Annotated in this window: 421 protein-coding genes, 8 tRNA genes, 3 rRNA genes, 1 other RNA gene, 3 pseudogenes and 1 riboswitch (2 of these 437 running past the window's edge); of the genes and pseudogenes, 199 read left to right on the forward strand and 237 right to left on the reverse strand. The window is 66.6% G+C overall.

The genetic code is table 11. The features are described 5' to 3' along the window. Positions 1-245: the 5' portion of a hypothetical protein gene (locus tag ACN8ZM_RS11850; protein ID WP_420210035.1), read on the reverse strand. 172 nt of this gene lie to the left of the window's left edge; 245 of the gene's 417 nt are visible here — the first part of the coding sequence; the start codon lies at positions 243-245; its stop codon lies beyond the left edge, outside the window. A gap of 45 nt (positions 246-290) precedes the next feature. After that, on the reverse strand, positions 291-920 hold the full coding sequence (locus ACN8ZM_RS11855) for a LysE family translocator (protein WP_420210036.1): 630 nt from the start codon (positions 918-920) through the stop codon (positions 291-293). Between the two features lie 186 nt (positions 921-1106). Between ACN8ZM_RS11855 and ACN8ZM_RS11860 the strand changes: the two genes are divergently transcribed. Continuing rightward, a tRNA-Ser gene (locus tag ACN8ZM_RS11860) sits at positions 1107-1197 on the forward strand. Between the two features lie 311 nt (positions 1198-1508). Here ACN8ZM_RS11860 and ACN8ZM_RS11865 read toward each other — a convergent pair. The 5 genes from ACN8ZM_RS11865 to acs all read right to left on the reverse strand — a co-directional run bounded on the left by ACN8ZM_RS11865 (position 1509) and on the right by acs (position 8372). Beyond that, positions 1509-2645, reverse strand: a complete 1137-nt coding sequence (locus tag ACN8ZM_RS11865; RefSeq protein WP_420210037.1) for a hypothetical protein — start codon at positions 2643-2645, stop codon at positions 1509-1511. Positions 2646-2722: 77 nt separating this feature from the next. Next, on the reverse strand, positions 2723-3577 hold the full coding sequence (locus ACN8ZM_RS11870; protein WP_420210038.1) for a hypothetical protein: 855 nt from the start codon (positions 3575-3577) through the stop codon (positions 2723-2725). Between the two features lie 365 nt (positions 3578-3942). Continuing rightward, positions 3943-5958: a sodium:solute symporter family protein gene (locus ACN8ZM_RS11875; RefSeq protein ID WP_043188727.1), complete on the reverse strand. Its 2016-nt coding sequence runs from the start codon at positions 5956-5958 to the stop codon at positions 3943-3945. A 3-nt stretch (positions 5959-5961) separates the two neighbouring features. Further along, positions 5962-6306, reverse strand: coding sequence for a DUF4212 domain-containing protein (locus ACN8ZM_RS11880; RefSeq protein WP_420210039.1), 345 nt, complete (start codon positions 6304-6306; stop codon positions 5962-5964). Positions 6307-6389: 83 nt separating this feature from the next. Next, positions 6390-8372 carry an acetate--CoA ligase gene (acs, locus tag ACN8ZM_RS11885; RefSeq protein WP_043188731.1) on the reverse strand — a complete coding sequence of 661 codons (1983 nt, stop codon included), beginning with the start codon at positions 8370-8372 and terminating at the stop codon, positions 6390-6392. A 316-nt stretch (positions 8373-8688) separates the two neighbouring features. Here acs and ACN8ZM_RS11890 point away from each other — a divergent pair, with 316 nt between their 5' ends. The 10 genes from ACN8ZM_RS11890 to ACN8ZM_RS11935 all read left to right on the forward strand — a co-directional run bounded on the left by ACN8ZM_RS11890 (position 8689) and on the right by ACN8ZM_RS11935 (position 15982). Continuing rightward, positions 8689-9585 carry a DMT family transporter gene (locus ACN8ZM_RS11890; RefSeq protein WP_205824240.1) on the forward strand — a complete coding sequence of 299 codons (897 nt, stop codon included), beginning with the start codon at positions 8689-8691 and terminating at the stop codon, positions 9583-9585. A gap of 113 nt (positions 9586-9698) precedes the next feature. Beyond that, the gene (locus ACN8ZM_RS11895; RefSeq protein ID WP_043188735.1) at positions 9699-10307 is read left to right on the forward strand and encodes a TIGR00645 family protein; all 609 of its coding nucleotides are present in this window, start codon (positions 9699-9701) and stop codon (positions 10305-10307) included. 34 nt (positions 10308-10341) lie between these two features. Then, positions 10342-11865 carry a fumarate hydratase gene (locus ACN8ZM_RS11900; RefSeq protein WP_043188737.1) on the forward strand — a complete coding sequence of 508 codons (1524 nt, stop codon included), beginning with the start codon at positions 10342-10344 and terminating at the stop codon, positions 11863-11865. 193 nt (positions 11866-12058) lie between these two features. Next, positions 12059-12535 (forward strand): bacterioferritin, encoded by a 477-nt coding sequence (bfr, locus tag ACN8ZM_RS11905; protein WP_043188739.1) that lies wholly within the window; start codon positions 12059-12061, stop codon positions 12533-12535. Positions 12536-12574: 39 nt separating this feature from the next. Then, on the forward strand, positions 12575-13435 hold the full coding sequence (gene murI / locus ACN8ZM_RS11910) for a glutamate racemase (protein WP_043188740.1): 861 nt from the start codon (positions 12575-12577) through the stop codon (positions 13433-13435). 150 nt (positions 13436-13585) lie between these two features. Further along, the gene (locus ACN8ZM_RS11915; protein WP_043188741.1) at positions 13586-13822 is read left to right on the forward strand and encodes a (2Fe-2S)-binding protein; all 237 of its coding nucleotides are present in this window, start codon (positions 13586-13588) and stop codon (positions 13820-13822) included. After that, a complete protein-coding gene (locus tag ACN8ZM_RS11920; RefSeq protein ID WP_155292061.1) occupies positions 13819-13989 on the forward strand; it encodes a hypothetical protein in 171 nt (56 codons plus the stop codon). Before ACN8ZM_RS11915 ends, ACN8ZM_RS11920 begins: the two co-directional genes overlap by 4 nt. Before the next feature lie 51 nt (positions 13990-14040). Beyond that, positions 14041-14772 (forward strand): energy transducer TonB, encoded by a 732-nt coding sequence (locus ACN8ZM_RS11925; protein ID WP_420210040.1) that lies wholly within the window; start codon positions 14041-14043, stop codon positions 14770-14772. 36 nt (positions 14773-14808) lie between these two features. Next, positions 14809-15540 (forward strand): MotA/TolQ/ExbB proton channel family protein, encoded by a 732-nt coding sequence (locus ACN8ZM_RS11930; protein WP_043188744.1) that lies wholly within the window; start codon positions 14809-14811, stop codon positions 15538-15540. 13 nt (positions 15541-15553) lie between these two features. Continuing rightward, a complete protein-coding gene (locus ACN8ZM_RS11935; protein ID WP_089450934.1) occupies positions 15554-15982 on the forward strand; it encodes an ExbD/TolR family protein in 429 nt (142 codons plus the stop codon). A gap of 366 nt (positions 15983-16348) precedes the next feature. Here ACN8ZM_RS11935 and ACN8ZM_RS11940 read toward each other — a convergent pair whose 3' ends face one another. Further along, positions 16349-17323 carry a LysR family transcriptional regulator gene (locus ACN8ZM_RS11940; protein ID WP_043188748.1) on the reverse strand — a complete coding sequence of 325 codons (975 nt, stop codon included), beginning with the start codon at positions 17321-17323 and terminating at the stop codon, positions 16349-16351. Between the two features lie 122 nt (positions 17324-17445). On the opposite strand from ACN8ZM_RS11940, the gene ACN8ZM_RS11945 reads away from it, so the two are divergent. The 3 genes from ACN8ZM_RS11945 (at position 17446) to hemP (ending at position 19284) form a co-directional block, all read left to right on the forward strand. Further along, a complete protein-coding gene (locus ACN8ZM_RS11945; protein ID WP_420210041.1) occupies positions 17446-18318 on the forward strand; it encodes a pirin family protein in 873 nt (290 codons plus the stop codon). Positions 18319-18417: 99 nt separating this feature from the next. Beyond that, positions 18418-18900, forward strand: coding sequence for an SRPBCC family protein (locus tag ACN8ZM_RS11950; protein WP_089450936.1), 483 nt, complete (start codon positions 18418-18420; stop codon positions 18898-18900). 138 nt (positions 18901-19038) lie between these two features. Then, positions 19039-19284, forward strand: a complete 246-nt coding sequence (gene hemP / locus ACN8ZM_RS11955; protein ID WP_043188753.1) for a hemin uptake protein HemP — start codon at positions 19039-19041, stop codon at positions 19282-19284. 304 nt (positions 19285-19588) lie between these two features. Here the strand turns inward: hemP and ACN8ZM_RS11960 are convergent, their stop codons facing one another. The 5 genes from ACN8ZM_RS11960 to uvrB all read right to left on the reverse strand — a co-directional run bounded on the left by ACN8ZM_RS11960 (position 19589) and on the right by uvrB (position 25133). After that, entirely contained in the window at positions 19589-20986 is a 1398-nt protein-coding gene (locus tag ACN8ZM_RS11960; protein WP_420210042.1) for a 4Fe-4S binding protein, read from the reverse strand. Further along, a complete protein-coding gene (locus tag ACN8ZM_RS11965; RefSeq protein WP_043188756.1) occupies positions 20983-21825 on the reverse strand; it encodes an FTR1 family iron permease in 843 nt (280 codons plus the stop codon). The genes ACN8ZM_RS11960 and ACN8ZM_RS11965 overlap by 4 nt, the downstream gene beginning before the upstream one ends. Positions 21826-21883: 58 nt before the next feature. Further along, positions 21884-22216, reverse strand: a complete 333-nt coding sequence (locus ACN8ZM_RS11970; protein WP_420210043.1) for a cupredoxin domain-containing protein — start codon at positions 22214-22216, stop codon at positions 21884-21886. Positions 22217-22271: 55 nt separating this feature from the next. Next, the gene (locus ACN8ZM_RS11975) at positions 22272-22823 is read right to left on the reverse strand and encodes an iron transporter (RefSeq protein WP_043188762.1); all 552 of its coding nucleotides are present in this window, start codon (positions 22821-22823) and stop codon (positions 22272-22274) included. A 219-nt stretch (positions 22824-23042) separates the two neighbouring features. Next, complete coding sequence (uvrB, locus tag ACN8ZM_RS11980; protein WP_043188764.1) at positions 23043-25133, reverse strand: excinuclease ABC subunit UvrB; 2091 nt, start codon at positions 25131-25133, stop codon at positions 23043-23045. A 263-nt stretch (positions 25134-25396) separates the two neighbouring features. Between uvrB and ACN8ZM_RS11985 the strand changes: the two genes are divergently transcribed. Next, positions 25397-26596 (forward strand): amino acid aminotransferase, encoded by a 1200-nt coding sequence (locus ACN8ZM_RS11985; RefSeq protein ID WP_043188767.1) that lies wholly within the window; start codon positions 25397-25399, stop codon positions 26594-26596. Between the two features lie 158 nt (positions 26597-26754). Here ACN8ZM_RS11985 and ACN8ZM_RS11990 read toward each other — a convergent pair whose 3' ends face one another. After that, positions 26755-27543, reverse strand: coding sequence for a 3-hydroxybutyrate dehydrogenase (locus ACN8ZM_RS11990; protein ID WP_089450939.1), 789 nt, complete (start codon positions 27541-27543; stop codon positions 26755-26757). 164 nt (positions 27544-27707) lie between these two features. Here ACN8ZM_RS11990 and ACN8ZM_RS11995 point away from each other — a divergent pair, with 164 nt between their 5' ends. Both ACN8ZM_RS11995 and ACN8ZM_RS12000 read left to right on the forward strand, forming a co-directional pair. Then, positions 27708-28679 (forward strand): potassium channel beta subunit family protein, encoded by a 972-nt coding sequence (locus tag ACN8ZM_RS11995; protein ID WP_420210044.1) that lies wholly within the window; start codon positions 27708-27710, stop codon positions 28677-28679. A gap of 112 nt (positions 28680-28791) precedes the next feature. Next, positions 28792-29637, forward strand: coding sequence for a 23S rRNA (adenine(2030)-N(6))-methyltransferase RlmJ (locus ACN8ZM_RS12000; RefSeq protein ID WP_043188772.1), 846 nt, complete (start codon positions 28792-28794; stop codon positions 29635-29637). Between the two features lie 21 nt (positions 29638-29658). Here ACN8ZM_RS12000 and ACN8ZM_RS12005 read toward each other — a convergent pair whose 3' ends face one another. The 8 genes from ACN8ZM_RS12005 to ACN8ZM_RS12040 all read right to left on the reverse strand — a co-directional run bounded on the left by ACN8ZM_RS12005 (position 29659) and on the right by ACN8ZM_RS12040 (position 36372). Then, on the reverse strand, positions 29659-30027 hold the full coding sequence (locus ACN8ZM_RS12005; protein WP_420210045.1) for a hypothetical protein: 369 nt from the start codon (positions 30025-30027) through the stop codon (positions 29659-29661). A 114-nt stretch (positions 30028-30141) separates the two neighbouring features. Continuing rightward, positions 30142-30288, reverse strand: coding sequence for a DUF3563 family protein (locus ACN8ZM_RS12010; protein WP_006478295.1), 147 nt, complete (start codon positions 30286-30288; stop codon positions 30142-30144). A gap of 215 nt (positions 30289-30503) precedes the next feature. Continuing rightward, positions 30504-30908 carry a Cu(I)-responsive transcriptional regulator gene (cueR, locus tag ACN8ZM_RS12015; protein WP_089450941.1) on the reverse strand — a complete coding sequence of 135 codons (405 nt, stop codon included), beginning with the start codon at positions 30906-30908 and terminating at the stop codon, positions 30504-30506. Between the two features lie 251 nt (positions 30909-31159). Beyond that, positions 31160-31272: ribosomal RNA gene (gene rrf / locus ACN8ZM_RS12020) — 5S ribosomal RNA — on the reverse strand. 132 nt (positions 31273-31404) lie between these two features. Further along, positions 31405-34286 (reverse strand): 23S ribosomal RNA (locus tag ACN8ZM_RS12025). 295 nt (positions 34287-34581) lie between these two features. Continuing rightward, a tRNA-Ala gene (locus ACN8ZM_RS12030) sits at positions 34582-34657 on the reverse strand. 41 nt (positions 34658-34698) lie between these two features. Then, positions 34699-34775, reverse strand: a tRNA-Ile gene (locus tag ACN8ZM_RS12035). Positions 34776-34839: 64 nt separating this feature from the next. Next, positions 34840-36372 (reverse strand): 16S ribosomal RNA (locus ACN8ZM_RS12040). The 16S, 23S and 5S rRNA genes sit together here with 2 tRNA genes alongside, the layout of an rRNA operon. Positions 36373-36940: 568 nt before the next feature. Here ACN8ZM_RS12040 and ACN8ZM_RS12045 point away from each other — a divergent pair. From ACN8ZM_RS12045 to ACN8ZM_RS12060, 4 genes are all read left to right on the forward strand, one after another. Continuing rightward, entirely contained in the window at positions 36941-38158 is a 1218-nt protein-coding gene (locus ACN8ZM_RS12045) for a DUF2863 family protein (protein ID WP_420210046.1), read from the forward strand. A 213-nt stretch (positions 38159-38371) separates the two neighbouring features. Further along, on the forward strand, positions 38372-39208 hold the full coding sequence (locus ACN8ZM_RS12050; protein WP_043188780.1) for a response regulator transcription factor: 837 nt from the start codon (positions 38372-38374) through the stop codon (positions 39206-39208). A gap of 75 nt (positions 39209-39283) precedes the next feature. Continuing rightward, a complete protein-coding gene (locus ACN8ZM_RS12055; protein ID WP_043188781.1) occupies positions 39284-39958 on the forward strand; it encodes an energy-coupling factor ABC transporter permease in 675 nt (224 codons plus the stop codon). Positions 39959-40102: 144 nt separating this feature from the next. Further along, entirely contained in the window at positions 40103-40753 is a 651-nt protein-coding gene (locus tag ACN8ZM_RS12060; RefSeq protein ID WP_205823396.1) for a BspC domain-containing protein, read from the forward strand. A gap of 82 nt (positions 40754-40835) precedes the next feature. Here ACN8ZM_RS12060 and ACN8ZM_RS12065 read toward each other — a convergent pair whose 3' ends face one another. Further along, on the reverse strand, positions 40836-41990 hold the full coding sequence (locus tag ACN8ZM_RS12065; protein WP_043188787.1) for a M14 family metallopeptidase: 1155 nt from the start codon (positions 41988-41990) through the stop codon (positions 40836-40838). An 88-nt stretch (positions 41991-42078) separates the two neighbouring features. Then, a complete protein-coding gene (gene yaaA / locus ACN8ZM_RS12070) occupies positions 42079-42861 on the reverse strand; it encodes a peroxide stress protein YaaA (RefSeq protein ID WP_043188790.1) in 783 nt (260 codons plus the stop codon). Between the two features lie 57 nt (positions 42862-42918). On the opposite strand from yaaA, the gene ACN8ZM_RS12075 reads away from it, so the two are divergent. Together ACN8ZM_RS12075 and ACN8ZM_RS12080 are read left to right on the forward strand one after the other, a co-directional pair. After that, positions 42919-43398, forward strand: coding sequence for a putative toxin-antitoxin system toxin component, PIN family (locus ACN8ZM_RS12075; RefSeq protein ID WP_089450945.1), 480 nt, complete (start codon positions 42919-42921; stop codon positions 43396-43398). Positions 43399-43431: 33 nt separating this feature from the next. Then, on the forward strand, positions 43432-44604 hold the full coding sequence (locus ACN8ZM_RS12080; protein WP_089450946.1) for a pyridoxal phosphate-dependent aminotransferase: 1173 nt from the start codon (positions 43432-43434) through the stop codon (positions 44602-44604). A gap of 43 nt (positions 44605-44647) precedes the next feature. On the opposite strand, the gene ACN8ZM_RS12085 is transcribed toward ACN8ZM_RS12080, so the two are convergent. Continuing rightward, positions 44648-45304 carry a glutathione S-transferase gene (locus tag ACN8ZM_RS12085; RefSeq protein ID WP_043188796.1) on the reverse strand — a complete coding sequence of 219 codons (657 nt, stop codon included), beginning with the start codon at positions 45302-45304 and terminating at the stop codon, positions 44648-44650. 202 nt (positions 45305-45506) lie between these two features. Between ACN8ZM_RS12085 and ACN8ZM_RS12090 the strand changes: the two genes are divergently transcribed. After that, complete coding sequence (locus ACN8ZM_RS12090) at positions 45507-46298, forward strand: oxepin-CoA hydrolase, alternative type (RefSeq protein WP_043188799.1); 792 nt, start codon at positions 45507-45509, stop codon at positions 46296-46298. Positions 46299-46556: 258 nt separating this feature from the next. After that, positions 46557-47249, forward strand: a complete 693-nt coding sequence (locus ACN8ZM_RS12095) for a glutathione binding-like protein (protein ID WP_043188800.1) — start codon at positions 46557-46559, stop codon at positions 47247-47249. A gap of 47 nt (positions 47250-47296) precedes the next feature. On the opposite strand, the gene ACN8ZM_RS12100 is transcribed toward ACN8ZM_RS12095, so the two are convergent. From ACN8ZM_RS12100 to ACN8ZM_RS12235, 28 genes are all read right to left on the reverse strand, one after another. Next, on the reverse strand, positions 47297-47773 hold the full coding sequence (locus ACN8ZM_RS12100) for a MaoC family dehydratase (RefSeq protein WP_420210047.1): 477 nt from the start codon (positions 47771-47773) through the stop codon (positions 47297-47299). Continuing rightward, complete coding sequence (locus ACN8ZM_RS12105) at positions 47770-48231, reverse strand: MaoC family dehydratase (protein WP_043188805.1); 462 nt, start codon at positions 48229-48231, stop codon at positions 47770-47772. Before ACN8ZM_RS12105 ends, ACN8ZM_RS12100 begins: the two co-directional genes overlap by 4 nt. Before the next feature lie 37 nt (positions 48232-48268). Further along, positions 48269-49402, reverse strand: a complete 1134-nt coding sequence (locus ACN8ZM_RS12110) for an acyl-CoA dehydrogenase family protein (RefSeq protein WP_420210048.1) — start codon at positions 49400-49402, stop codon at positions 48269-48271. Between the two features lie 19 nt (positions 49403-49421). Further along, a complete protein-coding gene (locus ACN8ZM_RS12115) occupies positions 49422-50618 on the reverse strand; it encodes an acyl-CoA dehydrogenase family protein (RefSeq protein ID WP_043188810.1) in 1197 nt (398 codons plus the stop codon). Between the two features lie 54 nt (positions 50619-50672). Then, positions 50673-51095, reverse strand: coding sequence for a DUF1178 family protein (locus ACN8ZM_RS12120; RefSeq protein WP_043188814.1), 423 nt, complete (start codon positions 51093-51095; stop codon positions 50673-50675). A gap of 136 nt (positions 51096-51231) precedes the next feature. Beyond that, positions 51232-51822 carry an NUDIX domain-containing protein gene (locus ACN8ZM_RS12125; RefSeq protein ID WP_089450952.1) on the reverse strand — a complete coding sequence of 197 codons (591 nt, stop codon included), beginning with the start codon at positions 51820-51822 and terminating at the stop codon, positions 51232-51234. A gap of 36 nt (positions 51823-51858) precedes the next feature. Beyond that, positions 51859-52155: a DUF2818 family protein gene (locus ACN8ZM_RS12130; protein WP_043188818.1), complete on the reverse strand. Its 297-nt coding sequence runs from the start codon at positions 52153-52155 to the stop codon at positions 51859-51861. After that, complete coding sequence (nuoN, locus tag ACN8ZM_RS12135; RefSeq protein WP_179258716.1) at positions 52155-53609, reverse strand: NADH-quinone oxidoreductase subunit NuoN; 1455 nt, start codon at positions 53607-53609, stop codon at positions 52155-52157. Before nuoN ends, ACN8ZM_RS12130 begins: the two co-directional genes overlap by 1 nt. 36 nt (positions 53610-53645) lie before the next feature. Further along, positions 53646-55136, reverse strand: coding sequence for an NADH-quinone oxidoreductase subunit M (locus ACN8ZM_RS12140; protein WP_043188824.1), 1491 nt, complete (start codon positions 55134-55136; stop codon positions 53646-53648). 16 nt (positions 55137-55152) lie between these two features. After that, on the reverse strand, positions 55153-57207 hold the full coding sequence (gene nuoL, locus ACN8ZM_RS12145; RefSeq protein WP_043188827.1) for an NADH-quinone oxidoreductase subunit L: 2055 nt from the start codon (positions 57205-57207) through the stop codon (positions 55153-55155). 17 nt (positions 57208-57224) lie between these two features. Beyond that, entirely contained in the window at positions 57225-57530 is a 306-nt protein-coding gene (gene nuoK, locus ACN8ZM_RS12150) for an NADH-quinone oxidoreductase subunit NuoK (RefSeq protein ID WP_006478272.1), read from the reverse strand. 18 nt (positions 57531-57548) lie between these two features. Beyond that, positions 57549-58199 carry an NADH-quinone oxidoreductase subunit J gene (locus ACN8ZM_RS12155; RefSeq protein WP_043188829.1) on the reverse strand — a complete coding sequence of 217 codons (651 nt, stop codon included), beginning with the start codon at positions 58197-58199 and terminating at the stop codon, positions 57549-57551. 112 nt (positions 58200-58311) lie between these two features. Continuing rightward, the gene (nuoI, locus tag ACN8ZM_RS12160) at positions 58312-58800 is read right to left on the reverse strand and encodes an NADH-quinone oxidoreductase subunit NuoI (RefSeq protein WP_011352695.1); all 489 of its coding nucleotides are present in this window, start codon (positions 58798-58800) and stop codon (positions 58312-58314) included. Positions 58801-58812: 12 nt separating this feature from the next. Next, on the reverse strand, positions 58813-59880 hold the full coding sequence (gene nuoH, locus ACN8ZM_RS12165) for an NADH-quinone oxidoreductase subunit NuoH (protein ID WP_043188836.1): 1068 nt from the start codon (positions 59878-59880) through the stop codon (positions 58813-58815). Next, positions 59881-62211: an NADH-quinone oxidoreductase subunit NuoG gene (gene nuoG / locus ACN8ZM_RS12170; RefSeq protein WP_089450954.1), complete on the reverse strand. Its 2331-nt coding sequence runs from the start codon at positions 62209-62211 to the stop codon at positions 59881-59883. An 82-nt stretch (positions 62212-62293) separates the two neighbouring features. Beyond that, the gene (gene nuoF, locus ACN8ZM_RS12175; protein ID WP_043188842.1) at positions 62294-63604 is read right to left on the reverse strand and encodes an NADH-quinone oxidoreductase subunit NuoF; all 1311 of its coding nucleotides are present in this window, start codon (positions 63602-63604) and stop codon (positions 62294-62296) included. Beyond that, positions 63601-64086, reverse strand: coding sequence for an NADH-quinone oxidoreductase subunit NuoE (nuoE, locus tag ACN8ZM_RS12180; RefSeq protein WP_006756903.1), 486 nt, complete (start codon positions 64084-64086; stop codon positions 63601-63603). Before nuoE ends, nuoF begins: the two co-directional genes overlap by 4 nt. A 171-nt stretch (positions 64087-64257) precedes the next feature. Continuing rightward, the gene (locus tag ACN8ZM_RS12185) at positions 64258-65511 is read right to left on the reverse strand and encodes an NADH-quinone oxidoreductase subunit D (RefSeq protein WP_043188847.1); all 1254 of its coding nucleotides are present in this window, start codon (positions 65509-65511) and stop codon (positions 64258-64260) included. 9 nt (positions 65512-65520) lie between these two features. Then, the gene (locus ACN8ZM_RS12190; RefSeq protein WP_043188849.1) at positions 65521-66123 is read right to left on the reverse strand and encodes an NADH-quinone oxidoreductase subunit C; all 603 of its coding nucleotides are present in this window, start codon (positions 66121-66123) and stop codon (positions 65521-65523) included. A 21-nt stretch (positions 66124-66144) separates the two neighbouring features. Then, positions 66145-66624, reverse strand: coding sequence for a NuoB/complex I 20 kDa subunit family protein (locus ACN8ZM_RS12195; protein WP_006398799.1), 480 nt, complete (start codon positions 66622-66624; stop codon positions 66145-66147). A 62-nt stretch (positions 66625-66686) separates the two neighbouring features. Next, complete coding sequence (locus tag ACN8ZM_RS12200) at positions 66687-67046, reverse strand: NADH-quinone oxidoreductase subunit A (protein WP_006398798.1); 360 nt, start codon at positions 67044-67046, stop codon at positions 66687-66689. A 153-nt stretch (positions 67047-67199) separates the two neighbouring features. Beyond that, positions 67200-67284, reverse strand: a tRNA-Leu gene (locus ACN8ZM_RS12205). Between the two features lie 112 nt (positions 67285-67396). Further along, the gene (secG, locus tag ACN8ZM_RS12210) at positions 67397-67774 is read right to left on the reverse strand and encodes a preprotein translocase subunit SecG (RefSeq protein ID WP_174951394.1); all 378 of its coding nucleotides are present in this window, start codon (positions 67772-67774) and stop codon (positions 67397-67399) included. A gap of 72 nt (positions 67775-67846) precedes the next feature. Next, positions 67847-68602, reverse strand: a complete 756-nt coding sequence (gene tpiA / locus ACN8ZM_RS12215) for a triose-phosphate isomerase (protein WP_043188854.1) — start codon at positions 68600-68602, stop codon at positions 67847-67849. Between the two features lie 141 nt (positions 68603-68743). Further along, positions 68744-69763, reverse strand: coding sequence for an NAD(P)H-quinone oxidoreductase (locus ACN8ZM_RS12220; protein WP_043188856.1), 1020 nt, complete (start codon positions 69761-69763; stop codon positions 68744-68746). A gap of 152 nt (positions 69764-69915) precedes the next feature. Beyond that, positions 69916-72063 (reverse strand): polyribonucleotide nucleotidyltransferase, encoded by a 2148-nt coding sequence (gene pnp, locus ACN8ZM_RS12225; RefSeq protein ID WP_043188858.1) that lies wholly within the window; start codon positions 72061-72063, stop codon positions 69916-69918. A gap of 290 nt (positions 72064-72353) precedes the next feature. Next, positions 72354-72623: a 30S ribosomal protein S15 gene (gene rpsO / locus ACN8ZM_RS12230; protein WP_043188860.1), complete on the reverse strand. Its 270-nt coding sequence runs from the start codon at positions 72621-72623 to the stop codon at positions 72354-72356. Between the two features lie 107 nt (positions 72624-72730). Then, positions 72731-73990: a branched-chain amino acid ABC transporter substrate-binding protein gene (locus ACN8ZM_RS12235; protein ID WP_420210049.1), complete on the reverse strand. Its 1260-nt coding sequence runs from the start codon at positions 73988-73990 to the stop codon at positions 72731-72733. Between the two features lie 168 nt (positions 73991-74158). Between ACN8ZM_RS12235 and ACN8ZM_RS12240 the strand changes: the two genes are divergently transcribed. From ACN8ZM_RS12240 to ACN8ZM_RS12250, 3 genes are all read left to right on the forward strand, one after another. After that, a complete protein-coding gene (locus tag ACN8ZM_RS12240; protein WP_043188863.1) occupies positions 74159-74671 on the forward strand; it encodes a hypothetical protein in 513 nt (170 codons plus the stop codon). Positions 74672-75054: 383 nt separating this feature from the next. After that, complete coding sequence (locus ACN8ZM_RS12245) at positions 75055-75696, forward strand: carbonic anhydrase (RefSeq protein WP_043188864.1); 642 nt, start codon at positions 75055-75057, stop codon at positions 75694-75696. A 38-nt stretch (positions 75697-75734) separates the two neighbouring features. Beyond that, positions 75735-77285, forward strand: coding sequence for a SulP family inorganic anion transporter (locus ACN8ZM_RS12250; protein WP_420210050.1), 1551 nt, complete (start codon positions 75735-75737; stop codon positions 77283-77285). A 72-nt stretch (positions 77286-77357) separates the two neighbouring features. Here the strand turns inward: ACN8ZM_RS12250 and ACN8ZM_RS12255 are convergent, their stop codons facing one another. The 6 genes from ACN8ZM_RS12255 to ACN8ZM_RS12280 all read right to left on the reverse strand — a co-directional run bounded on the left by ACN8ZM_RS12255 (position 77358) and on the right by ACN8ZM_RS12280 (position 84350). After that, positions 77358-78902, reverse strand: coding sequence for a 2-isopropylmalate synthase (locus ACN8ZM_RS12255; protein ID WP_043188868.1), 1545 nt, complete (start codon positions 78900-78902; stop codon positions 77358-77360). A gap of 315 nt (positions 78903-79217) precedes the next feature. Beyond that, a complete protein-coding gene (gene pssA, locus ACN8ZM_RS12260) occupies positions 79218-80084 on the reverse strand; it encodes a CDP-diacylglycerol--serine O-phosphatidyltransferase (RefSeq protein ID WP_043188870.1) in 867 nt (288 codons plus the stop codon). Between the two features lie 15 nt (positions 80085-80099). Next, positions 80100-80744 (reverse strand): phosphatidylserine decarboxylase, encoded by a 645-nt coding sequence (locus tag ACN8ZM_RS12265; protein WP_420210051.1) that lies wholly within the window; start codon positions 80742-80744, stop codon positions 80100-80102. 127 nt (positions 80745-80871) lie between these two features. Further along, the gene (ilvC, locus tag ACN8ZM_RS12270) at positions 80872-81888 is read right to left on the reverse strand and encodes a ketol-acid reductoisomerase (RefSeq protein WP_043188872.1); all 1017 of its coding nucleotides are present in this window, start codon (positions 81886-81888) and stop codon (positions 80872-80874) included. Positions 81889-81983: 95 nt separating this feature from the next. After that, complete coding sequence (ilvN, locus tag ACN8ZM_RS12275) at positions 81984-82475, reverse strand: acetolactate synthase small subunit (RefSeq protein WP_011352712.1); 492 nt, start codon at positions 82473-82475, stop codon at positions 81984-81986. Between the two features lie 111 nt (positions 82476-82586). Beyond that, on the reverse strand, positions 82587-84350 hold the full coding sequence (locus ACN8ZM_RS12280; protein WP_043188873.1) for an acetolactate synthase 3 catalytic subunit: 1764 nt from the start codon (positions 84348-84350) through the stop codon (positions 82587-82589). Between the two features lie 354 nt (positions 84351-84704). Here ACN8ZM_RS12280 and ACN8ZM_RS12285 point away from each other — a divergent pair, with 354 nt between their 5' ends. The 11 genes from ACN8ZM_RS12285 to ACN8ZM_RS12335 all read left to right on the forward strand — a co-directional run bounded on the left by ACN8ZM_RS12285 (position 84705) and on the right by ACN8ZM_RS12335 (position 94180). Next, complete coding sequence (locus tag ACN8ZM_RS12285) at positions 84705-85268, forward strand: RNA polymerase sigma factor (protein WP_043188875.1); 564 nt, start codon at positions 84705-84707, stop codon at positions 85266-85268. Then, positions 85265-85690 (forward strand): DUF3619 family protein, encoded by a 426-nt coding sequence (locus ACN8ZM_RS12290; RefSeq protein ID WP_043188876.1) that lies wholly within the window; start codon positions 85265-85267, stop codon positions 85688-85690. The genes ACN8ZM_RS12285 and ACN8ZM_RS12290 overlap by 4 nt, the downstream gene beginning before the upstream one ends. 26 nt (positions 85691-85716) lie before the next feature. Next, positions 85717-86475, forward strand: a complete 759-nt coding sequence (locus tag ACN8ZM_RS12295) for a DUF3106 domain-containing protein (RefSeq protein ID WP_043188877.1) — start codon at positions 85717-85719, stop codon at positions 86473-86475. A 6-nt stretch (positions 86476-86481) separates the two neighbouring features. Then, complete coding sequence (locus ACN8ZM_RS12300; RefSeq protein ID WP_205824695.1) at positions 86482-86988, forward strand: RDD family protein; 507 nt, start codon at positions 86482-86484, stop codon at positions 86986-86988. 225 nt (positions 86989-87213) lie between these two features. Continuing rightward, positions 87214-88152 carry a UDP-2,3-diacylglucosamine diphosphatase gene (locus tag ACN8ZM_RS12305; protein ID WP_043188880.1) on the forward strand — a complete coding sequence of 313 codons (939 nt, stop codon included), beginning with the start codon at positions 87214-87216 and terminating at the stop codon, positions 88150-88152. A gap of 29 nt (positions 88153-88181) precedes the next feature. Next, a complete protein-coding gene (locus ACN8ZM_RS12310) occupies positions 88182-89216 on the forward strand; it encodes a glycosyltransferase family 4 protein (RefSeq protein ID WP_043188882.1) in 1035 nt (344 codons plus the stop codon). After that, positions 89213-89749, forward strand: a complete 537-nt coding sequence (locus ACN8ZM_RS12315) for a diacylglycerol kinase (RefSeq protein WP_043188884.1) — start codon at positions 89213-89215, stop codon at positions 89747-89749. Before ACN8ZM_RS12310 ends, ACN8ZM_RS12315 begins: the two co-directional genes overlap by 4 nt. 206 nt (positions 89750-89955) lie before the next feature. After that, positions 89956-90699 carry a TetR/AcrR family transcriptional regulator gene (locus ACN8ZM_RS12320; RefSeq protein WP_043188886.1) on the forward strand — a complete coding sequence of 248 codons (744 nt, stop codon included), beginning with the start codon at positions 89956-89958 and terminating at the stop codon, positions 90697-90699. Next, positions 90696-91277: a TIGR00730 family Rossman fold protein gene (locus tag ACN8ZM_RS12325; RefSeq protein WP_043188888.1), complete on the forward strand. Its 582-nt coding sequence runs from the start codon at positions 90696-90698 to the stop codon at positions 91275-91277. Before ACN8ZM_RS12320 ends, ACN8ZM_RS12325 begins: the two co-directional genes overlap by 4 nt. Positions 91278-91299: 22 nt before the next feature. Next, positions 91300-92061: an SDR family oxidoreductase gene (locus ACN8ZM_RS12330; protein ID WP_043188889.1), complete on the forward strand. Its 762-nt coding sequence runs from the start codon at positions 91300-91302 to the stop codon at positions 92059-92061. Between the two features lie 229 nt (positions 92062-92290). Next, positions 92291-94180, forward strand: coding sequence for an ArnT family glycosyltransferase (locus ACN8ZM_RS12335; protein WP_420210052.1), 1890 nt, complete (start codon positions 92291-92293; stop codon positions 94178-94180). A 163-nt stretch (positions 94181-94343) separates the two neighbouring features. Here ACN8ZM_RS12335 and ACN8ZM_RS12340 read toward each other — a convergent pair whose 3' ends face one another. The 17 genes from ACN8ZM_RS12340 to ACN8ZM_RS12420 all read right to left on the reverse strand — a co-directional run bounded on the left by ACN8ZM_RS12340 (position 94344) and on the right by ACN8ZM_RS12420 (position 111609). Next, complete coding sequence (locus ACN8ZM_RS12340) at positions 94344-94961, reverse strand: DUF924 family protein (RefSeq protein ID WP_043188894.1); 618 nt, start codon at positions 94959-94961, stop codon at positions 94344-94346. Continuing rightward, positions 94958-95689 carry an alanyl-tRNA editing protein gene (locus ACN8ZM_RS12345; RefSeq protein ID WP_420210053.1) on the reverse strand — a complete coding sequence of 244 codons (732 nt, stop codon included), beginning with the start codon at positions 95687-95689 and terminating at the stop codon, positions 94958-94960. The genes ACN8ZM_RS12340 and ACN8ZM_RS12345 overlap by 4 nt, the downstream gene beginning before the upstream one ends. 105 nt (positions 95690-95794) lie before the next feature. Next, on the reverse strand, positions 95795-96205 hold the full coding sequence (locus ACN8ZM_RS12350; protein WP_174961653.1) for a group II truncated hemoglobin: 411 nt from the start codon (positions 96203-96205) through the stop codon (positions 95795-95797). 42 nt (positions 96206-96247) lie between these two features. Then, complete coding sequence (locus ACN8ZM_RS12355) at positions 96248-98863, reverse strand: ABC transporter permease (protein ID WP_420210054.1); 2616 nt, start codon at positions 98861-98863, stop codon at positions 96248-96250. Then, positions 98860-99477: a DUF4126 domain-containing protein gene (locus ACN8ZM_RS12360; protein ID WP_043188903.1), complete on the reverse strand. Its 618-nt coding sequence runs from the start codon at positions 99475-99477 to the stop codon at positions 98860-98862. The genes ACN8ZM_RS12355 and ACN8ZM_RS12360 overlap by 4 nt, the downstream gene beginning before the upstream one ends. Before the next feature lie 212 nt (positions 99478-99689). Beyond that, positions 99690-100010, reverse strand: coding sequence for a quaternary ammonium compound efflux SMR transporter SugE (sugE, locus tag ACN8ZM_RS12365; protein WP_043188905.1), 321 nt, complete (start codon positions 100008-100010; stop codon positions 99690-99692). A 145-nt stretch (positions 100011-100155) separates the two neighbouring features. Beyond that, positions 100156-100440, reverse strand: a complete 285-nt coding sequence (locus ACN8ZM_RS12370) for a DUF333 domain-containing protein (RefSeq protein WP_043188908.1) — start codon at positions 100438-100440, stop codon at positions 100156-100158. Between the two features lie 158 nt (positions 100441-100598). Continuing rightward, complete coding sequence (kdpE, locus tag ACN8ZM_RS12375; RefSeq protein WP_043188911.1) at positions 100599-101297, reverse strand: two-component system response regulator KdpE; 699 nt, start codon at positions 101295-101297, stop codon at positions 100599-100601. Continuing rightward, entirely contained in the window at positions 101290-104133 is a 2844-nt protein-coding gene (locus tag ACN8ZM_RS12380; RefSeq protein ID WP_205824180.1) for a sensor histidine kinase, read from the reverse strand. Before ACN8ZM_RS12380 ends, kdpE begins: the two co-directional genes overlap by 8 nt. A gap of 151 nt (positions 104134-104284) precedes the next feature. Then, entirely contained in the window at positions 104285-104866 is a 582-nt protein-coding gene (gene kdpC / locus ACN8ZM_RS12385; protein WP_043188915.1) for a potassium-transporting ATPase subunit KdpC, read from the reverse strand. Between the two features lie 25 nt (positions 104867-104891). After that, entirely contained in the window at positions 104892-106976 is a 2085-nt protein-coding gene (gene kdpB, locus ACN8ZM_RS12390) for a potassium-transporting ATPase subunit KdpB (RefSeq protein WP_089450966.1), read from the reverse strand. A 54-nt stretch (positions 106977-107030) separates the two neighbouring features. Continuing rightward, positions 107031-108836: a potassium-transporting ATPase subunit KdpA gene (gene kdpA / locus ACN8ZM_RS12395; RefSeq protein ID WP_089450967.1), complete on the reverse strand. Its 1806-nt coding sequence runs from the start codon at positions 108834-108836 to the stop codon at positions 107031-107033. Then, a complete protein-coding gene (kdpF, locus tag ACN8ZM_RS12400) occupies positions 108833-108925 on the reverse strand; it encodes a K(+)-transporting ATPase subunit F (protein ID WP_006752209.1) in 93 nt (30 codons plus the stop codon). The genes kdpA and kdpF overlap by 4 nt, the downstream gene beginning before the upstream one ends. Further along, a complete protein-coding gene (locus tag ACN8ZM_RS12405) occupies positions 108922-109044 on the reverse strand; it encodes a hypothetical protein (RefSeq protein ID WP_277405124.1) in 123 nt (40 codons plus the stop codon). Before ACN8ZM_RS12405 ends, kdpF begins: the two co-directional genes overlap by 4 nt. A 192-nt stretch (positions 109045-109236) precedes the next feature. Beyond that, positions 109237-110211: a quinone oxidoreductase family protein gene (locus tag ACN8ZM_RS12410; protein ID WP_301767573.1), complete on the reverse strand. Its 975-nt coding sequence runs from the start codon at positions 110209-110211 to the stop codon at positions 109237-109239. A gap of 177 nt (positions 110212-110388) precedes the next feature. After that, positions 110389-110781 carry a methylglyoxal synthase gene (locus ACN8ZM_RS12415; RefSeq protein ID WP_043188929.1) on the reverse strand — a complete coding sequence of 131 codons (393 nt, stop codon included), beginning with the start codon at positions 110779-110781 and terminating at the stop codon, positions 110389-110391. A gap of 48 nt (positions 110782-110829) precedes the next feature. Then, on the reverse strand, positions 110830-111609 hold the full coding sequence (locus ACN8ZM_RS12420) for an SDR family oxidoreductase (protein WP_043188931.1): 780 nt from the start codon (positions 111607-111609) through the stop codon (positions 110830-110832). A gap of 230 nt (positions 111610-111839) precedes the next feature. Between ACN8ZM_RS12420 and upp the strand changes: the two genes are divergently transcribed. From upp to rng, 9 genes are all read left to right on the forward strand, one after another. Then, positions 111840-112490 (forward strand): uracil phosphoribosyltransferase, encoded by a 651-nt coding sequence (gene upp, locus ACN8ZM_RS12425; RefSeq protein ID WP_043188934.1) that lies wholly within the window; start codon positions 111840-111842, stop codon positions 112488-112490. A gap of 218 nt (positions 112491-112708) precedes the next feature. Next, on the forward strand, positions 112709-113437 hold the full coding sequence (locus ACN8ZM_RS12430; RefSeq protein WP_011352741.1) for a YebC/PmpR family DNA-binding transcriptional regulator: 729 nt from the start codon (positions 112709-112711) through the stop codon (positions 113435-113437). A gap of 104 nt (positions 113438-113541) precedes the next feature. Further along, complete coding sequence (gene purD, locus ACN8ZM_RS12435) at positions 113542-114819, forward strand: phosphoribosylamine--glycine ligase (protein WP_089450970.1); 1278 nt, start codon at positions 113542-113544, stop codon at positions 114817-114819. Positions 114820-114936: 117 nt separating this feature from the next. After that, complete coding sequence (gene hemF / locus ACN8ZM_RS12440; protein WP_043188940.1) at positions 114937-115860, forward strand: oxygen-dependent coproporphyrinogen oxidase; 924 nt, start codon at positions 114937-114939, stop codon at positions 115858-115860. A 28-nt stretch (positions 115861-115888) separates the two neighbouring features. Next, positions 115889-116590: a nicotinate-nucleotide adenylyltransferase gene (locus ACN8ZM_RS12445; RefSeq protein ID WP_080741790.1), complete on the forward strand. Its 702-nt coding sequence runs from the start codon at positions 115889-115891 to the stop codon at positions 116588-116590. A 4-nt stretch (positions 116591-116594) separates the two neighbouring features. Beyond that, positions 116595-117041, forward strand: coding sequence for a ribosome silencing factor (gene rsfS, locus ACN8ZM_RS12450; RefSeq protein WP_043188944.1), 447 nt, complete (start codon positions 116595-116597; stop codon positions 117039-117041). Positions 117042-117066: 25 nt separating this feature from the next. Then, positions 117067-117537 (forward strand): 23S rRNA (pseudouridine(1915)-N(3))-methyltransferase RlmH, encoded by a 471-nt coding sequence (gene rlmH / locus ACN8ZM_RS12455; protein ID WP_011352746.1) that lies wholly within the window; start codon positions 117067-117069, stop codon positions 117535-117537. 51 nt (positions 117538-117588) lie between these two features. After that, positions 117589-118221 (forward strand): Maf family protein, encoded by a 633-nt coding sequence (locus ACN8ZM_RS12460; protein WP_043188946.1) that lies wholly within the window; start codon positions 117589-117591, stop codon positions 118219-118221. A 7-nt stretch (positions 118222-118228) separates the two neighbouring features. Then, positions 118229-119698, forward strand: a complete 1470-nt coding sequence (gene rng, locus ACN8ZM_RS12465; protein ID WP_043188949.1) for a ribonuclease G — start codon at positions 118229-118231, stop codon at positions 119696-119698. A 78-nt stretch (positions 119699-119776) separates the two neighbouring features. Here the strand turns inward: rng and ACN8ZM_RS12470 are convergent, their stop codons facing one another. Both ACN8ZM_RS12470 and ACN8ZM_RS12475 read right to left on the reverse strand, forming a co-directional pair. Further along, positions 119777-120157, reverse strand: coding sequence for a DUF1493 family protein (locus tag ACN8ZM_RS12470; protein ID WP_089450974.1), 381 nt, complete (start codon positions 120155-120157; stop codon positions 119777-119779). A 1-nt stretch (position 120158) separates the two neighbouring features. Then, positions 120159-120590 (reverse strand): STM2901 family protein, encoded by a 432-nt coding sequence (locus ACN8ZM_RS12475; RefSeq protein ID WP_205824183.1) that lies wholly within the window; start codon positions 120588-120590, stop codon positions 120159-120161. Positions 120591-120885: 295 nt separating this feature from the next. Here ACN8ZM_RS12475 and ACN8ZM_RS12480 point away from each other — a divergent pair, with 295 nt between their 5' ends. The 5 genes from ACN8ZM_RS12480 (at position 120886) to ACN8ZM_RS12500 (ending at position 126065) form a co-directional block, all read left to right on the forward strand. Further along, a complete protein-coding gene (locus ACN8ZM_RS12480) occupies positions 120886-121221 on the forward strand; it encodes a YggL family protein (RefSeq protein WP_043188955.1) in 336 nt (111 codons plus the stop codon). Positions 121222-121708: 487 nt separating this feature from the next. Further along, on the forward strand, positions 121709-122938 hold the full coding sequence (locus ACN8ZM_RS12485) for a collagen-like triple helix repeat-containing protein (protein ID WP_420210055.1): 1230 nt from the start codon (positions 121709-121711) through the stop codon (positions 122936-122938). A gap of 285 nt (positions 122939-123223) precedes the next feature. Next, complete coding sequence (locus ACN8ZM_RS12490; RefSeq protein WP_089450976.1) at positions 123224-124192, forward strand: PRC-barrel domain-containing protein; 969 nt, start codon at positions 123224-123226, stop codon at positions 124190-124192. Next, positions 124189-125457 carry an MFS transporter gene (locus ACN8ZM_RS12495; RefSeq protein ID WP_301767571.1) on the forward strand — a complete coding sequence of 423 codons (1269 nt, stop codon included), beginning with the start codon at positions 124189-124191 and terminating at the stop codon, positions 125455-125457. Before ACN8ZM_RS12490 ends, ACN8ZM_RS12495 begins: the two co-directional genes overlap by 4 nt. 41 nt (positions 125458-125498) lie before the next feature. Next, positions 125499-126065, forward strand: a complete 567-nt coding sequence (locus ACN8ZM_RS12500) for an FUSC family protein (RefSeq protein WP_043188968.1) — start codon at positions 125499-125501, stop codon at positions 126063-126065. Positions 126066-126121: 56 nt separating this feature from the next. Here the strand turns inward: ACN8ZM_RS12500 and ACN8ZM_RS12505 are convergent, their stop codons facing one another. Further along, on the reverse strand, positions 126122-126499 hold the full coding sequence (locus ACN8ZM_RS12505; RefSeq protein WP_043189095.1) for an RcnB family protein: 378 nt from the start codon (positions 126497-126499) through the stop codon (positions 126122-126124). A 145-nt stretch (positions 126500-126644) separates the two neighbouring features. On the opposite strand from ACN8ZM_RS12505, the gene ACN8ZM_RS12510 reads away from it, so the two are divergent. Beyond that, a complete protein-coding gene (locus ACN8ZM_RS12510; protein ID WP_420210056.1) occupies positions 126645-127409 on the forward strand; it encodes a glycosyltransferase family 2 protein in 765 nt (254 codons plus the stop codon). A gap of 21 nt (positions 127410-127430) precedes the next feature. On the opposite strand, the gene ACN8ZM_RS12515 is transcribed toward ACN8ZM_RS12510, so the two are convergent. From ACN8ZM_RS12515 to dnaE, 7 genes are all read right to left on the reverse strand, one after another. Continuing rightward, entirely contained in the window at positions 127431-128642 is a 1212-nt protein-coding gene (locus ACN8ZM_RS12515) for a glycosyltransferase family 9 protein (protein ID WP_420210057.1), read from the reverse strand. Positions 128643-128684: 42 nt separating this feature from the next. Further along, positions 128685-129920 (reverse strand): glycosyltransferase, encoded by a 1236-nt coding sequence (locus ACN8ZM_RS12520; protein ID WP_420210059.1) that lies wholly within the window; start codon positions 129918-129920, stop codon positions 128685-128687. Continuing rightward, entirely contained in the window at positions 129917-131146 is a 1230-nt protein-coding gene (locus ACN8ZM_RS12525) for an O-antigen ligase family protein (RefSeq protein ID WP_420210995.1), read from the reverse strand. The genes ACN8ZM_RS12520 and ACN8ZM_RS12525 overlap by 4 nt, the downstream gene beginning before the upstream one ends. A 53-nt stretch (positions 131147-131199) precedes the next feature. Continuing rightward, on the reverse strand, positions 131200-132330 hold the full coding sequence (locus ACN8ZM_RS12530; RefSeq protein WP_420210996.1) for a glycosyltransferase family 9 protein: 1131 nt from the start codon (positions 132328-132330) through the stop codon (positions 131200-131202). Positions 132331-132619: 289 nt separating this feature from the next. Then, positions 132620-133690, reverse strand: a complete 1071-nt coding sequence (locus tag ACN8ZM_RS12535) for a glycosyltransferase family 4 protein (RefSeq protein WP_420210060.1) — start codon at positions 133688-133690, stop codon at positions 132620-132622. 34 nt (positions 133691-133724) lie between these two features. Next, a complete protein-coding gene (gene msbA, locus ACN8ZM_RS12540) occupies positions 133725-135512 on the reverse strand; it encodes a lipid A export permease/ATP-binding protein MsbA (protein WP_420210061.1) in 1788 nt (595 codons plus the stop codon). Between the two features lie 32 nt (positions 135513-135544). Next, positions 135545-139078 carry a DNA polymerase III subunit alpha gene (dnaE, locus tag ACN8ZM_RS12545; RefSeq protein WP_420210062.1) on the reverse strand — a complete coding sequence of 1178 codons (3534 nt, stop codon included), beginning with the start codon at positions 139076-139078 and terminating at the stop codon, positions 135545-135547. A 216-nt stretch (positions 139079-139294) separates the two neighbouring features. On the opposite strand from dnaE, the gene ACN8ZM_RS12550 reads away from it, so the two are divergent. Further along, positions 139295-140149 (forward strand): sulfurtransferase, encoded by an 855-nt coding sequence (locus ACN8ZM_RS12550; RefSeq protein ID WP_420210063.1) that lies wholly within the window; start codon positions 139295-139297, stop codon positions 140147-140149. Between the two features lie 22 nt (positions 140150-140171). Continuing rightward, the gene (gluQRS, locus tag ACN8ZM_RS12555) at positions 140172-141065 is read left to right on the forward strand and encodes a tRNA glutamyl-Q(34) synthetase GluQRS (protein ID WP_420210064.1); all 894 of its coding nucleotides are present in this window, start codon (positions 140172-140174) and stop codon (positions 141063-141065) included. Positions 141066-141250: 185 nt separating this feature from the next. On the opposite strand, the gene ACN8ZM_RS12560 is transcribed toward gluQRS, so the two are convergent. From ACN8ZM_RS12560 to purT, 4 genes are all read right to left on the reverse strand, one after another. Continuing rightward, the gene (locus ACN8ZM_RS12560) at positions 141251-142819 is read right to left on the reverse strand and encodes a DEAD/DEAH box helicase (RefSeq protein ID WP_301767565.1); all 1569 of its coding nucleotides are present in this window, start codon (positions 142817-142819) and stop codon (positions 141251-141253) included. A gap of 432 nt (positions 142820-143251) precedes the next feature. Beyond that, entirely contained in the window at positions 143252-143632 is a 381-nt protein-coding gene (locus ACN8ZM_RS12565; RefSeq protein WP_043189002.1) for an MliC family protein, read from the reverse strand. A 92-nt stretch (positions 143633-143724) separates the two neighbouring features. Then, on the reverse strand, positions 143725-143910 hold the full coding sequence (locus ACN8ZM_RS12570) for a DUF6726 family protein (RefSeq protein WP_043189004.1): 186 nt from the start codon (positions 143908-143910) through the stop codon (positions 143725-143727). Positions 143911-143928: 18 nt separating this feature from the next. After that, positions 143929-145143 (reverse strand): formate-dependent phosphoribosylglycinamide formyltransferase, encoded by a 1215-nt coding sequence (purT, locus tag ACN8ZM_RS12575; RefSeq protein WP_420210065.1) that lies wholly within the window; start codon positions 145141-145143, stop codon positions 143929-143931. A gap of 213 nt (positions 145144-145356) precedes the next feature. Between purT and ACN8ZM_RS12580 the strand changes: the two genes are divergently transcribed. Both ACN8ZM_RS12580 and ACN8ZM_RS12585 read left to right on the forward strand, forming a co-directional pair. Beyond that, positions 145357-145902 (forward strand): META domain-containing protein, encoded by a 546-nt coding sequence (locus ACN8ZM_RS12580; protein WP_043189010.1) that lies wholly within the window; start codon positions 145357-145359, stop codon positions 145900-145902. Between the two features lie 255 nt (positions 145903-146157). Next, the gene (locus ACN8ZM_RS12585) at positions 146158-150960 is read left to right on the forward strand and encodes a DNA translocase FtsK (RefSeq protein ID WP_420210997.1); all 4803 of its coding nucleotides are present in this window, start codon (positions 146158-146160) and stop codon (positions 150958-150960) included. Between the two features lie 97 nt (positions 150961-151057). On the opposite strand, the gene ACN8ZM_RS12590 is transcribed toward ACN8ZM_RS12585, so the two are convergent. Next, a complete protein-coding gene (locus ACN8ZM_RS12590) occupies positions 151058-152302 on the reverse strand; it encodes a lactonase family protein (protein WP_089450992.1) in 1245 nt (414 codons plus the stop codon). Positions 152303-152468: 166 nt separating this feature from the next. Between ACN8ZM_RS12590 and ACN8ZM_RS12595 the strand changes: the two genes are divergently transcribed. Continuing rightward, entirely contained in the window at positions 152469-154298 is a 1830-nt protein-coding gene (locus tag ACN8ZM_RS12595) for a glycoside hydrolase family 15 protein (RefSeq protein ID WP_420210066.1), read from the forward strand. A 212-nt stretch (positions 154299-154510) separates the two neighbouring features. Then, positions 154511-155992 (forward strand): polyhydroxyalkanoate depolymerase, encoded by a 1482-nt coding sequence (locus tag ACN8ZM_RS12600; protein ID WP_420210067.1) that lies wholly within the window; start codon positions 154511-154513, stop codon positions 155990-155992. Positions 155993-156080: 88 nt separating this feature from the next. Here ACN8ZM_RS12600 and ACN8ZM_RS12605 read toward each other — a convergent pair whose 3' ends face one another. Further along, positions 156081-156713 (reverse strand): TetR family transcriptional regulator, encoded by a 633-nt coding sequence (locus ACN8ZM_RS12605; protein ID WP_043189021.1) that lies wholly within the window; start codon positions 156711-156713, stop codon positions 156081-156083. Between the two features lie 251 nt (positions 156714-156964). On the opposite strand from ACN8ZM_RS12605, the gene rsxB reads away from it, so the two are divergent. Then, complete coding sequence (gene rsxB / locus ACN8ZM_RS12610; protein WP_420210068.1) at positions 156965-157885, forward strand: electron transport complex subunit RsxB; 921 nt, start codon at positions 156965-156967, stop codon at positions 157883-157885. Beyond that, positions 157882-158526 (forward strand): endonuclease III, encoded by a 645-nt coding sequence (nth, locus tag ACN8ZM_RS12615; RefSeq protein WP_011352789.1) that lies wholly within the window; start codon positions 157882-157884, stop codon positions 158524-158526. Before rsxB ends, nth begins: the two co-directional genes overlap by 4 nt. Positions 158527-158676: 150 nt before the next feature. Here the strand turns inward: nth and ACN8ZM_RS12620 are convergent, their stop codons facing one another. Beyond that, positions 158677-159606 (reverse strand): DMT family transporter, encoded by a 930-nt coding sequence (locus tag ACN8ZM_RS12620; protein ID WP_205824213.1) that lies wholly within the window; start codon positions 159604-159606, stop codon positions 158677-158679. Positions 159607-159881: 275 nt separating this feature from the next. Here ACN8ZM_RS12620 and ACN8ZM_RS12625 point away from each other — a divergent pair, with 275 nt between their 5' ends. Further along, positions 159882-160316 carry a DUF1841 family protein gene (locus ACN8ZM_RS12625; RefSeq protein WP_043189033.1) on the forward strand — a complete coding sequence of 145 codons (435 nt, stop codon included), beginning with the start codon at positions 159882-159884 and terminating at the stop codon, positions 160314-160316. 99 nt (positions 160317-160415) lie between these two features. On the opposite strand, the gene ACN8ZM_RS12630 is transcribed toward ACN8ZM_RS12625, so the two are convergent. Both ACN8ZM_RS12630 and ACN8ZM_RS12635 read right to left on the reverse strand, forming a co-directional pair. After that, entirely contained in the window at positions 160416-160775 is a 360-nt protein-coding gene (locus ACN8ZM_RS12630) for a c-type cytochrome (protein ID WP_011352792.1), read from the reverse strand. 39 nt (positions 160776-160814) lie between these two features. Next, positions 160815-161174, reverse strand: a complete 360-nt coding sequence (locus ACN8ZM_RS12635; RefSeq protein WP_043189035.1) for a c-type cytochrome — start codon at positions 161172-161174, stop codon at positions 160815-160817. A 245-nt stretch (positions 161175-161419) separates the two neighbouring features. On the opposite strand from ACN8ZM_RS12635, the gene ACN8ZM_RS12640 reads away from it, so the two are divergent. The 5 genes from ACN8ZM_RS12640 to ACN8ZM_RS12660 all read left to right on the forward strand — a co-directional run bounded on the left by ACN8ZM_RS12640 (position 161420) and on the right by ACN8ZM_RS12660 (position 166550). Then, positions 161420-162262, forward strand: coding sequence for an AAA family ATPase (locus ACN8ZM_RS12640; protein ID WP_043189037.1), 843 nt, complete (start codon positions 161420-161422; stop codon positions 162260-162262). Positions 162263-162290: 28 nt separating this feature from the next. Then, complete coding sequence (locus ACN8ZM_RS12645) at positions 162291-163466, forward strand: vWA domain-containing protein (RefSeq protein ID WP_175022425.1); 1176 nt, start codon at positions 162291-162293, stop codon at positions 163464-163466. A 54-nt stretch (positions 163467-163520) separates the two neighbouring features. After that, entirely contained in the window at positions 163521-164732 is a 1212-nt protein-coding gene (locus ACN8ZM_RS12650) for a benzoate/H(+) symporter BenE family transporter (RefSeq protein WP_122945960.1), read from the forward strand. Between the two features lie 168 nt (positions 164733-164900). Beyond that, positions 164901-165854 carry a transaldolase gene (gene tal / locus ACN8ZM_RS12655; protein WP_043189043.1) on the forward strand — a complete coding sequence of 318 codons (954 nt, stop codon included), beginning with the start codon at positions 164901-164903 and terminating at the stop codon, positions 165852-165854. A gap of 240 nt (positions 165855-166094) precedes the next feature. Continuing rightward, entirely contained in the window at positions 166095-166550 is a 456-nt protein-coding gene (locus ACN8ZM_RS12660) for a VOC family protein (protein ID WP_089450997.1), read from the forward strand. Between the two features lie 64 nt (positions 166551-166614). Here the strand turns inward: ACN8ZM_RS12660 and mctP are convergent, their stop codons facing one another. The 3 genes from mctP to ACN8ZM_RS12675 all read right to left on the reverse strand — a co-directional run bounded on the left by mctP (position 166615) and on the right by ACN8ZM_RS12675 (position 169520). Next, positions 166615-168165 carry a monocarboxylate uptake permease MctP gene (gene mctP / locus ACN8ZM_RS12665; RefSeq protein ID WP_043189048.1) on the reverse strand — a complete coding sequence of 517 codons (1551 nt, stop codon included), beginning with the start codon at positions 168163-168165 and terminating at the stop codon, positions 166615-166617. Further along, complete coding sequence (locus ACN8ZM_RS12670) at positions 168162-168404, reverse strand: DUF3311 domain-containing protein (protein WP_011657556.1); 243 nt, start codon at positions 168402-168404, stop codon at positions 168162-168164. Before ACN8ZM_RS12670 ends, mctP begins: the two co-directional genes overlap by 4 nt. 198 nt (positions 168405-168602) lie before the next feature. Further along, positions 168603-169520 (reverse strand): spermidine synthase, encoded by a 918-nt coding sequence (locus ACN8ZM_RS12675; protein WP_089450999.1) that lies wholly within the window; start codon positions 169518-169520, stop codon positions 168603-168605. A gap of 375 nt (positions 169521-169895) precedes the next feature. Between ACN8ZM_RS12675 and ACN8ZM_RS12680 the strand changes: the two genes are divergently transcribed. From ACN8ZM_RS12680 to ACN8ZM_RS12695, 4 genes are all read left to right on the forward strand, one after another. Next, on the forward strand, positions 169896-170939 hold the full coding sequence (locus ACN8ZM_RS12680) for a hypothetical protein (RefSeq protein WP_420210069.1): 1044 nt from the start codon (positions 169896-169898) through the stop codon (positions 170937-170939). Positions 170940-171102: 163 nt separating this feature from the next. Next, positions 171103-171357, forward strand: coding sequence for a hypothetical protein (locus ACN8ZM_RS12685; RefSeq protein ID WP_043189053.1), 255 nt, complete (start codon positions 171103-171105; stop codon positions 171355-171357). Between the two features lie 473 nt (positions 171358-171830). Continuing rightward, the gene (locus ACN8ZM_RS12690) at positions 171831-172130 is read left to right on the forward strand and encodes a type II toxin-antitoxin system RelE/ParE family toxin (protein ID WP_420210998.1); all 300 of its coding nucleotides are present in this window, start codon (positions 171831-171833) and stop codon (positions 172128-172130) included. Continuing rightward, positions 172130-172453: a helix-turn-helix domain-containing protein gene (locus ACN8ZM_RS12695; protein WP_089451002.1), complete on the forward strand. Its 324-nt coding sequence runs from the start codon at positions 172130-172132 to the stop codon at positions 172451-172453. The genes ACN8ZM_RS12690 and ACN8ZM_RS12695 overlap by 1 nt, the downstream gene beginning before the upstream one ends. A gap of 68 nt (positions 172454-172521) precedes the next feature. Here the strand turns inward: ACN8ZM_RS12695 and ACN8ZM_RS12700 are convergent, their stop codons facing one another. The 4 genes from ACN8ZM_RS12700 to ACN8ZM_RS12715 all read right to left on the reverse strand — a co-directional run bounded on the left by ACN8ZM_RS12700 (position 172522) and on the right by ACN8ZM_RS12715 (position 177107). After that, a complete protein-coding gene (locus ACN8ZM_RS12700; protein WP_420210070.1) occupies positions 172522-172998 on the reverse strand; it encodes a DNA-deoxyinosine glycosylase in 477 nt (158 codons plus the stop codon). Continuing rightward, positions 172998-173594: a chorismate--pyruvate lyase family protein gene (locus ACN8ZM_RS12705; protein ID WP_420210999.1), complete on the reverse strand. Its 597-nt coding sequence runs from the start codon at positions 173592-173594 to the stop codon at positions 172998-173000. The genes ACN8ZM_RS12700 and ACN8ZM_RS12705 overlap by 1 nt, the downstream gene beginning before the upstream one ends. A gap of 8 nt (positions 173595-173602) precedes the next feature. Continuing rightward, the gene (gene htpG, locus ACN8ZM_RS12710; RefSeq protein WP_420210071.1) at positions 173603-175501 is read right to left on the reverse strand and encodes a molecular chaperone HtpG; all 1899 of its coding nucleotides are present in this window, start codon (positions 175499-175501) and stop codon (positions 173603-173605) included. A gap of 145 nt (positions 175502-175646) precedes the next feature. Further along, positions 175647-177107, reverse strand: coding sequence for a PLP-dependent aminotransferase family protein (locus tag ACN8ZM_RS12715; RefSeq protein WP_043189062.1), 1461 nt, complete (start codon positions 177105-177107; stop codon positions 175647-175649). Positions 177108-177337: 230 nt separating this feature from the next. On the opposite strand from ACN8ZM_RS12715, the gene ACN8ZM_RS12720 reads away from it, so the two are divergent. From ACN8ZM_RS12720 to ACN8ZM_RS12750, 7 genes are all read left to right on the forward strand, one after another. Continuing rightward, positions 177338-178030, forward strand: a complete 693-nt coding sequence (locus tag ACN8ZM_RS12720) for a VOC family protein (RefSeq protein WP_420210072.1) — start codon at positions 177338-177340, stop codon at positions 178028-178030. 55 nt (positions 178031-178085) lie between these two features. Beyond that, complete coding sequence (locus ACN8ZM_RS12725; protein ID WP_039370357.1) at positions 178086-178994, forward strand: DMT family transporter; 909 nt, start codon at positions 178086-178088, stop codon at positions 178992-178994. A 152-nt stretch (positions 178995-179146) separates the two neighbouring features. Beyond that, a complete protein-coding gene (locus ACN8ZM_RS12730) occupies positions 179147-180328 on the forward strand; it encodes a PLP-dependent aminotransferase family protein (RefSeq protein ID WP_043189067.1) in 1182 nt (393 codons plus the stop codon). Positions 180329-180370: 42 nt separating this feature from the next. Next, positions 180371-180829 carry a RidA family protein gene (locus ACN8ZM_RS12735; protein WP_043189069.1) on the forward strand — a complete coding sequence of 153 codons (459 nt, stop codon included), beginning with the start codon at positions 180371-180373 and terminating at the stop codon, positions 180827-180829. Positions 180830-180842: 13 nt separating this feature from the next. Beyond that, positions 180843-181724 carry a PhzF family phenazine biosynthesis protein gene (locus tag ACN8ZM_RS12740; RefSeq protein ID WP_089451007.1) on the forward strand — a complete coding sequence of 294 codons (882 nt, stop codon included), beginning with the start codon at positions 180843-180845 and terminating at the stop codon, positions 181722-181724. A gap of 220 nt (positions 181725-181944) precedes the next feature. Beyond that, entirely contained in the window at positions 181945-184284 is a 2340-nt protein-coding gene (locus ACN8ZM_RS12745) for a bifunctional diguanylate cyclase/phosphodiesterase (RefSeq protein WP_043189074.1), read from the forward strand. 196 nt (positions 184285-184480) lie between these two features. Then, a complete protein-coding gene (locus ACN8ZM_RS12750; RefSeq protein WP_420210073.1) occupies positions 184481-185689 on the forward strand; it encodes a chromate transporter in 1209 nt (402 codons plus the stop codon). A 42-nt stretch (positions 185690-185731) separates the two neighbouring features. Here ACN8ZM_RS12750 and ACN8ZM_RS12755 read toward each other — a convergent pair whose 3' ends face one another. Continuing rightward, on the reverse strand, positions 185732-186178 hold the full coding sequence (locus ACN8ZM_RS12755; RefSeq protein WP_420210074.1) for a multidrug/biocide efflux PACE transporter: 447 nt from the start codon (positions 186176-186178) through the stop codon (positions 185732-185734). A gap of 113 nt (positions 186179-186291) precedes the next feature. Here ACN8ZM_RS12755 and ACN8ZM_RS12760 point away from each other — a divergent pair, with 113 nt between their 5' ends. Then, entirely contained in the window at positions 186292-187176 is an 885-nt protein-coding gene (locus tag ACN8ZM_RS12760; protein WP_043189081.1) for a LysR family transcriptional regulator, read from the forward strand. A 53-nt stretch (positions 187177-187229) separates the two neighbouring features. Here the strand turns inward: ACN8ZM_RS12760 and ACN8ZM_RS12765 are convergent, their stop codons facing one another. The 5 genes from ACN8ZM_RS12765 to ACN8ZM_RS12785 all read right to left on the reverse strand — a co-directional run bounded on the left by ACN8ZM_RS12765 (position 187230) and on the right by ACN8ZM_RS12785 (position 195215). Continuing rightward, on the reverse strand, positions 187230-187688 hold the full coding sequence (locus ACN8ZM_RS12765) for a CopD family protein (protein WP_043189083.1): 459 nt from the start codon (positions 187686-187688) through the stop codon (positions 187230-187232). Between the two features lie 250 nt (positions 187689-187938). Then, entirely contained in the window at positions 187939-190260 is a 2322-nt protein-coding gene (gene parC / locus ACN8ZM_RS12770; RefSeq protein WP_175022438.1) for a DNA topoisomerase IV subunit A, read from the reverse strand. Positions 190261-190329: 69 nt separating this feature from the next. Next, positions 190330-192312 (reverse strand): DNA topoisomerase IV subunit B, encoded by a 1983-nt coding sequence (locus ACN8ZM_RS12775; RefSeq protein ID WP_205822685.1) that lies wholly within the window; start codon positions 192310-192312, stop codon positions 190330-190332. 241 nt (positions 192313-192553) lie between these two features. Next, complete coding sequence (locus tag ACN8ZM_RS12780; protein ID WP_179258712.1) at positions 192554-194539, reverse strand: ATP-binding cassette domain-containing protein; 1986 nt, start codon at positions 194537-194539, stop codon at positions 192554-192556. A 271-nt stretch (positions 194540-194810) separates the two neighbouring features. After that, positions 194811-195215, reverse strand: a complete 405-nt coding sequence (locus ACN8ZM_RS12785) for a DUF4399 domain-containing protein (protein WP_043189656.1) — start codon at positions 195213-195215, stop codon at positions 194811-194813. Between the two features lie 199 nt (positions 195216-195414). Between ACN8ZM_RS12785 and ACN8ZM_RS12790 the strand changes: the two genes are divergently transcribed. Both ACN8ZM_RS12790 and ACN8ZM_RS12795 read left to right on the forward strand, forming a co-directional pair. After that, positions 195415-195597, forward strand: a complete 183-nt coding sequence (locus ACN8ZM_RS12790) for a rubredoxin (protein WP_011352822.1) — start codon at positions 195415-195417, stop codon at positions 195595-195597. A gap of 167 nt (positions 195598-195764) precedes the next feature. Further along, positions 195765-195839 (forward strand) — tRNA-Arg (locus ACN8ZM_RS12795). 233 nt (positions 195840-196072) lie between these two features. Here the strand turns inward: ACN8ZM_RS12795 and ACN8ZM_RS12800 are convergent. The 3 genes from ACN8ZM_RS12800 to ACN8ZM_RS12810 all read right to left on the reverse strand — a co-directional run bounded on the left by ACN8ZM_RS12800 (position 196073) and on the right by ACN8ZM_RS12810 (position 198289). Next, on the reverse strand, positions 196073-196294 hold the full coding sequence (locus tag ACN8ZM_RS12800) for a hypothetical protein (protein ID WP_420210075.1): 222 nt from the start codon (positions 196292-196294) through the stop codon (positions 196073-196075). 101 nt (positions 196295-196395) lie between these two features. After that, positions 196396-197439: an acyltransferase family protein gene (locus tag ACN8ZM_RS12805; RefSeq protein ID WP_420210076.1), complete on the reverse strand. Its 1044-nt coding sequence runs from the start codon at positions 197437-197439 to the stop codon at positions 196396-196398. A 628-nt stretch (positions 197440-198067) separates the two neighbouring features. After that, positions 198068-198289 (reverse strand): hypothetical protein, encoded by a 222-nt coding sequence (locus tag ACN8ZM_RS12810; protein WP_420210077.1) that lies wholly within the window; start codon positions 198287-198289, stop codon positions 198068-198070. 188 nt (positions 198290-198477) lie between these two features. Here ACN8ZM_RS12810 and ACN8ZM_RS12815 point away from each other — a divergent pair. After that, positions 198478-198554 (forward strand) — tRNA-Met (locus tag ACN8ZM_RS12815). A gap of 212 nt (positions 198555-198766) precedes the next feature. Beyond that, positions 198767-199096, forward strand: coding sequence for a hypothetical protein (locus ACN8ZM_RS12820; RefSeq protein WP_420210078.1), 330 nt, complete (start codon positions 198767-198769; stop codon positions 199094-199096). A 48-nt stretch (positions 199097-199144) separates the two neighbouring features. Here the strand turns inward: ACN8ZM_RS12820 and ACN8ZM_RS12825 are convergent, their stop codons facing one another. Continuing rightward, complete coding sequence (locus tag ACN8ZM_RS12825; RefSeq protein WP_420210079.1) at positions 199145-199885, reverse strand: SDR family NAD(P)-dependent oxidoreductase; 741 nt, start codon at positions 199883-199885, stop codon at positions 199145-199147. Positions 199886-200000: 115 nt separating this feature from the next. Here ACN8ZM_RS12825 and ACN8ZM_RS12830 point away from each other — a divergent pair, with 115 nt between their 5' ends. Beyond that, complete coding sequence (locus ACN8ZM_RS12830) at positions 200001-200624, forward strand: TetR/AcrR family transcriptional regulator (protein ID WP_420210080.1); 624 nt, start codon at positions 200001-200003, stop codon at positions 200622-200624. A 33-nt stretch (positions 200625-200657) separates the two neighbouring features. On the opposite strand, the gene eco is transcribed toward ACN8ZM_RS12830, so the two are convergent. Then, positions 200658-201158: a serine protease inhibitor ecotin gene (eco, locus tag ACN8ZM_RS12835; RefSeq protein WP_089451084.1), complete on the reverse strand. Its 501-nt coding sequence runs from the start codon at positions 201156-201158 to the stop codon at positions 200658-200660. Positions 201159-201300: 142 nt separating this feature from the next. On the opposite strand from eco, the gene ACN8ZM_RS12840 reads away from it, so the two are divergent. Further along, the gene (locus ACN8ZM_RS12840) at positions 201301-201636 is read left to right on the forward strand and encodes a hypothetical protein (RefSeq protein ID WP_122945987.1); all 336 of its coding nucleotides are present in this window, start codon (positions 201301-201303) and stop codon (positions 201634-201636) included. Positions 201637-201830: 194 nt separating this feature from the next. On the opposite strand, the gene ACN8ZM_RS12845 is transcribed toward ACN8ZM_RS12840, so the two are convergent. After that, positions 201831-202232 (reverse strand): hypothetical protein, encoded by a 402-nt coding sequence (locus ACN8ZM_RS12845; protein WP_011352835.1) that lies wholly within the window; start codon positions 202230-202232, stop codon positions 201831-201833. A 117-nt stretch (positions 202233-202349) separates the two neighbouring features. Here ACN8ZM_RS12845 and ACN8ZM_RS12850 point away from each other — a divergent pair, with 117 nt between their 5' ends. Together ACN8ZM_RS12850 and ACN8ZM_RS12855 are read left to right on the forward strand one after the other, a co-directional pair. After that, a complete protein-coding gene (locus ACN8ZM_RS12850) occupies positions 202350-202730 on the forward strand; it encodes a DUF5594 family protein (RefSeq protein ID WP_175022445.1) in 381 nt (126 codons plus the stop codon). 159 nt (positions 202731-202889) lie between these two features. Further along, entirely contained in the window at positions 202890-204257 is a 1368-nt protein-coding gene (locus ACN8ZM_RS12855; RefSeq protein WP_043189681.1) for an MFS transporter, read from the forward strand. Between the two features lie 31 nt (positions 204258-204288). Here ACN8ZM_RS12855 and ACN8ZM_RS12860 read toward each other — a convergent pair whose 3' ends face one another. The 3 genes from ACN8ZM_RS12860 to ACN8ZM_RS12870 all read right to left on the reverse strand — a co-directional run bounded on the left by ACN8ZM_RS12860 (position 204289) and on the right by ACN8ZM_RS12870 (position 206632). After that, positions 204289-204876 (reverse strand): AAA family ATPase, encoded by a 588-nt coding sequence (locus tag ACN8ZM_RS12860; protein WP_420210081.1) that lies wholly within the window; start codon positions 204874-204876, stop codon positions 204289-204291. After that, a complete protein-coding gene (gene otsA, locus ACN8ZM_RS12865; RefSeq protein ID WP_043189686.1) occupies positions 204869-206290 on the reverse strand; it encodes an alpha,alpha-trehalose-phosphate synthase (UDP-forming) in 1422 nt (473 codons plus the stop codon). Before otsA ends, ACN8ZM_RS12860 begins: the two co-directional genes overlap by 8 nt. Positions 206291-206431: 141 nt before the next feature. Beyond that, positions 206432-206632: a hypothetical protein gene (locus tag ACN8ZM_RS12870; protein WP_175022448.1), complete on the reverse strand. Its 201-nt coding sequence runs from the start codon at positions 206630-206632 to the stop codon at positions 206432-206434. Between the two features lie 288 nt (positions 206633-206920). Here ACN8ZM_RS12870 and ACN8ZM_RS12875 point away from each other — a divergent pair, with 288 nt between their 5' ends. Both ACN8ZM_RS12875 and ACN8ZM_RS12880 read left to right on the forward strand, forming a co-directional pair. After that, positions 206921-207472, forward strand: coding sequence for a hypothetical protein (locus ACN8ZM_RS12875; protein WP_043189694.1), 552 nt, complete (start codon positions 206921-206923; stop codon positions 207470-207472). Then, positions 207469-207963, forward strand: a complete 495-nt coding sequence (locus tag ACN8ZM_RS12880; RefSeq protein ID WP_175011607.1) for a hypothetical protein — start codon at positions 207469-207471, stop codon at positions 207961-207963. Before ACN8ZM_RS12875 ends, ACN8ZM_RS12880 begins: the two co-directional genes overlap by 4 nt. A gap of 97 nt (positions 207964-208060) precedes the next feature. Here ACN8ZM_RS12880 and ACN8ZM_RS12885 read toward each other — a convergent pair whose 3' ends face one another. The 3 genes from ACN8ZM_RS12885 to ACN8ZM_RS12895 form a co-directional block, all read right to left on the reverse strand. Next, a complete protein-coding gene (locus tag ACN8ZM_RS12885; RefSeq protein ID WP_420210082.1) occupies positions 208061-208531 on the reverse strand; it encodes a hypothetical protein in 471 nt (156 codons plus the stop codon). Positions 208532-208800: 269 nt separating this feature from the next. Further along, entirely contained in the window at positions 208801-210138 is a 1338-nt protein-coding gene (locus ACN8ZM_RS12890) for an AAA-associated domain-containing protein (RefSeq protein ID WP_039368511.1), read from the reverse strand. 22 nt (positions 210139-210160) lie between these two features. Then, complete coding sequence (locus tag ACN8ZM_RS12895) at positions 210161-211918, reverse strand: ABC transporter permease (RefSeq protein ID WP_089451088.1); 1758 nt, start codon at positions 211916-211918, stop codon at positions 210161-210163. A gap of 508 nt (positions 211919-212426) precedes the next feature. Here ACN8ZM_RS12895 and ACN8ZM_RS12900 point away from each other — a divergent pair. Further along, positions 212427-212690 (forward strand): hypothetical protein, encoded by a 264-nt coding sequence (locus ACN8ZM_RS12900; protein WP_011352846.1) that lies wholly within the window; start codon positions 212427-212429, stop codon positions 212688-212690. 42 nt (positions 212691-212732) lie between these two features. Here the strand turns inward: ACN8ZM_RS12900 and ACN8ZM_RS12905 are convergent, their stop codons facing one another. After that, positions 212733-214049: an ATP-binding protein gene (locus tag ACN8ZM_RS12905; protein ID WP_089451089.1), complete on the reverse strand. Its 1317-nt coding sequence runs from the start codon at positions 214047-214049 to the stop codon at positions 212733-212735. Beyond that, on the reverse strand, positions 214033-214758 hold the full coding sequence (locus tag ACN8ZM_RS12910; protein WP_006755678.1) for a response regulator: 726 nt from the start codon (positions 214756-214758) through the stop codon (positions 214033-214035). The genes ACN8ZM_RS12905 and ACN8ZM_RS12910 overlap by 17 nt, the downstream gene beginning before the upstream one ends. 224 nt (positions 214759-214982) lie before the next feature. Here ACN8ZM_RS12910 and ACN8ZM_RS12915 point away from each other — a divergent pair, with 224 nt between their 5' ends. Beyond that, positions 214983-215534, forward strand: coding sequence for a periplasmic heavy metal sensor (locus ACN8ZM_RS12915; protein WP_043189733.1), 552 nt, complete (start codon positions 214983-214985; stop codon positions 215532-215534). A gap of 71 nt (positions 215535-215605) precedes the next feature. On the opposite strand, the gene ACN8ZM_RS12920 is transcribed toward ACN8ZM_RS12915, so the two are convergent. Then, complete coding sequence (locus tag ACN8ZM_RS12920; RefSeq protein ID WP_043189734.1) at positions 215606-216301, reverse strand: pirin family protein; 696 nt, start codon at positions 216299-216301, stop codon at positions 215606-215608. 369 nt (positions 216302-216670) lie between these two features. On the opposite strand from ACN8ZM_RS12920, the gene ACN8ZM_RS12925 reads away from it, so the two are divergent. From ACN8ZM_RS12925 to ACN8ZM_RS12940, 4 genes are all read left to right on the forward strand, one after another. Beyond that, the gene (locus tag ACN8ZM_RS12925; protein WP_043189736.1) at positions 216671-217453 is read left to right on the forward strand and encodes an ABC transporter substrate-binding protein; all 783 of its coding nucleotides are present in this window, start codon (positions 216671-216673) and stop codon (positions 217451-217453) included. Positions 217454-217685: 232 nt separating this feature from the next. Further along, positions 217686-218375 (forward strand): ABC transporter permease, encoded by a 690-nt coding sequence (locus ACN8ZM_RS12930; protein ID WP_011352852.1) that lies wholly within the window; start codon positions 217686-217688, stop codon positions 218373-218375. Continuing rightward, a complete protein-coding gene (locus ACN8ZM_RS12935) occupies positions 218372-219085 on the forward strand; it encodes an ABC transporter permease (RefSeq protein WP_043189740.1) in 714 nt (237 codons plus the stop codon). Before ACN8ZM_RS12930 ends, ACN8ZM_RS12935 begins: the two co-directional genes overlap by 4 nt. A gap of 18 nt (positions 219086-219103) precedes the next feature. Then, positions 219104-219883: an ABC transporter ATP-binding protein gene (locus ACN8ZM_RS12940; RefSeq protein ID WP_043189742.1), complete on the forward strand. Its 780-nt coding sequence runs from the start codon at positions 219104-219106 to the stop codon at positions 219881-219883. An 87-nt stretch (positions 219884-219970) separates the two neighbouring features. Here the strand turns inward: ACN8ZM_RS12940 and ACN8ZM_RS12945 are convergent, their stop codons facing one another. Then, positions 219971-220468, reverse strand: a complete 498-nt coding sequence (locus ACN8ZM_RS12945; RefSeq protein ID WP_043189745.1) for a GNAT family N-acetyltransferase — start codon at positions 220466-220468, stop codon at positions 219971-219973. Positions 220469-220601: 133 nt separating this feature from the next. Between ACN8ZM_RS12945 and ACN8ZM_RS12950 the strand changes: the two genes are divergently transcribed. Together ACN8ZM_RS12950 and ACN8ZM_RS12955 are read left to right on the forward strand one after the other, a co-directional pair. Continuing rightward, positions 220602-221528, forward strand: coding sequence for a LysR family transcriptional regulator (locus tag ACN8ZM_RS12950; protein ID WP_175022499.1), 927 nt, complete (start codon positions 220602-220604; stop codon positions 221526-221528). A gap of 563 nt (positions 221529-222091) precedes the next feature. Continuing rightward, entirely contained in the window at positions 222092-223171 is a 1080-nt protein-coding gene (locus tag ACN8ZM_RS12955) for a porin (protein ID WP_043189747.1), read from the forward strand. 143 nt (positions 223172-223314) lie between these two features. On the opposite strand, the gene ACN8ZM_RS12960 is transcribed toward ACN8ZM_RS12955, so the two are convergent. Both ACN8ZM_RS12960 and ACN8ZM_RS12965 read right to left on the reverse strand, forming a co-directional pair. Continuing rightward, on the reverse strand, positions 223315-223653 hold the full coding sequence (locus ACN8ZM_RS12960; protein WP_006398637.1) for a P-II family nitrogen regulator: 339 nt from the start codon (positions 223651-223653) through the stop codon (positions 223315-223317). Positions 223654-223736: 83 nt separating this feature from the next. Continuing rightward, positions 223737-225443, reverse strand: coding sequence for an NAD+ synthase (locus ACN8ZM_RS12965; RefSeq protein WP_420210083.1), 1707 nt, complete (start codon positions 225441-225443; stop codon positions 223737-223739). Between the two features lie 110 nt (positions 225444-225553). Between ACN8ZM_RS12965 and ACN8ZM_RS12970 the strand changes: the two genes are divergently transcribed. Next, positions 225554-226732 carry a GNAT family N-acetyltransferase gene (locus tag ACN8ZM_RS12970; protein WP_420210084.1) on the forward strand — a complete coding sequence of 393 codons (1179 nt, stop codon included), beginning with the start codon at positions 225554-225556 and terminating at the stop codon, positions 226730-226732. Between the two features lie 71 nt (positions 226733-226803). On the opposite strand, the gene ACN8ZM_RS12975 is transcribed toward ACN8ZM_RS12970, so the two are convergent. Further along, entirely contained in the window at positions 226804-229053 is a 2250-nt protein-coding gene (locus tag ACN8ZM_RS12975) for a glycoside hydrolase family 3 C-terminal domain-containing protein (protein WP_420210085.1), read from the reverse strand. A gap of 151 nt (positions 229054-229204) precedes the next feature. Between ACN8ZM_RS12975 and ACN8ZM_RS12980 the strand changes: the two genes are divergently transcribed. After that, on the forward strand, positions 229205-230239 hold the full coding sequence (locus ACN8ZM_RS12980; RefSeq protein ID WP_420210086.1) for a helix-turn-helix transcriptional regulator: 1035 nt from the start codon (positions 229205-229207) through the stop codon (positions 230237-230239). Between the two features lie 49 nt (positions 230240-230288). Beyond that, on the forward strand, positions 230289-231131 hold the full coding sequence (locus ACN8ZM_RS12985) for a GIY-YIG nuclease family protein (RefSeq protein WP_420210087.1): 843 nt from the start codon (positions 230289-230291) through the stop codon (positions 231129-231131). Positions 231132-231185: 54 nt separating this feature from the next. On the opposite strand, the gene ppa is transcribed toward ACN8ZM_RS12985, so the two are convergent. Next, positions 231186-231713 (reverse strand): inorganic diphosphatase, encoded by a 528-nt coding sequence (ppa, locus tag ACN8ZM_RS12990; protein ID WP_011352863.1) that lies wholly within the window; start codon positions 231711-231713, stop codon positions 231186-231188. 468 nt (positions 231714-232181) lie between these two features. Here ppa and ACN8ZM_RS12995 point away from each other — a divergent pair, with 468 nt between their 5' ends. The 5 genes from ACN8ZM_RS12995 (at position 232182) to ACN8ZM_RS13015 (ending at position 237760) form a co-directional block, all read left to right on the forward strand. Beyond that, positions 232182-233621 (forward strand): aldehyde dehydrogenase family protein, encoded by a 1440-nt coding sequence (locus tag ACN8ZM_RS12995; protein WP_043189762.1) that lies wholly within the window; start codon positions 232182-232184, stop codon positions 233619-233621. A gap of 92 nt (positions 233622-233713) precedes the next feature. Then, on the forward strand, positions 233714-234472 hold the full coding sequence (locus ACN8ZM_RS13000; RefSeq protein ID WP_043189764.1) for an SDR family oxidoreductase: 759 nt from the start codon (positions 233714-233716) through the stop codon (positions 234470-234472). A gap of 128 nt (positions 234473-234600) precedes the next feature. Beyond that, positions 234601-235905 (forward strand): MFS transporter, encoded by a 1305-nt coding sequence (locus ACN8ZM_RS13005; RefSeq protein WP_420210088.1) that lies wholly within the window; start codon positions 234601-234603, stop codon positions 235903-235905. A 218-nt stretch (positions 235906-236123) separates the two neighbouring features. After that, complete coding sequence (locus tag ACN8ZM_RS13010) at positions 236124-236537, forward strand: helix-turn-helix domain-containing protein (RefSeq protein ID WP_420210089.1); 414 nt, start codon at positions 236124-236126, stop codon at positions 236535-236537. Next, the gene (locus tag ACN8ZM_RS13015; protein WP_420210090.1) at positions 236534-237760 is read left to right on the forward strand and encodes an alpha/beta fold hydrolase; all 1227 of its coding nucleotides are present in this window, start codon (positions 236534-236536) and stop codon (positions 237758-237760) included. The genes ACN8ZM_RS13010 and ACN8ZM_RS13015 overlap by 4 nt, the downstream gene beginning before the upstream one ends. A gap of 250 nt (positions 237761-238010) precedes the next feature. Here the strand turns inward: ACN8ZM_RS13015 and ACN8ZM_RS13020 are convergent, their stop codons facing one another. The 6 genes from ACN8ZM_RS13020 to ACN8ZM_RS13045 all read right to left on the reverse strand — a co-directional run bounded on the left by ACN8ZM_RS13020 (position 238011) and on the right by ACN8ZM_RS13045 (position 245498). Beyond that, positions 238011-238901, reverse strand: coding sequence for a lysozyme inhibitor LprI family protein (locus tag ACN8ZM_RS13020; RefSeq protein ID WP_420210091.1), 891 nt, complete (start codon positions 238899-238901; stop codon positions 238011-238013). 25 nt (positions 238902-238926) lie between these two features. Next, on the reverse strand, positions 238927-239520 hold the full coding sequence (locus ACN8ZM_RS13025) for a hypothetical protein (RefSeq protein WP_420210092.1): 594 nt from the start codon (positions 239518-239520) through the stop codon (positions 238927-238929). 166 nt (positions 239521-239686) lie between these two features. Further along, positions 239687-240007, reverse strand: coding sequence for a lysozyme inhibitor LprI family protein (locus ACN8ZM_RS13030; protein ID WP_420210093.1), 321 nt, complete (start codon positions 240005-240007; stop codon positions 239687-239689). 92 nt (positions 240008-240099) lie between these two features. Beyond that, the gene (locus ACN8ZM_RS13035; RefSeq protein WP_420210094.1) at positions 240100-242787 is read right to left on the reverse strand and encodes a hypothetical protein; all 2688 of its coding nucleotides are present in this window, start codon (positions 242785-242787) and stop codon (positions 240100-240102) included. Between the two features lie 14 nt (positions 242788-242801). Next, positions 242802-244886: a type VI secretion system Vgr family protein gene (locus ACN8ZM_RS13040; RefSeq protein WP_420210095.1), complete on the reverse strand. Its 2085-nt coding sequence runs from the start codon at positions 244884-244886 to the stop codon at positions 242802-242804. Between the two features lie 93 nt (positions 244887-244979). Then, the gene (locus ACN8ZM_RS13045) at positions 244980-245498 is read right to left on the reverse strand and encodes an Hcp family type VI secretion system effector (RefSeq protein WP_089451102.1); all 519 of its coding nucleotides are present in this window, start codon (positions 245496-245498) and stop codon (positions 244980-244982) included. On the opposite strand from ACN8ZM_RS13045, the gene ACN8ZM_RS13050 reads away from it, so the two are divergent. Continuing rightward, positions 245498-245914 (forward strand): hypothetical protein, encoded by a 417-nt coding sequence (locus tag ACN8ZM_RS13050; RefSeq protein ID WP_420210096.1) that lies wholly within the window; start codon positions 245498-245500, stop codon positions 245912-245914. The two genes, ACN8ZM_RS13045 and ACN8ZM_RS13050, sit on opposite strands and share 1 nt — an antisense overlap. Before the next feature lie 6 nt (positions 245915-245920). Here ACN8ZM_RS13050 and ACN8ZM_RS13055 read toward each other — a convergent pair whose 3' ends face one another. From ACN8ZM_RS13055 to hemC, 3 genes are read right to left on the reverse strand one after another with little or no spacing between them, the layout of a single operon-like run. Further along, positions 245921-247108, reverse strand: a complete 1188-nt coding sequence (locus tag ACN8ZM_RS13055; protein WP_043189773.1) for a heme biosynthesis protein HemY — start codon at positions 247106-247108, stop codon at positions 245921-245923. Between the two features lie 2 nt (positions 247109-247110). Beyond that, positions 247111-249081, reverse strand: coding sequence for a fused uroporphyrinogen-III synthase HemD/membrane protein HemX (gene hemDX / locus ACN8ZM_RS13060; RefSeq protein ID WP_420210097.1), 1971 nt, complete (start codon positions 249079-249081; stop codon positions 247111-247113). After that, complete coding sequence (hemC, locus tag ACN8ZM_RS13065; protein ID WP_043189779.1) at positions 249081-250085, reverse strand: hydroxymethylbilane synthase; 1005 nt, start codon at positions 250083-250085, stop codon at positions 249081-249083. The genes hemDX and hemC overlap by 1 nt, the downstream gene beginning before the upstream one ends. 207 nt (positions 250086-250292) lie before the next feature. On the opposite strand from hemC, the gene ppc reads away from it, so the two are divergent. After that, the gene (ppc, locus tag ACN8ZM_RS13070; protein ID WP_089451104.1) at positions 250293-253319 is read left to right on the forward strand and encodes a phosphoenolpyruvate carboxylase; all 3027 of its coding nucleotides are present in this window, start codon (positions 250293-250295) and stop codon (positions 253317-253319) included. Positions 253320-253446: 127 nt separating this feature from the next. On the opposite strand, the gene ACN8ZM_RS13075 is transcribed toward ppc, so the two are convergent. Further along, the gene (locus tag ACN8ZM_RS13075; RefSeq protein ID WP_089451105.1) at positions 253447-254199 is read right to left on the reverse strand and encodes a class I SAM-dependent methyltransferase; all 753 of its coding nucleotides are present in this window, start codon (positions 254197-254199) and stop codon (positions 253447-253449) included. Positions 254200-254414: 215 nt separating this feature from the next. Between ACN8ZM_RS13075 and ACN8ZM_RS13080 the strand changes: the two genes are divergently transcribed. The 3 genes from ACN8ZM_RS13080 to ACN8ZM_RS13090 all read left to right on the forward strand — a co-directional run bounded on the left by ACN8ZM_RS13080 (position 254415) and on the right by ACN8ZM_RS13090 (position 257514). Beyond that, positions 254415-255224 (forward strand): helix-turn-helix transcriptional regulator, encoded by an 810-nt coding sequence (locus ACN8ZM_RS13080; RefSeq protein ID WP_043189788.1) that lies wholly within the window; start codon positions 254415-254417, stop codon positions 255222-255224. A 102-nt stretch (positions 255225-255326) separates the two neighbouring features. After that, complete coding sequence (argH, locus tag ACN8ZM_RS13085; RefSeq protein ID WP_420210098.1) at positions 255327-256736, forward strand: argininosuccinate lyase; 1410 nt, start codon at positions 255327-255329, stop codon at positions 256734-256736. 94 nt (positions 256737-256830) lie between these two features. After that, the gene (locus ACN8ZM_RS13090; RefSeq protein WP_089451108.1) at positions 256831-257514 is read left to right on the forward strand and encodes an HAD family hydrolase; all 684 of its coding nucleotides are present in this window, start codon (positions 256831-256833) and stop codon (positions 257512-257514) included. Positions 257515-257596: 82 nt separating this feature from the next. Here the strand turns inward: ACN8ZM_RS13090 and ACN8ZM_RS13095 are convergent, their stop codons facing one another. The 5 genes from ACN8ZM_RS13095 to apbC form a co-directional block, all read right to left on the reverse strand. Continuing rightward, on the reverse strand, positions 257597-258424 hold the full coding sequence (locus tag ACN8ZM_RS13095; RefSeq protein WP_420210099.1) for a lysozyme inhibitor LprI family protein: 828 nt from the start codon (positions 258422-258424) through the stop codon (positions 257597-257599). After that, entirely contained in the window at positions 258424-260703 is a 2280-nt protein-coding gene (locus ACN8ZM_RS13100) for an arginine/lysine/ornithine decarboxylase (protein WP_043189799.1), read from the reverse strand. The genes ACN8ZM_RS13095 and ACN8ZM_RS13100 overlap by 1 nt, the downstream gene beginning before the upstream one ends. A gap of 81 nt (positions 260704-260784) precedes the next feature. Further along, positions 260785-261354, reverse strand: coding sequence for a dCTP deaminase (gene dcd / locus ACN8ZM_RS13105; RefSeq protein WP_006398615.1), 570 nt, complete (start codon positions 261352-261354; stop codon positions 260785-260787). A gap of 112 nt (positions 261355-261466) precedes the next feature. Next, positions 261467-262003: a superoxide dismutase [Cu-Zn] gene (gene sodC / locus ACN8ZM_RS13110; protein ID WP_043189802.1), complete on the reverse strand. Its 537-nt coding sequence runs from the start codon at positions 262001-262003 to the stop codon at positions 261467-261469. Between the two features lie 133 nt (positions 262004-262136). After that, positions 262137-263228, reverse strand: a complete 1092-nt coding sequence (apbC, locus tag ACN8ZM_RS13115; RefSeq protein WP_420210100.1) for an iron-sulfur cluster carrier protein ApbC — start codon at positions 263226-263228, stop codon at positions 262137-262139. Positions 263229-263579: 351 nt separating this feature from the next. Here apbC and ACN8ZM_RS13120 point away from each other — a divergent pair, with 351 nt between their 5' ends. Together ACN8ZM_RS13120 and metG are read left to right on the forward strand one after the other, a co-directional pair. Beyond that, the gene (locus tag ACN8ZM_RS13120; protein WP_043189806.1) at positions 263580-264224 is read left to right on the forward strand and encodes an OmpA family protein; all 645 of its coding nucleotides are present in this window, start codon (positions 263580-263582) and stop codon (positions 264222-264224) included. 375 nt (positions 264225-264599) lie between these two features. Next, entirely contained in the window at positions 264600-266756 is a 2157-nt protein-coding gene (gene metG / locus ACN8ZM_RS13125; protein WP_420210101.1) for a methionine--tRNA ligase, read from the forward strand. Between the two features lie 58 nt (positions 266757-266814). Here metG and ACN8ZM_RS13130 read toward each other — a convergent pair whose 3' ends face one another. Both ACN8ZM_RS13130 and ACN8ZM_RS13135 read right to left on the reverse strand, forming a co-directional pair. Then, on the reverse strand, positions 266815-270897 hold the full coding sequence (locus ACN8ZM_RS13130; RefSeq protein ID WP_420210102.1) for a translocation/assembly module TamB domain-containing protein: 4083 nt from the start codon (positions 270895-270897) through the stop codon (positions 266815-266817). Positions 270898-270922: 25 nt separating this feature from the next. Further along, positions 270923-272737, reverse strand: coding sequence for an autotransporter assembly complex protein TamA (locus tag ACN8ZM_RS13135; RefSeq protein ID WP_420210103.1), 1815 nt, complete (start codon positions 272735-272737; stop codon positions 270923-270925). Between the two features lie 266 nt (positions 272738-273003). Between ACN8ZM_RS13135 and ACN8ZM_RS13140 the strand changes: the two genes are divergently transcribed. The 4 genes from ACN8ZM_RS13140 (at position 273004) to panD (ending at position 275595) form a co-directional block, all read left to right on the forward strand. Beyond that, complete coding sequence (locus ACN8ZM_RS13140) at positions 273004-273192, forward strand: DUF3460 family protein (protein WP_006478107.1); 189 nt, start codon at positions 273004-273006, stop codon at positions 273190-273192. Between the two features lie 4 nt (positions 273193-273196). After that, on the forward strand, positions 273197-274069 hold the full coding sequence (locus ACN8ZM_RS13145; protein WP_011352890.1) for a segregation and condensation protein A: 873 nt from the start codon (positions 273197-273199) through the stop codon (positions 274067-274069). A 256-nt stretch (positions 274070-274325) separates the two neighbouring features. Beyond that, entirely contained in the window at positions 274326-275165 is an 840-nt protein-coding gene (gene panC / locus ACN8ZM_RS13150) for a pantoate--beta-alanine ligase (protein WP_043189817.1), read from the forward strand. A 43-nt stretch (positions 275166-275208) separates the two neighbouring features. After that, positions 275209-275595, forward strand: a complete 387-nt coding sequence (gene panD, locus ACN8ZM_RS13155) for an aspartate 1-decarboxylase (protein WP_039368025.1) — start codon at positions 275209-275211, stop codon at positions 275593-275595. 130 nt (positions 275596-275725) lie between these two features. Here the strand turns inward: panD and ACN8ZM_RS13160 are convergent, their stop codons facing one another. From ACN8ZM_RS13160 to ACN8ZM_RS13175, 4 genes are all read right to left on the reverse strand, one after another. Next, the gene (locus tag ACN8ZM_RS13160) at positions 275726-276394 is read right to left on the reverse strand and encodes a ParA family protein (RefSeq protein ID WP_043189822.1); all 669 of its coding nucleotides are present in this window, start codon (positions 276392-276394) and stop codon (positions 275726-275728) included. A gap of 137 nt (positions 276395-276531) precedes the next feature. Continuing rightward, on the reverse strand, positions 276532-276945 hold the full coding sequence (locus ACN8ZM_RS13165; RefSeq protein ID WP_089451113.1) for a DoxX family protein: 414 nt from the start codon (positions 276943-276945) through the stop codon (positions 276532-276534). Between the two features lie 149 nt (positions 276946-277094). Beyond that, entirely contained in the window at positions 277095-277241 is a 147-nt protein-coding gene (locus ACN8ZM_RS13170) for a hypothetical protein (RefSeq protein ID WP_175022476.1), read from the reverse strand. A gap of 80 nt (positions 277242-277321) precedes the next feature. Continuing rightward, positions 277322-278824 (reverse strand): cobyric acid synthase, encoded by a 1503-nt coding sequence (locus ACN8ZM_RS13175; RefSeq protein ID WP_301767501.1) that lies wholly within the window; start codon positions 278822-278824, stop codon positions 277322-277324. 74 nt (positions 278825-278898) lie between these two features. On the opposite strand from ACN8ZM_RS13175, the gene cobU reads away from it, so the two are divergent. The 4 genes from cobU to ACN8ZM_RS13195 are packed head-to-tail and all read left to right on the forward strand — an operon-like array spanning position 278899 to position 282317. Next, a complete protein-coding gene (gene cobU / locus ACN8ZM_RS13180; RefSeq protein WP_043189829.1) occupies positions 278899-279453 on the forward strand; it encodes a bifunctional adenosylcobinamide kinase/adenosylcobinamide-phosphate guanylyltransferase in 555 nt (184 codons plus the stop codon). Continuing rightward, positions 279447-280391, forward strand: a complete 945-nt coding sequence (gene cbiB / locus ACN8ZM_RS13185) for an adenosylcobinamide-phosphate synthase CbiB (protein ID WP_420210104.1) — start codon at positions 279447-279449, stop codon at positions 280389-280391. The genes cobU and cbiB overlap by 7 nt, the downstream gene beginning before the upstream one ends. Next, complete coding sequence (gene cobD / locus ACN8ZM_RS13190) at positions 280384-281403, forward strand: threonine-phosphate decarboxylase CobD (protein ID WP_420210105.1); 1020 nt, start codon at positions 280384-280386, stop codon at positions 281401-281403. The genes cbiB and cobD overlap by 8 nt, the downstream gene beginning before the upstream one ends. After that, on the forward strand, positions 281400-282317 hold the full coding sequence (locus ACN8ZM_RS13195; protein WP_420210106.1) for a cobalamin-binding protein: 918 nt from the start codon (positions 281400-281402) through the stop codon (positions 282315-282317). The genes cobD and ACN8ZM_RS13195 overlap by 4 nt, the downstream gene beginning before the upstream one ends. A gap of 107 nt (positions 282318-282424) precedes the next feature. Here the strand turns inward: ACN8ZM_RS13195 and cobC are convergent, their stop codons facing one another. Genes cobC through ACN8ZM_RS13220 form a run of 5 tightly spaced genes read right to left on the reverse strand, consistent with a single transcriptional unit; the run spans position 282425 to position 286795 of the window. Further along, a complete protein-coding gene (gene cobC, locus ACN8ZM_RS13200; protein ID WP_420210107.1) occupies positions 282425-283009 on the reverse strand; it encodes an alpha-ribazole phosphatase in 585 nt (194 codons plus the stop codon). After that, entirely contained in the window at positions 282994-283770 is a 777-nt protein-coding gene (locus tag ACN8ZM_RS13205) for an adenosylcobinamide-GDP ribazoletransferase (protein WP_043189839.1), read from the reverse strand. The genes cobC and ACN8ZM_RS13205 overlap by 16 nt, the downstream gene beginning before the upstream one ends. After that, positions 283760-284815: a nicotinate-nucleotide--dimethylbenzimidazole phosphoribosyltransferase gene (cobT, locus tag ACN8ZM_RS13210; protein ID WP_089451121.1), complete on the reverse strand. Its 1056-nt coding sequence runs from the start codon at positions 284813-284815 to the stop codon at positions 283760-283762. The genes ACN8ZM_RS13205 and cobT overlap by 11 nt, the downstream gene beginning before the upstream one ends. Before the next feature lie 52 nt (positions 284816-284867). Next, entirely contained in the window at positions 284868-285683 is an 816-nt protein-coding gene (locus ACN8ZM_RS13215) for an ABC transporter ATP-binding protein (protein ID WP_301767496.1), read from the reverse strand. Continuing rightward, a complete protein-coding gene (locus ACN8ZM_RS13220) occupies positions 285680-286795 on the reverse strand; it encodes a FecCD family ABC transporter permease (RefSeq protein WP_420210108.1) in 1116 nt (371 codons plus the stop codon). Before ACN8ZM_RS13220 ends, ACN8ZM_RS13215 begins: the two co-directional genes overlap by 4 nt. Positions 286796-286836: 41 nt before the next feature. Beyond that, positions 286837-287088, reverse strand: a riboswitch (cobalamin riboswitch). A 154-nt stretch (positions 287089-287242) separates the two neighbouring features. Between ACN8ZM_RS13220 and ACN8ZM_RS13225 the strand changes: the two genes are divergently transcribed. From ACN8ZM_RS13225 to ACN8ZM_RS13245, 5 genes are all read left to right on the forward strand, one after another. Further along, positions 287243-287593 carry an ATPase gene (locus tag ACN8ZM_RS13225; protein ID WP_043189846.1) on the forward strand — a complete coding sequence of 117 codons (351 nt, stop codon included), beginning with the start codon at positions 287243-287245 and terminating at the stop codon, positions 287591-287593. Beyond that, positions 287590-287904 carry a cell division protein ZapA gene (locus ACN8ZM_RS13230; protein WP_011352906.1) on the forward strand — a complete coding sequence of 105 codons (315 nt, stop codon included), beginning with the start codon at positions 287590-287592 and terminating at the stop codon, positions 287902-287904. The genes ACN8ZM_RS13225 and ACN8ZM_RS13230 overlap by 4 nt, the downstream gene beginning before the upstream one ends. A gap of 81 nt (positions 287905-287985) precedes the next feature. Continuing rightward, a non-coding RNA gene (gene ssrS / locus ACN8ZM_RS13235) (6S RNA) lies at positions 287986-288167 on the forward strand. Positions 288168-288238: 71 nt separating this feature from the next. After that, positions 288239-288700, forward strand: coding sequence for an EVE domain-containing protein (locus ACN8ZM_RS13240; protein ID WP_043189848.1), 462 nt, complete (start codon positions 288239-288241; stop codon positions 288698-288700). 181 nt (positions 288701-288881) lie between these two features. Further along, the gene (locus ACN8ZM_RS13245) at positions 288882-289622 is read left to right on the forward strand and encodes an SIMPL domain-containing protein (RefSeq protein ID WP_122946044.1); all 741 of its coding nucleotides are present in this window, start codon (positions 288882-288884) and stop codon (positions 289620-289622) included. 123 nt (positions 289623-289745) lie between these two features. Here the strand turns inward: ACN8ZM_RS13245 and lgt are convergent, their stop codons facing one another. Both lgt and ACN8ZM_RS13255 read right to left on the reverse strand, forming a co-directional pair. After that, on the reverse strand, positions 289746-290636 hold the full coding sequence (lgt, locus tag ACN8ZM_RS13250; RefSeq protein WP_043189852.1) for a prolipoprotein diacylglyceryl transferase: 891 nt from the start codon (positions 290634-290636) through the stop codon (positions 289746-289748). 94 nt (positions 290637-290730) lie between these two features. Continuing rightward, positions 290731-291645 carry a LysR substrate-binding domain-containing protein gene (locus ACN8ZM_RS13255; protein WP_420210109.1) on the reverse strand — a complete coding sequence of 305 codons (915 nt, stop codon included), beginning with the start codon at positions 291643-291645 and terminating at the stop codon, positions 290731-290733. 135 nt (positions 291646-291780) lie between these two features. On the opposite strand from ACN8ZM_RS13255, the gene ilvD reads away from it, so the two are divergent. Both ilvD and ACN8ZM_RS13265 read left to right on the forward strand, forming a co-directional pair. Continuing rightward, a complete protein-coding gene (ilvD, locus tag ACN8ZM_RS13260; protein ID WP_043189857.1) occupies positions 291781-293454 on the forward strand; it encodes a dihydroxy-acid dehydratase in 1674 nt (557 codons plus the stop codon). A gap of 128 nt (positions 293455-293582) precedes the next feature. Continuing rightward, positions 293583-293909 carry a c-type cytochrome gene (locus tag ACN8ZM_RS13265; RefSeq protein ID WP_089451126.1) on the forward strand — a complete coding sequence of 109 codons (327 nt, stop codon included), beginning with the start codon at positions 293583-293585 and terminating at the stop codon, positions 293907-293909. A gap of 141 nt (positions 293910-294050) precedes the next feature. Here the strand turns inward: ACN8ZM_RS13265 and ACN8ZM_RS13270 are convergent, their stop codons facing one another. Genes ACN8ZM_RS13270 through ACN8ZM_RS13280 form a run of 3 tightly spaced genes read right to left on the reverse strand, consistent with a single transcriptional unit; the run spans position 294051 to position 296809 of the window. After that, entirely contained in the window at positions 294051-294821 is a 771-nt protein-coding gene (locus ACN8ZM_RS13270) for a DUF2486 family protein (protein WP_420210110.1), read from the reverse strand. A gap of 25 nt (positions 294822-294846) precedes the next feature. Beyond that, positions 294847-295263, reverse strand: a complete 417-nt coding sequence (locus ACN8ZM_RS13275) for a DNA polymerase III subunit chi (RefSeq protein ID WP_043189863.1) — start codon at positions 295261-295263, stop codon at positions 294847-294849. Positions 295264-295297: 34 nt separating this feature from the next. Further along, positions 295298-296809 (reverse strand): leucyl aminopeptidase, encoded by a 1512-nt coding sequence (locus ACN8ZM_RS13280; RefSeq protein WP_043189865.1) that lies wholly within the window; start codon positions 296807-296809, stop codon positions 295298-295300. Between the two features lie 122 nt (positions 296810-296931). Here ACN8ZM_RS13280 and lptF point away from each other — a divergent pair, with 122 nt between their 5' ends. Genes lptF through ACN8ZM_RS13295 form a run of 3 tightly spaced genes read left to right on the forward strand, consistent with a single transcriptional unit; the run spans position 296932 to position 299586 of the window. Next, a complete protein-coding gene (gene lptF / locus ACN8ZM_RS13285; protein WP_043189868.1) occupies positions 296932-298023 on the forward strand; it encodes an LPS export ABC transporter permease LptF in 1092 nt (363 codons plus the stop codon). 3 nt (positions 298024-298026) lie between these two features. Then, positions 298027-299175: an LPS export ABC transporter permease LptG gene (gene lptG, locus ACN8ZM_RS13290; protein WP_043189871.1), complete on the forward strand. Its 1149-nt coding sequence runs from the start codon at positions 298027-298029 to the stop codon at positions 299173-299175. Positions 299176-299202: 27 nt separating this feature from the next. After that, complete coding sequence (locus tag ACN8ZM_RS13295; protein WP_420210111.1) at positions 299203-299586, forward strand: sirohydrochlorin chelatase; 384 nt, start codon at positions 299203-299205, stop codon at positions 299584-299586. Positions 299587-299703: 117 nt separating this feature from the next. Here ACN8ZM_RS13295 and cobA read toward each other — a convergent pair whose 3' ends face one another. The 6 genes from cobA to ACN8ZM_RS13325 form a co-directional block, all read right to left on the reverse strand. Continuing rightward, a complete protein-coding gene (gene cobA / locus ACN8ZM_RS13300) occupies positions 299704-300453 on the reverse strand; it encodes a uroporphyrinogen-III C-methyltransferase (RefSeq protein WP_043189876.1) in 750 nt (249 codons plus the stop codon). Positions 300454-300527: 74 nt separating this feature from the next. Continuing rightward, positions 300528-301844 (reverse strand): sulfate adenylyltransferase subunit 1, encoded by a 1317-nt coding sequence (locus ACN8ZM_RS13305; protein WP_043189879.1) that lies wholly within the window; start codon positions 301842-301844, stop codon positions 300528-300530. A 22-nt stretch (positions 301845-301866) separates the two neighbouring features. Beyond that, on the reverse strand, positions 301867-302829 hold the full coding sequence (gene cysD / locus ACN8ZM_RS13310; protein WP_089451130.1) for a sulfate adenylyltransferase subunit CysD: 963 nt from the start codon (positions 302827-302829) through the stop codon (positions 301867-301869). A 76-nt stretch (positions 302830-302905) separates the two neighbouring features. Further along, positions 302906-303652 (reverse strand): phosphoadenylyl-sulfate reductase, encoded by a 747-nt coding sequence (locus ACN8ZM_RS13315; protein ID WP_420210112.1) that lies wholly within the window; start codon positions 303650-303652, stop codon positions 302906-302908. Then, a complete protein-coding gene (locus ACN8ZM_RS13320) occupies positions 303649-304206 on the reverse strand; it encodes a DUF934 domain-containing protein (protein WP_089451132.1) in 558 nt (185 codons plus the stop codon). The genes ACN8ZM_RS13315 and ACN8ZM_RS13320 overlap by 4 nt, the downstream gene beginning before the upstream one ends. 25 nt (positions 304207-304231) lie before the next feature. After that, positions 304232-305911: a nitrite/sulfite reductase gene (locus ACN8ZM_RS13325; RefSeq protein ID WP_043189889.1), complete on the reverse strand. Its 1680-nt coding sequence runs from the start codon at positions 305909-305911 to the stop codon at positions 304232-304234. A gap of 214 nt (positions 305912-306125) precedes the next feature. On the opposite strand from ACN8ZM_RS13325, the gene ACN8ZM_RS13330 reads away from it, so the two are divergent. The 3 genes from ACN8ZM_RS13330 (at position 306126) to ACN8ZM_RS13340 (ending at position 308488) form a co-directional block, all read left to right on the forward strand. Further along, positions 306126-307067 carry a CysB family HTH-type transcriptional regulator gene (locus ACN8ZM_RS13330; RefSeq protein ID WP_014896306.1) on the forward strand — a complete coding sequence of 314 codons (942 nt, stop codon included), beginning with the start codon at positions 306126-306128 and terminating at the stop codon, positions 307065-307067. Between the two features lie 64 nt (positions 307068-307131). Then, positions 307132-308307 carry an ABC transporter substrate-binding protein gene (locus tag ACN8ZM_RS13335; protein WP_043189896.1) on the forward strand — a complete coding sequence of 392 codons (1176 nt, stop codon included), beginning with the start codon at positions 307132-307134 and terminating at the stop codon, positions 308305-308307. A 96-nt stretch (positions 308308-308403) separates the two neighbouring features. Then, positions 308404-308488: transfer RNA gene (locus ACN8ZM_RS13340), tRNA-Leu, on the forward strand. A 277-nt stretch (positions 308489-308765) separates the two neighbouring features. Here ACN8ZM_RS13340 and ACN8ZM_RS13345 read toward each other — a convergent pair. The 4 genes and pseudogenes from ACN8ZM_RS13345 to ACN8ZM_RS13360 form a co-directional block, all read right to left on the reverse strand. Further along, positions 308766-308993, reverse strand: a pseudogene (locus ACN8ZM_RS13345) (type VI immunity family protein); the annotation flags it as partial. Between the two features lie 224 nt (positions 308994-309217). Further along, positions 309218-309601 (reverse strand): DUF1493 family protein, encoded by a 384-nt coding sequence (locus tag ACN8ZM_RS13350; RefSeq protein ID WP_420210113.1) that lies wholly within the window; start codon positions 309599-309601, stop codon positions 309218-309220. A 1-nt stretch (position 309602) separates the two neighbouring features. Further along, positions 309603-310034, reverse strand: coding sequence for an STM2901 family protein (locus ACN8ZM_RS13355; RefSeq protein ID WP_420210114.1), 432 nt, complete (start codon positions 310032-310034; stop codon positions 309603-309605). Between the two features lie 110 nt (positions 310035-310144). After that, positions 310145-310415, reverse strand: a pseudogene (locus ACN8ZM_RS13360) (DDE-type integrase/transposase/recombinase); the annotation flags it as partial. A gap of 283 nt (positions 310416-310698) precedes the next feature. Between ACN8ZM_RS13360 and ACN8ZM_RS13365 the strand changes: the two are divergent. The 3 genes from ACN8ZM_RS13365 to ACN8ZM_RS13375 all read left to right on the forward strand — a co-directional run bounded on the left by ACN8ZM_RS13365 (position 310699) and on the right by ACN8ZM_RS13375 (position 311848). Further along, a complete protein-coding gene (locus ACN8ZM_RS13365) occupies positions 310699-311100 on the forward strand; it encodes a hypothetical protein (RefSeq protein WP_420210115.1) in 402 nt (133 codons plus the stop codon). 353 nt (positions 311101-311453) lie between these two features. After that, positions 311454-311535 (forward strand) — tRNA-Leu (locus tag ACN8ZM_RS13370). Positions 311536-311680: 145 nt separating this feature from the next. Next, positions 311681-311848, forward strand: coding sequence for a hypothetical protein (locus ACN8ZM_RS13375; protein ID WP_420210116.1), 168 nt, complete (start codon positions 311681-311683; stop codon positions 311846-311848). Positions 311849-311871: 23 nt separating this feature from the next. On the opposite strand, the gene ACN8ZM_RS13380 is transcribed toward ACN8ZM_RS13375, so the two are convergent. Further along, positions 311872-312774 carry a LysR family transcriptional regulator gene (locus ACN8ZM_RS13380; RefSeq protein WP_420210117.1) on the reverse strand — a complete coding sequence of 301 codons (903 nt, stop codon included), beginning with the start codon at positions 312772-312774 and terminating at the stop codon, positions 311872-311874. 117 nt (positions 312775-312891) lie between these two features. On the opposite strand from ACN8ZM_RS13380, the gene ACN8ZM_RS13385 reads away from it, so the two are divergent. Then, positions 312892-313629 carry an SDR family oxidoreductase gene (locus ACN8ZM_RS13385; RefSeq protein WP_420210118.1) on the forward strand — a complete coding sequence of 246 codons (738 nt, stop codon included), beginning with the start codon at positions 312892-312894 and terminating at the stop codon, positions 313627-313629. 40 nt (positions 313630-313669) lie between these two features. Then, the gene (locus tag ACN8ZM_RS13390; RefSeq protein WP_420210119.1) at positions 313670-314569 is read left to right on the forward strand and encodes an SDR family oxidoreductase; all 900 of its coding nucleotides are present in this window, start codon (positions 313670-313672) and stop codon (positions 314567-314569) included. A 30-nt stretch (positions 314570-314599) separates the two neighbouring features. Here the strand turns inward: ACN8ZM_RS13390 and ACN8ZM_RS13395 are convergent, their stop codons facing one another. Beyond that, entirely contained in the window at positions 314600-315490 is an 891-nt protein-coding gene (locus ACN8ZM_RS13395) for an alpha/beta fold hydrolase (protein ID WP_420210120.1), read from the reverse strand. A gap of 106 nt (positions 315491-315596) precedes the next feature. Between ACN8ZM_RS13395 and ACN8ZM_RS13400 the strand changes: the two genes are divergently transcribed. Further along, positions 315597-316493: a LysR family transcriptional regulator gene (locus ACN8ZM_RS13400; protein WP_420210121.1), complete on the forward strand. Its 897-nt coding sequence runs from the start codon at positions 315597-315599 to the stop codon at positions 316491-316493. A 40-nt stretch (positions 316494-316533) separates the two neighbouring features. On the opposite strand, the gene ACN8ZM_RS13405 is transcribed toward ACN8ZM_RS13400, so the two are convergent. The 4 genes from ACN8ZM_RS13405 to copC form a co-directional block, all read right to left on the reverse strand. Then, positions 316534-317454: a LysR family transcriptional regulator gene (locus ACN8ZM_RS13405; protein WP_420210122.1), complete on the reverse strand. Its 921-nt coding sequence runs from the start codon at positions 317452-317454 to the stop codon at positions 316534-316536. A 166-nt stretch (positions 317455-317620) separates the two neighbouring features. Then, the gene (locus tag ACN8ZM_RS13410) at positions 317621-318394 is read right to left on the reverse strand and encodes an SDR family oxidoreductase (RefSeq protein WP_039368119.1); all 774 of its coding nucleotides are present in this window, start codon (positions 318392-318394) and stop codon (positions 317621-317623) included. A 179-nt stretch (positions 318395-318573) separates the two neighbouring features. Beyond that, entirely contained in the window at positions 318574-319074 is a 501-nt protein-coding gene (locus tag ACN8ZM_RS13415) for a DinB family protein (protein WP_301767482.1), read from the reverse strand. A 63-nt stretch (positions 319075-319137) separates the two neighbouring features. Continuing rightward, positions 319138-319512, reverse strand: a complete 375-nt coding sequence (copC, locus tag ACN8ZM_RS13420) for a copper homeostasis periplasmic binding protein CopC (RefSeq protein WP_205821859.1) — start codon at positions 319510-319512, stop codon at positions 319138-319140. Positions 319513-319626: 114 nt separating this feature from the next. On the opposite strand from copC, the gene ACN8ZM_RS13425 reads away from it, so the two are divergent. Continuing rightward, positions 319627-320343 carry a pseudouridine synthase gene (locus tag ACN8ZM_RS13425; protein WP_420210123.1) on the forward strand — a complete coding sequence of 239 codons (717 nt, stop codon included), beginning with the start codon at positions 319627-319629 and terminating at the stop codon, positions 320341-320343. Positions 320344-320451: 108 nt separating this feature from the next. After that, positions 320452-320637: a hypothetical protein gene (locus ACN8ZM_RS13430; protein ID WP_043189927.1), complete on the forward strand. Its 186-nt coding sequence runs from the start codon at positions 320452-320454 to the stop codon at positions 320635-320637. On the opposite strand, the gene ACN8ZM_RS13435 is transcribed toward ACN8ZM_RS13430, so the two are convergent. Further along, positions 320620-321657, reverse strand: a complete 1038-nt coding sequence (locus ACN8ZM_RS13435) for an NAD-dependent epimerase/dehydratase family protein (protein ID WP_301767479.1) — start codon at positions 321655-321657, stop codon at positions 320620-320622. The genes ACN8ZM_RS13430 and ACN8ZM_RS13435 overlap by 18 nt on opposite strands. A gap of 107 nt (positions 321658-321764) precedes the next feature. Here ACN8ZM_RS13435 and ACN8ZM_RS13440 point away from each other — a divergent pair, with 107 nt between their 5' ends. From ACN8ZM_RS13440 to ACN8ZM_RS13450, 3 genes are all read left to right on the forward strand, one after another. After that, entirely contained in the window at positions 321765-322796 is a 1032-nt protein-coding gene (locus tag ACN8ZM_RS13440; protein ID WP_043189932.1) for a CDP-6-deoxy-delta-3,4-glucoseen reductase, read from the forward strand. A 293-nt stretch (positions 322797-323089) separates the two neighbouring features. Then, complete coding sequence (locus ACN8ZM_RS13445) at positions 323090-324274, forward strand: acetylornithine transaminase (protein WP_043189935.1); 1185 nt, start codon at positions 323090-323092, stop codon at positions 324272-324274. A gap of 13 nt (positions 324275-324287) precedes the next feature. Beyond that, complete coding sequence (locus ACN8ZM_RS13450; protein ID WP_043189939.1) at positions 324288-324743, forward strand: GNAT family acetyltransferase; 456 nt, start codon at positions 324288-324290, stop codon at positions 324741-324743. A 24-nt stretch (positions 324744-324767) separates the two neighbouring features. On the opposite strand, the gene ACN8ZM_RS13455 is transcribed toward ACN8ZM_RS13450, so the two are convergent. From ACN8ZM_RS13455 to ACN8ZM_RS13490, 8 genes are all read right to left on the reverse strand, one after another. Continuing rightward, a complete protein-coding gene (locus ACN8ZM_RS13455; protein WP_089451143.1) occupies positions 324768-325439 on the reverse strand; it encodes a DUF2278 family protein in 672 nt (223 codons plus the stop codon). Between the two features lie 273 nt (positions 325440-325712). Further along, entirely contained in the window at positions 325713-326429 is a 717-nt protein-coding gene (locus ACN8ZM_RS13460; RefSeq protein ID WP_043189946.1) for an ABC transporter ATP-binding protein, read from the reverse strand. Then, complete coding sequence (locus ACN8ZM_RS13465; RefSeq protein ID WP_043187587.1) at positions 326429-327205, reverse strand: ABC transporter ATP-binding protein; 777 nt, start codon at positions 327203-327205, stop codon at positions 326429-326431. Before ACN8ZM_RS13465 ends, ACN8ZM_RS13460 begins: the two co-directional genes overlap by 1 nt. 24 nt (positions 327206-327229) lie before the next feature. Continuing rightward, a complete protein-coding gene (locus ACN8ZM_RS13470) occupies positions 327230-328399 on the reverse strand; it encodes an ABC transporter permease subunit (RefSeq protein ID WP_043189949.1) in 1170 nt (389 codons plus the stop codon). A gap of 18 nt (positions 328400-328417) precedes the next feature. Next, positions 328418-329368 carry a branched-chain amino acid ABC transporter permease gene (locus ACN8ZM_RS13475; protein ID WP_006488946.1) on the reverse strand — a complete coding sequence of 317 codons (951 nt, stop codon included), beginning with the start codon at positions 329366-329368 and terminating at the stop codon, positions 328418-328420. A gap of 211 nt (positions 329369-329579) precedes the next feature. Then, on the reverse strand, positions 329580-330323 hold the full coding sequence (locus ACN8ZM_RS13480) for an amino acid-binding protein (protein ID WP_420210124.1): 744 nt from the start codon (positions 330321-330323) through the stop codon (positions 329580-329582). A gap of 203 nt (positions 330324-330526) precedes the next feature. Continuing rightward, the gene (gene ispH, locus ACN8ZM_RS13485; RefSeq protein ID WP_011352949.1) at positions 330527-331507 is read right to left on the reverse strand and encodes a 4-hydroxy-3-methylbut-2-enyl diphosphate reductase; all 981 of its coding nucleotides are present in this window, start codon (positions 331505-331507) and stop codon (positions 330527-330529) included. Positions 331508-331509: 2 nt separating this feature from the next. Further along, positions 331510-331965: an FKBP-type peptidyl-prolyl cis-trans isomerase gene (locus tag ACN8ZM_RS13490; protein WP_027786673.1), complete on the reverse strand. Its 456-nt coding sequence runs from the start codon at positions 331963-331965 to the stop codon at positions 331510-331512. A 135-nt stretch (positions 331966-332100) separates the two neighbouring features. Here ACN8ZM_RS13490 and radC point away from each other — a divergent pair, with 135 nt between their 5' ends. The 4 genes from radC (at position 332101) to nadB (ending at position 335289) form a co-directional block, all read left to right on the forward strand. Continuing rightward, positions 332101-332886, forward strand: a complete 786-nt coding sequence (gene radC / locus ACN8ZM_RS13495) for a RadC family protein (RefSeq protein WP_420210125.1) — start codon at positions 332101-332103, stop codon at positions 332884-332886. A 237-nt stretch (positions 332887-333123) separates the two neighbouring features. Then, the gene (gene rpmB / locus ACN8ZM_RS13500) at positions 333124-333357 is read left to right on the forward strand and encodes a 50S ribosomal protein L28 (protein ID WP_004186391.1); all 234 of its coding nucleotides are present in this window, start codon (positions 333124-333126) and stop codon (positions 333355-333357) included. A 17-nt stretch (positions 333358-333374) separates the two neighbouring features. After that, positions 333375-333542 (forward strand): 50S ribosomal protein L33, encoded by a 168-nt coding sequence (gene rpmG, locus ACN8ZM_RS13505; protein WP_006478046.1) that lies wholly within the window; start codon positions 333375-333377, stop codon positions 333540-333542. Between the two features lie 160 nt (positions 333543-333702). Then, positions 333703-335289 carry an L-aspartate oxidase gene (gene nadB, locus ACN8ZM_RS13510; protein ID WP_043189965.1) on the forward strand — a complete coding sequence of 529 codons (1587 nt, stop codon included), beginning with the start codon at positions 333703-333705 and terminating at the stop codon, positions 335287-335289. A gap of 94 nt (positions 335290-335383) precedes the next feature. Here nadB and nadC read toward each other — a convergent pair whose 3' ends face one another. The 6 genes from nadC to purN form a co-directional block, all read right to left on the reverse strand. Beyond that, positions 335384-336265, reverse strand: a complete 882-nt coding sequence (nadC, locus tag ACN8ZM_RS13515) for a carboxylating nicotinate-nucleotide diphosphorylase (protein ID WP_420210126.1) — start codon at positions 336263-336265, stop codon at positions 335384-335386. Further along, positions 336262-337398 (reverse strand): quinolinate synthase NadA, encoded by a 1137-nt coding sequence (nadA, locus tag ACN8ZM_RS13520; protein ID WP_043189988.1) that lies wholly within the window; start codon positions 337396-337398, stop codon positions 336262-336264. The genes nadC and nadA overlap by 4 nt, the downstream gene beginning before the upstream one ends. Positions 337399-337752: 354 nt before the next feature. Continuing rightward, positions 337753-338946 (reverse strand): DesA family fatty acid desaturase, encoded by a 1194-nt coding sequence (locus tag ACN8ZM_RS13525; RefSeq protein WP_039368179.1) that lies wholly within the window; start codon positions 338944-338946, stop codon positions 337753-337755. 221 nt (positions 338947-339167) lie between these two features. Then, positions 339168-340541: a mechanosensitive ion channel family protein gene (locus tag ACN8ZM_RS13530; RefSeq protein ID WP_420210127.1), complete on the reverse strand. Its 1374-nt coding sequence runs from the start codon at positions 340539-340541 to the stop codon at positions 339168-339170. 18 nt (positions 340542-340559) lie between these two features. After that, on the reverse strand, positions 340560-341825 hold the full coding sequence (locus ACN8ZM_RS13535) for an RsmB/NOP family class I SAM-dependent RNA methyltransferase (protein ID WP_175024835.1): 1266 nt from the start codon (positions 341823-341825) through the stop codon (positions 340560-340562). Next, positions 341822-342484, reverse strand: a complete 663-nt coding sequence (gene purN, locus ACN8ZM_RS13540; protein WP_043189977.1) for a phosphoribosylglycinamide formyltransferase — start codon at positions 342482-342484, stop codon at positions 341822-341824. The genes ACN8ZM_RS13535 and purN overlap by 4 nt, the downstream gene beginning before the upstream one ends. Positions 342485-342606: 122 nt before the next feature. On the opposite strand from purN, the gene ACN8ZM_RS13545 reads away from it, so the two are divergent. From ACN8ZM_RS13545 to dut, 5 genes are all read left to right on the forward strand, one after another. Then, complete coding sequence (locus tag ACN8ZM_RS13545) at positions 342607-343599, forward strand: bifunctional riboflavin kinase/FAD synthetase (RefSeq protein ID WP_420210128.1); 993 nt, start codon at positions 342607-342609, stop codon at positions 343597-343599. A 104-nt stretch (positions 343600-343703) separates the two neighbouring features. After that, the gene (gene ileS, locus ACN8ZM_RS13550) at positions 343704-346541 is read left to right on the forward strand and encodes an isoleucine--tRNA ligase (RefSeq protein WP_420210129.1); all 2838 of its coding nucleotides are present in this window, start codon (positions 343704-343706) and stop codon (positions 346539-346541) included. A 2-nt stretch (positions 346542-346543) separates the two neighbouring features. Further along, on the forward strand, positions 346544-347044 hold the full coding sequence (gene lspA / locus ACN8ZM_RS13555) for a signal peptidase II (RefSeq protein ID WP_089451152.1): 501 nt from the start codon (positions 346544-346546) through the stop codon (positions 347042-347044). 67 nt (positions 347045-347111) lie between these two features. Continuing rightward, positions 347112-348323: a bifunctional phosphopantothenoylcysteine decarboxylase/phosphopantothenate--cysteine ligase CoaBC gene (gene coaBC / locus ACN8ZM_RS13560; protein ID WP_122946091.1), complete on the forward strand. Its 1212-nt coding sequence runs from the start codon at positions 347112-347114 to the stop codon at positions 348321-348323. A gap of 55 nt (positions 348324-348378) precedes the next feature. Further along, the gene (dut, locus tag ACN8ZM_RS13565; RefSeq protein WP_089451154.1) at positions 348379-348825 is read left to right on the forward strand and encodes a dUTP diphosphatase; all 447 of its coding nucleotides are present in this window, start codon (positions 348379-348381) and stop codon (positions 348823-348825) included. A gap of 55 nt (positions 348826-348880) precedes the next feature. On the opposite strand, the gene ACN8ZM_RS13570 is transcribed toward dut, so the two are convergent. The 4 genes from ACN8ZM_RS13570 to clpS form a co-directional block, all read right to left on the reverse strand. Further along, entirely contained in the window at positions 348881-349651 is a 771-nt protein-coding gene (locus tag ACN8ZM_RS13570; RefSeq protein ID WP_420210130.1) for a hypothetical protein, read from the reverse strand. A gap of 136 nt (positions 349652-349787) precedes the next feature. Next, complete coding sequence (locus tag ACN8ZM_RS13575; RefSeq protein WP_043190011.1) at positions 349788-351167, reverse strand: amino acid permease; 1380 nt, start codon at positions 351165-351167, stop codon at positions 349788-349790. Between the two features lie 104 nt (positions 351168-351271). Beyond that, a complete protein-coding gene (gene clpA, locus ACN8ZM_RS13580; protein ID WP_043190014.1) occupies positions 351272-353572 on the reverse strand; it encodes an ATP-dependent Clp protease ATP-binding subunit ClpA in 2301 nt (766 codons plus the stop codon). Then, entirely contained in the window at positions 353569-353883 is a 315-nt protein-coding gene (gene clpS, locus ACN8ZM_RS13585) for an ATP-dependent Clp protease adapter ClpS (protein WP_006398529.1), read from the reverse strand. Before clpS ends, clpA begins: the two co-directional genes overlap by 4 nt. A 546-nt stretch (positions 353884-354429) precedes the next feature. Here clpS and ACN8ZM_RS13590 point away from each other — a divergent pair. Beyond that, positions 354430-354633, forward strand: coding sequence for a cold-shock protein (locus ACN8ZM_RS13590; protein ID WP_006478030.1), 204 nt, complete (start codon positions 354430-354432; stop codon positions 354631-354633). Positions 354634-354817: 184 nt separating this feature from the next. Here the strand turns inward: ACN8ZM_RS13590 and ACN8ZM_RS13595 are convergent, their stop codons facing one another. After that, the gene (locus ACN8ZM_RS13595) at positions 354818-356425 is read right to left on the reverse strand and encodes a multicopper oxidase family protein (protein WP_420210131.1); all 1608 of its coding nucleotides are present in this window, start codon (positions 356423-356425) and stop codon (positions 354818-354820) included. Positions 356426-357079: 654 nt separating this feature from the next. Here ACN8ZM_RS13595 and ACN8ZM_RS13600 point away from each other — a divergent pair. Then, a complete protein-coding gene (locus tag ACN8ZM_RS13600) occupies positions 357080-357304 on the forward strand; it encodes a hypothetical protein (protein WP_043190017.1) in 225 nt (74 codons plus the stop codon). Between the two features lie 123 nt (positions 357305-357427). Here the strand turns inward: ACN8ZM_RS13600 and ACN8ZM_RS13605 are convergent, their stop codons facing one another. Beyond that, a complete protein-coding gene (locus ACN8ZM_RS13605; protein WP_043190020.1) occupies positions 357428-359656 on the reverse strand; it encodes an NADP-dependent isocitrate dehydrogenase in 2229 nt (742 codons plus the stop codon). 280 nt (positions 359657-359936) lie between these two features. Further along, positions 359937-361193 (reverse strand): NADP-dependent isocitrate dehydrogenase, encoded by a 1257-nt coding sequence (gene icd / locus ACN8ZM_RS13610; RefSeq protein WP_420210132.1) that lies wholly within the window; start codon positions 361191-361193, stop codon positions 359937-359939. A gap of 277 nt (positions 361194-361470) precedes the next feature. Between icd and ACN8ZM_RS13615 the strand changes: the two genes are divergently transcribed. From ACN8ZM_RS13615 to ACN8ZM_RS13640, 6 genes and pseudogenes are all read left to right on the forward strand, one after another. Further along, a complete protein-coding gene (locus tag ACN8ZM_RS13615) occupies positions 361471-362049 on the forward strand; it encodes a pseudouridine synthase (RefSeq protein WP_043190023.1) in 579 nt (192 codons plus the stop codon). A 281-nt stretch (positions 362050-362330) separates the two neighbouring features. Continuing rightward, positions 362331-362546 carry a hypothetical protein gene (locus ACN8ZM_RS13620; RefSeq protein WP_011352970.1) on the forward strand — a complete coding sequence of 72 codons (216 nt, stop codon included), beginning with the start codon at positions 362331-362333 and terminating at the stop codon, positions 362544-362546. 160 nt (positions 362547-362706) lie between these two features. Then, positions 362707-363207, forward strand: coding sequence for a DUF192 domain-containing protein (locus ACN8ZM_RS13625; protein WP_089451158.1), 501 nt, complete (start codon positions 362707-362709; stop codon positions 363205-363207). 218 nt (positions 363208-363425) lie between these two features. After that, on the forward strand, positions 363426-365537 hold the full coding sequence (gene fusA, locus ACN8ZM_RS13630) for an elongation factor G (RefSeq protein ID WP_043190027.1): 2112 nt from the start codon (positions 363426-363428) through the stop codon (positions 365535-365537). Positions 365538-365699: 162 nt separating this feature from the next. Further along, positions 365700-366710, forward strand: a complete 1011-nt coding sequence (locus ACN8ZM_RS13635; RefSeq protein ID WP_420210133.1) for a HoxN/HupN/NixA family nickel/cobalt transporter — start codon at positions 365700-365702, stop codon at positions 366708-366710. Between the two features lie 291 nt (positions 366711-367001). Next, a pseudogene (locus ACN8ZM_RS13640) lies at positions 367002-368534 on the forward strand (hypothetical protein); the annotation flags it as partial. Between the two features lie 306 nt (positions 368535-368840). Here ACN8ZM_RS13640 and ACN8ZM_RS13645 read toward each other — a convergent pair. Then, positions 368841-369686, reverse strand: a complete 846-nt coding sequence (locus ACN8ZM_RS13645) for an aldo/keto reductase (protein WP_420210134.1) — start codon at positions 369684-369686, stop codon at positions 368841-368843. Between the two features lie 166 nt (positions 369687-369852). Here ACN8ZM_RS13645 and ACN8ZM_RS13650 point away from each other — a divergent pair, with 166 nt between their 5' ends. Next, positions 369853-370599, forward strand: coding sequence for a GntR family transcriptional regulator (locus ACN8ZM_RS13650; RefSeq protein WP_011352976.1), 747 nt, complete (start codon positions 369853-369855; stop codon positions 370597-370599). An 18-nt stretch (positions 370600-370617) separates the two neighbouring features. Here ACN8ZM_RS13650 and ACN8ZM_RS13655 read toward each other — a convergent pair whose 3' ends face one another. Continuing rightward, the gene (locus ACN8ZM_RS13655) at positions 370618-372009 is read right to left on the reverse strand and encodes a CoA transferase (RefSeq protein WP_420210135.1); all 1392 of its coding nucleotides are present in this window, start codon (positions 372007-372009) and stop codon (positions 370618-370620) included. A gap of 459 nt (positions 372010-372468) precedes the next feature. After that, complete coding sequence (locus ACN8ZM_RS13660; RefSeq protein WP_043190037.1) at positions 372469-372792, reverse strand: DUF2917 domain-containing protein; 324 nt, start codon at positions 372790-372792, stop codon at positions 372469-372471. Between the two features lie 218 nt (positions 372793-373010). Between ACN8ZM_RS13660 and mdtD the strand changes: the two genes are divergently transcribed. Both mdtD and ACN8ZM_RS13670 read left to right on the forward strand, forming a co-directional pair. Next, positions 373011-374447: a multidrug transporter subunit MdtD gene (gene mdtD, locus ACN8ZM_RS13665; protein ID WP_041492932.1), complete on the forward strand. Its 1437-nt coding sequence runs from the start codon at positions 373011-373013 to the stop codon at positions 374445-374447. 190 nt (positions 374448-374637) lie between these two features. Then, a complete protein-coding gene (locus ACN8ZM_RS13670) occupies positions 374638-375912 on the forward strand; it encodes an EAL domain-containing protein (RefSeq protein WP_089451163.1) in 1275 nt (424 codons plus the stop codon). Between the two features lie 22 nt (positions 375913-375934). Here the strand turns inward: ACN8ZM_RS13670 and ACN8ZM_RS13675 are convergent, their stop codons facing one another. The 3 genes from ACN8ZM_RS13675 to ACN8ZM_RS13685 all read right to left on the reverse strand — a co-directional run bounded on the left by ACN8ZM_RS13675 (position 375935) and on the right by ACN8ZM_RS13685 (position 378195). Continuing rightward, positions 375935-376537 carry a class I SAM-dependent methyltransferase gene (locus tag ACN8ZM_RS13675; RefSeq protein ID WP_420210136.1) on the reverse strand — a complete coding sequence of 201 codons (603 nt, stop codon included), beginning with the start codon at positions 376535-376537 and terminating at the stop codon, positions 375935-375937. 94 nt (positions 376538-376631) lie between these two features. Continuing rightward, on the reverse strand, positions 376632-377678 hold the full coding sequence (locus ACN8ZM_RS13680) for a 2-dehydropantoate 2-reductase (RefSeq protein ID WP_420210137.1): 1047 nt from the start codon (positions 377676-377678) through the stop codon (positions 376632-376634). After that, positions 377671-378195, reverse strand: a complete 525-nt coding sequence (locus tag ACN8ZM_RS13685) for a DUF962 domain-containing protein (protein ID WP_089451166.1) — start codon at positions 378193-378195, stop codon at positions 377671-377673. Before ACN8ZM_RS13685 ends, ACN8ZM_RS13680 begins: the two co-directional genes overlap by 8 nt. 81 nt (positions 378196-378276) lie before the next feature. Between ACN8ZM_RS13685 and ACN8ZM_RS13690 the strand changes: the two genes are divergently transcribed. Together ACN8ZM_RS13690 and chrA are read left to right on the forward strand one after the other, a co-directional pair. Beyond that, positions 378277-378984, forward strand: coding sequence for a Crp/Fnr family transcriptional regulator (locus ACN8ZM_RS13690; protein WP_043190045.1), 708 nt, complete (start codon positions 378277-378279; stop codon positions 378982-378984). Between the two features lie 86 nt (positions 378985-379070). Further along, positions 379071-380282, forward strand: a complete 1212-nt coding sequence (gene chrA / locus ACN8ZM_RS13695) for a chromate efflux transporter (protein ID WP_420210138.1) — start codon at positions 379071-379073, stop codon at positions 380280-380282. Positions 380283-380388: 106 nt separating this feature from the next. Here the strand turns inward: chrA and sodB are convergent, their stop codons facing one another. Both sodB and xseA read right to left on the reverse strand, forming a co-directional pair. Beyond that, positions 380389-380967 carry a superoxide dismutase [Fe] gene (sodB, locus tag ACN8ZM_RS13700; RefSeq protein ID WP_420210139.1) on the reverse strand — a complete coding sequence of 193 codons (579 nt, stop codon included), beginning with the start codon at positions 380965-380967 and terminating at the stop codon, positions 380389-380391. A 225-nt stretch (positions 380968-381192) separates the two neighbouring features. Beyond that, positions 381193-382575 (reverse strand): exodeoxyribonuclease VII large subunit, encoded by a 1383-nt coding sequence (xseA, locus tag ACN8ZM_RS13705; RefSeq protein WP_420210140.1) that lies wholly within the window; start codon positions 382573-382575, stop codon positions 381193-381195. A 450-nt stretch (positions 382576-383025) separates the two neighbouring features. Here xseA and lpxK point away from each other — a divergent pair, with 450 nt between their 5' ends. The 5 genes from lpxK to ACN8ZM_RS13730 all read left to right on the forward strand — a co-directional run bounded on the left by lpxK (position 383026) and on the right by ACN8ZM_RS13730 (position 387141). Further along, positions 383026-384054, forward strand: coding sequence for a tetraacyldisaccharide 4'-kinase (gene lpxK / locus ACN8ZM_RS13710; protein ID WP_420210141.1), 1029 nt, complete (start codon positions 383026-383028; stop codon positions 384052-384054). Further along, entirely contained in the window at positions 384035-384229 is a 195-nt protein-coding gene (locus ACN8ZM_RS13715) for a Trm112 family protein (RefSeq protein ID WP_010090898.1), read from the forward strand. Before lpxK ends, ACN8ZM_RS13715 begins: the two co-directional genes overlap by 20 nt. Positions 384230-384339: 110 nt before the next feature. Further along, positions 384340-385131 carry a 3-deoxy-manno-octulosonate cytidylyltransferase gene (gene kdsB, locus ACN8ZM_RS13720; protein WP_059665170.1) on the forward strand — a complete coding sequence of 264 codons (792 nt, stop codon included), beginning with the start codon at positions 384340-384342 and terminating at the stop codon, positions 385129-385131. A gap of 208 nt (positions 385132-385339) precedes the next feature. After that, a complete protein-coding gene (gene adk, locus ACN8ZM_RS13725) occupies positions 385340-386002 on the forward strand; it encodes an adenylate kinase (RefSeq protein WP_043190056.1) in 663 nt (220 codons plus the stop codon). 380 nt (positions 386003-386382) lie between these two features. After that, the gene (locus ACN8ZM_RS13730; protein WP_089451170.1) at positions 386383-387141 is read left to right on the forward strand and encodes a 3-hydroxyacyl-CoA dehydrogenase; all 759 of its coding nucleotides are present in this window, start codon (positions 386383-386385) and stop codon (positions 387139-387141) included. A 65-nt stretch (positions 387142-387206) separates the two neighbouring features. On the opposite strand, the gene ACN8ZM_RS13735 is transcribed toward ACN8ZM_RS13730, so the two are convergent. Then, positions 387207-388049 (reverse strand): SirB1 family protein, encoded by an 843-nt coding sequence (locus ACN8ZM_RS13735; RefSeq protein WP_043190258.1) that lies wholly within the window; start codon positions 388047-388049, stop codon positions 387207-387209. 8 nt (positions 388050-388057) lie between these two features. Continuing rightward, positions 388058-389608, reverse strand: coding sequence for a murein biosynthesis integral membrane protein MurJ (gene murJ / locus ACN8ZM_RS13740; protein ID WP_089451171.1), 1551 nt, complete (start codon positions 389606-389608; stop codon positions 388058-388060). 304 nt (positions 389609-389912) lie between these two features. Between murJ and rpsT the strand changes: the two genes are divergently transcribed. Further along, the gene (rpsT, locus tag ACN8ZM_RS13745) at positions 389913-390185 is read left to right on the forward strand and encodes a 30S ribosomal protein S20 (RefSeq protein WP_011352994.1); all 273 of its coding nucleotides are present in this window, start codon (positions 389913-389915) and stop codon (positions 390183-390185) included. A gap of 153 nt (positions 390186-390338) precedes the next feature. On the opposite strand, the gene ACN8ZM_RS13750 is transcribed toward rpsT, so the two are convergent. Then, on the reverse strand, positions 390339-390659 hold the full coding sequence (locus tag ACN8ZM_RS13750; RefSeq protein ID WP_043190063.1) for a DUF3579 domain-containing protein: 321 nt from the start codon (positions 390657-390659) through the stop codon (positions 390339-390341). 414 nt (positions 390660-391073) lie between these two features. On the opposite strand from ACN8ZM_RS13750, the gene argF reads away from it, so the two are divergent. After that, positions 391074-392003, forward strand: coding sequence for an ornithine carbamoyltransferase (gene argF, locus ACN8ZM_RS13755; RefSeq protein ID WP_043190066.1), 930 nt, complete (start codon positions 391074-391076; stop codon positions 392001-392003). A 90-nt stretch (positions 392004-392093) separates the two neighbouring features. Here argF and murB read toward each other — a convergent pair whose 3' ends face one another. Beyond that, positions 392094-393143: a UDP-N-acetylmuramate dehydrogenase gene (gene murB, locus ACN8ZM_RS13760; RefSeq protein ID WP_420210142.1), complete on the reverse strand. Its 1050-nt coding sequence runs from the start codon at positions 393141-393143 to the stop codon at positions 392094-392096. A gap of 137 nt (positions 393144-393280) precedes the next feature. Here murB and ACN8ZM_RS13765 point away from each other — a divergent pair, with 137 nt between their 5' ends. Continuing rightward, positions 393281-393766: a YajQ family cyclic di-GMP-binding protein gene (locus ACN8ZM_RS13765; RefSeq protein WP_043190069.1), complete on the forward strand. Its 486-nt coding sequence runs from the start codon at positions 393281-393283 to the stop codon at positions 393764-393766. Positions 393767-393845: 79 nt separating this feature from the next. Here ACN8ZM_RS13765 and plsY read toward each other — a convergent pair whose 3' ends face one another. Beyond that, positions 393846-394484 (reverse strand): glycerol-3-phosphate 1-O-acyltransferase PlsY, encoded by a 639-nt coding sequence (gene plsY / locus ACN8ZM_RS13770; protein ID WP_043190071.1) that lies wholly within the window; start codon positions 394482-394484, stop codon positions 393846-393848. A 108-nt stretch (positions 394485-394592) separates the two neighbouring features. Continuing rightward, positions 394593-395084, reverse strand: coding sequence for a Cys-tRNA(Pro) deacylase (gene ybaK / locus ACN8ZM_RS13775; protein ID WP_420210143.1), 492 nt, complete (start codon positions 395082-395084; stop codon positions 394593-394595). 245 nt (positions 395085-395329) lie between these two features. Between ybaK and ACN8ZM_RS13780 the strand changes: the two genes are divergently transcribed. Next, a complete protein-coding gene (locus ACN8ZM_RS13780; RefSeq protein ID WP_420210144.1) occupies positions 395330-396892 on the forward strand; it encodes a class I adenylate-forming enzyme family protein in 1563 nt (520 codons plus the stop codon). Positions 396893-396940: 48 nt separating this feature from the next. On the opposite strand, the gene xerD is transcribed toward ACN8ZM_RS13780, so the two are convergent. The 3 genes from xerD to queG all read right to left on the reverse strand — a co-directional run bounded on the left by xerD (position 396941) and on the right by queG (position 399658). Further along, positions 396941-397891: a site-specific tyrosine recombinase XerD gene (gene xerD, locus ACN8ZM_RS13785; RefSeq protein ID WP_043190077.1), complete on the reverse strand. Its 951-nt coding sequence runs from the start codon at positions 397889-397891 to the stop codon at positions 396941-396943. After that, positions 397891-398358: a methylated-DNA--[protein]-cysteine S-methyltransferase gene (locus tag ACN8ZM_RS13790; protein ID WP_111016246.1), complete on the reverse strand. Its 468-nt coding sequence runs from the start codon at positions 398356-398358 to the stop codon at positions 397891-397893. The genes xerD and ACN8ZM_RS13790 overlap by 1 nt, the downstream gene beginning before the upstream one ends. Before the next feature lie 64 nt (positions 398359-398422). Beyond that, positions 398423-399658, reverse strand: a complete 1236-nt coding sequence (queG, locus tag ACN8ZM_RS13795; RefSeq protein WP_420210145.1) for a tRNA epoxyqueuosine(34) reductase QueG — start codon at positions 399656-399658, stop codon at positions 398423-398425. Positions 399659-399675: 17 nt separating this feature from the next. Between queG and tsaE the strand changes: the two genes are divergently transcribed. Then, positions 399676-400230, forward strand: coding sequence for a tRNA (adenosine(37)-N6)-threonylcarbamoyltransferase complex ATPase subunit type 1 TsaE (gene tsaE, locus ACN8ZM_RS13800; RefSeq protein WP_043190084.1), 555 nt, complete (start codon positions 399676-399678; stop codon positions 400228-400230). Then, a complete protein-coding gene (locus tag ACN8ZM_RS13805; protein WP_420210146.1) occupies positions 400212-401738 on the forward strand; it encodes an N-acetylmuramoyl-L-alanine amidase in 1527 nt (508 codons plus the stop codon). The genes tsaE and ACN8ZM_RS13805 overlap by 19 nt, the downstream gene beginning before the upstream one ends. Positions 401739-401792: 54 nt before the next feature. Here the strand turns inward: ACN8ZM_RS13805 and ACN8ZM_RS13810 are convergent, their stop codons facing one another. Further along, a complete protein-coding gene (locus ACN8ZM_RS13810) occupies positions 401793-402671 on the reverse strand; it encodes an EamA family transporter (protein WP_179258737.1) in 879 nt (292 codons plus the stop codon). A gap of 260 nt (positions 402672-402931) precedes the next feature. Here ACN8ZM_RS13810 and ACN8ZM_RS13815 point away from each other — a divergent pair, with 260 nt between their 5' ends. Both ACN8ZM_RS13815 and trxA read left to right on the forward strand, forming a co-directional pair. Next, complete coding sequence (locus tag ACN8ZM_RS13815; protein ID WP_043190088.1) at positions 402932-403813, forward strand: pirin family protein; 882 nt, start codon at positions 402932-402934, stop codon at positions 403811-403813. Between the two features lie 52 nt (positions 403814-403865). Then, positions 403866-404714, forward strand: a complete 849-nt coding sequence (trxA, locus tag ACN8ZM_RS13820; RefSeq protein WP_043190090.1) for a thioredoxin — start codon at positions 403866-403868, stop codon at positions 404712-404714. A gap of 115 nt (positions 404715-404829) precedes the next feature. Here the strand turns inward: trxA and ACN8ZM_RS13825 are convergent, their stop codons facing one another. After that, complete coding sequence (locus ACN8ZM_RS13825) at positions 404830-405687, reverse strand: tRNA threonylcarbamoyladenosine dehydratase (RefSeq protein WP_043190093.1); 858 nt, start codon at positions 405685-405687, stop codon at positions 404830-404832. A gap of 128 nt (positions 405688-405815) precedes the next feature. On the opposite strand from ACN8ZM_RS13825, the gene pdxH reads away from it, so the two are divergent. The 3 genes from pdxH (at position 405816) to ACN8ZM_RS13840 (ending at position 409115) form a co-directional block, all read left to right on the forward strand. Further along, entirely contained in the window at positions 405816-406460 is a 645-nt protein-coding gene (pdxH, locus tag ACN8ZM_RS13830) for a pyridoxamine 5'-phosphate oxidase (RefSeq protein WP_089451179.1), read from the forward strand. 121 nt (positions 406461-406581) lie between these two features. Further along, positions 406582-407802: an SAM-dependent methyltransferase gene (locus ACN8ZM_RS13835; RefSeq protein ID WP_043190098.1), complete on the forward strand. Its 1221-nt coding sequence runs from the start codon at positions 406582-406584 to the stop codon at positions 407800-407802. Positions 407803-407825: 23 nt separating this feature from the next. Then, the gene (locus tag ACN8ZM_RS13840) at positions 407826-409115 is read left to right on the forward strand and encodes a DUF72 domain-containing protein (protein WP_420210147.1); all 1290 of its coding nucleotides are present in this window, start codon (positions 407826-407828) and stop codon (positions 409113-409115) included. Between the two features lie 33 nt (positions 409116-409148). On the opposite strand, the gene msrA is transcribed toward ACN8ZM_RS13840, so the two are convergent. After that, positions 409149-409709 carry a peptide-methionine (S)-S-oxide reductase MsrA gene (gene msrA / locus ACN8ZM_RS13845; RefSeq protein ID WP_420210148.1) on the reverse strand — a complete coding sequence of 187 codons (561 nt, stop codon included), beginning with the start codon at positions 409707-409709 and terminating at the stop codon, positions 409149-409151. Positions 409710-410291: 582 nt separating this feature from the next. Here msrA and ACN8ZM_RS13850 point away from each other — a divergent pair. The 3 genes from ACN8ZM_RS13850 (at position 410292) to ACN8ZM_RS13860 (ending at position 413169) form a co-directional block, all read left to right on the forward strand. Then, positions 410292-411698 (forward strand): selenium-binding protein SBP56-related protein, encoded by a 1407-nt coding sequence (locus ACN8ZM_RS13850; protein WP_043190107.1) that lies wholly within the window; start codon positions 410292-410294, stop codon positions 411696-411698. Then, a complete protein-coding gene (locus ACN8ZM_RS13855; RefSeq protein ID WP_089451182.1) occupies positions 411695-412360 on the forward strand; it encodes a hypothetical protein in 666 nt (221 codons plus the stop codon). Before ACN8ZM_RS13850 ends, ACN8ZM_RS13855 begins: the two co-directional genes overlap by 4 nt. Positions 412361-412662: 302 nt before the next feature. Then, positions 412663-413169 (forward strand): flavin reductase family protein, encoded by a 507-nt coding sequence (locus ACN8ZM_RS13860; protein WP_043190113.1) that lies wholly within the window; start codon positions 412663-412665, stop codon positions 413167-413169. Here the strand turns inward: ACN8ZM_RS13860 and ACN8ZM_RS13865 are convergent. Then, the gene (locus tag ACN8ZM_RS13865; RefSeq protein ID WP_006477992.1) at positions 413156-413656 is read right to left on the reverse strand and encodes an Lrp/AsnC family transcriptional regulator; all 501 of its coding nucleotides are present in this window, start codon (positions 413654-413656) and stop codon (positions 413156-413158) included. The genes ACN8ZM_RS13860 and ACN8ZM_RS13865 overlap by 14 nt on opposite strands. Before the next feature lie 130 nt (positions 413657-413786). Between ACN8ZM_RS13865 and kynB the strand changes: the two genes are divergently transcribed. The 3 genes from kynB to kynA all read left to right on the forward strand — a co-directional run bounded on the left by kynB (position 413787) and on the right by kynA (position 416717). Then, the gene (gene kynB, locus ACN8ZM_RS13870) at positions 413787-414428 is read left to right on the forward strand and encodes an arylformamidase (RefSeq protein WP_043190116.1); all 642 of its coding nucleotides are present in this window, start codon (positions 413787-413789) and stop codon (positions 414426-414428) included. 24 nt (positions 414429-414452) lie between these two features. Next, positions 414453-415706, forward strand: a complete 1254-nt coding sequence (gene kynU, locus ACN8ZM_RS13875; RefSeq protein ID WP_420210149.1) for a kynureninase — start codon at positions 414453-414455, stop codon at positions 415704-415706. A gap of 78 nt (positions 415707-415784) precedes the next feature. After that, the gene (kynA, locus tag ACN8ZM_RS13880; protein ID WP_420211000.1) at positions 415785-416717 is read left to right on the forward strand and encodes a tryptophan 2,3-dioxygenase; all 933 of its coding nucleotides are present in this window, start codon (positions 415785-415787) and stop codon (positions 416715-416717) included. Positions 416718-416747: 30 nt separating this feature from the next. On the opposite strand, the gene ACN8ZM_RS13885 is transcribed toward kynA, so the two are convergent. From ACN8ZM_RS13885 to mdlC, 4 genes are all read right to left on the reverse strand, one after another. After that, complete coding sequence (locus ACN8ZM_RS13885) at positions 416748-418145, reverse strand: MFS transporter (RefSeq protein WP_420210150.1); 1398 nt, start codon at positions 418143-418145, stop codon at positions 416748-416750. 268 nt (positions 418146-418413) lie between these two features. Next, on the reverse strand, positions 418414-419358 hold the full coding sequence (locus ACN8ZM_RS13890) for a ketopantoate reductase family protein (protein ID WP_420210151.1): 945 nt from the start codon (positions 419356-419358) through the stop codon (positions 418414-418416). Positions 419359-419372: 14 nt separating this feature from the next. Continuing rightward, on the reverse strand, positions 419373-420824 hold the full coding sequence (locus ACN8ZM_RS13895) for an aldehyde dehydrogenase (RefSeq protein ID WP_420210152.1): 1452 nt from the start codon (positions 420822-420824) through the stop codon (positions 419373-419375). Positions 420825-420853: 29 nt separating this feature from the next. Beyond that, positions 420854-422461, reverse strand: coding sequence for a benzoylformate decarboxylase (gene mdlC / locus ACN8ZM_RS13900; RefSeq protein ID WP_420210153.1), 1608 nt, complete (start codon positions 422459-422461; stop codon positions 420854-420856). A 97-nt stretch (positions 422462-422558) separates the two neighbouring features. Here mdlC and ACN8ZM_RS13905 point away from each other — a divergent pair, with 97 nt between their 5' ends. Then, on the forward strand, positions 422559-423470 hold the full coding sequence (locus ACN8ZM_RS13905; protein WP_043190134.1) for a LysR family transcriptional regulator: 912 nt from the start codon (positions 422559-422561) through the stop codon (positions 423468-423470). A 202-nt stretch (positions 423471-423672) separates the two neighbouring features. Here the strand turns inward: ACN8ZM_RS13905 and ACN8ZM_RS13910 are convergent, their stop codons facing one another. Then, positions 423673-424725, reverse strand: a complete 1053-nt coding sequence (locus ACN8ZM_RS13910) for an RNA-guided endonuclease InsQ/TnpB family protein (RefSeq protein ID WP_420210154.1) — start codon at positions 424723-424725, stop codon at positions 423673-423675. Between the two features lie 119 nt (positions 424726-424844). Between ACN8ZM_RS13910 and dalD the strand changes: the two genes are divergently transcribed. From dalD to ACN8ZM_RS13925, 3 genes are all read left to right on the forward strand, one after another. Further along, the gene (gene dalD, locus ACN8ZM_RS13915; protein WP_420210155.1) at positions 424845-426239 is read left to right on the forward strand and encodes a D-arabinitol 4-dehydrogenase; all 1395 of its coding nucleotides are present in this window, start codon (positions 424845-424847) and stop codon (positions 426237-426239) included. A gap of 83 nt (positions 426240-426322) precedes the next feature. Further along, positions 426323-427804 carry a xylulokinase gene (xylB, locus tag ACN8ZM_RS13920; RefSeq protein ID WP_420210156.1) on the forward strand — a complete coding sequence of 494 codons (1482 nt, stop codon included), beginning with the start codon at positions 426323-426325 and terminating at the stop codon, positions 427802-427804. Positions 427805-427848: 44 nt separating this feature from the next. Beyond that, positions 427849-428862, forward strand: coding sequence for a sugar-binding transcriptional regulator (locus ACN8ZM_RS13925; protein ID WP_089451190.1), 1014 nt, complete (start codon positions 427849-427851; stop codon positions 428860-428862). A gap of 35 nt (positions 428863-428897) precedes the next feature. On the opposite strand, the gene ACN8ZM_RS13930 is transcribed toward ACN8ZM_RS13925, so the two are convergent. Together ACN8ZM_RS13930 and ACN8ZM_RS13935 are read right to left on the reverse strand one after the other, a co-directional pair. Beyond that, the gene (locus ACN8ZM_RS13930; RefSeq protein ID WP_420210157.1) at positions 428898-430118 is read right to left on the reverse strand and encodes an MFS transporter; all 1221 of its coding nucleotides are present in this window, start codon (positions 430116-430118) and stop codon (positions 428898-428900) included. Further along, entirely contained in the window at positions 430115-431311 is a 1197-nt protein-coding gene (locus tag ACN8ZM_RS13935; protein ID WP_420210158.1) for a serine hydrolase domain-containing protein, read from the reverse strand. The genes ACN8ZM_RS13930 and ACN8ZM_RS13935 overlap by 4 nt, the downstream gene beginning before the upstream one ends. Positions 431312-431424: 113 nt before the next feature. On the opposite strand from ACN8ZM_RS13935, the gene ACN8ZM_RS13940 reads away from it, so the two are divergent. Next, a complete protein-coding gene (locus ACN8ZM_RS13940) occupies positions 431425-432309 on the forward strand; it encodes a LysR family transcriptional regulator (protein ID WP_420210159.1) in 885 nt (294 codons plus the stop codon). 13 nt (positions 432310-432322) lie between these two features. On the opposite strand, the gene ACN8ZM_RS13945 is transcribed toward ACN8ZM_RS13940, so the two are convergent. The 8 genes from ACN8ZM_RS13945 to ACN8ZM_RS13980 all read right to left on the reverse strand — a co-directional run bounded on the left by ACN8ZM_RS13945 (position 432323) and on the right by ACN8ZM_RS13980 (position 440628). After that, complete coding sequence (locus ACN8ZM_RS13945; RefSeq protein WP_420210160.1) at positions 432323-433432, reverse strand: ABC transporter ATP-binding protein; 1110 nt, start codon at positions 433430-433432, stop codon at positions 432323-432325. Between the two features lie 58 nt (positions 433433-433490). Continuing rightward, positions 433491-434177: an HAD family hydrolase gene (locus ACN8ZM_RS13950; protein WP_420210161.1), complete on the reverse strand. Its 687-nt coding sequence runs from the start codon at positions 434175-434177 to the stop codon at positions 433491-433493. Beyond that, entirely contained in the window at positions 434174-435025 is an 852-nt protein-coding gene (locus tag ACN8ZM_RS13955) for a carbohydrate ABC transporter permease (RefSeq protein ID WP_011353034.1), read from the reverse strand. The genes ACN8ZM_RS13950 and ACN8ZM_RS13955 overlap by 4 nt, the downstream gene beginning before the upstream one ends. After that, entirely contained in the window at positions 435022-435975 is a 954-nt protein-coding gene (locus ACN8ZM_RS13960; RefSeq protein WP_043190158.1) for a carbohydrate ABC transporter permease, read from the reverse strand. Before ACN8ZM_RS13960 ends, ACN8ZM_RS13955 begins: the two co-directional genes overlap by 4 nt. Positions 435976-436074: 99 nt before the next feature. After that, positions 436075-437400, reverse strand: coding sequence for an ABC transporter substrate-binding protein (locus tag ACN8ZM_RS13965; protein ID WP_420210162.1), 1326 nt, complete (start codon positions 437398-437400; stop codon positions 436075-436077). A 58-nt stretch (positions 437401-437458) separates the two neighbouring features. Next, positions 437459-438811: a D-tagatose-bisphosphate aldolase, class II, non-catalytic subunit gene (locus ACN8ZM_RS13970; RefSeq protein ID WP_420210163.1), complete on the reverse strand. Its 1353-nt coding sequence runs from the start codon at positions 438809-438811 to the stop codon at positions 437459-437461. Beyond that, a complete protein-coding gene (locus tag ACN8ZM_RS13975; RefSeq protein WP_420210164.1) occupies positions 438799-439755 on the reverse strand; it encodes a sugar kinase in 957 nt (318 codons plus the stop codon). The genes ACN8ZM_RS13970 and ACN8ZM_RS13975 overlap by 13 nt, the downstream gene beginning before the upstream one ends. A 96-nt stretch (positions 439756-439851) precedes the next feature. Then, positions 439852-440628 carry an L-iditol 2-dehydrogenase gene (locus ACN8ZM_RS13980; RefSeq protein ID WP_420210165.1) on the reverse strand — a complete coding sequence of 259 codons (777 nt, stop codon included), beginning with the start codon at positions 440626-440628 and terminating at the stop codon, positions 439852-439854. 329 nt (positions 440629-440957) lie between these two features. Here ACN8ZM_RS13980 and ACN8ZM_RS13985 point away from each other — a divergent pair, with 329 nt between their 5' ends. The 4 genes from ACN8ZM_RS13985 to ACN8ZM_RS14000 are packed head-to-tail and all read left to right on the forward strand — an operon-like array spanning position 440958 to position 444060. Continuing rightward, positions 440958-441419 (forward strand): Fur family transcriptional regulator, encoded by a 462-nt coding sequence (locus ACN8ZM_RS13985; protein WP_011353040.1) that lies wholly within the window; start codon positions 440958-440960, stop codon positions 441417-441419. A gap of 46 nt (positions 441420-441465) precedes the next feature. Further along, positions 441466-442380, forward strand: a complete 915-nt coding sequence (locus ACN8ZM_RS13990) for a metal ABC transporter solute-binding protein (RefSeq protein ID WP_301767429.1) — start codon at positions 441466-441468, stop codon at positions 442378-442380. A gap of 14 nt (positions 442381-442394) precedes the next feature. Beyond that, positions 442395-443285, forward strand: a complete 891-nt coding sequence (locus ACN8ZM_RS13995) for an ABC transporter ATP-binding protein (protein WP_301767428.1) — start codon at positions 442395-442397, stop codon at positions 443283-443285. Beyond that, positions 443278-444060 carry a metal ABC transporter permease gene (locus tag ACN8ZM_RS14000; protein ID WP_027789245.1) on the forward strand — a complete coding sequence of 261 codons (783 nt, stop codon included), beginning with the start codon at positions 443278-443280 and terminating at the stop codon, positions 444058-444060. Before ACN8ZM_RS13995 ends, ACN8ZM_RS14000 begins: the two co-directional genes overlap by 8 nt. A gap of 112 nt (positions 444061-444172) precedes the next feature. Here ACN8ZM_RS14000 and fghA read toward each other — a convergent pair whose 3' ends face one another. The 3 genes from fghA to ACN8ZM_RS14015 form a co-directional block, all read right to left on the reverse strand. Then, complete coding sequence (fghA, locus tag ACN8ZM_RS14005; RefSeq protein ID WP_420210166.1) at positions 444173-445021, reverse strand: S-formylglutathione hydrolase; 849 nt, start codon at positions 445019-445021, stop codon at positions 444173-444175. Between the two features lie 16 nt (positions 445022-445037). Next, positions 445038-446144 (reverse strand): S-(hydroxymethyl)glutathione dehydrogenase/class III alcohol dehydrogenase, encoded by a 1107-nt coding sequence (locus ACN8ZM_RS14010; protein WP_011353045.1) that lies wholly within the window; start codon positions 446142-446144, stop codon positions 445038-445040. Positions 446145-446420: 276 nt separating this feature from the next. Next, on the reverse strand, positions 446421-447872 hold the full coding sequence (locus tag ACN8ZM_RS14015; protein WP_420210167.1) for a xylulokinase: 1452 nt from the start codon (positions 447870-447872) through the stop codon (positions 446421-446423). A 439-nt stretch (positions 447873-448311) separates the two neighbouring features. Between ACN8ZM_RS14015 and ACN8ZM_RS14020 the strand changes: the two genes are divergently transcribed. Then, a complete protein-coding gene (locus ACN8ZM_RS14020) occupies positions 448312-449688 on the forward strand; it encodes a nucleobase:cation symporter-2 family protein (protein WP_043190182.1) in 1377 nt (458 codons plus the stop codon). Between the two features lie 361 nt (positions 449689-450049). Here ACN8ZM_RS14020 and ACN8ZM_RS14025 read toward each other — a convergent pair whose 3' ends face one another. Continuing rightward, positions 450050-450389: the 3' portion of an efflux transporter outer membrane subunit gene (locus ACN8ZM_RS14025; RefSeq protein ID WP_089451200.1), read on the reverse strand. It continues 1196 nt past the right edge of the window; 340 of the gene's 1536 nt are visible here — the last part of the coding sequence; its start codon lies beyond the right edge, outside the window — the gene reads right to left on this strand; its stop codon occupies positions 450050-450052.

The raw sequence follows: 450389 nt of genomic DNA on the forward strand, positions 1-450389 counted from the left end.
GTGCGCTGCGCGAGCGCCTTGAATGGATCCTTCGACACGAGCGTGAACGTGACGGCCTCCTCGAACAGGCAGTCGTAGTCGGTGACGAGCAGATACGCGTCCGGCGTCTCGAACTGGCGAAGCAGCACATAGCCGGAAACAGTGAGGCCGGAACGTACGCCGTTCACGCGCACATGGGTGCGCGACGGCCACGTTTCGTACGGACCATCGTGCGTTTCGAGCGTGAAGCGCTCGATCGGCTTCATCGCCGCGCCGCTCGGCGGGAGGCGTGTTCCCGATGCATCGCCGCGTCAGTTCGCGGCCTTGCGATACAGCGCGACGTACCCCGCGAGCATCAGCAGCAGCGACCCGCTGACGCGGTTCAGCCACTTCTCCCCGGCCTCCTTCCACACCCGCACCGAATGCACGCCGAGCAGCGCATAGCCGGTCATCCCGACGACGTCGATCGCGACGATAGTCGCCGCGAGGATCGCGTACTGCGGCGCGATCGCATGCGACCGGTCGACGAACTGCGGCAGCAGCGCGGACATGAACAGGTAGTACTTCGGGTTGCTCATCGCGACGAAAAAGCTCTTCAGGAACGCGGTCCGGCGATCGGGTGTCGCGTGATCGAGCGCCTGCGCGGCGGCAGAACCGCCGGATGACAGCAGCATCCGCACGCCGACATAGGCGAGCCAAGCAGCGCCGGCCAGCTTCAGCGTGACGAATGCCGTTTCCGACGCGTCGAGCAGCACGCCGAGGCCGAACCCGACCAGCGCGACCATCACGACGTCGGCCGTGACGGCGCCGAGCATGCCGACCATCGCGTGACGCAATCCGTACCGCGAGCCGTTGCTCATCGCGAGCAACACCGTCGGGCCGGGCGTCGCGACGCCGACGGACAGGATCAGGGCAAAGGCGAGCAAGGCGGACGGCGACATGGCGTGGCGTTCCCTTTGAACGAACGGCTGGAAAATGCAGGCGGACGGGGCATGATCGCACGATGGCGCGACTGCCCGCTCGACGGTCGTCGGGCGGGCCGCCGACCTCGCGACCCGACCGATTTGCATGGATCGTCGGACAGAGTGGCGGACTGCCGCCAGAGTTTGCTATACTCTCGGTCTTCCGGAGAGATGGATGAGTGGTTTAAGTCGCACGCCTGGAAAGCGTGTATAGGTTAATCGCCTATCGGGGGTTCGAATCCCCCTCTCTCCGCCAGGACACAAGCCCTGAAACCCGAGCCAGCCGAAGCCAGCGCTGCCAAGGATTTCAGGGCTTTCTCGTTTTACGGGCGTCTCGCATCAGCGCGCCAGCGCATGACATTCCGGGCGGACGACCGACGCACGACGTACAACCGTGCGCCCCCTCCCCTGAGACTCCACATCCGCCAGTTCCGCAACCTGATTCCAGTGGATGCACCGTCGGTCAGCAGAAGCGTTTCGTCCAGCCCGCCATGTGCGACGGGCCGGTGTGCTGCAAGAAGCGAGGGCACTGTCCCGTGCGCCTGGACGCCGCCCGACCGGACGAACTCAACGACGCACGGCGCTCTTAACCGACTCCGCCTTTTCGATCGCGCTTCGCGCTGAGTCGAGTTGCTCCAGTTCGGGCAGCTTGGCCGGCATCGCGCTCAGTTCGCTCCATTTGCTGGAGGGATCCGGCATGGTTGCCTGTTCGTAATTGAAAGCGATCGTCGCAACCCCCTCCGAAAAATTGTCATTTCCGCCAGGATTGAGCGTCACGCCATACTCGCCATTCGTCGGCTCGAGGTTTTTCAGACATTCCTTCTTTTCCGTATACGTCGTTTGCTTCCCCTTCGCGTGATATTCAATCGTGCAAGGCAAGCTGACCAGTTTCAGATCGCTCTGGTTATCGATGGTGTACCAGATGGCCGGGGGATACACGTCATTACCCTGATTCGAACACACGATATCCGTGCACGAGTCCCGGTTTTTCCTTCTCTCTTCGGTCTTGATCGAATATCCGACGTACGTGATCCGCGGGACAACCGTCTTCAACAATCGCAGCGCCTCTGCCCGCCTCTCCTTGTTGTCCTTGATCTCGGGCTCCATCGTGGAAAGTTTCTCCTTCAGCCGATCGATCTTGTCCTCGTTCAATCGAATGTAACGATTGGCTTCGCCCAGTACCACGTCCCGCGCCGTCGGTGATTTTCCGTAGCGACCGACAAAGGTCCGGACATCGAGATCGCTGACAGCCCAGTTGTAGGCCTCGACCTGCTCGGCAGTCATTTCCGACATCGCCTTGGTCAGCGACGCATGATAGTTGACCTCGTCGAAGCCGTTACTGGCGTCCAGCTTGCGGTCGACGCCTTCGCCGCCCAGCGTCTTGAACAGCACGAAATGAACGACGACGAGGCCGCCCACGGCAATCCAGAGATACCGAATCCGCTTCACTCGGCTGAGGTCGATACACTCCGGTGCGGCGGCCTGATACTCCTTCTTTGCAATCCTCATTGTCCGAAGCAGCAGGTAGAAAGCAAAGAGCGTAAGCAAAATGAACGCATATCCGCAGGCCTCACCCAGCCCTGGGTAATTCAACGACTTCAGAACACGTTCCGCGATCAGTGCGCCAACGCCGGCGCACAGAAACATGACGCCGCGCTCGGCGTCACGATGACTTCCTACATATTCCTTCAGGGTTATGCTCATGCTGATTGTGGTCCGAAATATCAGATTGGCATGCCGGATCGGGGTGAGGATCCGGCGAAAAGTGGGTCAATCGCCCGTCAGAACGTGAGCGAGTTGATGTAGTGCATCTCGGTGATGGGCTCGACCTCGTTCGGCCCGATGCCATCGATGGCGGGCAGCAGATTGTCATTGGCCGCGGTAGCCGGCTCGATGCGTGGACGAACGTCCTCGACGCCGAACAATCCATCGACCACGGCTACCGTGGACGTGATCGCGCCGGCAATACCCTTCGAAATGTTGTTCGTCGTCGAGAGCCAGGTCGGCTTGACACCGACACCGAGCGTGTAAGCCATCTCCGCAGCCATGCGTGCGCCGACGTCGCGGGCAAGGTCGTCCGCGGTTTCTCTGCCGCCGACGATGCTCTTCTTGCCGAGCGAAACCACTTTGCCCTCCAGCATGAACGACACGCCGAACGTATCCGCGCCGTACGGCAGCGAACGCGTGTACCACGAACGCACGTGGAACCAACGTACCTGGACGATCATCTCGCCGCGCGACTGGAAGTACTTGCCGTTACCTTCATAGCCCTTGATCAAGGCGGCCACGGCTTTCTCGTAGTCGTCGCCCTGACAGTCGGCCGGGCACGGCAGCACCTTGAGCTTCGGCATGTAGCCGATGAACTCGCCTGCCTGACCCTTGACGCGACCGCTTTCGGACATCCCGCGCAGCAGGTCCTCGTTCACGATGTCGGGCATGCTCGCGTTCGGCCTGAACAACGCCGGCTTCAGCGATGCCTTGGACAGATAAGCCTGCTTGAGGGGATTCCTCTCCGTCGTCACGCCGTCGGGCAAACCAACCGCCTCCGTCTCCGTGCCCGCCTCTTCCGGTATTTGCTGTGCGACCGTGCCCAGGCTGATCAAGCCCAGAACCAGGCCGCTTATATGGCGTTTCATTACTGCGGCTTCCCCGTTTTTATTTATGTAGATCTTGTCGAATCCGGACCGTTGCCCGCCCCGTGTCGCGCTGGTCGACATCGACGCGGCGCACGAGAAATGCAAGCTCCTCGATTGTTATCGGCAGGAATATCGAAAGTCTTTAGAAAGTCGCTTGTCGGCGAAGGCAAGCCGGGCCGCGATCGCCGTGGCAGCGGGCGCCACCTTCGCGTGGCAGTTCTCGCGCGTAGCCTCGCTCTGCCAGAAACACCCGACCCGCTGAATTTTCCGTGAAATCAGTAGGTCTTCACATGATCTGCACGGGTCGGCCGCAATCGGCCGCAGCGTGAGGCGGGCCGTGCATCGGCCCCTCCCGCCTCCCCGCGTCACGGATGCCGAATGTAATCCACCAGCGCCAGCGTATATTCATCCGGCTTTCGATCGCACAGACTCACCACGATCGCCACCGCAAACCCCGCCGGCACCCCGAACACCCCCGAACTGATCGGCTCGATCCCGAACCACGTGCGCCCTGCGAACCCCGTCAGCTGCGTGAAGTACGGATAGGTCGACACGATGTAGTACACGCACACCGCCAACCCCGTCACCATCCCCGCGATCGCACCGCGCGTCGTCGTGCGCTTCCAGAACACGCCGAGCACGAGCACCGGAAAGAAGCTCGAGGCCGCCAGCGAGAACGCGGCGCCGACCAGAAACAGGATCTTCCCGGTATTGAGCGACGCGACATACGACGCGAACAGCGCGACGCCGAGCAGCAGCACCTTCGAGATCGTCACGCGCCGCTGGCTCGATGCGTCGGGCGCGACCATGCAGTAGTAGACGTCGTGCGACAGCGCGTTCGCGATCGTCAGCAGCAGCCCGTCCGCGGTCGACAGCGCCGCGGCCAGCGCACCGGCCGCGATCAGCCCCGACACGACATACGGCAGCCCGGCGATCTCCGGCGCGGCCAGCACGACCATGTCCGGCTGCATCTGGATTTCCGACCAGTGCACGATGCCGTCGCGAATCACCTCGACGACGCTGATCAGGTCGGGTTCGAAGTGATGCCATTGCGTGACCCACGCCGGCAATTCGGCGAACGGCCGCCCGACGAGGTTCGCGAGGATCTCGTACTTGATCAGCACCGCGAGCACCGGCACGCTCAGGTAGAACAGCGCGATGAAGAACAGGGTCCACCCGACCGAGCGCCGTGCCGACGCCACCGACGTGGTCGTGTTGTAGCGCGTCAGGATGTGCGGCAGGCTCGCGGTGCCGAGCGACAGGCACAGCAGCAGCGCGAGGAAATTCCGCTCGCGCGGCTTGCGTTCGTCTTCGCTCGCGGCGGGAAACGGCTCGTGCATCGGCACGGGCGGCTCGGCCCGGGCCAGCAGGTCGTCGCGCGCCTGCGTCCACGCAACACGCGCCGCCGCCGGATCGCGCGGGAAGTCGGCCAGCTCGCGCTCGCGCTGGCTGATCTCGCGCAGCGGCCCGTTGTGGCGCCGCAAGTCGGCAAGCTGGTCGGCGAGGTGCCGGCGTGCGTCCGCATAGGATGCCGGCAGCCGGTCGAGCCGCGTCTGGATATCCGCGGCTTGCCGGCGGTACGCGTCGCGCACCTGCTGCTCGTCGAACGCATCGCGCACCTGCGCTTCGCGCGCCGCGACGCGCTCCATCAGCTTGCCGTAATTGAACTGCGGCACGGGGCCGAGGCCGTTCTTCATCGCGATCAGCGACACCGGAATCAGGATCGCGCTGATCAGGATGATGTACTGCGCGACCTGCGTCCACGTGACCGCGCGCATCCCGCCGAGAAACGAGCACACGAGGATGCCCGCGAGCCCGCAGAAAATCCCGATCGCGAAATCGACGCCGATGAAGCGTGTCGCGATCAGGCCGATCCCCTGGATCTGCGCGACCAGATACACGAACGAACACAGGATCGCCGCGCCGGCCGCCAGCGCGCGCACGGCCGTACTCGAAAAGCGCGTCCCGAGAAAATCGGGAATCGTGTAGCGCGCGAGCTTGCGCACATACGGCGCGAGCAGGAACGCGACGAGGCAGAACCCGCCCGTCCAGCCCATCACGTACGCGAGCGCGTCGTAGCCGGTGGCGTAGAGCGACCCGGCCAGCCCGATGAACGACGCGGCCGACAGCCAGTCGGCCGCCGTCGCCATCCCGTTGAACGCGGACGGCACGCGCCGCCCGGCCACGTAGTACTCGACGAGATCGGACGTACGCGACAGCAGCCCGATCACCGCATACACGGCGATCGGCACGAACAGGAACACGTAGCCGATCCAGACGCCGGAGCCGGTGGCGCGCTCGATCCGCCACATCAGCAGCACGAACCCGAGAAACCCCAGCGTGTAGAGCGCATACGCACGAATCAGTCGACGCGTCAGCATGGATCAGCGCCCGCCGCGTGCGTTGACGGCAAGCGCCGCATGGTCGTCGTAGGCGCGACGCAGCGTCCGGTCGGCGCGCTGCATCAGCCCGATGTAGACGACGATCAGCACGAGATACACGAGAATCGCGCCCTGCGCGCCGACATAGAACGGCAGGCTGAACCCGGCGAAGCGGATACCCGCGAGCGCGGGTGCGAAGAACGGCACGATGAACGACACCGAAAAGCCGATCACCATCAGCACCGCGATCAGCGCGACGTTGAAGCGCCAGTAGCGCGCATGGGCACGCGCGAGCGGCTCGGGAACGGGCGGTGGCGCGGCAGGCGCGGAACGGGTCGAAGCGGTCATGCCGTTATGTAACAAAAAGCCCCTGCGCGGGCAATCGGGATTGCCGCGCAGGGGCTCGTGCGCGTGATGCGCAACCGGTACGATCAGCGCACTTCGGCGAGCTGCTCGAGGATGGCCGGATTCTCGAGCGTGGACGTATCCTGCGTGATCGCCTCGCCCTTCGCGAGCGAGCGCAGCAGGCGCCGCATGATCTTGCCCGAGCGCGTCTTCGGCAGGTTGTCGCCGAAGCGGATGTCCTTCGGCTTCGCGATCGGCCCGATCTGCTTGCCGACCCAGTCGCGCAGCGTCTTCGCAAGCGCCGCCGCTTCCTCGCCTTCCGGACGCGAACGCTTCAGCACCACGAACGCAACCACCGCCTCGCCCGTCGTATCGTCCGGACGGCCGACCACGGCCGCCTCGGCCACGAGTTCGTGCGAGACCAGCGCCGATTCGATTTCCATCGTGCCGAGCCGGTGGCCCGACACGTTCAGCACGTCGTCGATCCGGCCCATGATCGTGAAGTAGCCGGTGTCCTTGTCGCGCACGGTGCCGTCGCCGGCCAGATACAGCCGCCCGCCGAGTTCCTCGGGGTAGTAGCTCTTCTTGAAGCGTTCCGGGTCGCCCCAGATCGTGCGGATCATCGCGGGCCACGGGCGCTTGACGACGAGAATGCCGCCTTGCCCGTTCGGCACGTCCTGGCCGGTTTCGTCGACCACCGCAGCCATGATGCCCGGCAGCGGCAGCGTGCACGAACCGGGCACGGTCGGCGTCGCGCCCGGCAGCGGCGTGATCATGTGGCCACCCGTCTCGGTCTGCCACCACGTGTCGACGATCGGGCAGCGCTCCTGGCCGACGTGCTTGTGATACCACATCCAGGCTTCCGGATTGATCGGCTCGCCGACCGTGCCGATGATGCGCAGGCTCGACAGGTCGTAGCTCTTCGGATGCACCTTGTCGTCGGCCTCGGCCGCCTTGATCAGCGAACGGATCGCGGTCGGCGCGGTGTAGAACACGGTGACCTTGTGGTCGCCGATCATCTTCCAGAAGCGGCCTGCGTCCGGGTAGGTCGGCACGCCTTCGAACACGACCTGCGTGCCGCCGCACGCGAGCGGGCCGTACGTGATGTACGTGTGGCCGGTGACCCAGCCGATGTCGGCCGTGCACCAGAACACGTCGGTGGGCTTCCAGTCGAAGGTCCACTTCATCGTCTGCGCGGCCCACAGCAGGTAGCCGCCCGTGCTGTGCTGCACGCCCTTCGGCTTGCCGGTCGAACCCGACGTATACAGGATGAACAGCGGATGCTCGGCGCCGACCCATTCCGGCTCGCACTGGTCGGATTCGGCGGCCGTCAGTTCGTGCATCCACAGATCGCGCTCGGCGTGCCAGTCGATCTTGCCGCCGGTGCGGCGATAGACGATCACGCTCTTCACGGCCTCGCAGCCGCCCATCGCGATCGCTTCGTCCGCGATGCTCTTCAGCGGCAGCGTCTTGCCGCCGCGCGCCTGCTCGTCGGCCGTGACGAGCGCGGTCGCGCCGACGTCGACGAGCCGCTCGTTCAGCGACTTCGCGGAGAAGCCGCCGAACACGACCGAGTGCGTCGCGCCGATGCGCGCGCAGGCCTGCATCGCGACGATGCCTTCGATCGACATCGGGATATAGATGACGACGCGGTCGCCCTTGCCGATCCCGCGCTTCTTCAGTGCATTCGCGAAACGCGACACGCGGGCGAGGAGATCCGCATAGGTGACGCGCGTGACGGACCCGTCGTCGGCTTCGAAGATCACCGCGACGCGCTCGCCGTTACCGGCTTCGACGTGGCGGTCGAGACAGTTGTACGACGCGTTCAGCTCGCCGTCCTCGAACCACTTGTAGAACGGTGCGTTCGACTCGTCGAGCACTTTCGTGAACGGCTTGTGCCACGCGAGGCCCTCGCGCGCGAGACGCGCCCAGAAGCCTTCGTAATCGTTTTCGGCTTCGGCGGCGAGCGCACGGTAGGCCGGCATGCCGGAAATGGTCGCCGCCTGCTCGAGCGCCGCGGGCGGCGCAAACTGGCGGGTTTCGTGAAGAACCGATTCAATCGCAGACATCGACTACCCCTTGGTGAACATGAATCCTCTGCATGGCGGCGCGATCGTGCGCGCCGCGCGTCTTGGCCGGCGCATGCGCGCCGCTGTCTCCTACCCACCACTCACGCACGGCCCGAAGGCTCCTGCGCGATGCTGCGCCGCACCATGCCGCACGATGGCGACCGGACGACCCGACCGTTTCCACAATAAGCGTTCCAACTTACCCGTCACTTACGCGGCACGGCCGTTTCGCCCACCGGGCGGCGCTGCTTGTAGCTTTACGCTGCAACGAGCGCGACCCTACAATCGTAACTGAACTCGCCTTCCGGATTCCAGCTTGAATCGCTACGCTTTCTTTCTCGTGCTGTCGATGCTGTTCGTCGGCAGCAATGTCGGTATCGGTAAATCGATCGTCGTCTTCGTTCCCGTCGCCATCCTCGCCACGCTGCGCTTCGTGATCGCGATCGCCGTGCTGTGGCCGCTGTTCAGCCCGGTGAAGATGCGCACGGTCAAGCGCGGCGAATGGCTGAACCTGTTCCTGCAGGCATTCTTCGGCACCTTCATGTTCACGCTGCTGATGCTGAACGGCGTGCAGCGCACGAGCGCGGTCGCGGCCGGCGTGATCACGAGCACGATCCCGGCGATCGTCGCGCTGTTTGCATGGCTGATCCTGCGCGAAAAACCGAACGGCCGTGCGCTCGTATCGATCGCGCTCGCGATCGCCGGCGTCGTGACGATCAACCTCGCGAACGGCAGCGCGGCCGGACATGGCGCATCGTCTTCGCTGACCGGCAACCTGCTGATCCTCGGCGCGGTGTGCTGCGAATCGATCTACGTGATCCTGTCGCGCCGCCTCACGCAGACACTCGCGCCGATCGACATCTGCGCGTACACGCACCTGTTCGGCCTGTGCCTGATGCTGCCGCTCGGCGCATCGGCCATGTGGCATTTCGATTACGCGAGCGTGCCGGCCGGTACCTGGGCACTCGTCGTCTGGTACGGCCTGTCGGCCAGCATCTTCTCGTTCTGGCTGTGGATGAAGGGTATCCGCCACGTGCCGGGCAGCCTCGCCGGCGTGTTCAGCGCGGTGCTGCCGGTCGCCGCGGCCGCGTATGGCATCGCGTTCCTCGGCGAGCGCCCGACGCTCGCACACGGCATCGCGCTCGCGTGTGTCGTCACCGGTATCGTGCTGGCCAGCCTGCGCGTGAAACGCGTGCCGGCGGCCGCCGCCTGATCCGTCCCTGGCAATGCCGGCGCGTCACTGCAGTCGCGCCGGCCGACGCGTTACAATAGCGCGCCTTTTCAAGATTACCCCCGATACCTGCGCACCGCGCCCGACTTTCCACCATGTCTGCCCCGCATTCGCCCGGCCGCCCCGCGCGTCGCCCGCTTCGCCCGCTTCCCGCGCTGATTTTCATGAGCCGCTGGCTCCAGGTTCCGCTTTACCTCGGTCTGATCGTTGCGCAGGCCGTCTATGTGTTCCTGTTCCTGAAGGAAGTCTGGCACCTGCTGTCGCATGCGGCCAGCCTCGACGAAATCAGCGTGATGCTCGCGGTGCTCGGCCTGATCGACGTGGTGATGATCTCGAACCTGCTGATCATGGTGATCGTCGGCGGTTACGAAACGTTCGTGTCGCGCCTCGGCATCGAGGGCCACCCCGACGAGCCCGAGTGGCTCGATCACGTGAACGCGGGCGTGCTGAAGGTCAAGCTGTCGATGGCGCTGATCAGCATTTCGTCGATCCACCTGCTGAAGACGTTCATCAACCCCGATCAGCACACGATGCACGCGATCATGTGGCAGGTGATCATCCACGTGTCGTTCCTGGTGTCGGCGCTCGTGATGGCGTGGGTCGACCGCCTGACGACGCACACGCACCCGGCCCATTTCCACGAGACGCACGCGCCCGTAGCCGCCGTCTCGCGCAAGCCGGCCGAAGCAGCCGCCAACGCATAAACGCATTCCCCACTGTCCCCACAGAGTCTCAGCCATGACCGTCATCAAACAGGAAGACCTGATCCAGAGCATCGCGGATTCGCTGCAGTACATCAGCTACTACCATCCGCTCGACTACATCCAGGCCCTCGGCCGCGCGTACGAGCTGGAGGAGAGCCCGGCCGCGAAGGACGCGATCGCGCAGATCCTCACGAACAGCCGCATGTGCGCGGAAGGCAAACGCCCGATCTGCCAGGACACCGGCATCGTCACGATCTTCGTGAAGGTCGGCATGGACGTGCGCTGGGACGGCGCGACGATGGGCCTCACCGACATGATCAACGAAGGCGTGCGCCGCGGTTACACGCACCCGGACAACGTGCTGCGCGCGTCGATCGTCAATCCGCCGGAAGGCGCCCGCAAGAACACGAAGGACAACACGCCGGCCGTGATCCACTACGAGATCGTGCCGGGCGACAAGGTCGACGTGCAGGTCGCGGCGAAGGGCGGCGGCTCGGAGAACAAGTCGAAGTTCGTGATGCTGAACCCGTCCGACTCGATCGTCGACTGGGTGCTGAAGACGGTGCCGACGATGGGCGCAGGCTGGTGCCCGCCCGGCATGCTCGGGATCGGCATCGGCGGCACGGCCGAAAAGGCGATGCTGATGGCGAAGGAATCGCTGATGGAGCCGATCGACATCCAGGAAATCATCGCGCGCGGCCCGAAGGACTGGGTCGAGGAACTGCGCGTCGAACTGCACGAGAAGGTCAACGCGCTCGGCATCGGCGCACAGGGCCTCGGCGGCCTGGCCACCGTGCTCGACGTGAAGATCATGGCCGCACCGACGCACGCGGCATCGAAGCCGGTCGCGCTGATCCCGAACTGCGCGGCGACGCGCCACGCGCACTTCGTGCTCGACGGTTCGGGCCCGGCCAAGCTTGAAGCGCCGTCGCTCGACGCATGGCCGAAGGTCCAGTGGGAACCGAACACGGAAACCAGCAAGCGCGTCGACCTGAACACGCTGACGCCGGAAGAAGTCGCGAGCTGGGCGCCGGGCCAGACGCTGCTGCTGTCGGGCAAGATGCTCACCGGCCGCGACGCCGCGCACAAGCGCATCGCCGACATGCTCGCGAAGGGCGAGAAGCTGCCGGTCGACTTCACGAACCGCGTGATCTACTACGTCGGCCCGGTCGATCCGGTGCGCGACGAAGTGGTCGGCCCGGCCGGCCCGACGACGGCCACCCGCATGGACAAGTTCACCGAGACGATGCTGGCGCAAACCGGCCTGATCTCGATGGTCGGCAAGGCCGAGCGCGGCCCGGTCGCGATCGACGCGATCAAGAAGCACAAGGCGGCCTACCTGATGGCGGTCGGCGGTGCGGCGTACCTCGTGTCGAAGGCGATCCGCGGCGCGAAGGTGCTCGCGTTCGAAGACCTCGGCATGGAAGCGATCTACGAGTTCGACGTGCAGGACATGCCGGTGACGGTGGCGGTCGATTCGTCGGGCACGTCGGTGCACCAGACCGGCCCGAAGGAATGGCAGGCCAAGATCGGCAAGATCCCGGTCGCAGCCGCTTAAGCGCGATCGAACGAAAGGCCGGACGGACGTCCGGCCTTTTTACTTCTCATTCTCATTATTGAGCGCGGCCGGTTATTCAAGGCTGATTCTCATTACATGCAAAAGGCAGGCCAGACAAGGCTTCGAGGCTTGGCTTTTCTCGTTCGAGCGATTATCGTTCGGTTTCTGAAGCCCCACTGAACAAGGAACAGCCATGCAAGGCGACAAGAAAGTCATCGAATATCTGAACGCCCAGTTGAAGAACGAACTCACGGCGATCAACCAGTACTTCCTGCATGCGCGCATGTACAAGCACTGGGGCCTCGAGAAGCTCGGCAAGCACGAGTACGACGAGTCGATCGGCGAAATGAAGCACGCCGACTGGCTGATCGAGCGCGTATTCATGCTCGACGGCCTGCCGAACCTGCAGGATCTGCACAAGCTGCTCGTCGGCGAGGAAACCGAAGAGATCCTGAAGTGCGACCTGAAGCTCGAGCAGATCTCGCAGTCCACCTGCAAGGAAGCGATCGCCTACTGCGAATCGGTGCGTGACTATGTGTCGCGCGAGATCTTCGAAAAGATCCTCGACGACACCGAAGAGCACATCGACTGGCTGGAAACGCAGATCGACCTGATCGGCAAGGTCGGCCTGCAGAACTACCAGCAAACGATGATGGGTTCGGCGGAGTAAACTCTCTCCACACGTCCCGTTATCGCCCCCAGCCCGTTCATGTCGACACCTTCCGTTATCGCAGCGACGGCCTCGACCGTCGCCCCCGTCGGCATCTTCGATTCCGGGCTGGGCGGCCTGTCGGTGTTGCGCGCCGTGCGCGCGCAACTGCCCGACGAATCGTTCATCTACGTCGCCGATTCGCACCATGCGCCGTATGGTCCGCGCGACGAGGCATTCATTACGGAACGCACGCTGGCAATCGGCGAGTGGCTCGCCCGCGAAGGGGCGAAAGCGCTCGTCATCGCCTGCAACACCGCGACCGCGCGCGCGATCGCCGCGATCCGCGAACGCCTGTCGATGCCGCTGGTCGGCGTCGAGCCGGGCATCAAGCCGGCCGCCGCCGTGTCCGCGAGCGGCATCGCGGGTGTCCTCGCCACCCAGTCGACGCTGAACAGCCCGCGCTTCCAGGCGCTGCTCGACCGCTACGGCGCCGGCCGCCGCTTCATCTGCCAGCCCGGCCACGGGCTCGTCGAAGCCATCGAGCGCGGCGACACGAATTCGCCCGCATTGCGTGCGTTGCTCGACAGCTACCTGCAGCCGATGCTCGACGACGGCGCCGATACGCTGGTACTCGGCTGCACGCATTACCCGTTCTTCACGGAAACGATTCGTGACCTTGTGGGCGACCGCCTGACGATCGTCGACACCAGCGACGCCATCGCGCGCCAGCTCATGCGGGTGCTCGACGAGCGCAACCTGCGCGCGCCCGCCGGCACGCGCGCGGCGCCGCCCCGCTTCTGCTCGACCAGCGACGGCCGCCAACTGCAGGTACTCGCGTCGACACTGCTCGGCCTTACGGCGCCCGTCGAATCCGTCACCATTTCCTCGCCGAACGCGCGCGCCTGCGCGACCGCCTGACACGGGCCGGCACGCCCTCTTTCGCGCGCCACCCTACCGCTTCGCCACGTCAAGGGTCTGATGACCTTAAAAAAAGCCCGCCCCAGGCTTGTCAACGTCCGCAAATTTAATGATAATAATTCGCATTACCGTTAGCTATCGCAACTCATCATGATCGTCTGCGTGTGCAAGTCTGTTTCCGATCGCAAGATTCGCGCGTCCCTCGCTGAGGGCGTGAACTCTTTCGATGAACTCCAGTTCGAACTCGGCGTGGCCACGTGCTGCGGCAAGTGCGAGGAGTCCGTACGCGACCTCATGGCCGAACACGGCGTTTGCGCGAGCCAATGCGGTGTCGAGCATCACGCTCACCCGATCCCGGTCACGTTCTACGAACGCAAGGCCGCGTGACCGGCACCGAGTGTGCGCATGCGGCCCAGGCCGCATTTTTTGTTTCAACCGTCAGCAAGCCACCGTCTGCGCGAGCCAGCGGCCTACCTGCCAAGGAGCCTGTCATGGAATTGCTGATCGGATTTGTGACCACCGTTTGCATCTCGCTGCTGATCTTCCGCAAGTGATGCCGATTCACCCGCCGCGCCCCGGGTGCGACATCGTTCTTTCAAGCTAACATGCAGGCTTCGCATCTCGCTCCTGCCGGCGCCATGCCGGCTGCACCACGTATGAATTCCCGTGTGATCGTCGTCGCGGTCGGTGTGCTTGCCGCACATGCGATCATGCTGACGGCCGCCTGGCTCCATCGCAACGCGCCGCCACCGAAATCGGTGGAGGTCCAGACGATCACCGCGCAGCTCATCACGCCTGCACCGATCGCGCAGCAGGTTGCTGCCGAATCGATCCCGCAGCCCGCGCCGCCGAAGCCCGTGCCGCGCGTGAAGCCGAAGGTCGAGCCGAAGCCGGTGCAGAAAGCGGCAAAGCCGACGCCCCAGCCGGTTGCACAATCGCCGGCCCCGTCGCCGACACCCGCGCCGACCGCCGATCCGACGCCCGCGCCTGCCGCGCCCGCCCCCGCAGCACCGGCCGCTACGGCCGCCCCGGCGCGCGAAACCATGCAGGTCAGCGCGCCGAAAAACGTGCCGACGCTCCAATGCAACTTCGTGAAGCCCGACTACCCGTCGATGTCGCGCCGCCGCGGCGAATCGGGCACGGCCTATGTTCACTTCGTCGTCGGTGTGACCGGCAAGATCGAGAGCATCGATCTGCAGAAGAGCAGCGGCTACCCGCGCCTCGACGATGCCGCACTCGACGCGATGCGCTCGACCACCTGCCGTCCGTATATCGAGAACGGCCAGGCGATCCGCGCCGCCCGCACACAGCCCTACAGCTTCGGGCTCACCGACTAACCTGCCTCATCCGGAAGATTCTAAGGAAACAAGAAAATGCAAAGCTACGGTATCGCGCACGTCTGGGCGCAAGGTGATTTCGTCACGCGCGCCATTGCGATCACGCTGCTCGTGATGTCGGTCCTGTCGTGGATCGTGATCGTCATCAAGGGCTGGAACGTGATCCGCCTGAACCGCCTGACGAAGAACGCCGAACAGGCGTTCTGGCATTCGGACAATTTCGACGACGGCATCAAGAAGCTCGGGCTCGCCGCATCGACGCCGAACGACAACCCGTTCCTCGCGCTCGCACTGTCGGGCAAGGAAGCCGCCGATCACCACCACCAGACGCAGCCGCACCTGCACGACCGCATGGACGTGTCGGACTGGGTCACGCGCTGCCTGAAGGACACGATGGACGAAGGTATCTCGCGCATGCAGAGCGGCCTCGCGATCCTCGCGTCGGTCGGCAGCACGGCGCCGTTCGTCGGCCTGTTCGGTACGGTCTGGGGGATCTACCACGCGCTGCTCGCGATCGGCGCAACCGGCCAGACGTCGATCGACCAGGTCGCGGGCCCGGTCGGCGAATCGCTGATCATGACCGCGTTCGGCCTGTTCGTCGCGATCCCGGCCGTGCTCGGCTACAACGCACTGACCCGCGCGAACAAGGGTGTCGTCAGCAAGCTGCGCCGCTTCGCGCACGGCCTGCACGCGTACTTCGTGACGGGCGCGAGCCTCGCGTCGTCGTCGACGCGCGACGGCCTGCGTCTCGCGACGCGTGCCAGCTGAGACGGGGTGAACCATGGCAATGAACACCGGTTTCAGCGACGATGACGACGATGCCGTGATGAGCGAGATCAACATGACGCCGCTCGTCGACGTCATGCTCGTACTCCTGATCATTTTCCTCGTGACGATCCCGGCGATGCAGCATGCGGTGAAGATCGACCTGCCGCACGCCAGCAGCCAGCCCGTCGACGAAAAGCCGCAGACGGTCGACGTCGCGATCCAGGGCGACGGTACGATCCTGTGGGACGACCACACGGTCACGCGCGAACAATTGCAGGCGCGCATCGCGGAAGCGGCAAAGCGCACGCCGCAACCGGAGTTGCACCTGCGTGCGGACCGCAAGGTCGCCTACGAACACGTCGCCGAAGTGATGTCGGATGCGCAGGCAGGCGGCCTGACGAAGCTCGGCTTCGTGACGGAACCGACTGCGAAAGCGAAGTAACGCACGCGCGATCCGACGCGCCGGCCGCACCTCGTCGGCCGCACAAAGTAAAAGGCCTTCATCGCCAGATGAAGGCCTTTTTTCATGCGCACGCGGGCGCCTTCGGGCGGCGGGCTCTTTGGCGGTATCGGTTGCGCCTCGAGCAACGCAAATGCGACTCTGCCGTGGTCTGCACGGACTGCGCGTTCTGCCCTATCTGGCTCGCAATATATGCGGCCACCTGATTTCGCTCCGAACTTCCTTCACGAAATGGGATTTCAATATAGGCCCGCACGCACGCGCATTCAAGGTTCCGGCGATTGAAACTTGCGATTGCAGGCGACGCTTCAATGACAAAACAAATTTGCCTCGTCGCGCACGTCGTGTTCAGGTCGCCGAAGCATCGGCCGCCGCTTCCTTCTTCGCACGCTCCGGACACCCCGGATCCTGGTAGGCGCCGTGATCGAGCTTCTCGACCAGATAGTCGACGAACGCACGCACCGCGGGCGGCATCCCCTGCCGCGACACGAACACCGCGTACAGTTGCGGCACCGGCAGCGTCCAGCCCGGCATCACGGGCGACAGTTGCCCCGCGCGCAGCGCGTTGCCGTACATCATCTCCGGCAGGGCCGCGATGCCGAGCCCATCGAGCACGGCTTCGCGGATCGTCATCAGGTCGGCCGTCACGAGCCGCGGGTCGTGCTCGTGCACGTGACGCGTACCGTCCGGCGCGATCAGGTTGAACACGTGCCGCCCGTCGACGCTCGGTGTATCGAGCGTCTCGAATCCGGTCAGGTCGTCCGGCACCAGCGGCGGCGCATTCTGGCTCAGCAGGCTCGGCGCGCCGACCAGCATCTGCTCGGTGCGCCACAGCGGCCGCACGACGATGTTCGCGTTCTGCGGCGGCTCCGAGCGCACGCGCAGCGCGACGTCGATCGAATCCTCGAACAGGTCGATCACGCGATTCGTCACGCGGACGTGCACCTTCACCTCGGGATAGCGGCGCAGGAATTCGGGCAGGATGCGCGACAGCATCGTCTGCGACAGCGTCACGGGCACGCTGACGCGTACCGAACCGCGCGGCGAGGAGCGCAACTGCTGGACCGCATTCATCGCCGCCTGCGCTTCGGCCAGCATCGCCTGGCAATGCTGGTAGAACAGCTCCCCTGCCTCGGTCAGCGCGAGCTTGCGCGTGGAACGCTGCAGCAGGCGCACGCCGAGCGCCGCCTCGAGTTCGGTCAGGCGCCGCGACAGGCGCGATTTCGAGATGCCCAGCACGCGCTCCGCAGCCGAGAAACCGCCATGTTCGACGACCTGCGAAAAGTACATGAGGTCGTTCAGGTTATGTGCATCGATATTCATCTCATCGTTCCAATTTCAGAACAATCCATTGCGAACCGTCGCGAATCGAACGGTAAAACGCCCAATATAATAGCGCCATGTTTCAAAAATAACGCTATTCCGATCATTTCGAGGGAATCCACATGACGACCGCCCGCTCGCTTGACCGCACGTACCCCGCGCTTCGCACGACCGAAGGCGGCGGCTTCGTGGTTCACCGCCCGTTCCCGACCCGGCTGCTGATGGATTTCGATCCGTTCCTGCTGCTCGATGAAATGGGACCGGTCGACTATGCGCCCGGCGAAGCCCGCGGCGCGCCGGCCCACCCGCATCGCGGCTTCGAGACCGTGACCTACGTGCTCGACGGGCACTATCGCCATCACGACTCGGCCGGCCACGCGGGCGCGCTCGGCCCCGGCGACGTGCAGTGGATGACAGCCGGCGCCGGCGTCGTGCACAGCGAGATGCCGGATCCCGCATTCGCGCAGGCGGGCGGCCATTCGCACGGCTTCCAGCTGTGGGTCAACCTGCCGCGCCGCGACAAGCTGATCGCGCCGCGCTACCAGGAAATTTCGGCCAGCCGCATCCCGACCGCGACGTCGCCGGACGGCCGCGCGCGCGTGCGCGTGATCGCCGGAGAGGCATTCGGTGTCCAGGCCGTGATCGAGACACGCACGCCGATCCTCTATCAGCATTTCACGCTGGAACCGGGCGCAACGGTCACGCAGCCCGTGCCGGCCGGCTATCGCGTGTTCGCCTATCCGATCGACGGAACGGGCCTCTACGGGCCCGACAGGCAGGCTGTCGACGCACAACATATGATCGTCTACGGCTGCGACGGCGACAGCGTCACGTTCGCGGCCGGCGATACGCCACTCGACCTGCTGCTGATCGGCGGCGTGCCGCTCAACGAGCCGATCGTGCGCTACGGCCCGTTCGTGATGAATACCGAGGAAGAGATCCGGCAGGCCGTCGTCGACTACCAGAGCGGCCGCATGGGCCGCATCGACGCGTGACGCGCGGGTGGGGACGCAGGTGCCGCGAAACCGCGCGTTTTGCGTCACAATGACTTCTTGAACCATGTGGCCACCCGCCACCAGAAGGAACCCGCCCCCTTGAACTTCGAACACCTGATCCAGATCAACTCCGACGATCCGGCCGTGCCGACCCTCACCCGCGACCAGCTCTGGGAAGGTCTCGTGTTGCGTGCCGAACAGCCGCAACTGTTCGTGCTCGGCCTCGACAGCTGCGTCGTCCACGAACGGACGGACACGACGCTCGAACGTGAGCTGCACTACGGTCACGCGACCGTGCGCGACCGCGTCACGTTCACGCCGAACCAGCAGGTTCGCTACGACATCCTCGCCGCCGACGGCGAGATCGGCGGCTCGCTGACGATGTCGATCGAGGAACGCGACGACCACGAACTGTTCCTCCGTTTCGAATACCGCACGACGCTGGTCGTCACGGACGACAGCGAAGATGCGCGTCAGACGCACGGGATCGTCAAGGAGGCGTACCGCACGTCGGATATCGACACGGTCCGCCTGATCCGCGAGTACGCGCAGGGCCGCAAGGATCCCGATCCGCTGCACTGAACCCGGCGGCGGCCTGCGGGCCGCCTCTTTGACTCAAGCTATCAGGTTTACCATTTCGATCGATAAAGAGTTTTTGCGAATGGGAATGGTTATCATTTAGAATTAATTCCATCGTATCGACAGTCACCGATCAACCGAATGACCGACACCATGCGCCCGACCACGCTGACCCTGCGCCGCACGACCGGCACCGCAGGCAGCAGCCGCCAGAAGACGGCAGCGGTCACCACGCCGGCGAAACCCGCCGGCAACCGCGATGCAGGCACGCGGGTCGTCAGCAGCGATGCGCTGCTGCAAGGCCAAAGCCACGTCAGCATCGCGCATAACGGAGAAACCTATCAGTTGCGGGCCACGCGGCTCGGCAAACTGATCCTGACGAAGTAACGACCGAGTATTGTGGGGACCACCTCCCTGAGAGGTGTTGGGCAGTAGCCAGCGTAACGGCTTGCACGCGAGATCTAGACCCCTTCGTGCAAACACACTCAAGCAGCCGTTGCAGCAAGCCAAGCCACTTTTTTTGGTTCTCACGCCTGGAAGAAAAAAAGCGGCACGTCGAAGGACGTGTCGCTTTTTTGTTTGGGTGGTGTCGATGTGTTCGACTGCCGTTCGCGGTTACTTCAATGCATCCCGATGGATCGCCTTCCGCCCTGCGCCGTGCAAGGATGGCCCCAGGCAGCGCAAACGCTGCTCAGAACCCCCAGAACATCAGCCACCACGCACTGTCGATGACAGCCAGCGCTGCCGCGAACCACGCAAAGGCGGCAAGCCGGCGCGGCCAGGCCGCATAACGCCCCGTCACCTTCCACGCGAGCCACGCGCTCCACGCGTTGGCGCCGACCAGGATCGCGATACGCACGTCCGTGGCCCAGCCGAGCGGCACATGCTCGGCACGCAGCAGCGACAGCGTCGTCGCCGACAGCCCGAGGAACACGCCCGCGCCCGCGATCGGAATCAGCGCCTGCGCGAGATGATGGAGCCGCACGCGATCGAAGCGGCCGAGCATCAGCGTGGCACCGGCCAGCAGCACGAGCAGCGCCGTGCCGTACACGAGCCCTGTGCCGACGATGTAGCTGACGACGAGCCCGCCGTCGAGCCAAGAAAACACGTCGTTGCGATCCGGGTAATGCGTGAGCAGGAACCACGGTGCGTTGGTTTCGAGCGGCCACGTGATGTCATGGTCGATCAGCCAGCCCGCGAGCCATTGCTTGATCTGCACGAACCACGGGCTGGCGGTCCAGTGGAACGCACCGATCGCGACACCGAGCAAGCCGTACAGGATCAGCGCGGTGTCCCACGGGTTCGCCTGCTGCGCGCCGAGGTTCACGACTTCGTCGGACGGCGAGCGCAACGACAGCGAGATCGCATCACGGTGCCCGCTGCAGCGGCCGCACATATGGCAGTCGGCCGCGCCCTTCATGTTGCGCAACGGTACGAGCGGCGCGCAGTTGATCGGAATCACGCGATGGCCATGCTCGCCGTTCTTGTACGAGCGGCGCCACGCATCCTCGTCGACCTTGTAGCGCATCGGCGCAAGCCTCGCGAGCAGCCCGAACACGCCGTTGACCGGGCACAGATACTTGCACCACACGCGCTTCTCGCGGCCGTACAGCACACCGATCACGATCGCACCGACGGTCGAGCCGCCGAGCACGAACAGCACCGCGAGCGGGTACTGGTACACGCTGACCATCTGCCCGTAGATCGTCGTGAGCCCGAACGCGACGAACGGCCAGCCGCCCCACCGCATCCAGCGCGGAATCGCGCCACCGCGGCCGAACTTGCTCGCGAATTCGGTGAGCGCACCTTCCGGACACAGCACGCCGCACCAGACGCGGCCGAGCATCACCATCGACAGCAGCACGAACGGCCACCAGATGCCCCAGAACACGAACTGCGCGATCAGCGTGAGGTTGTTCCACAGGTGCGCGGAGTCGTCCGGCAGCGGCAGCACCGCCGGCACGATGATCAGGAACGCATAGACGGCGACGACGATCCACTGGATGCCGCGGATCACCGCGCCGTGGCGCTGCATCCACTGGCCCGCCTGCGCGAGCCAGCCCGGCTTGGTTGCGGCGGCAACGTTCATGCCGCGCGGCCCGCAGCGACGGCCGGACGACGGCTCGCACGCTTCATCAACAGCCAGACGACGGCCCAGTACACCGCATAGGCAACCAGGTTGGTCAGCGCCGGATGTGCGCGATAGCCCGTCAGCGTCGCGACGAGCGAGCCGAACGTGCTGGAGTCATCGAGAATCGACGACGTATCCCACACCTGCGAAATGCCGAGCGGCAGGATTTCCTTGTCGATCAGCTTGTCGACGCCGGTCTGGAACAGGCCCGCGCCGAGGAACAGCAGCATCACTTCGGTGACGCGGAAGAAGTGCCGCCACGAGAAATACTTGCCGCCGAGTTGCAGCAGATAGAACGTCAGGAATGCGAGGCCGAGGCCGATCACGACCGCGAGCATCTGGCTGCCGTCGACGTGGCCCGACTGGCCGAAACCGAGGCCGTACAGGAAGATCACCGTCTCGCTGCCTTCGCGCGCGATCGCGAGCGCGACCAGCACCGCGACGCCCCACCAGTTCGAATCGCGCGTGCTCTGCTGCAGCGATTGCTCCATGTCGCGCTTCAGCGTGCGGCCATGCCTGCGCATCCACAGCACCATCTGCACGATCAGCACGCACGCGATCAGCACCATGGCGGTCTGGAAGTAGTCCTGCGCGTCGCCGGACAGCACTTCGGTGAAACCGACCAGCGCTGCGCCGAGGCCGACCGCCATCAGCAGACCGACACCGACGCCGGCCCAGAGAAAAGGCAGGCCGCGGCGCGCGTCGTCGTCGCCGTTTTTCAGCCATGCGTAGAGAATGCCGACGACGAGCAGCGCTTCGACGCTCTCCCGCCAGACGATGAACAAGATCTGACCCATCGATACCTCCTGACGCGCGGTACACCGGGCAGGTGGGCCTGCGCGCAGATAAAACGCGTTACTTCGCGACGATCACGCCCTGTGCCTGCTGGTGGAAATCGTCGAAAAACTTGTATTCGCCCGGCGACAACGGCGCGACGACCACGAACGAATCGGCGCCCGGCGCGAGTACCTTTTCCTTGCGCAGCTGCACGCTCTCGAATTCGGCGGCGCCCTTGCCGGTGTTCTTGATCTCGATCTTGAAACGCTGCCCGGCCGGCACTTCGATGCGGGCGGGATTGAGCTTGCCGTCCATCATCTCGAGCTTGAACGTCGGCAGGTCGGCAGCGTGCGCTGCGCCGGCAAGCCACAACGCAGCGGCTGCGGCAAAGACTTTCTGGGGAATTTTCATTCTGGGTTCTCTACGCCGACGGCGCGCCGAAGCGCGCCGTCCGTGATGCCACCGATCAGTAACCGCCCTTCTTGCCGATACCGGCGAACGGGAAGTCGTACTCGAGGGTGATGGGCTTGAACCATGCGCCCACGCCCGTTTCCTTGTCGATGTGACGGCCGAACGCCATGTGGCCCGACTGCATCGGCGGCTTGACGGTCATCGTCAGGTGGTACTTGCCCGGGCCAGACAGCTTCACGTTGTCGCCGTAGTGCGGGCCATCGCTCGCGACCATGCCCATCAGGTCGCCTTCCGCCTTCCACTTCGTGTCGCCCTGCTTCGTCAGCTTGTACGTGACCTGCAGGTACGGCATCCAGTCGCCTTCCGCGAAACCCGTCGGGTTGTTCTTGACCGCATGGATATCGGCCTCGAGGTGGATGTCGGAATCCGACGCCTTGCGCATCATCCCTTCCGGATCCATCGTGATCGGCTGCAGGTACACCGCGCCGATTTCCATGCCGCCCTGGATCTGCTGCTTGCCGATCGGATATTCGGCAGCCGAGGCCGACATCGCGGCAAGCGCCGCCGCTACCGCAACCGACGTGCGGATGAACGAAGAACCCAACATGGACACTCCTTGTTATTTGATCTGACACCGTGCGGGCCACCCGCCGGGCGCCCCGCTGGAAACACTAACGCGACGAATAACGTTAATGCGAACTATTCTCAATAATTGCGGAGTTTAGCACCGATCCCGTTCCGGAACAAACGAGGCACCGCGTAAACCCCTGATCCGACAAGGCTTACAGCTCGATTACCGGCACGTTTCGGTGACGCTTTGAAAGATTTACCGACCGCCGCTGACGTGATCGCCGACGTTCGCGCCAAACACGCGCTCGCGCAGCAGCGCGAGCTGGTCGCGGGTCGCAGCGGCCTTCTCGAACTCGAGGTTCTTCGCGTAGTCGGCCATCTGCTTTTCGAGGCGCTTGATTTCCTTCGCCAGCTGCTTCTCCGACATGTCCTCGAATTTCGCGCGCTGCTGCGCTTCCTTCAGCTCCGCGCGCGCTTCGTCGGCGTTGTAGACGCCGTCGATGATGTCCTTGATGCGCTTCACCACGCCGCGCGGCGTGATGCCCATCTTTTCGTTGTGCGCGATCTGCTTCGCACGGCGCCGCTCGGTCTCGCCGATCGCGCGCTTCATCGACTCGGTCATGTTGTCCGCGTAGAGGATCGCCTTGCCGTTCACGTTCCGCGCGGCCCGGCCGATCGTCTGGATCAGCGAGCGCTCGGCGCGCAGGAAGCCTTCCTTGTCCGCGTCGAGGATCGCGACGAGCGACACCTCGGGAATGTCGAGCCCTTCCCGCAGCAGGTTGATCCCGACCAGCACGTCGAACGTGCCGAGCCGCAGGTCGCGGATGATCTCCACGCGCTCGACCGTGTCGATGTCGCTGTGCAGGTAGCGTACCTTGACCCCGTGGTCCGCCAGAAACTCGGTGAGTTGCTCGGCCATGCGCTTCGTCAGCACGGTGATCAGCACGCGCTCCTCGGCCTTCACGCGCTCGTTGATCTCGCCCAGCACGTCGTCGACCTGCGAGCTCGCCGGCCGCACTTCGATTTCCGGATCGACGAGCCCGGTCGGTCGCACGACCTGCTCGGCGATCTGCCCGGTCACGCGCTGCTCGTAATCAGCCGGCGTGGCCGACACGAACACGACCTGGCGCATCTTGCGTTCGAACTCGGGGAACTTGAGCGGCCGGTTGTCGAGCGCGGACGGCAGCCGGAACCCGTAGTTGACGAGGTTTTCCTTGCGCGCGCGGTCGCCGTTGTACATGCCGTTCAGCTGGCCGATCAGCACGTGCGACTCGTCGAGCAGCATCAGCGCATCGGGCGGCAGGTAGTCGACGAGGGTCGGAGGCGGGTCGCCGGGCTCCGCGCCCGAGAAATGCCGCGAGTAGTTCTCGATGCCCTTGCAGAAGCCGAGCTCCTGGAGCATCTCGAGATCGAAGCGCGTGCGCTGCTCGAGGCGCTGCGCCTCGACGAGCTTGCCGTCGCCGTGAAAGAACTCGAGCCGCTCGCGCAGTTCGTCCTTGATCGTCTCGACCGCGCGCATCACGGTGTCGCGCGGCGTCACGTAGTGCGACGACGGATAGACGGTGAAGCGCGGGATCTTCTGCCGCACGCGGCCGGTCAGCGGGTCGAACAGCTGCAGCGTCTCGACCTCGTCGTCGAACAGTTCGACGCGCACGGCCAGCTCCGCGTGTTCGGCCGGGAAGATGTCGATCGTGTCGCCGCGCACGCGGAACGTGCCGCGCTGGAAATCCTGCTCGTTGCGCGTGTACTGCATCGCGATCAGCCGTGCGATCACGTCGCGCTGGCCGAGCTTGTCGCCGGTACGCAGCGTCAGGATCATCTGGTGGTATTCGGACGGGTTGCCGATACCGTAGATCGCCGACACCGTCGCGACGATCACGACGTCGCGACGCTCCATCAGGCTCTTCGTCGCCGACAGCCGCATCTGCTCGATGTGCTCGTTGATCGACGAGTCCTTTTCGATGAACAGATCGCGCTGCGGCACGTACGCTTCAGGCTGGTAATAGTCGTAGTACGAGACGAAGTACTCGACCGCGTTGCGCGGGAAGAACTCGCGAAATTCCGAGTAGAGCTGCGCGGCGAGCGTCTTGTTCGGCGCGAACACGATCGCCGGGCGGCCGAGCCGCGCGATCGTGTTCGCCATCGTGAAGGTCTTGCCCGAGCCCGTCACGCCGAGCAGCGTCTGGAACGAGAGACCGTCCTCGACCCCTTCGACGAGCGTCTCGATCGCGGTCGGCTGGTCGCCGGCGGGCGGATACGGTTGATACAGCTGGAACGGCGACCCTTCGAAGGTCACGAATTTCGATTCGTCGAGCGCGTCGCCGGTTTCGGCTTTATGTTCGGACATGGAATGCGGCCGGAGCGAGGGCAAAGAAAGCATTCTAGCGCTTCGCGGCCTCGCGAACTGCTGTCGGCTCCTGACGCGCGACGACCGTCCGAAATCGCCATTCCCGGCCGAATTTCGCCGCTGAAACGCCGCCCCCGCCTGCGTGAATTCGCTACAATGTCAGGCTGCTGCGCTTTCCGGCGTCGTGCCTGCCTGCGCGCGGTCCACCGCGCCCGCCCCGCCCGTTGAAAGCCTGACCCTCTTTTCACTACTGCCGAATCATCATGTCGCTCTTCTCCGCTGTCCAGCTTGCTCCCCGCGACCCGATCCTGGGCCTGAACGAAGCCTTCAACGCCGATGCGCGTCCGACCAAGGTCAACCTCGGCGTCGGTGTGTACACGAACGAAGAAGGCAAGATTCCGCTGCTGCGCGCGGTTCGCGAAGCAGAGAAGGTGCGTGTCGAGGCCGGCCTGCCGCGCGGCTACCTGCCGATCGACGGCATTGCCGCCTACGATGCGGCCGTGCAGAAGCTGCTGCTCGGCAACGACTCGCCGCTGATCGCAGCAGGTCGCGTGGTCACGGCCCAGGCACTGGGCGGCACGGGCGCGCTGAAGATCGGCGCCGATTTCCTGCGCACCGTGAACCCGAACGTGAAGGTCGCGATCAGCGATCCGAGCTGGGAAAACCACCGCGCGCTGTTCGAAGCAGCCGGCTTCGAAGTCGTTGCGTACCCGTACTACGACGCCGCCACCAACGGCGTGAACTTCGAAGGCATGCTGTCGGCACTGAACGGCTACGCGGCAGGCACGGTCGTCGTGCTGCACGCGTGCTGCCACAACCCGACCGGCGTGGACCTGACGGAAGCGCAATGGCAACAGGTCGTCGACGTCGTGAAGGCGCGCAACCTCGTGCCGTTCCTCGACATGGCTTACCAGGGCTTCGGCGAGAACATCGAGGCCGATGCCGCCGCCGTGCGCCTGTTTGCCGCGGCCGACCTGAACGCATTCGTGTCGTCGTCGTTCTCGAAGTCGTTCTCGCTGTACGGCGAGCGCGTCGGTGCACTGTCGATCATCACGTCGAGCAAGGAAGAAGCGACGCGCGTGCTGTCGCAACTGAAGCGCGTGATCCGCACGAACTACTCGAACCCGCCGACCCACGGCGGTGCCGTGGTCGCCGCGGTGCTCGCATCGCCGGAACTGCACGCTTCGTGGGTGCAGGAACTCGGTGAAATGCGCGATCGCATCCGTGCGATGCGCAACGGTCTCGTCGAGCGCCTGAAGGCAAGCGGCGTCGACCGCGACTTCAGCTTCATCAACGAACAGCGCGGGATGTTCTCGTATTCGGGCCTGACCTCGGCGCAAGTCGATCGCCTGCGTGACGAGTTCGGCATCTATGCGGTCGGCACGGGCCGGATCTGCGTCGCCGCGCTGAACACGCGCAACCTCGACGCGGTCGCCAATGCGGTCGCAGCCGTCCTGAAGTAACGCGGCGTGAGCGGGCAGCCGCCGTTATCGGCACTGCCCCACTCTGCCGAGACAAAAAACGCGCTCCCTGGAGCGCGTTTTTTTATGCGTTCTGCCCGGCTTGCCGGCGCAACGACATCGCACGAGCGGCGCGCATCGCGGCCGCTCGCGGCAGTGCGTTACTGCATGAACCAGCCGTGGCTGACGACGACCGACTGCCCGGTCAGCGCGGCGCTCGGGAAAGCCGACAGGAACAGCACCGTCTGCGCGACGTCCTGCACCGTCGTGAACACGCCATCGACCGTGTTGCCGAGCATCACCTTCTTGATCACTTCCTCTTCGCTGATCCCGAGTTCCTTCGCCTGCTCCGGAATCTGCTTGTCGACCAGCGGCGTGCGCACGAAGCCCGGACACACGACGTGCGAGCGCACGTTGTGCTTCGCGCCTTCCTTCGCCAGCACGCGGGCCAGGCCGAGCAGGCCATGCTTGGCTGTCACGTAGGCCGACTTCAGCGGCGACGCTTCGTGCGAGTGCACCGAACCCATGTAGATCACGACACCGCCGCGATCGTCCTTGTACATGTGCTTGAGCGCAGCCTTGGTCGTCAGGAACGCGCCGTCGACGTGGATCGCCTGCATCTTCTTCCAGTCGGAGAACGAGTAGTTCTCGATCGGGTTGACGATCTGGATGCCCGCGTTCGACACGAGGATGTCGACCGAGCCGAACGCTTCGGCCACCTTGTCGATCCCGCTGTTCACGGCTTCCTCGTTCGTCACGTCCATCGCGACGCCGATCGCCTTGCCGCCCGCCTTGACGATCTCGTCGGCGACCGCGTTCGCGCCGTCCTGGTTCAGGTCGGCGATCGCGACCGCTGCGCCCGCCTTCGCGAGCTCGAGTGCGATTTCCTTGCCGATGCCGCTCGCGGCGCCCGTGACGACTGCGGTCTTGCCGCTCAGATCTGCTGCCATGTCCATCTCCTCCCGTTGTCGGATCGATAAAACAAGCGCCCGCCGCGTCCGCTACCGTCGCGCGATCGTACCGGCGGGCCAGCCGTCATTGTGCACGATCGGCCCCGCCGTTCGCGCGCAAAACGTCTAAGCTTAAGGTCGGTTCTGTCACGCAGGAGATTCGCATGCACTATCGACGGCTAGGCCGCTCCGGCCTGCAAATCAGCGAGCTTTCGCTCGGTTCGTGGGTGACATACGGCAACCAGGTCGACCAGCGGGTCGCGCGCGAATGCCTGGCTGCGGCGCGCGACGCGGGGGTCAATTTCTTCGACAACGCCGAGGTCTACGCCGGCGGCAAGTCCGAGGAAATCATGGGCCACGCGCTCAAGTCGCTCGACTGGCCGCGCGTCAGCTACATCGTGTCCACGAAGTTCTTCTGGGGGCTCACCGAAGCGCCGAACCAGTATCACACGCTGAACCGGAAATACCTGCTGAACGCCATCGACGGCTCGCTGCGCCGGCTGCAACTCGACTATGTCGACCTCGTCTATTGCCATCGCCCCGATCCGAACACGCCGATCGAGGAAACCGTCTGGGCGATGAGCGACATGATCGTCCGCGGCAAGGCGCTGTACTGGGGCACGTCGGAATGGCGCGCCGACGAGATCCGGGCCGCGTGCGAAATCGCCGAACGGCATCACCTTCACAAGCCGGTCGTCGAGCAGCCGCAGTACAACCTGTTCCACCGCACGCGGGTCGAACAGGAATATGCGCGGCTGTACGAGGACTACGGTCTCGGCCTCACGACCTGGAGCCCGCTGGCATCGGGCCTGCTCACCGGCAAGTACCGTAACGGCGTGCCGCCCGGCAGCCGCGCGCAGCTGCAGGGTTACGACTGGATGCGAGATCGCCTGACCGATCAGGCCGCCAACGACATCGTCGAACGGCTCGGCGGAATCGCAGCCGAGCTCGGCTGCAGCACGGGTCAGCTTGCGATCGCATGGGTGCTCGCGAATCCGCGCGTGAGTTCGGTCATCACCGGCGCGTCGCGGATCGAGCAGATCGGCGACAACATGCGCGCGCTCGACGTTGCCGCGAAGCTGACGCCGGATGTGAAGCAACGCATCGAGGAGGTGGTCGGCGATGCGTACGAATAAGGCGATGCCCGGCCACTCGCGTACAATACGCGGCCCGCATCGGCGACCGGCCTGACGGCCGCGCACGATCGACCGCTTTCATCGATTCACCTTTCGTTTCAGGCAGCCCGCCATGCTCAGTTATCGTCACGGTTTTCACGCAGGCAACCACGCGGACGTGCTCAAGCACGCCGTCGTCGTCCAGCTGCTGCGCTACCTGAACAAGAAAGACAAATCCTACTGGTACATCGACACGCATGCAGGTGCCGGCGTGTACTCGCTGCGCGACGGCTACGCGGCGAAGACGTCGGAATTCGACACCGGGATCGGCCGGCTGTGGAACGAAAAGAACCTGCCAGAAGCGCTGGGCGACTATGTGGATGAAGTCCGCGCGCTGAACGACGACGGTGAACTGCGCTTCTACCCGGGTTCCCCGTACATCGCATGGCGATCGATGCGCGAACAGGACCGCATGCGCCTGTTCGAAATGCACACGACGGAAATCGACGTGCTGCGCCACAATTTCCGCGACGCGGGGCGACGCGCGATGATCTTTGCCGGCGACGGTTTCGAAGGCGTCAAGGCACTACTGCCGCCGCCGCCGCGACGCGCACTCGTGCTGATCGACCCGTCCTACGAGGACAAGAAGGACTACGCGCGCACGGTGACTTGCGTGACGGAGTGTCTGAAGCGCTTCGCGACGGGCTGCTATGCGATCTGGTACCCGCAGGTCACCCGGACGGAATCGCAGCGTTTTCCCGAGCAGTTGAAGCGTCTGCAACCGAACAACTGGCTGCACCTGACGCTGACGGTGTCGAATCCGCCGACTGACGGGCTGGGCCTCTACGGCAGCGGGATGTTCATTCTGAATCCGCCGTATACGCTCGCCCAGAGCATGAACGAGGCGCTGCCCTATCTGGTCGAGATGCTGGGACAGGACAGCGGCGCCCGCTGCCAGATCGAGCACCGCGGCAACTGAACGGGCGACCGAGACCGGGCGTTACGGCTGCGGTCTCGGCGCGAGCCTTGGCTGGTTGGCCGGCTGTCCACCCCACGCGGGGACATTGATATACGGCGCGACGAACAACGGAACCGACGTGTTCGGCGCCTGCCCGGCCGGCGCCCGCATGCCTGCCGGCTCGACGATCGGCTCGGAAGACAACGGTGCCGTCTGCAGTACCAACCCGCCCATGCCGTCCTGAATACCGCGTTGCGTATCGAGAATCAGCGGTTTGGACGATGTCGCGGCAGCAGCTGCGAGTCCATGGACAAGCACCGCCGCGCCCAGAACGAGACGCGCGCGGGCACTTCGACGCACATCGAGACGCAAGCGCATGATCGTGTCCTTCAGGATGAAAAGCAGGTGCATACCATAGCGCTGCCCTGACGATTGCGCCAGATCCGGCGCACAAAAAAACAAAGCCCCGTCAATACGGGGCTTGCTTATCGTTCGGTGCCACGTGGCACCTGACGGTGACTCCGATTACAGCGAGTAGCCGTTGGTTTCCAGCGAGCGGATACGGCTCTCGAGCTGGACGATGTCCGACGACGTGGCGAGGTAAGCCTCACGGCGTTCACGTTCTGCGGATTCAAACCAGTTGCTCAGCTTTTCGACGATGTAGGCGATCATGACATTCTCCAAGGAAGGGGGACCCCTGGTGAATCGGTGTTCAGGGATTTCCCGTATAGGGTTATCCCGAATTATAGCGATGCCGCACCAAGATGCTAGTGAAATACTTGCATGGAAGTCATTCCCAATCGGAATGGATGACCGTCCATCTTTCGTAACCTATTGATTTTTATAGAAACTGAATCGAGGCCTGTTTCGGCCCTCGAGTGCGCGCACTAATTTGGTTCACCGACGGGGTCGGACAGACGCGCCAAAATCGGGCATTCGGGCCGCCCGTCACCATGACAGTGCGCAGCGAGATCGGCCAATGTGTTGCGCATGTCGCTCAGTTCCGCGATGCGCTTGTCGAGTTCGGCCACGTGCTCGAGGGCAATCGACTTCACTTCGGCGCTCGCGCGGGAACGGTCTTGCCAAAGCATCAGCAGCTTGCGGATGTCCTCGACGAGAAAGCCAAGGCGTCGCGCCTGGCGGATGAAGCGCAGGATATGGATTTCGTCCGCACCGTAGACCCGGTAGCCGGCATCGGTCCGCTTGCTCGGCGCCAGCAGACCGACCTGTTCGTAGTACCGGATCATTTTTGCGCTGACTCCGGATTCACGCGACGCATCGCCGATATTCATTCCCGACCTCTCCATCAAGCCCTTGTTTCGAACATGAACGTAGACGAGTGCAATCGCCGACGGCACTTCGATCGTATCAAATCGTTCGGTTTCGTTCCGAGGTGAGGATTGGCGGCTGGAGGCAGTTGAATGACCTGGCGTGCGAGCCTGAGGGACGTGATGAATGAAGCGCGCTACCCCACCCCGCACGCATTTCCGTCGCCGAAATGCAAAAACCCCCGCCTTTCGGGCGGGGGTTTCTGGCTTAGGGAGCCTGACGATTACCTACTTTCACACGGGAATCCGCACTATCATCGGCGTAGAGTCGTTTCACGGTCCTGTTCGGGATGGGAAGGGGTGGGACCGACTCGCTATGGTCATCAGGCAAAAGGGGTTGTTGTGCTGGCTTCGCAGCACAACCAATCTTGGAAGAAGCAGTAATTTTGAGTTGTGTGTATCACACACGAGAATCCAACCAATCCGACGCGCTGTAATCAGCGCGAGACAGACTTGTTATAGGATCAAGCCTTACGGGCAATTAGTATCAGTTAGCTGAACGCATTACTGCGCTTACACACCTGACCTATCAACGTCCTGGTCTCGAACGACCCTTCAAGGGGATCTAGTCCCCAGGGATATCTCATCTTAAGGCGAGTTTCCCGCTTAGATGCTTTCAGCGGTTATCTCTTCCGAACATAGCTACCCGGCGATGCCACTGGCGTGACAACCGGTACACCAGAGGTTCGTCCACTCCGGTCCTCTCGTACTAGGAGCAGCCCCCTTCAAATATCCAACGCCCACGGCAGATAGGGACCAAACTGTCTCACGACGTTTTAAACCCAGCTCACGTACCTCTTTAAATGGCGAACAGCCATACCCTTGGGACCGGCTACAGCCCCAGGATGAGATGAGCCGACATCGAGGTGCCAAACACCGCCGTCGATATGAACTCTTGGGCGGTATCAGCCTGTTATCCCCAGAGTACCTTTTATCCGTTGAGCGATGGCCCTTCCATACAGAACCACCGGATCACTATGACCTGCTTTCGCACCTGCTCGACTTGTCGGTCTCGCAGTTAAGCACGCTTATGCCATTGCACTATCAGCACGATTTCCGACCGTACCTAGCGTACCTTCGTACTCCTCCGTTACGCTTTGGGAGGAGACCGCCCCAGTCAAACTGCCTACCATGCACTGTCCCCGACCCGGATCACGGGCCAAGGTTAGAACCTCAAACAAACCAGGGTGGTATTTCAAGGACGGCTCCACCGAAACTAGCGTTCCGGTTTCATAGCCTCCCACCTATCCTACACAGATCGGTTCAAAGTCCAATGCAAAGCTACAGTAAAGGTTCATGGGGTCTTTCCGTCTAGCCGCGGGTAGATTGCATCATCACAAACACTTCAACTTCGCTGAGTCTCGGGAGGAGACAGTGTGGCCATCGTTACGCCATTCGTGCAGGTCGGAACTTACCCGACAAGGAATTTCGCTACCTTAGGACCGTTATAGTTACGGCCGCCGTTTACCGGGACTTCAATCAAGAGCTTGCACCCCATCATTTAATCTTCCGGCACCGGGCAGGCGTCACACCCTATACGTCCACTTTCGTGTTTGCAGAGTGCTGTGTTTTTATTAAACAGTCGCAGCCACCAGTTTATTGCAACCCCTTCACCCTTTGCCCGCAGGGGCATCAAGCTACAAGGGCGTACCTTATCCCGAAGTTACGGTACCAATTTGCCGAGTTCCTTCTCCCGAGTTCTCTCAAGCGCCTTAGAATACTCATCTCGCCCACCTGTGTCGGTTTGCGGTACGGTCATCATTAGACTGAAGCTTAGAGGCTTTTCTTGGAACCACTTCCAATTGCTTCGCTCCCTAAGGAGCTCGCGCCACACCCTTGAATTCCGCGCCCGGATTTGCCTAAGCGCCTTCTCCAATGCAGCGACCGGGACTTCCAACACCCGGACAACCTTCCGCGATCCGTCCCCCCATCGCATCTAACAATGGTGCAGGAATATTGACCTGCTTCCCATCAGCTACGCATTTCTGCCTCGCCTTAGGGGCCGACTCACCCTACGCCGATGAACGTTGCGTAGGAAACCTTGGGCTTACGGCGAGGGGGCCTTTCACCCCCTTTATCGCTACTCATGTCAGCATTCGCACTTCTGATACCTCCAGCATCCCTTCCGAGACACCTTCGCAGGCTTACAGAACGCTCTCCTACCATGCGTGCAAAGCACGCATCCGCAGCTTCGGTATATAGCTTAGCCCCGTTACATCTTCCGCGCAGGACGACTCGATCAGTGAGCTATTACGCTTTCTTTAAAGGGTGGCTGCTTCTAAGCCAACCTCCTGACTGTTTTAGCCTTCCCACTTCGTTTCCCACTTAGCTATATTTGGGGACCTTAGCTGGCGGTCTGGGTTGTTTCCCTCTTGACACCGGACGTTAGCACCCGATGTCTGTCTCCCGTGATTGCACTCTTCGGTATTCGGAGTTTGCTATGGCGGGGTAATCTGCAATAGACCCCCCAACCATGACAGTGCTCTACCCCCGAAGGTGAGACACGAGGCACTACCTAAATAGTTTTCGGAGAGAACCAGCTATTTCCAAGTTTGTTTAGCCTTTCACCCCTATCCACAGCTCATCCCCTAACTTTTCAACGTTAGTGGGTTCGGACCTCCAGTACGTGTTACCGCACCTTCATCCTGGCCATGGATAGATCACTTGGTTTCGGGTCTACGCCCAGCAACTGAACGCCCTATTCGGACTCGCTTTCGCTACGCCTGCCCTATACGGTTAAGCTTGCTACTGAACGTAAGTCGCTGACCCATTATACAAAAGGTACGCCGTCACCCCTTACGAGGCTCCGACTGTTTGTATGCATGCGGTTTCAGGATCTATTTCACTCCCCTCCCGGGGTTCTTTTCGCCTTTCCCTCACGGTACTGGTTCACTATCGGTCGATCACGAGTATTTAGCCTTGGAGGATGGTCCCCCCATCTTCAGACAGGATTTCACGTGTCCCGCCCTACTTGTCGCACACCTAGTTCTTTCATACTGTTTTCGCCTACGGGGCTATCACCCGCTATGGCCACACTTTCCAGAGTGTTCGGCTAACAATACAAATAAAGAGTGCAAGGCTCATCCCATTTCGCTCGCCACTACTTTGGGAATCTCGGTTGATTTCTTTTCCTGCGGTTACTTAGATGTTTCAGTTCACCGCGTTCGCTTCACATGGCCTATGTATTCAGCCATGGATACTCCAAAAGGAGTGGGTTTCCCCATTCGGACATCTACGGATCAAAGCTTGTTTGCCAGCTCCCCGTAGCTTTTCGCAGGCTACCGCGTCCTTCATCGCCTGTGATCGCCAAGGCATCCACCACATGCACTTGTTCGCTTGACCCTATAACGAGTCTGTCTCATCGACAGTCGTTACAGGTTGAGTTCTCGCATTTGTGCCGTATTCCAATTGAGTCAAACATAGAGTTCGAATCATCTTGAGATACATCGATACAATCACAACCCGGATAGTTTTCACGTCCATCTCATAGACGCTTCCGCTATCCAAATTACTTACTTCTTCCAGATTGTTAAAGAACGACAGCCGATATGGTTTTACTCATATCAATCTGACTGGCTCAATCGCCAATGCAAAATTCTCGGTTCAGTGTCTGAACCAAGCGCTTAGCGTTGGTGATTGGTGGAGGCAGACGGGATCGAACCGACGACCCCCTGCTTGCAAAGCAGGTGCTCTCCCAGCTGAGCTATGCCCCCATGTACAGATATTCCTCAGGGTGTACCGCCAGTCAAGACGGTGGTGGGTCTGGTTGGATTCGAACCAACGACCCCCGCCTTATCAAGACGGTGCTCTAACCGACTGAGCTACAGACCCCTGAGTCTGTCTTTAAATTTACAGCCGATAAGCGTGAGCGCTCAATTTTGCGAGATAGCTCTGGAAAGGAGGTGATCCAGCCGCACCTTCCGATACGGCTACCTTGTTACGACTTCACCCCAGTCATGAATCCTACCGTGGTGACCGTCCTCCTTGCGGTTAGACTAGCCACTTCTGGTAAAACCCACTCCCATGGTGTGACGGGCGGTGTGTACAAGACCCGGGAACGTATTCACCGCGGCATGCTGATCCGCGATTACTAGCGATTCCAGCTTCATGCACTCGAGTTGCAGAGTGCAATCCGGACTACGATCGGTTTTCTGGGATTAGCTCCCCCTCGCGGGTTGGCAACCCTCTGTTCCGACCATTGTATGACGTGTGAAGCCCTACCCATAAGGGCCATGAGGACTTGACGTCATCCCCACCTTCCTCCGGTTTGTCACCGGCAGTCTCCTTAGAGTGCTCTTGCGTAGCAACTAAGGACAAGGGTTGCGCTCGTTGCGGGACTTAACCCAACATCTCACGACACGAGCTGACGACAGCCATGCAGCACCTGTGCGCCGGTTCTCTTTCGAGCACTCCCACCTCTCAGCGGGATTCCGACCATGTCAAGGGTAGGTAAGGTTTTTCGCGTTGCATCGAATTAATCCACATCATCCACCGCTTGTGCGGGTCCCCGTCAATTCCTTTGAGTTTTAATCTTGCGACCGTACTCCCCAGGCGGTCAACTTCACGCGTTAGCTACGTTACTAAGGAAATGAATCCCCAACAACTAGTTGACATCGTTTAGGGCGTGGACTACCAGGGTATCTAATCCTGTTTGCTCCCCACGCTTTCGTGCATGAGCGTCAGTATTGGCCCAGGGGGCTGCCTTCGCCATCGGTATTCCTCCACATCTCTACGCATTTCACTGCTACACGTGGAATTCTACCCCCCTCTGCCATACTCTAGCCTGCCAGTCACCAATGCAGTTCCCAGGTTGAGCCCGGGGATTTCACATCGGTCTTAGCAAACCGCCTGCGCACGCTTTACGCCCAGTAATTCCGATTAACGCTCGCACCCTACGTATTACCGCGGCTGCTGGCACGTAGTTAGCCGGTGCTTATTCTTCCGGTACCGTCATCCCCCGACTGTATTAGAGCCAAGGATTTCTTTCCGGACAAAAGTGCTTTACAACCCGAAGGCCTTCTTCACACACGCGGCATTGCTGGATCAGGCTTTCGCCCATTGTCCAAAATTCCCCACTGCTGCCTCCCGTAGGAGTCTGGGCCGTGTCTCAGTCCCAGTGTGGCTGGTCGTCCTCTCAGACCAGCTACTGATCGTCGCCTTGGTAGGCCTTTACCCCACCAACTAGCTAATCAGCCATCGGCCAACCCTATAGCGCGAGGCCCGAAGGTCCCCCGCTTTCATCCGTAGATCGTATGCGGTATTAATCCGGCTTTCGCCGGGCTATCCCCCACTACAGGACATGTTCCGATGTATTACTCACCCGTTCGCCACTCGCCACCAGGTGCAAGCACCCGTGCTGCCGTTCGACTTGCATGTGTAAGGCATGCCGCCAGCGTTCAATCTGAGCCAGGATCAAACTCTTCAGTTTAAACCTGTTACTGTTTTCGGTTCAGTTAAGAACCGGTCGCTCACTCAAAGCTGACAGGAATATGAATTGCTTCATAAACCTGACTTACTTTAGTGTGAGACTCTTGATACTTTCGCTATCTGATCCGAGGATCAGCTCGCTTCCATCAAGCGCCCACACTTATCGGCTGTTAATTTTTAAAGAGCGTTTCTGCGAGGAACTTCGTGTTTCTCAGCAGCGCTGCGTTTTCAGCAGCAGAGAAGCGAGATTATGAACCGTGTTTCGCATTTCGTCAACAACTTTTTTCACTACATCGTTGCGACTGCGGGGCTCAACTTCCAGGCCAGTGGCGCGCTCCAGACTGCAGCACACCGCCAACCTTGCTTCCCTCTCCCGCGCCGTGTTTCCGTTAGCGCGAAAGAGGCGTGATTGTAGGGAGCTCCCAGCATTCGCGCAAGGGGTTTGAAGCAACTTTTTTACAAAAGCTGCAATTCGGCCGGCCGGCCATGCGTCGGCACGAGACCGCTTACGGTGCAAAGAACGGACTAGAATGTGAGGTTCTTCGCCTCTTTCTATATACGTCTTTAATATGCGCCAGCGAATCGCCAAACGCCTCCCCCCCGATGCCGACAAACTGGTCGGTCTGTCGCTTGCGCTCTTCGCCTCGGGCAGCCGCATCGAGGATCGCTTCTGGGAAGCGAAGCTCGACGCGCTGCTCGCCAAGATTGTCCGCAACGGCAACCAGACCACGCTCGACGCAGCGCTCGACCATCTTCAGCAGAATCATCCCGACGCCTATGGCGCGCTCGCCGACATGGCCGAGACGCACAGCGAGTCGATGGTGATCGAGCACGACGGCCAGCCGTTCGACGCGCTGCTGGTCGCCGTCCCGATTCTCGCATGGACGCGCTACATGATTCCGTCGGGCCCGCTCAAGGGGGACGTTGCCGACGCGCTGCGAACGCACCTGCAGGCTCACGTCCTGGCGAACGGTACCCTCGTCGGGCTTGCTCCGTTCCTCTACAGCATCGACCAGTTGCCGCGGCACCACGTCGAAACGTACCGGCTGGCCCAGCAGCTCGCGCATGCGGCGATCAGCCAGCACACGCCCAAGCTCAGCTTCGGCGACCTGCCGGAAACCTCGCCGATCCTGGCCGACCCGCGCTTCCTGCTCGCCGTCGTCGCTGCGCCCGCCGGCGCACCGCTGTTCCGCTGGCAGGAAGAAGAAGGCGGCAGCCGGATCGAACGTGGCCAGTGCCTCGAGCAATGGACCGCCCAGGGCGGCCCGAACCTGTCGATCGCCCTGCCCGGCTGCGAGTTCGAGTGCCTGCTTCCGGACGCGTACTATTCGGCCTGCCGGGATGCGGACGAACGCGTGCGTCCGCACACGGTCAGAACCGCCATTCGTTATCTTTTCGACACACTTGGTGCGGCACCGCAAGAGCTGCGCGCGGTGGTCGCCGGCTTCGGCGAACGCCGTATCGACGAGTATCGCGTCGGCTTCACGCGACGTGCCAGCAACGACGTAATCTACGGCGTCGTATGGCCGCTCTACGGCCGTGAAAACGGCGACGTGTCGATCGACAGCGCGACGCTCGAAGGCGAAGCACCGATCGAAGGGCCGCTCGAGGAAATCGTGAGCCTGCTGAAGGAATGCGGCGTAACCGACGTCCGGCGGCACGCGGGCCGCTTCGAGCCCGAATACTGCGACGACTGCGGCGTGCCGCTCTACGCCGATCCGCTCGGCGAAATCGTCCACTCGGAAATGCCGGAAGACGCGTCACCCGCCCAGCCGCACTTCCACTGACCCGCAGCACTGCAGGCCCTGACGGCCTGCCCGCCTGAAGCCGCTCACGGTTCCCGCCGGAGCGGCTTTTTACTTGTCCGCCCTCCCGCCGCCCAAAATTTCATACTTTTCCTAAGCCTTTCAGCCAAGCAGACATCGTGTAAGGTCTTTGTCATCATCAGACCCAAGGCATGCCAGACGGCAGATCAATGGCTCACATTATGGAGGTTGAATATGCGGTTCCTGATGCTCAATTCAGACGCCGAACGGCGTGACGGACTGAAGGCCCTGTTGCGACAGATCGACCGTCACGCCAGCATCAACGATGCGCCCGACAGTTTTCAGGCGCGCAGGCTGCTGCGCAACCAGCGTTTCGACCTCCTCGTGATCGACTGGCTCGATGTCGGCCGGCTCAGCGAGCTTCAGGCGCTCTGCAGCGCGTGCTCGCCGACACCCGTCGCCGTCCTGGTCGACGAGACATCGCCGGAAGCCATCCAGCGCTTCTTCAACTATGGTGTTGCCGGCGTGATCCCGCACTCCACGCGACCGCACCTGATCGTGCGTGCACTCGAGATCGTGCTGCTGGGCGGGCACTACATCCCGCCGATCGCGCTCCGCCTGCTGCCTTCCACCGCCGCGGCGCGCTACGATGCCCATTTCCAGACGCTCGCCGGATCGCTTCCCCGCCGCCCGCCGAGCGGTCTCTTGTCGCCGCGGCAAGCGCAGATCATGCGCTTCGTCCACATGGGCAGCACGAACAAGATGATCGCCCGCACGCTCGGCATCAGCGAAGGTACCGTCAAGATTCACCTCGCCAGCATCTTCCAGCAGCTTGGTGCCGCCAATCGCGCCGCCGCGGTCGCGATCTACAACGGCTGGCTGTCGCCCCATCTCGAGGTGCTGCTGGCGAACCGCAGTCGCCCGCGCAAGCCGCCCACCGGCGAACACGGCCCGGTTCCGCTGCGCCCGCAACGGCATGACCGGCCATACCCGTTGCCAGCCTCGATCGACGGCGCACAAGACCTGCCGATCGCCGCCGAGCCGCCAGCGCGGTTCCGGCGCGAACGCTAGGCAAACAGTCTCGATATTGCGACGGTCGGTATGTGCGGATTCCCACCTTTGATGCTCAACGAGTAATATGGACGCATGGGTTTTCTTTTCACACCGCTTCCGCTCTGGGTTGGCATCGGTGGCTGGATCGCCGCCGTGGCCCTGCTCGCGCTCGCGATCTGGAATCGTCCCTTCGTGCGCCTGCAGGACGCCACGCTCCAGCACGTGTGGCTCGCGCTCGTGACCGCCATTGCAGTCCTCTGGGCCTCGAATGCCTGGCTCGAAGATGGCATCGTCATGCATCTGCTTGGCGCGACGCTGCTCGTCACACTGTTCGACTGGACACTCGCACTGATCGCGATGGGCGCCATCACGGCGGTTGCCGCGATCATCTTCGACGCGCCTTGGCAGGGTATTGGCCTGACCTATCTGATCTACGGCGCGCTGCCGGTCGCCGTGTCGGCGTTGCTGCAGCGCGCCGCGCTCGCATGGTTGCCACACAATCTCGCGTCGTTCATCACGGGCCAGGGATTCCTGTCGCCGGCCATTGCGATCATCGCGGTCGCCGCTGCCGCGGCCGGGGTCCAGCTCGCACTCGCGGATGGCGTGCCCGTCGTGATTCCGGCCGGCTATCTGCTGAACACTGCGCTGCTCGCACTCGGCGAAGCGTGGTTCACCGGCATGGCGACGGCACTCATCGCCGTCTATCGCCCCGCATGGGTCACGACCTTCGACGTCCGGCGCTATCGCCTCGGCGGCCCGCGCGCCTGAATGACCTGACCCACTGGCAGCGGCACCGTCATCACGTACCGGCGGTACCTCGTGCAGCGCGGCAGAATGCGACATCTACTGCCGCACAACTTTTTTACGCTAAGATTGAACTCCGGTTCTTCATCGGACATCTATACGTGCCCGATGTCTCATTCGCTCCTCACCAATAACCAGATGGACAGCTCTCCTGCGTCGCTCCGGATTTTCCGGGCGCTCGGCAAGCTGGCAGCCTGTATTGCGGGCCTGTCGCTTGCGCTTCCGACACCGGCCTTCGCCGACCTGCTCGACCAGCGCTCCGAACTGATCAACAAATTCGTCAACGAAATGCATGCCGATCCGCTCGCCGCCGATTGTGCGGCGCACGGCAGCTTCATCGCCAGTACGTCGTCGGCGTTCGACCGCGTCGACTTCGCGCCGAACGCATTCGACAGCGGCAACGCGACGATCACGCCATGGAACGACTCGTTCGATCAAGGCAAGCAGCGCGTGAAGGTCGACAATATCGTCACGGTCGACGGACTCGGCATCCACAGTGACGGCAGTGACCCGACGCCACTGAAATTCCGATGCGGCTACGTCGGTCAGCAAATGCTCGCGTTCAGCTGGAACGACCCGGTTCCGCCGCTGAAGCCGCGCGTCGAGCGCTCCTCATCCTCGGCGAAGAAATTCAAGGGCAAGTCGCACCGAGGCAAGGTCAAGGCGTCGAGCCGCACCGGCAGCAAGAAGGCCGTCGCAACGAAAAAGTCGAGCGGTCAGAAGAAGGTCGTGAAGAAGAAAGCCGCGAAGAAGTCCTGATACGGCGTCGCGACATCGACTGACGCAAAAAAGCCGGGGCATCTCATGATGCCCCGGCTTTTTTCATACGGCGACGCTACGCTTACGCGAACGTGTCGACGTGCACCAGGATCGCCGCCAGCATCGCTGCGCCAAGCGCCGCACTGCGCTCGCCGTTCCAGCCGACTCGTTCATCGGGCAGGTTCGCGTTGTCCTTGAACGGCATCTCGAGCGTCAGCGACAGGCAGCCGAACTGGTGGCCGATGTACTTCGACGCGAGCTTGAGCGCGTCCTCTTTGTATTTGCTCGCCGCATAGCCGTGCTCCGTCTGGAAGTCGGGGCTCGCGACCTTGAACGCGTCGATGAATGCGGTCTGCTCCTTGCCCTGCTGCTCGGTAAAGCTCGGCAACATCTCCGACCCGGCAACGAACACATACGGCAGATCCTCGTCGCCGTGAATGTCGAAGAACATGTCGCAGCCGATCGCATGGATCGCATCGCGCACCGCCAGCACCTCGGGGCTGCGCTCGGCATCGGGCGCCATCCACTCGCGGTTCAGGTTCGCGCCTGCCGCATTGGTGCGCAGGTTGCCATGCACGCTGCCGTCCGGGTTCATGTTCGGGACGATGTGGAACGTCACGCGATCGTACAGCTTGCGCGCAACCGGATCACCGGCCCAGTCGCCCCAACCGGCCAGCCGCTTGACGAGGCCTTCGACGAACCACTCGGCCATCGACTCGCCGGGATGCTGGCGCGCGATGATCCACACCTTCTTCTTCGGCGTGCCGTCGGTTTCCGGCGTACCGAGCGTCAGCAGCGACATCGGACGGCCTTCGACCGTGCGGCCGAGTTCGACGACGCTCGCCTGCGGCAACTGTTGAACCGCACCGAGAAATGCCGCGTGACGCTCTTCCGAGTACGGTTCGAAATACGCGTAGTAGATGCTGTCGAATTCCGGCGTATGGTCGATCGTCATCGTCTTGCCGTCGAACGTCGTCGGCACGCGGAACCAGTCGACCCGGTCATAGCTCGCCACCGCACTGTAATTGCGCCAGCCCGACGGATATGCGCATTCGGCAGCATTCTCGAACGTCATCACGCAGCGCTCGCCGCGTGCGCCCGTCAAGCGGTAGTAAAACCATTGCGCGAATTCCGACTGGTTGTCGCCACGCACGCGCAGCCGAATCGCATCGGGACTGTCGCACGACACGACGTCGATTGCGCCTGCGTCGAAATTGCTGGTGATCGAAAGGGCCATCTGTCTCTCCTTGGGCGACCGGAACAAGCGGTGTAACGCCTGCCCGGCCTCATGCATGCGCCGGCCGTCTCGTGAACGGCCGACAGGGTCACTCGCCGACTCGCCGGCGATATACGTAAGTCGAATCGTTCGACGCAGCCGCATCGAACGCATAGCCTTCCGTCGCGAAATCCTTCAGCGCCTTCGGGTCGGTAATACGGTTCTCGACGATAAAACGCGCCATCAGGCCGCGCGCCCGCTTCGCATGGAAGCTGATGATCTTGTAGCGGCCGCCCTTCCAGTCCTCGAACACCGGCGTGATGACGGGTGCGGCCAGCAGTTTCGGCTTGACCGACTTGAAGTATTCGGTCGACGCGCAGTTGACCAGCACGCGCGCCGCGCCGCTGCGCGTTTCGAGCTGTTCGTTCAGCGCCCGCGTGATGCGATCGCCCCAGAACGCATACAGATCCTTGCCGCGCGCGTTCGCGAAGCGCGTACCCATCTCGAGCCGGTACGGCTGCAGCAGATCGAGCGGACGCAACAGCCCGTACAGGCCCGACAGCACGCGCACGTGCTGCTGCGCATAGTCGAGATCGGCGGACGACAGCGATTTGGCGTCGAATCCTTCATATACATCGCCGTTGAACGCGAGCACGGCCTGCTTCGCGTTGGCCGGCGTAAAGGTCGGCGACCAGTCCGCGTAGCGCTGGAAATTCAGGCGTGCGAGCGGATCGGAGATATCCATCAGCGTCGCGATGTCCTGCGGCGAAAGCTTGCGCAGGCCGTCGATCAGTTCCGACGCGTCGTCGACGAATGCAGGCTTCGTGTAAGACTGGACGTGCGCGGGCGTATCGTAGTCGAGGGATTTGGCTGGAGAGAGAACGATTATCATATAGGCTCGCTGGCACGCCGTGCCTTGCGGTCAGACGAAAACCACCGATTGTAACGAATGACCCGCTCTCTCGCCCCCCATGCCGCACATCGCGTCGTGCTCGACTCGAACGTCTGGATCGACATCCTCGTATTCGACGACCCCGCTACGCGCCCGATCCGGGCCGCACTCGAACGCGGCACGCTGGCCGCCGTGATCGACGGCCGCTGCCTGACCGAACTCGAGTATGTGCTCGACTATCCGCAGTTCCAGTCGCGCGCTGTCGACAAGGCAGCCGCGCTCGCGACCGTCGCCCGCCTGGCGAGCCTCGTCGAGCCGCCGGCCATCGACGCCGACGCGCCGCCATTGCCGAAGTGCAAGGACCGCGACGACCAGAAGTTTCTTGAACTCGCCCGCGCCGCCCAGGCCGAGTGGCTCGTGTCGAAAGACCGCGCGCTGCTGAAGCTCGCGAAGCGTACCGCACGCGACTTCGGCTTCCGGATCGCGCAGCCCGCACCCTTTGCCGAGGCTTGCGCACTCGACGCCACGCCGGCCTGACGCACGCACCACCACCCGCTTTCGACCGTATCGATGAACGCTCCTTCAGACATGCCAACGACTCCCGTTTTCCCCTCGCGCCTGCCGAACGTCGGCACGACGATCTTCACGGTCATGAGCGCGCTTGCCGCCGAAAAAGGCGCGGTGAACCTCGGCCAGGGCTTTCCGGATTTCGACTGCGATCCGCGCATCGTCGATGCGGTTGCCGCCGCGATGCGCAACGGGCACAACCAGTATCCGCCGATGGCCGGGGTCGCGCCGCTGCGCGATGCGATCGCGGACAAGATCGCGCAGGTCTATGGCCGGCGCTACGATCCGGCGACCGAAATCACCGTGACGGCCGGCGCGACGCAGGCGTTGCTGACCGCGATCATGTGCACGGTGCATCCGGGTGATGAAGTGATCGTCGTAGAACCGACCTACGACAGCTACCTGCCGTCGATCGAACTCGCGGGCGGCAAGCCCGTGTTCGTCACGCTGGAAGCGCCCGACTACGCGATTCCGTTCGACCGTCTGGCGGCCGCCATCACGCCGAAAACGCGCATGATCCTGATCAACACGCCGCACAACCCGACGGGTACCGTGTGGCGCGAGGCGGACATGCGCAAGCTCGAGGAGATCGTGCGCGGCACCAACGTGCTGATCCTGTCCGACGAGGTCTACGAACACATGGTCTATGACGGCGCGCGCCACGAGAGCGTCGCGCGCTATCCGGAACTCGCCGCGCGCAGCTTCATCGTGTCGAGCTTCGGCAAGACCTATCACGTGACGGGCTGGAAGGTCGGCTATGTCGCAGCGCCTGCCGCGCTGACCGCGGAATTCCGCAAGGTCCACCAGTTCAACGTGTTCACGGTGAACACGCCGATGCAGATCGGGCTCGCCGATTACCTGCGCGACCCGGCGCCGTACCTGACGCTTGCCGACTTCTATCAGAAGAAGCGTGACTTCTTCCGGGCCGGCCTCGAGCGCACGCGCTTCAAGCTGCTGCCCTGCACCGGCACGTACTTCCAGTGCGTCGATTATTCGGCGATCAGCGACCTGCCGGAAGCGGAATTCTCGAAGTGGCTCACGTCGGAGATCGGCGTGGCGGCCATTCCGGTATCGGCGTTCTATCACGAGCCGCACGAATCGGGCGTCGTCCGATTCTGCTTCGCGAAGCAGGAAAGCACGCTCGCGTCCGCGCTCGAACGGCTCGCCCGCCTGTAAGTCCCGCATGGGCGGCGTCGCGCCGCCCCGCCGGCCCCGCGCTTTACGAACGTGCGCCGTTCGTCGCTTCGATATAGGCCTTCCGATCGGCCGCCACGCGCTGTGCAGCAGGCCGCTCGCCGACCTGCTTCGCGTGAGCCTTCCAGTCGATGCCCGCATCGAGCAGGAAGTCACGTCCGAACACGGCCTTCGTCGCCATTCCGATGACCGGCAGATGGATCGATGCGGCGATGTCCGCCAGGCTGAACGACCCGCCGAGCACATACGGCGAAAACTGCGTCATCTGCTTGAACGCATCGATCGCGCGTGGCAGGCGCTTCTCGACATGCGCCTTCATCCCGTCGCTGACCTTGCCGCCGAAAAACGCTTCCGTATAGACCTCACGCGCCATCCATTCGAGATACAGTTCGAGCGTTTCGACCAGTTCACGCACCTTCGCAGCCGCGAACGGGCTCGCCGGGAAAATGCCCTTCTCGGGATAGCGTGCCGCCAGGTACTCGACGATCACCTGCGACTCGAACAGCGCGCCTTCCTCCGTTTTCAGGAACGGAATCTTGCCGAGCGGCGAATCGGCGAGCTGGGCCGGATCGCTGATCGGCAAACCGCACACCGACTCCTCGAACGGAATGTCGTGTTCGAGCAGGACGAACTTCACCTTGTTGTAATAGTTGGACAACGGAATACCGCACAGCTGTAGCATCGGAGTCTCCTTCGTTGCTGGAACGCGGCCGCAACGGTGCCGGCCGCATCGGGATTCGTCGCGCTGAAAAGCACGTTCGTGCTAGTCTAAAGCAAGTTTTGCGTCCGTCACGACAACAATACATCTGCTACGGCATCGGCCGCATCCGCGCGTGCCATGCGCCCGCCGCCGTAGCCCCGCCATCCGATGGAGACACGCTCGCATGAGTGCTGAACTGCTGGCCTCGCGTCCGCCCGAGAGCGAATCGACGCTCGTCCTCACGCTATCCAATCCCGGCGCACGCAATGCGCTGCATCCCGACATGTACGCGGCCGGCATCGAAGCGCTCGCCACCGCCGAACGCGATCCCGGGATTCGCGCAGTCGTGCTCACCGGCGCCGATCGCTTCTTCTGCGCCGGCGGCAACCTGAACCGGCTGCTCGACAACCGTTCGAAGGATCCGTCCTACCAGGCCGACAGCATCGATCAGCTCGCTGCATGGGTAACGGCGATCCACGCTTCGACGAAGCCGGTGATCGCGGCGGTCGAAGGTGCCGCGGCCGGCGCGGGCTTCTCGCTCGCGCTCGCGTGCGACCTGATCGTCGCCGCGCACGATGCGAAGTTCGTGATGTCGTACGCGCGTGTCGGCCTGACGCCCGACGGAGGCGGTTCGTGGTTCATCGCGCGCGCACTGCCGCGTGCGATCGCGGCCGAGATCCTGTTCGAAGGCAAGCCTGTCGCAGCCGAACGTCTGCACACGCTCGGTGTCGTCAACCGCCTCGCCGTGCCCGGCGCGGCACTGACCGACGCGCTCGCATGGGCCGATGCGCTCGCCGGCATCTCGCCGAACGCACTCACGCGCATCAAGTCGCTGCTCGACGACGCAACGATGCAGCCGCTCGACGCGCATCTCGGCACCGAGCGCGATCATTTCGTCGCATCGCTGCATCATGCGGACGGGCTCGAAGGCATCACCGCATTTCTCGAGAAACGCCAGCCCCGCTACAAACGCTGAGCCGTCGCGCCCGCTTTCGAATGGACGCGTCGCCACCGCATCGACTCGATGCTGCACGGCGACGCCCCCGATCTCGACGACTCGGAACGACACGCAATCGCCCCCGACACCATGCAACTCGACGCGCGCGCACGACTGCGCATACGCATCGGCACGCACGGTTCCGTCGCCAGCAGCCCGCATCGATCCATGCTCTAATGACCGCCTGTCGCGGCGCTGCCGGCGCCGTTATTCGCGCATGGAACAAAGGAGTTCACGATGATCGACGTCTATAGCTGGGCGACCCCGAACGGCCACAAGGTGCACATCATGCTCGAGGAAACGGGCCTCGCCTATCGTGCCCATCCGGTCGATATCGGCGCGGGCGACCAGTTCAAGCCGGACTTCCTGAAGATCAGCCCGAACAACAAGATCCCCGCGATCGTCGATCCGGACGGCCCCGGCGGCCAGCCGATCTCACTGTTTGAATCGGGCGCGATCCTGATCTACCTCGCGGAGAAGACCGGCAAGTTCCTGCCGACCGATCCGGCCGCGCGCTATGCGACGCTCGAATGGCTGATGTTCCAGATGGGCGGTGTCGGCCCGATGCTCGGGCAGGCGCACCACTTCCGCCTGTATGCGCCGGAGAAGATCGAGTATGCGGTCAACCGCTACACGAACGAAGCGAAGCGGCTGTACAACGTGATGGACAAACGGCTCGGCGAATCCGAGTATCTCGCGGGCGACGAGTACACGATCGCGGACATTGCGACGTTCCCGTGGACGCGCTCGTGGCAGAACCAGGGTATCGTGCTCGACGAATTGCCGAACGTGAAGCGCTGGCACGAGGCGATCGCCGCGCGACCGGCCGTGCAGCGCGGCGTCGAAGTGCTCGCATCGATGCGCAAGGCGCTGCAGGACGACAAGGCACGCGAGGTGCTGTTCGGTGCGACGCAATACGCGAAGCACTGACACGCATGTGACGGACGGAGCGGCATCCGTGCATGCCGCTCCTCGCTTCAGAAGTAATGCAGCGTGATGAATTCCGCCGCGCAAACCGGCAGTGGCGCGTCGGGACGCTCGACCTGCATCGTCACCGACCACGTCACCTGCAGACCGCCTTTCGCGGCCTCGGCGGTTTCCTTTACCGCAAACAGCGCGCGCACACGTGCGCCGACCGGCACCGGCTTCAGGAACCGCACGCGGTTCAGTCCGTAGTTCACGCCCATCTTCTGCTCGAAACGCATCGCGTCGGCCATCAACGCCGGAATCAGCGACAGCGTCAGGAACCCGTGCGCGATCGGGCCGCCGAACGGCGACTCGCGCCGCGCGCGTTCGGGATCGACGTGAATCCATTGATGATCGCCGGTCGCATCGGCAAAGCCATCGACACGACGCTGGTCGATCGCGATCCAGCCGCTCGCGAGCGGCTCTGCGCCGACACGCGCCTGCAGCGCCTGTGCCGATGCGATCAGCGGCAAGGTCACGTCGGTCATGCTTGCTTGCCTCCCGGATGGCGCAGCCCGAAGATCACCTTGGTATGCACGGTGATCACCGTCTCACCGGCACCGTTCACGCCGACCCACTCCGTCGACACGATGCCGCGGTCGGGCTTGCTCTCCGACACGCGCTTGTCGTGGACCTTCTGATACATCGTGATCGTGTCGCCGGCGCGCACCGGCTTGAGCCAGCGGATCGAGTCGATGCCCGGCGAGCCCATGCTCGTCGAGTCCGACCCGAGCTTCTTGATGAGCAGGCTCATGAACACCGAACACGTATGCCAGCCGCTCGCGACGAGCCCGCCGAAATGCGATGCTTTCCCGGCTTCTTCGTCGAGGTGGAACGGCTGCGGGTCGTAGCGTTGCGCGAACGTCTTGATGTCGTCCGGTTCGAACGTGTAACGGCCCACTTCGGTGGTGCTGCCCACCACCAGGTCTTCGTAACTGATACCCACTGGGTGTCTCCTTGTCTGGCGCGCTCGCGCGTCGCCGTCACGCTGCGTCGGCCTGCGCGAAATCGGGCAGCGCCGCGATGCGGGCAAGATGATGATCGGTGTCGCCGAGCGTCGTCTCGATGATCGTCAGCCGCTTGAACAGGTGCGCTGCGGCGACCTCGTTGGTCACGCCCATGCCGCCGTGCAGTTGAACGGCCTGCTGGCCGACGAAGCGCGCGGCGGCGCCGACACGCGCTTTCGCGGCCGACACGGCCTTGCGCCGCGCATCGGCATCGCCGCTCGCGTAGCGCACGGCTGCCAGGTAAGTCAGCGAACGCGCCTGCTCGGCATGGATCAGCATGTCGACCATCCGGTGCTGCAGCGCCTGGAAACGCGCGATCGGCACGCCGAACTGCTCGCGCGTCTTCGTGTATTCGACCGTCGCGCGATTCAGTTCGTCGAGCGTACCGACCGCTTCCGCACACAGCAGGAACGTCGCGTAATCGGCAACCTGCTCGAGGGCAGCGGCGTCGCGCGCACCGCCCGTCAGCAGTCGCGCCGGCGTTTCGTTGAGCTCGATCGTCGCGGCACGCTGTCCGTCGATCGTCCGGTAGTCGACCACCTTCGCATTCGCGGCATCCCGTTCGACGACGAAGAGGCCAATGCCGCCGCCGTCGACGCGCGCGGGCACGATCCACGCATCCGCCTGTGCACCATGCTGAACGACCGACTTCGTGCCGGTCAGCCGGACCGTGCCGCCCTGCTCGTGCGCATGGGTATCGAGTTCGAACAGGTCGTAGCGCGCATGCGGTTCGTGGAACGCGACTGCCACGCGCTTCTGCCCCTGCGCGACTGCCTCCAGCAGCGCGGCGTCCTCACCGGCGCCGGAGCCGGCGATGCGCAAGGCCTCGACGCCCACCGCCGTTGCCCAGTACGGCTCGATCACGAGCGCGCGGCCGAGCTCCTGCATCACGACCAGCATGTCGACCGGGCCACCGCCGAAACCGCCCTGTGCGTCCGGCACGGGCAGCGCGGTCAGCCCCAGCTCGGCGAACGCGCTCCATTGCGTGTCCGACACGCCCGCGTCACCGCGCACGATCGCCTGGCGTGCTTCGAAACCGTACTGCTCGCCGAGATAACGGCGCAGCGCGTCGGCAAACTGCTGCTGCTCATCGGTAAAGCTGAAATCCATGGTTGTCTCCGTTCCCTGATCACAGCCCCAGAATCATCTGCGCGATGATGTTCTTCTGGATCTCGTTCGAACCGCCGTAGATCGACGTCTTCCGGTAATTGAAGTAGTACGCGGCAAGCGGTGCCGCATCGTCGTCGCCCGCAATGCTGTGCTCGCGCTGGCCGTCGAGGAACGGTACGTCGAACGGTGCGGCGAGCGGGCCGATCGCATCGACCATCAGCTCGGTGAGCGCCTGCTGCACTTCCGTGCCCTTGATCTTCAGCATCGACGCCTCGGGGCCCGGCCCCTTGCCGCTCGTCTCTCGGCTGACGACGCGCAGCACCGTCACTTCAAGCGCCATCAGCTCGACCTCGAGCGCCGCGACCTTCGCGGCGAACACGGGATCGGCGAGCAACGGCTTGCCGTTCTTGCGCTGGTTCGACGCCACGCGCTTCAGGAACGCGAGCTCGCGCTTCGACGCGCCGACGCGCGCGATGCCGGTGCGCTCATGGCCAAGCAGGTATTTCGCGTAGGTCCAGCCGCGATTCTCGTCGCCGACGAGATTCTCGACCGGCACCTTCACGTCCTCGAAGAACACCTCGTTGACCTCGTGGTCCTCGTCGAGCATGACGATCGGGCGCACCGTGATGCCGGGTGTCTTCATGTCGATCAACAGGAACGAGATCCCCTCCTGTTTCTTCGCGGCCGGATCGGTGCGCACGAGGCAGAACATCATGTCGGCGTACTGGCCGAGCGTCGTCCAGGTCTTCTGGCCATTGACGATGTAGTGGTCGCCATGACGCTCGGCGCGCGTGCGCAACGATGCGAGATCGGATCCCGAACCCGGCTCCGAGTAGCCCTGGCACCACCAGTCCGAGCCATCGAGAATGCGCGGCAGATAATGACGTTTCTGCGCTTCGCTGCCGTATTTCATCAACACCGGCGCGACCATCGATACGCCGAACGGCAGCACGGTCGGCGCGCCGATCCGTGCGCACTCCTCATCCCAGATGTGCCGCTGCGTCGCGTTCCAGCCCGGGCCGCCATATTCGACCGGCCAGGCGGGCGCGGACCAGCCGCGCTGGCCGAGAATCCGGTGCCAGCTCGCGAAATCCTCGCGGTCGAGTCGTTTGTGATCGAGTACTTTGGCGCGCAGTGCGTGAGGCAAGTTGGCCTCAAGCCAGGCGCGAACGTCGACGCGGAACGCGTCGTCCGAGGGGGAATAATCCAGATCCATGCGCAGTGTCTCCTGTCCGCAGCCATCCGGCCCGACGAAGACTCACTGCATACGTTATTGCAGCGGTTCTTTCAACGCGGCAGGAATCGGCAGCGGCATCACGTCGATGCCTTCTTCGGCCAAGGATTGCGCATCTTCGGGCGTCGTGACGCCACGAATGCTGCGTGCCGGCGCCTCGTTGTAATGGATGCGCCGCGCTTCCTCAGCGAAGCGCTCGCCCACATTCTCGGTTTTCTCCAGCACCTCGCGCAGCGCACGCATCACCTGCGCCTGCAGTGCACGCGGATCGGCCGGCTGCGCCTGCGTCGCGCCCGACAGGTTCAGGCGCGGCGCCGACGGCAGACGGTTGACCTCGGTCGTTCCGCACACCGGGCATTCGACCAGCTTGCGGGACAACTGCGCTTCGAATTCATCGGCGGAAGCGAACCAGCCTTCGAACCGATGACCGTGCGGGCACTGTAAATCGAGGACCTTCATGCTGAATCAGGGCGTGTGACGAGTGTAGCGCAAAAAGCGGTTTTGTGAACGGTCGTGCTAAAAATTGGACGCGCGACGCGGAGGCGTCGCGTCATCGGATTGTAACGCGGCGCCCCACCCGCCGCTGACGCCGCACTCAGGGCGTCAGGACCGGCCCGAGCGGCCACGTGCCGGACAGCACCTTGTCGAGCCACATCGTACCGATGATCGTCTTCACGTCGGAGATCTGGCCCGTGCGCACCCATTCCTGCAGATCGGCTTGCGTCGCGGTGAAGGTTTCGAGGAATTCGCCTTCATCGAGCTTGCGCTCGCCGGCCGTCAGCCCGCGCGCCAGGTACAGGTCGATGAATTCGGTCGAATAGGAAATGATCGGGTGAATCCGGGCCAGGAATACGTACTCGCGTGCGGTGTAACCCGTTTCCTCGCGCAGTTCGCGCACCGCGCACGCGAGCGCGCCTTCGTTCGGATCCAGCTTGCCGGCCGGGAACTCGGCCATCACCTTGCCGATCGGGTAGCGATACTGGCTTTCCATCAGCACGCGGCCGTCGTCGAACAGCGGGATCACCATCACCGCGCCCGGATGCTGGACGTATTCGCGCGTGGCCTGCTTGCCGTCCGGCAGACGGACGGTATCGCGCTTGAGCTTGAGGAACGCACCTTCGAAGATCGCCTCGCTTTCGAGGCAGGTTTCGGTCAGTGCGGCGTCGTGATTGGGTAGTTCGGCCATCGGCGGCTCCAAAATTGAGCGCGACGGCCGAAGCCGTCAGCGTCGTTTGACGAGATACTGGAACGTGAAGCCGGGAAACGCGAACACGACGAACAAACTGAACGTGATCGCGTAGAACTGCCAGCCCTGTTCGAAGCGGTTGCCGGCGCGCGACTCGAGCCAGAAGCCGAGCGCGCCAACGATGAAGTACAGCACGATCAGCTCGCCGATCCGTACCCACCCGCTCTTCTTCGTCGCACCGAACGGCACGACGGCGAAGAGGCGTTGGTTCAGGAACGGCAGGTTGGCGCAGACAAGCGCCAACAGCACGATAAACCAGCCGGCTGCCGACATTACAGCGGCAACGTGTGACGAATTGCCTGCAGGCAAGCCGTCAGCAGCGGGCTCGGGATCAGGCCGAGCACGACGACCGCGAGGCCGTTCAGCACGAGGATCGTGCGCTTGCAGAAATCGCCCGAGATCGGCGTCACATCCTGCGGTGCATCGAAGTACATCAGCTTCACGATGCGCAGGTAGTAGAACGCGCCGAACAGCGACGTGATCACGGCCAGCACGGCCAGCCACGTGAGGCCCGCGTTGACGGTCGCCTCGAGCACGGCGAGCTTCGCGTAGAAGCCGACGGTCGGCGGGATACCTGCCAGCGAGAACATCATGACCATCATCACGAACGCGAACACCGGGCTGCGCTTGTTGAGGCCCTTGAAGTCGTCGATCGTTTCGGCTTCGAAATCGCGGCGCGCGAGCAGCATCACCACGCCGAACGAGCCGAGCGTCGTGATCAGGTAGACGATCGCGTAGAACATCGCCGAGCTGTATGCATTCGCCGGTGCCGCCGCGTCGCCCTTCACGATACCCGCGAGCAGGCCGAGCAGCACGAAGCCCATGTTCGAGATCGCCGAGTACGCGAGCATCCGCTTGATGTTGCGCTGGACGATACCGGTGATGTTACCGACGATCAGCGACAGCGCAGCGAGGATCACGAGCGCGGTTTGCCAGTTCTGTGCGAGCGGCAGCAGGCCCATCACCAGGAAACGCAGACCCCACGCGAACGCGGCAACCTTCGGGCCGCCGCCGACGAACAGCGTCATCGCGGTCGGTGCGCCTTGATAGACGTCCGGCACCCACATGTGGAACGGCACGGCGCCGAGCTTGAACGCGATACCGGCGACGATGAAGACCACGCCGAACATCAGCACGGCTGCGTCGGTGTTGCCGCCGACCGCCTTGTACACCTCGCCCAGCTCGAGCGAGCCGGTCGCACCGTAGAGCATCGAGATGCCGTACAGCACGAAGCCCGACGCGAGCGCGCCCAGCACGTAGTACTTCATCGCGGCTTCGCTCGACTGTGCAGCGTCACGGCGCAGCGCGATGACGGCGTACAGCGACAGCGACATCAGTTCGAGACCGAGGTACAGCGTCAGGAAGTTGTTGCCCGACACCATGACCAGCTGACCGAGCAGCGAGAACATGCCGAGCAGGAACACGTCGCCGCGGAACATGTCGCGATCTTCGAGGTACTTGCGCGAATAGACGAGCGAGACCGCGAAACCGAACGACACGACCGCCTTCATCATGCTCGCGAACGAGTCGACGACGATCATCTTCGAGAAGAAGTAGTACTGCTGCGGGTCGAGCGCCTGCACCGCGAACCACACGCCGGCAACGACCGACGATACGACCGCGATCAGATAAGTCAGACGGCGGCCGGAAGCACCGGTAAAGGTGTCGTTCAGCCATGCGACGACGATGGCGGCCATCACCAGCGCGTCAGGCAACAGGACATTCATAGGAGCGTTCATGATCTTGAGTTCCTCCGCTCGCGATTACTGGGCCAGCGGCAGCTTCGACTGCGCGACATGGGAGAGGAGGTTTTCCACGGAAACGTGCATCACGTCGGTGAAAGGCTTCGGATACAGGCCCATCAGCATCGTGAACGCGGCGAGCACGGCCAGCATCACGAATTCGCGACGGCCGATGTCCTTCAGCTTGGCAACGTGATCGTTCGCAACCGCGCCGAAGTACACGCGCTTGTACATCCACAGCGTGTAAGCAGCACCGAGGATCAGCGTGAATGCCGCACCGAATGCGATCCAGAAGTTGTACTGGACGGCAGCGAGAATCACCATGAACTCGCCGACGAAACCCGACGTGCCCGGCAGGCCGCAGTTGGCCATCGAGAACAGCATCGCGAAGGCCGCGAACTTCGGCATCACGTTGACGACACCACCGTAATCGGCGATCTGGCGCGAGTGCACGCGGTCGTACAGCACGCCGATGCAGAGGAACATCGCACCCGACACGAAGCCGTGCGAGATCATCTGGATGATCGCGCCTTCGACGCCGAGCTGGTTGAAGATGAAGAAGCCGAGCGTGACGAAGCCCATGTGCGCGATCGACGAATACGCGACCAGCTTCTTCATGTCGGACTGCACCATCGCGACGAGGCCGATGTAGATCACCGCGATCAGCGACAGCGTGATCACGACGGGTGCCAGGAAATGGCTCGCGTCAGGCGTGATCGGCAGCGAGAAGCGCAGGAAACCGTATGCGCCGAGCTTCAGCATGATCGCAGCCAGCACGACCGAGCCGCCCGTCGGCGCTTCCACGTGCGCATCCGGCAGCCAGGTGTGGACCGGCCACATCGGCACCTTCACCGCAAACGCGAGGAAGAAGGCAATGAACAACAGTATCTGCGGCGTCATCGCGATCTTCGCGTTCTGCCACGTCGCGAGGTCGAACGAATGCGTTTCCGTGTACAGGTAGATCAGTGCGACCAGCATCAGCAGCGAGCCGGCCAGCGTGTACAGGAAGAACTTGAATGCTGCATACACGCGGTTCGGGCCGCCCCACACGCCGATGATGATGTACATCGGGATCAGGGTCGCTTCGAAGAACACGTAGAACAGCAGGCCGTCGGCCGCCGAGAAGACGCCGATCATGATCCCGGACAGGATCAGGAACGCCGCGAGGTACTGCGCGACGTTCTCGGTGATCACTTCCCATGCGGCGATCACGACGATCACCGTGATCAGCGCGGTCAGCACGACGAACCACATCGAGATGCCGTCGACGCCGAGGTGATACGCGATGTCGAAGCGTTCGATCCAGGTCGAGTTCTCGACGAACTGCAGCGCAGCCGTGCTCGAATCGAAGCCCGTGATCAACGGGATCGTGACCGCCAGGCCGAGCAGCGAACCGATCAGCGCAATCCAGCGGGCCGTCCCCGGATTTTTATCGTTACCCACCGCGAGCACGAGGAGGCCGAAAACGATCGGCAGCCAGATCGCGGTACTGAGAATCGGAAAAGCGTGCATTAAGTTGTCCCCCGCCTTATTTGCCGCCGAGCGTTACAAACAGGGTCAGGAGCCCCAGCATGCCGATGATCATGGCGAACGCGTAGTGATAGATGTAACCGGATTGGAGGAAGCGGATCACGCTGGCGAACCAGCCAATGAACCGGGCGCTGCCGTTGACGAGGCCGTCGATCACCACGACGTCACCCTCCTTCCACAGGCCGCGGCCGATCGCCACCGAACCGCGGGCGAACACCACTTCGTTGATCTTGTCCATGTAGTACTTGTTGTCCAGCAGCGTGTAGATCGGGCCGAACGCGCGGCGGATCGACGCCGGCAGTTCCGGACGCTTCAGGTACAGGAACCACGCGACAACGACACCGGCGAGTGCGAGCCAGACCGGCAGGCCCGACACCGAGTGCAGGCCCATGCCCACCCAGCCGTGGAACTCTTCGGCCATCTCGGCCAGTGCCGGATGGTTTTCGCCGATGAAGATCACCTTGTCGAATGCAACGCCGTGCTGGAAGAAGTCACCGAACAGCATCGGGCTGATCGCGAACGCACCGATGATGACCGACGGGATCGCCAGCAGGACCAGCGGCACCCACACGACCCACGGGGTCTCGTGCGGCTCGTGCGCGTGGTCGTCATGACCATGGCCATGGCCGTGATCGTCGTGGCCGTGTGCAGCCGCCATGCCCATCGGCGATTCCGGATGCTTCGGCTTGCGGAAGCGCTCTTCGCCGTGGAACACCAGGAAGTACATGCGGAACGAGTACAGCGCCGTGACGAACACGCTCGCGACCACCGCGAAGTAGGCGAAGCCCGAACCCGGCAGGTGCGACAGCTTCACTGCGTCGATGATCGAGTCCTTCGAGTAGAAGCCCGAGAAGAACGGCGTGCCGATCAGCGCGAGCGAACCGACGAGCGACGTGATCCACGTGATCGGCATGTACTTGCGCAGGCCGCCCATGTTGCGCATGTCCTGGTCGTGGTGCATGCCCATGATGACCGAGCCGGCGCCGAGGAACAGCAGCGCCTTGAAGAACGCGTGCGTCATCAGGTGGAACACGGCGACCGGGTAAGCGGACACGCCGAGCGCGACGGTCATGTAGCCGAGCTGCGACAGCGTCGAGTACGCGACCACACGCTTGATGTCGTTCTGGACGATGCCGAGGAAGCCCATGAAGAGCGCCGTGATCGCGCCGATCACCGTGATGAACGACAGCGCGGTATCCGACAGTTCGAACAGCGGCGACATGCGCGACACCATGAAGATGCCGGCGGTCACCATCGTCGCCGCGTGAATGAGCGCGGAGATCGGGGTCGGGCCTTCCATCGAGTCCGGCAGCCACACGTGCAGCGGGAACTGTGCCGACTTACCCATCGCGCCGATGAACAGGCAGATACAGGCCACGGTCAGCAGGCCCCAGTCGGTGCCCGGGAAGTGCAGGCTCGCGAGTTCCGCGCGTTTCGCAAACACTTCGCCGTAGTTCATCGAACCCGCGAATGCGAGCAGCAGGCCGATGCCGAGCAGGAAGCCGAAGTCGCCCACGCGGTTCACGAGGAACGCCTTCATGTTCGCGTAGATCGCGCTCTCACGCGTGAAGTAGAAGCCGATCAGCAGGTACGACACCAGACCCACCGCTTCCCAGCCGAAGAACAGCTGCAGGAAGTTGTTGCTCATCACGAGCATCAGCATCGAGAACGTGAACAGCGAGATGTACGAGAAGAAGCGCTGGTAGCCGTCTTCTTCCGCCATGTAGCCGATCGTGTACACGTGCACCATCAGCGAGACGAAGGTCACGACGACCATCATCATCGCGGTCAGCGAATCGACGAGGAAGCCGACTTCGAGCTTCAGCGAACCGACGTTCATCCATTCGTAGACGGTCGCGTTGAAGCTTGCGCCGCCCATCACGTCGAAGAAGACTTTCGCCGACAGGAGGAACGCGATCATTACGCCGAGGATCGTGATCCGGTGTGCGCCCTTGCGCCCGACTGCGTTCCCGAACAGCCCCGCAATCAGCGAGCCGGCCAGCGGAGCGAGCGGAATCGCCAGCAGCAGGTTTTCATTGAGTGTCGTTGACATAACAGCGTTGCCTGAAATTAACCTTTGAGCTGATCGAGATCCTCGACATTGATCGTGTCGAGCTTACGGAACAGGGTCACCAGAATCGCGAGGCCGATCGCGGCTTCCGCTGCGGCGACCGTCAGCACGAAGAACACGAAAATCTGGCCGTGCACATCGCCGAGGTAATGCGAAAACGCGACGAAGTTGGTGTTCACCGCCAGCAGCATCAGTTCGATCGACATCAGGATGATGATGACGTTGCGGCGGTTCAGGAAGATCCCGACGATCGCGATCGCAAAAAGGATCGCGCCGAGTACGAGGTAGTGAGCCAGAGTCAGCATGGTTTTCTTTTCCTCCGCTTAGCCGTTGGTGCTCGAACCGGCTTCGCTCTGCGCCGTTTCCGGCTGCGGCTTTTCCGCTTCCATCTTCACGAGGCGCACGCGGTCGTTGCGGCGCACCTTGACCTGATCCGACACGCGCTGGCGCTTGCTGTCCTTGCCCTTGCGCTCGGTCAGCCCGATTGCGGCAATGATCGCGACCAGCAGCACGAGGCCGGCGATTTCAAACGCGAAGATGTAGTCGGTGTAGATCACCTTGCCGATCAGTCGCGTGTTCGACCACTTGGCCATCTCGCCCGTCGCCATCGCGTGCACCGTCTGCGTGTCGCCGTAGCCGCGCCACAGGATCAGCGCGGTTTCGATCACGATGATCGCGCCGACCACGGTCGCCATCGGGACGAAGCGTTTGAAGTCGCGACGCAGGTAGTCGATGTTGATGTCCAGCATCATCACGACGAACAGGAACAGCACCATCACGGCGCCCACGTAGACCAGCACCAGCAGGATCGCGAGGAACTCCGCTTCCAGCAGCATCCAGATCGCGGCGGCGTTGAAGAACGCCAGCACAAGGAAAAGCGCAGACGCCACCGGGTTGCGCGAAGTGATCACCTTCAGCCCTGATACCACCAGGAGCAGCGCGAAGATGTAGAACAGTACGGTCGTGAATTCCATGATTACCGGTTCATCGTTAGGCCATAGTCAGGCGCGGCTTGCGGGACGCTCTTGCGAGCCGCACCCGTCGCGGCGGCTCGGCCCGTGCTTCGGGCCGGCACTGCAAACACAATCAACGATACGGCGCGTCGGCAGCCTTCGCCGCTGCGATGTCCTTCTCGTAGCGATCGCCCACTGCGAGCAGCATTTCCTTCGTGAAATACAGGTCGCCGCGCTTTTCGCCGTGGTACTCGAGAATCTGCGTCTCGACGATCGAATCGACCGGGCAGCTCTCTTCGCAGAAACCGCAGAAGATGCACTTCGTCAGGTCGATGTCGTAGCGCGTCGTGCGGCGCGTGTTGTCCGCGCGCGTTTCCGATTCGATCGTGATCGCCATCGCGGGGCACACGGCCTCGCACAGCTTGCACGCGATGCAGCGCTCTTCGCCGTTTTCGTAGCGGCGCAGTGCATGCAGCCCGCGGAAACGCGGCGAAATCGGCGTCTTTTCTTCCGGGAACTGCACGGTGACCTTGCGCTTGAACGTGTAACGGCCGGTCAGCGCGAGCCCCTGCAGCAGCTCGGTCAGGAAGAAGGTCTTAAAGAAGTGTTGGATTGCGCTCATGATTTCGTCCGATTACTTCACCCAGATGTTGAGCGGCGACATCATCCAGAAGCCGACCACGACCACCCAGACCACCGTGACGGGCAGGAACACCTTCCAGCCCAAGCGCATGATCTGGTCGTAACGGAAACGCGGGAACGTCGCGCGAACCCAGATGAACACCGACAGCAGCGCGAATATCTTCAGCACCAGCCAGAAGATGCCCGGAATGAACGACAGGAATTCGAACGGTGCATCCCAGCCGCCGAGGAACAGCGTCGCAGTCAGCGCCGAGATCACGATCATGTTGATGTACTCGGCGAGGAAGAACAGCGCGAACGCCATACCCGAGTAATCGATCATGTGACCCGCGACGATTTCCGACTCCCCTTCCACCACGTCGAACGGGTGGCGGTTCGTTTCGGCGATGCCCGAGATGAAGTACACGACGAACGCCGGCAGCAGCGGCAGCCAGTTCCACGACAGGAAGTTCACGCCGTGGCCAGCGAAGAAGCCGTGTTGCTGCGAGCCGACGATTTCCGACATGTTCAGGCTGCCGGCCGTCATCAGCACGAGCACCAGCGCGAAGCCCATCGAGATTTCGTACGAGACCATCTGCGCCGCGGCGCGCATCGCACCGAGAAATGCGTACTTCGAGTTCGACGCCCAGCCGGCGAGAATCACCGCGTACACGCCGATCGACGAGATCGCCATCGCGTACAGCAGGCCCGCGTTGATGTCCGCGAGCACGGCCTTGGCCTGGAACGGGATCACCGCCCACACGGCGAACGCCGGCACGACGGTCATCACCGGCGCGATCAGGTACAGCCAGCGGCTGGCGGCGCTCGGCTGAATGACTTCCTTCAGCAGCAGCTTCAGCACGTCGGCGATCGGCTGCAGCAGGCCGCCGGGGCCGACGCGGTTCGGGCCGAGACGCACGTGCATCCAGCCGATCAGCTTGCGTTCCCACAGAATCAGGTACGCGACGCACAGCAGGATGACGACGGAGACGACGAGGATGCGCACGACTGCCCACACCGTCGGCCACGCGAAGCCGAGAAGCTGGGACCCGCCCGCGTTGATCGTATCGAACAAGCTCATTTACGCCTTCTCCACCACCAGTTCACCGGACAGGCTACCGAGCGCTGCGCCGGCAGGCGTCGCCGCCGACACGCGAACGACGGTCTCCGCAAGATTCGCGTCGCGCACGGCCGGCAACTGCACCGCACGCTCGCCCTGGCGCACGCGCACCGCGTCGCCTTCCTTCAAGCCCAGCTTGTCGAACAGCGCGGCCGGCAGGGCTGCGGCATTCGCCGCCTTCGCAGCGGCCGTCAGGTGCAGTGCACCTGCGCGGCGCACGAGTGCGTCGGCGTGATAGATCGGCACATCGGCCAGGCGCTCGAACCCGCCGTTCGCGGCATTCGCCGCGACGCGCACCGGCGCGACCGACGTCTGGTTCGACAGGCGACCCGCGACGCCGGCGTCGCCGAGCGCTGCGAGACGCACTTCTTCCGAGGTCTCGTATTCGAAGTTCGGCAGACCGAGCAGGCTGCCGAGCACGCGCAGCACCTTCCAGCCCGGACGCGTGTCGCCGAGCGGGCGCACGACGCCGTTGAAGCTCTGCACGGTGCCTTCCGCATTCACGTACGTGCCGGCCGTTTCCGTGAACGGCGCAACCGGCAGCAGCACGTCGGCGTAGTCGAGGCCGTGCTTGAACGGCGACATCACGACGACCATCTCAGCCTGGTTCAGTGCGGCAAGCGCCTGTGCCGGATCGGCGGTGTCGAATTCCGGTTCGACGTTCAGCAGCACGTAGCCCTTGCGCGGCTGCGCGAACGCTTCGCGTGCGTTCAGGCCGCCTTCGCCCGGCAGTGCGCCGACGACGTGCGCACCGACCGTGTTCGCCGCTTCCGTCAGGAAGCCGAACGTGGCGCCGGTGTTGTCGGCGATCCACTTGGCGACCGCGTGCAGCTTGGCGAATTCCGGATGGCGGACCGCGACGTTGCCGAGCAGCACTGCGCGGCGTTCGCCGTTCGCGAGCGACTGGGCGACAGCCTGTGCAGCCGGCGATGCCGTGACGCCCGCGAGCGTGTCGGGCAGCGCGACGCCGCGCAGTTGCGCGACGGCCGCGGCGATACCGGCCAGCTCGTCGAGCCATGCGGACGGCGCAGCAACGATGCGTTGCGCGGTCGGGATCAGCGCGTCGTCACCGGTTGCGTGCAGGAAGTGCAGCTTCGCGCCGTTCTTCGCGGCCTGACGCAGGCGGGCGGCGAACAGCGGGTGGTCGCGGCGCAGGAACGAACCGACGACGAACGCGGCGTCCACGTTCGACAGGTCGGCGATCGGCATGCCGAGCCACGGCGCGCCCTGGACCGGCGCCGAGAAATCCTGCTGGCGCAGACGGAAGTCGACGTTCGGCGTCTTCAGTTCGTTGGCGAGCTGCTTCACGAGGAACAGCTCTTCAGCGGTGCTGTGCGCGCTCGCGAGCATCGCCAGCGCGTTCGCGCCGTGATCCGCAGCGATGCCCTTCAGGCCCTTCGCGACGTATTCGAGTGCGGTCTGCCAGTCGGTTTCGATCCACTGGCCACCCTGCTTCAGCATCGGCTTCGTCAGGCGCTCTTCGCTGTTGAGGCCTTCATACGAGAAGCGATCCTTGTCCGAGATCCAGCATTCGTTGACGGATTCGTTCTCGAACGGCAGCACGCGCATCACGCGGTTGTTCTTCACTTGCACGACGAGGTTCGCACCGACGGAATCGTGCGGGCTCACCGACTTGCGGCGCGACAGTTCCCACGTCCGGGCGCTGTAGCGGAACGGCTTGCTGGTCAGCGCGCCGACCGGGCACAGGTCGATCATGTTGCCCGACATTTCGGAATCGACCGTCTTGCCGACGAACGTCGTGATTTCCGAGTGCTCGCCGCGGCCCAGCATGCCGAACTCCATCACGCCGGCGATTTCCTGACCGAAGCGGACGCAGCGCGTGCAGTGGATGCAGCGCGACATTTCTTCCATCGAGATCAGCGGGCCCACGTTCTTGTGGAACACCACGCGCTTCTCTTCCGCGTAGCGCGACGACGACTTGCCGTAACCGACCGCCAGATCCTGCAGCTGGCATTCGCCGCCCTGATCGCAGATCGGGCAGTCGAGCGGGTGGTTGATGAGGAGGAATTCCATCACCGACTGCTGCGCCTTCACGGCCTTGTCGGATTGCGTATGGACGATCATGCCGGCCGACACGGGGGTCGCACAGGCAGGCACGGCCTTCGGCATCTTCTCGACTTCGACGAGACACATCCGGCAGTTGGCCGCAACCGACAGTTTCTTGTGATAGCAGAAGTGAGGAATGTACTTATCCGCCTTGTGCGCAGCCTGGATCACCATGCTGCCTTCGGGCACCTCGACCTTCTTGCCGTCTATTTCAAGTTCAACCATGATGGTGAATGGTCCTTAACCTATTTCCGCCCGTTCGCGCCTTCGCCCGACCGTGCGCTCAAATTCCGCAACCGGGTACGCTTCAGGCTGCCGCCGCGTGCGCGTGGCCGCCGACCATGCAGTGCTTGTGCTCGACGTGGTACGCGAATTCGTCCCAGTAGTGCTTGAGCATCCCGCGTACCGGCATCGCCGCCGCATCGCCGAGTGCACAGATCGTGCGGCCCATGATGTTCTCGGCAACCGAGTTCAGCAGGTCCAGATCTTCCTGGCGCCCTTCGCCGTGCTCGATACGATTCACGACGCGATACAGCCAGCCGGTGCCTTCACGGCACGGCGTGCACTGGCCGCACGATTCCTCGTAGTAGAAGTACGACAGGCGCAGCAGCGAGCGCACCATGCAGCGCGTCTCGTCCATCACGATCACCGCGCCGGAACCGAGCATCGAGCCCGCCTTCGCGATCGAATCGTAGTCGAGATCCGTCTGCATCATGATGTCGCCCGGGATCACCGGTGCCGACGAACCGCCCGGAATCACGGCCTTGATCTTCTTGCCGCCGCGCATCCCGCCGGCGAGCTCCATCAGCGTCGCGAACGGCGTGCCGAGCGGCACTTCGTAGTTGCCCGGACGCTCGACGTCGCCCGACACCGAGAAAATCTTCGTGCCACCGTTGTTCGGCTTGCCGATCTCGAGGTAATTCTGCGGCCCGATGGACAGCAGGAACGGCACCGCGGCGAACGTCTCGGTGTTGTTGATCGTGGTGGGCTTGCCGTACACGCCGAAGCTCGCCGGGAACGGCGGCTTGAAGCGCGGCTGGCCCTTCTTGCCTTCGAGCGACTCGAGCAGTGCCGTTTCTTCGCCGCAGATGTACGCGCCGTAACCGTGGTGCGCGTGCAGCTGGAAGGAGAATTCCGAGCCCATGATGTTGTCGCCGAGGAACCCGGCAGCGCGCGCTTCATCGAGCGCGGCTTCGAAGCGTCGATACACTTCGAAGATTTCGCCGTGGATGTAGTTGTAGCCGACGGTGATGCCCATCGCGTACGCGCCGATGGCCATGCCTTCGATCAGCGCATGCGGGTTCCAGCGCAGGATGTCGCGATCCTTGAACGTGCCCGGTTCGCCTTCGTCCGAGTTGCAGACGAGGTACTTCTGCCCCGGGAACTGGCGCGGCATGAAGCTCCACTTCAGGCCGGTCGGGAAGCCCGCACCGCCCCGGCCACGCAGGCCCGACGCCTTGACGTCGGCGATCACCTGCTCGGGCGAAATCTTTTCTTCGAGAATGCGGCGCAGCTGCTTGTAGCCGCCGCGCGCGACGTAATCTTCGAGATGCCAGTTCTCGCCGTTCAGACCAGCGAGGATCAGCGGTTTGATGTGACGGTCGTGGAGGGACGTCATTTCGAGAGCTCCTCAAGCAGCTGGTCGATCTTCTCGCGGCTCATGAAGCTGCACATTCTGTGGTTGTTCACCAGCAGCACCGGTGCATCGCCGCACGAGCCCATGCATTCGCCTTCCTTCAGCGTGAACTTGCCGTCGGGCGTGGTCTCGCCGAAGCCGATGCCCAGCTTCTGTTTCAGGTAGTCGGCAGTCGCTTCCGCGCCGCCGTGCGGGCCAAGCTGGCACGGCAGGTTCGTACAGAGCGTGATCTTGTGCTTGCCGACCGGGTTGAGCTCGTACATCGTGTAGAACGTCGCGACTTCCTGCACGGCAACGGCCGGCATGCCGAGATAGTCCGCAACGAACTGCATCAGTTCGGGCGACAGCCAGCCGTGCTCTTCCTGAGCAACGGCCAACGCCGACATCACGGCGGACTGTTTCTGATCGGCGGGATACTTCGTCAACGCTCGATCGATTTCCTTCAGGCCTTCAGCTGAGATCATTTTCAGACACGACTCTTTCAATTCCTACCGAACGAACAACCTGCCGCACATTGGGGTGCATGGACGGCAGACCTGGCGCTCACTGTTGACAGCTTGCGAAGCCGCGCCGGTTCAGCGCGCATCGCGTGTGACTTGCTGCTCGCCGCCCGCTCGCGCGGGCGGCGCTAACCATTAGCGATCGATTTCGCCGAACACGATGTCCTGCGTACCGATGATCGTGACGGCATCGGCGATCATGTGACCGCGTGCCATTTCGTCGAGCGACGCCAGGTGCGCGAAACCCGGTGCGCGAATCTTGAGGCGATACGGCTTGTTGGCACCATCCGACACGAGGTAGATGCCGAACTCACCCTTCGGATGCTCGACCGCCGCGTACGCTTCGCCTTCCGGCACATGGAAACCTTCGGTGAAGAGCTTGAAGTGGTGAATCAAGTCTTCCATGTTGGTCTTCATGCCGACGCGCGACGGCGGGGCAACCTTGTGATTGTCCGTCATCACCGGGCCCTGATTCTTGCGGAGCCACTCAATACACTGTTTCGCGATACGGATCGACTGGCGCATTTCTTCGACGCGCACCAGATAGCGGTCGTAGCAATCGCCGTTCACGCCGACCGGCACATCGAAATCCATGCGATCGTACACTTCGTACGGCTGCTTCTTGCGCAGATCCCAGGCAATGCCCGAGCCGCGCAGCATCGGGCCCGTCAGGCCCATCTGCAGCGCACGTTCCGGGCTGACCACGCCGATCCCGACCAGACGCTGCTTCCAGATCCGGTTGTCGGTGAGCAGCGTTTCGTATTCGTCGACGCACTTCGGGAAGCGCGTGAAGAAGTCGTCGATGAAGTCGAGCACCGAGCCGCTGCGCGCTTCGTTCATCTTCGCGAGCGCCTTCTCGTTACGGATCTTCGACGCCTTGTATTGCGGCATTGCGTCAGGCAGGTCGCGATAGACGCCGCCCGGACGGTAGTACGCCGCGTGCATCCGGGCACCGGACACCGCTTCGTACACGTCCATCAGGTCTTCGCGTTCGCGGAATGCGTACAGGAACACGGCCATCGCGCCGACGTCGAGTGCGTGTGCGCCGATCCACATCAGGTGGTTCAGCACGCGCGTGATCTCGTCGAACAGCACGCGGATGTACTGCGCGCGCTCAGGCACTTCGATGCCGAGCAGCTTTTCGATCGCGAGCACGTAGCCGTGCTCGTTGACCATCATCGACACGTAGTCGAGACGGTCCATGTACGGCACGGACTGGATGAACGTTTTGGATTCCGCGAGCTTTTCGGTCGCGCGGTGCAGCAGGCCGATGTGCGGATCGGCACGCTGGATGACTTCGCCGTCGAGCTCGAGCACGAGGCGCAGCACACCGTGCGCTGCCGGGTGCTGCGGGCCGAAGTTGAGCGTGTAGTTCTTGATTTCTGCCATGACGCCCCCTTAATGTTTCAGACCGCCATAGCGATCCTCGCGGATCACGCGCGGCGTGATTTCGCGCGGCTCGATCGTCACCGGCTGGTACACGACCCGCTTCTCTTCCGGGTCGTAACGCATTTCGACGTAGCCCGACACCGGGAAGTCCTTGCGGAACGGGTGGCCGATGAAGCCGTAGTCGGTGAGGATGCGGCGCAGGTCGGGGTGGCCTTCGAACACGATGCCGTACAGGTCGAACGCTTCGCGCTCGTACCAGTTCGCGGAGGTCCAGATGTCGACCAGCGATGCCACGATCGGCAGGTCGTCGTCCGGCGCGAATGCGCGCAGGCGCAGGCGCCAGTTGTTCGTGACCGACAGCAGGTGCGACACGGCCGCGAAACGCGGGCCGTCGTAAGCGCCGTCGCCGAAGGTCTGGTAGTCGACGCCGCACAGGTCGATCAGTTGCTCGAAACGGAGCTTCGGATCGTCGCGCAGCATCTTTGCGACTTCGAGGTAATCGCTCGCCTTCACGACGAGCGTCAGTTCACCGATCGCTTCGGTGAGGCTCACCACGCGCGCGCCGAGCGCGGCTTCGAGGTTTGCCTTGAGGGTCTCGATTTTGCTTGCCATATTGAGGGGACGCTCGGGGCTTTATTGACGGGCGATGGTATTGGTGCGGCGGATCTTCGCCTGAAGCTGGATCACGCCATAGACCAGCGCCTCGGCTGTGGGCGGACAGCCCGGCACGTAGACGTCGACCGGCACGATCCGGTCGCAGCCGCGGACCACCGAGTACGAGTAGTGGTAGTAGCCACCGCCGTTCGCGCACGACCCCATCGAGATCACCCAGCGCGGCTCGGCCATCTGGTCGTACACGCGACGGAGCGCGGGCGCCATCTTGTTGCAAAGCGTGCCGGCGACGATCATCACGTCCGACTGGCGCGGACTCGGGCGAAACACGACGCCGAACCGGTCCAGGTCGTAACGGGCCGCGCCCGCATGCATCATTTCGACGGCGCAACACGCGAGCCCGAACGTCATCGGCCACAGCGAGCCAGTACGCGTCCAGTTGATCAGCTTGTCAGCCGTCGTGGTGACAAACCCTTCCTTCAAGACCCCTTCGATACTCATTTGCTTTCCACTCCAGACGAGCGACCGAGCGTGGCCGCCCATGCAAACCGGCGATTAACCCATCACTCCCAGTCGAGGCCGCCTTTCTTCCAGATATAGGCAAAGCCCAGCAGGAATTCGAGCAGAAAAATCATCATTGCGATGAAACCCGGCCAGCCGATATCCCGGAGCGCGACGCCCCACGGAAACAGGAACGCGGTTTCGAGATCGAAGATGATGAACAGGATGGCGACGAGGTAGTACCGGACGTCGAATTTCATCCGGGCGTCTTCAAAGGCTTCGAAGCCGCACTCGTACGGTGCGTTCTTCTCGACGTCCGGCTTGTTGGGACCAAGGAGCTTGCCGATGCTGACCAGCGCTATACCTAAACCAGTGCCCACTAGGAGGAACAACAAGACGGGGTAATAGGCTGCGAGGTTCAAGGCAATCCTCTATCGGTTGGTTCTGAGCGTCCGGAGAATACCACTTCCGGCGGAAGGAATCATTTCGGAGTGCATGCAATCGCAAGACAACCGCAAGCACACCCCAGAAATGAAAAATGCCAGCCACTAGAAGCGGCTGGCATTGAGTAACTTTGGTGCCGACGGCGAGACTCGAACTCGCACAGCTTTCGCCACTACCCCCTCAAGATAGCGTGTCTACCAATTTCACCACGTCGGCACTGCATGCAACCGGGGTTGTAACTACTTGTTTCCCGCGAATCGCTTCAAGAATTAAATTCTAACCTGACTTCCAGAATTGTTCAACGCACAAACGCAAAAATTTTAACTTTTTATTTCGGGACGTCCTGGCCCGGCGCGCTTGCAGCCGAACCTGCGGCAGCGGATGCCGCGACAGCCGGTGCCGACGCTGCAGGCGCCGATGCCGGTGCGGTCGCAACCCCACCCAGCACGCCTGCCGACGGCGTCGACTTGTACGAACCGAGGTACGTCAGCGTGAGCGTCGCAACGAAGAAGATCGTTGCGAGAATGCCCGTCGTGCGCGACAGGAAGTTCGCCGAGCCCGTTGCACCGAACAGGCTGCCCGACGCGCCGCTGCCGAACGCAGCGCCCATGTCGGCACCCTTGCCGTGCTGCAGCAGCACGAGACCAATCACACCGAGTGCAGACAGCACCTGCACCACAATAATCAGCGTCTTGAATAACAGCATCACACCCACCCGAATGGATCAGGCGACCGGACCGACCGGCCGCCATCATGGTTCAATTCGATCGCAGACCGCTCAGCGCGCGGCCCGGCAGATCGCCAGGAAATCTTCCGCCTTCAGCGACGCGCCGCCGATCAGGCCACCGTCGATGTCCGGCTGCGCGAACAGCTCTTCCGCGTTGTCCGGCTTCACGCTGCCGCCGTACAGCACGGACACGTCCGCCGCGCCCTTTGCCGCGAGACGCGCACGCAGGAACGCGTGCACGTCCTGTGCCTGCGCCGACGTCGCGCTCTTGCCCGTGCCGATCGCCCAGACCGGCTCGTATGCGACGACGATGCGCTCAGCCTCGTCGGCCGTCAGCACGGCCAGCACTGCGTCGAGCTGCGCACCGACCACCTGCTCGGTCGCACCCGACTCGCGCTCGTCGAGCGTCTCGCCGACGCACACGACAGGCGTGAGCCCCGCCGCAAGTGCGCGCTGCGTCTTCGCCGCGACCGTCTCGTTGCGCTCGCCGTGATACGCGCGGCGCTCCGAGTGCCCGACGATCGCATAGCTCGCGCCGAACTCCGCGACCATCGCGGCCGCCACTTCACCGGTAAACGCGCCCTGCTCGTGCGCCGACACGTCCTGCGCACCCCAGGCGACACGGCCGCCGTCGAGCTGCGCCTGAACCTGCGCGAGATACGGGAACGGCACGCACACGCCGACCGACGTTTCGGCCGCCACCGCGCCCGCGCCCTGCACCACTTCGTTCAGCAACGCCTGGTTGCCGGCCAGCCGGCCGTGCATCTTCCAGTTGCCGATCACACGCTTAGTTCTCTGTTTCGACATCGTGTCTGTCTCGTCACCGCTTGGTCATTAACGCGCCGGAAACCGGCCGTCAGGTTTGATCTGGCGAAGCAAACCGGCGATTTTACTGCGCGCGGCTTGAACCGGTCAAACCGCGCATGTCAAGCCCGGCCGCATGGGCCGTCAGGCGTTCGTACCCCAATCGAGCACGATCTTGCCGGTGTGCTCGCTGCTTTCCATCAGCGCGTGCGCCTGCGCGGCGTCCGCGGCCGGCAATACGCGATAGATCACCGGCTTGATGCGGCCATCGGCAAGCAGCGGCCACACGCGCGACTTCAGTTGCGCAGCGATCTGCGCCTTGAACTCGACCGGACGCGGGCGCAGCGTCGAACCCGTGATCGTCAGCCGGCGACGCAGGATCTCGCCCAGGTTGACGTCGGCCTTCGCGCCGCCGAGCAGCGCGATCAGCACGAGACGGCCGCCATCCGCGAGCGCGGACAGCTCGCGCGGCACGTACGAGCCCGCCACCATGTCGAGGATCACGTCGACGCCGCGATCGTGCGTCAGCGACTTCACGACCTCGACGAAGTCTTCCGTCTTGTAGTTGATCGCGCGTTCGGCGCCGAGCGCCTCGCATGCGCGGCACTTGTCGGCGGTACCGGCCGTCGCGAACACGCGAAAGCCGAGCGCATGCGCGATCTGGATCGCCGTCACGCCGATGCCGCTCGAACCGCCCTGCACGAGCAGCGTTTCCTGCTCGCCGCCCTCGCCTGCGCCGAGCTGCGCACGGTCGAACACGTTGCTCCATACGGTGAAAAACGTTTCGGGCAGCGACGCGGCCTCGATATCGGTCAGTCCGTCGGGCACCGGCAGGCACTGCAGCAGCGGTGCGACCGCATACTCCGCATAGCCACCGCCCGCGAGCAGCGCGCACACGCGATCGCCCAGCTTCAGGCCGAACGGGTTCTGCGCGGCGTCGGACAGGTCGCCACCAACGATCTCGCCCGCGACCTCGAGGCCAGGCAGATCCGACGCACCCGGCGGCGGCGCATAGGCGCCCTTGCGCTGGAACACGTCAGGCCGGTTCACACCGGAAGCCGCCACCTTGATCAGCACTTCGCCGCGCTTCGGTTCGGGGCGCGGACGCTCCGCAAGCTTCAGCACGTCGGGGGCACCGAATTCGGTGATTTCGATGGCTTTCATGGTGATGGTCGCTCCAGGATCAGGATCGGAATCGGATGGCGCGCCCGCTTGCGGCACGGGCGCCTGACCGGCGCTGCTGCGCCGCACAACGATGCTACAGAAAAAACGGCCGGCACGCTTTCGCACTGCCGGCCGTTGGTCCGCCTGTCCGCTTACTGCTGCGGCGGCGTGTCCGACTGCGACGCCGCCGCTGCTTCATTCAGCAGCGCCTTCGCCGACAGACGCACACGACCCTTTTCGTCCGTCTGGATGACCTTGACCTTCACTTGCTGGCCTTCCTTCAGGTAGTCGTTGATGTCCTTCACACGCTCGTTGACGATTTCCGAGATGTGCAGCAGGCCATCCTTGCCCGGCAGCAGGTTCACGATCGCACCGAAATCGAGCAGCTTCAGAACCGTGCCTTCGTACACCTGGCCGACTTCGATTTCTGCCGTGATGTTCTCGATGCGCTTCTTCGCTTCGGCCATGCCGTCGCTGTTCGTGCTCGCGATCGTCACGACGCCGTCGTCGGAGATGTCGATGGTCGTGCCGGTTTCTTCCGTCAGCGCGCGGATCACCGAACCGCCCTTGCCGATCACATCGCGGATCTTTTCCGGGTTGATCTTGATCGTGATCATGCGCGGCGCGAATTCCGACAGTTGCGTGTTCGCACCCGAGACCGCCGACGTCATCTTGCCGAGGATGTGCATGCGGCCTTCCTTCGCTTGCGCGAGCGCGACCTGCATGATTTCCTTCGTGATGCCCTGGATCTTGATGTCCATCTGCAGTGCCGTCACGCCTTGCTCCGTGCCGGCCACCTTGAAGTCCATGTCGCCGAGGTGATCTTCGTCGCCGAGGATGTCGGTCAGCACCGCGAACTTGTTGCCTTCGAGGATCAGGCCCATCGCGATACCCGCGACGTGTGCCTTCATCGGCACGCCGGCGTCCATCAGCGCGAGGCAGCCGCCGCACACCGATGCCATCGACGACGAACCGTTCGATTCGGTGATTTCCGACACGACGCGGATCGAGTAGCCGAATTCATCGGCGCTCGGCAGGCACTTGACCAGCGCGCGCTTCGCGAGGCGGCCGTGGCCGATTTCGCGGCGCTTCGGCGAGCCGACGCGGCCCGTTTCGCCGGTCGCGAACGGGGGCATGTTGTAGTGGAGCATGAAGCGCTCGCGGTACTCGCCTTCGAGCGCGTCGATGATCTGCTCGTCACCCTTCGTGCCGAGCGTCGCGACGACCAGCGCCTGCGTCTCGCCACGCGTGAACAGCGCCGAGCCGTGGGTACGCGGCAGCACGCCGGTGCGGATCTCGATCGGGCGCACGGTGCGCGTGTCGCGGCCGTCGATACGCGGTTCGCCGTTCAGGATCTGCGAACGGACGATCTTGGCTTCGATGTCGAACAGCACGTTGCCGACCGTTGCCTTGTCGGCTGCGACCGTACCGGCTGCCAGCGCATCTTCCTCGAGCTTCGCCGAGGTTGCTGCGTAGACTTCCTTCAGCTTCGTCGAACGTGCCTGCTTGTCGCGGAGCTGGTAAGCAGCGAGCAGTTCGTTCTGTGCCAGCTCGGTCACGCGCGCGATCAGCGCTTCGTTCTTCGGTGCCGGCTGCCAGTCCCACTCGGGCTTGCCGCCTTCGCGCACCAGTTCGTGGATCGCGTCGATCGCGACCTGCATTTGCTCGTGACCGAACACCACGGCGCCCAGCATCACGTCTTCCGACAGTTGATCGGCTTCCGATTCAACCATCAGCACCGCACGTTCCGTACCGGCGACGACGAGGTCGAGGCTCGATGCCTTGATCTGGTCACGCGTCGGGTTCAGCACGTACGCGTTGTCGATGTAGGCCACGCGAGCGGCACCGACCGGGCCGTTGAACGGCAGGCCCGACACGGCGAGCGCAGCCGATGCGCCGATCAGCGCGGGGATGTCCGCCGGGATTTCCGGGTTCACGGACAGCACGTGGATCACGACCTGGACTTCGTTGTAGAAGCCTTCCGGGAACAGCGGGCGCAGCGGACGGTCGATCAGGCGCGACGTCAGCGTCTCATGCTCCGACGGACGGCCTTCGCGGCGGAAGAAGCCGCCCGGGATCTTGCCGGCCGAGTAGGTCTTCTCGAGGTAGTCGACGGTCAGCGGGAAGAAATCCTGACCCGGCTTCGCCGACTTCGCGCCGACGACGGTTGCCAGCACGACGGTGTCTTCGACGTCGACGATCACCGCACCGCTCGCCTGGCGAGCGACTTCACCGGTTTCGAGGCGCACCTTGTGCTGGCCCCACTGGAATTCCTTCACGACCTTGTTGAACATGGACATGGTTGCTCCTTTGAATTCATGCATTTCATTCGCCGCGCCGGCCATCCAGCACGGCGGCGTCCCGACCGAATCACCCGGAGCAAGGTGTGTTTTTTATGCCATTCCAGCGCGGCGCTCATGCAGCGACGCGCTGGAATGACACAAATCCTGCCCCGGAATCAGTCGTTGCGGCAGCCCCGCACGAACGTGCCGGACAGCCTGCGATGCGTGTGACGCTACGCACCGCGCAAAAACAAAATGCCTGTATCAGCGGACTGACACAGGCATCTTGCTGGCGGCAATCGCCTCGATTACTTACGCAGACCCAGCTTCTCGATCAGTGCGCGGTAACGGTCGGCATCCTTGCCCTTGAGGTAGTCGAGCAGCTTGCGGCGGCGGCTCACCATGCGCAGCAGGCCGCGGCGGCTGTGGTGATCCTTCGCGTGGGTCTTGAAGTGACCCGTCAGTTCGACGATACGTGCGGTCAGCAGAGCGACCTGGACTTCGGGCGACCCCGTGTCGTTGGTAGCGCGGGCGAACTGAGCAACAACTTCCGACTTCTTGATATCTGCAACAGACATGTGATTTCCTTTCTAACTGAACAGGCGGACACGGAAGAATGGCCGTGCCGTGACTTACAACCGGCGCGCATTGTAGCACAACTCCGCGCCGTTCTTACCGCCCCCTGTCACGGGCGCGTCATCGAGCACGTGGACGGTATCTCCGTGCGTTGCGCCGGCACCGCGAGCACCGTCCGGAAGCCGTAGCCCGAACCCTCGTTGTCGAAGCGCACGCCCGGCGTACCGACCTTGTCCATCTCCATTACATAAAGGGGCTGGATCAACTGGTGATCCTGCGCGCGCATCCGCGACGCGTGGAAGCCGTCGTCGAACGACAGGCCTTCGAGCGCGCGCGCAACCGCGACGGGGTCGGCCGACCCCGCGCGGTTCATCGCGGCGGCCAGCATCTCGACCATCAGGCTCATCCGGCGCACCGGATAGTCGTCCTGGGCGGCCGGAAAACGGTTCCGGAATGCGCGGTAGAACGCATCGGATTTCGCGCCGCCTGCGTTCGGGTGCCAGTCCGCCACGGCCACGACCCGCCCGACACCGGCGTCGCCGAGTGCCGCCGGCGCGCCGAGGCTGTTGCCGTAGAACGTATAGAACTTCGCATTGAGCCCCTGCTCGCGCGCCGCCTTCACGAGCAGCGTGAGATCGTTGCCCCAGTTGCCGGTCACGACGGCGTCGGCGCCGCTCGCGCGGATCTTCGCGATGTACGGCGAGAAATCCTTGATCCGGCCGATCGGATGGAATTCGTCGCCGGCGATCGTCACGTCGGGGCGCCGCGCGGCCAGCGCCTGCCGTGCGAGCGCGCTGACGTCGTGGCCGAAACTGTAGTCCTGGTTCAGCAGGTAGACCTTGCGCAGCGCACGGTCGCGCGCCATCACGTCCGCAAGCGCGGCCATCCGCATGCCCGCGTGTGCATCGAAGCGGAAATGCCAGAAACTGCAGCGCGCGCCGGTCAGCGCCGGATCGTCGGCTGAATAGTTGAGGAACAGCATCCGGTTGTCCGGATCGCGCCCGTTCAGCTTGTCGAGTGCCACGACGAGCGCGGCTGCGACGGCCGAGCTGTTGCCCTGCGTGACGAACCCGATATGGCGGTCCGCGGCCGCGCGCAACTGCACGAGCGCCTCCTCGGGGCTGCCCTTGCTGTCGAGCACGACCAGTTCGAGCGGATGCGCGCCGTCGCGCAGCTTCACGCCGCCGGCCGCGTTGACCTGCTCGACGCCGAAGCGCAGGTTGCGCTCGACTGCCGCACCCGCGTTCGCGAACGGGCCTGACATCCCTTCGATCAACGCGATCCGCACCGGCTCGCCGCCGGCAAACGCGGACGACACCAGCATCCAACCCGCGCTCAACGCGAGCGCGCACCGCTTCCACCCCTGCATCGGCCACCTGCCCTTCAATCTGCCCGAGAACCGCGGATCATAGGCCGGCGCCCGTGCCGCCCGCAAGCGCGACGGCGCCGGCGATCCGCACCGATTTTTTCCGCACGATGCGCGGCCGTGCGCCGTCCGTGATAAAACGGGAATTGTTTCCGTGTCCGGGAGAATCCCATGCGCATTCGCATTACCGCGCGCGTGCCGGTGCTGCTTGCCAGCGCTGCCGCGCTGCTGGCCGGTTGCGCGCAACCGTGGCAGCAATACCAGGCCGGCCAGGACGAGTCGGCGATCGTCGCGCGCATGGGCCCGCCGCGCGAGATCTACGACCTGCCCGGCGGCGGCAAGCGCCTGATGTGGCCGACCCAGCCGATGGGCGAAGTCACCGTCGCGGCCGACGTCGACGCGGCCCACAAGATCGTCAACGTACGCCAGGTCCTGCAGCCGAGCGAGTTCTATCGCGCGGAGATCGGCAAGTGGACGAAGACCGACGTCCTCGTCAACTTCGGACGCCCCGTCGAGACGTCCTACTTCCCGCTGATGAAGCGCGAGGTGTGGACCTATCGGTATCTCGAGGACAACGTCTGGTACATGATGTACAGCTTCTACTTCGATCCGCAGGGCATCCTGCGCATCACGCAGAAAACGCCCGACCCGCTGCACGACCCCGACCGCCGCAACCTGTTCTGACCGATTACGCATCGGCGCGCAATTTTCAACATGGCCATTCACGAATCATTGCGTGAATGGCCATTTCGTTTTTTCCGCTCTTCTATTTAATTCGGCAAATACGACGGAAATCTTTTCCGATCGATGACAAGCCGATGGCAATACGCTGACATCCCCGTCATGCGGGCCTTTGCGCGGAAACAGGCACACGCCGTGCATGTCATGCGGCGAAATGGTGCACGCAATGCACTACGCCAAATCAATTTGAAACAAATTGTTTCAGCACCCCCGAAGTGCTAGGGCATACCCCTAATATCAGTCGAAACCAAACCTTTCAATTTAGAAAGAATGCCATTGCGTCATTTCTGCCGATATTCGTTTGCCTTTATCACAAAGGAGTCCTCATGAATCGCCCCAAGAGCATGCTGGTTGCCAACATCGCCTGGGCCCGCGAAACGCGCGAATACACGCCCGGCTTCTTCGACGCGCTCGCGCGCGGCCAGAACCCGCGCGTGCTGTGGATCGGCTGCGCCGACAGCCGTGTGCCGGCCGAAACCATCACGCACTGCGCACCCGGCGAGCTGTTCGTCCATCGCAACATCGCGAACCTGTTCCATCCCGACGACGACAATTCCGCCAGCGTGCTCGAGTACGCGGTGCGCGTGCTGCAGGTCGACCACGTGATCGTGTGCGGGCACTACGGATGCGGCGGCGTACGCGCGTCGCTGCTGCCGCCGCCGTCCGACCTGCCGCACGTCGCACGCCGTATCGCACCGCTCTGCGCGCTCGCGCGGCGCCATCGCGACACGCTGGACGGGCTCGACGACACGGCCGCCGCCGACCGCCTCGCCGAACTCAACGTGCTTGAACAGGTGCGGCTGCTGCGCACGTCCCCGATCGTGCAGGGCCGCGAACGGCCGCCGCTCGTGCATGGCTGGATCTTTTCGCTCGCCGACGGCCGCCTGCTGGAGCTCGATTCCGGCTACACGACTCAGCCCGTCGACGTCGAACCGGCGCAGGCCGCGACGGCCGACGCGCTCGGCTGACCCACCCCGCCCCCAAAGCCCATGAAATCGCCCCAACCATGAAACTGAACGAGCGCCTGTCCACCCTGCCGCGCGACATCGTCGCCGGCGTCGTCGTTTTCCTCGTCGCGCTGCCGCTGTGCCTCGGCATCGCCAATGCATCCGGCGTCGAACCGTTCGCCGGGCTCGTGTCCGGCATCGTCGGCGGGATCGTCGTCGCACTGCTGAGCGGCTCGTCGCTGTCCGTCAGCGGGCCGGCCGCCGGCCTCGTCGTAATCGTCGTCGAAGGGATCGCCCAACTCGGCAGCTTCTCCGCGTTCCTGCTCGCGGTCCTGCTGTCCGGCGTACTGCAGTTCGGGTTCGGCATGCTGCGCGCCGGCCGCTTCGCCGCCTATGTGCCGTCGCCCGTCATCAAGGGCATGCTCGCCGCAATCGGCCTGCTGCTGATCGTGAAGCAGGTTCCGTTCGCGTTCGGTATCGGCGGCTCGACTGCGCAATCGTTTGCGAGCTGGCCAGGCCTGCCGGTCGCGTGGGCCGCCACGGCCATCGCGCTCGCCTCGCTCGCGCTGCTGGTCGCGTGGGACGCGCCCGCGCTACGCCGCTTCGCGCTGGTGCGCTCGGTGCCGGCCCCGCTCGCGGTGGTCGTGCTGGGTATCGGCGCCACGCTGGTGCTGAGCGTCGTCGCACCGTCGGTCGCGCCGGGCGCCGCCCATCGCGTGACGCTGCCCGAACTCGGATCGTTCGCGGCCTTCGCGGCGTCGCTCAAGCATGCGGAGCTCGGGCCGAACTTCGCGCAGCTCGTCAATCCGGACGTGTGGCGCGTCGCGATCACGCTTGCGGTCGTCGCGAGTCTCGAGACGCTGCTGAGCCTCGAAGCGGTCGAGCAGATCGACCCGAAGCGCCGGCCGACCCAGCCCGATCGCGAACTCAAGGCCCAGGGCGTCGGCAATCTCGTCGCGGGCGCGGTCGGCGGGCTGCCGATCACGTCGGTGATCGTGCGCAGCTCGGTGAACGTCAATGCGGGCGCACAGAGCCGGATGTCGGCGATCGTCCACGGGATGCTGCTGCTCGCGAGCGTGTTCGCGCTCACCGGCCTGATCAACCTGATCCCGCTCGCGAGCCTGGCCGCGATCCTGATCCACACCGGCTTCAAGCTCGCGAAACCGGCCCTGTTCCGCGCGGTGATGAAACAGGGCCCGGCCGCGTTCGTGCCGTTCGCCGCGACCATCGCCGGCGTACTCGCGGTCGACCTGCTGTTCGGCATCGCGCTCGGCCTCGCGTGCAGCGTGCTGGCAGTCGCCGTCGCGAACCTGAAGAGCCCCGTCACGCTCGCGCAGCACGACGACCACTTCCTGCTGTCGTTCCGCAAGGACGTGTCGTTTCTAGGCAAGGTCCAGGTCAAGCACCACCTGCGGCACATTCCCGACCGGGCCGCGGTGATCATCGACGCAACGCGCGCCGACTACATCGATCACGATGTGCTCGAACTGCTCGACGCGTTCGTCGCCGATGCGCCGCGACGCGGCATCGCGGTCGAGTTCCGGCGGCGCAGCCCGGCGCCGCGCACGGCCGCGCGCCGCTGGCTGTTCCGCGCGCCGGCCGCCGAATGAGCGGCGCATGAAAAAACGCCCCGGCGGCACAGGGCCGCACGGGGCGTTTCGGCGATGCGCAATGCGCGGCGCTTATGCGCGCTGCGGATTGAGCTTGTCGTCCTTCGAATGCAGCTTGTTCAGTGCGGAGATGTACGCCTTGGCAGACGCAGCGACGATGTCCGGATCGGTGCCGACGCCGTTGACGATCCGCCCGCTCTTCGACAGCCGGACAGTCACCTCGCCCTGCGCCTGCGTCCCGGTCGTGATCGCGTTCACCGAGTACAGCAGCAGCTCGGAACCGCTGCCGACTTCGCTCTCGATCGCATTGAACGTCGCATCGACCGGACCGTTGCCGCGGGCCTCGCCGGTCACTTCCTTGCCTTCGACCCCGAACACGACCTTCGCGTGCGGCTGCTCGCCCGTTTCCGAGTGCTGCGACAGCGACACGAACTTGAAGTGCTCCTGCTCGTGCGCGAGCGCCGACTCCTCGGACACGATCGCGATGATGTCCTCGTCGAAGATCTCGGCCTTGCGGTCGGCCAGATCCTTGAAGCGCATGAACGCGGCGTTCAGTTCGCTTTCGCTGTCGAGCGACACGCCGAGCTCCTGCAGGCGCTGCTTGAACGCGTTACGACCCGACAGCTTGCCGAGCACGATCTTGTTCGCGGTCCAGCCCACGTCTTCCGCACGCATGATCTCGTAGGTGTCGCGCGCCTTCAGCACGCCGTCCTGGTGGATGCCCGATGCGTGCGCGAACGCGTTCGCACCGACCACCGCCTTGTTCGGCTGCACGACGAACCCGGTGATCTGCGACACGAGCTTCGACGTCGGCACGATCTGCGACGTGTCGATGCCGACGTCGAGACCGAAGTAGTCCTTGCGCGTCTTCACGGCCATCACGATTTCTTCGAGCGACGTGTTGCCCGCGCGCTCGCCGAGACCGTTGATCGTGCACTCGACCTGACGCGCACCGCCGATCTTCACGCCGGCGAGCGAGTTCGCGACGGCCATCCCGAGGTCGTTATGGCAGTGCACCGAGAAGATCGCCTTGTCCGAATTCGGAATGCGTTCGCGCAGCGTCTTCACGAGGTTGCCGTAGAGCTCCGGCACGCCATAGCCGACCGTGTCGGCGATGTTGATCGTCGTCGCGCCTTCGGCGATCACGGCTTCCAGCACGCGGCACAGGAAGTCGAGATCCGAACGGCTGCCGTCTTCCGGCGAGAATTCGACGTTGTCGGTGAACTTGCGCGCGAAGCGCACCGCGAGACGCGCCTGCTCGAACACCTGGTCCGGCGTCATGCGCAGCTTCTTCTCCATGTGCAGCGGCGACGTCGCGATGAACGTGTGGATCCGCGCGCTGTTGGCCGGCTTCAGTGCGTCAGCCGCACGCTGGATGTCCTTGTCGTTGGCGCGCGCCAGCGAGCAGATCGTGCTGTCCTTCACGAGACCGGCGATCGTGTGGATCGCGTCGAAATCGCCGTTCGAGCTGGCCGCGAAGCCGGCCTCGATCACGTCGACCTTCATCCGCTCGAGATGCTTCGCGATGCGGATTTTCTCTTCCTTCGTCATCGACGCACCGGGCGATTGTTCACCGTCACGCAACGTCGTATCGAAAATGATCAGCTTGTCTGTCATGGGGGGCTCCAGGGCTCTTTATACGGAAATCAAACGTAATGAGATCGCGCCACCGCTGGCGACGCTCAACAACAGACGAGGCTTGACGGGGGGCGAGAACGGTCAGCGCGGCAGGCGCGCCAAAGCTAGCGCGCGTAGCGGCGCACCGGCTAGAAGGAGGGAGAGGCGGGGAAATGCGGTCATGCCGAAGACTATAGCGGCATTCCGCTGGGTGCGCAATCGGACGGCACCCGGGGCTTGCGGCGGCCCGGCTCGAAACAGGGGCAAAAGAAAACGGCGGCCTGGAGGCCGCCGTTTCCGGGCGAAAAACCCGCGTCAGTGATCGCGCTGCGACGAGCGCGCCGGATTCGCGCGCCCACGCACGGCCTGGTAGGCCCAGAACACGTAGCCGGACAGCCCGTACAGCACGAACAGGCAGAACAGCATCAGCGGCGGATCGGACGACACCAGCACGAACGCGACGACGACCAGCAGGATCGCCGCGAACGGCACGCGGTGCCGCACGTCGAGTGCCTTGCCGCTGTAGAACGGCGCGTTCGACACCATCGTCACGCCCGCGTAAATCGTCAGCGCGAACGCGACCCACGGCAGCCAGCCGAGCTTCATCGGCACGCGGTTGTCGGTGGCGAGCCACACGAAGCCGGCGATCAGCGCGGCGGCCGCCGGGCTCGGCAGCCCCTGGAAGAAACGCTTGTCGACGCTGCCGATGTTCGTGTTGAAACGCGCGAGCCGCAGCGCGGCGCCCGAGCAATAGACGAATGCGGCGAGCCAGCCCCAGCGGCCGAGATCCTTCAGCACCCACTCGTACATCACGAGCGCGGGCGCGACGCCGAACGACACCATGTCCGACAGGCTGTCGAACTGCTCGCCGAACGCGCTCTGCGTATGCGTCATGCGCGCAACGCGCCCGTCCATCCCGTCGAGCACCATCGCGACGAAGATCGCGATCGCGGCGATCTCGAAGCGCACGTTCATCGCCTGCACGACCGCGAAGAAGCCGCAGAACAGCGCGGCGGTCGTGAACGCGTTCGGCAGCAGATAGATGCCGCGCGTCTTCAGGAACCGCTGGCGTGCAGCACGGCGGCTCTCGATGGGCACCGGATCGGGCGCCATCACCTTGTTGCGGCGGAACGGGCGTGGCGTCTGGCCGTTGCGCGGCCGACGCGGTTTGAATGCGGCCATCGTGCGCCCCGCCGCTTACTGTTCGAGCTCGGCGAGGATCGTCGACGACGCGTAGACCTTCTCGCCGATCGACACCTTCGCGCGGCTGCCGACCGGCAGGTACACGTCGACGCGCGAACCGAAGCGGATGAAACCGTAACGCTGGCCGCGCGACAGCGGTTCGCCGGCGCGCACGTAGCAGAGGATCCGGCGTGCGACGAGGCCCGCGATCTGCACGGCGGTCACGGTCTTGCCGCTCGCCGTCTGGATCACGACCGCATTGCGCTCGTTCTCGGTCGACGCCTTGTCGATCGCCGCGTTCAGGAACGCGCCCGGGAAGTACTCGACCTTGGAGATCGCGCCATCGACCGGCGAACGCTGCGAATGGACGTTGAAGACATTCATGAACACGCTGATCTTCAGCGCTTCGCGGTTCGCGTACGGGTCCTGCGCGGTCTCGACCGCCACGATGCGGCCGTCCGCCGGGCACAGCACCGCATTCGGCTGCGCCGGGATCGGGCGCTGCGGATCGCGGAAGAACTGGACGACGAAGACGAGCAGCAGCCAGAACGGCCACGCGAAGCCGAAGCCCCCGACGGCATGGATCAACAACGCGATGACGGCTGCAATCGCGATGAACGGCCAGCCTTCGCGCGCGATGATCGGATGAGGATAGTTCATGGATTCGTTCTGTGTTCGGTGAATTGCAAAGCCCGTAGGATAGCAAAAGCCGCCCGGGGCACTGCTGCCTTCGGGCGGCTTTTTGGTACCGGCCCTCTATTCGAGGGGCCGGAACAGCTCGCGGAGCTTAGTTCTTCGTCTGGTCGACGAGCTTGTTCTTCGCGATCCACGGCATCATTGCGCGCAGCTTCGAGCCGACCTGCTCGATCTGGTGCTCGGCCGTCAGGCGGCGGCGCGACTGCAGCGTCGGTGCGCCTGCCTTGTTCTCGAGAATGAAGCTCTTCGCGTACTCGCCCGTCTGGATGTCGGTCAGGCACTGCTTCATCGCCTTCTTCGTCTCTTCCGTGACGATGCGCGGGCCCGTCACGTACTCGCCGTACTCGGCGTTGTTCGAGATCGAGTAGTTCATGTTCGCGATGCCGCCTTCGTAGATCAGGTCGACGATCAGCTTCAGTTCGTGCAGGCACTCGAAGTACGCCATTTCCGGCGCGTAGCCTGCTTCGACCAGCGTCTCGAAGCCAGCCTTGATCAGCTCGACGGTACCGCCGCACAGCACGGCCTGCTCGCCGAACAGGTCGGTTTCGGTTTCTTCACGGAAGTTGGTTTCGATGATGCCTGCACGGCCGCCGCCGTTCGCTGCCGCGTACGACAGCGCGATGTCGCGTGCCGCGCCCGACTTGTTCTGCGCAACCGCGATCAGGTGCGGCACGCCGCCACCTTGCGAGTACGTGCCGCGAACCGTGTGGCCCGGTGCCTTCGGCGCGATCATGATCACGTCGAGGTCGGCACGCGGGATCACCGCGCCGTAGTGGACGTTGAAGCCGTGCGCGAATGCCAGCGCCGCGCCCTGCTTGATGTTCGCGTGGACTTCCTTCGCGTACACGTCGGCGATCTGCTCGTCCGGCAGCAGCATCATCACGACGTCGGCGCCCTTCACCGCTTCCGCGACTTCCTTGACCGACAGGCCGGCGTTTTCGGCCTTGCTCCACGACGCGCCGCCCTTGCGCAGGCCGACCGTCACGTTCACGCCGCTGTCCTTCAGGTTCAGCGCGTGTGCATGGCCTTGCGAGCCGTAGCCGATGATCGTGACTTGCTTGCCCTTGATGAGGGAGAGGTCAGCGTCTTTGTCGTAGAAAACGTTCATGATGGTTCCTTCGCTAATTCAAAAATTCAACAATTCGTTCGGATGGAGTACTGCGGGCCGGGACATGACGGCGCACCCGGCGTGCCTGTCTGGCATCACACCTTCAGGATGCGCTCGCCGCGTCCGATGCCGGAGCTGCCGGTGCGCACGGTCTCTAGGATCGCGCCCGCGTCCAGCCCCTGGATGAATGCGTCGAGCTTGTCGCTCGCGCCCGTCAATTCGATCGTGTAGGTCTTTTCGGTCACGTCGATGATGCGGCCGCGGAAAATGTCCGCCATCCGCTTCATTTCTTCGCGCTCCTTGCCCACTGCACGTACCTTGATCAGCATCAGCTCGCGTTCGATGTGTGCACCGTCGGTCAGGTCCACCACTTTCACCACCTCGATCAGGCGGTTCAGATGCTTCGTGATCTGTTCGATCACGTCGTCGGAGCCAATGGAAACGATGGTGAGCCGCGACAGCGATTGGTCTTCGGTCGGCGCCACCGTCAAGGTTTCGATGTTGTAGCCGCGTGCGGAAAACAGACCGACGACGCGCGACAGCGCGCCCGGTTCGTTCTCCAGCAGGACGGAAATGATGTGTCTCATGTTCGCTTCTTCCAGAATGTGTCCGTGTCGATTCACCCGCGCCGCGCGCCGCCGCATGCCGCTCCGCCCTTCGTGAAGGCGGGCCGCAGGGGCCGGGCGCGCGTCGCGCCGTTACAGATCTTCCGATCCGAGCAGCATCTCGGTGATGCCCTTGCCGGCCTGTACCATCGGCCAGACGTTTTCGGTCGGATCGGTCTGGAAGTCGAGAAACACGGTGCGGTCCTTCAGGCGCAGCGCTTCCTTCAGCGCCGGCTCCACATCCGAGGTCTTTTCGATCCGCATGCCGACGTGGCCGTATGCCTCGGCGAGCTTCACGAAATCAGGCAGCGCATCCATGTACGAATGCGAATAGCGCTTGCTGTATTCGATCTGCTGCCACTGGCGGACCATGCCGAGATAGCGGTTGTTCAGCGAAATGATCTTCACGGGCGTGTCGTACTGCAGGCAGGTCGACAGCTCCTGGATGCACATCTGGATCGAGCCTTCGCCCGTGATGCACAGCACGTCGTCGTCCGGGTGCGCCATCTTGACGCCCATCGCTGCCGGCAGGCCGAAGCCCATCGTGCCGAGGCCGCCGGAGTTGATCCAGCGACGCGGCTTGTTGAAACGGTAGAACTGCGCCGCCCACATCTGGTGCTGGCCGACGTCCGAGCACACGAACGCATTGCCGTCCGTCAGCTCCCACGCCTTCTCCACCACGTACTGCGGCTTGATGATCTCGCTTTCGCGGTCGTATTTCAGGCAGTCCTTCGAGCGCCAGCCCTCGATGTCCTTCCACCATTGCGCGAGCGCCTCGGTGTCGGGGCCATGCTCGGCCGTCTGCAGCTGCTCGATCAGCTCCTTCAGCACTTCCTTCACGTCGCCGACGATCGGGATGTCGACCTTCACACGCTTCGAGATCGACGACGGGTCGATGTCGATGTGGATGATCTTGCGCGGACGCGACGCGAAGTGCGCCGGATCGCCGATCACGCGGTCGTCGAAGCGGGCACCGATCGCGATCAGCACGTCGCAGTGCTGCATCGCCATGTTCGCTTCGTAGGTGCCGTGCATGCCGAGCATGCCGAGGAATTTCTTGTCCGACGCGCGATAGCCGCCGAGGCCCATCAGCGTGTTCGTGACCGGGTAGCCGAGCAGGTCCGCGAACTGGTTCAGTTCACGCGACGCGTCGGCGAGGATGATGCCACCACCCGTGTAGATGTACGGACGCTTCGCCGTCAGCAGCAGCGACACGGCCTTGCGGATCTGGCCCGAATGGCCCTTCGTGACGGGGTTGTACGAACGCAGCGACACGCTCTTGACGGGCTCGTACTGGCACGGCGTCTTCGAGATGTCTTTCGGGATGTCGATCAGCACCGGGCCCGGACGGCCGGTACGGGCGATATAGAACGCCTTCTTGACGGTTTCCGCGAGGTCGCGCACGTCCTTCACGAGGAAGTTGTGCTTCACGCACGGACGCGTGATGCCGACGGTGTCGCACTCCTGGAAGGCATCCTGGCCGATCGCGGCCGTGGGCACCTGGCCGCTGATCACGACCATCGGGATCGAATCCATGTACGCCGTGGCGATGCCGGTCACCGCATTGGTGACACCGGGGCCCGACGTCACGAGACAGACGCCGACATTGCCGGTGGAGCGCGCATACGCATCGGCTGCGTGCACGGCCGCCTGTTCGTGGCGCACCAGCACGTGCTGAATCTTGTCCTGCTTGTAAAGCTCGTCGTAGATGTAGAGTACCGAGCCGCCGGGGTAGCCCCAGATGAATTCGACGTTTTCATCGGCCAGTGCCTTCATGAGCACGGTACCGCCGATGGAGTCGCTATCGGGAGGGGAAAGGGGTTCCGACGTGGAGAATTCCGCGCTGGGCATGTTCATTTTGACCTTTCGAATTTTCGGCAAAAAATTGATCGGGTGCTCTCTGCCGGGCTTGTGGCTCGGGTTCAAGCGGCGCGTCCAGTTTGAAGGGCAGGCTTCTTGGGCCAGCCTCAAATGAGACCATCACTTCATGTTGCGAATCATTGACGATAGCGGGTCGCGATTGGGTCGTCAAGCAAAATATCCCGCAGCGCATCATGGGTACCGCCCGGCACCCGTCGCCGCGGCTCGCGCGCAACGTGCGGCGCCCAACCCGGTGCCAAGCGGCGCGAAAATTTGATAGCATCCGCGGGTTTTACGAAATTTTTCGACCTTTTACACCACGCAGCGGTCCGCAGCGCATACCTTCACGGAATGGCATCAGACAAGGAACTCGCCGACTTTCTGGCGGGCGTCGAAAGGCGCGCGTTCAAGCAGGCTGCGTACGCCGTGCGTGACGACGATGCGTCGCTCGACATCGTGCAGGACGCGATGATCAAGCTTGCGGAGAAGTACGGCGACCGGCCGGCGGCCGAATTGCCGCTGCTTTTTCAGCGGATCCTGCAAAACGCGATCCACGACTGGTTCCGCCGGCAGAAAGTCCGCAACACGTGGGTCACGCTCTTCTCGTCGCTGAACAACACCGACGACGACGACTTCGACCCCCTCGAAACACTCGAATCCGCGAACGACAACGTGGGCGTCGAGAGCAGCGAGCACCGCCTCGAACGAGAGCAGGTTCTGGCCCTGATCGACGAAGAAATCCAGAAACTTCCGGCGCGTCAACGGGAAGCGTTCCTGATGCGTTATTGGGAAGATATGGATGTCGCCGAGACTGCCGCCGCAATGGGGTGCTCCGAGGGCAGCGTGAAAACGCACTGCTCACGAGCCACCCATACGCTGGCGCACGCGCTCAAGGCCAAAGGAATCACGCTATGAGCTCCGCTCCCGCAAATCGAGAACACGAATTCGCGCTGAAGGTGCGCCGCGCGCTGGACGAGCGCGCGGCCGACCTGCCTGCCGCGACCACCGACCGTCTGGCCGTCGCCCGCCGGGCTGCGCTCGCGCGCAAGAAGCCCGAACCCGCGACCGTGCCGGTGTTCGTGCCGGCCTTCGCCGGCGCGGCCGGTGCGTACGGCACGGCGCCCGCGAGCCGCCCGCAGGCGTCGTTCGCGCGCCGCCTGCTGCGCGCGTGGCCGCTGGCGCTGCTGCTCGCGGGGCTCGTCGGCATCGCCTACTGGGAAGACATGCAGCGCACCGCCGAACTCGCCGATATCGACGCGGCGATGCTCAGCGACGACCTGCCGCTCAACGCGTATCTCGATCACGGGTTCAACGCGTATCTGTCGCGCGCTCACTAACAGACAATAACGAGGGGATCGTACGGGTGAGTCAGAAGCGCGGCCTGGCCGTATTTTTCGGATGCGTAATCGCGATCGCCGTTTCCTACGTCGCCACGTACCCACGATTCCACCCGGCCCCCGCGACGCCCGCCGCCGCGGCCAGCAGCCCTGTCGCGCCCGCCTCGGCTGCGACCGGGCTGACCACCGAACTCCCCCCGCTGCCCCTGCCGTTGCCGGCCGCTACCGGCCCGCTGTCGTGGGCGCGCCTCACGCCGGCACAGCACGCGGCACTCGCGCCGTTCGCCGACCAGTGGGACGGCTTCAGCGACGCCCGCAAGCGCAAATGGCTCAAGATCGCATCGCGTTTCGCGAAGTTGACGCCCGATGATCAAAAACGCCTGCAGGACCGGATGACCGAATGGGCGCGGATGACGCCCGAGCAGCGCCGCGTCGCGCGCGAAAACTACCAGAGCGCGAAGGAGCTTTCCGCTCAAGCGCGCGAGCGTGCGTGGAAGGCGTACCAGCAACTCCCCGAAGAGCAGAAGCAACGTCTCGCGGCCGCCGAGCGCCGCCGCCGGCCGAGCGTCGTCAGCGCACCGCCGACCGTCGCCGACCGTGACGTCCGCCGCCTCGTCAATTCGCACGAACACGCTGCAAGCGGCGCAGCCACTGCGCCGGCGCCCGTCTCGGCCGCCGTCGCGCCGCCGGTGCCTGCGTCGTCGACGGCCGGCACCGCATCCGCACCGGCTGCCGTGGCGCCGGTGTCGCCCGCCGACGCACCCTCGCTGTTCAAGGGCTCCTGAGCGCCCGTGGCGAACGCCCGCGCCCCCGAAACCCCGGCCGCCGCGCCGACCGTGCGGCGACGCCTCGCCGCGCTGCTCTACGAAGGCGTGCTGCTGTTCGGCGTGGTGTTCTTCGCCGGGCTCGCGTTCAGCCTCGCGACGCAGCAACGCAACGGCCTCGTCCATCACAACCTGCTCGCCGCGTGGATCGCGCTCGTGGTCGGCGCGTACTTCGTCTGGTTCTGGACGCACGGCGGCCAGACGCTGCCGATGAAGACCTGGCGGCTGCGGCTCGAATCGTCGAGCGGCCGGCCGCTGCGCGCGGGCCACGCGCTCGTCCGCTATGCGCTCGGCTGGCTGTGGTTCCTGCCGCCGCTCGCGCTGCATCCGCTCCTCGGCCTGTCGGTGCCCGTCACGCTCGCGCTCACCGCGGCGTGGATCGTCGCGTGGGCCGGCGCCGCCCGGCTGCATGCCGGCCGCCAGTTTCCGCACGACCGGATCGCACGCACGCGCGTCGTCGCGATACCACGCTGACGCGCCGCATTCGCCAGACGAAAACACCTCGCCAGGGCAGCGCCCACCCGCCCCGACAGCCTTGCCGGACAACGGTCGGACGTTCCGTACGGCAGGTTACGCAACGTCCCGTCATTCACTGCTAAACACCCTACAGCGGTCGTAATAAGAACGTCTCGTGACTGTCACGGCACAGTCACGCCCGCATGGCGGAATGCCGGTAATGTCAACCGGCGCGAGTCATGCATGGGCCAGAAAACGTCCGCGACCTCCCTGTTCCGTCACCCCATCGGCGCCCGCGCCGCCACCGCTTTTCTGTCCGGTTCTGCCGCAACCGACGGGCTGGTGTCGCAAGACCCGCCTGCCGGGCACGCCACGCAGCATGAGGACCCCGATTCGTCCACTCATCGCTACCGCACCATCTGGCTGTCCGACATCCACCTCGGCTCGAGCGGCTGCCAGGCGCCGTACCTGCTCGACTTCCTGCGCCACAACGATTCGGAGTACCTGTACCTCGTCGGTGACATCATCGACGGCTGGCAGCTGAAGAAGGGCTGGTACTGGCCGCAGGCGCACAACGACGTCGTGCAGAAGATCCTGCGCAAGGCGCGCAAGGGGACGCAGGTCGTCTACATCCCCGGCAACCACGACGAAGGGGCACGGCAGTTCTGCGACCTCGCGTTCGGCGACATCCAGGTGCGCGGCGAGGCATTCCACACGACGCTCGCCGGCAAACGTTTGTGGATCGTGCACGGCGACCTGTTCGACGGCGTGATCCAGCACGCGAAATGGCTCGCGTATCTCGGCGACACGCTCTACACGCTGATCCTCGTGCTGAACCGCTGGTTCAACCGGATCCGCAGCCGGCTCGGCTTCCAGTACTGGTCGCTGTCGCAGTACCTGAAGCACCAGGTCAAGAACGCCGTCAACTTCATCTCGCAGTTCGAGACGGTGATGACCGACGAGGCGCGTCGCCGCGGCTGCGACGGCGTCGTGTGCGGCCACATCCACAAGGCGGAGATCCGCGACATCGACGGCGTGCTGTACTGCAACGACGGCGACTGGGTCGAAAGCCTGTCCGCGCTCGTCGAAACGATGGAAGGCGAACTGAAGATCGTCTACTGGACGGTGATGCGCGCCGCACCGTCGGAGACCACGTCGCGCAAGGCCAAGGCCACTGCCTGACACACCCCTACTTACAGGACAAAGCCGCGATGAAGATCATGATCGTCACCGACGCGTGGGAACCGCAGGTCAACGGCGTCGTGCGCACGCTGAAGAGCACGTCGCGCGAACTCACCGCGCTCGGCCACCGCGTCGAAATGCTGACGCCGCTGGAATTCCGCACGGTGCCCTGCCCGACCTACCCCGAGATCCGCCTGTCGATCCTGCCGTACCGCAAGCTGCGCGCGCGGATCGATGCATTCGCACCCGACGCGCTGCACATCGCGACCGAAGGCCCGCTCGGCCTCGCCGCGCGACGCTATGCGCGTGCGCGCAAGCTGCCGTACACGACCGCGTACCACACGCGCTTTCCGGAATACGTGCAGGCGCGCTTCGGCATCCCGCTCGCCGCGACCTACCGCTTCCTGCACTGGTTCCACGGCCCGTCGCTCGCGGTGATGGCGCCGACGCCGGTCGTCAAGCAGGACCTCGAGAAATTCGGCTTCACGAACGTCGTGCTGTGGACCCGCGGCGTCGATCTCGACGTGTTCCGGCCGATGGAGTCGAAGGTGCTCAATACCGCGCGGCCGATCTTCCTGTACGTGGGCCGCGTCGCGATCGAAAAGAACGTCGAGGCATTCCTGCGCCTCGATCTGCCCGGCTCGAAGTGGGTCGCGGGCGAAGGCCCCGCGCTCGCGGAGCTTAAGTCGCGCTATCCGGAAGCGAACTATCTCGGCGTGCTGTCACAGGCCGAGCTCGCGAAGGTGTATGCTGCGGCCGACGTGTTCGTGTTCCCGAGTCGCACCGACACGTTCGGCCTCGTGCTGCTCGAGGCGCTCGCCTGCGGCACGCCGGTGGCCGCCTATCCCGTGACGGGGCCGATCGACGTGCTCGGCGAAAGCGACGCCGGCGCGATGCACGAGGACCTGCAGGAAGCCTGTCTCGAGGCGCTGAAGATCGAACGCACGACTGCGCGCGCGTGGGCCGAACGCTTCTCCTGGCGCGCGGCATCCGAACAGTTCGCGTCGCATCTGAAGCCGCTGCCGAAGACCGCGTACTCGCCAGCCGAAGGTGCCGCCGTTTGAAACGAGACCTGAACGACAAGACCCCGCCCCCCGACGCCACGCCGCAACGGCACCGCCCGTTCGACGAGGACGAGCCGCACGCCGAAGCGGACGTGCACGCGCACGAACCGCTCGGCCCCGACGATCAACTGACGCCGCTGCCGCCGAACCCGTACAAGCGCCACCGCGGCATCACGCGCGCCTGGTACGCCCTCAAGCATTCGCTGAACGGCTTTCGCGTCGCGATCCGCGAGGAGAGCGCGTTTCGCCAGGAACTCACGCTCGCCGCACTGATGCTCCCGATCGGCGCATTCGCGCCGGTGCCGGCCGCCTCGCGCGCGCTGCTGATCGCGTCGGTGCTGCTGGTGCTGATCGTCGAGCTGCTGAACTCGAGCGTCGAGGCCGCGATCGACCGCATCTCGCTCGAGCGCCACGAACTCTCCAAGCGCGCGAAGGACCTCGGCAGCGCCGCCGTGACGGTCGCGCTGTTCGCGTGCGTGACGACGTGGGGCTTCGTGCTCGGCCCGGTCGTCGCACGCTGGCTCGGCTTCTAGACGGCTGCCCTGCGGGCACCCGGCGCACCGCCCGCGTGCGGCGCTGCACCATGCGCCACGCGGGGGCGATGAATACGAAATGCCCCGATGTGGCGAAACCCCGGTTTATAATCGTCCGCTAGACATAGAACAGCAACCCGCGCCGGACGAATCACGCAGCATCGATTGCAGCGCCCGCCAGTCCGGCACACACAGGGCCGGACGACATGGAAGCGAAACCTCCCCGCCGCACCCGCGAACGGATTCTCGAGTTGTCGTTGAAACTCTTCAACGAGATCGGCGAGCCGAACGTCACGACCACGACGATCGCCGAGGAAATGGAAATCAGTCCAGGCAACCTGTACTACCATTTCCGCAACAAGGACGACATCATCAACAGCATCTTCGCGCAGTTCGAGCAGCAGATCGAACGGCGGCTGCGCTTTCCCGAAGATCATCGTCCGACCATCGACGAAACCTGGTCGTACCTGCAGTACATGGCCGATTTCATGTGGACCTACCGGTTCCTGTATCGCGACCTCAACGACCTGCTCGCCCGCAACCGCACGCTCGAGACACATTTCAAGCAGATCATCAGCCACAAGGTGCGCTTCGCGCACGACATGTGCGAGCTGCTCGTGTCCGACGCCGAGATGGTCGCGACGCCCACCGAGATCGAGGTCATCGCCACCAACATGGCCGTCATTTCGACGTACTGGCTGTCGTATCAGTACGTGATGCATCCGCGCAAGTACAACGACCAGGATGCGATCCGCGAGGAACTGCACCAGGTCAGCATGCACGTGATCTCCGTGATGGCGCCGTACCTGCGCGGCCGGTCGCGCCAGCTGTTCGACGATCTGGTCTCCGGCAAGCTGCCGAAGCGCCAGTTCACCGACTACCTGCCGCCGCGCGACGGTTCGCCTCGCGCCGCCGGCGGACACACCCCCGCCAAGGATTCCAAGCAATGAAGGCAGTCTGCGTTTACTGCGGCTCGTCGTCCGGCGTGCGGCCCGTCTATGCCGACGCCGCGCGTGCCTTCGGCCGCGCGCTCGTCGACGCGGGCCTCACGCTCGTCTACGGCGGCGGCCGGGTCGGCCTGATGGGCGTGATCGCGGACGAAGTGATGGCGGCCGGCGGCCGTGCGGTCGGCGTGATCCCCGAACTGCTCGTCGACAAGGAAGTCGGCCATACGGGGCTGTCCGAACTGCACGTCGTGCCCGACATGCACCACCGCAAGAAAATGATGGCCGACCTCTCCGACGCGTTCGTCGCGATGCCCGGCGGCGCCGGCACGCTCGAGGAGCTCTTCGAGGTCTACACGTGGGCGCAGCTCGGCTATCACCGCAAGCCCGTCGCGCTCTACAACATCGATTCGTTCTACGATCCGCTGATCGCGCTGCTGCGCCATACGGTCGACGAGGGTTTCATGCGTCCGGCCTACTTCGACGCACTGTGCGTCGAATCGGAACCCGTCGAGCTGATCGAGCGACTGCGTCGCTACCAGCCGCCCGCCCGCGACAAGTGGGCACCCGACGCAGCCAAGTAACCGTCACCGGAACCCGCACACGATGACCGCACCGTCCGAGCGCAAGGCCGTCCTCATCACCGGCGCAAGCCGTGGCATCGGCCGCGCGACCGCCGTGCTCGCAGCCGAGCGCGGTTGGGACGTCGGCATCAACTACGCGCGCGACGCCGCGGCGGCCGAGCTCACCGCGCAGTCCGTCCGCGACGCGGGCGGCCGTGCATGCGTCGTCGCGGGCGACGTCGCGAACGAAGCCGACGTCGTCGCGATGTTCGACACCGTCACGTCCGCATTCGGACGCTTCGACGCGCTCGTCAACAACGCGGGCATCGTCGCGCCGTCGATGCCGCTCGCCGACATGCCGGCCGACCGGCTGCGGCGGATGTTCGACACCAACGTGCTCGGCGCGTACCTGTGCGCACGCGAAGCCGCGCGCCGGCTGTCCACCGACCGTGGCGGCCGCGGGGGCGCGATCGTCAACGTATCGTCGATCGCCTCCCGGCTCGGCTCGCCGAACGAATACGTCGACTATGCGGGGTCGAAAGGCGCGGTCGACTCGCTGACGATCGGTCTGGCGAAGGAACTCGGCCCGCACGGCGTGCGCGTCAACGCGGTACGTCCCGGCCTGATCGAGACCGAAATCCACGCGAGCGGCGGCCAGCCGGGCCGTGCGGCCCGCCTCGGCGCAAGCACGCCGCTCGGCCGCGCGGGCGAAGCGCAGGAGATCGCCGAAGCGATCGTCTGGCTGCTTGGCGACGCGGCGTCTTACACGACGGGCGCCCTGCTCGACGTCGGCGGCGGCCGGTAATTCCGCACGGCGGGGCATCAAAAGCCGCCGCCCGAAACGATCCGTCGTCACGACACCACAAATCTCCACAATTCCGTGACACGATCGGTAAACCACCGTAACAATTCCGTGGTCTACTAGCGGACATTCAGACAGGTGTCATCAACACCTGTCCGTTACCCCTTGATGTGGCCCTAATCGGTCCAGCCCATGTCGCCGGACCGGCTCGACTCGACCCGAGATTCCTTCCATGCCTGGAACCGCAGCGCCCAGCCGGCGACGCACGTCCGTGCCCGCTCCGGCCCCGCACACCCGCTCGCCCGCCGACGCCGATCACACTGCAACGCTCGACGCCGCCGGCACGCCGATCGCCGCCTCGACCGCTGCAACCAGCGCCACGCACGAGCGTTCGCTCCTGCTCGGCTGGCGCGCGTGGCTGCTCGTCGCCGCCCTGATCTGCGCGTATACGCTGCCGGGCGTGCTCGGTCACGATCCGTGGAAGCAGGACGAAACCTACACGTTCGGCATCATCCAGCACATGCTCGAGACCGGCGACTTCGTCGTGCCGACCAATGCCGGCCTGCCGTTCATGGAAAAGCCGCCGATTTACGCGTGGGTCGCGACCAGCCTCGCCTGGCTGCTGCAGCGCGTAATGCCGCTGCACGACGCGGCGCGACTCGCGAGCGCACTGTTCGCCGCCCTCGCATTCGGCTTCATCGCGCGCGCGGCGCGCGTCGCCAGCCGCGCGGACTCCTGGTTCGACCTGCGCGTGATCGGCCCCGCCGTGTTGAGCGCGGGCACGCTCGTCGTCATCAAGCACGTGCACGACATGATGACCGACACCGCGCTGTTCGCCGGTACCGCAATCGGCTTCTGCGGGCTGCTCGAACTCGTGATGCAGCATGTCGCGCGCGCGCAGCAGATGCGGCACGGGCTGCCGGTCCGGCCGTCGGGCCGCTGGGCCGCGCCGCTCTTCGGCGCGGGCGTCGGCATCGCCTTCATGGCGAAGGGTCTGTTCGTGCCGCTCGTATTCGGAGCCACGCTCACGGCCGCACTCGTGATCTACCCGGCCTGCCGCACCCGCTCGTTCGCCCGTGCGCTCGGCGTTGCCGCGCTCGTATTCGCGCCGTTCGCGCTGGTCTGGCCGACCGCGCTGTTCCTGCGCTCCGAGACGCTGTTCATGACGTGGTTCTGGGACAACAACGTCGGCCGGTTCTTCGGCTTCTCGGTGCCCGAGCTCGGCGCGGAAAACGACAAGCCGCTCTTCATCGTCCGCTCGTTCCTGAGCGTCGGCTTCCCGGTCGCGCCGCTCGCGATCGTCGCGCTCGCACGCGGGGCGTGGCGCGACTGGCGCACGCCGGCGATTGCGCTGCCGGTGCTGTTCGCCAGCGTCGGGCTCGCGGTGCTGCAAGTGTCCGCGACGTCGCGCCAGCTTTACATCCTGCCGTTCTTCGCGCCGCTCGCGCTGGTCGCCGCGCAGGCGATCGAACGCCTGCCGCGCCGGCTGCATCTCGCATGGGATTACCTGAGCCGCGCCCTGTTCGGCACGGTCGTCGTGCTCGCCTGGGCGATCTGGGCGGTGATGGCCGATCCGGCTGCATCGCACGCCTATCTCGCACCGCTCGGCCGCTGGCTGCCGCTCGACTGGACGATGCCGATCGAACCCCCGCTCGTGATCGGTGCGCTCGTGCTGACGGTCGGCTGGTTGACGCTGCTGCCGAAGCTGCGCACGACCGGCCTGTGGCGCGGCGCGCTGTCGTGGGGGGCCGGCGCGCTCGTCGCGTGGGGGCTCATCTATACGCTGCTGCTGCCGTGGCTTGACGTCGCGAAGAGCTACCGCTCGGTGTTCGACGACCTGAACGCGCATCTCGCGCTCGAATGGAACGACGGCGACTGCATGGCAAGCGTCGGTCTCGGCGAGTCGGAAGCGCCGATGCTGTACTACTTCTCCGGGATCCAGCACACGCCGATCGACGATGCGCAGGCTGCCCGCTGCACGTGGATGATCGTCCAGGGCAAGCAGACCATCGGTCCGGCGCCCGGCAGCGAGTGGAAACCGTTCTGGTCCGGCGCCCGCCCGGGCGACTCCGCGGAACTGCTGCGCGTCTACGTGCGCACGCCCGAACAGCACCTGCAGTGAAGCACGACGGCGCAACGCGCCGTCTCGTGCCGGCCCGGATACCTGGCGAAGCTTGAGCACAGCTGCCTGAACGCGGTGCACGCCTTCCTCCGGCCGGTTTCCACGGTACCCGCGAATCCGCGGGTTCGCGCCCTCCCCCGCGTCACGCCGCCGGCCCGGATCGTCAGAACGAGGAACCGGGCTCGCGAAGAAACGCCGTCTCCTCGTCGCTCGACGCACGACCCAGAATCACGTTCCGGTGCGGAAAACGGCCGAAGCGTTCGACGACGGCCGCATGCAGCAACGCAAAGCGGTGATAGCTCTCGCACCCTGCTTCGTCGCGAATGCCCGCGCACAGGCGCACGGCCTCGCGCTGGCTGTCGACCGACTCGTCGTGCTCGAACGGCAGATACGCAAACGCGCGGTGATGTCCGCTCGGCAATTGTGCGTCCCAGCCGGCCGCGACCATGCGGCGCGCGAGCGCGAGCGCCTTCGGATCGGCGGCAAACGCGCGAGGCGTGCCGCGATGGATGTTGCGCGAGAACTGGTCGAGCACGACGATCAACGCAAGCGCCCCCGACGGCGAGCTTGCCCAGCGATCGCATGCGCCGTCGCACGCGGCGTCGAGCAAGGCGCCGTAGCGCGTGCGCAGCACGTCGTCGAACGCCGCGCCGCCGTTGAACCAGACCTTGCGGGCCTGCCCGAATTCGGCCGAGCCCGGCTCGCCGAACCAGAAATCCAGAATCTCCCGCGCTTGCGGATCGAGCGCCGCCGCGCCCGCTTGGGTGGTGTCAATCGTCATGCAAACTCCAGTACGAGGCGCCGGGTGCGCGCGCTCTTCTTTTCCAGTTTCGCGACCCGCAGCGCGCCGATTTCAGACGTGTTGCGCACATGCGTGCCGCCGCACGGCTGCAGGTCGACCTGCTCGATGCGCAGCAGCCGCACGCGGCCGAGGCCCATCGGCGGCTTCACGCTCATCGTGCGCACGAGCTCCGGCCGCTCGGTCATCTCGTCGTCGGTGATCCATTCGGTCGTGACCGGGTGCGCACCGACCACCAAGCCGGCGAGGCGTCGCTCGACGTCGTCGCGGTCGATCGCGTCGGATGTCGCGAAATCGAGCCGCACGTAGTCGGCCGTCACGCTGCAGCCGTCCACCGCGTACGGCAGCACCGCGCACATCAGGTGCGCGGCCGTATGCAGGCGCATGTGGCGGTAGCGGCGCAGCCAGTCGATCTCCGCGACCACGCGGGTGCCGGGCACGAGCGCCGCGACGCGCGCCTCCTGCCCCGATGCGGGCACGTGCACGGCGTCGTCGGGCGTCGCGCCGTCGAACTTCGCCTTGCGCGTATCGGCAATCGCGATCGTGCCGCCGTCGGGCAGCGTCAGCGTGCCGGTGTCGCCGGCCTGACCACCGCCGAGCGGATAGAACACGGTGCGGTCGAGCCGGATGCCGTCGTCGCCGACGGCCAGAACGACCGCGTCGCATTGCGTGAGGTACGCGTCTTCGCGAAACAGCGCTTGTGTCGTCATCGGGCGAGCCTCGTATCGATTGGGGAAAGGGGCCAGTGTCGCGCCGCGCGGCGCGCGCGCCCAGACGCAGATCGTCCCGCGCGCGAACGGCGGCGTACCGGTCGATCAACCGGGCCGGTTGCGCATCCAGTCGGCCGTGTCGTAGAACGAGTGCATGAGCCGCTCGCGCAGCGGCTCGGGCAGTCCGATGTCGTCCATCGCCCACGCCATGCAGCGCAGCCACTGGTCGCGCTCGACCGACGCGATCGGGAACGGCAGGTGCCGCGCGCGCAGCCGCGGGTGGCCGAACCGGCTGATGTAGTGGTCGGGGCCACCCATCCAGCCGCACAGGAACCAGAACAGCTTGTCGCGCGAACCGTCGAGCGACGCCGGGTGCAGCGCGCGAATCTGCGCGAACTCGGGCTCGAGGTCCATCAGGTCGTAAAAGCGGTCCACCATTTCGCGCACGCGGGCTTCGCCGCCCACGAGCTCGAACGCCGTCGGCTGCGACGGCGCATCGTCATTCACATCGGTCATACGGATAGTCGGAAACGGGATATTCAAGGCCGCCGGCAATGCTCAGGCATCGCGCAGCGACTGCAGCGCGGGGCGCCGCAACACATTATGCAGGCTCAGCCAGCCGGCCGCACCGGCGCACGCGACGCCGGCCGCGATACCGGCCGGCACGAGCCACGGATCGACGGCAAGCTGGAAGTCGAACACGCGCGACGCGAGCACCCAGCCGACCGCGATCGCGCCCGCCGACGCCAGCGCGCCGGCCAGCGCGCCGACCACGACGAATTCCGCGCGCTGCACCGCGTTGACCTGCGCGCGCGACGCGCCGAGCGCACGCAGCAGCGCCGCCTCGCGCACGCGCTCGTCGCGCGTGCCGGCAAGCGCGGTGTACAGCACGAGCACGCCGGCCGCGAGCGTGAACACGAACAGGAACTGCACCGCACCGACCACCTGCAGCATCATCCGCTGCAACTGCGCGAGGATCGGCGCGACGTCGATCGCGGTCAGGTTCGGGTAGCGCGCGATCAGCGGATCGAGCAGCGCGGCGTCCGAAGCCGGCAAATGGAAGCTCGTCAGGTAAACGGCCGGGAAATCCTTCAGCGCCGGCGGCGGCATCAGCACGAAGAAATTGACGCGGAACGAGCCCCAGTCGAGCTTGCGCACGCTCGTGATCGGCGCGTCGACCGTGAGCCCCGTCACGTCGAAACGCAGCACGTCGCCCGGCTTCACGTTCAAGGTCTTCGCGAGGCCGGCCTCGATCGAGATCTGCGGCGTGGCTGCGGTGCCGAACCAGTCGCCTTCGACGATCCGGTTGTCGGACGGCAGCTCGGTCGTATAAGACAGGTTGAACTCGCGGTCGACGAGCCGGCGCGCCTCGTCGGACGGGTACGCGTCCGGATTCACCGGCTTGCCGTTGATCGCGACGAGGCGGCCGCGCACCATCGGCGCGGGCACCGCGTCACGCACCCCGTGCGCGGCCAGATAGGCCGCGACGTCGGCGCGCTGGTCGGGCTGGATGTCGATCAGGAACTGGTTCGGCGCATCGGGCGGCGTCGACTGCCGCCAGCCCGCGACGAGATCGTTGCGCGTGATCGCGATCAGCAGCAGGCACATCAGGCCGAGCGCAAGCGCGGTGATCTGCAGCGCGCTGGCCGTGCCGCGCCGGTGCAGCGACGCGAGCGCGTAGCGCCAGCCGACCCCCGCGGCCACGCGCGCGTTGCGCACCGCGCGCGCGGCGGCGAACAGCACGAGCCGCGCGATCAGCGCGAAACCGACCAGCGCGCCGGCGAAACCGCCCGCGACGATCAGCCCGAGCTTCAGGTTGCCGGCGGCCACGATCAGCAGCCCCGCGAACAGCACGACGCCGATCGCATACGCGGCCCACGCGGTGCGCGACGCGTCGCCCCACTCACGTCGCAGCACGCGCACCGGCGGCACGCGCGTGAGCGGCACGAGCGGCGGCAGTGCAAAGCCGAGCAGCAGCACGAGCGCGGCGCCCATGCCGATCAGCGCCGGCCACAGCGTGGGCGACGGCAACGCGACATCGATCAGGCTGCCGAGCGCGGCCAGCAACGCCCAGTGGCCGCCGTAGCCGAGCACCGCGCCGGCGGCGCCGGACACGATTCCGATACCGGCGAATTCGAGCGCGAACAGCGCACCGAGCGTGCGGCGGCTCACACCGAGGCAGCGCATCGTCGCGCAGCCGTCGAGGTGGCGCCGCATGTAGCGCTGCGCGGCCATCGCGATCGCGACCGCCGCGAGCAACGCGGTGAGCAGCGCGACGAGCGTCAGGAAGTGGCGTGCGCGATCCAGCGTCTGCCGCACCTGCGGCTGGCCTTCCTGCAACGACTCGAGACCGGCGCCGCGCAGCTTCCCGCCGTCGACGCGCGCATGCGCATACGCTTCGAAGCGTGCGACAGCCTGCGGGTCGCCGGCGACCAGCAGCCGGTACGTGACGCGGCTGCCGTAGCCCGTGAGCCCCGTCGCGGCGAGTTCGTCCGCGCGCATCATCAGCCGCGGCGAAAAATTGACGAACGAAAACCCGCGATCGAGTTCGCGGGAGATCGATGCGGCGACCTTGAACGTGCGCAGCCCGACGCGCACCGTATCGCCGGCCTTCAGGTGCAGCGCGTCGAGCAGCGCCGGATCGGCCCACACGGTGCCGGGCGCGGGAATCTCGGCGGCCTTCTGCGCGGCGGTGGCACCGGCAGGCAGGATCTCGACCGCGCCGCGCAGCGGATAGCCGGGCGACACCGCCTTCACGGCCGCGAGGCGCGACGGCGCCGCGTCGGTCGCCTGTCCGCCCTTGGCGGACGCGATCATGCTCGGGAAGATGGCAGTCGTCGCGGTACGCAGGCCGAGCGCGCGGGCCTGCCGGTCGAACGACGGATCGACGGGGCGATCGGCCCGCACGACGAAATCGGCGCCGAGCATCTGGCGCGCGTCGCGCTCGAGCCCCTGGCGCAGCCGATCGGCAAGGAAGCCGACGCTCGTCAGCGCCGCGACCGCGAGCACCAAGGCGAGGACGAGCAGCGTCAGCTCGCCCGCGCGCCAGTCGCGCGCGGTCATGCGTGCGGCCTGGCGAATCAGGTCGCGCAGGCCGAAGCGGCCGGCATGCGCGGACACGTCATGGCCGGGTTGCCCGGCGGGCGGCTGCGCCGCGTGTTGCCGCCCCTTCAATCGTGTTTTCCCCCGATCGAGTTGAGCCGCGACACCATGTGGTTCGCCATGCCGCGAAAGCCGCCTGAGACACCGCGCCACAGGCGCGGGAGCGCCCATGCCGACGCCGCGATGAAGGCGGCCAGCAGCACGAGGAACGCGAGCGGCACGAAGAACGCGAGCGCGAGGCCGCCGACCACGAGGCCGTCCTCGGTCGACGATGCGATCCAGTTAGAAATCGGTTCGGGAGACAGGTTGATCATCGCGCGCGTGCCGGCCTTCGCCACATGCGCGGCGCCAGCCAGCGAGCCGCCGGCGAGCCCCGCGACCGCGAGCACGGTCGGGTCGGCATGACCGAGCGCGCCGGCTGCGAGCACGGCACCGGCCGGGATGCGGATGAAGGTATGCACGGCATCCCACAGCGAGTCGAACGCGGGGATCTTGTCGGCAAGGAATTCGGTGACGGTGAGCACGGCCGCGGCGCCGATGACCCACGGCGACATCAGGACGGCCAGCGTGTCGGGCAAGTGAAGCCAGCCGAACCGCGCCAGCACGCCGGCGATCAGCACCGTCAGGTACAGGCGCAGGCCGCTCGCCCACGCGAGCCCCGCGCCGAGCGAAATGGCTTCGATCATGGCCCTCTCCTTGCACTTTCCGTGCGCTTTGCCGATTGATCGGATCGGGTCGGACAGACTGGCCGCGCGGCGCGTGGCGACCGGCTCCGCGTGCCGCGAGAAGCACGACGGAATTCAGGCCCGAATGCGTTCCATTATAGACAGGCTATCCGGGTGACCGGCGCAATTCCGCGGCGCGGCACGCGGGGCGTGTGCGCACCCGGATGCCGTCGTCAGGCGGCCGACGACAGCTTGAGGCCGATCAGCCCCGCGACGATCAGCGCCGCGCTCGCGACGCGCGCGACGGTCAGCGCCTCGCCCATCATCACGATGCCGAACACGAACGCACCGACCGCGCCGATGCCCGTCCACACCGCGTACGCGGTGCCGAGCGGCAACTGGCGCATCGCGACCGCGAGCAGCCCGAAGCTGGCCAGCGCCGTCACGATCGTAAACGCCGACGGACCGAGCTTCGTGAAGCCGTCCGACGATTTCATGCCGGCCGCCCAGGCCACTTCCAGCAATCCGGCAATGAACAACAATCCCCACGCCATCTCGACGCACTCCGTATCGGATGGGGCCGTCCCCGTTGAATCGAATGACCCGGGGTCGTCCCCGGGCGGCGCCGAGTATAACAAGATGCTTACGGACGCGGCGCGGCGCCGGCGGCCGATCGGGGGCCCGATCGGCCGGGCCCGGTCAGTTCGATACGCGCTTCGGCGTGACGCCGCCGACGCAGCGGTCGTCGCGGTACAGCGCCCACTCTTCGCACACGCGGCCATCCTTGAACACGCACATGCCGACCTGCCCGCTCGACAGGTTGCGGATCGTGTGGCGGCCGCCGAGCTTGGCGCAATTGACCGACGCGGGATTGGCCATCGCCTGCTGGGACGACGACGGTTGCTGCCCGGGCGGCAGCGGTTGGGCGAACGCGCCAGACGCAGCAAGCGCCAGCGCACAGATGACGACCAGACGGACGGACATTGCACGCTCCTCGTTTTCGTTCGCGGAACGGTCAGGATAACGGGGAATGAGCGCCGGGTGTGCAACGTGCGCGTCGGTCGCGAGACTGTCGCGCCGGCGCAACCCTGCCGGCGCGCGACGTCACGCGCACGGGCGCCGCTGCGGCCCGGCGAGACCCGTCATGCGGCCCCGACGAGCCGGTAGCCGACGCCCGTCTCGGTGACGATGTACTCGGGCTGCGCCGGGTCGCGCTCGAGCTTCTGGCGCAGGTGCGCCATGTAGATGCGCAGGTAGTGGTGGCTTTCGACGTGCGACGGCCCCCACACGTCGCGCAGCAGCTGCCGGTGCGTGAGCACGCGCCCCGCGTGCCGCACGAGCGTGGCGAGCAGCCGGTACTCGAGCGGCGTCAGGTGCACGATCTCGTTGTCGCGCCACACCTGGCGCAGCGCGAGATCGACGGTCACGGTGCCGAAGTTCACCTTCGGCGACTCGTTCGCGCCGCCCTGGTTGCGCCGGCGCAGTTGCGCGCGGATCCGCGCACGCAGTTCGGACACGCCGAACGGCTTGGTCAGGTAATCGTCGGCGCCCGCGTCGAGCGCCGCGACCTTCTCCTCTTCCTGCGTGCGCGCGGACAGCACGATCACCGGCACCTCGGACCAGCCGCGCAGTTCGCGGATCACGTCGAGGCCGTCGGTATCGGGCAGGCCGAGGTCGACGATCACGAGATCGGGCTTGCGCGTCGCCGCGTCGATCAGCCCCTGCTTGCCCGTCTCGGCCTCGAACACCGCGATGTCCTCCTCCTCGAGCGCGGCGCGCACGAAACGGCGGATCTGCTTTTCGTCCTCGATCAGGACGACGGTCAGGCTGGGTTCACTCATGGTCTGGCAATGATTCGGATGGGGACGACGCGCCCGGCACATCGGGTTCGTCGTCGGGTACGGCGGGCGCGGCCGGCGGTGTCTCGACCGGCAGCGTGAACCAGAAGCGCGCGCCCGTCACGTGGCCGTCGGGCGCCGTGCGGTTGAGTGCGCCGATTTTACCGCCGTGCGCCTCGACGATCGCGCGGCAGATCGCCAGGCCGAGCCCGATGCCGGGCGTCGCCGATTCCTTCTCGCCGCGCGTGAACTTGTCGAAGATCCGCGTTTCCATCCCGGCCGGCAGGCCGGGACCATAATCGTCGACGAGCACGCGCACGAATGGCAGCCCGTCGTCGGTCATGCGCTCCGCGCCAATCTCGATCGGCGTATCGGCCGGCGTGTACTTCGCCGCGTTCTCGAACAGGTTGGTGAACAGGCGCTCCATCAGCACCGCGTCCATCTGCAACAACGGCAAATCGGCCGGCAGCACGACGCGCGCGGGATGGCGCGCAAGCACGCGCCTGCATGCGGCGAGTGCGGCGCCGACGGTTTCCTCGAGCAGCGACCACTGGCGCTTCAACTGCAGGCTGCCGGCCTGCAGCCGCGCCATGTCGAGCAGGTTCGTGACGATGCCCGTCATCCGCAGCGCCTCGTCGTGGATCGCGTCGACGAGTTCGCCCTCGCGCTGCGCGAAACGCTCCGCCGCCGCCACGTCGCCGCCCTGCGCGGCCGCCCGCCCGTTCGCGAGCATCGACGAGAAGCCGACGATCGTCGTGAGCGGCGTGCGCAGGTCGTGCGAGATCGCCGACAGCAGCGAGTTGCGCAGCCGCTCGGATTCCATGCTCACCAGCGCGTCGCGCGCGATCTCGACGTAGTGCACGCGTTCGAGCGCGAGCGCGATCTGCGCGGCGAATGCGTCGAGCATCCGCTGCTGTTCCGGCACCTCGAGTTCGCGCGGCTCGCGCGACGCGACCGCGAGCACGCCGCGCGTGCGCATCGGCGCCTTCAGCGGCAGGTACAGTGCAACCGTCGCCGGTAACGTGTCGGTGCCGCGGCCAGCCGGCTTCTGCTGGTCATAGACCCACTGGCCGACGTCGCTGTCCAGATCGGCGCCCGTCAGCGTGACGGCTGCATCGGGCTCCTCGATCTTCTGCCACACCTTGTCCGCGCTGTCGGGCAGCAGGAACGCGACGCGCGCGCGGAACACCTCGCCCACATGGCGGCTGCCGATCTCGACGATCTGCTCGGTCGTCAGCGCCGCGCCCAGCTCGCGCGCCATCGCGTAGATGGCGCCGGTGCGCCGCTCGCGGCGCTGCGCGACGCTCGCCTGACGCGTCAGCGTCGACGTCAGGTGGCTGATCACGAGCGACGTCAGCAGCATCCCGAAGAAGGTCAGCAGGTATTGCGTGTCGCTGACCGAGAACGACATGCGCGGCGGCACGAAGAAGTAATCGAACGCGGCCACCGACAGGAACGACTGCAGCACGCCCGGGCCGCGCCCGAGCCGGACGGCCGAGAACACGACGCCAAGCAGGTACAGCATCACGAGGTTCGTGAGGTCGAGCCGCTCGGACACGAGGCTCGCGACGACCGTGATCGCCGCGCAGATCGCGGCCGCGTACGCGTAATGTCGCGGCGGCGAACGATGCGTGCCGAACTGCGCGAACGCATCGCGCCAGTCGCGCGCACGCGCATCGAGCGGCGCGGCGCGCGCCTCGTCGCTCGCGGACGCACGGATCAGCATCAGGTCGACGTCGCCCGCGCGTTCGGCGAGCTGTTCGCCGAACGGCCGCGCGAGGCGGCGCACGAGCCCGACCTTCGGCGAGCCGCCCGCGACGATCTTCGACACGTTGCGTACCTTCGCATAACCGATCAGCGCGGCGACCGCGTCGCCGCCGGCGAGCGTGGCCGTCTCTGCGCCGAGCTCGGCCGCGAGCTTCAGCGCGTCGAGCGTGCGCTGCCGCTGCGCGTCGGGCAGCCGCTGCAGGCGCGGCGTCTCCACATAGACGGCGATCCAGTCGGCCTTCAGGCTCGCGGCGAGCCGCGCGGCCGCGCGCACCAGCGTCGGCGCCTCGGGGCCGGGCCCGACGCACACGAGCAGCCGCTCGCGCGCCTGCCAGATGCGCTGGATCGAGCGGTCGGCACGGTATTCGCGCATCTGCGCGTCGACGCGATCGGCCGTGCGCCGCAGCGCCAGTTCGCGCAGCGCGATCAGGTTGCCCTTGCGGAAGAAGTTGCGCACCGCGCGCTCGGCCTGCTGCGCGAGATAAACCTTGCCGTCGCGCATCCGCTCGAGCAGTTCCTCGGCCGGCAGGTCGACGAGCGTGACTTCATCGGCCGCGTCGAACACGCGGTCAGGTACGGTCTCCCACACGCGAATGCCGGTGATCGCGCCGACCACGTCGTTCAGGCTTTCGAGATGCTGGACGTTGACGGTCGTATACACGTCGATGCCCGCGTCGAGCAGCTCGTACACGTCCTGCCAACGCTTCAGGTGCCGTGCGCCCTGCACGTTCGAATGCGCGAGTTCGTCGACGAGGATCAGTTGCGGCTGGCGCGCGAGCGCGCCGTCGAGATCGAATTCGGCCAGCGTGCGGCCGCGATAGTCGATGCGCGCGAGCGGCAGCACGTCGAGGCCGTCGAGCAGCGCGGCGGTTTCGCTGCGCCCGTGGGTCTCGACGATGCCGACGACGACGTCGACGCCTTCCTGCAGGCGCTGGCGCGCGGCCTGCAGCATCGCGTAGGTCTTGCCGACACCGGCCGATGCGCCGAAGAAAATCTTGAGCTGGCCGCGTCGCTGCTTTTCTTCGTCACGCTGCAGCTTGTCGAGGAGTTGGTCTGGGTCGGGACGATTCATGCGTCAGATAGGCGGAGCGCCCGGATGCGCGCGAGTACGAGCATTGTTGTTCCAAATCGCCGCAAAAGGCAAAGACGGCGCATGCGCCGTCGGGAAAAGTCGCGTCCGGCGCGGATCGGGCCGCGCCGGACGCCGGTTGCCTTACGTTCGCTCAGTGCGCGGCCTGCGCCGCGTCGAGCGCGAGGTTCAGCTTCAGCACGTTCACGCGCGGTTCGCCGAGCACGCCGAACTGGCGGCCCTTCGTGTTCGCGGCGACGAGCTGCGCGACCGCGTCGGGCGCCAGGTTGCGCGCCTTCGCGACCCGCTCGACCTGGTACGCGGCGGCGGCCGGCGTGATCTCCGGATCGAGGCCGCTGGCCGACGCCGTCACGAGGTCGACCGGCACGGGCTTCGACATGTCGGTGCCCGCGTCGCGCAGCGCGGCGATGCGCCCCTTCACCTGGTCGGCGAGCGACGGGTTCAGCGGGCCGAGGTTCGAGCCGCCGGAGCCGGTCGCGTTGTACGGCATCGGCGACGTGGCCGACAGGCGGCCCCAGAAGTACTTCGGCGCATCGAACTGCTGGCCGATCAGCGCGGAGCCGACCGCCTTGCCGTCCTTCTCGATCAGGCTGCCGTTCGCCTGCGACGGGAACACGGCCTGGCCGAACACGGTCATCACGGCCGGGTATGCGAGCCCCGTCACCGCGGTCAGCACGGCAAAGATCACGACGAGCGGACGAATCAACGTTTTCATGATGTTTCCTTCAAGTACGGCCGGCTCAGGCCCAGCCGAGTGCAGCGAGCGTCATGTCGATCAGCTTGATGAACGGGAACGGCAGCAGCACGCCGCCGAGGCCGTACACCAGCAGGTTGCGGCGCAGGAGCGACGCGGCGCCGAGCGGCCGGTACGTGACGCCCTTCAGCGCGAGCGGGATCAGCGCGACGATGATCAGCGCGTTGAAGATCACCGCCGACAGGATCGCGGATGCCGGCGACGTCAGGTGCATGATGTCGAGCACGCGCAGCTGCGGGTACGTCGTCACGAACGCGGCCGGGATGATCGCGAAATACTTCGCGATGTCGTTCGCGATCGAGAACGTCGTCAGCGAACCGCGCGTCATCAGCATCTGCTTGCCGATCTCGACGATCTCGATCAGCTTCGTCGGGTTCGAGTCGAGGTCGACCATGTTGCCGGCTTCCTTCGCCGCCTGCGTGCCGGTGTTCATCGCCACGGCGACGTCGGCCTGCGCGAGCGCCGGTGCGTCGTTGGTGCCGTCGCCCGTCATCGCGACGAGGCGCCCTGCGGCCTGGTGCTCGCGGATCGTCGCGAGCTTGGTTTCCGGCGTCGCTTCCGCGAGGAAATCGTCGACACCCGCTTCCGCCGCAATTGCCGCGGCCGTCAGCCGGTTGTCGCCCGTCACCATCACGGTCTTGATGCCCATCTTGCGCAGTTCCGCGAAGCGCTCCTTGATGCCGCCCTTCACGATGTCCTTCAGCTCGATCACGCCGAGCACGCGCGCCGCCCCTTCATGCAGGTCGGCCACGACGAGCGGCGTGCTGCCACGGCGCGCGACTTCATCGACCGCGCGGCGCACTTCTTCCGGGAAGCGGCTGCCGTGCGTCTCGACGTAGTTGCGGATCGCGTCGGCCGCGCCCTTGCGGATTTCACGGCCCGGCAGGTCGACGCCGCTCATCCGCGTCTGCGCGGAAAAGCCGATGAACGTCGCATGCAGTTGCCCCATGTCGCGCTGGCGAATGTTGAAGCGCTCCTTCGCGAGCACGACGATGCTGCGGCCTTCCGGCGTTTCGTCGGCGAGCGACGACAGTTGCGCGGCATCGGCCAGCGCTTCCTCGGTCACGCCCGGCGCCGGCACGAACGTCGATGCCTGGCGGTTGCCCAGCGTGATCGTGCCGGTCTTGTCGAGCAGCAGCACGTCGACGTCGCCAGCGGCTTCCACCGCACGGCCCGACGTCGCGATCACGTTCGCCTGCATCATCCGGCTCATCCCGGCCACGCCGATCGCGGACAGCAACCCGCCGATCGTCGTCGGAATCAGGCACACGAGCAGCGCGACGAGCGCGGTGATCGTCACCACGTGGCCGGCCTTCATCGCCTCGACCGAGAACATCGAGAACGGCAGCAGCGTTGCGGTGGCCAGCAGCATCACGATCGTCAGCGCGACGAGCAGGATCGTCAGCGCGATCTCGTTCGGCGTCTTCTTGCGCTTTGCGCCTTCGACCATCGCGATCATCCGGTCGAGGAACGCCTCGCCGGGGTTCGCGGTGACCTTGACGACGATCCAGTCGGACAGCACGCGCGTGCCGCCCGTCACCGACGAGAAGTCGCCGCCCGATTCGCGGATCACCGGCGCGGATTCGCCGGTGATCGCCGATTCGTCGACCGACGCGACGCCATCGACCACCTCGCCGTCGGCCGGGATCACGTCACCCGCTTCGACGAGCACGACGTCGCCCTTGCGCAGCTCGGTCGCGGTCGTGATGCGGATCGGCGACTTCGGATGCGGCTCGTTGAGCTTCTTCGCCATCACGTCTTTCTTCGCGCTGCGCAGCGACGCGGCCTGCGCCTTCGAGCGCCCTTCGGCGAGCGCTTCGGCGAAGTTCGCGAACAGCACGGTGAACCACAGCCACAGCGCGATCGCGAGGATGAAGCCCGCGGGCGCCTCGGCCTGGCCGGCGAGCGCCGCGATCCACAGGATCGTGGTCAGAATGCTGCCGACGTACACGCAGAACATCACCGGATTGCGGAACTGCGTGCGCGGCGTAAGTTTCTTGAACGAGTCCACGATCGCCGGGCGCAGCAGCGCCGGATCGAACATGGACCGTGTTGCGGAATGTTGAGTCATTGCGATCTCTTCAATCTCTTCAGTCTTTTCAATGTGTCGCCATACGGGCGCGCATTACGCGCCCAGCCACATCATCAGGTGCTCGACGCCCGGGCCGAGCGCAAGCGCCGGCACGTAGGTCAGCGCGCCCACCAGCAGCACGGTGCCGAGCAGCAGCACGACGAACAGCGGACCGTGCGTCGGCAGCGTGCCGCTCGTCACCGCGATGCGCTTCTTCGCGGCGAGCGAGCCGGCGATCGCCAGCACCGGCACGATCGTGCCGAAGCGGCCGAACCACATCGCGATCGCGGTCATCCAGTTGTAGAACGGCGTGCCGACCGTCAGGCCCGCGAACGCGCTGCCGTTGTTGTTGGCGGCCGAGCTGAACGCGTACAGGATTTCCGAGAAGCCATGCGGCCCCGGGTTCGCGATGCCGGCCTTGCCCGCATCGGCGAGCACGGCGATCGACGTGCCGACCAGCACCAGCAGCGGCGTGAGCAGCACGACGATCGACACCATCTTCATCTCGTACGACTCGATCTTCTTGCCGACGTATTCCGGCGTGCGGCCGATCATCAGGCCGGCGACGAACACCGCGAGCAGCGCGAACACGAGCATCCCGTAGAGACCGGAGCCGACCCCGCCGTAGATCACTTCGCCCAGTTGCATCAGCAGCATCGGCACGAGGCCGCCGAGCGGCGTCAGCGAATCGTGCATCGTGTCGACCGCGCCGCACGACGCGGCCGTCGTCGCGACCGTGAAGATGCCGGTCTGCGCGATGCCGAAGCGCGTTTCCTTGCCTTCCATGTTGCCGCCCGGCTGCAGCGCGCTCGTCGACTGGTCGACGTGCAGCGCGGCGAGCGTCGGGTTGCCGCCCTGCTCGGCGCTCACCTCGACACCGATCGCGATCACGAACGCGACCGTCATCGCCGCGAGCACCGCGATGCCCTGCCGGCGGTCGCCGATCACGCGGCCGAACACGAGACACAGCGCGGCCGGGATGATCAGGATCGAGAAGATCTGGATGAAGTTCGCGAACGGCGTCGGGTTCTCGTACGGGTGCGCGGAGTTCGCGTTGAAGAAGCCGCCACCGTTGGTGCCGAGCATCTTGATCGCTTCCTGCGACGCGACCGGGCCCATCGCAAGCGTCTGCTTCGTGAGCTGGGTCGGCACCGTCACCGGGTTGCCCTTGTCGTCCTTCACCGGATTGCCCTGCGCGTCGAGCTTCGGCGCCGCGTAGGTGCTCGTCTGCAGCACCGGCACGTCCTCATACGCCTTCATGTTCTGGATCACGCCCTGGCTCATCAGCAGCGCGGCGATGACCACCGACATCGGCACGAGCACGTACATCGTCACGCGCGTGAGGTCGACCCAGAAGTTGCCGATCGTCTGCGCGGTATGACGTGCGAAGCCGCGGATCAACGCAATCACGACGACGATGCCGGTCGCCGCCGACAGGAAGTTCTGCACGGTCAGGCCGAGCATCTGCGTCAGGTAGCTGACGGTCTGCTCGGGCGTGTAGTCCTGCCAGTTCGTGTTGGTGACGAAGCTGACGGCCGTGTTGAACGCGCCGTCGACCGTCATCGCGCCGAACTGCTGCGGGTTGCCGGGCAGGAAGCCCTGCAGGCGCAGCAGGCCGTAGAGGAACAGCGCGCCGAGCGCGTTGAACGCGATCGTCGCAACCGCGTACTGCTTCCAGTTCATCTCGCTGCCGGCGTCGACGCCGGCGATGCGGTACAGCGCGCGCTCGAGTGGCCCGAACACGCGCACGACACGCGAGCTGCCGTCCATCACCGCGGACAGGTAGCGCGCGACCGGAACGGCCGCCGCCAGCAGCACGACGATGAAGAGCACCGTTTGAAAGAGATTGTTCGCGTTCATTCGATGTCCTCCGCGCGCAGCAGCGCAAAGACGAGATACGCGAACAGCAGGGCCGTCGAGGCACCCGCCAGCCAAAGCATCCAGGTCATGCTCGCCCCCCGCGACCGTATTGCACGAGCTTGTTGCAACCGGCAATCAAACCGAGGATCAGCGCGGTGAAGAGCACCAGTGCGCCGATGAAAACCCCATCCATTTTTCTGTTCTCCATCGTCGAAATCAGACGACTAGAACCTTATGGGAACGCACGTAAAGGACGGGTCAAAGGTATCGGGGCGGGTATAAAAAACGCGTAAACGTGGAATTCAGCGGGGGACGGCAGAAACCGGAAGGCGGACCGGACGGCACGCTGGCGCCGCCCGGACAAGCGCGTGCCGGCATGGCGCCGGCACGGAGGGACGGGTCAGGGAACGAGGATCGTCGAGCCGGTGGTCTTGCGCGCTTCGAGATCTTCATGCGCGCGGGCGACTTCCGCGAGCGGATAGCGCTGGTTGATGCTCGTCTTCACCTTGCCCGACAGCAGCACGTCGAACAGCTCGGCGGCAGCGGATTCGAGATCGGCGCGCTTCGCGATGTACGAGAACAGCGTGGGTCGCGTAAAGAACAGCGAGCCGCGCGACGAGAATTCCTTCGAGTCGATCGGCGGCAGCGGGCCCGACGCATTGCCGAAGCTGACGAACAGCCCGAGCGGCGCGAGGCTGTCGAGCGAGCCGATGTAGGTGTCCTTGCCGATCGAGTCGTAGACGACCGGCACGCCCGCGCCGTTCGTGATCTCCTTCACGCGCTGCGTGAAGTTCTCGCGCGTGTAGACGATCGGATGGTCGCAGCCGTGCGCCTTCGCGAGCGCGGCTTTCTCGTCGGAACCGACCGTCCCGATCACGGTCGCGCCGAGCGCCTTCGCCCACTGGCATACGAGCAGGCCGACGCCGCCGGCTGCCGCGTGGATCAGGATCGTGTCGCCGGCCTTCACCGGATACGTGCGGCGCAGCAGATAGTGCGCGGTCAGGCCCTGCAGCATCACCGACGCCGCGTCGTCGTAGCTGATGCCGTCCGGCAGCTTTACGAGCCGCTCGGCCGGCATCACGCGCTCCTGCGCGTACGCGCCCGGCGGCTGCCCGACGTACGCGACGCGGTCGCCCGCCTTGAGCGTGGTCACGCCTTCGCCGACGGCCGTCACCTCGCCCGCCGCCTCCATCCCGAGACCGCCGGGCAGCGCTTGCGGGTAAAGGCCGGTGCGGAAATAGACGTCGATGTAGTTGAGGCCGACCGCATGCTGCCGGATGCGGACTTCACCCGCCTTCGGCTCGCCGACCTCGACATCGACCCACTTCATCACGTCCGGGCCGCCCGGCTGGTCGTATCGGATTGCTTTCGGCATCGTTTCGCTCCTCGTTTCTGATTCGGTCAGGGAAAAATCCGGGTCGCCGATACGCGAACCGGCCGATTCAGGCGGGAACCGGGCGGCAGGCGCGCGTCGCGACGCACGATTCTCGCCCGACGCCGCCAACCGTGCATGGCCCTGCCGCCATCAGGGGCAATCGGGCGCGAACTGCGCCTAGCAGACGTCCTGCATGTTGCGCGCCAGATCGTCGAGCAGCATCCGCGCGGTGGCGACGTTGGTCGCGACCGGCACGTCGTGCACGTCGCACGCCCGCACGAGCGCGGTGATGTCGGGGTCGTGCGGCTGCGCGGTCATCGGGTCGCGCAGGAACACGACGATGTCGATGCGGCCGTCGGCCAGTTCCGCACCGATCTGCAGATCGCCGCCGAGCGGCCCCGACAGCTTGCGCTCGACTTCGAGCCCGTGCGCGTCCGCGATGCGGCCGCCCGTCGTGCCGGTCGCCACCAGCCGGCATTGCGCGAGCGTCGTGCGGAATTCGCCCGCGAGCGCGACGATTTCGTCTTTCTTCGCGTCGTGCGCAATCAATGCGATGCGGGGTTTGCTCATCTCCAGATCCTTCGTTTGAGGTTGTCGTCGTGAAAGGCGGTGCGCGCGTCAGAACGTGCCTGGATACGCGCCGCCGTCGAGCAGCCAGTTCTGCCCGGTGATGTAGCCGGCATGCACGCTGCACAGGAACGCGCACGCCGCGCCGAATTCCGCACGCGTGCCGAGACGGCCGGCCGGAATGTCCTTCGTGCGCCGCGCGCGCAGCTCGTCGACCGTCACGCCCTGCGCCTTCGCCGACGCGGCGAGCGTGGTCGCGATCCGGTCGGTGTCGAACAGGCCCGGCAGCAGGTTGTTGATCGTCACGCCCTGCCCCGCGACCTTGCGCGACAGCCCCGCGACGAAGCCGGTCAGCCCCGAGCGCGCGCCGTTCGACAGCGCGAGCACGTCGATCGGCGCCTTCACGGCCGAGCTCGTGATGTTGACGATCCGGCCGAAGCCGCGCGCGATCATCCCGTCGAGGGTCGCGCGGATCAGCTCGATCGGCGTCAGCATGTTCGATTCGAGCGCGCGGATCCAGTCGTCGTGTGAGAAGTCGCGGAAGTCGCCGGGCGGCGGGCCGCCGGCATTCGTCACGAGAATGTCCGGCTGCGGGCAGGCGGCGAGCGCAGCCGCGCGCCCGTCCGGCGTCGTGATGTCGCAGGCGACCGAAGTCACCGACACGTTCGCGCCGGCGCGGATCTCCTCCGCGGTTTCCTCCAGCGTGTCGCGCGTGCGCGCGACGATCACGAGGTTCACGCCCTCGGCGGCCAGCGCTTCCGCGCAGCCGCGACCGAGCCCCTTGCTGGCCGCGCACACGAGCGCGGTCTTTCCTGCGATGCCGAGATCCATCGTCGATTCCTTGGTGGCGACACGCGCCGGCACGGCCCCGGCGTGCCGGCGCATGAACCGCGGGCGGGTCAGGCGGGCAATCGGGCGGGCGCGGGCGCGCGGATTGTCGTGAGACGTCGATATTATCCGGATCATGCGGCGCGCCTTGGTAAAATTGCGGACATAAGCGCGCGGCCGGCTTGCGCCCGCCGCCGCCCCCGATCCTCTTTTGCCGCCAAGGCGCCCCCGTCATGAAACAGGACAGCCGTTTCCCGAATCTCTTCATCACCGATCACCCGCTGATCCAGCACAAGCTCACGCACATGCGCGACAAGGACACGTCCACGCGCACGTTCCGCGAGCTGCTGCGCGAAATCACGCTGCTGATGGGTTACGAGATCACCCGCAACCTGCCGATCACGACCAAGCGGGTCGAAACCCCGCTCGTCGAGGTCGACGCACCGGTGATCGCGGGCAAGAAGCTGGCGATCGTGCCGGTGCTGCGCGCGGGCATCGGGATGTCGGACGGCCTGCTCGACCTGGTTCCGTCCGCGCGCGTCGGCCACATCGGCGTGTACCGCGCCGAGGATCACCGCCCGGTCGAGTACCTGGTGCGCCTGCCGGATCTGGAAGACCGCATCTTCATCCTGTGCGACCCGATGGTCGCGACCGGCTACTCGGCCGTGCACGCGGTCGACGTGCTGAAGCGCCGCAACGTGCCGGCCGCGAACATCATGTTCGTCGCGCTGGTCGCCGCGCCCGAAGGCGTGCAGGTGTTCCAGGACGCGCACCCGGACGTGAAGCTGTTCGTCGCGTCGCTCGATTCGCATCTGAACGAGCACGCGTACATCGTGCCGGGCCTCGGCGACGCGGGCGACCGCCTGTTCGGCACCAAGAACTGACGCACCGGCACGGCCGCGCGGCGCGCGGCACGGCACGCGACGGCCTGCCCGGCCGTTCGGCCATGCGCGGCGGCCCCGATCCGGCGGTCGCCGCGTGATAAAATCTCGATCCACTCGACACGCGCGGCCCCGCGGCTTCATGCCCGCCGAAACGGCCGCCGATTCAACGACACATTGAAACAATCGCCCGCGCTGCGCGCCCGGGCACGGAGAAAGGTATGGCTGGTCATTCGAAATGGGCCAACATCAAGCATAAGAAGGCAGCGGCCGACGCGAAGCGCGGCAAGATCTGGACCCGCCTGATCAAGGAAATCCAGGTCGCGGCGCGCCTCGGCGGCGGCGACGTCAACTCGAACCCGCGCCTGCGCCTCGCGGTCGACAAGGCGGCCGACGCGAACATGCCGAAGGACAACGTCAAGCGCGCGATCGATCGCGGCGTCGGCGGCGCGGATGGCGCGAACTACGAGGAAATCCGTTACGAAGGCTACGGCATCAGCGGCGCGGCGATCATCGTCGACACGCTGACCGACAACCGCACCCGCACGGTCGCGGAAGTCCGCCACGCGTTCTCGAAGTTCGGCGGCAACATGGGCACCGACGGCTCGGTCGCGTTCATGTTCGATCACGTCGGCCAGTTCCTGTTCGCACCGGGCACGTCGGAAGACGCGCTGATGGAAGCCGCGCTCGAAGCCGGCGCGAACGACGTGAACACGAACGACGACGGTTCGATCGAAGTGCTGTGCGACTGGCAGGCATTCTCGGCGGTGAAGGACGCGCTCGAAGCCGGCGGCTTCAAGGCCGAACTCGCCGAAGTGACGATGAAGCCGCAGAACGAAGTCGAATTCACCGGCGACGACGCGGCGAAGATGCAGAAGCTCCTGGACGCGCTCGAGAACCTCGACGACGTGCAGGACGTGTATACGAACGCCGTCATCGTCGAGGAATGATGTGCCGGCCGCCGTGCTCCTGTCGCGGCGGCGGCCCGACCGAATCCGCGGCCGGCGCGCCTGAGCGTGCCGGCCGCCCTGTTTTCTAGTCTGCGGGGAATCCCATGAAACTACTCGTCGTCGGTTCCGGCGGCCGCGAACATGCGCTGGCGTGGAAGCTCGCGCAGTCGCCGCGCGTCCAGATGGTCTACGTCGCGCCCGGCAATGGCGGCACGGCGCAGGACGAGCGTCTGAAGAACGTCGACATCACGGCGCTCGACGAACTCGCCGATTTCGCGGAACGCGAAGGCGTCGCGTTCACGCTCGTCGGGCCGGAAGCGCCGCTCGCGGCCGGCATCGTCAACCTGTTCCGCGCACGCGGCCTGAAGGTCTTCGGTCCGACCCGCGAAGCCGCGCAGCTCGAGAGCTCGAAGGATTTCGCGAAGGCGTTCATGAAGCGCCACGGCATCCCGACCGCCGAGTACGAGACGTTCTCCGACGTGGCCGCCGCGCACGCGTACATCGACGCGAAGGGTGCGCCGATCGTCGTGAAGGCCGACGGCCTCGCGGCCGGCAAGGGCGTCGTCGTCGCGATGACGCTGGAAGAAGCACACGAAGCCGTCGACATGATGCTGTCGGGCAACAAGCTCGGCGACGCCGGCGCGCGCGTCGTGATCGAGGAATTCCTCGATGGCGAGGAAGCGAGCTTCATCGTGATGGTCGACGGCAAGCACGCGCTGGCACTGGCATCCAGCCAGGATCACAAGCGCCTGCTGGATGAAGACCGCGGCCCGAACACCGGCGGCATGGGTGCGTACTCCCCTGCCCCGATCGTCACGCCGCAGATGCACGCACGCGTGATGCGCGAGATCATCATGCCGACGGTACGCGGGATGGAGAAGGACGGCATCCGCTTCACCGGCTTCCTGTATGCGGGCCTGATGATCGACAAGGAAGGCAATCCGCGCACGCTGGAATTCAACTGCCGGATGGGCGACCCGGAAACGCAGCCGATCATGGCGCGCCTGAAGAGCGATTTCTCGAAGGTCGTCGAACAGGCGATCGCGGGCACGCTCGACACGGTCGAACTCGACTGGGACCGCCGCACCGCGCTTGGCGTCGTGCTGGCCGCGCACGGTTATCCGGACGCGCCGCGCAAGGGCGACCGCATCAACGGAATCCCGGCCGAAACCGAGCAGGCGGTTACGTTCCATGCGGGCACGACGCTCGACGGCGACAAGCTGACGACGGCCGGCGGCCGCGTGCTGTGCGTGGTCGGCCTCGCCGATTCGGTACGTGAAGCGCAGCAGCATGCGTACGAGACGATCAACCAGATCAATTTCGAAGGCATGCAGTACCGCCGCGACATCGGCTTCCGCGCGCTCAACCGCAAGAGCACCTAAGTCGCAATCGCCGCCCCGCCCTCGCGCGGCCGCGGCCCCTCTGCCGGGGTTCGATAGAATGCCCGGCAGAAGCTTTTTTTACGGCCCCCGCTTCGGGTGGGGGCACCCAGTCCAGACATGACCGATTCGACCTACGACGTAGCGCGCGTGCGCACGTACCTCCAGGGCCTGCAGACACGCATCGCCGACGCGCTCGGCGCGCTCGACGGCACACCGCTCGCGACCGACGCATGGCAGCGCGGGCCGGACGAACGCCTGCGCGGCGGCGGCTGCACGCGGATTCTCGAAGGCGGCCGCGTGTTCGAACGCGCGGGGATCGGCTTTTCCGACGTCGCGGGCGATGCGCTGCCGCCGTCGGCGAGCGCGGCGCGCCCGCAGCTCGCGGGGCGCGGTTTCGAGGCGCTCGGCGTGTCGCTGGTGCTGCACCCGCGCAATCCGTACTGCCCGACCGTGCACATGAACGTGCGGATGCTGATCGCGACGAAGCCGGGCGAAGAGCCCGTGTTCTGGTTCGGCGGCGGCATGGATCTGACACCGGTTTACGGTTTCGAGGACGACGCCCGGCATTTCCACCAGACCTGCAAGGATGCGCTCGATCCGTTCGGCGTCGAGCTCTACCCGCGCTTCAAGCAATGGTGCGACGAGTATTTCTTCCTGAAGCACCGCAACGAGATGCGCGGCATCGGCGGGATCTTCTTCGACGATTTCTCGGAGCCCGGTTTCGAACGCTCGTTTGACATGATGCAAAGCGTCGGCGACGCGTTCCTGCAGGCCTACCTGCCGATCGTCGAGCGCCGCGCGGAGCTGCCGTACGGCGAGCGCGAGCGCGACTTCCAGGCGTACCGCCGCGGCCGCTACGTCGAATTCAACCTCGTGTTCGACCGCGGCACGCTGTTCGGCCTGCAAAGCGGCGGCCGGACCGAGTCGATCCTGATGTCGATGCCGCCGGTCGCGAACTGGCGCTACAACTGGCAACCCGAACCGGGTTCGCCGGAAGCGCGCCTGTACAGCGACTTCATCGTGCCGCGCGACTGGGTCTGACCCCTGCTTCAAGAGAAAGGACGCGTTTCTGGACACCACCGCCCGCCCCGCCCCGCTGCCGCGTCGTATCGGCCTGCTGGGCGGCACTTTCGACCCGATCCACGACGGCCATCTCGCGCTCGCCCGCCGGTTCGCCGAGCTGCTCGGCCTGACCGAACTCGTGCTGCTGCCCGCCGGGCAGCCGTACCAGAAGCGTGACGTGTCGGCCGCCGAGCATCGGCTCGCGATGACGCGCGCGGCCGCCGGCTCGCTGTCCGTGCCGGGCGTGACCGTGACCGTCGCCACCGACGAGATCGAGCACACCGGCCCGACCTACACGGTCGAGACGCTCGCGCGCTGGCGCGAGCGGATCGGCCCTGACGCGTCGCTGTCGATGCTGATCGGCGCCGATCAGCTCGTGCGCCTCGATACGTGGCGCGACTGGCGCAAACTGTTCGATTACGCGCACATCTGCGTGTCGACGCGCCCGGGCTTCGACCTCGGCGCGGCGCCGCCGGACGTCGCGCAGGAAATCGCCGCGCGGCAGGCCGGCGCCGACGTGCTGAAGGCCACGCCGGCAGGCCACCTGCTGATCGATACGACCCTTTCGTTCGACATTGCCGCGACCGACATCCGCGCCCACCTGCGCGAATGCATCGCGCGCCATGCGCAAATGCCCGACGCGTCGGCCGAGCATGTGCCGGCCGCCGTATGGGCCTATATTCTTCAACATCGCCTCTACCATTCCTGAATCCATGGATATTCGCAAACTGCAGCGCGTGATCGTCGACGCCCTCGAAGACGTCAAGGCGCAAGACATCAAGGTGTTCAACACCAGCCACCTGACCGAACTGTTCGACCGCGTGGTCGTCGCTTCGGGCACCTCCAACCGCCAGACCAAGGCCCTCGCGTCGAGCGTGCGTGACAAGGTCAAGGAAGCCGGCGGCGACATCGTCAGCTCCGAGGGCGAAGACACCGGCGAATGGGTGCTCGTCGACTGCGGCGACGCGGTCGTGCATATCCTGCAACCGGCCCTGCGCCAGTACTACAACCTCGAGGAAATCTGGGGCGACAAGCCCGTGCGGATGAAGCTCGGCGGCGGCAAGGGGAACGGCTTCGCCACGGCCAGCGAAAGCGACGAGGACGAAGAGGAAGCCGCGCCCGCACGCCCGGCGCGCAAGACGGCCGCTCGCCGCCGTTGAGCCCCGAGTCGTTACGCATCTCCCGATGAAGCTTTTCATCCTTGCGGTCGGCCACAAGATGCCGGGCTGGATCGCATCCGGCTTCGACGAATACACGAAGCGGATGCCGCCCGAGCTGCGCATCGAGTTGCGCGAGATCAAGCCCGAACTGCGTTCGGGCGGCCGCAGCGCCGAAAGCGTGATGGCGGCCGAGCGGCAGAAGATCGAGGCCGCGCTGCCGAAAGGCGCGCGCCTCGTTGCGCTCGACGAGCGCGGCCGCGACTGGACCACGATGCAGCTCGCGCAGGCACTGCCCGGCTGGCAGCAGGACGGCCGCGACGTCGCCTTCGTGATCGGCGGTGCCGACGGGCTCGATCCGGAACTGAAAGCCCGCGCCGACACGCTGCTGCGTATCTCGAGCATGACGCTGCCGCACGGGATGGTGCGGGTGCTGCTCGCCGAACAGCTTTACCGGGCGTGGAGCATCACGCAGAATCACCCCTACCACCGCGCATGACGTGTCGTCCTCGAGACGCGCGCCACGCGCGCTCACCGAGATAACGACACCATGCCGTCCAGCACGTCCCCCGCGCTTTTCCCGACGCTTTACCTCGCTTCGCAAAGCCCGCGCCGCCAGGAGCTGCTGCAGCAGATCGGCGTGCGCTTCGAGCTGCTGCTGCCGCGCCCCGACGAGGACGCCGAGGCGCTCGAGGCCGAGCTGCCCGGCGAAGCCGCCGATGCCTACGTGCGGCGCGTGACCATCGCGAAGGCCGAGGCTGCGCGTGCGCGCCTCGTCGCGAGCGGCAAGCCCGCCTCGCCGGTGCTGGTCGCCGATACGACCGTCACGATCGACGGTGCGATCCTCGGCAAGCCGGCCGACGCCGACGACGCGCTCGCGATGCTGACGCGCCTCGCGGGCCGCGAACACGCGGTGCTGACCGCCGTCGCGGTGATCGATGCCGACGGCGAACTGCTGCCGCCCGCGCTGTCGCGCTCGTCGGTGCGCTTCGCAACCGCGTCGCGCGACGCGTATGCACGCTACGTCGAATCGGGCGAGCCGTTCGGCAAGGCCGGCGCGTATGCGATCCAGGGACGCGCGGCCGAATTCATCGAGCGAATCGACGGTTCCCATTCAGGTATCATGGGTCTGCCCCTTTTTGAGACTGCCGCGCTGCTCCGCACCGCGCGCGTCGCCTTCTGAACCCACCATGAACGAAGAAATCCTGATCAACCTCACGCCGCAGGAAACGCGGGTCGCACTCGTCCAGCAAGGCGCGGTGCAGGAGCTTCACGTCGAACGCACGCTGTCGCGCGGGCGAGTCGGCAACATCTATCTCGGCAAGGTCGTGCGCGTGCTGCCCGGCATGCAGTCGGCGTTCATCGACATCGGCCTCGAGCGCGCGGCGTTCCTGCACGTCGCCGACATCTGGCATCCGCGCCTCGCGGGCGAGCCGCAGTCGGGCGCGCCGCACCAGCCGATCGAGAAGATCGTGTTCGAGGGCCAGACGCTGATGGTCCAGGTGATCAAGGATCCGATCGGCACGAAGGGTGCGCGGCTGTCGACGCAGGTCAGCATCGCCGGCCGCACGCTCGTCTATCTGCCGCAGGAGCCGCATATCGGCATCTCGCAGAAGATCGAGAGCGAGGCCGAGCGCGAGGCCGTGCGTGCGCGTCTGACGGCCGTGATCCCGGCGGACGAGAAAGGCGGCTACATCGTGCGCACGATCGCCGAGGATGCCACCTCCGACGAGCTCGCGGGCGACGTCACGTACCTGCGCAAGACGTGGGCGACGATCGTCGCGCAGGCGCAGCGGCTGCCGGCGACGAGCCTGCTGTACCAGGATCTCGATCTCGCACAGCGCGTGCTGCGCGATTTCGCGAACGACGACACGACGCGCATCCAGGTCGATTCGCGCGAGACCTACCAGCGCCTCTCGGAATTCGCAGGCGAGTTCACGCCGGCCGTGAGCCCGAAGCTGCACCACTACACCGGCGAGCGGCCGCTGTTCGACCTGTACAACATCGAGACGGAGATCCAGCGCGCGCTGTCGCGCCGCGTCGACCTGAAGTCGGGCGGCTACCTGATGATCGACCAGACCGAGGCGATGACGACGATCGACGTGAACACCGGCGGCTACGTCGGTGCGCGCAACTTCGACGACACGATCTTCAAGACCAACCTCGAGGCCGCGCACACGATCGCGCGGCAGCTGCGGCTGCGCAACCTCGGCGGGATCATCATCATCGACTTCATCGACATGGAGAACGCCGAGCATCGCGACGCGGTGCTCTCCGAGTTGAAGAAGGCGCTGTCGCGCGACCGCACGCGCGTGACGGTCAACGGCTTCTCGCAGCTCGGGCTCGTCGAGATGACGCGCAAGCGCACGCGCGAATCGCTCGCGCACGTGCTGTGCGAGCCGTGCCCGACCTGCCAGGGCAAGGGCCAGGTGAAGACGTCGCGCACCGTGTGCTACGACATCCTGCGCGAGATCCTGCGCGAGTCGCGGCAGTTCAACCCGCGCGAATTCCGCGTGATCGCCGCGCAACAGGTGATCGACCTGTTCCTCGACGAGGAATCGCAGCATCTCGCGATGCTGATCGACTTCATCGGCAAGCCGGTGTCGCTGCAGGTCGAGTCGAACCTGAGCCAGGAGCAGTACGATATCGTGCTGATGTAACGGCCGTTCGAGTGCGGTTGCGCGAATCCTGCCCGACGCGGCTCGGATTTCGCGCAGCCTGCATGCATTGGCGAACGGCTATTCCTCGCGGGTTGCATCCCGTGCGAAGCGCTCGATCGCGTCGGTATCCCATCGGCCGAGACGCATTGCTTCCTCCAGCATGCCAAGCGTAAGCGGCACGCGTTCCGGGTCACGATATTTCGACGAAAGCAGCCCAAGGAACGTTCGGACCATATCCAGCGTTTCCGGACCGATGTATCGCTGATACGGGAAATGCTCGATGTCGATCCCGAAGGTCTCGCCCCACTTGTCGATAAATTCGATCGCATCGATTCCCGTGATGCGGAGGTCTTCTTCCATCCGACTTGACTGTGACAGCTTCAACGGACCGCCAAAGAGCGGGCGCCCCAATTCCTCTCGCGCGAATGCTTCGAGTCGACCCCATGCCGTGTCCGTCATCTCAGAGCACCCTGTCTTCCGGTTTTGCAACGCTGTTGTAGACCTGCATCGTATTCCACATGACGACTCCAGCATCGGTGGCTAGCATGATAGTGCCGACAACCGGCACTGCACGCCCGACGAACGCACCGAGGTTACGAGTCATCGCGATTCGCACACCACCGGCTCCGGCTTTCGTGATGGTCGGCAACCGAATTCCAACGTTGAACGGCAGCGCTTTGCGAGCGACAACCGACACAACGGATGTGCCGGCCACCGCGCCGCTCAGCTTGCCGGGAATTGGCACATCGTTCTGTCCCAACAGGACGGCAGCCGCAGCGCCGAGGTCGTGAAAGCCAAACCGTTTGCAAACCTGATTCACGGCGACCCAGAAAAACAGATCCCCAGGCGTGAGATCGACATGTCGCCCGTATGAATAGCGATTGTCGGACATACGGCCCTCGTTGTTGTTCGAATAGCCGCAGACCTTAACAAAGCCGAACACGCGCGCCATCCCTGTATCATTCGGTCATGCGTGCAATGGGCCGCTTGACCAGGCCACACGGCGAAAGGCGCATCGGGCAATTGTTTAAGAACAGTTTCCAGACGAGTCCCGCGAGAGCGATACATCGCGATCGCTCGACGCTCCACCCTTTCGCCGTCAGCCTCGGCCGTGCGGCACGTCGACATGGTGCCCGCGCCAGCCGGCGCGCTACCCTTTCTCACCTCTCATTCATTCACCACACACCATGAGCCAAGGCCACAACCGCCGCCAGCGCAAGAAACTCCACATCGGCGAATTCCAGGAACTCGCGTTCAACGCCACCGCGCATTACCGCAACGAAATGACCGACCTCGAGCGCGGCGAATTGATCGACGCGTTCATCGACTTCGTCGAAGCGAACGGGCTGCTGACCGTCGCATCGGCGGACGAAGGCATCGGCGCGTACGTGATTTCCGGCGCGCCGCGCGGCACGACGACCGACGCCGATCGCGAGCTCGTGCGCGGCTGGCTGGCCGCACGGCCGGAACTCTCCGACGTCAAGGTCAGCGAATTCAGCGACGCGTGGTATCCGGAAGCCTGAGTTTCCGGTTTCATCGCCCCTCGCGCAGCGTCCGCGCCTGCCCGCCGCCACGGCGGGCCAGGCCGGCGCGGCGCCTCCCTCCGCCCCCCTTCGCCCCCCTTCGCCCCCCTTCGCCAACGCGCGACACCGCGCCAGCGGCACCCACTCACACGATTCGCGCCGCGTCGACGGTGATTACCCCGATTTCCGCAGTGAATCGGACGCTTACTTCAATTTAACGATCATTAAAAGACGGCTCGCATCGGCGGATCTACTCTGATCGCCAGGAATCCGGTGTTTTCCGGCGCGATCGGCAAGCAAGACGAAAGAATGCAAACCGCCCGTCCGACAGGTGTTCCGGATTCCGATACGGGCGAACACGCGACACGGCGACAGGTCAATCAGGGAGACAACCAACAATGCGCCAGCCGCTTCCCCATCGCAGCGACGACACATCGACGCACGCGAAGGCCGCCTGACCCCACTCTCCAATGAATACGAGGACGACATGGATACGCCGACCACCCATCAGGCAGGACTCCGAATGATCATGATCGCGGCTGGCGTCGCAGCGCTGATGTCGCTGTCCGCGTGCGGCGGCTCCGGCTCGCTGAGCCAGGGCACCGGCGGCGCAGGATCGGGTTCGGGCGACACGACGGCCACGACCGGCGGCACGAGCAACGGCTCGGGCAGCGGGTCCGGCAGCGGCTCGACCGTCGGCAGCACGGGCAGCGGCAGCGGTTCGGGCACCGGCTCGGCGGGCAGCGGCGCATCCGCCAACGCGCTCGGCCAGACGATCGACTCGTCGAGCAACATCGTGACGGCCGCGGGCGGCGCGGTTTCGGGCGTCGGCACGACGATCGCGGGCCAGTCGCTGCCCGGCACCAATGCGTCGACCACGCAAGGTCTCGGCACGGTCGTGCAGGATGCCGGCGCGGCCGTCACGACGCTCGGCACCGGCCTCGGCTCGGGGCTCGGCCAGCTCGGCGCATCGTCGAACCCGGTCGGCACGACGGTCGCGAGCACCGGCGGCGTGGTCACCAACCTCGGCAACGCGGTAGCCGCGACCGGCGGCGTCGTGTCGAGCCTCGGCGCCAGCGGGTCGGCGCTGGCACCGCTCGCGCCCGTCACGTCGCCGGTCGGCGGCGCGATCACGACGCTCGGCAACACGCTCGCCGGCGGCGGCGCGACGCTCGACACTCAGCTGTCCACCGGCCCGGTCGCGCAGATCACGGGCGCCGCCAGCTCGGCGATCACGCCGATCACGTCGACGGTCGGTTCGGTCACGCAGACCGTCGCGTCGAGCACGCCGCTCGGCGCGCCGCTCACGAACCTCGTGACGACGGTCGGCAACGGCGTCGCGAACGCCGGCACGACGATCGCGAAAACCGGCGGGAATCCGGTGACGACCGGCGTCGGCAACGTCGTGACCGCGACCGGCAACACGGTGGCCACCGCCGGCACGACGCTGCTGGGCGGTGGCGGCGCCGCGACGAGTCCGCTCGCGCCGGTCACGGGGCTTTTGTCGACGGGCGCACTCGGCGGCGCAACGGGCGGCAGCAACCCGGCCGGTGCGCTCACGTCGGCGGTCGGCACCGTGACGGGAGCGGTGTCGGGCGCGGCCGGCGGCTCGCCCGTCGCGGGGCTGACGGCCGGCAGCGGCAGCGGCGCGCTCTCGAAGACGGGCGGCGGCGTGCTCGCGCCCGTGACGACGACGCTCGGCGCGCTGGTCAAATAAGCGGCCGGCAGGCACGGCGCCCGCATCGTCGACAACGATCGGGCGCCTCTGCCTCTGCCTCTGCCTCTGCCTCTGCGGAAACCTCAACCTCGACCCGCATCTGCCCGCTTCCCCCACCCCGCGATCCCTACCTTTTCCCGACAGTTCACCTCCAGCAAGCCATCGAAATCGGTCCTGAAAGCAAGACACGTTAAAATCTCACCTCGCGTGGTGCGCCGCCCGCACCCGCCATCCATCGCCAGCCGCGTGCCCTCGGGCCGCCCCCGACCCATGGAGTGAGTGTCAATGAGCGGCGGACTTCCGTTTCCCGCATCCCGCAAGTCGTTTCCGTCCTCGACGGTCTTCCTGATTCTCGCCGCCGCCGTGCTGCTGTCCGGCTGCGGGCTGCTGCCGGTCCAGAATCCGCCGGCGCCAATCAGCGAGGCGCTCGTCGAGCCCGTCGAGGAAACCGCCGGCGAACCGCTGACGATGCCGCCCGTGCCGGCCCCGACGCGCCCGGAGGAACCGGAAGCGCCGAAGAAGCCGCACCACGAAGTCACGCGGCCGAAGCCCGTGCAGCGGCCCGAATCGCCGACACCGCCGCCGCCTCCGCCCGCGCCGATCGTCGCGACGCGCCCGCTCGACCGCACCCAGATCCATGCGCTGCTCGACAGCGAAGTGGCGCGACGCAACGGCAAGGTGATCGGCCGCGCGGTCGACATGGTGACCGACGCGAGCGGCAAGCCGCGCGAGATGATCGTCAACCTGCAGGGCTTCATGGGCGTCGGCGACCGCAAGGTCATCTTCCCGTGGAACGTGTTCCGCTTCACGCCGGGCGGCAAACAGGAGCCGATCGTGCTCGACGTGCCGTCGGGCGACCTGCCGCCGGCCGCACGGCCCAAGGCCGTGCCGCTGTCGGGTTCGGCCGCGGCTTCCCCCGCGACGAGACTCGCGCTGCTCGACAGCGACGTCGAGCGCCCGAACGGCACGAAGATCGGCCGCGTCGTCGACGTGCTGATCGACCGCGCCGCGCAGCCGCAGGCTGTCGTGCTCGACCTCGGCGGCCTCGTCAACACCGACCGCCGTTCGATCGCCGCGAGCTGGGGCGCGCTGCGCTTCGTCACGCGCGACAAGGCGTTGCGCCCGCAGCTCGACCTGAACGACGCACAGATCAAGGCGTCGCCGCCCTACGCGGCCGACAAACCGATCGTCGCGGTCTACCCGCCCGTTACCCCGGCACCGATGCCGGCTTCGTCTGCGAGTGCGACCCGATGACGATCAAGCATTCCGTCAGCGTACGCAGTCTCCGGTCCCTCGACTGGCTCAACTTCTTCGTTGCAAACGTTCAAACAGGGTTCGGTCCGTTCATCGCGTCCTACCTCGCGTCGCACAAGTGGACGCAGGGCGAGATCGGCATGGTGCTGTCGATCGGCACGATCAGCGCGATGGTCAGCCAGGTGCCGGGCGGCGCGGCCGTCGATGCGCTGAAGAACAAGAAAGGCGCAGCCGCGTGGGCCATCGCGGCGATCATCCTGTCCGCAGTGCTGCTCGCGTCGAGCCCGACGATCGTGCCGGTGATCGCCGCCGAGGTGTTCCACGGTTTCGCGAGCTGCATGCTCGTGCCGGCCATGGCCGCGATCTCGTTCTCGCTCGTCGGCCGCGCCGACCTGGGCGACCGGCTCGGCCGCAACGCACGCTGGGCGTCGATCGGCAGCGCAGTCGCGGCGGGCCTGATGGGGCTCACCGGCGAATACTTCTCCGCGCGCGCGGTGTTCTGGCTGACCGCCGTGCTGGCGCTGCCCGCGCTGTTCGCGCTCGCGATGATCCAGCCGACGCACGAGGTGATTCCGCAGTCGTCGAAGCCCGACGAGCACGACAACCACGACGAAGCCGGCGAACGCGAAACGCTGCTCGAACTGCTGCGCGACCGCCGGATGCTGATCTTCGCGGCGTGCGTGGTGCTGTTCCACCTGTCGAACGCGGCGATGCTGAACCTCGCGGCCGGCGAAGTCACGGCCGGGATGGGCGAGAACGTGCAGCTCGTGATCGCCGCGTGCATCATCGTGCCGCAGGCGATCGTCGCGATGCTGTCGCCGTGGGTCGGCCGCTCCGCGCAACGCTGGGGGCGCCGGCCAATCCTGCTGCTCGGCTTCTCGGCACTGCCGGTGCGCGCGCTGCTGTTCGCCGGCGTGAGCAGCCCGTATCTGCTGGTGCCCGTGCAGATGCTCGACGGCATCAGCGCGGCGGTGTTCGGCGTGATGCTGCCGTTGATCGCGGCCGACGTCGCGGGCGGCAAGGGCCGCTACAACCTGTGCATCGGGCTGTTCGGGCTCGCGGCCGGGATCGGCGCGACGCTCAGCACGGCCGCGGCCGGCTACGTCGCCGATCACTTCGGCAACGCGGTCAGCTTCTTCGGGCTTGCCGCCGCGGGCGCGCTCGCGGTGTTGCTGGTCTGGCTCGTGATGCCGGAAACACGCGTCGAGAACGGCGACGCGGCCGCCGACGAACCGGCCGCCGCCTCGCCCGAACAGGCGCACTGAGGCCCGCGCGCCACCGTTACCCGCTTCTTGGCCAACGCATGATGGATACGATCAGGACACTCAACGAAGCCCGCCAGCAGATCCAGCAATCGATCTTCGATCTGTTCAAGGGGCTGTCATTCAGCGAGCGGCTCGCGCAAGGCGGGCTGATGGCGCTGCAGGCCGTGTGCGGCGCGTGCCTCGCGTATGTGATCGGCCGCGCGCTGCACACCGAGCAGGCCGTGTGGGCGGCGATCACCGCGATCGCCGTGACGCAGCACAACTACTCGGACACGATGTCGCTGTCGCGCGACCAGTTCATCGGCGCGATGGTCGGCGGCGTGCTCGGCTTCGCCGGCGCGGCGCTCGGCGGCGACCGCCTGGTCGCGTATGCGATCACCGTCGCGGTCGTGATCGTCTGCTGCTGGTGCCTGAACGTGGGCAGCGCGGCACGGCTCGGCGGCGTGACCGCGACGATCGTGCTGCTGTTTCCGGGCAACGGCCCGCTGTGGGACATTCCGCTGATGCGGCTCGGCGAAGTGACGCTCGGCACCGTGTGCGCACTGGGCGTGTGCTGGATGATGGCGCAGATCGAGCGCCGCTGGTTTCGCCGCGCAGCGGCAAAGTAACGCGGCTGCCCGGCGCGCATCGCGGCATCGCGATACGTACCGGGCGATCGGCAGGATCAGTCGCCGATCCTCAGCACGATGCCGGAGCCGATCTGCACCAGCAGGTGATCGCCGCCGACGCCGACCCATTGATAGCCGCGCGGCGGCTGGCTCAGGTGATAGCCGCGCCAGTCGTCGATCACGTACTGGCGATCACGGAACTCGGGGGGCAGCCGGTCGCCCTTGTGCCACTCGCGGCGCGGCTGGTCGGCCCAGCGCGGCGGTACGTCTTCAACGCGGCCGGGCCCTTTGCGCATGTCGTGCTTGTCATGACCGTACGCATGGCCATTGCCATGATCGCGCCCCTGGTCGTCCTGTTGTGCACTGGCTAACGTCGGCGCCGCCAATGCGGCGGCCACGAACAAAACGGCAAGAATCGGGTGCTTTGTTACCATCATCCACCTCCCGTCGAACCGTCGGCGCCGGGATGACGCCGCGGCCGTACAAGGCTAGCACACCTCGCCAGACCTGCCAGTCGCGCGGCTTCACGCACGAGGCAGCGGGTATACTCTCGCTCACCTTCGATCCGTACGATTTTTCATGGCTGAACCTACGCTCGGCGTCGCCATCATCGCCCACAACGCGGCCCGCCGGCTCGCACAGTGCCTCGACGCACTCGCCTTCGCGGACGACATCGTCGTCGTCGACGGCGGCAGCACCGACGACACCGTCGAGATCGCCCGCGCGCACGGCGCTCGGGTGATCGTCGCCGCCGACTGGCCGGGCTTCGGCCCACAGAAGAATCGCGCACTCGCGGCACTGTCGACCGACTGGGTGCTGTCGATCGACACCGACGAAGTCGTGTCGGACGAACTGGCCGCATCGATCCGCGCGGCGCTGCGCGCGCCGCAGGCCGAGATCTATGCCATCGACCGGCTGTCAGCCTTCTGCGGGCGCTGGGTGCACCATAGCGGCTGGTACCCGGACTGGATTCCGCGCCTGTTCCGGCGCAGCGCGGCGCGCTTCTCCGACGACCTCGTGCACGAGCGCCTCGTGTACGACGGCCCTGCCGCACGACTCGACGGCAAGCTGCTCCACTATTCGTACGACGACATCGAATCGGTATTGCGAAAGCTCGACGCGTACTCGAGCGCCGGCGCACGCCAGCGGCGCGCGGCCGGCGAACGCGCCGGCATCGGCAAGGCCATCCGGCGGAGCTTGTGGGCATTCGTCCGCACCTACTTGCTGCGGCGCGGGTTCCTCGACGGCCGGGCGGGATTCATGATCGCGGTATTCAACGCGGAAACGGTCTACTACCGCTTCCTGAAACTGGCGCACGACAGTACGCCGCCGTCCGGCCGCTGAAGCCGGAGGCCTCGCGATCCTTCAGCGGTCGCGCGTCAGCGACGATGTGTCGATGACCGACGTGCGCGGCGCCTCGACGGCCGGCCGGCCATCGACGAGCGCCGCAGCAACCTCGATCGCACGCTGCGACGAGAGCTCCGTCAGGCAGCGGCTCCAGCTTTCCAGGTGGCGATCGCACCCTTCGAGCTTGCACGGCACGCAGTCGCCCTCGCCCTGCATCAGGTACACGTTGCCGCGCTGACCGGACCCGCGCAGCGGCCACGGTTCGTCGTGCGCCGGCCAGTTCGCGGGCCACGGGCCCCAGCGCACGGGATTGGAAGGTCCGAACAGCGCGAGGGTCGGCGTGCCGCATGCCGCGGCGACGTGGGTTGCGCCGGTATCGGGCCCGACGAACAGGCGTGCGCGACGAATCAGTTCCGCCGTTTCGCCGAACGTCAGGCGTCCGACGAAGTTGGCGACCGGCTCCTGCGCCGCGTCGACGATGCGGCGCGCATAGTCTGCCTCCGCAGGCGCCGGGCCGCCGGTCAGCGCGACGTCGAAGCCGCGCCCGCGTGCCCAGCGGATCAGGTCGACCCAGCCGTCCTCATGCCATTGCTTGTAGCGGAACATCGGCGACGGATGCAGCACGATGAACGGCCGCTCGCCGGACAAGCCGCCCGGGGCGTGCAGCATCGCGTCGAACCGGGCCACGCGCGCGGGATCGGCGCCGATACCCGGTGCGACAACCTCCGCGCAGGGCGTCACGCCGAGCGCCTCGGCGATCGCAAGACTGCTCGTCACGGTATGCACGTCGCCGTGGCGATCGAGTGCGATACCGTCGAGCATGAAGCGGATCAGCTTCGTCACGCGTGCGGGATCGACGAGCCCGACGCGCCGGCGGCCGCCGAACCACGCATAGAAGCGCGCCCGGTCGGAGCCGATCGCCGCACAGGCGAGATCGTAGCGACGCCAGACACGCAGCGCGTCGGCAAAGCGCTCGCGCGGCTTCGCGCGCTGCGCGACGACGATCACGCGACGGATGTCGGGGTTGTGCTCGAGCACGCCCTCGGTTCCCTTGAACACGATCATGTCGATCTGCGCATCGGGCCAGCGGCGTTTCAGCGAGCGGACGAGCGGCGTGGCCAGCAATACGTCGCCGATCCGGCGCGTACAGGAAACGAGAATGCTGCGTGGCGGCGTATCGAGCCTGAGGGGAACGGTCACGGCGGGTATCGACGAATCGGAACGGGTCATTTTAGCGAAATCGCCGACGGTAAACCATCGGGCACGCGGCCGTCAGGCCTTGAGCAGGCCATCGACCAGCGCGGCAATGCGCCGGTTCGCGGCCGCCGCGTCGAGCGTCGCGATCTTCGCCGCTGCGCCGGTCGCAAGCAACGCGCGCAACGATGCATCGGTGACGATCCGCGCGAGCGCGGCCGACATCGCGTCGATGTCGCCAACCGGCACGAGCAGGCCCGCGTTGCCCTTGTCCAGCATGTCGCGCGGCCCCGTCGGGCAGTCGGCCGCAAGAACCGGCGTACCGAGCGCCATCGCCTCGCCGAGCACCATCGGCGCACCCTCGTAGCGGCTGCTCAGCACGAGCGCCTCGGCCGCGCGAATGAACGGAAACGGATTCGCGCAATAGCCGGCGAAGGAGACTGCATCGCGAATCCCCAGTTCCGCCGCGAGCTGTTCGAGAGTCGAGCGATCCGGGCCGTCGCCGAGCAGCACGAGCGCCGGGACGTCCGCGCTGCGCGAGCGCCATTTCGCATACGCGTGCAGCAGGGTCCTGTGATCCTTCTGTCCTTCGTCGAGCCGGGCAACCGACACGACGAACCGGCCGGCCGGCCGCTCGAATTCGGCATCGGCGCGGCGACGGATCGCGTTTACATCGATCACGTTCGGCAGATCGGCGATCCGCACACCCGACCCCGCGAACATAATCTCCGCCTCGCGTCGCATCTCGGGCGTGAGCATCGCGATCGCCGCGTAGCGCGAATACTGCCGCGTGCGCCGCGCCATGTACGCTTCGCTCTTGTTGCCGAAGCGCGCGACGAAGCTGTAATGGCTCACGCCGAACCAGGGCGCGGCGCCGCGACCGGCGATCCGCCGCAGCGAGAAATCGAAATCGCAGACGACGTCGAAGTCGGCCGCCAACCGCAGGAAGCGACGCGCGACGAGCGAGCGGATCGCCGCGTGCGTCATCAGCTTGTGCACCAGCTTCTCGCCGAAGCGCAACCGGCGGCGGCGCTCGACCTGATGCAGGACATGCGACCAGCGCGCGTGCGCCAGCACGTGAACCGGCACGTCGGCGGGAATCGCTCCGCTGCGTCGCAGCGCATCGAGATCGTCGGTCGGAAAGGCAACCGACAACGCGGGCGCGAACTGGCGACGGTCCAGCGCGTTCAGCCATGAAACCAGCGCGGTTTCGGTACCGCCCCGCCCGAAGTCGTCGATATGGAACAGCAACCGCACCGGCTTGCCGTCCGCGCTTGGCGTCGACGCTTGCGCGCGGCTCTGCACGGCGCTCATGAGCCGCTCCCCGGCTGCGCCCGACGCACACCGGCGCGTCGCTCACCATACCCGAGCATCAGCCCGGCGAATGCCCAGAATGCGAGGATCGTCGTCTGCCACATGAAATCGTCCACCAGGTTCTTCGTGACCATGCCGGCGACGAGCGCGATGCCGCCCGCCGCGATCGACGGTTCAACGTGCCTCAAGCGCCAGAATGCGACGACGAGCGTCGCCAGCAACAGCACCTGCAGCGCCAGGCCGATGCGCCCTGCCTGCAGCCACGTGTTCAGGAAAAGATTGTGTGCGTGCGTGAGCGCCTGCGGTTCGAGTGCCAGCAACTCCGGCGGCATCTCGCTGCGGTAAGCCATGCCCGGCACCGGTTTGCCGAAACCGATACCGCGCCATTCATGGCGTCCGCCCTGCTCTTCGTAGAACTTCCACAGCTTCGGCCGCGTGTCCGACGACAACGTGTCGCCGACCCCGGTCATGCCGGGTGGCACATAGAGCTGCACGCCGGCGATCGAGATGTCGCGCGATGCGGCCAGCGGCGGCGGTGCGTCGTGATAACGCAGCCGTGCGCTGATTTCGAGCGTGCCGACGGCGCCGACACCGACGACGACCACGGCCAGCACCGCCAGCAGCAGATGATGCCGGTACAGCGGGAACAGACCGATCAGCAACGTGACAGCGGCGGCCGGCCAGAAAAAACGGTTGAGGGTGGCGAGCCCGACCATCACGCACAGCACGATGCCCGTCACGCCGGCCCAGCGCCAGCCACGTTTCGACACGAAGAACGCACAGAACAGCGCCATCGCAAACGCGGCGAGCGTACTCGTATGGCCGACTCGCGCATAAAAGCGCATCGGGATGGTCAGGGGGGTCGGCGGCTGCAGTTTGCCCCAGTAGATCATGCTGATCGCGGCGAGCAGCACGCACGCGAGCCACACGGCCAGCGTGACGCGTTCCGCGCGTTCGACCCGCGTGCCGAACAGCCAGAAGCCCCAGAACGACAGCAGCGGATACACGACTTCGTCGAACCACGCGTGCCTGCTGACGTCCGGAAACATCGACCAGCGCACGGCGGCAAAACTCCACGCCGCCCAGGCGACGATCGGGACGAACAACGGCCACCGGAACAATGCCGGCCGCTCGCGCGCGCAGGCGGCCGCGACCAGCGCGATACCCACCAGCACCATGCTGCTGTTCACGAACGCCGCCAGGTGTCCGAACATGACCGCGAACATCAGGACGGGGCAGCCAATCCACAAAAGACGCTCGATACGCGCCGTAATAACAGTCATCGAACTTGCACCAGAACTTGTTGCAGCGCATCGCGCACCGCGTCCACCGACAGCCCGCTCATGCAGGCCGCGCTGCCGTCATGCCACGCGACGCACGTCGTGGCGTCGCGGTCACATCGCCGGATCCACTGAACGTGGCGCCGGAAAATATAGGGTTGATTGCGGCAAGGCATGTCCGCAATCGTCACGGCGATAAACGGAACGTCGCGCCAATAGCGCCCGGCGCCGTGGACAACCGCGCTGCCGGGCCCGAACAGCGCGACGGTCGGCACGCCGATCAGCCGCGCGAGATGCGCGACGCCCGTATCGGGGCAAACGACCGCGCGTGCGGCCGCATACAGGTGCCAGAGATCCGCGAGGCCGAGTTTCCCGGCAAAGTTCGGCTGCCCGGCGTGCGGCCCGATCGCGTCGATCAGTTCGGCTTCGCTCTTGCCGCCACTCCACACCACCCGATGGCCGGCCGCCTCGATGTCGGCCGCCAGTGCGCGCCAGCGTTCGACCGGCCAGCGCTTGACCAGCGTGCTGGCGCCCGGATGCAGCACCACGTACGGCCGCTCCCGAAGCACCGCCGGCAGCTCGGTGCTCGCGGCCGGCGCCGGCCAGTCACCCGGCCTGTACGCGCGTGGCGACGGACCGTCGATCAGGTCGGCGGTCAGATCCCCCCACGCGGCGGGCTCGTCGGGATAGGGGCGGCACTCGTCGACCGGCCAGTTCTTCCAGGCCGGGGAATCGCCGCCATGCGCGACGATCCAGCGACACCCCGCGCCGAGCGCGAGCCAGCTGTGGCGGTTGTCCGCTGCAACGATGCCGAGATCGTAAGGCCCCGACGCCAGCAGCCGGCGCACCGACACGGGATCGCGCGGATCGAAGGCCAGTGCCTGCACGCCAAACGGTCCGCCGGCGTACAGCGGCGCAATCGCCTTCGGGCATGCGAGCACGATGCGCGCGGCCGGATGCTGCTCGCGCAACTTCGCCAGCAACGGTGTCAGCAACAGCGTATCGCCGAGCAGCAGGTGATGCGCGACGAAAATGCTCGCTGGCTGCAAGGGCCTGCGCCGCAGCGGCTTGAACAGCAATCTCGGCAGAGCCCGCGCGAAGATGTGGATACGTCCGGGAAAACGGCTCATCGGTTTACGGCGGGCGTCTCGATGGCAGGACTCGCAGTGAGCATCGGCCTGACGAACGGCCAATTCGTCACACGAATCGTCATGATCATTGTGGATTGAGTAAGTACTTGCGCGGGGCAAATCGCGCCGCCGGGCAACCCGTTCGGCGCACCGGAGCGGAAATCGCGAGCCGGGCCGCCAAACTCCGGCCACCAGCCGGTAAACAGGCCGCCAGAGTATACCATCGCCCCCTCGCACTTCCGAACTGAAAGCCAGCCGACAGGCCGGCCATTGCGTGGCCGGGATGCCGCTACGCCGACGTACTCCCGCGGGCCGTGCGAGCCAGCGCGAGCAACTGCTCGACATGATGGCGCACGCCCGGGTCGTAGCCCACCGCGTCGTGTGCGACGGCCGCACGGTCGACGGCTTGCGCCCCGCTCGCCGCCGTCGCCAGCACCGCGCGCAGCGCATCGACGTCGTCCGCCGCGAACGTGAGCTTCGCATGGTCCGCGATCACGTCGTGGCAACCCAGTGTCGGTGGCAGGATCACCGGCGTGCCGCACATGACCGACTCGATGCCGACCAGCCCGAACGGCTCGTATTTCGATGCAAGGATCGTGTAATCCGCTGCCCGGTAGCCGTCCTCGATGTCCTTCACGTAGCCGATGTAGCGCAGTTGCGCCGAGGTCCGCTCGGGTGGCCGGCCGGCCACCGCGACGACGATCGACGCGTCCGTGCCCTTCAGCGCGGCCTCGATCAGCGGCAGGCCCTTGCGCACGTGGCTGCTCGACGGAAACAGCAGGACGACGTCGCGCTCTTCGAACCCGAAGCGGCGCCGCAACGCCGCCCGGTCGCTGTCGCCGATCGGTGTGAAGCGCTGCGCGTCGACCGGCGGATACAGCATGCGGATCTTCGCATCGTCGACGCCGTACAGCGTGCGCAACTCGTCGCGCATCATCTGCGAATGGGCGACGACGTAGCGCGCGGCCGCATACTGCCGACTCTCGAGCGCGATCTGGCGCCGGTCGAAATAGCCCGGCGCCCGGCCAATCGCGCGCAGGAAGCCGCGATGCGTGCCGCCGCAAATCGCGATCTCGGCGCCAACGACCCGGTTGCAGCCGATCAGGACGTCGACGTTCGCGGCGCGCCGCGCACTGCGCAGCCGCCACGAAAACCATTCGTCACGCAGCTTGCCGGGCAGGAACGACACATCGATCCGATGCGGCTCGACGAGCCGCGCCTCGGGAATCGACGCATCGATCGACCGCGCGAAGAACGCCGGCGTCACCCCCGCCTCCACCATCCCGCGTGCGATATCGATCGCGTAGCGCTCGAGGCCGCCACCGTGTTTCAACGCATTGGCCGACAGGCCGATCTTCATCGCGGCACTCCCGCGATACGAACCGGCGCGACGCTCACCCGGCCTCCTGCTGGAACTGGATCCGGTGCAGGTGTGCATACAGGCCGCCGGATTCGAGCAGCTCCGCGTGGTTGCCGCTCTCGACGATGCGGCCGCCGTCCATCACGAGAATCCGGTCGGCGCGCTCGATCGTCGACAGCCGGTGTGCGATCACCAGCGTCGTACGGCCCTTCATCAGCGTCTCGAGCGCCGCCTGCACATGGCGCTCGGATTCGGAATCGAGCGCCGACGTCGCTTCGTCGAGAATCAGGATCGGCGCATCCTTGTAGATCGCGCGGGCGATCGCGAGGCGCTGGCGCTGGCCACCGGACAGGCGCATGCCGTTGTCGCCGACGAGCGTGTCGAGCCCGTCGGGCATCGCCTCGACCGTGCTGAGCAGGTTCGCCGCGCGCAGCGCCGCGATCACGCGCTCGCGGTCGGGCGTCTGCCCGTACGCGACGTTGCTCGCGATCGTGTCGTTGAACAGCACGACATCCTGGCTCACCATCGCGATCTGGCCGCGCAAGTCGCGCAGTTGGTACTCGGGCAACGCAACGCCGTCGACGAAGATCTCGCCGGAGGTCGGATCGAAGAAGCGCGGCAACAGGTTGACGAGCGTCGTCTTGCCGCTGCCCGACGGGCCCGCGAGCGCGATCATCTCGCCGGGCGCGACGTCGAACGACACGCGATCGAGCGTCGGCTTGCCGCTACCCGCGCCGTACGCGAACGACACGTCGCGGAACCGGATCCGGCCCGTCGCCTTCTCGAGCGGCTTGCCGCCGCCTTCGGGCTCGCGCGGCTCGTCGATCAGGCCGAAGATCAGCTCGGCCGCCGTCATCCCGCGCTGCAGCGGCTGGTTCACGTCCATCAGGTGCTTGAGCGGCGAAATGATCAGCAGCATCGCGGTGACGAACGCGACGAAACCGCCGACCGTCGTCTGGTCGTTCGACGACTGCACGACCGCGATCGTCAGCACGACCGCCAGTGCGATCGACGCAAGAAACTGCGTGAGCGGCTGCGCGAGCCCGCCCGACACGATCATCCGCATCGAATAGCCGCGCAGGCGCCGACTCAGCTCGTTGAAGCGGCCGATTTCGTACTGCTCGCCGTTGTGGATCTTGACGACCTTGTAGCCGCCCACGGTTTCCTCGACGATGTACGCGAGCTGGTTCGTCAGCATCTGGTGCTCGCGGTTCAGCCGGCGCAGGCGCCGGTTGATCTTGCCGACGAGCCAGCCGATGCACGGCAGCAGCACCGCGACGATCAGCGTGAGGCGCCAGTTCAGGTAGAACAGGTAGCCGAGCAGAAAGAGCACCGTCAACGAATCGCGCACGAGCGTGATCAGCACGCCCAGCAGGACGTTCAGGACCTGGTTGACCTCGAAGACGACCGCGTTGATCACTGTGCTCGCGGTCTCGCGCTGGAAAAACGACACGCCGGTGTGGATCATCCGGTCGAACATCTGGATCCGCAGGTCGAGCAGGATCCGGTTCGACACGTATTGCAGCAGGTAGTTGGACGCGTACTGCGCGGCGGCCCGCACGAGCGCGAGACCGACGACCGCGATCGGCACGTAGAGCTTCGCGCTCACGTCGCCCTTGGTGCCGAAGCCGCGATCGAGCAGCGGCTTGAGCAGCGCCGGGATCCCGGCTTCGGTTGCCGCGACGACGGCCATCGCGAGGACGCCGGCCACCATCACCCACAGGAGCGGCTTCAGGTAGGGCCACAAACGGCGTGCGACGACCACGGGCGACGACGCGTCTTCGCCGCCCAGGGGTTTGCTAAGAGTAGGCTTGACGCTCAAGATGCCCTCAAGGAATTCGAACCGGATAACATTCAGTAGACAATTTCGGCCGAGCTGCCGTCGAACGCCGCGCGCAGTTCCGCGAGCAGCACGTCGCTCGGCTTCACGCGCCACGCGTCGCCGAGACGCATTTCGCCCTGTGCCCGCGCGTTGCTGTAGTGGACCTGCACCGCGAGCCCGTTCGGCAGCGGCGCCTGCGGGCGGCGGCCGCCATCGCGCCCGCCGCCGCGCGGCGCAGGCGCTTCAACCGCGGGCGCGGCGGCCGGATCGTCCTTCGATACGTGCGGCTCGAGCACGCGGCGCAGCGCGACTGCGTCGGCGTTGCCGTTCATCGTCAGCCGCACGGCCTGCGCATAGCGGCTGCGTGCCCGCTCGAGATCCATCACCGTATCGGCCGTGAAGCGGATGCCGCCGGTAAACGCATCGTTGCGCGCCTGCCCCTGCACGATCAGCAGCTCGTCTTCCTTGAACAGCGCCTTGTTCGCCTCGAACTGCTCGTTGAAGATCGTGATCTCGCACTGGCCCGAACCGTCGTCGAGCAGCGCAATCAGCATCTTGCCGCGCTGGGTCATCTGCGTGCGCAGCGACGCGATGATGCCGGCCACGATCTTGTCGCGCCCTTCCTTCAGGTCGCCGACCTTCTGCCGGACGAAGCGGCGCACCTCGTCGCGATACGCGTCGAACAGGTGGCCGGACAGGTAGAAGCCGAGCGCGCCCTTCTCTTCCTGCAGACGGCGCTTGTCGTCCCACGCGGGCTCGTCGACGAGCGCATGCGCGTGCGGCGACTCGGCACCCATGTCGAACAGGCCGGCCTGCATCGCGTTCGCCTCGGCCTGGTCGGCCGCTTCCATCGCCAGCGGCACCGATGCGATCAGCTGCGCACGGTTCGTATTCAGCGAATCGAATGCGCCGGCGCGGATCAGCGCCTCGACCGTGCGGCGGTTGACGACGCGCCGGTCGATCCGCTCGCAGAAATCGAACAGGTCGGTGAACGCCTTTTCCTCGCGGGCGCGCAGGATTTCCTCGATCGCGTTCTGACCGCTGCCCTTCACCGCGCCGAGGCCGTAGCGGATCGTGCGCGAGCGCTTGCCGTCGGCTTCGGCGACCGGCTCGAAGCGGTAATGCGACTGGTTGATGTCGGGCGGCAGCACGGCGAGGTTGTTCACGACGCAATCGTCGAACAGGATCTTCACCTTGTCGGTGTCGTCCATCGCGAGCGTCATGTTGGCCGCCATGAATTCGGCCGGATGGTGCGCCTTCAGCCACGCGGTGAAGTACGCGAGCAGCGCATAGGCCGCCGCGTGCGACTTGTTGAAGCCGTAGCCCGCGAACTTCTCCATCAAGTCGAAGATTTCGTCGGACTTCTCGCGCGTGAGGCCGTTCTTCGCCGCACCCGCCGCGAAGATCTCGCGGTGCTCGGCCATCTCCTCGGCCTTCTTCTTGCCCATCGCGCGGCGCAGCAAGTCCGCGCCGCCGAGCGAGTAGCCGCCGATGATCTGCGCCATCTGCATCACCTGCTCCTGATAGACCATGATGCCGTAGGTCTCTTTCAGGACGGGTTCGACACGCGGATCGGGATACTCCACCTTCTCGCGGCCGTGCTTCCGTGCGCAGAAGCTCGGGATCAGGTCCATCGGGCCCGGACGGTACAACGACACGAGCGCGATGATGTCCTCGAAGCGGTCGGGCTGCGCATCCTTCAGCATGCCCTGCATCCCGCGGCTTTCCAGCTGGAACACCGCGACCGTGTTGGCCTTCTTCAGGATCTGGAACGAGGCGGGATCGTCGAGCGGCACCTGCGCGAGCGACCAGTCGGCCTTCGACGGATCGAGGCGGCGGATGTAGCGCTCGGCCCAGTCGAGGATCGTCAGCGTCGTGAGACCCAGAAAGTCGAACTTCACGAGGCCGACGGCTTCGACGTCGTCCTTGTCGTACTGGCTGACCACGCCGCCGTCGTCGCCCTGCGTGTACAGCGGGCAGAAATCGGTCAGCTTGCCGGGCGCGATCAGCACGCCGCCCGCGTGCATCCCGACGTTACGCGTGAGGCCCTCGACGCGCTGGGCGAGGTCGAGCAGCTGGTGCACTTCGTCCTCATGGTCGTAGCGCTCCTGCAGTTGCGGCTCTTCCTTCATCGCGTCGGCGATCGTCACGTGCTTGCCCGGCTTGAACGGGATCAGCTTCGCAATGCCGTCGGTGAACATGTAGCCGGCGTCGAGCACACGGCCGATGTCGCGCACGGCCGCCTTCGCGGCCATCGTGCCGAAGGTGGCGATCTGCGACACGGCGTCCGCGCCGTACTTCTCCTTCACGTACTGGATCACACGGTCGCGGCCGTGCTGGCAGAAGTCGATGTCGAAGTCGGGCATCGACACGCGTTCCGGATTCAGGAATCGCTCGAACAGCAGGTTGTAGCGCAGCGGGTCGAGGTCGGTAATGCCGAGCGCGTACGCGACCAGCGAACCGGCGCCCGAGCCACGGCCCGGGCCGACCGGCACGCCATTGTTCTTCGCCCAGTTGATGAAGTCCGCAACGATCAGGAAGTAGCCCGGGAAGCCCATCTTCGTGATGGTCCCGCACTCGAATTCGAGGCGCTTGTAGTACGTGTCGCGCTGCGCGTCGCGCTCGGCTTCGGCTGGATACAGCTGCGCGAGGCGGGTCTCGAGCCCTTCCTTCGACAGCTGGACCAGGTAGTCGTCGAGCGACATGCCGTCCGGCGTCGGGAACAGCGGCAGTTTCGGCTTGCCGAGCTCGAGCTTCAGGTTGCAGCGTTTCGCGACTTCGACCGTGTTCGCGATCGCCGACGGCAGGTCGGCGAACATCGCGGCCATCTCGTCCTGCGTGCGGAAATACTGGTCGGTCGTGAAACGCTTCTGGCGCCGCGGGTTCGCGAGGATGTCGCCTTCCGAAATACACACGCGCGCCTCGTGCGCGGTGAAATCGTCGTCGGTCATGAACTGCGTCGGGTGCGTCGCGACTACCGGCAGCTGCAGCGCCGCGGCGAGCGTCGCGGCCTGCTGGATGTACGCCTCGGCGCCCGGCTGGCCGTAACGCTGCAGTTCGATGTAGAAACCGCCCGGGAACACCTTCGCCCAGCGCTCGGCGTGACGGCGCGCGGCTTCTTCGTTGCCCGCGGCAAGCGCGAGCCCGATATCGCCCTGTTGCGCGCCCGACAGCGCGAGCAGCCCCTGCGCGAGCTCGCCGTCGAGCCAGCTCGCGTCGAGTTCCGCACGGCCGCGGTACTGGTTCGTGAGCCACGCCTTCGACAGCAGCTCGCAGAGATTCAGGTAGCCGACCTTGTCCTTGACGAGCAGCAGCAGCCGCGACGGCTTGTCGCGGTCGTCCGGATTGGTGATCCAGACGTCGCAGCCGACGATCGGCTTGATGCCCTTGCCGCGGGCTTCCTTGTAAAAACGGACGAGGCCGAATGCGTTGCCGAGATCGGTGAGCGCGAGCGCGCCCTGACCGTCTGCGGCCGCCGCCTTGACGATGTCGTCAATGCGCACGATGCCGTCGGCAATCGAGAATTCGGAGTGAACGCGAAGATGGACGAAGCGGGGATCTGACATGGGCGCTATTGTAGCCGCCCCGCCACGCGGGCTGCCCAAAAAATCCCCGCGCCGGCCGTTCGGCCGATGTGCGCGACCACACGCCGCGCGACTGGCCAAACGGCCGGATGCCGGCCTGAGCGCGGTTTGCGGGATAATACGGTTTTTCGAATCAGCGCCCCGGCTTCGCACCCTTTTTTGCGGGCCGCCGTGCGGCCGTTTTCCCGTCGGACCATCATGACCATCGTCAACCTCGCCGCCTACCACTTCGTGTCGCTCGACGCGACCGAGCAATGGCGCCCGCTCGTCACCGCCCGCTGCAACGAACTCGGCCTGCGCGGCACGATCCTGCTCGCGCCGGAAGGCATCAACCTGTTCATCGCCGGCACGCGCGAAGCCGCCGACGCGTTCATCGCGTATCTCCGCCACGATCCGCTGTTCGAAGGCAAGTTCGCGTCGCTGCAGTTCAAGGAAAGCCTGTCCGACTCGCAGCCGTTCCGCCGCATGCTCGTGCGCCTGAAGCGCGAGATCATCACGATGAAGAAGCCCGCGATCAAGCCGGAACTCGGCCGCGCGCCGTTCGTCGACGCACGCACGCTGAAGACGTGGCTCGACCGCGGCCACGACGACACGGGCCGCCCGGTCGTGATGCTCGACACGCGCAACGCGTTCGAAGTCGACGTCGGCACGTTCGACGACGCGCTCGACTACCGGATCGACAAGTTCAGCGAATTCCCGGAAGTCATCGACGCGAACCGCGCCGACCTCGAAGGCAAGACGGTCGTGTCGTTCTGCACGGGCGGCATCCGCTGCGAGAAAGCCGCGATCCACATGAAGGAAATCGGCATCGAGAACGTGTACCAGCTCGAAGGCGGGATCCTGAAGTACTTCGAGGAAGTCGGCGGCGCGCACTATCACGGCGACTGCTTCGTGTTCGACTACCGCACCGCGCTGAACCCGCAACTCCAGCCCACCGAGAACGTCACGTGCTTCGCGTGCCGCGCGGTCGTCACGCCGGAAGCGCAACAATCGCCGAGTTACGTGTCCGGCAAGTCGTGCCCGGCCTGCGCACCGGCAGCGAGCGCCGCGTAAGCGCGCGTTGCCCCGCGCCCCGATGACTGCCTATCGCGGCCGCTTCGCGCCGTCGCCCACCGGCCCGCTGCACTTCGGCTCGCTGGTCGGCGCGCTCGCGAGCTGGCTCGACGCGCGCGCGCACGGCGGCGCATGGCTCGTGCGCATCGAGGATCTCGACGGCCCGCGCACGGTACCCGGCGCGGCCGACGACATCCTCGCGACGCTCGCGCATTTCGGCATGACGCCCGACGAACCGCCCGTCTGGCAAAGCACACGCGATGCCGCCTATACGGCCGCGCTCGAACGCCTCGTCGCGGCCGGGCTCGTCTATCCGTGCGGCTGCACGCGCAAGGAAATCGCCGATTCGCTGCGCGCCGCACACGAGCGCCACACGACGCTCGCCTACCCGGGCACCTGCCGCACCGGCCTGCACGGCAAGCCCGCGCGTGCGTGGCGCCTGCGCGTGCCGGACGGCGACGATGCGATCGTCACGTTCGACGATCGCTGGCAGCACACGCAATCGCAGAACCTCGCGACCGAAGTCGGCGATTTCGTGCTGAAGCGCGCGGACAGGCAATGGGCCTATCAGCTCGCGGTCGTCGTCGACGATGCCGATGCGCACATCACGCACGTCGTGCGCGGCGCCGACCTGCTCGACTCGACCGCGCGCCAGATCCACCTGCAGCACTGCCTCGGCGTGCCGACACCGCGATACCTGCATGTGCCCGTCGTCGTCGATGCGAACGGCGAAAAGCTCAGCAAGCAGACAGGCGCGACCGCGCTCGAACGCGACGATCCGCTGCCGGCGCTGCAAGCCGCGGCCGCGCACCTGGGCCTCGCGCCCGGCGGCGCGCTCGCAGGCACGACGCTCGACGCGTTCTACGCGGCCGCAACGGCCGCGTGGGCGACGCGCTTCGGGCCGCAAGCCGGCTAAACGCGCGGCAGCGCGCCGGTTTCGCGGCGATCGGGCGTCGGCCGGGTGCCGACTGCATCGCTCCCCGCCAGCGCCCCACACGTCCCCCATCGAACCACGGCCCCAATGAAAAACGGGCACATGCTCATCGCATGCACCCGCTTCTCCCGCAGCGCTCGCGCGCCGCACCGTCACATCCGCCGGGCTTACGCCGACGGCTTGCGCGGCATCCCGAACCCGCCGAGCAGCGCGGCGACCTGACGCTTCGGCCCCTTCTTCTCGGGTTGTTGCGCAGGCTGCGCGTCTTCCTGCTGCTTCGCCGGCGCCGACGGCTCGTACGGCTTCAGGAAGAAATCGTCGACCGGCGCTTCGTGGCGACGGTGATGGCCGCGCTCGGAACCGCCCGGCCGGCGACCCGATGCACCACGATGCTCTTCGCGTTCGCGACGGCCGCCGCGTTCACCGCCCCGCTCACCACCGCGCTCGCTGTTGCGATCGCCGCCGCGGTCGTTGCCGCGCTCGTCATGACGATGGCGCGCCGGCTTGTCGAGCGCGAGCGTCTGCATTTCGAGCGGACGCTTGATCAGCTTCTCGATATCGGCGAGCTGCTTGCGCTCGTTCGGGCTGCACAGCGACAGCGCGTCGCCCGTCGCACCCGCACGGCCCGTACGGCCGATCCGGTGCACGTAGTCTTCCGCGCTGAACGGCAGGTCGAAGTTGATCACGGCCGGCAGCTCGGCGATGTCGAGGCCGCGCGCGGCCACGTCGGTCGCGACCAGCGCTTCGATCTCGCCGCGCTTGAACGCGTCGAGTGCCTGCATCCGCTCGATCTGCGTCTTGTCGCCGTGGATCGCCGACGCGACCACGCCGTCGCGCTCGAGATTGCGCGCAAGCCGGCTCGCGCCGATCTTGCTGTTGCAGAACACGATCACCTGCTTGAGTGCGCGATCGCGCAGCAGTTGCACGACGGCCGCCTGCTTGTCGCCTTCGGCGACGTCGTAGACGATCTGCGTGACGTTCGCGTTCGTCGAGTTGCTGCGCGCGACCTCGATCGTCTGCGGGTTGCGCAGGTAGGTCGACGCGAGTTTCTTGATTTCGCCCGAGAAGGTGGCCGAGAACAGCAGCGTCTGGCGCTCCTTCGGCAGCAGGTTCAGGATGCGCTGGAGGTCGGGCAGGAAGCCCATGTCGAGCATCCGGTCGGCTTCGTCGAGCACCAGGATCTGCACCTGGCCGAGGTTCGCCGTCTTCTGCTGCACGTGGTCGAGCAGGCGGCCCGGCGTCGCGATCAGGATCTCGACGCCGCGGCGCAGTTCGGCCATCTGCGGGTTCATGTCGACGCCGCCGAACACGACCGCGCTGCGCAGCGGCGTGTGCTTCGCATACGCGTGCACGTTCGCGGCGACCTGGTCGGCGAGTTCGCGGGTCGGCGTGAGGATCAGCGCACGCACCGGGTGGCGCGCCGGTGACGCGCTCGTATTGGCCTGCGGCAGCAGCCGCTGGATGATCGGCAGCGAGAAGCTCGCGGTCTTGCCGGTACCCGTTTGCGCGGCGCCCATGACGTCGCGGCCGGCGAGCACGACCGGAATGGCCTGCGCCTGGATCGGCGTCGGCGTCGTATAGCCCTGCTCCGCAATGGCTTTCAGGATATCGGCGGCAAGGCCGAATTGATCGAAGGTTGCGTCGACGGGCTTGGCGACAGAATCGGACATGGTGGCGTTTCGCTCAAAAGGCGCGGCGGGGACATCGTGCGTCAGGCCAGCCGGGCCTGCGCTCATCACAATTCGGAAATAGACGGAGCCGCGGCGCGCCGCGCGGCGCCGCTCTGGCGCATGGGACCGGTTCAATACGAACGCTGGACGCCAGGCCGTGCGGACTCCGTTCGGCGCGAATGCCGGCGGAAAGGGGCGTATTGTAGCACTGCGCGGCCATCTGTCCGTGACAACGCCGCGAACGGCCGCAATGGCGGTTCGCGCAATGAACGCCGCGAACGGCCGCAATGGCGGTTCGCGCAATGGGCCCGGGCAGGCCCTCATGGTCGACGGATGGCCCGATCGGACTATCCCGATCGGCCGGTGGACAATTTCAGGGGTCCGATCGCGGATCGTCTTGCCCGGCCGCCCGGTGCCAGCCCGCTTGCCGGGCCGTCACGCACGGGAGCCGGCCGCCGGCAGGCACCGGCAGCGCACGATCCGCGTTCGCCCAGGCGCTCAGCCCTTCTTCTTTTTCTTCTCGACCTGTACGCAATCGCCCAGCAGCGGCGGCGAATTCTGGTCGGCGATCTCGTCGCGCAGCGTCGCTTCCTTGCCCTTCGTCCACCACGTGTAGCGGCCGGCCTGGTAGCGCGCGCCCGACGCCGACACGGTGTCGACGAACAGCATCTGCTTCCCGTTGACCGGCACGAGCGCGAAGCTCTGGCCGTTGCCCGCGAGCCAGTACGACACGCGCACCGGCTGCTTCTGGTTCGCACATTGGTAGACGGCCTGCTGGCGCGAATCGGCGTCGATCTCTTCGACGGTCAGCTGTGCGGCATGCGCGACGGAAACAGCGGTGCCGGCAAGCGCGAGCGCGGCGAGGGTTTGGCGAATCATGCAGGTCCTCTCACGAGACGGGTGGAAACGCGCCCTCGCGGGGCGCGCGATTATTGTTGGCGATCGGTTGGCGATCGCGTCGGGTATCGCGATCAGGGATCGATGACGTCGGCACACGCGTCGGTCGGCGCGGCCGCGACGTGGCCGACGAGCGGCACGATCTTGAGCCCGGCCGAGGCCACCCGGCACGGTGCGGCCGCGAGGCCGCAACCCGCGAGACTCGCGGCAAGCGCCAGCGCGGCGGCCAGCTTTCCGATACGCAACCACTTCGGCGTCATCGTCCTCTCCTGGTTACGTCAGCGCGCCGACACGGGCCGGACGGCCGCCGCGGCACGCTTCGCGCGTTCGCGGGCTTCGTCGACGGTCGCGCCGGTCGCCAGCGCGACGCCCATGCGCCGCTTCGCAAAACTTTCCGGTTTGCCGAACAGGCGCAGGTCGGCGCCCGGCACCGCCAGCGCGTCGCGCACGCCTTCGAACGCGATCCCGCGCTCGTCGAGCCCGCCGTAGATCACGGCCGATGCGGCCGGCGTGCCGAGTGCCGGATCGACCGGCAGCCCGAGAATTGCACGCGCGTGCAACTCGAATTCCGACTGGCGCTGCGATGCGAGCGTGACGAGGCCCGTATCGTGCGGCCGCGGGCTCACCTCGGAGAACCACACATCGTCGCCGCGCACGAACAGCTCGACGCCGAACATCCCGCGCCCGCCGAGCGCCTCGGTGACCTTGTGCGCGATCTCGCGCGACTTCTCGAGCGCCGCCGCGCTCATCGGCTGCGGCTGCCACGACTCGACGTAGTCGCCCGCGACCTGCACGTGGCCGACCGGCTCGCAGAAGTAGGTGCGCGTGGCGTTCGTCGCCGGATCGATCGCGCGCACGGTGAGCTGCGTGATCTCGTAGTCGAAGTCGACAAAGCCTTCGACGATCACGCGGCCGTGATTCACGCGGCCGCCCGCCATCGCGTAGTCCCACGCCGGCTTCACGTCGGCTTCCGTCTTCACGACCGACTGCCCCTTGCCCGACGACGACATCACCGGCTTCACGACGCACGGCATGCCGATCTTCGCGATCGCCGCGCTGAACGCTTCGAACGAATCCGCGAACGCATACGGCGACGTCGGCAGGCCGAGCTCCTCGGCCGCAAGCCGGCGAATCCCTTCGCGGTTCATCGTGAGCTGCGTCGCGCGCGCGGTCGGGATCACTTCGGCGAGGCCGGCCGCCTCGATCGCCGCGAGTGCGTCGGTGGCGATCGCCTCGATCTCGGGCACGATCAGGTGCGGGCGTTCGGCCTCGACGATCGCCCGCAGCGCGGCGGCGTCCGTCATGTCGATCACGTGCGCGCGATGCGCGACCTGATGGCCCGGCGCGTCCGGATAGCGGTCGACCGCGACGACTTCGACGCCGAGCCGCTGCAACGCGATGATGACTTCCTTGCCGAGTTCGCCGGCGCCGAGCAGCATGACGCGCGTGGCCGAGGGTGAGAGCGGCGTACCGAGCCGCTGACCGATCTGCATGTGATTACCCGCTTCTGGTGGAGGACGAAAACGGCTCCGATGTTAACACGCGCCACGACACCGGTTTGGCGCGTTTCGCCGGGCCGGCAACCGGCCACGGGCCGCTCGCGAGCGGGCTGCGAACGTTTTCACGCGCGAAGTGTCGGCTCGCCTGCCGCGGGGCGGGTGCGTTACTCTTACGCCTTGATCAGAATCCGATGAGGAACGAGGCTCATGTCCCACCTGTCCGCGGCCGCACGCGCACGCACCGGCCTGCTTCGCCCGTTGCGCGCGCCGCTCTGCGCGTTGACGCTTGCCACGCTTCTCGCCGCCTGCGCGATGCCGACCCACCCCGATTCCGCCGCCCCCGCACCCGACCCGTACAACCCGGCCGCCGTCCAGTTGCTCGACGACACGAGCTGGGAGCTCACCAGCTGGCTGAATGCCGACGGCACGCAGCGCGCGATCCCGCACGGCGACAACGGCGAGCCGATCAAGCTCGCGCTGTCGAGCGACTCGGGCATCCGGCGCGCCAGCGGGTTCTCGGGCTGCAATCGCTACATGGGTACCTACGCGATCAAGAACGGCCTGTTGAGCTTCGGGCCGCTCGCCGGCACGCGGATGGCCTGCCCGAATACGCTCGGCGGCCAGCTCGAAGCCGCTTACCTCGACGCACTCGCCCACATCGACAAGGCCGGCGTGCAGATGCGCGAGCCGCAGCAATTGCAGATCGTGACCGCTTCCGGCGCAACGCTGACCTTCACGCACCGGAGCCCCTGATGCACGGCGCGCGCGAAGGCCGACCGACCGCCTTCGCGTAGCGCGCCACGCGCGGGTGCCGCGCACCCGCGTCGCGCGGCGTGAATCGGATGCACGCCGCGTTAGAGTCTTGTTCGCCGGCCGGTTAAACTCGGCGGGTCGCGCCCCGCGCGCCCCTCCCCACTCCTGTTTCAAAGCATGCACACGGTTGTCTTCGGCTGGTTCGGCATCTCCGCCGTCTGGTTCCTCCTTCTCTTCTGGCGTCTCGTGCAGGCGATGCTGCCTGGCGGCGTCGGGCTCGCCGGCCGCGGCTCGATCCGTCTGTGGCTCGGCTTCGCCGCGGTATTCGTGGCGAGCTGCACGCTGACGAGCCCGCTGTCGGGCCCCGACACGGACGCGCTCGGCCACGCATTCTCGGCAGGCTTCGCCCACGTGCTCGGCCCGATCGGCACGCCGGTCGCGATGGTCGTGCTGTTCTTCGCCGGACTGCCCTGGCTGACCGGCATCGGCTGGCGGCAGTTCGCCGCGTGGGTCGACACGTCGTTCGGCGTCAAGCTGTCGCGCGACGGCAGCGACGACGATGCGCGCAGCATCGCCGACCTGCCGCGCAGCGCGCTGCATCGCGACGACGACGTCGTCCAGCCGAGCACCGCACATACCGTCAACTCGATGGCGCCGCGGCAGAACGGCCGGTATTCGCGCCCGACGCTGTGGAAACCCGACCCGCAGGCGCGGCCGAAGCCGCGCAGCTCCCCGCCCCCGCGTCCTCATGTGGAACCCGTTGCGCCGTCAGGCTGGCTGAAGCCGACCGCGCCCCAGCGCACGCCGACGACGCCCGCGCCGATCCCCCCGGCCAGCGCGATGCCGCCGCCCACGACCGGCAGCACCGCCAGCCTCGCGCGCGCGGCGGCGAACTCGCAAGTCCCGCGCCCTGACCCGGCCCCGCTTCCGGTCGGATTCGAACCCGTCCGCCCGCGGCCGACTGCCGCGCGACCGGCCACTGCCGCGTTGAAGCAGACCCCGCCGCGTACCACGGTCACGCCGCGGCCGGCCCCCGCGCAGCCGCAGCGCCCGCCGGTGCGCCCCGCCGCAGGAGCCGGTTCGGCCGGCCTGCCGTCGGATGCGGCACGACGTCGCCCGGCGCCGCCAACGCCGGCGCGCGCGCCGCTCTATGCCTGGACGGAAAAACCCGCCGCGCCGATCACGCCGGCGCCGAGCGTGCACGACACGCTGCGCTCGATCGAGGCCAGCACCGCACAGTGGGCGACGCTGGGCAATGCGCCGTCGGCCGACGCAGGGCATGCGGCGGCGGCAGCCGCAACCGTGGCGGGTGTGGCTGCGGCAGCAGCCGGCATGGCAGCGCCGGCAGCGGCGGCCGTGCCGACCGGGATCGCGTCCGCGACCCACGGCCTCGCGGCGCATGATGCCCCTGTTCCGCTCGCACACGATGCGGCGCCGGCGTACGACGACAACGCACCGATCGTGCTCGACGCGTTCATGCCGGCAGCGCCCGCTGTCCATGCACCGGTTAGCGATGCAGGCGCCGTGACGTTCGACGCTGCGGCACCGCACGCGCTGCCGGATACCGGCATCGACGATGCCGCGTTCCCGGATCGCGCCGACGACGCGATCCGATTCGCCGACGATGCGCCCGCCGCGCCGGCATCGGGAATCACGCCCGCGCCGTCGTTCGACGCACCCATCGACCTCGCGCCGTGGGAAGATCTCGCCAGCCAGCCGGCTTCCGCGTTCGACGCATCGGGCTGGAATCCGGTCGCGGAATCATCGACGGACACGACGGGATCGGAAGCGGCTCATGCTCCCGCCGCACAACCCACGACCGAGGCGGTTCACGACATCGCCGCAAGCAACTCGTCGGCATCGTTCGCTACCGACGACGAGGACACGGCGCAACCGGCTCCCGCAATCGATCGCACGGCATTGGCCCGCGTGCCGCAGGGCATCGCCGACGTGAAGCCCGCCGGGAACATCGCACCGTTCGCGGCCCTCCCCTCTTCGCCGATCGCCGAAACGCCGTCGCGCGCAAGCACCGAAGCCAGGCCGTTTGCGGCAGCGCCGACACTGGCCGCACCGGAAGCCGCCAAGCCGGACACGGTGGAATCTGCGGCGCGGCCGTCGGGAGTCGCTCAGGGCGCCGCCCCGACAGCGGCATGGACGTGGACGCCGTCGACGGCACAACCTGCCACGGCGAATCCGCCCGTTGCCGCTGAATTGCCGAAATCTCCGGTCGCCGCTCAACCGTTTGCCGCCGTGCAAACGGCTTCGGCAACAGCTGCGTCGCCGCTCGTTGGCACCACCCACGGTTCGATCGCGCAAGCACCAGCGTCGCCCGTTGCGCCGGTCACCGCTACCGCTTCACCGAATAGCGTGACTGGCACTACGTCGGCTGCGCTTTCGCAGCCCGCCGCTTCGGCACCGACCGCTGCATCCGTCACGCCGGCATCCCCGATCGGCGTGGCCAGCACTTCGTCGGCGTCGCTTTCGCAGCCCGCCGCTTCGGCATCGACCGCTGCATCCGTCACACCGGCATCCCCGATCGGCGTGGCCAGCACTTCGTCGGCGTCGCTTTCGCAGCCCGCCGCTTCGGCATCGACCGCTGCATCCGTCACACCGGCATCCCCGATCGGCCTGACCAGCGCTGCGTCGGCTGCGCTTTCGCGGCCGGCCGCTTCGGCATCGACCGTTGCATCCGTCACGCCGGCATCCCCGATCGGCGTGACCGGCGCTACGTCGGCGTCGCTTTCGCAGCCCGCCGCTTCGGCATCGACCGTTGCATCTGTTGCGCCGATCAGCGATACGGGCACGGTTTACGGTTCGCTCTCCCGCGCATCGACACCCGCACCGAACGTTGCGCCCACCGTGACGCCGTCGACGGTCAGCCCGTCGGCTTCGACAACCGGTTCGAACGCGCCGGCGCCCGCACCGGTTGCCTCGTCGGCAATCGGCACCGCGACGCCCGTAAATGTCGCGTCCGGCTCGATCACTGCACCGCCTTCCGCCCCCGCCCCGACACCTCCGGTCAGCCCGGCAACCTCGTCGACGGGTACGACATTCGGCACGTTTAGCCCCTCCGGCGCAGTCGCACCGCAGCCCGCCGCAAGCCTGCCCGTGCCGCCGGCCGCTTCCGACATGACCGCACCGTCCGCAGTCGCACCGATCGCCACGGCCACTCCGACGCAACCGATCGCCGGCTCGCCCGTCACGCCGGGCGGCTCGCTGATGTCGTTCAGCGCAACCGCCGCGACACAGGCTCCGTCGATCGCTTCCGCACCCGTAGCAATCGGAGCCACGACGTTCGCCCCCCAAACCGCCCCGGCCTCGTCGCCGGCCAGCTGGTCCGTGTCGAATGTCGCCGCAACACCGGCAGCTGCATCGACCGTGGCACCGCTGCAACCGGCAGCGACACTCCCCGGCGCGAATCTGTCCGCACCGGCGATCCCCGTTGCCCCGCCTGCCGAAGCAGCCACCGCCGCGGCGACCGAACCGGCCGCGCCGATCGAAGCCGCATCGCCGCCCCCCGACACCCCCGTTCGCCAGCCGCGCCCGAACGCGTTCGAATTCCACGCACCCGCGTCGTTCAACGTCGAACTGCCGACGCTCGACCTGCTCGAACCCGCATCCGGCGACATCGAAACGATCACGGAAGAGCACCTCGCGCAGACGGCGCAGGTGATCGAACAGCGGCTGCAGGAATTCAAGGTGCCGGTGACGGTGGTCGGCGCGTCGGCCGGCCCGGTGATCACGCGCTTCGAGATCGAACCCGCGCTCGGCGTGCGCGGCAGCCAGATCGTCGGGCTGATGAAGGACCTGTCGCGCGGCCTCGGCCTCACGTCGATCCGCGTCGTCGAGACGATTCCCGGCAAGACCTGCATGGGCCTCGAACTGCCGAACGCGAAGCGCCAGATGATCCGCCTGTCGGAAATCCTCGAATCGCGCCAGTACCAGCACTCGGCCTCGCAGCTGACGATCGCGATGGGCAAGGACATCACCGGCCACCCGGTCGTCACCGATCTCGCGAAGGCGCCGCACATGCTGGTCGCGGGCACGACGGGCTCGGGCAAGTCGGTCGCGATCAACGCGATGATCCTGTCGCTGCTGTACAAGGCGACACCCGAGGACGTGCGGCTGATCATGATCGACCCGAAGATGCTGGAGCTGTCGGTCTACGAAGGCATCCCGCACCTGCTCGCGCCGGTCGTCACCGACATGAAGCTCGCGGCGAATGCGCTGAACTGGTGCGTCGGCGAAATGGAGAAGCGCTACCGGCTGATGTCGGCCGTCGGCGTGCGCAACCTCGCGGGCTTCAACCAGAAGATCCGCGACGCCGAAGCGAAGGAAAAGAAGATCGGCAACCCGTTCTCGCTGACGCCCGAGGATCCCGAGCCGCTGTCGACGCTGCCGCTGATCGTCGTCGTGATCGACGAGCTGGCCGACCTGATGATGGTCGCCGGCAAGAAGATCGAAGAGTTGATCGCGCGCCTCGCGCAGAAGGCCCGCGCGGCCGGCATCCACCTGATCCTCGCGACGCAGCGTCCGTCGGTCGACGTGATCACCGGCCTGATCAAGGCGAACATCCCGACGCGCGTCGCGTTCCAGGTGTCGTCGAAGATCGACTCGCGCACGATTCTCGACCAGATGGGTGCCGAATCGCTGCTCGGGATGGGCGACATGCTGTTCCTGCCGCCGGGCACCGGTTATCCGCAGCGCGTGCATGGCGCGTTCGTCGCCGACGAGGAAGTGCACCGGATCGTCGAGTACCTGAAGCAGTTCGGCGAACCGCAGTACGAGGAAGGGATCCTCGACGGCCCTGCAGCCGACGGCGCAACGCAGGACCTGTTCGGCGAAGCGCCGGACGCGGAAGCCGATCCGCTGTACGACGAAGCCGTCGCGTTCGTCGTGCGCACGCGGCGCGCGTCGATCTCGTCGGTGCAGCGGCAGTTGCGCATCGGCTACAACCGCGCCGCCCGCCTCGTCGAGCAGATGGAAGCGGCCGGGCTCGTGTCGCCGATGGGCATCAACGGCAGCCGCGAGGTGCTCGTGCCGGCCGCGGCCGACTGAGCGCGGCGGCCGGCCGCCGGCAACCGACCGGGGCGCACCGGGAAACCGGTGGCCCCTGAAAAACGAAGGGCGCTGCATCGGCAGCGCCCTTTTTCATTTACTGCACCGGCACCAGCTTGAAGTCGACCGGCTTGCCGACCGCCACCTTCTGCGGATTCGGGCCGAGCTGCCCCGTTTCGACATTGCGGCTGAACACGTAGAACGTATCGCTGTCCTGGTTGCCGACAATCAGCCACTTGCCGGTCGGATCGATCAGGAACTCGCGCGGCGTCTTGCCGAGGCTCGACTGGCGGCCGACCTGCTTCAACCGGCCGTCGGCCTGGTTCACCGCGTAGATCACGAGGTCGTTCGCGTCGCCGCGGTTGCTCACGTACAGGAAGCGGCCGTCCGGCGACAGATGGATCGCGCCGCCGCCGACCTTGCCCTTGAAGCCCGGCGCCGTCATCGACACGGTCTCGACCGGCGTCAGCTTGCCGTCGTGGTAGCCGAACACCTCGACCGACGCGTTGAGCTCGCTCGTCACGTACGCGTACCGGCCGTCGGCGCTGAACACCATGTGACGCGGGCCCGAGCCCGCCTTCACCGGCGTGTAGCGGGTGTCGGTCGGGCTGATCAGCCCGCGGCTGCCGTCCACCGTGTAGCGGTAGCCGTAGATCTTGTCCGCGCCGAGATCCTGCACGAACAGGTAACGGCCATCCGGCGAAAACACCGTCGAATGCACGTGCGCGCCGTCCTGGCGGCCCTTCACGGGCCCGGTGCCTTCATGGTGCACGGTCAGCACGGCCTGGCCGACCGCGCCGTCGTCGCGCAGCGGAAACACCGCGAAGCTGCCGCCCGGATCCTTCGCCACCGAGTAGTTGGCGGTCACGAGGTACTTGCCGTCCGGCGACAGCGCGAGATAGCAAGGATCGTTCCCTTCCGACGACACGCGGTCGATGAAGCTCAGCGCGCCGGTCTTCGCGTCGAAGCGGAATGCGCTGACGCCGCCGCGCTGCGTCGCCGGCCCGTCGTCGCCGGGCAGTTCGTTGACCGCGTAGACGGTGCGACCGTCGCGGCTCGGCAACAGGTAGGACGGATTCACGGTCTTCGCCGACGACACCGGCGCCACGCTGCCGGATTTCGTATCGAAGCGGTACACATAGATCCCGTCGCTGCCGCCGCCCGTGTAGGTGCCGACGAGCAGGTTGTAGACGCCGTCGGCCGGGGCGGGTGATTGCTGCGCAAATGCGTGGGTCGCGGACAAGGAGAGCACGATCGCGAAACCTTTCATCCAGTGAGCGAGCCTAAGCGGGAACCCTCGTGTCGAAGCGCGTGCGTCACGCTCGCGTAAACGGTTGGGCATTGAATCCTCCTTGCATCGAGTCGCTTCAAGTGTTGAGATAGGACGAAACGCCGGCCGTTCATGCGCTCCGCCGCCCGGCCGAGTATACGGGGCGCGGTGCCAGGGCGTGAAGCCCTGGCCACCGCCGTCCGCATTGTGAACTCGAATACCCAAGGATCGCCTGCCCATGCCCGCCCTGATCGAAGACTACGCCCTCGTCGGCGACGGCCACACGGCCGCGCTGATCGCCAAAGACGGCTCCGTCGACTGGCTGTGCTGGCCCCGCTTCGATTCGGGCGCCTGCTTCGCGGCGCTTCTCGGTACGCCCGAGCACGGCCGCTGGCTGCTCGCGCCGGCCGCCGACGCCGCGATCACGCACACGACGCGCCGCTATCGCGGCGACACGCTGATTCTCGAAACCGACTACGAAAGCGCCGACGGCGCCGTCACCGTGATCGACTTCATGCCGCCCGGCAACGGCTGGTCCGAACTGGTGCGAATCGTGGTCGGCCGCCACGGCACGATGAAGATGCGTATGGAGCTCGTGTTGCGCTTCGACTACGGCTTCTCGATCCCGTGGGTCACGCAGCTGACCCGCGAGGACGGCATGAAGGCGATCGCGGGCCCCGACACCGTCGTGCTGCGCACCCCGGTGCCGCTCACCGGCGAAAACCTCCATACGCTCGCGGAATTCACGGTGAGCGCCGACGAGCGCGTGCCGTTCTCGCTCAGCTATGCGGCGTCGCACCTGCGGCTGCCGCCCGCGCGCGACCCGCTGTCGATGCTCGCGCGCACCGAGAACTACTGGCTCGAATGGTCGGGCCGCTGCCAGGTGCAGGGCCGCTACGCGGCGGCCGTGCGCCGCTCGCTGATCACGCTGAAGGCGCTCGCGTACGAGCCGACCGGCGGCATCGTCGCCGCGCCGACCACGTCGCTGCCCGAGAAGATCGGCGGCAACCGCAACTGGGACTACCGCTACTGCTGGCTGCGCGACGCGACGATCACGCTGCTCGCGCTGATGCGCGGCGGCTACTACGACGAGGCGCGCGCGTGGCGCACGTGGCTCGGCCGCGTGATGGCCGGCTCGCCCGAGCAGATCCAGATCATGTACGGGATCGCCGGCGAACGCCGGCTGCCGGAAATGGAACTCGACTGGCTGCCCGGCTATCAGGACTCGAAGCCGGTGCGGGTCGGCAACGGCGCCGCGAACCAGCTCCAGCTCGACGTGTTCGGCGAGGTGATGGCGGCGCTGCACCTCGCGCGGGTGGGCGGCCTGCAGGCCGACGACACGGTCTGGTCGGTGCAGTGCGCGCTGCTCGACCATCTCGAGAAGATCTGGCAGGAACCCGACGAAGGCATCTGGGAAACGCGCGGCGGCCGCCTCCATTTCACGTTCTCGAAGGTGATGGCGTGGGTCGCGTTCGACCGCGCGATCAAGTCGGCGGAAATGTTCCGGCTGCCCGGCTCGCTCGACCGCTGGCGCGCGCTGCGCGAGCAGATCCACGCCGACGTATGCAACAACGCGTGGCACGAAGGCAAGCAGGCGTTCGCGCAGAGCTACGGCAGCGACGAGCTCGACGCGAGCGTGCTGCTGATGCCGCTGCTCGGCTTCCTGCCGCCGGAAGATTCCCGCATCGTCGGCACGGTCGAAGCGGTCGAGCGCGAATTGCTGCACGACGGGCTCGTGATGCGCTACCGCACGACCGACTACGATGACGGCCTGCCGCCCGGCGAAGGCACGTTTCTCGCTTGCAGCTTCTGGCTGGTCGACAACTATGCGCTGCTCGGCCGGATCGACGACGCGCACCGCCTGTTCAGCCGGCTGCTCGCGCTGTCGAACGACCTCGGACTGCTCGCGGAGGAGTACGACCCGGTGGCCGGGCGGCTCGTCGGCAACTTCCCGCAGGCGTTCTCCCACGTGGCGCTCGTGCATACCGCGATGAACCTGATGCACCACGAAGATGCAATGGCACGCGCCGCCGGCCAGCCCGCGCCGGCCGTCGCCACGGGGCGCTGAACGGGGGCGCGGGCGGCTTGGTCAGAGAACGTCAAATCGCAAAACTTTGATGAAAAATCGGGGAAATGTTGCATTGCACCACCCATCGTTGTCCGATATGATCGACGCGATTGTCCGGCCGCAGTGCAACATGGCCGGCCGCTGACCCACACGGCACGCCGCGACGCCCCACGCCGCCCTTGCGCACCGTCCCCCACGCGGGAGTAGTCTGCATGCTTTACCAACTGCACGAATTCCAGCGCGCCATGCTGAGCCCGCTGACGGCCTGGGCCCAGGCCGCGTCCAAGTCGTTCGCCAATCCGTCCAGCCCGTTCTCGCTGATGCCCGGCGCGACGCGGATGGCCGCCGCGTACGAACTGATGTACCGGCTCGGCAAGGATTACGAGAAGCCCGAATTCAACATTCATCAGATCGTCAAGGACGGCCACAACATCCCGATCGTCGAGCAGACGATCGTCGAGAAGCCGTTCTGCCGGCTGCTGCGCTTCAAGCGCTATTCGGACGACGCCGATGCCGTCACGCAGCTGAAGGACGAGCCGGTCGTGCTGGTCTGCGCGCCGCTGTCTGGCCACCACTCGACGCTGCTGCGCGACACCGTGCGCACGCTGCTGCAGGATCACAAGGTCTACATCACCGACTGGATCGACGCGCGGATGGTGCCGGTCGAGACCGGCCCGTTCCACCTGCACGACTACATCGCGTACATCCAGGAATTCATCCGTCACATCGGCGCGCGCAACCTGCACGTGATCTCGGTGTGCCAGCCGACGGTGCCGGTGCTCGCGGCGATCTCGCTGATGGCGAGCCGCGGCGAGGACACGCCGCTCACGATGACGATGATGGGCGGCCCGATCGACGCGCGCCGCAGCCCGACGTCGGTGAACTCGCTCGCGACGCAGCACTCGACCGCGTGGTTCGAGAACAACGTGATCCACACGGTGCCGGCGAACTATCCGGGTGAAGGCCGCCAGGTTTATCCGGGCTTCCTGCAGCACACGGGCTTCGTCGCGATGAACCCGGAGCGGCACGCGCAATCGCACTGGGATTTCTACCAGAGCCTGCTGCGCGGCGACGAGGACGACGCCGAAGCGCACCGCCGCTTCTACGACGAATACAACGCGGTGCTCGACATGGCCGCCGAGTATTACCTCGAGACGATCCGCGTCGTGTTCCAGGAATTCCGGCTGGCCGAAGGCACGTGGGATGTCGAAGGCGAGCGCGTACGTCCGCAGGACATCAAGCGCACCGCGCTGATGACGATCGAGGGCGAGCTCGACGACATCTCCGGCAGCGGCCAGACGCACGTCGCGCACGAACTGTGCACGGGCATCCCGCAGGATGACCGCCGCAGCCTGACCGCCGAGAAGTGCGGCCACTACGGGATTTTCTCGGGCCGCCGCTGGCGCACGATCATCTATCCGCAACTGCGCGACTTCATCCGCGAGCATGCGCCGGAGCCGAAGCACGGCGCGACGAAGGATGTCCCGGAGGCACCGGCGGCCACGACGCTCTCGGCCGTGCCGGCCGGCGACGCGCCAGCCGAAACGACGCGCGCCACCGCGGCGAAGCGCACGCGCGCGAAGGCGCCGGCCAAGGCCGCCGCACCGGTTCCCGCCAAGGCCGCACCGGCCGCGAAACGCGCCGCCACCGGCAGCCCGCGCGCCAAGACCGTGCGCACGCGCAAGGCCGCCTGACGCACCGCGTTCCGACGAAGAAACGCCGCCGTTGCCTGCGCACGGCGGCGTTTTTACATCCGGCGGCCGCTACGGCCCGGTCAGCCCATCAGCGCCGCAGCAGATACGCGAGCAGCACCTCGGTATTCATCCGGACCATCTCGGCGCGCTCGTCGGTGTCGGTGAAGTCGCGGCCGAGCGTCGCGGCGAGCGTGAAGCGGTTCGACACGATGTAGTAGCCGAGCCCCGACAGCGTCACGTAGAAGCGCAGCGGATCGACGTCGGTCCGGAACAGCCCGGCCTTCTGGCCACGCGTCAGCACGTTGCCGAGCTTCGCGACGATCGGCGACATCATCTCGCGGATCCGCGTCGACTTGTGCAGGTAGCGCGCTTCGTGCAGGTTCTCGTTGTTGATGAGCCTGAGCAGCTCCGGATGGTCGCGGTAGTAGTCCCAAACGAAATGCGCGAGCCGCGTGACGGCTTCGACCGGCGCGACGCCGTCGAGATCGAGCTCACGCTCGGCCTCGGTCAGCGCCGAGAACGCGTGTTCGAGCACGGCCGTGAACAGCTGCTCCTTGCTGCCGAAGTAGTAATAGAGCATGCGCTCGTTGGTTTCGGCCCGGCGCGCGATCTGGTCGACGCGTGCGCCGAACAGCCCTCCACTCGCGAACTCTTCGGCTGCCGCCATCAGGATGCGGCGGCGCGTACCTTCAGGATCTCTTTTGATTTTTGGCTGATTCATGTGGCGTTTTGCTATGTGAGCCGCGTGATCCGGACCGGCACCCCCACCGCCTCGGCGCCGGCCGCCCTGGAACGGGCGCGCCGTGGGCGGCCGCCCTCCTGCTGAGCCCCTGCAAAAAAGCGGTTCGATTATGCGCACAGACGGCGTCCAGCGCAATGCGGGAAATCGGCGATAATCGAGCTTTGGCAAACCTTTCCGGCCGCGCCCGACGTGGCCGAGAGCCATTCGGCGCCGCTGCGCCCGTTGTCACCGTGACCGACTCCAAAACACTCGCAGATCGCATCGAAGATCTGCTTCCCCAGACGCAATGCACGAAGTGCGGCTATAACGGCTGCCGCCCGTACGCCGAGGCAATCGCCGCCGGCGACGCGAACTACAACCAGTGCCCGCCCGGCGGCGCCGAGGGCATCGCGCGCCTGTCGAACCTGCTCGGCAAACCCGTGATCCCGCTGAACCCCGTCAACGGCAGCGAGCATCCGCGCGCGGTCGCCTTCATCGACGAAAGCCTGTGCATCGGCTGCACGCTGTGCATGCAGGCGTGCCCGGTCGACGCGATCGTCGGCGCGCCGAAGCAGATGCACACGATCATCAAGTCGCTGTGCACCGGCTGCGACCTGTGCGTGCCCCCCTGCCCGGTCGACTGCATCGCGATGCTGCCGGTGACCGGCGATCGCACCGGCTGGGACGCGTGGTCGCAGGAACAGGCCGACGCCGCCCGCGCGCACCATGACCTGCGGCTTGCGCGCCAGCGCCGCGAACGCGAGGCCGCCGAAGCGCGCGCGGCCGCACGCCGCGCGGCCAGTGCCGCGAAGCCGGCTGCGGCACCAGCGGAAACGCCGTCCGGCACGCCCTCCAGCACGCCGGCCGCCGCACCGGCCGCAGACGACGCCGAAGCGAAGAAGCGCGCGATCATCGCCGCCGCGCTCGAACGCGCGCGCAAGAAAAAGGAAGAGCTGTCCGGGCAAGGCGCCGGGCCGAAGAACACCGAAGGCGTGAGCGCAGCCGTCCAGGCGCAGATCGACGCGGCCGAGGCGCGCCGCCAACGGCTCGCCGAACAGCAGGCCCAACGCGACGCCGAAGCGGCGCCCGCGAGCGGCAACGACGAAGAGAACGACGCAGGCAACGACGGCCCCGGCGGCCCGTCCGCACCGCCCGACCAGAACGCTCCATGAACGCCAGCAAACGACGCGCGATCTACGAAACGCTGCAGAGCCTCAATCCGCATCCGACCACCGAGCTCGAATACTCGACGCCGTTCGAGCTGCTGATCGCCGTGATGCTGTCCGCGCAGGCGACCGACGTATCGGTCAACAAGGCGATGCGGAAGATGTTTCCGGTCGCGAACACCCCGCGACAAATCGTCGCACTCGGTGAAGAAGGCGTCACCGAGTACATCAAGACGATCGGCCTGTACCGGACCAAGGCGAAGAACGTGGTCGCGACGTGCCGGATCCTGCTCGACCGCTACGACGGCGAGGTGCCGGCCGATCGCGAAGCGCTCGAAGGGCTGCCGGGCGTCGGCCGCAAGACCGCGAACGTCGTGCTGAACACCGCGTTCGGCCAGCCGACGATCGCCGTCGACACGCATATCTTCCGCGTCGCGAACCGCACGGGGCTCGCGCCGGGCAAGGACGTGCGGGCCGTCGAGGCCGCGCTCGAGAAGTTCACGCCGAAGGAATTCCTGCAGGACGCGCACCACTGGTTGATCCTGCACGGGCGCTACGTGTGCAAGGCCCGCAAGCCCGAATGCTGGCACTGCGTGATCGAGCCGCTGTGCGAATTCAGGCCGAAGACACCGCCGCCGAACGAGTGACGCGCAACTGCGGCTGACGTGTCGCAGACCGCCCGGCACCATGCGGCCGGACGCTCGATGTACACCCTATCGGGGGTGGTTCCGCCTGCAAGCCGCAGCCGCGACCGCGCGTAGTCACCCGCGCCGCCGCCCCGCTTTCCCCCTTCCTGACTACGCGTTGGACGTCGCGGTCGCGTCGTCAGCCGCCGCACCGCCCGCGCGCACCAGCGCCAGCACGGCTGCAAGGATCGCGACCCCGCCCGCCCACTGCAGCGGCGACAGCGCTTCGCCGAACAGCAGCGCCGCGAGCGCGACCGTCACGACCGGTTCGAGCGTCGACAGCATCGACGTGCGTGCGGCCCCGAGCCGTTCGAGCCCGGCAAAGAACGCGAGCATCGCGGCGACCGTCGACACGAGCGCGATCGCGAGCATCGACGCCCAGCCTCCGGCCGTCGCGGGCCAGCGCGGCGGCGCACCGAACGCCGCGGTCCGCACGACGGCGATCGCCACGAGCGTCGCGGTCGCCGACAGGCAGATGATCGCGGTAGTCGCGAGCGGATCGACGCCGCGCGTCGCCTTCGTGCCGCCGACGATGTACAGCGAATAGATCACCGCGGCGGCCAGCGCGAGCGCGATCCCGAGCGGCTCGCCATGCCCGCCCCCGACCATCAGCGCCGAACCCGCGATGCACAGCACGAGCGCGACGGCCTTCGCGCGCGTGAGGCGCTCGCCGAGCCACCACGCGGCCAGCAGCGTGACGAAGGCCGGATACAGGTACAGCAGCAGCGCGACGAGGCTCGCCTGCGCGTGTTGAAGCGCGCTGAAATAGCAGAACGACTGCCCGACGTAGCCGAGTGCGCCCATCGCCACGAGCGGTGCGAGCGCGCGCCCGCGCGGCCACGCGACGCGGCGATGCCGTGCGATCGCGGCGAGCACCGCGCCGCCGATCGCGAAGCGCACGATCAGCAGCCCGAGCACGTCGACACCGGCCGCATACGCGTAGCGGCCGAAGATCGCCATCGCGCCGAACGCAGCGGCGGACAACGCGACGTAGAGCGTGCCCTGCAGGGCGGTGGACGACGGGCGGGCGGTGGCGGTCATGACGGAACGGGCACAAACGGCGTGGCGACGGAAATCGTCGGAGTGTAACGGCGCGACAGCGGCGAGCCTAGCCCGCGCTTACCCGTTCCCAGGCGCCGGTGGCGGGCGCCGATCACCGGCCCGCGTCGCGCACCCGCGCGGCCCGCGGGCGACCGCCACTGCCGCCACTGACGGCCGCACAACCCGCTCCGCGCCCGCCGCCAGCACCGTCCGCCGACCCGGCGTACAATGCGCGACGCGGCATCACGCCGTCCGAATCACGACGTTTCCCCATCATGTTCAATCCAAGCCGCGACGATGTGCGTCGCTTTTTCACCGAGACCTGGCGCAAGCAGCGCGCCGGCGAGATCCTGACGCCGCTGGAAGCGATTGCAGCCGACTGGATCGTCGAGCATCCCGAATACCACGACGACCTCGCCGACGCCGATGGCGCGACCGCGCGCGAGTACACGCCGGAGGAAGGCCGCACGAACCCGTTCCTGCACCTGTCGATGCACCTCGCGATCAGCGAGCAGCTGTCGATCGACCAGCCGCCCGGCATCCGCGCCGCGCACGACAAGCTGGCGGCGAAGCTCGACTCGACCCACGAAGCGCAGCATTCGATCATGGAATGCCTCGGCGAGACGATCTGGGAAGCGCAGCGCACCGGTACGCCGCCCGATACCGACGCGTACCTGCAGCGCATCCTGCGCCGCGCATCACGCGACTGAGCGCCGCGGCACCGGCCCACGGGCGCCGGCGCGCGGACAAAAAAATACCCCGCCTCGGCGGGGTATTTTTGCTGCGCGAGCCCGTCGGGCCCGTCGCGCTTACTTCTTGAACACGAGATCGGTTTCTTTCAGCGACTCGATGTAGGCCGCGATGTCCTTCATGTCGCTGACCGACAGGCTCTGCACCTGTGCCTGCATGATCGCGTTGTTGCGACCGAGCAGCGGATTCGTCAGGCCCATCTGGTACTGGCGCATCGCCCACACGAGGTAGTCGGCATGCTGGCCGGCGAGGCGCGGATATTCGGCGTTGATCGGCTTGTTCATCTGCGCGCCGTGGCAGGCCGCGCAGTTGTGCGACTCGACCAGTTCCTTGCCCTTCGTGGTGTCCGCCGCGTGCGCGGTACCGATCGCGAGGCCGGCCGCCAGTGCAACCGCCGCCGTCTTGAATGCGTTGTTCATGAATGCTCCTGTCCCGCCGGAGAGATCGGCGGCGCGCGCTTACTTGTAGGGGTTGTCCTTCGAGTCGGCCTTCTGGGCGGCGTAGTACGCCGACAGATCCGCGATGTCCTGGTCCGTCAGCGAACCGGCGATCGCATTCATCGACGGGAAGTGACGATCCTTCTTGCGGTAGGCCTTCAGCGCGTTCTCGAGGTATTGCTGGTTCTGGCCGCCGAGGACAGGCACCCGGTAGACCTCCGGGTACGCCGCGCGGTAGTCCTGGATGCCGTGGCAACCGATGCACATGGCGGCCTTGCTCGCCCCGTCCTTCGGGTTGCCGACCACACCGGCCGCCTGCGCGCTGCCCGCGAGCGCCACGAGCGCTGCGACAACGACGTGTTTGCCGACGAATTTGTTCATAGCTCTTGTAACCTAGCTTGAGGGGAAACTGGCGCCAAAGCGGCAACGGCCCGCGCCGTTTTGCTTCTTGGATCGCCACGCAGGCCAAAAAAAACGGCCAGATTGTACCGCGTCGGCGGGGAACGCGTCCATAAGGCGCCCCGCTTCGCCCCGCCGCAGTCCCGCAACGATACGCGGGCGCGGCCCAACCGCACAGCCCTTCTGACTTATACTGGGTTTTTTTCCCGATTGAGAAGAGCGCCGCCATGCGTTTCGAAGGGTCCTCGCACTACGTCGCCACCGACGATCTGAAGCTCGCGGTCAATGCCGCGCTGACGCTGCAACGCCCGCTGCTGATCAAGGGCGAGCCCGGCACCGGCAAGACCATGCTCGCCGAGGAAGTCGCGGCGGCCCTCGAGATGCCGCTGCTGCAGTGGCACATCAAGTCGACCACGAAAGCGCAGCAGGGCCTGTACGAATACGACGCCGTGTCGCGGCTGCGCGACTCGCAGCTCGGCGACGAGCGCGTGAAGGACATCTCGAACTACATCGTCAAGGGCGTGCTGTGGCAGGCGTTCGACGCCGAGCGCCCGACCGTGCTGCTGATCGACGAGATCGACAAGGCCGACATCGAATTCCCGAACGACCTGCTGCGCGAGCTCGACCGGATGGAATTCCACGTGTACGAGACACGCGAAACGGTGCGCGCGAAGCACCGCCCGCTCGTCATCATCACGTCGAACAACGAGAAGGAGCTGCCCGACGCGTTCCTGCGCCGCTGCTTCTTCCACTACATCCAGTTTCCCGACCCGGCGACGATGCAGAAGATCGTCGCGGTTCATTTCCCGGACATCCGCGAGGAGCTGCTGCGCGCGGCGCTCGAGAGTTTCTTCGAGTTGCGCGGCGTGTCGGGCCTGAAGAAGAAGCCGTCGACGTCCGAACTGCTCGACTGGCTGAAGCTGCTGCTCGCCGAGAACATCCCGGCCGACGCGCTGCGCGGCGTGGACGCGAAGCAGATCGTGCCGCCGCTCGCGGGCGCGCTGCTGAAGAACGAGCAGGACCTGAGCCTGCTCGAACGGCTCGTCTACATGAACCGGCACAACCGGTAATCCTCTCCCCATCCGCGAAGGCCCGGCCATGTTGCTCAATTTCTTCTACGCGCTGCGCGCAGCCAAGCTGCCCGTCTCGGTGAAGGAATACCTGACGCTGCTCGAATCGCTGAAGGCCGGGCTGATCTCGCCGTCGATCGACGCGTTCTACTTCCTCGCGCGGATGACGCTCGTCAAGGACGAGCAGTACTTCGACAAGTTCGACCAGGCGTTCGGCGCGTATTTCCACGGCGTGTCGTCCCTGCCGTCCGAAGCCTTCGACATTCCGCTCGACTGGCTCGAAAAGCGCCTCGAGCGCGAGCTGTCGCCGGAGGAGAAGGCGCAGATCGAGGCGATGGGCGGGCTCGACAAGCTGATGGAGCGCCTGAAGGAACTGCTCGACGAGCAGAAGGAACGCCACGAAGGCGGCAACAAGTGGATCGGCACCGGCGGCACGTCGCCGTTCGGGCACGGCGGCTACAACCCGGAAGGCGTGCGCATCGGCGGCCCGTCGAACGGCAACCGTACCGCGGTGAAGGTGTGGGAGGCGCGCGCGTATCGCGACTACGACGATTCCGTCGAGATCGGCACGCGCAACATCAAGGTCGCGCTGCGACGGCTGCGCCGCTTCGCGCGCGAAGGCGCGGCCGAGGAGCTCGACCTGCCCGGCACGATCCGCAGCACCGCCGCGAACGCGGGCTGGCTCGACCTGCGGATGGTGCCCGAGCGCCACAACAACGTGAAGGTGCTGATGCTGCTCGACGTCGGCGGCTCGATGGACGACCACATCAAGCGCACCGAAGAGCTGTTCTCGGCCGCGAAGGCCGAGTTCAAGCACCTGGAATTCTTCTACTTCCACAACTGCGTGTACGACCACCTGTGGAAGAACAACCGCCGCCGCCACTCGGAACGCACCGCGACGTGGGACGTGCTGCACAAGTTCACGCCCGACTACAAGCTGATCTTCGTCGGTGACGCGACGATGAGCCCGTACGAAGTGCTGCAGCCCGGCGGCTCGGTCGAATACAACAACCCGGAAGCCGGCGCCGTGTGGCTGCGCCGCCTCGCCGACCAGTTCCCCCATCATGCATGGCTGAACCCGGAGCCCGAGCGGCTATGGGAATACCGGCAGTCGGTCGCGGTGATCCGCGACCTGCTCGGCCATCGCATGTATCCGCTCACGCTCGCGGGCCTCGAAACCGCGATGCGCGCACTCAGCAAGTAACGACACCCACCCAGACACGAAGGCCGCGTCCGAGCGGCCTTCCCCGGAGATAGCATGAACCCCTCGCCCACCGCGAGCGCCAGCCGCGCCGGCGGCCGCCGCTTTTTTGCCGATACCTCCGTCTCGGCACTCGTCGCCGGCTTCGTCGCGATGATGACGGGCTATACGAGCTCGCTCGTACTGATGTTCCAGGCCGGCCGCGCCGCCCACCTCACCGATGCGCAGATCTCGTCGTGGATCTGGGCGCTGTCGATCGGCATGGCGCTGACGACGATCGGCCTGTCGCTGCGCTTTCGCGCGCCCGTCGTCGTCGCATGGTCGACGCCCGGTGCCGCGCTGCTGATCGCATCGCTGCCCGGCGTGCCCTACCCCGAGGCGATCGGTGCATTCGTCGTCTGCGCGGTGCTGCTGACGGCCGTCGGCGTGAGCGGGCTGTTCGACACGCTGATGCGCAAGATTCCCGCCGGCATCGCCGCCGCGCTGCTCGCGGGCATCCTGTTCGAGATCGGCATCGAGATCTTCCGCGCCGCGCAGTTCCAGACCGCGCTCGTACTCGCGATGTTCTTCACGTACCTGATCGTCAAGCGGCTCGCGCCGCGCTACGCGATCGTGACGACGCTGATCGTCGGCACGGCCGTCGCCGGCGGTCTCGGCCTGCTCGACTTCAGCGGTTTCCACATTGCATTCGCGAAGCCCGTGTTCACGATGCCGGCCTTCTCGATCGCGGCGATCGTCAGCATCGGCATTCCGCTGTTCGTCGTCGCGATGGCGTCGCAGAACGTGCCGGGCATCGCGGTACTGCGCGCGGACGGTTATCAGACCCCGTCGTCGCCGCTGATCGCGACCACCGGCCTCGCGTCGCTGCTGCTCGCGCCGTTCGGCTCGCACGGCGTCAACCTCGCGGCGATCACGGCCGCGATCTGCACGGGCCCGGAAGCGCACGAGGATCGCGCGAAGCGCTACACGGCTGCCGTGTGGTGCGGCACGTTCTACCTGATCGCGGGGATCTTCGGCGCGACCATCGCCGCGCTGTTCGCGGCGCTGCCGAAAGCGCTCGTCGTGTCGGTCGCCGCGCTCGCGCTGTTCGGCTCGATCATGAGCGGGCTCGCGAACGCGATGCAGGACGTGAAGCAGCGCGAGGCCGCGCTCGTCACGTTCATGGTCACCGCATCGGGCCTCACGCTGCTGTCGATCGGCTCGGCGTTCTGGGGGCTCGTCGCGGGGATCGTCACACAGGTGATCCTGAACGCGCGCCGCCCGGCGTGACGCGGCGCGGCGCCCGCCGCTGCGGCCATCGGACACGCCAGAACGTGCCCGACACGAATCGGGCCTAGAATAGCGGATCGGAGGCGGCGCCCGGCGCCGCTTCGCTTCGCCGCCGCGCTCGCGCGGCCCGTGAGAACCCGGCGCCTTGCGCCCTTCTTCCGAATCGCCATGACTACCGCACTCGACCAGCTGAAGCAGTACACGACCGTCGTCGCCGACACGGGCGATTTCCAGCAGCTTGCGCAATACCAGCCGCGGGACGCGACCACGAATCCGTCGCTGATCCTGAAGGCCGTCCAGAAGGATGCGTACAAGCCGATCCTCGAGAAAACCGTCCGCGATCATCGCAACGAAAGCACCGATTTCATCATCGACCGCCTGCTGATCGCATTCGGCACCGAGATCCTGAAGCTGATCCCGGGCCGCGTGTCGACCGAGGTCGACGCGCGCCTGTCGTTCGACACGCAGCGCTCGATCGACAAGGGCCGCGAGCTCATCAAGCTGTACGAAGCCGCCGGCATCGGCCGCGAGCGCATCCTGATCAAGCTCGCGTCGACGTGGGAAGGCATCCGCGCGGCCGAAGTGCTGCAGAAGGAAGGGATCAAGTGCAACATGACCCTGCTTTTCTCGCTCGTGCAGGCCGCCGCCTGCGCGGAAGCCGGCGCGCAGCTGATCTCGCCGTTCGTCGGCCGCATCTACGACTGGTACAAGAAGCAGGCCGGCGCGGAGTGGAATGAAGAAAAGGATGGTGGCGCGAACGATCCGGGCGTGCAGTCGGTGCGCCGCATCTACACGTACTACAAGACGTTCGGCTACACGACCGAAGTGATGGGCGCGAGCTTCCGCACGACCAGCCAGATCACCGAACTCGCCGGCTGCGACCTGCTGACGATCAGTCCCGATTTGCTGCAGAAGCTGCAGGACAGCAACGACACGGTCACGCGCAAGCTGTCGCCGGAAGCGCTGCAGGACAAGCCGGCCGCGCGCGTCGCGATCGACGAGGCAGCGTTCCGCTTCCAGCTGAACGACGACGCGATGGCGACCGAAAAACTCGCCGAAGGCATCCGCGTATTCGCCGCCGATGCGGTGAAGCTCGAGAAGCTGATCGACTCGCTGCGCTGAGCCGCGACACGCGTCAGCGGCTGTCAGCAACACTGGCAACAGCCGTCAGCACGCACGCCGCACACGGCCGCGAACGTCATGTTCGCGGCCGTTTTTATTTTTCATTCCATCGTCAAGCACGCGCACTACAATCCACGTCACGGGTGCGCCGGCCGCCTCCCGATGCCCCCTTTCCCAGTCAGTCTTGCACGGTGCCGAACCCGCGCGGATGCGCAGGCCGGCCCATTACAGGAGACAGCGATGCAAGTTCAACCGTACCTGACGTTCTACGGTCGCGCCGACGAAGCCCTTCAGTTCTACGAAAAGGCACTCGGTGCGAAGACGATGTTCAAGATGCACTTCAAGGACGCGCCGCCGAATCCCGACTACCCGCTGACGCCGGAGATGGGCGACAAGGTAATGCACGCGAGCTTCACGATCGGCGACTCGATGATCATGTGCTCGGACGGCGACTGCAGCCAGCCCGGCGGCGGCATGCATGCCGGCTATTCGCTGTCGCTGAATCCGGCGACGGTCGAGGAGGGCCAGAAGCTGTTCAATGCGCTCGCCGACGGCGGCGAAGTGACGATGCCGTTCGGCAAGACGTTCTGGGCGCTCGGCTTCGGGATGGCGAAGGATCGTTTCGGCGTGCACTGGATGGTCAACGTCGAAGACCTGTCGCAACGCGAGGACCTCGCGAAACGCGCGCAGGGATGACACGAAAGACAAAGCCCGCCACCTTGCCGGTGGCGGGCTTTTTTATTGCGCGGCGCGATCCGCGTCAGCCCTCGACGACGTCGAAATAGTCCTCCGGCCGCGTGCGATCCTCCGCATGCGCCATGCCCATCACGCGCACCAGCACGCTCACCACCACCGCCACCACCAGGTTCACGATCAGCGACCACACGGCCGCGTAGCCGGGAATCGCCAGACCGAACAGGTGGATCGTGAAGATCGATCCGGCCAGCTTCAGCGAGATCGCCATCCACGTGCCGCACACGATGCCGGCGGCCCAGCCGGCCAGCAGGCCGCGATGGTCGAGCATGCGCGTGTACAGGCCGAGCACGATCGCGGGCAGTGTCTGGATGATCCAGATCCCGCCGAGCAGCTGCAACTGGATCGCGTAGGTCAGCGGCAGCCCGAGGATGAACGCGACCGCGCCGACCTTCACGATCAGCGACACCAGCTTCGCGACGTGCGTTTCCTGGTCGTGCGACATGTTGCGGTTCACGAACTCGCGGTGAATGTTGCGCGTGTACAGGTTCGCGGCCGCGATCGACATGATGGCCGCCGGTACCAGCGCGCCGATGCCGATCGCCGCGAACGCGACGCCGACGAACCACGACGGGAAATACTCGAGGAACAGCGCGGGCACCGCGAAGTTCGGGCCGAATGCCTTGAAGTACGGCGCGTACTGCGGCATGTCCTTCACGCCCGACGCGAGCGCCATGTAGCCGAGCAGCGCGAGCAGGCCGAGCACGAACGAGTATGCGGGCAGCATCGCCATGTTGCGGCGGATCGAGTTGCCGGACGACGACGACAGAATGGCCGTCACCGAGTGCGGATACAGGAACAGCGCAAGCGCCGAGCCGATCGCGAGCGTCGCATATGCGCTGTAGCCGTTCAGGCTCATCGCGTCGGGTGCCTTCAGCAGCAGCTTCGCGGGCGGCACGCTCGCGAAGATGTGCCCGAAGCCGCCAAGCTTCGCCGGGATCACGATGACCGCCGCGGCGATCGTGATGTAGATCAGGATGTCCTTGACGATCGCGATCATCGCCGGCGCGCGCAGCCCCGACGTGTACGTGTACGCGGCGAGGATCGCGAACGCGATGATCAGCGGCAGGTCGCCGACGAAGCCGGTCGTGTCGAAGCCGAGCGCGCCGATCACCACTTCGATGCCGACGAGCTGCAGCGCGATATACGGCATCGTCGCGAGGATGCCCGTCACCGCGATCGCGAGCGCGAGCATCCGGCTGCCGTAGCGCGCATTGACGAAGTCGGCGGCCGTCACATAGCCGTGCCGCTTCGCGATGCTCCACAGCTTCGGGAACACGACGAACGCGAACGGATAGATCAGGATCGTATAAGGCAGCGCGAAGAAGCCCATCGCGCCGGCGCCGAACACGAGCGCGGGGACCGCGACGAACGTGTAGGCCGTGTAGAGGTCGCCGCCGAGCAGGAACCACGTGACGATCGTGCCGAAGCGGCGTCCGCCGAGACCCCATTCGTCGAGATGGGCGAGATCGCCGCGCCGCCAGTTCGCGGCCAGGAAACCGATGATCGTGACGCCGATGAACAGCAGGACGAAAACGAAGGTTGCGCCGAGATTCATCGCGCACCTCCCTGCGGACCGCTCGCCTTCCACGCGTTCTTGGTCTTGAAATAGACGAACGCGGTGATCACTGCGCTAATGAAGACCCACAGCAGCTGGTACCAGTAGAAGAACGGAAAACCGAACCATTGCGGTTCGATCTTGCTGTACGACGGTACCCACACCATCGCGATCAGCGGCAGGACCAGCAGCCAGAGCCAGCGCTTGGCGGCCCGGTTGGCGTCGGCATCATGAGCCATGACGTCTCCTCATCTTTCCCGGTTATCGATCTTGTTGAGCGGGTACGGCGCCGAGAGGAGCGCAAAACGGGTAGGCTGCGGCTCCCCTGGCTTCGCGCCAGTATAGGAGCCGCGGGCACGCGGTCAAGCAGGGGCGAACCCGAGGTGATCCGCCCCTTGTCGTGCGGTTGCACCGGCATGCCGCCGGTGCATGAAACGTCAGATCGCGAACGCGGTGTCGCGTGCGCCGGTCGTTTCTTTCAAAGCTTTCACCCACTTGCGTGCGGGCAGCTTCAGCGTGTCCTCGATCAGCTTCGCACGTGCGTCGAGCTGCGCGAACGACACGTCGAGCGCGGGGCCCGAGAATGCGATCGCGATCCGGTTGCCGTCGTGCACTTCCGGCAGCGCGATCACGCGGTGATCGAACGCCGCGTTCAGGTGCTTCATGTTGCGCACGAAGCTCGGATGATCGCCGAACAGGTTGATCGTCGCGATGCCCGCATCGGCGAGGCAGCCGCGCACCGCGCGGTAGAACGCGACGCTGTCGAGCACGGGGCCGCGCGCGGTCGCGTCGTACAGGTCGATCTGGATCGCGCCCGTCGTGCCGCGGTTGGCCGGATCGTTGACGAAATCCCATGCGTCGGCTTCGTGCACGGCGAGACGTGCGTCGTCGGGCGGCAGCGCGAACATCGTGCGCGCGGCGACGATCACAGCCGGGTTCAGCTCGACGGCCTCGACCTTCGCGTGCGGCAGGAAGCGGTGCGAGAACTTGGTCAGCGCGCCGGTGCCGAGCCCGAGCTGGACGATCCGCTCGGGCGTTTCGAGGAACAACAGCCACGCCATCATCTGCTGCGCGTATTCGAGCTCGATATGCAGCGGCTTCGAGATCCGCATCGCGCCCTGCACCCATTCGGTGCCGAAGTGCAGGAAGCGCACGCCGCCCTCTTCCGAGAACGTGACGGGCGCGAAGCGCGGCTTGCGCGGCGCTTCGAGCACGGGCACGTCGTCGTGTTCGTCGATTTCCGGGCGGCGCTTCACGCGCGGCGGCTGGAGTTTTTCGGAGCCGTTGTAGGCAGACGGCTTGCTGCGCTTGGATGCGCGCGCCTCGGCGGACGCGCGCTTGATCAGTCGGGTCATGTGTGAATCTCGCTGGGTGAAGCTGGTTTTAGCGGACGAGAGGATAGCATTCGCGGGGATTCTGCCGCCGGACGGACACGCGTCCGGCTCTTCGGTGCCATTGCCGTCGTGTCACTTCGTCGGAAGTCCGCTGCTCGATGGTGCGAAAAAAGCCTCGCCGCGGGGCCGATTCCTTCGCACGCACCGTTCGTCGCGCCAACGTACGGACCGGCTCGCACCGCTCCGGAAATATTCCGTAATCAGCGCATGCCGGCGGCCACCTCAAACGACCCGCCTGTCGCTCGTCGCTGCGCCCGCGACACGCTATGCTCCCGCGTCGGCCACGTGCCGCGGCGCTTTAAATCTTACGGATTACAAACAAAAATGAGAGACCTCATGACACAGAAAGCACGTCTGGCACACGCCGGCTACGCAGCCGCCTTGACCGGCACCCTGCTGCTCGCCGCATGCGGTGGCGGCGGCGGCGACAGCAACGCATCGAGTGCGCCCGCCAGCAACCTCAGCGCCGCCCAGCAGAACTACGAAAGCTTCGCGCTGGCCGCCAACGGCGGGCTGCACTACCTGCACGCGCAACTGTCGATCTCCACGTCGAGCAGCGGATCGGTGAGCATCGGTCAGGGCAGCTATTTCTATGCGGAAGATCAAAGCCTCACGCAAAGTCCGTCCGGCGGACCTCAGCTGTTGACGAAAGGCCTGTCGTCGGTCTCTGCGTCGCTGCCCGTGCCGACACTGGCCGACCAGCGTTATGTCGTCAACGGCGCTGTCGTGACGAGCACGCAGGAACAGGTCAGCTACAGCGGCGCGAACGTGCAGCTGACGGATCTCGCCGCCGACGGTCATACCGCCGCGATGACGGTTCTCGGCACGAACTACACGATCGTGCCGCTGTCCGGCACGATCGCCGGCTCGCCAGCCGAACTGTTCGACGACAGCGCGCTCGGCGCCATCACGAACACGATCAACGGCACGTCGCTGTACAACAAGCCGGCGACGTGGCAATCGGGCGCCGCCTACATGAAGGTCACGCGCCAGGTGGTGGGCGACACGGTACTGACCGGCGACTGCGCCGCCCCGCAGACGACCGGCACGACCCCGACGCCGTGCAGCGCGACGGCATCGACGCTGGAAACTTTCTTTCCGTACACGAGCACGGCCGACAACAAGACCTACAACCTGAGCGACGGCCAGATCGTCACGCTCGCGGGCGTCCGTGCATGGGTCGCCAACGCGGCGCTCAATGCGCCGACGACAGAGTATCGGGTCTTCTATCAGAACAACGGGCAGATCGACATCGGGACCGTGATCCGCGACGGCACGACGCTCGCGATCGCGCCCGCCGGCAGCACGGCGCCGCAGGACTTCTACATCCTGTTGAACGGCGCGGCAGTCCAGTCCGTGAAGGCCGCGATCACGTTCTGACGCAGCGTCGTGTTCCGGGCGCGCATGTGTCGATGCGAACGGCGGCGGACGATTCGTCGCCGTTCGCATGAAGGGGCGCGGGCATGGCCGCCGGCGCGCCGTACCGGGATCGGATAGCGGCGCACAATACGATCAGGTGCCCGCCTGGCGAGGAGGAGGTCTCATGGAGTCGACCGACAAGAAGATCTGGTTTCCGGCGAAACGCTACGGCTGGGGATGGGGGTTGCCGGTCGCGTGGCAAGGCTGGGTCGTCCTGCTGCTCTTTGTGATCGGGATCGTGGTGGTTGCGACGCACGTGTCGCCTGCCCAGTCACCGCTGGCGTTCGCGGCATGCATCGTCGCGTTGGTCGCCGCGTTCACGGTCGTGTGCTGGCTGAAAGGCGAAAAGCCGAAGTGGCGCTGGGGCAAGGACGATTAAGCGACGATCCGTCGAATCGTCGGAAACCGTCTTGCCGCCAAGGCCCACCTTCTTCAGCAATGACGCATGCGCACTCAGCGCATCGAAATCGTTCGACTTCGGATGGCGGATCGCCGAATCGAGACGGCCCATGCGATGCCACGCGGCTGGCAAGTCCTCGCTACCGATCCCGCACCCGCCTGCCATCTGCCGAATGGCCGACTTGTCGCGCACCTCGGGCAAATACAAAAATGGGAAGCCATTGCCAGGTATCGGGATATCGCATGACCTCCTCGCCGTTTGACACCTGCGGAACGCGAAACAGTACCGACATCGCTCGCTAGCTCCCTGCTCTCTCTGCACGTCACTTCCAGGCCGAACTGCCCGTGCCTGCTCCACCTTGAACGCATACCCAAATAGGTATAAATTTGCCAACGGATCTCGCCACCCGGCCGCTCTACTGGCTCGGTTCAGCACGCAAGGACCTGAAAGCGATGCCCGAAACCGTGCAGGACACCTTCGGCTACGCGCTGTATCTGGCCCAGGCAGGACGCAAGCACGACCAGGCCAAGCCACTGAAAGGATTCGGATCCGCTGGCGTGCTCGAAGTCGTGGAGTCGGAGGACAACGGCACATACCGCGCCGTGTACTCGGTGAAGCTGGGGCATGCCGTCTATGTGCTGCATTGCTTCCAGAAGAAACCGTCCCACGGCATCGCCACACCGAAGCGTGACATCGATCTGGTTCGCGAGCGTCTGAAAACAGCCGAAGCCCACGCAAAAGGAGCACTGTGATGATCGAAATCGAGCCTGGCAGCGGCAACGTATACGCCGACCTGGGCATGCGTGATGCCGAAGAAATGCAAGTGAAGGCGCAACTCGCCGCCAAGATCGGCGAGATCGTCAAGACGCGGCAGTGGACGCAGCAACACGCCGCCCGGGTGCTCGGCATGACGCAACCGAAGCTGTCGAACATGCTGCGCGGGCAGTTTCGTGGCGTGAGCGAAGCAAAGATGCTGGAATGTCTCGCGAAGCTTGGGCGCGATGTGCAGATTGTCGTCGGGCCGGACCGTCATTCGGGCACCGAGGGGCATATCGAAGTCGTATTCGCTGCTTGAAGGCAGCGTCAGACTCCCCCGTCTCCAGGCAACGACGGTCGAATCTCAAGCGAAACGCGGTATGTCGATCAGGTGCCGATCCGGCGCCACGCCTGCAGCTTCTGCTCGAACGACAGCATCGCATTCGCCGGGCTCGACGAAGGCAGCACGAGCGTGTCGTACCCCGCCGCGCCGATCACCTCTGCAAACCGCCCTGCCGTCTTGCCGTTGAAACACACGCGCTTCAGCAACGGCGCATGTTCCCTCAACGCGTCGAAATCGTTCGGCTTCGCATGCCGGATCGCCGAATCGAGGCTGCCCTCGCGATGGCACGCGGCCAGCACGTCCCAGATCCCGATCCCGTGCATCAGCACGCGTTCGAGCCGCGCGTCGTACGCGAGCTCGTGCAGCCCGGGCTCGCCGAGCACCGTGCCGAGCAGCCGCCAGAACTGGTTGCGCGGATGCGCGTAGTACTGCGCGGCATCGAGCGACGCCTCGCCCGGAAAGCTGCCGAGGATCATCGTGTGCGTATTCGCCGCGACGACCGGCGGGAACCCCCGCAGCATCACGCGCCTCCGCCGGGCCCGCCCGAGCGCGGCCCGTCGCCGTGCGCATCGAGATGGCGCCACAGCGCCGGCAGCATGCACTCGGTGACCATCAACGGCTTGCCGTGACGCTGGAACACCGAGCGCCGCGCGGCGAACGCGTGCGGTGCTCGCGCACCGTCGAGCGCATGACTCGCCAGCGCAAACAGCGGATGGCCCGCGATCACGCGCCGGCTGACGAGCGCCGAACGCTCGACCTGCGGATCGCTGTACAGCAGTTCCGCCAGCGGCCGCGTGCGTAGCCGCCGCATGGCCTGCCACACGCCCTTGCTGGCCGCGAGCGGCGCGATGCTGTGCGCGGCGACGTACGGCGTGCCGTCGACCGACAGGATCACCTCGCGCACCCACATCGGCGCGCGCGGTGCACTGGCGACCGCGTCCGGCTCGTCGAACCACGGACAGTCGACGGCCTCGCGCGTCACGCGCACGTTCACACGGCCAAGCCTTGCAAGGTGCGCGGTCAGCGATCCGCCGCGCGTCAGCCAGTCGCGCTGGTCGAGCGTGCAGCCAGGCCGCGGCGTCTCGCGCCAGCCAGCCTGCCTGCCGTCGAATCGCAGGCGCGTGTTCACGCGGCGCGCGACAGCAGCAGCGCGTTGGTCCGCTTCACGAAGCTCGCCGGATCGTCGAGCATGCCGCCTTCGGCCAGCAGCGCCTGATCGAACAGCAGATGGCACCAGTCGCCGAAATCAGCGCTGTCGGCCTTCAACTGCTTCACGAGCGCGTGCTCCGGATTGATCTCGAGGATCGGCTGCATCGCCGGCGCGTTCTGGCCTGCCGCCTTCAGCATCCGCTGCAGGTAGCCGCTCATGTCGTTGTCGTCGGCGACGAGGCACGACGGCGAATCGGTCAGGCGGAACGTGACGCGCACTTCCTTCACCTTGTCGCCGAGCGCTTCCTTCATCTTCTCGACTACGGGCTTGATGGCCTCGCCTGCCTGCTCCTGCGCCTTCTTCTCTTCGTCGTTCAGCTCGCCGAGATCGAGGTCGCCACGTGCCACGCTCGCGAGCGGCTTGCCGTCGAATTCCTGCAGGAACGACAGCATCCATTCGTCGACGCGATCGGTCAGCAGCAGCACCTCGACGCCCTTCTTGCGGAACACTTCGAGGTGCGGGCTGTTCTTCGCGGCCTGCCATGCGTCGGCCGTCACGTAGTAGATCTTGCTCTGCTCGGGCTTCATGCGCGACACGTAGTCGGCGAGCGACACGTCCTGCGCGTCGGTGTCGCCGTGCGTCGACGCGAAGCGCAGCAGCTTCGCGATGCGTTCGCGGTTTGCGTGATCCTCGCCGAGGCCTTCCTTCAGCACCTGGCCGAACGCGCCCCAGAAGGTCTTGTACTTCTCCTTGCCGGCATCGTCTTCCGCGTTCGCGAGCTCTTCGAGCATCGACAGCGCGCGCTTCGTCACGCCTTCGCGGATCGCCTTCACGTCGCGGCTTTCCTGCAGGATCTCGCGCGACACGTTCAGCGGCAGGTCGGCCGAATCGACGACGCCCTTCACGAAACGCAGGTATTGCGGCAGCAGCTGCTCGGCGTCGTCCATGATGAACACGCGCTTCACGTACAGCTTCAGGCCGCCGCGATAGTCGCGGTTCCACATGTCGAACGGCGCGTGCGCCGGCACGAACAGCAGCTGCGTGTATTCGCTGCGGCCCTCGACGCGGTTATGCGTCCACGTGAGCGGATCCTGGTGGTCGTGCGCGATGTGCTGGTAGAACTGCGTGTACTGCTCGTCGGTGACGTCGCTCTTCGAACGCGTCCACAGCGCGCTCGCCTGGTTGACGGTCTCGTCCTCGTCCTTCAGGACCATCTCGCCCTTTTCCTGATCCCACTCTTCCTTCTGCATCAGGATCGGCAGCGCGATGTGGTCGGAATACTTCTGGATGATCGACTGCAGGCGGTGCGACGACAGCAGCTCGTCCTCGCCTTCGCGCAGGTGCAGCGTGATCGTCGTGCCGCGTTGCGTGCGCTCGATCGCGTCGATCGTGAAATCGCCCTCGCCCGCGCTTTCCCAGCGCACGGCTTCGCTTGCCGGCAGGCCCGCGCGACGCGTCTCGACGGTGATCTTGTCGGCAACGATGAAGCCCGAGTAGAAACCGACGCCGAACTGACCGATCAGCGCCGCATCCTTCTGCTGGTCGCCGGACAGCTTCGTGAAGAATTCCTTGGTGCCCGAACGCGCGATCGTGCCGAGGTTCGCGATCGCCTCGTCGCGGCTCATGCCGATGCCATTGTCGTCGATCGTGATGGTGCGCGCGGCCTTGTCGTAGCCGATGCGGATGCGCAGGTTCGGATCGTTCTCGTACAGCGCGTTGTCCGCGAGCCCTTCGAAACGCAGCTTGTCGGCCGCGTCGGACGCGTTCGACACCAGTTCGCGCAGGAAAATTTCCTTGTTGCTGTAGAGCGAATGGATCATCAGGTGGAGGAGTTGCTTGACCTCTGCCTGAAAGCTCATCGTTTCATGTGCCATGGATGCTGTTTCCTCTTACTTGAACTTGAATGGTGTGGCGCGCGATGCCGGCCGGCCCGTGAAAGGCTGCCGCCTGGCGCAAGCGGTTTGCGCGGGTATCTGGGGACGGCACGCCCGATTTCAAGGGCCGGCGTGCCGCCCAGGGTCACGACGCGCGGCGCGCGGCCGAATCGATATAACGCGACAGCAGCCCCGGCAGCGCCGGATCGCCGCAGTTCGCGACGTTGAAGCGCATCCACGTCGACGGCGATTGCTGCGGCGAAAACAGGCTGCCCGGCGTCAGCAGAAAGCCGGCCTCGTGCGCGACCGCCGCGAGCGCATCCGAATCGACGCCCGTGTCGGCCCACAGGAACATCCCGGCCGCCGGCATCGTGAAGAGGCCGAGCCCCGTGCGCTCGAGCATCCGCGCGGTCTTGTCGCGCACGCCGTCGAGCCGCGCGCGCAGCCGCTCGACGTGGCGCCGGTAGTGCCCTTCAGTCAGGATCTTGTAAAGCACGCGCTCGTTCAGCTCGGGCGTCGTCATCCCGACCAGCATCTTCTGGTCGGTGACCGCCTTCGCGATCTCCGGCGCGCAGGCGACATAGCCGACCCGCAGGTTCGCCGCGAGCGTCTTCGAATAGCTGCCGAGGTAGATCACGCGCTTCAGCTGGTCGAGGCTCGCGAGGCGCGTGGCCGGATAGCTCGGCGGGCACAGGTCGCCGTACACGTCGTCCTCGACGACGAGGAAGTCGTACGCCTCCGCGAGCTTCAGGATCCGGAACGCCTGCGCGGCCGACAGCGACGTGCCGGTCGGGTTCTGCAACACCGAATTGATCACGAGCATCTTCGGCCGCCACATCTGCACGAGCGTCTCGAGCGCGTCGAGATCGGGGCCGTCCGGCGTGTACGGCATCCCGACGAGCTGCGCGCCCTGCGCCGCGAAGCGGCCGAACATCTGGAACCAGGCCGGATCGCCGACGATCACCGCATCGCCAGGCTTCACGTAGATCCGCGAGATCAGGTCGATCGCCTGCGTGATCCCCGACACCAGCACGATCTGTTCGGGCTTCGCGCCGATCTCCACTTCGGCGAGACGCGTCTGCAGTTGCTGGCGCAGCGGCAGGAAGCCCTGCGCGGTACCGAAGCCGAGCATCTGCGCGCCGGACTGGCGCCCGAGCGCGCGCAGCGCGCCGGTGATCAGCTCGCCGTCGAGCCAGCGGCCCGGCAGATAGCCGAGACCCGGCCCCTTTTCCGGGCTGACGGTGTGCAGCATGTTACGCAGCAGCCAAACGACGTCGATCGTGTTGTGCACCGGCGCGGCCTCGGCCACGCGTGCGACGCTGTCGGCCGGTTGCGGGCCGGCGGCCGTGCGCTCGCGCACGTAGAAGCCCGAGCCGCGCCGCGAGTCGAGGTAGCCCTGCGCGACGAGCCGCTCGTACGCCTCGACGACGGTGAAGCGCGACACGCTCTTGTCGAGCGCGAGCTTGCGGATCGACGGCATCCGCATGCCGGGACGGAACACGCGTTCATCGATGCGCCGCCGCGCCCACTGGACCAGCTGGTCGACGAGCGTGAGCGTGGCCGTGTCGTGCGGCACGGGAATCTGGGCGAGTGGGACGGTGGACATGGGCGGCAGCTCCAACTGTACCGAAGGCTATCGCGCCGATTGTACCGTTACTGTGCCGGTAGCGACGATTACAGTTGACCGGCATGGCGACCCTGCGGCCGCCGCTTTGGCCCCGCCGCACCGGGTACCGCGCCCACCGGCCTGCATCGCGGCCGGTACGCCGGCCGGTCCGGCCACCGCCCGGCGCATCGCCTGCCCACCATGACACTTTCGCTTCCCGACCGACGTTCATGCCAGCCCGCTCCCTGACACTCGACCATCTCGTGATCGCCGCGCGCACCCTCGACGAAGGCGTCCGCCACGTTGCCGACGCGCTCGGCATCGAACCGGCCGGCGGCGGCCGCCACCCGCTGATGCGGACCCACAATGCGCTGTTCGGCGCGTGGGGCGGGCTCTACCTCGAAGTGATCGCGATCGACCCCGACGCGCCGGCGCAAGACGACGGCGCCAAGCCGCCGCGCGCGCGGCTGTTCGGCCTCGACGATCCGGCCATGCATGCGCGGCTCGCACAAGGCCCGTTTCTCGCGCACTGGGTCGCGCGCGTCGACCGCCCGCGCCAGCTCGCGCTGTGGCAGAGCCAGTACCCGACGCGCATCCCGCCGGTCGTCGCGATGCGGCGCGGCGACCTGAGCTGGGGCCTCACGGTGCCTGACGACGGCGCGTTCCCTGCATGGCAAGACGCGGGCGACGGCCTGCTGCCGTCGCTGATCCAGTGGGACAGCGCGCACCACCCGGCCGAATCGCTGCCGGGCGACGGCGTTGCGCTGAAGGCGCTCAAGGGCGTCCACCCGCGCGCAGACGCGCTTCGCGAACAGCTCGACTGGCTCGGTGCCGCCCACCTGCTCGACCTCGAGGCCGCCGACGGCCCGCCCGCGCTCGTCGCCGAATTCGACACGCCGCAGGGCGCGCGCACATTGCGCTGAACGCCCTCCTCCCCCTCGACTACACCAATACCGGCAACACGGAGACACCCCTCACATGAATTCGCGCGAAACCCGGGGCATGCTGCTCGGCCTCATCGGCGTGATGATCTTCAGCCTGACGCTGCCGATGACGCGCATCGTCGTCTCCGAACTCCATCCGCTGCTCAACGGGCTCGGCCGCGCGCTCGCCGCCGCGGTGCCGGCCGGCCTGCTGTTGTGGTGGCGCCGCGAGCCGCTGCCGACCCGCGCGCAACTGAAAAGCCTCGCGATCACGTCGCTCGGCGTGATCATCGCGTATCCGGTGTTCTCCGCCTGGGCGATGAAATCGGTACCGGCGTCGCACGGCGCGGTGGTCAACGGCCTGCAGCCGCTGTTCGTCGCGCTGTACGCGGCATGGCTGTCGCACGAGCGGCCGTCGAAGGCGTTCTGGGCCAGCGCGGTGGCCGGCAGCGCGCTGGTGATCGCGTTCGCGCTGCGCGACGGCGGCGGCACCGTGCAAGCCGGCGATGCGCTGATGCTCGTCGCGGTCGGCATCGGCGCGCTCGGCTATGCGGAAGGCGCGCGCCTCGCGCGCCAGATCGGCGGCTGGCAGGTGATCTGCTGGGCGCTCGTCGTGTCGGCGCCGTTCCTCGTGTTGCCGGTCGGCTGGCTCGCCTGGATGCAGCATGCCGCGCATCCGGGCCCGCTCGCGCTGCGCACGTGGCTCGCGTTCGGCTACGTGACCCTCTTTTCGCAGTTCATCGGCTTTTTCGCGTGGTATGCGGGGCTCGCGATGGGCGGCATCGCGCGCGTCGGCCAGGTGCAACTGCTGCAGATTTTCTTCACGATTGCTTTTTCCGCGCTGCTGTTCGGCGAAACGGTGACGCCGTCGACGTGGCTGTTCGCGGCCGCGGTGATCGCCACCGTGGTGCTCGGGCGCCGCTCGGCGGTCGCGACCGCCGCGCAACCGGCTCGCGCCGGCTGAACAGCTGCGCCATAATGGACGTTTTGCCTGATCGGTTTTGCCCACCCGGCCGCGAAGGCTCGATCGCGCTCGTGCCTGCCCACCCGGCAGCGTCGAAGCGATTTGCCCGAACGACCTTTCTTGACTGACCACGATATCCGAACGAGGAGACTATGAATCCGAGCGACCTGCATCCGCCGCACTGGCAGCTTTCCGAACGCGCACGCAAGCTGACGAGCTCTGCAATCCGCGAGATCCTGAAGGTCACGGAACGCCCCGAGGTCATCTCGTTCGCCGGCGGCCTGCCCGCCCCCGCGACGTTCCCGGCCGAGCGCATGCGCGCCGCCGCCGATCGCGTGCTGCGCGACGCGCCGGCCGCCGCGCTCCAGTACAGCGCGACCGAAGGCTACCTGCCGCTGCGCGAATGGATCGCCGAGCGCTACAGCGTGCGCGTGTCGCAGGTGCTGATCACGACCGGCTCGCAGCAGGCACTCGACCTGCTCGGCAAGGCGCTCGTCGATCCGGGCAGCCCGATCCTCGTCGAAACCCCGACCTACCTCGGCGCGCTGCAATCGTTCTCGCTGTACGAGCCGCGCTACGTGCAGGTGCCGACCGACGAGCAGGGCCTGCTGCCGGAAGGCCTCACACCCGAACTCACGCAAGGCGCGCGCCTCTTGTACGCGCAGCCGAACTTCCAGAACCCGACCGGCCGCCGCCTGCCCGTCGAGCGCCGCCGCGCGCTCGCCGCGTTCGCGCAGTCGAGCCCGTTCCCGGTGCTGGAAGACGATCCGTACGGCGCGCTGAACTACCGCGGCGAGCCGCTGCCGACGATGCTGTCGATGGCGCCCGATCACATCGTGCACCTCGGCACCTTCTCGAAGGTGCTCGCGCCGGGCCTGCGGATCGGCTACATCATTGCGCCCGAGGAACTCCACTTCAAGCTCGTGCAGGCCAAGCAGGCCACCGACCTGCACACGCCGACGCTCACGCAGCGCATCGCGCACGAAGTGATCAAGGACGGTTTCCTCGACGAGCACATCCCGACGATCCGCGAGCTGTACAGCGCGCAGTGCGACGCGATGCTCAGTGCGCTCGAGCGCCACATGCCGGAAGGCGTCACGTGGAACCGGCCGGAAGGCGGGATGTTCATCTGGGTGAACCTGCCCGCGCAGATCGACAGCATGAAACTGCTCGCCACGGCCGTCGACAACCACGTCGCCTTCGTGCCGGGCGCACCGTTCTTCGCGGACAACGCGCAGCAGAACACGCTACGCCTGTCGTTCGTGACGGTGCCGCCCGAGAAGATCGAGGAAGGCGTCGCGCGCCTCGGCAAGCTGCTGCGCGAGCGCCTCTGATCCCCTTTTTCCTGTCACGACTCTCAACGAGGAATCGAATACATGGCTAACGTCTACGACAAACTCAAGTCGCTCGGTATCGAGCTCCCGACCGCCGGCGCACCGGCCGCCGCCTACGTGATGAGCGCGCAAACCGGCAACACGGTCTTCCTGTCGGGCCACATCGCGAAGAAGGACGGCAAGGTCTGGGCCGGCAAGCTCGGCGCCGATCTCACGACGGAAGACGGCAAGGCCGCCGCCCGCTCGATCGCGATCGACCTGCTCGCGACGCTGCACGCGCACACCGGCGACCTGAACAAGGTCACGCGCGTCGTCAAGCTGATGAGCCTCGTCAACTCGACGCTCGACTTCACCGAACAGCACGTCGTGACGAACGGCGCGTCGGAACTGATCGCAGAAGTGTTCGGCGATGCAGGCAAGCACGCGCGCTCGGCCTTCGGCGTTGCGCAGATCCCGCTCGGCGCGTGCGTCGAGATCGAGCTGATCGCCGAAGTGGCGTAACGAGCGCATCGCGATGTCCGACCATCGGGTCCGTTTCAAGCAGGTCGACGTGTTCACGTCGGTGCCGTTCAAGGGCAACGCGCTCGCCGTGGTGTTCGACGCCGATTCGCTCGGCGACGACGACATGCTCGCGATCGCCCGCTGGACGAACCTGTCGGAAACGACGTTCGTCTGCACGCCGACCGATCCGGAAGCCGACTACCGCGTCCGGATCTTCACGACGGAGGGCGAACTGCCGTTCGCCGGCCACCCGACGCTGGGCACCGCGCATGCGTTCCTGGAAAGCGGCGCGCAGCCGCGCACGCCGGGCCGGCTGATCCAGCAGTGCGGGGTCGGCCGGGTCGCGCTGCGCGAGCAGGCCGACGGCTGGGCGTTTGCCGCACCGCCGGCACGCGTCACGCCGCTCGACCGTTCGGACTACGCGGCGCTGGCTGCCGCGTTGCGCAGCGACGCGATCGACCTGGAGGCCGAGCCGTGCGCGGTCGACAACGGTGCGCCGTGGCTGGTCGTGCGGCTGAAGTCGGCCGATGCGTGCGTCGGCCTGTCGCCCGATCCGGCCGCGCTGGCGGCGCTCACGCACCGCTACGGCATGGACGGCCTCGCGGTCTACGCGCCGCACGCCGACGGCGGCCCCGCGACGTTCGAAATCCGCTGCCTGATGACGGGCGGCAACTTCGGCTTCGGCGAGGATCCCGTCACCGGGAGTGCAAACGCGGCGCTCGCCGGGCTGCTGACGCGGCAGGAACGCCGCCCCGGCCAGTCGTATACGGCCCGCCAGGGGACGGCGATCGGCCGTGAGGGCCGCATCTTCGTCCGCTACGACGAAGACGGCACCGCGTGGATCGGCGGCCAGGTCGTCACGGTCGTCGACGGCACCTTCCTGTCCCCCGCGTAACATTTCGCGATGTGCGATGGCGCCGGCCCGTCCGGCGCCCCCCCTACGATTCGCCCAACTATCGCAAAAACGTTCCAGCCAGTAATATCGGGCCTAATCCGTTGTTTCGGAGGTCTGTCCATGGTTGCGTGTCCCGCGAACGAACAGACGTCGGGACAACCCGAACCCTAGACGGCCATCCAGACGGATGGCGCACGCGAGCAAGACGCCACCCTCTTCGATGAGCTCCGCCCGGTCCAACCACACGCCGCCGACCCGGCCGCTACGCGCGCCGCGCAAATCGCGCCGGCGTGCGCTATTTGCGATCCCGCTGCTCGGGATGCTGGCGCTTGCGCTGCTGTGGGCCGTGATCATCGCGCGTCTGTCGGTGGAAAAGGACAGCGCGTACAAGGAAGCGGCGGCTTCCGCCGCGATCCTCTCCTCTGCGCTCGAGCAGCACACGGTCAAGGCGATCCATCAGGTCGACCAGATCACCCGCTTCGTCAAGTTCGAATTCGAGAAGTCGCCCGCGCGCTTCAACCTCGCCAGCGCCGTCGAGAAAGGCGTCGTGCCGAGCGACACGCTGATCCAGGTGTCGCTCGTCAACGCGAAGGGCATCCTGTTCGCGAACACCGCCGAGCTGCATCCGCAGCCGATCAACCTGTCCGACCGCGAGCACTTCAAGGTCCACCTCGCGCACAACGACGACCGCCTGTTCATCAGCAAGCCCGTCCTCGGCCGCGTGTCGAGCCACTGGACGCTGCAGATGACGCGGCGCCTGAACAACCCGGACGGCAGCTTCGCGGGCATCGTCGTCGTGTCGGAAGACCCGAGCTACTTCACGAACGACTTCTACAACAACGCGGCGATCGGCAAGGAAGGCGTGATCGCGGTCGTATCCGATACGGGTGCCGTGCTCGCGCGGCGCACGGGCTCGGTCAGCAACGCGCCGGGCGCGTTTTCGGCGTCGGGCGTCTACCCGATCGCCGAGCGCGTGACGGGCACGATCATCGACCCGATCGACGGCGTGACGCGCATCGTGTCGTACCGCCACCTCGACGGCTACCCGCTCGCGGTGATGGTCGGGCTGTCGCAAACCGAGGAATTTGCGGACTACTACCATACGCGCAACGTCTACCTGCTGATGACGAGCTTCATCACGCTCGCGATGCTCGCGTTCTTCGGCGTCGCGACGGGCCTGATCGGCAAGCTGCTCGGCCGCGAGCGCGAAATGACGCAGCTCGCCGAATACGACCTGCTCACCGGCCTCGCGAACCGCTACGCGACGCTGCGCGGGCTGCGCAACGACGTGTCGATGCCGACGAGCCTGTCGCGGCTCGGGCTGCTGTTCATCGATCTCGACAACTTCAAGACCGTCAACGACACGCTCGGCCACAACGCCGGCGACATCGTGCTGCAGATGACCGCGTCGCGCCTGTCCGATGCGGTCGGCGATGAAGGCTCGCTCGCGCGCATCGGCGGCGACGAGTTCGTCGTGGTGATGAAGGGCGACGACGTCGAGCGGCGCGCGGTGCGGCTCGCGGAAGCGATCATCCGGATGTTCGGCGAGCCGTTCGACGTGCGCGGCAGTTCGTTCGTGCTGCATGCGAGTATCGGCATCGCGCTGCACACCGTCGCGAACGAAAGCGAGATCGACCTGCTGAAGAAGGCCGATCTCGCGATGTACAGCGCGAAGGACGCCGGCAAGAACTGCTACCAGTTCTACGCGCCGCACCTGTCGCACCGTGCCGACCACCTGATGCGCTGGGAACAGCAATTGCGCGTCGCGCTCGCCGAGGGGCAGCTGTTCCTCGCGTACCAGCCGAAGATCGACCTCACCCACCGCACCATCACCGGCTTCGAGGCACTCGCGCGCTGGGATCACCCCGAACACGGGATCATCTCCGCGAACGAATTCATTTCGATCGCCGAATCGACCGGCCTGATCGTGCCGATCGGCGACTTCGTGATCCGCACCGCGTGCGAGCAGATCGCGCGCTGGCGCGACGAGGGCCACGACACGCTGACGCTCGCGGTCAACATCTCGCCCGTGCAGTTCTGGCGCGGCGACCTGATCGAGACGATCTCGCGCACGCTGCAGGAAACCGGCATCGACGCGAACCGCCTCGAAATCGAGATCACCGAAACCGCGATGATGGAGTATCCGGAACTCGTGTCCGAGAAAATCGTCGCGCTGAAGAAGCTCGGCATCCGGATCGCGCTCGACGATTTCGGCACCGGCTATTCGTCGCTGTCGTACCTGCACCGCTTCTCGGTCGACACGCTGAAGGTCGACCGCTCGTTCGTGCAGGCGATCCCGAACGATCGCAGCGTGTGCGTGATGGTGTCGTCGATCGTGCATCTCGCGCGCTCGCTCGGCCTGACCGTCGTCGTCGAAGGCACCGAAACCGAGGAGCAGATCACGTGGCTGTCCGCGCTCGGCGAGATCGAGGCGCAGGGCTTCCTGTTCTCGCGACCGGTGCCGGCCGACGCGATTCCCGCGCTGATCGCACGCTTCGGCGTGCGCGCCGAACCGCCGAACGTGATCGCGCATCGCGCGACCGGCAGCACGGGCGCGTGAGCGCACCGCGGCCGTGGCGGGCCGTGCGCGCGCCGTCATTGTTTCGTTTTCCGATCTGATTGTTTAGTTCATGAACTAGCGTTTCCGCGCATGGCAGTGTCACGGTGCGCGGCGGACAATCGGGAGGGCCAACGTGTCGGCGGGCCGCCGGCATGGCTATACGCGAGAGATCGGGCCCCCGGCCCACCCTACCAACATGACAACCGTCGAAATCGAAGCGACTGCTGATGTCGAACAGGCGCAGGCTTCCCTGTGGAACCTGTTCAAAGTCGTCGCGAGCATTTCGGCGGTCTCGTGGGGCGGGCTGTCGATGATGGCGCAGCTCGAACGCCACTACGTGGAACGGCTGCGGCGCATCGAGCCTCACGTATTCGGCGATCTCGTCGCGCTGGCCTGGCTCGTGCCAGGCCCCGTCGGCTGCAACGTGGCGGTACAGGTCGGCCAGATCCTGCACGGCCGCATCGGCGCATGGGTCGCCGGCCTCGCGAGCGTGCTGCCGTTCTCCATCCTGATGACGCTGTTCGCGATCTTCTATCGCACGCCGCTCGTGCGCTCGCTGGCCGCGCCGATGCTGATCAATCACTTCGGGATGGTGCTCGCCGCGCTGATCGGCGTCACGTGGGTCAAGCAGTTGCGCTCGCTCGCGCGCACGCGGCGCGAGCAGCTGATCGCCGCGCTGTCGACGATTCTGCTCGGTTTCGCGCATAATCCGGCCGCCTTCGTCGGGATTCTTTTCGCTGCGTTCGCGGCGGGCTGGCTGACGGGGCCGCCGCAACGCGACGCGGTCGATGTCACGCTGTCGGGCCGCGACCGCAACCTGCTCGTGCTGCTCGGCGTGCTCGTCACGCTGTTCGCGGTGCCGCTGCCCGGCGACTATCAGGCGACGCTGCTGTGGCCGCGCCTCGCCGGCGCCGGCATGACACTGTTCGGCGGCGGGTTCTCCGCGCTGCCCGTGCTCAAGACGCTGTTCGTCACGCCGGCAACGGGCATCTCCGATCACGACTTCACGCTTGCGTTCGCGTTGTCGCCCGTCGCACCGGGGCCGCTGCTGAACGTCGTGCCGTTTCTCGGCTACCTGACCGACGGCTGGGTCGGCGCGCTGGCCGCGACGGCCGCGCTGTTCATTCCGTCGGGCTGCCTCGTCGTGTTCGCGCAGAACCACCTGTTCCGGCTCAAGCGCCATTCGCGCTTCGAACACGGGATGCGCCTGTTGCGCGCGGCGACCACGGGTTTTCTCGTCGTCGCCGTCGTGAAGATCCTGCATCGCGAGCCGGCCGACCCCGTTTACTGGCTGACGGGCGCCTTCGCGACGCTGTGCTTCGCGCGCTTCAAGGTGCCCGTCTATGCCGTGTACGGCACCGTCGCGGCTGCGTGCGGCGTGTGGCTGTGGGCCGCCGCGCGCTGACCAGCGACGGCCTCTGCCGGCATTCGCCCGTCTCGTCCGTCCTCAACCCGCCTGCACCGCCATCCGGCGTGCCATCCAGCGAGCGCGCAGCGCGTCGTATGCGAGGTTGAAGCAGAACGTGTAAGGCAGGAAGAACAGCACGATGCCGAGGTCGAGCAATAGCGCCTCGACGAGGCTCACGTTCAGCCACCACGCGGCAACCGGCACCACCATCGCGACGAGACCGAGCTCGAACATGACCGCATGCGCGATCCGCATGCCGAGCGTGCGCTTCAAGCCCGCCCGCCGCTCGAAGCGGTCGAACAGCGTATTGAACGCCATGTTCCACGCCATCGCGATCAGCGACACCATCACCGTCAGCACGCCGACGTGCGACACCGGCATGTCGAGCAGCCACGCGCCGATCGGCGCGCACAGCGCGATCGCGATCAGCTCGAATGTCAGTGCATGCAGCAGCCGTTCCGTCACCGTTTTGTTGATCTGTTTCATGATTCCCTCCGATTCGTCTACTTCGTTCATGGCAGCCATTTTGATCGGCGTAACCGTATGAATCCAGTTTGATATCATCGGTTTTACCGATATAACGCCGCCAGGAGTGCTGCATGCGCCACGCCCCCGAAGCCCTGCTCGCATTCGCCGAAGCCGCGCTGCTCGGCTCGTTCACGGCCGCCGCGCGCAAGCTCGGCAAGCGCCAGTCGACCGTGTCGGAGGCGATCGCGAACCTCGAGATCGATCTCGGCGTGCAGTTGTTCGACCGCTCGACGCGCGCGCCGACGCTGACCGATGCCGGGCGCGCGCTGCTGCCGCAGGTGCAGCGCGCGCTCGAGGCCGGCGCGGCGATCGACCGCATGGCCGCGCGGCTCGCGCGTGGCGAGGAAGCACGGCTGACGCTCGTCGTGTCGGATACGTACCAGTCGAAGCGCTATGAGGAAACGTTGATGGCGCTCGAACGGCGCTTTCCGGCGCTCGAGCTCGAATGCCAGATCGCCGAGCACGAGGACGTGCTCGACCTGATCCAGCAAGGGCGCGCGCAGCTCGGGCTGATGGCCGCGCGCGCGGCCTACCCGGCCGATATCGGCGCGGCGACGATCGCGGAGGAATCGGAGATCGGGCTATTCGTCGGCCGCACGCACCCGCTCGCCGAATACGGCGACGCCGACGTGCCGCACACCGCGCTGCGCGACGTGCGCGAACTGCGCCTCAATACCTATGTGAAGACGGAAGGCCGCAGCGCCGACGACCGGATCGTCGTCGGCACGCAGCACTGGCTGGCACCGAGCTACCTGATGCTGCTGGAGATGGCCGTGCTGGGGTTCGGCTGGGCCGAACTGCCGCGCTGGATGGTCGACCACTTTGCGCACGATCGGCTGTGCGAACTGCGTGCGCGCGGCTGGCCACGCCGCGTGCGGGTCGATGCCGTCTGGTCGCGCAACCGGCCGCTCGGCCCGGCCGGCTCATGGCTGCTCGACGCGATGCTGGCCGCGTAGCGGCGCTTGCCGGTACACCGGCGGCTGCGCGCCGGCCGACCGGCTCCGGTCAATCAGAAACCGCGCGACAGCACCGCCGCGCCGATCGTGACGACGCCGAGCACGAGGTTCACGACGACGAGCAGGCGCACCGTGTTCACCGCGCGTGCGCCGTCCGGCCACTTCTGCGCCTGCACCGCACGGCGGATGCGCGGGAACAGCGCGAACCGGATATGCCCGAAGATCAGCATCATCACGACGCCGAGCCCGGCCATCGCGTGCAGCGACCACGTCGCGTGCGCGCCACCGAACTCCATGAGCAGGAAGCCGCCGGACAGCAGGATCACGATCACGGAACCCGATACCCAGTTGAAGAAGCGGCCGAACACGCCTTCGATCAGCGGCAACCGAAGCTGCGGCGACAGGTCGGACAGCGCCGGGCGCAGGCAGAAGTTGGCGAAGACCATCCCGCCCACCCACACGGCGACGGCCAGCAGATGAAGAAACAGCGCGACGGCGACAGCATGGGACATGACGGCAATCCTGTGAGGAGTTGGGTGCGGCGAACGGCCGCGTCGCACGCGGCATCGAGCGACGTTCGACCGGATTGTCGCTGCGCGGTTCAGACCCCAGGCGCGATTTCACACTATTTTGCAAGTTCCGCGTGACAGCGCCACGCTTGCTTACCCGAATCCCCACTCCAAAAGAAAAGGCCGCACGTCCGCCGAAGCGGAGGTGCGGCCTTCGATCGTGGCCGAACCGGACGATCGATCGTGCGTCGCGTCAGCCGAGCAGCGGACGCAGCTCGCTGACGACCTTGAGCTTCGTCTCCGGCGCGCGGCCCTTGCGCGCGCGCTTGCCGACGTGCGGCGCGAGCGCCGCGTACGACAGCGTCTCGTCCATCGCCTTGCCGCCACGGCCCGTGCCGATCAGCACGACGCCGGCCGGATCGATCGCGAGCGCCTGCACGAGCGTTTCCTTGTCGTCGAGCGCCATCAGGATCACGCCGCGACCGCCGCCGGACAGCGTCTTCATCTCGTCCATGCCGAACACCAGCAGTCGGCCGCCGCTCGACAGGCAGGCAACCTGCTTCGCGTTCGGCAGCACGGGCATCGGCGCGAGCGGCACCGCGCCTGCGTCGATCGTCATGAACGCCTTGCCGGCCTTCACGCGGCTCACCATGTCGCCGACCTTCGCAAGGAAGCCGAAGCCGTTGCTCGACGCGAGCAGCAGTTGCTGGTCGGCCGGCGCCGCGTAGTAGTGCATCAGGTGCGAGCCCGATTCGAGCTCGATCAGCGACGTGACCGGCACGCCGTCGCCGCGCCCGCCCGGCAGCACCGACACGTCGACCGAGTACACGCGGCCGCTGCTGCCCCACGCGATCAGACGATCCGGCGTGCGGCACTGGAACGCCGCGTACAGATGGTCGCCGGCCTTGAACGAGAAGCTGGCCGGGTCGAGCCCGTGGCCCTTCAGCGCACGCACCCAGCCCTTCTGCGACACGACCACCGTCACCGGCTCGTCGACCACCTTCGCCTCGAAGGTCGCGCGCTTTTCCTGCTGGATCAGCGTGCGGCGCTCGTCGCCGTACTGCTTCGCGTCGGCCTCGATCTCCTTGATCATCAGCCGCTTCATCGCGCTTTCGTTTGCGAGCAGTTCCTCGAGCTTCGCCTTTTCGTCGCGCAGCGCTTCGAGTTCCTTCTCGATCTTGATCTTCTCGAGCCGCGCGAGCTGACGCAGCCGGATTTCGAGAATGTCTTCCGCCTGCCGTTCGCTGAGGCCGAACGCGCTCATCAGCGCGGCCTTCGGCTCGTCCGACTCGCGGATGATGCGGATCACCTCGTCGATGTTCAGGAAGACGATCATCCGCCCTTCGAGGATGTGGATGCGGTCGTCGACCTTCGCGAGACGGTGGCGGCACCGGCGCGTCATCGTCAGCTGGCGGAACTTCACCCATTCGTCGAGGATCGTCAGCAGGCCCTTCTGGCCCGGCCGGCCGTCGGCGCCGATCATCACGAGGTTCAGCGTCGCGTTCGATTCGAGACTCGTGTACGCGAGCAGCGTGTTCACGAATTCCGTCTGGTCGATCGTGCGCGACTTCGGCTCGAACACGAGCCGCACCGCCGCTTCCTTGCCCGACTCGTCGCGCACCGCGTCGAGCAGGTCGAGCATCGCCTTCTTCGTGTTGAGCTGCTCGGGCGTCAGCGTCTTCTTGCCGAGCTTGAGCTTCGGGTTCGTCAGCTCCTCGATTTCCTCGAGCACCTTCTGGCCCGACGTACTCGGCGGCAGCTCGGTGACGACCAGTTGCCACTGGCCGCGCGCGAGATCCTCGATCTTCCAGCGCGCGCGCACCTTCAGGCTGCCGCGGCCCGTTTCGTAGGCCGCCGCGATTTCCGCGTCGCTCGAGATGATCTGGCCGCCACCCGGGAAATCCGGGCCGGGGATCAGGTTCATCAGTTCCGCGTGCGTGAGCTTCGGATTGCGGATCAGCGAGACCGCCGCCGCTGCGACTTCACGCAGGTTGTGCGACGGGATTTCGGTCGCGAGACCGACCGCGATGCCCGACGCGCCGTTCAGCAGCACGAACGGCATGCGGCTCGGCAGCGTCTTCGGCTCTTCGAACGAGCCGTCGTAGTTCGGCATGAAGTCGACCGTGCCCTGGTCGATCTCGTCGAGCAGCAGCTTCGCGATCGGCGTGAGGCGGGCTTCGGTGTATCGCATCGCCGCCGCGCCGTCGCCGTCGCGCGAGCCGAAATTGCCCTGCCCGTCGATCAGCGGGTAGCGCAGCGAGAAATCCTGCGCGAGACGCACCAGTGCGTCGTACGCCGACTGGTCGCCGTGCGGGTGGTATTTACCGAGCACGTCGCCGACCACGCGCGCCGATTTCACCGGCTTCGCGTCGGGGCCAAGGCCCATTTCGTTCATCGCGAACAGGATCCGGCGCTGCACCGGCTTCTGGCCGTCGCACACGTCGGGCAGCGCGCGGCTCTTCACGACGCTGACCGCGTAGCTGAGATACGCCTGCTCCGCGTAGTTGCCGAGCGTCAGCGCTTCGGCATCCGGTGCATCGGGGCCGGCGAAGAGATCGGAAGTGTTGTCGTCCATCTGAATTCCGTATTCGTAAGTGGCGTGAGGCCGGGCCGGGTGTCATGCCCGGCCGCGCAGGTGCTCGGCTTAGATGTCCGCTTCGACGTCGTTGCCCTTTTCCTCGAGCCAGCCGCGCCGCGCGGCTGCCTCGCCCTTGCCCATCAGCATCGTCATGCGCGCGACGGTCGCCTCGTAGTCGAGCTCGCCGAGCTTCACCGGCATCAGGCGGCGCGTGTCGGGGTTCATCGTGGTATCCCACAGCTGCTCGGCACTCATTTCGCCGAGACCCTTGAAGCGGCTGATGCTCCATTGCGTCTCGCGCACGCCGTCCTTGCGCAGCTTGTCGAGGATCGCTTCGAGCTCGCCGTCGTCGAGCGCATAGAGCTTCTGCGCGGCCTTCTTGCCGCGCGCGGGCGCGTCGACGCGGAACAGCGGCGGGCGTGCGACGCACACATGGCCGCGCTCGATCAGTTGCGGGAAATGCTTGAAGAACAGCGTGAGCAGCAACACCTGGATGTGCGAGCCGTCGACGTCCGCGTCCGACAGGATGCAGATCTTGCCGTAGCGCAGGTTCGACAGGTCGACGCTTTCATCGGGGCTGTGCGGATCGACGCCGATCGCGACCGAGATGTCGTGCACCTCGTTGTTCGCGAACAGGCGGTCGCGCTCGGTTTCCCACGTGTTCAGCACCTTGCCGCGCAGCGGCAGGATCGCCTGGTATTCCTTGTCGCGGCCCATCTTCGCGGAGCCGCCCGCCGAGTCGCCCTCGACGAGGAACAGTTCGTTGCGCGCGATATCTTCCGTCTCGCAGTCGGTCAGCTTGCCGGGCAGCACCGCGACGCCCGAGCTCTTGCGCTTCTCGACCTTCTGGCCGGCGCGCGTGCGCGCCTGCGCCTGCTTGATCACGAGTTCGGCGAGCTTCTTGCCGTGCTCGACGTGCTGGTTCAGCCACAGCTCCAGCGCAGGACGCGAGAACGACGACACGAGCTTCACCGCGTCGCGGCTGTTCAGACGTTCCTTGATCTGCCCCTGGAACTGCGGATCGAGCACCTTCGCGGACAGCACGAACGACACGCGCGCGAACACGTCTTCCGCGAGCAGCTTCACGCCCTTCGGCTGCAGGTTGTGCAGTTCGACGAAGCTTTTCACTGCCTGGTAGAGGCCGTCGCGCAGGCCGGATTCATGCGTGCCGCCGGCCGGCGTCGGGATCAGGTTCACGTACGACTCGCGCACGAGCGAGCCTTCCTCGCTCCATGCGACGACCCACGACGCGCCCTCGCCTTCGGCGAAGGTGTCGTCACCCGAACGCGAATCGGCGAAACGTTCGCCTTCGAACAGCGGGATCAGCAGCTCGCTGCCGTTCATTTCGTCGAGCAGGTAGCCGCGCAGGCCGTCTTCATACTTCCACACCTGGCGCTCGCCGCTCTTCTCGTTGACGAGCACGACCTCGACGCCCGGCAGCAGCACGGCCTTCGAGCGCAGCAGGCGCTGCAGTTCGCCGAGCGGCAGGTTCGGTGAATCGAAGTACTTCGGGTTCGGCCACACCTGCACGCGCGTGCCGGATTTCTTCTCGCCGCGGCCTGCGCCCTGCGTCGAGAGCGGCTTCACGACATCGCCTTCGGCGAAGCCGAGCTCCGCGATCTTGCCGTCGCGCCAGACCGTCACGTCGAGGCGCGTGGCCAGCGCGTTCGTCACCGACACGCCGACACCGTGCAGGCCGCCGGAGAACGTGTAGGCGCCGCCAGCGGCCTTGTCGAACTTGCCGCCCGCGTGCAGGCGCGTGAATACGATCTCGACGACCGGCACGCCCTCTTCCGGGTGCATGCCGAACGGAATGCCGCGGCCGTCGTCCTCGACGGAGACCGACTGGTCGGCGTGCAGCGTGACCGTGATCTGCTTGCCGTAGCCGCCGAGCGCCTCGTCGGACGCGTTGTCGATGACTTCCTGGATGATGTGCAGCGGATTCTCGGTACGGGTGTACATGCCGGGCCGCTGCTTGACCGGCTCGAGACCCTTGAGCACCTTGATCGATGCTTCGCTATAGGCCGCGCTGGGTTTCTTCGTTGACATAGGCGCTGAATTTCGTCATTCATCGGGACGTTGTCCACACCTCGTGTGGATAACGTCGTGGACAAAACGTTGAGTTCCGTAAAAAAGCGAATCGAAACAACGGTGTGCTTGGACTGCTCCGAAAGCGGGCGCGCGGCGTGCGCTGCGCTGCCCGGGACGCGCGGTATTTTACTGGTTCCGCGTGGCACGCCAATCGCGGAATCGCGCGCAGCGGCCACCGGCCGCGCGACGCGTCTGCGTATTACGCGGGCTTGCGCTTCGCCTCGAGCGTTTCCCACCGTTCGAGCGCGGCGAGCAATTCGTCGTCGATCGCCGCGAACCGCTCGGTCAGGCGCGTGCCTTCCTGCGGATCCTTCGCGAAAATCGAACCGTCTTCGAGCTTGGCGTTGATCGTCTTCTGCTCCTCTTCGAGCGTGGCGATCTTCTCCGGCAGCGAATCGAGCTCGCGCTGCTCGTTGAACGACAACTTCACCGTGCGTTGCGTGTTGCGGCCCGCGGCGCTCTTCGCCGGCTCTTCCTTGACGGGTGCCGCGTCCTTGACCGCGCGCTTCGCGGCTTCCTGCTGCGCGAGCTGATCCGCGCGCGCGCTCTGGATCTGCCAGTCGCTGAAGCCGCCGACATATTCGCGCCACTTGCCGTCGCCCTCGGCCGCGATCACCGACGTCACGACGTTGTCGAGGAACGCGCGATCGTGGCTGACGAGCAGCACCGTACCGTCGTAGTCGGCCAGCAACTCCTCGAGCAGTTCGAGCGTCTGGATGTCGAGGTCGTTGGTCGGTTCGTCGAGCACCAGCACGTTGGCCGGACGTGCGAACAGACGCGCGAGCAGCAGCCGGTTGCGCTCACCGCCCGACAGCGACTTCACCGGCGAACGCGCGCGTTCCGGCGCGAACAGGAAATCGCCGAGATAGCTCATCACGTGCTTGCGCACGCCGCCGATCTCGACCCATTCGCTGCCGGGGCTGATGGTATCCGCGAGGCTCTTTTCCTGGTCGAGCTGCGCACGCATCTGGTCGAAATACGCGACCTGCAGGTTGGTGCCGATACGCACCGTGCCTTCATCGGGCTTCAGTTCGCCGAGAATCAGCTTGAGCAGCGTCGTCTTGCCGGCACCGTTCGGGCCGATGAAGCCGATCTTGTCGCCGCGCATCACCGTCGTCGAGAAGCGATCGACGACCGCGCGGCCGCCGTAGCGCTTCGTCACGTCGGTCAGCTCCGCGACGATCTTGCCGGACTTCTCGCCCTGCGCGACGTCGAGCTTCACGTTGCCCTGCGTGTTGCGGCGCTCCGCGCGGTCGTTGCGCATCTGCACGAGCCGCGCGATGCGGCCGACGCTGCGCGTGCGGCGCGCTTCGACACCCTTGCGGATCCACACTTCTTCCTGCGCGAGCAGCTTGTCGAACTTCTCGTTTTCCACGCGCTCGATTTCGAGCTGCTGCTCCTTGCGTGTCTGGTATGCGGAGAAATTACCCGGGTACGACAGCAGCCGGCCGCGGTCGAGGTCGACGATGCGCGTCGCGACGCGGTCGAGGAACGCGCGATCGTGCGTGATGAACAGCAGGCCGGCGCGCTGCGAAACGAGCAGTTCTTCCAGCCAGCGGATGCCGTCGAAGTCGAGGTGGTTGGTCGGTTCGTCGAGCAGCAGCACGTCAGGCTGCAGCACCAGCGCGCGCGCCAGCGCGACACGCTTCTGCATCCCGCCCGACAACGCATCGACGGGGGCGTCGACGTCCGCCAGACCGATCTGCGCGAGCGTCATCGACACGCGCGTGCGCCAGCTCCATGCGTCGTGCGCGTCGAGCGACGACTGCAGCGCGTTCATGCGCGCGAGCAGCGCATCGTGTTCGGCGCCTTCGGGGATATCCGCGAGGCGGTGCGCGATCGAATCGTATTCTTCGAGCAGTTCGCGCGTGTGTGCGAGCCCCGACGCGACTGCGTCGAACACCGTCGCGCCCGGTTCGAATTCGGGCTCCTGCGGCACATAGACGGTCACGAGTTCCTGCTGGCGCGTGACCAGTCCGTCGTCGGGCTTCGCGAGCCCGGCGACGATCTTCAGCAGCGACGACTTGCCCGCGCCGTTGCGGCCGATCAGGCCGACGCGCTCGCCGGCTTCCAGCGAGAAATCCGCGTGATCGAGCAACGCGACGTGACCGAACGCGAGCTGCGCGCCGGAAATGGAATAGAGCGACATGGGGAGACGGCGAAGAGAGAAATCGGAAGCGCCCATTGTACCGGTCGCGAGCGCCGCCACCGCTATGGCTGGACGGACTAGGCCGGGAAACGGGCTGAGAGGCGGGTTGGAACGCGCTTTTGACGGCAGGCAGGCGGCCATCGAAGCGCAGCGACGCGATGCGATGGCGCGCCGGGGGCACCCGGCTTTCGGTAGCGGAGCCGCGCCGCGGGTTCCGAGCGAAAGCCAACGTCGGCCGGATGCCTGCGGCCGGCCGATCGACCATCCCGCGCCGGACGCCTCGGGCGCCCGTACGCGGCACGCGTGATTACTTCACGTTGACCGTGATCGTCGAGCTCATTTCGGGGCCGTACGACCGGTGGATGCCGTCGCCGAACTGCAGCGTCAGCGTATGCTGGCCGGGCGGCAGCTTGATATCGGTTTCGGTCTGCGCCTTGCCGAAGTGCAGCGAGCGCTCGCTTGCGGGAATCACGTCGCCCTTCGGAATCGGCCGGCCGTCGATCAGCAGGTGATGATGGCCGGTATTCGGCGTCATGTCGCCGGCGGGCCGAAGCTCCATCCCTTCGAGCCCGAACTTCACGTGCACCGGATTCGACACCGTCGCGCCGTCGCTCGGCGCTTCGAAATACACGCGCGCCTCGGCCCGTGCGACCGTCGACACGGCCATTGCCGCCACGCATACCGCACCTGCGATCCACTTTCTGTTCAGCATCGCATTCTCCTTATGATTGGACAGCCCCGGAAGCATACACCTCGCGAACGGCAACCGTGTTTCGGTTGCATTGTTCGCGATGCGTACGTTTAAAACGACGTTGCGGAGCCGTTCGGCGAAATTCCGGTACCATTGCGCCTTTCGTCCGCCGGCGACGCTGCGGACGGCATCACCGAATTTCCCTTTTCCCGAGCGCTACATGAGCGAAGTAACCGAATACCAGAGCTGGGTCTGCCTGATTTGCGGGTGGGTCTACAACGAAGCGGAAGGGCTGCCCGACGAAGGCCTCGCGCCCGGCACCCGTTTCGCCGACATCCCCGCCGACTGGCGCTGCCCGCTGTGCGATGTGGGCAAGGAAGATTTCGTCGTCGTCGATTTCTGATTCGCTGACTCGCTGATTCCCTGGTTTTCCGATCGCGGCTGATTGCGCGATCGCGCGCGTCGGCGTGCATTCCGCCCCGCCGATGCGCCGCGCGTTTGCTATACTCTGCGCGCTGTCCACACCGCCGTCCGGTTCGCGTTTTTTGCGCGTGTCTCCCGGACATGGCTCTCCCCGTAGTTCAATGGATAGAACAAGCGCCTCCTAAGCGCTAGATACAGGTTCGATTCCTGTCGGGGGGACCAGCTCAGTTCCAAGTACCTCCCACGTCTCACAACAAAAACCGCGCCCAGCATAGCTTTGCGGGTTCTTTGCTGCGAACTTCTGCAAAGCCCCCTCAGCCAAAGCAACGCATCGGCAGGGGTTCTTTCGGGGGTCCTTCAGCCGCCCCCAAACCGCAACCCCGACATCGCTCAAACGGCACCCCAGCAGAAGAGCGGACATGGCGTTTACCGACATGGCAATACGCAATGCCAAGTCAAGCGATCGTCTCGACCGGCGCATCGAGCGCGCCGGCCTGGGGCGGTCCGTCTGCGGCGGTCCTCACGGACGTCACGCAATACGATGTCGCGATCGGCAATTCGACCGGGCTCACGTTCATCTCGCCCGGATCATCAGGCGGCATCCTGATTTCGAATGGCCCCTCGACCCATCCGTCGTTCGGCAATACCGTCACGACGCTGACGGCGACCGGCGCCATCACGCCCTCGCAAACGTCCGGCATAGTCGGCACGACGACCAACAACGCAAACGCGGGCAGCGTCGACAACTACGGTCTATCTGCTCGCGTACGCATCGTTTTCAACCAGCACTTGCACGGCGGTTGGTTTTGTTACCGCTCGCCGTGTTCGGTTGCGCCGCGAAGTTTTTAAGCCGTAGCGCAGGTTTCTCGATGATGTGCCAAGACATGTAACCGGAGACGACCGACAGAATGATCGACGCAAGCACGAATGGCCCGAACTCGATGTGCGGGAATAGCGCCATCAAGGTTTGCTGGATCAGGAAGGCGTAGACATAAATGCCGTAGGACGGGTCGCCTAGCGCCCCGATCCGGCTGAGATAGGGCGTCTCGGTCACGGCAAACGAGATGACGGCGTAAGGGATCGCAAGCATCAGCAGCCATATCTCGACCGCCGAACCGCGAGTCATGATGATCGCGGCTGCGACAGGGAGCCATGCCCATGAGAAGAGCGGGATGCGCTTACGCAGATGCCAGAGCAGCGCGCCAGTCGCGAAGCTGGTCCCGGCGCGCACCAACTCATGCGCGTTCATCATGCAGACGTTTCCCGATGGCGGGTGAATCTCCAACCAGCATCCGGCCGCGAGCAGAGCGACAAGAACTGGCACGGTAGCCCTGCGCACAAAGTAGAGCGCCCTGCCGAGCGCGCACAAGCCGAAGTACATCGTCGCCTCTAGCGGCAGTGTCCACAGCGAACCGTTCACATTGTTCGCGAGCGGATTGTGCTCAAACACGCCCGGCAATACGAAGCCCATCGGGTAAAGCAGTAGCGAGCGCAGGTACAGTGCGAACCGTGGGTCGGTGAGATAACCCGCCCCGGGCAGTGTCGTGAGCATCGGGCCAACCACACAGGCGGCAAGCAGGATCGCGCAGAAGAAGCCGGGCACGATGCGCAGCGCGCGGCGCAGCAGGAAACGGAACGGATGCGGGTCGCGCTCCCAGCTCGCGCTCACCAGATAACCACTGACCGCAAAGAAAGCAAATACGGCGGCGGCGCCCAGATCTCCCAGCGGATAGGTCGCGTCATGAATCGGCCGCGCATGGCTCACGAGCACGGCGAGCGCAGCGACGATCCGGACGAAGTCGAAGTTGTTTTTTTGGGCCATACGACTGATATGAGGAATCGTGTCGACGGATTCTATACGACGTCGCCGGGGCGAGGCGATGGCAGGGATGGTCGAGGCCTGGCGCGGCTAGGCTCGTTTGCTCCCGCTATATTTCCCTAATAATTGCCCTCAAGTTGACCGCAAACCCGCATGGCTGCGCGCTTGTTTTCTGTGCAACTTGTGAGGGATTGCATCGCGGATCGCTTTATCTGGCGCGCTTCTGCGGTTCGTTTCATCATCTGATTCGGGACCAGAGGGTCGAAGGTTCGAACCCTTCGGTCTTGCGCAGCTGCCGGACCATCTCGCGCGCCGCCCACAGCTCGGCGGTGACCTGCCGCGATAGCGCCCGCAGATACTCACGGTGTCCGCCCTTGTAGGCGTTCGGGGACACCTTGGCTTTACCTGCTTGCGCCCTAGGTGCGGTCGCTTTCGTCCACGGTTGCCAGCGCCTGATTGCCTCGGCTTGCGCTTTCCGTTGCTCCGGTGCCCCGTGTCGCGGCACCCTGTTGTCGGTTAATAGCCCGTTTGGCGCACGCTCAAAATTTCCCGTGCGCATGGCATCCGTATGCGGCTGCATACCTGCATAGGACTTGTTGACCTGCTGATGACCCGCCGCGATGTTGGTCCGCTACACAATGTGGATGTTGCGCGGGTTCTTGATCTCGGCCAGCGCCTCGAGCGTCGCGCGGCATTGAGATTGCGCTTTGAGCGCTAGCCGTAGGTTCGCCTCAATCTGGTTCAGATACTCGCAGTGCGCCGATTTGCGCGCCAGTTGATTGAAAACCATGTCCAGCGTGTTTGCCTGCGTTAACAGCATCGCCTCCACGGCGGACAAGTCGCCAGCCTTCATCCACTTTCCCACGATCAAGTACGGCAACGACAGCGACGAAAAGCGCCTGACGTTGAAGCTGATCGGGGAGCACGAGCATTCAACACACTCGCCAAATCGACTCGTCGCGCTCGGTAGACCACCGGTTCCGTTCGACTTGCGATCAAAGATCGATTGACTCTCAACATCAGCCCTAGTACACTTCGCGCCGCGGGGTGGAGCAGTCTGGCAGCTCGTCGGGCTCATAACCCGAAGGTCGTAGGTTCAAATCCTACCCCCGCAACCAATACCGAAGCCCGCTCTGCGAAAGCAAGCGGGCTTCTTGCTTTCCGCATGCACGGCTGCATGCGAACTGCCTGCCAGCATCACATACGAATCGGCGCACATTCAGCCGCCGGCGTCCCCTGCGACACACGATCGCAACCCGTCCGATCACCACGGCCCTACGCAACACATTGCGTAGAATTCCGAACCTTCTTCAGCATCCGGACTCACGCAATGATTCGAGCGATCGCGGCACTCGCCGCGCTTTCAACGATGGCCGGCACGGCTGCCGCCGCCGATACCATCATCGCGCCTGCGAAGCCGCGCTATGTCAGCCCCGGCATCGCCAACATCACGGGCGCAGCGGCACCGCGCGCGGAACACCCCTCTTCCAACTCACGCTGCCGTGAACTGGCCGCCGGCATCGACGCCGTCACGCACGCCCCCGACCGCGGCCAGAAGGTCGTGCGCGGGACGGGCCCGGACGGCAAGCCGCGCAACGAACTGCGCGCTTACGACAAGCGCGCCGATCTCGAAACCGAGCATCACCGGCTCGGCTGCTAATCACGAACGCAACGCCGCCCGGTCATTTCACGCCGGGCGTCCGCGCCTTCACGCGTTCGCGCCGCCATCGATCGTCAACCCGGTCCCGTTGATCGACCGCCCTTCCGGCCCGACCACGAACGCGACGAGTGCCGCCACGTCGTCCGCCTTGCCGTACTGCGGAATCGCCATCCGCGAACGTTGCGCGCTGGCATGTTCGCCGTCGGCCGGATTCATGTCGGTATCCGTCGACCCCGGATGCACGATATTGACCGTGATGCCACGCGGGCCGAGATCGCGCGCGAGCCCCTGCGTCCAGCCGATCAGCGCGGCCTTGCTCGCCGCATAGAGGCTCATCCCCGCATCGGGTACGCGCGTGGCGAGGCAACTGCCGGTCGACACGATGCGCCCGCCCTCCCCGAGATGCCGCGCCGCAGCCTGCGACGCGACGATCACCGCGCGCACGTTCACGTTCAGCGTCGCGTCGATATCGTCGAGCGTGAGGTCGTCCAGCGCGCCGGCCCGGAATATCCCCGCGTTGTTGACGAGGATGTCGAGACCGCCGAACGCCTCCGCGGCACGATCGACCGCGTCGCGCACGGCCACCGGATCGGCGCTGTCGGCCTGGATCGCGACGGCGCGGCGGCCCAGCGCCTCGATGCCGGCGACGATGGCCTGCGCCCGCTCGGCCGATTTCTCGTAGGTAATCGCGACGTCCGCGCCATCGGCCGCCAGCCGTTTCGCGATCGCCGCACCGATGCCGCGGCTGCCGCCCGTGACGAGTGCACGCTTGCCCTGAAGTCGGTTCATGTCGGTTCCTTTCCTCATTTATGTAACGACCGACACAGAATGTGGCAAGTTGCGCGCCACAGTCAATTGATTTAATTTATCGATCGATACAGATATCGATGAAGGAACGGACGCAATGGCTGAGCGAGGCCGACCGAGAAGCTTCGACAAGGAAGCGGCGCTGGAGCGCGCGATGGAGGTGTTCTGGCGCCTCGGCTACGAAGGCGCATCGATGACCGACCTGACGGTCGCGATGGGCATCGCGTCGCCGAGCCTGTATGCGGCGTTCGGCAGCAAGGAAGCGCTGTTCCGGCAGGCGCTCGAGCACTACGGCGCAACGGAAGGGCGGGAAATCTGGGGGGGCGTCGAACAGGCCGGCAGCGCGCACGACGCCGTGCGGAACTACCTGATGGATACCGCACGCGTGTTCACGCGGCGGTCGAAGCCGGCAGGCTGCCTGATCGTGCTGTCGGCGCTGCACCCGGCCGAGCGTTCCGATACGGTCCGGCAAACGCTGATCGCGATGCGCGAGCGCACGGTCGAGAATCTGCGCGAACGCCTCGCGCAAGGTGTCGCGACCGGCGAGATTGCGGCGCAAGCGAACCTCGACGCGATCGCGCGGTACTACGTGACGGTCCAGCAGGGGATGTCGATCCAGGCTCGCGACGGTGCGAGCCGTCGCGATCTGGAGGCCGTCGCGCAAGCCGCACTGGCCGCGTGGCCGGCACTCGTCGGCACGGGTGGCGCGAGCGGCGCGTAACGGCAGGACGCCGCCGCGCGCCGCGCCGGCACGTTACTGCTTTGCCGCGTGCTGCACGTCCTTCGACGCATGCCACACGCGATAGCGCACCTCGAAGCCATCCGGCACATAGACGACGAGCGGCAGGCGGCTGTTGTAGCGCAGCAGCTGGCCGTCACCGCGCACCTGCACGAACCGTTGCTGCGGCGCCTGGCCCGGGCACGCCATCAGCGTCGATGCCGGCCCCTTCACGTCGGTGAGCTGGTAGTACGTATAGCCCCAGCCCTTCACGTCCTCGGCGGTCAGCTCGCCACCGAACCACTGCTGGTTGCAGTCGGTCTGCAGCGTCTTGCCGATCATCAGCTCGACGCGCGCATCGCCTTCGTTCTCGAGCGCGGGCAGCGCGATCACGACGCGCTGCTGGCCGGCCGCTGCCTGCGGAAACATCTTGATCGACTCGGCCGGCACGGCGGGCGCCGATGCAGGCCCGGCCACGCAGGCGGCGGCAGTCGTCACGCAGAAGGCGGCCAGCGCGGCCCGGATCGCGAATTTCATCGATGTACTCCTGAAAACAAATGAGCCCCGGATGCTAACACTTTCGTCGCACGACCTTACGACGCTGTAATTTGAAGACACAATTGCAAACAGCTGGCAATTCCCTTGCGCGGTACTTATAGGGGAACCAACGGAGAACATCATGCTGAAGCTCATTGCTGCCGCCGGCGTAGCGACCCTGCTGGCCGGCTGCGTCGTCGCCCCGGACGCCGGATACGGCTACGGGCAGCCCTACTATTCCGATCCCGGCTACGGGTACGCGCCGTCGCCCGTGTACGGCACGGTCAATATCTGGGGCGGTGGCGGCGGCGGACGCGACTGGGATCGCGGCCGGCGCGATTACCATCGCTGGGACGGTGATCGCGGCAACCGTGGCGATCATGGCGACCGTGGCAATCGCGGCAACGGCTGGGGGCACGGCGACGGGCGCCGCGGCGACTGGAACGATGGCGGCGGAGGCGGCGGCCATCGCCACTGACGCGCATTTGCAACCGTTTGTATCCGTGCACGGCCCGCCGACGGCCGACACGTCATGCAGACGAACGAACGGCTGCGCAAAAGACCAAGGCCCTCGCATCAAGCGAGGGCCTTTTGTCGTCCACTGCGGAGAAGTGATCGTCAGCGGCGCCGGCCGTCCGGCGCCGACCGCTCACGCGCCACGCGTCCGTCCGCTTACCAGCCGGCCGGCTGCGCGTAGCCGCCCGACACGGGCGCGCCGCACACATACGCGCGCTGGTAGCGGTCGTAGCAATAGTTCGGGCCGTCGTCCTGGTACTGCGCCTGCTGGTAGGTCGGATAGGCGGGCTGCTGGTACGCGGGCGCCTGGTAGTACGTCGGCGGCTGATAGGCCGGTGCCTGGTACGCGGGTGCCTGATACGCGACGGGCGGATTCATCGCGGACGTCACGATCGCGCCCAGCACCGCGCCGCCGATCAATGCGCCGATGACGGCGCCGCCGTCGCGGCCATGCGCGGACGCCGGGCCTGCCACGGCAAGCGAACCGGCGAGGACACACACTGCGGCAATTTTTTTCATGATGGACTCCCACGCGAAGTGGTACTGGATGCGATGCATTGTGGCGGCACGCGGCCGTAATAGATGCAGCAAGTGGTAACGCGCGATTACCGGTATCACGCACACCGAAACGCGCCGCCGCCGTGCTACGATTTTCGGCATACAGGAGACGCCTTCATGCAGCCCGAAACCGCCCGCCGTTTCGATACCGAATTCGCCCCGCGCATCGCGCAGGCGATCGCCGCCTTCTTCGCCGAACACGTGCTGACCGACGTCGTCCCGTATGGCGGCCACGGGCACCCGACGCGCGTGCAGATCCGCAGCGCACCGCATGAGCATGTCAGCGGCTTCGAACATCCGCTGAACCTCGAGCTGACCTGGGACACCGACGAAATCGAGCGGCTGATGGACCCGGACGGCCCGCAGCGCTTCGAGCACTACCTGGCCGCGCTGCCGAAAAAACTGGGCGCGTGGCAGGGCGCACGCGACATCGATCTCCTGTCGCGCACGCAGGCCGACCCGCTCGTGCGGCTCGGCGGCCTCGACTTCGAAGGCTGAGTGCCGGCGTCGCGCAATGCGGCCCGGTGATACACTCGACCGGCCCCGCTCCGGTGCCGTTGCGCCGGCCGGGCCGCTCATCGCCGCCTCCACCCTTCCGCATGGTTGCGCACGCAACCGGCAACCGGGCGCGCGGACAACCACGCATTTGCTCCCGCCATGAACGCCGATACCGGCCTGCCGCTTCCGCAACGCTACTGGGCGATCCTCTGCGTCGCACTGGGCATCACGCTCGCCGTGCTCGACGGCGCCATCGCGAACGTCGCGCTGCCGACCATCGCGCGCGACCTGCACGCATCCGACGCCGCATCGATCTGGATCGTCAACGCGTATCAGCTCGCGGTCACGATCACGCTGCTGCCGCTCGCGTCGCTCGGCGAACGCATCGGCTATCGCCGCGTCTACATCGCCGGGCTCGCGCTGTTCACCGCGGCGTCGCTCGGCTGCGCGCTTGCCGGCTCGCTGCCGATGCTGGCCGTGATGCGCGTGATCCAGGGTTTCGGCGCGGCCGGCATCATGAGCGTCAACGCGGCGCTCGTGCGGATGATCTACCCGTCGTCGATGCTCGGGCGCGGACTGTCGATCAACGCGATGGTGGTGGCGCTGTCGTCGGCGATCGGGCCGACGGTCGCGTCCGCGATCCTGTCGTTCGCGTCGTGGCCCTGGCTCTTCGCCGTCAACGTGCCGATCGGCATCGCCGCGGTATTCGGCAGCCTGCGCGCGCTGCCGGCCAACACGCTGCATGATGCGCCGTACGATTTCGCGAGCGCGCTGATGAACGCATGCGTATTCGGCCTGCTGATCACGGCCGTGGACGGACTCGGTCACGGCGAAGGCCACGCGTACGTCGCGGCCGAGCTGGCCGTCGCGTTCGTCGTCGGCTACTTCTTCGTGAAGCGCCAGCTGTCGCAGCCGGCGCCGCTGCTGCCCGTCGACCTGATGCGCATCCCGATGTTCGCGCTGTCGGTCTATACGTCGATGGCGTCGTTCACGTCGCAGATGCTCGCGTTCGTCGCGCTGCCGTTCTGGCTGCAGAACTCGCTCGGCTTCTCGCAGGTCGAGACGGGCCTCTACATGACGCCGTGGCCGCTCGTGATCGTGTTCGCCGCGCCGCTCGCGGGCGTGCTGTCGGATCGCTATTCGGCCGGCATCCTCGGCGGGATCGGGCTCGCGCTGTTCGCGGCCGGGCTGCTGTCGCTTGCGACGATCGGTGCGCACCCGGGCACCGTCGACATCGTGTGGCGGATGGCGCTGTGCGGTGCGGGCTTCGGGTTGTTCCAGTCGCCGAACAACCGCGCGATGCTGTCGTCGGCGCCGCGCGAACGCAGCGGTGGCGCGGGTGGCATGCTGAGCACCGCGCGGCTGACCGGGCAGACGCTTGGCGCCGCGCTCGTTGCATTGATTTTCGGGCTCGTGCCCGATCGCGGGCCGACGATTGCGCTCTATGTCGCCGCGGCATTCGCGGCAGTGGCCGCAGTCGTCAGCATGCTGCGCATCGCGTCGCCACGGCCGGACGCCGCGACCTGACACCGGCGCACACCGCCCGCCGATCCGCGCGTCATTCAGCGTCGAGCGCGTCCAACACGAAACGCACGCGCGCCTGCACGCTCTCGCGCGGCAGTTCGATCAGCCGGTAGCCATATGACGTGTAGCACTCGACCATCGCGTCGTAGGTGCGCACGGCTTCCGCGAAATCCTGCCGGCGCTCGGTGTCCTGCGCATAGATGTCCGGCCACGGCGGCGCGATGAACACGCGCCCGTGATAGCGGAAACGGCGGGCCGCGGCTTCTGCATGCGCAGGTACCGCCAGCCCCGTCAGCCGCAGGTAGCCGACCACGTCCGGCACGCCGCGATCGAAGAACACGGGCCCGCGCGCGTGGTGCGCGAGATCATACGAGCGCATCTCCCAGCTCAGCATCAGTTCGGCGAACGCAGCCGGGTCGCGCCACGGCAACGCCTGGCCGTCGATCGCCACCTGGTCGCGGATCACGCCGCGCCCGGCTTCCTGCGAGCGCGCGCAACCGGCGTGCTCGAGCGCGTCGAGCAACGTGCTCTTGCCCGATCCCGGGCCACCGGTCACGACGAAAAAGCGGCGGGTGGCGTCGTCGGTCGCGTCGGCGCCGGTCGCCTGCACGAACTCACGCATGCGCGATCCGCCGGCCCGCGCGCCGCGTGACCGACGCGGCGGCCGCGACACTGCGCAAGTCGGCGACGAACGTATCGCGCCAGACCGACAGGTCGTTCCCGCGCAGCCGCGCGAGGTTCTCCTCGTGGCGCGCCTGCCGCTCCGCGAGCGGCATCGACAGCGCGCGCTCGAGCGCCTCGGCCATCTGCGACAGGTCGTACGGATTGACGAGGAGCGCGCCGGTCAGCTCAGCCGCCGCGCCCGCGAACTCCGACAGCACGAGCACGCCCGGATCGGCCGGATCCTGCGACGCGACGTACTCCTTCGCAACGAGATTCATCCCGTCGCGCAACGGCGTCACGTAGCCGACCTGCGACATCCGGAAGAACGCCATCAGCAGGTTGCGCTCGTACTTGCGGTTCAGGTACTGGATCGGCGTCCAGTCGAGTTGCGAGAAGCGACCGTTGATGCGACCGGCCTCGCCTTCGAGCGTTTCGCGAATGTCCTGATACGTCTTCACGTCGGAACGCGTCGGCGGCGCGATCTGCAGGAGCGACACGCGCCCCTGCCAGCCCGGCGCGTTCGCGAGCATCCGCTCGAACGACTGGAAGCGTTCGACGAGCCCCTTCGAATAATCGAGGCGGTCGACGCTCATCACCAGCTTGCGGCCGTCGAGCGCCTCGCGCAGCATCTTCACCGGCTTGCGCGTGCCGTACTGGACGGCCGCCTGCGCGATCGCGTCGGGATGCACGCCGATCGGATAGGCGGCGACCTTCACGACGCGACCGTGCGCGTGCAGCATCCCGTCGTCGCTCGCCGCGCCGATCCCGCGCCGCTCGATGTAGTCGGTGAACGCCTGCTTGTCGGCCTCGGTCTGGAAGCCGGCCACGTCGTACGCGCACATGAACTTCACGAGCTCCTCGTGCGGCGGCACGAGACGCAGCATGTCGGGCGACGGAAACGGAATGTGCAGGAAAAAGCCGATCGGATTCTTCACGCCGAGCTCGCGCAGGTAATGCGCGAACGGCAACAGGTGATAGTCGTGCACCCAGATCAGGTCGTCGGGACGCAGCAAGGCGGCGAGCTGCTTCGCGAGCATCGCGTTCACGCGCAGATAGCCCGCGTACTCCTGGCGATCGAAGCGCGCGAGATCGCCGCGGTAATGGAACACCGGCCACAACGTCGCGTTCGAGAAGCCGCGGTAATACTGATCGTAGTCGCGCCGGGTCAGCCCGACCGTCGCATAGGTGACGTTGCCGTCCCGCTGGATCGCGGGCTCGGTGTCAGGGGCGCCGACGATCTCGCCGTTCCAGCCGAACCAGACGCCGCCCGTTTCCTTCAGCGCGTCCATCACGCCGACCGCCAGGCCGCCCGCGCTCGGGCGCGTGTCCTCGCCGGCGGCGACACGGTTCGATACCACGATCAATCTGCTCATGCGGCTTCCCCTCCTCGATTCGATTGGCTGGCGCGCGGCGCGCGCCAAGGCGGACACGGCTGCCCGAAGGCGGCCATGCGGCGATTCAGTTGTGAGCAATGCAGGTGTGAAAGGCAGCGGCGGAATTCGGCGGCAACGGCATCAGGCGTCCTGCTCCTGACCGAGATCGCGCTGATAGTCGAGCCCTTCCGGGCGGGCGCCGCCCTGGTTGTGATCGCCGTCCGACGGCGGCGTCTCGCCGGGCGCGCCGGCAGGCGGTGCCGACGGCGCGTCGGTCTGCGGACGCGGCCGGTCTGCCCCAGCATCGGGCGGCCGAGGCGAAAACCGTTTCGAACGGCGCATGGCTGGGTGTCTCATGTGCGGCGCGGCCCGAGGCCGTCGTAGAAACATTCCATAACTGAACAGTCTAGGTCGCTTCCTTGCACGTCAGAGTAACAATTGCCTTCAATTTGTAACGTTTCGACCCCTCACGATTCATCTATCCGACAATGGCGCCGCGCGCACGCGCGCGGCATGCCGTCCGGCGATTTGTCAAAGCTTTGCAGTTTTCCTATGACAATTGCGAAACAATGACGCGGCATGAGGGCGCGCACGCGTTGCCGCTCACCCAGACAGGACTTGCACTCAGGGATGAACATTCGTTTCGAATCGCCGCGTCGGGCCATGCCGGCGCGCGTCGTGCTGGCCGCGATCGCCACGGCCGCACTGCTGTCCGGCTGCAACTCGCTGTACAGCGAGGGCGCGACAGCCGGCGCCGGTATCGCGGGCGCCGCGATCGCCTCCAAGGTCACCAACAACGCCGCCGTCGCGACGGGCATCGGTCTCGGCGCCGTCGCCGGCGCGCGTGCGGGTGTCCAGTACACGCAGCGCGTCGCACACCGTTACACACAGGAACAGATCGCGAAGGCCGCCGGCCCGCTCGACGTGGGCGGCGTCGCGCCGTGGTCGACGCACCACTCGTTCCCGATCGAGGACGACGAGCAGGGTCGCGTGACGGTCAGCCGGATGATCAGTGTCGGCCCGCTCGACTGCAAGGAAATCGTGTTCGCGGTCGACACGCCCGCGAAACCCGACAAGGCCGCGCAATCGGCGTTCTACGTCGCCACGATCTGCCGCGACGGCCCCGTGTGGAAATGGGCGTCGGCCGAACCGGCGACCGAACGCTGGGGCGCGCTGCAATGAGCGTCGCGCTCCGTATCGCGGCCATCGGCGCACTGTGCGCGGCGACGGCCACGCTGTCGGGCTGCGGGTCGGTCGGCGCAGCGAGCGGCGCACTCGCCGGCGCGGCAACGGGCCTCGTCACCGCGAATCCGGCGGTGGGCGTCGGTGTCGGCATTGCCGTGCAGGCCGCGACCGACGAAGCCGTCAACCGCACGATGAAGCAGCTCCATCAGAACCAGCAGGACGCGATCGCGAAGGTGGTCGGCAGCCTGGCCGTCGGCGAAGTGAAGCCGTGGAAGGTGAAGAACACGCTGCCGCTGGAAAACGGCGAAGGCGAGGTGCGCGTCGCGCGCGCTTACTCGACGCCGCTCGCGCTGTGCAAGGAATTCGCATTCTCGGTGAAGGACGGCGACAAGGCCGACTGGTATTTCGCGAATGCCTGCCAGCAAGGCACGCACTGGAAGTGGGCGTCGGCGGAACCGGCGGTCGATCGGTGGGGGAATTTGCAGTAAGCAGCCCCGCTGCCCCGGACTTCGCGCGAGCCCCCATCACCCTGCCCTCGATTCCGGCAGACAATGCATCGTCCGGATTCCGGACAATCGATCCGGCTCAGCGGACGGCTTTCCCGATCAGATCGCTCAGATAGCGCTCCAGCACGCTGAACCGGACGATCGACGCATTCCGCCACGTCGGATGCGGACTCGCCGCGGCCCTGACGTCGACCGGCAAATCATCCCTCAGCCACATCTCCGGAACGTGCAGCCTGGTGTACGTTCCGCCCGCGATTTCCTCAAGAACCATGTGTCCGCACCACGGATATTCGTGGAACGAACCGGATAGCGTTCGGACGAACATGAGGGCACGCTCCCCGACTTGCAGCGGTACGTTACCCCAGGTCGGTGGACCGCCGACGAACTCGATCTCTGCCCCGAGATGGTCGTGTGTGATGCACTTTCCAGTGGAATAGATGCGCTCGACCTTCGCACGAAAAACTTGCGGGCGCGGAGAATCGAGAACGGCTATGAGCACCAGATCGAACGTTTCCGCCGCGACGGTATAAAGCCCCTGCTTCTCGCTCATGGGTGCCTTTGGGATCGTTGACGAGGCACGAAGGCATCGAATCAGCAACGCAATCGCAGGGATTCGTTGCGCCAGCCCCCGGCCTCTTTCCTGTCAGCGCATCAGCGATGCGCATCTCCGGCAGATGTCCCGGCCGCAACGCACACAGCGTCCCGCTACGCCGGCGAACCCGGCGCCACGGACAAGCCGCGTTCGCATTGACTCGAAGCGATCGAATGAAACCGCGAAACCGGCATTCGGGCGACATGCGCCCGAATGCCCCGCCGACTTCAGGACTCGACGTCCTCGAGACTGAAAATCTCCGTCTGGTCGTTGTACGAGAAGATCTCGCCGTAACGGCCCCAGTCGATCACCGCGTCGAGCGTCTCCTCGGCGGCGCCGTCCGACAGAAAATCCTCCAGCTCCTGCTCGAAGCGCACGCGCGGCGCGCGATGCCCCGGGCGCTCGTTCAGCACCTTCTTGATCCGCGCGGCCAGCGGCACGTGCTTCAACAGGTGATCCGCGAACATCAGCTTGCGCTCCTGCGTGCCGAATTCCGCGAACACGCGTCCCGGCGGCGTCAGGAACACGTCGCCTTCGCGCACATCGGCAAAGCCGAGGTACTGCAGCACTTCCGCGATCGGGAACAGGTCGTCGACCTCCAGATGCAGCGTGCGCGCGATTTCCGGCATGTCCGCGCGGCCATGGTACGGCGCCATCGCGAGCGTCTCGATCAAGCCGGCCATCAGGTTGGTCGACACCTGCGGCAGCCAGCTGCCGAGTTCCAGCCCCTTCTTCGTCGCCTCGCCGGTCTGGCGGGCGGTCATCTTCGCGTAGATGTCGTCGACCAGCTTGCGGAACGCCGGGTCGAGCCGGTTGCGCGGATGCTTGAACGGCACCTTGATCTCGGCGATCACGCGGCCCGGATTCGACGACAGCACGAGGATCCGGTCGCACATGAACACCGCTTCCTCGATGTTGTGCGTGACGATCAGCACCGACTTGATCGGCATCCGGCCCTGCGTCCACAGGTCGAGCAGGTCGGTACGCAGCGTCTCGGCGGTCAGCACGTCGAGTGCCGAGAACGGCTCGTCCATCAGCAGGATCGTCGGATCGACGACGAGCGCGCGCGCAAAGCCCACGCGCTGGCGCATGCCGCCCGACAGCTCGCGCGGGTACGCGTTTTCGAAGCCGTCGAGACCGATCAGGTCGATCGCGGCGAGCGCACGCTCGCGCCGCTCGCGCGCGCCGACGCCGAGCGCCTCGAGGCCGGCTTCCACGTTCTGCAGCACGGTGAGCCACGGGAACAGCGCGAAGGTCTGGAACACCATCGCGACGCCTTCGGCCGGGCCGGTCAGCGGCTTGCCGAGATAGGTCACTTCACCGCCGGTCGGCTCGATCAGCCCGGCGATGATCCGCAGCAGCGTCGACTTGCCCGAGCCGGAGCGGCCAAGCAGGCCGACGATCTCGCCTTCGCGCAGCGACAGGTTCGCATCGTCGAGCACGAGCAGTTCGCCCTGCGTCTTGTTGAAGCCGCGACAGACGTGATCGACGCGCAGGATTTCCTCACCGAGGCGCGGCGGCTGGTTCGTCTGGACGGGGGCGTTTACAGCATTCGGATTGTGCATCGCGTTTCGCTCTCAATCGGTCTCAGTCGAGCCGCAGCTTCGCTTCCGCGAAGGCATACAGCGGACGCCACAGCAGGCGGTTGAACAGGGTGACGAACAGGGACATCACGGCGATGCCCAGGATGATCTTCGGAAAATCGCCGGCGGCGGTGGTCTGCGCGATATAGGCACCGAGGCCGTGCGCCTCGATCTTGGTATTGCCCCACTGCACGGCTTCCGACACGATGCTCGCGTTCCACGCGCCGCCCGATGCGGTGATCGCACCGGTCACGTAGTACGGGAAGATGCCGGGCAGGATCGCCTGCCGCCACCACTGCCAGCCACGGATGCGGAAGTTCGTCGCCGCTTCGCGATAGTCGTTCGGATAGGACGTTGCGCCGGCGATCACGTTGAACAGGATATACCACTGCGTGCCGAGCACGATCAGCGGCGACAGCCAGATATCGGCGTTCAGGTGGAAGCGCGCGATCACGATCACGAACGCCGGGAACAGCAGGTTGGCCGGGAACGCGGCGAGGAACTGCGCCAGCGGCTGCAACTTCTCGGCGAGCCGCGGGCGCAGCCCGATCCACACGCCGATCGGCACCCAGATCACCGACGCGATCGCGATCAGCACGACCACGCGCAGCAGCGTGATGAGCCCGAGCACGAGCACATGGCCGACCTCGGCCATCGTCACGCCGGTCGACACGAAGCTGATGACGCGCCACACGATATAGGCCGTGCCGATCAGCACGAGGATCGCCCACGCGATGTCGACCGTGCGTGACGCCTTCTTCTCGACTTTCGGCAGCGAGAAGCGCATCGCACCCGACAGCGGCAGGCGCAGCGGAATCCGCGCGGCCTTCGCGAAGAACCAGCCGGCCGGCACGAGCAGCTGATGAATCAGGCGCGTGCGGCGCACGAGGTCGAGCAGCCAGGATTGCGGCGCATCGCCCGACGCGGTGTTCTCCATCCGGAACTTGTCGGCCCACGCGATCAGCGGGCGGAACAGGAGTTGGTCGTACGCGACGATCACGACCGTCATCGTGAGGATCACCCAGCCGATCGCACCGAGGTTCTTGTCCGAGATCGCCTGCGCGAGATACGCGCCGACGCCCGGCAGCGTGATGGTCTGGTTGCCGACGGTGATCGCCTCCGACGCGACGACGAAGAACCAGCCGCCCGACATCGACATCATCATGTTCCAGATCAGGCCCGGCATCGAGAACGGCACCTCGAGCTTCCAGAAGCGCTGCCACGACGTCAGGTGGAAACCGCGCGACACTTCGTCGAGGTCGCGCGGCACCGTGCGCAGCGACTGGTAGAAGCTGAACGTCATGTTCCACGCCTGGCTCGTGAAGATCGCGAAGATCGCCGCGAGCTCGGCGCCGAGCACGCGGCTCGGGAACAGCGCGAGGAAGAACGTGACGGTGAACGAGATGAAGCCGAGCACCGGCACCGACTGCAGGATGTCGAGGATCGGGATCAGCACCATGCCCGCACGCCGGCTCTTGGCCGCGAGCGTACCGTAGACGAGCGTGAACACGAGCGACGCGACCATCGCGGCGAGCATCCGCAGCGTGGTGCGCAACGCGTATTCGGGCAGGTTCGACGGATCGAGCGAGATCTTCTGCGTCTGCAGGGTGCCGATCGGCGCCATCGTTTCGTGGAAACCGACGACCGCCATCGCGATCAGGCAGATGATCAGCGGAAACGCGATGAAGTCCCACCGGTTCGGCAGAACGCGCCACGCGGACGCATTGGCGGTCCGGTTCGGATTGAAGAATCCGACGTCCATCAGGCGCCCTCCCCGGTAAGGCCGAACGAAGCCGGCAGTCGATGTTGATTCATGGCAAAGCGCACGGATGCGGTAATTCGATTGACTGACGATCGCGCGCGAGCGCGAGGCGCCGTGCGTGCGTGCGCTGCCGCGCCCCGACGAGTCGGCCCGCGACGGCACGACACTACACCAACCTGTATTTCAGGTACAACCGTCCGGGAACGGCGCAGGCGGCGCACGGATCGTGCCTGGCGCGCGGGCGGATGGCGGGTGCGCGGTTCGAGCAGCCCGGCCGCAGTCCTTCGGCCGGCATGCAGGCCCGAATTATGCCGTGATCCGGCCCGGCCGGGAACCCGCCAGCCGCACACGCGCGCAAACCCTGTCCAGCGTCACCAGCCGGATACGACTATGCGGGTATGATCGGGGCTGGCCCTTGGGGTCGGTGGCGGCCGTTCTGATGGCAACGCATGCGCGTTCCTTCTGTCAGCAGGCCCTGGGGATCGATCGACGAGCGGGAGGAAAGGGAATGGCAGGAAACTTGGTGATCGTCTGCCGCGATCAGGATGCCGACGCGTTCTATGAACTGATGCAGGAGTACGGGTCGTTCCAGACGCGGCTGTCGTCGACGGCGTGGTACCTGAACATGAACGTCGTGCCTGAATCGCTGCAGGAGGAAATCCTGGAGCGCCTCGGCCGGTACACGACCGTCTACATCTTCGAGGCCACCACCGTGACCTACAACACCATCGACAGCAACGCGGCCGAGACGCTCGGCACGCTGTTCGAATGATGCCGCGCGGCGCCAGCCCGGCCGGGTTGGCGCCGCAGCCGCTTATGCGGCCTGTGCGTGGGGCTCGTCCTTCGGCACGACCTCGAACGGGAACGTCATCGAGACGCGCAGGCCGCCTTCGGGGCGGTTGCCGATGTCGCACGCCCCACCCAGCCTGAGTACGAGCCGCTCGACGATCGCGAGCCCGAGCCCGCTGTGGCCGTTCCCGCCGCGTGCGGGGTCGAGCCGCACGAACGGCCGCGTCGCCGCCGCGAGGTCGCGCGGCGCGATCCCGCCGCCGCTGTCGCTGACCGACAGCACGTAGCCGGCCGGCGTGCGCGCCGTCTCCACCAGCACGGGCGGCGCACCGTACGCATGCGCGTTGTCCAGCAGGTTCGACAGGATCCGGTCGAGCGTCGCCGTCGGCAGCCGGAAGCCCGGATCGGCGTCGAGCCGGGTCTGGACCGTCGGCGCGTTCGGCGCGACCGCGCGATAGCTGCGCGCGATCCGCTCGCACGCCTGATCGACCGGCACCGGCTCGCTGCGATCGGAGCCGCCGTGTGCAAACACCAGGAATTGATCGACGATGTGGGACATCGAATCGACGTCGCGCACCACCCCGTCGCGCAACCGGACGTCGTCCATCATTTCCGCCCGCAGCCGCATCCGCGCAAGCGGCGTGCGCAGGTCGTGCGCCACGCCGGCCAGCATCACCGCCCGGTCGCTCTCGGCCTGCGACACCTGTTCCACCATCTGGTTGAAGCCATGCGTGAGCTGGCGCAGCTCGCGCGGGCCGCGCTCGCGCAGCGGCGGCACCGGCTGGCCGCGGCCGAAGCGCGCGACCGCGCGTGCGAGCGACCGCAACGGCTGCTGCAGTTGCCAGGCCGCGAACAGCGCGGCGATCACGCCGGCCGAGAAGATCGTGCCGAGCCACAGCAGCATCCGGTCGAGCGAGCGCGGCGGCCGCAGCGGCTGCACCGGCACCACGATCCAGTTGCGGTCGGTCGGCTCCTTCACCCACAGCACGGGCGGATGGCCGGGCGCGCCGATCTCGACGCGCGTGCCGGGCGGCATCCGCTCGCTCACGTCGTCGCGGAACCGCTTGAGCGCCGCCGGCAGGTTCGACGGATCGCCATTCGGCACGTCGGCGCTACCCGGCGTCACGAGCCGCACACGCGACGGCAACGGCTGGTCGGGCGTGCGCTCGACGTGCTGGCGCACCGCGTCGACCAGGAACGCGGCCTCTTCGACCGCGTAGCGCGTCTGCATCTGGCTGCGCTCGAGCCGCATCGCGAAAAACCACGCGAAGTGCGACAGGAGCAGGACACCGATGACGAGCAGCGCCAGCCGCCCGAACAGTGAATCAATGGGCTTGCGCATGGGCCTCGCCGTCGGGCACGAACACATAGCCGCGCCCGCGGACCGTCTGGATGAAGCGCGGCGTCGACGGATCCGTTTCGAGGATGCGGCGCAGGCGCCATACCTGGACGTCGATGCCGCGGTCGGTACCGTCGTACTCGGGCCCGTGCAGCAGCTCGAGCAGCCGCTCGCGCGTGAGCGTGCGCAGCGCATGGTTCACGAAGATCTTCAGCAGCGCGAATTCGCTGCTCGACAGCGTGGCCGGCTTGCCATCGACCGACAGCGTGCGCGCCTGGAAGTCGAGCACGAAGCGGCCGAACGCGAACGGCTCGCGCTGTTCGGGCGCCGCCGCCGACGGCGTCGCGCGGCGGCGGCGCAGCACGGCCTGCACGCGCGCGAGCAGCTCGCGCGGGTTGAACGGCTTGCCGAGGTAGTCGTCCGCGCCGAGCTCGAGCCCGACGATGCGGTCGACGTCGTCCGCACGCGCGGTCAGCATGATCACGGGGATGTCGTCGCCGGCCGCGCGCAGCTGGCGCAGCGCGGTCAGGCCGTCGACGCCCGGCATCATCAGGTCCAGCACGATCAGGTCGGGCCGCTCGCGCTCGAGGCGCTTCTCGAGCGTGGCCGCGTCGTGCAGCACGGACACTTCCATCCCCTGGCGCACGAGGTAGTCGCGCAGCAGGTCTCGGAGTTCTTGGTCGTCGTCGACGATGAGGATCTGGGTAGTCATGGCTCGAAGTTTACCGCGCGAGGGCGGAGTCAAAGAACGAAACAAAGGGACGAAAGGGTTACTGCGGGTTACGGCGCAAGGGAACTGTAATGCGCGGTAACCCGGCCACCGCCCCACGTAACACCAGCCGGGGCCCGCATCGCTAACCTGCGTCTTACCGGATGCGGTACACGGCTTGCCCGGTACCGCATCGCCGGACCCTTTGGATACAAGGAGTTTCTGAAATGTATAAGAAGACTTCCCGCGTGGCCATCGCGGCCGCCACCGTGCTCGCTCTCGCATTCGGCACCGCGCACGCCGCGCAGCCCAACGACATGCCGCCTCCGGGCGGCCCCGGCGCCCACCAGATGCACGGCGGGCACGACGGCGGCCCGTTCGGCGTGATCATGAAACTGCACGACCAGCTGAAGCTGAACGCGTCGCAGGAACAGCAATGGCAGACGGCCATCAAGACGATGAAGCAGAACCGTGATGCGATGCGCAAGAGCCACGAGCAGATGCGCGAGCAGTTCAAGGCGCAGCAGAACCAGCCGATTCTCGACCTGAACGCAATGCACACCGCCCGCCAGCAGGCCGAGCAGCAGAACGCGCAACTGCGCGAGCAGACGTCCGCCGCATGGCTCGCGTTCTACAACGGGCTGAACGACCAGCAGAAGACCACGGTCAGCACGGCGCTCAAGCAGCAGTTCGCGAAGATGGAGCAGCGCCACGAGAAGATGAAGGAGCGCTGGGAGCAGCATCGCGCGGCCAAGGCCGCGTCGGCGCCGGCGCAGTAAGCCGGCGGGCCGCCCCGCGGAGCGGCATCGAAGGGGACGCGGGCACCGGGCCCGCGTCCCCTTTTTGCGTTTCAGGCGACGTCGAACAGCAGCACCTCGGCCGCCCGGCCGCGCGCGAACGCCACCGCGTCCACGCCGCCGATCCGCGCGCCGTCGCCCGCGGCCAGCGCGCGACCGTTCACCTCGACGTCGCCGCGCACCACATGCACATAGGCGCGGCGCCCGGCCGGTACGTCGAATGCCGTCGCCTCGTCGCCGTCGATCAGCCCCGTAAAGATGCGTGCGTCCGCACACATCGGCAGCGCGCCGTCGCGACCATCCGGCGCCGCGACGAGCCGCAGCCGGCCGCGTTTCTCGTCGTCGGCGAAGCGCGTCTGCACGTAGCCGGGCCGGCCACCCGCCCCGGCCGGCGCAAGCCAGATCCGCAGCAGGTGCAACGGCTCGTCACACGATGCATTGGTTTCGCTCAGCATCACGCCGGAGCCGGCGCTCATGCGCTGCACGCCGCCCGCGCGGACGATCGCGCCGTTGCCGAGGCTGTCGCGATGCGCGAGCGCGCCGTCGAGCACGTAGGTGACGATTTCCGCGTCCCGGTACGGCCGCATCCCGTAGCCGCGAGTCGGCGCGATGCATTCCTCGTTCAGTTCGCGCAACGCGCCGAAGACCGGCGGCCCGCCCGGGCCGGACGCACCGGGAAAGCTGTGAAGGAATTCGTGCCAGCCCTGGCTGCGCTGGTCGCGATCGGCGGCGCGGCGAATCTGGAACATGGGACGGACACTCCGTGAGATGCGTTGTTGTGGCATGCCGCCACTGTATGGGTGTGCCAATCGCGCCACAATCCGCCGCCTGCGCACCGCATCGTTGCACCTGCGAATGCAATCAATGCAATGTCCATTGCAAATACGATGATTGTCGCAACAACCGGATCAATGCGTCGAAGAATCGATCGCTCGGCCCGGATTGCCGGTTTGCGGGTATCGCGTTCGGGTAAAATACCGCCCTTTTGGCGTTCGCCGTTCCGGTGGCCGCCATCGCCAGAGCGCCGATCGGCGAATTTTGGCCGTCTAGAATACGCCGCGGCGCCCGGTTCGACCGGCCGCGAGCGCTCCCGGAAAGTCAGCAACAGAAGGATGGAAATGAAGAAGGCCGCCCTGTGCGCCGCCCTCGCCCTCATGGCGGGCAGCGCCTTCGCGAAGGAGTGGAAGACCGTGCGGATCGGCGTCGACGCCAGCTACCCGCCGTTCGAGTCGACCGCGCCGAGCGGCGAGATCGTCGGTTTCGACGTCGATCTCACCAAGGAAATCTGCAAGCGGATCAACGTGAAATGCGTGTGGGTGGCGCAGGATCTCGACGGAGTCATCCCGGCGCTGAAGGCGAAGAAGTACGACGTCATCGTGTCGTCGCTGACCGTCACGGACAAGCGCCGCGAACAGATCGACTTCTCCGACAAGGTCTATGACGCGCCGGCGCGGATGATCGCGAAGACCGGCTCGCCGCTGCTGCCGACGATCGCCTCGCTGAAGGGCAAGCGCGTGGGCGTCGAGCAGGGCTCGACGCAGGAAACCTACGCGAAGACCTACTGGGAGCCGCAGGGCGTGACGATCATTCCCTACCAGAACCAGGACCAGGTCTACGCCGATCTCGGCTCGGGCCGCCTCGACGCGACGCTGCAGGACGAGCTGCAGGCCGACTACGGCTTCCTGCGCACGCCGCGCGGTAAGGGTTTCGCGTTTGCCGGGCCGGAAGTGAAGGATCCGAAGACGATCGGAGACGGCACCGCGATCGGCCTGCGCAAGGAAGATACGGACCTGAAGCTCAAGATCAACAAGGCGCTGGCAGACATGCACAAGGACGGCACGTACGACCGGCTGTCGCACAAGTATTTCGCGTTCAGCGTCTATTCGGCTTCGGCCCGCTGAGCGACGAAAAGAAGAGACAACGGATGCGGGGGCGGCCCCGTATCCGCGCAGTACAGGCAGTCAACCACGCGCCGCCCGCCCCCCCTTGCCCGCCGCTCGCGCGACGGGCGGGCCCGGCACCGACGCCGGGGCGGACGGTCATGATACGTACGGGGCGTTCCGCGCAGCTTGGCGGGCGCGTCTTTCGCGGCGCACAGCGTGCGCCCTAAAGGACCACACCAGGGACCACTCAATGTTTCTACAAGGTTACGGCCCGCTGATCCTCGCTGGCACCTGGCAAACCGTCAAACTGGCGGTGCTTTCGCTTGCGCTGTCGTTCCTGCTGGGCCTGCTCGGCGCGGGCGCGAAGCTGTCGCGCAACCGCTTCACGAGCGGTGTCGGCACCGTCTACACGACGCTGATCCGCGGCGTGCCCGACCTCGTGCTGATGCTGCTGCTGTTCTACAGCCTGCAGATCTGGCTGAACATGGCGACCGACGCGCTCGGCTGGGACCAGATCGACATCGACCCGTTCCTCGCCGGCGTGCTCGTGCTCGGCTTCATCTACGGCGCGTATTTCACCGAGACGTTCCGCGGCGCGTTCCTGTCGGTGCCGCGCGGCCAGCTCGAAGCCGGCAGCGCGTACGGGATGACGAACTGGCAGGTGTTCACGCGGATCATGTTCCCGCAGATGATGCGCTTCGCGCTGCCGGGGATCGGCAACAACTGGCAGGTGCTCGTGAAGTCGACCGCGCTCGTGTCGATCATCGGCCTGGCCGACGTCGTGAAGGCGTCGCAGGACGCCGGCAAGGGCACGCTGCGGTTCTTCTTCTTCACGCTGATCGCGGGGGCCGTCTACCTCGCGATCACGACGATCTCGAACTTCGTGCTGATGTGGCTCGAAAAGCGCTACTCGACCGGCGTCCGCAAGGCTGACCTATGATCGACCTCATCCAAGAATACTGGCGCAACTATCTCTTCACCGACGGCTACCGCATCACCGGTGTCGCGATCACGCTGTGGCTGCTGGTCGTGTCGATCGGCCTCGGCTTCTGCCTGTCGGTGCCGCTCGCGGTCGCGCGCGTGTCGAAGAAGAAGTGGCTGTCGGGCGCCGTGTGGCTCTACACGTACGTGTTCCGCGGTACGCCGCTCTACGTGCAGCTGCTGCTCTGCTACACGGGCCTCTACAGCCTGCAGGTCGTGCGCGGCACGCCGATGCTCGACGCGTTCTTCCGCGACGGGATGCACTGCACGCTGCTCGCGTTCACGCTGAACACCTGCGCGTACACCACCGAGATCTTCGCCGGCGCGATCAAGGCAACTTCCTACGGCGAGATCGAAGCCGCGCGCGCGTACGGGATGTCCTCCTTCACGATGTACCGCCGCGTGATCCTGCCGTCGGCGCTGCGCCGCGCGCTGCCGCTGTACAGCAACGAAGTGATCCTGATGCTGCACGCGACCACCGTCGCGTTCACGGCGACCGTGCCGGACATCCTGAAGATCGCCCGCGACGTGAACTCGGCGACCTACATGTCGTTCCATGCGTTCGGCATCGCCGCCCTGCTCTATCTCGTGATCTCGTTCACGCTCGTCTGGCTGTTCCGCCAGGCCGAGCGCCGCTGGCTCGCGTATCTGCGCCCGCAAGGCAAGTAAGTTTTCGCAGGACTATTGATGAATTCCCAGACTCAAAAGCTTTTCGTCGACGATCTGCACAAGCGGTACGGCGACAACGAGGTGCTCAAGGGCGTATCGCTGAAGGCGAACTCGGGCGACGTGATCAGCGTGATCGGCTCGTCGGGTTCCGGCAAGAGCACGATGCTCCGCTGCATCAACTTCCTCGAGCAGCCGAATGCCGGCCGCATCGTCGTCGACGGCGAGGAAGTGCGCACCACGAAGGACAAGACCGGCGCGCTGCGCGCGGCCGATCCGAAGCAGCTGCAGCGCGTGCGCACCAAGCTGTCGATGGTGTTCCAGCACTTCAACCTCTGGTCGCACATGAACGTGATCGAGAACGTGATGGAAGCGCCCGTGAACGTGCTCGGCATCCCGAAGAAGGAAGCCGAGGAACGTGCGCGCACGTATCTCGAGAAAGTCGGCCTCGCGCCGCGCGTCGAAAAGCAGTATCCGTCGCACCTGTCGGGCGGCCAGCAGCAACGCGTGGCCATTGCGCGCGCGCTCGCGATGCATCCGGACGTGATGCTGTTCGACGAGCCGACTTCCGCGCTCGACCCGGAGCTGGTGGGCGAAGTGCTGAAGGTGATGCAGAAGCTGGCCGAGGAAGGCCGCACGATGATCGTCGTCACGCACGAGATGGGTTTTGCGCGCAACGTGTCGAACCACGTGATGTTTCTGCACCAGGGCCGCGTCGAGGAAGAAGGCGTGCCGTCCGAGGTGTTTGCGAACCCGAAGAGCGAGCGCCTGCGCGGGTTCCTGTCGGGCAGCCTCAAGTAACATCGCATGCAGCACGCCACGCGTCGCGACGCGTGAACGGGCGCCCCGCGGTTCGCCGCGCGGCGCCCGTTTTGCATTGACGCGGCGTTATGCGGCGTCGACCGGCGCGGCGTCGGCGAACGCTCGCAGTTCGTCGCCCGCGAGCCGGTAACGCACCCATTCGCTCTGCGGCGCCGCACCGACGCTCTCGTAGAAGCGGATCGCCGGCTCGTTCCAGTCGAGCACGCTCCACTCGAAACGCCCGCAGCCCGACTCCACCGCGATCCGCGCGAGCGCCTTCAAGAGCCGCAGCCCGGCGCCCGCGCCGCGAAAACGCGGCGACACGTACAGATCCTCGAGATACAGCCCCTGCCGGGCGAGCCACGTCGAATACGAGAAGAAATACACGGCGAAGCCGGCCGGCTCGCCGTCGACCTCGCAGATCAGCGCGCGCGCCGGCGAGCCTTCGCCGAACAGGCTGCGCTCGAGCGACGCGGGCGTCGCGATCACTTCGTGTTCCGCCTTCTCGTAGATGGCCAGCTCGGTAATGAAACGCAGGATCTGCGGCACGTCGGCGACGGTGGCGGAACGGATGTCGATTTGCACGATTTGAGCCCTCCTACGGCCCGGACTTGAAACGGAAAGCGGCGCCGCGCACCCGCGCTGGCGCCAATCAGATCGTCATGCTACGTTCATGCTGCTCCTGCAGGAAGTGCAGTTTCTTCATCCGGACCTGAACATGATGCATCCTGATCTGCGCCGCCTCGACCTGAACCTGCTGCTCGTGTTCGACGCGCTGTACCGCCACCGGTCCGTCGCCGCAGCCGCGCACGAGCTCGCGTTGAGCCCGTCCGCCCTGAGCCACGCGCTCGCGCGGCTGCGCGACGCGATCGGCGATGCGCTGTTCGTGCGCCTCGGCAACGAGATGCAGCCGACCGTGCGCGCCGACGACATCGCCACCTGGGCCGGCGACGCGCTCGACGCGATGTCGAAGGGGCTCGCCCGCGCGCGCCGCTTCGATCCCGCGCAAAGCGACCGCACGTTCGTATTCGCGGCGACCGACTACACGGCGTTCGCGGTGCTGCCGGCATTTCTCGCGCGTATCCAGCATGTCGCGCCACAGTTGCGGATCCGCGTCGTCCATTCCGACCGGAAGATCTCGGTCGATGAACTCGCGGCCGGCCGCATCGATTTCGCGCTCGGCTACCACGAGGAATCGGCGGCCGACGCGCCGGGCATCGAGGACTTCGACTGGTTCTCCGACGACTACGTCGTGATCGCGAGCGCCACGCATCCGGACATCCACCGGCGGCTGACGCTCGACCAGTACCTGGCGGCACGCCACGTGGTCGTCACGCCGTGGAACGAGTCGCGCGGCGTCGTCGACCACGTGCTCGACCGGCTCGGCCTCGCGCGGCAGGTCGCCGTGCAGCTGCCGAGCGTGCTGGCCGCGCCGTTCGTGATCGCCGAATCTGCACTCCTGATGACCCTGCCGAACCGCGCCGCGCAAGCGCTGCGGCACGCGACGCCGATCCGCATCTTTCCCGCGCCGTTCGAGATCCCGCGCTACACCGTGAAGGTCTACTCGCACGCGAAGCATGCGCGCACCGATGCGCATCGCTGGATTCGCGCGCAGTTGCTCGACGCGAAGCCGGCCACCGCCTGACCGGCACACGTTGGTACACCGCGCTGCGCGTTGCCGGGCAAGCGCTACAGGCTGCGGCCGGCGACGTCCGGCAGCCGCCCGGACATTACGAAATACTTACCAATTCCTCGTATTTGGCGCTTACGCCCGCGCCCCCTGCAACGTCAATAGTGGCAATCCTTGACCCCTGTTTGCGAAATTCGTGTCTCCCTTGCGGGACAAGGGTTTTCCGTTAATTGCAAACCCTTGCCCCACCTGTTGCGCACCGTGTTGCATGGCAATTTGACGACAGGTGTTAGTCAAACAACGATTTCCATCGCCACAAAATTGTATTTTTGCTAAATTAGTAACCAAAGTAGCAAAACGAAGTTCGTGAAATGTAGTTTAGCTTCACGACACTACAAGGAGACCCCGCAGGCCGACCCGGCTGCGCGGGACCGCTCAACGGTTTTCCGTCCGCTTGCCCGCGTGCTGCGCTTACCGGCCCTGCACGAGGTCTCCCTGGTTATCCCGCTTTTGCCCGGCGCTCGCGCTCCGGGCATCTCGTGCAGTCTGGGTTGACTTTTTGACAGGGTATGGAGGAGATGATGAAGAAAGCTTTGGTCGCGGCCGCGCTGATGGCTGCTGGGGTGGTGACGGCGCACGCGCAGAGCAGCGTCACGCTGTATGGCCGCCTGGATGCCGGCATCGAGTACATGAACGGCCTGCAAAACGGCCACCAAGTGCGCGCGGAAAGCGGCGACTGGGGCACGAGCCTCTGGGGCTTGAAGGGCACCGAGGACATCGGCGGCGGCAACAAGGTCCTGTTCCACCTCGAAGGCGCGTTCAACACGATGACGGGCGGCTTCAGCGGCTCGATCTGGGATCGTTATGCGACGGTCGGCATCTCCAACGACCGCTACGGTACGCTGCTGTTGGGTCGCGAGCTCGCGATCGCCAACGGCGTGTGGGACTTCGATCCGTTCGGCCAGTCGGCCTGGTCGACGGCATCGCTGGTGCGCGGCCGCAACTGGAACAAGACCAGCAACAACGTGTCGTACCAGTCGCCGCAGTTCTACGGCCTCGACTTCTACGGCCAATTCTCGTTCTCGAACTCGACCAGCTTCAACGGCAATACGACGGCCGGCCAACCGGGCCGTGCAGCCGGCGCACAGGTCACCTATACGAATTCGCTGTTCCAGTTGCGCGGCATCTACGACGAAACGCGCGACAGCAACGGCCGCTTCTCGGACGTGTTCAACTACTCGCGTGAATACTTCGCGGGCGTGAACGTGTTCCTCGGCCAGTTCAAGGTGCAAGCGGCCTACCAGGCATCGCGCGCGGACGGCAGCGGCGGCCCGGCAGTGAACGCCGGCGTGACGGGTACCCAGCAGGTCTGGGGCGGCGTGACGTGGCAGGCAACGCCGGCAGCGGCGCTGATCGCGGCCGTGTATCACGTGAACGCGAACCACGGCGGCGGCAACGCGAACATCTACACGCTCGGCGGCTCGTACAACATCTCGAAACGCACGCTGTTCGACCTGCAGGTCGCGACGGTGCGCAACAGCAAGAACGCCAACTTCGGCCTGAACGCGAACGGCGCCGGTACGGCCGTGTCGACGGGCAACCCGAATCCGGGCGGCAGCCAGACCGGCGTCTACGCGGGTATCCAGCACCTGTTCTGATCAGGCGCCGTTCTCAAAGAATCGATTCAACGACGTTTTCCACGCTGCTGCGAGAGGCGCGTATCGGTGCGGTACCCAACCGGGTATCGCACCGTTTTTTATTGGCGGGCCGCCTTTGCGCGGCCCGTTGACGAAGGCCGCGCTCAGACGGCCGCTTCGTTCTCTTCGCCGGTGCGGATGCGGATCACGCGCTCGACGTCCGACACGAAGATCTTGCCGTCGCCGATCTTGCCGGTGCGCGCCGCGCCGATCACCGCGTCGATCACCTGGTCGACCTGCGCTTCCGCGACGACCACCTCGATCTTCATCTTCGGCAGGAAGTCGACGACGTATTCGGCGCCGCGATACAGCTCGGTATGGCCCTTCTGGCGGCCGAAGCCCTTCACTTCCGTCACGGTCAGGCCCGTGAGACCGACTTCGGCGAGCGCTTCGCGGACTTCGTCCAGCTTGAACGGCTTGATGATGGCAGTGATGCGTTTCATGGTGGTTGTCCCCCAATGCTCGTTTGGATGAAAAATCGCGACCCCGATTGTAAGCCTGCGAGCCGCATGCGGCCCAGCACGGCTCAATCGAGACGTTCGGTAAAACGTGACGTGATCGGGTAGCGCCAGTCGCGCCCGAAGGCGCGATGCGTGACGCGAATGCCGATCGGCGCCTGGCGGCGCTTGTATTCGTTGATCTTGATGAGCCGCGTCACGCGTTCGACGTCGGCCTGCGCATAACCGGCCGCGACGATCTCGGCGAGCGGCCGGTCCTCTTCCATGTACATCCGCATGATCGCGTCGAGCACGTCGTACGGCGGCAGGCTGTCCTGGTCGGTCTGGTTCTCGCGCAGCTCGGCCGACGGCGCGCGGGTGAGGATCCGCTCGGGAATCACGTCGCGCAGCGGGTAGTCGGCCGTTTCATTGCGATAGCGGCAGAGCCGGTACACGAGCGTCTTCGCGAGATCCTTGATCACCGCGAACCCGCCGGCCATGTCGCCGTACAGCGTGCAGTAGCCGACCGCCATCTCGCTCTTGTTGCCGGTCGTCAGCACGATCGAGCCGAACTTGTTCGACAGTGCCATCAGCAGCGTGCCGCGAATGCGCGCCTGGATGTTCTCCTCGGTCGCGTCTTCCGCGCGGCCCGCGAACTCGCCCGCGAGCGATGCGCGGAAGGCATCGAACATCGGTGCGATCGCGATCTCGTCGTAGCGCACGCCGACGCGCCGCGCCATTTCCGCCGCGTCGGTGGTCGAGATGTCGGCCGTGAAGCGCGACGGCATCATCACCGCGCGCACGCGCTCGGGCCCGAGCGCATCGCATGCGACGGCCAGCACCAGCGCCGAATCGACGCCGCCCGACAGCCCGATCAGCACGCCCGGAAAGCCGTTCTTGCCGATGTAGTCGCGCACGCCCGTCACGAGCGCGCGGTACACCTGCGCGTCCGTCGACAGCTCGGGCGCGATCGCACCCGGCAGCGGCCGCGCGCCGTCGAATTCGACGATCGCGTGTCCTTCGTCGAACTGCGGCATCTTCGCGACGAGCGCGCCCTGCGCGTCGAGCACGAACGAGCCGCCGTCGAATACGAGCTCGTCCTGGCCGCCGACGAGGTTCACGTACACCATCGGCAGCGCGGTTTCGCGAATCCGCGCGCGCAGGATGTCGATGCGCACCGCTTCCTTGTTCATGTGGTACGGCGAACCGTTCGGGATCAGCAGCACCTGCGCGCCGGCCGCCTTCGCGATCTGCGCGGCCGATGCGTGCCACGCGTCCTCGCAGATGATCACGCCGTATTTCACGCCGTTCAGCTCGAACACGAGCGGCTCGGCGTCCGTCGCAAAATAGCGCTTCTCGTCGAACACCTCGGCGTTGGGGAGATCCTGCTTGCGGTAGGTGCCGACGATCTTGCCGCCGACGATCAACGATACCGCGTTGTAGGTATCGGTGGGCGGTACGCCGCGCTCGATCGGGCGGTTTGCATTACCATCGACGGCTGACGCGTGCGCGCCGTCGCCCGCGCCGCGCAGCGGATGGCCGACCAGCACCGCGAGCCCGTCGAACGCCTTCAATGCGTCGGCGAGCGCGTCGAGTGCCGAGGCCGCCGCCGCATAGAACGCGGGCCGCAGCAGCAGGTCTTCCGGCGGATAGCCGGACAGCGCGAGTTCGGGTGCGACCATCAGCTGCGCACCATCGTTGTGCGCGGCGCGCGCGGCCGCGACGATCCGCGCGACGTTGCTGGCGAAGTCGCCGACGGTGACGTTGATCTGGGCGAGAGCGAGTCGGGTCTTCATGGCGGGATCGGCGCAGCCTGGCGGCGCGCCCTGAACGGCTGACGAAATCGTCCCGGTGCGGGCCGCGCAGGCCGTCGCATCCGGTGACACAGAACAGTACGGATTCACGCTTGAAACACGAACGCATCGATTATCGCACGGGCATCCTGTCGTCCCCCGCGGAGGTGCCGGCCGACGAATGGAACGCGCTGCTCGCCCGCGACGCGCAGCCGACGCCCTTCCTGCGCCACGAATTCCTCGACGCGCTGCACGTCGCGCGCTGCGCGGTCGACGATACCGGCTGGTCGCCGCACTTCGTCACGCTGACCGACGAGCGCACCGGCCGCCTCGCGGCCGCCGCACCCGTCTACGCGAAGCAGCATTCGTACGGCGAATACGTGTTCGACTGGGCCTGGGCCGACGCGTACCAGCGCAACGACCTGCCCTACTACCCGAAGCTGCTGTGCGCGGTGCCGTTCACGCCGGTGCAGGGCACGCGCCTGCTCGCGGCCGACGACGACGCGCGCCGCCGGCTCGCGGCCACGCTGCTCGCGTTCGCCGAGCAGAGCGACGTGTCGTCGCTGCACGTGCTGTTCTCGACCGGCGACGAAGCGGCACTGCTCGAATCGATGGGGATGATGCTGCGTGAAGGCGTGCAGTTCCACTGGATCAACGACGGCTACCGTCACTTCGACGATTTTCTCGGCACGCTCGAGCAGAAGAAGCGCAAGAACATCCGCGCGGAGCGGCGCAAGGTGCACGACGCGGGCGTGACGTTCCGCCGGCTCACCGGCGACCAGATCACCGACGCCGACTGGCGCTTCTTCTCGCGCTGCTACCGGCAGACCTATCGCGAACACTATTCGAGCCCGTACCTGAACCTCGACTTCTTCCGCGCGATCGGCGCGACGATGCCCGAGAACCTGCTGCTCGTGATCGCGGAAGCCGGCGGCCAGCCGATCGCGAGTGCGCTCGCCGTCTACCGGTGCGGCGAACACGGCGGCGGCACGCTGTACGGCCGCTACTGGGGTGCGGTCGAACACGTGCCGTGCCTGCATTTCGAAACGGCCTATTACCAGTTGCTCGAATTCTGCATCGAGGCCGGGCTCGACACGTTCGAAGGCGGCGCGCAGGGCGAACACAAGCTCGCGCGCGGCTTCCTGCCGACCGTCACGCACTCCGCGCACTGGCTCGCGCACCCGGCGTTCTCGGACGCCGTCGCGCGCTTTCTCGAACGCGAGACCGACCATATCCACGCGTACGTCGACGAATTGCGCGAACACAATCCGTTCCGGCGCGGCACCGCGTAGCGTCATTACGCCCACCGGCCTGCGGCGAGACCACGACCGGCCTCGCCGCAAGCCATACGGCCGCGTCAGGGTCAGTGCCCGGCGAGCGTCACCGTCTGCGACAACGCCTGCGGATCGCGCGACGAAGCCGCCACCGACAGCCCGTAGCTGCCTGCGGCAATCCGCCAGGCATGCGCATTCGCATCCCAGACCGCAAAACGCTGCGCCGGCACCGCGACGCTGACGGTACGCGCCTCGCCCGGCTGCAGCGCAACCTTGGTCCAGCCGACGAGCCGCTTCGGCGGCTCGCCGAGCGACGCAGGCAGCGCCGCGTAGATCTGCACCGTCTGCGCCCCGGCCCGCGCGCCGGTATTCTTCACCGTCACGCCGACCGTCACGTTGCCCGCTGCATCGGCCTGCGCGGACATCGCCGACAAACCATACGTCGTGTACGACAGCCCGTAGCCGAACGGGAACAACGGCTCGATCGCCTTCGCGTCGAACCAGCGATAGCCGTACGCGAGCCCTTCCGCATAGACGGTCTGCGTGCGCGCCGGATCGATCGTCGCCTGCGGCAGGTCGGCCTCCTGCTTCGGGAACGTCAGCGGCAGCCGGCCCGACGGGTTTGCATCGCCGAACAACAGGTCGGCGATCGCCTGACCGCCCTGCGCGCCCGGATACCACGCTTCGAGCACGCCATGCACGTTCGCGAGCCACGGCATCAGCACGGGGCTGCCGTTCTCGAGCACGACGATCACGCGCTTCGCCTTCGCCGCGACGGCCGCGATGAGCGCGTTCTGGTCGTACTGCTGGTTGTACGGATCGGCCTTCGCATCGGGCAGCGACAGGCTCGCGAGGTCGAGCCCCTCCGTCTGCCACTGCGTCGCGAACACGATCGCGACATCGGCCTGCGCGGCCGCGCTCGCCGCGGCATTCGCGTCGGTCCCGTCGAGATAGCTGACCGACGCGTTCGGCGCCTTCGCGCGAATCGCCGCGAGCGGCGCGGACTTGTACCAGGTCGCACAGCCGCCGAACAGCATGTCGGCCGGTTGCTGGCAGGACGTCACCGCATTGCCGTCGATCGCCGGCACCGCGCCCGAGCCGCCGCCCGACAGCACGCCCGCGTCCGCATGCCCGCCGATCACGACGACCGACTTCAGCGCGCCGGCCGCCAGCGGCAGCACCGGCTGCGCATCGCCCGGCGCGGCAGCGTTCTTCAGCAGTACCGCGGATTGCCGCGCAATCGCGAGCGCATCGGCGTTGCCGGCCGCTTCGTCGATCGCGCCGCCCGGTTTCGGCGGCGCGTCCATCACGCCGATGCGGATCAGCGTGCGCAGCTTGCGCTGCACCATGTCGTTCAGCCGCGCGGCCGACACGCTGCCGGCCTGCAGCGCGGCACGCAGCTTCGTGTTGAAGAACGAGCCGAGCGGCGCGTTGTTGTCGTCCGCCGCGCCCGGCTCCTCCTCGTCGAGCCCCGCCTGCACGGCCGCGACCGTCGAATGCGTCGCGCCCCAGTCCGACTGCACGACGCCTTTGAAGCCCCATTCGTTCTTCAGCACCGTGGTCAGCAGATACGGGTTCTCGCACGCATACACGCCGTTCAGCTTGTTGTACGAGCACATCACGTTGCCCGGCTGACCGTCCTTCACGCCGATCTCGAACGCGAGCAGTTCGGCCTCGCGCATGGTTCGCTCGTCGACGACCGAATCGATCGTCATCCGGTTGGTTTCCTGGTCGTTGAACGCGAAATGCTTGATCGTCGCGATCACCTTCTGCGCCTGCGTCGCCTGCGTGCGCGCGGCGCTCAGCGTGCCTGCCAGCACCGGATCCTCGCCCATGTATTCGAACGTGCGGCCGTTGCGCGGCTCGCGCGCGAGATTCACGCCGCCGCCGAGCCCTTCCGCGAAGCCGAGCGCGCGCAACTCGAGCGCGATGCGCGTGCCGTAGGTGCCGGCCAGCGCCGGGTCCCACGTCGCGGCGAGCGCGACCGGCGCGGGCAGCGCGGTCACGCGCGCGTTCTTCACGTTCACGCCGCCTGCCGAATCAGCGCTGCTGACGGCCGGAATGCCGAGCCGCGGCACGCCCGGGATGTAGCTCGCGCCGTTCAGCGCGTCGGCCGGGAACGGGCCGCCCATGTCGAGCGCGGGCATGCCCGTGCCGTGTACGAGCTGCAGTTTCTCGTCGGTCGTCAGTTGCGCGACGAGCGCGGCCGCGCGCTGGTCGGCCGTGGCATCGGGGTCGGCCGGGCCTGCGTGAATGTCGTCGCCGCCGCACGACGCGAGCAGCACCGTGAGCGCGCACGCCGACGCAATCGTCGAACACCGGAACAGCGAAGTTTTCATTGATCCTCCTGAATCGATCTGTTGTACTTGTCGCCAAACTCCAGCGTCCGAGTCTAAAAATCGACCGGTCACCATGCTTGACCGGCAGGAGCATGCGTTGACCTCTCGCAGCGGGGACAAACCCGAACGGCATGACGACAGGGAGACAGACATGGAGTTGCGACAGAAATCGGTATCCGTCCGGATCTACCGCTGGCTGTGCGAAGACGCGCGCGCGAACGGCATCGATCTCGCGCCGCTTTACGAGACGCTCGGCATCGGCCCGGCCGAGCTGGCGGACGACACGCGACGCGTCGCGGGCGACCGGCACGTCGCCGCGATGCGGCTGACGAGCGAATGGCCGCTGTCGTGGCATCGCCCGCCGCCGCAGGCCGTGCCGTGGCTCGTGCCGTTCCCGGAACTCGCGGGCGTCACGTGCAACGCGGCGACGCTGCGCGACGCGCTGCACGGCTACCTGCACTATCGCGAGCTGATCGGCAACGTCGACTGGGTCTTCGCGCACGACAACGGCGACGCGATCGCACTCGAGTACGTGAACGAAGGGGACGGTCGGCACGCGGGCAGCGCGTTCGCCAACCTCGCGATCCTTGCGGCGCTCGCGCGCCTGTACGATCCGCACGTGTACATCGACGACGCCGCATTCGCCGGCCGCGCGTTCGCGCCCGCCGCCGCGTTGCGCGACATGCTCGGCGCGCCGGTGTCGTTCGACGCCGCGCACAACCGCCTCGTGCTGCGCTCCACGCGCTTCGACACGCCGTTCGAGCGCTACAACGCGCCGCTCGCCGGCATCCAGCGTCACGCGGCCGACACCGCACGCGAGCGCGTGCGCGCCCGCTCGACGTTCGGCTCGTCGGTCGAGCAATGCGTACGCGACTGGCTGCGCACGTCCGACGAAGTCGACGTGCCGGCCGACACGCTGATGGAGCACGTGTGCACGCGCTTCGCGATGTCGCGCTGGACGCTGCGTCGGCGGCTGCATCGCGAAGCGGTCGGGTTTCACGCGCTCGTCGCACAGGCACGGCTCGGTGAAGCGCGCGACCTGCTGCTGAACACGCAACTGCCGATCGGCGAGATCGGCGTGCGGGTCGGCTTCCGCTCGACGAGCGCGTTCACGCGCTTCTTCACGCGCGAACTCGGCGCGGCGCCGAGCCGCTTCCGTGACGGACACGGCGATCGGTGGCGTTGACGGGCACTTTTTCTGAGACACTGGCGGCTTCGCATCCCGCCGCCCTGCCATGTCCTGGTTTCTGTATCTGATCGAATGCGCCGACGACAGCGTCTACACGGGCATCACGACCGACGTCGCCGCGCGCTTCGACGAGCACGCATCCGGCAAGGGCGCGCGCTACACGCGCTCGCGCAAGCCGCGTGCGGTGCTCGCGTCGTTTCCGCTACCCGACCGGTCGAGCGCGTCGCGCGCCGAATACTGGGTGAAGCGGCTCACGGCTGCGCAGAAGCGGGAACTGGCCGCCGGGGTGCGGACGCTGGAGTCGGTGCTGCCTGCCGTGGTGGCCGTCGATACGAGTGGTGATGCGGCCGGGTTGAAGAAGGTCGGTGCGCGCGGGCGGAAGAAGGCGAAGGCGGAGAACGTCGAGCGCGCGGCGAAGACTGCGAAGACGGAAAAAAGCACCGGAAAGGCAGGGAAAGCCGAGAAGGGAGACAAGTCCGGAAAGACCGCCAAGACCGGGCAGGCCGAGAAGCCGCCCAAGGCAACAAAAGCCACACCGGTCGCGAAGCGCACGAAGCCGGACAGCGATGCGGTCGCAAGAAAGACTGCATCGCGCGACACTCCGGTAAAAAAGGACAAGCCTGCCGTGCCCGCTTCGTCGAAAGGAAAAACATCGGCAGCCAGCGGCAAACCCGCCACGAGCGGACGCGAAGGCGCCGCGTCCGCATCGACCCGCCGCCCGTCTGCCACGAAAGCAACCAAAGCCGCCGAGGCCATTGCGGCCTCCGTTGCCCCTCGCCGCGCGAAGCGCACGAAGGACGCGCCGTCCACCGCCACGTCGCCAGCGTCCGTGCCCACCGCCGCACGCAAACACCCGCCGCGCACAAAACAAAACCGCGCGGCCTCCTGAGGAGACACGCGCGGTTTGCGTTTCGCACGAACCGGCCGTCGGCCGGTACGCCGCTTACTTCTTGTAGTTCGCTGCGCCGTCGGTGATTTCCTTGTGCGCGGCTTCGATGCCGGCCCAGCCTTCGACCTTCACCCACTTGCCCTTCTCGAGCGCCTTGTATTGCTCGAAGAAGTGCTTGATCTGGTCCTTCAGGTACTCGGGCACGTCATCGATCGACTTCAGGTTTGCCGTCATCGGGCAGACCTTGTCGTGCGGCACCGCGACCAGCTTCGCATCCACGCCCGACTCGTCGGTCATCTGCAGCATGCCGAGCACGCGCGAACGCACGATCGAGCCGGCCAGCAGCGGGAACGGCGTGATCACCAGCACGTCGACCGGATCGCCGTCGCCCGACAGCGTCTGCGGGATGTAGCCGTAGTTCACCGGATAGCGCATGCCCGTACCGATGAAGCGGTCGACGACGAGAAGGCCCAGTTCCTTGTCCGCCTCGTACTTCACCGGATCGCTTTGCGCCGGAATCTCGATGATCACGTTGAAATCTTGCGGCAGGTCCTTGCCGGCCGGAACATGATTGAAGCTCATGAGCACTCTCTGTAGGTCGATGGGAATTCGGGACAGGGCGCCGCGGCCGATGCATCGCCGCAGGCGTCCCGCAAAGGAATGCGCCATTATAGCCAATCGACCGGTGGCGTCCGGATGACGATCGGCCGATAATCGTTCCGGATGCCCGGCCGTCGAACCATTGGCCGCGTTATATGGAATCGGCGTCGGCGCTGAGGCGCCGTCGCCGGGCGATCGTGAAGTTTGGGGCTTGAGTAAGTGCTGAAGCGCTGACTCGGGTGACCGCGAAGCATGGGACCTGAGTAAGTGCTGAAGCGCCAACTCGGGTCGACCGCGAAGCATGGGACCTGAGTAAGCGCTGAAACGCGAACTCGGGTCGACCGCGAAGCATGGGACCTGAGTAAGCGCTGAAGCGCGAACTCGGGCCGACCGCGAAGCATGGGACCCGAGTAAGCGCTGAAGCGCTAACTCGGGTCGACAGGAGCTGGCATGGAAGAGGCGAAGCACTTCATCGCGGGCGAATGGACGTTGCCCGCACAACTGGAAACCATCGCGGTCGTCGATCCATCCGACGGCCAGCCATTCGCGTCGATCGCCCGCGGCACCGCGCCCGACATCGAGCGTGCGGTCGCCGCAGCCCGCGACGCATTCGCGGGCCCGTGGGGCGCCGCCAGCGCCGCCGAGCGCGGCCGCGTGCTGATGCGACTGTCGGCGCGCGTGGCTAATTCCCTCGAGGAACTCGCCGCGATCGAGGCGCGCGACACCGGCAAGCCGCTGAAACAGGCCCGCGCCGACGCAGCCGCGCTCGCGCGCTACTTCGAGTTCTACGCGGGCGCCGCCGACAAGCTGCACGGCGAAACCCTCCCCTATCAAGCGGGCTATACCGTGCTGACGGTGCGCGAGCCGCACGGCGTCACGGGCCACATCGTGCCGTGGAACTACCCGATGCAGATCTTCGGGCGCAGCGTCGGCGCCGCGCTCGCGGCCGGTAACGCCTGCGTCGTCAAGCCGGCCGAGGATGCGTGCCTGTCGTTGCTGCGCGTCGCCGAGCTGGCCGCCGAGGCCGGGCTGCCGGCCGGCGCGCTCAACATCGTCACCGGCTACGGCCATGAAGCGGGCGCCGCGCTCGCTCGTCATCCCGGCATCGACCACATCTCGTTCACGGGTTCGCCGGCCACCGGCAAGCTGGTCACGCAGATGGCGGCCGAGAACCACGTGCCCGTCACGCTCGAACTCGGCGGCAAGTCGCCGCAGATCGTGTTCGCCGATGCCGATCTCGAAGCGGCGCTGCCCGTGCTCGTGTCGGCGATCGTGCAGAACGGCGGGCAGACCTGCTCGGCCGGCAGCCGCGTGCTGATCGAGCGCGCGGTGTACGAGCCGCTCGTCGAGCGGCTCGCCACCGCATTCAACGGGCTGCGCGTCGGCCCGAGCCGCGCCGATCTCGACTGCGGCCCGCTGATCAACGCGAAGCAGCAGCAGCGCGTGTGGGATTTCCTGTCCGACGCGCAACACGACGGCATTCCGATGGCCGCGCATGGGCAGGTCGTCGCCGACGCGCCCGAAAGCGGCTTCTACCAGGCGCCCGCGCTGTTGCGCGACGTGCCGCCGTCGCACCGGCTCGCGCAGGAGGAAGTGTTCGGCCCCGTGCTCGCCGCGATGCGTTTCGTCGACGAAGACGAAGCCGTCGCGCTCGCGAACGGCACGCCGTACGGCCTCGTCGCGGGCATCTGGACGCGCGACGGCGCGCGCCAGATGCGTCTTGCGCGACGCCTGCGCGCAGGCCAGGTGTTCATCAACAACTATGGCGCGGGCGGCGGCGTCGAGCTGCCGTTCGGCGGCGTGGGCCACTCGGGGCATGGCCGCGAGAAAGGCTTCGAGGCACTGTACGGCTTCACCGCGCTGAAGACGATCGCGATCCGGCACGGCTGAACGCGCGGAAAACGGCAAGCGGCACGCGGCCGGCAGCGCCCGGCCGCATGCCGAAGCACGACGACACTCATATCCAGCAGAGGAGACACACCATGCGGTTGAGCGGCAAGACGGCAATCGTCACGGGCGGCGGCTCGGGGTTCGGCGAAGGCATCGCGAAGACGTATGCGCGCGAAGGCGCGAACGTCGTCGTCAACGACCTGAACGGCGCGGCAGCCGAGCGTGTCGCGAGCGAGATCGCGCTCGCGGGCGGCAAGGCGATCGCGGTGGCCGGCGACGTATCGAAAGAGGACGACTGGCATGCGCTGCTGCAGGCCGCGCTCGACGATTTCCATACGGTGCAGATCGTCGTGAACAACGCGGGCACCACGCACCGCAACAAGCCGGTGCTCGACGTGACGGAAGCCGAGTTCGACCGCGTGTACGCGGTCAACATGAAGAGCCTGTTCTGGTGCGTGCAGACCTTCGTGCCGTACTTCCGCGAACAGGGCGGCGGCGTGTTCGTGAACGTCGCGTCGACGGCCGGCGTGCGGCCGCGGCCGGGCCTCGTCTGGTACAACAGCACGAAGGGCGCGATGATCACCGCGAGCAAGTCGCTCGCGGCCGAACTCGGTGCCGACCGCATCCGCGTGAACTGCATCAACCCCGTGCTCGGCGAGACGGCGTTGATGACCGAATTCATGGGCTGCGAGGATACCCCCGAGAACCGCAGCCGCTTCCTCGCGACGATCCCGCTCGGCCGCTTCTCGACGCCGCAGGACATCGCGAACGCGGCGCTTTACCTCGCATCCGACGAAGCTGAATTCATCACGGGCGTCTGCCTCGAAGTCGACGGCGGGCGCTGCATCTAGCCGCACCGTGCTGTTCGCGCGCCGTGCCGGGTTTCACCGGCCGGCACGACATCCACGCATTGCTTCGCACGAAACCGGGCCTGGCGCCGATACGCCTGCCCCGGTCAATTACAAGGACAGGAGACAACATGGCAATATCGACGCAGTCGCTGCCGGGTTCGTCCGGCGCATTCGAGGAAGCAACCTACCGCAAGGTGTCGTGGCGGCTCGTGCCGCTCCTGCTGCTGTGCTACGTGGTCGCGTATCTCGACCGCGTGAACGTCGGCTTCGCGAAGCTGCAAATGGCGAGCGACCTGAACCTGAGCGACACCGTCTACGGGCTCGGCGCCGGGATCTTCTTCTTCGGCTATTTCCTGTTCGAAGTGCCGAGCAACATCATCCTGCACAAGGTCGGCGCGCGCGTGTGGATCGCGCGGATCATGGCGACGTGGGGCGTGATCTCGATCCTGACGATGTTCGTCACGACGCCCACGATGTTCTACGTGATGCGCTTCCTGCTCGGCGTCGCCGAAGCGGGCTTCTTCCCCGGCGTGATCCTCTACCTCACCTACTGGTATCCCGCGCACCGGCGCGGCCGGATGACGACGTTCTTCATGACGGCCGTCGCACTGTCCGGCGTAATCGGCGGGCCGCTCTCGGGCTTCATCCTGAAGGCGTTCGACGGCATGAGCGGCTGGCACGGCTGGCAATGGCTGTTCCTGCTCGAGGGGATCCCGTCGGTGCTGGTCGGCGTGGTCGTGTTCCTCAAGCTGGACGAGCGGATCGCGAAGGCGAACTGGCTGACCGACGACGAAAAGGCGCTGCTCACGCGCAACGTCGATGCGGAAGAAGCGACCAAGGAAGACCTGCCGCTCGGCGCCGTGATGTCGAGCCCGCGCGTGTGGCTGATGGCGCTGATCTACTTCTCGTTCGTGATGGGACTCTACGGCGTCGGCTTCTGGCTGCCGACGATCATCAAGGCCACCGGCGTAACCGACACGTTCATGATCGGCCTGCTGTCGGCGATTCCGTATGCAGCGGCGGTAGTCGCGATGATCCTGATCGCACGTAGCGCAGACAAGCACCGCGAACGCCGCTGGCACGTCGCGATTCCGGCCGCGATCGGCGCGCTCGGGCTCGTGCTGTCGGTGATCTGGGCGCACCAGACCGCGCTCGCGATGCTCGGCCTCACGCTCGCGACGATCGGCATCCTGACGACGCTGCCGCTGTTCTGGAGCCTGCCGACCGCATTCCTCGGCGGCACGGCAGCCGCGGCCGGCATCGCGATGATCAACTCGATCGGCAACCTCGCCGGCTTCCTGAGCCCGTACATGATGGGCTGGCTCAAGCAGGCAACGGGGGCCAACGATTCGGGCATGTACATGCTCGCCGGGTTCCTCGTGCTCGGCGGGCTGCTGGCGCTGTCGGTGCCGAAGCGGCTGGTCGACAAATGACGCAGGGCGCACGGGCGCCCGCCGGTTGATGACCGGCACCTGAAACGCCCCGCTGGCCGGAACCGCTCCGGTCGGCGGGGCGTTTCTGCTTCCACGCACGCCGCCCGGACGATGCGGTTCGGTGACTCGCCAATAGTGATGCCCTCCTCTTAAAATACTCCCCATTGATCCATTTATCATGGAACAATAAGGAACATTCTGAGCGCCACTGGCCGATCATGTTCCATACCGTCGAAGAGTCCGCCGCCCACCTGCGCCTCCACCCGAAGACCGTCCTGCGCTTCATCCGCGAGGGCAAGCTGCACGCCACGCGGGTCGGCCGTGCATACCGCATCCTCGACACCGACCTCGCCGCGTTCGCGCAAACGAAGCCGGCCGCGCCCGTGCCGCGTGCGGTGCGCGTCACCAGCATCGTCGACGTTCCGGACGCGTCGCAATCGCTGCACCAGTACCTGTCGCGGTCGCTGCAGGCGATGGCGTCCGGCCGCACGTCGTACGTCGACCCGGTGCGAATCGACGTCACGTTCGATCCCGCCGCGAACCTGGTCAAGATCATCGTCGCCGCGACGCCGGCCGACACGGCCGCGCTGATGTCGTCGCTCGACGCTTTGCTGCAGCAAAGCGGGACATGAGCGCGATCTTCAGGTCGCCCCGCCACGCCCGCGCGATTCGCGCGGCTTACGAAGCGGCACTGTCCCACTGGCCGGCCGGGCATCGGCGCGTCACGGTGCAGACACGCCATGGCGCAACGCACGTGATCGCCTGCGGCCCCGAGCACGCGCCACCGGTCGTGCTGATCCACGGCGCGCAGACGACAGCCGCAAGCTGGCAGCACTTCGCGTCCGAATGGTCGACGCACTTCCGGCTCTACGCGATCGACGTGATCGGTGAGGCAGGACCCAGCGCCCCGTCGCGACCATCGCTCGCGAGCGACGCGTATGCGCAATGGCTCGACGACGTGCTCGACGGCCTGGGCGTGTCGCGCGCCGCGTTCGTCGGCATCTCGCTGGGTGCGCGAACCGCGCTCGATTTCGCGTTGCGCCGGCAGGCGCGCGTCACGCGGCTTGCACTGCTCTGTCCGTCCGGCATCGGCAGGCAGAAGCCGTTTCTGTGGTGGGCGTTGCCGCTGTTGCTGTTCGGCGATGCCGGACGCGCGTGCGTACGACGGCGCGTGCTCGGCCGTCTGCCGCCCGCGTCGACGCCGGCCGAGCGCGACGCATTCGCGCTCATGCGCGCCGTGGATCGCGGCCTTCGGCCGCGCCTCGAAACGATCCCGGTGTTCGGCGACGGCGCGCTGCGCACGCTGTCCCCGCCGATGCTGGCGATCGTCGGCGGTCGCGACGTGATGCTCGATTCGCGCGATACGTGCGATCGCCTGACACGTCTCGTGCCGCACGCGCAGGTCCGGTTTCTACCCGATCAACACCACTTCATCCGCGGGCAGCGCGACACCGTGCTCGCATTTCTCATGTCGACGGAGCCAACCCGCATGCACCACCGAATCGTCCAGGCAGCCGGCCACCGTGTGCTGGTCCGCGATCCTGCCGCCAGCCTCGTCCAGCGCGAAAGCGATGCGCTCGACCTCGTCGCGCTCGCGCACGAGCATGAAGCCGACTGGATCGCGCTCCCCGCCGACGCGCTGCACGACGATTTCTACCGGCTCGACAGCGGGCTGGCGGGCGCGGTGCTGCAGAAGCTCGTCAACTACGGCGTCCGGCTCGGTGTGGTCGGTGATATCGACCGCTGGCTCGCGCGCAGCGAAGCGCTTCGCGCGCTCGTTCGCGAGTCCAATCGAGGCACATCGGTGTGGTTCGTCGCGAACGAGGACGACCTGCTGCGCAAGCTCGGCGCATAGCGCGGCCCGCAACGAACAACAACATGCTCGGAGGCTGAATGGCGTTCGGGGCAGATTGCGCGGCGCTGCGGGCTGCTGGCGCCATCGGCGCTAACACGACCGGTCGACAAGTAAGGCATATGCGTGAACACGGGCTGGCTCACAGCCCGTGTTCACGCCCACTCGCGCGACAACCGAGACGAATCGTACAGAATCCCCTGACGGTCAGCATTCTTCCACCGCCGGCCCCTACTTTCGATCGTCGCATCAATCAGAAAGATTTCGACGCGTACCATTCGAGTTGCCTTTTCATCGCCGCTTGGATGCAGTCCGCGTCACTCCCGCAGCGATTCCGCTCACCGAGCCAAGCGCTCTGCTGTCGCCGAATTTCGACTACATCGGCTGGATTCTGCCGCACTTCACGCAATGCCTGTCGATAAGAAAAATCAACGCTCTTGTCCAAACCCGCCAGGTCAAACGATCCGCAAATGACTCGCTCCGTTAGGAGCACCGCCTTTGCGCAAGCGAAAGTAGGTACTGGCTCCTCTTGCGGTTCTATCTTCTTGAGCACCAGAATTGTCTCATCGTACCAGCGCAACATCACACGGTTCCCGCTCATGATAAGCAGCCACGATCCGTAGCCACCTGAGTCTCCCTCATCGTAGACAGCATCAAGTGCGGCATTCCAACGCTCTTGTCCACAAAGCACACGTATCACTTCTATTTCTCGATTTCCAGGCAAACCTAGCCCAAAATCTTTTGACGGCGACCTCGAAGAACCTTCCCCGTAGCCACCGAGATTCATACTCAGGAAGTCGTCAAGATGGACGCGCTCGGCAGAAGTAGTCGGCGCTGCGCACCTCCCTTGTTCCGGCGAATTATGGGAAATTTCTGCATTATTGAAGGTGAAAATCCGCCACCGAAGCCTCGGATCATTCCATCCATAATGCATCGTACGTCCAGATGCCGTATCGACATGAACTTCAATCACCTTCCATTTCCCAACCAAAGCAAGAGGGAGACCCGCTGCGCTGGCCACAGGAATCAATAAAGCAGTAAAAATTACAATAAGCAATTTATACAAACCCCACCTCACATCAACAATCCGACGCACCAACCCAGAAATAAATTTCCGAGAAATTTCAAAAAAATCAACCGTCATCCCAACAAGTATAAGACCACTTACCCTAGCGCATCGAACCAGCTTCCAACATTGGAATCTGGCGACTAACCTTCACAACACTCCCACCGCGATCGACATAGGAAACGATGAATCCATGATCATTAACAACAACCCTCTTAATCGATGCAAAGGCCTCTACCCCCTTAGGCAAATTCAAATTAATTTCCCCAACGATGCGGGATTTCTTTGAAAAAATAGAATACATAGGAAGTGGATTCCTCTTGCTGAGCAGAACCACTCCTCGACTCACATCGTACGCCTCAACGAAAGGGAACGGCCCACCCAGCCCATTTCGCTCGCTATAAAAATAGGTTGCCGAACATTGCGTTCCACATGGAAACACTATAACAAATACTCCCGAATCAAAAGATACGATGTTCGGCCTACCTGGGAAATTTAATATTTCCCTCTCATCACCGCCTCGAAACATATAAATTCCGCAATCCATACGATCACTTGCATTTCGACATCTAACCTTGATTTTAGTGGAGCTTCCGCTGAACGCGATCACCTCATCCCCAACATCAGAAAGCGCACTACCAAAACAAAAAACAAAAACAAGACAACCAAGCACAATATAGCCAAAAATCCTCATCATCACCCTATACACTCACAAGGGACGTCAAATAATAGAGGCCCCGCGACATCCCATCTTGATTACCACACACAACAACAAACCCTCATCAATGTTAATAAAATTTCAAGTGGCCGGGCTCCTCAAAAAATCCCCACAAAATTCACAATAATCACCGATCGCGCTCAATCTATTTCATCAAAGAATCCAGATACGCCGAACGCTCCTTCAATTTTCGGGCAAAGCAATTATTTTTCGTCGTTTCATACGCCTGTGTCCCCGACTCAATTTCAGCAGCCTCCACACGGCAGTCTTTATCCATCAGTCTCCCCCACAGTCTTTGCGACTCAACAACAATCTCGGAATATTCAAGACCGATCAATACTTCGTTGGCGTATTGCTTTTTTATTCGTTTCAGAAGACTATTTTTGGAAAGCAAAACCTCTCGCTCCATTGCCTGCCTTGTCAGCCGCGAGCACTCGAAAATTTCTTGACTAGTATATGTGCGCATGCAATCCGGCTCGATCGCCCACCCCTCCTCACAAAATATGAGAAACACACATATCATCACAACAACGTATAAATTTATCCCGTGCATAGCAGTCAACGATTTTCCCTCAAATACCGTGCCCGCCGCCGACCCGGCTCATACTGATTAATAGCAGGAGTATTTTCGATATATTTAATCAACTCATCGATATTATTCCCCATACCTGCTTCCATCGGTTTAGGGCCCATCGTAAAACCCTGATAGACGAAGTCAACCAAGACATCTCTTATCAAGGGATGGAGCTGCCCCCAAGCAACCTTTCCAGATGCCCCAGCTGTCCAGCGATCATAATTCGCGACCGCCCTGGCCACATACTCCGGGTAGATCAAATTAAACAATTGAATTTGCTGATCCCAAGATATTTTCCCGATATCACCCTTATTAGACGCGACGAAATCTCGAGCCTTTGCCCCCCTCAGCCCCGCAGCCTTCGAGATTTTATTTACCTTTTCCTCCAGCAAGCCCACCGATATCAAATGAGAAGATATTTCTCGCCCTTCACGACTCCCCATATCGTAACCCCTGCCAAGAGTCACTCCAGATAGAGCATTTCCAGGCCAGTGCACAACCCTACTAAAATATAGAGACTCCTCAATATCATTGCCTTCCGCATCAAATGTCAGTTGCCCCGCCTTAATCTCCAGAGAGGGGTAGAATAAATTTCCCACAAATCCAATCGGATGAAAATGAAAAATAAGAGAATCCGAAGGGAGCGAGTTTATTTTTCCAACCACATCATCCCACCACATTAATCGCTCAATACGCGCCTTCTCTGCTTCCCATACGCTCTTCGATTCCGGCGGTATCAGCGAATCGTATGCATCCCATGCTTTCCTGTCGGCTTTCCATTCACAGGGATAGCGCAGAATGACGCGCGACAGTTGGCGGCTGGTATCGCGATCACGCTGCGCCGCTTTCAACTCCGCCAACGTCAGTTGTCCGTCGTGGTTGGCATCGAGCATCGCAAGCACTTCGCGCAGCGGAGCGTCAAGATCCGCATCCTTCAATCCCATCTGCCCGCGTTGAAATGCCTCCATTTGCCTGTAGTCGGCAAAGTAGCTGCCGTATGCCGCCGTGGTCGGCTCGGTCTCAATCAGGGAGAAATCCACCCACTCATGCGGAGAATGCAGAGAAATGCCGGTGTGTCCAACCTCACCTACCCATCCGATGGCGGTAGTGCCGCCACTGGTCAACTGCACTTGCCACCACGTATGGCCAGCCTCATCCAGAGCCAATGTCTTCGGTGCTTCAGCAGGATTTTGTTGGTCGGGGCGCGCTTGTTCCAACGCGAGCCGCGAAAAGTGGTGAGGGAGTGAGCCGGTCTTGGAACCCGTTGCGGCGAAGGTCAACGGAAAGCCCACCCAACCTTGCGCCAGGTCGGCAGTCAGCAACTTGCCTGACTTCATACCAACCAGCGAAGCATATGTGCCTTTTGCAATCCAGACCGACGCTTGACCAGTGGCTTCGGCCATCACGCCGCGGAAACGCGTCGCCCCGGATTTGCCAACTGTCCCCTGTCTAGGCACACGAATAATGTCTGCCGCAGTGTAGGCGGCACCATCGCCGTGACGGAATAGATCAGTTTCCCGCGCCCCTTTAGGTAGTTTGCTGGTGCGTTCGATCCATTGCACCGTACCCGTCGGTTTCACTTTGATATACAAAGCATCTGCGTGCGGATTTCCATCCAATGTGACGATTGTGTTGACCGGTAGCAAGCCAGCTTGTGGTGGCGCCAGCACAGCGTTGTGTAGTTGTGTACCCGGCGCAACTCTCAGCAGGGTTTTCTGCTCGAGCCTGGCCTGTACCGCCGCGGCGCGACTCTTATCCAGAAAGGAGCGCAGTTCCGGACCGGCGATGATCTCGTGATGCATCAGCTTGCGGGATTGCCCCGGGTCTTGGACCCGACGGTATTCACCCATATGACCCAGCAGTTCTCCAGCTTTGACTCCCGGCGGGCTGTCAGGTGTAACCACGACGTCGAAATCGTCAGGTGCCAGGCCTTGCGCCTGGAGCCCACTGGCCGCAACCCATCCGCTATGCGCGATGGCCGGTACCTCCGTCTGCGCGGTTGAGATAGGCACGATCGCTTTTTCGATGACGCGTTTGATCCTGACCCACTGCCTGGTCTTGTCGGTCTCGAGCACGGTAATACGTGCCCCGTGTGGAAGGATGCCGAGCGCTGGTGAACTTTTGGCAGCCGAAGGTTTCTCGCGCACACTCAGACCAATGACAGGCTGATCGGTAGTACCTTTCGCAACGACCTGCTGCTCCTTGGCGGCTTCCTTGACTCGATAGACCTTGGCCCGCCAGTAGCCTGGCCGCTTGACCGCGGTACCCAAGCGCTCGTAATCGTTGAAAGCACGCAGGTGCATGACCAAACAGAAGTAGGTCAGCGTGTTCCCCGCTGGATACTCCAGCGTATGCCGCGTCAGGACAAAGCCCGTACTAAAAGCAACCGATGCGGACTCGTTAGTCACCGGCCCTTTAGCCGGCCCCGGGACAGTCGGATAGTCGCGGTTGATGCGGTACGCAACGATTTCGCCCTTGGTCATGGCGCCAATACCGTCATCGAGAGACAGGACATTGGCCATCGCAGCTTCATAGTGAATACCGCCGTGCACGCCGGATGGTCCGAACACGTAGTAGCCACCAGTGGCCATACCAAGCGCGCCGTAGTAGACATCGGTGTCAACCACGTCCTTTCCAGCCTTGTCCTTGAATGGGTATTTGAATGCAGCCATGTGGTTCCGTACGCTCAGGCGTCGCCCGAGAAGGTTAGGTGAAATGCATCGTCGGGCGGATCGCCGAACGAGGACACACTGGACAAGGAGAAAGCCTGTCCCGCGCCACTACTGTTTTGCGTCATCGGGCCTTTTATGCGAATCGCCACACCGTCGAGTTCCACTCCGTGGTCGTCCAGCGTGATGGTGCCGCCCGGGCCGCGCAGCCGGAACACGTCGCCGGCCTGTAGCGCGATGACCTTGGTTCGCGTGGTCATGGTCTGTCCGGCCTCGACATCGATACGGCCCTGTACCTGCTGCTTCAGGTGTCCCCCAATGTCCACAGTGTGGTTGGCAGCCGTCTTGTCGCGGCGGCTATTGCCTACCTCTTCGGTGCGGTCTTTCGCGGTTGTGATGGTGTGATTGCGGCCGATGGTCAGAAAGTCGTCCTGGCCGATGTCGTGTCGGCGATCCCGCCCGATCGTGACCTGTTCGTCGTGCCCCACCGTCTCCTTGCGGTCGTTGCCGATCGCAATGGTCTCGTCGTGTTCGACCTGCTCGCTGCGGTCATGACCGACGAAGGTGGTTTCGTCGTGGTTGACGTGGATGTTCTGATCGCGCTGCGCGTGGACGTAGATCTCTTCCTGTCCTGCCTCGTCCTCGAAGCGCAGCTCGTTGAACCCTTCGCCCTTGTGCGTCTGACTCTTGATCGTCATCCGCGTCTTGTGCCGCGGCAGTTCGTACGGCGGTAGCTGCAAGCGGTTGTAGGTGCGACCAGTGATGACCGGTTGGTCCGGATCACCGTCGAAGAAGTCGACGATCACCTCTTGCCCAATGCGCGGGATCGCCATATGGCCCCACAGCGCGCCCGCCCAGTTCTGCGCGACGCGGATCCAGCAGGAGCTGTGCTCGTCGTGCCGGCCCTGACGATCCCACGGAAACTGCACCTTCACTCGGCCGTACTCGTCGGTGTAGATCTCTTCACCCTCCGGGCCCACAACCACCGCCGGCTGTGGGCCATCGATGCGCGGGTGCGGCAGCGGTTCAGCGCGCCATTCGGCATCGTCCGGCACCAGTACCGCTTCGTACCTGTAGTACGTGCCGTGTTGTGCGTCGGCGCTTTCTTCCGCCTGGCTGGTGTGTTGCTTGCCGTGATGCACCAGGCTCACCGGACGCCAGCTCCGGTTCATGTCCTCGCGCGGGTGGCCCGTGAGTGCGAAAGCAATGCCCGGCTGCAAGCGCGCGTCGTCACCGCTGACAAACGCCACGCGTGCATCGCGCCGGTGGCCACGCAGACGATCGTGAGTGAACGCCTTGCCGCTGGCTTCGTGTTTATATCGGCCCGGGTAGTCAAAGCGTGCGTAGCCTCGACCCTGATGATCTAGGTCCGTGCCGTCACGCGGGTACTCGTGGTTGAAGCGCGGATTCTTGAACGTGTAGTCGCGCTGTACCTGGCGCGCGGTGCGCACGCTCTCGGTGTAAGCGAAGGTCCGTAGGCTGGGTTGTGGCTGATCGCCGCCCGGCGTCGGGTTGTAGATCACCGGCTCGCCGTCAAGACGGCCGAAGATGAACAGCCGATCGCAGTGAATCAGCCGGTGCCGCTCTTTGCCGTGCTGGAACGCGTAGAAGAAGCCTTCCTCGCGCAAGATGCGTTCGACGAAGTCGTAGTCAGTATCACCAGCCTGCACGCAATACTCGCGGGCAAGGTGTTCGTTGGTGGCGCGTTGCTCGTAGTCCATCGTCAGGCCATGGGCCTTGAGAACGACGACTGCGATCTCGGTCACGCGCAGGGTCTGGAAGATCCGCCAGTCGGACGAGAGCTTGAGCCGTGCGAGGCGCGGCTCGACCACCGCCGAATAGCGAGTACGTCGAAAACCGGTATCGCCCTGAACGAACGACGAAACCGCGCCATGCACATAGCGCACGGGCTGGCCACCCTGCCAGATCGTGAGCAGGCCAATGCGATCCAGTATCTGACCAAAGTCGATGGCAGGATTGGCACTGGCCAGTTCGACCTCCAGGCGAAAGGTCTCGGACAACCCCTCATGCAGCGTGAACTCGACGACCTCGAATGACTCGTCGCCAGCAGTGAAGGTAAAACGCAGGTCGGATGACATCATCACAAGCATTCCTTACCGGTCCATGATCGAGCCGTCGATCGACACATGCACCGAGCGACCGGCGTATGCACTGGTCGCTCGGATCGCCCGAACTTAGGCTTCCTGCGGCTTGCGCCAGTCGTCCGAAGCCTCGGTACCGGCGATCGCATGAGTCCAGGTGATCTTGCGGTACGCCATCGAGACCTTCACCAATTGGGTGTACTCGGCCTTGCTGGGGTCCTGCGCGTGCGGCAGCGCGGTGTTGATATTGACGATCGTGGCGTCTTCCAGCTTGGTCGTGAAGAAATGCTCCTGCTTGCCTTCAGTAGAGGTGCGATACCACTTCACTTCCACTTCCGGGAGCGTCTCGCCCGCCGCCAGCGCCTGGTACAGCAGCGGCGTGGCCTTGTTCAGCGGTGCGGTGAAAGTGAACGGCTTGTGTACGCGCTGGCCCGACGGCTGGCCGCTCTGCGGATCGGTCGGCGTCGCGATCAGGTGTTCGATTTCCTGGACCAGGATCTGGTCTTCGTGGCCTTCCTGGTACACGTTGCCCACCGAGTCGGCGGTGAAGGCGCCCTGCGTGATGTTGCCCTGGGTCTTGCCCTGGATGCTGATATAGGCGGGAGTCGGCATTGGCTGCTTCCTTGAAGTTATTGTCGAAAAGGCCGGTTGGGCCTTGGCGCCGGAATGGCATGGGCTCTTTATGCAATAGCCGTGCCAATCCACACGCGTTGTCGCGCTATTCCTTCAGGATCAATGCGTTAGAGGTATTTGAGGGACATCCGCCAGATATCTGGCAACGCGAATCTCAAAAGAAATCGCATTTTTTGAGGGGAAATCGGGCCATTTTTGGCCCGATCAAAATCAACCCATTGAAAAGAAAGAGAATTTATCGGGCCATTTTTGGCTCGACCGGGCCAAAAATGGCCCGATTGCCCGAACAAGCGCAAATTCATTCAACGCACGGGGATGAAAAAAGCCCCGAAGGCCAAACGGCATTCAGGGCTTTTTGCGCTGGTTACGCGAGCCGCCTGCCGGCGCCCGAGTGATTCGCCTCAGACCACGGTGATCGCAAGCGCGCTTTCGCGATAATGCTTCGCAGCCTTGTCGGTTTCGCCGAGATGCTCGAACAGACGCGCGAGCGCGCGATGCGTACGCACCTTCAGCGCCTCGTTGTCGGCCAGCTTCAGTGCCGATTCGAGGAACGACTGCGCCTTGCCCCACAGTTGCTGCTGCTGGCACAGGCGGCCAAGCGCGAACAGCAGGTCGGCATCCTCCGGGTGATCCTTCTTCCACCCTTCCGCCTTCTGGATCAGCGGCAGCGCATCGGCGCCGGCCGTGTCCGGGTAACGGCGCAGCAGGCGGGCATCCCAGTTGTGCGCGAGCGCGTCCTCGACGATGCGCCGCGCTTCGTTGCGACGTTCGAGCGGCACGAGCAGATCGGCCGCCAGATCGGCGAGACGCGGCGACTGGCGCTCGACCGGCGACAGCGACTGCCACACCTCGAGCAGCGCGTCCGGGTCGTGCCGGCGTTCACGCAGCAGGTTTTCCGCGGCCTGCTGGCGCAGCCGCACGGCCGCGGCCGGATGCAGCGCCTCGCGCTTCTCGAGCGCCTTCGCGAGCTTCAGCACCTCGGCCCAATTCTTCAGCTGCTGCTGCGCACGCAGTGCGACCTGCTGCGCATGAATGCGCTTGCCGCCCGCCTGCAGGTCGGCCAGCGCGGCGAGCGCGCCGTCGGCATCGCGCGCATCCGCGCGCATGTCGGCCGCGGCGAGCAGCCGTGCATCCTGCCACTCAGGTGCGTCGACCCTCGACAGCCAGTCGTCGCGGCGCGTGTACTCGTGCATCCGGTGCGCGGCGGTGGCCGCGACGAGACTCGCCGCGCCCTGGTTCGCATCGACCGACAGCGCTTCACGCGCGGCCTTCTCCGCGCGCGAGAAGCGGCCTGCGTACAGGTTCGCGATCGCGTCGCGCAGCGATGCCTGCGCCTTCTCGTTGCGCGAACGCGCCCGATACGCGGCGACCCGCTGCGGCATGCGCCAGATGTTGCGCACGATGCGCAGCAGCGCATACACGACGATGAACAGCACGACGATGGCGATCACGAACAGGTTCAGCGACACGTCGATCCGGTACGGCGGATAGACGAGCAGCACCTGCCCCGCGTCGAAACGGCCGACGGTGGCGAGCGCAGCGGCGATCGCGAACAGGACCGCGAGCCAGACGATTCCTCGAAGCGTCATCGTTACCCCCGGCTCTTGAACTGCTGAACGGCGTTCAGGCTCGTGTTCAGGTTCGGCACCGCAACCGTCAGCGATGCGCCGTCAACCTGCTTGAGCAGATCCTCGACGGTCTGCGTGTCCTTCGATGCCTGGTCGAAATACTTCCCGAGCGACGCCTGCGCGGCGTGCAGGTCGGCCTTCATCGCGCTGTCGTTGCGCGCGAGCAGCGACAGGCGCGCGGTCAGCAGGCGCAGCTTCACGTTCTCGCGCACGAAGTAGCCTTGGTCGGGCGACGCGAGCATCGCGTCCGCATTGTCGATCCGGCGCACCTGCACGAGCCCTTTCAGCTGCTGGCCGAGGCCGGCCGAGAAGTCGTGCCACCACACCTTCCAGCGCGGCTCGCCGGCCACGGCCGACGACGCGGCGTCGGCCGGCGCGGCCTTCGGCGCTTCGTGCGGAACGATCGCCTCGCCGGACAGCGGCAGCGCGTCGATCTTCGCGATCGCGTCGTCGAGCTTGATCGCGAGACCCGTGAGGTCGGCCGCCGGTGCCGCCTTCAGCTTCTCGATGTCCAGCGCGAGCGCCTTGCGCACCGTGACGGCCTGCGCGCTCTGCGACGTTGCGAGGCGTGCGTCGGCGTTCTGCAGCGCGATCAGCGCAAGCTGCGTGTTGCCGGTCAGCTGAAGCTGCTGGCTCGCGCTCGACAGCATCTGGTCGACTTCTTCGAGCATCCACGCATCGCGGTTACGCGACAGGTCCTGGTATTGCTGCTGCAGCGCCTGCTGCGCGCTCTGTGCGTCGGCAAGCTTGCCGTCGAGCTGCGCGAGCTGCGTGTCGACCTGATGCGCGCTCGCGAGCGCCTGCTCGGTCTTCGTGCGCGTCTCGGCCGTCTGCACATCGAGCGCCTTCTGGCGCGCGACGAACGTGCCGTCGAGCCGGTCGATCTTGCGGTTCAGCGCGTAGCCGCCGACGCCCGCCGCGCAGCCGAGCACGACGACGACGAACCACAGCACCGCGCTGCCGCCGCGGCGCGCAGGCGGTTCGGACGCCATATAGGCGGGACGGGACGGCGGTGCGGATGCAGCGGCCGGCTGGGAAGCGACGCTTTTGGAATCGTTGGTATCTGTCATGCGTTTAGTCACCGGTGCGGCTGTCGCCGGTTGGACGGCCTCGTCGGCCATCGTTCGAAACGCGCGGACGATGCGCTCATCGCCCGCGCCGGTCAGCGTAATCCTATCAAAACCCAATGCACGCGCGGTCTGCTCGATCCGCGGATGCGGCGTCACGAGCGGCGCATGCTTCAGCGCGTCGATCTCGGCATCGTTCAGGTGCGACCGCGCGAGTTCGTGCAGGTTGCGCACGCCTTCCGAGCTCGTGACGAGCCACGCATGCGGTTCGCCGTGGAGCAGCGCATGCACGCGCTCCCACGCGCCGACGCGCGGCTCGGGCACGACGCGCCGGTACGCGGCGACGAGCGTGACGTCCGCACCGGCCTCGCGCAGTCGCTCGGCGAGCCATTCGCGCCCGCCGTCGCCGCGCACGATCAGCACGCGCTTGCCCGCCAGCGCCTGCACACCGCCAAACGCGGTCTCGATGCACGCGAACAGGCTTTCCGAATCGTAATGGGGTACGCCGCCGTCGGCCGGCGCCTGTGGCGCGATCACGCGATGCGCGGGTGCCGCGATACCGTGCCGCTCGAGCGCCGCGACGCTGCCGGGCCCGACCACGCCGACCGGCAGCGCGTTCGGCCAGATCGCGCCGTACTGCGCGAGGGCGCGGTCGATCGCGTTCGGCGACACGAAAATCACCAGCGCGTAGTCGGCGAGCGCCGCGAACGCCGCGTCGAGCGGTGCCGGATCGTCGACCGGCGCAATGTCGATCAACGGAAATTCGAGCACGTCGCAACCGGCCTCGGCCAGTTGCGACGCAAGCGCGCCGGACTGGCCGTCCGGGCGCGTCAGGACAGCGGTGAACGCGCGCGCGCCGCCCGCCATCAGGCGTCGCCCTTGCCGGCGGCCGGCGAGCCCGCGAGCAGCGCCTGGACGATGTCGAGCGCGCCTTGCGCCTCGAGTTCGTCGGACACGGCGCGGCCGAGCGCGAGCGCATCGGCGACAGTCACGACGGCCCCGCACTCCTCGGCCGTCAGCACGCGCTTGCCGTCGGTCGTCGACACGCGGCCCGTCAGGTACAGCTCGCCCGCGCGCCACACCGCGTGCGCGGCGAGCGGCACCTCGCAGCTGCCACCGAGCGCGCGCGACACCATCCGCTCGGCCTCGACCGCGAGCGCGGTCTGCGGGTCGTGCAGCGGCGCGAGCCACGCGGCGACGTCGCTGCGGTGCGATGCGATCTCGATGCCGAGCGCGCCCTGGCCCGCGGCGGGCGGGCTCGCGTCGACGTCGAGCAGCGCGCGGATCCGCGCTTCGAGGCCGAGGCGCTTCAGGCCGGCGGCCGCGAGGATGATCGCCGCGTAGTCGCCGCGATCGAGCTTCGACAGGCGCGTATCGAGGTTGCCGCGCAGCGGCAACACGTCCAGGTGCGGGTAGCGCGAGCGCAGCATCGCCTCGCGACGCAGGCTCGACGTACCGACCACGGCGCCGGCCGGCAGCGCGTCGAGCGACGCGTAGTCGTTCGACACGAATGCATCGCGCGGATCCTCGCGCTCCATGATCGCGGCAAGCGAGAAGCCGTCGGGCAATGCCATCGGCACGTCCTTCAGCGAATGCACGGCGAGATCGGCGCGGCCGTCGGCCAGCGCGGCCTCCAGTTCCTTCACGAACAGGCCCTTGCCGCCGACCTTCGACAGCGTGCGATCGAGAATCTGGTCGCCGCGCGTCGTCATCCCGAGGATTTTCACGTCACAAGCTGGATATAATTTGCGCAGCGCATCACGCACATGTTCGGCTTGCCACATCGCCAGGCGGCTTTCGCGCGAAGCAATCGTCAACGTCGTGGGCGACAGTGCCTGTTGCGGCCCGGCCGCAGGGGTCTCGGAATTCATTGCTGGAACATCGAAGGACGGGATTGAAGATCGAACAATGGTAGCACGCACGCCCCTGCCCGCCCGGGCCCGGAGCCTGCGCCCGGCCTGCCGCCGAGCGGGTCGCGGCGCCGATGTGCGGATGTGCCGCACGTAGCTGGTTGCTTGACCGCAGTTTCGCAGTTTCCGCAGTTCCTTTTGACTCGAGCTTTCCCAAGGAAACCCATCGTGAAGTCTTCCGGATCGGCGCGTACGGCGCGCCGCAATGCTGCCCTGTCCTCCTCCGACGCCTCGACGGACACCGTCGCCACCGCCGCGAACGGCCGTGCGAAAACGGCAACGAAACCGAAAGACCCGATACGTCAGACAAAACGCCCGGCGAAAGCCGCCGGCCCGGCGGCCCGCACCGCGGCCCGCACGGCCGGTGCGACGAAGTCCGGCACGCGCACGCGCGAAGACAAGGACGGCCCGCTGTTCGACGACATCCGCTTCCTCGGGCGCCTGCTCGGCGACGTCGTGCGCGAGCAGGAAGGCGACACCGTGTTCGATGTCGTCGAGACGATTCGCCAGACCGCGGTCAAGTTCCGCCGCGAGGACGACAGCGAAGCCGCGCAGACGCTCGAGAAGAAGCTGCGCAAGCTGACGCCGGAGCAGACGGTGAGCGTCGTGCGCGCGTTCAGCTATTTCTCGCATCTCGCGAACATCGCCGAAGACCGTCATCACAACCGCCGCCGCCGCATCCACGCGCTGGCCGGCTCGGCATCGCAGCCCGGCACGGTCGCGTACGCGCTCGAACAGCTGAAGACGACCGGCAACGCGTCGAAGCGCCTGCTGCAGCGCTTCTTCGACGATGCCCTGATCGTGCCGGTGCTGACCGCGCACCCGACCGAAGTGCAGCGCAAGAGCATCCTCGATGCGCAGCACGACATCGCGCGCCTGCTCGCCGAGCGCGACCAGGAGCTGACCGGCCGTGAGCGCCAGTACAACGAGTCGATGCTGCGCGCCCGCGTCACCACGCTGTGGCAGACGCGCATGCTGCGCGACGCGCGCCTGACGGTCGGCGACGAAATCGAGAACGCGCTGTCGTACTACCGCGCGACGTTCCTCGACGAACTGCCCGCGTTGTACGGCGACATCGAGGCCGCGCTCGCCGAGCACGGCCTGTCCGCGCGCGTACCGGCGTTCTTCCAGATGGGCAGCTGGATCGGCGGCGACCGCGACGGCAACCCGAACGTCACGGCCCCGACGCTCGACGAGGCGATCAACCGCCAGGCCGCGGTGATCCTCGAGCATTATCTGGAGCAGGTGCACAAGCTCGGCGCCGAGCTGTCGGTGTCGAACCTGCTCGTCGGCGCGAACGACGCCGTGAAGGCGCTCGCGGCAGCGTCCCCCGACCAGTCGCCGCACCGCGTCGACGAGCCGTATCGCCGCGCGCTGATCGGCATCTACACGCGCCTCGCCGCCAGCGCACGCGTGCGCCTCGGCGAAGGCACGGTGCCCGTGCGCAGCGCGGGCCGCGGCGCGCCGCCGGTGCGCGCGATCCCGTATGCGGATTCCGAAGCGTTCGTCGCCGACCTGAAGGTGCTGACCGCGTCGCTCGACGAACACCACGGCACGTCGCTCGCCGCGCCGCGCCTCGCGCCGCTCGTGCGCGCGGCCGAAGTGTTCGGCTTCCATCTCGCAAGCATCGACCTGCGCCAGAGCTCCGACGTCCACGAAGCCGTGGTCGCCGAACTGTTCGCGCGCGCGGGCGTCGAGGCCGACTACGCGGCGCTCGCGGAGGAAGACAAGCTGCGCGTGCTGCTCGCCGCGCTTGCCGATCCGCGTCCGCTGCGCTCGCCGTACTTCGAATACTCGGCGCTCGCGCAGAGCGAGCTCGGCGTGTTCGAGAAGGCGCGCGAAGTCCGCGCGCAATTCGGCGCACGCGCGGTACGCAACTACATCATTTCGCATACGGAAACCGTCAGCGACCTCGTCGAAGTGCTGCTGCTGCAGAAGGAGACGGGCCTGCTCGAAGGCGCGCTCGGCGTACCGGGCGGCGATGCGAAGAACAGCCTGATGGTGATCCCGCTGTTCGAGACGATTCCCGACCTGCGCGACGCCGCGCGCATCATGCGCGAATACTTCGCACTGCCGGGCATCGACGCGCTGATCGCGCACCAGGGCGCCGAGCAGGAAGTGATGCTCGGCTATTCGGACAGCAACAAGGACGGCGGCTTCCTCACGTCGAACTGGGAGCTGTATCGCGCAGAGCTCGCGCTCGTCGACCTGTTCCGCGACCGCAAGATCACGCTGCGCCTGTTCCACGGCCGCGGCGGCACGGTCGGCCGCGGCGGCGGTCCGACCTACCAGGCGATCCTGTCGCAGCCGCCGGGCACCGTGAACGGCCAGATCCGCCTGACCGAACAGGGCGAGGTGATCGCGAGCAAGTTCGCGAACCCGGAGATCGGCCGCCGCAACCTCGAGACGGTCGTCGCCGCGACGCTCGAGGCGACGCTCCTGCCGCAGAACAACGCGCCCGCGCAGCTGCCGGCGTTCGAGGCCGCGATGCAGACGCTGTCCGATTCGGCGATGGCCGCGTACCGCGCGCTCGTCTATGAAACCCCGGGCTTCACCGACTATTTCTTCTCGTCGACGCCGATCACCGAGATCGCCGAGCTGAACATCGGCAGCCGCCCGGCTTCGCGCAAGCTGCAGGATCCGAAGCAGCGCAAGATCGAGGACCTGCGCGCGATTCCGTGGGGCTTCTCGTGGGGCCAGTGCCGGCTGCTGCTGACCGGCTGGTACGGCTTCGGCAGCGCGGTGAGCGCGTATCTCGACGGCGCGCAGGACGACGCCGAACGCACGAAGCGCGTCGCGTTGCTGAAGAAGATGAACAAGACCTGGCCGTTCTTCGCGAACCTGCTGTCGAACATGGACATGGTGCTCGCGAAGACCGACCTCGCGGTCGCGTCGCGCTACGCGCAGCTCGTTTCCGATCGCAAGCTGCGCAAGCACGTGTTCGAGCGGATCGTCGCGGAATGGGAGCGCACGTCGCAGGCGCTGGCGGAAATCACCGGGCACGAAGGCCGCCTCGCGACCAACCCGCTGCTCGCGCGCTCGATCAAGAACCGCTTCCCGTATCTCGATCCGCTGAACCACCTGCAGGTCGAACTGATCAAGCGCCACCGCGCGGGCGACACGAACGCGCGGCTGCGCCGCGGGATTCACCTGACGATCAACGGGATCGCGGCCGGCCTGCGCAACACGGGCTGATCCGCATGCAGCGCGGTGTGATTCCGCGCCAACCGGCATCGTGAAAGCCGCGATACGCCACCGTGCCCACGGTGCGTATCGCGGCTTTTTTCATGCGCCGGCGAAACAGCAGCGGCACACTGTGCGCTCAGTGCGCGTCGATCAGCAGCGCGTCGTGTTCGAACGAACCGTCGGGCTGCACCGCGTAGTAGCCGCGCACCTCGTCCGGCGCATGCGCCCACAGCGCGCGAATGCCGGTGACGCTGTCGGCCGGCGTGCGGATGCGCGCGACCCACGTATCGAAATCGATCGGCAGCCGCCAGCGGCCGTGCACGTGCGCGTCGAAGCCGGCATCGCGGAACATCGCGAGCCATTCGTCCGCGCGGTAGTCGCGCACGTGCGACGCGTCGCGCAGCACTTCCGCGGCCTGCAGGTACGTGTCGAGGAGCGGATGGTCGTTGCCGGCGATGTCGATCATCAGCACGCGGCCGCCCGGTTTCAGCACGCGGCGCACCTCGGCGAGCGCCGCGCGCATGTCGTGCCAGTGGTGCGCGCTCATCCGGCTCACGACCCAGTCGAACGTCGCCGTCTCGAACGGCAGCTGCTCGGCCGGGCCCTGCTGCGTGCGAATGTTCGCGAGCCCGCGCTCGCGCGCGGCGGCATCGACGGTCGCGAGCATCTGCGCGGCGAGATCGTAGGCGACCACGTCGCGCACGTGCGGCGCGACCGCGAAGCTCGCATGGCCGGCGCCGCAGCCAAGATCGAGCACCGCGGCATCGGGCGTCGCGCGCACCGCGTCGGCGAGCGTCTGCAGATCGGCGCCCGTCGCGTGAACCGTGCTCGTCAGATAGGCGGCGGCCGTCGTGCCGAATGCGTCGGCGACCTGGTCGTGGTGTTTCATCGTTCGCTCCTTGGTACCGTTGCCGGTGCGACAGACGCCTCAGCGCCTGTTCCGGCCCCATGCAACGCGTTTTGTGGGACGCCCGCTGCCCTACCAGCGCGCGAGCCGCTACAATAGGCCTGCGTTTGTACCAGTACAAGTTAAGCGGTTATTCTGGTATTCGATACACCTGTCTGATCGTTGCCGCATCCCCGCTTCCATTTCGCCGTTTCCGCATGAACCACCCGTCCTCCGCCCCCGTCCTGCCGCTCGACGCCACGCCCGCCCGTGCGCTCGGCGAATTCATCCGTGCCCACCGCGAGCGGCTGTCGCCGCAGGCCGTCGGCCTGCCGCCCGGCCCGCGCCGCCGCACGCCGGGGCTGCGGCGCGAGGAAGTCGCGCAGCTGTGCGGCGTCAGCCCGACCTGGTACACGTGGATCGAACAGGGCCGCCCCGTGTCCGCGTCGGCCGACGCGCTCGCGCGGATCGCCGTCGCACTGCAGCTGTCGAAGGCCGAGCGCGCGTACCTGTTCGAACTGGCCGCGCAGCGCGACCCGGCCGAGCCCGACGTCGCGGGCGGCGACCTGCCGCCGACGCTCGCCGCGACCGTCGCGGCGATCGCGACCCCCGCGTACGTGCTCGACCGGCAATGGAACGCCCTCGCATGGAACGCGCCGGCCGCCGCATTGTTCTCCGGCTGGCTCGACGGCGAGCACGACCGCAACCTGCTGCGCTTCACGTTCATGTCGCCGGCCGCGCGCACGCTGATCGTCGACTGGGAAACCCGTGCGCGGCGGCTCGCGGCCGAATTCCGCGCCGATTCGATCCGTCACCTGACCGATGCGCCCACGCGCGCGCTGATCGACGCGCTGACCGCCGGCAGCGACGCCTTCGCGCAGTACTGGGCATCGCAGGACGTGTTCGAACGCGAAGGCGGCCTGCGCGAATTCGACCATCCGGCCGACGGCCGCCTCGTGTACCAGCAGATCACGCTGAAGCCCGCGCACCGCGAGGACCTGAAGCTGGTGGTGCTGGTGCGCGACTGAACGGGCCGGCCTGCGCCGGCCACGGCCGGCAGGCCCGCGAATGTTAGAATCGCGGGATCCCTCGGCGGCGCACGCCGCTCAATCTCCCTTCGAAGAATCGCCATGACGTCCCAACTGCACAAAAAGGGCGAGGCCTGGTCGGCCCGCTTCTCGGAACCGATGTCGGAGCTGGTCAAGCGCTACACGTCGTCGGTATTTTTCGACAAGCGCCTCGCGCTCGTCGACATCGCCGGCTCGCTCGCACACGCGAACATGCTCGCCGCGCAGAAGATCATCAGCGCCGACGACCTCGCCGCGATCGAACGCGGGATGGCGCAGATCAAGGGTGAAATCGAGCGCGGCGAATTCGAATGGCAGCTCGACCTGGAAGACGTCCACCTGAACATCGAAGCGCGCCTGACCGCGCTGATCGGCGACGCCGGCAAGCGCCTGCACACGGGCCGCTCGCGTAACGACCAGGTCGCGACCGACATCCGCCTGTGGCTGCGCGGCGAGATCGACCGCATCGGCGGCCTGCTGAGCGACCTGCGCGGCGCGCTGCTCGACCTCGCGGAACAGAACGCCGACACGATCATGCCGGGCTTCACGCACCTGCAGGTCGCGCAGCCCGTCACGTTCGGCCACCACCTGCTCGCGTACGTCGAGATGTTCTCGCGCGACGCGGAGCGCATGCGCGACTGCCGCACCCGCGTGAACCGCCTGCCGCTCGGCGCGGCCGCGCTCGCCGGTACGAGCTATCCGATCGATCGTCACGCCGTGGCGAAGACGCTCGGCTTCGACGGCATCTGCGCGAACTCGCTCGACGCGGTGTCCGATCGCGACTTCGCGATCGAATTCACGGCCGCCTCCGCGCTCGTGATGACGCACGTGTCGCGCTTCTCCGAAGAACTCGTGCTGTGGATGAGCCCGCGCGTCGGCTTCATCGACATCGCCGACCGCTTCTGCACCGGCAGCTCGATCATGCCGCAGAAGAAGAACCCGGACGTGCCTGAACTCGCACGCGGCAAGACGGGCCGCGTGAACGGCCACCTGATGGCGCTGCTGACGCTGATGAAGGGCCAGCCGCTCGCGTACAACAAGGACAACCAGGAAGACAAGGAACCGCTGTTCGACACGGTCGACACCGTCGCCGACACGCTGCGGATCTTCGCCGAGATGGTTGCCGGCATCACCGTGAAGCCGGACGCGATGCGCGCGGCCGCGCTGCAGGGCTTCTCGACCGCCACCGACCTCGCCGACTACCTCGTGAAACGCGGCCTGCCGTTCCGCGATGCGCACGAAGCCGTCGCGCACGCCGTGAAGATCTGCGACGACCGCGGCATCGATCTCGCCGACCTGACGCTCGACGAGATGAAGCAGGAGCTGCCGAACGTCGCGCACCTGATCAGCGAAGACGTGTTCGGCTACCTGACGCTCGAGGGTTCGGTCGCCAGCCGCAACCACCCGGGCGGCACCGCGCCCGACCAGGTGCGTGCGGCGGTCAAGGCTGCGCGCGCCGCGCTCGGCCAGTAAGCCCGCTGTTTCGGACGGACGCCTTCGGCGTCCGTTTTTCATTCGGGCGGCCGTCGCGCCGCCCGTCGCCTTCCCTGCTTCCCGAATGCCGCCGATGACCTTTTCCGCCGCGCTCTTCGACATGGACGGCCTGCTCGTCGATTCCGAGCGGACCATCATGAATACGTGGATCGACGTGTCGAACGCACACGGCGTCACGCTGACCACCACCGACTACCTGCAGATCGTCGGCCGCTCGTTCGCCGAGGGCCAGGTCATCCTGGCGCGGCTGATCGGCAACCCCGATACGTTCGACGCGGTGCGCACCCGCGTGCGCGAGCAGCTCGCGGCGCCCGAGCCGCATCCGAAGTTTCCGCTGAAACCCGGCGCGTTCGCGCTGCTCGACGCACTCGCGCAGGCCGGCATTCCGTGCGCGGTCGCGTCGTCGTCCGCGTGCGACGTGATCCGCGCACGGCTCGACGCGGTCGGCGTGCTGCCGTTCTTCCGCGCGATCGCGGGCGGTGACGAAGTCGCGCGCGGCAAGCCCGACCCGGCGGTCTACCGGCTCGCGGCCGAACGCCTCGGCGTGCCGGCACACGCATGCGTCGCATTCGAAGACAGCGACTTCGGCGCGCAGTCGGCCGCCGGTGCCGGTGCGTCGGTCGTCACCGTGCCCGACCTGAAGGCGCCGACGCCCGAAATCGTCGCGCTGAGCCTGCATGTGCTCGCCTCGCTCGACGATGCGGTCGCGCTCGTGCCGTCGTGGTTCGGCGGGCACGATACGCAGCGGCCCGCGTAGATCACCTGCGGCTCAATGCAAAACGGGCACCCGAGGGTGCCCGTTTTGCCGTATCGCCGTACAACCGGCGTCGCGCTTGCGCTTATTGGTTGCCGGCCGTTTCCGACAGCCGCTTCATCGTCGCGATGCGCGCACCGATCAGGTCGACGCGGCCCCCTTCGCCGACGAGCGGCGCCGTCGCATCGCGGAACCCGACCCACGCGCGCTGCGCGCGGACGAGCGTCGCGGCCGAATGCGCGGGCATCTTGCGGCGCAGCTTCTGGTAATAGCGGTTCAGGTCGAACAGCGCGTGCTCGCATGCGGCGTCCTGTTCGCACGGGCGCACGCGACGCACGGCCGGATCGCGCGGTGCGTTCGCCGGCTTGCCGTTCGGTTTGGCCGCGCTCGGGGCATCGCTCGCACTGCCCTGCGCGCCACTCGTCGCCGCGACCGGCACGGCGGCGGGCGGCGGCGCATAGCGATCCGCCGCGGCGCGCAGCGCCAGCGCGCGATCGCGCACGGGCTGCAGCTGCAGGTCGGCACTCGACATCGCGTACGACGTGCCGCGCGTCGTGTCATACACGGCCTTCAGCAGATGCACTTCGTCCTTGCGCCACGTGAGCCAATGGCGCTGGCTGTCCTGCCAGCCGCGCTTCGCGTCGGCCGGCGCATCCTTCAACAGGCGCTGATACGCGCCGTCCACCACGGCCTGCCACTGCTGCTGCGTTTCGCCCATGCACTGGATCTGGCCGGCCGGCGAAGACCGGTCGCGCCGCGCGAGGCATTGCCGCATCGCGACGTCGATCGGGTCGGCCGCCGCGACTTCCGCATGCGCGACACCCACGCCCGCCAGCCCGGCCGACCCTGCCGCCCAGACGACGAGCGCGGCCAGCGCCGCGCGCATCGCCTGGATTCGTCCGTGCGTCGCCATCAGTCGCGCACGCAGTCGACGAAGTACTCGACGCGGCCGTTCACCTCTTCCGCGACGAGGCCGTGGATGTCGGTGTGGAAGCCCGGGAAGCGCTCGTTGAAGTCGCGCGCGAACCGCAGGTAGTTCACGATCGTCTTGTTGAAGCGCTCGCCCGGGATCAGCAGCGGGATGCCCGGCGGGTACGGCGTGAGCAGGATGCTCGTCACGCGGCCTTCGAGCTCGTCGAGCGGCACGCGGTCGATCTTGCGGTGCGCGAGCTTCGCGAACGCGTCCGACGGCTTCATCGCCGGCTCCATGTCCGACAGGTACATCTCCGTCGTCAGGCGCGCGATGTCGTTCGCACGGTACACGTCGTGGATCTGCGCGCACAGGTCGCGCAGGCCGACGCGCTCGTAGCGCGGGTGCTGCGCGACGAATTCCGGCAGCACGCGCCACAGCGGCTGGTTGTTGTCGTAGTCGTCCTTGAACTGCTGCAGCTCGGTCACCATCGAGTTCCAGCGGCCCTTCGTGATGCCGATCGTGAACATGATGAAGAACGAGTACAGGCCGGTCTTCTCGACGATGATCCCGTGCTCGGCCAGGTACTTCGTGACGATCGCGGCCGGAATGCCGGTCTCGCCGAACTCGCCGTCGACGTCGAGCCCCGGCGTGATGATCGTCGCCTTGATCGGGTCGAGCATGTTGAAGCCTTCCGCCAGCGGGCCGAAGCCGTGCCAGTGGTCGTTCGGCTTCAGCATCCAGTCTTCGCGCGAACCGATGCCTTCTTCCGACAGGTTGTCCGGGCCCCACACGCTGAAGAACCAGTCGTCGCCGTATTCGGCGTCGACCTTGCGCATCGCGCGGCGGAAGTCGATCGCCTCGGCGATCGATTCCTCGACGAGCGCGGTGCCGCCCGGCGGCTCCATCATCGCGGCCGCGACGTCGCACGACGCGATGATCGCGTACTGCGGGCTCGTCGACGTGTGCATCAGGTACGCCTCGTTGAAGCGGTGCTTGTCGAACGTGCGGTTCTCCGAATCCTGCACGACGATCTGCGATGCCTGCGAGATGCCCGCGAGCAGCTTGTGCGTCGAGTGCGTCGCGAACACGAGCGCACCGGTGCGCGGACGGCCGTCGCCGATCGCGTGCATGTCGCGGTAGAAGTCGTGGAACGTCGCGTGCGGCAGCCACGCTTCGTCGAAGTGCAGCGTGTCGAGCAGGTCGCCGAGCAGATCCTTGATCATCTCGACGTTGTAGACGACGCCGTCGTACGTGCTCTGCGTGATCGTCAGGATGCGCGGCTTCATGTCCGGGTTCTCGCGCATCGCTTCGCGCGCGAACGGGTTCGCCTCGATCTTCTTGCGGATGTTCTCCGGCTTGAATTCGTCGCGCGGGATCGGCCCGATGATGCCGAAGTGGTTGCGCGTCGGCGTCAGGAACACCGGGATCGCGCCCGTCATCGTGATCGCGTGCAGGATCGACTTGTGGCAGTTGCGGTCGACCAGCACGATGTCGCCCGGTGCAACCGTCGCGTGCCAGACGATCTTGTTCGACGTCGACGTGCCGTTGGTCACGAAGAACAGGTGGTCCGCGCTGAAGATGCGCGCCGCGTTGCGCTCGGACGCCGCGACCGGGCCCGTGTGGTCGAGCAGCTGGCCGAGTTCGTCCACCGCGTTGCAGACGTCCGCGCGCAGCATGTTCTCGCCGAAGAACTGGTGGAACATCTGGCCGAGCGGGTTCTTCAGGAACGCGACGCCGCCCGAGTGGCCCGGGCAGTGCCACGAGTACGAGCCTTCGTCCGCGTACTTGACGAGTTCCTTGAAGAACGGCGGCGCGAGCGAGTCGAGATAGACCTTCGCCTCGCGGATGATGTGGCGCGCGACGAACTCCGGCGTGTCCTCGAACATGTGGATGAAGCCGTGCAGCTCGCGCAGGATGTCGTTCGGCAGGTGGCGCGACGTGCGCGTCTCGCCGTACAGGAAGATCGGGATGTCCGCGTTGCGGCGGCGCACTTCGGTGACGAACGCGCGCAGCTCGATGATCGCGGTCGCGAGCTCGGGCAGTTCGCCGTCCGGGCCGGTCTCGCCGAGCATGAGTTCGTCGTCGTCGATCGACAGGATGAAGCACGACGCACGGCTCGATTGCTGCGCGAACGACGTCAGATCACCGTAGCTCGTGAGACCGAGGACTTCGACGCCCTCCTTCTCGATCGCTTCGGCCAACGCCCGGATGCCGGAGCCCGAGATGTTCTCGGAGCGGAAATCTTCGTCGATGATGACGACGGGGAAACGAAACTTCATGGGCGATTCTCCAAAAAGAACGACCGCGGCGCGTCACGCGCAGCGGTCACCCGGAAACTGGTGAGACGTTATGCAACCAGATCAGGTTTTCGGCAGCGTGACACCGCGCTGCCCCTGATACTTGCCGCCGCGATCCGCGTACGACACGTCGCACACTTCGTCGCTCTCGAAGAAGAGCACCTGCGCGACGCCTTCGTTCGCGTAGATCTTCGCGGGCAGCGGCGTGGTGTTCGAGAATTCCAGCGTGACGTAGCCTTCCCACTCGGGTTCGAACGGCGTCACGTTGACGATGATCCCGCAGCGCGCATAGGTCGACTTGCCGAGGCAGACCGTCAGCACGGTGCGCGGGATGCGGAAATATTCGACGGTGCGGGCCAGCGCGAACGAGTTCGGCGGGATGATGCACACGTCGCCCTTGAAATCGACAAACGAACCCTCGTCGAAGTTCTTCGGATCGACGATCGTCGAGTTGATGTTCGTGAAGATCTTGAATTCGTCTGCACAGCGGATGTCGTAGCCGTAGCTCGACGTGCCGTAGCTGACGATCCGGCGACCGTCCTCGGACGCGCGGACCTGATCGGGCACGAACGGCTCGATCATCTTGTGCTCTTCGGCCATGCGCCGAATCCACTTGTCGGACTTGATGCTCATATCAGGGCGCCTGGAAACGCTGCGTGACAGTCGGTGAGGGCCAGACCCGCGAGGCGGCGGCCAGGAAAGGCGCACATTTTACGCGATCATCGACCGGCGCACGCGGCGCCCGTCAACGGATCACGCCGCAAGCGAGCGCGGGCCCCGCGCCATGCTGCGGAAACGCGGGATCGCTCGCTTCGCGGTGCACCAGCGCCGCGCGGTTCATCGCCGAGCGCACGCCATCGAGGGCCAGATCGGGCGCGACGATGAAGCCGGCCGCGACGCCGTTCGCGTCCGCGTGGATGTTGCCGAGATCGCCGGCGACGCGGGCGCCCGCGCGCAGCCGGTCGGCGGCCGGCGCGAACACCTGGCCGGCGCTCGAGCCGTCGCCCGCGTTGCAGTCGCCGCGTTCGTGTACCTGTAAAGCGTGATCGCTGTTCGGTGGCAGGCCGGCCAGGTTGTAGGTAACCTGCACGCCGTCCGGACGCTCGACGAAGGTCACCGCGCCACGCGCTTGCGAGCCGACCGTCGGCTGCAGTTGTGCGTCGGCCCGTTTTTCGTGCGACGAGGAAAAGGAGGTGCAGCCGGCCAGCAGGCCCAGCGCGGCGGTGGCCAGCAGCGCGCACCGCACGCGGCCGGCGCGCACGCCGTGATGTCGTTGTTTCATTCGATCCTCATGCCGGCTGGCGGCCGTTTGACACGACGGCCGCGCCGGGCGGGTAAAGGGACCCGGGAAAAGTCGCCATGATACCGCGCCTCGCGGCGCCGTAAACAGCGTGAGGCCCCGCCCCGCAAGGGTTTTACGTATTTTGAACAACGATCGACGGGAACTTCGACGTCATGTCGCGCGATCGCTCGGCAATTGCCAGCGCGACCCCGCGCGCGATCTCGCGGTAGCGGCGCGCCAGCGCGCCGTCCGGATCCGCCACGACCGTCGGCGTGCCGCTGTCGGCGCGCTCGCGGATCGCGATGTCCAGCGGCAGGCTGCCGAGCACGTTCACGCCGTAATCCTTCGCCATCCGCTCGGCCCCGCCGGCGCCGAAGATGTGCTCTTCGTGGCCGCAGTTCGAGCAGATATGGATGCTCATGTTTTCGACGATGCCGAGGATCGGAATCCCGACCTTCTCGAACATCTTCAGGCCCTTCTTCGCGTCGAGCAGCGCGATGTCCTGCGGCGTCGTGACGATCACCGCGCCCGTGACCGGCACGCGCTGCGCGAGCGTCAGCTGGATGTCGCCGGTGCCGGGCGGCATGTCGACGATCAGGTAGTCGAGCTCGCGCCAGTTGGTCTGGCGCAGCAGTTGCTCGAGCGCGGAGGTCGCCATCGGGCCGCGCCACACCATCGGGTTGTCTTCCTCGATCAGGAAGCCGATCGAGTTTGCCTGCAGCCCGTGGCCGACGAGCGGGTTCATCGACTGGTTGTCGGGCGACTCGGGACGCTGGCCGTGGATGCCGAGCATCGTCGGCAGCGACGGACCGTAGATGTCGGCGTCGAGGATGCCGACCGACGCGCCTTCCGCGGCAAGCGCGAGCGCGAGGTTGACGGCCGTCGTGCTCTTGCCGACACCGCCCTTGCCCGACGCGACCGCCACGATGTTTTTCACGTTCGGCAGCAGTTTCACGCCACGTTGCACCGTGTGCGCGACGATCTCCTGCGACACGGCGATGCGCGCATCGCGCACGCCGGCCACGGCCTGCAGCGCTGCGGTGACGCGTGCGCGCACGTCGTCGTGCTGGCTGCGCGCGGGATAACCGAGCACCACGTCGAGCACCACGACGTCGCCGTCGATCGCGACGTTGCGCACGCCCTTGTTCGCCGCATACGGGCGGCCGGTATTGGGGTCGACGACAGCCGCCAAAGCGGCGTCGACTTGTGCCCGGTCAATGCTCATCGAAACTCCGTGAAAACGTTTTTCTCGCGCGCAAACGTCAAAAAATATCAAATTACGCTGCGAAAATCGGGAAAAGTGAAAGAATCTGTTGCACGCCATTGCGCGAACGCGCGACCCGGCGCACTCTTCGCGTGCGGCATGCTATAGGGCCAAATCGGCCACTTACCGCCTATATTGTAGAGGCTGACGCGTCGCACTGTCCCAACAGCCACGCTGACGGACAGGGCATGCGGCCACCTCGGCGGCTGCCGCGAGCGCTGGCCTGCCCTCCTTTTTCGGGCGGCCCGCGCAGGGAGCCGTAACTGTTGTTGTCGTCGTTGTCGACTCGTTCAACCAAGAGAGGAATCCAAGATGAACATGAAAATCGCGACCCGCTTGTCCGTCTTCGCATTGGCCGGCGCACTGCTGGCAGGCTGCGCCACGCAGCAAGGCAACAACGCGGCCGTCGGTACCGGCACGGGTGCGGCGCTGGGCGCAGGCATCGGCGCGCTGGCAGGTGGCGGCAAGGGCGCGGCGATCGGCGCAGGCGTGGGCGCACTGGTCGGCGGCGTGACGGGTTACAACTGGCAGGCGATCAAGAACAAGCTCGCACCGTCGGCAGCGCAGACGGGCACGCAAGTGACCGAGCAGCCGGACGGCTCGCTGAAGCTGAACGTGCCGAGCTCGGTGACGTTCGCGACGAACCAGTACGCGATCACGCCGGCCTTCACGCCGCTGCTGAACGACCTGGCGACGACGCTGAACCAGAACCCGCAAGTGACGGCATCGATCGTCGGCTACACGGACAGCACCGGCTCGGCCCAGCTGAACCAGACGCTGTCGCAAAACCGCGCGCAAAGCGTCGTGAACGCACTGGCACAGCGCGGCGTGAACGGCGGCCGCCTGTCGGCGCAAGGCATGGGCGCATCGAACCCGATCGCGGACAACGCGACCGAAGCCGGCCGCGCACAGAACCGCCGCGTCGAAATCTACCTGCGCGCAGCACAGGCGCAGTAAGCGCACGACGAGGAGAAGGCGCGGGCCCGCCGCTCGCGCCGCCCCGCCGGGCAAGGCTTCCGGCGGAGCCGGTAACAAATCGAAAAAATTTTCGAACTTCTGTCGCGGGCCGCGGTCAGTATTTACGGTACGCGGCTGGTGTTGCCGGCGCGTCACCATTCTCCTCTTGTCGTTGTTGCTCCGGGGCCGTATCCGCCCCGGTTTTTTTTGCCCGCAGAATTTGTGCTGCATCGCAGCACATCACCGTCGGGCACGCCGCTTGCGCGGCCCCGCCCGTTTCGGCGCCCGTTCGAGCGCGCCTGCCCGCGTCGCTGACGCGCGCCCCTGCTAGAATCGCAGTTTCCCGTCGTTTTTCCGCCGTCCTCTACAGACCCTATGTCCGCATCCGACCTCACTTCCGTGCAGGCTGCGGCGCCGCAAGGTGGCCGCCAGATTCTCGTTACGTCCGCACTGCCCTATGCCAACGGGCAGATCCACATCGGCCACATGGTCGAGTACATCCAGACCGACATCTGGGTGCGGACGCTGCGAATGCATGGCCATGAGGTCTACTACATCGGTGCCGACGACACGCACGGCACGCCGATCATGCTGCGCGCGGAGAAGGAAGGCCTGACCCCGAAGCAGCTGATCGATCGCGTGTGGGCCGAACACAAGCGCGACTTCGACAGCTTCGGCGTGTCGTTCGACAACTTCTACTCGACCGATTCGGACGAGAACCGCGTGCTGAGCGAGAAGATCTACGTCGCGCTGCAGGAAGCCGGCTTCATCGCCGAGCGCGAGATCGAGCAGGCCTACGATCCCGTCAAGGAAATGTTCCTGCCGGATCGCTTCATCAAGGGCGAGTGCCCGAAGTGCCACGCGAAGGACCAGTACGGCGACAACTGCGAAGTGTGCGGCTCGACCTACCTGCCGACCGAACTGCTGAACCCGTATTCGGTCGTGTCGGGCGCGACGCCGGTGCGCAAGACGTCGAAGCACTACTTCTTCCGCCTGTCCGATCCGCGCTGCGAAACGTTCCTGCGCGAATGGGTGAGCGGCCTCGCGCAGCCCGAAGCGACCAACAAGATGCGCGAATGGCTCGGCGACGCCGGCGAAGCCAAGCTCGCCGACTGGGACATCTCGCGTGACGCGCCGTACTTCGGCTTCGAGATCCCGGGCGCGCCCGGCAAGTATTTCTACGTGTGGCTCGACGCGCCGGTCGGCTACTACGCGAGCTTCAAGAACCTGTGCGACCGTAACGGCATCGACTTCGATGCGTGGGTCCGCCCGGGCTCGACCACCGAGCAGTATCACTTCATCGGCAAGGACATCCTGTACTTCCACACGCTGTTCTGGCCGGCGATGCTCGAGTTCTCGGGCCACCGCACGCCGACCAACGTGTTCGCGCACGGCTTCCTGACGGTCGACGGCGCGAAGATGTCGAAGTCGCGCGGCACGTTCATCACCGCGCAGAGCTACATCGACACGGGCCTGAACCCAGAATGGCTGCGCTACTACTTCGCCGCGAAGCTGAACGCGACGATGGAAGACATCGACCTGAACCTCGACGACTTCCAGGCGCGCGTGAACAGCGACCTCGTCGGCAAGTACGTGAACATCGCGAGCCGCGCGGCAGGCTTCCTGATCAAGCGCTTCGACGGCCGCGTGCAGGACAGCGCGATGAACCATCCGCTCGTCGCGAAGCTGCGCGATGCGATTCCGCAGATCGCCGCGCACTACGAAGCACGCGAGTACGGCCGCGCGCTGCGCCACACGATGGAGCTCGCGGACGAAGTGAACGCGTACGTCGACGGCGCGAAGCCGTGGGATCTCGCGAAGGATCCGGCCAACGCAGTCGCGCTGCACGAAACCTGCAGCGTGAGCCTCGAGTCGTTCCGCCTGCTGTCGCTCGCGCTGAAGCCGGTGATGCCGCGTGTGGCCGAAGCCGTCGAATCGTTCTTCGGGATCGCGCCGCTCGCCTGGGCCGATGCCGTGAAGCCGCTGTCGTCGGCACAGCCGATCAAGGCGTACCAGCACCTGATGACGCGTGTCGATCCGAAGCAGATCGAAGCGCTGCTCGCCGCGAACCGCGATTCGCTGCAGGCCGAAGCCACCGGCGCGGCCGCCGCGAGCGCGAATGCCGCGAAGGATGCGAAGAACAACGCGAAGGCGAATGCGAAGCAGGCGGTCGTGAACGGCGCGGACGATGCCCCGATCTCGATCGACGATTTCGCGAAGATCGACCTGCGCATCGCGAAGATCGTCGCGTGCCAGGCCGTCGAGGGCTCGGACAAGCTGCTGCAGCTCACGCTCGACGTCGGCGAGGAAAAGACCCGCAACGTGTTCTCGGGCATCAAGTCCGCGTACCAGCCCGAGCAGCTCGTCGGCAAGCTGACCGTGATGGTCGCGAACCTCGCGCCGCGCAAGATGAAGTTCGGCCTGTCCGAAGGGATGGTGCTTGCCGCGTCGGCCACCGACGAGAAGGCGGAACCGGGCCTCTACATCCTCGAGCCGCACAGCGGCGCGAAGCCCGGCATGCGCGTGAAGTAAGCCGCACGCCCTGCCGCTTGCGAAAAAAAAGCCCCGCACGATCCGTGCGGGGCTTTTTTCATGGCTGCTCGGCGCGCCGCGCGCGCGCGGCGTCACTGCCGAACCAGCGATCGAAGCGCCGCGTGTAGTTCAGGTCGACACCCTGGAACGTGCCGCCGTACGCGGACACCGACCAGAAGCGCGTCAGGTTGATCGTCGCCTTGAACGCGTTGGCCGCCGATTGCAGCCCCTGCTCGAAGCCGAGCACGAACCGCTCGTTGATCGCCTTCGACACCAGCACGACCTGCGGATCGGTCAGGCCGACTTCGCTGCGGCCGACCGAGACCTCGTCGAGGCCGAAGGTCTGCGCGACGCGCTTGCCGGTCACGCTGCCGAGCAGCCCGAGCGCCGCCGTCATCGCCCCCTGCTGGCCCACGTTGTTGCCCTGGTCGGTGCCGTGCCCGAACAGCAGCCACGACAGCTTTTCGTTGTCCGTGACGTTCGGCTCCGACACGAGCTTGACCGTCAGCGACTGGATCGTGCCCGTCACCTGCACGCCGGCCTCGACCTCCTGGTTGCGCCGCATCGCGAGGATGTTGACGCCCGGGTTCGACACGGGGCCGTTGAACGTGAAGAAGCCGTTCTCGATCGCGAGCTTGCGGCCGAACGACGTGTACGTCGATCCTTCGGTCACGCGCACGTTGCCGACCGCGCGCAGCGGCACGCCCGGCGCGCTCATCACGGTGATCGTGCCGCGCAGCCCGAGATCCGCGCCGTGGCCCTTGAAGCGGAAGTTGTTGCCGAGGCCGATGTCGATGTTCGCGCGCGGCGCGAGCGACGGCGCCGGCTTGTCCTCGGCCGGCTTCGGCTTCGCGACCGCGGTGCCGGTCGGCGTCTCGCCGCGCACCGTGCCGCCCGGCTGCACGATCACGACGTCGTCCGACAGGTGCGGCGCCGATTCCTCGGGCAGGTCGAACAATGCACGGTCGACGACGAACTTGCCGTCGATCGACAGCGCGCCGCGTGGCCCGTCGTTCGCGACGGTTGCCTTGCCCGACAGCGACAGTTTGCGGTCCGGCGCCGCGAACAGTTCGAGCTTGTCGGCGACGATGCTCGCGGTCAGGTCGGGCGCCTCGCCGTCGAGGCGCACACGGCCAAGCGCGCGCAGCGTGCCGTCGCCGCCGTGAAATTCGACCTGCTGGAATTCGACGAGGTTGTCCGACAGCTTGATGCGCACGATACCGTCCTTCAACTGCACGCCCTGGTCGATGAGCGTCGCGGACAAATCGTCGCCCGTCAGCATCCCCGACAGGTTCGGCTTCACCGGCGTGCCCGCGACCGTCAGCTTCAGCGCCGCGCGCCCGCCGAGCAGGTAGCTCGGCCCGAACAGGTTGCCGGTCGTCTTCAGCGCCGGGATGTCGGCGTCGATGCGGCCCGACAGCGGGCCATCGTTGACCACACCGAACATGCCGTCGCGCAGCGCGAACGGCACGACGACGTTCGCGTCGAGCGTGCCGATCCGGTTCGCCTTCGCGAGCGCCGTCACGTTGAGCCGGTTGCCTGGTGTAAAGCTCGCGCGCGCCGCCAGGTCGGTCAGCCCCAGCGATGCGATGCCGCGCCCGCTCTCGATCGTCACGTCGCCGCCGCGACGCTTCACCTGCACGTAGCCCGTCGCGTTCGCGCCGAGCGAGAAATCCCAGTCGGCATCGAGCACGACGTCGGTCCGCACCGGCGGCCGCTGGCCCGTCAGCTCCTGGCGGACCTCGAGGAAACGTGCGACTGACGCGCCGCTCACGGAGCCCGCCGAGCGCATCTGGCCGTGATCGAACACGAACGACTTCAGATCGATCGCCGCGCCTTCGAGCGTGAGCCGCGTCGCGCCGAGCGTCACGCGGCCGGCGCCGGCCGATACGGTCAGCGGCGACTGCAGCGCAATGGCCGGCGTGCCGCGGTTCGCAAGACGCGTCACCGTGCCGTCCCAGCGCATCCCGTCGCGGTTCTCGACCACGCCGCCGTTCGCCGCGAGCGTCAGGTCGATCACGCGGCCGTCGGCCATCCCGAGCGCCGACGCGTCGAGCGTGTGCTTCGCGCGCGTGCCGTCGAGGTTCGCGCGCAGCGACTTCAGCTTCAGCGAGCCGAGCGCGATGTCGGACGCGTCGGCTGTGAACACGAGCGCGCCGTGCGCGCCGTCGCGGATGTCCGCACGCCCCTGCGCGGTACCGATCCGGTTCGAGCCGACGACGACGTGCTCGGCCTTGTAGGTGGCCGTCACGTTCGGATGCGCGAAGCTGCCGGTCAGGTCGCCCTGCGCCTGCACGAGCCCTTCCACGCCGAAACCGAGCCGGTCGAGCTGCGGCGCGTCGACGACGAAGCGCAGCCGGTCGCCGGGCGCGCCGAAGCTGCCGCGCAGGTCGACGTGGTTACCCGCGATCGACAGGTTCGCGTTGCTCGGCAGAATGCGCGAGCCGGCGAGCTGCACGACCCCGGCGCCGGTCAGCGGCACGCCGTCGTACAGGCTGTCGCCGAGCTTGAAGGTCGCCTTCGTCGATACCTGCGGCGCGAACGCGCCCGACGCCGTCAGCGTGCCGGACACGCGCGTCTCGCCGCGCTGGGCCGGCGCCTTCGCGACCTTGGCGGGCGCCTTGCCGCCCCCCGCCTTCGGCGCGCTCATCGCGGCGAGCAGCAGCGGATCGAATGCGGTCAGCGTCGCCTTCGCGTCGTAGCTCGAATGCGCATCATGGCGGAACACGCCCGTCAGGTCGATCCGGCCCTTGCCCGCCGTCACGCGCGCGTCGGTCAGCACGGTCTGCTGCGGCGTCAGCGCGACCTTCGCGCGTGCGCCGAGCGCGAGCTTCGGGTCGTTCAGGTTGAAGTCGACGGTCGTCACGTCGCCCGCGAGCGTCACGCCGAGCGGGCCACCCAGGCGCATCGGCCGCAGCTCGGCGACGAACGCGTTCAGGTCGAGGTTCGCGACCTTCAGGTCGAAGCGGCCCTTGCCGCCCTGCAGCGTGCCGTTGCCCGTCACGCTGCCGTCGCGGATCAGCTTCAGCGCGAGCGCGTCGATCCGCTGCGCGTGCGCGTCGAGATGCACGTTCGCGTGCGCGTCGATCACCGGCAGCAGATGGTCGCCGAGCGTGCCGGGTTTCGCGTTGACGATCGACACCGGGCCCGTCACCGCGAAACCCTTCGCGGGCGCGGACCCGGCCGGCGCGGTCACGGGCGCGAGTTCCGCGCGCACCGCGAGATCGGCGGCCGGTGCGCCGGGCGCGAGCGCCTGCGGGTTGACGTGATCGAACGCAAGCGACGCGCGCGTGAGCGGCACCGCGCCGAACGGCGCGGCCTCGACGTGCGCGCGCCCGTTCAGCTTCATCCCGCTCGCGTCGACGTCGGCGACGAGCGCCTCGAGCGAGCCCGACACGCGCGCACGCGCATCGACCGGCTCGTCGGACAGCTTGCCCGCATAGGTGGCTTCGCCCGTCAGCGCGAACGGCTTCACGCCGTCGAGCTTTGCGCGCGCGGTCAGCGCGCCGTACGGCGTATCGACGCCATCGAGCACGAGTTCATGGTGACGGCCGTCGCTGCGGCCGTTCAGCGCGAGATGGTCAAGCTGGGTCGTCGAGCCGCCGTCGTGGATCGCCAGGCGATCGACGCGCAGGTCGTCGATCCGCAACTGCAGCGGCAGGCTCAGGTCCTGCGGCGTCGTACTCGGTGTCGACGGCCCCGGCGGGATCCGCACGTCGATCGTGCCGGCGCGAAGATAGGCGATGGACAGCCGCCACGGCGCGCGGGTCAGGGCCCAGCGGCCGTCGAGCCGGTCGATGCGGATTTCGGTGCCGGTGCCGTCGGGGCTCGTCCACGCGAACCCGCGCAACCGCACGCCGGTCGCGAGCGAGCCGCCGTCGAGCGTGCCCGCGAGCCGCGCGCCGAGCACGCGCTCGGCCACCTGCCACGCGAGCCGCGTGCCGTGCTCGGTCGTCACCGCGGCCAGCACGAGCCCGGCCGCCAGCACGACGAGCAGCACGACCGTCGCGAGCGTCCACGCGACGAACCGCCCGATGCGCGCAACGGGCCCGCGGCGCGGCGCGCGCGGCGGCGCGTCGGGCGCGCCGTCGGGCGAGTCCGGATCGTGAGGCGGCGGCGTGTCGTTCGGGTCCTTCGTCATGCGGTTTGTCGATGAAGCGGTACGGTCAGAAAGCGATGCCGAGCGTCAGGTACGGGCGCACGCTATGGTTGCGCAACCCGTATGCGAGGTCGACGTTGATCGGGCCGACGGGGCTGCGCCAGCGCGCGCCGACGCCGACACCCGGGTAGAACACCCGCTCGCCCCACGCATCGGTGGCGGTGCCGATGTCGAAGAACGTCGCGGCGCCCCAGTCGCGGTTGAACCAGTGCTGGTATTCGGCGGTGCCCGTCATCAGGTACTTGGTCGGCAGCACGGAGCCGTCGACGTTGTTGCCGATGCTCTGGTAACCGTAGCCGCGCACCGAGTTCGAGCCGCCCGCGCGGAACAGCAGCGACGCCGGCACGCCGGTCGAGCTGCCGCTCGTGAATACGCCGCCGAGCTCCGCGCGGAACACGAACAGGTCACGCTTGCCGACCGGCAGGTACTGCTGGCCGCGCGCGTAGCCGCGGACGAAGGACTGGTCGGTCAGCACGCCCTTGACCGCGAAGCCGGCCTCGGCGTGGATCAGGTTGCCGGAACGCGGGAACAACGGATCGTCGACGTTGCGGCGCGTCCACGCCCATTGCGGCACCAGCGCGCGGCTCGTGGTCGGCCCCGCGCCGTTCTGGTCGAGCCGGTCCTGGTAGAACATCAGCGAATACGAATAGTCGATGAACTGGCCGGTGCGCGTGCGCTGCGCGCCGACCCGCGCGCTGTAGATGCGCGTGTCCGACACGTTGGTGTTCGTGTACGACGCAAGCACGCTGTTGGTCCAGCCCTTCTCGCCCGGCGGCATCGACAGCTGGACCTGCCCGTATTGCTGGATCTGGTCGAGCCGGCCCGACACGGTGAGCGGCCACGCGGCGCCGAACGTGTCGAGATACGTATAGGAACCCTGCACGTGCGGCCCGGTATCGGTGGCAAAGCCGACGCCGCCACGGATGTTGTTGTACGGGAACTCGCTGACCTTCACGTGCACGGGCGTGCGCTCGGGCTTCGCCGTATCGTCGCCGACGTCGATCGCGACGCTCGCGTAGTACGGCGTGTTCTGCAACTGCCGCTGCAGTTCGGTGATCCGCTGCACGTCGTAGATCTCGCCTTCCGACAACGGATTGACGTTCGTGACGATCTTTTCCGGATAGCGCCGCACGCCGTCGACGTCAACCTTGCCGATCGTGAACGTCGGGCCGCTGTCGAACGTCACCGCGAGTGTCGCGCGCTGCGTGCGCGGGTCGATGCGCGCCTCCGACGACGCGATCTTCGCGCCGAGATAGCGGCGCGACTGCAGTTGCTTGAGCGCCGCGCCCTTCGCGCCGTCCCAGTCGGACTGCGTGAACGGATCGCCCGGCTTCAGCGAAAACGCGAAACGGGTCGCGGCTTCCTGCTTCGGATCCTCGGTGTCGATCGGCCCCTTGAACGTCAGGTCGACGGTCGACACGACCGTCTGCTTCCCCGGATCGACCGCGATGCGCACGTCGCGCTTGCCGTCGTGCGTGCGCACGTCGGTGCGCACGACCGGCGAGAAATAGCCGGCCGTCGCGGTCAGGTCGCGCACCTGTTGCGGCGTGGCGGTGACGAGGAAGTCGAACTGGTCGTCGCTGATGTCGTCGCGCTTCGCGAAGCGCGCAATATCGAGATGCGACTTGAGCAGCTTGCGAACCGAGCGCGGCGCGTCGATGTCGACGTCGTACTTCGCGTGAGCCGGCAACGCGAAGCACGCAGCGAGGCAACCCGCGACGGTCACCCGCGCGGCACGGGCCGCGGCGGCGGCGCGATTGGATTCCACGCGCGAGCCCGCGTCATGTGCCGTGTGTGCTTGCTGGTTCGACTGCCCCGCCAAATATGACCTCGCCCTCGGTTGACACGGTTTTGTGGAAAACCCTGTATTTGACCACAGGGTGTGGGCATCAAAGCTTAATGTTTGTAAACCGCTGCTCAAGCGAGCGAGGCCACGGCGTCATGCCTGGCGGCGCGCTTCCGGATGCCGACTGCGCGCCGGCCCGCGGATTCGACGCGCGATTGCCGCCGGCCGTTCCCGCGATGCGGTAAAATCCCGCCATCGTGAATCCGGCGCATCGTGCGCCGCCCGAAACGGAAAACCCAGCCATGCCGTACCAGTCCGATGTCACGCAGTTCCTGAACCAGCTCAAGCAACAGAAGCCGACGCTCGAGGAAGAGCAGCGCAAGGGCCGTTCCCTGCTGTGGGACAAGCAGCCGATCGACCTCGAAGAGCGCGCCGAGCAGCAGGAATCGCGCGTGAAGCAAACGTCGTACGTCTACTACCAGAACTTCTGACGACGTGAGCGCCGCTGACGAGGCCAGCGCCGCCCGGCAGGACGACGCGATCGCCGCGCCCGCGGGCGCCGATTCGACGCCCGACACGGTCGACGGTGTCGCGGCATTCGCTCGCCTGTACGGCGAGCCGCTCTTCAAGCTGCCGCAGGATCTCTACATCCCGCCCGATGCGCTCGAGATCTTCCTCGAGACCTTCGAAGGCCCGCTCGACCTGCTGCTCTACCTGATCCGCAAGCAGAACTTCAACGTGCTCGACATCCCGATGGCGCAGGTCACCGCGCAATATCTGGGCTACGTCGACCAGATCCGCACGTCGAACCTCGAGCTCGCGGCCGAGTACCTGCTGATGGCCGCGATGCTGATCGAGATCAAGTCGCGGATGCTGCTGCCGGTCAAGAAGGCCGACACCGGCGAGGAAGCCGAGGATCCGCGCGCCGAACTCGTGCGCCGCCTGCTCGAGTACGAGCAGATGAAACTCGCCGCGCAGCGGCTCGACCAGTTGCCGCAGCTCGGCCGCGACTTCCTGCGCGCCGAGGTCTACATCGAGCAGAGCGTCACGCCGCGCTTCCCCGACGTGAATTCGGACGACCTGCGCGCGGCATGGGCCGACGTGCTCAAGCGCGCGAAGCTCGTCCAGCACCACAAGATCTCGCGCGAGGAGCTGTCGGTGCGCGAACACATGAGCCTGATCCTGCGCCGGCTGCAGAACGCGCGCTTCATGGAGTTCGCCGAGCTGTTCGACACGTCGCGCGGCGTGCCGGTCGTCGTCGTGAATTTCATCGCGATGCTCGAACTCGCACGCGAATCGCTCCTCGAGATCACGCAGGCCGAGCCGTTCGCGCCGATCTACGTTCGTCTCGCATACCTGCCGGCGTAACGCCCACGCCCGCCCTTCCCGTTCTCCCGATTCATCCCGGCACACTTGCCGCGTCACCGCAGCCCGGCGCGGCCGTTGCCGGCACGTCCGGTTAAAAAGTGAACGATCGTGCTTTTTTCGATGCGTTTGGCGGCCAAATCCTCTACAATCCGCCGACGCCCGATGCGCCGCCCGCGCGCCGACGTTCTCCGCTTCGACCCCGACGCCGCTGCTGCGGCGCCAACGCGCGCCTGCGCGAGGAACCCGCTACCCGATCATGAAAGTCATCAGCTCGATCCATGAACTGCGCGACCAGCTGCGCGGACAGAACCGCACGGCGTTCGTGCCGACGATGGGCAACCTGCACGAAGGGCACCTGTCGCTGATGCGCCTCGCGCGCCAGCACGGCGACCCGGTCGTGGCGAGCATCTTCGTCAACCGGCTGCAATTCGGCCCGAACGAGGATTTCGACAAGTATCCGCGCACGCTCCAGGACGATATCGAGAAGCTGCAGAAGGAAAACGTCTACGTGCTGTTCGCGCCGACCGAGCGCGACATGTACCCGGAACCGCAGGAATACCGCGTGCTGCCGCCGGACGATCTCGGCGGGATCCTCGAAGGGGAATTCCGGCCCGGCTTCTTCACCGGCGTGTGCACGGTCGTGGCCAAGCTGATGGCCTGCGTGCAGCCGCGCGTCGCCGTGTTCGGCAAGAAGGACTACCAGCAGCTGATGATCGTGCGCCGCATGTGCCAGCAGCTCGCGCTGCCGGTCGACATCATCGCCGCCGAAACCGTGCGCGACGAGGACGGCCTCGCGCTGTCGTCGCGCAATCGCTACCTGTCGGCCGACGAGCGCAGGGAAGCGCCCGAACTCGCGAAGACGCTGCAGCGCATGCGCGAAAGCCTGCTCGGCGGCGAGCGCGACCTCGGCAAGCTCGAAGACCTGGCCCGCACCCATCTGGCCGGCCGTGGCTGGGCGCCCGACTACATCTCGATCCGCCGCCGCGCGAACCTGATCGCGCCGAACGCGGCCGAGCTCGAAGCCGGCGAACCGCTCGTCGTCGTCGCCGCCGCGAAGCTCGGCGCGACGCGCCTCATCGATAACCTGGAAATCTGACGGGCGCCCGCCCGCGCCTCTCACGACGCATCACGGAGACACCATGCAGCGCCACATGCTCAAATCGAAGATCCACCGCGCGGCCGTCACGCACTGCGAGCTGCACTACGAAGGCTCGTGCGCGATCGACGAAGACCTGCTCGAAGCCTCGGGCATCATCGAGAACGAACGGATCGACATCTGGAACATCAACAACGGCGAGCGCTTCTCGACGTACGCGATCAAGGGCGAGCGCGGCAGCGGGATGATCTCGCTGAACGGCTCGGCCGCCCGTCGCGCACAGCTTGGCGACCTCGTGATCATCGCGGCCTTCGCGATGGTCGATGAAGCCGAACTGCAAGCCGGCTGGAAGCCGAAGCTCGTGTTCATCGACGACGGCAACAAGATCAAGGGCCACCGCGATCACGTGCCGACGCAGAACTGGACCTGACCTGACCGGCCGCCCGCGCGCCGTGGTGCGCGGGGCAGCTGCGCCGCTAGCGGTCGAAGGGCCGGATGCCGTGTACCACGGGATCCGGCCCTTTCTCATTTCATCGCGAGCCGGCCCGCCGGCCGTGCGATCAGGACGCCTTGGCGGCCTTCTCCGGCTTCTCCGCCTTCTGCACCCGGCGTTCGGCCCATTCGACGATCGGCCGCCACTGTTCGAGATCCTTCTCGACCCGGCTCTTCGCGACGTCCCACAGCGTGAGGCCATGCGCGGCGATCTGCACGTAGTTCTGCGTGTCGCGCACGTAGCCGAGCACCGGCAGGCCGAGCCCTTCGACGAACCGGTGCAGCTGGTCGGACGAGCGCGTGCGCGCATCGACCCGCATCCCGACGATCCCGACCTCGACGCTGCCCTTGCGCACGGCTTTCTCGCCGGCGAGGCGCTCCAGAAACTGCTGCGTGGCCAGAATATCGAACATCGACGGCTGCAGCGGCACGATCACCCTGTCAGCCAGTTGCAGCGCGACGTTGAGCCGGTTGCCGTGCAGGCCGGCCGGCGTGTCGATCACCGCATATTCGAGGCCGCGCGGCGGCTTCGTCGGCGCGTCCGGATCGAGTTCCCATGCCTCGATCGCCGGCAATCCGGCCGGCCGCAGGTCGAGCCACGCATGCGCGGACTGCTGCCGGTCGAGATCGGCGAGCGCGACCCATGCGCCCTGCGCCGCGAAATAGCCGGCAAGATTGGTGGACAGCGTGCTCTTCCCCACGCCGCCCTTCGGATTCGCCACCACGATCACCGTCATGAATTCCCCCGAAAAAGCCGCGCGGCGCCCAGCCGCATGGCTGGCGCCGCTCGATTGCGGATACAGGGAGCGATGATATCGGCAAACGGCGTGTCACCGGAACGGGTTGCGCCGCATCATGCCGGCTGACCTACTCCTTACACACGCTGAACCGCGGCCTCGCGTGCGCCGAGCGCGAACGCGCCGCCGCCCAGCAGCGCCTGCACGGCGAGCGTGACGGCCCAGAACGCCGGATATTCCCAACCGCCGTTCGGCGACGCGAAGCTCCAGCCGTTCGGCAGATGCGCGGCGGTCGCGCCGAGCATGAACGGCAGCAGCACGAGCGCGGCGACGCGCACCCGGAAGCCCGCGAGCAGCGCCAGGCCGCCGGCCAGTTCGACGAACGTCGTCAGGTACGCGAGCCAGCCCGGCAGGCCGATCGACGCAAAGAACTGCGCGGTGCCGGGCAGCGTGAAGACGAACACCTTCTGCGCGACGTGCGCGAGGTACAGCACGCCGAGCGCGACGCGCAGCAGGGTCGCGGCGAAATCGTTGAGGCGATTGGGGTTCATGGCGAATTCCTTCGTGAGTGGTGTGAATGGATTGCACTCTATTCGAATCAATTCCGCCGATAAACGCGCCAATTCGCTTTAACTGATTCCTTTATGGAGTTAATCGGGACGTAAAAAGGGGCATGACCGATCATGCCCCGCACCATGCATCAGTAACCGTAACCGCTCTTCCCTTGTGTGGCGTCGCCGGAACCGGACTGGCTACCGCTTGATCCGTACGAATCGCACGCATGCGCAACCGCCGACACGCCCAGCAACGCCGCGAGCAGCACGCTCCACCACCATCGAGCCTTCATCGCGCACTCCTCCAGGCGGACATCCGCCCTCCTCTGTTGTACGCGATCAGGCGGAAAAAGCGAGGGCTGGAAGCCGCGCATCAACGAAATTCGGCGTACAGCGCGTCGAGGTCGAGATGGTCGGCGAACGTGTCGGCCAGCCGCTCGAGCGACGCCTCGCGCAGCGCCGGATAGTCGATCCGTTCCGCGCCGTCGAGCCCGGCCCACGCGAGCAGCGCCGTGCAGGCGTCGGGCGAGTCGAACAGCCCGTGCACATAGGTCGCGAGGATCTGCCCGTCGGCGGAAACCGCGCCGTCCGGGCGTGCCCCGTCCTGCGCGGCATCGGCTGCCAGCGCCAGCGCGGGCGACGCAAGCGCGGGCCCGTGCGTGTCGCCCATGTGGATCTCGTAGCCGCGCACGGCGGCCCCGCCCGGCAGCGCGAGATGCCCGGTGACGTTCTTCAGTGTCTTGTCGGGCTGCAGCGTCGTGTCGAAATCGAGCAGTCCGAGCCCCGGCACGCTGCCGGGCACGCCTTCGAGGCCGAGCGGATCGTCGAGCGTGCGGCCGAGCATCTGCATCCCGCCGCAGATGCCGATCACCTTGCCGCCGTAGCGCAGATGGCGACGGATCAACGTGTCCCAGCCCGCGTCGCGCAGCCATGCGAGGTCGCGCTGCACGCTCTTCGAACCGGGCAGGATCAGCAGGTCGGCATCCGGCACGGGGCCGCTCTTCCAGTACGTGAACTCGACCTGCGGATGCGCGCGCAGCGGATCGAAATCGGTGTGGTTGCTGATGCGCGGCAGCGCCGGCACGACCACGCGCAGCACGCCGGCGTCACCCCGTGCGGCGGCGCTGCGCGCCTGCGCGGGCAGCATGTCCTCGGCGTCGAGCAACAGGCCGTGCAGGTACGGCAGCACGCCGAACACGGGCTTGCCCGTCTGCGCGCGCAGCCAGTCGAGCCCCGGTTCGAGCAGCTTGAAATCGCCGCGGAAGCGATTGATCACGAAGCCGCGCACGCGTGCGCGCTCGCTGTCGGACAGGCACGCGAGCGTGCCGACCAGGTGCGCGAACACGCCGCCACGGTCGATGTCGGCGACGAGCACGACCGGGCAGTCGACGCGTTCGGCGAAACCCATGTTCGCGATGTCGCCGTCGCGCAGGTTGATCTCGGCCGGGCTGCCGGCGCCCTCGACGATCACCGTGTCGTAGCCGGCGCGCAGCCGCGCGTACGACTCGAGCACCGCATCGAACGCGACCGGCTTGTAGTCGTGATACGCGCGCGCATTGAGGTTCATGCGCGCCTTGCCGTGGATGATCACCTGCGCGCCGCGATCGCTCGTCGGCTTCAGCAGCACGGGGTTGAAATCCGTATGCGGCGCGACGCCCGCGGCCAGTGCCTGCAGCGCCTGCGCGCGGCCGATCTCGCCGCCGTCGGCCGTCACCGCGCTGTTGAGCGCCATGTTCTGCGGCTTGAACGGCGCAACGCGCGCGCCGGCCCGGCGCGCCAGCCGGCACAGCCCCGCGACGAGCGTGCTCTTGCCCGCGTCGGACGTCGTGCCCTGGATCATCAGCGTACCGCGCGGCCGCGGCTCGGGTGCATTCATCGTGTCAGGCTCGTCGCGAAGCAAAGGTCGCATTATCGCCCGCACCGGCATGCCCGCGCCGTTACAATCACGCGATGATTCCGCACGACCTCACCTTCGTCCTCGGCGGCGCACGCTCGGGCAAGAGCGCGCACGCCGAGCGGCTCGCCGCCGACAGCGGCCGTCCCGTCACGTACATCGCGACCGCGACCGCCGCCGATGCCGAATTCGCGCAGCGCATCGCGCACCATCGCGCGCGTCGGCCGGCCGAATGGGGGTTCGCCGATGCGCCCGTCGATCTCGCCGGCACGCTCGCGCGGCTCGACGATCCGCACGCATGCCTGCTCGTCGACTGCCTGACGCTGTGGCTCACGAACCTGCTGTGCCCGGCCGACGGCGAACCGCTCGACGATGCGCAATACGCGGCGCAGGTCGACCGGCTCGAGCACGCATTGCGCGGTGCGCGCGCGAAGGTGATCGTGGTCAGCAACGAGATCGGGCTCGGCGTCGTGCCGCTCGGATCGGTCACGCGCCGCTACGTCGACGAACTCGGGCGCCTGAACCAGCGCGTCGCCGCGCTCGCGACGCGCGTGACGCTGCTCGTCGCCGGGCTACCGCTCGACCTCAAGGCGGGAGCGCCGTCATGCTGATGCTGTCGCTGCCCGTCGTCGCGATGTTCGCCGTCGCAGCCGCGATCGTCGACCGCGCGATCGGCGAACCGGCCGGCTGGCACCCGCTCGTCGCGTTCGGCCGCCTCGCCGCACGTATCGAAGGCGCGCTGAACACGGGCCGACGCGGCCGGGTGACCGGCGTCGCCGCGTGGGTCGCGGCGGTCGTGCCGCCGGTCGCCATCGCGGCATGGCTCGCAGCCGTGCTGCCGTGGCCACTCGCAGCCGCACTGCACATCGCGCTGCTGTGGTTCGCGCTCGGCGCGAAAAGCCTCGCCGACCACGTCGCGCCGATCGCTGCTGCGTTGCTGCGGCATGACCTCGGCGCCGCCCGCGCGCTGACCGCGCGTATCGTGTCGCGCGACACGAGCGATGCGGACGAAGGCGCGCTGTCGCGCGCGGCCGTCGAATCGGCGCTGGAGAACGGCAACGACGCGATCTTCGGCGCGCTGTTCTGGTTCGTCGTCGCCGGCGGCCCCGGCGCACTGCTGTTCCGGCTCGCGAACACGCTCGACGCGATGTGGGGCTACCGCACGCCGCGCTTCCTGACCTTCGGCTGGGCCGCCGCGCGCCTCGACGACGCACTGAACTGGATTCCCGCGCGCCTCACGGCCGCCAGCTACGCGCTGCTCGGCGACACGGCCTCCGCATGGCGCTGCTGGCGCACGCAGGCGCGCCACTGGGACAGCCCGAACGCGGGCCCGGTGATGGCTGCCGGCGCCGGCAGCCTGAACGTGCAGCTCGGCGGCCCGGCCGTCTATCACGGCGAGATCGAGGATCGTCCCGCGCTCGGCACCGGCGCAACGGCGACCGCCATCCACATCGTCGCCGCGCTGTCGCTCGTCACGCGCACGCTTGCCCTGTGGCTCGCGCTGCTGGTCGCGAGCGGCGCACTCGCCATGGCTACCCATCATGTCTGACATCCGCATCGCGCACGGCGGTAACCTGCACGAAGCCGCACGCCGCCACGGCATTCCGTACGACGCGTGGCTCGACCTGTCGACCGGCATCAATCCGGTCGGCTATCCGGTACCGCCCGTCCCGGCCGACGCATGGCGCCGGCTGCCCGACGACGGCGACGGCCTCGCGGCCTGCGCCGCGCAGTACTACCACGCCCCCGATCCCGCCCACGTGCTGCCGGTCGCCGGCAGCCAGGCCGCGATCCGCGCGTTGCCCGCGCTGCTGCCGACCGGCGACGCGGGTGTCGCGGCGCTCGCGTACGGCGAATACGCACCGGCCTTCGCGCGCCACGGCCATCGCGTCGTCGCGCTCGACATCGACGCGGATACGTTGCCTGCGACGCTGCGCCACGTCATCGTCGGGAATCCGAATAATCCGACCGCCCAGTTCGTCCCGGCCGCGCGCCTGCTCGGCTGGCATGCGCAACTCGCCGCGCGCAGCGGCACGCTGATCGTCGACGAGGCGTTCGCCGATACGGGCGCGACGCAGTCGCTCGCGCCGCAGGTCGATCGCCCGGGCCTCGTCGTGTTGCGTTCGGTCGGCAAGTTCTACGGGCTCGCCGGCATCCGCGCCGGCTTCGTGCTCGCGTGCCCTGAACAGATCGCCGCGCTGCGCGACATGCTCGGCGCATGGACGGTCGGCGGCCCTGCGCGCCACGCGGTCGCCGCGGCGTTCGCCGATCGCGCGTGGCAGGCTGCCGCCCGCGAACGGCTCGCGGCCGACGGCGAGCGGCTGGCCGCCCTGCTGCGCGCACACGGCTTCGCGGTTCGCGCGACACCGCTCTTCAGCTGGACCGACGACCCGCGCGCCGCGGCGCTGCATGCGGCACTCGCGGCACGCGGCATCTGGACGCGACACTTCCCGGCACCGTCGAGCGTACGCATCGGCCTGCCGGGCAGCGAAGCGGAATGGCAGCGCCTCGGCGACGCGCTCGCGCACTGCGTGCCGCTGCTGCAACGGGAATCCGCATGACTCCGCGCATGTTCCGCCGGCTCACACCGGCCGCGATGCTGTCCGCACTCGCCTACGCGTCGCTCGCCCACGCCGATGTCACGACGCGCGACGACGCCGGCAATACCGTCACGCTGCCGGCGCCCGCGCAGCGCGTGATCAGCCTCGCGCCGCACGCGACCGAGCTGGTCTACGCGGCCGGCGGCGGCGCGAAGCTCGTCGGCACCGTCACGTACAGCGACTATCCGCCCGCCGCGCAAGCGATCCCGCGCGTCGGCGACAACAAGGCGCTCGACCTCGAGCGGATCGCCGCGCTGAAGCCCGACCTGATCGTCGTCTGGCGGCACGGCAATGCCGAGCGGCAGACCGACGCGCTGCGCGCGCTGCACATCCCGCTGTTCCTCAGTGAGCCGAAGCATCTCGACGACGTAGCGACGTCGCTGCGCCGGCTCGGCACGCTGCTCGGCACGCAGCCGGTTGCCGATGCGGCCGCGGCCGCCTATACGCGCGACATCGCGGCGCTGCGCACGCGTTACGCTGCGCGCACGCCCGTCACGATGTTCTTCCAGGTCTGGGACCGGCCGCTGATGACGCTCAACGGCACGCACCTGATCAACGACGTGATCGAGCTGTGCGGCGGGCGCAACGTGTTCGCATCGCTCAAGCCGCTCGTGCCGACCGTCACCGACGAGGCCGTGCTCGCGGCGAATCCGGAGGCGATCGTGACGACCAGCGCCGGCACGACGCGCTCCGACGAACCGTTGCCGAGCCTGGCGCGCTGGCGCGCGTGGCCCGCACTGACGGCCGTCGCGCGCAACAACCTGTTCGCGATCGATGGCGATCTGCTGACGCGGCCGTCGCCGCGGATCGCACAGGGCGCGGCCGCCCTGTGCGAGGATCTCGATGCCGCGCGTGCGCGGCGGCCGGCGCGCTGATTTCCGGTGACTTGCGCGCTCATCGCGCGCCTGCGCCCGATGTAACCGCTATCCGAGGAGACCGATTGATCGCGCGCCGTGTCGTTCACACGCAGACGCCCGCGCGCCTATTCGTCCCAGTGAACCACTTCCCACGTTCGCGCGGCGGCATCCGCGCGCAGCCAGACGACACCCGCGTTCGGCACTGGCCGCGACAACAGCGTGTCGAGCGGCACGCCCAGCACATGCGATGCGAATGCGCGGATCACGCCCGCATGCGCCACCACCCATTGCGGGCCATCGCACTGTGCAACCGCATCGGCCCGCCGTGCCACGCGTGCGGCGAACTGCGCAACGCTTTCGCCGCCATGCGCACACGCATGCATCAGGTCGGCCGCCCACGCATCGAGCGCCGCGCGATCGATATCGTCCCAGCGCCGCATTTCCCACGCGCCGAAATCCATTTCCTGCCAGTCCGCATCGCATCGCAGCGGCACGTCGCATGCCTGCGCGAGCCGTTCGGCAACCGACGCGCAGCGCGTCAGCGGGCTCGTCCAGACCTGTTCGGGAAACGGCGCGCAGAGTGCCGACAGATGCGCACGCACGGCCTGCGCGCCGACGTCGGCCGGTGCGGCGAGCGGCACGTCGCTGCGCCCGTAGCAGATGCCCGGCTCGACGCCGACGGCCGGATGACGGATCAGGACGACGTCCATCCGAGCACCACGAGATAGATCGCCAGTTCGCACAGTTGCTGCGCGAAGCCGAGACAGTCGCCCGTATAACCACCGATCCGCTTCACGAAATAGCGGGCGGCCCACGCGCGCACGAGCACGAGCACGACGCATGCGACGACACCCATGCGCCAGTCGGGCCAGAACAGCCAGGGCAATCCGAATAGCGCCGCAACGCACGCCGCGCGTGCGCCCATCCGTTGCGCGACCGGTTTCGCCTTGCCTTCGGGCCGCACGTAGTCGAGCGTCATCAGCAAGCTCACGGCCGCCGCGCGGCTCGCCGCGTGCGCCGCGATCATCGTCCATGCGGCACGCAACGGCAGCATCGATGCAAGCGCCTGCCATTTCAGGCCGAGCGAGATCACGAGCGCGACCGCGCCGAACGTGCCGATCCGCGAGTCGTGCATGATGCGCAGCACGTCGTCGCGCGTATAGCCGCCGCCGAACGCATCGCAGCTGTCGGCCAGGCCATCCTCGTGAAAGGCACCCGTTGCGAGCAGCGTGGCGGCCATCGACAGCCCGACCGCGATCGACGGGGGCAGCACACGCAGCGCGACGAGATAGACGAGCGCGCCCCACGCGCCGACACATGCGCCGACGAGCGGGAAATAACGCGCAGACTGATCGAGATCGCCGGCCGCATAACCGATCGAGCGCGGCACGGGCACGCGCGTGAAATAGCCGAGCGCGACGAAGAAGTAGCGCAGTTCGGCCCGCACGCCACGCGCGCGATCAGGCGTCACGATTGTCGACGCCGGCGGATTCGAAGCTCGCCATTTCGGTGAGGAACGCAGCCGCCGCACGCACGAGCGGCAGCGCGAGCGCCGCGCCGGTGCCTTCGCCGAGCCGCAGGTCGAGCGCGAGCAGCGGCTTCGCGCCGAAATGCTCGAGCATGCGCCGGTGCCCGGCCTCGTGCGACGTATGCGAGAACACGCAGTAATCGCGCACGCCGGGCACGATGCGCTCGGCGACGAGCAGCGCAGCCGTCGCGATGAAACCGTCGACGAGGATCGTCATCCGCTCGCTTGCGGCCGCGAGATACGCGCCCGTCATCATCGCGATCTCGAAGCCGCCGAACGTCGCGAGCACGTCGAGCGGCGCAATCGCGTGCGAGTGCTTGACGAGCGCACGGCCGAGCACCGCGCGCTTGTGCGCGAGGCCCTGGTCGTCGAGGCCCGTGCCGCGCCCGACGCAGGCATCGATCGGCACGCTGAGCAGGCGGCTCATCAGGCACGCGGCCGACGACGTGTTCGCGATCCCCATCTCGCCGAAGCCGATCACGTTCGTGCCGAGCGACGCATGCAGGCGCACGCGCGCCGCGCCGGCCGCGATCGCCGTCATCGCCTCGTCGCGCGTCATCGCCGGCTCCGCCGCGAAGTTGCGTGTGCCGCGCGCGACCGGCAGCGACACCAGCCGGTCGGACAGCGGCAGCGGCGACGCGACGCCCGCATCGACGATCTCGAGCGCGCTCTGCACGGCGCCCGAGAACGCGTTGATTGCCGCGCCGCCGGCGAGGAAATTCGCGACCATCTGGGCGGTCACCGCTTGCGGATAAGGACTCACGCCCTCGGCGGCAATCCCGTGATCGCCGGCAAACACGATCATCACCGGACGCTGCACGACCGGCCGCTCGGTGTGCTGGATCAGGCCGATCTGCAGTGCGATCGCCTCGAGCTGGCCGAGGCTGCCGGGCGGCTTGGTCTTGTGGTCGATCACGTGCTGCAGGCGCTTGCGCAGCGCGTCGTCGAGCGGCGCGATCGCGGGCGGGAAGTGGGTCGGGGTCGTCATCGAAAAGCCATGTCGTTGGCGCGGTATGCGCCGCGCATCGGAAAAGGAAAGGTCATTGTCGCTCGGGCCACGCCGGCAGCAGCGCATCGCGGCCGTTCTCGCGGATCAGCACCAGCGGATAACCGAACGCGTCGCTCGCGCGCTCGGGCGTCAGCACGTCGTGCACGGGGCCTGCCCACGCGTGGCCGCGGCCGTCGAGCAACAGCGCGTGCGTCGCGAAACGCCGCGCGAGATTCAGATCATGGCACGAGAACAGCACCGTGCGCGGGCCCGCGTCGAGCCATGCGGCCAGCGCGGTCAGGCAATCGATCTGGTGATGCAAGTCGAGATGCGCGAGCGGTTCGTCGAGCAGCATCAACGGCGCGTCCTGGCACAGCGTCGCGGCCAGCGCGACACGCTGCCGCTCGCCGCCCGACAGCGACAGCACGTCGCGCGACGCGAGCGCGGTGAGGTCGAACGTCGCCAGCGCGTCGCGCGCGGCCGCGCGGTCGCCGTCGCGCTCCCAGCCCCAGCCGCCGAGATACGGAAAGCGGTTGAGCAGCACCGTGTCGAATACGGTCGCGCTGAATACGTCGTGCAGTTGCTGCGGCATCAGCGCGCGGCGCTGCGCGAGCTGCTCGGGCGGCCATGCGGCAAGCGGCCGACCGTCGATCTCGACGTGTCCGCCGGTCGGCGGCTGCAGCCCGGCGAGGGTCGCAAGCAGCGTCGTCTTGCCCGCGCCGTTCGGACCTGCGACGCACCAGATCTCGCCGGGACGGAACGCCCGGGTGAAGCCGTCGAGCAGCGTGCGTGCGCCGGCCTTCAGCGTCAGGTCGACAGCCGCGTAGTTCATGTCGCCGGCCGTGGCGTGCAGTGCGGCCCCCGTCATCGCATCGGCCTCCTCAACAACATCCACAGGAACACCGGCACGCCGATCAACGCGGTCATCACGCCGACCGGCAGTTGCGCGGGCGCGATCGCGGTGCGGGCGAGCAGGTCGGCCGCCATCACGCCGCCGCCGCCCGCGAGCATCGCGGCGGGCAGCAGCATCCGCTGGTCGTTGCCGAAGGCGAGCCGCAGCGCATGCGGCACGACGAGGCCGACGAAGCCGATCGTGCCGGCCGTCGTCACTGCGGCCGCCGCGGCCAGCGACGCGACGAGATAGATCCGCACGCGCAGGCGCGCAACGGGCACGCCGAGCGCGAGCGCGGTCGCATCGCCGCGCAGCAGCACGTTCAGTTGCGGCGCGGCCGGCAGCGCGACGCAGGCGGCCAGCAACAGCGCGCCCCACGCGAACCACGGCGCGGTCACGCCGTTCAGGTCGCCGGTCAGCCAGAAGATGATCCCGCGCAGTCGTGCGTCGGGTGCAAGCGACAGCAGCAGCGTGACGAGCGCGCCCCACCCCGCCGCGATCACGACGCCCGTGAGCAGCAGCCGCGGCGACGCGTCGCGCGACTCGCCACGCCACAGCTCGCGGCGCGCGAGACCGAGCACGAGCGCGACCGACACGAGCGAGCCGGCGAACGCCGATGCGTCGACGAGCCACCACGCGCCGCCCGCGATCATCGCGACGAGCGCGAAGCCGGCCGCGCCGCCCGATACGCCGAGCACGTACGGTTCCGCGAGTGGATTGCGCAACAGCACCTGCAGCAGCGCACCGGCAAGCGCAAGCAGCGCGCCGCATGCGAAGCCCGCGAGCGCGCGCGGCAGGCGCAGCGTGCGGACGATGTCGGCGAGCAGCGCGTCGCCGCCATGCGGCACGAGCGACGCAAGCGCCTGCCAAGGCGACATCGGCACGCTGCCGATCGACAGCGACGCAACGAACAGCAACGCGACCGCCGCGGCGAGCGCGGCCCAGATCGCAGTGGCGCGCGCGGCGCTCATGCCGCGCACGGCGCCGCACACGACATGCGGCGCCCCCGCTTGCGGAGGCCGGCCGGTCGTGACTGAAGCGCCGCGCGGACGATTGGGGTCAGCATCGAAGAAAATTCCGTGAAGCATTGCGCGCCCCGCCTCCCCGCAGGCCGCGCGTCACGAAGCCCGTGCGGGCTCCCCGTCTCGGCCGGTATCCGGGCTGGCGGCGGTCCGGCTCGCCTTCCCGCGCGATGACGCGCAGTGGCCCGCGTCCGCATGCAATACCTGCACGTGAAACGCGCCCGAGCCGGCCTGCGTCACCGGACGCGGCCGCTTACCGTTGCGGGGGCAGCGCAGGTTGGCGGGCTTCCGGCGCCCGCGTCCTGCTTCCCGTTTAACCGCGCGTTCCACGCGCGAGCACCGAGGCGGCGCCAGTTTAGGAGCGGGTCGCGCGAGCGTCAAGGAAGCGTCCGGACACGCACGGGACGCGCCGATTCACGGCGAGAAGCAGGGGTGTTACGACTGGAAACGTTACAGATGTCGGATTGCGCGTTATTCCGCGCTAAAATGCTGGGTCTTTAGAGGACGCAGCAAATGCTCAACGAACTCGAAACCCTATCTCAAAATATTGGCCGTCTGATTTCGCTGAACAAGCGCTATCACTCGGAACGGCTCGCGCTCGAGGAGCAGGTCGCGCAATTGCGCGCGGATGCGGACACTGTCCGCGCGGAACTCGCGCAACTGCGCGACGAACGCAATGCACTTGCGGCCGAGCGTGACACGCTGTCGGCAAAGATCGACGACGCCCAGGTGAAACTGAACGCGATTCTCGAAAAGCTGCCGCGCTCGAAAAGTGCGGAGCAAGCCGACAACCAGCTCGACCTGCTGGATGCACAGGCGCGTGCGGATGGCGATGACGCGGCCAGCCACGGAGAACATGCATGAGCACCAAGCAGATCGAAGTCTCGATTCTCGGTCAGGCCTATCGGCTCGCCTGCTCGGCCGAGACCGAAGCGGCGCTGCTCGAAGCGGTCGCGCGCGTCGACGCCGAAATGTCGAAAATCCGCTCGAACAGCTCGGTACGCGGCACCGATCGCATCGCCGTGATGGCGGCGCTGTCGCTCGCGTCCGAATTGCTGCGGCTGCAAACGAGCGTGCGGCACGGTGAAGCATTTCCGGCGGAGGAAATCCGTCGTACAATGCACCAGATGAATGAACAGCTCGGTGCGGTGCTCGCACAGCACGAGACGCAGTAACGTTTCAATCGATGCGTCGATTCCCCTTGATCTCAGAGATCAACAGTGGTCAAATTGGCGCATCGAATCACAGTTCAGTCAGCTTCCCTGCCTGGTTCGCCAAGGTCATATATTCCTTGAACCAATGCCATGTGCACGGTTGCGGAAATTTGTAGCACGGGCGCGCGCGTCACTCTGTCTGATGTACCCGAAGTGCTGCTAACTGCGACCAATTCTGAACCTCAGGTTCAGGATGCCGGCCTAGCGGCCAAGGCGGGGGCCTATCCAACGGCATCGGGCGAAGCCCGGTGCCGTTTTCTTTTGTAGCAGCCTCTTTCTGCGTCGATCACGATCCATGCAATACTGGCTGATGAAGTCCGAACCGGACGAAGCAAGCATCGACGATCTCGCCAACGCACCGCAGCGCTCGCTGCCGTGGACGGGCGTGCGCAATTATCAGGCGCGCAATTTCATGCGCGACACGATGAAGATCGGCGACGGCGTGCTGTTCTATCACTCGAGCTGCCCCGAGCCGGGCATCGCGGGCCTCGCCGAAGTGTCGTCGACGCCCTACCCCGATCCCACGCAGTTCGATCCGAAAAGCCCCTATTACGACCCGAAGTCGACTCAGGAAGCGCCGCGCTGGCTGCTCGTCGACGTGCACTACGTGAAAAAATCGCCGCTCGTGCCGCTCGCCGCGCTGCGCGAACACGACGAACTCGCCGACATGCGCGTGCTCGCACGCGGCAACCGGCTGTCGATCACGCCCGTCACGCGCGCCGAATGGCGCTTCATCACCGAAAAGCTGATGAAGTAGGCGCGCGCCAAAGGTCAAATCTGGTCAGTACGCACCACCGCCGCGGAACTCGCGGCACTTTCGCGCAGCCTAAGCAACCGCTGTCGGCCGATCGGGCCGGTTGTCGTTTTTTTCGTCGCGCGGTACGCCCGCGTCGTGCACGCGCGATCCGCGTGCACGCCCTCGCACAAGGAGTCCAACAATGACCAAGAAATCCGCACTCGCGCTGTCGCTCGCCCTTGCCGCCGCCGTTCCCGTTGCGTTGACGCTCGCGTCGTCCACCGCGCACGCGCAAACCGCGAACCCGCACTTTCCGGAGCCGGCGGGCGTGTTGTCGCTGTCGTCGCAGGCCAGCACCGACGTGCCGCAGGACATCATCCACATCACGCTGTTCTACGAGCAGCAGGCCAAGGATCCGGGCAGCCTCACCGCGCAACTGAACCAGCGCGCCGATGCAGCGCTGTCGCAAGCGAAGGGCGTATCGGGCGTCACTGCGCACACGGGCGCATTCTCCGTCTATCCGAGCACCGATCGCGACGGCAAGATCTCCGCATGGCGCGGCCGCACCGAAGTCGCGCTCGAATCGCGCGATTTCGCGGCAGCGTCGAAGCTTGCAGGCCAGTTGTCGAACCTGATGCAGGTCGCGAACGTCGAGTTCTCGCTGTCGCCGGAAGCGCAGCGCGCGGCCGAGCAGAAGCTGACGACCGAGGCGATCAAGTCGTTCCGCGCCCGCGCGGACGAAGCTGCGAAGGCCTTCGGTTACAGCAGCTACACGATCCGCGACGTGAACGTCGGCGGCGGCCGCAACGTGCAGCCGTACCCGCGCATGATGGCGATGGCCGCAGCACCGATGGACAGCGCCAAGATGAGCGCACCGATCGCGGTCGAAGGCGGCAAGGCCACCGTGTCGGTCACCGTCAACGGCTCGGTGCAGATGAAGTAACGCGCAGCGCGCGGCAGTCCGAAATGAAAAACGCCGGCCCGAGGGCCGGCGTTTTTCATTGACCTGCATGTGGTCGATGCAAGCGTCGATGCACGTGCCGCTCGCACGTGCATCGGCATCGCATCACGCAGCGGCAGTCGCCGCGCGGCGGCGATATGCCCAGACCATCAGCGCGACGCCCGCGAGGATCATCGGCAGCGACAGCCACTGCCCCATCGACAGGCCGAGCGCGAGCAAGCCGAGGAAGTCGTCGGGCTCGCGTGCGAACTCGACCGTGAAGCGTGCGAGGCCGTAGCCGATCAGGAACAGCGCGGAGATTGCGCCCATCGGCCGCGACTTGCGCGAGAAGAAGAACAGCGCGAAGAACAGCACGATACCTTCGAGCGCGATTTCATAGAGCTGCGAAGGATGGCGCGGCAGCATCTGGTATTGCATGAACACGTCGGCGAGATGCCACTTCTCGACGAGCTCCGGATGCTTCGGCAACCATGCCGCATCGTCGCGCATCGCGCCCGGGAACAGCATCGCCCACGGTGCCGACGGATCGGTCACGCGGCCCCACAGTTCACCGTTGATGAAGTTGCCGAGCCGCCCGGCCGCGAGCCCCGTCGGCACCATCGGCGCGACGAAATCGGTGACCTGCAGCCAGTGCCGCTTGCGCTGCCACGCGAACAGCATCATCGCGAGCGTCACGCCGAGGAAGCCGCCGTGAAACGACATGCCGCCCTCCCACACCTTGAAGACGTCGAGCGGATGCGAGAAGTAGAAATCGGCCTTGTAGAACAGCACATAGCCGAGCCGGCCGCCGAGCACGGTGCCGAGCACGCCGTAGAACATCATGTCGTCGATGTCCTTCGCGGTCCAGCCCTGCGCCGCGACGTGCGGCAGCTTCAGGCGGATCCGGCCGACGACGATCGCCGCGATGAAGCCGACGAGATACATGAGCCCGTACCAGCGCACGGCCAGCGGCCCGAGATGGATCGCAACGGGGTCGAAATTCGGGTGAATGATCATGGATTAGCGAAGAAGTTTTCGAATGCGGTACGGCCGTCGCAAACGCGCAGCACCGCGCTTTGGACGGCATCGGCGCGTCATCGTTCACATCACGTCACGTGGCGAGGCCCTGCGCGCGCACGACGTCGATGAAGCCGGCCAGCACGGGGCTCACGTCGCCGGTGCGCCACACGAGGCCCGTCTCGACGACCGGCGCGTGACCGGCAAGCGGCCGGTAGACCACGCCGGTGCGCCGCAGGTTACGCAGCGATTGCGGCACCAGTGCGACGCCCATGCCGGCCGACACCAGGCTGACGATCGTCTGCATCTGGATCGCCTCCTGGCCGATGCGCGGGGTTTCCCCCGCCGCGCCGTAGCAGCCCGTAATGATGTCATAAAAGCCGGGTGCCAAACGACGCGGAAAAATCACGAGCGGCATCGCGGCGACTTCCGCGAGATGGACGGGCTCGTCTTCCGGCGCGTTGCTCGCCGCGGCCGGCATCGCCACCACCAGCGGCTCGCGCACCACGGGCAGGTACGACAGCCCGGCCGCGTGGCGTGGCGGCACGGGCGGAATGACGAGCCCCGCGTCGATGCGGCCGGCGACGAGTTCGTCGATCTGCACGTCGCTCGTCGCCTCCGCGAGTTGCAGGCGCACCTGCGGAAAGCGCGCGCCGAACGCACGCAGCAGCGCAGGCAGCAGACCGTAATCGGCGGTCGATACGAACGCAAGCGACAACGAGCCGGCCTCGCCGCGCGCGAGCCGTCGCGCCAGCGGCGGCAACGCATCGGCCGATGCCAGCAGCCGGCGCACGTCGGGCAACAGCGCCGCCCCGACCGCCGTCAGCGCCACCGAACGCTTGGTGCGCGCGAACAGCGCGACGCCGAGCGCATCCTCGAGCGCACGGATCGCCTGCGACAGCGGCGGCTGCGTCATCGACAGGCGTTCGGCCGCGCGGCCGAAATGACGCTCGTCGGCGACGGTCACGAAATAGCGCCACTGGCGCAAGTCGGGAGTCGGATCGGCCATGCCTCTCTCATTCGTAAAACGACTTAATAAGCGACAAATAATATATTGGACATCCCAATCCGGAAACTCCATTCTTGATTGATCCGAACCGGCACGCCGTTCACCGGCGTTGCCCAGACAACGATGGAGTCCCCCATGGCTTACAACCGTCGCTCGAAGCACATCACGCAAGGCGTGGCCCGATCGCCGAACCGCTCGATGTATTACGCACTTGGCTACCGGAAGGAAGATTTCGACAAGCCGATGATCGGTATCGCGAACGGCCATTCGACGATCACGCCGTGCAATTCCGGCCTGCAGCGGCTGTCCGACGCAGCCGTCGCGGCCGTGAAGGCGGCCGACGCGAACCCGCAGATCTTCGGCACGCCGACGATTTCGGACGGCATGTCGATGGGTACCGAAGGCATGAAGTACTCGCTCGTGTCGCGCGAAGTGATCGCCGACTGCATCGAGACCTGCGTGCAGGGCCAATGGATGGACGGCGTGGTCGTCGTCGGCGGCTGCGACAAGAACATGCCGGGCGGGATGATCGCGCTCGCGCGCCTGAACGTGCCGGGCATCTACGTGTACGGCGGCACGATCCGCCCCGGCAACTGGAAAGGCCGGGACCTGACGATCGTGTCGTCATTCGAGGCCGTCGGCGAATTCACCGCGGGCCGGATGTCGCAGGAAGATTTCGAAGGCGTCGAGCAGAACGCGTGCCCGACGTCGGGGTCGTGCGGCGGGATGTACACCGCGAACACGATGAGTTCGTCGTTCGAGGCGCTCGGGATGTCGCTGCTGTACTCGTCGACGATGGCGAACCCCGACCAGGAAAAGGTCGATTCGGCCGCCGAATCGGCGCGCGTGCTGGTCGAGGCGGTGAAGCGCGATCTTAAGCCGCGCGACATCATCACCAAGGCATCGATCGAGAACGCGGTGTCGGTGATCATGGCGACGGGCGGCTCGACCAACGCGGTGCTGCACTATCTGGCGATCGCGCACGCGGCCGAGGTCGACTGGACGATCGACGACTTCGAGCGCATCCGCAAGCGTGTACCCGTGATCTGCGACCTGAAGCCGTCGGGGAAGTACGTCGCGACCGACCTGCATCGCGCCGGCGGGATTCCGCAGGTGATGAAGATCCTGCTCGACGCGGGGCTGCTGCACGGCGACTGCATGACGATCACCGGCCGCACGCTCGCCGACGAACTGAAGGACGTGCCGAGCGTGCCGCGCGCGGACCAGGACGTGATCTTCCCGATCGACCGTGCGCTGTACAAGGAAGGCCACCTTGCGATCCTGAAAGGCAATCTCGCGGAAGACGGCGCGGTCGCGAAGATCACCGGCCTGAAGAACCCGGTGATCACGGGCCCGGCACGCGTGTTCGACGACGAGCAGAGCGCGATGGATGCGATTCTCGGCGACCGGATCCGCGCAGGCGACATCCTCGTGCTGCGCTACCTCGGCCCGAAGGGCGGCCCCGGCATGCCGGAAATGCTCGCGCCGACCTCGGCGATCATCGGCAAGGGGCTCGGCGAGTCGGTCGGCTTCATCACGGACGGCCGCTTCTCGGGCGGGACCTGGGGGATGGTGGTCGGCCACGTCGCGCCCGAAGCGTTCGTCGGCGGCACGATCGCGCTCGTGCAGGAAGGCGACTCGATCACGATCGACGCGCACCGGTTGCTGCTGCAGCTGAACGTCGACGACGCGGAACTCGCGCGCCGCCGCGCCGCATGGCAACAGCCGGCGCCGCGCTACACGCGCGGCGTGCTCGCGAAATTCGCTGCGCTGGCGCGCCCGGCGAACCAGGGCGCCGTCACGGGTTGACGCGGGCGCATCAAAACATGCGACCCCGATAAACATCGGCCGCCGGGGGAACGCGCAAAACGCGCTTTCCCTTTGCTTTTATAATGCGCGGACCATGTAGCCGGCCGTCCCCGCCGGCGGAGAACCGCATGAAACATTCGATATTGCGCGTCCTGCTCGCCCTGCTGCTGATCGGCAGTGCGGCGGCGGCACGCGCCGACCAGGCCGACGGGCTTGCGCTTGCCCAGCGCAAGAACTGCATGGCCTGCCACGCGATCGGCAAGCCGCTGATGGGCCCGTCGTTCCGCGACATCGCCAGCAAGTATGCGGCGCGCGGCGACGCCGTCGACTACCTTGCCCAATCGATCGTGAAAGGTAGCGTCGGCGTATGGGGCAGCGTGCCGATGCCCGCCAATACGCAACTGACGAACACCGAAGCCCACACGCTCGCGCAATGGGTGCTGTCGGTACACTGAACCGGACGCCCCGGGCGGGAATAGCCGCTGCGCCGGGTTCCGCCGACAGGCGGGCCTGTCCCGGCTGACCGGCGTCTCGCCGGCAGCGTTACCGGCTCTTACTGGAACCGCACCCCGTTTTTGGCCGGAATGGCCGCGCGCTCAACCGGCATGACCGGTACGACGGCGCGCGATCTCTTCGTCGACCGCGTCACGAACCCAGTCCATTACCTCGCTTTCCAGCGCCAACGCCACTTCGCGCGTGATCTGGCCGACCAGCCAGGCCGAATGCTCATGCAGCGCGTCGCGACAGCGGGCTTCGATGGCATCGCGCCCTTCCCCGGTCAGATAGTTCGTCAGGCGATTGCGCAGGCGCTCGGCGATGTGCTGCGCATCTTCCGCCGTCAGCCCGGCGGCTGCCTGCGCGTCGGGCTGCGCATCGGGCTGCGGAACGGCGGCCGGTATGACGGCCTCCGGCAGGTGCGCTTCACGCGCGTGCCCGATCGCCTCGTGCGCCGCCGCGGCGAACGCGTGTTGCGGCGCATCGTCGGCCAGCGACGAGCGCAGCGGCGCACTCATTGCTGCCGAGTCTTCAGCGACCACCTGCTCCGCGGCGCCAGGTTCGGCCGGCGCATCGGTCTCGCCCATCGCCGCCGCAGCAGCCGTCGCCACGTCGCCCGGCAGTTCGACCGCCGGCACGTGCGGCGTCGGCACGGGTTCGACCACGACGGAATCGGGGTCAAGTGCGCTTTGCGTGGAATCGGCTGGCGCCGCACCCGCGGTGTGCGGTGCGACCACGTCGGTGAGCACCGGCATCGCCGCACCGGCATGCGGCTGAGATGGGTCGGGCGCGGGCGAGCGCGCCGGCACCGGCTTGCCCGGCACCAGCACGTCGGTCAGCGTCGGGATCGAGGATGAATCGGCTTCTGTCACGGGAACACTCCGTCGACGGTTGCGGCTAGCCGCCCTGCTTGTAGTTGTTCAGCGCGTAGCCGCGATCGCGGTAGAACCGGTAGCGGTCGCGGCCCGCAGCGAGCTCGTCCGGCGCATTGCCGACCACTTCGAGCAGGCGCTCGAAGCGGGCGAACTGCGCGGGCACGGCCGCGCCGAGGTTCAGCAGCACGTGATGATGCGGTGCGCGGTCGAGATCCGCGGCCAGCACGATTGGCGTGCCGGCTGCGTGCTCGCTGTCGACACCGCAATGCGGGATGAAATCGAGCGGCGAAAACGTCCAGAGCCGCTCGTCGAGCGCGCGCAAGCGCGCGGGCTCGGCGAGCACGACGACCGGCTGCCCGGCCAGGTAGGCCTTGCGCAGCAGCCGGCACGCGTACGCGAGCGAATCGCCGACGTTCGAGTGGAAATCGATCCGCGTCATTGCCCGCGTACCCGCAGCGTCGTCAACACCGCCATCACTGGCCGGCGCGGTCGATCAGGAACTGCGCGAGCAGCGGCACCGGACGGCCCGTCGCGCCCTTCGCCGCGCCACCCTTCCAGGCGGTACCCGCGATGTCGAGGTGGGCCCACGGATAGCTGTCGGTAAAGCGCGACAGGAAGCACGCGGCCGTCACGGCGCCGGCCGGGCGCCCGCCGATGTTCGCGAGATCCGCGAAGTTCGACTTCAGCTGATCCTGGTACTCGTCGTCGAGCGGCATGCGCCACGCCGGATCGTTCGCCTCGCGCGATGCGTCGAGCAGTTCGCCCGCGAGCGCGTCGTCGGTCGAGAACAGGCCGCTGTTGTGGCCGCCCAGCGCGATCACGCATGCGCCCGTCAGCGTGGCAACGTCGATCACCGCAGCCGGCTTGAAGCGCTCGGCGTACGTGAGCGCGTCGCACAGGATCAGACGGCCTTCGGCGTCGGTGTTCAGCACCTCGATCGTCAGGCCCTTCATGCTGGTGACGATGTCGCCCGGCTTCGTCGCGTTGCCGCCCGGCATGTTCTCGCAGGTCGGCACGATCGCGACGACGTTGATCTTCAGGCCCATCTCGGCGACCGCGCGCATCGTGCCGAGCACGGAGCCCGCACCGCACATGTCGTACTTCATCTCGTCCATGCCCTCGCCCGGCTTCAGCGAGATGCCACCCGTGTCGAACGTGATGCCCTTGCCGACCAGCACGACCGGCGCGGCCTTCGCGGCGGCGCCCTGGTAGTGCAGCACGATGAACTGCGGCGGCTCGACCGACGCGCGCGCGACCGACAGGAACGAACCCATCTTCAGCGCCTGGATCTGCTTGAGCCCGAGCACTTCCGCCTTCAGGCCCCAATCCTTCGCGATCTTCTTCGCGGTGTTGCCGAGATAGGTCGGCGTGCAGACGTTGCCCGGCAGGTTGCCGAGGTCGCGGGTGAGATCCATCCCGTTCGCGAGCGCGACGGCCTGCTTGACCGCGACCTTCGCAGCCTTTTCGTCGGACGGATCGACGCTGAACACGACGCGCTTGAGCGTGTGCGACGCCGGTTCCGGCTTGCTCTTCATCTGCGTGAAGCGGTAGGTCTCGTTGCGCAGCGCGAGAATCGCCGCGCGCACGCCCCAGTCGGAGCTGCGTTCGTCGACCGGCAGTTGCGCGAGCGTGAACGTGACCTGGACGACCTTGGTCGCCAGCAGCGCGCGCCATGCGGCCGTCACGGCATCGTTATAGGCTTTCTGATTGAAAGCATCCTGCTTGCCGAGGCCGACGAGCAGCACGCGCGACGCGCCGATGCCCGACACTTCGTGCAGGAACAGCGTCTTGCCGCGCTTGCCGTCCATGTCGCCGGCCTTCACCACGCGCGAAATCAGCCCCTTGGTGGCCGTGTCGATGTCGAGCGCCGCGCCCGAAAGGGTCTGCGCCTCGAAGATGCCGAGCACGATGCAGTCGGACTTCCCGGTCAGGAACCCCTTGGCCTCGCCTTTGCTCCAATCACAGCCTTTTATGCTAAAGTCCATCGCGCTTGTCCTCGGATAAAATCTGGGCTAAGGATGAAAGCCGCAATTATCCGCTATTTTTCCCGTGGCGGCGCGAGCGCCGCACCACGCGTGCGCAGCCTCCCGCCCTCTTCTCATCAAGAATGATCTTCGAACGCTCCCTCCAGCGCGAGCTTGCGTATACGGCTGGCGCCGTGTTCATGGTGCTGCTCACGATCATGCTCACGACGATGATGATCCGCATCGTCGGCTACGCCGCGTCCGGTGAAATCGATCCGCGGGACGTCCTCGTGCTGATCGGCCTCACCGTGATCGGCTACCTCGCCGTGATGCTCGTCGTCACACTGTTCGTATCGATCCTGTTCGTGCTGACCCGGTGGTACCGGGACTCCGAAATGGTCGTGTGGCTCGCGTCGGGCGTGAGCCTCACGCGCCTCATCAAGCCGATCGGCGTGTTCGCCACGCCGATCGTGCTGCTGATCGCGTTCTTCGCGTTTGTCGGCTGGCCATGGTCGAACCAGCAGAGCAAGATGATCAAGGCGCGCTTCCAGCAGCGCGACGAGATCTCGCTGCTCGCGCCGGGCCAGTTCCGCGAGTCGGCCGCGAACCACCGCGTGTTCTTCATCGAGAAGATGACGCCCGACCAGAGCAAGGTGCAGAACGTGTTCGTGACCTCGACCGAGAACGGCAAGGTCAACGTGGTCGTGTCGCAGACGGGGCACACGGAAACGCGCGACGGCAGCCGCTTCGTCGTCCTGGAAGACGGCCGCCGCTACGACGGCACGCCCGGCCAGCCGAACTTCAAGATCATGGAGTTCGAGCGCTACGGCGTGAAGATCACGAGCACCCCGGTCACCAACGTGCCGAGCACCAACAGCACGCCGACGCCGGACCTGCTGCGCAATCCGACGAACGACAACCTCGCGGAATTCGCGTGGCGCGCGGGGCTGCCGCTGATCGCGATCAACCTGATGGTGCTCGGCATTCCGCTGTCATACCAGAACCCGCGCCGCAGCCGCACGATCAACCTCGTGATGGCGGTGCTGATCTACCTCACGTACTCGAACCTGCTGAACGTCGTGCAGGCGCAGATCGAGCAGGGCAAGATGTCGTTCGGCGTCGGCCTGGTCGGCCTGCATCTGGTCGTCGCGGTGATCGTCGCGTTCATCTTCTGGTTGCGCGTGCGCAATCGTCCGCTGTTTACACGCGCGCTGTTCGGCCGCTCGGGAGCATGATCGATGCGGCTCTATGAAAAGTACTTCGCGCGACAGATCTACGTCACGTTCGTCTTCATCCTGTTCGCGTTCTCGGGCCTGTTCTTCTTCTTCGACCTGATCAGCGAACTGAATTCGGTCGGGCACGGCAACTACAAGTTCGGCTACGCGGTGCTGCGCGTCGCGCTGCAGACGCCGTCGCGCTTCTACGAGATCATCCCGGTCGCCGCGCTGATCAGCGCGATCTACGTGTTCGCGCAGATGGCCGCGAACTCGGAATTCACGATCTTCCGCGTGTCGGGCCTCGCGACCAACCAGGCGTTGCGCTCGCTGCTGAAGATCGGTATCCCGCTCGTGATCGTCACCTACCTGATCGGCGAATTCGTCGGTCCGTACGCCGACCAGCTGTCCGAACGCGTGCGGCTGCAGGCGCTCGGCGCGTCGGTGTCGTCGAACTTCCAGTCGGGCGTGTGGGTGAAGGACACGCTCGCGGCCCGCGAGAACGGCGAGCAGGTCACGCGCTTCGTCAACGTCGGCAGCCTGTCGCCCGACTCGACGATCAGCAACGTGCGCATCTACGAATTCGATTCGAAATTCCAGCTGCGGAACGTGCGGATCGCGCAAACGGGCCGCTACGAGCCGCCCGGCCACTGGCTGCTGAAGGGCGTCACGGAAACGGAACTCACGCCGATCAAGCCGATCAGCGGCCAGCCGACCGACGCGCTGAACCCCGTGTACCGGTCGCAGCAGGTGTCGCTGCCCGAATACCGGCTGCGTTCGGACCTGACGCCGCAGATCCTGTCGGTGCTGCTGGTGTCGCCGGAACGCATGTCGCTCATCAACCTGTTCCGCTACATCCAGCACTTGCGCGAGAACCAGCAGGACACGCAGCGCTACGACATCGCGCTGTGGCGCAAGCTGCTGTATCCGTTCGCGGTGTTCGTGATGCTCGTGCTGTCGTTGCCGTTCGCGTACCTGCACACGCGCGCGGGCGTGGTCGGCGTGAAGGTGTTCGGTGGCATCATGCTCGGCATGAGCTTCCAGCTCCTCAATACGCTGTTCTCGCACATCGGCACGCTGAACACCTGGCCCGCGCCGCTGACGGCCGCCACGCCGGGCCTCATCTATCTCGCGCTCGGGCTGTTCGCGCTCAAGTGGGTCGACCGGCACTGAGTGCCGCGTCGCGACGGAGGCTTCGACATGAGTTCGCACGGCATCGTCCTGTTCGGCCACGGCGCCCGCGACCCACGCTGGGCCGAGCCGTTCGAGCGGCTCGCCGCGCGGCTGCGCGGCGCCCCCTCCCCCGCTGCGCACGTGTCGCTCGCGTTCCTCGAACTGATGACGCCGTCACTCGATGACGCGGTCGCCGCGCAGGTCGCGGCCGGCTGCACGCACATCACCGTGGTGCCCGTGTTCTTCGGCCAGGGCGGCCATGTCCGCCGCGACCTGCCGCAGCTCGTCGACGCCTGCCGCGCCGCGCACGCCGGCGTCGAGATCCGCTGCGCGACGGCCGTCGGCGAAGACGACGGTGTGCTCGACGCGATCGCGCGCTACTGCATCGACCAGGTCGGCGACGACGCCTGAACGAAGCATCGGCGGCCTCAAATGAAAAAAGCGCTGGCTTCTGCCAGCGCTTTTTTTTCGGACTGCGTCAGTCACCGGAACGGCGGCGTGCAATGCATCGCCACACGCCGTTCCCGCTCAGGCGGCATCGCGCAACGCGCTTCCCTCTTTTGCCTGCACGGCGCGCTCGGCAAACGCATCGCCGATCATCAGCAGGCTCGGTTCGGCCGGATCGAGCCACGCCTGCGCGTCGCCCGCCGCCATCTGCGCGAGCGTCAGCGTCAGCGTGCGCTCGCGCGCGGTGCTGCACGCCTCCACGATCGCCACCGGCGTCGCCGGCGCACGGCCGGCGTCGATCAGCTCCTGCGCGATGCCGGGCGCGCTGTCGCGGCCCATGTAGTAGACGATCGAATCGGCGCGTGCGGCTTCGCGAATCTCGTCGCTGCCCGGTGCGCGGCTGTGCGTCGCGAACGCCACGCTGCGCGACACGCCGCGCAACGTCAGCGAACGCTTCAGCGTCGCCGCGCCGGCCAGCGCCGCGGTGATGCCCGGCACGACCTCGTAGTCGATACCCGCTGCTTCCAGCGCGCGCATTTCCTCTTCCGCGCGACCGAACAGCATCGGGTCGCCGCCCTTCAGCCGCACGACGCACGCGTGCTCGCGTGCCGCATCGACGATCTGCTTGTTGATGAAGTGCTGTGCGGTCGAGCGCTGCCCGCAGCGCTTGCCGACCGCAATGCGGCGCGCGTTCGGCGCGTAGTCGAGCATCGCGGGCTCGACGAGCGCGTCGTGCAGCACGACGTCCGCCTGCGCGAGCAGCCGCGCGCCACGCACCGTGATGAGGTCGGCTGCGCCCGGCCCTGCTCCGATCAGATACACCTTGCCCATATGTGTCGCTTCGCTTGGTCCCTGCGGACGACGGCGTCCGGCCCGCGCCGCCATGAGGCGGCGCGGCTCGCCGGTTATGCCGAGAATGCCCGGATCATGCCTGCGGCGACCGTGTGGTGCGTCGCCTCGTCGATCAGCACGAACGCACCGGTACCCGGATGCGCGTCGTACGTGTCGCAAACGATCGGCTTCTGCAGCGTCAGCGCGACGCGGCCGATGTCGTTCATCTTCAGCTCGTGACGGTCGGTCGCGTGCGACAGCGTGTGCACGTCGAGCACCTGCTTGACGCCGCCGATCTTCGCGAACACCGTGCTGGTGGTCTGCTTCAGCAGGTACTTGCGCTGCGGCGACAGCGGCGTCTCGTCGAACCAGCACAGGTCGGCTTCGAGCTTCTTTGCCGGCTCGATCGGCTCGCCGGACGTGACGAACATGTCGCCGCGCGACACGTCGACGTCTTCCGCGAGGCGGATCGTCACGGCCTGGCCCGCGAACGCGTGCGGGACGGACGCGGTGCCACCCGGCACCGGCGCGACGATCTCGGCGATCGTGGCCGTGCGGTTCGACGGCAGCACGACGATCTCGTCGCCGACCTTCACTTCGCCCGACTCGATACGACCCATGTAACCGCGGAAATCGTCGGCCGAACTGCCGTCCTGACGCGCGACCCACTGCACCGGGAAGCGCAGCGCGTCATGCGCCTGCGTCTCGACCGGCAGCGATTCGAGCACGTCGAGCAGCGGCTCGCCCGCGTACCACGGCATACGCTCGCTCGCGCCGACGATGTTGTCGCCCTTCAGCGCCGACACCGGCACGAAGCGCACGTCGCTCAGGCCGAGTTGCTTCGCCAGCGTGACGTAGGCGTCGCGGATCTCGTTGAAGCGCGCTTCGCTGTAGTCGACGAGGTCCATCTTGTTGATCGCGACGATCACGTGCTGCAGCGCGAGCAGCTTGACGATCGCGCTGTGGCGCTTGGTCTGCGGCAGCAGGTCAGCCACACCGTTCTCGATCGTCACGCGCGTCGCGTCGATCAGGATGATCGCTGCGTGCGCGGTCGATGCACCCGTCACCATGTTGCGCGTGTACTGCTCGTGGCCCGGCGTGTCGGCGATGATGAACTTGCGCTTCGCGGTCGCGAAGTAGCGATACGCGACGTCGATCGTGATGCCCTGCTCGCGCTCGGCTTCGAGACCGTCGGTCAGCAGCGCGAGGTCGAGCTCGTCGCCGACCGTGCGCTTGTTCTTCGCACGCGACAGCGCGGACAGCTGGTCGGACAGCACGGCCTTGCTGTCGTACAGCAGGCGGCCGATCAGCGTGCTCTTGCCGTCGTCGACGCTGCCTGCGGTAATGAAGCGCAGCACGCCGAGGTCTTCGGTGTTCTCGATGATGCTCATGATGTGAATGTCCTCGTGTGCTTCAGAAATAACCTTGCTTCTTGCGCTGTTCCATCGCGGCTTCGGATGCCTGGTCGTCCATCCGGGTCGCGCCGCGCTCGGTGATCTCGGTCACCGCCGTCTCGGCGATGATCTTCTCGACGTCGTCCGCGTCGCTCTCGACCGGGCACGTGCAGGAAATGTCGCCGACCGTGCGGAAACGCACCTGCGCAAGCTCGCTCGCCTCGCCGTCACGCATCGGCGTGAGCGGCGTGACGGGCACGAGCAGCCCGTTGCGGCGCACGATCTCGCGCTGGTGCGCGTAATAGATCGACGGCAGTTCGAGGTTCTCGCGCGCGATGTACTGCCACACGTCGAGCTCGGTCCAGTTCGAGATCGGGAACACGCGCAGGTGCTCGCCCTTGTGCAGGCGGGCGTTGTACAGGCTCCACAGTTCCGGGCGCTGCGCCTTCGGATCCCACTGGCCGAATTCGTCGCGGAACGAGAAGATGCGTTCCTTCGCCCGCGCCTTCTCTTCGTCGCGGCGCGCACCGCCGATCAGCGCCGTGTAGCCGTGCTGCTCGATCGTCTCGAGCAGCGTGACGGCCTGCGCGGCATTGCGCGAATCGGTTTCGCGGCGCAGCACGACCGTGCCGCGCTTGATCGAATCCTCGACGTGCCCGACGACCAGCTCGGCGCCCAGCTCCTGCGCGCGGCGATCGCGGAAGTCGATCACTTCTTCGTAGTTGTGGCCCGTGTCGATGTGCACGAGCGGGAACGGCAGCGTCGTCTTGCGGTTCGCGCCGAGGCCGAATGCTTTCAGCGCCAGATGCAGCACGACGACCGAATCCTTGCCGCCCGAGAACAACAGCGCCGGCTTGCTGCATTCGGCGACCAGTTCGCGCAGGATGTGGATCGACTCGGCTTCGAGCCAGTCGAGGTGGCCCATGCGGTTGTCGGCACCGGTGGGCGGGGCAAAGGCGGATTGCTCGAGCGTCGTGCTCATGATTTCAGTCCTTCTCTTCTGGGTTCGTGCCGCCCGCTGTCGCTGGCGGCGCAATATTCAGTTTCTTGTCAGGCTTTCAGTGCGTGGCGCCGGTAACGGCTTCCGCGGGAATCGGCGTGATCGTCGTGATGTGCAGCCCGCATTCCTTCGTATCGCGCGACTCCCACCACCAGCGACCCGCGCGGCTGTCCTCGCCGGGACGGATCGCCCGCGTACACGGCTCGCAGCCGATGCTCGGGTAGCCGCGCGCATGCAGCGGATTCACCGGCACGTCAAACGCCTTGAGGTACGCCCACACGTCGCTTTCCGTCCAGTCGGCGAGCGGGTTGTACTTCGCGATCCCGCGTGCATCGTCCTGTTCTTCCTCGTGCAACTCCGCACGCGTGACCGACTGCTCGCGGCGCTGGCCCGTGACCCACGCACCGACGTCCGACAGTGCGCGGTTCAGCGGCTCGACCTTGCGGATGTGGCAGCACGACTTGCGCAGCTCGACGCTCTCGTAGAACGCGTTCAGGCCGTGCTCGGCAACGTACTGGTCGACCGCGTCCTGCTGCGGATGGAACTGCTCGATCTCGTAGCCGTAGCGCTCGCGCACGCGGTCGATCATGCCGAGCGTTTCCGCGTGCAGGCGGCCCGTATTCAGCGAGAAGATGCCGATCGACACGCCCTTCGACAGGATCGCATGCGTGAGCAGCATGTCTTCCGCCGCGAGGCTGCTCGCGAACTTCACCTGCTCATGACGGGCACCGATCTGCGCGAGCAGCGCGTCGAGGCGCTCGACCTTCGCGGCGAGTTCCGGCGTCAGCGCGGTAGCGGCGCTCATGCGCTCACCTTCGCGTCGCGCGTCGCTACGTCAGCCGCCGCGGCGCGACGGCGGAACAGCGGTTCGGGCTGGTCGAACGCACCCTGGTAACGCTGCGTGAATTCCGTGAACGCATTCAGCGCGTCGTGGATGTCCTTGTCGGCGCGCACCGCGTATGCGTCGAAGCCGCAACGCGACATGTACAGCAGCTGGTCGCGCAGCACGTCGCCGATCGCGCGCAGCTCGCCCGTCCAGCCGTGGCGCTCGCGCAGCAGGCGCGCGATGCTGTAGCCGCGGCCGTCCGCGAAGCGCGGGAAATCGACCGCGACCAGCGAAATCGCGCCGAAATCGGCCACGAGATCGGCCGGCTCGCTGTCCGGTGCGAGCCACACGCCGAGCTCGTCCTTCGTCTTCGCGGCGACGAGCGCCGCGCGCTCGGCCTGCCACAACGCGAACGGCACCAGCACCTTGCCGGCCGGCAATGCGTCGACCGCGGGCAGTGCACCGTCTTCCGCCGCGCGCACGACCTGCCATGCATCGTCGATCACTGCGCGGTTCTTGATAATCGAAGCCATCTGCTAGTTCCTTCTACCCGGTTGGTTACGCGTTCACTGCCTGGCGCGCCGCATACACGCGCTCCTTGAACGGCGCGATGCCGATGCGGTCGTACGTGTCGACGAAGCGCTCGCCGTCGATGCGCGATTCGACGAACGTGTCGATCAGCTTCGCGATCACGTCGGGCACTTCTTCCGCCGAGAACGACGGCCCGATCACGCGGCCGAGGCGCGCGCCGTTCTGGCCCGTGCCCTGCTCGCCGCCGAGCGACACCTGGTACCACTCGGCACCGTCCTTGTCGACGCCGAGGATGCCGATGTTGCCGACGTGGTGGTGACCGCACGAGTTCATGCAACCGGAAATGTTCAGCGACAGGTCGCCGAGGTCGTACACATAGTCGAGATCGTCGAAGCGCTGCTGGATCCCCAGCGCGATCGGGATCGACTTCGCGTTCGCGAGCGAGCAGAAGTCGCCGCCCGGGCACGCGATGATGTCGGTCAGGAGGCCGATGTTCGGCGTCGCGAAACCGGCGGCCTTCGCCTTTTCCCACACCGCGAACAGGTCGCGCTTCTTCACGTTCGCGAGGATCAGGTTCTGCTCGTGCGACACGCGCAGCTCGCCGAACGAGTACGCATCGGCCCAGTCGGCCACCTGTTCCATCTGCTTGTCGGTCGCGTCGCCCGGCGCCGCGCGATGATCCTTCAGCGACAGCGTGACGGCCGCGTAGCCGGCCACCTTGTGCGGCGCGACGTTACGCTCGACCCAGCGCGCGAACGCCTTGTTCTCGAGCAGATGCTGTTCGAACGATGCGTCGGTGTCGGCCAGCTTCTCGTAGGCCGGCGGCTGGAAGTACTGCGACACGCGATCGACTTCCGCCTGCGTGAGCGTCGACGGGCCGTCCTTCAGGTGCTGCCACTCTTCCTCGACCTGCTGCGCGAACTTCGCGGGCGACAGCGCCTTCACGAGGATCTTGATGCGCGCCTTGTACAGGTTGTCGCGGCGGCCGTAGCGGTTGTACACGCGCAGCACGGCTTCGCAGTAGGTCAGCAGGTGCTGCCACGGCAGGTCTTCCTTGATCACCGCGCCGATGATCGGCGTGCGGCCGAGGCCGCCGCCCGCGAGGATGCTCGCGACCACTTCGCCCTGCGCATTCTTCTTCAGGTACACGCCGAGGTCGTGGATCTGCACGGCCGCGCGGTCGTCCTTCGAGCCCGACACGGCGATCTTGAACTTGCGCGGCAGCCACAGGAATTCGGGATGGAACGTCGACCACTGGCGCAGGATTTCCGACCACGGACGCGGATCGATCTCCTCGTCCTGCGCGACGCCGGCGAACTGGTCGGCCGTGATGTTGCGGATGCAGTTGCCCGACGTCTGGATCGCGTGCATCTGCACCGACGCGAGCTTCGCGAGGATTTCGGGCGTGTCTTCCAGCTCGACCCAGTTGAACTGGATGTTCGAGCGGGTCGAGAAGTGACCGTAGCCGCGGTCGTGTTCGCGGGCGATGCGCGCCAGCATCCGGAGCTGGTCGCTGCGCAGGTTGCCGTAAGGAATCGCGATGCGGTGCATGTACGCGTGGCGCTGCATGTACAGGCCGTTCTGCAGGCGCAGCGGACGGAATTCGTCTTCGCTCAACTCGCCCGACAGCCGGCGGCGCACCTGATCGCGGTACTGCGCGACACGCTCGTCGACGATCGTCTGGTCGTATTGGTCGTACTGATACATTCGGGGACCCCAGGGTTTTCGTGGTGACCGCGCGACGTCCTAGCCACGTCGCGCCCGAATCTCCGTTCCGCCGTCACCGCCGCCATCCGCTGCCGGGTGGATTGCTAATGACGAAAACAGATATCCATATTTGAAAAACTCCGGTGAATCGTAATAAACTCGCCTTATATTTCAAACGACTAAAAAATTCTGTTGATATGCGGAAGGGTTATAAATGAACCTGCACCAATTTCGCTTCGTGCGCGAGGCCGTCCGGCAGAATTTCAACCTCACCGAGGCCGCGAAGGCGCTCTACACGTCGCAACCGGGGGTATCGAAGGCGATCATCGAGCTCGAGGACGAGCTGGGCGTGGAGATCTTCACGCGGCACGGCAAGCGCGTGCGCTCGCTCACCGAGCCGGGCCGGATCATCCTCGCGTCGGTCGAGCGGATCCTCCAGGAGGTTGAAAGCCTTAAAAGGGTCGGGAAGGATTATGCAGCCCAGGATCAGGGCAACCTGACCATCGCCGCGACCCACACGCAGGCCCGCTACTCGCTGCCGGCCGCGATCGCCGAATTCAAGAAGCGCTTCCCGAAGGTGCACCTGTCGATCCTGCAGGGCAGCCCGACGCAGGTGGCCGAGATGGTGATCCACGATCAGGCCGATCTCGCGATCGCGACCGAGGCGATTTCCGACTACAAGGAGCTCGTGTCGCTGCCCTGCTTCCAGTGGCACCACGCGGCCGTCGTGCCGGCCGACCATCCGCTGCTCGAACGCAAGCCGGTCACGCTCGACGATCTCGCGCAATACCCGCTGATCACGTACGACGACGCGTTCGCCGGCCGCAAGAAGATCAACCATGCGTTCGCACTGCGCGGGCTGTCGCCGGACATCGTGCTCGAGGCGATCGACGCCGACGTGATCAAGACCTACGTCGAACTCGGCCTCGGCGTCGGCATCATGGCCGACATCGCGTTCAACCCGGAGCGCGACCGCAACCTGCGGCTGATCCCGGTCGGCCACCTGTTCGGCAGCAACGTGACGCGCGTCGCGCTCAAGCAGGGCGCCTACCTGCGCAGCTATGTGTATACGTTGGTCGAACTGCTGTCGCCGACGCTGAACCGCAAGCTGATCGAACAGGCGCTCAAGGGCGAATCCGAATCGTACGAACTCTGAGCGGCGTGTATAAACACGGGGGCGCACATCGCGCCCCTTTTTGCTGTCCGACGGAGCATTCCGCATGACGCGTCCCGCCCTGCCACCCCTTCCCGCTCTGCTGCGCCGCGCCGCCGGTGTCGCCCTCGCGCTCGCCTGCGTGGCCGCGCAGGCCGACCTGAAGGTCGGCGTCGACCTGTCGTCGACCGGCCCGGCCGCCGCGATCGGCATCACGAGCAAGAACGCGATCCTGATGTGGCCGAAGACGATCGCCGGGCAGCCCGTGCAGGTGACGGTGCTCGACGATGCGTCCGATCCCGGCACCGCGGTGCGCAACATCCGCAAGCTGGTGGACGAGGATCACGTCGACGTCGTGGTCGGCCCGAACATCACCCCGGCCGCGCTCGCGGCGCTCGATGCGGTGGCCACCGGGCAGACGCCGATGATCACGCTGGTCGGTTCCGGCGCAATCGTCGAGCCGCAGGAAGGCGCGCGAACCTGGGCGTTCAAGATGGCGCAGAGCGACAGCGCGATGGCCGACGTGATGACGCGCTATATGGCGAACCACGGTGTGAAGACGGTCGGCTTCATCGGCTTCGCGGACAGCTACGGCGACAGCTGGCTGAACGAGTTCACGCGTTTCGCGGACCTGCGCAAGATCCGCGTCATCGCGACCGAGCGCTTCAACCGCACCGACGCGAGCGTCACGGGCCAGGCGCTGAAGCTGATCGCGGCAAAGCCCGACGCAATCCTGATCGCGGGCTCGGGCACGCCTGCCGTGCTGCCGCAGCGCACGCTGATCGAACGCGGCTACAAGGGCCCGATCTATCAGACACACGGGATCGCGACGCCGGAATTCATCAAGCTTGGCGGCAAGGACGTCGACGGGACGCTGTTCCCGACCCAACCGGTGGTCGTCGCACGCACGCTGCCGGCCGATCATCCGGCCCGCAAGGCCGCGCTCGCGTTCGTCGACGCGTACGAGGCGAAGTATGGCGCCGGCACGGTCACGCAGTTCGCGGGCGACGCGGCGGGTGTCTATCCGCGCCTCGCCGACGCGGTCGGCCGCGCGCTGAAGGCCGCGCAGCCCGGCACGCCCGCGTTCCGCGCGGCGCTGCGGCGCGAGCTGGAACGCGCGCACGAGCTCGTCGTGCCGAACGGCGTCGTCAACACGAGCGACAAGGATCATGTGGGGCTCGATCAGCGCGCGAGCGTGATGGGAATCGTCAAACAGGGCCGATTCGTCTACCTGAGCCAGTGACGTGTGCCGCCGGCAACCGGGCAGCTTGCCCGGCGGCGGGATTTCGGACATAATCCGCGTTTCGCCGCGCACAATCGCATGCGCGGCCAGGATCAAGCCCAGGTGGTGAAATTGGTAGACGCAGGGGACTCAAAATCCCCCGCCGCAAGGCGTGCCGGTTCGATTCCGGCCCTGGGCACCAGAAAAGAAGCGTAAGAGAATCAAGAACTTGCGCGATGCCTTCCCCAAGGAGGCAGCAGAAGACTGAAGCAGCAAACACCTCCTGTGCCAAAAGGGTGTGCCAGAACAGAGCCCCGTGTCAGCGACGACCGGGGCTTTTTCTTTGGTCCTTCGTGGATTTCCGGAGAACGCGGGGCAGCGTGTCATGACTTGCATCCGCAACTCGCGTCCCGTTCCGGCAGCGCGCGCATCGGCAACCGAAGGGATCGACCTGCCTTGATCCTGCCCGCGACGGCAATTCACGATGCTGGCGACAACTTCGGCGTCTTGTGCAGCTCGGCCCAGTAGCCATTTATCTGGTCGTCGGGCACATTGAAGCGCTTCAACCATGCCTCTGCTGCCACGCAAGTATCGAGCAACGGGGCGGTGCTGTTGATCGTACCGCGTTGCAGAATGTCGGACTTCTCGGCCACGATCGAGCACAGCGCGTGATTGAGCAGCACGTACGCGGCGGGCGGTCCCGGAGGGCTATCAACAGTTCCAGCCCCTTTTTACTCGTGACCGACCGCTCCCGCATGCAGGGGAAACTTCCACCTTTCGCACTATCATTAAAGCCTTCAACACGATGCAGAACGACTCAATCCCTTATCAGGAAACGGATTCCGGTGATTGAGGCAATGTGAAGGTGCGGCCACGTTGTTAAATGGCTGCTGAGGGTTGTAACACCCATCGAAGCCTCCATGGCACATGGCTAAGCGCGATGCGGTGCCCGGTACTTAGCCACACGCTCGATTGCCTCCGTCTCCCATCGGCCAACGCGCATTGCCTCCTCCAGCATACCGAGCGTCAGCGGCACCAACTCCGGATCGCGATACCTGGAAGAGAACAGCCCGAGAATCGACCGAACCACGTCAAGGGTGTCGGGGCCGATGTAACGCTTGTACGGGAAGTTCTCCACGTCGATGCCGAATGTCTCGGCCCACTTGTCGATGAATTCGATCGCGTCGATTCCGGTAATACGAAGGTCCTCTTCCATCCGGCTATCGCGCGTCAGCTTCAGCGGGCCGCCAAAGATTGGCCGTCCTAGCTCTTCACGGGCGAACGCCTCAAGCCGCTCCCACGTTCCGTCTGTCATGTCACAACACCCTGTCTTCCGGCTTCACGATGCCGTTGTAGACCTGCACCGTATTCCACGTGACGATTGCCGCATCGGTCGCCAGCATGACGGTTCCGACCACCGGCACCGCGCGCCCCACGAACGCCCCGAGATTGCGCGTCATCGCAATTCGCAATCCGCCTACACCAGCCTTCGTGATGGTCGGCAGCCGCATACCGATATTGAACGGCAAAAGTTTGCGAGCGGCCATCGACACGACAGACGTGCCGGCAACCGCGCCGCGCAGCTTGCCCGGCACGGGAACGTCGTTTTGCCCTAGCAGGATGCCGGCAGCGGCAGCAAGATCGCTGAAACCAAACCGCTTGCAAAGTTGGTCGGCCGCGACCCAGAAAAACAAATCGACCGGTTGAAGATTGGTATGCCCGTTGTACGAATAGCGATTGTCCGCCATACAGCTCTCAAGATTGTTTGAATGAGCGCCGAGATTACCAGAATCGCAAAGTCCTCTTTTTATCACCGAGCCGAACCCGGGATGGGCCGTTAGATGAACAATCACGCTCTCGGACTGCCGGGCGCGATGAAGGCCGGACCGATTGCAGCATCCAGCAGCCAATGCATGACCTCGGCAGCAGTGAGTTCGGCGCCGTTGTCCGACCGTATGAACGCAGGCTTGCCGTACAGCCGCATGAGTCGCGATAGCGTCAGGATCACATCCTTCGATGTCTAGGCTGGCAACGGCCTCGATTGCCCGACACTCGCGGGTGGACTCATCGACCACACTTAGCATCTTCAACGCCCGGCCATCCACCAGTTGATCGCGCAGGAAGTCGTAACACTTCGCATAGGTTAACGCCTGGCTTGGCGATTCATTGCGGATACCAAGTCTGGTCCTCTACTGCTATGCCACATGCATATTGACGACTCCTTTAAATGATTTCCGAAGTTAGCTTTCCTTACTAGATACAGCCCCCCCTGCAACCTCAGTTTATAGTGCTAGCTCTTGTAGTGGCACCTTGCATTGCGAGCCGCGGTTTCCATATATCGCCAGCGCTTCGACGTAGCCACATGTACAGGTACAGGAGCTTTCTGCGACTTTTTCCTAGATGGAGTTTTCGATGTCCGAACTACCGCGTACTGATTGGGGACAAATTCGAGACGTTCTTGCGGCTGCAGTGAATTTTTGCGAGCAATTGGAGGCACTCGGCTATTCCGAGAGCTCGCGGACCCGATCGGCTCTTGTGAATGGGAAAAATGTATCCGTTTTCGAGGTAGTAACGAGTGCGTGGACACTTGCCGAAGCGACGCGCTACACCGTAATACGATCACGACACGATGCAAACAACGACTTGTCCTATGTACCGGAAGCCGCACGGATCCTTGCCGCCGCTACAAGTGTTTGTGCGGAACTCGTTCATAGCGGCGGAAAGGTAGACGCGAATGTTGCGGTAGAACGTCTCAAGACGTGGCTCAATGCCGAAGGGGTCGAGGCCTTGAAAACGACGCTTGGCGAGCCGTGAATCGCCACGATCGGCGCAGCTATGACTCAAGTGCACCACGCCCAGCACAACCAGTCTGGCGTGACACGGCGGTCGTACAAAGTAAAGCTTCCACCGCCCCTAACTGCCTGCACCGAACAAAATTTGCCCCACCCTGCTGGCTGAAATCCGGCGACGGCAGAATCGAATGCCGCTGCATTCGCCTCTGCTCGCGCGCGGTTGCGCTTCTTGCTGCTCATGTTGCTGTGCTTGAATAGCCAGCTCTTGTTCGCAATTTCGTCGACGTGGCAGTAATGCGTGAGCCGATCCAACAGACCGCCGCTATCTTCCCGATCCGCGTTTCGCCGCACACAATCGCATGCGCGGCCAGGATCAAGCCCAGATGGTGAAATTGGTAGACGCTGGGGACTCAAAATCCCCCGCCGCACGGCGGGCCGGTTGGATTCCGGCCCTGCCACCAGCATTCTCGCGGCGTGACACGCTGCGCCTCCCGAAACCCGCGCAAGCTCGTCGCTCCGCAGTTTTTTGCCGCCCGCGTCGCAACGCGTACCCCCACGCAGCAGTCCAAGCATCATGAGGATGCGCGACACGGAGGCACGCCATGTCCATGTGCACGATTTCATCTCCGCTCTGCCGCCGCGTGCTCGCCGTGGCGCTGTCGCTCATGCTGGCCGGATGCGACATCCTGACCGCGCCGCCGGTGCCTGACTGGCCGGGCCCGCACGCGCCCTACCCGTTCCCGGACAGCATTCCGCATCGCACCGAATGAATGGACGAGACGGCCGCGCCAGCTCAGACCATCAACGCCCGCACGAAGTCGAGAAACACGCGCACCTTCGCCGAAACGAGATTGGACGCGTGGTGATACGCGTAGAGCGGAAACGTCTCGTCCGCCCACGCCGGCAACAACAGCACCAGCCGCCCGTCGGCAAGGATGTCGCGCGCATAGAGTTCCAACAGCTGTGCGATCCCCGCGCCGCCCAGGCACGCGCCGAGCAGCATGCCCGTATCGTTGACCATCAGCCGGCCGGCCGCATCGAACGGCACCACCTCCTTGCCGCGATGGAATTCCCATTCGAATGGCCGCCCCGTCACCGGATCGCGGATCAGCACGCAACGATGCCCATCCGCGAGATCCCGCGGGTGCCGCGGCTCGCCATGACGCGCGACATAGGCCGCCGACGCGCAGGTGAGCACGCGCGTTTCCAGCAGCAACCGCGCACGGTATGAGGACGGCTCCGGAATACCGAACCGCACCGCCACGTCGAACCCGTCGGCGACGAGGTCGCCCATCCGGTCGCGCACGCTGATCTCGACGGACAGGTCGGGAAAGCGGTCGAGAAACGCCGCCATCTTCGGCGCCAGCACGTAGTGACCGAAAGTCGCGTCGACGTTGACGCGCAACCGCCCCCTGACACGCGCCTTCGACTGGCCGGCGTCGATCGCCGCCTCCTCGATGCCGGCCAGCAGCGGCGCGACCGCCTCATAGAAGCGCCGCCCTTCGTCGGTCAGCGTGATCGCGCGCGCCGTGCGGTTGAAGATCCGGATGCCGACGCGCTCTTCCAGCCGGGCGACGGCGCGGCTCACTGCCGGCTGCGTCAACCCCATCGCCTCGCCGGCGCGCGCGAAGGTGCCGGCCTCGATCACCGCCGAGAGCACGCCGATGCCGCTCAAAAGTCTGCTGTCGAATGCCATGAGACATACTTTCAGTCATTCTTGATCTGATCATTATTCATTATTTTTATTGAACAAGGGCGCCTACATTAGTCCTGTCGCCGGATCGCACGGCACTCACGAATCAAGGAGCAGGACATGAGCACATCGGAACAGGTCGCCCTCGTCACGGGCTCGTCGCGCGGCATCGGCGCGGAAATCGCCCGCCGTCTCGCCCGCGACGGTTTCAGGGTCGTCGTGAACTACGCCGGCGGCGCCGGCCCCGCGCAGGAAGTGGTCGACGCGATCGTCGCCAGTGGCGGCACAGCCGTCGCGGTACAGGCGGACGTCGCCGATCCGGCGGCCGTGGCCGCCCTGTTCGACGCGGCCGAGCAGGCATTCGGCCGGATCGACGTGGTCGTCAACAGCGCGGGCGTGATGAAGCTCGCCCCCCTTGCCGAGTTCGACGACGCAGCGTTCGACCAGACCGTCGCGATCAACCTGAAGGGGGCGTTCAACGTCAGCCGAGAGGCGGCGAAGCGCGTGCGCGACGGCGGCCGCATCGTCAACCTGACATCGAGCGTGATCGGCATGCGCCTGCCGACCTACGGCGTGTACATCGCGACCAAGGCGGCCGTCGAGGGCATGACGCAGGTGCTCGCGCAGGAAATGCGCGGCCGCGGCATCAGCGTGAACGCGGTCGCGCCGGGGCCGGTCGCGACCGCGTTGTTCCTGCATGGCAAAAGCGCCGAACTCGTCGACCGGATGGCGAAGATGAACCCGCTGGAGCGGCTCGGCCAGCCCGCGGACATCGCCAGCGTCGTCGCGTTCCTCGCCGGCCCCGACGGCGCATGGGTCAACGGCCAGATCCTGCGCGCGAACGGCGGCATGTGCTGACCGGCCGCCTGCCCCGCCTGCCTCTTACCGGAGATCGATCATGAAGGAAGTCATCCTCGTCACGGGCGCGTCCAGCGGCTTTGGCCTGCTGACGGCCCAGGCACTCGCCCGCGCCGGCCATACCGTGTACGCGTCGATGCGCGAAAGCACCGGCCGCAACGCACCGCGCGTCGCAGCCATCGTCGCCTACGCGCAGGAGCACGGCGTCGACCTGCGCACCGTCGAGCTCGATGTCGGTGACGACGCGTCCGTCGGTGCCGCCATCGATCGCGTGATCGCGGACACCAGCCGCCTCGACGTCATCGTCCACAATGCCGGCCACATGGTGTTCGGCCCGGCCGAAGCGTTCACGCCCGAGCAGATCGCCCAGCTCTACGACATCAACGTCGTGTCGACCCAGCGCGTCAACCGCGCGGCGCTGCCGCACCTGCGCCGCCAGGGCCGCGGCCTGCTCGTCTGGGTATCGTCGTCGTCCGCGCGCGGCGGTACGCCGCCGTTCCTCGCCCCCTACTTCGCCGCGAAAGCCGCGATGGATTCGCTCGCGGTGTCCTATGCGGCCGAACTCGCCCGCTGGGGCATCGAGACGTCGATCGTCGTGCCGGGCGCCTTCACCCAGGGCACGAATCACTTCGCCCACGCAGGCAAGCCGGCCGATGCAGCCGTTCAGGCCGCCTACGACGACGGCCCCTATGCGGGCGTCGCCGAGCAGGCGCTGCAGGGCCTCGCCGCGCTCGAACCGGCGGACGCCGATGCCGGTACCGTCGCGATGGCGATTGCCGACATCGTCGCCACGCCAGCCGGCAAGCGCCCGTACCGCGTGTTCGTCGATCCGTCGCAAGACGGCGCGGAGGAGGTGTTCCGCGTCGGCGATCGCATCCGCCGCGAGATGTTCAGGAACATCGGCCTCGCCGACCTGCTCGCGGCCCGCGTCGCCGGCTGATCCGCTGCGCGCCGGACACGCCGGCGCGCCTCAAGCTTGCTCGCAGAACCCGAGGATCGCGTCGGCGACCGCCGCCGGCGCCTCGCGCTGCGGAAAGTGGCCGACACCGTCCAGCACCTGCCGGGCGTAGCGCCCCGCAAAGCATCGCTCGCGTCCGGCCGAACTGTCCGGATGATTGCAGGTGTCCGCGCCGCCATGCAGCACGAGCGTCGGCACCGCCAGCACCGGCGTGGGATTCAGACGCGCATCGTCGTCGGCATAGGCCGACGTGCCTGGCGCGAATCCCCAACGATGCCGGTACGAATGCAGGACGACGTCGATCCAGTCGGGCCCGTCGAATGCAGCGGCGGCCGCGTCGAAGTCGCTGTCGCGATACCAGCCCGGCGGCGACCAGGTGTCCCACATCAAGCGGGCAAACGCGCGGCGATCGTCGCGCAACGCCTGCTCGCCGCGCGGCGTCGCCATGAACCAGTGATACCAGTAGTTGCGCGCCTGCTGCAGCGACAGCGGCTGTCCGGGATCGTTGGTGCCGTACCCGACCGACAGCATCACGAGATGCGATGCGGCGGCATCGCGCAACCCGCACGCGTTCGCGGCCGCCCGCGCGCCCCAGTCGTGCCCGACCAGCACGGGCCGCTCGATGCCAAGCACATCGACGAAGTCGAGCAGGTCGCGTCCGAGCGCCGCGAGCTGGCCGCTGCGCGGCACGGATGCGTCGCGAAAGCGGGTCGGCGCAAAACCGCGCAGCGCGGGCGCGAGCACGCGATAGCCGCGCGCGGCGAGCGCCGCCGCCACCGCGTCCCAGCCGACCGGGCTGTCCGGCCAGCCATGCAGCAGCACGGCCACGCGCTCGCCGTGCGGGTTCCATTCGAGATAGGCAATGTCGAGCGACGCGGTCGTCGCATGCGCATAGGTCGTCATCGTGTACTCCGTTGGGTCGATCCGAGTGCACGATGGTAGGCAGTTCGTTCATCACGATTCACGGAGTATCATCGTTTATTCTTCGAGTATCACGTTGAATTGATCCATGGAACCGCTGACCGATCCCGCGTCGACCTCGCTCGACATCACGCTGCTGCGCACCTTCCTCGAAGTCGTCGACAACCGCGGGTTCGCGCCGGCCGCGGAACGGCTCGCGCTGACGCCGTCCGCCGTCAGCGGCCACATCAAGCGGCTCGAGCAGGCCGCCGGCACGGTGCTGCTCGCGCGCACGACCCGCCGCATCGCGCTCACACCGGCCGGCGACACGCTGTACGCATACGCGCGCAACATCGTCGACATGGAACGCGAAGTGCGCGCGAGGCTGCGCGGCGCGCCGGCGCACGGGCCGCTGCGAGTCGGCGCGTCGGAAGATTTCGCGGGCGCGTGGCTGCCGCATGTGCTGCGCACGTTTCGCGACCGCCACCCGCGCACGTCGATCGAGCTGAAGGTCGGCATCACCGCATCGTTGCTGCGCGAGCAGACGCTTGGCCGGCTCGACGTCGTGTTCGGCAAGCAGTGCCGGCAGGTCGACACGCCGGGTGAACTGCTTTGGGAAGAACCCCTCGTGTGGGCGTTCGCGTCGGATCGCACGCTCGACGCAGGCGGCGACGTGCCGCTCGCACTGTTTCCGCAGCCGTGCGTCTATCGGGAAGCCGCCGTCGCGGCACTCGCCGCCGCGCTGCGGCCGTTCCGCGTGCTGTTCGAGAGCAGCAGCATGGCCGGCTGCGTGTCGGCCGCGCTCGCGGGCTTCGCGGTCACCGCGCTGGCGCGCAGCCAGCTGCGCGACGGCCTGCGCGAATGCGGGCCGCAGGACGGTCTGCCGGCGCTACCGGCCGCGCGCTTCTACGCGTTCGCGGCGAAACCGGATGGCGCCGGCGCGGCGTTGATCGACGTGGTGCGGGAAACCGGGCGCAGCCGGCAATTCGCGGCGCCGCCCGGCTGAAACAGGCACGACGGCGCGTGACGCAAGCCGGCCGTGCCGGTCAGTCGCCCTCCCCGCCCTTCGTCAGCGCGCTCGCCATCAGTTCTCCGAACCACTCGATGAACGCATTGAGCCGGCGCGAACGATGGCGCCGGTGCGGATACACGGCCGACACATCCATCGGCGCAGCGCGGTGGCTGGGCATCACGTCGACGAGTGCGCCGCTGTCGAGCAGATGCGCGACGTCGAAGCGCGGAATCTGGATCAGCCCCATCCCCGCGATGCAGCCGGCGATATAGGTTTCGGCGTTGTTGACGATCACGCGGCTCGGCAGCGCGAGTGTGTGCCGCTGGCCATCCGCGCAGTATTCCCAGTCGAGCTCGCGCCCGGTCGTCGGCGACGCATAGCCGATCGCCCAGTGTCCGTGCGCGAGCGCATCCGGATGCTCGGGTACGCCGCATTCGCGCAGGTAGTCGGGGCTCGCGCAGTTGATCAGCGTGAACTGCCCGAGCGGCCGCACGACGAGGCTGCTGTCCGCGAGCCGCCCGACGCGGATCGCGCAGTCGACGCCCTCCTGGACCAGGTCGATTGAACGATCCGTCGAGCCGAGCGACAGTTGCAGCTTCGGGTAACGGCGAAACAGCGACGGCAGCGCGGGCGCCACCATGCGGCGCGCAATCCGGCTCGGCACGTCGACGTTCAGCCGGCCGATCACGTCGCGGTCGCGGCGGCGGAACAGGCGGTCGAGTTCGTCGGCCTCCGCGAGCAGGCGCCGGCCGCGTTCGAGCAGCAGCGCACCGTCGGCAGTCAGCTGCACCTGGCGCGTCGTGCGGTGCAGGAGGCGCGTGCCGAGCCCCGTCTCGAGCTGCTGGACGGCCGCCGACACGGTCGCGCGCGGCACGTCGAGCGCATGCGCGGCCTTGATGAAGCTGCCCATCTCGGCAACCTGCAGGAAGATTCTGACCTGATCCAGCTTGTCCATCGGCGGGGAACGTAGGTTCGGACGATCGTCGCCGCCGGCCGTCGCGCGTCGCGGCAAGATCCGGCGGTACAGAAAAAACGGGCGCGCAACCGCGAGGCCGCGCGCCCGTCCATTGTCCACGCAAACGCGCCATTGCGGTGCACTGCGCGGCCCGTTGCCGGGTCGGTTACTTGGTCGTATAACCGCCGTTGATCAGGATCGTCTGACCCGTGATCCACCAGCCGTCGGTGACGAGATGGCGGATGAACGGTACGACGTCCTCGATGTCGGTGAGGCCCGTCTTGCTGAACGGCGACAGCGCGGCCGCCGTCTTGTGATACGCGACCGCATCGGCGCCCTCGGCCGGGTAAAAGAACGGCGTGTCCATCGGGCCCGGCCCGACGGCCGTCACCGAGATCCCGCGCGCGCCGTATTCCTTCGACGCCGCGCGCGTGAAATGCTCGACCGGCGCCTTCGACCCTTCGTACGCCGCATAGAACGGCGTGAACGCGCCGAGCAGCGACGTCACGAGCGTGACGAGCTTGCCGTGATCTTCGAGGTGCCGCCCCGCTTCCTTGATGAAAAAGAACGCCGACTTGCTGTTGACCGCGAACATCTCGTCGTACTCGGCCTCGCTGATCTCGGTGAACGGCTTCTTCAGCACCTTGCCGACCGTGTTGATCGCGATGTCGATCTTGCCGAAGCGCTGCTTCGCGTCGTCGAACAGCTTCTCGACCGCGGCGGCCGTCGTCAGGTCGCCCTGGAACGTGGCGGCTTCCGCGCCGGCCGCGCGCACCGCGGCAGCCGTCTCCTCGGCCTGCGCCTGCGATGCGGCGCTGTTGTAATGAATCGCCACCGCCTTCGCGCCGTGGCTCGCCAGATCCCGCGCGATCAAGCCACCGAGATTCTTTGCGCCGCCTGCGATCAGGACGACCTTGTCTGCGAGCGTATGAGTTGCCACGGTTGACTCCTTTTCTCGTTGAACGAAGCTTGGAGTGTAGGCACGCGCGACGCGCCGGTCAGCCGGCCGCGGCTGGATGGATTATCCAGAAAAGCGATCCAATCGCATCGACGCAGTGCAGCCTGCCGCACCGACAACCGAGCCGGAATCTGCGCTCGATTCCGCGCAAGCCGGCCGGCTCAGCGCGCGTAGAGCGCCGCGTCGATCTTGCCGAGCAGCCACTGCATGCCGGCCAGATGCTGCTGATCGTGGCTGCACAGGTAGTGGACGAGCCCGCGCACGGTCAGCGAACCGTAGCCGTCGAACTCCCCGGTGCGTGCGAGCTGTTCCGGCGTGAGGCGCGACACGAGGTCCAGCGTCTCGCGCCGCGCTTCGCGGATCGCCGCGAGCACGTCGGACGCATACGCGTCGTTGTAGCGGCGCTCGATCGCGAGCGTGTCGCCATCGATCGACACGAGCAGCGGCCGATCCTCGTCGAGCATCCGCCGCAGCCGCACGTGATAGCCGTCGATCTCGATGTCGCGCACGTGGCAGAGCTGCCCGAGCGGCGAAAAGTGCTCGCTCGGAATCCCGGCCCAGTCGTCGGGCGTCCAGCGCGCATAGCCGTCGGGGACGGCCGCGAAATGGGCTTCGAGCAGACGGGGGAAATCGGCGAGTGCATCGAGCGTCGTCGGATTCATGCGGGACTCCCAGTCGGATAGAGGCGGCGGCAGCCCTGGCACGGGCCTGCCGCCACCGTTGCGTCACTTCACGCTGAAGCCGTACGCGCCCTGCGTGCGGTGTCCGTCGGTCGCGACGGCCACCCATTTCACCGTATAGGTGCCCGTGCCGACCGCCGTGAGCGGCACCGTCATCCGCTTGCGGTTCGACGCGTCGATGCGCGCTCGGCCGTCCGACACCGTCTTGCCGTCGCCAGCGACAACGACGATCGAACTGAACGCCGGCTCCAGCGGCTCAGTGAAGTCGATCGTGACGGCGGCCGGTGCGGCATCCACCGCCGCGCCCGCCGCCGGGTCGCTCTTCGCGAGGTGCGCGTGCGCGAACGCGACCGACGAAACGGTCGCGGCGAGGATGAAGGCAGCAGCCTTGCGGCCGAACGGATACGAAGCGAAAGGCATGGACTTTCCGTGAAGAATGAACGGGCGCCGCGCCCCGCGCGGCGTACCGGCAGCTTACCAGCGCATGCGCGTTCCTGCCGGTCGCGCGCCGCCGCTTGATAGAATGCGCGCGCTATGGATCTCGAAAGCATTCTCTACACTCAGGGCTTCGGCTCGCGCCGCCAGTGCCGCGGCCTGATCGAAGCGGGCCGCGTCACCGTGGCGGGCGCCAGCGCGACCGACCCCGACGCCGCGTTCGATACCGACGGCCTCGTGTTCTCGGTCGACGATACGGCGTGGCCGTTCCACGCGCACGCGTATCTCGCGCTCAACAAGCCGGCCGGCTACGAGTGTTCGCGCGATCCGCAACACCACGCGAGCGTGTTCAGCCTGCTGCCCGCGCCGCTCGTCGCGCGTGGCGTGCAGTGCGTCGGACGCCTCGACCAGGACACGACGGGCCTGCTGCTGCTGTCCGACGACGGCCAGTTCGTGCACGCGTACACGTCGCCGAAGCGCAAGGTGCCGAAGACCTACGTGGCGACCGTGCGCCACCCGCTCGACGACACGCAGTTGAACACGCTGCGCACCGGCGTGCAGCTGCACGGCGAGCCGAAGCCGATCGCGGCGGTCGCAGCCGACGCGCGCGACACGCACGCACTCGCGCTGACCGTCCTCGAAGGCAAGTATCACCAGGTCAAGCGCATGGTCGCGGCGGCGAGCAATCGCGTCGAAGCGCTGCATCGCGAAAGCATCGGCGGCTTCACGCTGCCGGACGATCTCGCACCGGGTGCGTGGCGCTGGCTCGATGACGCCGACCTTTCAGCATTACGCAATCCGGTCAAAACCCTGTAAGGGAAAATCCGCACGACCGTTCGACGCCCGGCCGCATCTCGGCCGCATGTTCCCCCGCTATACTGAAATCACAAGCTGTAAGAGAACAGCGATGCAGGGGGAGACATCATGAACAGCCATAGTTTCGAACTGTCGTACGTGATGATCGCGTTCGCGGTCATTGGTGTCATCGTGATCGGCGGGCTGCTGGCCGCGATGCACATGAAGCACAAATATCATCCGAACCTGATTGGCGCGCTGATCGGCGCGCTGCTGTGCTTCCTGCTGATCGAGGCGTTACCGGCGCTCACCTGACGCGCTGCCCGGCGCAAGCGTTTGAAGGAAATCGTCTACGGTCGGATAGCGCAACGTCACGCACAATTCGGCCTTGAGCCGTGCGTTGGACAGGCGCCGCGACTCGCGCATGAACGACAGCAGCGTCGGTTCGAGCTGACGCTCGGCATCCGCGCGGCTGACGCGTGGCGGCTTCGGCAAGCCGAGCACCTGCGCGACCCGGTCGAAATACTCCCCCATCCGCAGTTCGCTGTCGTCCGACGCGTGCACGGCGCGCGCCGGCTTGCCGCGTTCGGCCGCACGGCGCAGGATCGCCGCGAGATCGTCCGCGTGGATGTGGTTCGTGTAGACGTCGTCGGCCGGCTCGAGCGCCGGCGTGCCGCGCTCGAGCCGCGCGACCGGCAGACGGTTCGCCGCGTAGATGCCCGGAATGCGCACGATGCGCGCGGACAGCACGCCGCGCACCGTCGCCGCGCGCAGTTGCCGCTCGGCCGACACGCGCCGGAATGCACGCGGATTCGCGGGGCGCAGCGGATGCGTTTCGTCGATGCGTGCGCCGCCGCAGTCGCCGTAAACGCCCGTCGTACTGGCGTAGACGAGCCTCGGCGCACGAAGGCCGTCGGGTACAATACGCGCTGCCCGAACGGGCGCGCCGGCCTGTCGGGTAGCGGTGCGCAGCGTTCGGAGCCGGCCGACCGCCGGTGCCGGCGGCACCGGTGGCCGTCGCGCAGGCACGGTCGTTGCGGCGATCAGCGCACGCGTGCGCCGATCGTCGCGGCCGTCGGACTGCGGCGGCGCGAGATGCAGGATCGTGCGGGCCAGACCCGCGAGGCGGCCGAGCGTCGCGCGGCGATCGAGGTCGCCGACGATCGGCGTCGCGCCCGCAGCGCGCAGTTCGTCGCGGCGGGCCGGGTGGCTCGTCAGCGCGAAGATCCGCAGGTTGCGGTGCGTGTCGCGCCATTGCGCGACGCAGCGCATGCCGACGTCGCCGCAGCCGACGATCAGTGCGCGCGGCCGGCGCAGGATTCGAGTCGCGATCATGTTGGTTGCGAAATCAGTAGCCACCGTTGCGCGACGCGCAACGGGCTTGCATTGTAGCTGCCGTGCGCGATATGCACGGTCCCCACATTTTGTTCTAGTTTGGTTCTATGGCATTCAACGTCACTCTCAAGCAAAGCGGCCGGCAATTCCAGGTCGAGTCGGATGAAACCGTGCTGGCGGCTGCGCTGCGCCAGAACGTCCATCTGCCGTACGGCTGCAAGAACGGCGCGTGCGGCTCCTGCAAGGGCCAGATCGTGTCGGGCCAGATCGAACAGGGCCCGCACGCCGCGTCGGCACTGTCCAACGACGAACGCACGCGCGGTCTCGCGCTGCTGTGCTGCTCGAAGGCGCAGTGCGATCTCGAGATCGACGTGCGCGAAATCGCCGGCGTCGACGGCGTGCAGGTCAAGAAGCTGCCGTGCCGGATCGCCGCGCTCGAACGCAAGGCCGACGACGTGATGGTCGTGAAGCTGCAGCTGCCCGCCAACGAACGCCTGCAGTATCTCGCCGGCCAGTACGTCGAGTTCATCCTGAAGGACGGCTCGCGCCGCAGCTACTCGATGGCGAATGCGCCGCACGAGGAAGGCCCGATCGAGCTGCACATCCGTCACATGCCGGGCGGCAAGTTCACCGACCACGTGTTCGGCGCGATGAAGGAGCGCGACATCCTGCGCTTCGAAGGCCCGCTCGGCACGTTCTTCCTGCGTGAAGATTCCGACAAGCCGATCGTGCTGCTCGCATCGGGCACGGGCTTCGCGCCGATCAAGGCGATCATCGAGCACGTGAAGCACACGGGCATCACGCGCCCGATGACGCTCTACTGGGGCGCGCGCCGCAAGAAGGACATCTATCTCGACGAGCTGGCCGAGCAGTGGGCACGCGAGATCCCGAACTTCAAGTACGTGCCGGTGCTCTCCGAGCCGGACGCCGGCGATCAGTGGACGGGCCGCACGGGCTTCGTCCATCGCGCGGTGATCGAGGACCTGCCCGATCTGTCGGCCCACCAGGTGTACGCATGCGGCGCGCCGGTGATGGTCGAATCCGCGCAGCGCGACTTCACGCAGCACCACGCGCTGCCGGCCGACGAGTTCTACGCGGACTCGTTCACGAGCGCCGCCGATCTCGCGCATCCGGTCTAAGGCCCGCGCACCCGCGTACGGCGCTGCGCGCCGCGATGTCACATCCGTGGCATCGCGGCGGTTTACAGTGAGGCGCGGGATGCCTTATGCTTGCGCACATGAACTGCTTCCTGTCCGCCCTTCGACGTCGCCGCTCGCCGCTCCGCCCGGATGCCGCAGGCTCGTCACGGACTCGCGCGTAACCCCCGCACTGCTTCACCGGTTACGCACAAGCTGTTCGACCCACCAGCCACGGCCTTCCGTGGCTTTTTTATTGCCTGTTTCCCTTTCAACGTCCGCTGGAGTCTGCTGCCATGCCCCTGAACGATTATCCGATCGACTCGCTGATGTACATCACGAACCGCCCCGACATCGTGTTTACGCACGGCAAGGGTTCGTGGCTCTACGATCACACCGGCAAGCGCTATCTGGACTTCATCCAGGGCTGGGCCGTCAACAGCCTCGGCCATTGCAACGACGGCATCGTCGAAGCACTGAAGACGCAGGCGGAAAAGCTGCTGAACCCGTCGCCCGCGTTCTACAACGAACCGATGGCGAAGCTCGCGGGCCTGCTCACGCAGCACAGCGTGTTCGACAAGGTGTTCTTCACGAACAGCGGCGCGGAAGCGAACGAAGGCGCGATCAAGCTCGCACGCAAGTGGGGCCGCAAGTTCAAGAACGGCGCGTACGAGATCATCACGTTCGACCACAGCTTCCACGGCCGCACGCTCGCGACGATGTCGGCCAGCGGCAAGCCGGGCTGGGACACGATCTACGCGCCGCAGGTGCCGGGCTTCCCGAAGGCCGAACTGAACGACATCAACTCGGTCGAGAAGCTGATCACCGACAAGACCGTCGCGGTGATGCTCGAGCCGATCCAGGGCGAAGGCGGCGTGATTCCGGCGACGCGTGAGTTCATGCAGGCGCTGCGCGCGCTGACGAAGCAGCACAACCTGCTGCTGATCGTCGACGAAGTGCAAAGCGGCTGCGGCCGTGCAGGCACGCTGTTCGCGTACGAGCTGTCCGGCATCGAGCCGGATGTCATGACGCTCGCGAAAGGCATCGGCGGCGGCGCTCCGCTCGGCGCGCTGCTGTCGAAGGCCGAGTTTGCGGTGTTCGAGGCCGGCGACCAGGGCGGCACGTACAACGGCAACCCGCTGATGACGGCGGTCGGCTACTCGGTGATCTCGCAGCTCGTCGCGCCGGGCTTCCTCGAAGGCGTGCGTGAGCGCAGCGAATACCTGAAGCGCAAGCTGCTCGAGCTGTCGGAAGAGCGCGGCTTCGAAGGCGAACGCGGCGAAGGTCTGCTGCGCGCGCTGCTGCTCGGCAAGGACATCGGCCCGCAGATCGTCGAGAAGGCGCGCGACATGCAGCCCGACGGCCTGCTGTTGAACGCCGCGCGGCCGAACCTGCTGCGCTTCATGCCCGCACTGAACGTGACGACCGACGAAATCGACCAGATGATGGCGATGCTGCGGTCGATTCTCGACACGCTCTAAGGAGACCGCCGCGATGGATGCCGCCGCCGATGCTGTCGCAATCCGCCCGTTCGAACGCGCCGACACCGATGCCGTGCTCGCGGTATGGCGCGACGCGTTCCCGCAGTACGAAGACGCGGACGCGCCGCCGCACCGCGATCCGCTGCGATCGATCGCGCTGAAGCTCGCGACGCAGCCGGAACTGTTCTTCGTCGCGACCTGCGGCGCGCGCGTGGTCGGCACGCTGATGGCAGGTTTCGACGGACATCGCGGCTGGCTCTACTCGTTCGGCGTATCGAACGACGCGCGGCGGCTCGGCATCGGCCGCGCACTGATCGCGCATGCGGAACGCGCGCTCGCCGCGCGCGGCTGCCTGAAGATCAACCTGCAGGTGCTGCCCGGCAACGACGACGCGTGCCGCTTCTACGCGGCACTCGGCTATCGCGTCGAGGAACGCATCTCGTTCGGCAAGACGCTACCGGCCGCATGAAGCAAAGGCCGGCAGCCAGCCCGCTCAGCGCGTGATCGGCCCCGCGCCCGGCAGCGGATTGCCGAGCGCGTCGGTCGGCACGGCCTGCTGCTCGAACGCGGCGAAATACGCGGCCCACTGCGTGTCGCTCACGCGCACGATCAGCGCACCGTCCTGCCAGATGTCGTTGTGGTCGTTGTGGTCGTCGCCCGCACGGTGCAGGTAGTTCGCGCCGGTCGACCCCTGGTTCATGTGCGTGTCGTGGATGCCGTTGCCTTCCGAATACGAGCGGCCGAACACGACGACGTCGAGCCCCTGCGACTGCGCGGCGTTCACGAGCCGCAGCAGCGACGGAATCGGCTCCTGATTCTCGGTACCGTCCATCACGGCGCTCGGGCGCCACGCCCCCGTTTCGTTCAGGATGTCGCTGCGCATGTAGTCGAGCGCGGGCAACGCGGCCTGCCCCGTCAGGTCCGTATAGCCTTCGGCCGCAGCTGCGAGCGTCTGCGTGATCGGGTGGTGGAAATCGTAGACGAGCTTGTAGTTCAGCAGGTCGTCCGCGTCACTGGTGCCGACGTTGATCGCGACGTCCCAGTTGCCGCCCGGCAACGCGAGCGTCAGGTGGATGTGATACTGGATTTCGCTGCCGTGCGGCGAGCCCTTCAGCTTCGCCACCGATGTCACCTTCGCCTTGACGAAACCGTAGTCCAGACTCATGCGTGCTCTCCGTGTCCCGATGGGCCGTCGATGCTACCCGGCCCGTGTGTCGGTTTGCGGGCGACCGGCTGCGGGCGGCCACCCCATCGTTCCCGCGCCGCGGGTGCGGCGCAACAATCGAATGGAGTCGCGTCCGCCCGCACAAGTTCGACCCGAATCGCGTGACACGAAAAAAAAGGCTGTCACGGCATTCCGTGACAGCCTTTCGAAAGCCCGTGTGAGACGCGCCCGGCATCTGCCGTCGCGCGCCACCGGGCCCGCTCATTCACTCACTCATTCACCCAGGTACGCGGCACGCACCTTCGGATCGTCGAGCATCTGCTTCGCATCGCCTTCCATCGTGACCGTGCCCGAATCCATCACGTAGCCGCGGTCGGCTGCCTGCAGCGCGAGGCGTGCGTTCTGCTCGACCAGCAGCACCGTGATGCCCTCCTTCGAGATTTCACGCACCACTTCGAAGATCTTCTCGACCATGATCGGCGACAGGCCCATCGACGGCTCGTCGAGCAGCAGCAGCTTCGGCTTCGACAGGATTGCGCGCGACATCGCCAGCATCTGCTGCTCGCCGCCCGACAGCGTGCCCGCGAGCTGCGTTGCACGCTCCTTCAGGCGCGGGAAGAAGCCGAACATCCGGTCGACGTCCTTCTTGATCTGCTCGGTGTCGTTGCGCAGGTATGCGCCCATCTGCATGTTCTCGACGATCGACATCCGCGCGAAGATCCCGCGGCCTTCCGGCACCATCGCGAGGCCGCGCTTGAGCAGCTCGTGCGTCGGAATGCCCTTGATCGACTTGCCGTCATACTCGATGTCGCCCGCCGAATACGCCTTGAGACCCGTGATCGCCTTCATCGTCGTGGTCTTGCCGGCACCGTTCGCGCCGATCAGCGTCACGAGCTCGCCCTGACGGACTTCCATGTCAACGCCCTTGACGGCCTGGATGCCGCCGTAGTTGACCTGCAAGCCCTTGATTTTCAACATTGCCGCTGCCATCAGTGCACCCCTGCGCCAAGATATGCCTCAATCACCTTCGGATTCTTCTGCACGTCCTGCGGCAGACCCTCGGCGATCACCTTGCCGTAATCGAGCACCGTCATCCGGTTGCACAGCCCCATCACGAGCTTCACGTCGTGCTCGATCAGGAGAATCGTGCGGCCGTCCGAGCGGATCTTGTCGAGCAGGCGCGTGAGTTCGACCTTCTCGGTCGCGTTCATCCCGGCCGCCGGCTCGTCGAGCGCGAGCAGCTTCGGGTCGGTGGCCAGTGCGCGCGCGATCTCGAGACGGCGCTGGTGGCCGTACGACAGGTTGCGCGACGTGTAGTCCGCGTACTGCAGCACGCCGACGTATTCAAGCAGTTCGATCGCGCGTTCCTTGATCTCGCGCTCTTCCTGGCGTTCGGCCGGCGTCTGGAACACCGCGCCCAGCAGCCCGTGCTTGGTACGCACGTGGCGGCCCACCATCACGTTCTCGAGGGCCGTCATCCCGCCGAACAGGCGGATGTTCTGGAACGTGCGCGCGATGCCCGTCTTCGCGACCTGATGCACCGCGGTCGGCTTGTATTCCGTGCCGTCGAGCTTGAACTCGCCGGAGTCCGGCGTGTAAAGGCCCGTGATCACGTTGAAGAACGTCGTCTTGCCGGCGCCGTTCGGGCCGATCAGCCCGTAGATCTCGCCTTCCTTGATCTGGAGGCCGACGTCGGACAGTGCCTGCAGGCCACCGAAGCGCTTGTTCACGCCTTTGACGGACAGTCGGATTTGTTTGTCGCTCATGTGTGTATCCCCAGTGTCCGTAGGTTAAGCGCGCACCGGCTTCTTGCTGGCGCGCTTCGCCAGTTTCGCGATTTTGTCCTCATGCTTCGGCGCGGGCCACAGGCCTTCCGAGCGATACAGCATGATGACCACCATCGCGAGGCCGTACAACGCCTGGCGGATCACTTCCGTATCGACGATGTCATGACCGAACAGCGCGTGCTGCAGCGGGCTCATCGTCGAGCGCAGGAATTCCGGGAAGATCGCGAGCAGCACCGCACCGAGGATCACGCCCGGGATGTGGCCCATGCCGCCGAGCACCACGCAGGCGAGCACGACGATCGATTCCCAGAACGTGAACGATTCCGGCGACACGAAGCCCTGGAACGAACCGAACATCGCACCCGACAGGCCGCCGAACGACGCGCCCATCGCGAACGCGAGCAGCTTCACGTTACGCGTGTTGATGCCCATCGCCTTCGCCGCGATTTCGTCTTCGCGAATCGCCGCCCAGGCGCGGCCGATACGCGAGTGCTGCAGACGCGTACACACCCAGATCACCAGCAGCGAGCACAGCACGAACAGGTAGTAGTACATGTAGACCGACGGCAGCTGGATCCCGAACAGCGAGTGCGTCTGCGCGAGGCTGAAGTCGCCGATGTGCACCGGGTCGATCCCCGTGATCCCCTTCGGGCCGTTGGTGATGTTCACCGGACGGTCGAGGTTGTTCATGAAGATCCGGACGATTTCACCGAAGCCGAGCGTCACGATCGCCAGGTAGTCGCCGCGCAGGCGCAGCGTCGGCGCGCCGAGCAGGATCCCGAAGGTCGCCGCGAGCGCCATCGCGATCGGCACGATGATGAAGAACGGAATGTGCAATCCGTTCGGCGCCAGCGCCGCGATCCACTCGAACTGCGAGGTCAGGTGCGGCGAACTCAACAAGGCCGCGGTGTACGCGCCCACCGCGTAGAACGCGATGTAGCCCAGGTCGAGCAGGCCGGCGAAGCCGACCACCACGTTCAGGCCCAGCGCGAGCATCACGTACAGCATCGCGAAGTCGAGCACGCGGACCCAGTAGTTGCCGCCGGCCGAGCCGATGATGATCGGCGCGGCGATCACGAAGACCGCGGTCAGGATGCCGATGATGACCGTCTTGGTGGTGTTGCGCTCTTCGACGAGCGACGTCGAGGATTCGATCGGTTGAATGGATGTCATGTTGTTTGCTCCCTTCCGTTACGCGCGATCCGCGACACGTTCGCCCAGCAGGCCGGACGGACGGAACACCAGCACGATGATCAGCACGATGAAGGCGAACACGTCCTGGTAGTTACTGCCGAATACGCCACCCGTGAGGTTACCGATGTAACCGGCCCCGAGCTGCTCGATCAGGCCGAGCAGCACGCCGCCGACCATCGCGCCGCCGAGGTTGCCGATCCCGCCCAGCACCGCGGCCGTGAATGCCTTCATGCCGGGGATGAAGCCCATGTAGAAGTGCACGTTGCCGTATTCGGACGCGATCATCACGCCGGCCAGCGCGGCGAGCGCGGAGCCGATCATGAACGTCGCGGAGATCACGAAGTTCGGGTTCACGCCCATCAGGCTCGCGGTGTTCGGGCTTTCGGCGATCGCGCGCATCGCGCGGCCGAGCTTGGTCTTGTGCACGAGCAGCAGCAGGCCACCCATCACGATGAACGCCACCGCGATGATCACGATTTCAGTGACCGAGATCACGGCGCCGGGCGTCGTGTCGGTCGCCTTGATCACGTTGATCGGATCGGTCGGCAGCAATTGCGGGAACGGCAGCGGGTTGCGCGACCAGATGATCATCGCGGCGGTCTGCAGCAGGATCGACACGCCGATCGCGGTGATCAGCGGGGCGAGGCGCGGTGCGCGACGCAGCGGCCGGTATGCGACCCGTTCGATCGTGAAGCCGACGAACGCACAGACGACTGCGGCGATACCCAGGCCGATCGTCAGCGTCGCAACGTTGCCGAGTCCGGGGAAGTGGTTCTGCAGCACGGTGATGGCCGACAGGGCGACCATCGCGCCGATCATCAGCACGTCGCCATGCGCGAAGTTGATGATGCCGAGAATGCCGTACACCATCGTGTAGCCCAACGCGATGATGGCGTAGACACTGCCGAGCACCAGCCCGTTGAGAACCTGCTGGACGAAAATATCCATTTAAAGCTCCTTGGCCCGTGCTGCCGGAGGACGTTGCGCCCCGCGGGTAAGCGAGGAATCGCGCCTTCTCGGCGACACTGCGGGTACTAGTCGATACCGGTAAGGGTGGATCGTCCCGGCGCGCGCCGCCCGGCCTGTACGGCCGGACCTGCCGCCGGAGCGGATACAAAAACGGCACCGCACTGTTCCGGTGCCGTCATGAGTCCCGTCGCTAAATCGTCACGACATCGAGGACGGTGTTCGTGGCCTCCTTGAAGTCGTAGGGCAGCATGCCGAGACGGCCATCGTCCGGTTGCCCGGCATCCGTGCCTTTTTCCGTCCGGTGCGAGGCAAGCCCCGCACCCGGGCAGATCAGATTCCGTGCCGCGCCGCCTCGCAAGGCACCGCGAACGCCGCGCCCGACATTCGTCAGGACTACGTCGGAATCCATCGTACGAACCAGACCGCGCGTCGCGACATCATTGCTCGCGGCAACGCGCTGTTTCGTCGAATCGAATTGAAAGGGGACCGGCGACATCGGCACGCTGCCCGCATTGCCGGGCACCATGGCCGGCCTGCGTCGATCGGCGCGCACGGTCGCTGTCACGCCACGACCGGCGGCTTGCGGTGTTGCAACCTGCGTGCCCGCTGCCTGGCCGTTCGCCAGGCCAAGCGCGTTGATTTCCTCGATCGCCAAACGTGCCCCGTTTTCCTTGTCCTTGCCCAATTGCGCGCTGCGGCACGCGAACGATGCCGCACGACCGGTTCCGGCGACGCGCACGCCGCAGGCCGGCGGTGCCGCGAACACCGCAGCCTCCCTGCCCGCCCCGTCGTCGCTCTTTTTGCTGCAGCCGGCAAGCATTGCAACCGGTGCGGCGACGGACACGGCGTAAGCCAACTTCACGTGCATTGAATGGTCTCCCGCGCCTTGCCAAAACCCGATTTCAAAGCCATTCAGGCCTGAAAACGGGCGCATTGTAACTCCATTTATAGGACGCCAATAATCCTGATTCGATGGGGTTTTCCTGCATTGCAACCAAATTTGAGAGACGCTTGGAAGCGCGAAGAGCAACCCGGTTGCACCATTAATCCGAATAATGGTTGCGATTGCAATTTCGACAGGCAAAAAAAAGCGCGCCGGGAGGCGCGCTTCGGTGTTCCGCGGGTGCGATGCGGCAATCAGGCGGCGGGCGGCAGGTTCAACCCGCGCGGCAGCGGAAACGACACGTTTTCCTCGATGCCGTCGAGCGCGCGAACGTTGCGCACGCCGAGTTCACGCAGCCGCGCGATCACGGCCTGGGCGAGCACTTCGGGCGCCGACGCGCCGGCCGTCACGCCGATGCGGCGCTTGCCCGCGACCCATGCCGGATCGATCTGGTCGGGCGCATCGACCATGTATGCGTCCACACCGCGCTTCTCGGCCACTTCGCGCAGGCGGCTCGAATTCGAGCTGTTCGGGCTGCCGACGACGATCACGACATCGCACTGCGGCGCCATGAACTTCACCGCATCCTGACGGTTCTGCGTCGCGTAGCAGATGTCCTGCTTCTTCGGCTCGCGGATCTTCGGATACTTGGCCTTCAGCGCCCCGATGATCTCGGCTGCGTCGTCGACGGACAGCGTCGTCTGCGTGACGAGCGCGATGCGCTCGGGATCGGCGAGTTCGAGCTTCTGCACGTCCTCCACGCTCTCGACGAGATGCATGCCGCGCTCGACCTGCCCCATCGTGCCCTCGACCTCCGGATGCCCCTTGTGTCCGATCATGACGATGTCGACGCCGTCCTGGCGCATCTTCGCCACCTCGACGTGCACCTTCGTGACGAGCGGGCAGGTTGCGTCGTAAATGCGCAACCCGCGCACGTCCGCCTCGTCGCGCACCGCCTTCGACACACCATGCGCGCTGAAGATCACGGTATTGCCGGCCGGCACTTCCTCGAGTTCCTCGACGAAGATCGCGCCTTTCTTCTTCAGATCCTCGACCACGTATTTGTTGTGGACGATCTCGTGACGAACGTAGATCGGCGCACCGTGCATCGCGATGGCACGTTCGACGATCTCGATCGCGCGATCGACACCCGCGCAGAAACCGCGCGGCTGGGCCAGCAGGATTTCGGCATCGGCTGCGACGGTCTGCCCGGACAGCGTATCGGTGGTGCTCATGATTACAGGATTCCGATGATTTTCACTTCGAACGTGAGCGCTTGGCCCGCGAGCGGATGATTGAAGTCGAACAGTGCCGAGGTCTCGCTGACTTCCTTCAGCACCCCCGCATAGCGGCCGCCGTCCGGCGCGTTGAACTCGATCAGTTCGCCCGGCGTGAAATCGTCGCCAACCATCCCGTTCTCGCGCAGCGTCGACAGCGTGACGCGCTGGAGCATGTCGGGATTGCGGGGACCGAACCCCTGTTCGGGCGTTAGCTGAAAAGTCGAGTGGTCGCCGACCCTGAGCCCGATCAGAATCTGTTCAAGCGACGGCGCCAGTTGCCCCGCGCCGAGCAGCAGCGTGGCCGGCTTGTCGGTGAAGGTGTTGACGATGTCGGCGCCGTCGGCCAGTGCCAGCCGGTAATGCAACGTGACGTGGGAACCGGGCTTCACTTCGGATAGATCGATGAGGCTCATGAATTACTCGTTCAGTCGGCGCCCGCTACGGCCGAAAGGCCCGGCGCAAAGCCAATATTGTAAGTCACCTGAGCGCGCAAGGCGGAAAGTGCGACGACGTCGCGCACACTGCCCGCCGCCAATGGAGTTTCAAGCATGCTGTCACCCTGCCCAGCCCTGCCTTTGCCCCTGCCGCCCGTCGAATGCCGCGACACCGCCGATCTGCCCACCGCGCCACCCGGCCGCGTGCTGCCGATCCGCCGGCGCAAGCGCCGCCCGGGCGACTGGCGGCCCGAGCGGCCGCGCGAGCGACTGCTGGAGCGCGGGCCGGCCGCGCTGACCGACGACGAACTGATCGCACTGCTGCTCGGCACGGGCAAGCCCGGGCACGATGTATTCGCGACCGCCCGCGCACTGGTCGCGCAGTTCAAGACGTTGCGCGGGCTGCTCGAGGCAACCGCCGACGATTTCGAGGAACACCCCGGCATCGGCCCTGCGCGCTCCGCCCGGCTGGTTGCGGTCATCGAGATCGCGCGGCGCGTGCTGAAGGAGAAAGCGCACGAGAAGAAGCAGATCGATTCGCCCGGCGCGGTCGAGGATTATCTGCGGCTGAAGATCGGCGCGCGTCCGCACGAAGTGTTCGCCGCGGTCTTCCTCGACGCGCGCCACGGCCTGATCGAAACGGAGGAAATCACACGCGGCTCGCTGACGCGCATGGCCGTCTACCCGCGCGAAATCGTGCGCCGCGCGATGGTGCACAACGCCGCGGCGCTGATCGTCGCGCACAACCATCCGTCGGGCGCGGTGCAGCCGAGCGCGGAAGATCGCCGCCTGACACGCGTGCTGCACGACGCGCTCGCGCTCGTCGACGTGAAGCTGCTCGATCACGTCGTCATCGGCACCAGTGATACTTTTTCGTTCGCAAGGGCCGGTTGGCTGTAGACTGTGCGGTTGCGGCCCGCCCAAGGGCGCCGCAACGGTGATGCGAAATTAGGTTTGATTTTTCTGAACTTTTTCTGCTAGAATCGCCGTCTGTCTTTTTTCCAACCAGTTCTAGCCATCGAAGGGCCTTGTCTGTAAGGGCTTCGGCGTTCTGAGTGCAGCCATGGATCACGTGGCGGTGCGATGGAACCTTCATCGGCGATCGAACCCCGAATTTAGCGTATTAGGAGTGCTCTCATGGCACGCGTATGCCAAGTAACTGGGAAAGCGCCGATGAGCGGCAACAACGTTTCCCACGCCAACAACAAGACCAAGCGTCGTTTCCTGCCGAACCTGCAAAACCGCCGGTTCTGGGTAGAGAGCGAAAACCGCTGGGTGCGCCTGCGCGTCTCGAACGCCGGCCTGCGCCTGATCGACAAGAACGGCATCGATTCCGTGCTCGCTGACCTGCGCGCACGCGGCGAAGCCTAAGCCCAAGGAGCACAATCATGGCAAAAGGCGCACGCGACAAGATCAAGCTCGAGTCGACCGCTGGTACGGGTCACTTCTACACGACCACGAAGAACAAGCGCAACATGCCGGAAAAGATGGCGATCAAGAAGTTCGATCCCGTCGTCCGCAAGCACGTTGAGTACAAAGAAACCAAGATCAAGTAATCTCCGGTTTCTGCCAGCCTGACGGCGACCGAAAAGCCCCGCACCTGCGGGGCTTTTTGTTTTGCGCGCACGCTCTGGCGCGACGCGGTATGCTCTCCTCTTTCCGCGGCCACGGCCGCCGGAACGCACAAGATCAAAAGCGTAACGATGGAGATGCAGCATGAAATTCGACGTGGCGATCGTCGGCAGCGGCCTGGCAGGGCTGTCGGTCGCACTCAATCTGGCCAGCACGCGACGTGTCGCGCTGATCGCGAAACGGTCGATGATGGAGGGCGCGAGCGATAACGCGCAAGGCGGCATCGCGGCTGTCCTCGATTCGGCGGACAGCATCGAGAACCACGTCGACGACACGCTGGTCGCCGGCGGCGGCCTGTGCGACGAGGGCGCGACGCGCTACATCGTCGAGCACGGCCGCGAAGCGATCGAATGGCTGATCTCGCAGGGCGTGCCGTTCACGAAGGACGATGCAGCCGAACTCGGTTTCCACCTGACGCGCGAAGGCGGCCACAGTCACCGCCGGATCATCCACGCGGCCGACGCGACCGGCCATGCCGTGCTCGCGACATTGTCCGACCGCGCGCGCCAGCATCCGAACATCACGTTCTTCGAAAACCACCACGCGATCGACCTGATCACGTCGGACCGGCTCGGCCTGCCCGGCCGCCGCTGTCACGGCCTGTATGTGCTCGACGTCGACAACGACCGCACGATCACGATCGAAGCGCCGCATACGGTGCTCGCAACGGGTGGCGCCGGCAAGGTCTACCTGTACACGACGAACCCCGACACCGCGACCGGCGACGGCATCGCGATGGCGTGGCGTGCGGGCTGCCGCGTGTCGAACATGGAATTCATCCAGTTCCACCCGACCTGCCTGTTCCATCCGTATGCGAAGTCGTTCCTGATTTCGGAAGCCGTGCGCGGCGAAGGTGGCCTGTTGAAGCTGCCCGACGGCACGCGCTTCATGCCCGCACACGATCCGCGCGCCGAGCTTGCGCCGCGCGATATCGTCGCGCGCGCGATCGACTTCGAGATCAAGAAGCGCGGCATCGATTGCGTGTATCTCGACATCAGCCACCAGCCGGAAGCGTTCCTGCGCGAACACTTCCCGACGATCCACGCGCGCTGCCTCGAATTCGGCATCGACATCGCCAAAGAGCCGATTCCCGTCGTGCCGGCCGCGCACTACACGTGCGGCGGCGTCGTCACCGACCTCGCCGGGCGCACCGATCTCACCGGCCTGTATGCGGTCGGCGAAACGTCGTACACGGGGCTCCACGGCGCGAACCGGCTCGCGAGCAACTCGCTGCTCGAATGTCTCGTGATCGGCCGCGCGGCGGCCGAGGCGATCGAGGCGGCCGGCTTCGATGCCGAAACGCCGGCCAAGCTGCCCGCGTGGGACGAAAGCCGCGTATCGGATGCGGACGAGGAAGTCGTCGTGGCACACAACTGGGACGAGCTGCGCCGCCTGATGTGGAACTACGTCGGCATCGTGCGCACCGACAAGCGCCTCGAACGCGCGAAGCATCGGTTGTCGCTGCTGCGCGACGAGATCCAGGAGTACTACGCGAACTTCCGCGTGACGCGCGACCTGCTCGAACTGCGCAACCTCGTCGACGTGGCGACCCTGATCGTGAAGAGCGCGCACTCGCGCCGCGAAAGCCGCGGGCTGCACTACAGCCGAGACTGGCCGAACACGCTGCCGAAGGCACTGCCGAGCGTGCTTACGCCGCGCGCGCGTCGCTGAGCGGCCCTCCCCGGCTGCAGCCGGGGGCGCACAAGAAAAAAGCCGTTGGCGTTTGCGCGCCAACGGCTTTTTTGTCTGACTGGACGAGGTTCGATCAGTCGACGATCCGCATCGAATAGTCGGTCGCGCGGACGTCCTTCGTCAGCGCGCCGATCGAGATGCGATCGACACCCGTTTCCGCGAACGCGCGCACCGTGTCGAAATTGACGCCGCCGGACACTTCGAGCACGGCCTTGCCGTCCGCCACGCGCACCGCTTCGCGCATCATGTCGAGCGTGAAGTTGTCGAGCAGCACCGACTGCGCGCGATGCGCGAGCGCCGTGTCGAGCTGCGCGAGCGTCTCGACTTCGACCTGCACGGGCACGCCCGACTCCAGCGCGAACGCCGCATCAAGCGCTTCGCCGACACCACCTGCCGCCGCAATGTGGTTCTCCTTGATCAGGATGCCGTCGTACAGCGCGAGACGCTGGTTCTCGCCCCCGCCGACGCGCACCGCATACTTCTGCGCGAGCCGCAGGCCCGGCAGCGTCTTGCGCGTATCGAGGATCTTCGTGCGCGTGCCTTCGACGCGATCGACGTAGCGGCGCGTCACGGTCGCGACGCCCGACAGCAGCTGCAGGAAATTGAGCCCGTTGCGCTCGGCCGTCAGCAGCGCGCGCGCCGGTCCGTCGAGTTCGCAGACGGTCGAATCGGGCGTCATGCGGTCGCCTTCGCGATAGCGCCATTGCACGGTGATCGACGGGTCGATCCGGGCAATCACCGCCTCGAACCACGGCACGCCGCACAGCACGGCCTCCTCGCGCACGATGATGCGTGCACGGCGACGCCCGCCGGCCGGCACGAGCCGCCCGGTCTGGTCGCCGGTACCGACGTCTTCCGCGATCGCATCGGCCACGTTGCGCGCGATCGCATCGTCGAATGCCGCGCCGTATTGCTCGCGGACGATGTCGAACAGCGGGGATACAGCCTGACTCATGCAGCCCCCACGTTCGCAAACAGTTGCTGGTCGTGCTGCAGATCGCCGCTCGCCTGCACGCGCTTCTTGTGCGCCGCTGCGAAATCGAGCATCCGGTCGATCGGCAGGCGTGCGCGCTCACCGATCGCGGGATCGACGAAGATCTCGTTGTGACCGCGTTCGAGCACGTCCGCGAGGTTCGCGAGGCCGTTCATCGCCATCCACGGGCAGTGCGCGCAGCTCTTGCAAGTTGCGCTATTGCCGGCCGTCGGCGCGGCGATGAAGGTCTTGCCGGGCGCGGCCAGCTGCATCTTGTGCAGGATGCCGAGATCGGTGGCGACGATGAAGTGCGTCGCGTCGAGCTTGACGGCCGCGTCGATCAGTTGCGTGGTCGACCCGACCACATCGGCCTGCGCGACGACGTTTTCCGGCGATTCTGGGTGGACGAGCACCTTCGCGTCCGGATACTCGGCGCGCAGCAGGTCGAGTTCGATGCCCTTGAACTCGTCGTGAACGAGGCACGAGCCTTGCCACAGCAGCATGTCCGCGCCGGTTTTCTTCTGGATGTAGCTGCCGAGATGGCGATCCGGCGCCCAGATGATCTTCTCGCCGCGTGCGTGCAGGTCGGCCACGATCTCGAGGCCGATCGACGACGTGACCATCCAGTCCGCGCGCGCCTTCACGGCCGCGCTGGTATTCGCGTAGACGACGACGGTGCGGTCGGGATGCGCGTCGCAGAATGCCGAGAATTCGTCGACCGGGCAGCCGAGATCGAGCGAGCAGGTCGCGTCGAGGTCGGGCATCAGGATCCGCTTGTTCGGGCTCAGGATCTTTGCGGTTTCGCCCATGAAGCGCACGCCGGCGACGACCAGCGTCTGCGCGTCGTGATCGCGGCCGAAGCGGGCCATTTCGAGTGAATCGGCGACGCAACCGCCGGTTTCGTCGGCGAGCTCCTGCAACTCGGCATCGACGTAGTAATGCGCGACCAGCACGGCCTTTTCACGCACGAGCAATGCCTTGATGCGCTCCTTTAGCGCAACCCGCTCTTCGGCGGACGGTGCGTCGGGCACCTTGGCCCACGCCTGTCCCACGCCGCACACGGTCCCGGCTGCAACGGGCCGATCGTATTCGACGGGTTTGATCGTCGACTGCATCTCCATATCTCCTGTCGGCGGGAGTTAGTGCTTTAGCACTTACTCCCGCCCCATGCTTCGCGGTCGACCAGAGTTAGTGCTTCAGCGCTTACTCTGGTCCCATACTTCGCGGTCGGTGGGAGTTAGTGCTTCAGCACTTACTCCCCACCCCATGCTTCGCGGTCGATCGGAATTCGCGCTTCAACACTTACCCCGATCCCATCCCCTGCGTTCGCCCCGGAACAACGCTTCCACGCTGCCCCAAGCCTCATACGAATCCGGCCCTGCCGATCACCGTTCAAAAACCGGCGGACCAAATAAAAAACCCCGCCAACGCGGGGTTTTTGACGTCCTTAGATTCTAATCGATTTCGAATCAGGCGTAGCGGCGCAGGCGCGTCGCGAATTCCTGCAGCGCCTTGATGCCGCTTTGTTCTGCGCGATGGCACCAATCCTGCAATTGCGCGAGCAGCTGTTCGCGCGATGCGGTCGAGCGATCCCAGATCGCGGCGAGATCCTGGCGCAGCTGGAAGTACGTTTGCAGCTTCTGGCTGTTCGCGAAGATTTCCGGCAGCAGCTTCTTCTGCGGCTCGTCGAGGCCGTCGGCATCCTTGTGGAACCACTTGCGCGCGCCGCGCATCATCTGGTACTTCTCGCCGCCGATTTCCTTCAGGTGCGCGAGCTCCTGACGGTACGCACGCTTCACGGCCTTGCCGTAGCGCGCCATCACTTCGTAGCGGTTCGACAGCACGGCCTGCAGCGTTTCCTGGTCGAGCACCGTCTTCGGCTTGTTCAGGCGCGGCGTCGGCGCAACCTTCTTCACCTTCGCGAGACCGAACGCCGACATGATGCGGATGTACATCCAGCCGATGTCGAACTCGTACCACTTGTTCGACAGCTTCGCCGACGTCGCGAACGTGTGGTGGTTGTTGTGCAGTTCTTCGCCGCCGATCACGATGCCCCACGGGAACAGGTTCGTGCTCGCGTCGGCCGAGTTGAAGTTGCGATAACCCCAGAAGTGACCGAAGCCGTTGACGACGCCAGCCGCCCAGAACGGAATCCAGACCATCTGCACGGCCCACACGGTCAGGCCGATCACGCCGAACAGCGCGACGTCGATCACCATCATCAGGCTGATGCCGAGAATCGGGTACTTCGAATAGACATTGCGCTCGACCCAGTCGTTCGGCGTGCCGTGGCCGAACTTGCGCATCGTCTCTTCATTCTTCGCTTCCGCGCGATACAGCTCGGCGCCTTCGAGGAACACCTTCCAGATGCCGCGCGTCTGCGGGCTGTGCGGATCTTCCTCGGTCTCGCACTTCGCATGGTGCTTGCGGTGAATCGCGGCCCACTGGCCGGTCAGCATGCCGGTCGTCATCCACAGCCAGAGGCGGAAGAAGTGGCTCGCGATCGGATGCAGCTCAAGCGCGCGGTGCGCCTGGCAACGGTGCAGGTAGACCGTCACGCCGATGATCGTGACGTGCGTGACGGCGAGCGCGAACAGCGCGACCTGCCACCACGAAAAATGCAGGAGCCCGTGGGAAAGAAAATCGAGCAGGGAATTCAACAAGGCAGTTACCTGTGATGAGAGCGACGCCGGCCCGCGCCAAGCGTCAGAAAAATGAAAGCATACCGCGTGTAGACCAGAATTTTACTTCAACCGTTCCAAGTCTTTGTAAAAAATGAACATTTTCTTGCCCTGACGCAACAAGCGCAGTCCATGGGCGGACTTGGAAAGGCCCGCGATCCGGTTCCGACCGCGGGGTCGATACGATTGACGGCCGGCGTGCGCTACGCAGCCGGTGCGCGCCCGTCCCCCGCGCCGTTGCCGGCCGCCGGATCGAGCCCGGCCGCGGCAGGAAAACCGTCAGGCAACCCGACGACACGCACTTCGCGCTGCGGGAACGGAATCGAAATCCCGTGCTCGCTGAACAGGCGCCAGATGTTGCGGTTCACGCTCGAACGCACGCCGGACGTGCCTTTCGCCGAATCCTCGATCCAGAAACCGAGCTCCAGGTCGATCCCGTCCGCCCCGAAACTCACCAGATACGGGGTCGGAGCGGGCTCCGCCAGCACGCGCGGCACGCCCTTCGCGGCATCGGCGAGCAGCGTGAGCGCATGCTCGACGTCGCTCGTGTACGCGACCTGCACCGCGACCTTCGCGTAGCCGCGCGTCAGGTACGACGACTGGTTCTGCACGACGTCGGTGATCAGCTTCTCGTTCGGGATCAGCGTCTCGTTGCCGTCGAGGCCGCGCACGACCGTATAGCGCGTGCGGATCTGCGTGACGATGCCCTGCAGCCCGCCGACGCTGATCGCATCGCCGAGCCGCAGCGAGCGGTCGAGCAGGATGATGAAGCCCGACACGTAGTTGCTGGCGATCTTCTGCAGCCCGAAACCGAGGCCGACACCCACCGCGCCGCCGAACACGCCGAGCACCGTCACGTCGATGCCGACCAGCGACAGCCCGATCAGGATCGCCGCGAACACGAGCAGCGCGCGGCCGACCCGCGACAGCACGACCTTCAGGTTCGCGTCGAGCGTGCTCGCGCGCGTGAGGCGATCCTCGAGCACCGAACCGAGCCACATCGCGACCATCAGCGTCACGCACACCCACAACGCGCCCGAGATCACCGACAGCAGCGTGAGGTGCGCATTGGCGACACGGAACTGCACGCTGTCGAGCCAGCCGAGCACGTCGCGCTGGATGCCGAGCACCGTCAGCACCATCGCGGCCCACACGACGGTCGACACGATCTTCTCGACGATCGACAGCCACGCATGCGTGTGGCCGTCGCGCGCGAACACGCGCCGCGCGAAAAAGAACAGCACGTAGATCGACCCGATGCCGAACAGCGGCACGAGCGCAAGCGACAGCAGCGACGTCGACATGAACGGGTCGAACGCGAGCTGCGCGGCGCCGACGAACACGCTGCCGAACAGCGGGACCAACGCGCGCTTCAGGCTTTGCGCGCCCGCGCCGGGCGCGCGGCCAGCCGCGCGGCGACGCGCATCGATGCGGCCGTGCACGAAGCGCGCGGTCACCCACGCGAAGCACAGCGCGCCGACGAGGATCGCCGCCTGCCAGATCATCACCGGCTGGTGGAAGTCACGAATGACCGATGCCAGCCGGTGCGACAGCAGGCGGCTCTGCAGATTTTCCATCGTCCGTCCGGGCAGTCGTTACTGCGCGGCGCGCCGTTCGAGCACCGCGGCGAAGAAGCCGTCGGTCGCGTGACGATGCGGCCACAGCGACAGGTAGTCGCCCGTCTCCAGCTCGATGCGCTGGTCGGCCAGCACCTGCTGCGCCGGCACCAGCACGAAATCGGGATGATCGGCCAGGAACTGTTCGACGATGCGTTCGTTCTCGGCGTCGAGCACGCTGCAGGTCGCGTAGACGAGCCGGCCGCCCTTCTTCACGAGACGCGCGGCGCTCGCGAGGATCGACGCCTGCTTCGGCGTCAGCTCGTCGATCGCCGAGCGCGTCTGGCGCCACTTCAGGTCCGGGTTGCGGCGCAGCGTGCCGAGGCCGCTGCACGGTGCATCGACCAGCACGCGGTCGATCTTGCCGGCGAGCCGCTTGATCTTCGCATCGTGTTCGCTGTCGATCAGCACGGGGTTCACGTTCGACAGCCCGCTGCGCGCGAGGCGCGGCTTCAGCTTCGCCAGGCGCTTTTCCGACACGTCGAACGCATAGAGACGCCCGGTCGAGCGCATCATCGCGCCCAGCGCGAGCGTCTTGCCGCCCGCACCCGCGCAGAAATCGACGACCATCTCGCCGCGGCGCGGCGCGACCAGCGAGCACAGCAACTGGCTGCCTTCGTCCTGCACCTCGATCGCGCCTTCCTCGAACAGCCTCAGGCGCGTCAGCGCCGGCTTGCCGACCACGCGCACGCCGAACGGTGAAAACGGCGTCGCGCCCGCATCGATGCCTTCCGCGCGCAACCCGTCGATTACCTGATCACGGCTGGCCTTCTGCGCGTTGGCACGCAGGTCGAGCGGCGCCGGGTAGTTCAGCGCGGCGGCGAGCTGTGCAAGCTCCTCGCCATCGAAACGGGCCGACAGTGCCTGGTGGATCCAGTCGGGCAGGTTCGAGCGAATGCGCACCGGCAGGCTCGCCGGATCGATCTTCGACACGTGCTCGAGCCATGCGGACTCGGTGTCGGACAGGAACGGCCTCAGCGCGTTGCGGCCGACCGTCTGCATCAGGCCGAGCAGCGTGAGGCGCCGCGCGGGCGTACCCGTGCCGCTCTCGGCGAGATGCGAAAACTCCATCTTCCGGCGCAGCACCGCGAACACCGCTTCGGCGATCACGCCGCGCTCGGCATGCCCGAGCTTCGGGTGCGCGCGGAAGAACCGGCTCGTCGTCGCGTCGGCGGGGCCGGCGAACTTCAGCACCTCGGCCAGCAAAGTTTCGGTCTGGCCAATCAGGAATCCGTGCAGCTTCATACGCCCTCACTCGTTTCGGTATGCGGTTGATCCGCGAAAATCCAGCGCGCCTCTTCCGGCGCCACCACTGCACGGCCGTTCTCGAGGCGCAGACGCCCCTCGACGAACCAGCGCACCGCGCGCGGATACAGCACATGCTCGACCGTCAGCACGCGCTGCGCGAGCGCGGCCGCGTCGTCGCCCGCGCGCACGGGCACCGCGCCCTGCGCGACGATCGCGCCGCTGTCGAGCTCGGGAATCACGAAATGCACGCTCGCGCCATGCAGCGCGACACCCGCGTCGAGCGCCTGCTGGTGCGTGTGGATGCCCTTGAAGCTCGGCAGCAGCGACGGATGGATGTTCAGCAGCCGGCCTTCGTATCGTCTGACGAATGCGGGCGTGAGGATGCGCATGAAGCCGGCGAGGACCACGAGATCGGGCGCGAATCGGTCGATCTCGGCGGCCAGCGCCGCGTCGAAGCTGTCGCGGCCATCGAACGACCGGTGGTCGACCACCGCCGTCGCCACCCCGTGCGACGCGGCAAATGCCAGGCCGGCCGCGTCGGGCCGGTTGGCGATCACGGCGGCAACCTCGGCCGGCCAGCGTTCCTGCGCGCACGCGCGGACGATGGCCTCCATGTTGCTGCCGCGACCGGAAATCAGGATCACGAGTTTTTTCATTCGCGAATTTTACCATTCGCCCCCGCGTTTCCCCCCTTCTCGGCCGCCGGCCCGCCCGAACGTTTATAATCTTCTGCTTTGCGGCATCCCACCGCCCATTCCCCGACGCTGCATCCGCTATCGTGAAAGTCTTCCGCGGCCTGCCCAACGCCGAGAGCCGCGCCCCGTGCGCGCTGACGATCGGCAACTTCGACGGTGTCCATCGCGGCCACCAGGCCCTGCTCGCGCGCGTGCGCGCGGCAGCGGACGCGCGCGGCCTGCCCGTGTGCGTGATGACGTTCGAGCCGCACCCGCGCGAATTCTTCAACCCGGCCGGCGCGCCGCCGCGCATCGCGATGCTGCGCGACAAGCTCGAGGCGCTGCGCGATCACGGCGTCGACCGCGTGGTCGTCGAGCACTTCAACCACACGTTCGCGAGCCAGTCGCCGCAAACGTTCGTCGAACGCACGCTGGTGAACGGGCTGCACACGCGCTGGATGATGGTCGGCGACGATTTCTGCTACGGCGCGAAACGCGCGGGCACCTTCGACACGCTGAAGGCGGCCGGCGCGCAGTACGGTTTCGAGGTCGAGCAGATGGGTACGGTGGCCGGCAGCGACGGCACGCGCATCTCGAGTTCGGGCGTGCGCGCCGCGCTCGCGGCCGGCGATCTCGACGCGGCCGCGCAAGCGCTCGGCCACAGCTATGCGATCAGCGGCCACGTCGCGCACGGGCTGAAGCTCGGCCGCGACCTCGGCTTCCCGACGCTGAACATACCGATCGCCCACAAGCGGCCGGCGCTCGCGGGCATCTTCGTCGTGCAGGTGCACGGCCTCGGCCCGGCCCCGCTGCCGGGCGTCGCGAGCCTCGGCCTGCGCCCGACCGTCGACGATTCGGGCCGCGTGCTGCTCGAAGTCCACCTGCTCGACTGGCACGGCGATGCGTACGGCAAGCTCATCCGCGTCGAATTCCTGAAGAAGCTGCGCGACGAGGCGAAATTCGACGATCTCGAGGCGCTGTCGCGCGCGATCGCGCTGGACGTCGCGAATGCGCGCGCGTACTTCATCGAGCGCGACCGTGCGCCGGGCAGCCGCGCCACGGGCTTCTCGACGTCGGCCACCGACCGAATTAGCTGATCCGGACGGCGGCGCCCCGCGCCGCACCCTCGCGCCGCTCACTCGCGCGCACTCCCGATTCACGACGCTCGCGCGTCCCCCGAGATTTAGATAGCGATCCCATCATGAGCAACAAGAAAGCCGATTCGAAACCGCAGGCCAAGTATCCGGTCAACCTGCTCGACACGCCGTTCCCGATGCGCGGCGACCTGCCCAAGCGCGAGCCGCAGTGGGTCAAGGAATGGGAAGAGCGCGGCCTCTACGAGAAGATCCGCGCGGCCAGCGCTGGCCGGCCGAAGTTCATCCTGCACGACGGCCCGCCGTATGCGAACGGCGACATCCACCTCGGTCACGCCGTCAACAAGATCCTGAAGGATATCGTCGTCAAGTCGCGCAACATGGCCGGCTTCGACGCGCCGTACGTGCCGGGCTGGGACTGCCACGGGATGCCGATCGAGATCCAGATCGAGAAGCAGTTCGGCAAGTCGCTGCCGGCGGCCGAAGTGATGAGCAAGGCGCGCGCGTACGCGACCGAGCAGATCGAAAAGCAGAAGGTCGGCTTCAAGCGCCTGGGCGTGCTCGGCGACTGGGCCAATCCGTACAAGACGATGAACTTCCTCAACGAGGCGGAAGAGATCCGCGCGCTCGGCAAGATCATCGAGAAGGGTTATGTGTATCGCGGGCTGAAGCCGGTGAACTGGTGCTTCGACTGCGGCTCGGCGCTCGCCGAAGCGGAAGTCGAGTACAAGGACCGCACCGATCCGACGATCGACGTGATGTTCGCGTTCGCGGAACCGGAAAAGACCGCTCAGGCGTTCGGCCTGCCGGCCCTGCCGCGCGCCGAAGGCGGCATCGTGATCTGGACCACCACGCCGTGGACGATCCCGGCGAACCAGGCGCTGAACCTCCATCCGGAAATCGTCTACGCGCTGGTCGACACCGAGCGCGGGCTGCTGATCATCGCGGAAGAGCGCGTCGAAGCATGCATGACCGACTTCAAGCTGACCGGCCGCGTCATCGCGACGACGCCGGGCGTGAAGCTCGCGAACCTGCGCTTCCACCACCCGCTCGCGTCGGCCCACCCCGGCTACAAGCGCACCTCGCCCGCCTACCTCGGCGACTATGTGACGACCGACACGGGTACCGGCGTCGTGCACTCGTCGCCCGCGTACGGCATCGAGGACTTCGTGTCCTGCAAGGCGCACGGGATGACCGATGCGGACTTCATCAACCCGGTGATGGGCGACGGCCGCTATATCGAATCGCTGCCGCTGTTCGGCGGCCTGTCGATCTGGGACGCGAACCCGAAGATCATCGAGGCGTTGAATGCGGCCGGCTCGCTGCTGCGCAGCGAGAAGTACACGCACAGCTACATGCACTGCTGGCGCCACAAGACGCCGATCATCTACCGCGCGACGTCGCAGTGGTTCGCCGGCATGGACGTGACGCCGCGCGACGGCGGCAAGACGCTGCGCGAAACGGCGCTCGAAGGCGTCGACGCGACCGCGTTCTACCCGTCGTGGGGCAAGCAGCGCCTGTTCAGCATGATCGCGAACCGTCCCGACTGGACGCTGTCGCGCCAGCGCCAATGGGGCGTGCCGATGGCGTTCTTCGTGCACAAGGAAACCGGCGAGCTGCACCCGCGCACGCTCGAGCTGCTCGAGGAAGTCGCGAAGCGCGTCGAGCAGTCGGGCATCGAGGCGTGGCAAACGCTCGACCCGCGCGAGCTGATCGGCGACGACGCGAACCTGTACGAAAAGAACCGCGACACGCTCGACGTGTGGTTCGACTCGGGCACGACGCACTGGCACGTGCTGCGCGGCTCGCACAAGGATCAGCTGCAGTTCCCCGCCGATCTCTACCTCGAAGGTTCGGACCAGCACCGCGGCTGGTTCCACTCGTCGCTGCTCACGGCATCGATGATCGACGGCCGTGCGCCGTACAAGGGCCTGCTCACGCACGGCTTCACGGTCGACGGCGAAGGCCGCAAGATGAGCAAGTCGCTCGGCAACGGCATCGACCCGCATGAAGTCGCGAACCGCCTCGGCGCGGAAATCATCCGTCTGTGGATCGCGTCGACCGACTATTCGGGCGAGCTCGCGATCTCCGAGGAAATCCTGAAGCGCGTGACCGAAGGCTATCGCCGCATCCGCAACACGCTGCGCTTCCTGCTCGCGAACCTGTCGGACTTCGACTTCGCCCAGCACGCGGTACCGGTCGAGGAATGGCTGGAAATCGACCGCTATGCGGTCGCGTTCTCGCAGCAACTGCAGACGGAGCTGCTCGGCCACTACGAGAAGTACGAATTCCACCCGGTCGTCGCGAAGCTGCAGACGTACTGCTCGGAAGATCTCGGCGGCTTCTACCTCGACGTGCTGAAGGACCGCCTGTACACGAGCGCGGCCGATTCGCGCGCCCGCCGCTCCGCACAGACGGCGCTGTATCACCTGACGCACGGCCTGCTGCGCGTGCTCGCACCGTTCCTGTCGTTCACGGCGGAGGAAGCGTGGAAGGTGTTCCAGCCGGCCAGCGACACGATCTTCACGGAAACCTACTACGCGTATCCGGAAGTCGCCGGCTCCGCCCCGCTGATCGAGAAGTGGGCGCTGCTGCGCGATGTACGCGGCAACGTGACGAAGGCGCTCGAGGAAGCGCGCACCGCGAACCGCATCGGTTCGTCGCTGCAGGCCGAAGTCGCGGTGCACGCGAGCGGCGCACGCTACGACGCGCTCACGAGCCTCGGCGACGATCTCAAGTTCGTGCTGATCACGTCGGCTGCGACGGTGGTCAAGGTCGACGACGAAGCGCAGGAAAGCGTCGACGTGGCCGCGTCGAAGTACCAGAAGTGCGAGCGCTGCTGGCACTACCGCGAAGATGTCGGCGCGCACGCCGATCATCCGACGCTGTGCGGCCGCTGCTTCTCCAACCTGTTTGAAAACGGCGAAATCCGGAGCGCTGCTTAACTATGGCGAAAACCCTGTCGAAACCGGCCAGCGGCGCGCTTGCGCCCTGGCTCGGCATTTCGCTGATCGTGATCCTGTTCGACCAGCTGTCGAAGATCTCGATCCTGAAAACGTTCGTGTACGGCGCGCAGCACGAGCTGACGTCGTTCTTCAACCTCGTGCTGGTGTACAACCGCGGCGCCGCGTTCGGCTTCCTGTCGACCGCGGGCGGCTGGCAGCGCTGGGCGTTCACCGCGCTCGGCATCGCCGCGACGCTCGTGATCTGCTTCCTGTTGAAGCGTCATGGCCAGCAGCGTATGTTCAGCCTGTCGCTCGCCCTGATCCTCGGCGGCGCACTCGGCAACGTGATCGACCGGCTCGTCTACGGCCACGTGATCGACTTCCTCGATTTCCACCTCGGCGCCTGGCACTTCCCGGCGTTCAACCTCGCCGATTCCGCGATTACGATCGGCGCGGTGCTGCTGATCTACGACGAACTGCGTCGCGTGCGCGGCTCACGCTAAGCGCGCATACTCGGCGTCGACGGCCGGCTTCGCGCCGGCCGTTCCGTTCGACCCTTGGAGGCCTGAGTTGGCACACGCAGAACTCGCTGGAAAACACCTCGTTCTCGGCCTGACGGGCGGCATCGCCTGCTACAAGATCGCCGAGCTCACCCGGCTGCTCACGAAGGCCGGCGCGACCGTCCAGGTCGCGATGACCGAAGCCGCGACCCAGTTCATCACGCCCGTCACGATGCAGGCGCTGTCGGGCCGGCCCGTCTACACGAGCCAGTGGGACGCGCGCGTCGACAACAACATGGCGCACATCGACCTGTCGCGCGAAGCCGACGCGATCGTGATCGCGCCCGCGTCGACGGATTTCCTCGCGAAGCTCGCGCACGGGTTCGCGGACGACCTGCTGTCCACGCTGTGCGTCGCGCGCGACTGTCCGTTGCTCGTTGTCCCCGCAATGAACCGCCAGATGTGGCAGAACCCGGCCACGCAGCGCAACGCCGCGCAACTGCGCGCGGATGGCGTGTCGGTGCTCGGCCCGGATTCGGGTGCGCAGGCGTGCGGCGAAGTCGGCGACGGCCGCATGCTCGAGCCCGAGGCGATCTATGAAGCGATCGTCGCGCACTTCGCGCCGAAGGTGCTCGCGCACCGGCGCGTGCTGATCACGGCCGGCCCGACGTTCGAGCCGCTCGACCCGGTGCGCGGCCTCACGAACCGCTCGAGCGGCAAGATGGGCTTCGCGCTCGCGCGCGCCGCGCAGCAGGCTGGCGCCGACGTGCATCTCGTCGCGGGGCCGGTGGCGCTCGACACGCCGTGGGGCGTCTACCGCCAGGACGTGCAGACGGCCCAGCAGATGTACGACGCGGTCATGCATGCCGTCGCCGATGCCGACATCTTCATCGCGGTGGCCGCGGTCGCCGACTGGCGCGTTGCGCAGCCGGCCGAGCACAAGATGAAGAAGACGGCAGACCACAAGGTGCCCGCGCTCGCGTTCGTCGAGAACCCCGACATCCTCGCGTCGGTCGCGGCGCTGCCCGATCCGCCGTTCTGCGTCGGGTTCGCGGCGGAAAGCGGCGACCTCGACGTGCACGGCGACGAGAAGCGCAAGCGCAAGAACGTGCCGCTGCTCGTCGGCAACCTCGGCCCGCTGACGTTCGGCCGCGACGACAACGAAGTCGTGCTGTTCGAGGCCGCCGGCCTCACGCGCCTGCCGCGCGCACCGAAGGACGAACTCGCGCACACGCTCGTCGCGGAAATCGCGAAGCGCCTGCCCGACAACCGCCTGATCTGATCTCCCGCGCGGCGGCCGTCGCTGCCGCGCCCTTCCCGACCCATCCGACGACCGCATGAAACTCGACCTGAAGATTCTCGACGCGCGCATGCGCGACTACCTGCCTGCCTACGCAACCACCGGCAGCGCAGGCCTCGACCTGCGTGCGTGCCTCGATGCGCCGCTGACGCTGAAGCCGGGCGAAACGGCGCTCGTGCCGACCGGCCTCGCGATCCATCTCGCCGATCCCGGCTACGCGGCGCTGATCCTGCCGCGCTCGGGCCTCGGCCACAAGCACGGCATCGTGCTCGGCAACCTCGTCGGCCTGATCGATTCCGACTACCAGGGCCAGTTGATGATCTCGACGTGGAACCGCGGCCAGACCGAGTTCGTGCTGAACCCGTTCGAGCGCCTCGCGCAACTCGTGATCGTGCCGGTCGTGCAGGCGCAGTTCAACATCGTCGACGACTTCGCCGAAAGCGATCGTGGCGAGGGCGGCTTTGGCAGCACCGGCCGTCACTGAACGACGCAATGAAAAAGGGGCCTCCTGGAAGGCCCCTTTTTCTTTTCCTTCGCCGTCATTCCTCGACGGGTTGTGCGATCCGCACGGGCGTCAGGCCGCGCTGCCGCGCCTGGGCCACGATCGCGTAGATCACCAGCGCGACCAGCACCCCAAGCAGCACGGCCGACGAACCGATCGTGCCGAGCGCGAGACCGCCCTTCGCCACCGGCTTCGTCAGCAGGTCGCCGACCGTCGCGCCGAACGGGCGCGTGAGCACGAACGCGGCCCAGAACAGCAGCACACCCGAGATCCGCGTGAAGTAGTGGGCGAGCACGATCAGTGAGAGCAGCCTGCCGATCAGCAGCGCGCCGCCGCCGAATCCGAGCCCCGAGCTGTCCGCGAGGAAATCGCCGAGCGCGGTGCCGAGCGTATTCGAGAACAGGATCGCGATCCAGTACAGCAGCTCGACCTTGCGCGTGCGGATCAGGTCCACCGACAGCGATTCGCCGCTGAGTCGCCACACCGCGAAGATGGCCAGCAGGATCGCGACCAGGATCGACGAGCCGGCTGCATAGCCGAGGCCGAGCGTGCGGTCCATGAAGTCCGACATCGTGGTGCCGGCCGTGCTCGTCGCGACGATCACGGCCCAGTAGATGGCCGGGCGATAGCGTGTCGTTTTGAGCTGCGCGCCCAGCGTCACGAGAAAGAAACCGAACAGCAGGATGGAGCTCACCGCGTAGCCGACGTTCAGCGTCATCGACAGCAGGTCGCCGCCGGTTTCGCCAAGCGTCGTCGCGCAGATCTTCATGATCCAGAATGCGAGCGTGATTTCGGGAAGTTTGTTCATTCGAACCCCTTTATGCAGGAAAGCGGCGGTCCGGCGCGTGCCGGCCCGCCTTGCAGACAGGATCGAATGTAGTCGCCGCGGGCTTAACGGCACCTTAGCGAACGGGGAATCGACGCGGGCGGCCGCGCCATGGCCATCAACGCGCGTGTTGGTGCCGGTAATGCAGCGCGTACGCGAGCGTGAGCAGCACGACGAACACGACGCCGACCACCATCGTCATCCGGAATTCACGCGTGAACGCGGTCGTGAACAGGATCGCCGCGACGAGCCCCGCACCGAGCAGGCTGCCGAACGGGTGCCCCCACATCCGGAACGCGAGCGCGGGGCCGCGATACCGCGCACGGAAGCGCAGGTGCGTGACGAAGATCATCAGCCACGTGAACAGCGCGCCGAACATCGCGATCGCCATCATCACGGTGAACGCGGTGTCGGGCGCCAGCGCGACCAGCACGGCCGCCACCGCGACGCCGCTCGTCGAGATCCACAGCGCCGCGCGCGGCACGCCGTTCGTGCCGAGCCGGCCGAACACCGCCGGCGCGAGTCGCGCGCGCGACAGGCTGAACATCATCCGCGTCGTCACGTAAAGCTGGCTGTTCATCGCCGACAGCGCCGCGATCAGCAGCACGAAGTTGATCACGCCCGCCGCGTACGGCACGTGAGTCGCAGCCATCACCTTCACGAACGGGCTTTCGTCGGTACCGGCCTGCGTCCACGGCACGATCGCGAGCATCAGCGACAGCGTCAGCAGGTAGAACAGCACGAGCCGGAACACGGTCGAGCGGAACGCGCGCGTGACCGCGTGCTGCGGATCGCGTGCCTCGCCGGCCGCGATCGCGACGGCTTCGATGCTCATGTAGCTGAAGATTGCGACGATCACCGCGACCCAGGTACCCCACGGCCCCTTCGGCATGAAGCCGCCGTGCGCGGTGTAGTTCGCGAAACCGATGCCCGATGCGGCCGGTGCCGACCACACGAGATACGCGCCGAGCACGATGAACACGATGATCGCCGCGATCTTCAGCAGCGAGAACGCATATTCGACCGTGCCGTACAGCGTGACGCTCGCGAGGTTCACGGCGATCAGCAGCGCGGAGAAGCCGATTACCCAGTACCAGCCGGGCACGGCCGGGAACCAGTACTTCATGAACACGGCGATCGCGCTGATCTCGGTGCCGATCGCAAACACGACCGCGAACCAGTACGCATAGCGCACCAGGAAGCCCGCGAGCGGGCCGACATAGTGCTCGGCATACGCGCCGAACGAGCCGGCCGTCGGGTGCGCGACCGTCATTTCCGCGAGCGCGCCCATCAGCAGCAGCGCGATCAGCGCACCGATCGCATACGAGACCAGCACGCTCGGGCCGGCGAGCCCGATCGCGAACCCGCTGCCGAGGAACAGCCCCGTGCCGATCGCGCCGCCGATCGCGATCATCGCCATCTGCCCTGACGTCAGCGCATGGCGCAAACCCTGTTCGCGCGCGACGATGTCGTCGAACGTCCGTTGTTGTTGTGTCACTGCGTTGCCACTCCCCTGCACCACCCACGCGCCGCCGGCGCCAGATAAAACGAAACGGCGCGGAAGACATCCCGCGCCGTTCGCATGAACTACCCGATTATCGCTTACTCGACTTCGACCGCCTCTTCGTTCGGCTTGTGCGGCGGATTCGCCAGCTTGTCGAACGACAACTGCACCTTGTCGTTTTCGTCGACGTCGACCGTCACGTGGCCGCCGTTGACGAGCTTGCCGAACAGCAACTCGTCGGCCAGCGCGCGCCGGATCGTGTCCTGGATCAGCCGCTGCATCGGCCGCGCGCCCATCAGCGGGTCGAAGCCGTGCTTCGCGAGATGCTTGCGCAACGCGTCGGTGAAGAGCGCATCGACCTTCTTCTCGTGCAGCTGTTCCTCGAGCTGGATCAGGAACTTGTCGACCACGCGCATGATGATTTCCTCATCGAGCGAGCGGAAGCTGATGATCGAATCCAGGCGGTTGCGGAACTCCGGCGTGAACAGGCGCTTGATGTCGGTCATCTCGTCGCCCGTCTCGCGGCGCGTCGTGAAGCCGATCGTCGCCTTCTGCATCGACTCGGCGCCCGCGTTCGTCGTCATGATGATGATGACGTTGCGGAAATCCGCCTTGCGGCCGTTGTTGTCCGTCAGCGTGCCGTGGTCCATCACCTGCAGCAGCACGTTGAAGATGTCCGGATGCGCCTTCTCGATTTCGTCGAGCAGCAGCACGCAGTGCGGCTTCTTCGTGACGGCTTCGGTCAAGAGGCCACCCTGGTCGAACCCGACGTAGCCCGGCGGCGCGCCGATCAGGCGGCTCACCGCGTGACGTTCCATGTATTCCGACATGTCGAAGCGGATCAGCTCGATGCCGAGCGTGAACGCGAGCTGGCGCGCCACTTCGGTCTTGCCGACGCCCGTCGGGCCGGAGAACAGGAACGCGCCGATCGGCTTGTCCATCTTGCCGAGGCCCGCGCGCGCCATCTTGATCGACGCAGCCAGTGCGTCGATCGCCGGATCCTGGCCGAACACGACGCTCTTCAGGTCGCGGTCGAGCGTCTGCAGCTTGCTGCGGTCGTCCTGCGACACGCTCTGCGGCGGCACACGCGCGATCTTCGAGATGATTTCCTCGATTTCGCTCTTGCCGATCGTCTTCTTCTGCTTCGACTTCGGCAGGATGCGCTGGGCGGCACCCGCTTCGTCGATCACGTCGATCGCCTTGTCCGGCAGGTGACGGTCGGTGATGAAGCGTGCCGACAGTTCGGCCGCGGCCGACAGCGCACCCGACGAATACTTGACGCCGTGATGCTCCTCGAAGCGCGACTTCAGCCCGCGCAGGATCGCGACCGTCTGCTCGACGGTCGGCTCCGTCACGTCGACCTTCTGGAAGCGCCGCGACAGCGCCGCATCCTTCTCGAAGATGCCGCGATACTCGGTGAAGGTGGTCGCGCCGATGCACTTGAGCGTGCCCGACGACAGCGCCGGCTTCAGCAGGTTCGACGCATCGAGCGTGCCGCCCGACGCGGCACCCGCGCCGATCAGCGTATGGATTTCGTCGATGAACAGGATCGCGTGCGGACGCTCCTTCAGCTCTTTCAGCACCGTCTTCAGGCGTTGCTCGAAATCGCCGCGGTACTTGGTGCCCGCGAGCAGCGCGCCCATGTCGAGCGAGTAGACCTGCGCGTTCGCGAGGATGTCCGGCACCTCGCCGCGCGTGATGCGATACGCGAGCCCTTCCGCGATCGCGGTCTTGCCGACACCGGCCTCGCCGACGAGCAGCGGATTGTTCTTGCGGCGACGGCACAGCACCTGGACCACGCGCTCGACCTCGGGCTCGCGACCGATCAGCGGATCGATGCGGCCGTCCTTCGCCATCTGGTTCAGGTTCTGCGTGAATTGCGCGAGCGGCGTTTCCTTCTGCGCATTCGCGTCTTCGCTTTCCGCGTTCGCATCGGCCGACTTTGCGGCTTCGCCGTTGTTCGTCTTCGCGATGCCGTGCGAAATGAAGTTCACGACGTCGAGGCGCGTGACGCCCTGCTGCTGCAGGTAGTACACCGCGTGCGAATCCTTCTCGCCGAAGATCGCGACCAGCACGTTCGCGCCGGTGACTTCCTTCTTGCCGTTCGACGTCGACTGGACGTGCATGATCGCGCGCTGGATCACGCGCTGGAAACCGAGCGTCGGCTGGGTATCGACATCGTCGGTGCCCGGGACGGTAGGTGTGTTGTCGTGGATGAAATTGCGCAGGTTCTGACGCAAGTCCTCGATGTTTGCCGCGCACGCGCGCAACACCTCGGCTGCCGTCGGATTATCCAGCAGGGCCAGCAGCAAATGCTCGACCGTAATGAACTCATGGCGCGCCTGGCGTGCTTCCATGAACGCCATGTGCAGGCTGACTTCCAATTCCTGGGCAATCATGCTTCCTCCATCACGCACTGCAGCGGATGCCCGGCCTGCCGCGCATGGGTAACGACTTGCTCAACCTTGGTCGACGCGATGTCCCGCGTATAGACCCCACAAACCCCTCGCCCTTCGCGATGGACCTTCAGCATGATCTGCGTGGCCGTCTCGCGATCCTTCTTGAAATACTCCTGGACCACCATCACGACGAACTCCATCGGTGTGAAGTCGTCGTTCAGCAGCACCACCTTGTACATCGAAGGCGGCTTGAGCTTCTGCTGCTTGCGTTCCAGGACGGTGCTGTCCTGCTTGTCCGGGATAATCGCCATACACCCATTCTAAACAACTCGGACAGGCCCGCAATCCTGCCATTACCCGACCGACCGGCCGGCGCCCTCCCCGGAATCCCGGAACACGCGATCTTCTTCGTGCCACACGAAAGCCGGCTGCGGTGCCGGCTTTCACGCGTGGCGCGGAACACGAACCGTCAGGGGGAACCGCACCGGAACGTCGTGTCCGCATCCAGTATCCCACAAGCCGGGACGACTCGAACGCGTGTCACTCGAGCCTGGTATATGAGCCGATTATGCGGCTTTTCAAGACCTCGCGCTTGGCCGCGTGCTGCCAAGCAAAGCCGGAAAAACCCTGAAAATGGGTTCTTTACAACGACCCTCTAAACGTCTAAAAATTCCACTTGACACTCCAATAAAGAGCGCCAACAATCAAGCTGGCACTTTTTTCAATTTGCCGGTTGGCAAAATGAAAGAGGCCGAAGGTGAGCTTGTGAGGGGGGAACGGCTGTATTTTCCGGTCGTTTAGCTTTTCGAGCGTGCTCGTGGTAAGTAGCAGCGACTGTGTGACAGGGGAAGTAGGAAATGGCAACTGGTATCGTTAAGTGGTTCAACGACGCGAAGGGCTTCGGTTTCATCACTCCCGATGAGGGCGGTGAAGATCTGTTTGCGCACTTCTCGGCTATCACCATGAATGGCTTCAAGACGCTGAAGGAAGGCCAGAAGGTGAGCTTTGACGTCGTTCAAGGACCGAAGGGCAAGCAAGCGTCGAACATCCAGGCCGCATAAGGCACCGGATATCTGACGAAGAAACCCGGCGCATGTATTGCGCCGGGTTTCTTTATTTGAGGCCGGCCAATCGATAATCGATTGGCCGGCCTTTTCGTTCAATCCCGATAATTGAACACGCATTGTCTTGTCTCGCGCGCAAATCGGATACTCGTCCGGCACGTGAAACATAATCGCTACTTCGTTACACGACCTTCAGCGTGCCCATCATGCCGAGATCCTCGTGTTCGAGAATGTGGCAATGAAACATGCGCTCGCCGGGCATGTCTTGCGTGACGAGAATCGTCACGGTTTCACCGCTGCGTACGTTCACGGTATCGCGCCATGCACGGAACGGCTCGCTCGTGCGCGAACCGCCCGACGCACGCTCGATCACCTGGAACTGCGTGCCGTGCAGGTGGAACGGGTGATCCATGTCGGTGCCATTGCGGATCGTCCAGCGCTCGACGTCGCCACGGCGGCTCGTGAGCGTCGCGCGGTGCGGCGCGTAGGTGTCGCCGTTGATCGTGAAGCGCATGCCCGCCGGGCGGCCGTGCGCCCCGCCCTTCATCATCGCGTCCATGTCCATCTCTTCGCCGAACGCGACCTCCTTGTGCGCGACCGGCTCGCCCAGCGATGGCACCGCGCGCAGCGTTGCCGGCAGCGCACGTGCGGCGGCCGGCGCGAACGCGACGTCGGCCAGGGCCAGCGCCGGATCGGGCGGCAGGCTGCCGTGCCCGTCGTCGTGCGACATCGACATCTTGCGGCGGTCGTATTCAGCCGCCTGCAGCACCGCGCGCGACGGGCGATCGCCGGCACGCACCAGCAGCTCCGCCCGTTCGCCCGGCGCGATCAGCAGCGACGTGACGCGGCGCGGTGCGTCGAACAGCCCGCCGTCGGTGCCCGCGTGCTCGAACGCACGGCCGTCGTCGAACGCGACGCGCAGGTAGCGCGCGCTGCACGCGTTCCACACGCGCCACCGCTCGTCGCCCGCGACGTCGATCCGCGGCCGGCGCGCGCCGTTGACCAGCACGAACTGGCCCTCGCGGCCGTTCATCCAGTCCATCATGTCGTTCGGTGCAATCGTGCCGTCGCGCGCAAGCTTCAGGTCCGACACGAACAGGTTGCGCTCGGGCCAGCCCGCCAGCGGATCGTCCGCGGCGCGCACGATGAACGGGCCGGCCAGCCCGCGGAAGACCTGCTCGGCCGTCATCATGTGCGGATGCGGGTGGTACCAGTAGGTGCCGGCACTCCCCTTCGGCAGCGTGAAGCGGTACACGCGCGACGCGCCGGGCGCGACGGGATCGGACGGATTACCGTCCTGGTCGGGCGGCACGGGCAGGCCGTGCCAGTGGATCGTCGACGGCTGCGGTAGCTGGTTCACGAACTTGATCTCGACCGTGTCGCCCTCGCGCACGTCGATCAGCGGACCGACGACGGGGCCCTGCGTGCCCGCACCGAACTGCCAGAATGTGGTCGGCCGTGCGCCGTGCAGCATCGGGCGCGCTACCGGCTGCGCCACCAGCGTGGCCCGGAACGTGCCGGGCTCGCGGCTTTCGTTCGCGAGCGTGCGCAGCGCCGCAAGCGGCGCGCCGGCCGGCAGCGCGTCGGCGGCCGCGAGCGCAGCCGGGGCGGACTTGCCGTGCTGCCCGTGCCCTGCCATCCCCGACATGCCGGACATACCGGGCATATCGTCCATCGAGTCCATACCGGCCATGCCTGCGTGACCGGCATGCTGCGCCCACGCGGCGCGCGCGAACAGCGACGCGGCCGCGACACCGATGGCGCGCGACAGGAAGGTTCTCCGTATCATCAATCGTTCCTCGTTATCCATGCTGCGTCGCGCGGCCGCCGCAACGCCCGCGCCGGCGGGCTGTCGCCCGATGCGCGACGCGAATCCTGATGCCCGCGTCATCATAACCGCAGGCCCATATTGAAAAGCGCCGCCGCCGGCCGGGCGGCGATACGCCGCAGCGTTCAACAACGCCGTACCCGATTCATGCACGTCGACCGACATCGCCGATCCGCGCTGCACGGCGAGTCACGCGCGACCGCAACCCCACTCAACCCCGCCCCTTGCAGCGTCCAGGCGGTCGCCCGGCGCCTGCCGTTCGGCCCCGCCCTGGCGCTTGTCGCACCATCGGCCTGCCAACCCGCCAATTTTTCACGATGCGGAACAAGTCTCTGCGTTGTAAAAATTCGTGGTGCAGGGCACAAATTTCCCGTTTCGCGATGCCAAAAAACGTTCCGCAATACAAAACGATTCAAATAATTATTTGTTTTTAAAAGAGAATTTTTGTTTAGTGAAGCTGTTCTACATGCGCCATCCGATCGGGTCCCGGACGTAGACTTTGTTCCATGCACTGACGCTTCGCCACGACGTTCGATACGGAACCCGGTGCAAGCAGCCAGTCGGGCCACCAGGTGGCACAACAGAATCGCTTGTGATCAGAAAGGGAGAACGGAAATGAAGGGATTTCGCTTTGGTTCAGCGCTCGGGTCGTTCTACATCCTGCCGGGTAACGGCGGCTGGGAAGCGACGTTCGGCAACGCCCTGCTCGGCGCGTTCTCGTGCCCCGAAGTGGCAGCCGACCACATCTCCCGCGGCGACTGCGAGCAACCGTCCGAACTGGATACGGCCACGCTCGAAGTGCCGCACGAAATCGCCGAATGGGAAATCGTTCACGTCTGAATGGCAAGCCAGCAACGAAAAACGCCCCGGGCGTCCGGGGCGTTTTCCTTTTGTAACGGGCGGCAGGCGGCAATGCCCACCGCGCCGGTACACGCATCGACTCGCGCGATCGCGCGGCCCGCGTCAGGCGACCGCGTCGACGATGCCGTTCAGCGTCGCGCTCGGGCGCATGGCCTGGCTCGTCAGGTCGACGTTCGGACGGTAGTAGCCGCCGATGGCCTGCGCGTTGCCCTGCGCAGCCGCCAGTTCTTCCAGGATGCGCGCTTCGTTGTCGGACAGCGCCTTCGCCACGCCTTCGAACTGCGCCTTCAGCGCCGCGTCGTCGCTCTGCTCGGCCAGCGCCTGCGCCCAGTACAGGCACAGGTAGAAGTGGCTGCCGCGGTTGTCGAGGCCGCCGACCTTGCGCGCCGGCGACTTGTTCTCGTCCAGGAACTTGCCGGTCGCCTGGTCGAGCGTCTTCGCGAGCACGACCGCCTTCGGGTTCTGGTAGGCGTTGCCGAGGTGCTCGAGCGACGCGGCCAGCGCGAGGAATTCGCCGAGCGAATCCCAGCGCAGGAAGCCTTCCTCGACGAACTGCTGCACGTGCTTCGGCGCGGAGCCGCCCGCACCCGTTTCGAACATCCCGCCGCCGGCCATCAGCGGCACGATCGACAGCATCTTCGCGCTGGTGCCGAGTTCCATGATCGGGAACAGGTCGGTCAGGTAATCGCGCAGCACGTTGCCGGTGACCGAGATCGTGTCCTTGCCCGCGCGGATGCGATCGAGCGAGAAACGCGTCGCGTCGACCGGCGTCATCACGCGGATGTCGAGGCCGTTCGTGTCGTGATCCTTCAGGTAACGCTCGACCTTCGCGATGATCTGCGCGTCGTGTGCGCGAGCCGGATCGAGCCAGAACACGGCCGGTGCGCCGGTCGCGCGCGCGCGGTTCACCGCGAGCTTGACCCAGTCCTGCACCGGTGCGTCCTTCGTCTGGCACATGCGCCAGATGTCGCCCGCTTCCACCGCATGCTCGAGCAGCACGTTGCCCGCTTCGTCGGTGACGCGCACGACGCCGTCCGCCGGGATCTGGAACGTCTTGTCGTGCGAACCGTATTCTTCAGCCGCCTGCGCCATCAGGCCGACGTTCGGCACGCTGCCCATCGTGACCGGATCGAACGCGCCGTGCTGCTTGCAATCCTCGATCACGGCCTGGTAGACACCGGCGTAGCAACGATCCGGAATCACAGCCTTCGCGTCGTACAGTTGGCCGTCCGGGCCCCACATGCCGCCCGAATCGCGGATCATCGCCGGCATCGACGCGTCGACGATCACGTCGCTCGGCACGTGCAGGTTCGTGATGCCCTTGTCGGAGTTGACCATCGCGAGGCGCGGGCGCACGGCGTATTCGGCCTTGATGTCGGCTTCGATCGCTTCGCGCGTGTCGGCCGGCAGGTCCTTCAGGCGCGCGTACAGGTCGCCGATGCCGTTGTTCGGGTTGAAGCCGGCCTGCGCCAGCACGTCAGCGTGCTTCGCGAGCGCGTCGCGGTAGAACACCGACACGAAATGACCGAACAGGACCGGATCGGAGACCTTCATCATGGTCGCCTTCAGGTGCACCGAGAACAGCACGTCCTGCGCCTTCGCATCGGCGATCTGCGCTTCGATGAAGCTGCGCAGCGCGTTGCGGCTCATCACCGATGCGTCGATGACTTCACCGGCCTTCACGGCCGTCTTTTCCTTCAGCACCTTCTTCGCGCCGTCGGCCGTCGTGAGTTCGATCTTCACGCTGCCGGCATCGGCGATCAGCGCCGACTTTTCGCTGCCGTAGAAGTCGCCTTCGCTCATGTGCGCGACGTGCGCCTTCGACGTGGCCTTCCATGCGCCCATCTTGTGCGGATGCTTGCGTGCGTAGTTCTTGACCGACAGCGGCGCGCGGCGGTCCGAGTTGCCTTCGCGCAGCACCGGGTTCACCGCGCTGCCCTTGATCTTGTCGTAGCGGGCCTTGACCGCCTTCTCTTCGTCCGTCGACGGATCTTCCGGATAGGCCGGCAGCTTGTAGCCCTGCGCCTGCAGTTCGGCGATCGCGGCCTTGAGCTGCGGCACCGATGCGCTGATGTTCGGCAGCTTGATGATGTTCGCTTCCGGCTTCAGCGTGAGCTGGCCCAGTTCGGCCAGATCGTCGGCACCCTTCTGCTCGGGCGGCAGGACGTCTGCGAATGCCGCGATGATGCGGCCGGCGAGCGAGATGTCGCGCGTTTCGACGGCGACGCCGGACGAGCGCGTGAAGGCCTTGACGATCGGCAGCAGCGAATAGGTCGCGAGCGCGGGCGCTTCGTCAGTGAGGGTGTAGATGATCTTGGGCGAAGTGGACATGGTCGATGCGTTGCTACTTGAAAATTTGGACTGGGAGCGCCGGCGGGTAACCGGCGGGGAGCGACCGGGTCGGTCGCGAAAGGGGCGCGCCGGCTCAGCCGGGCGGTGGTGTTGCGAGGGCCGTCATGTTCTACCTTGCAGGGGCTCCGGGCCGCATCGCGGCGCCGCGGCCCGCATGCCGGACCGCCCTGCCAACAAACCTGCCATCCACGAAACGCTCCGGCGCCGGCAGTAGGCGCCGGGGCGGCCGGACACGCGCCGGCCCACCCCGGAAGGGGACTTACATGTTCTCGATCAGCACTTCACCGAAGCCCGAGCACGACACCTGCGTCGCACCTTCCATCAGGCGCGCGAAGTCGTACGTGACGCGCTTCTGCAGGATCGACTTCTCCATCGCGGCGATGATCGTGTCGGCTGCTTCCGTCCAGCCGAGGTGGCGCAGCATCATTTCCGCCGACAGGATCTCGGAACCGGGGTTCACGTAATCCTTGCCCGCGTACTTCGGCGCGGTGCCGTGGGTCGCTTCGAACATCGCGACCGAATCCGACAGGTTCGCACCCGGCGCGATCCCGATGCCGCCGACCTGCGCGGCGAGCGCGTCGGAGATGTAGTCGCCGTTCAGGTTCAGCGTGGCGATCACGTCGTATTCGGCCGGGCGCAGCAGGATCTGCTGCAGGAACGCATCGGCGATCGAATCCTTGATCACGATCTCGTTGCCCGTCTTCGGGTTCTTCACACGCATCCACGGGCCGCCGTCGATCAGCTCGCCGCCGAATTCCTTCTGCGCGAGCGCGTAGCCGGCATCACGGAACAGGCCTTCCGTGAACTTCATGATGTTGCCCTTGTGCACCAGCGTGACCGACTTGCGATCGTTGTCGATCGCGTACTGGATCGCCTTGCGCACGAGACGCTCGGTGCCTTCGGTCGACACGGGCTTGACGCCGATCCCCGAGGTTTCCGGGAAGCGGATCTTCTTCACGCCCATCTCGTCCTGCAGGAACTTGATCACCTTCTTCGCCTGCTCGGAGCCCGCGGCCCATTCGATGCCTGCGTAGATGTCTTCCGAGTTCTCGCGGAAGATCACCATGTCGATCTTTTGCGGCTCGCGCACCGGCGACGGCACGCCCTTGAAGTACTGCACCGGGCGCAGGCACACGTACAGGTCGAGTTCCTGGCGCAGCGCGACGTTCAACGAACGGATGCCGCCGCCGACCGGGGTCGTGAGCGGCCCCTTGATCGACACCACGTATTCCTTGAGCACCTGCAGCGTTTCGTCCGGGAGCCACACGTCCGGGCCGTACACCTTCGTCGCCTTCTCGCCCGCGAAGATCTCCATCCAGTGGATCTTGCGCGTGCCCTTGTAGGCATGCGCGACCGCCGCGTCGACGACCTTGATCATGACCGGTGTGATATCGAAGCCCGTACCGTCGCCTTCGATATAGGGAATGATCGGCTGATCGGAAACGTTGAGCGAGAAGTCCTTGTTGACGGTGATCTTGTCACCGCCTTCCGGAACCTTGATGTGCTGATACGGCATGATCGACTCCAGTGACGTGGCTGAGCAGGTGATGCTGGTCGAAGCTGCGCGCGCGGCGGGGGCGCGGCATGGCCACCCCGTGACGGCAACAGCGAGCCGCTATTCTAGCGCCCCAACCGGGCACTTCGGCATGAAGCGCGGCACTGCGTATCAAGACCCCACTTATGTCTTATATAAGACAGAGGACTTGCCGTTCCGTATTATGCATTAAGATTCCGCCATTTGCCATAGACCGCCCGCCCCCGCTTCCCGCGGCCCGCCGGGCGGACGCCCAGCCATGAACCTGATCGCCCTCAACAAGCCGTTCGGCACGATTTGCCAGTTTTCCGCGCACGAGACGCGTCCGTCGCTCGGCGACTGGGTAAAAACGCCCGGCGTCTACGCGGCCGGCCGGCTGGACGCGGACAGCGAGGGCTTGCTGCTGCTCACCGACGACGGCGCGCTGCAGGCGCGCATCGCCGAACCGCGCCACAAGCTCGTCAAGCGCTACTGGGCGCAGGTCGAGGGTGCGCCAGGCCCCGCCGACCTGAAGGCGCTCGCGCGCGGCGTCGACCTCGGCGACTACGTGACGCGCCCATGCCGCGCCGAATTCATCGAACCGCCCGACACGCTGTGGCCGCGCAACCCGCCGATCCGCTACCGTGCCGCGATCCCGACGACGTGGATCGAGCTGGCGATCACCGAAGGCAAGAACCGGCAGGTGCGCCGGATGACGGCGGCCGTCGGCTTCCCGACGTTGCGCCTGGTGCGCGTCGGCGTCGGAGCGCTGGATATATTCGCGCTCGGCATTGCACCGGGAGAAACAATCGCGCTGCCGCCGCGCGCGCCGTGGGACGGTTTCGCGCCCGCCGGATGACGAATTCGCGACGGGCGAATTTTTCGTCATCTTTTTCGTCAACCGCCTGCGAAGATCGCGCGTTAAACCACGCAGATGCCAACCTTAGCTATCCGGCATTGGCAGCCGAACCCGTGTTTGCGTCACGAAAGCGACGTTTTAATCGAATACGATTCGGCGCCCGCAGCGCAATGAGAAATTTCTCGAAGCGTCTGTCAACCGAAAGGTGGATGGCACCGTTAGACGACATGACTCCTATTGCCGGGTCATTTGGTTAATTAACTAAAGCTGAGGAACACAACATGAACAAACTGATCGCCGCTCTGGTCGCTGGCCTCTTCGCAACGGCTGCTTTCGCACAAGCATCGGCTCCGGAAGCTGCTCCGGCAGCTGCTGAAGCTGCTTCGGCACCGGCTAAGCACGCTGCTAAGAAGCACCACGCAGCTAAGAAGCACCACAAGGCATCGAAGAAGGCTGCAGCAAGCGACGCAGCAGCACCGGCAGCTGCTTCGAACTAAGTAAGCTTGCTGTAATAACGCAGTCAAGAACACGCAGTCTTGCCGTTCTTACGGCGTTGAAAGGCAGATCACCGCAAGGCGATCTGCCTTTTTCTTTTGTGTGCCCGCCGGTGCGCATCGCGTACCATGCGGGTCTCGTTTTCCAGATAGGAGCCTTGCTGTGCAATTCTCCCTGCGCTCGTCGCTCGGCCGCCTTGCGCGCGCCGCCGTGTTTCCCGCCGCGCTCGCCGTCCTCGCGCTCGGCATGCAGGCCGCCAGCGCGCAAGTGCCCCCTGGCGCCAAGCAGCCGAGCGAATTCCCGCGCGTGAAGCTGCGCGCCGGCATGTACGTGATCGACGCGGCCGTCGCCGCGAACGACCCCGACCGCGAACAGGGGCTGATGTACCGTTCGCAGCTCGCGCCGAACGAAGGCATGCTGTTCGTGTTCAACGAGAACGCGGTGCACTGCTTCTGGATGAAGAACACGCTGATCCCGCTGTCGATCGCGTTCATCCGCGCGGACGGCACGATCACCGACATCGACGAGATGAAGGCCGAGACGACCGACAACCACTGCCCGCGCAACAACGGCGTCTACGCGCTCGAAATGAGCAAGGGCTGGTTCGCGGCGAAGGGCATCAAGCCCGGCATGAAGCTCGAAGGGCTGCCGAAGGCCCAGTAACGGCCATTGCCGCGGCGTCGCGCCGCGCATCGACCGAAGCCGGCCGCCCGTTGCGCGCCGGCTTTTTTTTCGCCCGCCGGCGGTGGCACGCGGCTTGATTCCGCCAGTGCCGGCCGCATCTGCAAAAGCCACGCGCAAGCGCTATGCTTTAAGTCTCGCTAGTCCAGCCCGGGCCGGCCCCGTCGGCCCGCTTACGATCCGAACCTAAGGAGGTTCACGTGCCCCGCAAAACCCCCATCGAGCGCTATCGCAATATCGGGATCAGCGCTCACATCGATGCCGGCAAAACCACGACGACCGAACGCATCCTGTTTTACACCGGCGTGAGCCACAAGATCGGTGAAGTGCACGACGGCGCGGCCACGATGGACTGGATGGAGCAGGAGCAGGAACGCGGCATCACGATCACGTCGGCGGCGACCACGGCCTTCTGGAAGGGCATGGCCGGCAATTATCCGGAGCACCGGATCAACATCATCGACACGCCCGGGCACGTCGACTTCACGATCGAAGTCGAGCGCTCGATGCGCGTGCTCGACGGCGCGTGCATGGTCTACGACTCGGTCGGCGGCGTGCAGCCGCAGTCCGAAACCGTCTGGCGCCAGGCCAACAAGTACAAGGTGCCGCGCATCGCGTTCGTCAACAAGATGGACCGCATCGGCGCCGATTTCTTCCGCGTGCAACGGCAGATCGGCGAGCGCCTGAAAGGCGTCGCCGTGCCGATCCAGATTCCGATCGGCGCGGAAGATCATTTCCAGGGCGTCGTCGATCTCGTGAAGATGAAGGCGATCGTGTGGGACGACGAAAGCCAGGGCGTGAAGTTCGCGTACGAAGACATCCCCGCGAACCTGGTCGAGCTTGCGCACGAATGGCGCGAGAAGATGGTCGAGGCCGCGGCGGAAGCGAGCGAGGAACTGCTCGAGAAGTACCTGCACGACCATGAATCGCTGACCGAGGACGAAATCAAGGCCGCGCTGCGCAAGCGCACGATCGCGAACGAGATCGTGCCGATGCTGTGCGGCAGCGCGTTCAAGAACAAGGGTGTTCAAGCGATGCTCGACGCGGTGATCGACTACCTGCCGTCGCCGGTCGACGTGCCCGCAATCCTCGGCCATGACTTCGCCGATCCGGAAAAGCCGGCGGAACGTCATCCGAGCGATGACGAGCCGTTCTCGTCGCTCGCGTTCAAGATCATGACCGACCCGTTCGTCGGCCAGCTGATCTTCTTCCGCGTGTATTCGGGTGTCGTCGAATCGGGCGACACGGTGCTCAACGCGACCAAGGACAAGAAGGAACGGCTCGGCCGGATCCTGCAGATGCACGCGAACGAGCGCAAGGAAATCAAGGAAGTGCGCGCGGGCGACATCGCGGCGGCCGTCGGCCTGAAGGAAGCGACCACCGGCGACACGCTGTGCGATCCGGCCAAGCCGATCATCCTCGAGAAGATGGAGTTCCCGGAGCCGGTGATCTCGCAGGCGGTCGAGCCGAAGACGAAGGCCGACCAGGAAAAGATGGGCCTCGCGCTGAACCGCCTCGCGCAGGAAGATCCGTCGTTCCGTGTGCAGACCGACGAAGAATCCGGCCAGACGATCATTTCGGGGATGGGCGAGCTCCACCTCGAAATCCTGGTCGACCGGATGAAACGCGAATTCGGCGTCGAAGCGACGGTCGGCAAGCCGCAGGTCGCGTATCGCGAAACGGTGCGCACCACGGCGTCCGACGTCGAAGGCAAGTTCGTCAAGCAGTCGGGTGGCCGCGGCCAGTACGGCCACGCGGTGATCACGCTCGAACCGAACCCGGGCAAGGGCTACGAGTTCCTCGACGAGATCAAGGGCGGCGTGATTCCGCGCGAATTCATCCCGGCCGTCGACAAGGGCATCACCGAGACGCTGAAGAGCGGCGTGCTCGCGGGCTACCCGGTCGTCGACGTGAAGGTGCACCTGACGTTCGGCTCGTACCACGACGTCGACTCGAACGAAAACGCGTTCCGGATGGCCGGCTCGATGGCGTTCAAGGAAGCGATGCGCAAGGCGAAGCCCGTGCTGCTCGAGCCGATGATGGCCGTCGAGGTGGAGACGCCCGAGGAATTCATGGGCAACGTGATGGGCGACCTGTCGAGCCGGCGCGGCATCGTGCAGGGGATGGAAGACATCGCGGGCGGCGGCGGCAAGCTCGTGCGCGCCGAAGTGCCGCTCGCGGAAATGTTCGGCTATTCGACGTCGCTGCGCTCGGCCACGCAGGGCCGCGCGACCTACACGATGGAGTTCAAGCAGTACGCGGAAACGCCGGCCAACGTATCGGAAGGCGTGATCAGCGCGAGAGTGAAGTAAGCGCAGCGCGCTCGCGCGCTGTCGCATGCAGGCAAGGCCCGTCCGGTTCCGGACGGGCTTTTTTTCGTCCGCTGCGCACGGTGCACGGCTTTTTGATCGGCACGCCCGGCAATTTTTTCGCGTGACACAATGCATCGCGATTCGTCAGATGGAACCGTCCCGATGCCGTCCACCCCTGCCCTGCGCCGCCTGCTGATCCTCTATGCCGGCCTGATCGCCGCGAACGCCGCTGTCTGGCTGTGGGCGCTCGCGGTGCTGCACGATCATCCGCTGCTGCTCGGCACAGCCGCGATCGCATACGGGCTCGGTTTGCGTCATGCGGTCGATGCCGATCATATCGCGGCGATCGACGTCGCGACGCGCAAGCTGATGCAGGACGGCCAGCGCCCGGTGAGCGTCGGCCTGTTCTTCTCGCTCGGCCATTCGACGATCGTGATCGCCGCGACGCTCGGCATCGCGCTCACCGCGTTCGCGCTGCGCGACCGGTTCGATGCGTTCCGCGAGATCGGCGGCACGATCGGCACGGCGGTGTCAGCCACCTTCCTGCTCGTGCTCGCGTGCGTGAACCTGGTGATCCTGCGCGATCTGTGGCGGCGCTATCGCGGCACGCACGGGCACACGCACGATGCCACGCATGTGCACCGTCCTGCCGGGCTCGTGTCCCGGCTGCTGCGTCCGCTGTTCCGGTTCGTGTCGAAGAGCTGGCACATGTACCCGGTCGGCGTACTGTTCGGGCTGGGTTTCGATACTGCAACCGAAATCGGCCTGCTCGCGATCGCGGCCGCGCAGGCGAGCCAGGGGCTGCCGGTCTACACGGTGATGCTGTTTCCCGCGCTGTTCACGGCCGGCATGACGCTGATCGATTCAACCGACAACGTGCTGATGATTCATGCGTACGGCTGGGCGATGGACGATCCGCAGCGCAAGCTGCTCTACAACGCGAGCATCACGTTCGTGTCGGCGGCCGTCGCGATCGCGATCGGCGGGATCGAGGCCGCCAGCCTGCTCGCGGACAAGCTGTCGCTGACGGGCCCGGTGCGCGATGCGCTCGACGCGGTCGGCGACCGCTTCGGCACGATCGGCTATGGCATCGTCGCGCTGTTTCTCGTCTGCTGGATCGCGTCGATCCTGTTCCACCGCTGGCAGCGCGCGGCCGACGCGCCGGCGCGCTGAACTTAGCTCAGACGTTTCATTCCGGAAACAAAATTCCCCCCAAAAACGTTGCATGCGCCGTCGCGCGCCTGCGTGCGCCTTGTGCGACGGGCGTAAGCGGCCGGTGGCACGAATCTCGCAGATAGGGATTCTGCACGGCGGGCCCGCATGCCGTTCCGCGATCTCGGCTGGCGTCCAGCGCCCGCCCGAAAGCGATCGGCTGCCGACAGGACTACGAACCTTTACTGGCCCCCTGCACCACACGTAGATCGCCGCGCGGCGACGAGGCATCGCGCGCATGGGGAGGCCATGATGCTCAAGACGAAACAACCGTTCCGTACGCCGGGACGGCGCTATCGCGCAACCTTGTTCGCCGCAGCCGCGTTCGCGTGTTGCTGCTCGTATGCCGTCGCGCAGGATGCGACACCGGACTCCGCGGCCGATGCAGTTGCCAACGCGGACGCCATCATGACGCTGGTCGACGACGCTTCGCCTTGCGCAGCCAATCCGGCTGCGTGCGCGGTGCACGTCTTCGCCGGCGGTCGCGCCGGCGGCAATGGCAATGGCAGCGGCGGCAGCCCCGGTAGCGGAAATGGCAATGGCAGCGGCAGTGGCAACAACGGGAACGGTACCGTCGGACCTGCTGGCGTCGGTGGAACGACGAGCGGAACATCCGGCGGTACGAGTGGTTCGGGTGGCTCGGGCCGCGGAGGGAATGCGTCTGGCACCGGGGGTTCGGGTGGTGGTTCTTCGGGTGGTGGTACTTCCGGTGGTGGCACTTCCGGTGGCGGTACTTCGGGCGGAGGCACTTCCGGTGGCGGTACTTCCGGTGGCGGTACTTCCGGTGGTGGTACTTCCGGCGGGGGCACTTCCGGTGGCGGTACTTCGGGCGGAGGCACTTCCGGTGGCGGTACTTCCGGTGGTGGTACTTCCGGCGGGGGCACTTCCGGTGGCGGTACTTCCGGTGGCGGTACTTCGGGCGGAGGCACTTCCGGTGGCGGTACTTCCGGTGGTGGTACTTCCGGCGGGGGCACTTCCGGTGGCGGTACTTCCGGTGGCGGTACTTCGGGCGGAGGCACTTCCGGTGGCGGTACTTCCGGCGGTGGCACTTCCGGTGGCGGTACGTCCGGCGGAGGCACTTCCGGTGGCGGTACTTCGGGCGGAGGCACTTCCGGTGGCGGTACTTCCGGTGGTGGTACTTCCGGCGGGGGCACTTCCGGTGGCGGTACTTCCGGCGGCGGCACCTCCGGCGGTGGAGGTCACGGCGGACACGGTGGCCACGGCGGTGGTGGTGATGGTGATGGCGGTGGTCACGGCAACGGCGGCCATGGCGACGGTGATGGCGGCGGTCACGGCAACGGTGGCCATGGCGACGGTGATGGCGGTGGTCACGGCAACGGCGGCCACGGCGATGGTGACGGCGGCGGTCACGGCAACGGCGGTCACGGCAACGGCGGCCATGGCGACGGTGATGGCGGCGGTCACGGCAGTGGTGGTCACGGCGATGGTGACGGCGGCGGTCACGGCAGTGGCGGCCACGGCGATGGTGACGGCGGCGGTCACGGCAGTGGTGGCCACGGCAATGGTGATGGCGGCGGTCACGGCAGTGATGGCCACGGCAATGGTGATGGCGGCGGTCACGGCAATGGTGGCCATGGCGATGGTGACGGCGGCGGCCACGGCAACGGCGGTGGCCATGGCGACGGCAACGGCGGCAGTCACGGCGATGGTGGCCACGGCGATGGCAACGGCGGCGGTCACGGCAATGGCGGTGGCCACGGCGATGGCAACGGCGGCGGTCACGGCAATGGCGGTGGCCATGGCGATGGTGACGGCGGCGGTCACGGCAACGGCGGTGGCCATGGCGATGGTGACGGCGGCGGTCGCGGCAATGGCGGTGGCCATGGCGACGGCAGCGGCGGCAGTCACGGCAATGGTGGTGGCCATGGCGACGGCAGCGGCGGTGGCCACGGCGGTCACGGCAATGGCGGCGGCAACGGCAATGGAAACGGCAGTGGCGGCGCCGGCAATGGCGGGGCCAACGGTGTCGGCAACGGCCATGGCACCGGGAATGGCAATGGCGGCGGTCACGGCAACGGCGGATCGTCCGGCGCCAACCACTGACCGGCCGCGGTGCCCGGCCGGGTGTCGTCAGAGCATCTCGAGCGCGCGCTTGCTGCGTGGCGGACGGAAGTACGCGTCAAGCTGCGCGCGCTCGTCATCGCTGAACATGAAATCGAGCGCGGCCCGGTTGTCGCGCACGTGTTCGATCCGCGACGCCTTCGGGATCGCGAACACCCCCGGCTGCGCGAGCACCCACGCGAGCGCGACGCGCATCACCGACACGCCGCGCTGCCGTGCGATCTCGTCGAGCGGCGAGCGCTTCGGCAGCCGCCCGTGATCGACCGGGCTGTACGCCATCGCCGGCATCCGGTGCTCGGCCAGCCACGGCAGCAGGTCGAACTCCGGGCCGCGCCGCGCGATGTTGTAGAGGATCTGGTTGGTCGCGCACGCGTCGCCACCGGCTTCATCGACGAGCTCGGCCATGTCGGCCGTATCGAAATTGCTGACACCCCAGTGACGAATCTTGCCCGCGCGCCGCAGCGCCTCGAAGCCCTCGACCGTCTCCTCGAGCGGCACCGAGCCGCGCCAGTGCAGCAGGTACAGGTCGAGACGATCGGTACCCAGGCGCTTGAGGCTCGCGTCGCACGCCGCGACGACACCGCGCCGGCTCGCATGGTGCGGATAGACCTTGCTGACGAGGAACACGTCGTCGCGCAAGCCCGCGAGCGCCTCGCCGACCAGTTCCTCGGTCGCACCGTCGCCGTACATCTCGGCCGTATCGACCAGCGTCATCCCGAGCGCGACGCCCTCGCGCAGCGCGGCAATCTCGTCCGCGCGCCGGGCCGGCCGCTCGCCCATTTCCCACGTGCCCAGGCCAAGCTTCGGAATCGTCTCGCCGTCCGGCAGGACGACCGTGGCGATCGTGTCTGTCATGCGTTCCTCGTTGCGGATCGGTGGCCGCGCACCGCGGCCCAGCCATGGAATACGACGCATCAGTGTAGTCAATCGGCGCGCCATTCACCTATTGCACGGCAAAAACCGGCTATAACGGCGCCACGTGATGACTTAGAATGGCCGCAACCTGATCGATACCCACTCCATGAAGGCATCCACGGACGACCGCTGGCAGGACCTGCGCCCCGACCCCGACAACGACACGCCGCTCTACCTGCAGCTCGCCCGCAAGCTCGGTGATGCGATCCACGACAACCGCTGGACGGCCGGTGAGGCATTGCCGTCCGAGCGCGTGCTGTCCGACGCGCTCGGCGTTTCGCGCATCACCGCGCGCAAGGCGATCGCGCTGCTCGTCGAGCAAGGCCTGATTCGCCGCACGCAGGGCGCCGGCAACTTCATCCAGCCGCGCTACGAAGATCCGCTGTCGCGGCTGTCGAGCTTCAGCGAAATGCTCGAACGGCGCGGCTTCAAGCCGAGCTCGCAATGGCTCGCGCGCGAGATCCAGCCGGCGAACCGCGACGAGGTGATCCAGCTCGGGCTGTCGCCGGCCGCATCGGTCACGCGCCTGAAGCGCCTGCGCCTCGCCGACGGCATCGTGATGGCGGTCGAGAATTCGACGTTTCCGGCGACGCTGATCCCCGATCCGCAGGCGATCGGCGGTTCGCTGTACAGCTATCTTGAAGCGCGCGGCACGCCGATCGTGCGCGCGCTGCAGCATTTCCGCGCGGTCAACGCGACCGACGAGATCGCCGAGCAGATGGGCATCGCGCCGCACGACGCGCTGCTGCTGATCACGCGAATCGGCTATACGTCTGACCAGCGCGCGATCGAACTGACCGATACCTACTGCCGCAACGACTACTACGACTTCGTCGTCGAGCTGCGCAAGTAACGCCAGCCGCGCCGGCCCTCACAGCCAGCGCGCATCGTCGGAGCCGAGCGGCACGGGCGGGCGCGTCAATGCGGGCGGTGTCACCGACAACCGCTCGGCCGGCCGCACCACGTCGAGCGTGCCGAACGGCGACGTGATGCGCTCGATCCGGTCGCGCACGTCGGTGCGCGCGAAATCGGGCGCCTGCAGACCGTCCGGCACGAGGCCGAACGACTGCAGCCAGCGTCCCGTCTGCGCCAGTGACAGTCGCACGTGCCAGCTTCCCCCTTCGCGTGCCCGGCGCGCGAGCGCGATCATCGCGCCGAACGCCGCGAGATAACCCGTCGCATGATCGAGCGCCTGGCACGGCAAGTGGCGCGGCCCGTCCGCATGCGCAGCCTGCTGCTCTCGCCACGCGATCCCGCTCGCCGACTGCACGAGGCTGTCGAAGCCGCGCCGCTGCGCCCACGGCCCCGCGTGCCCGTACGCCGATATCGACACGTACACGATGCCGGGCCGCCGCGCCGCCAGCGCGTGCGGCGCGAAGCCGCGCGCCGCGAGTGCACCGGGCCGGTACGACTGCAGGAACACATCCGCGTCGCATGCGAGCGCGTGCAGCGTATCGATGCCCGCCTCATCGCGCAGGTCGATCCATGTCGAACGCTTGCCGCGCCCGTTGTCGATCACGAGCGGCGCGATGTTCGGCAGGTGCGGGCCGTTGACGAGCAGCGTCTGCGCGCCGTGCGACGCCAGCGTGCGGCCCGCGACCGGCCCCGCGATGATGCGCGTGAGATCGAGCACGCGCACACCCGCGAGCGGCTGGCCGGCTTCGTCGCGGCCGATCGGCTCGACCGGCGCGTCGCCGATCCGCTCGATCTCGAACAGCGGCAGCGATGCGATCGCGCGCGCCTGCTCGTGCGCCGCCCACTCGTCAGGTGTTCTGATCAATGCGGCGCACAGCCCGGCCTCGGCCAGCGCGGTATCGAGCGCCGCACCGTCCCGCGTGCGGATCGCCGCTGCGACGTCGTCCCGCTGCGCGCCGCAGCCGAGTACGTCGAGAATCCCGCGCAGGTGATGCGGGAAGTTCGCGTGCAACTGGATCCAGCGTCCGTCGCCCGTCTCGAAGAAGCCCGTCACCGGATGACGCAACTCCGGCGGCGGGCCATCGTCCACGCGCAGGTAGCGTTCGCTGCGGAACGCGACGAGCGCGTCGCGCACCGACACGTCGACGGATTGCGCGACACGAGTGCGAAGCCGGTGGCATTCGGCCGCCGCGAGCCCGGCTGCCGCGATCGTCGCCGCGGCGAGCGTGCCGACCCGGAAGGTCGACGGCAGCGTCGGATCCTGCCCCGTCACGGTCGCACGGGCCAGCGCGTCGGGGGCGCCGTGTGCGAGCTGCCACAGATGCGTCAACGCGAGTTCGGGTGTCATGGCGAGAAGGGCGGCGGGAAGACAAGATCGAGTCTAGAAGTCGCGACAGTCGCGAGCAATCCCGATTGCGCGAATCAGCATGTCACGCACGGTCGTAGTTCGGGTGTATCTCCTGCGCCCCGGCAGGAGCGGCCGGCATCCCATCCCCCAACGCGCAGGAACCCTGCCGGCATCCTCGATGCCGGCGCGCCCCCCTGCACATTTGCACCGCGGCCCGCTGCGCTCGTCGCCGGACGGCGCGCCCCTGCTCCGCTGCAGCCCCCCGGACACGATGCGGCTACCCGCACGCCGTCGTGTCGACGCGAAACGCCCGGATGGTGTCGTCGAACGCCCTCTCGACCGGGGTGTGCCAGAGCCGGGCTCACCGATCACGCAGATCGCCAATGACCTCACGTCCGGCCGGATCGCGCATGTGTTCGAACGATACGAAGACAGAAAATCGATCCAGCCCCGAGCGTGCTAAGTCGGCAGCGACGCGTGCGCGTGACGCCGGCCGTCGCGCCAGGCGACGAGCGGCCGCCACCACGCCTGCGCGGCGCGCCGGGCCGTCACCTCGAGCGGACCAAACGCGAACGTCGCACCGTGCGACCCCGCGCTGACCCATACGCGCATGCCGGGCGTGAGCATCAGCGCATCGCCGACGCCGAGCCAGTGATCGTCGTGCCGCCCCTCGATCGTCACCCAGACCTCGCCGTCGGCCACCTCCAGCGAGGTGCGATCGACGATCCGCCACCGACCGGCCGGCTCGTCGCCATCGATCACGTAAATTCGCAGTTCGCGCATGGCAGCCTCCTGGTCGCATGGGTCCGATGGCATCAGTATTTCGGACAGTGGCAGCACACGGACAGATACGGCTGCAGACACTTTCGACTGAACTGTACTGGTCACTCGACGAGGACGGGCACCCGCAGGCCGGACTTCGCGCCGTCCTTGCGCCGAACCGGCACGAAGCGATGGCTTTCCCTACAATGTCGGCTGTCCCGCGCCACCACCCCGCCTCCATGTTCCAGCGCCCGCCTGCCGCCGCTCCCGGCGAAAAGAACCTCACCGTGATGCTCTGGCTCGTCGCGACGGGCTTCTTCATGCAGACGCTCGATTCGACGATCGTGAACACGGCGCTGCCGTCGATGGCCGCGAGCCTCGGCGAATCGCCGCTGCGCATGCAGTCGGTCGTGATCGCGTACTCGCTGACGATGGCGGTGATGATCCCCGTGTCGGGCTGGCTCGCCGACACGTTCGGCACGCGGCGCGTGTTCTTCAGCGCGATCCTGGTGTTCTCGCTCGGCTCGCTGCTGTGCGCGAACGCGCATACGCTGACGCAGCTCGTCGCGTTCCGCGTGGTGCAGGGGGTCGGCGGCGCGATGCTGCTGCCGGTCGGGCGGCTCGCGGTGCTGCGCACGTTCCCGGCCGAACGCTACCTGCCCGCGCTGTCGTTCGTCGCGATTCCCGGCCTGATCGGCCCGCTGATCGGGCCGACGCTCGGCGGCTGGCTCGTGAAGATCGCGTCATGGCACTGGATCTTCCTGATCAACGTGCCGGTCGGCGTCGCCGGCTGCATCGCGACCTTCTATTCGATGCCCGATTCGCGCAACCCGGCCGTCGGCCGCTTCGACCTGAAGGGCTATCTGCTGCTGACGATCGGCATGGTCGCGATCTCGCTGTCGCTCGACGGGCTCGCCGATCTCGGCATGCAGCACGCGGCCGTGCTCGTGCTGCTGATCCTGAGCCTCGCGTGCTTCGTCGCATACGGGCTGTACGCGGTGCGCGCGCCGCAGCCGATCTTCTCGCTCGAGCTGTTCCGGATCCACACGTTCAGCGTCGGGCTGCTCGGCAACCTGTTCGCGCGGATCGGCAGCGGCGCGATGCCGTACCTGATCCCGCTGCTGCTGCAGGTGAGCCTCGGCTACTCGGCGTTCGAGGCCGGGCTGATGATGCTGCCGGTGGCCGCCGCCGGGATGTTCTCGAAGCGGATCATCACGCGCCTGATCACGCGGCACGGCTACCGCAAGGTGCTGCTCGCGAACACGATCATGGTCGGTGTGATGATGGCGAGCTTCGCGCTGATGCGCGACACGGTGCCCGTCTGGGTGAAGGTCGTGCATCTCGCGCTGTTCGGCGGCTTCAACTCGATGCAGTTCACCGCGATGAACACGCTGACGCTGAAGGATCTCGGCACCGGCGGCGCGAGCAGCGGCAACAGCCTGTTCTCGCTCGTGCAGATGCTGTCGATGAGCCTCGGCGTCACGGTCGCGGGGGCCTTGCTCGCGACCTTCACCGGCATGCTGCGCACCGTCACGCCAAGCAACACGCTGCCCGCGTTCCATGCGACCTTCATCTGCGTCGGGATCATCACGGCCGCGTCCGCGTGGATCTTCGCGCAGCTCGCGCCCGAGATCCGCAGCACCGCGCGCAAGACCGACCCGTCGGAACGCGCGTGACGCACGGCGCGCGCCGAACCGGGTCGATGCGCACCTTTTTGGTGCGACGCGGCCCCGCGATGCGCATTTGAAACGCCTGCCGTGCCCGGCAGCCCGACCGCGACGCGCCGCCGCACGGGGCACGATGCCGTGCACGCTTCTTGCTCGCCTATTCTCTAGGTAAACTGGCAGTCTTCCTTCGGCCGACATCATGAGCATGATCGAAATCGATCCCCCCGGCTTTCAGCCGCCCCGCCCCGTCGCCGGCGACGACGGGAACCGGCGCACCGTGCTGTACGGCGGCTACACCGTGTTCAGCGTGTTCCAGCCCGTTTTCTCGGTGTCGCACCGCCGCGCGATCGGCTATCACGCGTCGCTGCGTGCGCACGACGAGGAAAGCCGCCAGGTGGCGTCGCACGAGGTGTTCACGCAGGCAGCGCGGCGCGGCGACCTGCTCGAGCTCGGCCGGCTCGCCGAATCGCTGCATCTCGGCAACTTCCACGCGTTCGACAGCCATGACGAATGGCTCTTCCTGAGCCTGCATCCGGCCGCGCTGATGGACACCGTCTACGGCGACGCGATGCTCGCGAACCTGAAGGCGCTCGGGCTGCCGCCGCACCGCGTGGTGCTCGAAGTGCCCGAGCAGGCGGGCGGCGAGACGCCGCGCTACGCGGCGATCGTCGACGGGCTGCGCAAGGCCGGCTTCCTGATCGCGCTCGTCGGATTCGGTGCGAAGCATTCGAACATCGATCGCGTGTGGCACCTGCATCCCGACATCGTCACGCTCGACCGCGGCATCCTCGCGCAGGCGAGTGAGCACTCGCATCTCGAACGCGTGCTGCCGGGGCTCGTGTCGCTGCTGCACGAATCCGGCCAGCTCGTGCTGATGGGCGGGCTCGCGACCGAGCGCGACGCGCTGATCGCGCTGGAGTGCGACGTCGATTTCGTGCAGGGTCAGTACTTCGCGGGGCCGAGCGTCGAGCCGGTGCAGCCGCAGGCCGCCGCGGGCTGCATGGATACGCTGTCGGCCGCGTTGCGGCTGCGCGTCGCGGAACGCGAGCGCACGCAGGCGGAACGGCTCGCGCCGTACGTCGCGGCGCTCGAGGAAGCGAGCCGGAAACTCGGCGCGGGCGCGCCGCTCACCGACGCGGCAGCCGTCGTACTCGGGCTGCCCGAGACCGCGCGCTGCTTCCTGCTCGACGCATCGGGGCGCCAGATCGGCGACAACGTGCTCGCACGCGGCAGCGTCTCGCAACGCGCCAAGCGGTTCCGGCCGCTGCTGCATTCCGAAGGCGCGAGCTGGGAACGGCGCCCGTACTTCATCGACGCGATGCGCGCGCCGGGCCGCGTGCACCTGACGCCGCCCTACCTGTCGATCAACGAGGCGCACCTGTGCGTGACCGCGTCGATCGCCGCGCCGGTCGCGACCGGCATGCAGGTGCTCTGCGTCGACATCAACTGGGAAGCGGCACTCAACCGCGAATGAGCGTGGCGCCGCCGCGCCACGCTCAAGCGGTGGCAGCCTTGCGGATGATCAGCCGGTGCACGCGCTTGCCGGACGAGGGGCTGACGACCTCGTGCTCGTCGATCACCTGCGTGCCCGCGCCGAGCGCCGCCCGCATCCGCGCCGAATCGAGCGGCGTGTAAAGACGGCCGCGCTCGTCGCGCAACGCGCCGTTTCCGGCCACCCGCCAGCTCATGTACAACGTGCCGCCCGGCATCAGGAGCTCGGCCAGCCGCGTGGCGGCGGCCGCCGCTTCCGCCTGTTCGAGATGCATGACGACCGTTTCGCACAGCACGTTGCGAAACGCGCCGGACGGCACGCCGGCCAGCGCCGGCAGTGCAGCCAGCTCGAAGGCGAGATCCGGATGGCGGCGCCGCGCCTCGTCGAGCAGCGCGGCGCTCGCGTCGTAGCCGCGCACGTCGAAGCCGCGCGACGCGAGCCAGGCCGTATCGCGCCCGGCGCCGCAGCCGACGTCCGCGGTCGGCCCCGGCGAGAAATGCTGCTCCAGCAGCGCGTACATGTCGTCAGGCGCAGCCTGGTCGAGCCAGTCCTGCGCGTATTGCGCGGCATGGGCGTCGTAGGCATCGAGAGTCGGGCGATCCACCATGGTGACAGCTCCGCATAGGCGTCGTATGACGCACCCCGCATCTTAGCCGTTCACACCCCCGTGCGGCATCACGCGCGACGCGTGACGCAGCCGCCTACGCGGCCCGCACGTCGCCCGCGTGCGGCGCCCGCGCGGTCAGCTCGGCCCACAGCGCATCGCCGCGCCAGGCCGGGCGCGCCGCCGCGCGTTCCGCGTCGTGCACGAGCGCGCACAGTCGCGCATTGACGGGCGCCTGCGCGCCGAAGCGTGCGGCCAGCCGCACGACCTCGCCGCTGATCCACTCGACTTCCGTCGCCCGCCCCGCCGCGAGATCGTCCGACATCGACGAACGCGCGAGCGGGTCGATCGCAAGCATCCGGCCGCCGAGCACGCGGAACGCGGCGTCTGGCAAGTCGAGCACGGCCGGGATCCACGCGGCCGGCAATGGCGTCAGCCGCGCGGGCCGGATCGCCGCCCGCGCCAGCCAGTGCAGCGCTTCGCGCTGCGCGAGCGCGACGCAGCGCCGATACGCCCGTTGCGCGAGCTCGTCGCGCAGCGGCAGGTTCGCGAGCGCGTTGACCGCGTTGTTCAGGTTGAGCAGCAGCTTCGCCCACTGCACGGCCCGCATGTCGCGATGCAGCGCGAGCGGCAGCCCGGCGCGCGCGAATGCACCGGCGAACGGCTGCAGCGCGGGGGACGCGTCGGCCGCCAGCGCGCCGGCCGAGCCCTGGTGAAACGCACCGGGCTCCCGTTCGATTACGTTGAACGGCACCATGCCGGCCAGCACGGTGGCTTGCGGCAGCGCCTCGCGCAGCACGTCGGCGTTGTGCAGGCCGTTCTGGAAGCTGATCACGACCGTGCCGGGTCGCAGCACGCCGGCAAGCTGCGCCGCGGCGTCACGCGTCGCGGCCGACTTCACCGTCACGAGCACGAGCCGCGCGGCGGCCGCAGCCGCGGGATCGGTCGAGAACACGACGTCGGCCGGCGCGACCGACGCGCGGTAGCCACGCTGGTCGGTCAGCGTCAGCCCATGCCGATGAATCGCGTCGCCGATCCGTGCGCGGCCGACGAGCGTCACGTTCACGCCGGCCGCCGCGAGCCGTCCGCCGAGATAGCAGCCGACGGCACCCGCGCCGAACACGCAGACCGGTGCGTCAAACATGCGAATGGGCGCCGCCGTGCACGGGGCCGGCCCGCCGCTCGACTTCGCGGCGCACGTCGCCGCGCAGCCCCGCGAAGAACGCGACCTCGGCGACGACGAACAGCGGCCCGACCATCAGGCCCACCAGATCGTCGACGAACGCGGGTTTGCGACCTTCGAACCAGTGCCCGACGAACTGCACGATCCAGCCAATGACGAACGCGCCGATGCCGATCGCGAGCCATTGCGCGGTCGGCAGCAGCGCGAGCGCCTGCGCGGCCCACAGGCCCAGCGCGAACAGCGCGGTCATCACGATCCCGAACCGCAGGTCGAGGCGCAGGTAAAACACCGCGAACGCGACGGCCAGCAGCAGCGCCGGCGTCAGCGCGATGCCGGCCAGCATGCCGAGCGCCGGCCGCGACAGCAGCACCTCGGCCGCGAACACGATCATCGGGATCCCGACCAGATGCGTCGCGATGTTGCGCGCGTCTCGGTGGTAGGCCGCATACTGGGAAAGATGGTCTTCGAGCGTCTTCATCGCGTCTCCTGGTCGGTTATTGAGCGCTATGATGCGCGTCACGCCCGAGAACCTCTGTCAGCTACCCGACATCGCGTGCCCATGCCCTCGTCGCTCACCCCGTACCTGCCGCAGATCGAAGCGAACCCGTGGTTCGCCGCGCTGCCGCCCGCGTTGCGCGCGGACCTGCTTGCCCGCGCGGCGCTGCGCCGGCTGCCGGGCGGCCATGCGCTGTTCCGGCGCGGCGACCCGCCGTGCGGGCTGTACGCCGTCCTGGCCGGTTCACTCACGATAGGTGCGGTCGACCCGCAGGGCAAGGAAGCGCTGCTGACCGTGGCCGAGCCCGTCACCTGGTTCGGCGAAATCGCGCTGTTCGACGGCCAGCCGCGCACGCACGATGCGATCGCGCTCGACGACGCGTTGCTGCTGCACGTCCCGCAGGCCGCGCTGCTCGCGATCCTCGACGCGACGCCGCAATACTGGCGGCAATTCGCGCTGCTGATGGCGCAGAAGCTGCGCCTGAGCTTCCTGACCGTCGAATCGATGAGCGTGATGCCGGCCGCGCAGCGGCTCGCCGCCCGCCTGCTGATGATCGCCGACGGCTATGGCGGGATCAGCGCCGGCCGCACCCGCATCCGGCTGTCGCAGGAAACGCTCGCGGCGATGCTGTCGCTGACGCGGCAGACCACCAACCAGTTGCTGAAGGCGCTGCAGGCCGATGGCGTCGTGCGGCTGCACGTCGGCGAGATCGAGCTCGTCGACGTCGCTGCGCTGCGGCGCGCGAGCGGGTTGCCCGACGGCGTGCGCTGAGCGCTGGCACCACTGCGGCGCGGCCTCCCCGCCGTCACCGCGATGCGCTATCGTGGCGGCTCGTCCGTTCATCCGCCCGCACCGCCTTGAGCACGTCGACTGCCTCCGCTCCCTCCCGCCATCCGTGGCCGGTGTTCGTCGCATTCCTGCGGCTCGGCCTCACGTCGTTCGGCGGCCCGGTCGCGCATCTCGGCTACTTCCGCACCGAATTCGTCACGCGGCGCAGCTGGCTCACCGAGCGCTCGTATGCGGATCTCGTCGGGCTGTGCCAGTTCCTGCCGGGGCCCGCGAGCAGCCAGGTCGGGATGGCGATCGGCCTCGCGCGTGCCGGCTATGCGGGCATGTTCGCCGCGTGGCTCGGCTTCACGCTGCCGTCTGCGCTGCTGATGATGCTGTTCGCGCTCGGCGTGCACGCGACGGGCGCACCGATCGAAGCCGGTGCGCTGCACGGGCTGCGCATCGTGTCGGTCGCCGTGATCGCGCAAGCCGTGTGGGGCATGGCGCGCACGCTGTGCCCGGATGCGCGCCGCGTCACGCTGATGACCGCGGCTGCCTGCGTCGCGCTGCTCGCGCCGGCCGCGTGGGCGCAGGTTGCCGTGATCGTCGCGGCCGGACTGGCCGGCCTCGTGCTGCTGCCGCAGCCGGCGCGCGGCGCCCACGATCCGCTGCCGCTGCACGTGTCGCCCCGCGCGGGCGTGCTGTGGCTCGCGCTGTTCGCGGCGCTCCTCGTCGTGCTGCCGTTCGCGGCCCGCGCGCTGCGCTCCGATACGCTCGCCGTCGTCGATGCATTCTTCCGCACGGGTGCGCTCGTGTTCGGCGGCGGGCACGTGGTGCTGCCGCTGCTGCAGGCGGCCGTGGTCGCGCCCGGCTGGGTCGGCGATGCGGCATTCCTGGCCGGATATGGCGTCGCGCAGGCGGTGCCGGGGCCGCTGTTCACGTTCTCGGCGTTCCTCGGCGCGTCGCTGCGCCACGCGCCGAACGGCTGGCTCGGCGGCACGATCGCGCTGGTGTCGATCTTCGCGCCGTCGTTCCTGCTGGTGGCCGGCACCGCGCCGTTCTGGGAACGCCTGCGCCGCAGCACGCGGATGCAGGCCGCGCTCGCGGGCGTGAACGCGGCCGTCGTCGGGCTGCTGCTCGCCGCGCTCTATCACCCGGTCTGGACCGACACGATCGTGGCGCCCCGCGATCTGGCCGCCGCGCTCGTCGCATTCGTCGCGCTGGTGTTCTGGCGCGTGCCGCCATGGGCCGTCGTGCTCGCAAGCGCGGCGCTCGGCTGGGGGCTCGGCCTGCTGGCCTGATCGGGCACGCGCGGCACGTTCGCTCGCCACAAAAAACAAAAAGCCCTCGTTTCGAGGGCTTTTTTGCTGGGTGCCGCGCGCCGTAGCGGCGCGCAGGCGCCGGACCTTACGCGAAGTTCTTCGCTGCGAAGTCCCAGTTCACGATGTTCCAGAACGCTTCGACGAACTTCGGACGTGCGTTGCGGTAGTCGATGTAGTACGCGTGTTCCCACACGTCGATCGTCAGCAGTGCCTTGTCGGCGGTCGTCAGCGGCGTTGCGGCGTTGCTCGTCGACACGATGTCGAGCGAACCGTCAGCCTTCTTCACCAGCCATGCCCAGCCCGAACCGAACGTGCCGACTGCGGCCTTCGTGAACGCTTCCTTGAATGCGTCGTACGAACCCCACTTCGCGTTGATCGCGTCGCCCAGCGCGCCGGTCGGTGCGCCGCCGCCGTTCGGCGACAGGCTGTTCCAGAAGAACGTGTGGTTCCAGATTTGCGCGGCGTTGTTGAAGATGCCGTCCGACGACTTCTTCACGATCTCTTCCAGCGACAGGTTTTCGAATTCCGTGCCCGGGATCAGATTGTTCAGGTTCGTCACATAAGCCTGATGGTGCTTGCCGTAGTGGTACTGGATCGTCTCGAGCGAGATGGTCGGCGCGAGTGCGTCTTCAGCGTACGGGAGCGGCGGGAGCGTATGAGCCATGGCGATTCCTTCGTTGAGTATGTAGGGAGGCTGTGTTGAATGCTGCCGAGCGTCCGATTGTAGGCGAGGACGAATAACCCCGCAAACTCACGGGCCATTTATCCGCGGTATGCGGAAAAGCGATGTTGACGCAACGTCCGGCCGGACGAGCCGGCGCTGCGCAGCACCCGTTCCGGCGCGCGGTTTGCCGGTTGCGCGACCGTCGCGGCGCGCGCGCCGGTTACATCAGATCGTATCGGTCAGCCGCGGCTGCACATCGGCAAGCGACACGTCGGCCGAGCCTTCCGCGAGATGCACGGTCAGGCGGCGCTGCGGCTTCAGCGCGTTCGGCGTGCGCACCGCGCGGCCCGTCTGTGCATCGATCAGCGCCGCATAACCGCGCTCGAGCGTGCGCTGCGGGCTCAACACCTCGAGCCTTGCCGCACAGGCTGACACGCGAGCCGTGTCGCGTTCGTGACGGCGCTGCAAGGCCAGCGCCAGACGCTGCGACAGCCCCGCGAGCGCCAGGCGCGCCTGCGACGGATCGGGCCGCGCACGCTGCCAGCGCAGCTGCGCGAGCGCGAAACGCGCGCGCGCGTCGCGCACCGGCCGCGACGCCGCTGAGGCAAGCCGCACCGCGAGCTGCTCGACGTGCGTGCGCTGCCGCTGCAGCCGTTCGGCCGGGCTCACCAGCCGGCGCGCGAGCCAGTCGAGCTGCTGCGCGCGCTGTTCGAGCCGGCGCGCCATGCCGCGCGAGAGCGCCCGCTGGCGCTCGCCGACCTCGCGCAGCAGCAGCGCGCGCTGCGGGCTCGCGAGCTCAGCCGCGCCGGTCGGCGTCGGCGCGCGCACGTCGGCCGCGAAATCCGCGATCGTGAAATCGGTTTCGTGCCCGACGCCGCTGACGACCGGCAGTTCGCTCGCCGCGATCGCGCGCGCCAGCGCTTCGTCGTTGAACGACCACAGATCCTCGATCGAGCCGCCCCCGCGACAGACCAGCAGCACGTCGACCTCGCGGCGCGCATTCGCGGTCTCGACGGCCGCGACGAGCTTTTCGGCGGAACCGGCGCCCTGCACGGGTGCCGGATAGACGATCACCGGAATGTGCGGCGCGCGGCGGGCGAGCGTGGTCAGCACGTCGCGCAGCGCGGCCGCCTGCAGCGACGTGACGATGCCGATCGCACGCGGATGGGCGGGCAGCGGCCGCTTGCGCTCGGGCGCGAACAGCCCTTCGCTCTCGAGCTGCGCCTTCAGGCGCAGGAACGCCTCGTAAAGCCGCCCCTGGCCCGTGCGCCGCACGGCCTCGACGTTCAGTTGCACCTCGCCGCGCGGCTCGTACATCGTGACGACCGCGCGCACCTCGATGCGATCGCCTTCGCGCGGCGTGAACTCCGCGTATTGCGCGCGACCGCGGAACATCACGCAGCGCATCTGCGCCTGCTGGTCCTTGATCGAGAAATACCAGTGGCCGCTCGCGGCGCGCGTGAAATTCGACACTTCGCCCGAAATCCACAGCAGCGGAAACGAGCGCTCGAGCATCGTCGAAATCGCACGATTGAGCGCCGAAACGGGAATCACTTCGTCGCCGCCGCGGGTCGCGCCCGGTGCGGCAAATGGGGAGTCGGAAGGCATGGACGGTCGGATGAATGCTGGCGGCGACACGATAGTCCGACACGCGCGCGACGTCCAGCACCGGCCGCATGCGCGGTGACGCGCGGAAGGTGTCCACACTTTGGCAATCGTCGGCTTAAAACGCGTGAAAACCGCGAAAAAAACCAGACGATTCCCGGTAACACATTGATTTTTATATATTTTTAAAACTTTCGAAACGATTCTCATCCGATTCGAAGCCCGCCCGGCGGGCGTTTGACGCAATCGAACGGGGGGTTCTTCACAGAGTTATCCACAAGCCGTCGCGATCCGTCCCCGCGCGCTGCGTCGGCCGGTCACGCTTGCCGCGCCCGCCTGCGGCGCGCTAGAGTGCCGCCTTCCGCAGACCCCGCGGCATGCGCCGCCCAACGGAGAATCCGCCTTGACGAATCCGTCCCACGCCGCGGCGCACGACATGCCGCGCCCGGCCCGATGAGCGCGCCCGACGGCCCGCTCGCCCGGCTCGAAGCGCGCCTGACGCGCGAATGGCAGCGCCGCGGCGCACTCGCGTGGGCGCTCACGCCGTTCGCGTGCGTGTTCGGCCTGTGCGCGGCGCTGCGCCGCACCGCCTACACGCAGGGCTGGAAGCAGCCGGTCGACGTCGGCGTGCCCGTCGTCGTGGTCGGCAACGTGACCGTCGGCGGCACCGGCAAGACGCCGACCGTGATCGCGCTCGTCGACGCATTGCGCGCGGCCGGCTTCACGCCCGGCATCGTGTCGCGCGGCTACGGCGCGAACGTAAAGGCGCCGACCGCCGTCACACCCGCGTCGCGCGCCAGCGCGGGCGGCGACGAACCGCTCCTGATCGCGCGCCGCACCGGCGCGCCCGTCTGGGTCTGCCCCGATCGCGTCGCGGCCGCGCAGGCGCTGCGCGCCGCGCATCCGGACGTCGACGTGATCGTCAGCGACGACGGCCTGCAGCACTACCGCCTCGCGCGCACGGTCGAGCTCGTCGTGTTCGACCATCGGCTCGGCGGCAACGGCTTCCTGCTGCCGGCCGGGCCGTTGCGCGAGCCGCTGTCGCGGCACCGCGACGCCACGCTCGTCAACGATCCGTACAGCGGCGCGCTGCCGCCGTGGCCCGATACCTATGCGCTCGCGCTCACGCCGGGCGCCGCGTGGCACCTCGACCAGCCCGCGCTGCGCCGCCCGCTGTCGCAATTCGCGCACGAGCGCGTGCTCGCCGCGGCCGGCATCGGCGCGCCGGAACGCTTCTTCGCGACGCTGCGCGCGGCCGGACTCGCGCCCGCGACGCGCGCGCTGCCCGACCACTACGCGTTCGCCGACAATCCGTTCGTCGACGACGCCGTCGATGCGATCCTGATCACCGAGAAGGATGCAGTAAAATTGGGCGCTTCCTGGCGCGACGCTCGGCTGTGGGTGGTCCCCGTCGAAGCCGCGCTCGATCCTCGCCTCATTGCCCTCGTTGTGGAGAAACTCCGTGGACGCTCGCCTGCTTGAAATCCTTGTGTGCCCTATCTGCAAAGGCCCGCTCCACTATGACCGTGCCGCGCAGGAGCTGATCTGCAATGCGGACAAGCTCGCCTACCCGATCCGCGACGGCATCCCCGTGATGCTGGTCGACGAAGCGCGCCAGACCGTCGAAGGCACACCGGTCGACCCGGCCGGCCGCTAAGCTGCCGACCCCGGCCCGAGCCGCGGCCCGTCCGCGGCCAGGGCCGAACCCCGCCGGGCGACCCGCGCCAGACGCGCCGCCCGCTCCGCTCTTCTCACCGCGCTTCCCCGATGACTCACCCGCAACCCTTCATCGCCGTCATTCCCGCCCGGCTCGCGTCGACGCGGCTCCCGAACAAGCCGCTCGCCGATCTCGGCGGCAAGCCGATGGTCGTGCGCGTCGCCGAGCGCGCGCGCGAAGCGGGCGCGCAGCAGGTGCTGGTCGCGTCCGACGCGCAGAGCGTGCTCGATGCGGCGCGCGATCACGGCTTCGAAGCGGTGCTGACGCGTGCCGACCATCCGTCGGGCACCGACCGGCTCGCGGAAGTCGCGGCGACGTTCGGGTGGAGCGACGACACCGTCGTCGTCAACGTGCAGGGCGACGAGCCGCTGATTGACCCCGTGCTCGTGCGCGACGTAGCGTCGCACCTCGCCGCGCATCCGGCCTGCGCGATTGCGACGGCCGCCCACCCGATCCACGACGCGGCCGACGTGTTCAACCCGAACGTCGTGAAGGTCGCGCTCGACGCGCAGAGCGTCGCGCTGTACTTCTCGCGCGCGCCGATTCCGTGGAGCCGGGACGCGTACCAGCCGCACTGGCCCGACGTCGCGGCCATGCCTGCGCCGGCTTTCCCGGTCTACCGGCACATCGGCCTCTATGCGTATCGCGCGCGTTTCCTGCGCACGTATCCGACGCTTGCGCAGGCGCCGATCGAACAGGCCGAGCAGCTCGAACAGTTGCGCGCGCTGTGGCACGGCGAGCGTATCGCAGTGCTGATCACCGAGTCCGCGCCCGAAGCCGGAATCGACACGCCGGCCGATCTCGCACGCGTGCAGGCCCTTTTTCAGCCGGGATCAAAATAACCCGTGGCATAATCAGGCGATTGTGCGAGCCGTCCGCGACCAGCGCGTCCTCGCTTGACCCCGCCCGCGGCCCTGCCGGCAGCCGCGCGTCGCTCAACCCGACGCGCCGCATCAGACCGGTCCGCCACGCGCCAGGCAAGCCCCGCGCACGCCGTCGCCGGCGCTTTTTGCGTCTCGCCACACGAATCTACATACTGGAGATATCACCATGCGTTTGATCCTGTTGGGCGCGCCCGGCGCGGGAAAGGGCACCCAGGCAAACTTCATCAAGGAAAAGTTCGGCATCCCGCAAATCTCGACGGGCGACATGCTGCGCGCGGCCGTGAAGGCTGGCACGCCGCTCGGCGTCGAGGCGAAGGGCTACATGGACGCCGGCAAGCTCGTGCCGGACGCGCTGATCATCGGCCTCGTCAAGGAGCGCCTGAAGGAATCCGACTGCGCGAACGGCTATCTGTTCGACGGTTTCCCGCGCACGATCGCGCAGGCTGACGCGATGAAGGAAGCCGGCGTCGCGATCGACTACGTGCTCGAGATCGACGTACCGTTCTCGGAAATCATCGAGCGCATGAGCGGCCGCCGCACGCACCCGGCATCGGGCCGCACGTACCACGTCAAGTTCAACCCGCCGAAGGTCGAAGGCCATGACGACGTGACGGGCGAACCGCTGATCCAGCGCGACGACGACAAGGAAGAAACCGTCAAGAAGCGTCTCGAAGTGTACGAAGCGCAGACCAAGCCGCTGATCACGTACTACGGCGACTGGGCGCAACGCGGCGAGGAAAACGGCCTGAAGGCCCCGCAGTATCGCAAGATCTCGGGCCTCGGCGGCGTCGACGAGATCCGTGAGCGCGCGTTTGGCGCACTGAAGTAAGCCGCGCGTCGCGCACCCGCGAGCCGCCCTTTCCGGGCGGCTTTTTTTTGCCCGGGCGGAATTCGCACGACCGTTCAGGTCTCGCCGCCGCCGGAGAGTGCCCCGTACAATCGGTCGAGTGCCGGACGTGCCGGCATTTCAACCAATCGGGCGGCATCGAACCAGGCAACGGCTTTGCGCGGAACCGCAACAGGCATCGAAGCGCCAGGGGGCGGTCGACCGCTTTGCATGGGACCTCCCTGGGCGCTAAAGCGCCAAGGGCGGTCGACCGCCTTGCATGGGACCTCCCTAGGCGCTAAAGCGCCAAGGGCGGTCGACCGCCTTGCATGGGACCTCCCTAGGCGCTAAAGCGCCAAGGGCGGTCGACACCGGAGACAGTCATGGAAATTCGCGGCAACGTATTTCTGATCACGGGCGGCGCATCGGGCCTCGGCGCCGGCACGGCGCGGATGCTCGCGCAGGCAGGCGGCACGGTCGTGCTCGCCGACTTGAACGACGCGGCGGGCACGGCGCTCGCGACCGAACTGGGCGGCCTCTTCGTCCATTGCGACGTGTCGAGCGAGACCGACGCGCAGGCAGCCGTCGACGCGGCAACGCGCGCGGGCACGCTGCGCGGCCTCGTGAACTGTGCCGGCATCGCGCCCGCCGCGAAGACCGTCGGCAAGGACGGCGCACATCCGCTCGACGTGTTCGCGAAGACGATCAACGTGAACCTCGTCGGCACGTTCAACATGATCCGGCTCGCAGCCGTTGCGATGGCCGCCACCGCGCCGACCGCGGATGGCGAGCGCGGCGTGATCGTGAGTACCGCGTCGGTCGCCGCATTCGACGGACAGATCGGCCAGGCCGCGTACGCGGCATCGAAAGCCGGCGTCGCGGGCATGACGCTGCCGATCGCGCGCGACCTGTCGCGCAGCGGCATCCGCGTGATGACGATCGCGCCCGGCCTGTTCGAGACGCCGATGCTGCTCGGCATGCCGCAGGACGTGCAGGACGCGCTCGGCGCGATGGTGCCGTTCCCGCCGCGGCTCGGCAAACCAGCCGAATATGCGCTGCTGGTGCGCCAGATCGTCGAGAATCCGATGCTCAACGGCGAAGTGATCCGCCTCGACGGCGCGATCCGGATGCAGCCGAAATAAGCACAAAAAAACGCCCGCAGCGCGGGCGTTTTTCATTCAGGGTGCCGGCAAAGCACCGCGGCGGCTCAGTCTTCGCCGTCGCGCTGCATCCGCTGCCGCAATTCGGTCACCTGCGACTCGACGACGGTGGCGTCGTCCGCGTCCGGCCGCTCGCCGAGATACTGCTCGAGATCCTCGAGCGCGGGCCGCAGGTAATCGAGCCGCGCATACGCAAAACCGCGGTCGCGGACTTCGTCGAGGTGCTCGGGCAACAGGATCACGAGCCGCTGCTGCACCGCGAGCAGCCGCTGCCAGCGTTCCGTCTGAAGATAGATCGTCTTCAGGTTGCGCAGCATCCGCGCGATGATCTCGCGGCTCGTCGCCGGCTGCAGCAGCGCGCGCAACGCGCTGTCGACCGCACCGGCCGCACGCGCGACGTACGGCTCGAGCATCTCGACCATCTCCGCTTCAGACAACGAATGACCGTTGGCCGGATCGATGATCAGGTCGCCGTCCGGCAGCGTGACGCGCAGCAGGAAATGGCCGGGGAACGATACGCCCCGCGCCGGCACGCCGATCTGCTCGGCGAGTTCCAGGTACAGCACCGACAGCGAGATCGGAATCCCGCGCCGCCGCTTCAGCACGGCGTTCAGGTGGCTGTTATCGGGGTCGTAGTAATCGTTGTGGTTGCACGCGAAGCCGAGCTCGCGGAAGAAGAAATCGTTCAGCGCGGCGACGCGGCCCTTCAGGTCCGTATCGTCGGCGAACCGCCGGCGCAGCCGCGCCGCCAGCATGTCGAGTTCGGCCAGCGTGCCCTGCAGGTCGAGGTCGGGATACGCGTCCTGCGCCAGCGACAGCGCCGCTTCCGTGACGGGCAGGCTGTCGTCGTCCGCCACGAGCGTGCTGAAGTAGTCGAGGACGCGGGTCATTGCGGTCGTCACTTGGCGCGCCTTCTGAAATAAGCGTATTTGAAGCCCATCACCCACAACATACCGAAATATAGTGCAGCGAACAGCACGAGGCACGCGGCCATCAGCGCGATGCGATCGAGCGGCTGCGCGCGCATCCCGGTCCAGTCGAAGCTGATCGACAGCCAGTGCATCAGGCCCGCGAGCACGAGCGCCGCACCGATCAGCTGCACGAAGAAGCGCAGCCAGCCCGGCGACGGCTGGTAGATGCCGCGCTTGCGCAGCCCGATGAACAGCAGCAGCGAGTTCAGGCACGCGCCGACGCCGATGCTCAGCGTCAGGCCCGCGTGGCCGATCAGCGGCACGAACACGTAGTTCGAGATCTGCGTGACGATCAGCACGCCGATCGCGATCTTCACGGGTGTCTTGATGTCCTGCTTCGCGTAGAAGCCTGGCGCGAGGATCTTGATCAGGATGATGCCGACGAGGCCGATCCCGTAGGTCGCCAGCGCGCGCGCGACCATCGTGACGGTATGCGCATCGAACTTGCCGTAATTGAAGAGGGTCGCGGTGAGCGGCGTCGCGAAGAAGAACAGCGCGAGCGCGCTCGGTGCCGCGAGCAGGAACGTGACGCGCAGCCCCCAGTCGAGCAGCGCCGAATACTCATGCGAATCGGCGTCGACGTGCGCCTTCGACAGGCTCGGCAGCAGGATCGTGCCGAGCGCGACGCCGAGTAGCGCCGTCGGGAATTCCATCAGGCGGTCGGCGTAGTTGATCCACGACACGGCGCCCTGCCCGAGCCGCGACGCAATATTGGTGTTGATGATCAGCGACAGTTGCGCGACCGACACTGCGAACGTCGCGGGCACCATCTTCGCGAGCACGCGCTTCACGCCCGGGTGGCGCAGCGCGCGCACCGGGTTGAAGCCGATCAGCGGCACCATGTCGATCTTCTTCAGGCCCGGCAGCTGCACGAGGAACTGCAGCACGCCGCCGACGATCACGGCCCATGCGAGCGCGAACACCGGCACCTTCAGGTGCGGCGCGACGAACACGGCCGCGGAGATGAACGCGACGTTGAGCAGCACCGGCGCGAACGCGGGCAACGAGAAGCTCTTGTACGTGTTCAGCACGCCGGAGGCGAGCGTCGTCAGCGAGATGAACACGATGTACGGGAACATGATCCGCGTCATCGTGACCGCGAGCGGAAACGCCTGCCCGTCGGTGTGCAGGCCGGACGCGACCGCGAACACGACCCACGACGCGCCGACGATCCCGAAAACCGACAGCACGGCAAGCGCCCACGCGAGCACGGTCGACATCGCGTCGACGAGCGCTTTCGTCGCGTCGTGCCCCTGCTGGTTCTTGAACTCGGCGAGGATCGGCACGAACGCCTGCGAGAACGCGCCTTCGGCAGACAGGCGGCGCAGCAGGTTCGGGATACGGAAGGCGACGTAGAACGCGTCGGTGTATTGACTGGCACCGAACGCACGGGCGATCAGTGTCTCGCGGGCCAGTCCGGTCACGCGCGACAGCAGCGTGAAGCCGCTGACCGTCAGCAGGGCTCGGAATAGATTCATGGGGCGCTTATTATACGGACGTTGCGCGACCCGGCCAGCGGCCGATGCCGAAAAGCACGCACGCCGATGGCGCCCCGTCCGGCAGATGTCACGTGGAACTTGCCACTCGCTTGATTTTGTTGCTATAATCGCCGGTTTCTGGGCTCGTACATGCACGGCAACTGCCGTTTTCATGTCCCGGCCTCGGTTAAAATCACCGTTTTTTATGCGCCCCTGGGCAATCGCTCTCAGGGGACGGATCGAAAAGCAGCGCTTGGCCGTCTAGGCTCCAAGCTCTGGAAACAGGACAGGATAAGGAACCGTCATGGCTAACTCCGCACAAGCACGCAAGCGCGCCCGCCAGGCCGCGAAGGCAAATTCGCACAACTCGGCGCTGCGCTCGAAATTCCGTACCGCGATCAAGGCTGTTCGCAAGGCTGTCGACGCCGGCGATCAAGCAAAGGCTGCCGATCTGTTCAAGGCTGCCGTGAAGACGATCGACACGATCGCTGACAAGAAGATCGTTCACAAGAACAAGGCCGCTCGCAGCAAGAGCCGCCTCGCCGCAGCCGTCAAAGGCCTGCAGGCAGCAGCGTAAATCCGGCGCGCCCGCTTCCGCGGGCGTTCCTGTTTCCTGCGATCGCAAAAAAGCCCGCCTAGGCGGGCTTTTTTGCCTGTGTCGCCGAGATCGGCAACGATGCAGGCGAACAACCGGGGCCCGGCGCTGCGCGCGCCCCCGCCCGTCCGCTGCTTACTTCTTCTCGCTGTAGTCCGGCAGTTCGCACGCCTCGGTGACGACGAGGTTGTTGTCCTTCGCGAAATTCAGCACGAAATCGAACGCCATCGGCTCGACGTCGCGCAGCCGGGAATCGAGGATCACGCATTTCAGGTCGCCGAGCATCGTCGGACGCACGTAGAGCGAATACTGGAGACGCGCGTTCCGCCCGCTCGCCCCCGGCCCGAAGCAGGCCATCACACCGGCCAGACGTTCCGACCAGTCGCTCGGGCGAAACTTTTTCCCGTCTTTCGTGATGCCCTGGATGAAGAATTCGGTCGGAGGGGTTTCAGCCATGTGGTTACCCAAGTGACGGCCCGGCGATGTCCAGGCAACGGCGCCTGGATACGCGAACACAAAGCTGAAACGGACGGCGGCACGAGCATTCCGATATCCCGAAAACGGGACGTCGACGCGCGCCGCCGGTAGACTGCACCGAATTTGTGCAGCGCACGGCTTGTGTCCGGCAGAGCGCGAGGAGGCTTGCCTGCCGGGCTGGAGAAAACTTTCGAATTATACCGCAGCGCGCCATCGCGCGCCGTCCCGACACCCCTCCTCCTGCACCGCCAGCCGCGTGCGGCGATCGTGCCCCGCTTCTCTCCACGGCTCGTCAAAGCACAGAAAATCCTTTATGCTGCTTTGAGTTATCCACACCCGACGGCGGCGCCGTCCGGCCTCGCTGCCGGGTGACATCCCGCCGTATCCTGCTTCATGACCGCCAAAACCATTCGTCACTACCTGCAGTTCAAGGATTTCTCGCTGGAAGACTACGAGTACGTGCTGGAGCGCACGGGTATCCTGAAGCGCAAGTTCAAGAACTACGAGACCTACCACCCGCTGCACGACCGCACGCTCGCGATGATCTTCGAGAAGAGCTCGACGCGCACGCGCCTGTCGTTCGAGGCCGGGATCTTCCAGCTCGGCGGCCATGCCGTCTTCATGAGCACGCGCGACACGCAGCTCGGCCGCGGCGAACCCGTCGAGGATTCCGCGCAGGTCATCTCGCGGATGGTCGACATCATCATGATCCGCACGTTCGAGCAGGAGGTCATCAAGCGTTTCGCGGACAATTCCCGCGTACCGGTGATCAACGGCCTGACGAACGAGTACCACCCGTGCCAGGTGCTCGCCGACATCTTCACGTACTACGAGCACCGCGGCCCGATCGCCGGCAAGACCGTCGCGTGGGTCGGCGATGCGAACAACATGCTCTACACGTGGATCGAAGCCGCGCAGATCCTCGGCTTCAAGCTGCGCCTGTCCACACCGCCCGGCTACGCGCTCGACATGAAGCTCGTGTCGCCCGACAGCGCACCGTTCTACGAGGTGTTCGACGATCCGAACGAAGCCTGCAAGGGCGCCGACCTCGTCACCACCGACGTGTGGACGAGCATGGGCTTCGAGGCCGAGAACGAGGCCCGCATGCAGGCGTTCGCCGACTGGTGCGTCGACGAGGAAATGATGGGCCACGCGAATCCGGACGCCCTCTTCATGCACTGCCTGCCCGCCCACCGCGGCGAGGAAGTGACGGCCGGCGTGATCGACGGCCCACAGAGCGTCGTGTGGGACGAAGCGGAAAACCGCCTGCACGTGCAGAAGGCACTGATGGAGTTCCTGCTGCTCGGCCGCCTCAAGCACTGACGCGCCGGCACCGGGCAATCCATGAAAAAAGCGCCGATCGTCGATCGGCGCTTTTTGTTTGGGCGCGCGAAACGCTGCGTGAAACCCGTGTTACAGGCAGACCGGTTCCGGCTCGAGCTCGACGCCGAATTGCGCACGCACGTCGGCCTGGATCGCCCGCGCCAGCGCGAGCACGTCGGCGCCCGTCGCGCCGCCGCGATTGACGAGCACGAGCGCCTGGCGGTCGTGCACGGCCGCCGCGCCCAGCGCGCGCCCCTTCCAGCCGCAGCGGTCGATCAGCCAGCCGGCCGCGAGCTTGACCTGCCCGTCCGGCTGCGGATACGACACGACCTCGGGCGCGCGAGCGCGCAGCGCGTCGAACTGCGCGGCATCGATCACCGGATTCTTGAAGAAACTGCCCGCGTTGCCGAGCACGAGCGGATCGGGCAGCTTCGCGCGGCGGATCGCGACGACCGCGTCGAACACGTCGCGCGGCGTGGCCGCCTCGGGTGCGATGCCGTGCGTGTCGAGTTCGCGCGTGACGTCCGCGTAGCCGAGCCGCGGCGCCCATTGCTTCGGCAGCCGGAACGTCACCGATACGATCGCGAACCGGCCGCGCCCTTCCCGCTTGAAAAAGCTGTCGCGATAGCCGAACGCGCAGCGCGCGGCGTCAAAGTGCTCGCTGCGACCCGTCGCCAGCTCGACCGCGACCAGCGAGTCGAAATACGCCTTCATCTCGAGGCCGTATGCGCCGATGTTCTGGATCGGCGCGGCACCGACCGTGCCCGGAATCAGCGCGAGGTTCTCGAGGCCCGGCATCCCGTGCTCGAGCGTCCAGGCGACGAATCCGTGCCAGTTCTCGCCGCCGCCGGCCTCGACGTACCACGCGTCGTCGTCCTCGCGCACGACGCGACGGCCCGCGATCTCGTCGAGCAGCACGACACCTTCGAAATCGCGCGTGAACACGACGTTGCTGCCGCCGCCGAGTACGAGCTGCGGCAGGTTCGCGATGCGCGGGTCGCGGTGGAGCGCCTCGAACTGCGACGCATGCGTGACGCGCGCGGCAAAGCGCGCGGTCGCGGCGATGCCGAACGTGTTGTGCGCGGTGAGCGGATGGTCGGGAAGCAGCGGCAGGGCGGAATCGTCAGGAGGCATCGGCATTCGCGGTCACGTCCGCCCGGGGGGCGCATGGCCGGCCTTGGGCAAACGGAGGGGCATCGGTAAAATGGCAAACAGTCCGCAATTATAGCGAGTGCCCGCGCGCGAGCCGGGTGCCCGCATCTCAAGGGAGGAATGCCATGCCATCGTTCGACGTCGTTTCCGAAGCGAACATGATTGAAGTGAAGAATGCCATCGAGCAGTCGAACAAGGAAATTTCGACGCGCTTCGACTTCAAGGGCTCCGACGCGCGCGTCGAGCAAAAGGAGCGCGAGCTGACGCTGTTCGCCGATGACGATTTCAAGCTCGGCCAGGTCAAGGACGTGCTGATCAGCAAGCTGGCCAAGCGCAACGTCGACGTGCGCTTCCTCGACTACGGCAAGGTCGAGAAGATCGGCGGCGACAAGGTCAAGCAGATCGTCACCGTGAAGAAAGGCGTGACCGGCGATCTCGCGAAGAAGATCGTGCGCCTCGTGAAGGACAGCAAGATCAAGGTGCAGGCGAGCATCCAGGGCGACGCGGTGCGCGTGAACGGCACGAAGCGCGACGACCTGCAAAGCGTGATCGCGATGCTGCGCAAGGACGTGACCGACACGCCGCTCGACTTCAACAACTTCCGCGACTGATCGCCAGACGATCCGTCACGTCATCCTGCCGGGCTCCGCATACGCGGCGCGCCCGGCATGCGGCAAGCGCCGCGCCTCCTCAGGCCTTCCCGCCGCCCTGCGCGCCGCCGTCCGCGGCCGCCTTCTTCTTGTCGCCGATCCGGCTCTCCTGCCCCGCCAGCAGCTTCGAAATGTTGCCGCGGTGACGCCACACGAGTAGCACGCTCATCGCCAGCACGGCCCACGCGACCGGGTTGTGGCCCGTGCCGAACAGGAACACGTCGAACACCGGTGCGAACACGGCCGCCACCAGCGCCGCGAGCGACGAATAGCGGAAGAAGAACGCGACGATCAGCCAGGTCAGCGCGGTCGCGAGCCCGAGCACCGGGTGCACGGCGAGCAGCACGCCGGCCGCGGTCGCGACGCCCTTGCCGCCCTGGAAGCGGAAGAACACCGGGTACAGGTGGCCGAGGAACACGGCGATCGCGACCCAGGCGACCGCAACCTCGGGCAGGCCGAAGTGCCGCGCGAGCCAGACGGCAATCCAGCCCTTGAACGCGTCGCCGACGAGCGTCAGGATCGCGGCCTTCTTGTTGCCGCTGCGCAGCACGTTGGTCGCGCCGGGATTCTTCGACCCGTACGAACGCGGGTCGGCCAGGCCCATCGCGCCACTGACGACGACGGCAAACGACACCGAACCGATCAGGTAGGCAATGAGGGCGGCGAGCAGGATCTGCATGCGGAGGACTCTTCTTTCAACGTATCGGTAAAGGGACGGCTGCGCGTGGCAGGCCGAAACGGCGCCCATTCTACCGAACGCGCGCGGCCTGCCACGAAGGTGAAACCCTCAGTCGACGCTCGCGCACTGCACGGGCTGCGCGCCGAGCACTGACGTGAGCACCGCCGGCGCGAGACTGACGAGGTAGCCGCGACGGCCGCCGTTCAGGTAGATCGTCGGCAGCTCGAGGATCGTTGCCTCGACGTAGACAGGCATCGCCTTGCGCGTGCCGAACGGCGACGTGCCGCCGACGAGATAGCCGGAATGGCGGTTCGCGACCTCGGGCTTGCACGGCTCGACGCGCTTCACGCCGATCTGCCGCGCGAGGTTCTTCGTCGATACGGTGCGGTCGCCGTGCATCAGCACGATCAGCGGCTTCGCATGCTCATCTTCCATCACGAGCGTCTTCACGACGCTGTGCTCGTCGACGCCGAGCTGGCGCGCCGATTCGCCAGTGCCGCCGTGCTCGACGTAGTCGTACGGATGCTCGCCGAACGCAATGCCGTTGCGGCGCAGCAATTGGGTTGCAGGGGTTTCGGACACATGCTTGGATTTGCTCATGATGGCATTTTAATGGTGAACGACCGTCGGGCGCGCAATGGCACGCTCGCGCCCACGCCGGCGGTATACTCGCGGCCCGTTTTTCACCGGGCGGCCCGCTGCGTCGCCGCAACGATTCCGTCCATCATCATTGCGGACATCGCGAAGCGCTATTGCCCGAATGGCCGATTGTGGCGCGCGTGCTGTCATGGCACGATCGTTCGCCAACCTCGTCAGCCGTCGCCCGCCCCTTTTCTGGAGACGCCATGTCCTCGTCCCTCCGTTCTTCCGAGCCGCTCGACGTCGATGCACTGCTCGCCGCGCTGCCCCGCCGCATCGCCGACGTGCCCGCACGCTGGGCCGCGCAGGCGCCCGCGCATCCGGCGCTGATCGAGGACGCGCGCCGCCTGTCGTACGGCGAGCTGTCGCAGGCCGTCGATGCGGCGGCCGCTCGGCTCGCCAACCTCGGCGTGCAAGGCGGCGACCGCGTGATGATCGTCGCCGAAAACTGCGTCGCGCAGATCGTGCTGCTGTTCGCGGTCGCACGCCTCGACGCATGGGCACTCATGTCGAACGCGCGGCTGTCGGCCAGCGAACTCGACGCGATCGCCGCGCACGCGCGCCCGAAACTGATCGCATTCACCACCGACGCATCGCCCGACGCGCGCACCCATGCCACGCGGCACGACGCGACGCCTGCCGGCGCGCTGCCGGTCGACATCGGCGCGTGGTCGTATCGCGTCGACACGAGCGCGCCGGGCGAACCGGTCGCCGCCGACGGTGCCGCGCAATGCGCGGCGCTGATCTACACGACCGGCACGACCGGCACGCCGAAAGGCGTGATGCTGTCGCATCGCAACCTGCTGTTCATCGCAGCCACGTCGAGCACGCTGCGCCGCGTGTCGCCCGACGACGTCGTCTACACGGTGCTGCCCGTGTCGCACGTGTACGGGCTCGCGTCGGTCTGCCTCGGCAGCCTGTACGCGGGCGCGACGCTGCGGCTCGTCCCGCGCTTCTCGCCGGAAGCCGTGCGCGTCGCGCTCGCCGACGAAGGCGTCACGATCTTCCAGGGCGTGCCCGCGATGCACGCGAAGCTGCTCGAACACCTGCACACGCACGGCCACGCATGGCGCGCACCGCGCCTGCGCTTCGCGTATTCGGGCGGCTCGCCGCTCGACGCGAACCTGAAGGCACGTGTCGAGCGCCTGTACGGCGTGCCGCTGCACAACGGCTACGGGATGACCGAAAGCAGCCCGACGATCACGCAGACGCCGCTCGACGCGCCGCGCACCGACAGCTCGGTCGGCGTGCCGATTCCCGGTGTGGAGATGCGGATCGTCGCGCCGGACGGCACCGACGTGCCGCCGGGTGAAGTCGGCGAGATCCGCGTGCGCGGGCCGAACGTGATGCTCGGCTACTACCGCAACGCGGACGCGACACACGCGGCAGTATCGCCGGACGGCTGGCTGAGCACCGGCGATCTCGCGCGGCAGGAAGCGGACGGCGCGGTGACGATCGCGGGCCGCAGCAAGGAGCTGATCATCCGGTCGGGCTTCAACGTCTATCCGGTCGAAGTCGAACAGGTGCTGAACGCACATCCGGACGTCGTGCAGGCGGCCGTCATCGGCCGCGCGGTCGAAGGCAACGAGGAAGTGCTCGCGTTCGTCGAACTGGTGCCCGGCGCGACGGCGGACGAAGCGGCGTTGCACGCATGGTGTGCGGAACGGCTCGCGCCTTACAAGCGCCCCGCGCACCTGCGCGTGCTCGACGCGCTGCCGGCCGCGTCGACGGGCAAGGTGCTGAAGCACAAGCTGCGCGAGCTGGTCTGACCCAGGCGGGCCGCTGCGCCCGCCAACGCCCGCGCAGCGAAGCGTGCGCTAACCGCGCGGGTGGTGTTCCGCGTGCAGCGTCTTCAGCCGTTCGCGCGCGACGTGCGTATAGATCTGCGTGGTCGAGATGTCGCTGTGACCGAGCAGCAATTGCACGACGCGCAGGTCGGCGCCGTGGTTCAGCAGGTGCGTCGCGAATGCGTGCCGCAGCGTGTGCGGCGACAGGTGCGCACGCACGTCCGCGTGCTGTGCGTGGCGCTTGATGATGTTCCAGAACTGCTGGCGCGTCATGCCGTCGCCGCGCGCGGTCACGAACAGCGCATCGGCCGCGCGCGCGCCGAGCAGCGCCGGCCGCGCATCGCGCAGATAGCGCTCGATCCAGCCGTGCGCGACTTCGCCGAACGGCACGAGCCGCTCCTTCGAGCCCTTGCCCATCACGCGCACGACGCCCTCGTTGAGCCCGACCTCGACGGTCTTCAGCATCACGAGCTCGCTCACGCGCAGCCCGCTCGCATACATCAGCTCGAGCATCGTGCGATCGCGCAGGCCGAGGGGCGTATCGATGTCGGGCGCGCCGAGCAGCGCCTCGACCTGAGCCTCCGACAACGTCGACGGAAACCGGGCGGCCTGCTTCGCGGACGTGATCCGCAGCGTCGGGTCGGCGCTCGCGCGATGCTCACGCACGGCCCAGCCGTAATAGCGCCGGAACACGGACAACCGCCGGTTCGACGACGTCGCCTTGCCGTCGCTGCGCGCGGCGATGTAGCCCGTCACCATCGTTTCGTCGACCGAATCGAGCGGCGCGTCGTGCGTCTCGGCCAGCCATTGGGAAAACAGCACCAGATCGCGCCGGTACGCGTCGAGCGTATTGCGCGCGAGCCCATGCTCGAGCCACAACGCATCGCAAAACACGTCGATCGACGCACGGCTTGCCAGCAGCGCAGGGGACGCCGCGGCGGCATCGCCGTCGGCTTCGGGGGAAATCAGCGATTCACTCATCAGTACGGCACGCCCTCGTGCGCCAGCAGCCAGCGCTTCACTTTCTGGTAATAACCGTTGTCGTCGTGGTTCGCGAAGCCGCCGAGGCCGCCCGCCGCGACGACGCGATGGCACGGGATCACGAGCGGGAAGTAGTTCGCGCCGCACGCCTGGCCGACCGCGCGCGGCGCGCTGCCGATCCGCTTCGCGACCTGCCCGTAGGTCAGCACCGTGCCGGGCGGGATATCGCTGATCACGTCCCACACGCGATGCTGGAACGCGCTGCCGACTTCGGCAAGCGGCAGGTCGAAGCGCGCCGACGCGCGCTCGAAATAACGTTCGATCTGCTTGACCGCGCGCTTCGCGAGCGGCGAATCCGGCTCGACCGACTTCACCGATTCGGGCAGGTAGACGATCTCGCGCACCACCGCGGCGTCCGTACGGATGCCGACCTTGCCGAACGGCGCGTCGATGACTGCATTGAACATGGCCCTCTCCTGACCGATGGATGCACGCGGCACCACCGCGCGCCGACGACACTTTACGCCGCCTTCACGCGGCACGCAGCGCCCATTCGACATGCTCGCGCACGACCGGCGACGGGTCGTCGGCCCGCGCGCGCAACGCAGCGACGATCGCGTCGCGCGCGGCCGGCGCGAGCCGGCCCGCGTCCGCGCGCAGCGCATTGCCGAGCCCGACCGCGAGATTGCGCAGCCAGCTTTCGTAGCCGATGCGCCGGATCGCGCTGCCCTGCATCCGCGTATCGAACGTGTCCGCATCCCACGCAAACAGCTCGACCAGCGTCGCGCGATCGAGGCCGTGCCGCACGTCGAAATCGGCGACAGGCGCGGCCTGCGCGAACTTGTTCCACGGGCACACGAGCTGGCAGTCGTCGCAGCCGTACACGCGATTGCCGATCATCGGCCGCAGCGGCTCGGGGATGCTGCCTTTCAGTTCGATCGTCAGGTACGAGATGCAGCGGCGCGCGTCGACGCGGTACGGCTCGACGATCGCGCCGGTCGGGCAGGCGCCGATGCAGCGCGTGCAGCTGCCGCAGTGTGCGCCGGGTGTCTCGGGCGCGGTGTCGGGCGACGTGTGCGCGTCGGTCGGCAGCGGCACGTCGACGTAGATTTCGCCGAGAAAGAACAGCGACCCCGCGTCACGCTGCAGCAGCAGCGTGTGCTTGCCGCGCCAGCCGACACCAGCCTTCTGCGCGAGTTCGACCTCGAGCACGGGCGCCGAATCGGTGAACACGCGGTAGCCGAACGCGCCGATCTCTTGCTCGATGCGCTCGGCGAGCGTCTGCAGCCGGTTGCGCAGCACCTTGTGATAGTCGCGGCCGCGGGCGTAGATCGACACGACAGCCGCCTGCGGATCGTCGAGCCGGGCCCGTTCGCGCGCGCGCCAGTCGTGCGGCACGAGCGCGCCCGGCTCGCTTTCAGGCGCGTTGCCGGCCAGCGTTTCGGCCGGCAAATAGGCGAGCCGCACGGAAATCACGCGTCGCGTACCGGCCACAAGTTCGGCCGGACGCGCGCGTTTCATCCCATGTTTCGCCATATAATCCATTTCGCCGTGGTATCCGGCTTCCAGCCAGGCGGCGAGGCCTGCTTCGGCATCCGAGAGATCGGTATCGCTGATGCCGATCGCCCCGAAACCCAATTCGCGCCCCCACGCCCTGATGCGCGCGGCGAGCGCAGTCAACGCCGCATCGTCGAGCGCGCACGGTGCCGCGCCTTCGGCACGAGTCGAAGGCCTGTCGGATGCGGCGAGTTCCGGTAATCGGTTCATCGCACTATTTTACGAGAATGTCAGCCACGTCCAGCCATCCGCCTCATGCCGTCACGTTGCCTGCCCCGCTCGAGCAGCGCGTGATCGCGCTCGCCGACGAAGCGGCGACCGAGGCTTTCGGCACCCGCTTCGCACACGCGCTCGACGCGGCCCGCGTCGAACTCGCCCGCGCGCATGCGTTCGACGGGCTGCAGATCCAGCTGGTCGGCGATCTCGGCGCGGGCAAGACGTCCCTCGTCCGCGCGATCCTGCGGGGCCTCGGCCACACGGGGCGCGTGCGCAGTCCGACCTATACGCTCGTCGAGCCGTACGCACTCGAACGCGACGATGGGGAACTCGAGGTCTATCACTTCGATCTGTATCGTTTCAACGATCCGGCCGAATGGTCCGACGCAGGCTTTCGCGAATATTTCAATTCCAGCGCGATCTGCCTCGTCGAATGGCCACAACAGGCGGGCACGCTGCTCGGCGTACCCGATCTGGTTTTCTCGCTCGACGTGGATGGCGACGGCCGCGCCCTCACCGTCCGGGCGTACAGCGCTTCAGGAAAGGCATGTCTCGAAAGATGTTGATCAAACCGTTCCGCTCGATCGAATCGGCGGCCACCGCGACGCACAACTGGCGGCGCCGTCAGATCCTGTGCGCGGGCGCGTCGACGCTGGTGCTCGGTCTCGTCGCACCGCGGCTCGCGCACGCGTCGTCGGTGCTCGGTGTGCGCGTGTGGCCCGCACGCGATTACACGCGCGTCACGATCGAATCCGACCAGCCGCTGCAGAATACCCAACAGCTGCTGCAGGGTCCCGACCGTCTCGTCGTCGACCTGACCGGCCTCGATCTCGACCAGGCGCTGCGCGACCTCGTGTCGAAGATCGCGCCGAACGATCCGCAGATCCAGTCGGTGCGCGTCGGCCAGTATCAGCCGCACGTCGTGCGGATGGTGTTCGACCTGAAAGGGTCGGTGAAACCGCAGGTGTTCACGCTGCCGCCGGTCGGCGCCTACAAGTACCGGCTCGTGTTCGACCTGTATCCGGCCGTCGCGCCCGATCCGCTGACCGACCTGATCGCGCAGACGGAACGCAAGGAACAGGCGCTCAACGACACCGCGCGCGCGCAGCAGATGCAGCCGCCGACCACGCTGGCCGGCCCGGGCACGCCCCCGCCGCCGCCCGCTGCGGGCGACAACAGCGACGCGTTCTTCCAGCGCTTCGCGCAGAACACGCCGGCCACGCCGCGCACGCCGCCCGCCACCCCTTCGACGCCCGCGAAGCCCGCCGTCAAGCCGCCGCCCGTCATCGCGCGCCGTGACGACAGCGACGACGACAGCGACACCTACAAGTTCACCGCGCCGAAATCCGGCAAGGGCGGCACCGTGCGCCTGCTGACGGTTGCCATCGATCCGGGCCACGGCGGCGAGGATCCGGGCGCGATCGGCGGCGGCGGCACGTACGAGAAGCACATCGCACTCGACATCGCGAAGAAGCTGCGCGCGAAGATCGACGGCGCGCCGAACATGCGCGCGATGATGACGCGCGACGCCGACTTCTTCGTGCCGCTGAACGTGCGCGTGCAGAAGGCGCGCCGCGTGGGCGCCGACCTGTTCGTGTCGATCCACGCCGATGCATTCACGACGCCGTCCGCGCGCGGTTCGTCGGTGTTCGCGCTGTCCGATCACGGCGCGACCAGCGCCGCGGCGCGCTGGATGGCGAACAAGGAGAATTCGTCCGACCTGATCGGCGGCATCAACATCAAGACGGCTGACGCGGCCGTGAACCGCGCGCTGTTCGACATGTCGACCACCGCGCAGATCCGCGATTCGCTGCGCTACGGCAACTACGTGCTGAAGGAAGTCGGCGGCATCAACAAGCTGCACAAGGGCTCGGTCGAGCAGGCCGGGTTCGCGGTGCTGAAGGCGCCCGACATTCCGTCGATCCTCGTCGAAACGGCGTTCATCAGCAACCCGGAAGAGGAGAGCCGCCTGAACGACGACAGCTATCGCGACCAGATGGCCGACGCGATCTTCCGCGGCATCAAGCGCTATTTCGCGGCGAATCCGCCGCTCGCGAAGAACCGGATGGCCTGACGGCCGTACCCGGCCACCCCGCCCCGCCGCCGGCACGCAGTGCGTGCCGGCGCGTCACGATGCCGCGAAGCGGCGCATCAGTTTCCCGCCGAACACGTTCACCGCAAGCCCGCCCATCACGAGCGCCGTGCCGATCAATTGCGTGCGCGTCAGATGCTCGTCGAGCAGCAGCGCCGACGACGCGAGGCCGACGATCGGCACCAGCAGCGAGAACTGCGCGACCTGCGCGGCCGGATAGCGCGACAGCAGGCGGCTCCACAGCCCATAGCCGAGCAGCGTCGCGACGAACGCGAGATAGACGACCGCGAAGATCGATGCGCCGTTCAGCCCGGCGAGCGCGGTCGCGATCCGTTGCGGGCCTTCGAACCACAGCGACAGCAGGAAGAACGGCACGGGCGGCACCAGGCTTGCCCACACGACGAGCGACACCAGGTTGGCACGGCCGACCTTCTTCGTGACGATGTTGCCGAATGCCCACATCGCGGCCGAACAGATCGTCAGCAGGAAGCCCGCGAGCGTCATCTCGCGGCCGCCCTGCGCCGCGATCACGACGAGCCCGCCCGCGGCGATCGCGAGCCCGAACAGGTTCTGAATCCGCAACTGCTCGCCGAGGAACAGCATCGCGAACACGAGCGTGAAGAATGCCTGCGACTGCAGCACGAGCGACGCGAGGCCGGCCGGCATGCCGACGTACATGCCGGTGAACAGGAACACGAACTGGCCGAGCTGGATCGTCGCGCCGTACAGCACCAGCAGGCGCCACGGAATCTGCGGCCGGCGCACGAAGAACACCGCGGGCACGGCCGCGAGCGTGAAGCGCAGCGCGCCGAGCAGCATCGGCGGCATGCCGTGCAGCCCGACCTTGATCACGACGAAGTTCACGCCCCACGCCAGGATCACGACCAGCGCAAGCAGCAAGTCCTTCGGGGCCATCATCGGCGGCTCCTCGATTGTCGAATTGTTGTGCAAGGTGCGCTCGGGCCCTGTCGCTTTGCGCCGGGCTCCCCGAGGCGGTCATCCCCGAACGGGACTTCCTTTGGGGTGAAAACCCGGGGCGGCCCGGCGTTTTCCTGAGAAACCGGTCAGTCTACCGGGTTTCGGCCCCCGGCCCGATACCCGCGCGGTGCACATGGAATCGGCGGCGGACGGCCAGTACAATGACCGGCATCCCCCGCCGCCCTACAGGATCCGTCATGACCGCTCCGATCAAAGCCCTGCTGAAGCCGCACGTGCGCGACATCGGCAACCTGCAGGTGCGCCGCACGCTGCCCGCACTCGCCGCCCGCCTCGTCGGCCCGTTCATCTTCTTCGATCACATGGGGCCCGCCGCGCTGCCGCCCGGCACGGGGCTCGACGTGCGCCCGCATCCGCATATCGGCCTCGCCACCGTCACCTACCTGTTCGACGGCGCGATCCTGCACCGCGACAGCCTCGGCTCGCTGCAGGAAATCGTGCCGGGCGACGTGAACTGGATGACGGCCGGCCGCGGGATCGTCCACTCCGAACGCACGCCCGACGCGCAGCGCGAAAACGGCCACACCGTGCACGGGATCCAGACCTGGGTCGCGCTGCCGCGCGCGCACGAAACCACCGAGCCGTCGTTCGAGCACCATCCGGCCGTGACGCTGCCGCGCCGCAACGAAAACGGCGTCGAACTGACGGTGATCGCCGGCGATGCGTTCGGGCTGCGCTCACCCGTCACGACGTTCTCGCGCACGCTGTACGTCGCGGCCGAATTCGCGGCCGGCGGCCGTGTCGAGCTCGACGCGTCGCACGAGGAGCGCGCGGTCTATGTGGTCGACGGCGAGCTCGCGATCGACGGCACGCCGGTGCCGGCCGAGCAGATGGCCGTGCTCGCGCCCGGGGTCGCGGTCACGCTGACGAGCGGCAGCGGCGCGCGCGCGATGCTGCTCGGCGGCGACAAGATCGACGGCGAGCGCTTCATCGAATGGAATTTCGTCGCCAGCAGCCGCGACGCGATCGAGCGCGCGAAAGAAGCCTGGACGCGCCAGGAAATGGGCAAGGTGCCGGGCGAGACCGAGTGGATTCCGCTGCCCGAGTCGAAGCCGCGTTGAAAAAGGGGCGTGCCGCCCCCATCCTGACGACATTCGAACGGAAGAGAACGACATGGACACCACGCTTGCCACATTCGAGAAAGACGTCATCGAGGCGTCGCTGGACGCACCCGTGCTGGTCGACTTCTGGGCGCCGTGGTGCGGCCCCTGCAAGACGCTCGGCCCGCTGCTGGAAAAGCTCGAAGGCGACTACGAAGGCCGCTGGAAACTCGTGAAGGTCAACGTCGACGAGAACCAGGAGCTCGCCGCGCACTTCCAGACGCGCAGCATTCCGCACGTGATCGCGTTCGCCGACGGGCGCCCGGTCGACCAGTTCGTCGGCGTGCTGCCCGAAGGCCAGCTGCGCGCCTTCCTCGACCGGCTGCTGCCGGCCCCCGAGGAAGCCGAACGGCGTGCCGCGCAGTACGCGATGGCCGAGGAGCGCTACGACGACGCGCTCACGCACCTCGAAGCGGCGCTCGCGCTGAACCCGGGCTTCGACGACGCACGCCTCGACCTGATCGAACTGCTGCTCGCGAGCAACCAGGTCGACGCCGCGCGCGCCGAGACCGAGCGGCTGTCGCCGCAAACGCTGCAAAACGGCGATCCGCGCTACCAGGCGATCAAGACCCGCTTCGACGCGCTCGAAGCCACGGCCGACCTGCCGCCGACCGACGCACTCGAAGCACGCATCGCGGCGAACCCGGCCGACCTCGACGCGCGCTTCGACCTCGCGCAGAGTCTGATCGCGCGGCGCGCGTACGAAGGCGCGGTGGAGCAGTTGCTGGAAATCGTCACGCGCGACCGCGCGTACGGCGACGATCTCGGCCGCCGCACGCTGATCTCGGTGTTCGAACTGGCCGGCGATCGGCCGGACCTCGTCGCCGGGTGGCGGCGCAGGCTGAGCATGGCGCTCAACTGAACGGATGGGTGACCGGCCGGGCCGCAACGGCCCGGCTGCGGGATCGCCCCGCATGACATACGGCGGCGCGTATCACGCGCCGCCGCATCCCTCAACGACCGCGCTTCACGGCAGCTCAGCCGGCGGCCTGCGCCGCGATCGCGCGCAGCGCATGCGCGGCGGCCGCGAAGCCGAAGCTCGCGGTCACGCACACGCTCGAACCGAATCCCGCACAGTTGAGCCCGGCGACGTGCGCGGCCGCGGACGGCTCGGCGCCGTCCTCGAGGTCGCAGGCCGCCGCTTCCGGATAGATCAGCGGCTCGTCCGAATACACGGCGCTGACCTTGAAACGCGCCTTCGGCCCGCGCGGAAAGCCGTGCTGCTTGCGCAACTGCGCGCGCACCTTCGACAGCAGCGGATCCTGGATCGTCAGCGCGAGATCGTCGATCCGGATGCGCGTCGGGTCGAGCTGACCGCCCGCGCCGCCGACCACGACGAGCGGCTGGCGCTTCGCGACACACCACGCGATCAGCGCGACCTTCGTGCGCACGCTGTCGATCGCGTCGATCACGTAGTCGAAACCGCCGCCGAGCAGCGCGTCGAAGTTGTCGGGCTCGACGAAATCCTCGATCCGGTTCACGCGGCACGCGGGATCGATCAGTGCGATCCGCTCGGCCATCGCGTCGACCTTCGGCTTGCCGTAATTGCCGTCGAGCGCGTGGATCTGCCGGTTCGTATTGCTTTCCGCAACGTTGTCGAGGTCGATCAGCGTCAGCGTGCCGACCGCATTGCGGGCGAGCGCCTCGGCCACCCACGACCCGACGCCGCCGATGCCGATCACCGCGACGTGCGCGCGCTCGAATGCGGCGGCCGCCGGCGCGCCGTACAGCCGCGCGACGCCGCCAAAGCGCCGCGCGCGATCCACGTCAAGCTGGATTTCCGGGGTCGGGGTAAGATCAGAGGAACTGGGCGGGGCAGCGTCGGCGGCGGACATGGCAGCAAGGAAAATGTAAGTCGTGCAGCCCTCTATTTTGCCTGAACTCCCCGCTCGCACGCGCCACTGTACACGCACGTTTCTCGCGCGTTGGCTACAATGGTTTCAGATTGAAGCGTTTGCATAACATGACGACTCTCGCCGATCTTCGCATCAACTATTCACGTGCTTCGCTCGACGAAGCCGATGTCGCCCACGACCCCTTCGCCCAGTTCGACCGCTGGTTCAAGGAGGCGCTCGCCGCCAAGCTGCCCGAGCCGAACACGATGACGCTCGCGACCGTCGGCGACGACGGCCGGCCGTCGGCACGCATCGTGCTCATCAAGGGCGTCGACGAACGCGGGTTCGTCTTCTTTACCAATTACGAAAGCCGCAAGGGGCGCGATCTTGCCGCGCATCCGCAGGCCGCCCTGCTGTTCTACTGGATCGAGCTCGAGCGCCAGGTGCGCATCGAAGGCCGGATCGAGAAAACCAGCGCCGAGGAAAGCGACCGCTATTTCGCGTCGCGTCCGCTCGGCTCGCGCATCGGCGCATGGGCGTCCGAGCAGAGCGCCGTGATCGACAGCCGCGCCACGCTCGAAGCGCAGGAACAGGCCGTCAGCGAACGCTACGGCGACAACCCGCCGCGCCCGCCGCACTGGGGCGGCTACCGCCTCGTGCCCGACTCGATCGAGTTCTGGCAGGGCCGCCCGTCGCGGCTGCACGACCGCCTGCTCTATACGCGCGACGCCGATACGTCGCCGGACTGGTCGATCTCGCGCCTGTCGCCTTAAGCGCGGCGCCGGCGCACGCCGGCCGTGTCTCGTGTTACATCCGGGCGCCCGCGTCGCAAGCGGCGGGCGCCGGTCAAGATACTTGGCTGTATTCGATTCAACGAACAAACGGAGAATCCAAATGTTCTGGGAAAAGAAGCTGGCACAGTGGGCGGACGAAGTACGGGCGAAAGCGAACATACCGGCGCGCCTCGTGCTGTGGAACGGCGATCAACTCGATTTCGGCACCTTCAGCGCGCCGCAGGTCACGTTGAAGGTCAACAGCGCGTCGGCGTTGCCGCTGTTGCTCGAACCAAGCCTCGACAATCTCGGCGAGGCGTACGTGAAGGGCAAGATCGACATCGAGGGCAAGCTGTCGGACATCATCAACATCGGCTACTCGCTCGCGCGCAACACGGTGACGAGCGCGAGCAAGCTGGCGCGCGTGAAGCGCTACTTCAATCACTCGAAGAGCACCGACAAGAAGGCGATCCAGTATCACTACGACGTCTCGAACGAGTTCTACCAGCTGTGGCTCGACGAGAACATGGTGTACTCGTGCGCGTACTTCGAGAACGGTGACGAGGATCTCGCCACCGCGCAGATCAAGAAGATCGACCACATCCTGACGAAGATCCGGCTCCAGCCCGGCCAGCGCCTGCTCGACATCGGCTGCGGCTGGGGTGCGCTCGTGCTGCGCGCCGCGCAGAAGTTCGGCGCGCAGTGCCTCGGCGTCACGCTGTCGCAGAATCAGTTCGACCTCGCGACCGCGCGCGTGAAGGCCGCCGGGCTGGAAGACAAAATCGAGATCCGGCTGCAGGACTACCGCGAGATCGACGGCCAGTTCGACCGCATCACGAGCGTGGGGATGTTCGAGCACGTCGGACGCAAGAACCTGCCGCTCTATTTCTCGCGCGTGCACGACCTGCTCGCCGACGACGGCATCGCGATGAACCACGGGATCACGTCGACCGACGCGGAAAGCGGCGAGACGGCGCTCGGCGGCGGCGAGTTCATCGACCGCTACGTGTTCCCGGACGGCGAGCTGCCGCACATCAGCCTCGCGCTCGAAGCCGCGCAGCGCGGCGGACTCGAAGCGATTGACGTCGAAAGCCTGCGACGGCACTATGCGCGCACGCTCGACATCTGGACGGAAAACTTCGAGGCGAAAGCGGAAGCCGCGCGACAACTCGTCGACGACGAAAAATTCCGCATCTGGCGCGTGTATCTCGCCGGCTGCGCGTATGCGTTCGAGCACGACGACGTGTCGATCTTCCAGATCGTGTGCCGCAAGGCCGGGCAGAGCGCAAAAACGCTGCCGTGGTCGCGGCGCTATATGTACGAACACGCGCTGCCGCGCTAGGCGGCGCCTCACGCTGGGCATGCATGGGTGACGGCAGGACGCGGCGCAAGGCGCCGCCGGAACGACAGCAGCACGACGACGCGGATGCGCCGCACGCCGACGGGCAATTCGACCTGTTCGGCGTGCCGGCCGACGCTGCACGCGCGTCGCCCGAGGACGATGGCCGGCCTGCCGACACCGACGAGCACGTGACACCGGACGCGTCCGACGACGCGCAGCCGGCACCGCGCACCCACTCCCGTTCTTCAGACGAAACCCCGCCCGCCGCTTCCGGCCAGCTGTGGGACGAACCGTCCCCGCCCGCCGCACCGCCGAAGAAAGGCCGGCGCCGGCGCGGCGTGCTGCCCGCCCCGATCGCGCCGGATGTAGCCGACGCAGCGGCCGGCCTGCCGCCGAATGTCCGGCTCGGCACGTCGTCGTGGTATTTCCCCGGTTGGGACGGCATCGTCTACGACGGCGATTTCGCGCAGACCAAGCTGTCACGCGAAGGGCTCGAAGCATATGGCGCGCATCCGCTGCTGAAGAGCGTGAGCCTCGACCGGTCGTTCTACGGCCCGCTGTCGGTGGCCGACTACCTGCGCTACGCGCAGCAGGTGCCCGACGATTTCCGCTTCGTCGTGAAGGCGCCGGCCTCCGTGACCGATGCGGTGATCCGCGGCCGGCGCGGCGAACCGTCGGGGCCGAACCCGACCTTCCTCGACGCGGCGCTCGCCACCCGCGAATTCGTGCAGCCTTGCCTCGAAGGGCTCGGCCGGAAAGCCGGCGTGCTCGTGTTCCAGTTCTCGCCGCTGCCCGATCAGTTGCTTGCCCAGCCGGCCGCGCTGATCGACCGGCTGGCCGCGTTCTTCGCGGCGCTGCCGCCGCTGCCGCCGGAAGTCGACGGCACCCGCTATGCGATCGAGATTCGCGACGCGAGCCTGCTCACGCCGCGCTTCATCCGCGCGCTCGCCGCGCTCGGCGTGCGCTACTGCGTCGGCCTGCACGCACGGATGCCCGACCCGCTGCGCCAGGCGGCCGCGCTCGCGCTGCTCGACGGCGACGCGCCGGGCCCGCTGATCGTGCGCTGGAGCCTGCACGGCGGCTTCAAGTATGAACAGGCGAAAGCGAAGTACGAGCCGTTCGACAAGCTCGTCGACGAGGATCCGGCCACGCGCTCGGCGCTCGCCGAACTGGCCGCGCGCTATGCGCTGGCCGGGCAGCCGGTGATCATCACGATCAACAACAAGGCGGAAGGCTCCGCGCCGCTGTCGTGCATCGCGCTCGCGCGCGAGATCGCCGCCGCGTGCGCGCAGTGGCGCAACGAGGCGGCTTGATACCGGCTTGAAACCGGCCGGCGCCGGCCGCGCTTACGCGCCGCGCAGCGACTTCAGCCGGTGCGAGAACTTCTGCCGGAATTTCGCGAGCTTCGGCCCGATCACGACCGAGCAGTAGCCCTGCCCCGGGTTACGCGCGTAATAGTTCTGGTGATAGTCCTCGGCCGGCCAGTAGTTGTCGTCGAGCGGCACGACCTGCGTGACGATCGGCTGCCCGAACACCTGCTCGCGCTCCAGCACGCGGATCACGTCGAGCGCCGTGTCGCGCTGCGCATCCGAATGCGTGAACACGACCGAACGGTACTGCGTGCCGACGTCGTTGCCCTGCCGGTTCAACTGGGTCGGATCGTGCGTCGCGAAGAAGATCTCGAGGATCTCGCGATAGCCGATGCGCGCCGGATCGAACGTCACGTTGACGACTTCCGCGTGGCCCGTGTCGCCTTCGCAGATGTCGCGATAGCCGGGATTGCGCGTATGGCCGCCCGCATAGCCCGACTGGACGGCCGTCACGCCGTCGACGTCGAGGAACACCGCCTCCGTGCACCAGAAGCACCCGCCGCCCACAGTCGCGGTTTCAAGCATTTCGTTCCCCATGAAATCAGCCCCTCGTTGATGACGGCAGCCGGCACGCATGCGCCGGCGCCATCGTTACGCATCGCCGCTGCCCGCGCAGGATGCGGGGCGCAGCGGCACTTCGACAAGTATCTCACTCGCGTGCGAACCCGGCCGATTGGACAGGTACCGCGCGCGAACGGCACACCCTTTTCTCGTCTACACTGAGGCACGCGCGAACCCGACGGCAAACCCGTCGCGCCGCGCATCGCGTCCGATGCATGCCCGACCCTGATGCAAACATCATCTGCCGGAACATCGATATGCACGCCTCAACAGAAATCACCCTCGTCACCCGCCCCGCCGTTGCCGCGTCGCGGGCTGCCGCTTCGACTGCGCCATCACCCTGCCGTGCCCCCGTGTTGCGCCAGGTGCGGCGAGCCGGCCCATCGCCTTTATCCGCTTTCACGATCTGATGCACGGCGCTGCACGTGTCGCCGACGCGTGCATCCGCCAGCCGATCGCTCCCGCCGGCGTGTCGCGCGCCGCGCGGCCACCCCGGCCCGCACGTCCGCAACGAACGGCCATGCGGCCACGATCCGACACCATCGAGAGGGCATCACCATGAGCATGCGGCCTGACCCGACGTTTCACGCTTCGCCCGAGCTTGCGATGCAGGCGCCGGCGGAAGAGTTTGCCTATACGTTGTTGCTGAGCCCCGATTTTTCCAGACCCGACGCGCTCGCCGTGATCGACGTGAAGCCCGGCTCGTCGACCTACGGAAAAATCGTGCACACGGTCACGATGCCGAACACCGGCGACGAGTTTCACCACTTCGGCTGGAATGCCTGTTCGTCGTCGCTGTCGCCGCTCACGGGCCACGCGTTTCTCGAGCGCCGCTTCCTGATCATCCCGGGCCTGCGCTCGTCGCGCATCTACGTGATCGACACGAAGCCGCACCCGACGCAGGCGCGCATCCACAAGATCGTCGAACCCGGCGAGATCTTCGCAAAGACCGGCTACTCGCGCCCGCACACCGTGCATTGCGGCCCCGAGGGCATCTACGTGAGCACGCTCGGCGGCGCGGGCAAGGACGGCACCGACGGCGCGCCCGGCATCTTCATCATGGATTGCGAAACCTTCGACGTGCTCGGCCGCTGGGAGATCGACCGCGGCCCGCAGGACAAGCATTACGACTTCTGGTGGAACCTGCCGCGCGACTACATGGTGTCGAGCGAATGGGCGCTGCCGCCGCAGTTCGAGAACGGCATCGTCCCCGAGGACCTGCTCGCGAACAAATACGGGCACCGGCTGCATTTCTGGGACCTGCGCGCGCGGCGCAACGTGCAGACGATCGATCTCGGCGCGAATCACCAGATGGCGCTCGAGGTGCGGCCCGCGCACGACCCGGTGCGCGAATACGGGTTCGTCGGCGTCGTGGTCGACACGACGAATCTCGAAGGCTCGATCTGGACCTGGTGGCGCGAAGGCGGCCAGTTCCATGTGAAGAAGACGGCGACGATCCCGGCCGAGCCGGCCGCGGCCGACGAACTGCCGCCGCTGCTCAAGGGATTCGGCGCCGTGCCGCCGCTCGTGACCGACATCGACCTGTCGCTCGACGACCGCTTCCTCTACGTATCGTGCTGGGGCACCGGCGAGATGCGCCAGTACGACGTGTCGGATCCGCACCACCCGGTGCTCGCGGGGTCGGTGCGCATCGGCGGCATCGTGCGCCGCGCGCCGCACACGAACGGCCGCGCGTTCGCCGGCGGCCCGCAAATGGTCGAGATCAGCCGCGACGGGAAGCGCGTGTACTGGACCAACTCGCTCTATTCGACGTGGGACGACCAGTTCTACCCGGACGGCGTGCCGGCCGCGCAGGTACTCGCGCATGTGGGGCCGGAAGGCGGGCTGACGCTCGCCAACGACTACTGGGTCGAGTTCCCCGACGGCTATCGCGCGCACCAGATCCGGCTCGAAGGCGGCGACTGCTCGACCGACTCGTTCTGCTATCCGTCGGTCAAGCGTTGAACGCCAGCCTTCACGCCCCGCTCGCGCTGTGGGCGGCCGTGCTCGCGAGCGGGGTGTATCACGGGCTCAACCCCGCGATGGGCTGGCCGCTCGCGGTGTCGAACGCGCTGATGACGCGCCGCGGCGGCGCGCTCGTCGCGGCGCTCGGCTATCTCGCACTCGGCCATGCGCTCGCGGTCTTCACGGTGATGCTGCCGTTCGGGCTGCTCGCCGCGCTGCTCGCGTGGCAAACGGCGATCCGGATCGGCGCGAGCGCGCTCGTGATCGGCTTCGGCGCCGTGCTGCTGATCCGGCGCCGGCATCCGCGCGCGCTCGCGCGGATTCCGCCCGCCCGGCTCGGCCTGTGGTCGTTCGCGGTCGCGATCGCGCATGGCGCGGGGCTGATGCTGGTGCCGATCTACCTCGGGTTGTGCGGGCTCGACCGGGACGCCGGCCACCGCGCGGCGGCCACGCTCGTCGATGCGCATCTCGGGATGGCGCTGGTCGTCGCGGCCGTGCATGCGATCGCGATGATCGGCGCCGGCGGCGGGCTCGCGTGGCTCGTGTACCGCTATCTCGGGCTGAAATTCGTGTCGCGGAGCTGGTTCAATCTCGATGCCGTGTGGGCGTCGAGTCTGATCGTGACGGGCGCGCTGTCGCTCGGACTGGCGGCGGCGCGATAGCGCGGGTATCGATGACCTGGGGTGACGCCGCCGTACCGGCCAGCGCAGCGACACTGCACAAGAAACGCGACAGAACGGCCGGGGTGGACGCACGCAATCGCGCATCCGGCAGCGCGCGCAGTGTTCGCTACGTCACCCTATCGCCGCATTGCGCCGCCTGGCCGGGCCCGGCGGCCCCGATTCCGCTAAAATCGGGCCATGCGCACCACTTCCGCTCCGACCGCCTTGTCGCCTTTCGTCCACCCCGCCCGTTGCACCCGCCGCGCGCCGTGCCCGCCCGTTTCGTTCCGGATGGCCGCCCGATGAGCCGCGCCACTCCGCCGGATTTCGACGTGACCGCGTTCCGCCAGGCACTCGGCCAGTTCGCGACGGGCGTGACCGTCATCACGACACAGGCGCCGTCCGGGCAGCTGATCGGCATCACCGCGAGTTCGTTCAACTCGGTGTCGCTCGATCCGCCGCTCGTGCTATGGAGCCTCGCGCACAAATCGGCATCGACGCCGGTGTTCCGCGGCAACAGCCATTACGTGGTGAACGTGCTCGCCGCGTCGCAGCTCGACCTGTGCAAGCGCTTCTCGAGCTACAAGGGCGACCGCTTCGAAGGGATCGCGCATGCGGCCGGTAACTCCGGGATGCCGGTGCTCGACGGCGCGCTCGCGTGGTTCGAGTGCCACAACCGCAGCCGCTACGACGAAGGCGATCACGTGATCTTCGTCGGCGAAGTGGAGCGTTGCGGCGTCCGCGTGCCGAACGCCGAAGCGCCGCTCGTGTTCCACGGCGGCGGCTTCCACGGCCTTACACCGCTTTGATCGCCCCCGTGCGCGCCAGCCCGACCGGCGCGCCGGCTTCATCCTTCAGCGTCTGCAGCACGATGTTCGAACGGATGTCCATCACGCCCGGCGCCTTGTAGAGCCGGTTCAGCACGAAATCCGAATAGTGCTTGAGGTTGTGCGCGAGCACGCGCAGCAGATAGTGGCTTTCGCCGGTCACGACGAACGCACCGACCACCTCCGGCCATTCGCGCAGCGCTTCCGCGAAGCGCTCGTGCCATTGATTTTCTTCGTTGCGCATCGACACCTGAACGAACGCCTCGAGCTCGAAGCCGAGCTTCTCGCGGCTCAGGCACGCGCGATAGTGCTCGATCACGCCCTGCTCCTCGAGCAGGCGCATGCGGCGCAGACAGGCGGATGGCGAAAGCGAAATCCGTTCCGCCAGATCGAGATTGCTGATTCTGCCCTCTTCCTGCAGTACCGCCAGAATCCGGCAGTCGGTGGCATCGAGCGTGATCGCGTGCATTTTTGGTCCCCGTTTTCCCTCTGAGTCGAATTATCTGCCAATCCGGCGGATTGTCCATGTTTATTTCGCAAGCACTTTCTACGAGCGTCCACCTATCATTCGAAGGATCGACTCACCGAATCGTCATGCCATGGACACCCTCTGGGACATCTCGCCGCCTGTCAGCCCCGCCACCCCCGTGTGGCCGGGCGATACGCCGGTTTCCGTCGAACGCGTGTGGCGGATGGAGGCCGGCTCGCCGGTCAACGTCGCGCGCCTGACGCTGTCGCCGCACACGGGCGCGCACTGCGACGCACCGCTGCACTACGACGCCGACGGCGCGCCGATCGGCGCCGTGCCGCTCGATACCTACCTCGGCCCATGCCGCGTGATCCATTGCATCGGCGCATCGCCGGTCGTGCAGCCGGCCGATGTCGCGGCCGCGCTCGACGGCGTACCGCCGCGCGTGTTGCTGCGCACCTATGCGCAGGCGCCGCTCGCGCAATGGGATACCGGCTTCTGCGCGGTCGCGCCGGACACCATCGACCTGCTGGCCGCGCACGGCGTAAAGCTGATCGGCATCGATACGCCGTCGCTCGACCCGCAGGAATCGAAGACGATGGATGCGCATCACCGCGTGCGCGCGCACCGGATGGCGATCCTCGAAGGCATCGTGCTCGACGACGTGCCGCCCGGCGACTACGAACTGATCGCACTGCCGCTGAAATTCGCGACGCTCGACGCGAGCCCCGTGCGCGCGGTGCTGCGCGCGCTCCCCGCGCGTGCCTCCTGATTACCCCGACTGACGACCCACATCATGATCAAGACCCGTGAAGACGCGCTCGCGCTCGACCGCGACGATCCGCTCGCCCCGCTGCGCGACCAGTTCTCCCTGCCCGACGGCGTGATCTACCTCGACGGCAACTCGCTCGGCGCGCAGCCGAGCGCGTCGGCCGCCCGCGCGCAGCAGGTAATCGGCGCCGAATGGGGCGAAGGCCTGATCCGCAGCTGGAACACGGCTGGCTGGTTCGCGCTGCCGCGCCGTCTCGGCGACAAGCTCGCGACGCTGATCGGCGGCGCCCCCGGCGAGACGGTCGTGACCGACACGATCTCGATCAACCTGTTCAAGCTGCTGTCGGCGATGGTGCGCCATCAGGCCGAGCGCGCGCCCGAGCGCCGCGTGATCGTGTCGGAACGCTCGAACTTCCCGACCGACCTGTATATCGCGCAGGGGCTGATCGAACAGCTCGGCGGCGACTACGAACTGCGCCTGATCGACGACCCGGCCGACCTGCCCGACGCACTCGGCGCGGACACGGCCGTCGCGATGATCACGCACGTGAACTACCGCACCGGCTACATGCACGACATGCCGGCCGTCACGCAGCTCGTGCACGACGCGGGCGCGCTGATGCTGTGGGATCTCGCGCACTCGGCCGGCGCGGTGCCGGTCGACCTGAACGGCGCGCGCGCGGACGGCGCGGTGGGCTGCACGTACAAGTACCTGAACGGCGGCCCCGGCTCGCCCGCCTTCGTGTGGGTGCCGCAGCGCCATCACGCGCATTTCTCGCAGCCGCTGTCCGGCTGGTGGGGCCACCGCGCACCGTTCGCGATGCAGCCGGGCTTCGCGCCCGATCCGGGCATCGCGCGCTTCCTGTGCGGCACGCAGCCGATCGTGTCGATGTCGATGGTCGAATGCGGGCTCGACGTGTTCTTGCAGACCGACATGCACGCGATCCGCCGCAAGTCGCTCGCGCTGACCGACGCGTTCATCGCGCTCGTCGAAGCGCGCTGCGCGGGCCTGTCGCTGAAGCTCGTCACGCCGCGCGCGCATCACCAGCGCGGCTCGCAGGCGAGCTTCGAACATCCGCACGGCTACGAAGTGATGCAGGCGCTGATCGCGCGCGGCGTGATCGGCGACTACCGCGAACCGTACGTGCTGCGCTTCGGCTTCACGCCGCTCTATACGCGCTTCGCCGACGTGTGGGATGCCGTCGAGACGCTGCGCGACATCCTCGCCACCGACGCGTGGAAGGCGCCCGAGTTCGCCGAACGCGGCGCGGTGACCTGATCGGCCTCGCCCGGCGCGCGCAAGCCGCGCGCCGCGCCCCGTCATTCAAATCTGGAGATAGTCGTGAATTCTGGTCATATGCAGCCACCCGGCAACGACGCGCCGGCGGGCTGCCCGTTCTCGGGCGCACGCGCCGCGCATACGGCGCAACCGGCCCCGGCCGCGCACGAAACGTCGCACGTGCCCGGCGATGCCGGCTGGCACGACGCGCAGCTCGATTTCTCGAAGTCGATGAGCTATGGCGACTACCTGTCGCTGAATTCGATCCTCGACGCGCAGCATCCGCTGTCGCCCGATCACAACGAGATGCTGTTCATCATCCAGCATCAGACGAGCGAGCTGTGGATGAAGCTCGCGCTGTTCGAGCTGCGCGGCGCACTCGATGCGGTGCGCACCGACGCGCTGCCGCCGGCGTTCAAGATGCTCGCGCGCGTGTCGCGCATCCTCGAACAGCTCGTGCAGGCGTGGAACGTGCTGTCGACGATGACGCCGTCCGAATATTCGGCGATGCGGCCGTATCTCGGGCAGTCGTCGGGCTTCCAGTCGTACCAGTATCGGCAGCTCGAATTCCTGCTCGGCAACAAGAACGTGCAGATGCTGCAGCCGCATGCTCACCGGCCCGACATCCTCGAGCAAGTGCGTGCGACGCTCGAAGCGCCGTCGTTCTACGATGAAGTCGTGCGCCTGCTCGCGCGGCGCGGCTTCCCGATCGCGGCGGAGCGGCTCGAACGCGACTGGACGCAGCCGACCCGGCATGACGAGACGGTCGAAGCCGCGTGGCTCGAGGTGTACCGTCACCCGCAGCAGCACTGGGAGCTGTACGAGATGGCCGAGGAACTCGTCGATCTCGAGGATGCGTTCCGCCAGTGGCGCTTCCGTCACGTGACGACCGTCGAGCGCATCATCGGCTTCAAGCAGGGCACGGGCGGCACCAGCGGCGCGCCGTACCTGCGCAAGATGCTCGACGTCGTCCTGTTCCCCGAGCTCTGGCACGTGCGCACCACGCTGTAACGCACGACTCGCCCCTGGGCCCGCGCGCCGTCACGACGACGTGCGGGCCAGTTCCTCCCCTTCGCGCGGCTGCACCGCCGCGCGCGACAGTCGCGGAATATGCCGTCGCACGACGAGCAGCGCGACGCAGACCACCCCCATCGCGATCGCCAGCATCGTCAGGTAGGCCGTGGCGCCGCCCGTGGTGATCACGACCGCGCCCGCGAACGCGCTGAGGATCGCGCCGAGCCGGCCGAACGCGAGCGCGCTCGCGGTGCCCGTCGCGCGCACCGCGGTCGGGTAGATGTACGCGCAGAGCGCATACATCGTCGACTGCACCGCGTTGACGAACAATCCGTGCAGGCCGAGCCCGACGATCAGCCAGCCCGTGTGGCGGCTGGCATCGACGCCCATCAGCCACACCGCGCTCGCCGCGCCGCCGATGCTGCACAGCACGAGCGGCCAGCGCGACCCGGCATGCGCGATCGTCCATGCGCACAGCAGCGCGCCGATCACGCCGCCGAGGTTGTACGCGGTGAGCCCGGTACCCGCGACCGACACGCTCAGCCCGCTCGCCGCCAGCATCGTCGGCAGCCAGCTGAACGCCGCATAGACGGCGAGCAAGCACATGAAGAACGCGCACCACAGGGCGATCGTGTCGCGCGCCTGACCGCTCGCGAACAGCGCGCCGAAGCCGCCGCGGCCGCCTGCCGCGCGTGCATCTTTCAGATCGGTGAACACGGTGCCCGGCGCGACCGGCCGCTGCATCCTGGCGAGCAGCGCGCCGAGTTCCGGCCAGCGCGCAGGGCGCCGCGCGAGATAGCGCGGCGATTCGGGCAGCGCACGCACGAGCACGAAGCCGAGCACGAGCGGCAACGCACCACCCGCGAAGAACAGCCCGCGCCAGCCGTAGCGCGGCAGCACCTCGTGCGCGAACAGGCCGGCCAGCATTCCGCCGAGCGGCACGCAGACGATCGTCGCGGTCACCATCATCGTGCGGCGCCGCGCGGGCGTGTATTCGGCCGTCATCGTCGTGGCCGTCGGCAATGCACCGCCGATGCCGAGCCCCGCGACGAAGCGCAGCATCGCGATCGCCGTGACGTCCGGTGCGAAGCCGATCGCGCAGGTCGCGATGCCGAACAGGAACACGCTGCCGATCACGGCCTGGCGACGGCCGAAGCGATCCGCGACGATCCCCGCGCACGCGCTGCCGATCCCCATCCCGATCAGCCCGGCCGCCACCGCCGGCGCGAACGCGCCACGTGTGATGCCCCATTCGCGGATCAACACCGGAATCGCGAAGCCGATCAGCTGGCCGTCGAAGCCGTCGAGCACGATCGCGAGCGCGGCGAGCAGCACCACGCCGCGCTGCATCGTCGTGAACGGCCCGTCGTCGAGCGTCGCGCCGATGTCGACGGACGGCGACTGCAATCCGTCGCGCGTGCTCATGCGGCCTCCCGTGCGCCGCGCTGACGCGGCAACGTGCGCGCACGGCGCGCGGCAAGACAACGGCGTTCGATGGCTTTCATGGCGTCTCCGGTTGTCCGGGCTGCCGCGCAGTGGCGCGTGCCCGGATCTCGTGCTGCGCAGTCGGCCGGTGTCGACGCGTCGGCGGCGGCTCCGGTGTCTCGTCCAACCCGTCCCGATCCGGTGCCGTCGTCTGCGCGCGACGCGCCCGTATCGTCGTGCGGCGCAGGCAGCGCCGCCAGCCTGATGCTCAGTTCATCCGCGCGTCGATCAGCCTGACCAGTGCGAGCAGCGTTTCCGCATGCGGCACCGCGAAGCCCGCTTCGCGCGCGGCCGCGACGACCTTGCCGCTGATCGCGTCGATTTCCGTGCGACGGCCCGCGAGCACGTCCTGCAGCATCGACGGGCGATGGCCGCGATGCTCGCGGATCGCATGCTCGACGTTGCGCGCGATGCGCTCGCCGTCGACCGCGATGCCCTTCGCGCGCGCGACCGCCGCCGTCTCGGCGGCGATCGTCTGTGCGAGCCGCAGCCCGTCGTGGTGTTCGCCGAGCTGGTCGACCGTGCAACGTGTCACCGCGCACAGCGTGTTGAGCGCCGCATTGAACGCGACCTTCTCCCAGATCGCAGCCCACACGTCGTCATCGAGCGAGCACGCGAGCCCCGCGCGCGACAGTGCATCGGCGACGGCGGCCGCGAACATGCGCTCCGCGCCGTCGGCCGTCATCATCTTGATGACGCCCGCACCGTGCGAATGCACGTGGCCTGGCCCGGCAAGATCGGCGGGCCAGGTCGTGACGCCGACGAGAATGCGCTCGATCGGCACGAACGCATTCAACGTCTCGACGTTGCCCAGCCCGTTCTGCAGCGTCAGCACGTACGTGTAGGGGCTCAGCAGTGCGCGCACGCCGTCCAGCGCGTGGCGCGTGTGCAGCGACTTCGTGAAAACGATCAGCAGGTCGAACGGTGTGTCGGGCGATGCGGCTGCGTCCGCATTCGCGGCTTCCGGCCGCACGGCCTGCAACGTACGGATGGTGCGTTCACCACGATCGTCATCGATGCGCATCCCGTCACGGCGGATCGCATCGAGATGCGCGTCGTTCACGTCGATCAGCGTGACGGCCTCGCCGCTTTCGGCCAGCAGCCCGCCGAACAGCGAGCCCATCGCACCGGCGCCCAGAATCGCAATCCTCATCGTCGGCAGCCTCGTCAGAACGGATAGTGGCGCGGTGCGGTCTGCACCGTGATCCAGCGCAGGTCCGTGAACGCCGCGATGCCGGCCTTGCCGCCGAAGTGGCCGAAGCCGCTGTCCTTCACGCCGCCGAACGGCATCTGTGCCTCGTCGTGCACGGTCGGGCCGTTCACGTGGCAGATGCCCGATTCGATGCGTGCCGCGACGCGCATCGCACGCGCGACGTCGCGGCTGAACACGGCCGACGACAGCCCGAACGCGTTGTCGTTCGCGCAACGGATCGCGGCATCCTCGCCGTCGACGCGCACGATGCCCTTCACCGGGCCGAACGACTCTTCCGCATAGATGCGCATCGCCGGCGTGACATGGTCGAGCAGCGTGGCCGGGAACAACGTGCTGTCGGCCTCGCCGCCGCACACAAGTGTCGCGCCGTGCGCGAGCGCATCGTCGATCAGCGCGTTGCAGCGCTCGACGGCCTTCAGGTCGATCAGCGAACCGAGCACGACGGGCCCGTTGCGCGGGTCGCCGAGCGGCAGCGACGCGGCCTTGTCGGCGAGCTTCGCGACGAACGCGTCGGCGATCGATGCGTCGACCACGATGCGTTCGGTCGACATGCAGATCTGCCCGGAATTCGCGAACGCGCCGAACGCGGCCGCCGCGACCGCCGCGTCGAGATCGGCATCGTCGAGCACGACGAACGGCGCCTTGCCGCCGAGTTCCAGCACCGACGGCTTCAGGTGGCGCGCGCACGCTTCGGCGACGATCCGGCCGACGCGCGTCGAGCCCGTGAAATTCACGCGACGCACGGCCGGATGCGCGATCAAGGCATCGACGATGGCGCCCGCATCCTCGGGTGCGTTCGTCACGAAGTTGACGACGCCCGGCGGCAGGCCGGCCTCCTGCAGCGCCTCGACGATCAGCCCGTGCGTGACGGGACACAGCTCCGAGCCCTTCAGCACGACCGTGTTGCCGCACGCGAGCGGCAGCGCGAGCGAGCGTGTCGCGAGGATCACCGGCGCGTTCCACGGCGCGATGCCGAGCACGACGCCGGCCGGCTGCCGGACGCCCATCGCGAGCGAACCGGGCACGTCGGACGGGATCAGCTCGCCGCCGACCTGCGTGGTCAGCGACGCGGCCTCGACGAGCCCGCTCGCGGCAAGGTGCACGTTGAAGCCGGCCCACAGCGCGGAGGCGCCCGTCTCCGCCGCCATCGCGGCGACGAACTGCTCGTGCTTCGCTTCGAGCGCGGCGGCCGCCTTCAGCAGCAGCGCGCGGCGTGCGCCGGGGCCGAGCGCGGCCCAGTCGGGAAACGCACGGGCGGCCGCGTCGGCCGCCGCACGCGCATCGTCGACGGTACACGCGGGCGCTTCGGACGCGACTTCGCCATCAAGCGGGTTGCGGCGCACGAAGGTCGCGCCACTGGATGAATGGCGGCGTTCGCCGCCGATCAGCATCGCTACGGTTTGCATGAATTCTCCGGAAAGACGCGCAACGCGCGTCAGGCAATCTCGACTTCGACGACGACCGGCGTCGCGGCGCGCAGTGCGTCGGCCAGCGTGTCGCGCAGGTGCGCGGCAGCGGTCACGCGCACGCCGCGGCAACCCATCCCTTGCGCAAGCGCGACGAAATCCAGGTTCGGCAGATCGGTGCCCTGCACGGGGTCGTCCGGGCCGAAGCCGAACACCGGCGCGAAATCCTGCAGCGCCGCGTAACGGCGATTGTTCAGGATCACGAACGTGATCGGCAGCTTCAGTTGCGCGGCGCTCCACAACGCCTGAATCGAATACAGGCTCGAACCGTCGCCGATCAGCCCGATCACGCGCCGGCCCGGCTGCGCGAGCGCGACGCCGACGGCGGCCGGCATCCCGTAGCCGAGCCCGCCGCTGTCCATCGTGTAGAACGTGCCGCTGTGCGTGAACGGCAGGTGTTCCTGCATCACCGGCCGCGCGCTCGGCGCTTCCTCGACGACGATGTCGTGCGCGTCGCGCACGTCGGCGAGCGTCTGCAACGCGAACGCAACCGACATGCGCTCGCCGGCGGCGGGCGGCTCGACGCGCGCACGCGGCGGCCGCGGCGCGGGCATCGGCCGCTCGGGCGGCGCCGGGCGCGCGAGCAGGTCGCGCGCGGCGAGCCGCAGGTTGCCGACGACCGCGTCGCCCGACGGCGTCCACGCGGCGACGCCCGGATCGTCGACGAGCTGCACGAGCGTCGCACCGGGCGGCACGTGCGGGCCGAAGCCCTCGATGTGATAGGTGAACGCGGGGGCGCCGAACGCGAACACGAGGTCGTGCCCGTCGAGCCGCGCGACGATCTTCTCGCGGATCGCGGGCAGGAAACCGGCGAACAGCGGATGGTCCTCGGGGAAACTGCAGCGCCCCGACATCGGCGCGACGTACACGCGCGCCCGGTGCCGCTCGGCGAGCCGCACGACCTCGTCCCACGCACCGGCGCGATCGACGGCCGCACCGACCACGAACGCGGGACGCCGCGCGGTGTCGAGCGCGTCGCCGAGCCGTGCGAGCGCATCGGGATCGGGCCGCACGACGCTGCTGACGTCGCGGCGCGGCAGCAGCTCGGCCGGTTGATCCCAGTCGTCGACCGGGATCGACACGAACACGGGGCCGCGCGGTTCCTGCATCGCGATGCGGTACGCACGCGCGATCGCAGCCGGCACGTCCTGCGCGCGCGCGGGCTCGATGCTCCACTTCACGTACGGCTTCGGCAGCTCGGCGGCTTGCGTCGCGCCGAGAAACGGGTCGAACGGCAGGATCGCGCGTGCCTGCTGGCCCGCGGTGACGATCAGCGGCGTGCGGTTCTTGAAGGCGGTGAAGAGATTGCCCATCGCGTTGCCGACGCCGGCCGCCGAATGCAGGTTGACGACCGCCGCATTGCCGGTGGCCTGCGCATGGCCGTCGGCCATCCCGACCACGACGGCTTCATGCAAACCGAGCACGTAGCGGAAATCGTCGGGGAAGTCGCGGAACATCGGCAGCTCGGTCGAGCCGGGATTGCCGAACACGCGGTCGATGCCGAACTGGCGAAGCAGGTCGATCACGGCATCGCGAACGGTGATCGATGCGGCGGAAGGGGACGAATGGCCGGACATGCTCGGCGCTCCTCGGTGGCTTGGCGGTTTCCACAGTATCGAAGCGCAACCCATTCTCGGATACTGTATTTTCTGCGATAAGCCATTACATTCCGGCATGACTTTCGATCTCCGACAATTGCGCGCCTTCACGACGATCGTCGCGTGCGGCAGCCTCGGCCGCGCCGCCGACGCGCTGCACGTGACGCAACCGGCGCTGAGCCGGATCCTGAAGCGGCTCGAGGACCAGGTCGGCGCGCCCTTGTTCGAGCGTCACTCGAAGGGCGTGCAGCTCACCGCGTTCGGCGAGGCGCTGCTGCCGCACGCGACGCTGCTGCAGCACGAGGCCGAGCACGCGCGCGAGGAGCTCGACGCGATGCGCGGGTTCGCGAAGGGCACGATCAAGGTCGGTACCGTGGGCAGCATCGCGAGCCTCGTGCTGCCGGTCGCGGTGGGCCGCGTGCTCGACCGCTGGCCGAACCTGCGCGTCGAGATCATCGAAGGCGTGTGGGACCGGCTCGCCGAAGGGCTGAACAAGCACGAGATCGATCTCGCGCTGTCCGCGCACGGGCCCGACACCGACGAGATCGTCGCGATTCCCGAGTGCCGCTGGGAGGATCGCAGCCATATCGTTGCGGCGCCGCACCATCCGCTGCGCGCGCTCGGCCGGGCGCCGACGCTCGCCGACACGCTGCACGCGCGCTGGGCGATCCCGCCGCGCGGCACCGCGCCGTTCGACCACATGCGCGCGACCTTCGACGCGCACGGGCTCGCGCTGCCCGACATCGCGGTCGAGACGCGCTCGGTCACGACATTGAAGAGCCTCGTCGCGCATGCGGGCTTCCTGAGCTGGATGGCCGAGCCGATGTACGGCGCCGAGCAGCGGGCCGGCACGATCGACACGCTACCCGTGCGCGAGGTCGTCGCGGTGCGCACGCTCACCGCGTTCCGGCGCCGTCACGGCATCCTGCCGGGGCCGGCCGGCAAGCTGCTCGAGGAACTCGTCGCGTTGACGCGCGAAGGACGCTGACGGCGCTTTCCGCGCCGGCCGCCCGTTCGCGCCCTCCCCGCACTGCCCTGCCCGCGCGCCGCCGCAGCGCACCATCGAAATGCCGTTTCCCCGCCTTGACTTTCGCCCGCCCGAATACGATCATTCGCTCACACGTAGAGCAAATGATCGTATTCGGCAGCAATGATCGCAACAGGAGACACCGGTTGACGTCCTCCTCCGCCTAAAGGCGGAGGATTCCCACATCTGGCGATGCACGTCCGCATCGGAGAATGTTCAACGCAGCGTTGGTATCTCGATCATGCTCGACACCACAGTCACTGCAGGCCCACTCTCTTACTCGCAGTCCCGCAATACCTTTCGGCCGCGTCGTGCTGTCTTTCGACCCGCACGACGAACAGGACTGGGTCGAACCGCTTTCGTCGACTTCCTCGAACGTGGCTCCGTGCGCGATCGCTTTGTAACGGAGTTTGTCCCGGAAAGACGACCAGGATGCGTCGTAGACGCTCTTCGCCATCCTGGTTCTGGCGAGCTTCGCGGCCGACACGTTGCCGACCGCGATGTAATCGAAACGCCGCACCAGATCGAGCGCGAGCTTGTGTTGGAAATCGGCACGGGCGTTCGCCACCTTGGCGTGCAACTTCGCGATATGCCGCTTGTGCTTTCGCGCCCGCTGCGCTTTCGCGAGCTTTTCCGCCGCGCGTCGGCCGAACCGGTCATTCGGCAACTTCTCGCCGGTCGAAAGTGTGGCGAAGTCTTTCAGGCCGAGATCGATGCCGACGCCGGAACGGATCGGGCGGGCCTGCACATCCGGCATCTCGATCACGATGTTCAGAAACCAGTTGCCGCGTGCATCCTGCGCAAAGTTGGTTCCGTCCTTGATCTTGCCTCCGGGAAGCGGTCGACTGTTGAACACGCGAAACGTGTTGCCGGCAAAGCGGAACGCATCGCCTTCACGCTTCAGGTCTCGGCCCTTCATCGGCACCCAGCCGAGCGACTTCCTGCCCCGATAGCGCAGGTAGGGCCGACGGTGCTGACTGCGCGACTTCGCGTATTGCTCGCACGTCGCATTGACCGTGCCGGAGTGAATACCGAGTTCCTTGCTGCTGCCGGTCGTCAGCACGTTCAGGTCGAATCCTGCAGGACACTTCTTGCCCCACTTGAGCGCGTGCTTCTGCGTGTCGTTGCAGAAGTTCCAGACGTAGTTCACCGCACGGCTCTGCTTGTTGAGCAGCCCATTGAGCGACTTCACGCGATAGCTGTAGACAAGGATCATGCCGGTGATCCTAACCCGTGGACGAAGCTGCCTGTCAACAGCACGCCTTTCCTTCCCGCTATCCGCCCCGAAGGAAGTGCCCTTCGGCGAAATGGCGGGGTTTCTCGGAGAAAATTCTGATGACCGAATCGCCCTCCGCCCGCACGCCCGTGCTGCTGCACATCGGCGCGGGCTCGTTTCACCGCGCGCACCAGGCGTGGTATCTGCATCGCGTGAACGCGGCCGTCCCGGCCGACGAGCGCTGGTCGCTGACCGTCGGCAACATCCGCGACGACATGCACGCGACGATGGACGCGCTCGCCGCGCAGCACGGCGCCTACACCCTCGAAACCGTCACGCCGCAAGGCGAGCGCGCGTACGAGACGATCCGCGCGATCACGCGCGTGCTGCCGTGGTCGATCGATCTTGCCGCACTGATCGACGCCGGCGCCGATCCGGCGTGCCGGATCGTGTCGTTCACCGTCACCGAAGGCGGCTACTACCTCGACGAACACAACCGGCTCGACGTCGCGAACGCCGATCTCGCGGCCGACCTGCAGGGCGCACGCACGACGCTGTACGGCGCGCTCGCCGCGCTGCTCGCCGAACGCGTGAAGCGCGGCGCGGGCCCGCTCACGCTGCAGAGCTGCGACAACCTGCGCAACAACGGCGCGCGCTTTCGCGCGGGGATGCGCGAATTCCTCGAACGGCGCGGGCAGGCCGACCTGCTCGCGTGGTTCGATACGAACGTCGCCACGCCGAGCGCGATGGTCGACCGCATCACGCCGCGCCCGACCGCCGACGTGCGCGAGCGCGTACTGGCGGCCACCGGCTTCGACGACGCGTGCCCGGTGATGGGCGAATCGTTCATCCAGTGGGTGATCGAGGACCGCTTCGCGGCCGGCCGGCCGCGCTGGGAGCTGGCGGGCGCCGAACTCGTCGACGATGTACACCCGTACGAGGAAGCGAAGATCCGTATCCTCAACGCAACGCACAGCTGCATCGCGTGGGCCGGCACGCTCGCGGGCCACACGTATATCCACGAAGGCACGCATGACGCGGCGATCCGCCGCTTCGCGCACGACTACGTGACGCAGGACGTGATCCCGTGCCTCACGCCGAGCCCGCTCGATCTCGCACGCTACCGCGACGTCGTGCTCGAACGCTTCGGCAACCCGTACGTGCTCGACACGAACCAGCGCGTCGCGGCCGACGGTTTCTCGAAGATCCCCGGCTTCATCGCGCCGACGCTGGTCGAATCGTTCGCACGCGGCGCGGCGCCGGTCGCCACCGCCGTATTGCCCGCGCTGTTCCTGCGCTTTCTCGAACGCTGGGCGCGCGGCACCTTGCCGTACGCGTACCAGGACGGCGTGATGGACGAAAGCGCCGCACGGGCGATCGTCGGGGCCGACGACCCGGTCGTCGCGCTGTGCGCGAGCCGCGCGCTGTGGGGCTCGCTCGCCGGCAACGCGGCGCTGTTCGAAGCCATGCGCGGCGGACTCTGGCGTGTCGACACATGGCTCGCGGCACGCTGATGCGCATCCGGGCGAACCTGCCTTGGCACGTGCGCGGCCGCGCGGCTAAAGTAGCGACTCCCCACTGACGGAACGGATCGCTCATGTATCTCGGCATCGACCTCGGCACCTCGGAAGTGAAGGTGTTGCTGCTCGCCCCGGACGGCACGGTCGTCGGCACCGCCGGCTCGCCGTTCACCGTGTCGCGGCCGCATCCGCGCTGGGCCGAACAGCATCCGGACGACTGGTGGCAAGGTACGCTCGCCGCGCTCGCCGGCCTGCGCGAGCGGCATCCGCACGAATTCGCGGCCGTGCGCGGCATCGGCCTGTCGGGCCAGATGCATGGCGCCGTGCTGCTCGGCCGCGACGATCGCGTGCTGCGCCCTGCGATCCTGTGGAACGACATGCGCTGCGCCGACGAATGCGCGCTGCTCACCGAACGCGCGCCCGATCTCCACACGCTGGCGGGCAATCTCGCGATGCCGGGCTTCACCGCGCCGAAACTGCTGTGGGTCGCGAAGCACGAACCCGCCGTGTTCGCGGCGACCGCCTGCGTGCTGATGCCGAAGGACTACCTGCGGTTCCGGCTGACCGGCGCGAAGGTGTCCGATCCCTCCGACGCGGCCGGCACGCTGTGGCTCGACGTCGCGCGCCGCGACTGGTCCGACGCGCTGCTCGCCGCGTGCGGGATGACGCGCGACCAGATGCCCCGCATCGTCGAAGGCAATGCGCCGTCCGGCACGCTGCGCGCGGATGTCGCACGCGAACTCGGGCTGTCGGAAGCCGTCGTGGTGGCCGGCGGCGGCGGCGACAACGCGACGAGCGCGCTCGGCATCGGCGCGATCCACGCGGGCGATGGCTTCGTGTCGCTCGGCACGTCGGGCGTGCTGAGCGTGGTCGGCGACCGCTTCATGCCGAACTCCGCATCGGCCGTGCATGCGTTCTGCCACGCGATTCCCGATCGCTGGCAATTGATGAGCGTCGTGCTGTCGGCCGCGAGCTGCCTGCGCTGGGTCTGCAAGCTGACCGGCACCGACGAGCCCGCGCTGCTCGCCGAAGTCGAAGCGCTCGACGCCGACTCACTCGCGACGGCCCCGCTGTTCCTGCCCTATCTGTCCGGCGAGCGCACGCCGCACAACGATCCGTACGCGCAGGGCGTGCTCTTCGGGATGACACATGCGACCGAACGCGCGCATCTCGGCTACGCGGTGCTCGAAGGCGTGACGCTCGGCCTCGCCGACGGCCTCGACGCGCTGCATGCGGCCGGCGTCGAAACCGACCAGCTGTCGTTGATCGGCGGCGGCGCGCGCAGCGCGTTCTGGGCGCAACTGATCGCCGATGCGCTGAACGTGCGCACGCGCCAGCACGGCGGCGGCGAAACGGGCGCGGCACTCGGCGCGGCGCGGCTCGGCTGGCTGGCCGTCGGCGGCGATCCGCATGCGGTGCTGACCAAGCCGCCGGTGCGTGCCGAATACGCGCCGGATGCCGCCCGCCATGCGCTGCTGCGCGAACGCCTCGATGCGTTCCGCGCACTGTACCGCCACGTGCGGCCGCTGTACGAACCGTCGCGCGCACGGCTCGCGTAAGCGCCCGCAGGTCACGCGCGCCGGCCGTCGGCCAGGGGCGCGACATGCGGTACAGTGGATGCCGTCATGCGGCCCGCCCAGATCCAAACCGAATCGCTATCGTGTCCAAGTCCTCAGAAAAACTCGATCTCGCCACGCGTGCCGCGTGGCTCTACTACGTCGCGGGCGACACGCAGAACGAAATCGCGGAAAAGCTGCAGGTGTCGCGCCCGGTCGCGCAGCGCCTCGTCGCATTCGCAGTCGAAAAGAACCTGATCCGCGTGCGCGTCGACCACCAGCTCGCCGACTGTCTCGATCTCGGCGCGCAGCTGTCGAAGCGCTACGGCCTCGCGATGTGCGAAGTCGTGCCCGTCGATGCCGATGCACCCGACGCGATCGACCGCAAGCTCGCCGTCGCCGGCGCGCAGGTGATGGAGCGCTACCTGAACGAAACGCGGCCGATGGTCATCGCGGTCAGCAGCGGCCGGACGCTGAAGGCCGCGGTCGCGCAGATCGCGCAGATCGACCGGCCGCAGCACCGGCTCGTGTCGATGGTCGGCGCGATCGCGGCCGACGGTTCGTCGAACCGCTACGACGTCGCGCAGTACATCTCAGAGAAAACCGGCAGCAAGCACTTCCTGCTGCCCGCGCCGCTGTTCGCCGACAGCGATGCCGAGCGCGCGCAGTGGTGCAATCACCGGCTGTACCGGATCGTCGAGGCGCTGTCGGGCAAGGCCGACGTCGCGTTCGTCGGGATCGGCAACATCGGCCCGCACTGCCCGCTCTACGAGGACGGCTTCATCACCGAACAGGAACGCGACGAGATGACCGCGCTCGGCGCGGTGGCCGAGCTGCTCGGCGTGCCGATCGATGCGCAGGGCACGCAGATCGCCGTGTCGACGAGCGCGCGCGTGACGAGCGTGTCGCTCGCCACGCCGCCGAAGCGCCCGACGATCGCATTCGCCGGCGGCCCGAAGAAACGCGATGCGGTGATCGCCGCATTGCGCGGCGGCTGGCTGTCGGGGCTCGTCACCGACGAGACCTGCGCACGCGCGGCGCTCGACGCGAAGGCGGCCTGACGTCGCTGCCGCGCACCGCGCGCGGCAGCGAACGCTCAAGCCGCGCGAGGCGCCGGAAACGCATGCCGGCGAGCACGCCACGCGCCGACCCACGCAGCCGCCAGCAGCACGACGAGCACCCACGGAATCGCACCGGCACCCGTAGCGCCCAGCAGCATCCCGCCCGCGATGCCGCCGCCCGCGATCGCGAGGTTCCACACCGTCACGAGCATCGACTGCGCGACGTCGGCCGCGTCCCCCGCCGCGTTCGCGGTGGCCGTCTGGAACAGCGTCGCCGCACCGCCGAACGCCAGCCCCCACAGCGCGACACCCGCATAGACGATCACCATTCCGGAACCGGCACCGAGCATCGCCGCCGCGATCGCGAACAGCGCGATGCTCGCGAGCGTCAGGCGTCGCTGCGCGGCGCCGATCCACGCACCCGTGAGCGCGATGCCGACCAGCGACGCGATACCGAACACGAGCAGCACCGCATCGACCTGCGCACCCATCCGCACGCCCGCGAGGAACGGCGCGACGTACGTGTACAGCATGTTGTGCGCAAGCACGTACGCGAACATCACGGTCAGCACCGGCCGCACGCCAGGCAGTGCCATCACGCCGAGCACGGGCTCGCGTGTGCCGGCCTGCTGCCCCGGATAATCGGGCACGCGCCAGCGGATCCAGCCGATCAGCACGAGCGCCGCGAGCGTGATGCCCGCAAACGCGACGCGCCACCCGAGCGCCGCGCCGAGCGCGGTGCCGGCCGGAATCCCGATCGACATCGCGACCGGCGCGCCGAGCATCGCGACCGCGATCGCGCGGCCGCGCAGCGACGCATCGACCATCCGGCTCGCGTAGCCGGCCAGCAGCGCCCATAGCAGCCCGGCCGCCATCCCGGCGACGAAGCGCGCGGCGAGCGTGAGCGCGTAGTACGGCGACACGGCCGTGAGCGCATTCGACACGACGAAGCCCGCCAGTGCCGCGAGCAGCAGGCCGCGCCGGCGCATCGCGCGCGTCGCCGCGACGAGCGGAATCGCCGCGACGATCGAGCCGAGCGCATACACGGTCACGAGCTGGCCGATCAGCGCCTCGGTCACGCGCAGGTCGACGCTCATCAGCGGCAGCAGGCCGGCCGGCAGCGCTTCGGTGAGGATCGTGATGAAGCCGGCCGTCGCGAGCGCCAGCAGGTTCGCGACCGGCAGGCGTTCGGGCGCCTGCTTCGCCTGCACCGGTCGAACGGCAATCTCGTCATCGATCGACGTGCAGTCGCTCATGCCGCGCTCCCGGTTTCGACGCCGTAGACCGCATCGCGCACACAGGTCACGATCCGCCCATTGAGGCCCTCGTACAGCGTGTTCGAACATGCGACGACCGTCAGCCCGGCCGCGCGGTCGACGAACCACGTATGCCCGTACGCACCGCCCCCGCGCCAGGTGCCGACCGACTCCGGCGACTGCGCGGCCACCGGATCGCGCAGCACCGAAAAGCCGAGCCCGAAGCCGAAACCGGGCACATCCCGCAGTTCGCGCGCACCCGGCTGGAGGCGCGCCATCTCGTCTCCCCATTCGCGTCCGAGCCAGCCGTCGCGGCCCGTGCGCAGCGCGTCGAGCAGCGTCATGCAATCGCGCGCGGTGCCGACCATCCCCGCGCCGCCCGACGGCCACGCATCGGCATCGAACGCGCGCGCCGGCTCGAAGCGAATGCCGATCGTGCCGTCGAACACCGGCACGAGATCGACGTCCGCCATTCGGCGCGGGGCGCCCGGCGTACCCACGTAAGGCGTCGCGAAGCGCGTGGGATCGTGCGCGACGAACGCGGTGTCGGTCATCCCGAGCGGTGTCGTGACGAGCGCGGCCACCGCGTCGGCGAGCGGCCGCCCGTCGACCGCCGCGATCAGCGCGCCAACCACGTCGAGCGCGAGCGAATAGCCCCACGACGTGCCCGGCGCGAACTGCAGCGGCACGCCGGCGATACGCCGCAGGTTCTCGGCAAGCGAGAGGCCCGAGCGATCCATTCCGTCCGACACGCCGGCGCGCGCATACGGGCCGTCGCTGTCCGCTTCGAGGAAACGGTAGCCAAGGCCGGCCGTATGCGACAGCAGATGGCGCAACGTGATGACGGCGGGCGTACCGTCGGGCAACGTCGGGCGGAATTCGGGCAACCAGCGCGTGACCGGTTCGTCGAGCGCGATGCTTCCTGCCGCGACCAGCCGCATCGCGGCGGCCGCCACGATCGGCTTCGTGACCGACGACAGGCGGAACAGCGCGTCTTCCCGCATCGGCGTGCCGGCTTCGCGATCGGCGAGCCCGACGGCGCGCGCATAGCGCAGGTCGCCGTCCTGCGCGACCAGCACGACCGCGCCGACCATGCGCTCGTCGGCAAGCGCGCGATCGAGCGCGTCGTCGAGCCGGTGGCGCAGCGCGACGTCCGGTTCCACGCGCAAAGCGGTGACAGGCAGGGATGACATGGCGTGACCTCATACAGTGAACGAGCGCTCATCGTAGGGAGCCGACGCAAGAAGAAAAACCGGGGTAGAGTTCCGGACAATCCGGACGCTGGCGTCCGCAATCGGAAACTCGCATGGAAAACCTCGGCGGCTTCGTCGTGTTCGTTCAGGTCGCGGAAACGCGCAGCTTCGTCGCGGCCGGCCGCGCGCTCGGGCTGTCCGCGTCGGCGATCGGCAAGCGCATCGCGCGGCTCGAGGCACGCCTGAACGTGCGGCTGTTTCACCGCAGCACGCGCAGCATCACGCTGACGGCCGAGGGCACGCGCTTTCTCGAACGGTGCCGGCGCGTGCTCGCCGAGCTCGACGCGGCCGAGCAGGAACTGACGCACAGCGCCGAAGCGCCGCGCGGGCGCTTGCGCGTGAGCCTGCCGACGATCGGCACGCTGCTGCTGCCGGTGCTCGCCGATTTCATGGCCGCGTATCCGGAAATCGAGCTCGACATCGATTTCTGCGACCGGCTCGTCGATGTCGTCGACGAAGGCTTCGACGCAGTGCTGCGCACCGGCCAGCCAGCGGATTCGCGGCTGTCGTCGCGGCTGCTCGGCCATTTCCACCAGCACCTCGTCGCGTCGCCCGACTATCTCGACCGGCACGGCTCGCCGCGCACGCCGGCCGATCTCGCACAGCACCGCTGCCTGCACTACCGCTTCCCGACCAGCGGCAAGCTCGAAACCTGGCCGCTGCGCGTGCCGCGCACGGGCACGTCGCCCGAGGTGCCGGTCACGATGGTCAGCAACAACGCGGAAGCACGCCTGAGCTTCGCGCTGCGCGGGCTCGGCATCGCGTGCCTGCCCATCTTCTTCGTGCGCGATGCGCTCGACGACGGCACGCTGCGCACGGTGCTCGACGAACACGTCGCGAGCTGCACGCCGATCCACGTGCTGTGGCCGTCAGGCCGCCACCCGACGCCGAAGCTGCGCGCGTTCGTCGATTACATGGCCGCGCACCTGCCGGTGTGAGCGCGGCCGGCCATCATGCGGCCTTCGCGTGTACGCTCAGTCGGCGCAACGCCTGCCCGTGCTCGTCGAACAGGTGGCAGTGCTCGGCTTCCGCCTGCACGTGGAGCGCCGCGCCGGTGCGGTACGTGTCGAGCGGCGGAATCCGCGCGATCAGCCCGTCTGGCGCGACGGCCGACTCCGCGTACAGATACGCGGCATCGCCGAGCGATTCGACGGCCATCGTCCGCGCGGCCACGCCGCCGGCCGTGGCTTCGACTTTCAGGTGCTCGGGCCGCACGCCGACCGTCACCGCCGCACCGCGCTGCAGCCCCGCCGCTTCGACTGCAACGCGCTGCGTCTCGCCGCTGTCGAAGCGCACGAGCACGCCACCCGCATCGACCGAATCGACGGTGCCCTTCAGGAAGTTCATCTTCGGCGAGCCGATGAAGCCCGCGACGAACTGGTTCGCCGGCGCGTGATACAAGTCGTTCGGTGTACCGACCTGCTGCACCGCGCCGCCCGACAGCACGACGATCTTGTCCGCGAGCGTCATCGCCTCGACCTGGTCGTGCGTCACGTAGATCATCGTGGTCTTCAGCTCGTCGTGCAGCCGCGCGAATTCCAGCCGCATCTTCACGCGCAGCGCCGCGTCGAGGTTCGACAGCGGTTCGTCGAACAGGAACACCTTCGGCTTGCGCGTGATCGCGCGGCCGATCGCGACCCGCTGCCGCTGGCCGCCCGACAGCTGCTTCGGCTTGCGGTCGAGCAGATGGTCGATGTGCAGGATCTTCGCGGCCTGCTTCACGGCCTGGTCGATCTCCGGCTTCTTCGCGCCCGCGAGCTTCAGGCCGAACGCCATGTTGTCGTACAGCGTCATGTGCGGGTACAGCGCATACGACTGGAACACCATCGCGATGCCGCGCTTCGCGCTCGGCACGTCGTTGACCTTCGCACCGTCGATCAGCAGGTCGCCGCTCGAGATGTCCTCGAGCCCGGCGATCATCCGCATCAGCGTGGATTTGCCGCAGCCGCTCGGGCCGACGAACACGACGAATTCGCCGTCGGCGATGTCGAGGTTCACGTTGCGCAGCACTTCGGTCTCGTCGTAGCGCTTCGCGATGTTGCGCAGGAGCACGCTTGCCATGATCTGTCTCCGTTCGTTCGTGATGCGCCGCGTCGAACGCGGCGCGCAATCGTTGTTGCTAGTTCGGCAACACCGCGCCGGTCGCCTGCCAGCGCGCGACGTAGCCGGGCAGCTCGTGCATGTCGTCGAACACGTGACGCGCGCCGATCCCGCGCAGCGCGTCGATCTGCGCGGCCGACGCATGCCCGCCGCCGACGAAGCCGAGCACGGTCATGCCGGCCGCGGCGGCCGCGGTGATGCCGGTCGCACTGTCCTCGACCACGAGACACCGGGCCGGCGCGACACCGAGCGTGCGCGCCGCCGCGAGATACACGTCCGGTGCCGGCTTCGGCCGCGCGACGGCGTCCGCGCAGAACAGCCGGTCGCCGAAGAAGCGCGCGAGGCCCGTGCGTGCCAGTGCCGCCTCGACGTATGCGCGATAGCTGTTGCTCGCGCAAGCCGTCGTCAGCCGGATCGCGGCCAGCGCCGCATCGATGCCGTCGACCATCGGCGCATTGACGGCCGCCGCCTCGACCGCACGGCGGATCGCGTCGACATCGTCGGCCGACAGCGTGCGCCCGACGGCCTCGCCCGCGCCGGCCAGCACGCGCTCGATGCGCAGCCCGAGCAGCGGCATCACGGCCGGCCGCGCATCGACGCCCGGCCAGCGTGCATCGAGTTCGCGCACGATCACGTCGGCCGCCACGGCCTCGCTGTCGATCAGCACGCCGTCGCAATCGCAGATCAAGACGTTCGTCCCGGTCATTTGACGGCTCCGAACGTGAGCCCGCGCACGAGCTGCTTCTGCGACAGCCAGCCGACGATCAGGATCGGCGCGACCGCGAGCAACGAAGCCGCGGACAGCTTCGCCCAGAACAGCCCCTCGGGGCTCGAATACGACGCGATGAACACGGTCAGCGGCGCGGCGTTCGAACTCGACAGGTTGATGCTCCAGAACGCCTCGTTCCACGACAGGATCACGAGCAGCAGCGCGGTGGACGCGAGCCCCGGCAGCGCCATCGGCATCAGCAGGTAGACGATCTCCTGCCACGTCGACGCGCCGTCGATACGCCCGGCTTCGAGGATGTCCTTCGGGATCTCGTTGAAGTACGTGAAGGTCATCCACACCGCGATCGGCAGGTTGATCAGCGTGTAGACGATCACGAGGCCCGACACGGTATCGAGCAGCCCCGCGTTCTTCCACAGCAGGTAGATCGGCACCAGCACGCCGACCGACGGCATCATCTTCGTCGACAGCATCCACAGCAGCACCTTCTGCGTGCGGTGGTTCGGGAAGAACGCCATCGCGTACGCGGCCGGCACCGCGAACAGCAGCGAGATCACCGTGACGCCCGCCGAGATCAGCACCGAGTTCCATGCGAACGCGAAGTAGTTGCTGCGTGCGAACACCTCGCGGAAGCTGTCGAGCGTCGGGATGAAGAACAGTGTCGACGCATACGCCTGCTGCTCCGTCTTGAACGCGGTGATCGCCATCCAGAAGATCGGGAAGAACAGCAGCAGCGCGATCAGCCACGCGAGCGTGCCGGGCAGCGCGCGCCGCACGAGGTCGAACACGGCCGGCACGCGCCGGCCTTCGAAGGTCAGGTCGCTCATTTCTCGTACTCTCCCTTCAGGTTGCGCGCGAGCATCCGCACGAGGAAGAACGACACGACGTTCGCGACCACGACGGCGATGATGCCGCCGGCGGACGCGAGGCCGACGTCGAACTGCTGCAGGCCGAGCGCATAGATCAGGTACGACAGGTTGGTCGTCGCGTCGCCGGGGCCGCCGCCGGTCGTCGTGTAGATCTCCGCGAAGATCGACAGTAGGAAGATCGTCTCCATCATCACGACCACGGCGATCGCGCGCTTCAGGTGCGGCAGCGTGATGTAGAAGAACATCGCGATCGGGCCGGCGCCGTCGATGCGCGCGGCTTCCTTCTGCTCCTGGTCGAGCGACTGGATCGCGGTGAACAGGATCAGGAACGCGAACGGCAGCCACTGCCACGCGACGATGATGATCACGGCGGTGAGCGGGTAATCGGCGAACCAGTCGATCGGCGTCATCCCGAGCGCGCGCATCGCGTTCGCGACGAGCCCGTAGACCGGGTGCAGGATCATGTTCTTCCAGATCAGCGCGGACACCGTCGGCATCACGAAGAACGGCGCGATCGCGAGCAGGCGCGCGACGCCCTGCCCGTAGAACTTGCGGTCGAACAGCACGGCCATCAGCACGCCGCCGACCACCGTGATCGCGAGCACCGCGCCGATCAGCACGAGCGTGTGCCAGATCGCGGGCAGGAACGACGGATCGGTCGCGAGGAAGCGATAGTTGTCGATGCCCGCGAAACCCTTCACGTCCGGGTTCAGCAGGTTGTAGCGCGAGAACGAATACCAGATCGTCATCGCGAGCGGAATCGACATCCACAGCAGCAGCACCGCGACGGACGGCGAGACGAGCCAGCTCGCACCGCCGCGCGCGCGGCGCGGCGCGCCGGGCGGCGACGACGCGTCGCCGACCGACGGCGCGTGAGCGTGGCTCAGGGGAAGACGCAGGTGACGCATGATCGGAGTCCCTCCGGTTGATGCGCGGGCGCGAAGGCCAGCCCGCCAGTCAGCTTCGACGACGCGCACCGTGCGCCACCGCGCACGGTGCGGGCCGCGTTACTTCTTGTAGCCGGCCTGCCGCACCGCGCGGTCGGCGGCGGCCTGCCCGGCGGCAAGCGCCTGGTCGACCGTCATCTGGCCGGCCACCGCACCGGCGATCGACTGGCCGACCACCGTGCCGAACGACTGGAATTCAGGAATCCCGACGTACTGCACGCCCGTGTACGGCACCTTCTTCAACGACGGATCGTTCGGGTCGGCCGTCTCGATCGCCTTCAGCACGAAGTCCGAGAACGGCGCGGCGGCCTTGTACTCGGGGCGCTGATAGGTCGACGTGCGCGTGCCCGGCGGCACCGACGCCCAGCCCTCGTCCTTGCCGACCATCTCGATGTACTGCTTCGACGTCGCCCACGCGATGAACTTGCGCGCGGCATCCTGCTGCTTCGACGTCTTCGGCACGGCCAGCGCCCATGCCCACAGCCAGTGCGAGCCCTTCGGCGTGGCGGCGACCGGCGCGGCCGCGAAGCCGATCTTGTCAGCCACCTGCGACTGCTGCTTGTTATAGAGCATCCCGGCCGCGACCGTCGCGTCGATCCACATCGCGCACTTGCCCGATGCGGTCAGGGTCAGGTTCTCGTTGAAGCCGTTCGAGCTCGCTCCCGGCGGGCCGTCTTTCTTCAGCAGGTTCACGTAGAACGTGATCGCCTTCTTCCACTCCGGCGACGTGAGCTGCGCATTCCAGTTCTCGTCGAACCAGCGCCCGCCGAACGTGTTCACGACCGTCGACACGTACGCCATGTTCTCGCCCCACCCGGCCTTGCCGCGCAGGCAGATCCCGTAGGTGCCCTTCGCCTTGTCGGTGAGCTTGTCCGCGAATTCGGCGATCTGGTCGTAGGTCGGCTGGTCGGGCATCTTCAGCCCCTTCGCCGCGAACAGGTCCTTGCGGTAGAACGTCATCGAGCTCTCGACGTAGAACGGCAGCGCGTACAGCTGGCCGTTGTACGACAGGCTGTCGCGCGCGGTCTTCACGATGTCGTTCAGGTCGTAGTCGGCGGGCAGGCCCGTCATCGGCGCGAGCCAGCCGCGCTTGCCCCACTGCGGCGCCTCGTAGGTGCCGATCGCCATCACGTCGAACTGGCCGCTGCCGGTCGTGATGTCGGTCGTCGCGCGCTGGCGCAGCACGTTCTCCTCGAGGATCACCCAGTTCAGCTTGATGTCCGGGTTTGCCTTCTCGAAGGCCGGCGACAGCTTCTTCAGCTCGATCATGTCGGGATTGTTCAGCGTCGCGATCGTCACCGTGCCGGCGGACGCGGCGCAGGCCGCCGTCGCGAGCGCGGCTCCGGCGAAGCCGCGTGCGGCGGCGTCGAGCATCTTTCGTTGCATGGCATGTCTCCTGTGTTTGTTCGAAGTGTCGTCGGTACTGCGTTGACTTCGCGGCCCGTCATGCCGGCCGCTGCATTCCGCACGCGCGCGCATAGTGCGCGATCACGTCGCGTATCCGGTGGCGCACCCAGGCGCGCGGCGCCTTCGCGAGCCCGCCCGCGCGGCAGGCCGCGTACACGTCCGGCAACCACTGCGCGACGAGCGTCTCCGGCACCGGCTGCCGCGCGAGGTTGTCGAACAGCTGCTCGACCGCGGCCGCGACGGCCGGCTGCAGCCAGTAGTAACGGATCCGGTCGCTATAGCTGAACTGGCGCGCGAGCCGCTGCTCGGTTTCGTCGCCGCGGTAGTACGGTGCCCAGTGCTCGGGCTGCGCGCGCATCGCGGCGTCGACGACGTCGCGCAACCGCGAGCGCTGCGCGGGCTCGCCGATCAGCGCATCCTCGATGAAGGTCAGCGCGAACAGCGCCTCGCGCAGCGCGAACGTCAGCGCGGGGCCGACCTTCAGTACCGCGAAGTGGTCGCGCACGAGCGCGGCGAGCGCGCCCTCGGTCTGGTAGTCGGTCGAATGTGCCTCGAACACGAGGCCCGGTGTCTGCAGGATACTCGCGCCGAGCGACGCGGCCTTCGCGCTGTCGTAGTCGAGCACGTGACGATCGTCGAAGTCGACGCCCGGCTGCGCGACGATCGCGACGACCCGCGTCCACGCATCGTCGAGCCCGGCCGCCGCGAACGCGCGGCGATGCGCATCGAGCGTCGCCGCGATGCTGTCGCTGCGCGTGACCGCGATCTGTGCGATCGCCGCATCGCTGTCGTTACCGCTCACTTCACCGCCCGGCGTCGGCACCTCGGTGCCGATCACGTAGACCGGCGCGATGCCGACGCGCGCCGCCGCGTCTTCCGCCGCGCGGCACAGTTCGGCCGCGCGCGCGGCGATCGTACGATCGTCGAGCCGACGCGGATCGTCCGCGCACGCCATGCTCGCGTCGAGGTGGATCTTTTCGAAGCCGGCTTCGACGTACGCGGCAACCATCGTGCCTGCCTCGCGCATCGCATCGGCCGCGCGGCGATGTCGCCACGGGTTCGGCCCGAGATGGTCGCCGCCAAGCACGAGCGCCGACGGTGCCAGCCCGCAACGCTGCGCGATCGCGTCGACATCGCGGCGGAAATCGGCAGGCGTCATGCCCGTATAGCCGCCGAGATGGTTCACCTGGTTGCAGGTCGCCTCGATCAGCAGCGGCGAACCGTCCGCGCGGGCCGCTTCGCACGCGGCCTCCAGCACGAGCCGGTGCGCGCTGCAGATCGAATAGATGCCGCGCTGCGCGTCCGCGCGGTTCGCGTCGAAGATCATCCGCAGCACGGCATCCGCGTGCGCGGGACGTGTACGTTCGGCGAAGGTCGTCAGGCCGGACATGCGATACCTCGTTCGGTCAGGAAGCGGTCGATCTCGGCCGCGGTGCTGTTGCCCTCCATCGGGCCGCGTCGCGTAACCGCGATCGCCCCGGCCGCGTTCGCGCGGCGCAGCGCGGCCTCGATCGGCACGCCGGCGACGAGGCTCGCGACCAGCGTGCCGCCGAAGCAGTCGCCGGCGCCGGTCGGGTCGACTTCGTCGACCTGAAACGCCGGCGCTTCCGCACGGTTCGCGCGGTCGAACGCGACGCTGCCTTGCGCGCCACGCTTCAGCACGACACGCTCGAGCAACGGATGCGTCGCGAGCAGCCCCGCGATCGCGCGCTCGGCCGGCTGCGGCCCGCAGAAGAACGGCAGGTCGGCTTCGCTCGGCAGGAACAGGTGGCACGCGGCGAGCATCGCGTCGAGCGCCGCGCGCATCGGGCGAAAGCTCAGCATTTCGGGCCGCACGTTCGGATCGAACGACACCTTCGCGCCGACGCGCGCGGCCTCGATCACGCCGCGCTGCACCGCCGCGATCGCCGATTCGCTCGTCAGCGACGAGCCCATCACGTGGAAGTAACGGCAGCCGTCGAACATCGCGGTATCGACATCGGACGCATCGATGCACGCGGCCGCACTGGTGGACAACGCGAACACGAAGCTGCGCGAACCGTCGTCGCGATATGCGACGAACGCGGTGCCGGTCGGGCGTGCGACGCGGCGGATCCGCGCGACGTCCACCCCATCGCGTTCGAGCCGCGCGACGATCGCGTCACCAAACGCGTCGCGGCCGACGCAGCCCGCATACGCGACGCGCGCGCCGAGCCGCGCGGCCTGGTCGGCGAAGATCGCCGGCGCGCCGCTCGGGAACGGCCCGGCGAACAGGCCCGGCGTATCGAAACCCTGGCCACGCTCGGCGGCGACGAATTCGGCGAGCAGTTCGCCGGCAACGACGATCTCGGCCATCAGGCGTGCCCTCCTCGTTCGACGGCGGCCACGACGCGCAGCAATGCTGCTGCATCGCAAGCCGGTCGGCAGGTGGCGCATGCGAGCGGCGCCACGTCAGCTCATCCAGTTACCGCCGTCGACGTTCAGCGTCTGGGCGGTGATGTAGTCGGCGTCGGACGACGCGAGAAACAGCGCGGCGCCCGTCAGGTCGCCCGGCACGCCCATGCGGCCGAGCGGCACGGCTTCGCCGACCAGCCGCTTCTTCTCGCCGAGCGGCCGGTTCTCGTAGCGCGCGAACAGCGCATCGACCTGCTCCCACATCGGCGTGTCGACGACGCCCGGCGCGATGCCGTTCACGTTGATCCGGTGCGGCGCGAGCGCGAGCGCGGCCGACTGCGTATAGCTGATCACCGCGGCCTTGGTCGCGCAGTAGTGCGAAACGAGTGCCTCGCCACGACGCCCGGCCTGCGACGACATGTTGACGATCTTGCCGCCGCGCCCCTGCTCGACCATCCGCTGCGCGACCGCCTGCATCAGGAAGAACAGCCCTTTCACGTTGACCGAGAATAGCCGGTCGAACACGTCCCACGATTCGTCGAGGATCGGCCGCATGTCGAACAGCGCCGCATTGTTGAACAGGATGTCGACACCGCCGAAGCGCTCGGCCGCCGTGGCGACGATGCGCTCGATGTCGTCGCGGCGCGTAACGTCCGCGGTGACGGCCACCGCGCGGCCGGGATGCGCCTCGATGAGCCGCGCGAGCGAGCCGCCTGCCGGCTTCACGTCGACGAGCACGCAGCGCGCGCCCTCGTCCAGATAACGTTGCGCGACCGCCTCGCCGATGCCGCTTGCGGCGCCCGTCAGGATCGCGACCTTGTCTTCCAGTCTCACTGGCTGTCTCCGGTTCGTTCTGCGTTACGACGGCTGCGAGGTGAGCGAACGCTCGCTAACCGATCAATTGCTCTGTTAGTGATCGAATGATCGGATACGCGATTCGCGCTGTCAAGGCGACGTGACGGCTTTCTATGACGCACTGCGGCACGATGGCGCGGCATGGCGGCCCGTCGCGCACGCCCGGCAAGGCGCGGCCCGCACGGTGCGGTGCGGCCGGATCGGCGATGAAGGGGATGGAGCGAGGACGGAAAGGGGAAATCGCGCTGCACGGCGCGGCGATACGTTATATCATCGCCGTACTTTGTTTCATCGCCCTGCCTCACGCCATGGCTACCTCCTCGTCCATTGACGCCCGGCTGTCCCGGGCCGACGCATTCGCCGCCGAGCACGGGCTCGCGTGGACGCCGCTGCGCCGTCAGGTCTACGAACGCGTGCTGGCCGCGCAGCGCCCGATCGGCGCGTACGACCTGCTCGCCGAACTCGAGCCGCAGCGCGGCCGCGTGCCGCCCACGACCGTCTATCGCGCGCTGGATTTCCTCGTCGAACACGGCTTCATCCACCGGATCGAATCGAAGAACGCGTTCTTCGCGTGCTGCGAGATCGGCGTGCCGCACGAAGGCCAGTTCCTGATCTGCGATTCGTGCGGCGACACCGTCGAGATTCCCGGCGGCGACCTCGCGAAGCAGTTGTCCGCGAGCGAGCCCGCGCACGGTTTCGAAGTCCACCACCAGGTCGTCGAGCTGAGCGGCCTGTGCGGGCACTGCAAGCACAAGCCCGTGCAACGCTGACACATCTCGCGCGGCGCCCGCGCCGCCCCTTCCAACGAGGAGTTTCATGTCCATTGCCCTGAAGCGCGCGCCGCGGCGTGCCCTGTCGCCTGTCCGCTGGCTCGCCACTGCTGTTGCCGCGCTGTCGCTCGCGGCGCCTGCGTTCGCGCAGGCCGCGACCGTCAACGTCGTCGCCGCCGAGAATTTCTACGGCGATGTCGCGTCGCAGATCGGCGGCAGCCATGTCGCGGTGACGAGCATCCTCAGCAATCCGGACCAGGATCCGCACCTGTTCGAAGCGAGCCCGAAAACGGCCCGCGCGCTCCAGCACGCGCAGGTCGTGATCTACAACGGCGCGAACTACGATCCGTGGATGAGCAAGCTGCTCGGCGCGTCGAAGCAGGCGAAGCGCGCGACGATCGTCGTCGCCGATCTGGTCGGCAAGAAGGCCGGCGACAACCCGCACCTGTGGTACGACCCGGCGACGATGCCGGCCGCCGCGCGCGCGATCGCGGCCGAGCTCGGCCGCGCCGACCCGGCGAACAAGGCCGAATACGACGCGAACCTGCAGAAGTTCGTCGCGTCGATGAAGCCCGTCGACGACAAGGTCGCCGCGCTGCGCGCGCAGTACAAGGGGCTGCCGGTCACGGCCACCGAGCCCGTGTTCGGCTACATGTCCGACGCGATCGGCCTCGACATGCGCAACCAGCGCTTCCAGCTCGCGACGATGAACGACACCGAGGCGAGCGCGCAGGATGTCGCCGCGTTCGAGAACGACCTGCGCAAGAAGCAGGTGCGCGTGCTGATCTACAACAGCCAGGCTGAAGAACCGATGACCAAGCGCATGCTGAAGATCGCGCGCGACGGCGGCGTGCCGACCGTCAGCGTCACCGAGACGCAGCCGGCCGGCAAGACCTTCCAGCAATGGATGGCCGGCCAGCTCGACGCGCTCTCGACCGCGCTGGCCGCCGGCAAGAAATAAACAACCGTAACGAAATGACCGCAACTCCTCACGCACTCGCCGTCGATCGCGTCACGCTCGAACTGGGCGGACGCACGATCCTGCGCGACGTCAGCTTCTCGATCGAACCCGGCGAATTCGTCGGCGTGCTCGGGCCGAACGGTGCGGGCAAGACCACGCTGATGCGCGCGGTGCTCGGCCTCGTGCCCGTGTCGGCCGGCACGCTGTCCGTCGGCGGCGTGCCGGTCGTGCGCGGCAATCCGTCGATCGGCTACATGCCGCAGATCAGGAGCGGCCTCGCGAACCGCCGGATGCGCGGCTACGACTTCGTCGCGATGGCCGCCGACGGCCATCGCTGGGGGCTGCCGCACACGAATGCGACGACGCGCCGCGACGTCGACCGCGTGCTCGATCTCGTCGGCGGCCCGACGCTCGCGCGCCGGCCGCTGTCGGAACTGTCCGGCGGCGAGCGGCAGCGCCTGCTGCTCGCGCAGTGCCTGCTCGGCAGCCCGAAGCTGTTGCTGCTCGACGAGCCGCTGATCAGCCTCGACCCGAACCACCAGCGCGGCGTCGTCGAACTCGTGCGCAACGTGCAGCGCGAGCTCGGCATCACCGTGCTGTTCTCCGCGCACGAACTGAATCCGCTGCTGAACGCGCTCGACCGCGTGCTGTATCTCGGCAACGGCGTCGCGGCGCTCGGCACCGTCGACGAGGTGATCACGAAGCCCGTGCTGTCGCGGCTCTACGGGTCGCCGATCGACGTGATGCGCGTGAACGGCAAGATCTTCGTGATGTCGGGCGACGTCGAGATCGAGAAGCACGACCACGAACACGAGGACGACGACGGTCACTCGCACGGCGGTGGCGGCGGCCACGGCCATCACCACCACGGACACGCTCATCCCGGGCAATCGCAAGATGTTTGAATACGACTTCATGATCAACGCCTTCGCGGCGTCGGGGATCGTCGCGGTGCTCGCGGGCATCGTCGGCTACTTCCTGGTGCTGCGCGGGCAGACCTTCGCCGGCCATGCGCTGTCGCACGTCGGCTTCACCGGCGCGACGGGCGCGGTGCTGCTCGGCATCTCGCCGATCTGGGGGATGGTCGGCTTCACGCTCGCGGCCGGGATCGGGATGGGCGCGCTCGGCGAAAAGCTCGCGGGCCGCGACGTCGCAATCGGCGTGATCCTGTCGGGCGCGCTCGGCTTCGGCCTGCTGTTCCTGCACTTCTACACGTCGTTCGCAACGCAGGTCACCGCGCTGCTGTTCGGCAACGTGCTCGCGGTCAGCCACGACACGCTCGCGGTGCTCGCCGGCATCGGCGCGGTGAGCCTGCTCGCGCTCGCGCTGATCGCGCGGCCGCTGCTGTTCGCGTCGCTGCAGCCCGAACTGGCCGAAGCCAAGGGCGTGTCGCTGCGCACCGTGTCGATGCTGTTCCTCGCGGTATGCGCGCTCGCAGTGGCCGCTGCAACGCAGATCGTCGGCGTGCTGCTGGTATTCACGCTGCTGGTCGGGCCGGCTGCCGCCGCGCAGAACGTGACGACGCGGCTGTCGACCGGCGTGCTGCTCGCCGCGCTGTTCGCGCTGTTCGAAGCGTGGCTCGGCATCGTGCTCGCGTATCACACCGACTGGCCGACGAGCTTCTGGATCACCGCGCTGTCGGCGCTCGTGTACGGCGCGAGCCTGTTGCGGCGCCACTGATCGCCGCTTGTCGGAAATAAAAACGCCGGCGTGCCCGAGGGCAGCGCCGGCGTTTTTTCATGCGCGCGCGATCGCGCGGCGTGCCGTGTGCGTTACCGGCTTCCCTGCCCGCTCATCGTGCGAGCACGCGCGCGTGATGCGCGATGTGATCGGCGATGAACGTCGAGATGAAGTAATACCCGTGGTCGTAGCCTGCATGACGACGCAGCGTCAGCGGCTGGCCGGCCTTCTCGCACGCGGCTTCGAACACGTCGGGGTTGAGCTGGTTCGCGAGGAACTGATCGGCGAGACCCTGATCGACGAGGATGCCGTCCGCGAACTTCGGCGCATCGGCGCGCGCGACGAGCTCGCTCGCGTCGTGTGCCTTCCACGCTTCGCGATCGGCGCCGAGATAGCCCGAGAACGCCTTCTCGCCCCACGGGCAGCGCATCGGCGCGGCGATCGGCGCGAACGCCGACACCGACCGGTACAGGCCCGGATGGCGCAGCGCGAGCGTCAGTGCGCCGTGCCCGCCCATCGAGTGCCCGAAGATCCCGAGCCGCGCGGCGTCGATCGGCAATTCGGCCGCGACGAGTTCGCGCAGCTCGCCCGTCACGTACGACTCCATCCGGTAATGCGCGGACCACGGCGCTTCGGTCGCATCGACATAGAAGCCCGCGCCGACACCGAAGTCCCACGCATCGGTCTCGCCCGGCACGCCCGCGCCGCGCGGGCTCGTGTCGGGCATCACGAGCGCGAGGCCGTGCTGCGCCGCGTATTGCTGCGCGCCAGCCTTGATCGCGAACGTCTCGTCGGTGCAGGTGAGCCCCGCGAGATAGAACAGCGCCGGCACGCGGCCGTGCGCCGCCTGCGGCGGCAGGTACACCGAGAACTTCATCGGCAGGCCGATGGCCGCCGAATCGTGACGGTAGAAACGCTGCTCGCCGCCGTGGCACGCATGCGAGGAAACGAGTTCGAGCATCGCGGTGCGCTCCCGGTCAGTACAGCACGACCGAGCGGATCGACTCGCCGGCCTTCATCAGGTCGAAGCCTTCGTTGATCCGCTCGAGCGGCAGCGTGTGCGTGATCAGGTCGTCGATGTTGATCTTGCCTTCCATGTACCAGTCGACGATCTTCGGCACGTCGGTGCGGCCGCGTGCGCCGCCGAACGCCGAGCCCTTCCACTCGCGACCCGTCACGAGCTGGAACGGACGCGTGCTGATTTCCTCGCCGGCTGCCGCCACGCCGATGATGAACGACTGGCCCCAGCCCTTGTGCGTGCACTCGAGCGCCTGGCGCATCAGCTTCACGTTGCCCACGCATTCGAACGAGTAGTCGGCGCCGCCATCGGTCAGCTGCACGATGTGATCGACCACGTTCTCGACTTCGTTCGGGTTGATGAAGTGCGTCATCCCGAACTTCTTCGCGAGCTCGACGCGCTTCGGGTTGATGTCGACGCCGATGATCTTGTCCGCGCCGACCATCTTCGCGCCCTGGATCACGTTCAGGCCGATGCCGCCGAGGCCGAACACGACGACGTTCGCGCCCGCCTCGACCTTCGCCGAGTACACGACCGCGCCGACGCCCGTCGTCACGCCGCAGCCGATGTAGCAGATCTTGTCGAACGGCGCGTCCTCACGCACCTTCGCGACCGCGATTTCCGGCACGACGATGTAGTTCGAGAACGTCGACGTGCCCATGTAGTGGAACAGCGGCTTGCCGTCGAGCGAGAAGCGCGACGTTGCGTCGGGCATCAGCCCCTTGCCCTGCGTCGCGCGAATCTTCTGGCACAGGTTGGTCTTGCGCGACAGGCAGAACTTGCACTCGCGACATTCGGGCGTGTAGAGCGGAATCACGTGGTCGCCCTTGCGCAGGGTGCCGACGCCGGGGCCGACGTCGACCACGACGCCCGCGCCTTCATGGCCGAGGATCGCCGGGAAGATCCCTTCCGGATCCGCACCCGACAGCGTGTAGTAATCGGTGTGACAGATGCCCGTCGCCTTCACCTCGATCAGCACTTCACCTGCACGCGGCCCTTCCAGATCGACTTCCTCGATCGTCAGCGGCGCGCCCGCCTTCCATGCAATCGCTGCTTTCGTCTTCATCGTGTGACTCCTGTCTGTGTGTGAGGTCGGCCCGGGTTCGCGCGTCAGCGCTCATGTCGACCGGCGTGGTGCTCGAGCACGAGCGGCCGGCTTCATGCTTCGCACCGGGTTCCATGCAAAGCTGTCGAAGCCGTGCCGCGCGTCGATCGCGCGCAGCACGGCGAAAGAATCTCGTGCTCGCCATGATGGCCGGTCCCGCCGCGCATCGCGTGCGGGAAACGGTCGCCGGCTTGCCACGATGCGTCATCGCTGACGCAAAAGAACAAGTGTTCGAGTTTAAACGCCCGTCGTGAACCATGCATCCGTTCGCGCATACAGATCGACGAAGCGCGCGTGGCGTGCAGCCAGCAAGCGATCGTCGCGCGGCGCGGCAACCGGCGACGCGGCCGGCGCCAGCGCGTGCAGCGCGTCTTCCCGCCAGTGCCCGATCGCGACGCCCGCGAGCAGCGCGGCGCCGCGCGTCGCGGCGTTCGGGCAGTCGATCGCGTGGAGCGACGCGCCCAGTGCGTCGGCCAGCAACTGGCGCCAGCGCGGATCGACCGAGCCGCCGCCCGCAAGACGCAGCGTCGTCACCGGATCGCTGCGATCGGCGTCGCGGATCGCATCGAGCCCGGCGCGCAACGCGAACGCGACACCTTCGAACGCGGCGCGCATCATCGCGCCGCGCGTGTCGCCGAGCCCGAGGCCGAGCCAGCCGCCACGCGCATCGGGATTCATCCACGGCGAACGCTCGCCCGTCAGGTACGGCAGGAAGCACAGGCGTTCCGACGCGGCCTGGGCAAACGCATCGTCATACGCATCGGCCCACTGCGGGTAGCCGAGCCAGCCGCGCACGGCTTCGAGCGCGAGCCCGACGTTCTGCATCGCGGCCATCGTGTAATAGCCGCCGCCGGCCGCCGCGCGATAGCGATGCAGCCCGCGTCGCGCGGGCGGCAGCGCATCCGCGAGCACGACGATCTGGCCGCCGCTGCCGGTCGTCAGCAGCGCATCGCCGGCGGTGGCAAGCCCGCTGCCGAGCGCCGCGCAGGCGGTGTCGGCCGCGCCGGTCGCCAGCGGCACGCCGGCCGGCAGGCCGAGTGCCGCGGCAGCCGGTGCGCCGAGCATGCCGCAGCGCGCGGTCGACGGATGGACCGGCGCGAACCGGTCCGCCGGCAAGCCGAGCGCGTCGATCAGCGCGAGATCCCATGCACCGTCGGGCGTCGCGAGCGCGGTCGCGCACGCATCGCTCGGATCGGCCGCAACGTCGCCGCCCAGCGCGATGCGCAACCAGTCCTTCGGCTGCACGGCCCAGCGGGCGGCGCGCAGCGCATCGGGTTCGTGCGCGGCCAGCCAGCGCAACAGCGGGCCGGCCATGCCGGGTGCGACGGGATTCGGTGCGACGGGCAATCCGGCATCGGGCCAGCTGGCCGCATCCGCTTCGCGCACCGCGCGCGTGTCGGGCCACAGCAGCGCGGGCCGCACCGGTTGCCCGGCCGCATCGATCAGCACGACGCCATGCATCTGCCCCGAGAACCCGATCGCCGCCACCTGCGCGCGCTCGTCGGCCGGCAGCCGCGCGGCCGCGCGCACGAGCGCCTGCCACCACGTATCGGGCGCGATCTCGGCCCAGCCGGGCTGCGGCGACGACAGCGCATAAGGTTCGCTCGCGACCGCGCGCTCGACACCGTCGGCATCGAGCGTGACGAGTTTGACGGAGCCGGTGCCGAGGTCGATTCCGAGCAGGCGCATGACGTGTGGGCGAATTCGAATGAACGGATGTCGATGATAACGGGATCGCGATGCGCGCCCCGTTTTTTGCCGTCGTCGAAGCCGGTCGAAAGTGCGGTCGCCGGCCGGGTTCCACCCGGCTGCACCTTGCGGGCAAAAGCGGCCGTTCGCGGGTTAACCCGGCACGATTTTTCCCAGGCACTTTTTGCCACTATGCCGCCCACCCGATACACACCATAAGGCGACCTATATTTGACATGGGGGCCCGCGCTATTTTGAAGGGCTATAAAACCGGGAAACCTCACTCCTGCGGCAGTTTCCCGATGATCGACACCCTGCTCCATGCCGAATTGGCATATCGAACCAGCAAAGAACGGAATAGAACCCAGCACTCTTGTTGCATGGATTCATTCCGAATAATTTCGTATCACCCCGAAAACAAGATCATGGAGTGAGACAGATGCAATCGAACACGGTCCATCCGTGCGATGAGGTGCTGCCGACCGGCAAGCTGGTAACGCTTGGCCTGCAACACGTCCTCGTCATGTACGCCGGCGCTGTCGCCGTGCCGCTTATCGTCGGCGGCGCGCTCAAGCTGCCGAAAGACCAGATCGCGTTCCTGATCAGCGCCGATCTGTTTTCGTGCGGCATCGCCACGCTGATCCAGACGCTCGGCCTGTGGATCTTCGGGATCCGCCTGCCCGTCATCATGGGCTGCACGTTCGCGGCCGTCGGCCCGATGATCGCGATCGGCACCAACCCCGGCCTCGGCATCCTCGACATCTTCGGCTCGACCATCGCGGCCGGCATCATCGGCATCGTGCTCGCGCCGATGATCGGCAAGCTGTTGCGGTTCTTCCCGCCAGTCGTCGTCGGCACCGTGATCGCCGTGATCGGGTTGTCGCTGATGGAAGTGGGCATCAACTGGGCGGCCGGCGGCGTCGGCAACCCCGAATACGGCAGCCCCGTCTATCTCGGCCTGTCGCTGCTCGTGCTCACGCTGATCCTGCTGATCAACAAGTACGGCCGCGGCTTCCTCGCGAACATCTCGGTGCTGCTGGGCATCGTCGCCGGCTTCGCGATCGCCTTCGCGATCGGCCGCGTGAACACCGACGGCGTGGCGCACGCGCCGTGGGTCGGCTTCGTGATGCCGTTCCACTTCGGCCTGCCGCACTTCGACCCGCTGTCGATCGCAACGATGGTCACGGTGATGTTCGTCACGTTCATCGAATCGACCGGCATGTTCCTCGCGGTCGGCGACATGGTCGATCGTCCGGTCAACCAGGAGCGCCTGGTGCGCGGCCTGCGCGTCGACGGCCTCGGCACGCTGATCGGCGGCATCTTCAACTCGTTCCCGCATACGTCGTTCTCGCAGAACGTCGGCCTGATCGGCGTGACGGGCGTGAAGAGCCGTTTCGTGTGCGCCACCGGCGGCGTGATCCTCGTGCTGCTCGGCCTGTTCCCGAAGATGGCGCAGGTCGTCGCGTCGGTGCCGCCGTTCGTGCTCGGCGGCGCAGGCATCGTGATGTTCGGGATGGTCGCGGCGAACGGCATCAAGGTGCTGTCGAAGGTCGACTTCGTGAACAACACGCACAACCTGTTCATCGTCGCCGTGAGCGTCGGCATGGGTCTCGTGCCGGTCGTGTCGCCGCACTTCTTCTCGAAGCTGCCGCCGGCACTCGCCCCGATCCTGCACAGCGGCATCCTGCTGGCATCGGCGACGGCCGTGATCCTGAACATCGTGTTCAACGGCGTCAAAGGCGAAAAGGACGCGCGCTGCGACATTCGCCGCACCGGACACGACTTCGACGGCCGCCCGGCCGACGTGCATCACTGATCGCCACGCGCCGGACGACGGCGCGAAGCGGTAACGAAAAACGCCACGGCATGCCGTGGCGTTTTGCTTTGGGGTGCGGACGACGCTCGGCGATCGGACGGTCCGCCATCGCGCTTGAAGGGGTGCCGCCGACGGCGCGGCACCGGATGCCGGATGGTCGCGTGGCGCGACGTGCCCGACGCAACGGGCGGCACCGGCGTTCGATGCACGCGTCGCCACCCCGCCCGTGTTTGCCCCTCATGACTCGAGCGCACAAAAGAAAACGCCACGGATTTTCATCCGTGGCGTTTTCGTTTCCGCATACAGCCGGTTCGAAGAACAGGCGCGGTACACCACCGCGCCTGCCCTTCCTTGCGCTTGCTTACCCGTTCGTCGCCGCCGCCGACGCAGGCGCCGGAGCGGCCGCCTTGTCGTAGTCGACCGGTGCATCCGGCGCGCGCGGCGTCTCGCCGGCCCGCTCGATCCACCCACCGCCCAGCGCACGGTACAGGGTGACCAGGTTCGTCCAGCGTGCCAGACGCGCATTGATCAGCGACTGCTGCGCGGTGTACAGGTCCGTCTGCGCGGTCAGCACCGACAGGTAGCTGTCGACACCGTTCTTGTAACGCAGGTCCGACAGATCGAAACGTCGCTGCTGCGCGTGCTCGTTGCGCTCCAGCGCCGCGATCTGCTGGTCGTACGTGCCGCGTGCGGCCAGCCCG

Origin of the sequence: Burkholderia aenigmatica (assembly GCF_048627025.1) — a bacterium.
In the GTDB taxonomy this organism is placed as follows: Bacteria; Pseudomonadota; Gammaproteobacteria; order Burkholderiales; family Burkholderiaceae; genus Burkholderia; species Burkholderia aenigmatica.

Excerpts from the sequence above, each read along its gene's own strand:
- cobT (WP_089451121.1), bottom strand. The coding sequence starts at position 284,815 with ATGACGACCCCGACCCACTTCCCGCCCGCGATCGCGCCGCTCGACGAC.
- ACN8ZM_RS13175 (WP_301767501.1), bottom strand. The coding sequence starts at position 278,824 with ATGAATGCACCCGAGCCGCGGCCGCGCGGTACGCTGATGATCCAGGGC.
- pnp (WP_043188858.1), bottom strand. The coding sequence starts at position 72,063 with ATGTCCATGTTCAACAAGGTCGTGAAGGAATTCCAGTGGGGCCAGCAC.
- ACN8ZM_RS12515 (WP_420210057.1), bottom strand. The coding sequence starts at position 128,642 with ATGACCCGTTCCGATTCGTCGATACCCGCCGTGACCGTTCCCCTCAGG.
- ACN8ZM_RS12095 (WP_043188800.1), top strand. The coding sequence starts at position 46,557 with ATGATCGACGTCTATAGCTGGGCGACCCCGAACGGCCACAAGGTGCAC.
- ACN8ZM_RS12750 (WP_420210073.1), top strand. The coding sequence starts at position 184,481 with ATGACAACCGTCGAAATCGAAGCGACTGCTGATGTCGAACAGGCGCAG.
- ACN8ZM_RS12760 (WP_043189081.1), top strand. The coding sequence starts at position 186,292 with ATGCGCCACGCCCCCGAAGCCCTGCTCGCATTCGCCGAAGCCGCGCTG.
- ACN8ZM_RS12690 (WP_420210998.1), top strand. The coding sequence starts at position 171,831 with ATGCCCGAAACCGTGCAGGACACCTTCGGCTACGCGCTGTATCTGGCC.
- ACN8ZM_RS13355 (WP_420210114.1), bottom strand. The coding sequence starts at position 310,034 with ATGGCGGACAATCGCTATTCGTACAACGGGCATACCAATCTTCAACCG.
- ACN8ZM_RS13395 (WP_420210120.1), bottom strand. The coding sequence starts at position 315,490 with ATGACGACCTATGCGCATGCGACGACCGCGTCGCTCGACATTGCCTAT.
- lpxK (WP_420210141.1), top strand. The coding sequence starts at position 383,026 with ATGAGCGCGCCCGACGGCCCGCTCGCCCGGCTCGAAGCGCGCCTGACG.
- ACN8ZM_RS13080 (WP_043189788.1), top strand. The coding sequence starts at position 254,415 with ATGAACCACCCGTCCTCCGCCCCCGTCCTGCCGCTCGACGCCACGCCC.
- ACN8ZM_RS11965 (WP_043188756.1), bottom strand. The coding sequence starts at position 21,825 with ATGGGTCAGATCTTGTTCATCGTCTGGCGGGAGAGCGTCGAAGCGCTG.
- ACN8ZM_RS12810 (WP_420210077.1), bottom strand. The coding sequence starts at position 198,289 with ATGAAGGCTGGCGACTTGTCCGCCGTGGAGGCGATGCTGTTAACGCAG.
- ACN8ZM_RS13405 (WP_420210122.1), bottom strand. The coding sequence starts at position 317,454 with ATGGACAAGCTGGATCAGGTCAGAATCTTCCTGCAGGTTGCCGAGATG.
- xseA (WP_420210140.1), bottom strand. The coding sequence starts at position 382,575 with ATGCCTTCCGACTCCCCATTTGCCGCACCGGGCGCGACCCGCGGCGGC.
- ACN8ZM_RS12110 (WP_420210048.1), bottom strand. The coding sequence starts at position 49,402 with ATGGATTTCAGCTTTACCGATGAGCAGCAGCAGTTTGCCGACGCGCTG.
- ACN8ZM_RS12325 (WP_043188888.1), top strand. The coding sequence starts at position 90,696 with ATGAAGGCAGTCTGCGTTTACTGCGGCTCGTCGTCCGGCGTGCGGCCC.
- hemF (WP_043188940.1), top strand. The coding sequence starts at position 114,937 with ATGACCGATTCGACCTACGACGTAGCGCGCGTGCGCACGTACCTCCAG.
- ACN8ZM_RS12695 (WP_089451002.1), top strand. The coding sequence starts at position 172,130 with ATGATCGAAATCGAGCCTGGCAGCGGCAACGTATACGCCGACCTGGGC.
- ACN8ZM_RS13335 (WP_043189896.1), top strand. The coding sequence starts at position 307,132 with ATGACGCGTCCCGCCCTGCCACCCCTTCCCGCTCTGCTGCGCCGCGCC.
- ACN8ZM_RS12140 (WP_043188824.1), bottom strand. The coding sequence starts at position 55,136 with ATGCACGCTTTTCCGATTCTCAGTACCGCGATCTGGCTGCCGATCGTT.
- ybaK (WP_420210143.1), bottom strand. The coding sequence starts at position 395,084 with ATGAGCAAATCCAAGCATGTGTCCGAAACCCCTGCAACCCAATTGCTG.
- ACN8ZM_RS12820 (WP_420210078.1), top strand. The coding sequence starts at position 198,767 with ATGATTCGAGCGATCGCGGCACTCGCCGCGCTTTCAACGATGGCCGGC.
- ACN8ZM_RS13810 (WP_179258737.1), bottom strand. The coding sequence starts at position 402,671 with ATGGCCCCGAAGGACTTGCTGCTTGCGCTGGTCGTGATCCTGGCGTGG.
- ACN8ZM_RS12050 (WP_043188780.1), top strand. The coding sequence starts at position 38,372 with ATGCGGTTCCTGATGCTCAATTCAGACGCCGAACGGCGTGACGGACTG.
- ACN8ZM_RS11855 (WP_420210036.1), bottom strand. The coding sequence starts at position 920 with ATGTCGCCGTCCGCCTTGCTCGCCTTTGCCCTGATCCTGTCCGTCGGC.
- ACN8ZM_RS13470 (WP_043189949.1), bottom strand. The coding sequence starts at position 328,399 with ATGACATCCATTCAACCGATCGAATCCTCGACGTCGCTCGTCGAAGAG.
- ACN8ZM_RS12685 (WP_043189053.1), top strand. The coding sequence starts at position 171,103 with ATGGAGTCGACCGACAAGAAGATCTGGTTTCCGGCGAAACGCTACGGC.
- dnaE (WP_420210062.1), bottom strand. The coding sequence starts at position 139,078 with ATGTCAGATCCCCGCTTCGTCCATCTTCGCGTTCACTCCGAATTCTCG.
- bfr (WP_043188739.1), top strand. The coding sequence starts at position 12,059 with ATGCAAGGCGACAAGAAAGTCATCGAATATCTGAACGCCCAGTTGAAG.
- ACN8ZM_RS13750 (WP_043190063.1), bottom strand. The coding sequence starts at position 390,659 with ATGGCTGAAACCCCTCCGACCGAATTCTTCATCCAGGGCATCACGAAA.
- pdxH (WP_089451179.1), top strand. The coding sequence starts at position 405,816 with ATGACGACTCTCGCCGATCTTCGCATCAACTATTCACGTGCTTCGCTC.
- kynB (WP_043190116.1), top strand. The coding sequence starts at position 413,787 with ATGGACACCCTCTGGGACATCTCGCCGCCTGTCAGCCCCGCCACCCCC.
- ACN8ZM_RS13255 (WP_420210109.1), bottom strand. The coding sequence starts at position 291,645 with ATGGCCGATCCGACTCCCGACTTGCGCCAGTGGCGCTATTTCGTGACC.
- ACN8ZM_RS13995 (WP_301767428.1), top strand. The coding sequence starts at position 442,395 with ATGACCGCAACTCCTCACGCACTCGCCGTCGATCGCGTCACGCTCGAA.
- ACN8ZM_RS12505 (WP_043189095.1), bottom strand. The coding sequence starts at position 126,499 with ATGGTAACAAAGCACCCGATTCTTGCCGTTTTGTTCGTGGCCGCCGCA.
- tpiA (WP_043188854.1), bottom strand. The coding sequence starts at position 68,602 with ATGTCGAAACAGAGAACTAAGCGTGTGATCGGCAACTGGAAGATGCAC.
- xerD (WP_043190077.1), bottom strand. The coding sequence starts at position 397,891 with ATGAGTGAATCGCTGATTTCCCCCGAAGCCGACGGCGATGCCGCCGCG.
- ACN8ZM_RS12620 (WP_205824213.1), bottom strand. The coding sequence starts at position 159,606 with ATGACCGCCACCGCCCGCCCGTCGTCCACCGCCCTGCAGGGCACGCTC.
- ACN8ZM_RS12185 (WP_043188847.1), bottom strand. The coding sequence starts at position 65,511 with ATGGCAGAAATCAAGAACTACACGCTCAACTTCGGCCCGCAGCACCCG.
- kdpB (WP_089450966.1), bottom strand. The coding sequence starts at position 106,976 with ATGACTCAACATTCCGCAACACGGTCCATGTTCGATCCGGCGCTGCTG.
- pssA (WP_043188870.1), bottom strand. The coding sequence starts at position 80,084 with ATGGCCGCATTCAAACCGCGTCGGCCGCGCAACGGCCAGACGCCACGC.
- ACN8ZM_RS11995 (WP_420210044.1), top strand. The coding sequence starts at position 27,708 with ATGCACTATCGACGGCTAGGCCGCTCCGGCCTGCAAATCAGCGAGCTT.
- ACN8ZM_RS12605 (WP_043189021.1), bottom strand. The coding sequence starts at position 156,713 with ATGAATCAGCCAAAAATCAAAAGAGATCCTGAAGGTACGCGCCGCCGC.
- ACN8ZM_RS13780 (WP_420210144.1), top strand. The coding sequence starts at position 395,330 with ATGTCCTCGTCCCTCCGTTCTTCCGAGCCGCTCGACGTCGATGCACTG.
- ACN8ZM_RS13910 (WP_420210154.1), bottom strand. The coding sequence starts at position 424,725 with ATGATCCTTGTCTACAGCTATCGCGTGAAGTCGCTCAATGGGCTGCTC.
- ACN8ZM_RS12130 (WP_043188818.1), bottom strand. The coding sequence starts at position 52,155 with ATGTCGGCAGCCGGCTGGTTTATCGTGCTGTTGGCGCTTGTCTGCGCC.
- ACN8ZM_RS12530 (WP_420210996.1), bottom strand. The coding sequence starts at position 132,330 with ATGAGCCGTTTTCCCGGACGTATCCACATCTTCGCGCGGGCTCTGCCG.
- ACN8ZM_RS12265 (WP_420210051.1), bottom strand. The coding sequence starts at position 80,744 with ATGAACTATCCTCATCCGATCATCGCGCGCGAAGGCTGGCCGTTCATC.
- ACN8ZM_RS12975 (WP_420210085.1), bottom strand. The coding sequence starts at position 229,053 with ATGAAAACTTCGCTGTTCCGGTGTTCGACGATTGCGTCGGCGTGCGCG.
- ACN8ZM_RS11875 (WP_043188727.1), bottom strand. The coding sequence starts at position 5,958 with ATGCTGACGCGTCGACTGATTCGTGCGTATGCGCTCTACACGCTGGGG.
- rpsT (WP_011352994.1), top strand. The coding sequence starts at position 389,913 with ATGGCTAACTCCGCACAAGCACGCAAGCGCGCCCGCCAGGCCGCGAAG.
- ACN8ZM_RS12680 (WP_420210069.1), top strand. The coding sequence starts at position 169,896 with ATGACACAGAAAGCACGTCTGGCACACGCCGGCTACGCAGCCGCCTTG.
- ACN8ZM_RS12725 (WP_039370357.1), top strand. The coding sequence starts at position 178,086 with ATGAATTCGCGCGAAACCCGGGGCATGCTGCTCGGCCTCATCGGCGTG.
- ACN8ZM_RS13350 (WP_420210113.1), bottom strand. The coding sequence starts at position 309,601 with ATGACAGACGGAACGTGGGAGCGGCTTGAGGCGTTCGCCCGTGAAGAG.
- ACN8ZM_RS12080 (WP_089450946.1), top strand. The coding sequence starts at position 43,432 with ATGAACGCTCCTTCAGACATGCCAACGACTCCCGTTTTCCCCTCGCGC.
- ACN8ZM_RS13435 (WP_301767479.1), bottom strand. The coding sequence starts at position 321,657 with ATGATCGCGACTCGAATCCTGCGCCGGCCGCGCGCACTGATCGTCGGC.
- ACN8ZM_RS12335 (WP_420210052.1), top strand. The coding sequence starts at position 92,291 with ATGCCTGGAACCGCAGCGCCCAGCCGGCGACGCACGTCCGTGCCCGCT.
- ACN8ZM_RS13905 (WP_043190134.1), top strand. The coding sequence starts at position 422,559 with ATGACTTTCGATCTCCGACAATTGCGCGCCTTCACGACGATCGTCGCG.
- ACN8ZM_RS12985 (WP_420210087.1), top strand. The coding sequence starts at position 230,289 with ATGTCCTGGTTTCTGTATCTGATCGAATGCGCCGACGACAGCGTCTAC.
- ACN8ZM_RS13160 (WP_043189822.1), bottom strand. The coding sequence starts at position 276,394 with ATGACGGTGATCGTGGTGGCGAATCCGAAGGGCGGCGTGGGGAAGAGC.
- ACN8ZM_RS11985 (WP_043188767.1), top strand. The coding sequence starts at position 25,397 with ATGTCGCTCTTCTCCGCTGTCCAGCTTGCTCCCCGCGACCCGATCCTG.
- ACN8ZM_RS13400 (WP_420210121.1), top strand. The coding sequence starts at position 315,597 with ATGGAACCGCTGACCGATCCCGCGTCGACCTCGCTCGACATCACGCTG.
- ACN8ZM_RS12475 (WP_205824183.1), bottom strand. The coding sequence starts at position 120,590 with ATGTCCGACAATCGCTATTCATACGGGCGACATGTCGATCTCACGCCT.
- sugE (WP_043188905.1), bottom strand. The coding sequence starts at position 100,010 with ATGGCGTGGGGATTGTTGTTCATTGCCGGATTGCTGGAAGTGGCCTGG.
- ACN8ZM_RS13925 (WP_089451190.1), top strand. The coding sequence starts at position 427,849 with ATGCGGTACAGTGGATGCCGTCATGCGGCCCGCCCAGATCCAAACCGA.
- ACN8ZM_RS12735 (WP_043189069.1), top strand. The coding sequence starts at position 180,371 with ATGGCTAACGTCTACGACAAACTCAAGTCGCTCGGTATCGAGCTCCCG.
- ACN8ZM_RS12305 (WP_043188880.1), top strand. The coding sequence starts at position 87,214 with ATGGGCCAGAAAACGTCCGCGACCTCCCTGTTCCGTCACCCCATCGGC.
- ACN8ZM_RS12155 (WP_043188829.1), bottom strand. The coding sequence starts at position 58,199 with ATGGAATTCACGACCGTACTGTTCTACATCTTCGCGCTGCTCCTGGTG.
- ACN8ZM_RS12525 (WP_420210995.1), bottom strand. The coding sequence starts at position 131,146 with ATGTTCGCGGTCATGTTCGGACACCTGGCGGCGTTCGTGAACAGCAGC.
- ACN8ZM_RS13040 (WP_420210095.1), bottom strand. The coding sequence starts at position 244,886 with ATGATGTCATCCGACCTGCGTTTTACCTTCACTGCTGGCGACGAGTCA.
- ACN8ZM_RS13840 (WP_420210147.1), top strand. The coding sequence starts at position 407,826 with ATGGGTGACGGCAGGACGCGGCGCAAGGCGCCGCCGGAACGACAGCAG.
- nuoE (WP_006756903.1), bottom strand. The coding sequence starts at position 64,086 with ATGATCTCAGCTGAAGGCCTGAAGGAAATCGATCGAGCGTTGACGAAG.
- ACN8ZM_RS12570 (WP_043189004.1), bottom strand. The coding sequence starts at position 143,910 with ATGACGCCGAAGTGGTTGCGTATCGGAAAGCTGGCCGCCGCGCTGGCG.
- panC (WP_043189817.1), top strand. The coding sequence starts at position 274,326 with ATGAAAGTCATCAGCTCGATCCATGAACTGCGCGACCAGCTGCGCGGA.
- ACN8ZM_RS12850 (WP_175022445.1), top strand. The coding sequence starts at position 202,350 with ATGCAGCCCGAAACCGCCCGCCGTTTCGATACCGAATTCGCCCCGCGC.
- ACN8ZM_RS11925 (WP_420210040.1), top strand. The coding sequence starts at position 14,041 with ATGCAGGCTTCGCATCTCGCTCCTGCCGGCGCCATGCCGGCTGCACCA.
- eco (WP_089451084.1), bottom strand. The coding sequence starts at position 201,158 with ATGAAATTCGCGATCCGGGCCGCGCTGGCCGCCTTCTGCGTGACGACT.
- ACN8ZM_RS12755 (WP_420210074.1), bottom strand. The coding sequence starts at position 186,178 with ATGAAACAGATCAACAAAACGGTGACGGAACGGCTGCTGCATGCACTG.
- kynU (WP_420210149.1), top strand. The coding sequence starts at position 414,453 with ATGATCAAGACCCGTGAAGACGCGCTCGCGCTCGACCGCGACGATCCG.
- ACN8ZM_RS12255 (WP_043188868.1), bottom strand. The coding sequence starts at position 78,902 with ATGACAGACAAGCTGATCATTTTCGATACGACGTTGCGTGACGGTGAA.
- ACN8ZM_RS11975 (WP_043188762.1), bottom strand. The coding sequence starts at position 22,823 with ATGTTGGGTTCTTCGTTCATCCGCACGTCGGTTGCGGTAGCGGCGGCG.
- hemC (WP_043189779.1), bottom strand. The coding sequence starts at position 250,085 with ATGAATTCCGAGACCCCTGCGGCCGGGCCGCAACAGGCACTGTCGCCC.
- ACN8ZM_RS13865 (WP_006477992.1), bottom strand. The coding sequence starts at position 413,656 with ATGCACGCGATCACGCTCGATGCCACCGACTGCCGGATTCTGGCGGTA.
- ACN8ZM_RS13950 (WP_420210161.1), bottom strand. The coding sequence starts at position 434,177 with ATGACCGGGACGAACGTCTTGATCTGCGATTGCGACGGCGTGCTGATC.
- ACN8ZM_RS12340 (WP_043188894.1), bottom strand. The coding sequence starts at position 94,961 with ATGACGATTGACACCACCCAAGCGGGCGCGGCGGCGCTCGATCCGCAA.
- ACN8ZM_RS12055 (WP_043188781.1), top strand. The coding sequence starts at position 39,284 with ATGGGTTTTCTTTTCACACCGCTTCCGCTCTGGGTTGGCATCGGTGGC.
- kdpF (WP_006752209.1), bottom strand. The coding sequence starts at position 108,925 with ATGACCTGGATGCTTTGGCTGGCGGGTGCCTCGACGGCCCTGCTGTTC.
- ACN8ZM_RS13295 (WP_420210111.1), top strand. The coding sequence starts at position 299,203 with ATGAGTTCGCACGGCATCGTCCTGTTCGGCCACGGCGCCCGCGACCCA.
- ACN8ZM_RS13325 (WP_043189889.1), bottom strand. The coding sequence starts at position 305,911 with ATGTATCAGTACGACCAATACGACCAGACGATCGTCGACGAGCGTGTC.
- ACN8ZM_RS13970 (WP_420210163.1), bottom strand. The coding sequence starts at position 438,811 with ATGTCCGGCCTGACGACCTTCGCCGAACGTACACGTCCCGCGCACGCG.
- ACN8ZM_RS11990 (WP_089450939.1), bottom strand. The coding sequence starts at position 27,543 with ATGGCAGCAGATCTGAGCGGCAAGACCGCAGTCGTCACGGGCGCCGCG.
- ACN8ZM_RS12560 (WP_301767565.1), bottom strand. The coding sequence starts at position 142,819 with ATGAGCGCAGGCCCGGCTGGCCTGACGCACGATGTCCCCGCCGCGCCT.
- ACN8ZM_RS12720 (WP_420210072.1), top strand. The coding sequence starts at position 177,338 with ATGCCAGCCCGCTCCCTGACACTCGACCATCTCGTGATCGCCGCGCGC.
- ACN8ZM_RS13380 (WP_420210117.1), bottom strand. The coding sequence starts at position 312,774 with ATGGCATTCGACAGCAGACTTTTGAGCGGCATCGGCGTGCTCTCGGCG.
- rsfS (WP_043188944.1), top strand. The coding sequence starts at position 116,595 with ATGGATATTCGCAAACTGCAGCGCGTGATCGTCGACGCCCTCGAAGAC.
- ACN8ZM_RS13195 (WP_420210106.1), top strand. The coding sequence starts at position 281,400 with ATGACTCCGCGCATGTTCCGCCGGCTCACACCGGCCGCGATGCTGTCC.
- ACN8ZM_RS12125 (WP_089450952.1), bottom strand. The coding sequence starts at position 51,822 with ATGGCCGAACTACCCAATCACGACGCCGCACTGACCGAAACCTGCCTC.
- ACN8ZM_RS13935 (WP_420210158.1), bottom strand. The coding sequence starts at position 431,311 with ATGTCATCCCTGCCTGTCACCGCTTTGCGCGTGGAACCGGACGTCGCG.
- ACN8ZM_RS13530 (WP_420210127.1), bottom strand. The coding sequence starts at position 340,541 with ATGGAAAATCTGCAGAGCCGCCTGCTGTCGCACCGGCTGGCATCGGTC.
- ilvN (WP_011352712.1), bottom strand. The coding sequence starts at position 82,475 with ATGAGACACATCATTTCCGTCCTGCTGGAGAACGAACCGGGCGCGCTG.
- ACN8ZM_RS11940 (WP_043188748.1), bottom strand. The coding sequence starts at position 17,323 with ATGAATATCGATGCACATAACCTGAACGACCTCATGTACTTTTCGCAG.
- ACN8ZM_RS13275 (WP_043189863.1), bottom strand. The coding sequence starts at position 295,263 with ATGACGCGGATCGATTTCCACTCGAACGTCGGCGATTCGCTCGCGTAC.
- ACN8ZM_RS11895 (WP_043188735.1), top strand. The coding sequence starts at position 9,699 with ATGTCTGCCCCGCATTCGCCCGGCCGCCCCGCGCGTCGCCCGCTTCGC.
- ACN8ZM_RS12190 (WP_043188849.1), bottom strand. The coding sequence starts at position 66,123 with ATGGCAAGCAAAATCGAGACCCTCAAGGCAAACCTCGAAGCCGCGCTC.
- ACN8ZM_RS12285 (WP_043188875.1), top strand. The coding sequence starts at position 84,705 with ATGGCATCAGACAAGGAACTCGCCGACTTTCTGGCGGGCGTCGAAAGG.
- ACN8ZM_RS13620 (WP_011352970.1), top strand. The coding sequence starts at position 362,331 with ATGAACAAACTGATCGCCGCTCTGGTCGCTGGCCTCTTCGCAACGGCT.
- ACN8ZM_RS13000 (WP_043189764.1), top strand. The coding sequence starts at position 233,714 with ATGCGGTTGAGCGGCAAGACGGCAATCGTCACGGGCGGCGGCTCGGGG.
- ACN8ZM_RS13075 (WP_089451105.1), bottom strand. The coding sequence starts at position 254,199 with ATGAAACACCACGACCAGGTCGCCGACGCATTCGGCACGACGGCCGCC.
- ACN8ZM_RS12320 (WP_043188886.1), top strand. The coding sequence starts at position 89,956 with ATGGAAGCGAAACCTCCCCGCCGCACCCGCGAACGGATTCTCGAGTTG.
- ACN8ZM_RS12745 (WP_043189074.1), top strand. The coding sequence starts at position 181,945 with ATGAGCTCCGCCCGGTCCAACCACACGCCGCCGACCCGGCCGCTACGC.
- ACN8ZM_RS12405 (WP_277405124.1), bottom strand. The coding sequence starts at position 109,044 with ATGGAGAACAGAAAAATGGATGGGGTTTTCATCGGCGCACTGGTGCTC.
- ACN8ZM_RS13425 (WP_420210123.1), top strand. The coding sequence starts at position 319,627 with ATGGATCTCGAAAGCATTCTCTACACTCAGGGCTTCGGCTCGCGCCGC.
- ACN8ZM_RS13375 (WP_420210116.1), top strand. The coding sequence starts at position 311,681 with ATGTCCATGTGCACGATTTCATCTCCGCTCTGCCGCCGCGTGCTCGCC.
- ACN8ZM_RS12460 (WP_043188946.1), top strand. The coding sequence starts at position 117,589 with ATGCCGTCCAGCACGTCCCCCGCGCTTTTCCCGACGCTTTACCTCGCT.
- ACN8ZM_RS12280 (WP_043188873.1), bottom strand. The coding sequence starts at position 84,350 with ATGAACATGCCCAGCGCGGAATTCTCCACGTCGGAACCCCTTTCCCCT.
- ACN8ZM_RS13055 (WP_043189773.1), bottom strand. The coding sequence starts at position 247,108 with ATGACGCTTCGAGGAATCGTCTGGCTCGCGGTCCTGTTCGCGATCGCC.
- ACN8ZM_RS12500 (WP_043188968.1), top strand. The coding sequence starts at position 125,499 with ATGGATACGATCAGGACACTCAACGAAGCCCGCCAGCAGATCCAGCAA.
- otsA (WP_043189686.1), bottom strand. The coding sequence starts at position 206,290 with ATGAGCAGATTGATCGTGGTATCGAACCGTGTCGCCGCCGGCGAGGAC.
- dalD (WP_420210155.1), top strand. The coding sequence starts at position 424,845 with ATGACCGAATCGCCCTCCGCCCGCACGCCCGTGCTGCTGCACATCGGC.
- ACN8ZM_RS12885 (WP_420210082.1), bottom strand. The coding sequence starts at position 208,531 with ATGAGCGAGAAGCAGGGGCTTTATACCGTCGCGGCGGAAACGTTCGAT.
- ACN8ZM_RS13825 (WP_043190093.1), bottom strand. The coding sequence starts at position 405,687 with ATGTCCGCCGCCGACGCTGCCCCGCCCAGTTCCTCTGATCTTACCCCG.
- uvrB (WP_043188764.1), bottom strand. The coding sequence starts at position 25,133 with ATGTCCGAACATAAAGCCGAAACCGGCGACGCGCTCGACGAATCGAAA.
- cobA (WP_043189876.1), bottom strand. The coding sequence starts at position 300,453 with ATGGGCAAGGTGTATCTGATCGGAGCAGGGCCGGGCGCAGCCGACCTC.
- ACN8ZM_RS13690 (WP_043190045.1), top strand. The coding sequence starts at position 378,277 with ATGCCCTCGTCGCTCACCCCGTACCTGCCGCAGATCGAAGCGAACCCG.
- ACN8ZM_RS12905 (WP_089451089.1), bottom strand. The coding sequence starts at position 214,049 with ATGCGCAAGCCCATTGATTCACTGTTCGGGCGGCTGGCGCTGCTCGTC.
- ACN8ZM_RS12895 (WP_089451088.1), bottom strand. The coding sequence starts at position 211,918 with ATGGACGTCGGATTCTTCAATCCGAACCGGACCGCCAATGCGTCCGCG.
- ACN8ZM_RS12660 (WP_089450997.1), top strand. The coding sequence starts at position 166,095 with ATGCAAGTTCAACCGTACCTGACGTTCTACGGTCGCGCCGACGAAGCC.
- ACN8ZM_RS12065 (WP_043188787.1), bottom strand. The coding sequence starts at position 41,990 with ATGGCCCTTTCGATCACCAGCAATTTCGACGCAGGCGCAATCGACGTC.
- ACN8ZM_RS12485 (WP_420210055.1), top strand. The coding sequence starts at position 121,709 with ATGGATACGCCGACCACCCATCAGGCAGGACTCCGAATGATCATGATC.
- ACN8ZM_RS13680 (WP_420210137.1), bottom strand. The coding sequence starts at position 377,678 with ATGTTTGACGCACCGGTCTGCGTGTTCGGCGCGGGTGCCGTCGGCTGC.
- ACN8ZM_RS12875 (WP_043189694.1), top strand. The coding sequence starts at position 206,921 with ATGAACATTCGTTTCGAATCGCCGCGTCGGGCCATGCCGGCGCGCGTC.
- ACN8ZM_RS13730 (WP_089451170.1), top strand. The coding sequence starts at position 386,383 with ATGGAAATTCGCGGCAACGTATTTCTGATCACGGGCGGCGCATCGGGC.
- nuoL (WP_043188827.1), bottom strand. The coding sequence starts at position 57,207 with ATGTCAACGACACTCAATGAAAACCTGCTGCTGGCGATTCCGCTCGCT.
- ACN8ZM_RS13955 (WP_011353034.1), bottom strand. The coding sequence starts at position 435,025 with ATGAGCGACCTGACCTTCGAAGGCCGGCGCGTGCCGGCCGTGTTCGAC.
- nuoF (WP_043188842.1), bottom strand. The coding sequence starts at position 63,604 with ATGACGTCCCTCCACGACCGTCACATCAAACCGCTGATCCTCGCTGGT.
- rng (WP_043188949.1), top strand. The coding sequence starts at position 118,229 with ATGAACGAAGAAATCCTGATCAACCTCACGCCGCAGGAAACGCGGGTC.
- ACN8ZM_RS13940 (WP_420210159.1), top strand. The coding sequence starts at position 431,425 with ATGGAAAACCTCGGCGGCTTCGTCGTGTTCGTTCAGGTCGCGGAAACG.
- lptG (WP_043189871.1), top strand. The coding sequence starts at position 298,027 with ATGCGGCTCTATGAAAAGTACTTCGCGCGACAGATCTACGTCACGTTC.
- ACN8ZM_RS12675 (WP_089450999.1), bottom strand. The coding sequence starts at position 169,520 with ATGACCCGACTGATCAAGCGCGCGTCCGCCGAGGCGCGCGCATCCAAG.
- ACN8ZM_RS12010 (WP_006478295.1), bottom strand. The coding sequence starts at position 30,288 with ATGATCGCCTACATCGTCGAAAAGCTGAGCAACTGGTTTGAATCCGCA.
- ACN8ZM_RS12965 (WP_420210083.1), bottom strand. The coding sequence starts at position 225,443 with ATGAAGACCCGACTCGCTCTCGCCCAGATCAACGTCACCGTCGGCGAC.
- ACN8ZM_RS13960 (WP_043190158.1), bottom strand. The coding sequence starts at position 435,975 with ATGCGTCACCTGCGTCTTCCCCTGAGCCACGCTCACGCGCCGTCGGTC.
- ACN8ZM_RS12005 (WP_420210045.1), bottom strand. The coding sequence starts at position 30,027 with ATGCACCTGCTTTTCATCCTGAAGGACACGATCATGCGCTTGCGTCTC.
- ACN8ZM_RS12890 (WP_039368511.1), bottom strand. The coding sequence starts at position 210,138 with ATGCACAATCCGAATGCTGTAAACGCCCCCGTCCAGACGAACCAGCCG.
- ACN8ZM_RS13415 (WP_301767482.1), bottom strand. The coding sequence starts at position 319,074 with ATGAATCCGACGACGCTCGATGCACTCGCCGATTTCCCCCGTCTGCTC.
- ACN8ZM_RS13535 (WP_175024835.1), bottom strand. The coding sequence starts at position 341,825 with ATGAAGCTGCACGGATTCCTGATTGGCCAGACCGAAACTTTGCTGGCC.
- ACN8ZM_RS12940 (WP_043189742.1), top strand. The coding sequence starts at position 219,104 with ATGAATTCCCAGACTCAAAAGCTTTTCGTCGACGATCTGCACAAGCGG.
- argH (WP_420210098.1), top strand. The coding sequence starts at position 255,327 with ATGACGTCCCAACTGCACAAAAAGGGCGAGGCCTGGTCGGCCCGCTTC.
- ACN8ZM_RS13765 (WP_043190069.1), top strand. The coding sequence starts at position 393,281 with ATGCCATCGTTCGACGTCGTTTCCGAAGCGAACATGATTGAAGTGAAG.
- ACN8ZM_RS12415 (WP_043188929.1), bottom strand. The coding sequence starts at position 110,781 with ATGAGCAAACCCCGCATCGCATTGATTGCGCACGACGCGAAGAAAGAC.
- ppa (WP_011352863.1), bottom strand. The coding sequence starts at position 231,713 with ATGAGCTTCAATCATGTTCCGGCCGGCAAGGACCTGCCGCAAGATTTC.
- ACN8ZM_RS12980 (WP_420210086.1), top strand. The coding sequence starts at position 229,205 with ATGGAGTTGCGACAGAAATCGGTATCCGTCCGGATCTACCGCTGGCTG.
- ACN8ZM_RS13170 (WP_175022476.1), bottom strand. The coding sequence starts at position 277,241 with ATGAAGGCTCGATGGTGGTGGAGCGTGCTGCTCGCGGCGTTGCTGGGC.
- ACN8ZM_RS13460 (WP_043189946.1), bottom strand. The coding sequence starts at position 326,429 with ATGGCAGCGGCAATGTTGAAAATCAAGGGCTTGCAGGTCAACTACGGC.
- ACN8ZM_RS13890 (WP_420210151.1), bottom strand. The coding sequence starts at position 419,358 with ATGAGGATTGCGATTCTGGGCGCCGGTGCGATGGGCTCGCTGTTCGGC.
- ACN8ZM_RS13600 (WP_043190017.1), top strand. The coding sequence starts at position 357,080 with ATGAAGGGATTTCGCTTTGGTTCAGCGCTCGGGTCGTTCTACATCCTG.
- ACN8ZM_RS12595 (WP_420210066.1), top strand. The coding sequence starts at position 152,469 with ATGCCCGCCCTGATCGAAGACTACGCCCTCGTCGGCGACGGCCACACG.
- ACN8ZM_RS12925 (WP_043189736.1), top strand. The coding sequence starts at position 216,671 with ATGAAGAAGGCCGCCCTGTGCGCCGCCCTCGCCCTCATGGCGGGCAGC.
- ACN8ZM_RS13215 (WP_301767496.1), bottom strand. The coding sequence starts at position 285,683 with ATGACGGGGGCCGCACTGCACGCCACGGCCGGCGACATGAACTACGCG.
- ACN8ZM_RS13480 (WP_420210124.1), bottom strand. The coding sequence starts at position 330,323 with ATGCGCCCGTTTTCAGGCCTGAATGGCTTTGAAATCGGGTTTTGGCAA.
- ACN8ZM_RS13320 (WP_089451132.1), bottom strand. The coding sequence starts at position 304,206 with ATGGCTTCGATTATCAAGAACCGCGCAGTGATCGACGATGCATGGCAG.
- ACN8ZM_RS13225 (WP_043189846.1), top strand. The coding sequence starts at position 287,243 with ATGCTCAACGAACTCGAAACCCTATCTCAAAATATTGGCCGTCTGATT.
- trxA (WP_043190090.1), top strand. The coding sequence starts at position 403,866 with ATGGACACCACGCTTGCCACATTCGAGAAAGACGTCATCGAGGCGTCG.
- ACN8ZM_RS12825 (WP_420210079.1), bottom strand. The coding sequence starts at position 199,885 with ATGAACCGACTTCAGGGCAAGCGTGCACTCGTCACGGGCGGCAGCCGC.
- nadB (WP_043189965.1), top strand. The coding sequence starts at position 333,703 with ATGAAATTCGACGTGGCGATCGTCGGCAGCGGCCTGGCAGGGCTGTCG.
- kdsB (WP_059665170.1), top strand. The coding sequence starts at position 384,340 with ATGACTCACCCGCAACCCTTCATCGCCGTCATTCCCGCCCGGCTCGCG.
- fghA (WP_420210166.1), bottom strand. The coding sequence starts at position 445,021 with ATGCTCGAACTCGTTTCCTCGCATGCGTGCCACGGCGGCGAGCAGCGT.
- ACN8ZM_RS13455 (WP_089451143.1), bottom strand. The coding sequence starts at position 325,439 with ATGAGTCTGGACTACGGTTTCGTCAAGGCGAAGGTGACATCGGTGGCG.
- ACN8ZM_RS13660 (WP_043190037.1), bottom strand. The coding sequence starts at position 372,792 with ATGCGCGAACTGCGAATTTACGTGATCGATGGCGACGAGCCGGCCGGT.
- ACN8ZM_RS12470 (WP_089450974.1), bottom strand. The coding sequence starts at position 120,157 with ATGACGGACACGGCATGGGGTCGACTCGAAGCATTCGCGCGAGAGGAA.
- ACN8ZM_RS13045 (WP_089451102.1), bottom strand. The coding sequence starts at position 245,498 with ATGCCGACTCCCGCCTATATCAGCATCCAGGGCAAGACCCAGGGCAAC.
- ACN8ZM_RS12785 (WP_043189656.1), bottom strand. The coding sequence starts at position 195,215 with ATGCTGAACAGAAAGTGGATCGCAGGTGCGGTATGCGTGGCGGCAATG.
- ACN8ZM_RS11935 (WP_089450934.1), top strand. The coding sequence starts at position 15,554 with ATGGCAATGAACACCGGTTTCAGCGACGATGACGACGATGCCGTGATG.
- ACN8ZM_RS13280 (WP_043189865.1), bottom strand. The coding sequence starts at position 296,809 with ATGGACTTTAGCATAAAAGGCTGTGATTGGAGCAAAGGCGAGGCCAAG.
- cueR (WP_089450941.1), bottom strand. The coding sequence starts at position 30,908 with ATGAATATCGGCGATGCGTCGCGTGAATCCGGAGTCAGCGCAAAAATG.
- sodB (WP_420210139.1), bottom strand. The coding sequence starts at position 380,967 with ATGGCTCATACGCTCCCGCCGCTCCCGTACGCTGAAGACGCACTCGCG.
- nuoH (WP_043188836.1), bottom strand. The coding sequence starts at position 59,880 with ATGAGCTTGTTCGATACGATCAACGCGGGCGGGTCCCAGCTTCTCGGC.
- ACN8ZM_RS13140 (WP_006478107.1), top strand. The coding sequence starts at position 273,004 with ATGCCGTACCAGTCCGATGTCACGCAGTTCCTGAACCAGCTCAAGCAA.
- ACN8ZM_RS12855 (WP_043189681.1), top strand. The coding sequence starts at position 202,890 with ATGAACGCCGATACCGGCCTGCCGCTTCCGCAACGCTACTGGGCGATC.
- ACN8ZM_RS12920 (WP_043189734.1), bottom strand. The coding sequence starts at position 216,301 with ATGTTCCAGATTCGCCGCGCCGCCGATCGCGACCAGCGCAGCCAGGGC.
- ACN8ZM_RS12370 (WP_043188908.1), bottom strand. The coding sequence starts at position 100,440 with ATGTCCGTCCGTCTGGTCGTCATCTGTGCGCTGGCGCTTGCTGCGTCT.
- ACN8ZM_RS13590 (WP_006478030.1), top strand. The coding sequence starts at position 354,430 with ATGGCAACTGGTATCGTTAAGTGGTTCAACGACGCGAAGGGCTTCGGT.
- htpG (WP_420210071.1), bottom strand. The coding sequence starts at position 175,501 with ATGGCACATGAAACGATGAGCTTTCAGGCAGAGGTCAAGCAACTCCTC.
- icd (WP_420210132.1), bottom strand. The coding sequence starts at position 361,193 with ATGCCGTATCAGCACATCAAGGTTCCGGAAGGCGGTGACAAGATCACC.
- ACN8ZM_RS12585 (WP_420210997.1), top strand. The coding sequence starts at position 146,158 with ATGCTGCCTGGCGGCGTCGGGCTCGCCGGCCGCGGCTCGATCCGTCTG.
- nth (WP_011352789.1), top strand. The coding sequence starts at position 157,882 with ATGAACGCCAGCAAACGACGCGCGATCTACGAAACGCTGCAGAGCCTC.
- ACN8ZM_RS12000 (WP_043188772.1), top strand. The coding sequence starts at position 28,792 with ATGCTCAGTTATCGTCACGGTTTTCACGCAGGCAACCACGCGGACGTG.
- ACN8ZM_RS13035 (WP_420210094.1), bottom strand. The coding sequence starts at position 242,787 with ATGGCTGCATTCAAATACCCATTCAAGGACAAGGCTGGAAAGGACGTG.
- ACN8ZM_RS12380 (WP_205824180.1), bottom strand. The coding sequence starts at position 104,133 with ATGAATCGTCCCGACCCAGACCAACTCCTCGACAAGCTGCAGCGTGAC.
- ispH (WP_011352949.1), bottom strand. The coding sequence starts at position 331,507 with ATGAGCACCACCGATACGCTGTCCGGGCAGACCGTCGCAGCCGATGCC.
- ACN8ZM_RS12420 (WP_043188931.1), bottom strand. The coding sequence starts at position 111,609 with ATGGATCTCGGCATCGCAGGAAAGACCGCGCTCGTGTGCGCGGCCAGC.
- nadC (WP_420210126.1), bottom strand. The coding sequence starts at position 336,265 with ATGAGTCAGGCTGTATCCCCGCTGTTCGACATCGTCCGCGAGCAATAC.
- ACN8ZM_RS13005 (WP_420210088.1), top strand. The coding sequence starts at position 234,601 with ATGGCAATATCGACGCAGTCGCTGCCGGGTTCGTCCGGCGCATTCGAG.
- rlmH (WP_011352746.1), top strand. The coding sequence starts at position 117,067 with ATGAAGCTTTTCATCCTTGCGGTCGGCCACAAGATGCCGGGCTGGATC.
- ACN8ZM_RS13445 (WP_043189935.1), top strand. The coding sequence starts at position 323,090 with ATGCCCCTGAACGATTATCCGATCGACTCGCTGATGTACATCACGAAC.
- clpA (WP_043190014.1), bottom strand. The coding sequence starts at position 353,572 with ATGATTGCCCAGGAATTGGAAGTCAGCCTGCACATGGCGTTCATGGAA.
- lgt (WP_043189852.1), bottom strand. The coding sequence starts at position 290,636 with ATGATCATTCACCCGAATTTCGACCCCGTTGCGATCCATCTCGGGCCG.
- rpsO (WP_043188860.1), bottom strand. The coding sequence starts at position 72,623 with ATGTCTGTTGCAGATATCAAGAAGTCGGAAGTTGTTGCTCAGTTCGCC.
- ACN8ZM_RS13165 (WP_089451113.1), bottom strand. The coding sequence starts at position 276,945 with ATGAACCCCAATCGCCTCAACGATTTCGCCGCGACCCTGCTGCGCGTC.
- kdpE (WP_043188911.1), bottom strand. The coding sequence starts at position 101,297 with ATGAGTGAACCCAGCCTGACCGTCGTCCTGATCGAGGACGAAAAGCAG.
- ACN8ZM_RS12910 (WP_006755678.1), bottom strand. The coding sequence starts at position 214,758 with ATGACTACCCAGATCCTCATCGTCGACGACGACCAAGAACTCCGAGAC.
- dut (WP_089451154.1), top strand. The coding sequence starts at position 348,379 with ATGAAACTCGACCTGAAGATTCTCGACGCGCGCATGCGCGACTACCTG.
- ACN8ZM_RS13985 (WP_011353040.1), top strand. The coding sequence starts at position 440,958 with ATGGCTACCTCCTCGTCCATTGACGCCCGGCTGTCCCGGGCCGACGCA.
- murI (WP_043188740.1), top strand. The coding sequence starts at position 12,575 with ATGTCGACACCTTCCGTTATCGCAGCGACGGCCTCGACCGTCGCCCCC.
- ACN8ZM_RS12195 (WP_006398799.1), bottom strand. The coding sequence starts at position 66,624 with ATGAGTATCGAAGGGGTCTTGAAGGAAGGGTTTGTCACCACGACGGCT.
- ACN8ZM_RS12120 (WP_043188814.1), bottom strand. The coding sequence starts at position 51,095 with ATGAAGGTCCTCGATTTACAGTGCCCGCACGGTCATCGGTTCGAAGGC.
- rpmG (WP_006478046.1), top strand. The coding sequence starts at position 333,375 with ATGGCAAAAGGCGCACGCGACAAGATCAAGCTCGAGTCGACCGCTGGT.
- ACN8ZM_RS13615 (WP_043190023.1), top strand. The coding sequence starts at position 361,471 with ATGAACCTGATCGCCCTCAACAAGCCGTTCGGCACGATTTGCCAGTTT.
- ACN8ZM_RS14000 (WP_027789245.1), top strand. The coding sequence starts at position 443,278 with ATGTTTGAATACGACTTCATGATCAACGCCTTCGCGGCGTCGGGGATC.
- ACN8ZM_RS12310 (WP_043188882.1), top strand. The coding sequence starts at position 88,182 with ATGAAGATCATGATCGTCACCGACGCGTGGGAACCGCAGGTCAACGGC.
- ACN8ZM_RS12700 (WP_420210070.1), bottom strand. The coding sequence starts at position 172,998 with ATGCTGCGGGGGTTCCCGCCGGTCGTCGCGGCGAATACGCACACGATG.
- ACN8ZM_RS12740 (WP_089451007.1), top strand. The coding sequence starts at position 180,843 with ATGTCCGACCATCGGGTCCGTTTCAAGCAGGTCGACGTGTTCACGTCG.
- ACN8ZM_RS12330 (WP_043188889.1), top strand. The coding sequence starts at position 91,300 with ATGACCGCACCGTCCGAGCGCAAGGCCGTCCTCATCACCGGCGCAAGC.
- hemDX (WP_420210097.1), bottom strand. The coding sequence starts at position 249,081 with ATGGCGGGCGGCGCGCGCGCGTTCACCGCTGTCCTGACGCGCCCGGAC.
- lspA (WP_089451152.1), top strand. The coding sequence starts at position 346,544 with ATGGCGAAAACCCTGTCGAAACCGGCCAGCGGCGCGCTTGCGCCCTGG.
- ACN8ZM_RS12830 (WP_420210080.1), top strand. The coding sequence starts at position 200,001 with ATGGCTGAGCGAGGCCGACCGAGAAGCTTCGACAAGGAAGCGGCGCTG.
- ACN8ZM_RS13440 (WP_043189932.1), top strand. The coding sequence starts at position 321,765 with ATGGCATTCAACGTCACTCTCAAGCAAAGCGGCCGGCAATTCCAGGTC.
- ACN8ZM_RS11960 (WP_420210042.1), bottom strand. The coding sequence starts at position 20,986 with ATGAACGTTGCCGCCGCAACCAAGCCGGGCTGGCTCGCGCAGGCGGGC.
- ACN8ZM_RS12790 (WP_011352822.1), top strand. The coding sequence starts at position 195,415 with ATGAGCGAAGTAACCGAATACCAGAGCTGGGTCTGCCTGATTTGCGGG.
- ACN8ZM_RS13975 (WP_420210164.1), bottom strand. The coding sequence starts at position 439,755 with ATGGCCGAGATCGTCGTTGCCGGCGAACTGCTCGCCGAATTCGTCGCC.
- ACN8ZM_RS13930 (WP_420210157.1), bottom strand. The coding sequence starts at position 430,118 with ATGAGCGACTGCACGTCGATCGATGACGAGATTGCCGTTCGACCGGTG.
- ACN8ZM_RS13240 (WP_043189848.1), top strand. The coding sequence starts at position 288,239 with ATGCAATACTGGCTGATGAAGTCCGAACCGGACGAAGCAAGCATCGAC.
- kdpA (WP_089450967.1), bottom strand. The coding sequence starts at position 108,836 with ATGAACGCGAACAATCTCTTTCAAACGGTGCTCTTCATCGTCGTGCTG.
- sodC (WP_043189802.1), bottom strand. The coding sequence starts at position 262,003 with ATGAAACAACGACATCACGGCGTGCGCGCCGGCCGCGTGCGGTGCGCG.
- ACN8ZM_RS13120 (WP_043189806.1), top strand. The coding sequence starts at position 263,580 with ATGAACATGAAAATCGCGACCCGCTTGTCCGTCTTCGCATTGGCCGGC.
- ACN8ZM_RS12870 (WP_175022448.1), bottom strand. The coding sequence starts at position 206,632 with ATGCGCCGTTCGAAACGGTTTTCGCCTCGGCCGCCCGATGCTGGGGCA.
- ACN8ZM_RS12840 (WP_122945987.1), top strand. The coding sequence starts at position 201,301 with ATGCTGAAGCTCATTGCTGCCGCCGGCGTAGCGACCCTGCTGGCCGGC.
- ACN8ZM_RS12935 (WP_043189740.1), top strand. The coding sequence starts at position 218,372 with ATGATCGACCTCATCCAAGAATACTGGCGCAACTATCTCTTCACCGAC.
- ACN8ZM_RS13735 (WP_043190258.1), bottom strand. The coding sequence starts at position 388,049 with ATGACCCGCGTCCTCGACTACTTCAGCACGCTCGTGGCGGACGACGAC.
- ACN8ZM_RS13675 (WP_420210136.1), bottom strand. The coding sequence starts at position 376,537 with ATGGTGGATCGCCCGACTCTCGATGCCTACGACGCCCATGCCGCGCAA.
- ACN8ZM_RS12345 (WP_420210053.1), bottom strand. The coding sequence starts at position 95,689 with ATGACGACACAAGCGCTGTTTCGCGAAGACGCGTACCTCACGCAATGC.
- ACN8ZM_RS13790 (WP_111016246.1), bottom strand. The coding sequence starts at position 398,358 with ATGTTCAATGCAGTCATCGACGCGCCGTTCGGCAAGGTCGGCATCCGT.
- nuoG (WP_089450954.1), bottom strand. The coding sequence starts at position 62,211 with ATGGTTGAACTTGAAATAGACGGCAAGAAGGTCGAGGTGCCCGAAGGC.
- radC (WP_420210125.1), top strand. The coding sequence starts at position 332,101 with ATGCTGTCACCCTGCCCAGCCCTGCCTTTGCCCCTGCCGCCCGTCGAA.
- ACN8ZM_RS12250 (WP_420210050.1), top strand. The coding sequence starts at position 75,735 with ATGAAACTGAACGAGCGCCTGTCCACCCTGCCGCGCGACATCGTCGCC.
- murB (WP_420210142.1), bottom strand. The coding sequence starts at position 393,143 with ATGCCGATGCCTCCTGACGATTCCGCCCTGCCGCTGCTTCCCGACCAT.
- ACN8ZM_RS13095 (WP_420210099.1), bottom strand. The coding sequence starts at position 258,424 with ATGGCGACGCACGGACGAATCCAGGCGATGCGCGCGGCGCTGGCCGCG.
- ACN8ZM_RS12060 (WP_205823396.1), top strand. The coding sequence starts at position 40,103 with ATGTCTCATTCGCTCCTCACCAATAACCAGATGGACAGCTCTCCTGCG.
- purT (WP_420210065.1), bottom strand. The coding sequence starts at position 145,143 with ATGCAGATCGGTCAGCGGCTCGGTACGCCGCTCTCACCCTCGGCCACG.
- ACN8ZM_RS13805 (WP_420210146.1), top strand. The coding sequence starts at position 400,212 with ATGTCTCGAAAGATGTTGATCAAACCGTTCCGCTCGATCGAATCGGCG.
- ACN8ZM_RS14010 (WP_011353045.1), bottom strand. The coding sequence starts at position 446,144 with ATGAAGACGAAAGCAGCGATTGCATGGAAGGCGGGCGCGCCGCTGACG.
- ACN8ZM_RS13330 (WP_014896306.1), top strand. The coding sequence starts at position 306,126 with ATGAACCTGCACCAATTTCGCTTCGTGCGCGAGGCCGTCCGGCAGAAT.
- ACN8ZM_RS13010 (WP_420210089.1), top strand. The coding sequence starts at position 236,124 with ATGTTCCATACCGTCGAAGAGTCCGCCGCCCACCTGCGCCTCCACCCG.
- ACN8ZM_RS12535 (WP_420210060.1), bottom strand. The coding sequence starts at position 133,690 with ATGAAGATCGGCCTGTCGGCCAATGCGTTGAAACACGGTGGCGGCCTC.
- dcd (WP_006398615.1), bottom strand. The coding sequence starts at position 261,354 with ATGAGCATCAAGTCCGACAAGTGGATTCGGCGCATGGCCGAAGAGCAC.
- ACN8ZM_RS12580 (WP_043189010.1), top strand. The coding sequence starts at position 145,357 with ATGTCCCACCTGTCCGCGGCCGCACGCGCACGCACCGGCCTGCTTCGC.
- rpmB (WP_004186391.1), top strand. The coding sequence starts at position 333,124 with ATGGCACGCGTATGCCAAGTAACTGGGAAAGCGCCGATGAGCGGCAAC.
- ACN8ZM_RS13365 (WP_420210115.1), top strand. The coding sequence starts at position 310,699 with ATGTCCGAACTACCGCGTACTGATTGGGGACAAATTCGAGACGTTCTT.
- queG (WP_420210145.1), bottom strand. The coding sequence starts at position 399,658 with ATGAACCGATTACCGGAACTCGCCGCATCCGACAGGCCTTCGACTCGT.
- ACN8ZM_RS11880 (WP_420210039.1), bottom strand. The coding sequence starts at position 6,306 with ATGACCGCTTCGACCCGTTCCGCGCCTGCCGCGCCACCGCCCGTTCCC.
- ACN8ZM_RS13265 (WP_089451126.1), top strand. The coding sequence starts at position 293,583 with ATGAAACATTCGATATTGCGCGTCCTGCTCGCCCTGCTGCTGATCGGC.
- yaaA (WP_043188790.1), bottom strand. The coding sequence starts at position 42,861 with ATGATAATCGTTCTCTCTCCAGCCAAATCCCTCGACTACGATACGCCC.
- ACN8ZM_RS13015 (WP_420210090.1), top strand. The coding sequence starts at position 236,534 with ATGAGCGCGATCTTCAGGTCGCCCCGCCACGCCCGCGCGATTCGCGCG.
- ACN8ZM_RS13685 (WP_089451166.1), bottom strand. The coding sequence starts at position 378,195 with ATGAAGACGCTCGAAGACCATCTTTCCCAGTATGCGGCCTACCACCGA.
- ACN8ZM_RS12930 (WP_011352852.1), top strand. The coding sequence starts at position 217,686 with ATGTTTCTACAAGGTTACGGCCCGCTGATCCTCGCTGGCACCTGGCAA.
- cobU (WP_043189829.1), top strand. The coding sequence starts at position 278,899 with ATGATTCCGCACGACCTCACCTTCGTCCTCGGCGGCGCACGCTCGGGC.
- ACN8ZM_RS13230 (WP_011352906.1), top strand. The coding sequence starts at position 287,590 with ATGAGCACCAAGCAGATCGAAGTCTCGATTCTCGGTCAGGCCTATCGG.
- ACN8ZM_RS12360 (WP_043188903.1), bottom strand. The coding sequence starts at position 99,477 with ATGATCGAAGCCATTTCGCTCGGCGCGGGGCTCGCGTGGGCGAGCGGC.
- cysD (WP_089451130.1), bottom strand. The coding sequence starts at position 302,829 with ATGAGCACGACGCTCGAGCAATCCGCCTTTGCCCCGCCCACCGGTGCC.
- ACN8ZM_RS13670 (WP_089451163.1), top strand. The coding sequence starts at position 374,638 with ATGAGCATGATCGAAATCGATCCCCCCGGCTTTCAGCCGCCCCGCCCC.
- ACN8ZM_RS13020 (WP_420210091.1), bottom strand. The coding sequence starts at position 238,901 with ATGACGGTTGATTTTTTTGAAATTTCTCGGAAATTTATTTCTGGGTTG.
- metG (WP_420210101.1), top strand. The coding sequence starts at position 264,600 with ATGTCCGCATCCGACCTCACTTCCGTGCAGGCTGCGGCGCCGCAAGGT.
- ACN8ZM_RS12115 (WP_043188810.1), bottom strand. The coding sequence starts at position 50,618 with ATGGATCTGGATTATTCCCCCTCGGACGACGCGTTCCGCGTCGACGTT.
- ACN8ZM_RS12730 (WP_043189067.1), top strand. The coding sequence starts at position 179,147 with ATGAATCCGAGCGACCTGCATCCGCCGCACTGGCAGCTTTCCGAACGC.
- ACN8ZM_RS13850 (WP_043190107.1), top strand. The coding sequence starts at position 410,292 with ATGAGCATGCGGCCTGACCCGACGTTTCACGCTTCGCCCGAGCTTGCG.
- ACN8ZM_RS12075 (WP_089450945.1), top strand. The coding sequence starts at position 42,919 with ATGACCCGCTCTCTCGCCCCCCATGCCGCACATCGCGTCGTGCTCGAC.
- ACN8ZM_RS12350 (WP_174961653.1), bottom strand. The coding sequence starts at position 96,205 with ATGACCGATGTGAATGACGATGCGCCGTCGCAGCCGACGGCGTTCGAG.
- ACN8ZM_RS12240 (WP_043188863.1), top strand. The coding sequence starts at position 74,159 with ATGCGCATTCGCATTACCGCGCGCGTGCCGGTGCTGCTTGCCAGCGCT.
- ACN8ZM_RS12245 (WP_043188864.1), top strand. The coding sequence starts at position 75,055 with ATGAATCGCCCCAAGAGCATGCTGGTTGCCAACATCGCCTGGGCCCGC.
- ACN8ZM_RS12715 (WP_043189062.1), bottom strand. The coding sequence starts at position 177,107 with ATGTCCACCGTCCCACTCGCCCAGATTCCCGTGCCGCACGACACGGCC.
- gluQRS (WP_420210064.1), top strand. The coding sequence starts at position 140,172 with ATGACTGCCTATCGCGGCCGCTTCGCGCCGTCGCCCACCGGCCCGCTG.
- ACN8ZM_RS11970 (WP_420210043.1), bottom strand. The coding sequence starts at position 22,216 with ATGAAAATTCCCCAGAAAGTCTTTGCCGCAGCCGCTGCGTTGTGGCTT.
- nuoN (WP_179258716.1), bottom strand. The coding sequence starts at position 53,609 with ATGAATGTCCTGTTGCCTGACGCGCTGGTGATGGCCGCCATCGTCGTC.
- ACN8ZM_RS12625 (WP_043189033.1), top strand. The coding sequence starts at position 159,882 with ATGTTCAATCCAAGCCGCGACGATGTGCGTCGCTTTTTCACCGAGACC.
- ACN8ZM_RS13385 (WP_420210118.1), top strand. The coding sequence starts at position 312,892 with ATGAGCACATCGGAACAGGTCGCCCTCGTCACGGGCTCGTCGCGCGGC.
- xylB (WP_420210156.1), top strand. The coding sequence starts at position 426,323 with ATGTATCTCGGCATCGACCTCGGCACCTCGGAAGTGAAGGTGTTGCTG.
- cbiB (WP_420210104.1), top strand. The coding sequence starts at position 279,447 with ATGCTGATGCTGTCGCTGCCCGTCGTCGCGATGTTCGCCGTCGCAGCC.
- kdpC (WP_043188915.1), bottom strand. The coding sequence starts at position 104,866 with ATGAAAACGTTGATTCGTCCGCTCGTCGTGATCTTTGCCGTGCTGACC.
- ACN8ZM_RS13465 (WP_043187587.1), bottom strand. The coding sequence starts at position 327,205 with ATGAGCGACAAACAAATCCGACTGTCCGTCAAAGGCGTGAACAAGCGC.
- ACN8ZM_RS12490 (WP_089450976.1), top strand. The coding sequence starts at position 123,224 with ATGAGCGGCGGACTTCCGTTTCCCGCATCCCGCAAGTCGTTTCCGTCC.
- ACN8ZM_RS12800 (WP_420210075.1), bottom strand. The coding sequence starts at position 196,294 with ATGGCGCCGGTCGCCGTCAGCGTCGTGACGGTATTGCCGAACGACGGA.
- ACN8ZM_RS13965 (WP_420210162.1), bottom strand. The coding sequence starts at position 437,400 with ATGCAACGAAAGATGCTCGACGCCGCCGCACGCGGCTTCGCCGGAGCC.
- murJ (WP_089451171.1), bottom strand. The coding sequence starts at position 389,608 with ATGAATCTATTCCGAGCCCTGCTGACGGTCAGCGGCTTCACGCTGCTG.
- ACN8ZM_RS12880 (WP_175011607.1), top strand. The coding sequence starts at position 207,469 with ATGAGCGTCGCGCTCCGTATCGCGGCCATCGGCGCACTGTGCGCGGCG.
- ACN8ZM_RS12510 (WP_420210056.1), top strand. The coding sequence starts at position 126,645 with ATGGCTGAACCTACGCTCGGCGTCGCCATCATCGCCCACAACGCGGCC.
- ilvC (WP_043188872.1), bottom strand. The coding sequence starts at position 81,888 with ATGAACGTTTTCTACGACAAAGACGCTGACCTCTCCCTCATCAAGGGC.
- ilvD (WP_043189857.1), top strand. The coding sequence starts at position 291,781 with ATGGCTTACAACCGTCGCTCGAAGCACATCACGCAAGGCGTGGCCCGA.
- ACN8ZM_RS12645 (WP_175022425.1), top strand. The coding sequence starts at position 162,291 with ATGTTGCTCAATTTCTTCTACGCGCTGCGCGCAGCCAAGCTGCCCGTC.
- ACN8ZM_RS13220 (WP_420210108.1), bottom strand. The coding sequence starts at position 286,795 with ATGCTTCACGGAATTTTCTTCGATGCTGACCCCAATCGTCCGCGCGGC.
- ACN8ZM_RS13475 (WP_006488946.1), bottom strand. The coding sequence starts at position 329,368 with ATGGATATTTTCGTCCAGCAGGTTCTCAACGGGCTGGTGCTCGGCAGT.
- lptF (WP_043189868.1), top strand. The coding sequence starts at position 296,932 with ATGATCTTCGAACGCTCCCTCCAGCGCGAGCTTGCGTATACGGCTGGC.
- purN (WP_043189977.1), bottom strand. The coding sequence starts at position 342,484 with ATGAAAAAACTCGTGATCCTGATTTCCGGTCGCGGCAGCAACATGGAG.
- ACN8ZM_RS11945 (WP_420210041.1), top strand. The coding sequence starts at position 17,446 with ATGACGACCGCCCGCTCGCTTGACCGCACGTACCCCGCGCTTCGCACG.
- ACN8ZM_RS12765 (WP_043189083.1), bottom strand. The coding sequence starts at position 187,688 with ATGTCCCATGCTGTCGCCGTCGCGCTGTTTCTTCATCTGCTGGCCGTC.
- cobD (WP_420210105.1), top strand. The coding sequence starts at position 280,384 with ATGTCTGACATCCGCATCGCGCACGGCGGTAACCTGCACGAAGCCGCA.
- ACN8ZM_RS12780 (WP_179258712.1), bottom strand. The coding sequence starts at position 194,539 with ATGGGCGCTTCCGATTTCTCTCTTCGCCGTCTCCCCATGTCGCTCTAT.
- ACN8ZM_RS12860 (WP_420210081.1), bottom strand. The coding sequence starts at position 204,876 with ATGCGTGAGTTCGTGCAGGCGACCGGCGCCGACGCGACCGACGACGCC.
- ACN8ZM_RS13025 (WP_420210092.1), bottom strand. The coding sequence starts at position 239,520 with ATGATGAGGATTTTTGGCTATATTGTGCTTGGTTGTCTTGTTTTTGTT.
- ACN8ZM_RS12640 (WP_043189037.1), top strand. The coding sequence starts at position 161,420 with ATGCGTTTCGAAGGGTCCTCGCACTACGTCGCCACCGACGATCTGAAG.
- ACN8ZM_RS12590 (WP_089450992.1), bottom strand. The coding sequence starts at position 152,302 with ATGCCCAACCGTTTACGCGAGCGTGACGCACGCGCTTCGACACGAGGG.
- copC (WP_205821859.1), bottom strand. The coding sequence starts at position 319,512 with ATGCCTTTCGCTTCGTATCCGTTCGGCCGCAAGGCTGCTGCCTTCATC.
- mctP (WP_043189048.1), bottom strand. The coding sequence starts at position 168,165 with ATGAATCTCGGCGCAACCTTCGTTTTCGTCCTGCTGTTCATCGGCGTC.
- apbC (WP_420210100.1), bottom strand. The coding sequence starts at position 263,228 with ATGAGCATTGACCGGGCACAAGTCGACGCCGCTTTGGCGGCTGTCGTC.
- argF (WP_043190066.1), top strand. The coding sequence starts at position 391,074 with ATGACCGCCAAAACCATTCGTCACTACCTGCAGTTCAAGGATTTCTCG.
- ACN8ZM_RS12670 (WP_011657556.1), bottom strand. The coding sequence starts at position 168,404 with ATGGCTCATGATGCCGACGCCAACCGGGCCGCCAAGCGCTGGCTCTGG.
- ACN8ZM_RS12410 (WP_301767573.1), bottom strand. The coding sequence starts at position 110,211 with ATGCCGAAAGCAATCCGATACGACCAGCCGGGCGGCCCGGACGTGATG.
- ACN8ZM_RS12430 (WP_011352741.1), top strand. The coding sequence starts at position 112,709 with ATGGCTGGTCATTCGAAATGGGCCAACATCAAGCATAAGAAGGCAGCG.
- ACN8ZM_RS12845 (WP_011352835.1), bottom strand. The coding sequence starts at position 202,232 with ATGCATCGCATCCAGTACCACTTCGCGTGGGAGTCCATCATGAAAAAA.
- ACN8ZM_RS12950 (WP_175022499.1), top strand. The coding sequence starts at position 220,602 with ATGATGCATCCTGATCTGCGCCGCCTCGACCTGAACCTGCTGCTCGTG.
- ACN8ZM_RS13130 (WP_420210102.1), bottom strand. The coding sequence starts at position 270,897 with ATGACGAAGGACCCGAACGACACGCCGCCGCCTCACGATCCGGACTCG.
- ACN8ZM_RS13100 (WP_043189799.1), bottom strand. The coding sequence starts at position 260,703 with ATGAAGTTTCGTTTCCCCGTCGTCATCATCGACGAAGATTTCCGCTCC.
- ileS (WP_420210129.1), top strand. The coding sequence starts at position 343,704 with ATGAGCAACAAGAAAGCCGATTCGAAACCGCAGGCCAAGTATCCGGTC.
- plsY (WP_043190071.1), bottom strand. The coding sequence starts at position 394,484 with ATGCAGATCCTGCTCGCCGCCCTCATTGCCTACCTGATCGGTTCGGTG.
- ACN8ZM_RS12600 (WP_420210067.1), top strand. The coding sequence starts at position 154,511 with ATGCTTTACCAACTGCACGAATTCCAGCGCGCCATGCTGAGCCCGCTG.
- panD (WP_039368025.1), top strand. The coding sequence starts at position 275,209 with ATGCAGCGCCACATGCTCAAATCGAAGATCCACCGCGCGGCCGTCACG.
- ACN8ZM_RS13835 (WP_043190098.1), top strand. The coding sequence starts at position 406,582 with ATGTTCTGGGAAAAGAAGCTGGCACAGTGGGCGGACGAAGTACGGGCG.
- ACN8ZM_RS13570 (WP_420210130.1), bottom strand. The coding sequence starts at position 349,651 with ATGAACAAACTTCCCGAAATCACGCTCGCATTCTGGATCATGAAGATC.
- mdlC (WP_420210153.1), bottom strand. The coding sequence starts at position 422,461 with ATGTCCGGCCATTCGTCCCCTTCCGCCGCATCGATCACCGTTCGCGAT.
- ACN8ZM_RS13645 (WP_420210134.1), bottom strand. The coding sequence starts at position 369,686 with ATGACAGACACGATCGCCACGGTCGTCCTGCCGGACGGCGAGACGATT.
- ACN8ZM_RS13305 (WP_043189879.1), bottom strand. The coding sequence starts at position 301,844 with ATGAGCATCATCGAGAACACCGAAGACCTCGGCGTGCTGCGCTTCATT.
- cobC (WP_420210107.1), bottom strand. The coding sequence starts at position 283,009 with ATGGACGTCGTCCTGATCCGTCATCCGGCCGTCGGCGTCGAGCCGGGC.
- nadA (WP_043189988.1), bottom strand. The coding sequence starts at position 337,398 with ATGCAGTCGACGATCAAACCCGTCGAATACGATCGGCCCGTTGCAGCC.
- ACN8ZM_RS13860 (WP_043190113.1), top strand. The coding sequence starts at position 412,663 with ATGAGCCGCGCCACTCCGCCGGATTTCGACGTGACCGCGTTCCGCCAG.
- ACN8ZM_RS12650 (WP_122945960.1), top strand. The coding sequence starts at position 163,521 with ATGAACCCCTCGCCCACCGCGAGCGCCAGCCGCGCCGGCGGCCGCCGC.
- ACN8ZM_RS12550 (WP_420210063.1), top strand. The coding sequence starts at position 139,295 with ATGACCATCGTCAACCTCGCCGCCTACCACTTCGTGTCGCTCGACGCG.
- ACN8ZM_RS11865 (WP_420210037.1), bottom strand. The coding sequence starts at position 2,645 with ATGAGCATAACCCTGAAGGAATATGTAGGAAGTCATCGTGACGCCGAG.
- upp (WP_043188934.1), top strand. The coding sequence starts at position 111,840 with ATGAAACAGGACAGCCGTTTCCCGAATCTCTTCATCACCGATCACCCG.
- ACN8ZM_RS13885 (WP_420210150.1), bottom strand. The coding sequence starts at position 418,145 with ATGAGCACGCGCGACGGATTGCAGTCGCCGTCCGTCGACATCGGCGCG.
- ACN8ZM_RS12045 (WP_420210046.1), top strand. The coding sequence starts at position 36,941 with ATGCGCCAGCGAATCGCCAAACGCCTCCCCCCCGATGCCGACAAACTG.
- kynA (WP_420211000.1), top strand. The coding sequence starts at position 415,785 with ATGCAGCCACCCGGCAACGACGCGCCGGCGGGCTGCCCGTTCTCGGGC.
- ACN8ZM_RS13450 (WP_043189939.1), top strand. The coding sequence starts at position 324,288 with ATGGATGCCGCCGCCGATGCTGTCGCAATCCGCCCGTTCGAACGCGCC.
- ACN8ZM_RS12520 (WP_420210059.1), bottom strand. The coding sequence starts at position 129,920 with ATGAGCGCCGTGCAGAGCCGCGCGCAAGCGTCGACGCCAAGCGCGGAC.
- ACN8ZM_RS14020 (WP_043190182.1), top strand. The coding sequence starts at position 448,312 with ATGCAATCGAACACGGTCCATCCGTGCGATGAGGTGCTGCCGACCGGC.
- ACN8ZM_RS13490 (WP_027786673.1), bottom strand. The coding sequence starts at position 331,965 with ATGAGCCTCATCGATCTATCCGAAGTGAAGCCCGGTTCCCACGTCACG.
- msrA (WP_420210148.1), bottom strand. The coding sequence starts at position 409,709 with ATGGGGAACGAAATGCTTGAAACCGCGACTGTGGGCGGCGGGTGCTTC.
- ACN8ZM_RS13430 (WP_043189927.1), top strand. The coding sequence starts at position 320,452 with ATGAACAGCCATAGTTTCGAACTGTCGTACGTGATGATCGCGTTCGCG.
- ACN8ZM_RS12220 (WP_043188856.1), bottom strand. The coding sequence starts at position 69,763 with ATGAAAGCCATCGAAATCACCGAATTCGGTGCCCCCGACGTGCTGAAG.
- ACN8ZM_RS13990 (WP_301767429.1), top strand. The coding sequence starts at position 441,466 with ATGTCCATTGCCCTGAAGCGCGCGCCGCGGCGTGCCCTGTCGCCTGTC.
- ACN8ZM_RS12960 (WP_006398637.1), bottom strand. The coding sequence starts at position 223,653 with ATGAAACGCATCACTGCCATCATCAAGCCGTTCAAGCTGGACGAAGTC.
- ACN8ZM_RS11870 (WP_420210038.1), bottom strand. The coding sequence starts at position 3,577 with ATGAAACGCCATATAAGCGGCCTGGTTCTGGGCTTGATCAGCCTGGGC.
- tsaE (WP_043190084.1), top strand. The coding sequence starts at position 399,676 with ATGTCAGCCACGTCCAGCCATCCGCCTCATGCCGTCACGTTGCCTGCC.
- secG (WP_174951394.1), bottom strand. The coding sequence starts at position 67,774 with ATGCTGTTATTCAAGACGCTGATTATTGTGGTGCAGGTGCTGTCTGCA.
- adk (WP_043190056.1), top strand. The coding sequence starts at position 385,340 with ATGCGTTTGATCCTGTTGGGCGCGCCCGGCGCGGGAAAGGGCACCCAG.
- ACN8ZM_RS13945 (WP_420210160.1), bottom strand. The coding sequence starts at position 433,432 with ATGGCAAGCGTGCTCCTGCGCAACATCGCGAAGCGCTACGACGAGACC.
- ACN8ZM_RS12100 (WP_420210047.1), bottom strand. The coding sequence starts at position 47,773 with ATGACCGACGTGACCTTGCCGCTGATCGCATCGGCACAGGCGCTGCAG.
- nuoK (WP_006478272.1), bottom strand. The coding sequence starts at position 57,530 with ATGCTGACTCTGGCTCACTACCTCGTACTCGGCGCGATCCTTTTTGCG.
- ACN8ZM_RS13655 (WP_420210135.1), bottom strand. The coding sequence starts at position 372,009 with ATGACACCCGAACTCGCGTTGACGCATCTGTGGCAGCTCGCACACGGC.
- ACN8ZM_RS12630 (WP_011352792.1), bottom strand. The coding sequence starts at position 160,775 with ATGAACAACGCATTCAAGACGGCGGCGGTTGCACTGGCGGCCGGCCTC.
- hemP (WP_043188753.1), top strand. The coding sequence starts at position 19,039 with ATGACCGACACCATGCGCCCGACCACGCTGACCCTGCGCCGCACGACC.
- ACN8ZM_RS12090 (WP_043188799.1), top strand. The coding sequence starts at position 45,507 with ATGAGTGCTGAACTGCTGGCCTCGCGTCCGCCCGAGAGCGAATCGACG.
- ACN8ZM_RS13605 (WP_043190020.1), bottom strand. The coding sequence starts at position 359,656 with ATGTCCACTTCGCCCAAGATCATCTACACCCTCACTGACGAAGCGCCC.
- ACN8ZM_RS13245 (WP_122946044.1), top strand. The coding sequence starts at position 288,882 with ATGACCAAGAAATCCGCACTCGCGCTGTCGCTCGCCCTTGCCGCCGCC.
- ACN8ZM_RS12480 (WP_043188955.1), top strand. The coding sequence starts at position 120,886 with ATGAGCCAAGGCCACAACCGCCGCCAGCGCAAGAAACTCCACATCGGC.
- ACN8ZM_RS13895 (WP_420210152.1), bottom strand. The coding sequence starts at position 420,824 with ATGCAAACCGTAGCGATGCTGATCGGCGGCGAACGCCGCCATTCATCC.
- clpS (WP_006398529.1), bottom strand. The coding sequence starts at position 353,883 with ATGGCGATTATCCCGGACAAGCAGGACAGCACCGTCCTGGAACGCAAG.
- ACN8ZM_RS13650 (WP_011352976.1), top strand. The coding sequence starts at position 369,853 with ATGAAGGCATCCACGGACGACCGCTGGCAGGACCTGCGCCCCGACCCC.
- ACN8ZM_RS12915 (WP_043189733.1), top strand. The coding sequence starts at position 214,983 with ATGTATAAGAAGACTTCCCGCGTGGCCATCGCGGCCGCCACCGTGCTC.
- ACN8ZM_RS11915 (WP_043188741.1), top strand. The coding sequence starts at position 13,586 with ATGATCGTCTGCGTGTGCAAGTCTGTTTCCGATCGCAAGATTCGCGCG.
- ACN8ZM_RS12290 (WP_043188876.1), top strand. The coding sequence starts at position 85,265 with ATGAGCTCCGCTCCCGCAAATCGAGAACACGAATTCGCGCTGAAGGTG.
- parC (WP_175022438.1), bottom strand. The coding sequence starts at position 190,260 with ATGGACGACAACACTTCCGATCTCTTCGCCGGCCCCGATGCACCGGAT.
- ACN8ZM_RS14015 (WP_420210167.1), bottom strand. The coding sequence starts at position 447,872 with ATGCGCCTGCTCGGAATCGACCTCGGCACCGGCTCCGTCAAACTCGTC.
- ACN8ZM_RS13635 (WP_420210133.1), top strand. The coding sequence starts at position 365,700 with ATGCCGTCCACCCCTGCCCTGCGCCGCCTGCTGATCCTCTATGCCGGC.
- ACN8ZM_RS12775 (WP_205822685.1), bottom strand. The coding sequence starts at position 192,312 with ATGTCAACGAAGAAACCCAGCGCGGCCTATAGCGAAGCATCGATCAAG.
- nuoI (WP_011352695.1), bottom strand. The coding sequence starts at position 58,800 with ATGAGCGCAATCCAACACTTCTTTAAGACCTTCTTCCTGACCGAGCTG.
- ACN8ZM_RS11930 (WP_043188744.1), top strand. The coding sequence starts at position 14,809 with ATGCAAAGCTACGGTATCGCGCACGTCTGGGCGCAAGGTGATTTCGTC.
- acs (WP_043188731.1), bottom strand. The coding sequence starts at position 8,372 with ATGTCTGCGATTGAATCGGTTCTTCACGAAACCCGCCAGTTTGCGCCG.
- ACN8ZM_RS13390 (WP_420210119.1), top strand. The coding sequence starts at position 313,670 with ATGAAGGAAGTCATCCTCGTCACGGGCGCGTCCAGCGGCTTTGGCCTG.
- ACN8ZM_RS13595 (WP_420210131.1), bottom strand. The coding sequence starts at position 356,425 with ATGATACGGAGAACCTTCCTGTCGCGCGCCATCGGTGTCGCGGCCGCG.
- ACN8ZM_RS12235 (WP_420210049.1), bottom strand. The coding sequence starts at position 73,990 with ATGCAGGGGTGGAAGCGGTGCGCGCTCGCGTTGAGCGCGGGTTGGATG.
- ACN8ZM_RS11900 (WP_043188737.1), top strand. The coding sequence starts at position 10,342 with ATGACCGTCATCAAACAGGAAGACCTGATCCAGAGCATCGCGGATTCG.
- ACN8ZM_RS12565 (WP_043189002.1), bottom strand. The coding sequence starts at position 143,632 with ATGATTCGCCAAACCCTCGCCGCGCTCGCGCTTGCCGGCACCGCTGTT.
- ACN8ZM_RS12900 (WP_011352846.1), top strand. The coding sequence starts at position 212,427 with ATGGCAGGAAACTTGGTGATCGTCTGCCGCGATCAGGATGCCGACGCG.
- ACN8ZM_RS12495 (WP_301767571.1), top strand. The coding sequence starts at position 124,189 with ATGACGATCAAGCATTCCGTCAGCGTACGCAGTCTCCGGTCCCTCGAC.
- ACN8ZM_RS12955 (WP_043189747.1), top strand. The coding sequence starts at position 222,092 with ATGATGAAGAAAGCTTTGGTCGCGGCCGCGCTGATGGCTGCTGGGGTG.
- tal (WP_043189043.1), top strand. The coding sequence starts at position 164,901 with ATGACTACCGCACTCGACCAGCTGAAGCAGTACACGACCGTCGTCGCC.
- ACN8ZM_RS13315 (WP_420210112.1), bottom strand. The coding sequence starts at position 303,652 with ATGAGCGCCGCTACCGCGCTGACGCCGGAACTCGCCGCGAAGGTCGAG.
- mdtD (WP_041492932.1), top strand. The coding sequence starts at position 373,011 with ATGTTCCAGCGCCCGCCTGCCGCCGCTCCCGGCGAAAAGAACCTCACC.
- ACN8ZM_RS12085 (WP_043188796.1), bottom strand. The coding sequence starts at position 45,304 with ATGCTACAGCTGTGCGGTATTCCGTTGTCCAACTATTACAACAAGGTG.
- ACN8ZM_RS12805 (WP_420210076.1), bottom strand. The coding sequence starts at position 197,439 with ATGGCCCAAAAAAACAACTTCGACTTCGTCCGGATCGTCGCTGCGCTC.
- purD (WP_089450970.1), top strand. The coding sequence starts at position 113,542 with ATGAAACTACTCGTCGTCGGTTCCGGCGGCCGCGAACATGCGCTGGCG.
- ACN8ZM_RS13030 (WP_420210093.1), bottom strand. The coding sequence starts at position 240,007 with ATGCGCACATATACTAGTCAAGAAATTTTCGAGTGCTCGCGGCTGACA.
- ACN8ZM_RS13090 (WP_089451108.1), top strand. The coding sequence starts at position 256,831 with ATGACCTTTTCCGCCGCGCTCTTCGACATGGACGGCCTGCTCGTCGAT.
- ACN8ZM_RS12635 (WP_043189035.1), bottom strand. The coding sequence starts at position 161,174 with ATGAACAAATTCGTCGGCAAACACGTCGTTGTCGCAGCGCTCGTGGCG.
- ACN8ZM_RS13815 (WP_043190088.1), top strand. The coding sequence starts at position 402,932 with ATGACCGCTCCGATCAAAGCCCTGCTGAAGCCGCACGTGCGCGACATC.
- ACN8ZM_RS12995 (WP_043189762.1), top strand. The coding sequence starts at position 232,182 with ATGGAAGAGGCGAAGCACTTCATCGCGGGCGAATGGACGTTGCCCGCA.